General features: G+C 59.2%; 372 protein-coding genes and 26 pseudogenes (2 of these 398 running past the window's edge). 210 read left to right on the forward strand and 188 right to left on the reverse strand.

Features of this window, described 5'->3' with window-relative positions; all coding sequences use genetic code 11:
- Positions 1-137, reverse strand: the 5' portion of a protein-coding gene (locus tag ACA067_RS13620) for an ABA4-like family protein (protein WP_497462239.1). 190 nt of this gene lie to the left of the window's left edge; 137 of the gene's 327 nt are visible here — the first part of the coding sequence; it begins with the start codon at positions 135-137; the stop codon falls past the left edge of the window.
- 273 nt (positions 138-410) lie between these two features.
- Here ACA067_RS13620 and ACA067_RS13625 point away from each other — a divergent pair, with 273 nt between their 5' ends.
- Together ACA067_RS13625 and ACA067_RS13630 are read left to right on the forward strand one after the other, a co-directional pair.
- Positions 411-554: a hypothetical protein gene (locus ACA067_RS13625; RefSeq protein ID WP_497462240.1), complete on the forward strand. Its 144-nt coding sequence runs from the start codon at positions 411-413 to the stop codon at positions 552-554.
- 133 nt (positions 555-687) lie between these two features.
- Positions 688-957 carry a DUF1652 domain-containing protein gene (locus tag ACA067_RS13630; RefSeq protein ID WP_497462241.1) on the forward strand — a complete coding sequence of 90 codons (270 nt, stop codon included), beginning with the start codon at positions 688-690 and terminating at the stop codon, positions 955-957.
- 131 nt (positions 958-1,088) lie between these two features.
- Here ACA067_RS13630 and ACA067_RS13635 read toward each other — a convergent pair whose 3' ends face one another.
- The 10 genes from ACA067_RS13635 to ACA067_RS13680 all read right to left on the reverse strand — a co-directional run bounded on the left by ACA067_RS13635 (position 1,089) and on the right by ACA067_RS13680 (position 12,601).
- Positions 1,089-1,355: a DUF2790 domain-containing protein gene (locus tag ACA067_RS13635; protein ID WP_497462242.1), complete on the reverse strand. Its 267-nt coding sequence runs from the start codon at positions 1,353-1,355 to the stop codon at positions 1,089-1,091.
- A gap of 265 nt (positions 1,356-1,620) precedes the next feature.
- Positions 1,621-3,117 carry a xylulokinase gene (xylB, locus tag ACA067_RS13640; protein WP_497462243.1) on the reverse strand — a complete coding sequence of 499 codons (1,497 nt, stop codon included), beginning with the start codon at positions 3,115-3,117 and terminating at the stop codon, positions 1,621-1,623.
- Between the two features lie 183 nt (positions 3,118-3,300).
- Entirely contained in the window at positions 3,301-4,773 is a 1,473-nt protein-coding gene (locus tag ACA067_RS13645) for a mannitol dehydrogenase family protein (RefSeq protein WP_497462244.1), read from the reverse strand.
- Between the two features lie 16 nt (positions 4,774-4,789).
- Positions 4,790-5,893, reverse strand: a complete 1,104-nt coding sequence (locus ACA067_RS13650; protein ID WP_497462245.1) for an ABC transporter ATP-binding protein — start codon at positions 5,891-5,893, stop codon at positions 4,790-4,792.
- Between the two features lie 163 nt (positions 5,894-6,056).
- Complete coding sequence (locus ACA067_RS13655; protein ID WP_128873487.1) at positions 6,057-6,887, reverse strand: carbohydrate ABC transporter permease; 831 nt, start codon at positions 6,885-6,887, stop codon at positions 6,057-6,059.
- A gap of 10 nt (positions 6,888-6,897) precedes the next feature.
- Positions 6,898-7,824 carry a carbohydrate ABC transporter permease gene (locus tag ACA067_RS13660; protein WP_497462246.1) on the reverse strand — a complete coding sequence of 309 codons (927 nt, stop codon included), beginning with the start codon at positions 7,822-7,824 and terminating at the stop codon, positions 6,898-6,900.
- 224 nt (positions 7,825-8,048) lie between these two features.
- Positions 8,049-9,359, reverse strand: a complete 1,311-nt coding sequence (locus tag ACA067_RS13665) for an ABC transporter substrate-binding protein (RefSeq protein WP_497462247.1) — start codon at positions 9,357-9,359, stop codon at positions 8,049-8,051.
- A gap of 287 nt (positions 9,360-9,646) precedes the next feature.
- On the reverse strand, positions 9,647-10,552 hold the full coding sequence (locus ACA067_RS13670; RefSeq protein ID WP_497462248.1) for a helix-turn-helix domain-containing protein: 906 nt from the start codon (positions 10,550-10,552) through the stop codon (positions 9,647-9,649).
- A gap of 296 nt (positions 10,553-10,848) precedes the next feature.
- Positions 10,849-12,144 carry a glycosyltransferase gene (locus ACA067_RS13675; protein WP_497462249.1) on the reverse strand — a complete coding sequence of 432 codons (1,296 nt, stop codon included), beginning with the start codon at positions 12,142-12,144 and terminating at the stop codon, positions 10,849-10,851.
- 91 nt (positions 12,145-12,235) lie between these two features.
- Positions 12,236-12,601 carry a response regulator gene (locus ACA067_RS13680; RefSeq protein WP_497462250.1) on the reverse strand — a complete coding sequence of 122 codons (366 nt, stop codon included), beginning with the start codon at positions 12,599-12,601 and terminating at the stop codon, positions 12,236-12,238.
- A 259-nt stretch (positions 12,602-12,860) separates the two neighbouring features.
- On the opposite strand from ACA067_RS13680, the gene ACA067_RS13685 reads away from it, so the two are divergent.
- The 5 genes from ACA067_RS13685 to ACA067_RS13705 all read left to right on the forward strand — a co-directional run bounded on the left by ACA067_RS13685 (position 12,861) and on the right by ACA067_RS13705 (position 19,405).
- On the forward strand, positions 12,861-16,352 hold the full coding sequence (locus tag ACA067_RS13685) for a response regulator (protein WP_497462251.1): 3,492 nt from the start codon (positions 12,861-12,863) through the stop codon (positions 16,350-16,352).
- Positions 16,352-17,185, forward strand: a complete 834-nt coding sequence (locus ACA067_RS13690; RefSeq protein WP_497462252.1) for a CheR family methyltransferase — start codon at positions 16,352-16,354, stop codon at positions 17,183-17,185. Before ACA067_RS13685 ends, ACA067_RS13690 begins: the two co-directional genes overlap by 1 nt.
- Positions 17,182-17,775, forward strand: coding sequence for a chemotaxis protein CheB (locus ACA067_RS13695; RefSeq protein WP_497462253.1), 594 nt, complete (start codon positions 17,182-17,184; stop codon positions 17,773-17,775). The genes ACA067_RS13690 and ACA067_RS13695 overlap by 4 nt, the downstream gene beginning before the upstream one ends.
- Complete coding sequence (locus ACA067_RS13700; RefSeq protein ID WP_497462254.1) at positions 17,769-18,950, forward strand: hybrid sensor histidine kinase/response regulator; 1,182 nt, start codon at positions 17,769-17,771, stop codon at positions 18,948-18,950. The genes ACA067_RS13695 and ACA067_RS13700 overlap by 7 nt, the downstream gene beginning before the upstream one ends.
- 77 nt (positions 18,951-19,027) lie before the next feature.
- A complete protein-coding gene (locus ACA067_RS13705) occupies positions 19,028-19,405 on the forward strand; it encodes a response regulator (RefSeq protein ID WP_497462255.1) in 378 nt (125 codons plus the stop codon).
- Positions 19,406-19,603: 198 nt separating this feature from the next.
- Here ACA067_RS13705 and ACA067_RS13710 read toward each other — a convergent pair whose 3' ends face one another.
- From ACA067_RS13710 to ACA067_RS13720, 3 genes are all read right to left on the reverse strand, one after another.
- On the reverse strand, positions 19,604-21,274 hold the full coding sequence (locus ACA067_RS13710) for a response regulator (protein WP_497462256.1): 1,671 nt from the start codon (positions 21,272-21,274) through the stop codon (positions 19,604-19,606).
- The gene (locus tag ACA067_RS13715) at positions 21,271-22,773 is read right to left on the reverse strand and encodes an ATPase domain-containing protein (RefSeq protein ID WP_497462257.1); all 1,503 of its coding nucleotides are present in this window, start codon (positions 22,771-22,773) and stop codon (positions 21,271-21,273) included. Before ACA067_RS13715 ends, ACA067_RS13710 begins: the two co-directional genes overlap by 4 nt.
- A gap of 194 nt (positions 22,774-22,967) precedes the next feature.
- The gene (locus ACA067_RS13720; RefSeq protein WP_497462258.1) at positions 22,968-24,023 is read right to left on the reverse strand and encodes a tetratricopeptide repeat protein; all 1,056 of its coding nucleotides are present in this window, start codon (positions 24,021-24,023) and stop codon (positions 22,968-22,970) included.
- Positions 24,024-24,183: 160 nt separating this feature from the next.
- On the opposite strand from ACA067_RS13720, the gene ACA067_RS13725 reads away from it, so the two are divergent.
- The 3 genes from ACA067_RS13725 to ACA067_RS13735 are packed head-to-tail and all read left to right on the forward strand — an operon-like array spanning position 24,184 to position 27,488.
- Positions 24,184-26,319: an FUSC family protein gene (locus tag ACA067_RS13725; RefSeq protein WP_497462777.1), complete on the forward strand. Its 2,136-nt coding sequence runs from the start codon at positions 24,184-24,186 to the stop codon at positions 26,317-26,319.
- The gene (locus tag ACA067_RS13730; RefSeq protein WP_128873473.1) at positions 26,309-26,509 is read left to right on the forward strand and encodes a DUF1656 domain-containing protein; all 201 of its coding nucleotides are present in this window, start codon (positions 26,309-26,311) and stop codon (positions 26,507-26,509) included. The genes ACA067_RS13725 and ACA067_RS13730 overlap by 11 nt, the downstream gene beginning before the upstream one ends.
- 4 nt (positions 26,510-26,513) lie before the next feature.
- Entirely contained in the window at positions 26,514-27,488 is a 975-nt protein-coding gene (locus ACA067_RS13735) for an HlyD family secretion protein (protein ID WP_497462259.1), read from the forward strand.
- A gap of 277 nt (positions 27,489-27,765) precedes the next feature.
- Here ACA067_RS13735 and ACA067_RS13740 read toward each other — a convergent pair whose 3' ends face one another.
- From ACA067_RS13740 to ACA067_RS13775, 8 genes are all read right to left on the reverse strand, one after another.
- A complete protein-coding gene (locus ACA067_RS13740; protein ID WP_497462260.1) occupies positions 27,766-29,187 on the reverse strand; it encodes an efflux transporter outer membrane subunit in 1,422 nt (473 codons plus the stop codon).
- Positions 29,184-32,366, reverse strand: a complete 3,183-nt coding sequence (locus tag ACA067_RS13745; RefSeq protein WP_497462261.1) for an efflux RND transporter permease subunit — start codon at positions 32,364-32,366, stop codon at positions 29,184-29,186. The genes ACA067_RS13740 and ACA067_RS13745 overlap by 4 nt, the downstream gene beginning before the upstream one ends.
- Positions 32,367-32,378: 12 nt before the next feature.
- Entirely contained in the window at positions 32,379-33,632 is a 1,254-nt protein-coding gene (mexE, locus tag ACA067_RS13750) for a multidrug efflux RND transporter periplasmic adaptor subunit MexE (RefSeq protein WP_497462262.1), read from the reverse strand.
- Positions 33,633-34,013: 381 nt separating this feature from the next.
- Positions 34,014-34,952 carry a carbohydrate kinase family protein gene (locus ACA067_RS13755; RefSeq protein ID WP_497462778.1) on the reverse strand — a complete coding sequence of 313 codons (939 nt, stop codon included), beginning with the start codon at positions 34,950-34,952 and terminating at the stop codon, positions 34,014-34,016.
- A 104-nt stretch (positions 34,953-35,056) separates the two neighbouring features.
- A complete protein-coding gene (locus ACA067_RS13760; protein WP_497462263.1) occupies positions 35,057-35,716 on the reverse strand; it encodes a nucleoside/nucleotide kinase family protein in 660 nt (219 codons plus the stop codon).
- Between the two features lie 111 nt (positions 35,717-35,827).
- Positions 35,828-36,754: an ABC transporter substrate-binding protein gene (locus tag ACA067_RS13765; protein ID WP_497462264.1), complete on the reverse strand. Its 927-nt coding sequence runs from the start codon at positions 36,752-36,754 to the stop codon at positions 35,828-35,830.
- Positions 36,755-36,801: 47 nt separating this feature from the next.
- Entirely contained in the window at positions 36,802-37,824 is a 1,023-nt protein-coding gene (locus tag ACA067_RS13770) for an ABC transporter permease subunit (protein WP_497462265.1), read from the reverse strand.
- Positions 37,821-39,380, reverse strand: a complete 1,560-nt coding sequence (locus ACA067_RS13775; protein ID WP_497462266.1) for a sugar ABC transporter ATP-binding protein — start codon at positions 39,378-39,380, stop codon at positions 37,821-37,823. Before ACA067_RS13775 ends, ACA067_RS13770 begins: the two co-directional genes overlap by 4 nt.
- 459 nt (positions 39,381-39,839) lie before the next feature.
- Between ACA067_RS13775 and ACA067_RS13780 the strand changes: the two genes are divergently transcribed.
- From ACA067_RS13780 to ACA067_RS13795, 4 genes and pseudogenes are all read left to right on the forward strand, one after another.
- Complete coding sequence (locus ACA067_RS13780) at positions 39,840-40,844, forward strand: LacI family DNA-binding transcriptional regulator (protein WP_497462267.1); 1,005 nt, start codon at positions 39,840-39,842, stop codon at positions 40,842-40,844.
- Between the two features lie 380 nt (positions 40,845-41,224).
- Positions 41,225-42,889: a glucose-6-phosphate isomerase gene (gene pgi, locus ACA067_RS13785; protein WP_497462268.1), complete on the forward strand. Its 1,665-nt coding sequence runs from the start codon at positions 41,225-41,227 to the stop codon at positions 42,887-42,889.
- Positions 42,890-43,116: 227 nt separating this feature from the next.
- Positions 43,117-44,343, forward strand: a complete 1,227-nt coding sequence (locus tag ACA067_RS13790) for a maltoporin (RefSeq protein WP_497462269.1) — start codon at positions 43,117-43,119, stop codon at positions 44,341-44,343.
- Positions 44,344-44,535: 192 nt separating this feature from the next.
- Positions 44,536-44,634: pseudogene (locus tag ACA067_RS13795) on the forward strand (LysR family transcriptional regulator); the annotation flags it as partial.
- 303 nt (positions 44,635-44,937) lie between these two features.
- Here the strand turns inward: ACA067_RS13795 and ACA067_RS13800 are convergent.
- The 3 genes from ACA067_RS13800 to ACA067_RS13810 form a co-directional block, all read right to left on the reverse strand.
- Positions 44,938-45,135 carry a hypothetical protein gene (locus ACA067_RS13800; RefSeq protein ID WP_497462270.1) on the reverse strand — a complete coding sequence of 66 codons (198 nt, stop codon included), beginning with the start codon at positions 45,133-45,135 and terminating at the stop codon, positions 44,938-44,940.
- Positions 45,132-45,452 (reverse strand): hypothetical protein, encoded by a 321-nt coding sequence (locus ACA067_RS13805; protein ID WP_497462271.1) that lies wholly within the window; start codon positions 45,450-45,452, stop codon positions 45,132-45,134. Before ACA067_RS13805 ends, ACA067_RS13800 begins: the two co-directional genes overlap by 4 nt.
- A gap of 386 nt (positions 45,453-45,838) precedes the next feature.
- Positions 45,839-46,051 (reverse strand): DUF1059 domain-containing protein, encoded by a 213-nt coding sequence (locus ACA067_RS13810; RefSeq protein ID WP_020795174.1) that lies wholly within the window; start codon positions 46,049-46,051, stop codon positions 45,839-45,841.
- 181 nt (positions 46,052-46,232) lie between these two features.
- Between ACA067_RS13810 and ACA067_RS13815 the strand changes: the two are divergent.
- Positions 46,233-46,472, forward strand: a pseudogene (locus ACA067_RS13815) (adenine nucleotide alpha hydrolase family protein); the annotation flags it as partial.
- Positions 46,444-46,563: pseudogene (locus ACA067_RS13820) on the forward strand (DUF3616 domain-containing protein); the annotation flags it as partial. The pseudogenes ACA067_RS13815 and ACA067_RS13820, both read left to right, overlap by 29 nt.
- A 179-nt stretch (positions 46,564-46,742) precedes the next feature.
- On the opposite strand, the gene ACA067_RS13825 reads toward ACA067_RS13820, so the two are convergent.
- Complete coding sequence (locus ACA067_RS13825) at positions 46,743-47,672, reverse strand: LysR family transcriptional regulator (RefSeq protein WP_497457079.1); 930 nt, start codon at positions 47,670-47,672, stop codon at positions 46,743-46,745.
- 255 nt (positions 47,673-47,927) lie between these two features.
- On the opposite strand from ACA067_RS13825, the gene ACA067_RS13830 reads away from it, so the two are divergent.
- The 5 genes from ACA067_RS13830 to pgm all read left to right on the forward strand — a co-directional run bounded on the left by ACA067_RS13830 (position 47,928) and on the right by pgm (position 54,138).
- The gene (locus tag ACA067_RS13830; protein WP_497462272.1) at positions 47,928-48,950 is read left to right on the forward strand and encodes a zinc-dependent alcohol dehydrogenase family protein; all 1,023 of its coding nucleotides are present in this window, start codon (positions 47,928-47,930) and stop codon (positions 48,948-48,950) included.
- A gap of 189 nt (positions 48,951-49,139) precedes the next feature.
- A complete protein-coding gene (locus tag ACA067_RS13835) occupies positions 49,140-49,388 on the forward strand; it encodes a hypothetical protein (RefSeq protein WP_497462273.1) in 249 nt (82 codons plus the stop codon).
- Positions 49,389-49,516: 128 nt separating this feature from the next.
- Positions 49,517-50,971 (forward strand): hypothetical protein, encoded by a 1,455-nt coding sequence (locus ACA067_RS13840; protein WP_497462274.1) that lies wholly within the window; start codon positions 49,517-49,519, stop codon positions 50,969-50,971.
- On the forward strand, positions 50,968-52,368 hold the full coding sequence (locus ACA067_RS13845; RefSeq protein WP_497462275.1) for an aminotransferase-like domain-containing protein: 1,401 nt from the start codon (positions 50,968-50,970) through the stop codon (positions 52,366-52,368). The genes ACA067_RS13840 and ACA067_RS13845 overlap by 4 nt, the downstream gene beginning before the upstream one ends.
- 123 nt (positions 52,369-52,491) lie before the next feature.
- Positions 52,492-54,138: a phosphoglucomutase (alpha-D-glucose-1,6-bisphosphate-dependent) gene (gene pgm, locus ACA067_RS13850; RefSeq protein ID WP_497462276.1), complete on the forward strand. Its 1,647-nt coding sequence runs from the start codon at positions 52,492-52,494 to the stop codon at positions 54,136-54,138.
- A 166-nt stretch (positions 54,139-54,304) separates the two neighbouring features.
- Here the strand turns inward: pgm and ACA067_RS13855 are convergent, their stop codons facing one another.
- Complete coding sequence (locus ACA067_RS13855) at positions 54,305-55,000, reverse strand: pirin family protein (RefSeq protein ID WP_497462277.1); 696 nt, start codon at positions 54,998-55,000, stop codon at positions 54,305-54,307.
- Positions 55,001-55,237: 237 nt separating this feature from the next.
- Here ACA067_RS13855 and ACA067_RS13860 point away from each other — a divergent pair, with 237 nt between their 5' ends.
- Entirely contained in the window at positions 55,238-57,712 is a 2,475-nt protein-coding gene (locus ACA067_RS13860; RefSeq protein ID WP_497462278.1) for a UvrD-helicase domain-containing protein, read from the forward strand.
- A 151-nt stretch (positions 57,713-57,863) separates the two neighbouring features.
- Here ACA067_RS13860 and ACA067_RS13865 read toward each other — a convergent pair whose 3' ends face one another.
- Positions 57,864-58,139, reverse strand: coding sequence for a DUF1652 domain-containing protein (locus ACA067_RS13865; RefSeq protein WP_128873417.1), 276 nt, complete (start codon positions 58,137-58,139; stop codon positions 57,864-57,866).
- Between the two features lie 263 nt (positions 58,140-58,402).
- Between ACA067_RS13865 and ACA067_RS13870 the strand changes: the two genes are divergently transcribed.
- From ACA067_RS13870 to ACA067_RS13885, 4 genes and pseudogenes are all read left to right on the forward strand, one after another.
- Positions 58,403-59,218, forward strand: coding sequence for a helix-turn-helix domain-containing protein (locus ACA067_RS13870; RefSeq protein ID WP_497462279.1), 816 nt, complete (start codon positions 58,403-58,405; stop codon positions 59,216-59,218).
- A 50-nt stretch (positions 59,219-59,268) separates the two neighbouring features.
- Positions 59,269-60,675 (forward strand): NAD(P)/FAD-dependent oxidoreductase, encoded by a 1,407-nt coding sequence (locus ACA067_RS13875; RefSeq protein WP_497462280.1) that lies wholly within the window; start codon positions 59,269-59,271, stop codon positions 60,673-60,675.
- Positions 60,676-60,718: 43 nt separating this feature from the next.
- Positions 60,719-61,060 (forward strand): cupin domain-containing protein, encoded by a 342-nt coding sequence (locus tag ACA067_RS13880; RefSeq protein WP_497462281.1) that lies wholly within the window; start codon positions 60,719-60,721, stop codon positions 61,058-61,060.
- A gap of 172 nt (positions 61,061-61,232) precedes the next feature.
- A pseudogene (locus ACA067_RS13885) lies at positions 61,233-61,766 on the forward strand (extracellular solute-binding protein); the annotation flags it as partial.
- 197 nt (positions 61,767-61,963) lie between these two features.
- Here the strand turns inward: ACA067_RS13885 and ACA067_RS13890 are convergent.
- Positions 61,964-63,355: an aldehyde dehydrogenase family protein gene (locus ACA067_RS13890; RefSeq protein ID WP_497462282.1), complete on the reverse strand. Its 1,392-nt coding sequence runs from the start codon at positions 63,353-63,355 to the stop codon at positions 61,964-61,966.
- A 100-nt stretch (positions 63,356-63,455) separates the two neighbouring features.
- Here ACA067_RS13890 and ptrR point away from each other — a divergent pair, with 100 nt between their 5' ends.
- Positions 63,456-64,334 (forward strand): putrescine utilization regulator PtrR, encoded by an 879-nt coding sequence (gene ptrR / locus ACA067_RS13895; RefSeq protein ID WP_497462283.1) that lies wholly within the window; start codon positions 63,456-63,458, stop codon positions 64,332-64,334.
- A 55-nt stretch (positions 64,335-64,389) separates the two neighbouring features.
- Here the strand turns inward: ptrR and ACA067_RS13900 are convergent, their stop codons facing one another.
- From ACA067_RS13900 to ACA067_RS13930, 7 genes are all read right to left on the reverse strand, one after another.
- Entirely contained in the window at positions 64,390-65,205 is an 816-nt protein-coding gene (locus tag ACA067_RS13900) for an HpcH/HpaI aldolase/citrate lyase family protein (protein WP_497462284.1), read from the reverse strand.
- Complete coding sequence (locus ACA067_RS13905) at positions 65,202-66,044, reverse strand: HTD2 family dehydratase (protein ID WP_497462285.1); 843 nt, start codon at positions 66,042-66,044, stop codon at positions 65,202-65,204. Before ACA067_RS13905 ends, ACA067_RS13900 begins: the two co-directional genes overlap by 4 nt.
- A gap of 37 nt (positions 66,045-66,081) precedes the next feature.
- Positions 66,082-67,284, reverse strand: coding sequence for a CaiB/BaiF CoA transferase family protein (locus ACA067_RS13910; protein WP_497462286.1), 1,203 nt, complete (start codon positions 67,282-67,284; stop codon positions 66,082-66,084).
- Positions 67,285-67,304: 20 nt separating this feature from the next.
- Positions 67,305-68,468 (reverse strand): acyl-CoA dehydrogenase family protein, encoded by a 1,164-nt coding sequence (locus ACA067_RS13915; protein WP_497462287.1) that lies wholly within the window; start codon positions 68,466-68,468, stop codon positions 67,305-67,307.
- 66 nt (positions 68,469-68,534) lie between these two features.
- On the reverse strand, positions 68,535-69,131 hold the full coding sequence (locus ACA067_RS13920) for a thiamine pyrophosphate-dependent enzyme (RefSeq protein WP_497462288.1): 597 nt from the start codon (positions 69,129-69,131) through the stop codon (positions 68,535-68,537).
- Complete coding sequence (locus ACA067_RS13925) at positions 69,119-69,658, reverse strand: thiamine pyrophosphate-binding protein (protein ID WP_154851850.1); 540 nt, start codon at positions 69,656-69,658, stop codon at positions 69,119-69,121. Before ACA067_RS13925 ends, ACA067_RS13920 begins: the two co-directional genes overlap by 13 nt.
- Positions 69,659-70,171: 513 nt before the next feature.
- A complete protein-coding gene (locus ACA067_RS13930; RefSeq protein ID WP_497462289.1) occupies positions 70,172-71,548 on the reverse strand; it encodes an MFS family transporter in 1,377 nt (458 codons plus the stop codon).
- Between the two features lie 500 nt (positions 71,549-72,048).
- Here ACA067_RS13930 and ACA067_RS13935 point away from each other — a divergent pair, with 500 nt between their 5' ends.
- The 7 genes from ACA067_RS13935 (at position 72,049) to ACA067_RS13965 (ending at position 81,770) form a co-directional block, all read left to right on the forward strand.
- Positions 72,049-72,972, forward strand: coding sequence for a LysR family transcriptional regulator (locus tag ACA067_RS13935; RefSeq protein ID WP_497462290.1), 924 nt, complete (start codon positions 72,049-72,051; stop codon positions 72,970-72,972).
- A 349-nt stretch (positions 72,973-73,321) separates the two neighbouring features.
- Positions 73,322-74,779: a serralysin family metalloprotease gene (locus ACA067_RS13940; RefSeq protein WP_497462291.1), complete on the forward strand. Its 1,458-nt coding sequence runs from the start codon at positions 73,322-73,324 to the stop codon at positions 74,777-74,779.
- A 64-nt stretch (positions 74,780-74,843) separates the two neighbouring features.
- On the forward strand, positions 74,844-75,266 hold the full coding sequence (locus tag ACA067_RS13945) for an AprI/Inh family metalloprotease inhibitor (RefSeq protein ID WP_497462292.1): 423 nt from the start codon (positions 74,844-74,846) through the stop codon (positions 75,264-75,266).
- A gap of 132 nt (positions 75,267-75,398) precedes the next feature.
- A complete protein-coding gene (locus ACA067_RS13950) occupies positions 75,399-77,174 on the forward strand; it encodes a type I secretion system permease/ATPase (protein ID WP_497462293.1) in 1,776 nt (591 codons plus the stop codon).
- Positions 77,171-78,505: an HlyD family type I secretion periplasmic adaptor subunit gene (locus tag ACA067_RS13955; RefSeq protein ID WP_497462294.1), complete on the forward strand. Its 1,335-nt coding sequence runs from the start codon at positions 77,171-77,173 to the stop codon at positions 78,503-78,505. Before ACA067_RS13950 ends, ACA067_RS13955 begins: the two co-directional genes overlap by 4 nt.
- 2 nt (positions 78,506-78,507) lie before the next feature.
- Complete coding sequence (locus ACA067_RS13960) at positions 78,508-79,869, forward strand: TolC family outer membrane protein (protein WP_497462295.1); 1,362 nt, start codon at positions 78,508-78,510, stop codon at positions 79,867-79,869.
- A 47-nt stretch (positions 79,870-79,916) separates the two neighbouring features.
- Complete coding sequence (locus tag ACA067_RS13965; RefSeq protein WP_497462296.1) at positions 79,917-81,770, forward strand: polyurethane esterase; 1,854 nt, start codon at positions 79,917-79,919, stop codon at positions 81,768-81,770.
- Between the two features lie 137 nt (positions 81,771-81,907).
- Here ACA067_RS13965 and ACA067_RS13970 read toward each other — a convergent pair whose 3' ends face one another.
- Positions 81,908-82,132 carry a YgdI/YgdR family lipoprotein gene (locus tag ACA067_RS13970; RefSeq protein ID WP_497462297.1) on the reverse strand — a complete coding sequence of 75 codons (225 nt, stop codon included), beginning with the start codon at positions 82,130-82,132 and terminating at the stop codon, positions 81,908-81,910.
- 206 nt (positions 82,133-82,338) lie between these two features.
- On the opposite strand from ACA067_RS13970, the gene ACA067_RS13975 reads away from it, so the two are divergent.
- From ACA067_RS13975 to ACA067_RS13990, 4 genes are all read left to right on the forward strand, one after another.
- A complete protein-coding gene (locus ACA067_RS13975; protein ID WP_497462298.1) occupies positions 82,339-84,006 on the forward strand; it encodes a VRR-NUC domain-containing protein in 1,668 nt (555 codons plus the stop codon).
- A complete protein-coding gene (locus ACA067_RS13980; protein WP_497462299.1) occupies positions 84,003-86,282 on the forward strand; it encodes an ATP-dependent DNA helicase in 2,280 nt (759 codons plus the stop codon). Before ACA067_RS13975 ends, ACA067_RS13980 begins: the two co-directional genes overlap by 4 nt.
- Before the next feature lie 126 nt (positions 86,283-86,408).
- A complete protein-coding gene (locus tag ACA067_RS13985; protein ID WP_497462300.1) occupies positions 86,409-87,317 on the forward strand; it encodes a zeta toxin family protein in 909 nt (302 codons plus the stop codon).
- Between the two features lie 87 nt (positions 87,318-87,404).
- Positions 87,405-89,327 (forward strand): hybrid sensor histidine kinase/response regulator, encoded by a 1,923-nt coding sequence (locus ACA067_RS13990; RefSeq protein ID WP_497462301.1) that lies wholly within the window; start codon positions 87,405-87,407, stop codon positions 89,325-89,327.
- Positions 89,328-89,500: 173 nt separating this feature from the next.
- On the opposite strand, the gene ACA067_RS13995 is transcribed toward ACA067_RS13990, so the two are convergent.
- A complete protein-coding gene (locus ACA067_RS13995) occupies positions 89,501-89,740 on the reverse strand; it encodes a hypothetical protein (protein WP_497462302.1) in 240 nt (79 codons plus the stop codon).
- Positions 89,741-89,824: 84 nt separating this feature from the next.
- Between ACA067_RS13995 and ACA067_RS14000 the strand changes: the two genes are divergently transcribed.
- A complete protein-coding gene (locus tag ACA067_RS14000) occupies positions 89,825-90,361 on the forward strand; it encodes a hypothetical protein (protein ID WP_497462303.1) in 537 nt (178 codons plus the stop codon).
- 412 nt (positions 90,362-90,773) lie between these two features.
- Here the strand turns inward: ACA067_RS14000 and ACA067_RS14005 are convergent, their stop codons facing one another.
- Positions 90,774-91,250, reverse strand: a complete 477-nt coding sequence (locus tag ACA067_RS14005) for a PA2171 family ribosome-binding persister protein (protein ID WP_064677672.1) — start codon at positions 91,248-91,250, stop codon at positions 90,774-90,776.
- A gap of 342 nt (positions 91,251-91,592) precedes the next feature.
- Here ACA067_RS14005 and ACA067_RS14010 point away from each other — a divergent pair, with 342 nt between their 5' ends.
- The gene (locus ACA067_RS14010) at positions 91,593-92,816 is read left to right on the forward strand and encodes a zinc-dependent alcohol dehydrogenase (RefSeq protein ID WP_497462304.1); all 1,224 of its coding nucleotides are present in this window, start codon (positions 91,593-91,595) and stop codon (positions 92,814-92,816) included.
- 89 nt (positions 92,817-92,905) lie between these two features.
- On the opposite strand, the gene ACA067_RS14015 is transcribed toward ACA067_RS14010, so the two are convergent.
- The 3 genes from ACA067_RS14015 to ACA067_RS14025 all read right to left on the reverse strand — a co-directional run bounded on the left by ACA067_RS14015 (position 92,906) and on the right by ACA067_RS14025 (position 95,176).
- On the reverse strand, positions 92,906-93,202 hold the full coding sequence (locus ACA067_RS14015) for a hypothetical protein (protein WP_497462305.1): 297 nt from the start codon (positions 93,200-93,202) through the stop codon (positions 92,906-92,908).
- A 185-nt stretch (positions 93,203-93,387) separates the two neighbouring features.
- Positions 93,388-94,731, reverse strand: a complete 1,344-nt coding sequence (locus ACA067_RS14020) for a cation:proton antiporter (RefSeq protein ID WP_497462306.1) — start codon at positions 94,729-94,731, stop codon at positions 93,388-93,390.
- Positions 94,732-94,777: 46 nt separating this feature from the next.
- Positions 94,778-95,176 (reverse strand): YIP1 family protein, encoded by a 399-nt coding sequence (locus ACA067_RS14025; RefSeq protein WP_497462307.1) that lies wholly within the window; start codon positions 95,174-95,176, stop codon positions 94,778-94,780.
- Positions 95,177-95,346: 170 nt separating this feature from the next.
- On the opposite strand from ACA067_RS14025, the gene ACA067_RS14030 reads away from it, so the two are divergent.
- Genes ACA067_RS14030 through ACA067_RS14040 form a run of 3 tightly spaced genes read left to right on the forward strand, consistent with a single transcriptional unit; the run spans position 95,347 to position 96,834 of the window.
- Positions 95,347-95,859 (forward strand): CinA family protein, encoded by a 513-nt coding sequence (locus tag ACA067_RS14030; protein WP_497462308.1) that lies wholly within the window; start codon positions 95,347-95,349, stop codon positions 95,857-95,859.
- Positions 95,859-96,377 carry a hypothetical protein gene (locus ACA067_RS14035; protein ID WP_497462309.1) on the forward strand — a complete coding sequence of 173 codons (519 nt, stop codon included), beginning with the start codon at positions 95,859-95,861 and terminating at the stop codon, positions 96,375-96,377. The genes ACA067_RS14030 and ACA067_RS14035 overlap by 1 nt, the downstream gene beginning before the upstream one ends.
- A gap of 7 nt (positions 96,378-96,384) precedes the next feature.
- Positions 96,385-96,834, forward strand: a complete 450-nt coding sequence (locus ACA067_RS14040; RefSeq protein WP_497462310.1) for a DUF421 domain-containing protein — start codon at positions 96,385-96,387, stop codon at positions 96,832-96,834.
- A gap of 216 nt (positions 96,835-97,050) precedes the next feature.
- Here ACA067_RS14040 and ACA067_RS14045 read toward each other — a convergent pair whose 3' ends face one another.
- The 5 genes from ACA067_RS14045 to phbB form a co-directional block, all read right to left on the reverse strand.
- On the reverse strand, positions 97,051-97,908 hold the full coding sequence (locus tag ACA067_RS14045) for a glucose 1-dehydrogenase (RefSeq protein WP_497462311.1): 858 nt from the start codon (positions 97,906-97,908) through the stop codon (positions 97,051-97,053).
- Between the two features lie 233 nt (positions 97,909-98,141).
- Positions 98,142-99,296: a MalY/PatB family protein gene (locus ACA067_RS14050; RefSeq protein WP_497462312.1), complete on the reverse strand. Its 1,155-nt coding sequence runs from the start codon at positions 99,294-99,296 to the stop codon at positions 98,142-98,144.
- Positions 99,297-99,536: 240 nt separating this feature from the next.
- Complete coding sequence (phaC, locus tag ACA067_RS14055) at positions 99,537-101,240, reverse strand: class I poly(R)-hydroxyalkanoic acid synthase (RefSeq protein ID WP_497462313.1); 1,704 nt, start codon at positions 101,238-101,240, stop codon at positions 99,537-99,539.
- A 96-nt stretch (positions 101,241-101,336) separates the two neighbouring features.
- Positions 101,337-102,515 carry an acetyl-CoA C-acetyltransferase gene (locus tag ACA067_RS14060; RefSeq protein WP_497462314.1) on the reverse strand — a complete coding sequence of 393 codons (1,179 nt, stop codon included), beginning with the start codon at positions 102,513-102,515 and terminating at the stop codon, positions 101,337-101,339.
- 57 nt (positions 102,516-102,572) lie between these two features.
- On the reverse strand, positions 102,573-103,319 hold the full coding sequence (phbB, locus tag ACA067_RS14065) for an acetoacetyl-CoA reductase (RefSeq protein ID WP_497462315.1): 747 nt from the start codon (positions 103,317-103,319) through the stop codon (positions 102,573-102,575).
- Between the two features lie 260 nt (positions 103,320-103,579).
- On the opposite strand from phbB, the gene ACA067_RS14070 reads away from it, so the two are divergent.
- Positions 103,580-104,617, forward strand: coding sequence for an AraC family transcriptional regulator (locus ACA067_RS14070; protein ID WP_497462316.1), 1,038 nt, complete (start codon positions 103,580-103,582; stop codon positions 104,615-104,617).
- A gap of 18 nt (positions 104,618-104,635) precedes the next feature.
- On the opposite strand, the gene ACA067_RS14075 is transcribed toward ACA067_RS14070, so the two are convergent.
- Positions 104,636-107,449: a DUF3141 domain-containing protein gene (locus ACA067_RS14075; RefSeq protein ID WP_497462317.1), complete on the reverse strand. Its 2,814-nt coding sequence runs from the start codon at positions 107,447-107,449 to the stop codon at positions 104,636-104,638.
- A gap of 253 nt (positions 107,450-107,702) precedes the next feature.
- On the opposite strand from ACA067_RS14075, the gene phaP reads away from it, so the two are divergent.
- On the forward strand, positions 107,703-108,266 hold the full coding sequence (phaP, locus tag ACA067_RS14080; protein ID WP_497462318.1) for a TIGR01841 family phasin: 564 nt from the start codon (positions 107,703-107,705) through the stop codon (positions 108,264-108,266).
- An 86-nt stretch (positions 108,267-108,352) separates the two neighbouring features.
- Here the strand turns inward: phaP and ACA067_RS14085 are convergent, their stop codons facing one another.
- The 10 genes from ACA067_RS14085 to ACA067_RS14130 all read right to left on the reverse strand — a co-directional run bounded on the left by ACA067_RS14085 (position 108,353) and on the right by ACA067_RS14130 (position 121,588).
- Positions 108,353-110,374, reverse strand: coding sequence for a nitric oxide reductase activation protein NorD (locus ACA067_RS14085; RefSeq protein WP_497462319.1), 2,022 nt, complete (start codon positions 110,372-110,374; stop codon positions 108,353-108,355).
- The gene (locus ACA067_RS14090) at positions 110,375-111,205 is read right to left on the reverse strand and encodes a CbbQ/NirQ/NorQ/GpvN family protein (RefSeq protein WP_497462320.1); all 831 of its coding nucleotides are present in this window, start codon (positions 111,203-111,205) and stop codon (positions 110,375-110,377) included.
- Positions 111,205-112,575 carry a cbb3-type cytochrome c oxidase subunit I gene (locus ACA067_RS14095; RefSeq protein WP_497462321.1) on the reverse strand — a complete coding sequence of 457 codons (1,371 nt, stop codon included), beginning with the start codon at positions 112,573-112,575 and terminating at the stop codon, positions 111,205-111,207. The genes ACA067_RS14090 and ACA067_RS14095 overlap by 1 nt, the downstream gene beginning before the upstream one ends.
- A 15-nt stretch (positions 112,576-112,590) precedes the next feature.
- On the reverse strand, positions 112,591-113,451 hold the full coding sequence (locus tag ACA067_RS14100; protein WP_497462322.1) for a c-type cytochrome: 861 nt from the start codon (positions 113,449-113,451) through the stop codon (positions 112,591-112,593).
- Between the two features lie 376 nt (positions 113,452-113,827).
- On the reverse strand, positions 113,828-114,319 hold the full coding sequence (gene phaR / locus ACA067_RS14105) for a polyhydroxyalkanoate synthesis repressor PhaR (RefSeq protein ID WP_497462323.1): 492 nt from the start codon (positions 114,317-114,319) through the stop codon (positions 113,828-113,830).
- Between the two features lie 287 nt (positions 114,320-114,606).
- Complete coding sequence (locus ACA067_RS14110; protein ID WP_497462324.1) at positions 114,607-115,875, reverse strand: OprD family porin; 1,269 nt, start codon at positions 115,873-115,875, stop codon at positions 114,607-114,609.
- A 127-nt stretch (positions 115,876-116,002) separates the two neighbouring features.
- The gene (locus tag ACA067_RS14115) at positions 116,003-117,775 is read right to left on the reverse strand and encodes an acyl-CoA dehydrogenase C-terminal domain-containing protein (protein WP_497462325.1); all 1,773 of its coding nucleotides are present in this window, start codon (positions 117,773-117,775) and stop codon (positions 116,003-116,005) included.
- A gap of 61 nt (positions 117,776-117,836) precedes the next feature.
- On the reverse strand, positions 117,837-119,507 hold the full coding sequence (locus ACA067_RS14120) for a cation acetate symporter (RefSeq protein WP_497462326.1): 1,671 nt from the start codon (positions 119,505-119,507) through the stop codon (positions 117,837-117,839).
- Complete coding sequence (locus ACA067_RS14125) at positions 119,507-119,833, reverse strand: DUF485 domain-containing protein (RefSeq protein WP_497462327.1); 327 nt, start codon at positions 119,831-119,833, stop codon at positions 119,507-119,509. The genes ACA067_RS14120 and ACA067_RS14125 overlap by 1 nt, the downstream gene beginning before the upstream one ends.
- Before the next feature lie 132 nt (positions 119,834-119,965).
- Positions 119,966-121,588, reverse strand: coding sequence for an acyl-CoA synthetase (locus ACA067_RS14130; protein ID WP_497462328.1), 1,623 nt, complete (start codon positions 121,586-121,588; stop codon positions 119,966-119,968).
- Between the two features lie 227 nt (positions 121,589-121,815).
- Here ACA067_RS14130 and ACA067_RS14135 point away from each other — a divergent pair, with 227 nt between their 5' ends.
- From ACA067_RS14135 to ACA067_RS14165, 7 genes are all read left to right on the forward strand, one after another.
- The gene (locus tag ACA067_RS14135; protein WP_497462329.1) at positions 121,816-124,092 is read left to right on the forward strand and encodes a PAS domain-containing sensor histidine kinase; all 2,277 of its coding nucleotides are present in this window, start codon (positions 121,816-121,818) and stop codon (positions 124,090-124,092) included.
- Between the two features lie 4 nt (positions 124,093-124,096).
- On the forward strand, positions 124,097-124,732 hold the full coding sequence (locus ACA067_RS14140; protein WP_497462330.1) for a response regulator transcription factor: 636 nt from the start codon (positions 124,097-124,099) through the stop codon (positions 124,730-124,732).
- A 78-nt stretch (positions 124,733-124,810) separates the two neighbouring features.
- Positions 124,811-125,905 carry an AI-2E family transporter gene (locus ACA067_RS14145; RefSeq protein ID WP_497462331.1) on the forward strand — a complete coding sequence of 365 codons (1,095 nt, stop codon included), beginning with the start codon at positions 124,811-124,813 and terminating at the stop codon, positions 125,903-125,905.
- Positions 125,902-126,633, forward strand: a complete 732-nt coding sequence (locus ACA067_RS14150; RefSeq protein WP_497462332.1) for a hypothetical protein — start codon at positions 125,902-125,904, stop codon at positions 126,631-126,633. Before ACA067_RS14145 ends, ACA067_RS14150 begins: the two co-directional genes overlap by 4 nt.
- A gap of 21 nt (positions 126,634-126,654) precedes the next feature.
- Positions 126,655-127,119: a MaoC family dehydratase gene (locus tag ACA067_RS14155; protein WP_497462333.1), complete on the forward strand. Its 465-nt coding sequence runs from the start codon at positions 126,655-126,657 to the stop codon at positions 127,117-127,119.
- 132 nt (positions 127,120-127,251) lie between these two features.
- On the forward strand, positions 127,252-127,728 hold the full coding sequence (locus ACA067_RS14160; protein ID WP_497462334.1) for an Xre family toxin-antitoxin system antitoxin: 477 nt from the start codon (positions 127,252-127,254) through the stop codon (positions 127,726-127,728).
- Entirely contained in the window at positions 127,728-128,186 is a 459-nt protein-coding gene (locus ACA067_RS14165; RefSeq protein WP_497462335.1) for an RES family NAD+ phosphorylase, read from the forward strand. Before ACA067_RS14160 ends, ACA067_RS14165 begins: the two co-directional genes overlap by 1 nt.
- A 93-nt stretch (positions 128,187-128,279) precedes the next feature.
- On the opposite strand, the gene ACA067_RS14170 is transcribed toward ACA067_RS14165, so the two are convergent.
- Positions 128,280-129,671, reverse strand: a complete 1,392-nt coding sequence (locus ACA067_RS14170; RefSeq protein WP_497462336.1) for a GntP family permease — start codon at positions 129,669-129,671, stop codon at positions 128,280-128,282.
- Positions 129,672-129,791: 120 nt separating this feature from the next.
- On the reverse strand, positions 129,792-131,099 hold the full coding sequence (hisD, locus tag ACA067_RS14175; RefSeq protein ID WP_497462337.1) for a histidinol dehydrogenase: 1,308 nt from the start codon (positions 131,097-131,099) through the stop codon (positions 129,792-129,794).
- Between the two features lie 217 nt (positions 131,100-131,316).
- Here hisD and ACA067_RS14180 point away from each other — a divergent pair, with 217 nt between their 5' ends.
- From ACA067_RS14180 to otnC, 4 genes and pseudogenes are all read left to right on the forward strand, one after another.
- Complete coding sequence (locus ACA067_RS14180; RefSeq protein ID WP_497462338.1) at positions 131,317-132,390, forward strand: LacI family DNA-binding transcriptional regulator; 1,074 nt, start codon at positions 131,317-131,319, stop codon at positions 132,388-132,390.
- A 197-nt stretch (positions 132,391-132,587) separates the two neighbouring features.
- A pseudogene (locus tag ACA067_RS14185) lies at positions 132,588-133,181 on the forward strand (NAD(P)-dependent oxidoreductase); the annotation flags it as partial.
- Between the two features lie 55 nt (positions 133,182-133,236).
- Positions 133,237-134,529 (forward strand): 3-oxo-tetronate kinase, encoded by a 1,293-nt coding sequence (gene otnK / locus ACA067_RS14190; protein ID WP_497462339.1) that lies wholly within the window; start codon positions 133,237-133,239, stop codon positions 134,527-134,529.
- Positions 134,526-135,164 carry a 3-oxo-tetronate 4-phosphate decarboxylase gene (otnC, locus tag ACA067_RS14195; RefSeq protein ID WP_497462340.1) on the forward strand — a complete coding sequence of 213 codons (639 nt, stop codon included), beginning with the start codon at positions 134,526-134,528 and terminating at the stop codon, positions 135,162-135,164. Before otnK ends, otnC begins: the two co-directional genes overlap by 4 nt.
- A 21-nt stretch (positions 135,165-135,185) precedes the next feature.
- Here otnC and ACA067_RS14200 read toward each other — a convergent pair whose 3' ends face one another.
- From ACA067_RS14200 to ACA067_RS14215, 4 genes are all read right to left on the reverse strand, one after another.
- Positions 135,186-135,995, reverse strand: coding sequence for a DeoR/GlpR family DNA-binding transcription regulator (locus ACA067_RS14200; RefSeq protein ID WP_497462341.1), 810 nt, complete (start codon positions 135,993-135,995; stop codon positions 135,186-135,188).
- A gap of 433 nt (positions 135,996-136,428) precedes the next feature.
- Positions 136,429-138,009, reverse strand: coding sequence for an aldehyde dehydrogenase (NADP(+)) (locus tag ACA067_RS14205; RefSeq protein ID WP_497462342.1), 1,581 nt, complete (start codon positions 138,007-138,009; stop codon positions 136,429-136,431).
- 66 nt (positions 138,010-138,075) lie between these two features.
- The gene (locus ACA067_RS14210) at positions 138,076-139,623 is read right to left on the reverse strand and encodes a UxaA family hydrolase (protein ID WP_497462343.1); all 1,548 of its coding nucleotides are present in this window, start codon (positions 139,621-139,623) and stop codon (positions 138,076-138,078) included.
- A 165-nt stretch (positions 139,624-139,788) separates the two neighbouring features.
- Positions 139,789-140,748 carry a LysR family transcriptional regulator gene (locus tag ACA067_RS14215; RefSeq protein ID WP_497462344.1) on the reverse strand — a complete coding sequence of 320 codons (960 nt, stop codon included), beginning with the start codon at positions 140,746-140,748 and terminating at the stop codon, positions 139,789-139,791.
- 120 nt (positions 140,749-140,868) lie between these two features.
- On the opposite strand from ACA067_RS14215, the gene ACA067_RS14220 reads away from it, so the two are divergent.
- Together ACA067_RS14220 and ACA067_RS14225 are read left to right on the forward strand one after the other, a co-directional pair.
- A complete protein-coding gene (locus tag ACA067_RS14220) occupies positions 140,869-142,065 on the forward strand; it encodes a fumarylacetoacetate hydrolase family protein (RefSeq protein ID WP_497462345.1) in 1,197 nt (398 codons plus the stop codon).
- Between the two features lie 74 nt (positions 142,066-142,139).
- Entirely contained in the window at positions 142,140-143,504 is a 1,365-nt protein-coding gene (locus ACA067_RS14225; RefSeq protein WP_497462346.1) for an MFS transporter, read from the forward strand.
- 85 nt (positions 143,505-143,589) lie between these two features.
- Here ACA067_RS14225 and ACA067_RS14230 read toward each other — a convergent pair whose 3' ends face one another.
- Both ACA067_RS14230 and ACA067_RS14235 read right to left on the reverse strand, forming a co-directional pair.
- Complete coding sequence (locus tag ACA067_RS14230; RefSeq protein ID WP_497462347.1) at positions 143,590-144,054, reverse strand: hypothetical protein; 465 nt, start codon at positions 144,052-144,054, stop codon at positions 143,590-143,592.
- A 102-nt stretch (positions 144,055-144,156) separates the two neighbouring features.
- The gene (locus tag ACA067_RS14235; RefSeq protein WP_497462348.1) at positions 144,157-144,681 is read right to left on the reverse strand and encodes a transporter suffix domain-containing protein; all 525 of its coding nucleotides are present in this window, start codon (positions 144,679-144,681) and stop codon (positions 144,157-144,159) included.
- A gap of 118 nt (positions 144,682-144,799) precedes the next feature.
- Between ACA067_RS14235 and ACA067_RS14240 the strand changes: the two genes are divergently transcribed.
- From ACA067_RS14240 to ACA067_RS14250, 3 genes are read left to right on the forward strand one after another with little or no spacing between them, the layout of a single operon-like run.
- Positions 144,800-146,353, forward strand: a complete 1,554-nt coding sequence (locus ACA067_RS14240) for an efflux transporter outer membrane subunit (protein WP_497462349.1) — start codon at positions 144,800-144,802, stop codon at positions 146,351-146,353.
- The gene (locus ACA067_RS14245) at positions 146,350-147,489 is read left to right on the forward strand and encodes an HlyD family secretion protein (RefSeq protein WP_497462350.1); all 1,140 of its coding nucleotides are present in this window, start codon (positions 146,350-146,352) and stop codon (positions 147,487-147,489) included. Before ACA067_RS14240 ends, ACA067_RS14245 begins: the two co-directional genes overlap by 4 nt.
- A complete protein-coding gene (locus tag ACA067_RS14250) occupies positions 147,479-148,516 on the forward strand; it encodes a DUF2955 domain-containing protein (protein WP_497462351.1) in 1,038 nt (345 codons plus the stop codon). Before ACA067_RS14245 ends, ACA067_RS14250 begins: the two co-directional genes overlap by 11 nt.
- Positions 148,517-148,535: 19 nt before the next feature.
- On the opposite strand, the gene ACA067_RS14255 is transcribed toward ACA067_RS14250, so the two are convergent.
- Together ACA067_RS14255 and ACA067_RS14260 are read right to left on the reverse strand one after the other, a co-directional pair.
- Positions 148,536-151,202 (reverse strand): helix-turn-helix transcriptional regulator, encoded by a 2,667-nt coding sequence (locus tag ACA067_RS14255; RefSeq protein WP_497462352.1) that lies wholly within the window; start codon positions 151,200-151,202, stop codon positions 148,536-148,538.
- A 15-nt stretch (positions 151,203-151,217) separates the two neighbouring features.
- Positions 151,218-151,463: pseudogene (locus tag ACA067_RS14260) on the reverse strand (NAD(P)H-dependent oxidoreductase); the annotation flags it as partial.
- Positions 151,464-151,666: 203 nt separating this feature from the next.
- Between ACA067_RS14260 and ACA067_RS14265 the strand changes: the two are divergent.
- From ACA067_RS14265 to ACA067_RS14295, 7 genes are all read left to right on the forward strand, one after another.
- Positions 151,667-152,830, forward strand: coding sequence for a thiolase C-terminal domain-containing protein (locus ACA067_RS14265; RefSeq protein ID WP_497462353.1), 1,164 nt, complete (start codon positions 151,667-151,669; stop codon positions 152,828-152,830).
- A gap of 54 nt (positions 152,831-152,884) precedes the next feature.
- A complete protein-coding gene (locus ACA067_RS14270; RefSeq protein ID WP_497462354.1) occupies positions 152,885-154,714 on the forward strand; it encodes a DUF1302 domain-containing protein in 1,830 nt (609 codons plus the stop codon).
- A gap of 32 nt (positions 154,715-154,746) precedes the next feature.
- Complete coding sequence (locus ACA067_RS14275; RefSeq protein ID WP_497462355.1) at positions 154,747-156,108, forward strand: DUF1329 domain-containing protein; 1,362 nt, start codon at positions 154,747-154,749, stop codon at positions 156,106-156,108.
- 74 nt (positions 156,109-156,182) lie between these two features.
- Positions 156,183-157,259: a WD40/YVTN/BNR-like repeat-containing protein gene (locus ACA067_RS14280; RefSeq protein ID WP_497462356.1), complete on the forward strand. Its 1,077-nt coding sequence runs from the start codon at positions 156,183-156,185 to the stop codon at positions 157,257-157,259.
- A 35-nt stretch (positions 157,260-157,294) separates the two neighbouring features.
- Positions 157,295-159,862 (forward strand): efflux RND transporter permease subunit, encoded by a 2,568-nt coding sequence (locus ACA067_RS14285; RefSeq protein WP_497462357.1) that lies wholly within the window; start codon positions 157,295-157,297, stop codon positions 159,860-159,862.
- Positions 159,859-161,637 carry an acyl-CoA dehydrogenase C-terminal domain-containing protein gene (locus tag ACA067_RS14290; RefSeq protein WP_497462358.1) on the forward strand — a complete coding sequence of 593 codons (1,779 nt, stop codon included), beginning with the start codon at positions 159,859-159,861 and terminating at the stop codon, positions 161,635-161,637. Before ACA067_RS14285 ends, ACA067_RS14290 begins: the two co-directional genes overlap by 4 nt.
- Before the next feature lie 52 nt (positions 161,638-161,689).
- Entirely contained in the window at positions 161,690-162,916 is a 1,227-nt protein-coding gene (locus ACA067_RS14295) for an acyl-CoA dehydrogenase family protein (protein WP_497462359.1), read from the forward strand.
- A gap of 164 nt (positions 162,917-163,080) precedes the next feature.
- Here ACA067_RS14295 and ACA067_RS14300 read toward each other — a convergent pair whose 3' ends face one another.
- Positions 163,081-163,257: a hypothetical protein gene (locus ACA067_RS14300; protein ID WP_497462360.1), complete on the reverse strand. Its 177-nt coding sequence runs from the start codon at positions 163,255-163,257 to the stop codon at positions 163,081-163,083.
- A gap of 259 nt (positions 163,258-163,516) precedes the next feature.
- Between ACA067_RS14300 and ACA067_RS14305 the strand changes: the two genes are divergently transcribed.
- The 9 genes from ACA067_RS14305 (at position 163,517) to ACA067_RS14345 (ending at position 175,362) form a co-directional block, all read left to right on the forward strand.
- Positions 163,517-164,527 (forward strand): AraC family transcriptional regulator, encoded by a 1,011-nt coding sequence (locus tag ACA067_RS14305; RefSeq protein WP_497462361.1) that lies wholly within the window; start codon positions 163,517-163,519, stop codon positions 164,525-164,527.
- Positions 164,528-164,721: 194 nt separating this feature from the next.
- Positions 164,722-166,179 carry a flavin monoamine oxidase family protein gene (locus ACA067_RS14310; RefSeq protein WP_497462362.1) on the forward strand — a complete coding sequence of 486 codons (1,458 nt, stop codon included), beginning with the start codon at positions 164,722-164,724 and terminating at the stop codon, positions 166,177-166,179.
- Positions 166,176-166,568 (forward strand): c-type cytochrome, encoded by a 393-nt coding sequence (locus ACA067_RS14315; RefSeq protein ID WP_497462363.1) that lies wholly within the window; start codon positions 166,176-166,178, stop codon positions 166,566-166,568. Before ACA067_RS14310 ends, ACA067_RS14315 begins: the two co-directional genes overlap by 4 nt.
- On the forward strand, positions 166,565-166,948 hold the full coding sequence (locus tag ACA067_RS14320; RefSeq protein ID WP_497462364.1) for a hypothetical protein: 384 nt from the start codon (positions 166,565-166,567) through the stop codon (positions 166,946-166,948). Before ACA067_RS14315 ends, ACA067_RS14320 begins: the two co-directional genes overlap by 4 nt.
- A gap of 66 nt (positions 166,949-167,014) precedes the next feature.
- Positions 167,015-168,379, forward strand: coding sequence for a DUF1329 domain-containing protein (locus ACA067_RS14325; RefSeq protein ID WP_497462365.1), 1,365 nt, complete (start codon positions 167,015-167,017; stop codon positions 168,377-168,379).
- 30 nt (positions 168,380-168,409) lie between these two features.
- Positions 168,410-170,263 carry a DUF1302 domain-containing protein gene (locus ACA067_RS14330; protein ID WP_497462366.1) on the forward strand — a complete coding sequence of 618 codons (1,854 nt, stop codon included), beginning with the start codon at positions 168,410-168,412 and terminating at the stop codon, positions 170,261-170,263.
- Between the two features lie 64 nt (positions 170,264-170,327).
- Positions 170,328-172,688, forward strand: a complete 2,361-nt coding sequence (locus ACA067_RS14335; protein ID WP_497462367.1) for an efflux RND transporter permease subunit — start codon at positions 170,328-170,330, stop codon at positions 172,686-172,688.
- A 14-nt stretch (positions 172,689-172,702) separates the two neighbouring features.
- Positions 172,703-173,668, forward strand: coding sequence for a WD40/YVTN/BNR-like repeat-containing protein (locus ACA067_RS14340; protein ID WP_497462368.1), 966 nt, complete (start codon positions 172,703-172,705; stop codon positions 173,666-173,668).
- Positions 173,669-173,709: 41 nt separating this feature from the next.
- Positions 173,710-175,362: a 3-(methylthio)propionyl-CoA ligase gene (locus ACA067_RS14345; protein ID WP_497462369.1), complete on the forward strand. Its 1,653-nt coding sequence runs from the start codon at positions 173,710-173,712 to the stop codon at positions 175,360-175,362.
- Between the two features lie 80 nt (positions 175,363-175,442).
- Here ACA067_RS14345 and ACA067_RS14350 read toward each other — a convergent pair whose 3' ends face one another.
- The 7 genes from ACA067_RS14350 to ACA067_RS14380 all read right to left on the reverse strand — a co-directional run bounded on the left by ACA067_RS14350 (position 175,443) and on the right by ACA067_RS14380 (position 185,138).
- Positions 175,443-176,891 (reverse strand): arylsulfatase, encoded by a 1,449-nt coding sequence (locus tag ACA067_RS14350; RefSeq protein WP_497462370.1) that lies wholly within the window; start codon positions 176,889-176,891, stop codon positions 175,443-175,445.
- Between the two features lie 40 nt (positions 176,892-176,931).
- On the reverse strand, positions 176,932-177,783 hold the full coding sequence (locus tag ACA067_RS14355) for an SDR family NAD(P)-dependent oxidoreductase (RefSeq protein WP_497462371.1): 852 nt from the start codon (positions 177,781-177,783) through the stop codon (positions 176,932-176,934).
- Between the two features lie 57 nt (positions 177,784-177,840).
- Entirely contained in the window at positions 177,841-179,409 is a 1,569-nt protein-coding gene (locus ACA067_RS14360) for an AMP-binding protein (RefSeq protein ID WP_497462372.1), read from the reverse strand.
- Positions 179,410-179,526: 117 nt separating this feature from the next.
- Positions 179,527-180,801, reverse strand: coding sequence for an acyl-CoA dehydrogenase family protein (locus ACA067_RS14365; protein WP_497462373.1), 1,275 nt, complete (start codon positions 180,799-180,801; stop codon positions 179,527-179,529).
- 142 nt (positions 180,802-180,943) lie between these two features.
- Positions 180,944-182,437: a DUF1254 domain-containing protein gene (locus ACA067_RS14370; protein WP_497462374.1), complete on the reverse strand. Its 1,494-nt coding sequence runs from the start codon at positions 182,435-182,437 to the stop codon at positions 180,944-180,946.
- Positions 182,438-182,471: 34 nt separating this feature from the next.
- Positions 182,472-184,007 (reverse strand): DUF1254 domain-containing protein, encoded by a 1,536-nt coding sequence (locus ACA067_RS14375; RefSeq protein ID WP_497462375.1) that lies wholly within the window; start codon positions 184,005-184,007, stop codon positions 182,472-182,474.
- A gap of 114 nt (positions 184,008-184,121) precedes the next feature.
- Positions 184,122-185,138: an AraC family transcriptional regulator gene (locus ACA067_RS14380; RefSeq protein WP_497462376.1), complete on the reverse strand. Its 1,017-nt coding sequence runs from the start codon at positions 185,136-185,138 to the stop codon at positions 184,122-184,124.
- 158 nt (positions 185,139-185,296) lie between these two features.
- On the opposite strand from ACA067_RS14380, the gene ACA067_RS14385 reads away from it, so the two are divergent.
- Complete coding sequence (locus ACA067_RS14385; protein WP_497462377.1) at positions 185,297-186,388, forward strand: AraC family transcriptional regulator; 1,092 nt, start codon at positions 185,297-185,299, stop codon at positions 186,386-186,388.
- 122 nt (positions 186,389-186,510) lie between these two features.
- On the opposite strand, the gene ACA067_RS14390 is transcribed toward ACA067_RS14385, so the two are convergent.
- A complete protein-coding gene (locus ACA067_RS14390; RefSeq protein WP_497462378.1) occupies positions 186,511-187,698 on the reverse strand; it encodes a thiolase C-terminal domain-containing protein in 1,188 nt (395 codons plus the stop codon).
- Between the two features lie 229 nt (positions 187,699-187,927).
- Here ACA067_RS14390 and ACA067_RS14395 point away from each other — a divergent pair, with 229 nt between their 5' ends.
- Both ACA067_RS14395 and ACA067_RS14400 read left to right on the forward strand, forming a co-directional pair.
- The gene (locus ACA067_RS14395) at positions 187,928-188,686 is read left to right on the forward strand and encodes an SDR family NAD(P)-dependent oxidoreductase (RefSeq protein ID WP_497462379.1); all 759 of its coding nucleotides are present in this window, start codon (positions 187,928-187,930) and stop codon (positions 188,684-188,686) included.
- 177 nt (positions 188,687-188,863) lie between these two features.
- Positions 188,864-191,533: a helix-turn-helix transcriptional regulator gene (locus ACA067_RS14400; RefSeq protein WP_497462380.1), complete on the forward strand. Its 2,670-nt coding sequence runs from the start codon at positions 188,864-188,866 to the stop codon at positions 191,531-191,533.
- A gap of 111 nt (positions 191,534-191,644) precedes the next feature.
- Here ACA067_RS14400 and ACA067_RS14405 read toward each other — a convergent pair whose 3' ends face one another.
- Entirely contained in the window at positions 191,645-192,778 is a 1,134-nt protein-coding gene (locus ACA067_RS14405) for a saccharopine dehydrogenase family protein (protein WP_497462381.1), read from the reverse strand.
- A 447-nt stretch (positions 192,779-193,225) separates the two neighbouring features.
- On the opposite strand from ACA067_RS14405, the gene ppk2 reads away from it, so the two are divergent.
- Together ppk2 and ACA067_RS14415 are read left to right on the forward strand one after the other, a co-directional pair.
- Complete coding sequence (ppk2, locus tag ACA067_RS14410; RefSeq protein ID WP_497462382.1) at positions 193,226-194,047, forward strand: polyphosphate kinase 2; 822 nt, start codon at positions 193,226-193,228, stop codon at positions 194,045-194,047.
- Between the two features lie 48 nt (positions 194,048-194,095).
- On the forward strand, positions 194,096-195,889 hold the full coding sequence (locus ACA067_RS14415; RefSeq protein WP_497462383.1) for a SulP family inorganic anion transporter: 1,794 nt from the start codon (positions 194,096-194,098) through the stop codon (positions 195,887-195,889).
- A gap of 55 nt (positions 195,890-195,944) precedes the next feature.
- On the opposite strand, the gene ACA067_RS14420 is transcribed toward ACA067_RS14415, so the two are convergent.
- The 5 genes and pseudogenes from ACA067_RS14420 to ACA067_RS14440 all read right to left on the reverse strand — a co-directional run.
- Positions 195,945-196,307 (reverse strand): DUF5064 family protein, encoded by a 363-nt coding sequence (locus ACA067_RS14420; RefSeq protein ID WP_497462384.1) that lies wholly within the window; start codon positions 196,305-196,307, stop codon positions 195,945-195,947.
- A gap of 12 nt (positions 196,308-196,319) precedes the next feature.
- Positions 196,320-197,249 carry a carbamate kinase gene (gene arcC, locus ACA067_RS14425; protein ID WP_497462385.1) on the reverse strand — a complete coding sequence of 310 codons (930 nt, stop codon included), beginning with the start codon at positions 197,247-197,249 and terminating at the stop codon, positions 196,320-196,322.
- Positions 197,250-197,404: 155 nt separating this feature from the next.
- The gene (locus ACA067_RS14430) at positions 197,405-198,415 is read right to left on the reverse strand and encodes an ornithine carbamoyltransferase (RefSeq protein WP_497462386.1); all 1,011 of its coding nucleotides are present in this window, start codon (positions 198,413-198,415) and stop codon (positions 197,405-197,407) included.
- A 12-nt stretch (positions 198,416-198,427) separates the two neighbouring features.
- Positions 198,428-199,684: an arginine deiminase gene (arcA, locus tag ACA067_RS14435; protein ID WP_497462387.1), complete on the reverse strand. Its 1,257-nt coding sequence runs from the start codon at positions 199,682-199,684 to the stop codon at positions 198,428-198,430.
- Positions 199,685-199,708: 24 nt separating this feature from the next.
- Positions 199,709-199,960 (reverse strand): annotated as a pseudogene (locus tag ACA067_RS14440) (arginine-ornithine antiporter); the annotation flags it as partial.
- On the opposite strand from ACA067_RS14440, the pseudogene ACA067_RS14445 reads away from it, so the two are divergent.
- A pseudogene (locus tag ACA067_RS14445) lies at positions 199,955-200,101 on the forward strand (arginine-ornithine antiporter); the annotation flags it as partial. The pseudogenes ACA067_RS14440 and ACA067_RS14445 sit on opposite strands and share 6 nt — an antisense overlap.
- Here the strand turns inward: ACA067_RS14445 and ACA067_RS14450 are convergent.
- From ACA067_RS14450 to ACA067_RS14465, 4 genes are all read right to left on the reverse strand, one after another.
- The gene (locus ACA067_RS14450; RefSeq protein ID WP_497462388.1) at positions 200,096-201,391 is read right to left on the reverse strand and encodes a peptidase MATCAP family protein; all 1,296 of its coding nucleotides are present in this window, start codon (positions 201,389-201,391) and stop codon (positions 200,096-200,098) included. The pseudogene ACA067_RS14445 and the gene ACA067_RS14450 sit on opposite strands and share 6 nt — an antisense overlap.
- 107 nt (positions 201,392-201,498) lie before the next feature.
- Positions 201,499-202,158: an MliC family protein gene (locus tag ACA067_RS14455; protein ID WP_497462389.1), complete on the reverse strand. Its 660-nt coding sequence runs from the start codon at positions 202,156-202,158 to the stop codon at positions 201,499-201,501.
- 166 nt (positions 202,159-202,324) lie between these two features.
- Positions 202,325-202,951, reverse strand: a complete 627-nt coding sequence (locus ACA067_RS14460; RefSeq protein WP_497462390.1) for a hypothetical protein — start codon at positions 202,949-202,951, stop codon at positions 202,325-202,327.
- A gap of 268 nt (positions 202,952-203,219) precedes the next feature.
- Positions 203,220-204,122, reverse strand: a complete 903-nt coding sequence (locus tag ACA067_RS14465; RefSeq protein WP_497462391.1) for a LysR substrate-binding domain-containing protein — start codon at positions 204,120-204,122, stop codon at positions 203,220-203,222.
- A 148-nt stretch (positions 204,123-204,270) separates the two neighbouring features.
- Here ACA067_RS14465 and ydiJ point away from each other — a divergent pair, with 148 nt between their 5' ends.
- A complete protein-coding gene (gene ydiJ, locus ACA067_RS14470) occupies positions 204,271-207,351 on the forward strand; it encodes a D-2-hydroxyglutarate dehydrogenase YdiJ (protein ID WP_497462392.1) in 3,081 nt (1,026 codons plus the stop codon).
- On the opposite strand, the gene ACA067_RS14475 is transcribed toward ydiJ, so the two are convergent.
- The gene (locus ACA067_RS14475; RefSeq protein WP_497462393.1) at positions 207,343-207,675 is read right to left on the reverse strand and encodes a hypothetical protein; all 333 of its coding nucleotides are present in this window, start codon (positions 207,673-207,675) and stop codon (positions 207,343-207,345) included. The two genes, ydiJ and ACA067_RS14475, sit on opposite strands and share 9 nt — an antisense overlap.
- A gap of 330 nt (positions 207,676-208,005) precedes the next feature.
- On the opposite strand from ACA067_RS14475, the gene ACA067_RS14480 reads away from it, so the two are divergent.
- Positions 208,006-209,907 (forward strand): potassium transporter Kup, encoded by a 1,902-nt coding sequence (locus tag ACA067_RS14480; RefSeq protein ID WP_497462394.1) that lies wholly within the window; start codon positions 208,006-208,008, stop codon positions 209,905-209,907.
- Positions 209,908-209,994: 87 nt separating this feature from the next.
- On the opposite strand, the gene ACA067_RS14485 is transcribed toward ACA067_RS14480, so the two are convergent.
- Positions 209,995-210,945: a magnesium transporter CorA family protein gene (locus tag ACA067_RS14485; RefSeq protein ID WP_497462395.1), complete on the reverse strand. Its 951-nt coding sequence runs from the start codon at positions 210,943-210,945 to the stop codon at positions 209,995-209,997.
- Between the two features lie 66 nt (positions 210,946-211,011).
- Entirely contained in the window at positions 211,012-212,598 is a 1,587-nt protein-coding gene (locus ACA067_RS14490; protein WP_497462396.1) for a RimK family ATP-grasp domain-containing protein, read from the reverse strand.
- A 92-nt stretch (positions 212,599-212,690) separates the two neighbouring features.
- Here ACA067_RS14490 and rimI point away from each other — a divergent pair.
- Positions 212,691-213,782, forward strand: a pseudogene (gene rimI / locus ACA067_RS14495) (ribosomal protein S18-alanine N-acetyltransferase); the annotation flags it as partial.
- Between the two features lie 36 nt (positions 213,783-213,818).
- On the opposite strand, the gene ACA067_RS14500 reads toward rimI, so the two are convergent.
- The 12 genes from ACA067_RS14500 to ACA067_RS14555 all read right to left on the reverse strand — a co-directional run bounded on the left by ACA067_RS14500 (position 213,819) and on the right by ACA067_RS14555 (position 228,178).
- Positions 213,819-215,141, reverse strand: a complete 1,323-nt coding sequence (locus ACA067_RS14500) for an ABC transporter ATP-binding protein (protein ID WP_497462397.1) — start codon at positions 215,139-215,141, stop codon at positions 213,819-213,821.
- 14 nt (positions 215,142-215,155) lie between these two features.
- On the reverse strand, positions 215,156-216,898 hold the full coding sequence (locus ACA067_RS14505; protein ID WP_497462398.1) for an ABC transporter permease: 1,743 nt from the start codon (positions 216,896-216,898) through the stop codon (positions 215,156-215,158).
- A 110-nt stretch (positions 216,899-217,008) separates the two neighbouring features.
- Positions 217,009-217,698: a response regulator gene (locus ACA067_RS14510; protein ID WP_497462399.1), complete on the reverse strand. Its 690-nt coding sequence runs from the start codon at positions 217,696-217,698 to the stop codon at positions 217,009-217,011.
- Positions 217,695-220,394, reverse strand: a complete 2,700-nt coding sequence (gene kdpD / locus ACA067_RS14515; protein WP_497462400.1) for a two-component system sensor histidine kinase KdpD — start codon at positions 220,392-220,394, stop codon at positions 217,695-217,697. The genes ACA067_RS14510 and kdpD overlap by 4 nt, the downstream gene beginning before the upstream one ends.
- Positions 220,395-220,420: 26 nt before the next feature.
- The gene (kdpC, locus tag ACA067_RS14520) at positions 220,421-220,993 is read right to left on the reverse strand and encodes a potassium-transporting ATPase subunit KdpC (protein WP_497462401.1); all 573 of its coding nucleotides are present in this window, start codon (positions 220,991-220,993) and stop codon (positions 220,421-220,423) included.
- Between the two features lie 12 nt (positions 220,994-221,005).
- Positions 221,006-223,084 carry a potassium-transporting ATPase subunit KdpB gene (gene kdpB / locus ACA067_RS14525; protein ID WP_497462402.1) on the reverse strand — a complete coding sequence of 693 codons (2,079 nt, stop codon included), beginning with the start codon at positions 223,082-223,084 and terminating at the stop codon, positions 221,006-221,008.
- A 10-nt stretch (positions 223,085-223,094) separates the two neighbouring features.
- Positions 223,095-224,867 carry a potassium-transporting ATPase subunit KdpA gene (gene kdpA / locus ACA067_RS14530; RefSeq protein WP_497462403.1) on the reverse strand — a complete coding sequence of 591 codons (1,773 nt, stop codon included), beginning with the start codon at positions 224,865-224,867 and terminating at the stop codon, positions 223,095-223,097.
- The gene (gene kdpF / locus ACA067_RS14535; protein WP_349294113.1) at positions 224,864-224,956 is read right to left on the reverse strand and encodes a K(+)-transporting ATPase subunit F; all 93 of its coding nucleotides are present in this window, start codon (positions 224,954-224,956) and stop codon (positions 224,864-224,866) included. Before kdpF ends, kdpA begins: the two co-directional genes overlap by 4 nt.
- A gap of 449 nt (positions 224,957-225,405) precedes the next feature.
- A complete protein-coding gene (locus tag ACA067_RS14540) occupies positions 225,406-226,653 on the reverse strand; it encodes an MFS transporter (RefSeq protein ID WP_497462404.1) in 1,248 nt (415 codons plus the stop codon).
- Positions 226,654-226,680: 27 nt separating this feature from the next.
- Positions 226,681-227,136 (reverse strand): Rap1a/Tai family immunity protein, encoded by a 456-nt coding sequence (locus ACA067_RS14545; RefSeq protein WP_497462405.1) that lies wholly within the window; start codon positions 227,134-227,136, stop codon positions 226,681-226,683.
- A gap of 246 nt (positions 227,137-227,382) precedes the next feature.
- Positions 227,383-227,658: a hypothetical protein gene (locus tag ACA067_RS14550; RefSeq protein ID WP_497462406.1), complete on the reverse strand. Its 276-nt coding sequence runs from the start codon at positions 227,656-227,658 to the stop codon at positions 227,383-227,385.
- A 103-nt stretch (positions 227,659-227,761) separates the two neighbouring features.
- The gene (locus tag ACA067_RS14555) at positions 227,762-228,178 is read right to left on the reverse strand and encodes a hypothetical protein (RefSeq protein ID WP_497462407.1); all 417 of its coding nucleotides are present in this window, start codon (positions 228,176-228,178) and stop codon (positions 227,762-227,764) included.
- A gap of 60 nt (positions 228,179-228,238) precedes the next feature.
- On the opposite strand from ACA067_RS14555, the gene ACA067_RS14560 reads away from it, so the two are divergent.
- Positions 228,239-228,685 (forward strand): winged helix-turn-helix transcriptional regulator, encoded by a 447-nt coding sequence (locus ACA067_RS14560; protein ID WP_497462408.1) that lies wholly within the window; start codon positions 228,239-228,241, stop codon positions 228,683-228,685.
- A 78-nt stretch (positions 228,686-228,763) separates the two neighbouring features.
- On the opposite strand, the gene ACA067_RS14565 is transcribed toward ACA067_RS14560, so the two are convergent.
- Complete coding sequence (locus ACA067_RS14565; RefSeq protein ID WP_497462409.1) at positions 228,764-229,486, reverse strand: DUF4198 domain-containing protein; 723 nt, start codon at positions 229,484-229,486, stop codon at positions 228,764-228,766.
- A 15-nt stretch (positions 229,487-229,501) separates the two neighbouring features.
- Positions 229,502-231,592: a TonB-dependent siderophore receptor gene (locus ACA067_RS14570; protein WP_497462410.1), complete on the reverse strand. Its 2,091-nt coding sequence runs from the start codon at positions 231,590-231,592 to the stop codon at positions 229,502-229,504.
- 311 nt (positions 231,593-231,903) lie between these two features.
- On the opposite strand from ACA067_RS14570, the gene ACA067_RS14575 reads away from it, so the two are divergent.
- The 3 genes and pseudogenes from ACA067_RS14575 to ACA067_RS14585 all read left to right on the forward strand — a co-directional run bounded on the left by ACA067_RS14575 (position 231,904) and on the right by ACA067_RS14585 (position 233,221).
- Positions 231,904-232,425, forward strand: a complete 522-nt coding sequence (locus ACA067_RS14575; protein ID WP_497462411.1) for an isochorismatase family protein — start codon at positions 231,904-231,906, stop codon at positions 232,423-232,425.
- Between the two features lie 161 nt (positions 232,426-232,586).
- A pseudogene (locus tag ACA067_RS14580) lies at positions 232,587-232,826 on the forward strand (universal stress protein); the annotation flags it as partial.
- Positions 232,827-232,963: 137 nt separating this feature from the next.
- Positions 232,964-233,221, forward strand: coding sequence for a DUF2790 domain-containing protein (locus ACA067_RS14585; RefSeq protein ID WP_497462412.1), 258 nt, complete (start codon positions 232,964-232,966; stop codon positions 233,219-233,221).
- A 45-nt stretch (positions 233,222-233,266) separates the two neighbouring features.
- Here ACA067_RS14585 and ACA067_RS14590 read toward each other — a convergent pair whose 3' ends face one another.
- From ACA067_RS14590 to ACA067_RS14610, 5 genes are all read right to left on the reverse strand, one after another.
- Positions 233,267-234,202, reverse strand: coding sequence for a LysR family transcriptional regulator (locus ACA067_RS14590; protein WP_497462413.1), 936 nt, complete (start codon positions 234,200-234,202; stop codon positions 233,267-233,269).
- 71 nt (positions 234,203-234,273) lie between these two features.
- Positions 234,274-235,224, reverse strand: coding sequence for an aldo/keto reductase (locus ACA067_RS14595; protein WP_497462414.1), 951 nt, complete (start codon positions 235,222-235,224; stop codon positions 234,274-234,276).
- A 22-nt stretch (positions 235,225-235,246) separates the two neighbouring features.
- On the reverse strand, positions 235,247-236,713 hold the full coding sequence (locus ACA067_RS14600; RefSeq protein ID WP_497462415.1) for an efflux transporter outer membrane subunit: 1,467 nt from the start codon (positions 236,711-236,713) through the stop codon (positions 235,247-235,249).
- A gap of 19 nt (positions 236,714-236,732) precedes the next feature.
- Positions 236,733-238,211 (reverse strand): DHA2 family efflux MFS transporter permease subunit, encoded by a 1,479-nt coding sequence (locus ACA067_RS14605; RefSeq protein WP_497462416.1) that lies wholly within the window; start codon positions 238,209-238,211, stop codon positions 236,733-236,735.
- Positions 238,211-239,347 carry an HlyD family secretion protein gene (locus tag ACA067_RS14610; RefSeq protein ID WP_497462417.1) on the reverse strand — a complete coding sequence of 379 codons (1,137 nt, stop codon included), beginning with the start codon at positions 239,345-239,347 and terminating at the stop codon, positions 238,211-238,213. Before ACA067_RS14610 ends, ACA067_RS14605 begins: the two co-directional genes overlap by 1 nt.
- Positions 239,348-239,592: 245 nt before the next feature.
- On the opposite strand from ACA067_RS14610, the gene ACA067_RS14615 reads away from it, so the two are divergent.
- The 4 genes from ACA067_RS14615 to cydB all read left to right on the forward strand — a co-directional run bounded on the left by ACA067_RS14615 (position 239,593) and on the right by cydB (position 243,335).
- Positions 239,593-240,216 (forward strand): TetR/AcrR family transcriptional regulator, encoded by a 624-nt coding sequence (locus ACA067_RS14615; protein ID WP_497462418.1) that lies wholly within the window; start codon positions 239,593-239,595, stop codon positions 240,214-240,216.
- Positions 240,217-240,224: 8 nt separating this feature from the next.
- Positions 240,225-240,761, forward strand: coding sequence for a G/U mismatch-specific DNA glycosylase (gene mug, locus ACA067_RS14620; protein ID WP_497462419.1), 537 nt, complete (start codon positions 240,225-240,227; stop codon positions 240,759-240,761).
- A gap of 184 nt (positions 240,762-240,945) precedes the next feature.
- Positions 240,946-242,322 carry a cytochrome ubiquinol oxidase subunit I gene (locus tag ACA067_RS14625; protein WP_497462420.1) on the forward strand — a complete coding sequence of 459 codons (1,377 nt, stop codon included), beginning with the start codon at positions 240,946-240,948 and terminating at the stop codon, positions 242,320-242,322.
- 11 nt (positions 242,323-242,333) lie between these two features.
- Complete coding sequence (gene cydB, locus ACA067_RS14630) at positions 242,334-243,335, forward strand: cytochrome d ubiquinol oxidase subunit II (RefSeq protein WP_497462421.1); 1,002 nt, start codon at positions 242,334-242,336, stop codon at positions 243,333-243,335.
- Between the two features lie 134 nt (positions 243,336-243,469).
- Here cydB and dsdA read toward each other — a convergent pair.
- The 4 genes and pseudogenes from dsdA to acuR form a co-directional block, all read right to left on the reverse strand.
- A pseudogene (dsdA, locus tag ACA067_RS14635) lies at positions 243,470-244,135 on the reverse strand (D-serine ammonia-lyase); the annotation flags it as partial.
- Between the two features lie 44 nt (positions 244,136-244,179).
- Positions 244,180-245,205, reverse strand: a pseudogene (locus ACA067_RS14640) (GntT/GntP/DsdX family permease); the annotation flags it as partial.
- A 63-nt stretch (positions 245,206-245,268) separates the two neighbouring features.
- On the reverse strand, positions 245,269-246,255 hold the full coding sequence (gene acuI, locus ACA067_RS14645; protein ID WP_497462422.1) for an acrylyl-CoA reductase (NADPH): 987 nt from the start codon (positions 246,253-246,255) through the stop codon (positions 245,269-245,271).
- Between the two features lie 46 nt (positions 246,256-246,301).
- Complete coding sequence (acuR, locus tag ACA067_RS14650; protein WP_497462423.1) at positions 246,302-246,928, reverse strand: acrylate utilization transcriptional regulator AcuR; 627 nt, start codon at positions 246,926-246,928, stop codon at positions 246,302-246,304.
- A gap of 132 nt (positions 246,929-247,060) precedes the next feature.
- On the opposite strand from acuR, the gene ACA067_RS14655 reads away from it, so the two are divergent.
- Entirely contained in the window at positions 247,061-247,201 is a 141-nt protein-coding gene (locus tag ACA067_RS14655; protein ID WP_497462779.1) for an OprD family outer membrane porin, read from the forward strand.
- 57 nt (positions 247,202-247,258) lie between these two features.
- On the opposite strand, the gene ACA067_RS14660 is transcribed toward ACA067_RS14655, so the two are convergent.
- Positions 247,259-247,597 (reverse strand): hypothetical protein, encoded by a 339-nt coding sequence (locus ACA067_RS14660; protein ID WP_497462424.1) that lies wholly within the window; start codon positions 247,595-247,597, stop codon positions 247,259-247,261.
- Between the two features lie 441 nt (positions 247,598-248,038).
- Between ACA067_RS14660 and ACA067_RS14665 the strand changes: the two genes are divergently transcribed.
- The 5 genes from ACA067_RS14665 to ACA067_RS14685 are packed head-to-tail and all read left to right on the forward strand — an operon-like array spanning position 248,039 to position 253,071.
- Complete coding sequence (locus ACA067_RS14665; RefSeq protein WP_497462425.1) at positions 248,039-249,505, forward strand: cytochrome c oxidase subunit II; 1,467 nt, start codon at positions 248,039-248,041, stop codon at positions 249,503-249,505.
- 50 nt (positions 249,506-249,555) lie between these two features.
- Positions 249,556-251,331: a cytochrome c oxidase subunit I gene (gene ctaD, locus ACA067_RS14670; RefSeq protein WP_497462780.1), complete on the forward strand. Its 1,776-nt coding sequence runs from the start codon at positions 249,556-249,558 to the stop codon at positions 251,329-251,331.
- Entirely contained in the window at positions 251,328-252,020 is a 693-nt protein-coding gene (locus ACA067_RS14675; protein WP_497462426.1) for a cytochrome c oxidase subunit 3, read from the forward strand. The genes ctaD and ACA067_RS14675 overlap by 4 nt, the downstream gene beginning before the upstream one ends.
- A 6-nt stretch (positions 252,021-252,026) precedes the next feature.
- Complete coding sequence (locus ACA067_RS14680) at positions 252,027-252,740, forward strand: heme-copper oxidase subunit III family protein (protein WP_497462427.1); 714 nt, start codon at positions 252,027-252,029, stop codon at positions 252,738-252,740.
- 13 nt (positions 252,741-252,753) lie between these two features.
- Positions 252,754-253,071: a cytochrome C oxidase subunit IV family protein gene (locus ACA067_RS14685; RefSeq protein WP_497462428.1), complete on the forward strand. Its 318-nt coding sequence runs from the start codon at positions 252,754-252,756 to the stop codon at positions 253,069-253,071.
- A gap of 31 nt (positions 253,072-253,102) precedes the next feature.
- Here ACA067_RS14685 and ACA067_RS14690 read toward each other — a convergent pair whose 3' ends face one another.
- The 4 genes from ACA067_RS14690 to ACA067_RS14705 all read right to left on the reverse strand — a co-directional run bounded on the left by ACA067_RS14690 (position 253,103) and on the right by ACA067_RS14705 (position 257,304).
- Positions 253,103-253,663, reverse strand: a complete 561-nt coding sequence (locus tag ACA067_RS14690) for a magnesium transporter (protein WP_497462429.1) — start codon at positions 253,661-253,663, stop codon at positions 253,103-253,105.
- A 224-nt stretch (positions 253,664-253,887) separates the two neighbouring features.
- A complete protein-coding gene (locus tag ACA067_RS14695) occupies positions 253,888-255,162 on the reverse strand; it encodes an MFS transporter (protein ID WP_497462430.1) in 1,275 nt (424 codons plus the stop codon).
- Positions 255,163-255,224: 62 nt separating this feature from the next.
- Positions 255,225-256,379 (reverse strand): acyl-CoA dehydrogenase family protein, encoded by a 1,155-nt coding sequence (locus tag ACA067_RS14700; RefSeq protein ID WP_497462431.1) that lies wholly within the window; start codon positions 256,377-256,379, stop codon positions 255,225-255,227.
- Positions 256,380-256,437: 58 nt separating this feature from the next.
- A complete protein-coding gene (locus ACA067_RS14705) occupies positions 256,438-257,304 on the reverse strand; it encodes an IclR family transcriptional regulator (RefSeq protein WP_497462432.1) in 867 nt (288 codons plus the stop codon).
- Between the two features lie 236 nt (positions 257,305-257,540).
- Between ACA067_RS14705 and ACA067_RS14710 the strand changes: the two genes are divergently transcribed.
- From ACA067_RS14710 to ACA067_RS14720, 3 genes are read left to right on the forward strand one after another with little or no spacing between them, the layout of a single operon-like run.
- Positions 257,541-258,326 carry an enoyl-CoA hydratase gene (locus ACA067_RS14710; protein ID WP_497462433.1) on the forward strand — a complete coding sequence of 262 codons (786 nt, stop codon included), beginning with the start codon at positions 257,541-257,543 and terminating at the stop codon, positions 258,324-258,326.
- 3 nt (positions 258,327-258,329) lie between these two features.
- Positions 258,330-259,868 carry a 3-hydroxyacyl-CoA dehydrogenase gene (locus tag ACA067_RS14715; protein WP_497462434.1) on the forward strand — a complete coding sequence of 513 codons (1,539 nt, stop codon included), beginning with the start codon at positions 258,330-258,332 and terminating at the stop codon, positions 259,866-259,868.
- Position 259,869: 1 nt separating this feature from the next.
- The gene (locus tag ACA067_RS14720; protein ID WP_497462435.1) at positions 259,870-261,099 is read left to right on the forward strand and encodes a CaiB/BaiF CoA transferase family protein; all 1,230 of its coding nucleotides are present in this window, start codon (positions 259,870-259,872) and stop codon (positions 261,097-261,099) included.
- Here ACA067_RS14720 and ACA067_RS14725 read toward each other — a convergent pair.
- The 3 genes and pseudogenes from ACA067_RS14725 to dmpG all read right to left on the reverse strand — a co-directional run.
- Positions 261,096-262,471: pseudogene (locus ACA067_RS14725) on the reverse strand (hypothetical protein). The gene ACA067_RS14720 and the pseudogene ACA067_RS14725 overlap by 4 nt on opposite strands.
- On the reverse strand, positions 262,468-262,896 hold the full coding sequence (locus ACA067_RS14730) for a DUF6701 domain-containing protein (protein ID WP_497462781.1): 429 nt from the start codon (positions 262,894-262,896) through the stop codon (positions 262,468-262,470). The pseudogene ACA067_RS14725 and the gene ACA067_RS14730 overlap by 4 nt, the downstream one beginning before the upstream one ends.
- A pseudogene (dmpG, locus tag ACA067_RS14735) lies at positions 262,882-263,622 on the reverse strand (4-hydroxy-2-oxovalerate aldolase); the annotation flags it as partial. The pseudogene dmpG and the gene ACA067_RS14730, both read right to left, overlap by 15 nt.
- On the opposite strand from dmpG, the pseudogene ACA067_RS14740 reads away from it, so the two are divergent.
- Positions 263,620-263,787 (forward strand): annotated as a pseudogene (locus tag ACA067_RS14740) (transporter); the annotation flags it as partial. The pseudogenes dmpG and ACA067_RS14740 sit on opposite strands and share 3 nt — an antisense overlap.
- A gap of 126 nt (positions 263,788-263,913) precedes the next feature.
- On the opposite strand, the gene ACA067_RS14745 reads toward ACA067_RS14740, so the two are convergent.
- From ACA067_RS14745 to ACA067_RS14760, 4 genes are all read right to left on the reverse strand, one after another.
- Positions 263,914-264,840: a helix-turn-helix domain-containing protein gene (locus ACA067_RS14745; protein ID WP_497462436.1), complete on the reverse strand. Its 927-nt coding sequence runs from the start codon at positions 264,838-264,840 to the stop codon at positions 263,914-263,916.
- Positions 264,841-265,018: 178 nt separating this feature from the next.
- Positions 265,019-265,561, reverse strand: a complete 543-nt coding sequence (locus ACA067_RS14750; protein WP_497462437.1) for a VOC family protein — start codon at positions 265,559-265,561, stop codon at positions 265,019-265,021.
- Positions 265,558-267,495, reverse strand: a complete 1,938-nt coding sequence (locus ACA067_RS14755) for an oxidoreductase (protein WP_497462438.1) — start codon at positions 267,493-267,495, stop codon at positions 265,558-265,560. Before ACA067_RS14755 ends, ACA067_RS14750 begins: the two co-directional genes overlap by 4 nt.
- Before the next feature lie 89 nt (positions 267,496-267,584).
- Positions 267,585-268,487: a LysR family transcriptional regulator gene (locus ACA067_RS14760; protein WP_497462439.1), complete on the reverse strand. Its 903-nt coding sequence runs from the start codon at positions 268,485-268,487 to the stop codon at positions 267,585-267,587.
- Between the two features lie 337 nt (positions 268,488-268,824).
- On the opposite strand from ACA067_RS14760, the gene ACA067_RS14765 reads away from it, so the two are divergent.
- From ACA067_RS14765 to ACA067_RS14780, 4 genes and pseudogenes are all read left to right on the forward strand, one after another.
- Complete coding sequence (locus ACA067_RS14765) at positions 268,825-270,165, forward strand: MFS transporter (RefSeq protein ID WP_497462440.1); 1,341 nt, start codon at positions 268,825-268,827, stop codon at positions 270,163-270,165.
- Between the two features lie 176 nt (positions 270,166-270,341).
- Positions 270,342-271,625, forward strand: a complete 1,284-nt coding sequence (gene salA / locus ACA067_RS14770) for a salicylate 1-monooxygenase (RefSeq protein ID WP_497462441.1) — start codon at positions 270,342-270,344, stop codon at positions 271,623-271,625.
- A gap of 21 nt (positions 271,626-271,646) precedes the next feature.
- A pseudogene (locus ACA067_RS14775) lies at positions 271,647-272,043 on the forward strand (zinc-binding dehydrogenase); the annotation flags it as partial.
- Positions 272,044-272,070: 27 nt separating this feature from the next.
- On the forward strand, positions 272,071-273,522 hold the full coding sequence (locus ACA067_RS14780; RefSeq protein WP_497462442.1) for an aldehyde dehydrogenase: 1,452 nt from the start codon (positions 272,071-272,073) through the stop codon (positions 273,520-273,522).
- A gap of 68 nt (positions 273,523-273,590) precedes the next feature.
- Here the strand turns inward: ACA067_RS14780 and ACA067_RS14785 are convergent, their stop codons facing one another.
- Positions 273,591-275,459 (reverse strand): sigma-54-dependent Fis family transcriptional regulator, encoded by a 1,869-nt coding sequence (locus ACA067_RS14785; RefSeq protein ID WP_497462443.1) that lies wholly within the window; start codon positions 275,457-275,459, stop codon positions 273,591-273,593.
- A 313-nt stretch (positions 275,460-275,772) separates the two neighbouring features.
- Between ACA067_RS14785 and ACA067_RS14790 the strand changes: the two genes are divergently transcribed.
- The 5 genes from ACA067_RS14790 (at position 275,773) to ACA067_RS14810 (ending at position 282,233) form a co-directional block, all read left to right on the forward strand.
- Positions 275,773-276,573, forward strand: coding sequence for an SDR family NAD(P)-dependent oxidoreductase (locus ACA067_RS14790; RefSeq protein WP_497462444.1), 801 nt, complete (start codon positions 275,773-275,775; stop codon positions 276,571-276,573).
- A 156-nt stretch (positions 276,574-276,729) separates the two neighbouring features.
- Positions 276,730-278,400 carry a flavin-containing monooxygenase gene (locus ACA067_RS14795; protein ID WP_497462445.1) on the forward strand — a complete coding sequence of 557 codons (1,671 nt, stop codon included), beginning with the start codon at positions 276,730-276,732 and terminating at the stop codon, positions 278,398-278,400.
- A gap of 104 nt (positions 278,401-278,504) precedes the next feature.
- On the forward strand, positions 278,505-279,953 hold the full coding sequence (gabD, locus tag ACA067_RS14800; RefSeq protein WP_497462446.1) for an NADP-dependent succinate-semialdehyde dehydrogenase: 1,449 nt from the start codon (positions 278,505-278,507) through the stop codon (positions 279,951-279,953).
- 121 nt (positions 279,954-280,074) lie between these two features.
- Entirely contained in the window at positions 280,075-281,406 is a 1,332-nt protein-coding gene (locus ACA067_RS14805; protein ID WP_497462447.1) for a carbohydrate porin, read from the forward strand.
- A gap of 44 nt (positions 281,407-281,450) precedes the next feature.
- Positions 281,451-282,233 carry a (S)-acetoin forming diacetyl reductase gene (locus ACA067_RS14810; RefSeq protein WP_497462448.1) on the forward strand — a complete coding sequence of 261 codons (783 nt, stop codon included), beginning with the start codon at positions 281,451-281,453 and terminating at the stop codon, positions 282,231-282,233.
- A 155-nt stretch (positions 282,234-282,388) separates the two neighbouring features.
- On the opposite strand, the gene ACA067_RS14815 is transcribed toward ACA067_RS14810, so the two are convergent.
- From ACA067_RS14815 to ACA067_RS14830, 4 genes are read right to left on the reverse strand one after another with little or no spacing between them, the layout of a single operon-like run.
- A complete protein-coding gene (locus ACA067_RS14815; protein ID WP_497462449.1) occupies positions 282,389-283,372 on the reverse strand; it encodes an LLM class flavin-dependent oxidoreductase in 984 nt (327 codons plus the stop codon).
- 44 nt (positions 283,373-283,416) lie between these two features.
- The gene (locus tag ACA067_RS14820; RefSeq protein ID WP_497462450.1) at positions 283,417-284,223 is read right to left on the reverse strand and encodes a sugar phosphate isomerase/epimerase family protein; all 807 of its coding nucleotides are present in this window, start codon (positions 284,221-284,223) and stop codon (positions 283,417-283,419) included.
- A gap of 15 nt (positions 284,224-284,238) precedes the next feature.
- Positions 284,239-285,039 (reverse strand): sugar phosphate isomerase/epimerase family protein, encoded by an 801-nt coding sequence (locus ACA067_RS14825; RefSeq protein ID WP_497462451.1) that lies wholly within the window; start codon positions 285,037-285,039, stop codon positions 284,239-284,241.
- The gene (locus tag ACA067_RS14830; protein ID WP_497462452.1) at positions 285,036-286,052 is read right to left on the reverse strand and encodes an LLM class oxidoreductase; all 1,017 of its coding nucleotides are present in this window, start codon (positions 286,050-286,052) and stop codon (positions 285,036-285,038) included. Before ACA067_RS14830 ends, ACA067_RS14825 begins: the two co-directional genes overlap by 4 nt.
- A gap of 158 nt (positions 286,053-286,210) precedes the next feature.
- On the opposite strand from ACA067_RS14830, the gene ACA067_RS14835 reads away from it, so the two are divergent.
- Positions 286,211-287,092 (forward strand): LysR family transcriptional regulator, encoded by an 882-nt coding sequence (locus ACA067_RS14835; RefSeq protein WP_497462453.1) that lies wholly within the window; start codon positions 286,211-286,213, stop codon positions 287,090-287,092.
- 80 nt (positions 287,093-287,172) lie between these two features.
- On the opposite strand, the gene ACA067_RS14840 is transcribed toward ACA067_RS14835, so the two are convergent.
- The 3 genes from ACA067_RS14840 to ACA067_RS14850 are packed head-to-tail and all read right to left on the reverse strand — an operon-like array spanning position 287,173 to position 289,097.
- The gene (locus ACA067_RS14840) at positions 287,173-287,574 is read right to left on the reverse strand and encodes a DoxX family protein (RefSeq protein WP_497462454.1); all 402 of its coding nucleotides are present in this window, start codon (positions 287,572-287,574) and stop codon (positions 287,173-287,175) included.
- A 16-nt stretch (positions 287,575-287,590) separates the two neighbouring features.
- The gene (locus ACA067_RS14845; RefSeq protein WP_497462455.1) at positions 287,591-288,262 is read right to left on the reverse strand and encodes an alpha/beta hydrolase; all 672 of its coding nucleotides are present in this window, start codon (positions 288,260-288,262) and stop codon (positions 287,591-287,593) included.
- A 13-nt stretch (positions 288,263-288,275) separates the two neighbouring features.
- Complete coding sequence (locus tag ACA067_RS14850) at positions 288,276-289,097, reverse strand: DODA-type extradiol aromatic ring-opening family dioxygenase (RefSeq protein WP_497462456.1); 822 nt, start codon at positions 289,095-289,097, stop codon at positions 288,276-288,278.
- On the opposite strand from ACA067_RS14850, the pseudogene ACA067_RS14855 reads away from it, so the two are divergent.
- Positions 289,042-289,653, forward strand: a pseudogene (locus ACA067_RS14855) (substrate binding domain-containing protein); the annotation flags it as partial. The gene ACA067_RS14850 and the pseudogene ACA067_RS14855 overlap by 56 nt on opposite strands.
- 96 nt (positions 289,654-289,749) lie before the next feature.
- On the opposite strand, the gene ACA067_RS14860 reads toward ACA067_RS14855, so the two are convergent.
- The 3 genes from ACA067_RS14860 to ACA067_RS14870 all read right to left on the reverse strand — a co-directional run bounded on the left by ACA067_RS14860 (position 289,750) and on the right by ACA067_RS14870 (position 291,073).
- Complete coding sequence (locus tag ACA067_RS14860) at positions 289,750-290,364, reverse strand: nitroreductase family protein (RefSeq protein WP_497462457.1); 615 nt, start codon at positions 290,362-290,364, stop codon at positions 289,750-289,752.
- A 72-nt stretch (positions 290,365-290,436) separates the two neighbouring features.
- Complete coding sequence (locus ACA067_RS14865; RefSeq protein ID WP_497462458.1) at positions 290,437-290,790, reverse strand: putative quinol monooxygenase; 354 nt, start codon at positions 290,788-290,790, stop codon at positions 290,437-290,439.
- An 85-nt stretch (positions 290,791-290,875) separates the two neighbouring features.
- Positions 290,876-291,073, reverse strand: a complete 198-nt coding sequence (locus tag ACA067_RS14870) for a tautomerase family protein (protein ID WP_020723503.1) — start codon at positions 291,071-291,073, stop codon at positions 290,876-290,878.
- Positions 291,074-291,231: 158 nt separating this feature from the next.
- Between ACA067_RS14870 and ACA067_RS14875 the strand changes: the two genes are divergently transcribed.
- From ACA067_RS14875 to ACA067_RS14905, 7 genes and pseudogenes are all read left to right on the forward strand, one after another.
- Positions 291,232-292,134, forward strand: a complete 903-nt coding sequence (locus ACA067_RS14875) for a LysR family transcriptional regulator (RefSeq protein ID WP_497462459.1) — start codon at positions 291,232-291,234, stop codon at positions 292,132-292,134.
- A gap of 242 nt (positions 292,135-292,376) precedes the next feature.
- The gene (locus tag ACA067_RS14880; protein ID WP_497462460.1) at positions 292,377-292,583 is read left to right on the forward strand and encodes a hypothetical protein; all 207 of its coding nucleotides are present in this window, start codon (positions 292,377-292,379) and stop codon (positions 292,581-292,583) included.
- A gap of 204 nt (positions 292,584-292,787) precedes the next feature.
- Positions 292,788-292,880 (forward strand): annotated as a pseudogene (locus ACA067_RS14885) (DUF6124 family protein); the annotation flags it as partial.
- A 47-nt stretch (positions 292,881-292,927) separates the two neighbouring features.
- The gene (locus tag ACA067_RS14890) at positions 292,928-293,533 is read left to right on the forward strand and encodes a hypothetical protein (RefSeq protein ID WP_497462461.1); all 606 of its coding nucleotides are present in this window, start codon (positions 292,928-292,930) and stop codon (positions 293,531-293,533) included.
- A 448-nt stretch (positions 293,534-293,981) separates the two neighbouring features.
- The gene (locus ACA067_RS14895) at positions 293,982-295,703 is read left to right on the forward strand and encodes a type I secretion system permease/ATPase (protein ID WP_497462462.1); all 1,722 of its coding nucleotides are present in this window, start codon (positions 293,982-293,984) and stop codon (positions 295,701-295,703) included.
- On the forward strand, positions 295,696-297,066 hold the full coding sequence (locus ACA067_RS14900; RefSeq protein WP_497462463.1) for an HlyD family type I secretion periplasmic adaptor subunit: 1,371 nt from the start codon (positions 295,696-295,698) through the stop codon (positions 297,064-297,066). The genes ACA067_RS14895 and ACA067_RS14900 overlap by 8 nt, the downstream gene beginning before the upstream one ends.
- A gap of 2 nt (positions 297,067-297,068) precedes the next feature.
- Complete coding sequence (locus ACA067_RS14905; RefSeq protein WP_497462464.1) at positions 297,069-298,418, forward strand: TolC family outer membrane protein; 1,350 nt, start codon at positions 297,069-297,071, stop codon at positions 298,416-298,418.
- A 167-nt stretch (positions 298,419-298,585) separates the two neighbouring features.
- Here ACA067_RS14905 and ACA067_RS14910 read toward each other — a convergent pair whose 3' ends face one another.
- Positions 298,586-304,201 carry a putative Ig domain-containing protein gene (locus tag ACA067_RS14910; protein WP_497462465.1) on the reverse strand — a complete coding sequence of 1,872 codons (5,616 nt, stop codon included), beginning with the start codon at positions 304,199-304,201 and terminating at the stop codon, positions 298,586-298,588.
- A gap of 448 nt (positions 304,202-304,649) precedes the next feature.
- On the opposite strand from ACA067_RS14910, the gene ACA067_RS14915 reads away from it, so the two are divergent.
- Positions 304,650-305,417, forward strand: coding sequence for a tetratricopeptide repeat protein (locus ACA067_RS14915; RefSeq protein ID WP_497462466.1), 768 nt, complete (start codon positions 304,650-304,652; stop codon positions 305,415-305,417).
- 35 nt (positions 305,418-305,452) lie between these two features.
- On the opposite strand, the gene ACA067_RS14920 is transcribed toward ACA067_RS14915, so the two are convergent.
- Genes ACA067_RS14920 through ACA067_RS14930 form a run of 3 tightly spaced genes read right to left on the reverse strand, consistent with a single transcriptional unit; the run spans position 305,453 to position 322,332 of the window.
- Entirely contained in the window at positions 305,453-305,830 is a 378-nt protein-coding gene (locus ACA067_RS14920; protein ID WP_497462467.1) for a nucleotidyltransferase domain-containing protein, read from the reverse strand.
- Positions 305,830-314,400: a Tc toxin subunit A-related protein gene (locus tag ACA067_RS14925; protein ID WP_497462468.1), complete on the reverse strand. Its 8,571-nt coding sequence runs from the start codon at positions 314,398-314,400 to the stop codon at positions 305,830-305,832. The genes ACA067_RS14920 and ACA067_RS14925 overlap by 1 nt, the downstream gene beginning before the upstream one ends.
- Positions 314,401-314,427: 27 nt before the next feature.
- The gene (locus ACA067_RS14930) at positions 314,428-322,332 is read right to left on the reverse strand and encodes a SpvB/TcaC N-terminal domain-containing protein (RefSeq protein ID WP_497462469.1); all 7,905 of its coding nucleotides are present in this window, start codon (positions 322,330-322,332) and stop codon (positions 314,428-314,430) included.
- 385 nt (positions 322,333-322,717) lie between these two features.
- On the opposite strand from ACA067_RS14930, the gene ACA067_RS14935 reads away from it, so the two are divergent.
- Both ACA067_RS14935 and ACA067_RS14940 read left to right on the forward strand, forming a co-directional pair.
- On the forward strand, positions 322,718-322,912 hold the full coding sequence (locus ACA067_RS14935) for a hypothetical protein (protein WP_497462470.1): 195 nt from the start codon (positions 322,718-322,720) through the stop codon (positions 322,910-322,912).
- A gap of 125 nt (positions 322,913-323,037) precedes the next feature.
- A complete protein-coding gene (locus ACA067_RS14940; RefSeq protein ID WP_497462471.1) occupies positions 323,038-323,223 on the forward strand; it encodes a hypothetical protein in 186 nt (61 codons plus the stop codon).
- Positions 323,224-323,342: 119 nt separating this feature from the next.
- On the opposite strand, the gene ACA067_RS14945 is transcribed toward ACA067_RS14940, so the two are convergent.
- From ACA067_RS14945 to ACA067_RS14960, 4 genes are read right to left on the reverse strand one after another with little or no spacing between them, the layout of a single operon-like run.
- Positions 323,343-324,557 (reverse strand): pyridoxal phosphate-dependent aminotransferase, encoded by a 1,215-nt coding sequence (locus tag ACA067_RS14945; RefSeq protein ID WP_497462472.1) that lies wholly within the window; start codon positions 324,555-324,557, stop codon positions 323,343-323,345.
- Positions 324,554-325,192, reverse strand: coding sequence for an RraA family protein (locus ACA067_RS14950; RefSeq protein WP_497462473.1), 639 nt, complete (start codon positions 325,190-325,192; stop codon positions 324,554-324,556). Before ACA067_RS14950 ends, ACA067_RS14945 begins: the two co-directional genes overlap by 4 nt.
- Entirely contained in the window at positions 325,192-325,854 is a 663-nt protein-coding gene (locus ACA067_RS14955) for an RraA family protein (RefSeq protein ID WP_497462474.1), read from the reverse strand. Before ACA067_RS14955 ends, ACA067_RS14950 begins: the two co-directional genes overlap by 1 nt.
- Complete coding sequence (locus ACA067_RS14960; protein ID WP_497462475.1) at positions 325,854-326,519, reverse strand: RraA family protein; 666 nt, start codon at positions 326,517-326,519, stop codon at positions 325,854-325,856. The genes ACA067_RS14955 and ACA067_RS14960 overlap by 1 nt, the downstream gene beginning before the upstream one ends.
- 104 nt (positions 326,520-326,623) lie before the next feature.
- Between ACA067_RS14960 and ACA067_RS14965 the strand changes: the two genes are divergently transcribed.
- The gene (locus tag ACA067_RS14965) at positions 326,624-327,544 is read left to right on the forward strand and encodes a LysR family transcriptional regulator (protein ID WP_497462476.1); all 921 of its coding nucleotides are present in this window, start codon (positions 326,624-326,626) and stop codon (positions 327,542-327,544) included.
- Between the two features lie 68 nt (positions 327,545-327,612).
- Here the strand turns inward: ACA067_RS14965 and ACA067_RS14970 are convergent, their stop codons facing one another.
- Positions 327,613-328,533, reverse strand: coding sequence for a LysR family transcriptional regulator (locus ACA067_RS14970; RefSeq protein ID WP_497462477.1), 921 nt, complete (start codon positions 328,531-328,533; stop codon positions 327,613-327,615).
- Positions 328,534-328,647: 114 nt separating this feature from the next.
- On the opposite strand from ACA067_RS14970, the gene ACA067_RS14975 reads away from it, so the two are divergent.
- From ACA067_RS14975 to ACA067_RS14990, 4 genes are all read left to right on the forward strand, one after another.
- Positions 328,648-329,838, forward strand: coding sequence for a CaiB/BaiF CoA transferase family protein (locus ACA067_RS14975; protein WP_497462478.1), 1,191 nt, complete (start codon positions 328,648-328,650; stop codon positions 329,836-329,838).
- 17 nt (positions 329,839-329,855) lie between these two features.
- Positions 329,856-330,821, forward strand: coding sequence for a hydroxymethylglutaryl-CoA lyase (locus ACA067_RS14980; RefSeq protein WP_497462479.1), 966 nt, complete (start codon positions 329,856-329,858; stop codon positions 330,819-330,821).
- 84 nt (positions 330,822-330,905) lie between these two features.
- Positions 330,906-331,847: a D-2-hydroxyacid dehydrogenase gene (locus ACA067_RS14985; protein WP_497462480.1), complete on the forward strand. Its 942-nt coding sequence runs from the start codon at positions 330,906-330,908 to the stop codon at positions 331,845-331,847.
- Positions 331,848-331,893: 46 nt separating this feature from the next.
- The gene (locus ACA067_RS14990) at positions 331,894-333,204 is read left to right on the forward strand and encodes a dicarboxylate/amino acid:cation symporter (RefSeq protein WP_497462481.1); all 1,311 of its coding nucleotides are present in this window, start codon (positions 331,894-331,896) and stop codon (positions 333,202-333,204) included.
- A gap of 136 nt (positions 333,205-333,340) precedes the next feature.
- Here the strand turns inward: ACA067_RS14990 and ACA067_RS14995 are convergent.
- The 3 genes and pseudogenes from ACA067_RS14995 to mhpT all read right to left on the reverse strand — a co-directional run.
- Positions 333,341-334,264, reverse strand: a pseudogene (locus ACA067_RS14995) (amino acid permease); the annotation flags it as partial.
- A 105-nt stretch (positions 334,265-334,369) separates the two neighbouring features.
- Entirely contained in the window at positions 334,370-334,654 is a 285-nt protein-coding gene (locus ACA067_RS15000; RefSeq protein WP_497462482.1) for a hypothetical protein, read from the reverse strand.
- A gap of 270 nt (positions 334,655-334,924) precedes the next feature.
- Positions 334,925-336,160, reverse strand: coding sequence for a 3-(3-hydroxy-phenyl)propionate transporter MhpT (gene mhpT / locus ACA067_RS15005; protein ID WP_497462483.1), 1,236 nt, complete (start codon positions 336,158-336,160; stop codon positions 334,925-334,927).
- A gap of 332 nt (positions 336,161-336,492) precedes the next feature.
- Here mhpT and ACA067_RS15010 point away from each other — a divergent pair, with 332 nt between their 5' ends.
- Complete coding sequence (locus ACA067_RS15010; protein WP_497462484.1) at positions 336,493-337,803, forward strand: OprD family porin; 1,311 nt, start codon at positions 336,493-336,495, stop codon at positions 337,801-337,803.
- A 57-nt stretch (positions 337,804-337,860) separates the two neighbouring features.
- Here ACA067_RS15010 and ACA067_RS15015 read toward each other — a convergent pair whose 3' ends face one another.
- On the reverse strand, positions 337,861-338,349 hold the full coding sequence (locus ACA067_RS15015) for a MarR family winged helix-turn-helix transcriptional regulator (protein WP_497462485.1): 489 nt from the start codon (positions 338,347-338,349) through the stop codon (positions 337,861-337,863).
- A gap of 212 nt (positions 338,350-338,561) precedes the next feature.
- Here ACA067_RS15015 and ACA067_RS15020 point away from each other — a divergent pair, with 212 nt between their 5' ends.
- The 8 genes from ACA067_RS15020 (at position 338,562) to ACA067_RS15055 (ending at position 350,006) form a co-directional block, all read left to right on the forward strand.
- Entirely contained in the window at positions 338,562-339,392 is an 831-nt protein-coding gene (locus ACA067_RS15020) for a p-hydroxycinnamoyl CoA hydratase/lyase (protein WP_497462486.1), read from the forward strand.
- Between the two features lie 111 nt (positions 339,393-339,503).
- Entirely contained in the window at positions 339,504-340,952 is a 1,449-nt protein-coding gene (locus ACA067_RS15025) for an aldehyde dehydrogenase (RefSeq protein WP_497462487.1), read from the forward strand.
- Positions 340,953-341,101: 149 nt separating this feature from the next.
- On the forward strand, positions 341,102-342,985 hold the full coding sequence (locus ACA067_RS15030) for a feruloyl-CoA synthase (RefSeq protein ID WP_497462488.1): 1,884 nt from the start codon (positions 341,102-341,104) through the stop codon (positions 342,983-342,985).
- Complete coding sequence (locus tag ACA067_RS15035; protein ID WP_497462489.1) at positions 342,982-344,223, forward strand: thiolase family protein; 1,242 nt, start codon at positions 342,982-342,984, stop codon at positions 344,221-344,223. Before ACA067_RS15030 ends, ACA067_RS15035 begins: the two co-directional genes overlap by 4 nt.
- A gap of 58 nt (positions 344,224-344,281) precedes the next feature.
- Positions 344,282-346,036 carry an acyl-CoA dehydrogenase family protein gene (locus tag ACA067_RS15040; protein ID WP_497462490.1) on the forward strand — a complete coding sequence of 585 codons (1,755 nt, stop codon included), beginning with the start codon at positions 344,282-344,284 and terminating at the stop codon, positions 346,034-346,036.
- A gap of 416 nt (positions 346,037-346,452) precedes the next feature.
- Positions 346,453-347,784, forward strand: coding sequence for an MFS transporter (locus ACA067_RS15045; protein WP_497462491.1), 1,332 nt, complete (start codon positions 346,453-346,455; stop codon positions 347,782-347,784).
- A 158-nt stretch (positions 347,785-347,942) separates the two neighbouring features.
- A complete protein-coding gene (locus ACA067_RS15050) occupies positions 347,943-349,196 on the forward strand; it encodes an OprD family porin (RefSeq protein ID WP_497462492.1) in 1,254 nt (417 codons plus the stop codon).
- Between the two features lie 96 nt (positions 349,197-349,292).
- Positions 349,293-350,006 (forward strand): GntR family transcriptional regulator, encoded by a 714-nt coding sequence (locus ACA067_RS15055; RefSeq protein WP_497462493.1) that lies wholly within the window; start codon positions 349,293-349,295, stop codon positions 350,004-350,006.
- Between the two features lie 6 nt (positions 350,007-350,012).
- On the opposite strand, the gene ACA067_RS15060 is transcribed toward ACA067_RS15055, so the two are convergent.
- Together ACA067_RS15060 and ACA067_RS15065 are read right to left on the reverse strand one after the other, a co-directional pair.
- Positions 350,013-350,963 carry a PDR/VanB family oxidoreductase gene (locus ACA067_RS15060; protein WP_497462494.1) on the reverse strand — a complete coding sequence of 317 codons (951 nt, stop codon included), beginning with the start codon at positions 350,961-350,963 and terminating at the stop codon, positions 350,013-350,015.
- A gap of 104 nt (positions 350,964-351,067) precedes the next feature.
- Positions 351,068-352,135 carry a Rieske 2Fe-2S domain-containing protein gene (locus tag ACA067_RS15065; RefSeq protein WP_497462495.1) on the reverse strand — a complete coding sequence of 356 codons (1,068 nt, stop codon included), beginning with the start codon at positions 352,133-352,135 and terminating at the stop codon, positions 351,068-351,070.
- Between the two features lie 695 nt (positions 352,136-352,830).
- Between ACA067_RS15065 and ACA067_RS15070 the strand changes: the two genes are divergently transcribed.
- A complete protein-coding gene (locus tag ACA067_RS15070) occupies positions 352,831-353,421 on the forward strand; it encodes a cyclodeaminase/cyclohydrolase family protein (RefSeq protein WP_497462496.1) in 591 nt (196 codons plus the stop codon).
- Positions 353,422-353,626: 205 nt separating this feature from the next.
- Here the strand turns inward: ACA067_RS15070 and ACA067_RS15075 are convergent, their stop codons facing one another.
- Together ACA067_RS15075 and ACA067_RS15080 are read right to left on the reverse strand one after the other, a co-directional pair.
- A complete protein-coding gene (locus ACA067_RS15075; protein ID WP_497462497.1) occupies positions 353,627-354,955 on the reverse strand; it encodes an SDR family oxidoreductase in 1,329 nt (442 codons plus the stop codon).
- Between the two features lie 140 nt (positions 354,956-355,095).
- Complete coding sequence (locus ACA067_RS15080) at positions 355,096-355,653, reverse strand: ATP-dependent Clp protease proteolytic subunit (RefSeq protein ID WP_339552187.1); 558 nt, start codon at positions 355,651-355,653, stop codon at positions 355,096-355,098.
- A 262-nt stretch (positions 355,654-355,915) separates the two neighbouring features.
- Between ACA067_RS15080 and ACA067_RS15085 the strand changes: the two are divergent.
- Positions 355,916-356,077 (forward strand): annotated as a pseudogene (locus ACA067_RS15085) (con-10 family general stress protein); the annotation flags it as partial.
- A gap of 442 nt (positions 356,078-356,519) precedes the next feature.
- Positions 356,520-356,831, forward strand: coding sequence for a hypothetical protein (locus ACA067_RS15090; RefSeq protein ID WP_497462498.1), 312 nt, complete (start codon positions 356,520-356,522; stop codon positions 356,829-356,831).
- A gap of 368 nt (positions 356,832-357,199) precedes the next feature.
- On the opposite strand, the gene gfa is transcribed toward ACA067_RS15090, so the two are convergent.
- Entirely contained in the window at positions 357,200-357,778 is a 579-nt protein-coding gene (gene gfa, locus ACA067_RS15095; protein ID WP_497462499.1) for an S-(hydroxymethyl)glutathione synthase, read from the reverse strand.
- A gap of 79 nt (positions 357,779-357,857) precedes the next feature.
- Here gfa and ACA067_RS15100 point away from each other — a divergent pair, with 79 nt between their 5' ends.
- The 3 genes and pseudogenes from ACA067_RS15100 (at position 357,858) to ACA067_RS15110 (ending at position 359,020) form a co-directional block, all read left to right on the forward strand.
- A complete protein-coding gene (locus ACA067_RS15100; protein ID WP_497462500.1) occupies positions 357,858-357,983 on the forward strand; it encodes a hypothetical protein in 126 nt (41 codons plus the stop codon).
- A 35-nt stretch (positions 357,984-358,018) separates the two neighbouring features.
- A pseudogene (locus tag ACA067_RS15105) lies at positions 358,019-358,120 on the forward strand (AraC family transcriptional regulator); the annotation flags it as partial.
- A 216-nt stretch (positions 358,121-358,336) separates the two neighbouring features.
- Positions 358,337-359,020: a dTMP kinase gene (locus ACA067_RS15110; RefSeq protein WP_497462501.1), complete on the forward strand. Its 684-nt coding sequence runs from the start codon at positions 358,337-358,339 to the stop codon at positions 359,018-359,020.
- Positions 359,021-359,051: 31 nt separating this feature from the next.
- On the opposite strand, the gene ACA067_RS15115 is transcribed toward ACA067_RS15110, so the two are convergent.
- Positions 359,052-359,930 carry a LysR family transcriptional regulator gene (locus ACA067_RS15115; protein ID WP_497462502.1) on the reverse strand — a complete coding sequence of 293 codons (879 nt, stop codon included), beginning with the start codon at positions 359,928-359,930 and terminating at the stop codon, positions 359,052-359,054.
- Between the two features lie 204 nt (positions 359,931-360,134).
- On the opposite strand from ACA067_RS15115, the gene ACA067_RS15120 reads away from it, so the two are divergent.
- The 8 genes from ACA067_RS15120 (at position 360,135) to ACA067_RS15155 (ending at position 366,190) form a co-directional block, all read left to right on the forward strand.
- Entirely contained in the window at positions 360,135-360,560 is a 426-nt protein-coding gene (locus ACA067_RS15120) for a VOC family protein (protein WP_497462503.1), read from the forward strand.
- Positions 360,561-360,673: 113 nt separating this feature from the next.
- Positions 360,674-361,933 (forward strand): cation:dicarboxylate symporter family transporter, encoded by a 1,260-nt coding sequence (locus tag ACA067_RS15125; protein WP_497462504.1) that lies wholly within the window; start codon positions 360,674-360,676, stop codon positions 361,931-361,933.
- Between the two features lie 110 nt (positions 361,934-362,043).
- Positions 362,044-362,625, forward strand: coding sequence for a TetR/AcrR family transcriptional regulator (locus tag ACA067_RS15130; RefSeq protein WP_497462505.1), 582 nt, complete (start codon positions 362,044-362,046; stop codon positions 362,623-362,625).
- Between the two features lie 57 nt (positions 362,626-362,682).
- The gene (locus ACA067_RS15135; protein ID WP_497462506.1) at positions 362,683-363,786 is read left to right on the forward strand and encodes an alkene reductase; all 1,104 of its coding nucleotides are present in this window, start codon (positions 362,683-362,685) and stop codon (positions 363,784-363,786) included.
- Between the two features lie 71 nt (positions 363,787-363,857).
- A complete protein-coding gene (locus ACA067_RS15140) occupies positions 363,858-364,601 on the forward strand; it encodes an SDR family oxidoreductase (protein ID WP_497462507.1) in 744 nt (247 codons plus the stop codon).
- A gap of 72 nt (positions 364,602-364,673) precedes the next feature.
- The gene (locus tag ACA067_RS15145; protein ID WP_497462508.1) at positions 364,674-365,054 is read left to right on the forward strand and encodes a nuclear transport factor 2 family protein; all 381 of its coding nucleotides are present in this window, start codon (positions 364,674-364,676) and stop codon (positions 365,052-365,054) included.
- 59 nt (positions 365,055-365,113) lie between these two features.
- Positions 365,114-365,500: a nuclear transport factor 2 family protein gene (locus ACA067_RS15150; protein WP_497462509.1), complete on the forward strand. Its 387-nt coding sequence runs from the start codon at positions 365,114-365,116 to the stop codon at positions 365,498-365,500.
- A gap of 231 nt (positions 365,501-365,731) precedes the next feature.
- The gene (locus ACA067_RS15155) at positions 365,732-366,190 is read left to right on the forward strand and encodes an SRPBCC family protein (protein WP_497462510.1); all 459 of its coding nucleotides are present in this window, start codon (positions 365,732-365,734) and stop codon (positions 366,188-366,190) included.
- A 332-nt stretch (positions 366,191-366,522) separates the two neighbouring features.
- On the opposite strand, the gene ACA067_RS15160 is transcribed toward ACA067_RS15155, so the two are convergent.
- The 4 genes from ACA067_RS15160 to ACA067_RS15175 all read right to left on the reverse strand — a co-directional run bounded on the left by ACA067_RS15160 (position 366,523) and on the right by ACA067_RS15175 (position 369,093).
- On the reverse strand, positions 366,523-367,182 hold the full coding sequence (locus ACA067_RS15160; protein WP_497462511.1) for a Rossmann-fold NAD(P)-binding domain-containing protein: 660 nt from the start codon (positions 367,180-367,182) through the stop codon (positions 366,523-366,525).
- A complete protein-coding gene (locus tag ACA067_RS15165; protein ID WP_497462512.1) occupies positions 367,179-367,838 on the reverse strand; it encodes an SDR family oxidoreductase in 660 nt (219 codons plus the stop codon). The genes ACA067_RS15160 and ACA067_RS15165 overlap by 4 nt, the downstream gene beginning before the upstream one ends.
- Positions 367,839-367,964: 126 nt before the next feature.
- On the reverse strand, positions 367,965-368,351 hold the full coding sequence (locus tag ACA067_RS15170; RefSeq protein ID WP_497462513.1) for a nuclear transport factor 2 family protein: 387 nt from the start codon (positions 368,349-368,351) through the stop codon (positions 367,965-367,967).
- 106 nt (positions 368,352-368,457) lie between these two features.
- Positions 368,458-369,093, reverse strand: coding sequence for a TVP38/TMEM64 family protein (locus ACA067_RS15175; RefSeq protein WP_497462514.1), 636 nt, complete (start codon positions 369,091-369,093; stop codon positions 368,458-368,460).
- Positions 369,094-369,303: 210 nt separating this feature from the next.
- Here ACA067_RS15175 and ACA067_RS15180 point away from each other — a divergent pair, with 210 nt between their 5' ends.
- The 9 genes from ACA067_RS15180 to ACA067_RS15220 all read left to right on the forward strand — a co-directional run bounded on the left by ACA067_RS15180 (position 369,304) and on the right by ACA067_RS15220 (position 379,521).
- A complete protein-coding gene (locus ACA067_RS15180; RefSeq protein ID WP_497462515.1) occupies positions 369,304-369,951 on the forward strand; it encodes a TetR/AcrR family transcriptional regulator in 648 nt (215 codons plus the stop codon).
- Positions 369,952-370,199: 248 nt separating this feature from the next.
- Positions 370,200-371,405: a CaiB/BaiF CoA transferase family protein gene (locus ACA067_RS15185; RefSeq protein WP_497462516.1), complete on the forward strand. Its 1,206-nt coding sequence runs from the start codon at positions 370,200-370,202 to the stop codon at positions 371,403-371,405.
- Between the two features lie 19 nt (positions 371,406-371,424).
- On the forward strand, positions 371,425-372,909 hold the full coding sequence (locus tag ACA067_RS15190; protein WP_497462782.1) for an aldehyde dehydrogenase: 1,485 nt from the start codon (positions 371,425-371,427) through the stop codon (positions 372,907-372,909).
- Positions 372,910-372,945: 36 nt separating this feature from the next.
- On the forward strand, positions 372,946-373,449 hold the full coding sequence (locus tag ACA067_RS15195; RefSeq protein ID WP_497462517.1) for a MaoC family dehydratase: 504 nt from the start codon (positions 372,946-372,948) through the stop codon (positions 373,447-373,449).
- Positions 373,446-374,666, forward strand: coding sequence for a CoA transferase (locus ACA067_RS15200; protein ID WP_497462518.1), 1,221 nt, complete (start codon positions 373,446-373,448; stop codon positions 374,664-374,666). Before ACA067_RS15195 ends, ACA067_RS15200 begins: the two co-directional genes overlap by 4 nt.
- A gap of 53 nt (positions 374,667-374,719) precedes the next feature.
- Complete coding sequence (locus ACA067_RS15205) at positions 374,720-376,120, forward strand: GntP family permease (RefSeq protein WP_497462519.1); 1,401 nt, start codon at positions 374,720-374,722, stop codon at positions 376,118-376,120.
- A gap of 40 nt (positions 376,121-376,160) precedes the next feature.
- The gene (locus tag ACA067_RS15210; protein ID WP_497462520.1) at positions 376,161-377,822 is read left to right on the forward strand and encodes a GMC family oxidoreductase; all 1,662 of its coding nucleotides are present in this window, start codon (positions 376,161-376,163) and stop codon (positions 377,820-377,822) included.
- A gap of 9 nt (positions 377,823-377,831) precedes the next feature.
- Positions 377,832-378,650, forward strand: a complete 819-nt coding sequence (locus tag ACA067_RS15215; protein WP_497462521.1) for an HTD2 family dehydratase — start codon at positions 377,832-377,834, stop codon at positions 378,648-378,650.
- A gap of 28 nt (positions 378,651-378,678) precedes the next feature.
- Complete coding sequence (locus tag ACA067_RS15220) at positions 378,679-379,521, forward strand: HpcH/HpaI aldolase/citrate lyase family protein (RefSeq protein ID WP_497462522.1); 843 nt, start codon at positions 378,679-378,681, stop codon at positions 379,519-379,521.
- A 10-nt stretch (positions 379,522-379,531) separates the two neighbouring features.
- Here ACA067_RS15220 and ACA067_RS15225 read toward each other — a convergent pair whose 3' ends face one another.
- Entirely contained in the window at positions 379,532-380,482 is a 951-nt protein-coding gene (locus tag ACA067_RS15225) for a LysR family transcriptional regulator (protein WP_497462523.1), read from the reverse strand.
- 129 nt (positions 380,483-380,611) lie between these two features.
- Here ACA067_RS15225 and ACA067_RS15230 point away from each other — a divergent pair, with 129 nt between their 5' ends.
- From ACA067_RS15230 to ACA067_RS15280, 11 genes are all read left to right on the forward strand, one after another.
- On the forward strand, positions 380,612-381,394 hold the full coding sequence (locus tag ACA067_RS15230; protein WP_497462524.1) for an SDR family NAD(P)-dependent oxidoreductase: 783 nt from the start codon (positions 380,612-380,614) through the stop codon (positions 381,392-381,394).
- Between the two features lie 33 nt (positions 381,395-381,427).
- The gene (locus tag ACA067_RS15235; RefSeq protein ID WP_497462525.1) at positions 381,428-382,417 is read left to right on the forward strand and encodes a quinone oxidoreductase family protein; all 990 of its coding nucleotides are present in this window, start codon (positions 381,428-381,430) and stop codon (positions 382,415-382,417) included.
- 43 nt (positions 382,418-382,460) lie between these two features.
- Positions 382,461-383,210 carry an SDR family NAD(P)-dependent oxidoreductase gene (locus ACA067_RS15240; RefSeq protein WP_497462526.1) on the forward strand — a complete coding sequence of 250 codons (750 nt, stop codon included), beginning with the start codon at positions 382,461-382,463 and terminating at the stop codon, positions 383,208-383,210.
- Positions 383,211-383,253: 43 nt separating this feature from the next.
- Positions 383,254-384,003, forward strand: a complete 750-nt coding sequence (locus ACA067_RS15245; RefSeq protein ID WP_497462527.1) for an SDR family NAD(P)-dependent oxidoreductase — start codon at positions 383,254-383,256, stop codon at positions 384,001-384,003.
- 48 nt (positions 384,004-384,051) lie between these two features.
- The gene (locus tag ACA067_RS15250; RefSeq protein WP_447764792.1) at positions 384,052-385,221 is read left to right on the forward strand and encodes an ABC transporter substrate-binding protein; all 1,170 of its coding nucleotides are present in this window, start codon (positions 384,052-384,054) and stop codon (positions 385,219-385,221) included.
- Positions 385,222-385,298: 77 nt separating this feature from the next.
- Entirely contained in the window at positions 385,299-386,174 is an 876-nt protein-coding gene (locus ACA067_RS15255; protein WP_447764790.1) for a branched-chain amino acid ABC transporter permease, read from the forward strand.
- A 2-nt stretch (positions 386,175-386,176) separates the two neighbouring features.
- Complete coding sequence (locus ACA067_RS15260; protein WP_497462528.1) at positions 386,177-388,171, forward strand: branched-chain amino acid ABC transporter ATP-binding protein/permease; 1,995 nt, start codon at positions 386,177-386,179, stop codon at positions 388,169-388,171.
- 2 nt (positions 388,172-388,173) lie between these two features.
- The gene (locus ACA067_RS15265) at positions 388,174-388,896 is read left to right on the forward strand and encodes an ABC transporter ATP-binding protein (protein WP_497462529.1); all 723 of its coding nucleotides are present in this window, start codon (positions 388,174-388,176) and stop codon (positions 388,894-388,896) included.
- A gap of 27 nt (positions 388,897-388,923) precedes the next feature.
- Positions 388,924-389,226, forward strand: coding sequence for a DUF1330 domain-containing protein (locus ACA067_RS15270; RefSeq protein ID WP_447764783.1), 303 nt, complete (start codon positions 388,924-388,926; stop codon positions 389,224-389,226).
- A 691-nt stretch (positions 389,227-389,917) separates the two neighbouring features.
- Entirely contained in the window at positions 389,918-391,225 is a 1,308-nt protein-coding gene (locus ACA067_RS15275; protein WP_497462530.1) for an OprD family porin, read from the forward strand.
- Between the two features lie 245 nt (positions 391,226-391,470).
- The gene (locus tag ACA067_RS15280; RefSeq protein ID WP_497462531.1) at positions 391,471-392,139 is read left to right on the forward strand and encodes a nitroreductase; all 669 of its coding nucleotides are present in this window, start codon (positions 391,471-391,473) and stop codon (positions 392,137-392,139) included.
- A gap of 233 nt (positions 392,140-392,372) precedes the next feature.
- On the opposite strand, the gene ACA067_RS15285 is transcribed toward ACA067_RS15280, so the two are convergent.
- Positions 392,373-392,762 carry a winged helix-turn-helix transcriptional regulator gene (locus ACA067_RS15285; RefSeq protein WP_497462532.1) on the reverse strand — a complete coding sequence of 130 codons (390 nt, stop codon included), beginning with the start codon at positions 392,760-392,762 and terminating at the stop codon, positions 392,373-392,375.
- A gap of 112 nt (positions 392,763-392,874) precedes the next feature.
- Between ACA067_RS15285 and namA the strand changes: the two genes are divergently transcribed.
- The 4 genes from namA to ACA067_RS15305 all read left to right on the forward strand — a co-directional run bounded on the left by namA (position 392,875) and on the right by ACA067_RS15305 (position 396,260).
- The gene (namA, locus tag ACA067_RS15290; protein WP_497462533.1) at positions 392,875-393,915 is read left to right on the forward strand and encodes an NADPH dehydrogenase NamA; all 1,041 of its coding nucleotides are present in this window, start codon (positions 392,875-392,877) and stop codon (positions 393,913-393,915) included.
- Between the two features lie 60 nt (positions 393,916-393,975).
- Entirely contained in the window at positions 393,976-394,359 is a 384-nt protein-coding gene (locus ACA067_RS15295) for a nuclear transport factor 2 family protein (RefSeq protein WP_497462534.1), read from the forward strand.
- A 205-nt stretch (positions 394,360-394,564) separates the two neighbouring features.
- Positions 394,565-395,584 carry an alpha/beta hydrolase gene (locus tag ACA067_RS15300; protein WP_497462535.1) on the forward strand — a complete coding sequence of 340 codons (1,020 nt, stop codon included), beginning with the start codon at positions 394,565-394,567 and terminating at the stop codon, positions 395,582-395,584.
- Between the two features lie 292 nt (positions 395,585-395,876).
- The gene (locus ACA067_RS15305) at positions 395,877-396,260 is read left to right on the forward strand and encodes a nuclear transport factor 2 family protein (RefSeq protein WP_497462783.1); all 384 of its coding nucleotides are present in this window, start codon (positions 395,877-395,879) and stop codon (positions 396,258-396,260) included.
- Positions 396,261-396,392: 132 nt separating this feature from the next.
- Here ACA067_RS15305 and ACA067_RS15310 read toward each other — a convergent pair.
- Positions 396,393-396,620, reverse strand: a pseudogene (locus ACA067_RS15310) (zinc-binding dehydrogenase); the annotation flags it as partial.
- 172 nt (positions 396,621-396,792) lie between these two features.
- Here ACA067_RS15310 and ACA067_RS15315 point away from each other — a divergent pair.
- Positions 396,793-396,939: pseudogene (locus ACA067_RS15315) on the forward strand (histone-like nucleoid-structuring protein, MvaT/MvaU family); the annotation flags it as partial.
- 190 nt (positions 396,940-397,129) lie between these two features.
- Here ACA067_RS15315 and ACA067_RS15320 read toward each other — a convergent pair.
- Positions 397,130-397,675 carry a cysteine hydrolase family protein gene (locus ACA067_RS15320; protein WP_497462536.1) on the reverse strand — a complete coding sequence of 182 codons (546 nt, stop codon included), beginning with the start codon at positions 397,673-397,675 and terminating at the stop codon, positions 397,130-397,132.
- Between the two features lie 93 nt (positions 397,676-397,768).
- Complete coding sequence (locus ACA067_RS15325; protein ID WP_497462537.1) at positions 397,769-398,659, reverse strand: MBL fold metallo-hydrolase; 891 nt, start codon at positions 398,657-398,659, stop codon at positions 397,769-397,771.
- A 235-nt stretch (positions 398,660-398,894) separates the two neighbouring features.
- On the opposite strand from ACA067_RS15325, the gene ACA067_RS15330 reads away from it, so the two are divergent.
- Entirely contained in the window at positions 398,895-399,923 is a 1,029-nt protein-coding gene (locus tag ACA067_RS15330) for a GlxA family transcriptional regulator (protein ID WP_497462538.1), read from the forward strand.
- 14 nt (positions 399,924-399,937) lie between these two features.
- On the opposite strand, the gene ACA067_RS15335 is transcribed toward ACA067_RS15330, so the two are convergent.
- The 4 genes and pseudogenes from ACA067_RS15335 to ACA067_RS15350 form a co-directional block, all read right to left on the reverse strand.
- Entirely contained in the window at positions 399,938-400,480 is a 543-nt protein-coding gene (locus ACA067_RS15335; RefSeq protein WP_497462539.1) for an MFS transporter, read from the reverse strand.
- A pseudogene (locus ACA067_RS15340) lies at positions 400,440-400,708 on the reverse strand (DUF4062 domain-containing protein). Before ACA067_RS15340 ends, ACA067_RS15335 begins: the two are co-directional and overlap by 41 nt.
- Before the next feature lie 68 nt (positions 400,709-400,776).
- Positions 400,777-401,469 carry a DUF421 domain-containing protein gene (locus ACA067_RS15345; protein ID WP_497266493.1) on the reverse strand — a complete coding sequence of 231 codons (693 nt, stop codon included), beginning with the start codon at positions 401,467-401,469 and terminating at the stop codon, positions 400,777-400,779.
- A 285-nt stretch (positions 401,470-401,754) separates the two neighbouring features.
- A pseudogene (locus ACA067_RS15350) lies at positions 401,755-402,887 on the reverse strand (IS3 family transposase).
- 912 nt (positions 402,888-403,799) lie between these two features.
- Between ACA067_RS15350 and ACA067_RS15355 the strand changes: the two are divergent.
- On the forward strand, positions 403,800-404,111 hold the full coding sequence (locus ACA067_RS15355; RefSeq protein ID WP_497462540.1) for a hypothetical protein: 312 nt from the start codon (positions 403,800-403,802) through the stop codon (positions 404,109-404,111).
- A 237-nt stretch (positions 404,112-404,348) separates the two neighbouring features.
- Here ACA067_RS15355 and ACA067_RS15360 read toward each other — a convergent pair whose 3' ends face one another.
- The 8 genes from ACA067_RS15360 to ACA067_RS15395 form a co-directional block, all read right to left on the reverse strand.
- The gene (locus tag ACA067_RS15360) at positions 404,349-405,404 is read right to left on the reverse strand and encodes an AraC family transcriptional regulator (protein WP_497462541.1); all 1,056 of its coding nucleotides are present in this window, start codon (positions 405,402-405,404) and stop codon (positions 404,349-404,351) included.
- Positions 405,405-406,073: 669 nt separating this feature from the next.
- Positions 406,074-406,343, reverse strand: a complete 270-nt coding sequence (locus tag ACA067_RS15365) for a hypothetical protein (protein ID WP_497462542.1) — start codon at positions 406,341-406,343, stop codon at positions 406,074-406,076.
- A gap of 1,036 nt (positions 406,344-407,379) precedes the next feature.
- On the reverse strand, positions 407,380-407,901 hold the full coding sequence (locus ACA067_RS15370; RefSeq protein WP_497462543.1) for a cupin domain-containing protein: 522 nt from the start codon (positions 407,899-407,901) through the stop codon (positions 407,380-407,382).
- A 210-nt stretch (positions 407,902-408,111) separates the two neighbouring features.
- Entirely contained in the window at positions 408,112-409,323 is a 1,212-nt protein-coding gene (locus ACA067_RS15375; RefSeq protein ID WP_497462544.1) for a type II toxin-antitoxin system HipA family toxin, read from the reverse strand.
- Positions 409,323-409,667 (reverse strand): helix-turn-helix domain-containing protein, encoded by a 345-nt coding sequence (locus tag ACA067_RS15380; protein ID WP_497462545.1) that lies wholly within the window; start codon positions 409,665-409,667, stop codon positions 409,323-409,325. The genes ACA067_RS15375 and ACA067_RS15380 overlap by 1 nt, the downstream gene beginning before the upstream one ends.
- 228 nt (positions 409,668-409,895) lie before the next feature.
- The gene (locus ACA067_RS15385; RefSeq protein ID WP_497462546.1) at positions 409,896-410,939 is read right to left on the reverse strand and encodes an alpha-xenorhabdolysin family binary toxin subunit B; all 1,044 of its coding nucleotides are present in this window, start codon (positions 410,937-410,939) and stop codon (positions 409,896-409,898) included.
- A gap of 27 nt (positions 410,940-410,966) precedes the next feature.
- Positions 410,967-411,431: an alpha-xenorhabdolysin family binary toxin subunit A gene (locus ACA067_RS15390; RefSeq protein WP_497462547.1), complete on the reverse strand. Its 465-nt coding sequence runs from the start codon at positions 411,429-411,431 to the stop codon at positions 410,967-410,969.
- Positions 411,432-411,597: 166 nt separating this feature from the next.
- Positions 411,598-412,506, reverse strand: coding sequence for a helix-turn-helix domain-containing protein (locus tag ACA067_RS15395; protein ID WP_497462548.1), 909 nt, complete (start codon positions 412,504-412,506; stop codon positions 411,598-411,600).
- Positions 412,507-412,667: 161 nt separating this feature from the next.
- On the opposite strand from ACA067_RS15395, the gene ACA067_RS15400 reads away from it, so the two are divergent.
- The 10 genes from ACA067_RS15400 to ACA067_RS15445 all read left to right on the forward strand — a co-directional run bounded on the left by ACA067_RS15400 (position 412,668) and on the right by ACA067_RS15445 (position 424,178).
- Positions 412,668-414,026, forward strand: coding sequence for a glutamine synthetase family protein (locus ACA067_RS15400; protein WP_497462549.1), 1,359 nt, complete (start codon positions 412,668-412,670; stop codon positions 414,024-414,026).
- 217 nt (positions 414,027-414,243) lie between these two features.
- On the forward strand, positions 414,244-415,335 hold the full coding sequence (locus tag ACA067_RS15405) for a polyamine ABC transporter substrate-binding protein (protein ID WP_497462550.1): 1,092 nt from the start codon (positions 414,244-414,246) through the stop codon (positions 415,333-415,335).
- A complete protein-coding gene (locus ACA067_RS15410; RefSeq protein WP_497462551.1) occupies positions 415,328-416,620 on the forward strand; it encodes an NAD(P)/FAD-dependent oxidoreductase in 1,293 nt (430 codons plus the stop codon). The genes ACA067_RS15405 and ACA067_RS15410 overlap by 8 nt, the downstream gene beginning before the upstream one ends.
- A 264-nt stretch (positions 416,621-416,884) precedes the next feature.
- Complete coding sequence (locus ACA067_RS15415; RefSeq protein ID WP_497462552.1) at positions 416,885-417,481, forward strand: paraquat-inducible protein A; 597 nt, start codon at positions 416,885-416,887, stop codon at positions 417,479-417,481.
- Entirely contained in the window at positions 417,478-418,143 is a 666-nt protein-coding gene (locus ACA067_RS15420) for a paraquat-inducible protein A (RefSeq protein WP_497462553.1), read from the forward strand. Before ACA067_RS15415 ends, ACA067_RS15420 begins: the two co-directional genes overlap by 4 nt.
- Positions 418,124-419,779 (forward strand): PqiB family protein, encoded by a 1,656-nt coding sequence (locus tag ACA067_RS15425; RefSeq protein ID WP_497462554.1) that lies wholly within the window; start codon positions 418,124-418,126, stop codon positions 419,777-419,779. The genes ACA067_RS15420 and ACA067_RS15425 overlap by 20 nt, the downstream gene beginning before the upstream one ends.
- 17 nt (positions 419,780-419,796) lie before the next feature.
- On the forward strand, positions 419,797-420,357 hold the full coding sequence (locus ACA067_RS15430) for a PqiC family protein (protein ID WP_497462555.1): 561 nt from the start codon (positions 419,797-419,799) through the stop codon (positions 420,355-420,357).
- A 138-nt stretch (positions 420,358-420,495) separates the two neighbouring features.
- Positions 420,496-421,509: an iron ABC transporter substrate-binding protein gene (locus tag ACA067_RS15435; protein WP_497462556.1), complete on the forward strand. Its 1,014-nt coding sequence runs from the start codon at positions 420,496-420,498 to the stop codon at positions 421,507-421,509.
- A 3-nt stretch (positions 421,510-421,512) separates the two neighbouring features.
- Complete coding sequence (locus ACA067_RS15440) at positions 421,513-423,111, forward strand: ABC transporter permease (protein WP_497462557.1); 1,599 nt, start codon at positions 421,513-421,515, stop codon at positions 423,109-423,111.
- Complete coding sequence (locus ACA067_RS15445) at positions 423,108-424,178, forward strand: ABC transporter ATP-binding protein (protein ID WP_497462558.1); 1,071 nt, start codon at positions 423,108-423,110, stop codon at positions 424,176-424,178. Before ACA067_RS15440 ends, ACA067_RS15445 begins: the two co-directional genes overlap by 4 nt.
- A 10-nt stretch (positions 424,179-424,188) precedes the next feature.
- On the opposite strand, the gene ACA067_RS15450 is transcribed toward ACA067_RS15445, so the two are convergent.
- The gene (locus ACA067_RS15450) at positions 424,189-425,097 is read right to left on the reverse strand and encodes a site-specific integrase (RefSeq protein WP_497462559.1); all 909 of its coding nucleotides are present in this window, start codon (positions 425,095-425,097) and stop codon (positions 424,189-424,191) included.
- Positions 425,098-425,119: 22 nt separating this feature from the next.
- On the reverse strand, positions 425,120-425,269 hold the full coding sequence (locus ACA067_RS15455; protein WP_497462560.1) for a hypothetical protein: 150 nt from the start codon (positions 425,267-425,269) through the stop codon (positions 425,120-425,122).
- Positions 425,270-425,316: 47 nt separating this feature from the next.
- Here ACA067_RS15455 and ACA067_RS15460 point away from each other — a divergent pair, with 47 nt between their 5' ends.
- Positions 425,317-426,699, forward strand: a complete 1,383-nt coding sequence (locus ACA067_RS15460; protein ID WP_497462561.1) for a UDP-glucose dehydrogenase family protein — start codon at positions 425,317-425,319, stop codon at positions 426,697-426,699.
- Positions 426,700-426,856: 157 nt separating this feature from the next.
- Here the strand turns inward: ACA067_RS15460 and ACA067_RS15465 are convergent, their stop codons facing one another.
- A complete protein-coding gene (locus ACA067_RS15465; RefSeq protein WP_497462562.1) occupies positions 426,857-427,822 on the reverse strand; it encodes a LysR family transcriptional regulator in 966 nt (321 codons plus the stop codon).
- Between the two features lie 340 nt (positions 427,823-428,162).
- Here ACA067_RS15465 and argH point away from each other — a divergent pair, with 340 nt between their 5' ends.
- The 11 genes from argH (at position 428,163) to ACA067_RS15520 (ending at position 440,330) form a co-directional block, all read left to right on the forward strand.
- Positions 428,163-429,590 carry an argininosuccinate lyase gene (argH, locus tag ACA067_RS15470; RefSeq protein ID WP_497462563.1) on the forward strand — a complete coding sequence of 476 codons (1,428 nt, stop codon included), beginning with the start codon at positions 428,163-428,165 and terminating at the stop codon, positions 429,588-429,590.
- A gap of 175 nt (positions 429,591-429,765) precedes the next feature.
- Positions 429,766-430,644 carry an amino acid ABC transporter permease gene (locus ACA067_RS15475; protein ID WP_046047004.1) on the forward strand — a complete coding sequence of 293 codons (879 nt, stop codon included), beginning with the start codon at positions 429,766-429,768 and terminating at the stop codon, positions 430,642-430,644.
- A 10-nt stretch (positions 430,645-430,654) separates the two neighbouring features.
- Positions 430,655-431,419: an amino acid ABC transporter ATP-binding protein gene (locus tag ACA067_RS15480; RefSeq protein ID WP_497462564.1), complete on the forward strand. Its 765-nt coding sequence runs from the start codon at positions 430,655-430,657 to the stop codon at positions 431,417-431,419.
- 52 nt (positions 431,420-431,471) lie between these two features.
- The gene (locus ACA067_RS15485; RefSeq protein ID WP_497462565.1) at positions 431,472-432,296 is read left to right on the forward strand and encodes an ABC transporter substrate-binding protein; all 825 of its coding nucleotides are present in this window, start codon (positions 431,472-431,474) and stop codon (positions 432,294-432,296) included.
- A 291-nt stretch (positions 432,297-432,587) separates the two neighbouring features.
- Positions 432,588-433,436, forward strand: a complete 849-nt coding sequence (locus ACA067_RS15490) for a polysaccharide deacetylase family protein (protein WP_497462566.1) — start codon at positions 432,588-432,590, stop codon at positions 433,434-433,436.
- Positions 433,429-434,316, forward strand: a complete 888-nt coding sequence (locus tag ACA067_RS15495) for a polysaccharide deacetylase family protein (RefSeq protein ID WP_497462567.1) — start codon at positions 433,429-433,431, stop codon at positions 434,314-434,316. The genes ACA067_RS15490 and ACA067_RS15495 overlap by 8 nt, the downstream gene beginning before the upstream one ends.
- Positions 434,313-435,770 carry an MmgE/PrpD family protein gene (locus ACA067_RS15500; RefSeq protein ID WP_497462568.1) on the forward strand — a complete coding sequence of 486 codons (1,458 nt, stop codon included), beginning with the start codon at positions 434,313-434,315 and terminating at the stop codon, positions 435,768-435,770. Before ACA067_RS15495 ends, ACA067_RS15500 begins: the two co-directional genes overlap by 4 nt.
- A 16-nt stretch (positions 435,771-435,786) precedes the next feature.
- Positions 435,787-436,965: an MFS transporter gene (locus tag ACA067_RS15505; protein WP_497462569.1), complete on the forward strand. Its 1,179-nt coding sequence runs from the start codon at positions 435,787-435,789 to the stop codon at positions 436,963-436,965.
- A 159-nt stretch (positions 436,966-437,124) separates the two neighbouring features.
- A complete protein-coding gene (locus tag ACA067_RS15510; RefSeq protein WP_497462570.1) occupies positions 437,125-437,832 on the forward strand; it encodes an HPP family protein in 708 nt (235 codons plus the stop codon).
- Positions 437,833-438,068: 236 nt separating this feature from the next.
- The gene (locus ACA067_RS15515; protein WP_497462571.1) at positions 438,069-439,175 is read left to right on the forward strand and encodes an enoyl-CoA hydratase/isomerase family protein; all 1,107 of its coding nucleotides are present in this window, start codon (positions 438,069-438,071) and stop codon (positions 439,173-439,175) included.
- Positions 439,176-439,178: 3 nt separating this feature from the next.
- The gene (locus ACA067_RS15520; RefSeq protein ID WP_497462572.1) at positions 439,179-440,330 is read left to right on the forward strand and encodes an acyl-CoA dehydrogenase family protein; all 1,152 of its coding nucleotides are present in this window, start codon (positions 439,179-439,181) and stop codon (positions 440,328-440,330) included.
- Positions 440,331-440,480: 150 nt separating this feature from the next.
- Here ACA067_RS15520 and ACA067_RS15525 read toward each other — a convergent pair whose 3' ends face one another.
- The 7 genes from ACA067_RS15525 to pssA all read right to left on the reverse strand — a co-directional run bounded on the left by ACA067_RS15525 (position 440,481) and on the right by pssA (position 449,113).
- Positions 440,481-441,254 (reverse strand): enoyl-CoA hydratase, encoded by a 774-nt coding sequence (locus ACA067_RS15525; protein ID WP_497462573.1) that lies wholly within the window; start codon positions 441,252-441,254, stop codon positions 440,481-440,483.
- Positions 441,255-441,405: 151 nt separating this feature from the next.
- Positions 441,406-442,533 carry an acyl-CoA dehydrogenase gene (locus ACA067_RS15530; RefSeq protein ID WP_497462574.1) on the reverse strand — a complete coding sequence of 376 codons (1,128 nt, stop codon included), beginning with the start codon at positions 442,531-442,533 and terminating at the stop codon, positions 441,406-441,408.
- A gap of 172 nt (positions 442,534-442,705) precedes the next feature.
- The gene (locus ACA067_RS15535) at positions 442,706-443,899 is read right to left on the reverse strand and encodes an acetyl-CoA C-acyltransferase (RefSeq protein ID WP_497462575.1); all 1,194 of its coding nucleotides are present in this window, start codon (positions 443,897-443,899) and stop codon (positions 442,706-442,708) included.
- A 12-nt stretch (positions 443,900-443,911) separates the two neighbouring features.
- The gene (locus ACA067_RS15540) at positions 443,912-444,673 is read right to left on the reverse strand and encodes an SDR family NAD(P)-dependent oxidoreductase (protein ID WP_150766352.1); all 762 of its coding nucleotides are present in this window, start codon (positions 444,671-444,673) and stop codon (positions 443,912-443,914) included.
- 16 nt (positions 444,674-444,689) lie between these two features.
- Complete coding sequence (locus tag ACA067_RS15545; protein WP_497462576.1) at positions 444,690-446,354, reverse strand: AMP-binding protein; 1,665 nt, start codon at positions 446,352-446,354, stop codon at positions 444,690-444,692.
- Between the two features lie 273 nt (positions 446,355-446,627).
- The gene (locus ACA067_RS15550) at positions 446,628-447,644 is read right to left on the reverse strand and encodes an AraC family transcriptional regulator (protein WP_497462784.1); all 1,017 of its coding nucleotides are present in this window, start codon (positions 447,642-447,644) and stop codon (positions 446,628-446,630) included.
- A gap of 125 nt (positions 447,645-447,769) precedes the next feature.
- A complete protein-coding gene (gene pssA / locus ACA067_RS15555) occupies positions 447,770-449,113 on the reverse strand; it encodes a CDP-diacylglycerol--serine O-phosphatidyltransferase (RefSeq protein ID WP_497462577.1) in 1,344 nt (447 codons plus the stop codon).
- Positions 449,114-449,380: 267 nt separating this feature from the next.
- On the opposite strand from pssA, the gene ACA067_RS15560 reads away from it, so the two are divergent.
- The 3 genes from ACA067_RS15560 to ACA067_RS15570 all read left to right on the forward strand — a co-directional run bounded on the left by ACA067_RS15560 (position 449,381) and on the right by ACA067_RS15570 (position 451,519).
- The gene (locus ACA067_RS15560; RefSeq protein ID WP_497462578.1) at positions 449,381-449,944 is read left to right on the forward strand and encodes a TetR/AcrR family transcriptional regulator; all 564 of its coding nucleotides are present in this window, start codon (positions 449,381-449,383) and stop codon (positions 449,942-449,944) included.
- A 56-nt stretch (positions 449,945-450,000) separates the two neighbouring features.
- A complete protein-coding gene (locus ACA067_RS15565; protein WP_497462579.1) occupies positions 450,001-450,477 on the forward strand; it encodes a nuclear transport factor 2 family protein in 477 nt (158 codons plus the stop codon).
- 262 nt (positions 450,478-450,739) lie between these two features.
- Positions 450,740-451,519 (forward strand): TSUP family transporter, encoded by a 780-nt coding sequence (locus ACA067_RS15570; protein WP_497462580.1) that lies wholly within the window; start codon positions 450,740-450,742, stop codon positions 451,517-451,519.
- Here the strand turns inward: ACA067_RS15570 and nudC are convergent.
- Both nudC and ACA067_RS15580 read right to left on the reverse strand, forming a co-directional pair.
- Positions 451,487-452,317, reverse strand: a complete 831-nt coding sequence (gene nudC / locus ACA067_RS15575) for an NAD(+) diphosphatase (protein ID WP_497462581.1) — start codon at positions 452,315-452,317, stop codon at positions 451,487-451,489. The two genes, ACA067_RS15570 and nudC, sit on opposite strands and share 33 nt — an antisense overlap.
- A gap of 5 nt (positions 452,318-452,322) precedes the next feature.
- A pseudogene (locus ACA067_RS15580) lies at positions 452,323-452,415 on the reverse strand (enoyl-CoA hydratase); the annotation flags it as partial.
- 598 nt (positions 452,416-453,013) lie between these two features.
- Here ACA067_RS15580 and glgA point away from each other — a divergent pair.
- The 5 genes in view from glgA to ACA067_RS15605 are tightly spaced (at most 21 nt apart) and all read left to right on the forward strand, a layout consistent with a single transcriptional unit that may run on beyond the window.
- Positions 453,014-454,600, forward strand: a complete 1,587-nt coding sequence (gene glgA, locus ACA067_RS15585) for a glycogen synthase GlgA (protein ID WP_497462582.1) — start codon at positions 453,014-453,016, stop codon at positions 454,598-454,600.
- Between the two features lie 14 nt (positions 454,601-454,614).
- On the forward strand, positions 454,615-456,411 hold the full coding sequence (gene treZ / locus ACA067_RS15590) for a malto-oligosyltrehalose trehalohydrolase (RefSeq protein ID WP_497462583.1): 1,797 nt from the start codon (positions 454,615-454,617) through the stop codon (positions 456,409-456,411).
- Entirely contained in the window at positions 456,408-458,486 is a 2,079-nt protein-coding gene (gene malQ / locus ACA067_RS15595; RefSeq protein WP_497462584.1) for a 4-alpha-glucanotransferase, read from the forward strand. The genes treZ and malQ overlap by 4 nt, the downstream gene beginning before the upstream one ends.
- Positions 458,483-461,275: a malto-oligosyltrehalose synthase gene (locus ACA067_RS15600; RefSeq protein WP_497462585.1), complete on the forward strand. Its 2,793-nt coding sequence runs from the start codon at positions 458,483-458,485 to the stop codon at positions 461,273-461,275. The genes malQ and ACA067_RS15600 overlap by 4 nt, the downstream gene beginning before the upstream one ends.
- Before the next feature lie 21 nt (positions 461,276-461,296).
- Positions 461,297-461,373, forward strand: the start of a protein-coding gene (locus ACA067_RS15605) for a DUF2934 domain-containing protein (RefSeq protein ID WP_497462586.1). The gene runs 277 nt beyond the window's last position; only the first 77 of its 354 coding nucleotides appear in the window; the start codon lies at positions 461,297-461,299; its stop codon lies off the right edge, out of view.

The following is a 461,373-nucleotide window of genomic DNA, read 5'->3' on the forward strand; positions in this document are numbered from 1 at the left end:
ACCACCTGGGCAGTATCGGGCCGCGACATCAGGCTTATGCCAAAATCGATCAACGATTGCTCGGTCTGCAGCATCACTGAAAGGGTGTAGCCGGCAAAGGCGATCAGGGCAATGACGGGCAAGGCGACAGACTTCATGATTTCCTTCCTTGGGATGATGAGTGCAATTGTCAGCCTACAGAGGCCGAAGGAATTCGGCCATGATTTACTCTGTTGCCGTGTGCACTCTTGTCAAAGACGGTCTGGCAAGCAACGTGCTCATCGGGCCAATGACTGTTCAGTCGATAACATTCAGCCCGACGGTAGTGATCCAGGACAAAGAATCCGTGATGCGGCCTTGCGTGTGGGTGCGGTCGGTGGATACTGAATCAGCGTCGTTACAATTTTACCGCCATGGATCTTGCAAATTGCATGGCCGTAATCGGCCTTTGTTGCATTTTGCATGAAAAGGCCAGTAGTCAGTGCACAAATATCATTGAATTTACCGATGAGCTGCACGGCGAAATTCGCGGCATGTTTTATGCTGTAGCTGGCCTTGAGCTGACCGGCTTTTAATTAGAGTCAGCGGCTACACCGGAAAACGGTCAGATGAAGACTTGATAAAGCCTGCAGGGAACATGAGCGGGGGATTGGGTACTGATCGACGTGGATGTTTGATTGGCATTCTTACAATAAGGAGAGGGTCGTAATGTTTCTTTCTGCCTTGGAACTTCGAAACATCATTGAAACCAGTTTTCTTCCGAAACGTTGTCAATGTACGCTGTCGCCGGACCTGTCGATGACTGTAAAAGTGTATTCCGATCGTAAAACCGATCACCTCGATCTGATGGTGACCGGAATAAATGCCAAACATCTCAATGGCTGCAGGGAAATCAACGACCTGATTGCCGAATTGCGTGTGGACATGCAAAACAGGGCCGATGTCCAGACTCTGCATCCAGACAGGAAAGCGCTTTAACCCACGGTTCCATGACTCGCGCCGGGTCTGGAGAAACGCCAGACCTGGCGCCAGCTCAACCATCAGCAGCAATATGCCCGGGGACCGGCATGGCGATCGAGCCATTCGCCCATGCAGTCCGGACTGCCTGGTCAGCTTTGCAGGCTGCAAGCGTCGGACAGTTTTCGATAAGTGATTCGAGCAGGCTGGCCTGACGTGTCGATGTACTTCATTTCAGCTGTGATGACTTCGCAATACAGGGTCGAGGGCTCGGTCAGCGAGATGACCTTGGCCACGTGCAATGGAAACCCATAGTAATACGCAGGGACTTGGGTGGAGGACGTATCGTCGGCCAGAGCAAGACCGGCAAAGGCGGTGCAGGCGAGGGCGGCTGTCGACAACAATGTGCACGTGTTCATGAACGATCTCCAGTGCAGGCGAAAAGTCAGCTCGACCTAGGGTCGAACCTGCCGCACTGGGCGTCAGAGAGATCTGAGGGCGTGCGGTCCAGTAAAGCTTTGGACCGCAGCGTTAAGAGATGGTTAAGCCGGCTGAATGCCACCCGTCGGCAGTTTCGTTACTTGACCGGCAGGCGCTGAGAAATGGGCCACCTTGGCGAGCAGGCTCCACAGTTGAGGTGTTCAACCGAGATCCATGTGGGAGCGGTGGTGGCGATCCGACACGTTAAAGGCTTGCGACATGCTGTCGATAGCGTTCGTAGGCCTGCTGACAGGCCGCCACATTGTCTGCAATCGGCAAGGTTTCGCTGGCCGGATCGAGCTTCACGCAACGCTCGCACAAGTCCGCCAGGCTGTGTTCATGGCCGTTTGCCCAAGACGTGCACCATGCCGCCTGAATCGCTGCGCCGAGCGCCGCGGCTTCGCTTTGCCCGGTGCAGATCACCGGCGTGTTCATGATGTCCGCGACCAGCTGCCGCCACACCGCGCTTTTCGAGCCGCCGCCGATCAGGCAGATACTGCGGCTTTGCAGGCCATTGCGGCGCAACAGGTCCAGCCCATAACGCAAACCGAAGGTCGTGCCCTCTACCACGGCGCGACACAGGTTGGCCTGCGTCAGGTTGGTCATGGTCAGCCCCAGCAGGCTGCCCGTGGCATGAGGCAGGGTAGGCACCCGTTCACCGTTGAGAAACGGCAGCATGCACACGCCTTCGGCACCGATCGGCGCTTTCGCGACGAGTTCGTTGAAGCGCTCGATATCCAGCTCGAACAACTCGCGAATCACCCCGGTGGCATTGGTCAGGTTCATGGTGCAGATCAGCGGCAGCCAGCCACCGCTGGATGAACAGAAGGTCGCGACCGAGGCGTCCGGACTGACATTCGGCTGGTCGGCATAGGCGTAGACCGTTCCCGAGGAACCGAGGCTCATGGTGATTGCGCCGGGCTTGATGTTGCCGGTGCCGATGGCCCCCATCATGTTGTCGCCACCGCCGCAGGACACCAATGCCCGCGGGTTGATGCCCAGGTACTCGGCGATGCCCGGCAGGAGGGTGCCAACGGCCTGGTGGGCGTCGATCAGCTCCGGCAACGCGGCTTGCAGGCGGCCGGTGGGGTCGATGTCGCGCAGCAGCTGCAAGTCCCACTGACGGGTGCGCACGTTGAAATAGCCGGTGCCCGAGGCATCGCCATACTCGCTGCAACTGCGGCCGGTGAGCCAGAAGTTGAGGTAGTCGTGGGGCAGCAGGATGCGGGCGATGCGGGAAAACGTTTCCGGGTGCTGTTCTTTGGTCCAGAGCAGCTTGGACACGGTATAGCCCGGCGCGATGACGACGCCGAGGCGTTCCAGCGAGCCGCTTTCGCCGCCCAGATGGGCCAGCAGGCGGTCGTTCTGCGGGCTGGATTCGGTGTCGCACCAGAGTTTGGCCGGGCGCAGTACCTGGCCCTGATCGTCGAGCAGGACCAGGCCGTGTTGTTGGCCGGAGACGCCGATGCCGAGGATGTTCTGGCCGTCGATGTTGGCCGCAATCAGCGCTTGGCGAGTGGCCGAAGTGAAGGCTTCAAGCCATTGCGAGGTGTCCTGCTCGCGACGGCCATTGGCGCCGCTGATCAGGCTGTGCGCAGCGGCGCCCTGGCCGAGGACCTCGCCACTGATTGCGTCGAGGACGAGGGCCTTGGTGCCTTGGGTACCGCAGTCGATGCCGAGGAAGAGTTGTTGGTTTGCCATGGAGGATCCTTGGTGTGTCAGGTCGATCTCTGTGCACATTCAACATTGATGTTGTTTGTCAGTCAGCCATCGCGGGCAAGCCCGCTCCCACAGGGATGTATGTTGTTCACAAATCTGTCTTTCACTCCGAACACTGTGGGAGCGGGCTTGCCCGCGATGGCGACAGAAATTTCACCGCAGGGCTTAAGCGAGTACTCGCTCGAGGGTCTTGGTTACCCCAACATCCCGCAAGCTGTTGCAGCACCATTCGAACGCCGCCACAAATTCGGGCGAATTGGGAATCTGCGTACCAAAGATCTCCTCGACCTCCAACAACCGCTGGGTAATCAACACATCATCGGCCACCAATGCCTGACAAAACGCCGCGCGCGGATCCGGAATCGAGTACGTATCGCCATGCTCATTCACCCCCTTCAAGTACAACGCCCAGGCTGCCACCACCAACGCCGCACGCTTCGTCTCGCGGCCATCGGCAATCAAGCGATTGATAGTCGGCACGGTGAACTTGGGAAACTTCGACGAACCGTCCGAGCACACGCGCTCCAGCTGATCGGCAATCGCCTGATTGGAGAAGCGTGCGACCAGGGTGCTCTTGTATTCGGTCAGGTCGATCCCCGGCACGGGTGACAGTTGAGGCGTCACGTCCAGATCCATATAAGCGCGCAGGTACCGGACAAACAGCGGGTCGTTCATGGTCTCGTGAACGAAGCGGTACCCCTTCAGGAATCCCAGATACGTCAGGGCCAGGTGGCTGCCGTTGAGCAGTTTGATCTTCATGTCTTCGTAAGGCGTGACGTCGTCGGTAAACTGCACGCCGACCTGTTCCCAGGCCGGACGCCCGTTGACGAACTTGTCTTCCAGCACCCATTGCGCAAACGGCTCACAGACCACCGGCCAGGCATCATCGACGGCATGCTTGTCGGCCAGTTGCAGGCGATGTTCAGTGCTGGTCATTGGCGTGATGCGGTCGACCATGGCGTTGGGAAAACTGACGTTGCTGTCGATCCAGTCGCGCAGTTCGGCATCGCGCAGGGCAGCAAAAGCCAGCAGCGCCTTGCGGGTGACCGCACCGTTGTGCGGCAGGTTATCGCAGGACATCAAAGTGAATGCAGGCGTGCCGGCGGCACGGCGTTTGACCAAGGCGGCGCAGAGAAAGCCGAACACGGTTTTCGGTGCGTCCGGATGGGCCAGGTCATGTTGGATCTGCGGCAAATGGGCCATGAATTCGCCGTTGCTGTCATCGATGCAGTAGCCGCCTTCGGTGATGGTCAGCGAGACAATGCGAATCTCGGGGCTCGCCAGTTTGTCGATCAGCGCCTGGGCGCCGTCTTCGGCCAGCAGCATGTCGCGGATAGCGCCGATCACCCGGACTTCGTTGTCGTCGGTGTCGCCCAGCTCAAGCAGGGTGAACAGGTAATCCTGCTCCTTCAGATCATCCCGGGCGCGACGGTCTTCGGCGCGCAGGCCGACGCCGCAAATGGCCCAGTCCAGGTCCTTGCCGGTGTTCATCAAGGCGTCGGTGTAATACGCCTGATGCGCGCGGTGGAAACCGCCGACGCCGATGTGCGCGATGCCCTGGCGAGTGTCGCTCAGGGTGTAGGCGGGCAGGACCACTTCGGGGGCGAGGTGATGCAGATTTTGTTTATTCAGTTTCATCACAGGTTCTCTGAATTCAGGCGGCAACGCGCAACGGGCGGGTCAGCGCCACGCCGTCGGCATCGAATAAATGGCAGTGTTCGGCATCCAGGTGCAGGCTCAGGGTTTCGCCATAGCGGCTGGCCAGGTCACCGCGTACACGCAGGGTCAGGGGCTCGCCGGACGTGGTCACGACGTGGCAGAAGGTGTCGCTGCCCAGGCGCTCGCTGACGTCGGCGGTGACCTGCAAGCTGCAGTCGCCGGGTTGCGCCAGCTCCAGGTGTTCCGGGCGGATGCCCAGGGTCACCGCACCGCCGACGCTCAGGGTGGCGCCGCTCAACGGCAAGGTGATGCGGGTGCCGGCGTCCAGCAGCACTTCGCAGCTCTGGCGCTCGACGCGGGTGACCTTGCCCTTGAGGAAACCCATCTTCGGCGTGCCGAGGAAGCCGGCGACAAACAGGTTGGCCGGTTGGTGATACAGCTCCAGCGGCGAGCCGACCTGTTCGACCTTGCCGCCATTGAGCACCACCACCTTGTCGGCCAGGGTCATGGCTTCGACCTGGTCGTGGGTCACGTAGATCATGGTCGCTTGCAGTTCCTTGTGCAGCCGCGACAGTTCCAGGCGCATCTGCACCCGCAGGGCGGCGTCGAGGTTGGACAGCGGTTCGTCGAACAGGAAGATTTTCGGGTTGCGCACGATCGCCCGGCCGATGGCCACGCGCTGGCGCTGGCCGCCGGAAAGTTGTTTGGGCTTGCGCTCGAGCATCGGCCCGAGCTCGAGGATGCGCGCGGCGTCGTTGACCTTTTTCTCGACGTCGGCTTTGGGGACGCCGGCCAGGTCGAGGGCAAACGACATGTTCTTGCGCACGCTCATGTGCGGGTACAGGGCGTAGGTCTGGAACACCATCGCCAGGTCGCGCTTGGCGGGGCTGACTTCGGTGATGTCGCGGCCATCGAGTTCGATGGTGCCGCCGCTGACTTCTTCCAGGCCGGCGATCAGTCGCAGCAGGGTGGACTTGCCGCAGCCCGAGGGGCCGACGAAGACCACGAATTCCTTGTCGCGCACTTCCAGGTCGATGCCCTTGATGATGGAAAAGCCTTCGAAGCCTTTTTGCAGGTTCTTGATTTTCAGGTTGGCCATGGTGATGGGCCTCCGTTTGTTTTTATTCAGGTTGAGCCGGGGCGGGCTTTTTTGTAGGAGCGAGCTTGCTCGCGAAAAATGTGCAGGCGGCGCGTTTATCCAGGCAGCACGCGTCATCGTTCACGCCCATCGCGAGCAAGCTCGCTCCCACAGGGGGTGATCTTCATTTCACGGCGCCAAACGACAGGCCGCGGACCAGTTGTTTCTGGCTGATCCAGCCGAAGATCAGGATCGGCGCGCAGGCCAGGGTCGAGACCGCCGACAACTTGGCCCAGAACAGGCCTTCGGGGCTGGAGTACGAGGCGATCAGCGCGGTCAGCGGTGCAGCCTGGGACGAGGTCAGGTTCAGCGACCAGAAGGCTTCGTTCCAGCACAGGATCAGCGACAGCAGCACAGTGGACGCCAGGCCGCCCTTGGCGATCGGCAGCAGCACCCGCACCATCTCCTGCCACAGCGTCGCGCCGTCCAGGCGCGCGGCTTCGAGGATGTCCTTGGGGATGTCCTTGAAGTAGGTGTAAATCATCCAGACCACGATCGGCAGGTTGATCAGGGTGTAGATCACGATCAGCGCGATGCGCGTATCCAGCAGGCCGAAACTCTTGGCCAGCAGGTAGATCGGCATCAGCACGCCCACCGGCGGCAGCATCTTGGTCGAGAGCATCCACAGCAGCGTGCCCTTGGTGCGCTGGGTTTCATAGAACGCCATCGAGTAGGCGGCCGGCACCGCGATCAGCAGGCACAGCGCCGTGGCACTGAACGAGATCACCACCGAGTTCCAGGCGAAGCTGAAGTAATCGCTGCGCTCGTTGATATGCAGGTAGTTCTCCAGGGTCGGGGTGAAGATGAACTGCGGCGGCGTGGCGAAGGCGTCGATTTCGCTCTTGAAACTGGTCAGCACCATCCAGAAGATCGGGAAGAAGATCAGGATCGCGATGGCCCAGGCCAGGGTGCCCAGCAGCAGGCTTTGCAGACGACGGGATTGTTGAAGGGTCATGGCAATGGCCTCAGGCTTTGTCGGTCAGGTTTTTGCCGATCATCCGCACCAGGACGATGGCCGCGATGTTGGCGATCAGCACCGCGATCAAGCCGCCGGCGGAGGCCATGCCGACGTCGAACTGCACCAGCGCCTGGTTGTAGATCAGGTAGGCGAGGTTGGTCGAGGCGTAACCGGGGCCGCCGTTGGTGGTGGTGAAGATTTCGGCGAACACCGAGAGCAGGAAGATGGTTTCGATCATCACCACCACCGCGATCGGGCGGGCCAGGTGCGGCAGGGTCAGGTGCCAGAAGATCGCGATGGGACCTGCGCCATCGAGGCGCGCGGCTTCCTTCTGCTCCTGGTCGAGGGACTGCATGGCGGTCATCAGGATCAGGATCGCAAAGGGCAGCCATTGCCAGGACACGATGATGATGATCGACAGCAGCGGGTAATGCGCCAGCCAGTCCACCGGCTGCGCGCCGAACAGTTTCCAGACGTAGGCGAGAATCCCCGACACCGGGTGGAAGATCAGGTTCTTCCAGATCAGCGCACCGACGGTGGGCATGATGAAAAACGGCGAGATCAGCAGCACCCGCACGATACCGCGCCCGAGAAACTCACTGGCCTCCAGCAAGGCACTGATCAACACGCCGAACACCACGCTGATCAGCAGCACGCTGCCCACCAGCAACAGAGTGTTGGTGGCGCCGGGCATGAACCCTGAATCGCTGAGGAAGTAGCTGAAGTTCTCCAGGCCGACGAACTGGTTTTCCCCGGGGTAGAGCAGGTTGTAGCGGATCAGCGAAAAGTAGACGGTCATGCCCAGCGGCACGATCATCCACAGCAGCAACAGCGCCACCGAGGGGCTGACCAGGAACCAGCCGGGGTTGGCCAACCGGCTTTTACGCAGTGGCTGGGGTAGGTCGATGTGAGCTTTGGCAGTTGAAATAGTCATGGCAATAGCACCGATAAAGAACAGACAAATGAAGATCAACTGTGGGAGCGAGCTTGCTCGCGAAAGCGGTATTTCAGTCGCTGAAAATGCATCGGATGTACCGGCTTCTTCGCGAGCAAGCCCGCTCCCACATTGAATTCGTTAAACCTGTGGGAGCGTGGCTTGCCCGCGATGGAGACAACCCGGCGTCCAGACAAACAGGACAGTTGCACCCACCGCCGTTACTATTTGGGATAACCGGCGCGCTTCATTTCACGTTCGGTGGTTGACTGGGCGGCAGTCAGGGCCTGGTCGACCGTGGTCTGGCCGATCAGCGCCGCCGAGAACAATTTGCCGACCTGGGTGCCCACGGCCTGGAATTCAGGAATGGTCACCAACTGAATGCCGATGTACGGCACCGGTTTGGCGCTCGGCTTGCTCGGGTCCGCCGCTTTCAGCGATTCCAGCGTCACCTTGGCGAACGGTGCGGCGCTCATATAAGCCTCGCTGTAGGTCGAGGCCCGGGTGCCTGGCGGCACGTTGGCGATGCCGTCTTTTTCCGCGACCAACGCCCCGTACTCCTTGGACGTGGCCCAGGCGCTGAAAGTTTTGGCGGCGTCCTTGGCCTTGGAGCTGGTCGGGATCGCCAGCGCCCAGGAATACATCCAGGCCGAACCTTTGTCGGTGGTTTCGTGCGGGGCGAAGGTAAAGCCGACATGTTCGCTGACCTTGCTCTGGGTCTTGTCGGTGACAAAGGAGCCGGCAACGCTGGCATCGACCCAGATCGCACACTTGCCGCTGTTGAACAGCGCCAGGTTTTCGTTGAAGCCGTTACTCGAAGCACCCGGCGGGCCGGATTTTTTCATGGTGTCGACGTAGAAATTCAGCGCATTCTTCCATTCCGGACCGGTGAATTCCGGCTTCCACTGCTCATCGAACCAGCGTGCACCATAAGCATTGGCGACCGTGCTGATGAGCGCCATGTTCTCGCCCCAGCCGGCCTTGCCGCGCAGGCAGATGCCGTACTGTTCCTTATCCTTGTTGGTGAGCTTGCTGGCGAATTCACCGATCTGGGACCAGGTCGGGCGTTCGGGCATGGTCAACCCGGCGTCCTTGAACAGGTCGGTGCGGTAATAGGTGATGGAACTTTCGGCGTAGAACGGCAGGGCATAAAGCGAGCCCTTGACCGAAAGGCCTTCGCGCACCGAAGGGAATATATCGTCGAGGGCGTAGCTGGCCGGCAAGTCCTTCATCGGCTCCAGCCAACCCTTGGCACCCCAGAGGGCAGCTTCGTACATGCCGATGGTCAGCACGTCGAACTGGCCACCCTGGGTAGCGATGTCGGTGGTCAGGCGCTGGCGCAGGACATTTTCTTCCAGCACCACCCAGTTGAGCTTGATGTCCGGATGCTCGGCCTCAAAGGTTTTCGAGAGCTTTTGCATGCGGATCATGTCGCTGTTGTTGACGGTGGCGATGGTCAGGGTCTGGGCGCCGAGGCTGACGTTGCTGAGGGTCATGCAGGTGAGGGCTAGCAGAGCTTTTGCAGAGGGTTGCATCGTGCACTCCTTTTCTGCACCCGGCGGGTTGCAGAAGGACAGTTATTGTTTTTGTGTCTTCCTGCGGAGGGAAGAATGTGCACTGATTACAGCCTTCAATCGATGGCGTGACAAATCATCCGTCGCACTTGAATTGATACTATTTTGCACTGGGGTTTGGAGGGAGAGCTGCGGGGAACGGCGTTGTTGCCGTCAGTCGCTATTGTTTGCGTACAGGTTTTCGGGCCACAGGATCAAAAGATCGTCCGAACGCGGCCCGAGCCTTCGGACGATCTTTTGATCTTTCTTTACCCCAGATTCTGTTCGGTCAAACGCTGCACCGCCAACTTGCGATAGTGCGACGGCGTCATTCCTTTTAGCTGCTGAAATCGCCGATTGAAATTGGAAATATTGTTGAAACCCGACTCGAAACACACATCCGTCACCGGTTTGTCACCGTCGGCCAATAGTTCGCAGGATTTGCTGATGCGCAGGCGATTGACGAATTCGATGAAGCAACGCCCGGTGGCTTGCTTGAACACCCGGCTGAAGTAGGTCGGCTTCATGCCCAGGTGCTCGGCCACTTCCTCCAGCGGCAGATCCCGGGCGTAGTGGGCGAAGATGTAATCCACTGCCAGGTTGGTGCGATCGATGTTGTGTTCGTCGGCCAACTGCGGCGTCGTCGCGCCGGAGAGCGTTCGGTAATCGTCGCAGGAGGCCAGCAGTTCCAGCAGAATGAAAAAGTGCCCGAGCCGGGTCACGCCCTTCGAATCGGCGATACGCTGCATCAGGCCCATCGCCTGGCGGATGGTACGTTTGCAGCGGAATTCGATGCCGTACTGCGCACGCTCCAGCAGCGGTGCCAGGGTCTTGAGCTCGGCAAACACCAGATGGCCGCTGTCGAACAACTCGTCGGTAAAATTGACCAGCATGTCGCGCTTGGGCACTACTTCGTCTTCGGCGACCTGACTGATCCAGTTGTGGGGCAGGTTGGGGCCGGTGAGGAACAGGGATTCGGGATAGAAGTTGCCGATGTAGTCGCCGATGAACACCTTGCCTGAGCTGGCGACGATCAGGTGCAGTTCGTATTCCTTGTGGAAATGCCATCGTACCAGCGGGCAGGGGAAGCCGTGCTGGCGATAGATGATGGACAACCCGTTGTGGTCGTCCATCAGTTCGTAGGAAGGGTCGGTAACTCTGGCAGTCCGGGTCATGTCAGTGCGCTTTGGTTGTTATCGCAATCCGATCATGCCTCGTTCCAGCCCGTGAATGCTACCCGGTGGTTCGTCGAGGCCTGCTACGTGCGATGCAAGGTCTTGCCGTAAACCGTTTTCAACAAATGACGCAGCCAGCACCAGCCTTCGTTGTGCGCTCGCCCGTTTCAGCTCCCCCACCGTTAACGTGGCGTCCGAAGGCGGTAGGATCCGCTGTCGGAGCTTGTCAATCAGTAAGGACACCCGATCATAGAGGGCCGCCCCGGCAATACCAAACGCGGAAACATGTACACAAATTAAGTGAACTGACGGTTTTTCGCTTCAATCCATTGCGACATGTATTGAGTGCTCTTGTGTTGATGATGGCGCAGCATGCTGCCGGTGAAGTTATCCCTTCTGATCGACGCCAACTGTTGTCGGCACTCGTTGATTCGGGCGATCAATGCAGGGCCGTGAATGTTCTGCTGGTAACGATTGGCCAATAGTTGCAAACCTTGCGCCTGTGCATTCAGCCATCGGGTCTTGTCTTTATAAAGTTGCACGGCGTTATCGGCGAACGCCTGGGCCGTCCGGGTCACCGCCCCTGGCCAGGGTTCCTCGCCGTGCATGGCTTCTGCGCCGATCGGCGTGGTGACATTCGGCGTACCGCAGAGCATTGCGTCAACGAGCTTGCCTTTGATGCCCGCCCCGAATCGCAACGGTGCCAGGCACACTCGCGCCGCCGACATGACGTGCAAGGCATCTTCTGCCCAGTTCATCACATGAAAGCCCTGAGCCGCATTGTGCAGCGCAGTGGCCTTGGGCGGGGTGTAGGCGCCGTAGATGTGCAGCTGAGCACCAGGCAGCTGTTCGCGGATCAGCGGCCACAGGGTGGTTTTCATCCAGAGCACCGCGTCCCAGTTCGGTGCATGGCGAAAGTTGCCGATGCTGAGAAAGTGCGCCCGATCCTCAAAAGCCGCTGGCGGCGCACTGGGCAGGTCGACCATCAACGGGCACCCGTGCAGCAATTTGCGCGGCACCTTGAATTGTTCGACCAACAACTCGATTTCCACTTCGGAAATCATCAGGTTCAAGTCACAACGATAAATCGCGGCGATCTCCCGTTTGGCCAGATCGGTCTCGGCCATGAACTCGAATTCCGCACGCAGTGCCGGGGCGAACAACTCGCTGAAATCATCGGCGTCGTCACTCGCCTTCAAGCGTTCCTTGAGGCGTTGATGACGGGCATCGCGCAGGCTTTGCAGGTCGGACGTCTCAAGCACGCGCAAGGCATCCGGGCAGTGTTTTTCGACACGCCAGCCGAATTGTTCTTCCATCATGAACCGATCGAACAGCACCATATCCGGGGCCAGTTGGCTGATGAAGGTGTCGAAACTGCTGTTGTTCAATTCGATCGGCACTTCGCGAATGCCCAGGGCCGTCAGGTCTGCCCGGTGTTCGCCAGTGCCGGCCGGACTGCTGAAGGTGATGTCCCAGCCTTGCTCCAGGAACGTCTCGAGAATTTGCATCATATGCCCGCCAGCCGCCGAAGAGCGGGGCTCGGGCCAGACGTAACCAATGACCAGAACGCTGGTTGCGCGGGGCTGACTCATGAATGGATATCCTTGAAACGGGGCAGGGGAGAATCGGGGGGGACGATTAAACCACAGGCGATGGCAAACCTGAGTCCTGCCTCAGCGCTGACTAGGCGTCGGCAAGCATCGCTTTGACCTTGTCTCGCAACTGATCGATCGAGAAGGGCTTGCCGATCACCTGCATCCCTTCAGGCACATCGATGCTTTCGGCATAACCACTGGCGAACAGGATCGGCAGCTCAGGGCGCAGCATCCGCGCCTGCGTGGCCAGTTCACGGCCATCCATCACGGGCAGACCGACGTCGGTCATCATCAGATCGATGTACTGATCTTCATCGTTGAGGAATTCCAATGCCTGTTCGCTGCCATCGGCGTCGAGCACCTTGAACTCAAGTTCCTCCAGCACATCGACGATCAGCATGCGAACGATGGCATCGTCTTCGACGACAAGGATGATGGACGCAGTGGAGGGCATAGTGGGGTTCTCGAAGATTGAAAGGGCGGTTGCCGGTCGATCGAAACTGCCGGGCTCTGACATGAGTAAGTGACGGATCCCGACAAGTTCCCGGCGCTGATAAAAAAGGATAGCTACACCAAGCCGGCAAGGATAACCGCTCCTTTGGGCTGGAGCAGCTGATTGTAGGATTTTGCTGGAAAACCTGTCAGAAAATTGGATCATCGTGGCGGTTTTGGGGCAAACTCCGTGGTTTTCAACAGATCGACAAGGCTTCCCCATGACCTCCGCGTCTTCGGTTGACGAGCAACGATTTCGTAAACTCCTGAGCCGCAACGTCAGCCTGCCGTTGGGTGTCGGCGTACTCAGTGCCGTGTTCTTCGTTTCGCTGATCGCTTATCTGCTGTCGGTGATCCAGTGGGTCGAGCACACCGACCGGGTGATCAATAACGCCAATGAGTCGATAAAACTGACCGTCGATCTGGAAACCGGGATGCGCGGCTTCCTGCTCACGGGCGACGAGCAATTCCTCGAACCCTACGAAACGGCGAAGCCACGAATCACGGTCGCCTTAAGGACCTTGCTCGAACTGACTGCGGATAACCCCGTGCAGACCGACCGCCTGCACCGGCTGCAGGCTTTGCAGGATGAATGGGCCGCTTACGCCACTACAATAATCGATTTGCAGCGCGCCCGCGGGGACTATCGCGGCGCGATCCAGGCCGGGCAGGGCAAACGCCTGACCGACGAGATCCGCAAACAATTCGAAGACGTGATCGACATGGAGCAGCAGTTGCGCACCGCGCGCAACGAGGAAGTACGGCGCACCACCGTCTGGAGCATCGGCCTTTATATGGTGTTCATCGCCGGTATCAGCGCATTGCTGGCCTACATCGGCCGCCGGGATCTGCTCAACCTTGCGCAAAGCTACAGTGCCAACCTCGCCGCGCAACAGGCCAGCGCCCGTCGCCTGGAACAGCAGGCCTGGCTGCGCAATGGCCAGACCGAACTGGCCGAACAAGTGCTGGGGCAGCTGTCACTCAGTGTGCTCGGGCGTAACATTCTGCAGTTCTGCGCGCAGTACCTCGGTACGGCCGTGGCCGCTATATATGTCCGTGAAGAACACGGCGGTCTCAAGCGCGTTGCGTCTTATGGTTTCTCCCGAGAACAGGAAGCGCTTGAGCAACAGATTCACAGTGGCGAAGGCATTGTCGGCCAGGTCGCGCAACAGGCTCGCTTGATCCGCCTCGACGACGTACCGAGGGACTACTTCAAGGTCAGCTCCGGCCTTGGCGAAGGCTTGCCCCATAGCGTGCTGGTGGTGCCGACCAGTGACGATGATCGGGTCAATGGTGTGATCGAGCTGGGTTTCCTGCGTCCGCTCAACGACCACGATGTCGAACTGCTGGAACTGATTGCCGGCAACATCGGCACGTCGATCGAAGCCGCTCGCTATCGTCAACGTCTGCAGGAAGTGCTGGCCGAAACCCAGCAGCTCAACGAAGAGCTGCAGGTTCAGCAGGAAGAACTCAAGACCGCCAACGAAGAGCTTGAAGAACAATCGCGGATTCTCAAGGAGTCCCAGGCACACCTGGAAACCCAGCAGGTCGAGCTTGAACAGACCAATGAACAACTCGCCGAGCAGGCGCAGATCCTGGCCGATCAGCGCGACGCCATGGACCGGAAAAACACTGAACTCAATCAGGCGCAGATCCAGCTCGAAGAACGCGCCGAAGAGCTGCAGCGCTCAAGTAAGTACAAGTCCGAATTCCTCGCCAACATGTCCCATGAGTTGCGCACGCCGCTCAACAGTTCGTTGATCCTGGCCAAGTTGCTGGCGGAAAACCCGCAGGAAAACCTCAGCGCCGAACAGGTCAAATTCGCCGAGTCGATCTACTCCGCCGGCAATGACTTGCTCAACCTGATCAACGACATTCTCGACATCTCCAAGGTCGAGGCCGGCAAGCTCGAGATGCGCCCGGAGAACACCAGCGTCGCGCGTCTGGTGGAGGGCTTGCGCGGGATGTTCCAGCCGCTGGCTGCAGACAAGAAACTGGACCTGCAGGTCGAATTGCAGCCGGGCGCGCCGATGATGATCTATACCGACCGCCAGCGCCTGGAGCAGGTCATCAAGAACCTGCTGTCCAACGCGGTGAAATTCACCGAAAAAGGCTCGGTCAGCCTGACAGTGGCCCACCAGCCTGGCGACGGTATCGCCTTTATCGTTCGCGACTCCGGGATCGGCATTGCCGCGGACCAGCAGGACAGTATTTTCGAAGCCTTCCGCCAGGCCGATGGCACTACCAACCGCCGCTACGGCGGCACCGGCCTGGGCTTGTCGATTTCCCGTGATCTGGCGGCGCTGCTTGGCGGTTCCATCAGCGTCATCAGCGAGCCAGGGCAGGGCAGTGTGTTCACCCTGGTCTTGCCCCGGCAATACGTCGAACCAGGCGAAGCGCCGGTGGAGCCGATGAAGGCCTCGCCGGTTGCCATGACCCCCAGAGTCACACCCGCACCGCCGGTGCCGCTGATTGCCGCCGTCGATATCCCGCGTTTCGATGACGATCGCTCAAAGGCGCCATTCGCCACACGTTGTATCCTGGTGGTGGAGGATGAACCGAACTTTGCGCACATCCTCTACGACCTGGCCCATGAACTGGGTTATCAGTGCCTGGTGGCCCATGGGGCCGACGAAGGCTACGACCTGGCCAGGGAGTTCATCCCGGACGCCATCCTGTTGGACATGCGCCTGCCGGATCATTCCGGATTGACCGTATTGCAACGCCTGAAGGAACACGCCGAAACCCGGCACATTCCGGTGCATGTCATTTCTGTGGAAGACCGCGTCGAAGCCGCCATGCACATGGGCGCCATCGGCTATGCGGTCAAGCCGACCACCCGCGAAGAACTCAAGGACGTGTTTGCCCGCCTCGAAGCCAAGCTGACCCAGAAGGTCAAGCGTGTCCTGCTGGTTGAAGACGACGATGTGCAACGCGACAGCATTGCCCGGCTGATCGGCGACGATGACATCGAGATCACGGCCGTCGGCCTGGCGCAGGAGGCGCTGGACCTGCTGCGCACGACGATGTTCGACTGCATGATCATCGACCTGAAGCTGCCGGACATGCTCGGCAACGACCTGCTCAAGCGCATGTCCACCGAGGATATCTGCTCCTTCCCGCCGGTGATCGTCTACACCGGGCGCAACCTGACCCGGGACGAGGAAGCCGAACTGCGCAAGTATTCGCGTTCGATCATCATCAAGGGCGCGCGCTCGCCCGAGCGTCTGCTGGATGAGGTCACACTCTTTTTGCACAAAGTAGAATCCGGGTTGTCCCATGAACGGCAGAGGATGCTCAAGACCGCGCGCAGCCGCGACAAGGTCTTCGAGGGCCGCAAGGTACTGCTGGTGGACGACGATGTACGCAACATCTTCGCCCTGACCAGTGCGCTGGAGCACAAGGGGGCGGTCGTGGTCATTGGCCGCAACGGCCGTGAGGCGATTGAACGCTTGAATGAAATCGAGGACATCGATCTGGTGTTAATGGATGTGATGATGCCGGAGATGGATGGCTTCGAAGCCACCAGCCTGATCCGCAAGGACCCGCGCTGGCGCAAGCTGCCGATCATTGCGGTGACGGCCAAGGCCATGAAGGACGATCAGGAGCGCTGCCTGCAGGCCGGCTCCAATGATTACCTGGCCAAGCCCATTGACCTGGATCGTCTGTTCTCGCTGATTCGCGTGTGGTTACCGAAGATGGAACGCATTTAGTGGAACGCATTTATCCAGGGGAGCGAAATAGCGAAATCGAATTGCGCTTGCTGATCGAGGCGATTTACCTCAAATACAGCTACGACTTTCGCGATTACTCCGGCGCGTCAATCAAGCGTCGCGTCCATCACGCGTTGAGCCAGTTCGAGTGCGCCACCATTTCGGCGTTGCAAGAGAAGGTGCTCCACGATCCGACGGCGTTCATGCAATTGCTGCAATTGCTGACGATTCCGGTCAGTGAAATGTTCCGTGACCCCTCGCATTTCCTGGCCATCCGCCAGGAAGTGGTGCCTTTGCTCAGAACCTATCCCTCGATCAAGATCTGGATCGCCGGTTGCAGCACCGGCGAAGAAGTCTATTCGATGGCGATTCTGCTGCGCGAAGAGGGCTTGCTCGATCGCACCATCATCTACGCCACCGACATCAACCCGCGTTCGCTGGACAAAGCCAGGCAAGGGATTTTCTCCATGGAGAATGTCCGCGCCTACACTCATAACTACCAGCAGGCAGGTGGCCAGCGTTCCTTCGCCGACTACTACACGGCGGCCTATGGCTACGCCATTTTCGACAAGACGCTGTGTGACAACGTGACCTTCGCCGACCACAGCCTGGCGACCGACAGTGTATTTTCAGAAACTCAATTAATTTCATGTCGTAATGTTTTGATTTATTTCAATAAAAAACTTCAGGATCGCGCTTTCGGTTTGTTCCACGACTCCCTTTGCCATCGAGGATTTCTGGTGCTGGGCAGCAAGGAAACCCCGGATTTCTCGGCTTATGGCAACCAGTTCGAACCCTTGATCAGACAAGAACGGATCTACCGCAAATCATGAACAGTGCAAAGGAATTGCCGTGTATAGAAGCTATTGTGATCGGCGCCTCGGCGGGCGGCGTGGAGGCGTTGCTCACGCTCCTCGGCCCGCTGCGCAAAGGCTTCGTCCTGCCGATCATTGTGGTGCTGCACCTGCCTGAAGCAGGTCGCAGCCAGCTCGCCGAAGTCTTCGCGCGAAGAGTGTCGCTGCCGGTGCTGGAAGCCCGCGACAAGACGCGGGTCGAAGCCGGGACCCTGTATTTCGCCGGGCCTGGGTATCACTTGTCGGTAGAGCAGGACCGCAGCTTTTCCTTGAGCCTGGAAGACCGCGTGCATTATTCGCGTCCCGCCATTGATTACCTGTTCGAGTCGGCAGCCGATGCCTATGGCCCGGCGCTGGCCGCGGTGTTGCTGACCGGCGCCAACCGCGACGGCGCGCGCGGGCTGGCGCAGGTCAAGCAGCGTGGTGGCCTGACCATCGTGCAGGATCCTCAGGAAGCCCAGGTCGCGACCATGCCCTTGGCTGCGCTGGATATCCTCACGCCAGACCACATCCTCCCCCTACGCGGCATCGGCCGTCTGCTTGACGAGCTGGAACGAATAGCATGCTAAGTAACATCCAAGCCAAACTGCTGATCGTCGACGATTTGCCAGAAAACCTGCTGGCGCTCGAAGCGTTGATCAAGCGTGAAGACCGTATCGTCTACAAAGCCTTGTCCGCTGACGAAGCCTTGTCCCTGCTGCTGCAACACGAATTCGCCATGGCCATTCTCGACGTGCAGATGCCCGGCATGAACGGTTTCGAACTGGCCGAACTGATGCGTGGCACGGAAAAGACCCGAAACATTCCGATCGTGTTTGTCAGCGCTGCCGGCCGTGAACTGAATTACGCATTCAAGGGCTATGAAAGCGGTGCGGTGGACTTCCTCTACAAGCCGCTGGATATCCACGCGGTCAAGAGCAAGGTCAACGTGTTCGTCGATCTGTTCCGCCAGAGCAAGGCGATGAAACAACAGGTCGAAGCGCTGGAGCAAAGCCGGCGCGAACAGGAAGCCCTGCTCAAACAGTTGCAGAGCACCCAGCTCGAACTGGAACAGGCGGTGCGCATGCGCGATGATTTCATGTCGATCGTCGCTCACGAAGTCCGCACGCCGCTCAATGGCCTGATTCTCGAAACCCAGCTGCGCAAGCTGCACCTGGCCCGGGATAACGCCGCGGCGTTCACCCTGGAAAAGATGCACGCGATGGTCGATCGCGACGAACGGCAGATCAATAGCCTGATCCGACTGATCGAAGACATGCTCGATGTGTCACGAATTCGCACCGGCAAGCTGTCGATCCGGCCGACGCGCTTCGACTTGTCGGCGCTAGTCAGTGATTTGTTACAGAACTTTGCCCCGCAGATCGAAGCCGCCGAGTCATCGGTCATTCTGCAGGCCGGGCAACCGGTGGTGGGCCACTGGGACGAGTTTCGCATTGAACAGGTCATTTCCAATTTGTTGACCAACGCTTTACGTTACGGCGCCAAGAGTCCGATCACCGTGAAGGTGTACAGTGAGAGCGGCCAGGCGCTGGTGGAGGTGCAGGATCGGGGAATCGGTATTGGTGAAGAAAACCAGAAGCGCATTTTCCAGCAGTTCGAGCGGGTTTGTGCTAAACACGCTGTCGCCGGGTTGGGCCTGGGGTTGTTTATTTCAGAACAGATTGTGACCGCCCATGGCGGTTCCATTACCGTCGAGAGCCGGATTGGCGAAGGCGCCTTGTTTCGCGTTTGTCTGCCGCTGTAGGAAAACAGCCAGGTAAACGCAACCTCTGATCGACCCCACGGTCGTATCAGCAGCTATTGATCGAACAAAGGCTTCCCATGAGTGAAGATGCACAAGACGTCGTACTGATCGTCGAAGATGACCCCTCGATATTGATGGTGCTATCGGCCTATCTGTCGGGTGAGGGCTACCGGGTATTGCGGGCCGAAAACGGCGAGCAGGCCTTCGAAATCCTGGCGAGCAAGCCGCATCTGGACATGATGATCACGGACTTCCGCCTGCCTGGCGGGATCTCGGGCGTACAGATCGCCGAACCCGCCGTGAAACTGCGACCGGAGCTGAAGGTGATTTTCATCAGCGGCTATCCGCAGGAAATCCGCGAAACCGACAGCCCGATCACGCGTAAGGCGCCGATCCTGGCCAAGCCGTTCGACCTGGATTTGTTGCAGGAGCTGATGCAGCAGATGCTTTCCTGAGACCCCGCGGTCCAACGGTCGCATGGATAGCACGGATCGCATGGATCCCATGTAGGAGCTGCCGCAGGCTGCGATCTTTTGATCTTAAAAAAGCAAGATCAAAAGATCGCAGCCTGCGGCAGCTCCTACAAAAGCCCATCGGCCCATCGGTCATCGGCACGGCCCATCGGCGTATGGCACATCGGCATTATCGGCTATTCAAATCCGGATCATCTCCCGCACCTTCGCCGTCAACAAGTCAAAGGTGAACGGCTTGGTGATCATCTGCATGCCCGGGTCCAGGAAGCCGCCGCGCACCGCGGCGTGTTCGGCGTAGCCGGTGATGAACAGCACCTTGAGTTCAGGCCGGTATTGCCGGCCGATTTCTGCCAGCTGCCGGCCATTCATACCGGGCAAGCCGACATCGCTGATCATCAGATCGATACGTTGCGCCGAATCCAGTATCGGTACCGCACTGTCGGCATCACTGGCCTCGACAAAGGCATAACCCAGGTCGCTCAACACGGTACTGACCAACACTCGCACCGCGGGGTCATCTTCGACGATCAACACCGTTTCGCCGTGTTGCGCGAACGGGGCGTGCTGGACGACCAGTGGATTTTCCCGGGGCAGATCACCACCGAACCGCGGCAGGAACAAACTCACTGTGGTACCAATGCCCACTTCGCTCTGAATGGCGACGTGGCCGCGCGATTGTTTGCTGAAACCATAAATCATCGACAACCCGAGGCCTGTGCCCTGGCCGATCGGCTTGGTGGTAAAGAACGGGTCGAAGGCCCGGTTGATGGTGCTTTGCGGCATGCCACACCCGGTGTCCGTGACGCTCAGCATCACATAGTCGCCCGGGTCGAGGTTGCTGTGGGCCTGGGTGAAGCCGGGGGCCAGATGCCGATTGCTGGTTTTCACGACCAGTTGGCCACCACTGGGCATGGCATCCCGTGCATTGATCACCAGGTTGAGCAGGGCGCTTTCCAGTTGATTGGGGTCGGCCTCGGCCACCCACAGCTGCTCGTTCAGCTGCATGTCCAGATGAATGCTTTCGTTGATACTGCGCTGCAGCAACTCACCCATGGAAACCACCAGGGTGTTCATCTGCACGGGTTTTGAATCCAGCGACTGGCGCCGGGAGAAGGCCAGCAAGCGGTGGGTCAGGCCGGCCGCGCGGTTGGCTGAGGTCACCCCCAGATCGATCAGACTGTCCAGGTCTTCGGTACGGCCACGGGCCAGGCGCCGGCGCAACAACTCCAGACTGCCGATGATGCCGGTCAGCATGTTGTTGAAGTCATGGGCGATGCCGCCGGTGAGTTGGCCGACCGCTTCCATTTTCTGTGACTGGCGCAAGGCTTCTTCGTTGTGTCGCAGCTGTGCGGTGCGTTCCTCGACCTGCTGCTCGAGGGTTTCCAGGGTGTTCTGCAACCGCAGCTCGCTTTGACTCAGATCGACCAGTCGATCCCTGGCTTCGTACTGTCGTCGTCGCCCGCGCAACGCGGTGGTCACCAGGCTGATCAGGGTCACGGGATGGAAAGGGCGCTCAAGAAAGGTGACATTGCCCAGTTGCGGGCCGAATCGCGATGCGGGGTTCTGTTCCGGGCCGCCATGATGGGTCAGCAGGACAATCGGCAAATCCGACCAGGCCGGCTGTTGCTCGATCAGGCCGAACAGCGGTTCAAGATCACTGCCCAGCAACGCCTCGGAAGAGATCAGCAACAAGCCTGCACCTCGCGCCAACTCGCTGCAAAGGCCCACCAGATCGCGAGTGATGACGCCGTCATAACCCGCCTCATTGAGCATCATCAGTGCAATCTGGCTGTCACGTCCCAGCGGCGCGAGAATGATCGCGCGCTCGGACATTGCTTCCAGGACCGTCACGGACTCTCTTCCCCGAGCAACGGATTGCTCGCGCCCATATAAGTGGGTACACCGCGCAATACGCCCTGGAACGCGTCCAGCGGTTCGCCGATCGTCATGCCCTGGCCGCTGATGCGGTATTCACGAATGGTCGATTCATGGCTGCCGGTGCGTTTCTTGATGATCGAAATCGCTCGGCGAACCTTGCCCAGTGCTTCGAAGTAACGCAACAGGATCACCGTATCGGCCAGATAGGTAATGTCCACGGGGGCCTGCATGTCACCGACCAGTCCGTGCTGGGCGACGGTCATGAAGGTCGCGGCGCCCCGGCGATTGAGGTACAGCAGCAACTCGTGCATGTGCAGCACCAGGGCGTTTTCTTCAGGCATCGCAGCCTGATAGCCATTGATGCTGTCGATCACCACGGTCTTGATATCACGCTGGTCGACGCAACGACGGACCCGGTGGGAAAATTCGCCGGGGGACAATTCGGCTGCATCCACTTGTTCGATCAGCAGGTTGCCGGTGTCTTGCAGGGCTTTCAAATCGATGCCCATGTTTTTCATGCGTTCGAACAGCAGCCCCAGTTCTTCGTCAAAAATGAACAACGCGGCTTTCTCGCCCCGGGCCACGGCCGCCGCGGCGAAGATCATCGATATCAGCGATTTGCCTGTACCGGCCGGGCCGAGGATCAAGGTGCTGGACCCGGTCTCGATGCCGCCGCCGAGCAGGGCATCCATTTCCTTGATACCGCTGGTCAACTGCTGACGGGTGTACACGCCGCGATGTTCGGCGGCCACCAGCCGCGGGAACACGTGGACGCCATCGCCCATGATGGTGAAGTCGTGGAAGCCGCCACGGTACTTCTGACCGCGATACTTCACCACGCGGATCCGCCGGCGCTCGGCGCCATAGTTGGGGGTCAGTTCTTCAAGGCGAATCACGCCGTGGGCGACACTGTGCACGGTCTTGTCGAGGGATTCGGTGGTCAGGTCGTCCAGCAACACCACCGTGGCGTCATAACGCACGAAGTAGTGTTTGATCGCGAGGATCTGGCGCCGATAGCGCAGGGAGCTTTGGGCCAGCAGACGGATCTCGGAAAGGCTGTCGAGTACCACGCGAGTCGGCTTGACCCGCTGGACCACTTCGAAGATTTGCTTGGTGGCTTCACCCAGTTCGAGGTCCGAGGAGTACAGCAGGCTCTGCTGATGCTCGGCATTGAGCAGGCTTTCCGGTGGTGTCAGCTCGAAGATGTGGATGTTTTCATCCAGCTCCCAGCCATGGGAAAATGCACCCTGGCGCAGTTCGCGCTCGGTTTCCGACAAGGTGATGTACAACGAGCGCTCGCCGGCTCGCGCGCCGGCCAACAGAAAATGCAAGGCGACGGTAGTTTTACCTGTGCCGGGTTCACCTTCCAGCAAAAACACATGACCACGGGACAATCCACCGGCCAGGATGTCATCCAGACCTTCGATGCCGGTGGCGGCTTTTGCACTGAACAACTCGTTAGACGTAGACAAAAAATGCCCTCTCAAGATCAGGGGAAACGAGGCAGCAGGCCTGAAGTGCCTGAATGGACTGCCTGATCACTTGACCTTTGGCCGCGATGAGCGTTCAACACTTTTTGCTGGGCGTGGACACGGGACGCGTGTACGACCCCGATGCCCTGTAGGAGCTGTCGAGCGAAGCGAGGCTGCGATCTTTTGATCTTTTTTTAAAGCCCCTGCTGCAACGCAGGGTCATCTGGATTGAGCTGTTCCAGCTGCGCCAACAGAATCTGCACGTTCTGCAGTTGTCCGCTTTCCTTCCAGTAATTGATCAACAACACCCGGGCCCTGCGATCGGCCGGGTGGCGCTGGACGATTTCCTGCAGCTGCTTCTGCGCCGCCTCCAGCTCCAGTTCGCCGTGCAGCGTTGTCGCCAGGTCGTAGCGGTAATCCTTGTTGTCCGGCTCCAGTTCCACCGCCTTGGACAGGCCGAGCAGGGCGAATTCACTTTGACCGTGATGCAGCAGCCAGAGCCCCAGGGCATGTTGCAGGTAGGCCGAATCGGGTTGAGCTTTCAACTGTTTGGCCAATAACAGTCGGGCGGCTTCGCTCTGGCCTTGTTTGTCCAGCACTTCAATTTGCATCACCAGCGCGGGCAGGTTGCCAGGGGCAAGACGCAAGGTGTTCTCCAGCGCCTGTTGCGCTTGTTTCAATTGGGCATTGTGCAGATGCAGCCGCGCCAGTTGGTATTGGTTGTCGGCGCTTTCCGGCTGACTGTTCAGGTCCTGTTCCCAGGCGTCGATCGCTTGCTCCAGCGGCCCGAAATACAAACCGAGGTCATCTGGCGAAAGCCCCAGCAAGGCGTTCACGGTGGCATAGCGCACGCTCGGTTCGCTGTCATCGAGCAGCGGGCCCAGCAGCAGACTGCGCTGGCCGCTCGGCACCAGGCCGCTGATGCTTTTGATCGCCGCAACGCGCACGTCTGGCGATTCATGCTGCAAGTCCGCAGTCGCCAGTTTCAGCGCTACGGAGCTGGGGTAGTTGGGCAGTTCGGCATGCAGCCAGATGCGTCGTTTCGGTGAAATGTCCGGGCGTGCCAATTGCTGGTAAAGCACCCGCGCCGCACCCGGTTGCCCCGCGCGCGCCTGGTTGAGTGCTTCGCTGTAGCCGCGCTTGATCGCTGTCGGCACCTCGGGAGTGGTGCTGCGCACGAAAAACCAGGCAAGGGCGATGGCAAACAGGGCGCAGAGGCTGATGATCAGGTAGCGGCGGGACTGGGGCATGCAGGAATCCGGGAGCTGGCAAGCTGTTGCAGAGCCGCCAGCTTCGGTCAGGCGGGGCCGTGAGTCAAACCCTGACGCCATTCACTGCATGGTGTCTGAAACCTGTCGAGGCGACAAAGCAATGACTACGCTTGCTGGAGATGACCCAACGGGCATTCCCATGCAAGCGCTGCTTTTATACTTCAAGGCGATGCTCAACCCCGGGCCCGGGGTGCTGTTGTTCGCCTTGCGGACGATCGTCGCCGGGCTGTTGACCCTGTATCTGGCCTTCCTGTTCGACCTCGACCAGCCCAAGTGGTCGATCATGGCGGTGGTCATCGTCAGCCAGCCGTTGGGTGGCATGGCCCTGGCCCGCAGTTTCGGCCAGGTCATCGGCACGATACTCGGGGCGGTCGTGGCGGTGTTGATCATGGGGATCTTTCCCCAGGCGCCGTTGCCTTTCATCCTCACCCTGGCCCTGTGGTTGGCGCTGTGTACCGCCGGCGGCACCTTGTATCGCTACACCAGTTCCCAGGCGTTTGTGTTGAGTGGCTACACGGCGGTGATCGTGGCGCTGCTGGCCGTGCCTGATCAGGACGGCACTTTCATGCTGGCCGTGACCCGCGTGACCGAAACACTGTTGGCGGTTGCTTGCGTGTGCGTGGTCAGCTTGCTCACGGCGCGACCGGAAGCCGTGGCCCGGGATTATTTCGCCCGGATCGATCAAGTGATCAAGCTGCTCGCGACCCATGCGGCCGCCGTCATTCGCACCGAGGAAAGCGAGGCCGACTTCCGCCAGCGGCAGATGAAGCTGTTAGGCGAGATCAGTGCCCTTGAGGGTGTACGGCGGCATTTGTATTTCGATGCGCCACGTCTGCGCAGCGCCAATGGTCTGGTGCAGTTGCTCGGCAATCAATTGGTGCTGCTGACTTCACGGCTGATGGCATTGCGTCACCAGCGGGAGCTGTTGATCGAACGCTGGAAAGGGGCACTGCCCGTCGACTCGCAGCGCTTACTGGCCGAAGAACTGGTGTTCCTTGATGAAGTGGCCCGGCAGGGGCGCTCGTTATCGACCGAGGCCCGCCACCCTTTCGCAGCGCTGCAAAAACGCTTCGATGAACTGGCCTACAGGTCTGAACAACTGGCCGAGACGATGCCGGCCACGTTGCGCTCCCTGGCGTGGTCGCTGCGTTGGGAACAGGCACGGATGTTAGAGCAGCTGAATCAGATTCTGGACCTGAGCGACGCGATTCAGGAGGGGCGGGAAGCCAGTTGCGTGTTCCGCGGCCAGGACAATCCGTTGCATCTGGATTTCACCCTGGCGGCGATGAACGCGACCCGGGCATTTACCGCGCTGGTGGTGGCCGGTCTGATCTGGATCGAGACCGCGTGGGGCGGGGCGAGGGGCGGGATGATTGTGGTTGGGGTCCTGTGTTCCTTGATGGCGACTTTTGCGCGACCGCTGCTGGCTGCCCAGAGTTTTGCCAGGGGGCTGGCCCTGGCGCTGGTGGTATCGGCGCTCTATCAGTTCATGTTGGTGCCCATGATCAGTGACTTCGAGCTGCTGGCCTTGCTGTTGGCTCCGTTGTTGTATGCCGTCGCGGTGGGGTTGTCCAGTCCGGCAACCACCGGCACGGGCATTGGTCTTGGATTGTTGACGTTTCTGTTGCTGGGGCCACAAAACGTAGGGACAGGCCAGAACACCGCGATCCTGTGGTTCGAATTTGCGGGTGCCTATGTCTACGCCGTCACGCTGGCGTTGAGTGTCTACGTCCTGATCTTTCCATTCAGGCCCGATTTGCGGATGCGCCGGCTGTTCACTGAGAACCGCGAGCAGGTCTACGCTTTGCTGAAGACGCCGGCCACCGATGAGCAGCAATTTGCCTTTGAAAGTCGCATGGTCGATCGCCTGACCATGATGTTGGGACTGTTGCCGGCTACCCAGGACAGGCAGTCCGGCGAGCTGTTCGAGGTCAGCCTGGGGTGCATGGCACTGGGTGTTGCCTTGAACCAGCTCAGGCAACAGGGGCGAAGCAACACGTTGCTGAGTACCGACCAACAAAACCGTTTGCTGGCAGCCGTCCGTGAAACAGGAAGATGGATCGCCGCACGCCCCGGAATTGACCTTGAACAGTTGCTGGAAAACTTGCGTGTCCTGGGCGATGAAATGGACGACCTGCATACAGACGTGCATGAGCACTTGTGGTCGGTATTCAGGATACGCGTGGCGCTGCTGATCGTGGTGTCGTTTCTGCAGCGATACCACGACAGTTTTCAACCCGCAGACGTGGAAGGAGTACCCGCCCTTGCCCATTGATCTGGAAGTGGGTGGCGTCTACTTGCCACCGATCGCCCAGGCCTTGCTGTTGGCCTTGCCGATTTTCCTGCTGCTGGACTGGACCTTGCGCCGCCTGGGCGTGCTGCGTTTCGTGTGGCATGAAGCCTTGTTCGAAGGCGCGTTGTACGCCTGCGTTTGTGCGACGCTGATTCTGCTGATGGGAGCCTGATGCATTGAAGAAGATTGTGGCCCGACTGGTGACGGCGGCGGTGGTATTGCTGGCCTTTGTGCTCGGCTGGTTCGCCTGGGAGCACTACACCCGCGCGCCCTGGACCCGGGATGCGCGAGTGCGCGCCGACGTGGTGACCTTGTCTGCCGATGTCTCGGGACGCATCGTCAGCCTTGGCGTGCGGGACAACCAGCATGTAGACAAGGGCCAGTTGCTCCTGGAAATCGACCCTGCGCGCTACACCCTGGCGGTGGAACATGCCAGGCGTTCGGTAGAAGTGGCGAAAGCCTCCCTCGGGCAGTCCGAAGCGACGATTGTCGCCAGCGCAGCACTGCTCAGGCAGCGTCAGAGCGAAGAGCGCCGGCGTCGCACCCTGAAGGATCGCGCCGCAATCTCTGGCGAGGAGTGGGAGAAATCCGGCACGGACGTGGCGGTGGCGCAGGCCGAGTTGCTGCGCAACCAGGCCAATCTGGGACTGGCCCAGGCCAACGTGCAACTGGCCATCGCGGCCTTGACCCAGGCTGAACTGGATTTGCAGCGCACCCGGGTCGAATCGCCTGTCACCGGGTACGTCACCAACCTGCTGACCCGTCAGGGCGACTATGCCTCGGCCGGCGGGGCATTGTTGGCGCTGGTGGACAGCGACTCGTTTTATGTCAGCGGCTACTTTGAAGAAACCAAGTTGCCGCGAATCGAGGAGGGCGACCGGGTCCGGATCGAATTGATGAGCGGCGAGCGCTTCGGTGGCACGGTGCAAAGCATCGCCTTCGCCATTGCCGACCGGGAAAACGTGCCGGGCGGTCGCCTGCTGGCCAACATCAACCCCAGCTATACATGGGTCAAACTGGCGCAGCGGGTGCCGGTGCGGATACAGATCGATGCCGATTACGCCGGTAAGAATCGATTGCGGGCCGGGACCACGGCCACCGTCACCGTCCAGGAAAACCACAATAACGCGGCCACCCACAACCCCCTGTAGGAGCTGGCTTGCCAGCGAAGGCGTCCTCAAGGTCGATACAAGACTCAAGTTCGATGCAAGACTCAAGGGCCCCTTCGCTGGCAAGCCAGCTCCTACAGGGTATGTGCTGTGCGCATATTCTGTGACTGGCGCAAAACCTGTAGGAGCCCGGCTTGCCGGCGAAGGGGCCCGAACAGGCACCAAAAAACTTACAGGCAAAAAAAAGCCCCGCGACCGAATGAGGCGCGGGGCAAAAAATCTGGTTGGTTGCGGCCAACCAAAGGAGCTCGTTGGAAGGTTACTTGATGGCGACCGTCTCTGGTTGCCAGCCACCGCCCAGTGCCTTGTAGATCGCGACAATGCCGCGATACAGATCGACTTCGGCCTGGGCCTGGGTATCTTCCGCAGCCAGGCGCTCACGCTGGGCGTCGAGCAGGACGAGGAAGTCCGCCGTGCCTTCGCGGTAGCGAATTTGGGCGAGGTCGGCCGCGGCGCGGCTGGATTCGCTCTGACGGATCAGCGAGATCAAGCGTTGTTGACGTTTGCCGTAATCGCTAAAGGCGTTTTCCGATTCCTCCAACGCCAACAGTACTTGCTGCTCGTAGGTCGCCAGGGCGCCTTCGGCATCAGCATCGGCACCCCGTAGACGGGCGCGCACGCTGCCAAGGTCGAACGCCGCCCAGGTAATGCTTGGGCCCAGTGCCCAGGCGTTGGCCGCCGAGGAACCGATTTGCGAACCACGCCCGGCGGTGAAGCCCAGAAAACCGCTGAGACTGACCCGTGGGAACAAATCAGCCTTGGCCACGCCGATACGGGCAGTGGCGGAGGCCAGTTTGCGCTCGGCGCTGAGAATGTCCGGACGACGTTGCAGCAGTTCACCCGGATCACCGATCGGCAATGCCTTGGCGATCGCCGGCAAGTCCTTAGGACTCAGGTCGACGGTCAGCTTGTCCGGACGTTCACCCAACAGGGTAGCGATACGGTTTTTCTGCCGAACCTGTTCAGCCTGCAATTGCGGCACGCTGGCTTCGACGGACGCCAGACGTGCATCGGCGCGGACCACATCGAGCTGATCGCCGACGCCAGCATCACGCAGGCTGACGGTGATCTTGCTCGATTCCTGCTGGTTGTTCAGGTTGGCCAGGGCGATCTTTTCCCGCAGCTGCGCACCGCGCAGTTGACCGTAGGCATCCACCAGTTCGGCAATCATCGAGACTTGCAGTTGGTACAGATCGGCTTCGAGCGCTTGCTGTTCGGCGTCGGCGGATTCCAGATTGCGCTGGATACGGCCAAACAGGTCGATCTCCCACGCCATGTCCAGGCCCAGGTCGTAGCGTTCGCTATTGACCCGCTTGGTGGTCTGGCCCGGAATCTGACCCTTGCCCAGGTCACTGCTGGCCCGGCTGGTGATGGTCGGCATGGCGTCATTGCTGACGTCATCGCGAATTGCCCGGGCCGCTTTCCAGCGCGCGAAGGCTACGCGCAGATCACGGTTGCCTTGCAGCGATTGAGTCACCAACTGGTTGAGGGTCGGGTCTTCGAACTGCTGCCACCAGATGCCTTCGAAACGCGAGCGGTCGTAGTTCTTCTGACCGGCGCTGCCATCGGTGGCGGTGGTGATGTTGGCCGGCTCAGTGGCTGGGGTCTTGTAGTCCGGGCCGACGGCACAGGCACTCAGGGCCAGTACCAGAAGGCTCGGCAGGAAGGCTTTCAGGCTCATTGTTGCGCCTCCAATTTCAGGGCCCTGGCCGCTTTGCGCTGTTCACCGCGCTCCACAAAGTTACGAATCAATACGTAGAACACTGGCGTCAGCAACAGCCCGAAGAAGGTCACCCCGAGCATCCCGGAGAACACCGCCACACCCATGGCGTGACGCATCTCGGCACCGGCACCGCTGGAGAACACCAGTGGCACCACGCCCATGATGAACGCGAAGGAGGTCATCAGGATCGGACGCAGACGCAGACGGCACGCTTCGAGCACCGCCGCCAGCGGGCTCATGCCTTCGTCCTGCTGTTTATCCTTGGCGAACTCGACGATCAGGATCGCGTTCTTGCAGGCGAGCCCCACCAGTACGATCAAGCCGATCTGGGTGAAGATGTTGTTGTCGCCTCCCGAAGCAATCACCCCGGTAATGGCCGACAGCAGAGTCATAGGGACAATCAAGATCACCGCCAGTGGCAGGCTCCAGCTTTCGTATTGCGCTGCGAGTACCAGGAACGCCAGCAATACGCAGAGCGGGAACACGAACAGCGCGGTGTTGCCGGACAGAATCTGCTGGTAGGTCAGGTCGGTCCATTCGTAGGTCATGCCGTTCGGCAGTTCTTCCTTGAGCAGTTTCTCGATGGCTTTTTCGGCCTGGCCGGAGCTGTAGCCGGGGGCAGCGGCACCGTTGATTTCAGCGGTGATGAAGCCGTTGTAGTGCATCACGCGGTCTGGACCCGAGGTGTCACTGACCTTGATGAAGGTCGCCAGCGGGATCATTTCGCCCTTGTTGTTACGCACTTTCAGCTGACCGATCTGGTCCGGCTCGAGACGGAACTGCTGCTCGGCCTGAACGTTGACCTGGTAGGTGCGACCGAAGCGGTTGAAGTCGTTGGCATACAGCGAACCCAGGTAGATCTGCAGGGTGTCGAAGATGTCGCTGACGGCCACGCCGTGGGTCTTGGCCTTTTCACGGTCGATGGCGGCATCGACCTGGGGCACATTCACCGTGTAGCTGGTGAACAGCGCGGCGAGTTCCGGCACGTTGTGGCTTTTGTTGATGATGTTCATGGTCTCTTTGTACAGCTCGTCGTAGCCCAGGTTGCCCCGGTCTTCGATCTGCAAACGGAAACCACCGATGGTGCCCAGGCCCTGTACCGGCGGCGGCGGGAAAATCGCCATGTAGGCTTCCTGAATCCCGGCGAACTGTCCGTTCAACGCACCGGCGATCGCACCGGCGGACATGCTCGGGTCTTTGCGCTCGTCGAACGGTTTCAGGGTCACGAACACGATGCCGGCGTTAGGGCTATTGGTGAAACCGTTGATGGACAGGCCAGGGAAGGCCACCGCACTTTCCACGCCAGGCTGTTTCAGGGCCAGGTCGGACATGCGCTTGATCACGTCTTCGGTGCGGTCCAGGCTCGAGGCATCCGGCAGTTGCGCGAAGGCCACCAGGTATTGCTTGTCCTGGCCGGGGACGAAACCGGTCGGGGTGTTGGAGAAACCGAAGAAGGTCAGCACCATCAGGCCTGCGTACAACAGCAGGGCGATGCCGCTGCTGCGGATGACCCGGCCTACCGCGCCGACATAACTGTGGCTGGCTTTGTCAAAGAAGCGGTTGAACGGACGGAACAACCAGCCACCGAAGATCTTGTCGAGGACCCTGGAGAAACGATCTTTCGGCGCGTCGTGGCTCTTGAGCAGCACGGCAGCCAGTGCCGGCGACAGGGTCAGCGAGTTGAAGGCCGAGATCACGGTCGAGATCGCAATGGTCAGGGCGAACTGCTTGTAGAACTGCCCGGTCAACCCGGAGATGAACGCCGCCGGGATAAACACCGCACATAGCACCAGCGCCGTGGCGATGATCGGGCCGGTCACTTCACGCATGGCCCGTTTGGTGGCTTCGACCGGCGTTAGTCCCAATCCAATGTTTCGTTCGACGTTCTCCACCACCACGATGGCGTCGTCCACCACGATACCGATGGCCAATACCAGCCCGAACAGTGACAGGGCGTTCAGCGAGAAGCCGAACAGATGCATCACGGCAAAGGTACCGATCAGCGAAACCGGTACCGCCACCAGCGGAATGATCGAAGCGCGCCAGGTTTGCAGGAACAGGATCACCACCAACACCACGAGGATCAATGCTTCGAAGAGGGTGTGAACCACTGCTTCGATGGAGCCGCGCACGAAGATCGTCGGGTCATAGACGATGCTGAAGTCCATGCCTTCCGGGAAGCTCTTCTTCAGCTCCGCCATCTTGTCGCGCACTTCGTTGGAGATTTCGATCGCGTTGGAACCAGGGCGCTGGAAGATCGGGATCGCCACCGCCGGTTGGTTGTTCAGCAAGGAGCGCAGGGCGTATTGGCTGGAGCCCAGTTCAACGCGAGCGATGTCCTTCAGACGAGTGATTTCACCGTTGTCGCCAGAGCGAATGATGATGTTCTCGAACTCTTCTTCAGACACCAGGCGGCCCTGGGTGTTGACCGACAACTGGAACGCCGTGGCATTCGGCGCAGGCGGCGCCCCCAGTGCACCGGCCGCCACTTGACGGTTCTGCTCGCGAATCGCGGTCACCACATCGGTGGCGGTCAGATTGCGCGAAGCGGTCTTGTTCGGATCCAGCCACACCCGCAGCGAGTAGTCGCCCATGCCGAACAGCTGCACATCACCGACACCGCCCAGCCGCGCCAGCTCGTCCTTGATGTTGAGCAAGGCGTAGTTGGACAGGTAGAGCATGTCGTAGCGTTTGTCCGGCGAGGTCAAGTGCACAACCATGGTCAGGTCGGGCGATGCCTTGTCGACGGTGATACCGATGCGCGTCACTTCCTCGGGAAGTTTCGGCTCGGTCCGGGTCACGCGGTTCTGCACCTGCACCTGCGCATTGTCCAGGTCGGTGCCCAGGGCGAAGGTGATGGTCAGGGTGATCTTGCCGTCGGCGGTGGACTGCGAGGACATGTACAGCATGTTCTCGACGCCGGTGATGGCTTGCTCCAGGGGAGCGGCCACGGTTTCACCGATGACTTTAGGGTTGGCACCCGGGAAGTTGGCACGGACCACCACGGTCGGTGGCACCACTTCCGGGTATTCGCTGATCGGCAACTGGAACAGCGAGATGGCACCGGCGATCAGGATCAGCAGCGACAGCACCGCTGCGAAGATCGGCCGTGAAATGAAGAATTGGGAAAAATTCATCGTAGAGATCCCTTAACCGCGTGGTGTCGCAGCAGCCACTTTCACAACCGCACCCGACGCAACCTTGGCAGGTGCGACTTGAGGCAGGTTGCTGGCTTCCAGCGCTTGTCGTTGTTGAGCCAGAGCGGCGAGGGTTTCCTGGCTGGCCATCGGGATCACTTCAGGCGTGACCGGCGAACCAGGACGTACACGTTGCAGGCCCTTGACGATGACGGTGTCATCCTTGTTCAGGCCGTTGCGCACGATGCGCAGGCCTTCGATCTTCGGACCCAGCTCGACTGAGCGATACACCGTCTTGTTGTCGGCATCCATCACCAGCACGTACTTCTTGCCCAGGTCGGTGCCGACCGCTTCGTCGTTGATCAGCACCGCGGAGTAGGTGCCGCTGCCGACCAGTTTCAAACGTGCGTAGAGGCCCGGGGTGTAGGTGCCATCAGTGTTATCGAACACTGCACGGCCGCGGATGGTGCCGGTCTTCGGGTTGACCTGGTTGTCGACGAAGTTCATCACGCCCTGGTGCGGGTTGCCGTCTTCGTTGGACAGGCCGAGGTAAACCGGGGTGGTGGCGCCACGTTTACCCTGGCGGGCGAGGGCGGTGTACTTGAGGAACACGCGCTCGTCGGCGTCGAAGTAGGCGTAGACCTTGTCGGTGGACACGACGCTGGTCAGCGCGGTGGTATCGGCGGTCACCAGGTTGCCGGCGGTGATTTCCGCTCGGCTGACGCGACCGCTGATCGGGGCAGTGACGCGGGTGAAGCTCAGGTTCAATTTCGCCAGATCAAGCTGCGCCTGGAGGGCGCCGACCGCAGCACGGGCTTCCTGGGCTGCACTGGTGCGCGAATCGGCCAGCTCGGCGGAAATCGCGTTGCTGGTACGCAGGCGTTCACCGCGCTGCGCTTCGTTTTCGCTGCGGGTGGCGTTGGCGCGGGATTGAGCAACCAGGGCTTCGAGGCGGCGGACCTCAGCCTGGAACGGACGCGGGTCGATCTGGAATAACAGATCGCCTTTCTTGACCAGTGCGCCTTCAGTGAAAGCCACTTCATCGATCTGGCCGGATACCCGAGGACGGATCTCCACGGTTTCCGGGGCTTCGAGGCGCCCGGTGAATTCGTCCCACTCGTTGACCGGTTGTTCCAGCACCTTGGCCACACTGACCTTGGCGGCGGGCAGCGTGGCGGCCGTGTCCGGAGCCTTGCCGCAGGCGCTCATCACCAACATGGCCAACAGGGCCAAGGGGAAGCGCAAATGTTTGAGTGATTGTTCCATGGATGCATCCGCCAATGTATTGAGAATGGACGGATGATGCTCGGCGAGGTTGTATCTCACGAATCGAATGAAGCAAAGGTAACTATCATTCGGAATGATATAAACGTCGAGTGAGCCCTCTAGTCTGCACCTTTCGTTAGGGTGCTATCAATTTGATTGATGACAGTTCAGTGTTGCGCAAAATGCAAAGGACGGGCTTGAGACCGCGTTGCGGCCTTCGCGGGCAAGCCTCGCTCCTACAGGGATTTGTGATGTGGATTAAATCCCTGTAGGAGCGAGGCTTGCCCGCGAAGAGGCCATCAGCCTCAACACAAACTCAGGATCAGGCCAGGCTGCCGCTGCCGGCCACCCCTGACGACAGCCCCCCGACAAAGACAGATATCAATCCAACTGATGCCGATAAGGCAAGTCCGGGCCGGTCTTGCCGCAGGTCAGGGCGGCGGCGCTGACGGCGAAGGCGAGCATTGCGTCGATCTGTTCGCGGCTCAAGCGCTGCAAGCCTTCCACCGAATCCAGCTGCTGCTCGGTCAGCCAAGCGATCAATCCCGCCTGGAAGGTGTCGCCGGCGCCCACGGTATCGACCATCACCACGGCACGGGCCGGGACCGACCAGGTACCATGACGGCGGCTGAACACTGTCGCGCCCTGACCGCCACGGGTGAGGAATACCAGTTGGCAGCGGTGCTCCAGCCAGCTCTCGATCACGTTCTGCGGATCGCGCTCGGGGTAGAGCAGCTTCAGGTCTTCGTCACTGACCTTGATCAGGTCGGCATGCTCGACCAGAGCGCTGATACGTTCGCGCCAACATTCGATATTCGGCTCTGGGTTGAGTCGCACGTTGGGGTCGAGGCTGATCAGGCGTTTGCCGCTTTCCCGGCGGACCAGAGCCAGCAGCGTATCGGCAATCGGCTGCACCACCAACGAGAACGAACCGATATGCAACCCGCGCACCTCAGCGCCCAACTCAGGCAAATGCCCCGGCAATAGCTGGCGATCGGCGCAGCCTTCGCCGCGGAAGCTGTAATGCGGCGAGCCGTCGGCACCGACGGCGACCATGGCGAGGGTGGTCGGTGCATCGAAGTCCTGCAGGTAGTCCGGGCGCACGCCTTCCTCCTGCAGTACTTGCTGCAGGCGCCGGCCCAGGTAGTCGGAGGACAACCCGGCGAACAGTGCGGCATCGATACCCAGGCGCCGCAGCCCTACGGCGACGTTGAACGGTGAACCGCCAGCAACGGCCTTGTAGTTCACTTTTGAAGCTTGAGCGCCGGCGTCGTTTTCACTGAAGAAATCGAACAGCGCTTCGCCACATACCAGATACATAGTCATTTGCTCTTTAAAGGTTCGCTACAGGTTGTCATTGGATCAATTGCACCAAGGCGCACACCTGATCAAGCGAAGCTGTTGGTTAACGGCATGATTCGTTCTCAAAGAGAGGAAGAGGGGGCTCTCTCTGTGAGTGTGAAGTCGGCGACACTGCTGGCCGACATCACACATTCGGCATTCGGAAGGTCGTTGCGACGAACTTTTTCATAGGCAGCAGCCTCATCGAAACCGAATGATCGCCATCGATCAAGCAGTCGCGCCTCCAGGGTTTTACGATCAACCTGCAGCATGATGGTCGCGTCAAAACAGTCTCTCAAGGACGACCATGGGGCGCGGTTCAATAGGAGGTAGTTTCCTTCCACGATGAGATATTTCACGTCAGAGGACACCAATCGTCCCGCCGCACGGGATATCTCCAGGATTCGATCGAATACTGGAACGGCAACCGTTGGTTCGTTGTTCGCACGAAGCCGCAGCAGCAGATTCCTGAAGCCACCCACATCGAATGTATCGGGCGAGCCCTTGCGATGTAAAAGGTTCAAGGATCCAAGAACCGCGTCATCGTAATGAAAGCCATCCCCGGGAATGACCGCTGCGCTTCCCGGCATAATACGGTTAAGGGCCTCTGCCAAGGCCTCGGAGACGGTGGACTTACCGGCACCAGGCGGCCCGGCTAGCGCAACGACAATTCGATGGCCAGGCAGGGTTTTGACGTAGTCGAGCAGCTCTACGCTTACTAGTGTATTTGCGTGGGTATACATGCCAATTTTCTCGTCACCAGCTCAGGCTTTCGTCAGGCTGCTGCTTCGTACCGCGCAGCAGCCATTCCCTGCATTACAGGCTAAAAATCCCTATGCCACTGGATCAACCGGTCAGTGGTCAGCCTGCCAGCCTTTGTATTCCAGGACATTGGCTCGGGTTACAAGTGAGGGTTGGAGCAGTACCGTTGTGCTTTCCAGGGATTTGCCATTCAGCAGATCATTACCCATCGTTACCGCCTGTTGTGCCTGGCCCCAAGGGGACTGAGAGGCAGAGGCCTGAATCTGGGTATCGCTCTTGAGTGCTGTCTCTATGTCGGGAGCCCCATCCACCGATGCGATAATGATGCCTTTACGCTTGAGTTGCTTTGCGGCCAGGTCTGCACCTATCGCTTGAGGATCATTGATGGCGAACACCGCGTCGACTTTGGCAAAGCGAGTCAGGTCGCCTTGCATCACGCTGTAGCCACCTTCGCGCGAACCTTTGGCATCCTGATTATCGGACAGTACCTTGATATCGGGTACCTGCGCGAAAACACTCTTGCAACCATTGACTCGGTCCAAAACTGCTGAAGTTTGCGTTCCGTTCTGGATAATAACGTTACCCTTGCCACCCAACTTCTCGGAAATGTACTGGCATACAATCCTGCCGGCTTCGACGTTATCTGTCTGTACCGTGGCGTTGGCACCTTGCACCATGACATCCACGCCCACAACCACTATGCCAGCCTTTCTCGCTTTCGCAATCGCAGGCGCGATTGCAACTGGGTCGACGGCATTGACAAGAATCAAATCCACGCCCGATGAAATGAAGTTATCGATCTGGGTGAACTGCTTGTTTAAATCGTAATCGGCCGAGACTGAGGTAAATTTTGCGGCTGGATTGATATGCAGTGACTGCGCTTTGGCGCCATTTACCATCGCTACGAAATAAGGATTTCCCAGCGAACCCACTGTTATTCCGACGGATTTCAATTCTCGTGCTTGAGCAGTGTTAAATGCCAGTAGTGCACAAGCAGCGGTCAATATTATTTTTTTCATGAGCACAGTCTCTTATTGTTGGAGTATCGCGGGGGGGGTTATATGATTCAGGTTCGTGCGCCTGTCTGCCGAAAGCGATCGAGTGCGACCGCCCCGATGATGACGACACCTTTGATGATGTATTGCCAGATATCCGAAACTCCCAGCAATATCAGGCCGTTGGAAAGTGTTGCGATGATCAGGGCGCCAATCAGCGTACCGACGATGGTGCCGACGCCTCCGGTGAAACGTGTGCCTCCCAGGATAACGGCAGCGATAGCGTCGAGCTCATAGGACTGCCCCATTTGCAGTCCGTTGGCCGCCATCAGTCGAGCGGAAGTCATGATGGCCCCTACACCCGCCAACAAACCGGATATGGCATAAACGAAGAGCAGGACTTTCCAGACCTTGATTCCCGATAACCGAGCGGCCTCAGGATTGCCACCCACTGCGTAAATCTGTACGCCTAACACTGTCCGTCGAAGAATAAACCACGAAAGCGCAACCACTACCAACGCGATAACAACCAGCCATGGCACCCCGAACAACGTATCGTTGCCAATGAAGGCAAACGATAGATCGGGATTGAACACGGTTTTGTCTTCGCCGATGAGGCGCGCGATTCCACGCATCGCCGTCAATCCGCCCAGTGTGACTATAAATGCAGGCAACTTACCAAAAGCGACAAGTACGCCATTGACGAGCCCTAGCAGCAGTCCGATGCCAAGCCCCGCGGGGATGGCCAGGGAAGCCAACCCCGGGACTTGCGATACCAATAGCGCCACTACTGCGGAAACAGCCAGGATCGAACCCACCGACAGGTCGATTCCCCCCGTCAAAATCACGAACGTCAGACCTGATGCCAATACCACATTGATAGAGGCTTGTTGACTGATGATCGAGAAGTTTTGCGCCGAGAAGAAGCTATCGCTCAGCAGGCTGAAGCCTACACAAAGGAGCAACAATACGGGCAGCATGCCTGCCACCCTCATCAGTTGGCGCATTTTGTCCTGTGCGGTAGGTCCGGCGATGCTGCGTACATCGGGTGAGATGAAGTCGCTTACTACTTTGCGTTGCAGTGGGGAAGTCATTGGACTAAGTCTCCGTTGGCTAGAGTCAAGCTGTCGCTGCCTGTGGCAAACGCGATAATGGTTTCAGGTGTGATATCAAGACCGCTGCGGTCACCGAGTTCGGCGACAAGTTTTCCTTCACACATGACCAACACACGGTCAGCAATTCCAACAATCTCTGGTAGTTCACTTGAAATCATCACGACGCAAACGCCAGAGGCGGCCAATGCATTGATTATTTTATATATTTCTATTTTGGCTCCAATGTCGACACCCGAGGTAGGCTCGTCAAGGAACAACACTCTGGGCTTCATCTCGAGCAAACGAGCCAGCAAAACTTTTTGTTGGTTGCCACCAGACAGCGCGCCGACATTGATAGCCGAGGACGCTTTGATATTGAGTGCTTGAATGGCTTGTTCGGCGCGTCCCGTTCCGGCCGTTCGGTCAACAAAACCCGCCAACAACGCATCACTTCCCACCACACATACATTGATATTGTCGTGGACACTCATATCGAGAAAGAGGCCCAAGGCTTTGCGATCTTCTGTCAGATAGGCGATACCCGCACGACTGGCATCGCGAGGAGAGCGTATGGCTACAACTTCGCCGCCCATTTCAATGGAGCCACCCGAGTACTTATCGACACCTGCGATTAATCGGGCAAGTTCTGTTCTCCCTGAACCCACCAGTCCTGCAATCCCAAGAATTTCTCCGGCATACAGATCGAAACTGCAATCTTTAATTTTGAAACCATCTGTAAGGTTGCGAACACGTAGTATCGGTTGTTCATAAGAACACGCAGAACGCTCATGGGCATAGAAACCGGAAACATCGCGGCCCACCATCATTCGGACCAGGGTTTCAGCTGATAGCGTGACTCGATCCAGCGAACCCACGTAATGACCATCTCGAAGCACCGAAACAAAATCGGACAGCGCGTATATCTCAGCCATTCGATGGCTGATATAGATGATCGCGACGCCCTCATCACGTAACTGGCGAATCAATGCAAATAGGCTTTCAGTCTCTTTTGAAGAGAGCGGCGTTGTAGGCTCGTCCATCACCAGGATTCGCGTATCGGCATGAATTGCACGGGCGATTTCAACCAGTTGTTGGTCCGCAATCGACAATGTACCGACCAGCGCGCGCGGATCGAATGTGACGCCAAGTCGCTTGAGTACAACCTGCGCGCCATCGATCATTGCGGTGTGGTTTACAACCCCGTATCGGCGAATTTCTCTACCCAGGTAGATGTTTTCCGCCACGCTCATATTCGCGCACAAACTGAGCTCTTGATAGATAACAGAGATGCCATGACGCTTCGCATCGTTCAGGCCGTAGTTTCGAATATCACATCCATCGATTCGGATAGTGCCACTGTCGGCGATATAGGCCCCCGACAGTATTTTCATCAGAGTGGATTTTCCGGCGCCGTTTTCGCCCATCAGCGCGTGGACTTGTCCGGGGAAAATACTGAGATCGATATCATGCAGGACGCGTACGCCATTGAATGACTTTGAGATGGAACGCATTTCCAGTAGGGCAGGAGGTGGACTTTCAGATCCAGTGCTCAGCATAGCGGTTGACTCCTTATCTGCCGATTCGAGAAGCAGTGAAACCTCTCGTCGGTGTTCTTGTTCGATAAACATAGTGCAAAGGAAAGCGCTTGCGCAAGCGCTTTCCTTTGCTCGTGAGGGGAAAATGGAGATGCTAGGAAAGCGCTTGCGCAAGCGCTTTCGTCTCGGCTATGCTTTTTTCAACAGCGTTCCTGCGCCCCGTTAATGGTTCGCTATGGGGTCGCTAAAATAATAAGAAGGAGTGCCCGGCCATGCTGCATAGCGGATTTCACCATCGCGCCTCAGCCACTTCAGGTGCACAGCGCACCTCGCGGGGTCTCTCTCGACATTGCGGGATCGTCCCGGCATCAATTCCTGGAGCTTGCGACCCATTTTCTCGCTGTGAGCTTTACAATGGCTTGTCGCTGGGCATGAGCCTGACGCTATCCATGAAATCACGTGAGAAAGGAGTGGTGCACAGTGGGCGCAAAGATGAGTGACGTCGCGCGAGCCGCAAACGTATCAATGTCTACCGTATCCCATGTACTCAACGGTACTCGCAAAGTACATCCTGACACCGTCCGCAACGTGAATCAGGCTGTAGAGTCCGTAGGCTACATTCGAAACTCGCTCGCACGGTCCCTGGCCCGTTCCTCTTCAGGCGCCATAGGGGTGGCGATTGCGACGCTGTCAAACTATTACTTCAGTGAAACAGTACGTGCCATCGAAGCGGCCTGCGCGAAAAGCGGATTGATGATGATACTGGTCAATACGCAAAAAGATCCTGAGCAAGAGCTCAAATCGATCAAGGCACTGCATGAAAGACGTGTGGACGGAATCATACTAGCCTCGGAGTACGATCCAGAAAATAGAGTATTTAATTACTTAAAGGCCAATAACATACCCACGGTTCTCATCGATCGGCTTCTGTCGACGTCTTTCGATCAAGTGGGGGTAGAGAACAGGCAATCATCTCAAGAGTTGATTGCACACTTGATTAAACTTGGACATCGGCGTATCGGGATGGTCTCCGGACGATTGACTCAGTCTTCTTCACATGAGCGAATTGACGGCTACCGTGCGGCGTTGGCTGACGCAGGAATTCCATACGAAGATCAATTGGTTTGCTGTGGTGAATCGGCGATTGCGCCGGCCATGGAAGCGACTCGTCGTTTACTGGCGCTGGAGCATCCGCCTACCGCAATAATGACTGCTAACAATCTGATGACCATCGGTGCAATGCAGGCCCTTCGTGGAGCCGGGCTTGAGGTGCCAAAGGACATCGCGCTGGTGGGTTTTGACGACTTCGACTGGGCGGATGCTTTTAACCCTCGACTGACCGTAATAGCGCAACCTCTCGAGGAACTCGGCGCCCAGGCGGTGAAACTTTTATTGAAGCGTATCAAGCAACCTGATGGGCGACGTCAGACGGTTCGATTGAAACCCTCTTTAATCCAGCGAGATTCTTGCAGCTTTCCCAAATGACTGTACCCAGGGATTTATCCTGATGATCAGGCGGCTGCGGACATGAGTGATCTGAATCATTTCCACGCTTAGCCGCCTGGATAACTTTGAAACTTAACGGCCAGCATTTGTCGTGCGCGCCTATGTTTGTTTTTTTTCTCAAGTGACCGGCTCTCGGTTTTGTTTTCTTCAGGGTTTGATGATTTCGTTAAAGATTGGATTCATTTAGATCGCGTGGATAAACGCTGGTCTCGTGGAGCGAACTCCGATAATGGTTAGTAACTGATAACGGTAGCGCGTCGTGCTGCGGGGGCACTTGTGCGTTTGCAGAATTACAAAATATCCACATTGAAATCGTTGGTTCAGACGGCGCAAGCCGTATTGGCAAAGAGGGGCTGAGCATGAATAACTACAACAAAACGAATGACGTGACTGCATTGCCGGCATGGCGCAAGTTGCTCGATCACCGGCAGAGCATGAAAAATTTCAGTATGCGCGATGCCTTTCGAGATGACAGTAAACGCTTTCAAGACTTTTCCCTGGGGGGCTGCGGGCTGTTTCTGGATTACTCCAAAAACCTGATCACCCACGAGACGCGTTCATTGCTAGTCAACCTTGCTCGCGAGGCTGGCGTGGAACAGGCAGCACATGCCATGTTCAGTGGAGAAAAAATCAACTGTTCCGAAGGGCGTCCGGTGCTGCATACCGCGCTGCGGCGACCAGTGGGAGAGCCATTGATGGTCGATGGCCGCAACTTGATGCGCGATGTGCATGGTGCTCTGGCGCAGATGACAGACGTTGTGAGTCGTATCCATAGCCATCTTTGGCGTGGTTACAACGACAAGGTCATCACTGATGTCGTCAACATTGGTATTGGTGGCTCATTTCTGGGCCCCGAGCTGGTCTCTGAAGCCCTCGCACCTTTCGCTCGGCATGGGGTGCGGTGCCATTACCTGGCTAACATCGACGGCAATGAATTCCGAGAGGTGACAGCCGACCTGAACGTGGAAACCACACTGTTCATCATCTCCAGCAAAACCTTCGGTACGCTTGAAACCTTGAAGAATGCGCAAGCGTGTCGAAGCTGGTACCTGGCCAAGGGCGGGACGGAAGAAAAGCTGTATCGCCATTTCATTGCGGTGACCAGTAATCGTCAAGCCGCGCTGGATTTCGGTATCCGTGAAGCGAACATTTTCCCTATGTGGGACTGGGTCGGTGGTCGTTACTCACTATGGTCAGCCATCGGCCTGCCGATTGCGCTGGCCATTGGCATCGCTAACTTCAAGGAGTTGCTATCCGGCGCGTACGCTATGGATCAACATTTCCTGAATGAACCGTTGGAACAGAACCTTCCCGTTCTGTTAGCGGTACTTGGCGTCTGGTATCACAACTTTTGGGGGGCGCAAAGTTATGCGTTCCTGCCCTATGACCATAACTTGCGCAACTTCGTGAAGCATCTGCAGCAGATGGACATGGAGTCCAATGGTAAAAGTGTTCGGCGTGACGGCACGTCAGTTTCCTACACCACTGGCCCAGTTATCTGGGGCGGCGTGGGATGTAACGGACAGCATGCTTACCACCAGTTGCTGCACCAGGGAACGCCTCTGATTCCAGCTGACTTCATTGTGCCTGTGGTCAGCCACAACCCAGTGGCCGATCATCAGGAATGGCTGTACGCCAATTGCTTGTCTCAAAGCCAGGCGCTGATGCGAGGCAAAACCCGTAGTGAAGCTGAGGCAGAGCTAAAAGCCAAAGGCCTTTCACCCAGTGAGATTGAACGACTGGCACCGCATAAGGTGATCCCCGGTAACCGGCCAAGCAATACGGTGGCGCTTGAAATCATCAATCCACATAGCCTGGGTGCGCTGATCGCGCTTTATGAACACAAGGTCTTTGTCCAGGGTGTCATATGGGGTGTCAATTCGTTTGATCAATGGGGCGTGGAGTTGGGCAAGGAGCTGGGCAACAGCGTCTACAACCTTCTGACTCGCTATGACGCGGAACCGGCAGATGATTCCTCGACGCAAGGTCTTATAGATTTCTTCCGGGGACGTCATCGGGGTTAGCAGCTACTTAAGTTGTGTCGTCATTACTTTGCACTCGCACCGCCTGGTTTTTCTACTGTTTTTAGTCAAAGTAAGGCGGTGTGTTTTCTGTTTGATTTAACTTGGTATTCCGTTCGGGCGTCTGTGTGCGGTGTTAGCTGCGCGGAGTCAGCTGCGCACGCGGATGAAAAGTGCTAACTCGCATTATCGGCCTTATCCAACAACTATAAAAACGAAAGGTGTCATAAATGAACGTCAAGACTCTCAGTGCGGTTCTGGGTGCGTCCTTTGCTGTCGGTTTTTTGCCTGTCGATGCGTATTCAGCCGATTTCAGTGGTTATTTCAGAACCGGGGTAGGGGATTCGACTCAAGGCGGGAAACAGTCATGTTTTCAGCTGCCCGGCGCGCAATCCAAATATCGCCTTGGCAACGAATGTGAGCAATATCTGGAGCTGGATTTGCGCCAGGATCTGCTTTCACTGGACGACGGCTCGGTGGTTAGCGTGGAAGGCATGGCGCAGTTTTACAACGAGTATGGCCATGAACCGAAATTTGACGGAGAGCACGGCTATACGCGAATGAGTCAGCTCTACGCAGAGTGGAGCAAGATGCCGGCCTTGAATGGCGGTTCTTTCTGGGCAGGCCGTCGTTACTACAACCGAAACGACATCAATATTTCCGACTACTTCTACTGGAATCAAAGCTCAACGGGCTTTGGGTTCGATCAGGTGGCATTGGGAGATCTGAAATACAGCTACGTGTTCTCACGCAAAGACAACATTTTCCAAAAGGAATATGTGACCCGGCATGATGTGACCGTCAGCGGATTCAACACAAATCCCGGTGGCGAGGTTCAGTTGGGCGTCAGTTATCTGGACAAGCCGAGCCGTGAGAATGCTCATGGGGGTTGGTCGGTGGTTGCCCAGCACAAGCAGGTCGCGTTTCTGGGCGGAATCAACAAGTTCGCTGTTCAATACGGCCAAGGGCCGGGCACCGCGTTGGGCTACACCGGTGATTCGACGTTGGATGAGAGCAACAAGAGCTGGCGGCTCGTGGAGTTCTTCGATTGGCAAATGACCCGTGCCTTCAGCGGTCAAGTTGAATTGGTCTATCAAAAAGACACACGCCCTGATGGAGATGATCAGAACTGGTTGTCCATTGGTGTTCGGCCAATTTATGCGTTCACGGATCAGTTCAAGTTGATCACCGAAGTTGGGCGCGACCAGGTTGAGGCCGCGGACGGCACCCGAAAACTCACCAAATACACCGTCGCGCCAACTTGGTCACCGAAGGGACCGGGATTCTGGGACAGGCCGGAAATTCGTCTGTATTACACCTACGCTACTTGGAACAAGGCTGCGCAACGCGCCGCCGGCCTGCAATCTCCAGGGTCGGCCCTGTCTGATACCGGTGCGTTTGGTACAGACCTGCACGGCTCTAACGTAGGGCTTCAAGTCGAATATTGGTGGAAATAAACGCCTGAAGTGACAGTGCGGCGGCGTTGGGGTCGACGATCAACGATCGAACATCCATCAATGCCGCTCGGTGACTATTTGCTGCCTCGGTGGCTAGAAAAGTATTTTCAGATCGGTACTCTCCGCCACCACCTTGTTGTTCGCATCACCGGGATGCAGGTGGTCTTACGAATCAATAAGCGGTTGCAAGCGAGCGTCAGGACTCGGGGGCGCTATCGTGCCATTAGCTCATTGGCGATTCGCGTCGGTCTTCTGCAGGGCGCGGGGCTCTGTATCACCCCCACCTGGCTAGGGGATTACAGAGCGAGAGGCGTACGGGCTTTTACGTAAAGGAAAGCGCCAGCTCGGCGAGTCCAAGGTAGCGTCGATATCGGTAGAGAGGGATGATCAAATCACAGGCGAAGAAAAGCCCTGAATATTCAGGGCTTTGTCGTATAAAGATAGCGGAGGCGATGTTGACCCCTCTCTCGGCCAGAGTGAGGCGGGTGGGTAGTCCGCCAAGGCCAATACTGAGAGCAACCGTATCGACTTTGCGTAAACGCGTGTTGATGCGCCCATTTCAGGTCGCTGCGGCGCCTGCGACCGACTGCCGATTCAGCGCAGGTGCACGTAGGTACCCGGCGCAGCCTCAGCAGCGGCATAAGCCCTGTTGCCCAGTTTACGGGGAGCCTTTTTATGATCGCCCGAGCGTGCCTGCAGCCAGGCCAGCCAATGGGGCCACCAGGAGCCTGCCTGTTTACTGGCAGTTTCCATCCACTCCTGAGCCTCGACTGGCAGCTCGCTGCCGGTCATGAAGCGCGAATCTCCTGACACCAGGCCAGGTAAGTCTTCATGTAGCGACGGTATAGCGGGTTGCGCTGCCAGGTCTGCTCGTCGAAACGTTTGTCTGCCGCTGCTGGCTTGAGCTGCGAGCGGTCGAGCAGGACATTTTTCAGCTCAACGCCGAATGCCGCCATATGCCGAGCGCTATGCACGGGTTGCTTCAACACTTGTCGCAGGACCATGCGGGCGGTGCCGAGCAGATCGCGCCGGCGAGGACCGAACGCCGGATTCAGGCTCAGCGTGTGCATCGCAGTTTGCTGGGAGAGGTCTTTATTTTTCTTGTTCATTTATGACACCCGGTAAGGCACCCAAGACGGGCGCCCGGAAGTTGTATGGCTCCGGGCAAGCGGCCGAGCCGTGTGCCGGCCGGGCGAGCCGCACAAAGGCAGGGCTTGCCACGCAGATCTCGAGAAGTTTATAGACGGGGGGGCGGCCAGCATTTCATTGGGCGACAACGCTTTTTCAATTCATGACAATCCATGACCTTTGATCCTGGATTGTGCACGGCTAAGTGCAGCTTTTGGCCGTTCTCTGCCGGTCGTCACTACGACGTGTGCGGGTCAGCACGGATGCAATTCGGGGGCTGAAGTGGCCGTCAGGCCCGCGGAGCTCATCGAAATAGGCCCCGCAGGTGCTTATGGATGACAATCCCATCCCCCGATGCCCCTGAATACTAAGCGGGACGCGGTGCTTCAACAGGCGGGGTGCCGTCGTGAAACATCGTCTTCAGTTGAGCGCGCAGTTCCGGTGAGTCGGTGTGCTTGTGAACACTGACTGCATGCTGTGCGGCGGCCTCGAGCAGTTCGCTTTCAGAGTCTGCGGACAGTGCGACTGAGCATTGGGAATCGCTCGGAAACTCGCGGCAGTCGATGTATTTACGCGCCATGATATGTTCCTCCCTACGACGAAGGCAGGCCGTGGCCTGCGTGAACGATCGCTCGAAGCGTCACCCCATGCATCAAACACAATTGCGTATCACATCGAGTGTGCCGACCCTTGAAGTATAGGCCCACTCAAGGATGAGGCCGATCTGATCCGCGGGCGCGGGCGCGGGGTTATGGTGAGTGGCGAACGGATTGGCAATGCAATGCAGCGCGGAACTGCATCTGCTGCATGCCTACGATCTATTGCTGACACATATATCCGACGCAGGCGCTGGTGCAGTGACGATGCCAGGTTTCAGCAGCGATGTGCGCAAGTCACTGCAAAAGTCCGTTATCGCATTGGCCGACCACTACGGTGTGCCCACTGAGCGACAACACTTCGTTGAAGGGCCGCCTGGCAAAGCGCTGGCCGACTTTGCAGCTGGCGTTTGCGTTGTTGCGCGATGGTCTTTCGGTCGCTCAGCAGATTGGCGACGCACTGTGGGTGGCCAACGACGAAACTACAAGCCTGGAATGCTTCAGTGGTGGCACCCGTAATATCCGGCGATCGCCGCCAGGGCGAACCCGAGCTGCGCCCCACGGTTAGCCCACTTCTTCCAGTCGATGCCCGCGAGGGCTTTTCTGAAATTCATCGCGCTTCCTCCAAGGTGTCTGGAGGGCCTAAGCCCTGAGTTTTTACAGGGTTTTTATGTCTTAAGGCCCCGGCTGCTCAAGGCTATCCGGATCCCCGAAAAACATCTGAATCCGCGACCTCAACCACCGCTCCCCCGGATCATTGTCCTGGGATCCACGCCAGGCCATGTGCAATTCAAAACTGCGCACCGGCAACGGCGGGTCTTCAGCCCGCACACCGCCAGCCGCCGTCAGCGCTTCAGCCGTGTAATCAGGCACGGTCGCGACAATATCGGTACCGCTGAGCAGTGTGCTCAGCCCGTTGAACTGCGGTACCGCGAGCACCACATGGCGTTTACGCCCGAGCTTTTCCAGTTCTTCATCGATAAAGCCGCTCAGGTCGCCGGCGAACGACACCAGCGCATGCGGCCGCGCGCAGAAATCATCCAGGCTCAATGGCCCCGGCACAGTGTCGGCGCGCAGCAGCTTGGGCATGCTGCGGCGCAGCACTTTGCGCTTGGCGTTTGCCGGTAGGTCCGCGGTGTAGCTGACGCCGATTGAAATCTCGCCCGAGGCCAGCAGGCTCGGCATCAGGATGTAATTGGCCCGGCGCACCACCAGCACGATCCCCGGCGATTCGGCGCGCAGGCGTTTGAGCAGCATCGGCAGCAAGGCGAATTCAACGTCGTCCGACAGGCCGATGCGGAACACCGCGGTGCTGGTCGCCGGGTCGAATTCCGCCGCACGACTGACTGCAGTGGAAATCGAATCCAGGGCTGGAGAGAGCAGGGCGAAAATTTCAACGGCGCGAGCGGACGGCTCCATGCTGCGCCCGGTGCGCACGAACAACGGATCATCGAACAGCCCGCGCAGGCGCGAGAGCGCCGCACTGATGGCCGGCTGGCCGAGGAACAGTTTCTCCGCAGCGCGGGTCACACTGCGTTCGTGCATCAATGTTTCGAATACGATCAACAGGTTCAGGTCGACACGACGCAGGTCATTACGATTCATCTGGAGTCCTGGCAGAGTCTAGGCTTGACGAGAGCGGCCATTTAAGAACAATGGCCGGCATGAATCTTACGGGGAAAGGCTGCTACTCTGCACCGAATAATTCAGTTTCGCTGGAACGGCGACGACAACCGTTGATCCTGTCGATGCTGCGGAATCAATGACAGGCATGTCGACTATTAATAGCCACTGATGGTCTTGGGTACAAAGCCCGGATAGAGTTCAGGGCATTAGAGGTTTCTTTTGACGAGGTTTGCGATGTCACGCACGATCCGTTTTCACAAGTTTGGTCCGGCCGAGGTGCTCAAATGCGAAGAGCATGCGGCCGCTTTGCCTGCGCCGGGCGAAGTGCAGGTGCGCGTCGAGGCGATTGGCATCAGCTGGTACGACATACTCTGGCGCCAGAACCTGGCGTCGTCCCATGCTCGCCTGCCTTCAGGGCTTGGCCATGAAATGTCCGGCGTGGTCACGGCGCTCGGCGAGGGCGTCGATGACCTGGAAATCGGTGACAAGGTCGCCAGCTTCCCGGCCGAGAGCCCCAACGACTATCCAGTCTACGGCGAACAGATCGTTCTGCCGCGCTCGGCGCTGACCCGTTACCCGGACGTACTGAGTCCGATCGAAGCCAGTGTGCATTACACGCCGCTGTTGATCGCCTATTTCGCCTACGCCGATCTGGCACGGGTCAAGCCCGGACAATTTGCCCTGGTCACCGACGCCAGTCACTGCGCCGGACCTTCGTTCGTCCAGTTGGGCAAAGCCTTGGGCGTGCGGGTAATTGCCGCGACCAAGACGGCGGATGAACGGGAATACCTGCTGTCCCTCGGCGCCGAGAAAGTCATCGTCACCGAAGAACAGGATCTGCTGATGCAAATCAACAAGATCACCGATAACCGTGGCGTGGACGTGGTGTTCGACGGACTCGGCGGCCCACAGATGTCGTTGCTTGGCGATGTGCTCGCACCTCGCGGCAGCCTGGTGCTCTACGGCCTGCAAGGGGGTAACCAGACGCCATTCCCGGCCTGTGCAGCGTTCCAGAAGAACATTCAGTTCTTTGTGCACTGTATCGGCAACTTCACCGGCAAGCCGGAGTTGGGCATCATTCAGGACCAGGTTGCGCTGCAACGGGCCTTGCGCGATATCAACCAGCTGACCGCAGACCGTGTGCTGCTGCCGCTCAAGACTCGAGTCTTCCCGTTTACCGAGTTTGTCGAAGCACACCGCTACATGGACGAATGCCCGTGTCGCGAACGGGTCGCCCTCCAGATCGAACCTGCGTAACCCCCCTGCAAGAGTCCGTGTCCGCACGGACTCTTCGTTTCTGCTACCCGCCCCACCAATGAGACCTCCCATTGCCTTGTCGGTGGGTCAGTTCAGCAACTGAGCTGGTTTTTGCTCTCAATCTGTATCTTCTAATCAGCTTATAAGCCCTGATAATTGAATGATTACTTTCATCTCAAGGAATGAGTCATGGCCGGTTTTCAGGCTGATACTTTTCAATACGCCTCATTGATGTATGTTCGAGCAATAGCGGCTCGTAAAGCAGTTGCCAAAAAAGCATGGGTAACTTCCTTCTTTATTTCTTGTACTAAATGTCTGTGGGACGCTGTCGGACATTTCCTAGGACGTCCAGCGTTGCCGCATGGCACCGCATCTACCGGGCTTCGCGGCAACCTGTCCTTGGTCAACGCTCAGGCAGTCATCACTCATTCCAAATAATTGCCAAAAATTTAAGTGTTAGCATTTTGCAATAAAGCCCGGCACTTCAGGCACGGGCTGGCGATCCATTGCACGGTGCCTATGTTTGTTTGTGCACTGTCGAACTTACGCGTACCAGGTAAATGAAGATGACCAATATCCATGATCAAGCGATGACCTATGTCTATCAACAAGTACTGCAACGATTGCTGAGTTTCTTCTCTCGCGCCGAACGCACCGCATTGCAGCTGATGATTCAGCGCCTGGTGGTGGCTGCGGGGGGGATGGAGCGTATTGGCGATTACAAGGTGCTGGCGATCCAGTCAGGATCACGTGACAGTTGCTACACCCTGGCGCTGCTGCGTGCTGCACAACTGAGTATCGCCGGCCGCGCGCCCGCGACGTTCCAGCTGCGTGTCGCCACCCTGCGCTTGAACGGCGCCAGCGCCACGGCCCTGGAAAACATCCACCGCAGCCACAGTGCATTATTCTTTTATGACGATCCACGGGTCGAAGTCCTGATGGTCGATAATCGAGAGGTCCTGCCGTTCAATCACCTGGCGCCGATCTCCGAAGCCGGCCGGGAATTCAATCGGCTTAACCTGCTGATGGTCGGGCATCGTCGAAGCTGGAACGGGCCGCTTGATCTGTGGGACGACGGGTACCTGGCCACCGGCGAGTTCTACGGGCAAATCGCCCGCTGGGACAGCGGTGTCGATGCATTGGTCAGCAGCGACAGCCTCCGCCAGCAAAAGCGCTTTATCGAAGGGTTGAGGCGTGCGGCGGCGAAGGCCGGGCTCAGCACCTCGAATCACCACGAACCCGGCTACGAAGGGCTGTTCACGCTGCTCGATGAACTGGGCAGCGACAGCTATCGCCGGTTGTACCCAGAGGACGACCGGGCAGCATGGCGTCCCGCCGAGCATTTTGAAGCCTGCCGCCGCACGACCTATATCGACATTCACGACCTCTTGGTCAGCAATCTGGAAGAGCGCTGGCCGCTGTTGACCGAGTTTCTCGGTTTTCAACCGGACGAGCTGTCGGCTCAGCTGCGCGACAACGATTACGTCAGCCTGTCTATTTGCGCCCACCTCAAGGGGTTGCAAGCGTGTTTCGTGCACGGTCACAGCTACGAGTCGGGCGTCGCCGATTACCTGCAATGGGCCTTGGTGATGATGCGCCGCAAGCAACTTCCCCAGCGATTGGGCGAGCAGGCGGTGGCGGCATTTGGCAACCCGGCGACCTCGGCCGAGCAGCGCGCACGGGCAGCGGCCGAGGTCCAGAAAAATCTTGGTTTGAGCGAGGCGCAACTGGTGTGCCTGCTGTTCGCACCTTTTGGCGACAACGGCGCCGCCCTTGAGCGCTTTCTGCGTCAATGCCACCCCGGCATGCTCGTGGCGTTGCCTGACTTGCACCGGGCCATGCAGGGCAATCCGGTGCCGGAGCAAATCGTGCAATGGATGGTCGACGTCAGCGGACTGCCTGTCAGTCTGATCGGCACGCTTTATCGCATGGGCCCGGTACCTGGCCCGGCGTTGCCCATGCAGGCCACCCTGTATGACGATAACTGCGCCGTGGGGGGCGAATGGTCGGCGGGACAGTGAAAGGACCAAGAGAAACCGACTTCGCTTATCAGGCGGTGTACCGCTACCTGACCAACCTGATCGAGGAGCCGGCCAGCGACGCACGAGTGCGTCTGCCATCGTTGCGCCAGTTGGCGGACCGTCTGAGTGTGTCGATCTCGACTATTCAGTACGCGTACTCGCTGCTGGAGAAGGAAGGGCGGGTGTATTCGGTTGCCAAGTCCGGTTATTACGCGTTACCCGTGTCCTCCATCACTGTGCCCGGTAGTGGCCATGACCTGCTCGAAACCGTCTACGTCAATGCCAGGCGTCCCGGCATGCTGGTCTTGAGCGCCGATGAGCCGGCGTTGTTGCAACCCCTGGACCGGCCGTTGCTGCTGCTGGAGAGGGAATTGCTGCGCCAGTACCCACGTCAGCCGTATTCGTCCTTGCAGCCGTGCGGCGAGCTGGAATTGCGTACGGCGTTGGCGGCGCGCTATACCTCGTCGCCAATGCGCTGCTGGCACGCCGATGACGTGTACATCGGCGCAGACCTGCGGGGCGTACTGGAAATATTGATCGCCGTGCTGTGCCTCAAGGACGCCACGGTGATCGTCGAGTCGCCATGCGACTGGGTGATTCTGCGCCTGCTGCAGGCCGCGGATGTGGATGTGGTCGAGCTGCCGCTGCAAGCCTGCGGCGGTCTCGACGTCGAGCGGCTCAAGGAGTTGCTGGAAACCAGCCCGGTACGTCTGGTGATGCTTTCATCCGCAGTGAATATGCCGCGCGGCAGCCTGGCGCCCGACGACAACCGACACGTCGTCGCGCAGTTGCTGGCGCAGCATGGGAGTTGGGTCCTGGAAAACGACTGCTACGGTGAGCTCGGATTCGAACCGGACGGCCTGCGGTTTCGCGATCTGCTGGACCCTGACCGGCTGATCGTGTTTTCCACGTTCGAAAAGATCATCGGGCCCGAGGCACCCTATGGCTATCTGCTTTCGCGGCATCTGCGGGTTGAACTGCAACGACAGTTTTTGCTGCGCTCGTTTCGCCTGTCGCCGATTCGTCAGAAAGCCATCGCCCGCTTGTACGGCAATGGCCGTATCGACCACCATCTCCAGGTATTGCGGCGGTTGCTCAAGGATCGCAAAGTGCAGATGACCCAGCTGCTGCAGGAGCGTCTGGGCGATGCCTTGCAGTTCGTCGATCCCCAGGGCGGTGCGACGATCTGGGCCCGTTCGCTGCGCCAGGTCGATGTGCATCGAGTGTTTCAGCGTCTGCTCAAGCACCAGGTGGTGATCGCGCCGGGAGAACTGTTCAGTCTTCAGGGGTTGCACTCGCAACATCTGCGCCTGAGTCATACGTTCGGCGGTGACCATGATCTCGCCGCCGTACTGGGTCAGCTGGGGGATGCGTTGCGCCTGGAGTCGATCGACTGATCCGTTTCGCGAAGCTGTCGCGTTTTATCGCGTCGCCCCCGGGATCGATAATATCGCGCTGCGGTCAAACTGCCAGTAAACTGCGTCCCTATTCCTGACCCACTCTATTCCCGAGGTTTTGCAATGACACTCAGTCCTTTTGCGGGCAAACCGGCACCGGCAGAACTGTTGGTCGACATCCCGCGACTGGTAACGGCCTATTATACTGGCCAGCCTGATGCCGCCATCTCCACCCAGCGCGTAGCCTTCGGCACGTCCGGGCACCGAGGCAGCTCGTTCGACTTGAGTTTCAACGAATGGCACGTGCTGGCGATCAGCCAGGCGATCTGCCTGTACCGCGAAGCCCAGGGCATTGATGGTCCGCTGTTCGTCGGTATCGACACCCACGCGTTGTCCACGCCGGCCGGTGCCAGCGCCCTCGAAGTGCTGGCCGCCAACGGCGTGACGGTGATGATTGCCGAAGGTGACGAGTACACCCCTACGCCGGCCATTTCCCATGCCATCCTCTGCTACAACCGCGGGCGTACGTCGGGCCTGGCGGATGGCATCGTGATCACGCCGTCCCATAACCCGCCGCAAAGCGGTGGTTATAAATACAACCCCACCAACGGTGGCCCGGCCGATACCCACATCACCAAGTGGATCGAAGCCAAGGCCAACGAACTGCTCGGCAACAAGCTTGCCGGCGTCAAGCGCATCAGCTACGAGCAGGCACTGAAGGCGGGCACCACCCATCGTCACGATTACCTCAACACCTATGTTGCCGACCTGATCAACGTGATCGACTTCGATGCCATTCGCGATGCCGGGTTGCATCTGGGCGTCGATCCGCTGGGCGGAGCAGGGGTGCGCTACTGGTCGGCGATTGCCGAGCATTACCGTCTGGATCTGGAAGTGGTCAATAAAGAGGTGGATTCCACGTTCCGCTTCATGACCGTCGACTGGGACGGGCAGATCCGCATGGACCCATCGTCCCCCTATGCGATGCAAGGTCTGATCGGCCTGAAAGAACGCTTCGACGTGGCATTTGCCTGTGATCCGGATCACGATCGCCATGGCATCGTGACCCCGTCCGGTGGCCTGCTGGCGCCGAACAATTACCTGGCGGTGACCATTGATTACCTGTTCCAGAACCGACCGCTATGGCGCGCCGATGCCGCCGTGGGTAAAACCGTGGTCAGCAGCGGCTTGATCGATCGCGTCGCCAAGCGTCTGGGTCGGCGGCTGTACGAAGTACCGGTCGGCTTCAAGTGGTTCGCCGAGGGGCTGTTTGACGGCTCTCTGGGCTTTGGTGGCGAAGAAAGCGCCGGCGCTTCGTTCCTGCGCAAGGACGGCAGCGTCTGGTGCACCGACAAGGACGGCTTGATCCCGGCCTTGCTGGCAGCGGAAATGACCGCCCGCACCGGTCGCGACCCAAGCCAGGCCTATCGCGCCTTGACCGATGAACTGGGCGAACCGTTCTCGGTGCGGGTCGACGCCAAGGCCAATCCAGAGCAGAAAGCCTTGTTGAGCAAGCTGTCGCCGGAGCAGGTCACCTCCACTCAATTGGCGGGCGAAGCCATTCAGAGCATTCTTAGCCATGCGCCAGGTAACGACCAGGCCATCGGCGGCTTGAAAGTCATGACCGAGAATGGCTGGTTCGCGGCACGGCCGTCGGGGACGGAAGACATTTACAAGATCTACGCCGAGAGCTTTGTCAGTGACGAGCACCTCAAACAGTTGGTTGCCGAGGCTCAAACCCTCGTGGATGGCGCTATCTCCGCGAAGTGATTGAGGGCCCTATCGCGGGCAAGCCCGCTCCCACAAGGATTGCGTAAAACCCTGTAGGAGCTGGCTTGCCAGCGAAGGCGTCGGCCCAGTCACCACCATAAATTCGGCTAGATAAAAAAGGGGCGACCATTGACGGTCGCCCTTTTTTTGCCCTGCATTCACACGATCAAGCCAGATCCACCAGAACGATTTCGCTGTCCTCGATAGCCGTCACCCGCAACACCTGCTCCTCGGAAATCGCCACCCCGTCTCGAGCTTGTGCACGCAAGCCATTGACTTCAATGACACCGGTCGCCGGTACCAGGTAGGCGCGACGGCCATTGTGGAGGTGATATTCAGCGGACTCGCCGGCCTTCAGGTTTGCTGCCACCAATCGCGCATCGGCACGAATCCGCAGGCTCTGATCGTCGCCAGACTTGCCGCTGGCCAGGGTCACGAAACCTTCGCGCTGGCCCTTGGGGAAAGGCTTGGCGCCCCAGGACGGTGCCAAACCAGACTCGTTCGGAATGATCCAGATCTGGAAGATCCTGGTCTCGGTCGCTTCCAGGTTGTACTCGCTGTGGGCAATTCCGGTACCGGCGCTCATGACCTGAACGTCACCTGCTTCGGTCCGACCCTTGTTGCCCAGATTGTCTTCATGAGTAATCGCGCCTTCACGGACATAGGTGATGATTTCCATGTCCCGGTGCGGGTGTTTCGGAAAACCGGTTCCCGAGGCGATTACATCGTCGTTCCATACTCGCAGGTTGCCCCAGTTCATGCGTTTCGGATCGTGATACTCGGCGAACGAAAAGTGGTGGTGGGCATCCAACCAGCCGTGGTGGGCGCCGCCCAGGGAGTTGAAGGGTCTGAGTTCGAGCATGATCGTCTCCGCAAAAGGTGGTTGATGGCGAGCATCATCTGCCAGGTACCGATCGATAAAAAGCGTAAAAAATGCCTCAATACAATCGAATAAACTGATTATTCATCGCCTCGAATTTGTCACATCCGACCTTCACTTCATCGCATAAGCCAATGACCTGTAAGCATTTGACTAGAACTCCAGAGCAAATGCGGACACCATAGCCCCCAACAGCCTCACACCCTGGAGTCAGTCCGCGTGCCGCAACACACCCCCGATCTTCCTCCCGAACTTCGACCGCTGGCCGAGATGCCATTGCTCAAGCGTCTGGCCGCCCGGCTCTTTGGCCATGGCCTTACGCGTTTACGGGCGCAACATCGCGCGTCCTGGCTGCACGGCCAGGCCGACGGCTTTCGCAGCGGGCATAGCGCCGGCGTCGATTACGGCTATAAGGAAGGCAAGCTTGAAGGGCTTGAGGAGGGTCGGCAGGTATTGCTGATCCGCGATTCACGCTCCACCGAGCATCGGCCGCCCGGTGTCGACGCCAATCTGTTCGACGACTGGCGCCTGCCACTGAGTGCAGAGTTGAAGAAGCGCATGAAGGCTGACGTTGCCCGGTTGCTGGCGCCGCACGCCCAGCCCAGCGCCGCTCAGTGGAAGATGATCTTCAGCGACACCCCCTCGACCTCGGTGATTGCCGGGGCGGGTGCGGGCAAGTCGACCACGCTGGTGCTGCGAATTTTGCTGCTGAGCCACTATCTGGGCTTCGAGTTGAGCTCGATGACGGTGGTGACCTTTACCCGTGAGTCGCGCAAGGACTTCATCAGCAAGCTGGTTGAACTGTTTGCGCTCTGGGGGCGGGCGCTCAGTCTCAAGGAGGCGCGGGATCTGGTGCGCACTTTTCACTCGCGCATCCTGCCAATGGTTCGCAGCCTGCCGGGCTTCGAGCGGCTGCAAGCCTTTGAAAACCTCAGCCACCGGGTACAAACCGGCGACGAGGAAGTCGACAGCAATCCGTTCGACCTGCGCATCAACGATGCCCAACGCCAGCAACTCAACGCCTGCTATCACAGCCTGCACACCCGGGATGAGCGTTTTCGTGAACTGATCAAGCCATTGTCGCGTCACGCCTTGCAACTCAAGGAACTGGAGCGCGATCACCCGGACGTGCAAAAACGCATGGCCGTGACCGAACTGGCGGCCAAACGTGATGAAGAGCTGTGCGATGTCATTGAAGATCTGTGGTTTCGCGCCGGTGCCTGGCCGATCAAAGGCATCGAGCCCAATCGCCAGACGTTCGATATCAACGGCGCCACCTTCCATTGCCACGGCTATATTCCAAGCCTGGACGCCTGGGTGGTGCTGGGTTTCGATCCACGGGAAAACCCGCAGGTCAGCCGTCCGAACGCCAAACTTTCCGTGCGCGCGGAATGGGCGGTAAAGCGCACCCTGTTTCAAGCTTTCTGCCGTAAGCCGTTGATATGGCTGGATAGTTATGAGTCGTCAAGGCGTGTGTTGACGTCTCTTGCAGGCGATGCCAGCGCCGGTCCCGGCTTCGATTACAAGGTCAAGGGCGAGCTTGCTTCGGCACCGCTGCTGGACTGTTTCGTGGCGGCGGCGGGGTTTATCGAGAATCTCGGCCTGGATGTTCCGAGCTCCGTAGGGCAGATGAGTTTTGCCAAGGACGACCCGGACCGGTTTTTCTTCGAGGCCTTGAGCCTGTACTGGCGTGCGCTGGAAGACCATCTGCTTGACCAGAAACCGCCGGTGATGACTTACAACCGGATGTTCGCCTTGTTCAGCGAGCATTCCCCGGAAAATCTGAAACTGCTGAGCGATGAGCTGCTGCGGCCGATGTCGCACCTGATGATCGATGAATTCCAGGACGTTTCGCCGCAGATCGTCTCCTGGATTCGCGCCAGCCTGGCCGAGATTCGCGGTCGCGGGCCGGCCATGCATGTGGGGCGGGGTGCGCAACGGTCGTCGTTGCTCTGTGTCGGCGATGACTGGCAGTCTATCTATGGCTGGCGCGGCAGTTCGCCGACCTATTTCATGGAGTTCAGCAAGGAATTCCCGTCACCGGGCACGACCAGGGTCATGCTCAGCGACAACTACCGCAGTCACCAGCACATCATCGATGCCGCCGAACATATCGTGCGCGCCGCACCGGCGATCGCGGGCAAGAAGGCCAAGGCCAGTGGCGAACCGAAGGCGTTGCTGCCGGTCAATGTGCTCGATCGGGATGATCAGGGCATGGCCACACGCTTGATGGAACACTACAGAAAGGGCGATTCAATCTTGATGCTTTATCGAAAAAGTAGCGATAAAGCATTGATAGAGCAGCATATTCTTCCAGTAGTTAATGTTGATTCTAGCTTGCCCCATGACGCGCGGCGGTTGAAGCAATTGACCTACCACAGTGCCAAGGGGCTTCAGGCGGACGCGGTGTTTCTGCTGGGGGATTGTCAGCACCTGACCAGTTCACCCTACAAGAATCAGGTCTATCGCATGGCGGGTCTGGGCAAGGCGGGCGACAGCGAAGCGTATGACAATGCGCAAAAAGACGAGATCCTGCGCCTGGCTTATGTCGGCATCACGCGGGCGGTGAGTCATTGCTACTGGTATGTCGACGGTCAGGACACCCAGGCGGCCAACATGCCCAAGGCCTCCGACCGGATCGGCAAGGGCAAGGTATTCTTCGTCGATCACCGCCAAGGCAAGACATCGGCGTGAACCTCAAAAGATCGCAGCTTGCGGCAGCTCCTACATTGAAATGCGATCACTGTAGGAGCTGTCGAGTGCAACGAGGCTGCGATCTTTTGATCTTGATCTTGCCTCACAAAAAAGCCCACATGATGTGGGCTTGTTGTGGGTTATTCAGCCTTCAGGCATAACTCCTGAGGGCCATCGGCGGAATGAAAGCCTCAAGCTCATCCTCCACCGCTTCGATTATTCGCTCTACATCCGCCGCATTCATTACCGTCGCGCAGGGAATACCGGCGATGGCGATCATGGTCTCGCCACTGGCACGGTCAAACAGACGGGCAATCATACTGCCCGGCGCATCCATGCTCGCCTCGAAACCCATGGGATGAAAATGCCAGCGCATCAGCTGGCAGGCATTTGGAAAGGTGACTTTGTTATTGAACCCTTTATTCATGTGTAGCCCGCCTTCTTCATCGAGCGCTTCCGTTAGCTCATGTTAGGAGGGAAGAGCCTTCATTGGCTCAACCGGTGACTGCCATTAAAAGTAGCATCTGCATGTGAAAATAATGTGGATTTTTCAGGCCGTTTAGCGATTGGTTCAGTTTTTTTTGACGCAAGTCATCCTTAGCTGATTTTTTCGGTCAAGGGGCAGCAGAGATTGGTCATTGAAGCCGGGACGGAATTTGGGCAAGCTCGGCTTTTTTCGTCGAGTCCCTTATGCACGCCGATGATGATGGTCCGTTGCAAACCCAGGCTACGGGCGAGACGGTGATGCGTTACCACCTGCGCTGGAAACACCGGGATCTGGACGGTGTCATGGCGCTGTTTCACCCCGATGTTCAATACAACGACTTTTTCCAGAACCGGGTGATGGGCCTGGACGAATTGCATGAGTACGTACGCAGCAGCATGCCACGGGATCCGGATGAAGCCCTGGAGCACTCCGACCGTATTCGCCTGGACGGCAACACCGCATTCATTCAATACCGCATCACCCTGCGCGGCGGCGAAGGCCTGGTGTCGTTCCGGGCCAGCGAGGCGATTACCGTACGTGACGGGCTGATCTGGCGGGTCAACGAATACGCCTCCCTGGTGCATGAGCAGTCCGCCAGCCAAACCGCCGGCAGCCAGCGCCCGGCTGTCAGTCGGCTCGGGCTGTCGCCACGGCAGCTGAGTTTCATGGCGCAAGACCTGCAACAGTATTTCCAGACGCGCCAGCCCTATCTGGATCCCGAACTCGACCTGCAGCGAGTGGCCGCGGAATGCGGATACAGCCGCAACCAGATTTCCTATCTACTGAATCAGGTGCTCGGCCAGAGCTTCTACCGCTACGTCAACCAGGCGCGGCTGCAACATCTGCTCGCGGCGCTGGATAGCGCCACGCCGCCCCTGCGCATCGACGAACTGGCCTTTGCCGCCGGCTTCAATTCACTGTCGGCGTTCTATAAATGCTTCCGTCAGCACACCGGCCTTTCGCCGAACGCCTATGCCAAACAAATTTCTCTGCGTGCACGCGCGCAAGACAGCCTATAGGTCCACGCACTAGGATCGACGCCATCGAAGTTTGAGTGGCGGAGTCTTACATGCCGGCGTGGCGCACTATCAGTTTGTGGATGGATCAACTCGACGAACCCTTGTTGGCGCGTCCGGCGCTGGAACGGGATCTGGACGTCGACGTAGCGATCATTGGCGCGGGGTACACCGGTCTCTGGACCGCGTATTACCTCAAGCGCCAGGCTCCCGAGTTGAACATCGCCATCGTTGAAGCGCAGACCGCCGGTTTTGGCGCCTCGGGACGCAATGGCGGCTGGTTGATGGGCAACCTGTTGGGCGAGGATCGCTTGCTCGCCGAGCTGTCACCCGAGCAGCGCCGGGCGTCTTTCGACCTGTTGCATGCCATTCCCGATGAGGTGGGCATCGTCATCGAACGCGAAGGTATCGACTGCGATTATCGCAAGGGCGGGGCCCTGTATTGTGCTGCCCGTTACCCCGAGCAGGAGACCAGCCTGCGGCATTATCTGGACAAACTCTACCGCCAGGGCCTGACCGAAAGCGATTACCGCTGGCTCAGTCCCGTGCAGCTGGCGCAACACATTCGTGTTGCCAAACCCTATGGCGGGATCTACGCACCGCATGTCGCGACCATTCACCCGGCCAAGCTGGTGCGGGGTCTGGCGCGGACGGTGGAACGCATGGGCGTGGCGATTTACGAGAACAGTCCGGTCACTCACTGGCAGGCGGGTGGCCTGCGCACGGCGAAAGCCGGGGTTCGCTGCCATTGGCTCGTGCCGGCGGTGGAAGGCTACGCGGTCACTCTGCCGCCGTTGGGGCGCTACCAGTTGCCGGTGCAAAGCTTGATCGTGGCCACCGAACCGCTGTCCGCCGCGACCTGGGACGACATCGGCCTGAGTCGCGGCCAGGCCTTCAGCGAAAGCAGCCGCCAGGTCACCTACGGTCAGCGCACGGCGGACAACCGCCTGGTGTTCGGCGCCCGGGGTGGTTATCAGTTCGCCGGCAAACTACGGCATGACTTTGACCTGACCAGCAACGAGGTGGAGTTACGCCGCTATCTGTTCGGCGAGCTCTTCCCGCAACTGAAGAACGTGCAAATCACCCATGCCTGGGGCGGCAATCTGGGCATGTCCCGGCGTTTCAAGCCGCACATGCTGTGTGACCGAGCCAGCGGCATTGCCTTGTCCGGCGGTTATGGCGGGGAGGGGGTGGGTGCCAGCAACCTCGGTGGGCGGACCCTGGCCGACCTGATTCTGCAGCGCGACAGCGAGCTGGTGCGTCAGCCGTGGGTCATCCCCCAGGGCGGTCTCGAGGCGCTCAGGGCCTGGGAACCGGAACCCTGCCGCTGGCTCGGCTACAACGCGATCATCCGCAGCTTCGTCCACGAAGACCAGACCCTGGCCAACCCGGACACCGCGCCGTGGCGTCGTAAACTGGCCAGCGGCGTGGCGGGGTTCATGGAAGGTTTCATGCAGTAAACGGCGCGCTCTTCATCCATCGGCTTCATCGACAGGTACTCCCATGGGCATTACGCAATTCAAGAACACCGCAACCCTGAAGCTGGACGAGTCGAACCCGGTCGCCGTGCCATTGGGCACACCGGTGGCGGTGGCCTCGACCACCAGTGTCGAACGCGACGACGGCGTCGAAACCGGCGTCTGGGAATGTACACCGGGTCGCTGGCGCCGCCAGATCGTTGCCCAGGAGTTCTGTCACTTCATCCAGGGACGCTGCACCTTCACCCCGGATGAGGGTGAAACCCTTTACATAGAAGCCGGCGATGCACTGATGTTGCCTGCCAACAGCCTCGGTATCTGGGACATCCAGGAAACCGTGCGCAAGACCTACGTCTTGATTTTTTGATCCTCTGATTGCCTGCAAACACTCCAATAAAAAGAACACAACCCATACAGGAATCGACTCATGATTCGAAAGTCCCTGACTCTGGCCCCCTTGGCACTCGTCGCGACCCTCAGCCAAGCGGCTGAAACCGTCAAGATCTACAACTGGTCGAGCTACATCGCCCCCGACACCCTACCTGGGCCTGCCGCATCACAGCAAGAACCCGGACGATTATAAAAAGGCCGAAGCGCTGTTAATCAAAGTCCGGCCGTACGTCAGCTATTTCCACTCGTCCAAGTACACCGGCGACTTGGCCAATGGTGACATCTGCGTGGCCGTCGGTTTCTCCGGGGACATTCTGCAAGCGGAAAGTCGTGCCAAGGAAGCTAACAACGGCATCGAGATTGGCTACTCGATTCCCAAGGAAGGCTCCGCCATCTGGTTCGACATGGTCGCCATGCCTGTTGATGCTCCGGATGAAAAGGCTGGTTATGCCTTCATGAACTACCTGTTGCGGCCGGACGTCATGGCCAGCATCAGTAACCATGTGCGCTATGCCAACGGTAACCAACAGGCTGACAGCCTGATCGACCCGGTGATCAAGAATGACACCAAGGTGTACCCGAGTCCGGAGATGATGGGGAAATTGTTTGCGCTGGAGGCGATGCCATTGAATGTCGACCGGGTTCGCACGCGGGTCTGGAACAAGATCCGCTCCGGGAGCTGAAAATACGTCGCCTGATACACAGCCTTCGCCGGCAAGCCGGCTCCTACAGGGTTTGGCGTTGACCACAAGTCATCGGTACGCAGCTGATCATGTAGGAGCTGGCTTGTCGGATCGCCGCACCGCAGCGAAGACGTTCTCGAGTATTGCAGCGCCAGTGAGGACGCCTTCGCCGGCAAGCCGGCTCCTACAGGGACCAATCAGCGCCGATCCAGCCATACCGTCTGGGCATTGCAGAACTCGCGTACGCCGAAATGCGACAGCTCCCGGCCAAAGCCGCTTTTCTTCACGCCGCCAAAGGTCACGCGCGGGTCGCTGGCACAGTAGCCATTGATGAACACACCGCCGGTTTCCAGTTCGCCGGCCATCTGCTCGGCCAGCTCGACATTGCGCGTGTAAATGGTCGCGGCCAGTCCGAACTCACTGTCGTTGGCCAGCGCCAGGGCATGGGCGGCATCTCGGGCGGTAATGATCGAGGCCACCGGGCCGAACAGTTCCTGTTTGAACGAGGTCATCTGGTCGGTGACATCAGCGAATACCGTTGGCTCGTAATAGTTGCCAGGACCTTCAGCCTTCTTGCCGCCCAACAGCAAGGTCGCGCCTTCCTCCAGGGTGTCGCGGACTTGTTGATCCAGTTCATCACGCAGATCAAAGCGGGCCATGGGACCGATATAGGTCTCGGTCGCCAGTGGATCACCGACGACCAGTTGGCGGGTGGCTTCGACGAACTTGCGCGTGAATTCCTCGACGATGTCCTGCTCGACAATCAGGCGCTTGGCCGCCGCGCAGACTTGCCCGGTGTTCTGGTAACGGCCAATGACGGCGGCTTTGACTGCTTCATCCAGATCGGCGTCGTTGAGTACGATGAACGGGTCTGAGCCACCCAGCTCCAGCACGCACTTCTTCATGGCCGCACCGGCCTGGGCACCAATGGCCATGCCGGCGCGCACGCTGCCGGTGAGGGTTACCGCGGCGATGCGTGGATCGGCGATCGCCGTGGAGACGCCTTCCGGCGTGACATTGATCACCTCGAACACGCCTTGCGGGAAGTTGGCGCGCTGCAAGGCATCGCGCAGCAAGTAGGCCGATCCCATTACGTTTGGCGCATGCTTGAGGACGTAGGTATTGCCAGCGATCAAGGCTGGCACCGCACCGCGCAGCACCTGCCAGATCGGGAAGTTCCACGGCATCACCGCGAGAATCGGCCCCAGCGGGCGATATTCGATGCGCGCCTTGCCACCTTCGACCAGCGTCGGCTCGGCGGTCAGTATGGCGGGGCCGTGTTCGGCATACCATTCACACAGTTGCGCACACTTTTCGATTTCGCCGCGTGCCTGGGTGATGGGCTTGCCCATCTCCACGGTAATCATGTTCGCCATCGTGGCGGCATTGTCGCGCAGTATCCGGGCGAGCACGACCAGGGCCTGGGCACGTTGTTCGACAGGTGTACGGCGCCAGATCGAGAATCCTGCAGCGGCGCGGGCAAGGGCGGCGTCCAGCTCCGATGCGGATTCAAAAGGGTAGTGGCCGATCTGCTCACCGTTGGCGGGGTTGATCGAAATGGCATGGGTGAGGCTGGAAATCTGGGTCATGGCACCGTCCTGCTGGGTGGGTATAGGCTCAGATTAAGCTGGCGGGCGGTTGCTGGAAACTGAATAATACTGAGCATATCGTTCACGTTTGGAGAAAGACTTGGATCTGGTACAGCTCGAGATTTTCAAAGCCGTGGCCGAGCACGGCAGTATCAGCGTGGCCGCCCAGCACATACACCGGGTGCCTTCGAACCTGACGACGCGGATCAAGCAGCTGGAGCTGGATCTGGGCGTGGACCTGTTTATCCGCGAGAAGAGCCGTCTGCGCCTGTCTCCGGCCGGGTGGAGTTTTCTCGACTACGCCCGGCGCATCCTCGATCTGGTCCAGGAAGCCCGTGCCACGGTGGCGGGCGAGGAGCCGCAAGGCTCGTTCCCCCTGGGCTCGCTGGAGAGCACCGCGGCGGTACGGATCCCCGAGCTGTTGGCCGCCTATAACCAGCGCTACGCCAAGGTCGAGCTGGATCTGTCCACCGGACCTTCCGGGACCATGATCGACGGCGTGCTGTCGGGCCGGCTGGCCGCCGCCTTTGTCGACGGTCCGGTGTTGCACCCGGCCCTGGAAGGGGTGCCTGCCTTCGAGGAAGAGATGGTGCTCATCGCGCCGCTGAACCATGGCCCCATTCTTCGCGCACAGGATGTCAATGGCGAGAGCATTTATGCCTTCCGCTCCAATTGTTCCTATCGGCATCACTTCGAAAGCTGGTTCGCCAAGGACGCAGCGGTGCCCGGGCGGATTTTCGAGATGGAGTCCTATCACGGCATGCTGGCCTGCGTCAGCGCCGGAGCCGGCCTGGCGCTGATGCCCCGCAGCATGCTCGAGAGCATGCCCGGGTGCGCCACGGTGAGTGTCTGGCCGTTGTCGGAGTCGTTCCGGTTCCTGCGCACCTGGCTGGTGTGGCGCCGGGGCACGGTGTCGCAAAGCCTGACCATGTTTGTGCGCCTGCTGGAGGAGCGAGGGGTAGTGCCGGAAGAGACGTAGCAGACGCAAGCAGGTTGCTGCTCCCGTTGAAGGCGCAGCTTTGAAAAACCTTGTGCTAGGTCGCGCGTGCGAGGATGGCTTGAGCGCGACCGATGACCGGCGCATCGACCATTTGCCCATCCAGCACGAAAACCCCTTCGCCCGAGGTCGCGGCCTCCATGATGCGCTGCGCCCAGTGCAGTTCTTCAGGGCTGGGTGTCAGCGCTTGATGGATGATCGCCACCTGGCTTGGGTGAATACACAGCGCGCCGCCAAACCCCATGTCGCGGGCAAACTGAACGGCATCATGCAAACCTGCGGTGTCCTGGATCGAGGGGAAGACACCGTCCAGCGCCGGGGCCAGGCCCGCAACCCGGGTGCCGAGCAATACCGCGTAGCGGGCGTGGCTGAGGAACGCTTCGGCGGCGCGGCTACCGGTGGTCAGGTTCAGGTCCAGGCCGAGATCAAGACTGCCGAACGATAAACGCTCGACACCCGGGGCGCCGGCAATGTCGTTGAGTGCAGCCAGGCCTTTGGCGCTCTCGATGATCGGCCAGACCGGTTTGCCAGTGCTGGCCGCTTCATGCACTTGTGCAGCGCTTTCTGCCTTGGGCAGCAAGACCCCGATCACACCGACATGCTGGCGGCAAAGCTGCAGATCCGCAGCATGCGCCCGGTGATCCGGGGCGTTCACCCGCACCAGAATCCGCGCCTGGCGGTTTTCACTCAAGAAGTGCTGCAGATTGTCCCTGGCCTGTTCCTTGAGGTTTTCCTGCACGGCATCCTCCAGGTCGACAATGACCCGGTCCGCGCCAGTGGCGATGGCTTTGGGGATGCGTTCGGGGCGCGTGGCCGGCACAAACAGGGCGGAGCGAACGATTGATGGATTCATGGTGCTTCTCCCTCGCTGAACTCGACTTCTCCGATCTGCGCGGTGCCATCCTGGTTGCCAGCCCAGACCTGCGCCTTGCCGCTGCCGAGCAACCGCCCGCCGACCTCGAAGGGCTGGGGTGAAATCAGCGGTCGAAGCCCACGGAAGGTGAAACGCTCCAATCGCGCGTTCGGGTGCGCGCGGGTGAATGCACGCAAGTTTAGCGTGGCGATCAATGGCCCATGCACCACCAGTCCCGGATAGCCTTCGGCCACTGTGACATACGGCCAGTCATAGTGAATCCGGTGGCCATTGAAGGTGACCGCGGAATAGCGGAACAGCAGGGTCGGGGAGGGTTCGACCTGCTCCTGCCATTCGCCTTCGGGGAGCACTTCGGTGCCGCTCAGTTTGGGCGGAACGGGTTCCCGATAGACGATGTCCTGCTCATCCTGCAGGGCGCGTTGGCCGTCCTGGAAATACTCGTGGCGTACCGTGACGAACAGCAACGATCCCGTGCGGCCGTGCTTCTCTTCAACGTTGAGAATGGTCGAGACACAGGTCACTTGCGCCTCCACCTTCAGCGGCTGGTAGAACTCGATGCGGCTGCCGGCCCACATGCGATTGCGGTTGTGGGCCGGCGGCAGGAAGCCGCCGAGCGCTGGATGACCGTCCGGGCCCAACTCGTTGGCGCCAACCGGTTCCTGAAAGAACGCCCAGTGCCACAGGGGCGGAAGCGGTTCGCCGGACTGCGGCGTCATTTCGCTCAATGTCGCGGCAATGCGTTTGACCAGATTCAGACTGATCCGGTCCTGGCTTTCCTGGCGACGTCCAATCCAGGCTGAAAAATCTAAACTGCTCATCGTCATTTCTCCTGTCGGTCAGTGATCGTGGTTGTGGCTAGATCGCCCCGGCTGCACGCATTTGTGCTATGCGGTCCGTCCCCAGCCCCAATTCCCTGAGTACCTGTTCGGTGTGTTGACCCAGGCCCGGGACGGCATCCATACGCGGTTCGAACGCGTTGTTGGTGCCAGGTGGCAACAAGCTCGGAACGCCACCGACAGAGGTCTCGACTTCTCGCCAGCGCTCACGGGCCTGGAGCTGTGGATGCTCCCAGACCCCTTGCATGTCATTGACCCGGGCGTTGGCAATCTGCGCATGGTCCAGTCGATCAATGACGGCATCGAAGTTGAGGGTGGAGAACGACTCGACGATCAAGTCCCGCAGTGCGTGACGATTTTCGACCCGTTTGAAGTTGGCGCAAAAGCGCTCGTCCCTGGCCAGTTCCGGCGCCAGCAGCACCTTGTCGCAGAACAGCTGCCATTCACGTTCGTTTTGCAAACCCAGCATGACGGTGGTGCCGTCACCGATGGGGAAGGGACCGTAGGGGTAAATGGTGGCGTGGGCGGCACCGGCTCGAGGGGGCGGAGGTGCACCGTCGTAGGCGTAGTACATCGGATAGTTCATCCACTCCACCAGGCTTTCCAGCATCGACACGTCGATATGGCTGCCTTCACCGGTTCGCCCCCGTAGCAGCAGTGCGGACAGGATCCCGGTGTAGGCGTACATGCCGGCCGCGATGTCGGCGATCGAACACCCGGCCTTGGCCATTTCTTCTTCGCCCGAGCCACCGGTCACCGACAGAAAGCCACCTTCGCTCTGGATCAACAGGTCGTAGGCCTTTTTCTTCTCATAGGGACCACCCGCGCCATAGCCTGAAATGTCACACACGATGAGCTGCGGAAAACGCTGATGCAGCACCTCGAAAGACAGCCCCATTCGCGCAGCGGCGCCGGGTGCAAGGTTCTGCACGAACACATCGGCGGTGGCCACCAGACTGTCCAGTACCTCGATGGCGGTGTCTTGCTTGAGGTCGAGGGTCAGGCTTTCTTTCGAACGATTGGTCCAGACGAAGTGCGAGGCCAGGCCGTTGACGCGCTGGTCGTAGCCCCTGGCAAAATCGCCAACGTCTGGTCGTTCGACCTTGATCACCCGGGCGCCCAGGTCGGCCAGTTGTCGGGTGCAGAAGGGCGCTGCGATGGCATGCTCAAGGCTGACGACGGTCAGGCCATCGAGCGGGCGGATAGCGTTGGGCTGGCTCATGAGGGTTATCTCTCTTGTTATTAGAAAGAGCGCGGCAGCTCGAGCAGGTGTTCGGCAACGTACGACAGGATCAGGTTGGTGGAGATGGGGGCTACCTGATACAGACGGGTCTCACGGAACTTGCGCTCGACGTCGTATTCGCAGGCGAAGCCAAAGCCGCCGTGGGTCTGCAAGCAGGCGTTGGCGGCTTCCCAGGAGGCTTTCGCCGCCAGGTACTTGGCCATGTTCGCACTGGCCCCGGCGTTGAGGCCGTTGTCGTATTCTTCGCAGGCGCGCCAGCGCATCAGGTCGGCGGCCTCGATCTCGATATGCGCTTCGGCAATCGGAAATTGCACGCCCTGGTTCTGCCCGATCGGGCGCCCGAACACCACACGGTCGCGGGCATAGGCACTGGCCTTCTCGATAAACCAGCGACCGTCGCCGATGCACTCGGCGGCGATCAGGGTGCGTTCGGCATTCAGGCCGTCGAGGATGTACCTGAAGCCTTTGCCTTCCTCGCCAATCAGGCTGTCGACAGGGATTTCCAGGTTGTCGAAGAACAGCTCGTTGGTCTCGTGGTTGACCATGTTCGCGATCGGTTGCACGGTCAGGCCATTGCCGATGGCTTCACGCAGGTCGACGAGAAAGATCGACATGCCTTCGGACTTTTTCTTCACCTCGGCCAAGGGCGTGGTGCGCGCCAGCAGGATCATCAGGTCGGAATGCTGGACCCGCGAGATCCATACCTTCTGGCCGTTGATCACGTATTTGTCGCCGCGCTTGATTGCCGTGGTCTTGATCTTGGTGGTGTCGGTGCCGGTGGTAGGCTCGGTCACGGCCATCGATTGCAGGCGCAATTCACCGCTGGCCAGTTTCGGCAGGTAATAGCTTTTCTGCGCCTCGCTGCCGTGCCGCAGCAGGGTGAACATGTTGTACATCTGTCCGTGCACGGTGCCGGAGTTGCCGCCGCAGCGGTTCACTTCCTCGAGGATCACCGAGGCTTCGGCCAGACCGAGGCCGGAGCCGCCGTATTCGACAGGGATCATCGCCGCGAGCCAGCCAGCGTCGGTCAGGGCCTTGACGAAGGTTTGCGGAAAGCCTTTTTCTTCGTCGACCTTGCGCCAGTAAGCCGCATCGAATTCAGCGCACAGGGCACGTACGCCCTCGCGGATGGCATTGAGTTCTTCACAGTTACGGTCAGTCATTATTATTCTCCTCAACGCGTCACGCACGGCATCTGCCCTGCGTGACCGGGTCCGGGCAAAGAGCAATCAGATCGGGTTGAAACCCAGGGCAGCACGAAAGCGATTCTTGACGTAATGGCCATCACGCGGTGGCAGCACCCGTGGCGGATTTTCGGCCTTGATCTTGATCGTCGCGAGCTTGACCCCATCGCGGGTTGCGAAGCGCTCGCGCAGGTCGTGCACGCCTGCCATGTCGCGGATTTCATCGGTCCAGCTGAAGCCGCAGGTTGTCGCGACCTGGTCCAGGGAAATACCGAAACCGGCGTGGCTGACTTGCATGCCGGTCTCGCCGAAGTGACCGTTATCCAACACCGCGATGGTCAGGTTGGCAGGCTTTTGCAACGCGACGGTTGCCAGAGCGCCGAAGCCCATGAGCAGCTCGCCGTCACCGGTGACCACCACCACCGACTTGTTCGGCTGCGCATTGGCCAGGCCCAGGCCCACCGTGATTGCGCTGCCCATGGCGGCCCACAGGTAATAATTCAGATCGTTGTCGCCGGCGGCCATGACGTCATAGGACGCCGAGCCCAGGCCAGTCACCACCAGCACGACTTTGCGGTCGGCCAGCAGGGTCTTGACCACTTCGCGGCGGCACAGGGTGTGGTTTGCGCTTACTTGACCCATTTCTTTTCTCCAATCAGGCGCTGGCCGAGCAGCAGGGCAGTGGCGGAATCACCGTTGAAGGCCATGGTCGCGGCACCGTGCAGCAGCGGAGCGACATCTTCCGGGACGTCAGCGCGCCAGGTCATGACTTTCATCAGGTTCAGGGAGGCTTCGGTGGCTTGGCCCATCGGGTTCTGCCAGGCGTTGAACTCGGCCCAGTCGCCGCGCATGGTGACCACCATCAGCAACGGGAAGCCGGCGCAGACTTGAAGCGCCAGGGTGTTGATGCAGTTACCGACGCCGCTGGATTGCATCAACAGCGCGCCGCGCTCGCCGCCCAGCCAGGCGCCGGCGAGGTAGCCAATGCCTTCTTCTTCAGTGGTGAGGACGACCGCCTTGATGTCCGGGTCTGCGTACGACATCCGGATCGCCGCCGAGTGGCCTGCATCCGGGACGAAGACCACGTGCTTGACGTCGTGGGCCTTGAGCACGCGGAACACGTCCTCCTGCCAGTCTTGTCCTACGGTGTGTTCAGCTTCTGTTGACATGCCCATCTCCCAAGCAGTGCTGCTTTTGTGTTTTCACACATTCTGGGAGTGCCGGAAGTGAACTGCGACTACCGTTTTTGTCTTTGAGATATGCCCGTTTGGTATAGCTTGGCTAACCCTCTGATCAACTCCGAATCAGAGCCAACATGTCCTTCCCTGTGGGAGCGAGCTTCCTCCGGGCGGCGTTCCGACGATGTACGTTAACGATAACGCGGGTTTCCTGGATAAACGCGGCGCCCTCAGGTTCATCGCGAGCAAGCTCGCTCCTACACAAACGTGGCGCGTTCAGGTTTACGCGAGCAATCGAGCGTTGACCGGCTGCTCCTGCAATGGATCGTTCCCGCGCACGAGCGTGGGAACGATCCAATAGCCACCCAACACGGGAAAGGGGGGGATGTATCCCAAAGAATTTAGCGAGTAGGAATCTTCAGTACGCCAAGGCGCTGCTACTCGGTGACGCAAGAAAGGGCCCATGGATGACAGGGGCCCTTTCAAGTTACACATCGGTCATCGTCAGACCCTGGCAGCGTCCGGCCTTGCACATCCCTTCAACCCGGTCCGCTCTTCGATCTCCCCGGAACCGCTGATGTACCCGTAGCGCGACAGGTTCGGCATCAGCATCGAGGCGATGAAGGTAATGGTCACAATGGCCGCGACATAGAAGAAGAAATACTCCTCGATCCCCTGGGATCTAAGCGACAAGGCCACATATTCCGCTGTGCCGCCGAATGTCGCATTGCCGACGGCATACGGAAAGCCCACACCCAGCGCACGCACCGCAGGCGGGAACAGTTCGGCTTTGACGATCCCGGCGATCGGGGTGTAGAGCGAAGCAATGGCCAGGCCGCCGAACACCAGCAGGAACGCCATGTACGGGCTGCTGACCGACTGCAATGAATACAGCAGGGGAATCACCAGCACCATGGCGAACCCGGAAAACATCAGCATGTGGGCCTTGATGCCAATACGGTCGGCGAGCAGGCCGAAGAGCGGCTGGCAGAACATGAAGCCGACCAGGGCGGCGGTCATGATGAAGCTCACCGTCTCCGGGCTGAAGCCGGCGGAGATCACCAGAAACTTCTGCATGTAGGTGGTGAAGGTATAGAAGTACAGCGATCCACCGATGGTGAACGCCACCACCAGGGCAACAGCGCGTTTGTGTTTGAACATGCCGCGCAATGAGCCGGCATCTTTGCGGTTCATGTCTTTCTTGGTCGCAGTCTCATGCATGGCGCGCCGCAGATAGACGACGACGATCGAGCTCAGGGCGCCGATGAAGAACGGAATCCTCCAGCCCCATTCGCGCAACTCTTCGCCCGTGAGGGTCTGTTGGAGAATGACCACGGTCATCAACGCCAGCAGCTGCCCGGCGATGATGGTGAAGTACTGGAAGGAGCCGTAAAAGCAGCGCCGACCCGGTGTGGCGATTTCGCTGATGTAGGTAGCGCCGGTGCCATATTCCGCACCGACAGACAGCCCTTGAATCAGCCTGGCGACCACCAGCATCACCGGCGCTGCGACCCCGATCGTTTCATAGGTCGGCATGACAGCGATCAGCAGCGAGCCGGCGCACATCATGAACACCGAGATAATCATCGAGACCTTGCGGCCGCGAGTATCGGCAATCCAGCCGAAAATCCAGCCGCCGAGAGGGCGCATGAAAAAGCCGACGGCGAAGACGCCGGCGGTGGCAAGCAACTGGGTGGTTGTATCCCCCTTGGGGAAAAACGAAGCCGCAAAATAGATGGCGGTATAGGCGTAAATGAAGAAGTCATACCACTCCACCAGATTGCCTGAGCAGGCACCCATGATGGCCCTGACACGATTCTTGCTGGTCAACGCACCGGTCGTGGAAGCGTGATCGGTTGAGTTTGTAGTTGATGCGGACATGATGTTCACCCTTTTCTTCAAGGCGAGACGATACGAGGAGCACCCTGGGGCGTCTGCGACATTGCTAGCTCGACGGGTAGGTACGCTTAGCGCAGCGGCTTTGACCCATTGACGATCAAGGCTGAAGAGGGGGGATGCAAGCGAGAAATCAGCTGTTCGCTGACGGGATGAGCCGGATAGCTCAGGCAAAGAGTAACGGTGTGGATCATGGCGCAAGCCCTCGAATCTTATTCTTGTAGTCAGTCGAGCGCTGGGGCGTCGACGTTGATTGCACGCTACCGCAGAGTGAGGAGGTTAATAAGCCGTCAGCCAGGCCTAACTGATATACCGAAATTTTATAGCTGGTCTCGCAACCCCTGTGGGCGTGGGATACGGCCGGCTCGAAAGTCGCAAGACCCCGTGCGATGCGGGCCCTTGGCATACCAGATAACACCATTGCGTTTACACTGACACCACGTTCGACGCATTTCGCGTCGACCCCGACTTTGACTGGCCTGATAATGGATGTCGTTCAACTCAAGACCCTGATTCATGTGGCCGAGCTCGGCAGTCTCAGCAAGGCCTCCGACCGGCTTCACATCGCACAGCCGGCACTCAGCCGCCAGATTCGTTTGCTGGAAAAAGAACTCGGCACCTACCTGTTTGATCGGCATGGGCGGGGCATGGAAATTACCGATGCCGGCCGCGAAGTGCTGGCCCATGCCACCCGAATCATGGAAGAAATGGAATCCATTCGAAGTTCGGTGGTGGGTGGGAAGACTTCTTTTCGGGGAACCGTGGTCATCGGTACTACGCCGACGGTCGCTGAAATCGTCACCGTGCCCCTGGTGCGCAAGATCAAGGAGGCACATCCGAATCTCGCCATCAGGTTTTCCTCGGCCTTCAGCGGCTACCTGCTGGATTGGGTGCAGCGTGGCGAATTGGAGCTGGCGATATCCTATGACCCACAACCCCTGCATACGCTGCGGATCGTCCCGGTGATGATGGAAAACCTGCTGCTGGTCGGTCCCGCCAGCGCCAGTCTGCGCCTGGATACGCCGGTGACGTTCGAGTCTTTGGCCGAGCAGTCATTGGTGTTGCCGAGCGCCAAGCACAGCCTGCGGGTGATTCTGGATAATTGTGCGCGTGAAGTCGGGATCAAGCTCAGGACCAGCGTTGAAGCCGACTCCTTCGGCGCCATGATCGACCTGGTGCGCAATGGCTTCGGTTTCACTGCTTTGCCTCTCGCATCGATTTACCGGCAGATCGAAGCGGGCGTGCTCAGTGCCGCGCCCCTGGTCGACCCTGTTCCGATGCGCAAACTGGTCCAGGTCTTTCCCGCTGACAGGCGCGTCAGTCCGGCGGCGAAATTTGTCGGCGATGCGTTCATCGAGATTGCCGCCGATCTGGTGAATCGCAAAATCTGGGCCGGATACCTGCTTTGAACACGCTGCCGATCACACTGATAGCAACGTGCCGGCACTTATATTAACCACCGCCGGAAACAGAGACTTGTTCAACAGAAACCAACTTACAGCTATTTAATATTTAAATTGTTGATTGTCGGACAATTACTTTGATTGGGCTAATCCGGAAATTATATTTCGACAGCGCACGCGTTGTTTCCGGGTGTTTGCAGACGCAACTCGATTTGATGTCAAAAAAACACTAGACGGTCGATTTCAAAATGTGTCAGTTTTCTTTCGCCTTCATTGGGCGAGTGATAGGACGATCTCGCCAGAGATTGTCGTTATCCAAAAAAACTGCTCCATAGCCAAACAAGGAAGTGTGTTTATGTCGAAAGTAAAAAACACCGCTATTGATTCCGCCGAACAGGCATTCCAGCCATTGCAAGCACTGGCTGCTCCCAGTTCAGCGTTCAACCAGATCAATAGTTTCAGCCATCAGTATGATCGTGGCGGCAACCTCACGGTCAATGGCAAACCCTCTTTCTCCGTCGACCAGGCAGCCACCCAGTTGCTGCGCGACGGCGCTGCCTACCAGGACAAGGACGGCAGTGGCAAGATCGAACTCACCTATACCTTCTTGACCTCGGCATCGTCGAGCACCCTGAACAAGCACGGGATCACCGGGTTCAGCCAGTTCAGCGCGCAGCAAAAAGGCCAGGCGGTGCTGGCCATGCAATCCTGGGCCGACGTGGCCAATGTCACCTTCACCGACAAGAGCAGCGGTGGCGACGCTCACATGACCTTCGGCAACTACAGCGGCGGCCAGGACGGCGCGGCGGCCTTTGCTTACCTGCCGGGTACGGGCGCGGGGTATGACGGTACTTCCTGGTACTTGACCAACAGTAGCTACCCAGTCAACAAGACGCCGGAGCTGAACAACTACGGCCGTCAGACCCTGACACACGAAATCGGCCACTCCCTGGGCCTGGCTCACCCGGGCGACTACAACGCCGGCGAAGGCGCTCCGACTTACAACGACGCCTCCTACGGCCAGGACACCCGCGGCTACAGCGTCATGAGCTACTGGAGCGAAAGCAACACCAGCCAGAACTTCAGCAAGGGCGGCGTCGAAGCCTATGCGTCCGGCCCGTTGATGGATGATATTGCCGCCATTCAGAAGCTCTACGGCGCCAACACCAGCACCCGAACCGGGGACACCACCTACGGCTTCAATTCCAATGCCGGCCGCGATTTCCTCGGCGCGACTTCGTCCTCGGACAAAGTCGTGTTCTCGGTGTGGGATGCGGGCGGCAAGGACACCCTGGACTTCTCCGGTTTTACCCAGAACCAGAAGATCAACCTCAATGAAGCCTCGTTCTCCGACGTTGGCGGCCTGGTGGGTAACGTGTCCATCGCCAAGGGTGTCGCGGTCGAGAACGCCATAGGCGGTTCTGGCAACGACTTGCTGATCGGTAACAGCCTGTCCAACGAACTGAAGGGCGGTGCTGGCAACGACATCCTTTTCGGCGCCGGCGGTGCGGACAAGCTGTGGGGTGGCGCCGGTTCGGACACCTTCGTGTTCGCGGCCAGCAGCGATTCGAAACCAGGCGCCGTCGACCAGATCTTCGATTTTGTCAGCGGCCTGGACAAAATCGACCTGACCGGCATCACTAATGGCGCGGGCCTGCATTTCGTGAACTCGTTCACCGGTGCGGCAGGCGATGCGGTGTTGACTTCTTCGGGCGGTACCAGCCTGTTGTCGGTGGACTTCTCCGGGCAGGGCGTGGCTGATTTCCTGGTCAGCACCGTGGGCCAGGCGGCTTACTCGGACATCGCTGCGTGATGTGAAGCCAGGGGGGCGGCGCACATGCGCTGCTCTCTGCCCCTTGACTGGAGTAAAGCGCCTTATGATCCATGATCGCTTCACCCACAGGAGAACCCCGTGGCTATTGGCGACGTTCATGATGTTTTTTGGAGATTCAGCCATGGCGAGCAGCCTGAAATTAGCGGACCCCGCGGAACTGGCCGGAAAATGGCAGGCGACCCTGACTGCCAAAGATGACTCGGCAGAGTCCCAGGCGTTGCAGGACAAACCGTCAAACGTATGCACCCTCGAACTTAAAGCGAACCAAACCCTGGGCGAGGGCGCCGGGTGCCTGAGCGCCTGGCTGGGCGAGCAAACAATCGGTTGGTTTACGGAGCCTGACGGCATCGCAATCACTGGGGCAGAAGGCTCAAAAGTATTGTTTTTCAGTCGGCAGCGTGATGGGCTTTATCAAGGCACATTGAAATCCAGGCTGATCATTACGCTCACGCGAGAAGTGCATTAAGTTTAGCGCCCGCCAATGGCGTTAGAAGCCACAGAACAATAAATTGTTATTGAAGTGTAAGCGGTAACCACAAAAACAAGATTCGGCAGACCTCGCCAGGTATGGCGAGGGATAACACCTCAGGAAGAACCCATGAAGATGGCAAAGAGCCCGGCCACCGCGCCGTTAATTAGTGCGCTGGGCGACTATAAGAGCATCCTGATCAGCGTCGGTTGTTTTACCGCACTGATTAACGTACTGATGCTGGTTCCGTCGATTTATATGCTGCAGGTTTATGACCGCGTATTGTCGTCGCAAAACGAAACGACGCTGGCCATGTTGTCACTCATGGTCGTCGGGTTCTTTGCGTTCATCGGGCTACTGGAGATTGTGCGCAGCTTCATCGTCATCCGTATCGGCAGCCAACTGGAACGCCGCTTCAACCTGCGGGTCTATCAGGCCGCGTTCGAGCGCAACCTGTTCAAGGGCGAAGGCAACGCCGGACAATCCCTGGGCGACCTCACCCATATTCGCCAGTTCGTCACCGGCCCGGCATTGTTTGCCTTCTTCGATGCGCCGTGGTTTCCGGTCTATCTGTTCGTGATTTATCTGTTCGATGTATGGCTCGGAGTGTTTGCCACGGCGGGTGCCGCGCTGCTGATCGGGCTGGCTTGTCTGAATGAGGCCATGACCAAAAAGCCCTTGGGCGAAGCGGCCGTCTTGTCCCAGAAATCCAGCCAACTGGCGAGCAGTCACCTGCATAACGCCGAAACCATCCAGGCCATGGGCATGCTCGGGGCTTTGCGCAATCGTTGGTTCCAGGTGCATTCACGCTTTCTCGGCTTGCAAAACCAGGCCAGCGACACTGGCGCAGTCATCAGTTCCCTGAGCAAGACCCTGCGGTTGTGCCTGCAGTCCCTGGTGCTGGGCCTCGGTGCGTTGCTGGTGATCAAGGGCGACATGACCGCCGGGATGATGATTGCCGGCTCCATCCTGATGGGCCGGGTGTTGAGCCCTATCGATCAGTTGATCGCCGTGTGGAAACAGTGGAGTGGCGCCAAGCTTGCCTACCGCCGTCTCGATGACTTGTTGCAAGCCTTCCCGCCGGGTGACGAGGCCATGGCGCTGCCGGCCCCGAAAGGCCAGGTCATGTTCGAACAGGTCAGCGCCGGTCCACCGGGGCAACGGGCTGCGACCTTGCACCTGGTCAATTTCAACCTCGGCGCCGGTGAAGTGCTGGGCGTGCTCGGAGCGTCCGGCTCCGGAAAATCGACCCTGGCCCGGGTGCTGGTCGGCGTCTGGCCAACGCTTGGCGGGACGGTGCGGCTCGACGGCGCGGACATTCATCGCTGGAACCGCGACGACCTGGGCCCCTACATCGGTTATCTGCCGCAAGACATCGAACTGTTCAGCGGCAGCATCGCTGAAAACATTGCGCGATTCCGTGAGGCAGATCCGCAAAAAGTGGTCGAAGCCGCGCAACAGGCCGGTGTCCATGAACTGATCCTGCGCATGCCCCAAGGTTACGACACCGTACTCGGCGAAGAGGGCAGCGGTCTGTCCGGCGGTCAGAAACAACGTGTCGCCCTGGCCCGAGCCCTGTACGGCAAGCCACGCCTGGTGGTGCTGGATGAACCGAATTCCAACCTCGACACCGTCGGCGAGGCCGCATTGGCGGGTGCTCTCGCGCAAATGAAAGCCCAGGGCACCAGCGTGATTCTGGTGACCCATCGCTCCTCGGCACTGGCCCAGGCCGACAAGCTGTTGGTGCTCAACGAAGGACGCCTGCAAGCCTTCGGTCCGAGCCAGGAAGTGCTTAAAGCACTGTCCGGCGCTCAGGAGCAGCAGCGGGAGAAAACCGCGCAGGCACCGGGCGGGCTCAGCATGAGCCGGCAGTACCAGCCCTCGACCAGGAATTCGGGTGTATGAGCCACGACAGCGAAAACGCCATGGAACACGACTACATTGCCGAACGCCCCGAGCGCGACGCGCACTTTTTTGCTCGCCTGGGCTGGATTCTGGCGATCGTCGGCGCGGGCAGCTTCTTCACCTGGGCCAGCCTGGCGCCGCTCGATCAGGGCATCCCGGTGCAAGGCACCGTCGTAGTCTCGGGCAAGCGCAAAGCCGTGCAAGCGATGAGCAGTGGTGTCATCAGCCAGATCCTGGTACGCGAGGGGCAAGTGGTGAAGCAGGGCCAGCCACTGTTCCGGCTCGACCCGACCCAAGTCGCGGCCGACGTGCAATCGCTGCAAGCGCAATACCGTATGGCCTGGGCCAGTCTGGCCCGCTGGCAGAGCGAACGGGATAACCTCGGGCAGGTGAGCTTTCCTGCCCGACTGAGTATTGATCCGGACCCACGCCTGGCCTTGGTGCTGGAAGGTCAGCGGCAATTGTTCAGCAGCCGCCGGGAAGCGTTTTTCCGCGAGCAGGCCGCCTTGCGCGCCAGCATCGAAGGCGCCGGTGCGCAACTGGCCGGCATGCGCCGCGCCCGCACTGACCTGAGTGCCCAGGCCAGCTCCCTGCAACAACAATTGAGCAATCTTCAACCGCTGGCGGACAACGGTTACATCCCGCGCAATCGGCTGCTGGAATACCAGCGCCAGTTGTCGCAAGTCCGGCAACAGCTGGCAGAGAACAGCGGCGAAAGCGGCCGGGTGGAGCAGGGCATCCTCGAATCGCGGCTCAAGCTGCAACAACAGACCGAGGAGTATCAGAAAGAAGTCCGCACTCAACTGGCCGACGCCCAGCTCAAAAGCGTGACCCTGGAGGAGCAACTGACCTCCGCCGGGTTTGACCTGCAACACAGCGAGATCATCGCCACCGCCGATGGCATTGCGGTCAACCTCGGGGTTCACACCGAAGGCGCGGTGATACGCCAGGGCGACACCCTGCTGGAAATCGTGCCCCAAGGCACCCGCCTGGAAGTGGAAGGACGCCTGCCAACCAACCTGGTCGACAAGGTCGGCATGCACCTGCCGGTGGACATCCTGTTCACGGCGTTCAACCAGAGCCGCACCCCGCGGTTGCCCGGCGAAGTCAGCCTGATCTCCGCCGACCAGATGCTCGACGAGAAAACCGGTGCGCCGTATTACGTGCTGCGCAGCAGCGTCAGCGACCAGGCCATGGAACAGCTCAACGGCCTGGTGATCAAGCCCGGGATGCCGGCAGAAATGTTCGTGCGCACTGGTGAACGTTCACTCCTCAACTATTTGTTCAAACCGCTGCTCGACCGGGCAGGTTCCGCGTTGACCGAGGAATAAGGATGTTCGGCTGTATGAATAAGCTTTCGATGTGCGCCGCGTCCCTGGCGTTGCTGACGTGCAACAGTGCGCTGGCCATGGGACCGTTCGACATTTATGAACAAGCGTTGCGCAACGATCCGCAGTTCCTCGGCGCGATCAAGGAGCGCGACGCTGGCCTGGAGAATCGCGCCATCGGCCGCGCCGGACTATTGCCGAAGCTGGGTTACAACTACAACAAGGGCCGCAACTCCTCGAAGGTCACCTACCTCAACGATCGCGGTCACAGCCAGAGTGATGATCGCAACTACAGCAGTTACGGCTCGTCATTGACCCTGCAACAACCCTTGCTCGACTACGAGGCCTACGCGACGTATCGCAAAGGGGTGGCGCAAGCGCTGTTCGCCGACGAAAACTTTCGCGGCAAGAGCCAGCAATTGCTGGTGCGCGTGCTGGAGAGCTACACCCAGGCGCTGTTCGCCCAGGACCAGATCGACATTGCGCTGGCCAAGAAGAACGCCTTCGAACAGCAATTCCAGCAGAACGAGCACATGTTCCGCCAGGGCGAGGGCACCCGCACCGATATTCTTGAAGCCGAGTCACGCTACGAACTGGCCACCGCCGAGGAAATCGAAGCACGCAACGAGCAGGACGCGTCCCTGCGTGAACTGGGCGCGCTGATCGGCGTGCCGGCCATCGACATCAGCGACCTGGCGCCACTGGATCAGAACTTCCAGACTTTCACCCTGCAACCGGCCAACTTCGCTACCTGGCACGAAAGGGCGGTGGCCAACAACCCGACCCTGGCGACCCAGCGCCAGGCCGTGGAAGTTGCGCGGCATGAAGTCGAACGCAATCGCGCCGGGCACCTGCCCAAAGTCAGCGCCTACGCCTCGCTGCGCCAGAACGAATCGGAAAGCGGCAATACCTATAACCAGCGTTACGACACCAACACCATCGGTATCGAAGTGAGCATGCCGCTCTATGCCGGCGGCGGCGTATCGGCGTCGACCCGACAGGCCAGCCGCACAATGGAACAGGCCGAGTACGAACTGGACGGCAAGACCCGGGAAACCCTGATCGAACTGCGCCGGCAGTTCAGCGCCTGCCTGTCGGGTGTGAGCAAATTGCGCGCCTATCAGAAAGCCCTTGGCTCCGCCGAAGCGCTGGTGGTATCGACCCGGCAAAGCATTCTGGGCGGTGAGCGGGTCAACCTCGATGCGCTGAACGCCGAACAACAGCTCTACACCACACGCCGCGACCTGGCGCAGACCCGGTACGACTATCTGATGGCCTGGATCAAATTGCACTACTACGCCGGGACCTTGAATGAGCAGGATCTGGCCCGGGTCGACGAGGCGTTTGGCCAGGGGCCGACTCGGTAGCGCCTGAAAAATCTCTGACAATTCCAACAACAAGAGAGGCAAGACCCATGGGTGTGTATGACTATAAAAACCACGGCACGGCAGACTCCAAAGCGTTGTTCAGCGACGCGATGGCGATCACGCTGTATTCCTATCACAACCTCGACAATGGCTTTGCCACCGGTTACCAGCACAACGGCTTCGGCCTGGGTTTGCCGGCGACCCTGGTCACGGCGCTGATTGGCGGCGCTGATTCCCAGGGCGTCATCCCCGGGATCCCCTGGAATCCGGATTCGGAAAAAGCCGCACTGGATGCCGTGCAAAAGGCCGGCTGGACGCCGATCAGCGCTTCGCAACTGGGCTATGACGGCAAGGTCGATGCGCGCGGAACCTTCTTCGGCGAAAAGGCCGGTTACACCAGCGCCCAGGTGGAGATCCTCGGCAAGTACGACGCCCAGGGGCAACTCAGTGAAATCGGCATTGCCTTTCGCGGCACCAGTGGGCCTCGGGAAACCCTGATCAGCGATTCGATCGCCGACGTGATCAACGACCTGCTGGCAGCCCTGGGGCCGAAGGACTACGCGAAAAACTACGTGGGTGAAGCCTTCGGCGAGTTACTTGGCGACGTCGCCGCGTTTGCCCGTGCCAATGGCCTGTCGGGCAAGGACGTGCTGGTCAGCGGTCACAGTCTCGGCGGGTTGGCGGTCAATAGCCTGGCAGACCTGAGCAACGAGCAGTGGTCGGGGTTCTATAAGGACTCCAATTACATTGCCTACGCTTCGCCCACCCAAAGCAGCACCGACAAAGTGCTCAACGTCGGTTATGAAAACGACCCGGTGTTTCGTGCCCTCGACGGTTCGTCGTTCAACCTGTCGTCGGTGGGCGTACACGATGCCGCCAAAGCCTCGGCGACTGACAACATCGTCAGTTTCAACGATCACTACGCCTCGACGGCGTGGAACGTCCTGCCGTTTTCCATCCTCAACATCCCGACCTGGATCTCGCACCTGCCCACCGCTTATGGCGACGGCATGAACCGGGTGCTGGCGTCGACGTTCTACGACCTCACCGGCAAAGACTCGACGATCATCGTCGCCAACCTGTCGGACCCGGCCCGGGCCAACACATGGGTTCAGGATTTGAATCGCAACGCCGAAACCCACAAAGGCAGCACCTTCATCATTGGCAGCGACGGCAACGATCTGATCCAGGGCGGCCAGGGCAATGACTATCTGGAAGGCCGTGCCGGCAACGACACCTTCCGCGATGGCGGCGGCTACAACATCCTGTCGGGCGGCCAGGGCAACAACGTACTCGATCTGCAGCAATCGGTGAAAAACCTGGATTTTGCCAATGATGGTGCCGGCAACCTGTATATCCGCGACGCCCATGGCGGCATCAGCATTACCCGGGACATCGGCAACATTGTCAGCAAGGAACCGGGATTGCTTTGGGGGCTGTTCAAGGATGACGTGACCCACAGCGTGACCGCCGATGGCCTGGCGGTCGGCAATGACCTGACTCGGTACGCTGCATCGGTAAAAGGCGGGGCAGGTGCCGATACGCTCACGGCGCACGCTGGCGGCGATTGGTTGTTTGGCCTTGAAGGCAACGATCACTTGATCGGCGGCAAGGGTAACGATGTGTTTGTCGGCGGGGCGGGGAACGACCTGATGGAGTCGGGGGGCGGGAGCGATACGTTCCTGTTCAGTGGCGGGTTTGGTCAGGACCGGGTGGTAGGTTACCAAGCGGATGACCAGCTGGTGTTTATGGGGGTTCAGGGGGTGATGCCGAACGATGATGTTCGGGCGCATGCCACGGCGGTGGGGCAGGATACGGTGCTGACCTTTGGCGGGGATTCGGTGACGCTGGTCGGGGTTGGGCTGGAGAGTTTGTCTGGTGGGGGGATTGTTATCGCCTGAAAGTGATGCGGCGCCTGTGAGGGCCTCTTCGCGAGCAAGCCCGCTCCCATCCCTCGTTTAGTGTGTCCACAGATCTTGTGTCCACAGTAGATCAAATGTGGGAGCGGGCTTGCTCGCGAAGAACGATGACTCGGTCTTCAGTCTTCCTTGCGTACGGTAGCCACCTCAGCAGCCCTGACCTTCACCTTCGCCCCGGAAATATCTTCAAACTCGTAAAAACCATCCTTGGTCTCGGTGTCCGGCATGTCCTTGGTCAAATACTGGGTGCCGTTCTGCAGGGTCACCACCGTTGCCGTCGAACAACCGGCCAGGGCCAGAAAGGCTGCCACTGCCAAGGGCAAACCCAGAGTCTTGATATTCATACCCACCTCTCATCCTTTAAAAAAGCAGCGCACTGTCTCGATCGAGCATTACCGTCACGGTACCTCTAAGGCGGTTGGTGCGATGGATTGGCAGAAAGTTCGACAGACGGCAAAAAAATAAGCCGATTGCCCGCCGCTGATCCTTTTCCGTTTGCACCGCACCGGGCGTAGCTGGTATCTGTACGCATAACCAGTATTCGCTTGCCATGGCCCTTTTTCCTGTGACTGCAAATCCCCTCGACGACCCGTTCTACTACTTGAACAACTTCATGCAAGTGCTTGATTGGCTTGAGCATCGCTATGCCGATGTGTTGAGTGTCGAGGAGCAGCGATTCATCGGCGATTTCTACCTGCTGCCCCGGCCCTCCAGGGCGCTGCTGGTGCGGATGGTGATGCGCAGGGGCATACACTTCCGGGCGAGCAAGCTGCAGTACGTCGAGATCGGCGACACCGCGAGCGCTGCCGGCCCGTTGTTGGCGCTGGGCTGGATCGACGAGCAGGCGCCATTGTCTATCGAAGAACTGTTCGAGGTGCTGCTCAAGGCAGAAATCCTCCAGTGTCTTGGCGCGGCCATCGATCAGCCCAAGGGAAAGAAGACCGATTGGCTGCCGGCATTGAGCGAGCAGTTTCCCGAAGCCCGGTGCTTCAGCCACTGGTGCGAGGCAGTGGATGATCGGCTGTTCAGCCTGACCATCATGGGTCTGTGTGATCGCCTGCGTCTGATGTTCTTTGGCAATCTTTACCAGGACTGGTCGGAGTTCGTGCTGGCCGACCTGGGCATTTTTACTTATGAAAAAGTCGAGTTCTGCGCCGACTCCCGGGGCTTGCGCAGCCGCGAGGACGTGGATGCCTGCGTTTTCCTGCATGACTGTCAGCAGCGTTTCGAAGCGGGCGAAGCGCTGGCCGGCATTGTCGAGCAGGTCAACGGGCTGGCGCTGGGCAACCCCTGGCTGCAACGACGTCGCGACAAACTGTTATTCCAGATGGGTCAATATTGCGAACGCACCGCCGATTTCGCCATGGCCTTGAGCATTTACCGCGAGTGCGCCTGGCCCGGCGCGCGGTTGCGCCTGATTCGCGTGCTGGAGCGCTGCGGCGAGTATCAGCTGGCGCTGGACCTGGCCAGCCATGCCGAGCAAACAGCGCAAAGCGCCGCCGAACAGCAGCACTTGCTGCGGGTATTGCCCCGCCTGCGGCGCAAGCTCGGCGGGCCGCCCATCAAGCGTTCGTCCCCGCGGGAAATGCTGCGCCTGGACCTGCAACTGCCCAGGACCGATCCGGCGCTGTCGGTGGAATATCATGTCCAGGCCCACCTGGCACAGGAGTCGGCACCGGTGCATTACGTGGAGAACAGCCTGATCAACTCGCTGTTCGGGCTGCTGTGCTGGCCGGCGATCTTCGCGCCCTTGCCGGGAGCGTTTTTTCACCCGTTCCAGCGCGGGCCGGTGGACCTGCTCAATGAAGATTTCCATGTGCGCCGGGCTGACCTGTTCCAGGCCTGCCTGGCCGAACTCGATGACGGACGTTACCGCCAGACCATCCGTGACCGTTATGCCGCCAAGTGGGGCGTGCAATCACCCTTCGTGTTCTGGGGTGTATTGAGCGAGGCATTGCTCGACCAGGCCCTCGATTGTCTGCCGGCCGACCACCTCAAGCACTGGTTCCATCGCCTGCTGCTGGACATCAAGGCCAATCGCGCCGGCATGCCGGACCTGATCCAGTTCTGGCCGCAAGACAAGGCCTACCGCATGATCGAAGTCAAAGGCCCCGGCGATCGCCTGCAGGACAACCAGTTGCGCTGGCTGGAGTTCTGCCATGAGCACCAGATGCCGATTGCCGTGTGCTACGTGCAATGGGCGGAGCAGAGCGCGTGAGCTACAACATCGCGGTGCGCGCGTTGTGCGAGTTCACCGCCAAGGTCGGCGACCTTGACCTGCGTTTCACCCCGTCGCCGACTGCACTGGAAGGCATCGTCGGGCATCGCACCGTGGCGTCCCGCCGCAGTGAGGGTTACCAGCGTGAAGTAGCGCTCGAAGGCCGGTATCAAACGTTGAAGATCAAGGGCAGGGCGGACGGCTACGACCCGGTGCAAAATTGCCTGGAAGAAGTCAAAACCTATCGCGGCGACTTGAATAAACAACCCGCCAACCACCGTCAGCTGCACTGGGCACAAGCGAAGATCTACGGCTGGCTGATGTGCCAGAAGCTGGAACTGACCCGGATCAATCTGGCGCTGGTGTACTTCGACATCGTCAGCGAAAGGGAAACCTGCCTGGTCGAGGCCTTCAGCGCACCAGAGCTGGAGCTGTTTTTCGAACACCATTGCCGTCTGTTCCTGCAGTGGGCCGAGCAGGAAATGGCCCACCGCGAAGGACGCAATCGTGCGGCGCAGCAACTGGCGTTTCCCCATGCCAGCTTCCGTCCCGGGCAGCGTCATCTGGCTGAATCGGTCTTCAAGGCGGTCAGTACCGGCCGCTGCCTGATGGCCCAGGCACCCACGGGGATCGGCAAGACCGTCGGCACCTTGTTTCCAATGCTCAAGGCCCTGGCGCCGCAGCAACTGGACAAGGTGTTCTTCCTTACCGCGAAAACCCCGGGCCGAAAACTGGCGCTGGATGCCGCGCAAGTCATCCTCGACAGTGCCGAAGCGCCACCCCTGCGGGTTCTGGAAATGATCGCCCGGGACAAGGCCTGCGAGCATCCGGACAAAGCCTGTCACGGCGAATCCTGCCCGTTGGCCCAGGGTTTCTATGACCGCTTGCCCGCGGCGCGCCAGGCCGCCAGCGAGCTGACCCTGCTGAACCAGAGCGCCTTGCGCGAGGTAGCACTTGAACATGACATTTGCCCGTATTACCTGAGCCAGGAAATGGCCCGCTGGGCAGACGTGGTGGTTGCCGACTACAACTATTATTTCGATTTCAGCGCGCTGCTGTTCGGGCTGGCCCAGGCCAACAACTGGAAAGTCGCGGTGCTGGTGGACGAAGCGCATAACCTGGTGGAGCGGGGGCGGCAAATGTACAGTGCAAGCCTCGACCAATCGACCCTCAATGCTGTGCGCAAAACCGCCCCGCCAGCGCTGAAGACAGCCTTGCAGCGGGTCAACCGGCAATGGAATGCCCTGCATGACCTGCAGCTCGGCGCCTATCAGGCGTACGACAAGGCGCCGGAAAAATTGCTCCAGGCCCTGTCGTCCTGCAGTGCGAGTATCGGCGATTACCTGAACGATCATCCTCAAGGCCTGGACAGCGCCTTGCAGGGTTTTTACTTCGACATGCTGCAGTTTTGCCGGGTCGCCGAACTGTTCGATGAACAGTTCCTGTTCGACATCAGCAAGCGCGACCTCGAGCGCAAGAAAAACCTTTCGCAGCTGTGCCTGCGCAACGTGGTGCCCGCCGGCTTCATCCGCCCGCGCCTGACGGCTGCGCGCAGCACCGTGTTGTTTTCCGCGACCCTGAGCCCGCGCCATTACTACGCCGATCTGTTAGGGACGCCAGCGAACACGGTGTGGATCGATGTCGAATCACCCTTTCACGCCGATCAGCTGCAAGTGCACATCGTCAACCAGATCTCCACCCGGTTCGTTCATCGCCAGTCGTCCCTGGCGCCGATCGTCGAGCTGATCGCCAGGCAGTTCAGCCAGCGTCCCGGCAACTACCTGGCGTTTTTCAGCAGCTTCGATTATTTGCAGCAAGTGGCGCAGTTGCTGGCGCAAAGACATCCCCATATCAACCTGTGGGCGCAGTCTCGAGGCATGGCGGAAGGGCAGCGCCAGGGTTTTCTCGATCAGTTCACCGCGGACAGTCAGGGTATTGGTTTCGCAGTGCTGGGCGGGGCGTTTGGCGAAGGCATCGACTTGCCCGGGGCGCGCCTGATCGGTGCGTTCATTGCCACCCTCGGGCTGGCGCAACTCAACCCGGTCAACGAGCAGGTGAAACATCGCATGGCGGCGATTTTCGGTGCCGGGTATGACTACACCTACCTGTTCCCCGGGGTGCAGAAAGTGGTCCAGGCGGCGGGACGGGTGATTCGCACCCAGCAGGATCAAGGGGTCATCATGCTGATCGATGACCGCTTTGGCGACAGCAAGGTCAAGCAACTGCTGCCGCGCTGGTGGACGATTGCGCCAACGAATCTTCTCGCTGTCGAGTAGGAATTTTCATATTACAAACAGTGACATACATTGAAAGACACAACCATTTGAACAAGCGAGCAAAGTGCGCTTTAGTCATGGATCGCGTCATCACTTCAATCGAATCTTTGATAAGGAAATCAAGGTATGTCAGTAGCACCGAACTACTCGTACACCCCTGAACAGGTCACGGCAGCGTTTGATGAAATAAAAGCGACGCTGTTCAACGGCATCAAGGCCGAGGCAATCCCCAAAATACTGGTTGTTGCCGGGATAGAGGGCGCAGGCAAAACCTATCTGCTGGAAAAAAGCCTTTTGCCCTCAAAACGGTACGACAACTATGTTCGTCTGTACTTGCCCGAATACCGAAAAAAACACCCTCAATACGAAGAAATGATCAAACTCGGCGTTTTGCATGCGTATGAGCATACAGAGGCATTTGTCCGTGAAGTCTCCACGAAGATTCATACCCATGCGTTTACAGGCAAATACAACATCATCATGGAATGCGTGTTCGAAAGTTTCGAGTTCGCGACCTTTCCACCGACAGCAACCGCCGTCGGTTATCAGTTCGAGACTCACATCGTTGGCTGCACACAAGAGTTTGCTTACCTGTCGAGCATCAAACGAGCGTTAAAAAGCCTGCAAGATCGAGAGATGGAAAGGTTTCTGACGGTCTCCAGGCTGAAGGCCAGCATGTGTTATGCGCAAGCGGTCATCCTGGCCTTCGAGACGGCTGCAAAGGCGGTCAGCGGGTCGCAAATCAACCTGTACGAGCGTGGCTTCGGCGCGTTGAAAGAGCGGGCGTTGATCGCTCAGAGCACCTACTCAAAGGCTGCCGATGGTTCCGTTACCTCTACGACAACCAAGATAAATTTTACGTACAGCGTGTACTCCAGCATTATCGATAATCATGTCTTCGCGACTCAAGACCGGGACGAGGTTCTAAAGGAGTGCCACCTGGCGCTGCTCAAGACCCAGGCCCATGCTCAATATGTCCCTGATTTTGTCTACAACGCCCTGTACGCCTTCATCACCAAATACGTAAACCGATGACACTTGGCGACGAGTGTCGGTATTGCGACTTTCCAAACTGGCGCTTTGTCGCATACTTTACAAACACATCCATGACGTGAGGGATCAATGAGCGAAGATCGAAGCAAAGCCACCATCATCGATGACAGTCGTTTTCGCCTGCTGATCGATGCTGTGATTGACTATGCGATCTACATGATTGATCCCGATGGCATCATCACCAGCTGGAACACCGGCGCCAGGCGTTTCAAGGGGTATGAGGAGGCCGAGATTCTCGGCCAGCACTTCTCGCGTTTCTACACCGAAGAGGATCGACGCGCGGGTATGCCCCAGCGCGCGTTGAACACGGCAATCAACGAAGGGCGTTTCGAAGGCGAGGGCTGGCGGGTGCGCAAGGACGGTACGCACTTCTGGTCGCACGTGGTCATCGACCCGATTATCGACCCGTCGGGCAAGTTGCTGGGGTTTGCCAAGATCACCCGAGACCTGACCGACCGCAAGATGGCCGAAGAGACCCTCAAGCAAAGCGAGCAGCAATTCCGCCTGCTGGTGCAAAGCGTCACGGACTACGCGATCTATATGCTTGCCCCGGACGGCCGCCTGACCAACTGGAATCTCGGGGCCCAGCGCATCAAGGGCTATTTGCCCGAAGAAGTGATCGGGCAACATTTTTCGATGTTTTATACCCCGGAGGACCGCGAAGCCGGCGAACCGCAAAGGACCCTGTCCATTGCCATCCGTGATGGGCGATTCGAAAACAAAGGCTGGCGCGTGCGCAAGGACGGGACGCGGTTTTTGGCCCACGTCGTGGTCGACCCGATCCGGGGCGACACAGGCACGTTACTCGGTTTCGCCAAGATCACCCGTGATATCACCGAAGTCACCCAGGCTCAGCAGGTCCTCGAACAAACCCGCGAGGCACTGTTCCAGGCCCAGAAGATGCAAGCCATCGGCCAGCTCACCGGGGGCATTGCCCACGACTTCAACAACTTGCTGACGGTGATCCTCGGCAATCTGGAAATAGTCCGCAAGCGCGTGGATGACGATCCGCGCATTACCCGGCTGGTGGATAACGCCACCCAGGGCGCCTTGCGTGGCGTATCGCTGACCCAGCGCATGCTGGCGTTTGCCAGGCGCCAGGAACTCAAGGCCGAACCCGTCGAGATTCCGACACTGATACAAGGCATCTCCGGCTTGTTGCGCAGCTCCCTCGGGCCTTCCGTGGTCCTTGAAATCCACTTTTCCCCCGAGCTTGAACCGGTCCTGGCCGACGTCAATCAGCTTGAACTGGCGGTGCTGAACCTGGCGACCAATGCCAGGGATGCCATGCCCCATGGCGGGAAAATGGTGATCAGCGCCAGAACGGAAGAGGTTGGCGACCAAGTCCAGTTCACCCCGATGAAGGGCCGCTATGTCTGCCTGAGTATCAGTGACACGGGGGAAGGCATGGATGAGACCACGCTGGCCTCGGCGATGGACCCGTTCTTCACCACCAAGGGGGTGGGTAAAGGCACGGGCCTGGGGTTGTCGATGGTGCATGGTTTTATCGAACAACTGGGCGGGCGATTCATACTCAAGAGCCAGAAAGACGCGGGCACGACTGCCGAACTGTGGATACCCATCGCCACGACCGGTTCGGTGGCCATGCCCGCTACCGACGAAGAAACCGCACCGCCTGTGCCTCGCCTGTGTGTGCTGGTGGTGGACGACGACAGCCTGGTGTTGACCAGTACCTGCCTGTTGCTCGAAGACCTCGGACATCGGGTGATCAGCGCGGTCTCCGGGGCTCTGGCGCTGAAAGCGCTCGATGCCGAGCCAGCCATCGACCTGGTCATTACCGACATGGCCATGCCACAGATGAATGGTGCGCAACTGGCGCAGGCCATCCGCGTCATCAAACCCAGCCTGCCGATCATTCTCGCTACCGGCTACGCCGAACGACTGGAAGGCTTTGCGACGCAACTCCCGCGCCTGTCCAAACCCTATACCCAACTCAATCTGGTGGAGATCATCGCCTCGACCATGAAATGATCACCGCACCACCTGCATACCGCTGGATTGTGGAAAACGCCAAATCCCTGTTGTAGGAGCCGGCTTGCTGGCGAAGGCGTCGTCATGAGCACTGCAAGGCTGGAGGCCGCCTTCGCTGCGGTGCGGCGATCCGACAAGCCAGCTCCTACAGGGATCACCTGTGTACCGCAACATCAGCTCGCGGAGTGCGCATTCTTCCTGAAGCCGCGCAAGTTCATGGCGCACAGGCAAAACTGCAACACGATCAGGGCATAGGCCTGGGTGTGGTAACCCCATATCACCCACAACACATTGCTCACGATAAAACAGGTGAAGCCCGAGACCCGGCGTTCGGGGTTTTGCGAACCGATCAGCCATGCTGCCAGCACCGTGACCAGCATGGCAGGCCATTGCACCCAATCGAGATAGTCCATTGCTGACCCCTTGTGTTGTCAATCCAGCTGAACTTGTCGGCAGCGGTTTTTTCTAAAGGTCTTTGCAGCCCTCGCGTGATTCCTGTGCCAAGAATACTGACCGAGGCCCCGGCCGAAGAAACCCTCACCGAACACAATGCCAAAATGTTTGGTTCGCCCAAGGAGCGCCTGGATTTCTATCGCAGGGAAATCCAGTACGAAACCAGCATTCTGGCCAATCGCACCGACGCCTACCTGGCCGCGCAATCGTTTTTGCTGATTGCGTTCGCTTCCTGCATGTCCAACCTCAATCCGGAATGGGGCAAGCTCTTTACCCTGGTGGTGCCGCCATTCCTGGCGCTGTTGGGGCTGCTCAGTTCGCTCAACGCGTGGCCGGGTATTCGAGCGGCTTACGACATTATTGATCATTGGCATTTCAAGCAGAGTGAATTGTTGCGCAGTGAGCCCTTGATGGGCCTCGCCTACGATGAGTCGCCGTTGTTCAGTGAGATGGAATCGTCCCACAAGGGCTATCGCAAGTCCTTGTTATTTTCGGTGCGTACGCCTTGGATTTTCGCCACGTTCTGGGTATTGCTGGGCAGCTATGCAGTTTATATCCAGGTGACGAATCCCGGTGCGTGAGCCGAATCGTAAATTTGTTGGTCGTGAATATCCGTTACTGCGGTAACGGCCGCCGACGGTTCCGCTTTTACAGCGGGTCACTTGGAAAAGCGCCAAGTAACCAAGCGCTTTTGCCCCTTTCGTTCGGTGCCTCGCCTAGGCTCGGCATGCCCTCGCTCCGGTCCTGCTCCGTGGGCCCGCCGCGATCGGCCATCCATGGCCGTGCGCGGCTAACCCGGCATCCATGCCGGGTTGCCCACTGCGCAGAACCTCCACTCGGCCTCTCGATGGGGCGTACACCGCAACAGCCAAAGCGAGGCGGCCTGCCAGCCGACCTGGCTTCACGTGAACGCATTACCCTGTAGGAGCTGTCGAGCGAAGCGAGGCTGCGATCTTTTGATCTTCCGTTACCGTTGCTTTTGCCTTGGCTGCATCAAGCAGCCATATTGCCTGCGCTCATTTCTTTCTTGTACTGGGCCTTCAAAGTTTCCATCTGCGCTCCCAGTTCTTCGAGGGTGGCTTTGCCCAACAGTTTTTTCGCCTGAGGAAACATTTCCGTCTCTTCCTCTTCGATATGGTGCTCCAGCAGTTCCTTGACCACTTTCACACGACCGGCGAATTCCGGAGTGGAGGGGTCGGTGACTTTCAAATCGGGCAGCACCAGCGAATCGACGGTGCGATGTTCTTCCTTGGCCTCGTAATACATCACGTCCTGTTCCTTGCCCCCGGCTTTCTTGTACGCCGGGTATAAGACTTCTTCTTCAAGACGGGTATGAATGGTGATCTCCATTTCCAGCTTGGCCAACAGTTCGCCGCGTTTTTTGATACCACGCTCGGTGGATTCGCTTAATTGGGTCAGGATACCTTTTACGCGTTCATGGTCGGCTTTCAACAGGTCTATGGCGTTCATGGTCGAGTCTCTCAACTAGGTCAGGGGAAGAGCGCGAACGGTCTCAAGGCCGAAGGTCGCTTCTGTCTCAGGAGCATTTGTCGTGCCGGTTCTTTATTTCGGTAAAAATACATATAAATCAATAGGTTAAAATCAATGATGGCAAACTGAAGTCGTGCAGGCTGCATGAGCCGGGAAATTGACTCATGCAGTTCGCGGCGTTGCCTTTTTACCCCAGTGACAGCGTGATTTTCAGCGTTGACCGCTGATCAGATTCGCCAATCATGCAACTGAACTCGCGGTTCTGCCTTGCTCCCTTAATACAGACAACCGATGTCTTTATTGACCAGTGAGGATCTAGCCATGCGTGCAATGACTTACCACGGAGCCCATGACGTCAAAATCGAAACGGTGCCCGATCCCACTATCGAAGCACCCGACGACATCATTTTGCGGGTGACGGCCACCGCCATTTGCGGATCGGATTTGCATTTGTATCGAGGCAAGATTCCGACCGTGGAGCACGGCGACATTTTTGGTCATGAGTTCATGGGCATTGTCGAAGAAACCGGCTCGGCGGTGACGGCCGTGCAGCGCGGTGATCGGGTGGTGATTCCATTTGTGATTGCGTGTGGCGAGTGCTTTTTTTGCCAGCGTGATCTGTTCGCCAGTTGTGAAACCACCAATACCGGTCGTGGTGCCATCATCAATAAAAAGGCGATTCCACCGCCCGCCGCCTTGTTCGGCTTCAGTCGTCTGTATGGCGGCATACCGGGGGGGCAGGCCGAACTGGTCAGAGTGCCCAAGGCCAACACCGGGCCCTTCAAGATTCCCGGGCTGCTGGCGGACGAGAAAGTGTTGTTCCTGTCGGACATCCTGCCCACGGCGTGGCAAGCGGTCCTCAACACCGGGATCGGGCCGGGTTCAAGCATTGCGATCTATGGCGCCGGGCCGGTGGGGCTATTGAGTGCGGCGTGCGCGAAGATGTTCGGTGCCGAGCAAATCTTCATGGTCGACCATCACGACTATCGGCTGGCCTATGCCCAGCGCACCTATGGTGTAATCCCGATCAACTTTGATGACGATGATGATCCGGCAGACACCATCATTCGCCAGACGGCGGGCAGCCGTGGGGTGGACGCGGTGATCGATGCCGTAGGCTTCGAAGCCAAGGGCAGTACCACGGAAACGCTGCTCGCCACGCTGAAACTCGAAGGCAGCAGCGGCAAGGCGCTACGCCAGTGCATCGCCGCCGTGCGCCGTGGTGGGGTGGTGAGTGTGCCGGGCGTCTATTCCGGGTTTATTCACGGTTTCCTGTTCGGCGATGCGTTCGACAAGGGCCTGACGTTCAAAATGGGCCAGACCCATGTGCAGCGCTATTTGCCGGAGCTGCTGGGGCACATCGAAACCGGACGCCTGCAACCGGAGGCGATCATCACTCACCGCATGTCCCTGGAGCAGGTGGCCGAGGGGTACAGGATTTTCGACAAGAAACAGGAGGACTGCCGCAAGGTGATTCTCACGCCGGGTTCCAGTGATGTGCCCCTGACCGAAGCTGTGGAGACTACGCCTATCCCGGCGTTATAGACCCCATTCTCTCCAGATGCGGATCACCTGTAGGAGCTGGCTTGTCGGGTCGCCGCATCGCAGCGATGGCGTCCTCTGGATCTGTACCGTTACACCCTGGATTCGGCTTGCTTGTGCAAACGTTGCGCATTTTGCGTAGACATCGAAACCGGGGGGAAATCTGCGTTGAGCACGCGCAAGTGTTCGATCGCTTCCTTGAACTTCAGGTTGGCCTTCCTGCGTATCTCCAGATAGCGATCAAACAGCTCCCCATCCATATCGCTGCCATCGAGCAGCTCAAAGGCGCTGCGGCTGAGCGCTTGGGCCTCGGCAAACATTTGACGATTGCGTTCCAGGGCGAACGCCCGGCAGGCTTTGATTTCTTCGCAGGTTGAATAGTGAATCATGACCAGCACCTTATTTTTCGAGGTCCCTTTTAATAGGCTTGGAGCCCCAGGGGAACCGAACCTGAACCATCCCGCCGCACAAAATCCGGGCGGGATTAAGCGTGTGACCTGCCGGACCGCCCAGGATTTCAAATTTATGAAGGCGAAAATTCGATGATTCCGGCAGTAAAAGCCCAAGGGTAAAATCAAATATCCTGTTTTTTACGCCGTTCATATCGAGCCAGGATCGGTTGGGTGCTGATCCCGTGGAACAGGATGCTCAACGCGACCACGGACAGGGTCAGATCGATGCAGAGCGTTGCAACAGACGGCGCCAGCCCGTGGTTCAGTGCATAAAACAGATAAAACAGACTGCCGATGCCGCGTATGCCGAACCAGCCGATCAACAGGCGCTGGCGAGCGTCCAGCAAACCACCCCAAGGCATGGCGACCACACTCAGTGGTCGAATCAGACAGAACAACACACCGGCGATCACCAGCGCGCGCCAGTCCCAGTGCGCGATCAACACCACGCCGAGCAGCGTCACCAGGAAGACTTCCATGGCGCGCTCCACCAGCCCGCCGAAGGCGAGCATGTCGCCCATCATGATGCCCGCGGCGACCTGAGTGTCTTCAAGCCTGGCGGTATTACCATGCACGGCGTGCAGCGGCTCGACGTTCTGATGCCCGACAACGGGTTGAACCAGGTGCTCGGCGGGAAGCTCGTCGTTGCCCGTGGACTTGACCTCTTCCTGACGCAGACCCAGGCCCGCCGCGAACACTGACAGAAAGCCGTAGCCGTGAATCGACTCGGCCACTACATACGACAGGGCGATCAAGGCGAGGGCCAGGTAATCGTTCGGCGATAGGGTGCTGTCGTCATTTCGGATCCGCAGCGACAAGGTCAAACGGCCAATACCGCGTCCCATCCAATAGCCGGTAAGCAGGCCGGCAGGCACTGCCCACAGCACACTGCGCAACACCCAATCGCCCAGCCAGCCGGGGTTGCCGTCGTGCTGCACCAGCAGCAGGCCGAGGATCACGAAGGGGAAGGCGATGCCGTCATTGAGCCCGGCCTCACCCGACAGGCCGAAGCGCACACTGTCGTCATCCCGGGCGTCGTTGACTTGTACCAGGGAGGCAAGTACCGGGTCGGTCGGTGCCAGAATCGAGCCGATCAGCACCGAAGCGCCCCAAGGCAGCTCAAAGGCGTAGTGCAACAACAGACAGACGCCAGCGATCGTCAACAGCATCACCGGACCGGCCAGCCCGAATGCAATCCGCCAGTTTTTATCCCTGAGCGGCGAGCGCAATTTCAGGCCGCAGACGAACAGCGAGAACAGCACCGCGACTTCCGTCAGGTGCTCCATCCAGATGGATGCGTCACTCGTGTCCAGTTTCAACAGCCCGAGTCCCGCCGGCCCGATGGCCACACCCAGCACCAGGCACACGGCGGAGGTGGTCACCGGCATCCAGCGCAGGTACGACGACGTCAGTGCCAGCGTCAGCAGCACGGCACCCAACACCGCCACCCAGACAATGAAACTCATGATCGGAGTTCACTGTGGGCGGCGCGGGCCTCAAGGGCCGCGGTCATCAACCGACAGTCGCGCGCAGGTATTCAGGCGTCAACACGTTGAACCAGATCAGGATCATTTCCACCAGGATGGTGACCAGCACCAACAACCCGACGCCCCAGACGCAGGCCGCATACAACAGGCCCTGTTCCTTGCGCTCGTGCATGAAGGTTGGCAGGCCGACAAACAGCAGGAAGGTCGAATAGAGGGAGGCACTGCCGGCGCTGAGCTTGACGATTTCATTTTCAGCCAGGCTCCAGCCGACATAGGTGGTGCCGATAAACAGGCACACGGCGGGGATCAAGGCCAGCAGCAACAAATGGGCGAGGTAATGACGCGGATGCGCTTCCTCTTCCTTGCGGATATCCGTCCACGCGAAGTTCGGTTGGGTAAACAGCTTGACGATAGGTGCGGACATGACGACCTCCTGAGCTGGAGCGGCCCGTGACAGGGGACCCTGAACGTATTGAGGGGCAAGTTTTGCCAGGGGTTCATTTTTTCTTCGCAGGCCTGGGCGAGGCTCCGATAGAGGGAATGTTTACAGGTGGCCAAGGTCAACCGAGCAGTTCCCTCCCTGGATGATTTGCCATGAACGTCAGCCAATCGGTGGTCGAGTATCTGCGCCAAAACGACTTGCTGCTGAGCACCGCAGAGTCCTGTACGGCCGGCAAGATCATCACGCTGCTGGCTGAAGTGCCGCACAGCGGGGAACTGATCGAAAGCGGGTACGTGGTCTATTCCCCCGAAGCCAAGCAACGTTTGCTCAACGTCAGCCCCGAGACCATCGAAACCTTCAACCTGACCAGTTGTGAAGTTGCCCGGGAAATGGCCTCGGGTGCACTGCGCGACAGCACGGCCAATGTCGCGGTGGCGACCACCGGGATTCTCGGGCCGGAAGATGTCGATGGCATTCCGGCCGGCACCATTTGTTTCGCCTGGGCTTTCCAGACCGCGCAGGGACGCAGTGTTTTCAGCCAACAACAGCGATTTTCCGGGACGCGTGCCGAGGTCCAGTTATTGGCCGCCGAGCATGCGTTGAAACGGCTGCCGCATTTCCATCAACGGGCATTGGCCGGTGAGCAAGGTCAGGGGCGCACTTGATGAACGATGAATCCGGCCATACCGATTACCGCAGCCGCGACTATCCCGTGCGTGAAGACATGGCGCATCAGGTCAAGGTCTGGCGATTCGAGCGTTGGGGCTGGTACGTCCTGGTGCTGTTGGTGGTGCTGGCCCTGCTCGGGCTGTTTTCACGCGGGCCGCTGAGTACCCGGGACGTGCAAGGCAGCGATGGCAAGGTCAGGGTGCAATACGAGATGTTTCACCGCAACGGATCGACCAACCCGATGCAGTTGAGCGTGATCAGTACGCCCGATGCCATGGTCGAGCTGGAACTGTCCGGAGCGCTGCTGGAAGGCTTCAGTATCGAAAGCCTGCAGCCGGAGCCCATCCGTGCCGTCAGTGCCGGGCAAGGTATGAAGCTGTGGGTGCAGACCGACGCGCAAGGCCGGGCCAACCTGCATCTGACTTTGCGCGGGGATGGGCTGGGGCTGTTTCACAGCCGTATTACTTCGCCCGGCGCTACCGCGGTGAACGTCGATCAATTCATTTTCCCTTAGGTGACCTATGGACTCGGTATTGCGCGCGGCCGCGATGTATCTGGCGCTGATGGTGCTGTTCAAGATTGCCGGCCGGCGCTCCCTGGCCGAGTTGACGACATTCGATTTCGTGCTGTTGATGATCATCGGTGAGGCGACGCAGCAGGCGTTGCTGGGTGATGACTTTTCCCTGACCAATTCGATGCTGGTCATCGTCACGCTGATTGCCATAGACGTCGGCCTGTCGCTGCTCAAACAGCGCTCGCAATGGATATCGCAGCTGATCGATGGCGGGCCGACGATCATCGTCGAGAACGGCAAGCTGCTGCACAAGCGCCTGCGCCAGGCGCGGTTGATCGAGGCCGACGTCATGGAGGCCGCACGCTCGAGCCAGGGCATCGAAACCCTGGATCAGATCAAGTTCGCGATACTGGAGCGCAACGGCAAGATCTCGGTGATTGCTCAGGAGCAGTCCTGACCTGCATTTCAGAAAAATATTGAGGCAAGCGCACACCTGTGGCTCAGGGCAAACGCCACGGTCCCTGTAGGAGCTGCTGAAGGCTGCGATCTTTTGATCTTGATCTTTTCAACGCCGCCGTAAAGCAAGATCAAAAGATCGCAGCCTTCGGCAGCTCCTACCGGGCCACAGGCAAGTCTTCCAGCGACGGGTCTTTCATTGACCCGGGTATGGCGGTCAGAGCATCGGTTTACCGCCGGTAATGCCGTAACGCTGCCCGGTGATGTAACTGGCCTCATCCGACGCCAACAGCACATAGATCGGCGCCACCTCCACCGGTTGGCCCGGGCGCCCGAGCGGCGTCTGCCCCCCAAAGTTCTGCACTTCTTCATCGGGCATGGTCGAGACGATCAACGGCGTCCAGATCGGCCCCGGTGCCACGCAGTTCACCCGGATGTTCTGCTCGCCCAGCAACTGCGCGAGGCCGGCGGTGAAGTTGGCGATTGCGCCCTTGGTCGTGGCGTAAGGCAGGAGGGTCGGTTTGGGCATGTCCGAATTGACCGAACTGGTGTTGATGATCGAACTGCCCGGTTGCATATGCTTCAGTGCGGCCTGGCAGAGGCGGAAAATGGCGGTGATGTTGACATCGAAGGTCATCACCCATTCGTCGTCGGGGATGTCCTCGAAGTGTTCGTGGGTCATCTGGAACGCGGCGTTATTGACCAGCACATCGATCCGGCCGAAGCGTTCGACCGTCTTGTCCACCAGGGCCTGGCATTGCGCTTTTTGCGCCAGGTCGCCGGGCAGCAACAGGCATTGACGGCCGGCCTGCTCGACCCAGCGAGCGGTTTCCTGTGCATCTTCATGTTCGTTGAGGTAGGCCACGACGACATCCGCGCCTTCACGGGCGAAGGCAATGGCGACGGCGCGACCGATGCCGCTGTCGGCGCCGGTGATCAGGGCGATCTTGCCCGCAAGCCGGCCGGAGCCTTTGTAGCTTTGTTCGCCACAGTCCGGGTAGGGCTCCATTTTCTTCTGGGAACCGGGGACTGGCTGAGCCTGTTTCGGGAAGGGTGGTTTTGGATAGGTTTTCATTGCGAAATCTCCGTTCTCAAGGCAGAAGAGTCAATGGGTTGACCCTGGTGTTTTGCCTTGAGTTCGGTTGGATTTCATCGCTGTACGGTAAACCCGGGCCCCACACAAACCCCCTGTAGGAGCTGGCTTGCCAGCGAAGAGGCCCTTCCAGTCGACATCATTGTTGGCGGAAAGGACGCCTTCGCTGCGGTGCGGCGATCCGACAAGCCAGCTCCTACAGGGGTGCGTTGTTTTTAGCGTGTGCGGTTGATCAGGCTGCGCTCCATCCGCGCAATACCTTCTTCCAGCAACGCTCGCGGGCAGCCAAAGTTCAGGCGCACGAACTGCTGGCTGTCATCGCCGAAATCCAGGCCGGCGCTGAGCCCGACCTTGGCCTGTTCGAGGAAGAATTGCTGCGGGTTGTCCAGCCCCAGCGCCGAACAATCGAGCCACGCCAGATACGTGCTCTGCGGCACGTTCAGGCTGACGCCCGGCAACCGGGTGCGAACGGCGTCGACCAGGTAATCGCGGTTGCCTTGCAGATAAGTCATGAGCCCGGCCAGCCAGGGTCCGGCTTCGCTGTAGGCGATGCGGGTGGCTTCCAGGCCCAGCGGGTTGACGCTGTCGACCAGGCCGCAGCGCGCGTGGTTGACCCGCTCGCGCACGGCTTTGTCCTGAATGATCATGAACGAGGTTTTCAGCCCGGCAATGTTATAGGCCTTGCTCGCCGACATCAGCGTGATGGTGCGCCTGGCGATGTCCGGGCTCAAGGTGGCGATCGGCACATGCACACGTCCGTCGAAGCACAGTTCGGCGTGGATCTCGTCGGAGATGATCCAGGCGTCCTGTTCCAGGCAGATGTGCGCCACCGCTTGCAGTTCTCCCCGCGGGAACACCTTGCCCAGCGGGTTGTGCGGGTTGCTCAACAGCAGGGCACCGCCGCCTTCCAGGGACTGGCGCAAGGCGTGCAGTGGCGTGGCATAGGTTCCGTCAGGCAGGGCGTCGAAACCCAGTTCGACCTTGTTCAGCCCCCAATGCCCCGGCGCATGGCGCAACGGCGGATAGTTGGGGGTCTGGACCACGACATTCTGTTGCGGCCGGAGCAGTGCGTGCAGGGCCATGTTGAAGCCCGACTCCACGCCCGGCAGGAAGATCAGCTCCTGGGGCTCGACGCGCCAGGCGTACTTCTTCCACAGGTCGGCAACGATGGCATTGCGCAAGTCATCCTGAGCCACGCTGTAGCCGAGCAATGGGTGTTCCAGACGTTTTTGCAGGGCCTGGATGATTACCGGCGGCGCGGCGAAGTCCATGTCGGCGACCCACATCGGCAATACGTCGGCCGGGTAACGGCTCCATTTGGTACTGCCGGTGTTGTGGCGGTCGAACACCTGATCAAAATCGAAAGTCATGCTCATCTCATAAAGGCCGGGATTAATTCGGCAGACATGATAAGCGCCAAGCCCCGGTAGGAGCGAGCCTGCTCGCGAAGGTGGTGGATCAGGCGACAACAATATCAACTGGCAGGCCGCCAACCCCCTGTAGGAGCTGGCCTCTGTGGGAGCGGGCTTGCCCGCGAAGGCGGCGGCCCATTCAATATCGCAGTGATAGACCGACCGCTTTCGCGAGCAGGCTCGCTCCCACAGAGGAGGTCATTGCTTCACATAACTACCAGGTGCCGGTTCCAGCGCCGGGTACTGCTCGTTACCGGTGTGCAGCACCGAAGGCTGGCGTTCCCCGGCCTGCTCGGCCAGCCAGGCGAACCAATCGTTCCACCAACTGCCTGGATTCTGCTGGGCATTGCCGAACCAGGTTTCAGGGTCCTGGGTAACCTGGTCGTTGGTCCAGTAGTGGCGTTTTTCCTTGGCCGGTGGATTGATCACGCCCGCGATATGCCCCGAGGCGCCCAGCACGAAACGCTTGGTTCCGGAGAGCAATTCGGTGCTGGCGTAAGCGCTCCGCCATGGCACGATGTGGTCGTCATGGGTGGCGAGGATGTAGGCCGGGGCGTCGATGGCGCGCAGGTCCAGCTTGACCCCGCAGCACTCCAGCTCACCGGATTTCAGGTCGTTCTGCAGATAGGTATGGCGCAGGTACCAGCAGTACATCGGCCCCGGCAGGTTGGTGCTGTCGTTGTTCCAGAACAGCAGATCCAGCGGGATCGGTTTCTGCCCCTTGAGGTATTTGTCGACGTTGTAGTTCCACCACAGATCGTTGGGGCGCAGCAGCGAGAAGGTGTTGCCCATGTCCTCGCCCTTGAACAGGCCGATGGGGCCGTTCAGGCCGCCAATGGTGCGCTCGCGTTGGGCTACCAGTTGTTCGTCGACGAAGATATCGATCGCACCGGTATCGCGGTAATCGAGGAAAGTGGTCAGCAGGCTGACGCTGGCGATTTCCTTGTCACCGCGGGCCGCCAATACGGCCAGCGCCGAACCCAGCAGCGTGCCGCCGATGCAGAAACCCATGCAATTGGGCCGTTGCTCGCCGCTGATCTCGCGGGTCACCTGCAGGCCTTTGATAATGCCGGTTTCGACCAAGTCATCCCAAGTGGTGCCGGCGTGCGCCTGGTCGAAGTTGCGCCAGGACATCAGGAATACCGGGTGGCCTTGCTGCAACAGATGGCGAACCATCGAGTTGTCGGGGCGCAGGTCGAGGATGTAGTACTTGTTGATCGCCGGCGGAACGATAAATACCGGGCGCCGGTATTGGGTTTCGCTTTGCGGATAGTACTGGATAAGCTGGAACAGCTCGTTCTCGAACACCACTTCGCCAGGGGTGTTGGCCAGGTCGACCCCCACCTTGAACGCGCCGGCGTCGCACTGGCGCATCTTGCCTTCCTGCAGGTCGGCGGCCAGGTGCATCAGGCCGGTGACCAGGCTGCTGCCCTGGGTATCGACCACCCGTTGCAGCGCGTCGGGGTTACTGGCCAGGAAATTGCTCGGGGAAGCAGCGGCGATGGCTTGCTCCACCAGATACAACAGACGCTGGCGTGGTTTCTTGTCGTTGATCGGCAGCAGATCGAGCAGCTTGAGTAGAAAACCGGCATTGAGCAGGTAAAACGCGGCGAGGGAACCGAACAATGGCTGGCCCCAGTTACCGCTGGCAAACCGTCGGTCGTCGAAGGTAAAGGCCTGGCCGGTCAGCAGACGCTGGCCGAGTTCAGCCCATTGTTGCTGATAATCCGACTGAAGGCTGTCCAGGGTGCTGCGTGGAACGTCGAACCAGGCGTTGTGGTCCTGCCCGGTGAACCACGGATTGGTGGCGACCCACAGACGTAACTGTTGCACTGCGAAAGAGGCAACGAACGGAACCTGGCCGGACCAGAAGGTGTTGAAAGTGTGTGCGTTATTGTCCATGGAACTCCTTGCCTACATGAAAAAAACCAGACAGAAAAAAACCGCGGCGCCGGACTTCGGCGCCGCGGCTGCAGCCAAGAAAGCAGTTCGGTGTGTCTAGCGCTCGATGGCCAGGCTGACGCCCTGGCCGCCACCGATGCACAAGGTGGCCAGACCTTTTTTGCCATCGCGACGAATCAGTTCATGCACCAGCGACACCAGGATTCGCGCGCCCGATGCGCCGATCGGATGCCCGAGGGCAATCGCGCCACCGTTGACGTTGACCTTGTTCATGTCCCAGCCCAGTTCCTTGCTGACGGCCAGTGATTGCGCGGCGAACGCTTCGTTGGCTTCGATCAGGTCCAGGTCGTCCAGGCTCCAGCCAGCTTTGGTCAGGGCCAGGCGGGTGGCAGGCACCGGGCCGATGCCCATGATCGACGGGTCGACACCGGCACTGGCATAAGCCTTGATGCGCGCCAGTACCGGCAAGCCGAGGGCCTCGGCCTTGGCGGCGCTGGCCAGCATCAGCACGGCGGCGCCATCGTTGAGAGTCGACGCGTTGCCGGCGGTGACGGTGCCGGTTTTCTGGAACGCCGGCTTGAGGTTGCCCAAGGCCTGGAGCGTGCTGCCCGGGCGCGGTTGTTCATCGGTGTCGAAGACCAGCGGATCGCCCTTGCGCTGGGGAATCAGGATCGGGGTGATTTCAGCCTTGAAATAACCGCCTTCGATGGCTGCAGAGGCTTTCTGCTGCGAGGCCGCGGCAAAGGCGTCCTGGTCTTCGCGACTGAGCTCATACTTGCTCGCCAGGTTTTCGGCGGTGATGCCCATGTGGTAGTCGTTGAACGCATCCCACAAGCCATCCTGGATCACGCTGTCCTGCAGTTGCGCATGCCCCATGCGCAGGCCGGTGCGCGCCTTGGGCAGCACATAGGGGGCCAGGCTCATGTTTTCCTGGCCGCCGGCAATCACCAGTTCGGCGTCGCCGCAACGGATTGCCTGGACCGCGAGCTGGACCGCCTTGAGGCCGGAGCCGCAGACTTTGTTCAGGGTCAGGGCAGGGACGGTATGGGGCAGGCCGGCCTTGATCGCCGACTGGCGTGCCGGGTTCTGCCCGGAGCCTGCGGTCAGCACCTGGCCGAGGATCACTTCATCGATCTGTGCAGCATCGACACCGGTCTGTTCGAGCAGGCGACGAATCACTGCTGCGCCCAGTTCGGTGGCGGGAATGGCGGACAGGGAACCTTGAAAACTGCCAATGGCGGTACGCGTAGCGGCAACGATTACGACTTCGTTCATGCAAAACCTCATCAGGATTGGGTCAAGCGAGAGCAGGGCGTCCTTGCCCTGACAGACTTATTGCATGTTCATGCCGCCATTGACCGAGAAGTCGGCGCCGGTGCTGTAGCCCGATTCATCCGATGCCAGCCAGGCGACGATCGAGGCGATTTCTTCGGGTTGGCCGAGGCGGCCGACCGGGGTAGCGGCGATCATGGTGTCGAGAATGTCCTGGCGGATGGCCGCGGTCATGCTGGTCTGGATATAGCCGGGGGAGACGGTGTTAACGGTCACGCCCTTTCCTGAAACTTCACGTGCCAGGGCCATGGTGAAGCCATGGATGCCGGCTTTGGCCGCGCTGTAGTTGGTCTGGCCGAACTGGCCACGTTGACCGTTGATCGAGGAGATGTTGATGATCCGGCCCCAGCCCTTGGACAACATGCCTTCAATCACCTGTTTGGTGGTGTTGAACATGCCGTTGAGGTTGGTGTTGATTACGGCGTTCCAGTCTTCCGGAGTGATTTTGCGGAAGGAGGCGTCACGGGTGATGCCGGCGTTGTTGACCAGTACATCCACCGGACCGAATTGTTCACGGGCCATCTCGAAAGCCTTGCGGGTGGACTCCCAATCGGTGATGTCGCCGTAGATGAATTCGAACTGATAACCCGCCGCCAGCTGGCTCGCTGCCCATTCATTCTTGCGGGCCGAATCCGAGCTGCAGCCCACGATGACTTTGAAACCTTCCTTGTGCAGGCGCTGACAAATTGCCGTGCCGATCCCACCCATACCGCCAGTAACCAACGCAATACGACTAAGCGATTTCATACAGTCTTTCCTTTCTATATTTTGCGTTGCAGGATGGGGGGTGATTGTTCGGTATTGGCGAGGTATGCGGAAGTGTTGGAAGGTGACTGTCTGGTGTCCAACGGCGCCATGCAGGTTTTTTATATCCACTGGCAAAAAATGAGCATTACCTATACTGAGATCAATTCTTCAAATTGAGCCGTCGGTTAGTATTTTGTTTTTACCTAGATCAGTTATGGCTCCGGACAGGACGTTCGGTTCCAAAGGTCAATGAGGACGCCATGTATAGAATGAGTTCCGGTTACGCCAATGTGCTGGTCAATACGCTGTTAGCGGAAGGACTGGATGTCGCCCACCTTTGTCAGGAGGCTGGACTGGACTTGAACATCGCGCACACGCCAGGAGCGTTGTGCGAGCGAAGGGTGATCTATCGGCTTTGGCAACTGGCGGTGCAGGCCAGCGGCAATCCCGATATTGGTTTGAAAGCCTACGGCCATTTTCATCCCGGCAGTTTTCAGATTGTCGGGTACACCATGATGTCGAGCCTTAACCTGAAAAGGGCGCTTGAACGCCTGGTAAGGTTCAGTCCGTTGATCGGCGGCGGGTTCAGCCTGTTTTTTGTCCCGGAGCGGGAGCATTACCGAATGGCCTCGCTCGATCATCAGCAGTCCGGCTCGATCAAGCCTCGGCAATATGCCGATGCCGGGCTCGCTTCTCTGCTGGGCTTCTGCCGCTGGCTGGGCGACGGAACGCTGCCGCAGCCCCTGAGTGTGGAATTCAGCTACCCCGAACCGCGAGACACGTCCGAGCATCGGCGGCTGTTTGGCTGCGACCTGCAATTTGGTTCGGCCTACGACAGCATTCTGTTTGACGGCCAGGAACTGCTGCGTCCGTTGAGCATGGCCAACGAGGCGCTGGCGGTACTGCATGACAGTTTCGCCGAGGCGCAACTGGATTCGCTCTGCGGCTTCTCCATTGTCGGCAAAATCCGCGCGCTGCTCACCGAGCGTTTGAGTCACGGCCAGGGGCAATGCGACATGGAGTCGATCGCCGCTGCGTTGAACCTCAGCAAGCGCACCCTGCAACGCGCCCTGGAAAGGGACGGGACCCAGTTCAAGGACGTGCAGAACGCCGTGCGCCGGCAGCTGGCTGATTTCTACCTGCGCCATTCTCACTTCAACATGAAGCATGTGGCGTATCTCCTTGGTTTTCATGACCACAGCAGCTTCAACAAAGCCTGCAGCCGCTGGTTCGGCATGACCCCCGGTCAGTACCGGGCCGATGAATCGTTCGCGCTCGAGGGGGCCGCGTCGGTGTGACGCGGCTCTCGTCGGTGATCAAGGCTTTTTGGTCGGAGGTTTCTTTGCGCCTTTTTTGCCCTTGGGAGCCGTACGCACCGGACTGACCGCCTTGGCGACGGGCTTAGGGAGCACTGCCGGGACTTTTTGCTCGGTCGGGCTGGTGGGTATCGGCTTGGCCGCTACGACCGGGACTTCCTGTTTGATCGGCTCAGGTGTCGCTACTGAGTCTTTTTGCTTGACTGGCTCAGGTGTGACCACCGGCGCTTTTTGCTCGGCTGGTTGCGGTGTTACCCCAGCAGCTTTTTGCTTGACTGGCTCAGGCGTGACCACGGGCGCTTTTTGCTCGGCTGGTTGCGGTGTTACCCCAGCAGCTTTTTGCTTGACTGGCTCAGGTGTGACCACCGGCGCTTTTTGCTCGGCTGGCTGAGGTGTTACCCCGGCAGCTTTTTCCTTGACCGGCTCAGGCGTTACCACGGGATCTTTTGGCTTGACTGGCTGTGGTGTGACCACGGGAACCTTGATCGGCTCAGCTTTCACCACCGGTGTTTCCTGCTTGATGACTTCGGCTTTGGCTTCACTCGGCGCCTGGGTCGCGTTGTAACCTGGTAAAGCAACATCGAGCAGTGTGTGCAGCTCACGCCAGAACGGATGTTCAGCCCCGTTGATGGTCAGCAGTTCCGGCAGCAGACTGGCCACGGCTGCCAGCACTTGCTGGCGTTCTTCGGCCTCGGGCAGCATCAAGAGCAGGCTTTGCAGGCTTTCCTGCGGATAGGTGGCGACCAGCAGTTTCTGCAGGCTCAAGGTTTCGCGCAGGTCAACTGGCGCCGCACTTTGATCCGGCAGCGGCGCCTGCAATTTGCGGATCAGTTTCTCGACGCTTTGCTGGCCGGGCTCGTTGCTGTCGCGGCCCAGCAGAAACAGGATGCGGATCAAGGCTTCCATCAAGCCGCCCAGGGGCAGGGCATCCTGCAGGCGTTCGATCACAAGCTTGTCGTGTTGCTCGGCATGTGCCTGCAGATTTCGTCCGGGTGCATTACCGGTGAGGCTGTTCAATACCCCATAGATTCCGTAGAAACACAGCTCCTGGGTGGCATCGCGCAGATCGCGGTAACTGTCCAGGGCATCCTGAATCTGGTTGGAGAACAACGCCTGCCAGGCCAGGAGAGGGTTGTCAGGGGTGGCGGGGTGGCGATCCTTGCTTACTTGGGAGGCACTGGCGGACAGCCACCACAAGGCCGGGTTCATGCTACTCCACATCACTTGTTGCTGATGGAAGGGGTGCGAGCGCCGGATCAGTTCGGCGGCCGGTTCGTTGATCCACTGCCGCAACCATGGGCGTATGAAGCCGTCGTAGAGGTTGTTGTTGAAAGCGGATGCGCGTTCGACCAGGGCAAATTCGCGATCGTCGTCACGGCTCGGCTGCTCGTCGCCATGAATGTCGGCGATCCGCCGCGGTTCGAAACGCACGGCATAGGGTGTTGCCGAGTTTTCCGGCAAGTCTTCGATCAACATTTCATACAGTCCGGCCGGCAAGGCATTGATGGTATCGACCGCACCGAGCAGCTCCCGGTGCTCGCGCCGGGCCACTTTACCGGACACGAAAATGCCCAGGTGCCCGATGCTGGCATGGCGCAGGTAAACGATGGTGCGCCCGGCACGTTGCAGGGCGAGATCGCTGGGGTAGACGTCGGTGATCCAGTCCAGCGCCTGTTGCGGCGGAGTGATGTTGTCGCCATAGGAGCAGAACACCACCACCGGCACTTCGATGCGCTTGAGGTCCAGCCCGCTGCTCTTGCGCCCCAGGCCGCCGGACAACCGGTTGCCGATGAACAGGTCGTCGACAATCATCTCGATTTCTTCGCCGTTGAGCAGCGTCGGGCTGCCCCACCAGCGCTCGAAGTCCAGAAAACGCTGGGCCTCGCTGTCGACTTCGCTGAACAGGTGGTAGTACTTGCCCCACCAGCTGTGCGCCGGGTCGAGGCTTTCGAAATTGCTCACCAGCCAGGTGCCGTCGAAACGGTCATTGCCCAGGTCGCTGCCCAGGCGCGCCATCCAGCCGCCCCCCAGCAAGCCGCCGGTGTAGCGCATCGGATTGCGCCCATTGACACCGGCCCAGTAGGACAACGGCGCGCCATTGACGATGATCAGCCCAGGCAACTCCGGACGCGAGGCCGCCAACCCCATCAAGGCCCAACCCGCCTGGCAGTTGCCGATCACCACCGGTTTGCTGCTGGCGGGATGCCGGGCGCTGACGACTTCGATGAACCGGGCCTGGGCGGCGGTAATGTCCGCAAGGGTTTGCCCGGGTCTTGGCGAGTGGCTGAAGGTGATGAAGTAGGTAGGATGGCCGGCCCGCAGGCTTTCGCCGATGACCGAATCCTGTTTGAAACCGCCGATGCCCGAGCCATGACCACCCCGTGGATCGATGATGATCACCGGCGGTTTATTACCGTCGATCGCTTTTCCGGAGCCGCCGAAGACCTGCAACAGCGAGTAATTGACCGGGCGCGGCAGATCTGCACCGGCGACCAGGGTTTCATGATCGAATTTGAGCAGCAGTGGATACCCGGCCCGTTCGTGCGCCAGGGTGTTGTCGCCGCGCTGACGCAAGGTGTCCCAGAACAGCACGCTGCGTTGGGCCAGATCAGTGAAATATTCCTGCCATTCCTTCGCGGTAGGCTGTCTCAGTTGCCCGAGACTTGAGGGTGCGAAGGTTTTTGCCTGGCGCTTTTGCACGGCGTCGAGCACGTTGCGGGTATTGAGGCGTTGCAGGTGATTCAGGTGTTCGAGCAACCCGGAGGTTGATGCAAGCCCTTCATCTTGCGACGCAATATATTCATCCTGGCCCATCGTGATCTCCTGATGCCTTATAGCGGAAGCGGCGCATTCAACCCTTTATTGAACAAGACTGGGCCAGGCCGTCTGATGGTCAGGAGTTTAGACCTATTAAGGACCCCGCTGACAAGGTTTATTTTGCGCTGCACAAAATAGGGGTTGCCAAAACTTTTTGTGCACTGCAATATCAAGGCTAACGCGATGTCTGGCAGGATCGCTATCGCGTCCTCTGGCCCATTTGGGCCTTCCAGTACCAGGAGATTCAAGCATGTCTTTTTTCAACTCGGAAAAACTGCAAGCCACTCAGAAAGCCAACCTCGACCTGATCCAGCAAATCAGCGGCAAGGTCTTCGCCAGCGTTGAACAGCTCAGCCAGTTGCAGTTCAAGGCCCTGCGCGAGTCCTCCGAAGAGCAGTTCGAAGGTGTTCGCAAGCTGCTGGCAGTACGCGGTCCACAAGATTTCGCCGAGCTGCAGGCCTCTTTCACCCAGCCGAACAAGCAAACCGAACGCCTGACCGAGTTCAATCGCCAGGTTCAGGCGCTGATCGCGGAAACTCAGTCGGACATCGCCAAGCTGGCCTCCAGCCAGGTCGAAGCCGGCACCCAGCAAGTACAAGAGTTCGTTGAAGCGATCAGCAAGAACGCACCTGCCGGCTCCGAGCCAGTAGTGAACGCGTTCAAGTCGGGCCTGGCGAATGCCGGCAGTGCGTTTGAAAACGCACAGAAAGCCGCAAAACAGGCTTCCGATGTGGCTCAGAGCAGTTTCGCCGAGGCGACTGCCGCAGCCACCAAAGCAGCTCCGGAAGCAAGCACCAAGACCGGTAACAAGTAAGTCTTGTCAGGCCGGCTGCACCGATGGCGATGGGTTTATTCCCCATCGCCATTTTTTTCGGCTGGAAAAAACTGATTTACAAAGGTTCAGGCCAACAGCAGCCGCTTGATCCACTCGAGCAGTACGCCGGGCAACAGTTCAGGTTGGGGTAGCAAGGCATATTGCCGCGATCCGAATACCGCCGGCAGGTAACTCGCGGCCTGACGGTCGATGGTCAGACAGAACGGATAGATGCCTTGCAGCCTGGCTTCGGTCACGGCCTGGCGCATGTCTTCCACGCCATAGCGACCTTCATACAGGTCGACATCGTTGGGCTTGCCATCGGAAAGCAGCAAGAGCAGCCGGTGTGTAGCCGCTTCGCGCATCAGCAAGGTACTGGCGTGGCGGATGGCGGCACCTGCCCGGGTATAGCGCTCCGGCTCCAGTGCGGCAATGCGCCGACCCACTTCACCGCTGTAGCGCTCATCGAATGCTTTAAGGCTGCGTATCGTCACCCGCTGCGGCCCTTCGCCAGAAAACGCCAGCACGCTATAGGGTTCGCCCAGGCTCTCCAGCGCCAGACAGACCAGCAGCAACGCCTCGCGCTCGACATCGATGATCCGCCGATGGCGCGACAGCCAGCTGTCGGTGGAACCGCTGACGTCAATCAGCAGCATGATCGCCATGTCGCGCCGACTGCGACGCTGGGACTGATACAGCGCTTGCGGCATGCTCAGGCCGGCGCGGGCTTCGGCACAACCGTCGAGGTAGGCTTCCAGGTCGATATCGTCGCCGTCCAGTTGTTTGCGCAGCCTCACGCGTTGGGCGCGCAGCCTTTCGAATTGCTGGCGGATGGCCTCGAGCATCGACCGGTGACTTTCAAGCGTTCGTTCGACCCACTGCTGCGGGCCTTGCTGGGCGGGGCACAGATGCAAGGTTGTACCCGGATCACGGTAGACCTGAGTACGATAGTCCCATTCGGGGTAGCTGATGGCGTTTTCGGCAAGCGCTGGTGCTACGTGTCGAACGCGGGTTTGAGGTGGATCGTCGCTCAGCAGCACTTCTTTGGGACGGCCTGCTGCGACCACCCGTCGGGCTTCGTCGAGTTCGGACAATGCGTCGGCAAAATCATCTGCCGGGATGTCTGTATCCCGGTCGACCGGGCGTTGCATACCCATGGGATCTTCGGCCTTTTCCAGAGGCTCGGCGGATTGCACCATCCACGGGCCTTGTTCCTGATCGTCGTCTTCGTCGGCCCGGGCCTCGCGCACCTTTGGCTGGCGTTCGAGGCGGGCGCTGCGTGGCAGGGTGTCATCGCTGTCGATAGCGCCGGGCAACGTCGGCACCTCCTGTTGCGCCGGCGGCTCGCGCAGGTCGCCGGTCCAGGCATCGAGCAACAGCAGGTGCGCGTAAGGCCTGTGAGCCACTCCACTGGACAGCAAGTGTGCCGCAAGGGTTTCTGACTGTCGCAGCGAATCGGTGGTGTTGACAGGTATTTCCAGTCCCGGCACAGACTCGCCGCACTTATTGCTCAGCAGCAGACGAAGCAGGTTTTCCAGGGGCCGTCGATGGTCGGCAAAGGCGTGCAGGGGCGGGCGGGTGGCCAACGCATTCTGGCGTAACCCCTGGATCGGTGCCGCCAGCCCCGGTAGCAACCGCACCAGATCCCGATCGGCAGCCCAGGCTTCGAGCAGCAGATAAACGCTGCGTTGCATCGGGTTGGCAAGGTCCGGCAGATTGGCGGCACTGCCTCTTTGCGCGCGCATCGCCTGTTGCAAGGCCTGGGTCCTGAAACACTGCGTCGTGAGCAGTCCATCGTCGCTGCCCGTAGACTCGGGCAGCCAGATAGACACGCCGTCGGTCGCCGGCACGGCACGTTGCCGACACGGGGTCTCACCACGCAGAAAAAGCTTTTTCAGCAGAGTGGGAGGTGAGGGCGGTTGTGCGACGCGCAGCGAATAGTGGGTGCCAAACAGAGCCTGAATCAGCAAATCGAGGTGTTGCGCGACATCCGCCAGGGTGACGACCTTTGCACGGGTGGAGGGGGCCTGGTGACGGCGCCACAGCGCCTGGGCGTACACCGTTGCATGGCGTGAGACATCGGTGATGAGGTCCTCGGCTTCGGCCATTTAGATAAACGTCAGGTCAACCAGGTCGCGCATGGCCGCGACCAGCACCGCATCATCGGACAATGGCGAGATCAACGCGGCGCGGCAGGCGGCCGGGGCCGCAATACCGCTGCTGATCAATCGGGCAGTGGCGATCAGCAGGCGCGTGCTGGGGACTTCCGCCAGGCCCCGGTCCTGCAAGGCGCGCAGCCGATGGGCAAGGGTGACCAGCGCGTGGGCGGTGGCGTAGTCGGTTGCGCCCTCATGGATGACGATGGCGATCTCGCGTTCGGCCGGCGGGAAATCGAAATCCAGCGACACGAAGCGCTGGCGGGTACTGGGCTTCAAATCCTTGAGTATGCGTTGGTAGCCGGGGTTGTAGGACACCACCAGTTGAAAATGGGGCGAGGCTTCGAGGATCTCGCCGATCTTGTCCAGTGGCAGGATGCGCCGGTGGTCGGTCAGCGGGTGCAGCACGACCACCGTGTCCTGCCGTGCTTCGACCACTTCGTCGAGGTAGCAGATCGCGCCTTCGCGCACCGCTCTAGTCAGCGGGCCTTCCGCCCAATGGGTGCCTTGATGACCGATCAGGAAGCGCCCGACCAGGTCGCTGGCACTCAGATCGTCATGGCAGGAAATGGTGATCAACGGGCGTTTCAGTCGCCAGGCCATGTGCTCGACAAAGCGGGTCTTGCCACACCCGGTGGGTCCTTTGAGCATGATCGCCAGTTGCTGGGCATGGCATTGCTTGAAGATCGCCACCTCGTCGCCGCAGGGTTGGTAATAGGGTTCGGTTTGCGGCAATGCAGATTCTGCTGCGGGCAGGTTCTGCTGCACCAGCGAACGATCCATCACAACGCCGCGCCTGATGCTCGAGGCACATCCAGCACCGGATCGGCTTCATCGACATTGAATTGCGGCGCATGACGGAAAAAATCGAAGATAAACAGCCCTGCACCCAGGCTGAACATCGACGCCGTCGCCACCAGCATCAGGAAATGCACCTGGATTTTCAGCTGCACATCCAGGTAGCCCATGCCGAGAATACGTTCCAGGTACACCTGGGCGATGCCCGCGGTGGCAAATGACAGGGTCATGCCGAACATGCCTCCCAGCTGCAGCCAGAACGCCCAATAACCGATGCTGCTTTCCTCCACGGGACGACGGGTCATGCCCGGAAGCGCATACGTGATCATTGCCAGAACGATCATGACGTAGGCCCCATAAAAGGCGGCATGGCCATGCATGGCGGTGATCAGGGTGCCATGGGTCCATTTGTTCACATCGGGGAAGGTGTGGGCCAGACCCAAGAGGCCGGCACCGAACATCGTGAACACTGCACTGCCCATGGTCCAGTGCAGGGCCAGTTTGTTGGGGTGGGATAGACCGGAGCGGCGCATCGCGTTGTAGGCATAGATCGCCATGCCGACCAGCGCCATGGGTTCGAGCGCACTGAAAAAGCCGCCCAGTGGCAGCCAGTAATGGGGCACTCCGATCCAGTAATAATGGTGTGCAGTGCCGAGGATGCCGGCAATGAACACCAGGCCGACAATCACATACAGCCACTTCTCCATGACCTCACGATCAGCGCCGGACAGTCTGATCAGCAGATAGGCGAGAAAGCCGCCCTGGATCATCTCCCAGACGCCTTCGACCCACAGGTGGATCGTCCACCAGCGGTAGTAGATCGACACCACGTAGTTTTCATAATGCAGCAACGCTGGCAGATAGAGCACGGCGGCGCTGGCCAGGCCCAGCAGCAGCACGCCTTCGGTGGCGGTGAAGCGTCCGGCTTTCCTGATGGTCATGCCGATGTTGTAGAGAAACATCAGCATGCAGATCACGATCACGATCTTGTGCGGCAGCGGCTGTTCGAGCAGTTTGTTCCCGGTGCCATAACCGAACAGGTAGCCCAGGACGGCGGTGACGCCCATGGCCGTCCACAACCCGAGCTGGATGTAGGCCAGTTTGGTGCTGTGCAACTCGCCACGGGATTCGTCCGGCACCATCCAGTAGGTCGCCCCCATGAACCCGGTCAGCACCCAGACGATCAACAGATTGGTGTGAATGGCCTTGGTGACATCGAATGGCAACAGGTCCAGCAAGGGATCGGGCCCGAGGTATTTGGCCGCCGAGAGCAGGCCGAATACCAGTTGCAGGCCAAACAGCACCATGGCCACGGCGAAGTACCAGTAGGCGACGGATTGAGATCTGTAGCGCATGGTCATCCCCTTGGGTTACTGGAACGACGCCAGGTAGGCGACCAGTTGATCGACCTGTCCGGGCGTTAGCGATTTGGTGAAGGTGTCCGGCATGAAGGACATGCCGTTGGCGGAATACATGTCGCCCGGATGCAGGTAGGCGCTCGGCGCGACGATGGATTCGCGGATGAAGCCTTCGACGTCCTTGGCCTTGCCCTTGTAGTCAGGCGAGGCGATGACCTCTTTGGCCCGACCGGCCAACCCGGCCAGTGTCGGCCCGGCGAGATTGACCCCCGGTGCTATCGAATGGCAAGCGCTGCATACCGGTGTCGCGGTGGTGCGAAACAGCGCCTCGCCAAGCGCAATCGGGTCTTCCTTGCCGGACACCGGGCGCGCGCCGGGTGGCTGGGTGCCGCCGCCGGTGACGTTCTGCTGCGCAACAGTGAGGTCCATGCCGGGAATCGACGTGCCGGTCACCAGAATCGGCCGCGGTGGCCAGCCCTGATTGTCGACCTTGCTCACCCAGTCCATAAAGGCGATCAGGGCGGCGATTTCTTCGTCAGAGAGCTTCAGGTTCGGCATCAATCGGCGGTGGCGTTGCTCGTCATAAAACTTTGAGGGGTCTTTGAGGAACGCCGTGAGATAAGGGGCGCCGCGCAGCTGGGTGATTTTTGTCAGGTCCGGGGCGTAATACGCGCCTTCTCCAAACAAGGTGTGACAATTGATGCAGTTGTATTCATGCCAGACATCCTTGCCGCGGGTGACCTGGGGCGTGATCTGCTGGGCGTTGGTCAGTGTCGGGAATTGTCGATGGCTATCGACCGTCATTCCCAGGAATACCACCGTGGCGATGGCAGTCGATATCAGCGCGAACGAGCGTGTTTGACGTTTGTTCATTGCGATCTCTCTATACGCCGATGCCGGTCCAATAGGTGATGCCGATGATTGCGGCATAGATGACCGCGCTGGCCATCAGCACGAGCACTGCATAGCTGACGAGCTTCAAGACTTTTTGCACGACTGCCTCCCAAGGTGAAAGTGCAGTGGAAAGTGGCGGTTCAGTCGCTTTGCGTACTTGAGATCAACGCACGCGAAAGAGCGTCAGCCCTCTGTGCTGGGGATGCCGGATGTCTGCATTCGAACAGCGACGGACAGGCTGAATAAATTGATGACCTCACCAAGCCTTGCGTTCAAGTGCCGTGGTTCGGTTGGGGAGGCAGGATGACTGTGAGCCTAGTCGACGTCGCGCTACTGTCAATGACCAGGCCTTGCTTCACTCACTGTCATTCTTTGGGGGCTTGGCGCCAAACAGGCCGAACATGTTCTGGGTGTTGAGATACAGCGCCTTGGACTGATCGACATACTGCCGCATCAGGTCCTGCATCACCGGTGCCTGCTGGTGCATGAACGCGCTCCAGGCCTCTGACGATTGCGCCCCGGTCTGGGACTGGATGTCGATCACGGTCTGAATGCTCTTGTCCAGGTAGCTGCCAAGCACGCCCTGATAAGGGCCGTAGAACTGGATGATCCCCATCAGCATTTCGCTGGAGAAGATCGGCTCGCCGCCGCTTTCAGCCTCCAGAATCACTTGCAGCAGAATGCTGCGAGTCAAATCCTCGCCGCTCTTGGCATCGACCACCTGGAACGGAACCTTGTCGACCACCAGCTGGCGGATGTCGGCCAGTGTCAGGTGACTGCTGGTATGGGTGTCATACAGTCGGCGATTGGGGTATTTCTTGATCAGGCGGGGGGTGGTATCGGTCATGCGGGCGTCTCGCGGCGGGCCTGGTTAGCAGGCATCTTACTCTACTATGGGCACTGCCGCGGGTTGGTGTCGGGGGAGGGAATCCAGGCCCGACATCTTTGTTGCCTTTGAGGCCGCCTTCGCGAGCAAGCCCGCTCCCACAGTTGCCGTCTCTATCTGAACAACTCGGTCAACTGTGGGAGCGAGCTTGCTCGCGATGAGGCCCGCCATAACGCCGCAAATCCAGCAGAAAAAAAAGGGACTGCGCCATCAAGCGAGTCCCTCCTTTTATTACAGCCCGGATCGACTTACCAGATCGGCAAGCTGTAGCTGACAATCAACCGATTCTCATCCAGATCGCTGCCAAAGTTGCTCGAGCGCACCGTGGCATTACGCCATTTCACCCCGACATTCTTCAGCGGCCCGCTCTGCACGACATAACCGATATCGGTATCTCGCTCCCATTCCTTGCCTTCCGGGCGGTTGTTGCCCAGGTCGATATCGGAACCGGTGAGGTAGCGGGTCATGAAGGTCAGGCCCGGAATGCCAAGGGCCGCGAAGTTGTAGTCGTAACGGGCCTGCCAGGATTGTTCGTCCTTGCTGGCGAAGTCGCCGATCTGCACGAAGTTGACCAGGAACGCATCGGTACCGTTGATGTAGGCGTAGCCGGTGTCGCCGCTCATGCCTTGATAGCCGAGGCCGAATGCATGCCCGCCGAGGCTGTAGGTGAACATTGCGCCAATCGCGTTGTTGTCGACATTGCTGCCGCCATCGTCCGTGGAGCGGGCGAAACGCAAATCAGTCTTCAGCGACTGACCGGTGGTGACCGGCAACACGTAGGTCAAATTCACCAGGTGCTGACTGTAGAGGTTGTCGAGATGGCCGTAGCTGTAGCCGGTGGCCAGGTTGCCGGTCCATTTGTAGTTGAGACTGGCGAAATCGAAGCTGTCGCTGGCCGCATGCCGGGTAATGATGCCCTTGGCGCCGGTGCGGGTGATGCCCATGTCCTCGTAGTCCGAGGAGTCACGCTGGTTGACCTGGGTCAGGCGCCCGGCGTCCACGGTCAGGCCTTCGACTTCCAGCGAGGTCAACTGACCGCCTTCGAAGGTTTGTGGCAACAGCCGCGAATCGTTGGCCAGCACCGTGGGCAGCTTGGGCAGCAGGGTGCCAAGTTTCAGCGTGCTTTTGGACGCGCGTAGTTTGGCCGTCAGGCCCAGTTCGCCGTACTCGTCCTGGGCACCTTCACTGGTGTCGCTATGGCGCTTGAGCAGGCCGGAACCGGCGCGATCGGGGCTGGAGTCGAGTTTGACGCCGACCAGGCCGATCGCATCGAAGCCGACGCCGATCAAGCCTTGGGTGAAGCCCGATTCATAGCGCAGCAGGAAACCCTGGGCCCACTCCTCTTGTTTGGATTGCGCAGCGTTGTCCTGGCGATAATCACGATTGAAGTAGAAGTTGCGCAGCTCGAGGCTGGCCTTGCTGTCCTTGATAAAGTCAGCAGCGGCGGGGGCCGAGAGGCTGATGACGCCACCGGCCAGCAGCAGTCGGGTCGTGAGATTGCGGGTGTTACGGTCCATGGTGAAGCCCCTTTGTTTTTATTATGCAAAGACAGGTCCCGCAGCCCTCGTCGGACGGGCGAGGGCGTATCGATAAAAAACGCAGGCGCCGAAAAGAGAGGAGCGTGGCACCGCGTGGGTTCAATCGTTAAAACTGTTCGGCAGCCAGGCCATACAGCGAGGCACTGCCGGCGCGAATGGATTGCTCCAGGCTGAGGATGCGCGGCAGCAGGCGATGGATGTAGAAATCGGCGGTAGCGATCTTCGCGCCGTAAAACGCCTCGTCTTCGCCGCGTTTCTGCCCCGCGACTTGAGCCATGCGCGCCCACAGCCAGGCGTAGGCGACGTAGCCGAACAGGTGCAGATACTCCACCGAGGCGGCACCGATTTCGTTGCGGTTGGTCGCGGCCTGGTCCTGCAGCCAGGCGCTCAGGTCTTCCAGGCGCTGCACGGCATCGACCAGTTGCGCGGAGTAGGGCGCGTCGGGCTGCTGGGCGAAGTGACGGATCTGGCCGGTGAACTGGCGCAGCGCGAAGCCGTTATCGGCCAGCACTTTGCGACCGAGCAGGTCCAGCGCCTGAATGCCGTTGGTGCCTTCGTAGATCTGCGCGATGCGCACGTCGCGGACCAATTGTTCCTGGCCCCATTCGCGGATATAGCCATGGCCGCCGAATACCTGTTGGCCATTGATGCAGCTTTCCAGGCCGGTGTCGGTGAAAAACGCCTTGGCCACCGGCGTCAACAGCGCGACCAGGGTTTGCGCAGTGTCGCGCTCACGGGCGTCATCGGAAAATTTCGCCAGGTCCAATTGCTGTCCGACATAGCTGGCAAACGCACGGCCGCCTTCGGTCATGGCTTTCATGCTTAGCAGCATGCGGCGGACATCGGGGTGGACGATGATCGGGTCGGCCACTTTGTCCGGGGCGATGGCACCGGTCGGTGCACGGCTCTGCACCCGTTCACGGGCGTAAGCCACGGCGCTCTGGTAGGACGCTTCGGCGCAACCGATGCCCTGGATGCCGATGGACAGGCGTTCGTAGTTCATCATGGTGAACATCGCCGCCAGGCCTTTGTTGGCCTCGCCGACCAACCAGCCGCTGGCGCCGTCGAAGTTCATCACACAGGTGGCCGAGGCCTTGATGCCCATCTTGTGTTCGATCGAGCCGCAGCTCACGGCGTTGGCCTGGCCGAGGGAACCGTCGGCATTGACCAGCACTTTGGGCACCACGAACAGCGAGATGCCTTTCGGGCCAGGCGGCGCGTCCGGCAGTCTGGCCAGCACCAGATGCACGATGTTTTCGGTCAGGTCCTGATCGCCACCGGTGATGAAGATCTTGCTGCCGGTGATGCTGAAGCTGCCATCGGCCCGGGGTTCGGCCCGGGTGCGAATCAGCCCCAGGTCGGTGCCGGCATGGGCTTCGGTCAGGCACATGGACCCGGCCCAGCGGCCTTCATACATCGGCGGCAGGTACAGGCTTTTGAGGGTCTCGCTGGCATGGGCATCCAGCGCCAGGCAGGCGCCGGAGCTCAAGGCCGAATACAGGGCGAAGCTGGAATTGGCGCCGTAGAGCATTTCCTCGAACTGCACGGCGAGCATCTTGGGCATGCCCATGCCGCCAAAATCGGCGTTGCCGGACAGGCCGACCCAGCCGCCTTCGATGTAGGTGGCGTACGCCTGTTTGAAACCGATCGGCGTTCTGACCTGGCCTTCGTGCCACTGGGCGCCTTCCTCATCGCCGCTGCGATTCAAGGGGGCAATCAGGTGCGAGGTGACTTTGGCGGCCTCCTCGAGAATCGCGTCAGCGGTGGCGGCGTCGACGCTGTCGGCCAGGGCCGGCAGGCGCGCCCAGAGGGCCGGGGCGTCGAACACTTCATGCAGCACAAAGCGCATGTCGCGCAGCGGGGCGTTGAATTCGGGCATAACGTGAACCTCAATGGGACGGTTGGGCACGGCGCCGCTGTGGCGGGCCGTGCCTTGTCTGTCAGTGGCTGGAAGCGCTGGCGGCACCGAGGCCGGTCTGGGCGCGAACGAACTGGTCGGCGTAGGCGTCACGCTCCTTGTCGGCGCGCACGCTGCGGTCAAGCCGGGAGACGACCACGATCACCAGGAACGCCAGCGGCATCGAGAACAGCGCCGGGTGGTCGTAAGGGAAGATCGCGTGGGCATTACCGAGCACGGTGACCCAGACGGCGGGTGACAGAATCACCAGCACCAGCGCGCAGATCAGGCCGGCGAAACCACCGATGATCGCGCCCTTGGTGGTCAGGCCTTTCCAGTACATGGCCATGATCAGCACCGGGAAGTTGGTCGAAGCGGCGATGCCAAAGGTCAGGCCCACCAGGAATGCGACGTTCATCTTCTCGAACAGGATGCCCAACAGAATCGCGATGATGCCCAGGCCGACAGTGGCCATGCGGGTCACGTGCATTTCCTGCTTCTCAGTGGCCTTGCCTTTCTTGAACACGGTGGCGTAGAGGTCGTGGGAAATCGCCGAAGCACCGGCCAGGGCCAGCCCGGAGACCACCGCCAGGATGGTGGCGAAAGCCACCGCCGCGAGGAAACCGAAGAACAGGTTGCCGCCCACCGCTTTGGCCAGGTGCATGGCGACCATGTTGCCGCCGCCCACCAGGGCGCCGCCGACTTCACCGTTGACGTAGTACTGCGGGTCGGTGCCGATGATCACCATCGCGGCAAAACCAAGGGTGCACACCACCAGAAAGAAGAAGCCGATGAAGCCGGTGGCGTAGAACACCGACTTGCGCGCTTCCTTGGCGTTGGGCACGGTAAAGAAACGCATCAGGATATGCGGCAGGCCGGCGATGCCGAACACCAGGCCCAGGGACATCGACGCGGTGTTGATCGGGTCGGCGAGCATTGAGCCCGGCCCCATGATGTTCCAGCCACTGGCGTGAGCCTCGACGGCTTTGGTGGCCAGGGCTTCGTAGCTGAAACCGAACTGCGACATGGCCATGACCGCCAGGGTCGTACCGCCGGCGAGCAGCAATACCGCCTTGATGATCTGCACCCAGGTAGTGGCGATCATGCCGCCGAAGATCACATAGACCAGCATCAACGCGCCAACGATAACGACGGCGACCGGGTAGTCGAGACCGAACAGCAACTTGATCAACTGGCCGGCACCGACCATCTGCACGATCAGGTAGCAACACACCACCGTCAGCGAACCGAAAGCAGCAAAGATCCGCACCTTGTTCTGGTCCAGTCGATAGGAAACGATGTCGGCGAAGGTGTAGCGCCCCAGGTTGCGCAGGCGCTCGGCCATCAGGAAGGTGATGATCGGCCAGCCGACGAAAAAGCCGATGGTATAGATGAAGCCGTCGTAGCCCTTGGCGAACACCAGGCTGGACAGCCCCAGCAGCGTGGCCGCGGACATGTAGTCACCGGCAATCGCCAAACCGTTCTGGAACCCGGTGATACCGCCGCCAGCGGTGTAGAAGTCCGAGGTGGATTTGGTCTGGCGCGCCGCCCACCAGGTAATGGCCAGCGTGCCGAGGACGAACACAAAGAACATGCCGATCGCATGCAGGTTCAGCGGTTGTTTTTCCACCGTGCCCAGTGCGGGCGCAGCCAGCACCACGGAGGCCGGCAGCAGGCAGGCTGCGGCGAGGATCAGTTTACGCAGCGAAGTCATCACTTGCTCTCCTCGAGAATGGCGGCGCCAAGGGCGTCGAACCGGGTGTTGGCGCTGTAGACGTACCAGCCCGTCAGTAGCCAGGAAAAGATGATGATCGCCGCGCCAACCGGCATGCCCAGGGTCAACATCCGATGCTCGGCGATCGGTGCGTGCAGCCATTGCGGGGCGAACGCGACCACCAGCATGAAGGCGTAGTAAGTCACGAGTACCGCGGCACTGAGCGACCAGGCCAGGCGCGAACGGCTGCTCACCAATTGAAGGAATTTCGGATTGGACCGAATACGTTCACAGCGTTGGGTATCGGTTGAATGGATGTCGATCATGGGTGGCTCCACCTTGTTTTTTGTTATCGGTGCTTTTGGTATCAGGGGCGGGGCAGGGCGGAATTCGGCCTGCACGAGCCCGAGGCGGCAGGTAAAGACACCTGCCGCCTGACGGGTACAACGTCGATTCGGTTAGAGCGCCTTGGCCCTGTCGCGCAGGACGTACTTCTGGACCTTGCCGGTCGATGTCTTCGGCAGCAGGGTGAAGATCACCGTGCGCGGGACTTTGAAACCGGCCAGGTGTTCGCGGCAGAAACTGATGATGTCGGCCTCGCGCACGTCCTGGTGATCGGCCTTCAAGGTGATGAAGGCGCAGGGGGTTTCCCCCCATTTTTCATCGGGACGGGCCACGACTGCCGCTTCCATCACGCCCGGATGGCGATAGAGCACGCCTTCGAGTTCAATGGTGGAAATGTTCTCGCCGCCGGAAATGATGATGTCCTTGAGCCGGTCCTTGATCTCGACATAACCGTCGGGATGACAGACCGCCAGGTCGCCGGTGTGGAACCAGCCGCCTTCAAACGCTTCGGCGGTGGCGGTCGGGTTTTTCAGGTAGCCCTTCATCACGGTGTTACCGCGCATGAAAATCTCACCGATGGTCTGACCGTCCCGCGGGGTCGGTTCCAGGGTCTTCGAGTCCGCGACCATCACGCCTTCGAGTGTCGGATAGCGCACGCCCTGGCGGGATTTGACCTGCGCCCGCTCCTCCAGCGGCAGTTCGTCCCACTCGGCATGCCAGGCACAGAGCGTCACCGGGCCATAGGTTTCGGTCAGGCCATAGACGTGGGTGACCTTGATGCCCATTTCTTCCACCGCACCGATCACCTTGGCCGGTGGTGCGGCGCCGGCGACCATGGCGTTGACCGGGTGATCGATGGCCGCCTTCGCCGACTCCGGCATGTTGACCAGGGCATTGAGCACAATCGGCGCTGCACAGAGGTGAGTGATCTGATGCTCACGGATCAGCGTGAGGATTTTCTGCGGATCGACCCGGCGCAGGAACACATGCACACCGGCCAGCGCGGTGATGGTCCACGGGTAGCACCAGCCGTTGCAGTGGAACATCGGCAGGGTCCAGAGGTACACCGGATGGTTGCCCATGGCCCAGGTCATCTGGTTGCCCAGGGCGTTCAGGTAAGCACCGCGATGATGATAGACCACGCCCTTGGGGTTACCGGTGGTGCCGGAGGTGTAGTTCAGCGAGATGGCTTGCCATTCGTTCACCGGCCAGTGCCAGTCGAAGGCCGGGTCGCCCTCGGCCAGCAGCGCTTCATAGTCCAGGTCGCTGACGGCCTCGCCCTCACCGTACTCGGGATCATTGACGTCGATGACCAGCGGCGGGTGATCCAGCATGCCGATCGCCGCGTGAATCACGCTATGAAACTCGCGGTCGGTGATCAGCACCTTGGCCTCGCCATGCTGCAGCATGAAGGCAATGGCTTCGGCATCCAGGCGCACATTAAGCGGGTTGAGCACGGCGCCGATCATCGGCACGCCGAAGTGCACTTCAAGCATCTCTGGAATGTTCGGCAGCATCACCGCCACCGTGTCGTTCTTGCCGATGCCGCGCCCGGCCAGCGCCGAGGCCAGGCGCCGGCAGCGGGTGTAGGTCTGCGCCCAGGTGCGACGAATCGAACCGTGGATCACGGCGGGGTAGTTGGGGTAAACGCTGGCGGTGCGCTCGATGAAGCTGAGCGGAGACAGGGCAATGTGATTGACAGCCGCAGGGCCTAGCCCTTGTTCATAGATCGACATGTGCGGGTACTCGGTGGCTGATTGTTAGCTCTATGGTGGCCTTGCAGCGTCGCCGCTGAGGTCACCTTTTATGTCCGGTGTGCTTTATATAACATTCAGCCATAGATATGGAAGTACAACCTATAGCGTATAGTAAATATACTATAGATGATTCTTGAGGTTCTAAATGAATGCGGTCTTACCCCCAAGGCCGGTATATCCTTGGTTTCCCTGACGAAGGACCCGTGATGACCCTGACCCCCGTTCGATTGCACAGTTGGTTGCGCCTGCAGCGCGAGGGCGTGTCCCTGGCCACCCGGGCCGATGCCTTGTGCCGTGCGTTGCAGGATTGCCCCGAGGTGCGTCGGGCGGTTTATCTGAGCTGGCAAGCCAAATCGCGGATCTACAGTCACGAAGGTGCCGCCCAGCATTTTCCACCGGGCCTGGGTGACCCTTCGCAAGCCAGCGATCAACGGCTGTTCGAGCGCCTGGTCGAAGCGGGGCGGCTGGATCTGGCGCAAGTGCGGCAACTCGATTGCTGGCTGGCCGGCCGACTGCGCCGGGCCGCCATCAGTCATGGTCAGGTCTTCGACCTGGCCTTGCAGCCGGGCCAGCCGGGGTTGTTGCTGGTAGAAGTGTGCGAGGGCGTGAGCCTTGACTGGCTGGGCTGGGTCCAGGATTTGCTGACCACCCTGCTCGCCAGCGTCAACGGCATGCTGCGAGGCTCGCCGCTATTGGGCCACGATCCGCAGCCGAGTCTGTTGCTCGATGCCCAGGGCCGGCCGCTGGAGTTCAATGCGGCGCTGATGGCATTGCTCGCGGAAAAACCGCTGACCGAGGTGCCGGGCTTTCTGCCGGTGAATCACCGGGTGCTGGTGCGCGCCTGTCTCGACCAGCAACGTGCCATCGAAGGGGTCGAGGCCCAGTTCGAAGCGCAGATCCTGATCTGGACCTTTATCCCCGATCCCCAGGACAACCGCGTCCTCGCCCGTTGTCGCGACGCCACCGCACAAGTGCTGGCCGAGCGCGAAGCGACCAAGGCGCGCAGGCTGTACCGGCTGATCATCGAGAACACCACCGACCTGATTTCCCGACACACCCCGGACGGGCGCTTTCTCGATGCATCGCCGGCGTCCTGGACCTTGCTCGGCTACTGGCCGGAAGAGTTGCGCGGGCAAATGGCCCAGGGCCTGTTCCATGGCCAGGACCTGGCCAGCCTGGTACAGCGCGCACGCGATGCCCTGGAGCAGGACGGTTACCACACCATGACCTATCGCATTCGCCATCGGGACGGGCACTACCTGTGGTTCGAAACCGCCAGCCGGGCGATTCGGGAAACCTACACCGGTGCGGTGGTCGAAGTGGTCAGCGTCTCCCGGGACATCACCGCCCGGGTGCAGGCCGAGGAGAACAAGCGGCGCCTGGCCGAAGTGGTCGAGGTCAACACCGATCCGGTGCTGTTCATCGACCCCGAGGGGCAAGTCACCTATCTCAACCCGGCGGCGCGGCGCATCCTCGGGGTCGACGAGCAACAGCCGATGCCGACCCTGGCGCAGTTGTTCGCCAGCAGCGACCTGGCCCGCCTGCAACGCGACGGCTGGAGCGGCGCCGAGCGCAACGGGGTGTGGAGCACCGATGCCCGCTTGCAACCCCCGGGCGGCGGCACGTCGGTGCCGGTATCGCTGGTGCTGCTGGCGCACCGTTCCGCCGGCGGCGAGCGCTATTACTCATTGGTGGCGCGGGACATGACCGAGCACGAACTGCGCGAAGTGCAACAGCGCCGCCATCAGGACGAACTGGCGCACACCGCGCGGCTGGTGACCCTGGGGGAACTGGCCTCGGGCATCGCCCATGAAATCAATCAGCCGCTGGCGGCCGTGGTCAATTATGCCAACGCCAGCCAGCGTTATTTGCAGACGCTGGACTCCAACCCCGAGGCCGCCGCCAGAGTCGCGCAAGGACTGGAACGCATCACCCACCACGCGACCCATGCCTCGGAGGTCATCCGGCGTTTGCGGGCCTTCCTGCGCAAGGGGCAGCGGCGCATGCAGGCCCTGAATTTCACCGACGTCGCCCGCGAGGCCGTGCGCTTGTGCGCCTGGGAAGCGAACAATTGCCAAGTGGCAATCGAGGATCGACTGCCGGATAATCTGCCGCCGGTTTATGCCGACCGGGTGCTGCTGGAGCAGGTCTTGCTCAATCTGCTGCGCAATGCCATCGACGCCAACCGCGAACAGCATCCGGGACAGCCTTCACTGATTGTGATGGCGGCCGGGCAGGGCAGTGGCGCGACGGTGGAAATCAGCGTGCAGGACCAGGGCCCGGGCGTCAGCGAGCCGGAGCTTGAGCAGATATTTACCCCGTTCTACACCAGCAAAGCCGAGGGTCTGGGGCTCGGGCTGTCCATGAGCCGCAGCATCATCGAAGGGTTCGGTGGCGAGCTGCAGGCCCATCGCCAGCCGGTCGGGCTGCTGATGTGTTGCCGCTTGCCGCTGGCCGGTCCGACAAAACAACAACAGGAATAATGCAATGGCAGGTGCGACTGAGCACGTGGTGTATGTGGTCGACGACGATCAAGGCATGCTCGATTCAACGGTCTGGCTTCTGGAATCGGTGGGGCTCAAGGCCTTGCCGTTTACCAGTGGCGTGGCGTTTCTCAATGCCTGTGATGCGACTCTCGATGCTTGCGTGCTGCTCGATGTACGCATGCCCGGCATGGGCGGCTTGAACGTCCAGGAAGAAATGCGCGCACGGGAGTTGAATCTGCCGATCATCTTCGTCAGCGGTCACGCCGATGTGCCGATCGTGGTTCGAGCGTTCAAGGCCGGCGCCCATGACTTCATCGAGAAACCCTACAACGAGCAATTGCTGCTGGACAGCGTACAACAGGCCCTGAGCAACTGCGCGGCCAACCGCTCGGGCAATCAGGGCCACGACGCCCTGCAGGCGCGCCTGCTCACCCTGACGCCTCGCGAGCGCGACGTCTTGTTGCCGCTGGTGCAGGGTTACACCACCCGTGAAATCGCCGAGCAACTGGGGGTGAGCGCCAAAACCGTCGATCTGTATCGCTCGCGGGTGATGAAGCGCATGCAGGCCAGCACCTTGCCGGACCTGGTGGGCATGGCGATCGCCGCGCAACTGGTCGATCCATTGAAGCTGCGTTGAGACCTCGCGTTCTCCAGCGAGGGTCTATGCTGGGCTAACCGATCCCCTTACCTTGCAGTGATCTGCAAAGAGGCATCCATGGAGCCCACGTCCCTCTCCGAGAAAGCACTCACGCGCACGCTGCTGGATGTCTTGATTCGTGCCGGGCTGATCGCCGTACTGGTGCTGTTCTGCTTCGAGATATTCGCCCCGTTCCGCGACTTGATGCTGTGGTCGCTGATTCTGGCGATCACCCTTTACCCGCTGCAAACGCGGCTCAAGGGGTCGCTGGGTCGCAAGGATGGCGTGGTTGCAACGCTGATCGTGCTGGTTGCGATCGTTATCCTCATGGTGCCGATCTACCTGTTGGGCATCTCGATTGCCGATTCGGTCGAGCACTCGATGGAAATCGTCAAGGGCGGTGAGTTTCATATTCCGCCGCCCACTGAGTCAGTTGCCCATTGGCCGTTGATCGGCGAGCCTCTCTCGACACTCTGGCTGCAGGCTTCAACCGATCTTCCCGACCTGGCAGCGAAATACCTGCCGCAGATAAAACACGCCAGCCTGAGCCTGTTGAGCAAGCTTGCCGGCGTCGGCATGGGTTTGCTGATGTTCATTTTTGCCTTGATCATTGCCGGGATCATCATGGCCTATGGCGAAGAGGGCAGCCGCAGTGCGATACAGATTGCATCGCGCCTCAGCGGCTCGGAGAAGGGCCGGAAAATTGCCGGACTGTGCACCGCCACGATCCGTGCGGTGGCACTGGGGGTGGTCGGCATCGCCTTCATCCAGATGCTGCTGGTGGGCCTGGGTTTCGTGTTCAAGGGCGTTCCCGGCGCAGGTTTGCTGGCGCTGGCCGTGCTGTTGCTGGGCATCATGCAACTGCCGGCGACCCTGATTACGCTTCCCGTGATCGCCTATGTGTTCGCCACCGAAGGGGCCAGCACGGCGACGATCGTCTTCGCCGTCTATGTCTTCGTCGCCGGCCTGGTGGATAACGTGCTCAAGCCATTGCTGCTGGGCCGCGGTGTCGATGTACCCATGCCGGTAATATTGATCGGCGCCCTGGGCGGCATGGTCACCAGCGGCATCATCGGGCTGTTCATCGGCCCGGTGGTGCTGGCGGTCGGGTATCAATTATTCTGGCAGTGGGTGCAGGACCGGCCGCACGAAGGAGGAGGGCAGTCACTGTGAGTGCGCAGAAAAATGAGCTGCTGGAGCAGGTATTGATCGCCCATGGCGGGCTGGAACGCTGGAACAGCTTCGACAAGGTACGCGCCACGATCGTGACCGGCGGTTCGCTCTGGGCCATGAAAGGCCTTACCCAGGACAGCGCACCACGGCAGATGACCGTTTGGCTGCATGAACAGCGCGCCTCGGTGACGCCTTTCGGCGGACCTGATCAATTGACGGCCTTCACAGCGGATCGAATCGCCATCGAAAAGACCGACGGCAAGGTGATCGCCGAACGCTCGGCACCCAGGGAATCCTTCCGCGACCATGGCGAAAACAGCTCATGGGATCCGCTGCACCGTGCGTACTTCAACGGTTACGCGCTCTGGTCTTACCTGACCATGCCTTTCCAGTTCACCTGGCCGGGCGTCGCCACCGAAGAAATCGAACCCTGGCAAGAGGGCACTCAGCACTGGCGACGCCTGCGGGTGACCTTTCCCGAGCACATCGCCACCCACTGCGCGGTGCAGGATTTCTACTTCGGCGAGGACTTTCTGCTGCGTCGCCACGACTACAAGGTGGACATCAGCGGCGGCCTGCCTGCCGCCCAGTATGTGAGCGACTACGTCGAGGCAGACGGGCTGCGCATGCCGGGCAAGCGGCGCGCCTATCGACGCGGGCCTGATGGCCAGGCCGACTCGGGGGCTTTGCTGGTGGCGATCGACCTCAGTGACATCGGCTACTCGTAATGCAACACGGAGGAATGAATCATGACCGTGCATGCCTGGGAAAAGCTCTACCTCGATGACCTGCACCTGGGTCAGAAATTCGAGAGTGACACCGTTCGCGTCGACCTGCAGGCAATGCTGGCGTTTGCCCAGGCGTTCGACCCGCAACCCTTCCACCTCGATCCGGAAGCAGCCAGCCTGAGCCTGTTCGGCGGTCTGGCGGCCAGTGGCTGGAACACCGCGGCGCTGACCATGAAAATGCTGGTGGCCAGCGTGCCATTGGCGGACGGGATCATTGGTCTGAACATTGAACTGAGCTGGCCGACGCCGACCTATCCAGACGACGTATTGCGCCTCAAATGCACCGTGCAAGCCATTGAGCCGTCCGCTTCCAAGCCGGATCGGGGCGTGGTGACGATGCTCATGGAAACCCTCAATCAGAACGACAAGGTGGTGCAACGGGCGACGGGCAAGCTGCTGGTGTTCAATACGCCGGCGCCTGATTGAACAGACGCTTCACAGAGGCCGCTTGAGGTAGTGGGCAAATTCCCTTGCCAATTGCGACGGCAGTATCGCTGAGCATTGAGTCAGCCTATACTTCATTTGACTGAAAAATTAGTTCATTTGAATGGAGTGGGCATGAACACATCGACAGCCGCTCGGCGTCCGGCCGCAAAGAAGGATGAACCTCGTGAAATCGGGATCGCCGCGTTTTGGCGTTTCAGTTTCAATCGAGAACTGCTCAAGGACTCGGAGCGCTTGCAGCAGATCAAGTCGGGATTTCCAGCCTCTCTTGTCCAGGCCCTGCGCCAGACCTTCGACCTGCAGGAGCGCAGTGTGGAAACGCTGCTCAATGCGTCGATCTCTACGCTCGAAAGGCGTCGGCGTGAGCAAAAAAACCTGGACCCTGTCGCTTCCGAACGTCTTGATCGCATAGCCACGGTCTCTCATCTGGCTGAAGAGGTGTTCGAGAACAAGGTGAACGCCGCGCACTGGATGTCGACGCCGAACAAAGCGCTCGGCGGCATTGCCCCGATCATGCTCTGCGAAACCGAGATCGGGGCCAGGCAGGTGCGCCGTGTGCTCCATGCACTGGAGTGGGGCGGCGCGGCCTGATGCGGGCCTGGCGCATCGCAAAGGCGAAACGTGCGACCGACCTTTCAGGCATGGGCGCCGCTATCGAGGGTGGGCGTTGGAATGATCAGGATGTACCCGCCGTCTACATGGGGCTGACTCCGGCAATCTGCTGTCTGGAAACCTTCGTCCACGCAGGGGGCGAACCGACGTTCCCGATGAAAATCACCTGCTTCGAACTGCCCGACGATCCCACGCTGTTTTTGCAGCCTGATCCGAAGACGTTGCCGGACGGTTGGGCGAGCCTTCCCGCTGACCGCCCAAGTATGGATTTCGGTACCGCCTGGCTGAGGGCGAACACGCACCTGGGGTTGATCGTGCCTTCGGCCGTGCTGGCCCTGGAACGCAATGTGGTGATCAATCCAGGTCACCCGGCGGTCTCTGAGATCAAAGTGGTCGACGTGTTCGATTTCATGTACGACCCTCGCATGTTCGCGTAGGAGCCACGAGCGAAGGCGTCCGGTCAGTCGACATCAATGCCGGATGCCAGTCCGCCTTCGCGAGCAAGCCCGCTCCCACACACCCGAACCGGATCAGACAATCCCGGTCAGGTAATACACCCCAATCACGAAAAACGCCGCCAGTACCTTGAAGATGGTCATCCCGAAAATATCCTTGTACGCCTGACGGTGGGTCAGACCGGTGACCGCCAGCAAGGTGATGACCGCGCCGTTGTGGGGCAGGGTATCCATGCCGCCAGCGGCCATTGCCGCCACGCGATGCATGACTTCCAGGGGGATGTGCGCGGCGTTGGCCGAGGCGATGAAGGTATCGGACATGGCGGCAAGCGCAATGCTCATGCCGCCCGAGGACGACCCGGTGATACCGGCCAGCAAGTTGATAGTGATGGCCTGGTTGACCAGGGGATTGGGAATGACCTTCAGCGCCTCGACGACCGCAACGAAACCCGGCAACGCCGCGATGACTGCACCGAAGCCATATTCGGACGCGGTATTGAGGGTGGCAAGCATCGCACCGCTGACGGCGCTACGGCTGCCTTCGGCCAGTTTGCGAGCGATGGTGCGGTAGCTGAAGATGAAGACGGTGACGATCCCGACCAGCAACGCCGCCTGCACCGACCAGATGGCAATCATCTTCGACACCTGGGTCTGGATGGGCGCCTTCAGCCCTGGCAGATCGATTTCATACACACTGCCATACCATTGCGGTATCCAATGGGTGAAGGCCAGGTTCATCACACCCACCAGCAGCAACGGCAACAACGCTATCAGCGGGTGGGGCAGGGCGATGTCCTGCGGGGTTTCCGGTTCGTTGCGCAGATCGCTGCCGTAGCCTTCACCCGCACGCAGGGCCTTGCGCCGTTGGCGCTCGAGATAGAGCATGCCGCCGATCAGTATGAACAATGAACCCAGCACGCCCAGCCAGGGCGCGGCCCAGGATGTGGTGCCGAAAAACGTGGTGGGGATAATGTTCTGGATCTGCGGTGAGCCGGGCATCGCATCCATGGTAAAGGTGAACGCACCCAGGGCGATGGTCGCGGGCATGAGTCGCTTGGGAATATCGCTTTGACGGAACATCTCCGCCGCAAAGGGGTAGACCGCAAACACCACCACAAATAGCGAAACGCCGCCATAAGTGAGCAGCGCGCAGACCAGCACGATGACCAGCATGGCCTGGCTGCTGCCCAGCAGGTGAATGACTGATTTGACGATAGAGCGGGAAAAACCGGACAGCTCGATCAATTTGCCAAACACCGCTCCCAGCAGGAACACCGGAAAGTAGAGCTTGATAAAGCCGACCATCTTGTCCATGAAAATATCACTGAACGCCGGGGCTACCGCGCTGGGGTCAGTGAGCAGAACGGCAGCGAGTGCAGCGAGCGGCGCGAAGATAATGACGCTGTATCCCCGATAAGCAGCGAGCATTAAGGCGAACAACGCCAACAAGGCGATGATGACACTCATGGGATGTCCTTCGAGGCTGGGCCTGCAGCGCAGAGGAGGCGAATGAGAGGCTGCGCAGTGGCTGTGATTTTTTGTTGTCGGGCCGCGCAGGTGTCGCGGCCCTTTTTAGCCAGGCTGTACTTACTCTGCGATACCGGCGTACGGCACATCCTTGTGACCGTAGCGACGGACCCGGATGTTGGCCTGTTCGCCATGTCCGGCGAAGCCTTCCAGCGCACACAGGCGTGAGCAGTACTCACCGATGAGGGCCGAGGCTTCGTCGGTCATGACCTTCTGATAGGTGCAGGTCTTGATGAACTTGCCGACCCACAGGCCGCCGGTGTAGCGCGCGGCTTTCTTGGTGGGCAGGGTGTGGTTGGTGCCGATGGTCTTGTCGCCGTAGGAAACGTTGGTGCGCGGGCCGAGGAACAGGGCGCCGTAGTTGCGCATGTTGTTGAGGAAGAAGTCCGGATCACGGGTCATGACTTGCACATGCTCGAACGCCAGGTCATTAGCGATGGCCAGCATTTCCTGTTCGTCTTCGGCCACGATCACTTCGCCGAAACTCTCCCAGGCCTGGCGGGCGATCCCGGCAGTCGGCAGGATCAGCAGCAGGCGTTCGATTTCAGCCATGGTCTCGCGCGCCAGTTTTTCCGAAGTCGTCAGCAATATCGCAGGCGAGTCCGGGCCGTGTTCGGCTTGACCGAGGAGGTCAGTGGCGCAAATTTCCCCGTCGACCGTTTCGTCGGCGATCACCAGTGTTTCGGTGGGGCCGGCGAACAGGTCGATACCGACCCGGCCGAACAATTGGCGTTTGGCCTCGGCGACAAAAGCGTTGCCCGGGCCGACCAGCATATCGACTGGAGCAATGGATTTTGTACCCAGGGCCATGGCCCCGATCGCCTGGATCCCGCCCAGGCAATAAATCTCGTCGGCGCCCGCCATGTGCTGAGCGGCAACAATGGCCGGGGCCGGTTTGCCATGGAAAGGTGGGGCGCAGGTGATGATGCGCGGTACGCCGGCCACCTTGGCGGTAATCACCGACATGTGCGCGGAAGCCAGCAGCGGGTACTTGCCGCCCGGCACATAGCATCCGGCCGCATTGACCGGGATGTTTTTGTGGCCGAGGACCACCCCTGGCAGCGTTTCGACTTCCAGATCACGCAGGCTGTTACGTTGGTGCTGAGCGAAATTGCGCACCTGGGTCTGGGCGAACTCGATGTCGGAGATGTCGCGCTTGGTCAACTGCGCCATGCAGGCATCGATCTCGGCGCTGGTGAGTCGGTAGTCCTCGCGATCAAGGTTGTCGAAGCGAATGGAGAGCTCGCGAACCGCGGCATCGCCACGTTCTTCGATGTCGGCCAGGGTCTTTTCGACCGTGTCACGCACTTCACGGGCTGCCGATTTGATGACGGACGCTTCCGCGCCTTTTTTGAGCCAAGTTGCCATGGGATAGATTCCTGAGCGTTGTTGTTTTTGAATTTGCATACGTATGCAATGAGAGCAATCCTATGTCATTCTCAAGGCCGATGAAAAGGGGGTGGAGAAAAAAGAGCCGGGCGGTTCGCAGCAGAGGGCATGAGTTGCGTCGCAAAACGGGCAGGCTGCACACGTCGCTGGCAATGGCAGGTATGATCGACATTTCAATACTCGGCGCGCACGCAAAATGGCAGATTCCAACGACCCACCCCGGCATCCGATCACGGCCCATGATGTGGCCAGGTTGGCGGGTGTCTCCCAGTCGGCGGTCTCGCGAACCTTCACCAAGGGCGCCAGTGTTTCACCCAAGACTCGGCAGAAGGTCGAAGAAGCGGCAGCAGCCCTGGGTTATCGACCCAATCAGTGGGCCCGCTCGCTGATCAAGCGCCGCTCCAATCTGATCGGCGTCGTCGCGCCCAGCATGGAGAACCCCTTTTATTCGGCGGTGCTGGAGGCCTTGTCGGCAGCGTTCGAAGAGTTGGGTTATCGCGTGCTGCTGTTCTCCACCGCCAACCACGAAGACTCCGATCCGGTGCTCGAAGAAGTCCTTGGCTATCGCGTTGAAGCACTGGTCCTGGTCTCGGCGAGCCTGTCTTCGCGATTCGCCCAGGAGTGCAGGCAAACCGGTTTGCCCGTGGTGCTGCTCAATCGTCGAAATGACAGCAGCAGCATCTCCAGTGTGACCAGCGACAATGCCCAGGGCAGCCTGGAAATTGCGCAGTTCCTGGTTGCCGGTGGCCATCAAAAGCTGGCTTTTATCGCCGGTAAGGAAAGCTCTTCGACCAGTCGCGATCGGGAAAGAAGTTTTGTCGACGCGCTGCAACGTCTCGGGCATCCAGCGCCGCAGCGCGAAGTGGGGCATTACACCTTTGACGGAGCAATGGATGCCACTCGCCGTCTGCTGTCGAGCGCCACTCCACCCGACGCGATTTTTTGCGCGAACGACATCATGGCGCTGGGCGCCATCAACGTTGCTCGCGAGGAGTTCGGGCTCCAACCTGGCCATGACATTTCAATCGTCGGTTTCGATGATATTGCCCTGGCGTCCTGGCCGGTCTTTGCGCTGACCACTTACGTTCAACCGGTTGGCGCCATGGTCAGTCGTGCGGTCGGCATCATCTGCGCGCAATTGGAGAACCCGGATACCCCGGCGATTCAAGAGGTCGTTCGAGGGCAGTTGATCGTGCGCAACAGCTCGAAAATTCCCGAGTCCGGGGTAAAGCAGGGCGCTGATTGCCTTGTCTGGCAAGCGCAGGACTAGTCATCAGCCGAGCCTGTTTTCGACGGCAGAACCCCTCAGGCGAACTCGAACGCACTGCGCTTATACAGGCGCGTCGGAACGGGCTGCGAATGGGGTGTTAAAAAATGTTATGAAGAAAAAATACTTCACATGATTAGATCATTGGTGGATGATCTCCCCAACCGGTAGGACACCCCTGCTTTCCTCTGGAGTACCCCATGAATAACAAGAAGGTCGGTGTTGTCGGGCTGGGCGCGATGGGTCTGGGCATTGCCCGCTCGTTGTTGCGCAGCGGTTTCGATGTGCATGCCTGTGATGTGCGGGCCGGCGTCACCGAACAGTTCAGCGGGGAGGGCGGCGTGGCGTGCTTGTCACCGTCGCACATGGCCGCTGAGTGTGAGGTCATCATTATCGTGGTGGTCAATGCCGAGCAGACCGAGACCGTATTATTCGGTGAAGGTGGTGCTGTGGCCGCACTGCGCCCCGGTAGCCTGGTGATCGGCTGCGCCACGGTCGCCCCGACTTACGCCGTGGATCTGGGCCGGCGTCTGGCCGCTCTGGGCCTGTTGTACCTGGATGCACCGATTTCCGGGGGCGCCGCCAAGGCTGCCGCTGGCGAGATGACCATGATGACCTCGGGCCCGGCCGACGCCTATGCCCAGGCCGAGTCGATACTGGCGGGCATGGCTGGCAAGGTCTATCGCCTGGGTGACGTCCATGGCCTGGGTTCGAAGGTCAAAATCATCAACCAACTGCTCGCCGGGGTGCATATTGCCGCCTCTGCCGAGGCCATGGCGCTGGGTCTGCGTGATTTCCCTGGCATCGAATTGCCGACTGCCAAGCCTGATTCTGTTTGAGGAGCACCCCATGACTACCTCCACCGCACGCCCGCTGCTGGGCTGCATCGCTGACGATTTCACCGGCGCCACGGACCTGGCCAACATGCTGGTACGCGGCGGTATGCGCACCGTGCAAAGCATCGGTATCCCGAGCGCGGAAGTTGCCGCCGGGCTTGACGCCGATGCGATCGTCATTGCCCTGAAGTCGCGTACCACGCCGGTCGCCGAAGCGGTCGAACACTCTCTCGCCGCACTGGCCTGGCTGCGCGAACAAGGCTGCGAGCAGATCTTTTTCAAGTATTGCTCGACGTTCGACTCCACCGCGGCCGGCAATATCGGCCAGGTCAGCGAAGCGTTGCTGGCTGCACTGGGCAGCGACTTTACCCTGGCCTGCCCGGCGTTCCCGGAGAATGGCCGGACGATTTTTCGTGGCCACCTGTTTGTGCAGGATCAGTTGCTCAGCGAGTCCGGCATGCAACATCACCCACTGACTCCGATGACCGATGCCAACCTGGTTCGGGTGCTGCAATCGCAGACCCGGCTGAATGTCGGCCTGTTGCGCTATGACACCATTGCCCGCGGCCCTGAGCAGGTGCGTGCGCGAATCGCAGAGCTGCGAGCTCAAGGGGTCGGCATGGCCATCGCCGATGCCTTGTCGGACAGCGATCTGTACACCCTCGGTACCGCCTGCGCCGATCTTCCATTGTTGACGGGTGGATCGGGGCTGGCCCTGGGCTTACCGGACAACTTCCGTCGCGCCGGCAAGTTGCGCCACCTCGATGCCTCGAAACTTCCGGCGGTGTCCGGCGGGGAAGTGGTATTGGCCGGCAGTGCTTCGATCGCTACCAATGGACAAGTGGCGGCCTGGCTCGAAGCAGGCCGACCGGCCCTGCGCATTGATCCGTTGGCCTTGGCCGCGGGTAAACCGGTGGTGGCGCAGGCCTTGCACTTCGCCCGTGATAACCGGCAAACGGTATTGATCTACGCCACCAGTTCACCCGAAGAGGTCAAGCTGGTGCAACAGCAACTCGGCGTGGAGCAAGCCGGCAGCCTGGTGGAAAACGCCTTTGGTGAAATTGCACAAGGTCTGCGCCAGAGTGGGGTGCGCCGTTTTGTGATCGCCGGCGGGGAAACCTCGGGCGCTGTGGTTCAGGCGTTGGGCGTACAGCTGCTGCAGATCGGCGCGCAGATCGATCCGGGGGTGCCGGCAACCGTCAGCAGTACTGACGAGCCTTTGGCGCTGGCACTCAAATCGGGCAACTTCGGTGGCCGCGACTTCTTCAGCAAAGCGTTGAATCAACTGGCCAGAGGTGTGCAATGAGCACTGAAAATGCGTTGCGCGAAGAGATTTGCGAGGTGGGTCGCAGCCTTTACCAACGCGGATACACCGTCGGCAGCGCCGGCAACATCAGCGCGCGCCTGGACGACGGATGGCTGATCACGCCGACGGATGTCTGCCTCGGGCGCCTTGATCCGGCGAGCATCGCCAAGGTCAACCTGGCCGGCGAATGGGTGTCCGGTGACAAGCCTTCCAAGACCCTGGCGCTGCATCGCCAGGTCTACGACCGCAACCCGAGTGTCGGCGGTGTGGTGCATACCCACTCGACCCATCTGGTGGCGTTGACGCTGGCAGGCGTCTGGCAGCCGGACGACATCCTGCCGCCGCTGACGCCGTATCAGGTGATGAAAGTCGGGCATATCCCGTTGATTGGCTATCAACGCCCCGGCTCATCAAAGGTAGCCGAGCAGGTCGCCCAGTGGGCCAATCGTGTTCGTGGCGTGATGCTCGAACGGTTGGGGCCCGTGGTCTGGGAGAGCTCGGTGTCCAGGGCCAGTTATGCGCTGGAAGAGCTTGAGGAAACCGCGAGACTCTGGCTGATGAGTCAGCCCAAACCCGAACCTCTTGACCAGGCGGCTCTGGATGAACTGCGAGAGACCTTCGGTGCGCTCTGGTAGTCCGTTGTTTCAGGCCGGGGTCTAGTCAGACGGCAGCAACAGTTCGACACCCTGCTTGCGGATGCCATCGGCCGCGGCAGGGGTCAACGCGTCGTCGCTGAGGATGATATCGAACTGCTCGAGCCCGGCAATCCTGTACAGGCTGAAGGTACCGTATTTCGAACTGCTGGCCACCAGCACCACTTGCGAGGCCGATTGCATCGCGGCTTGTTTGACCTCTACCTTCAGTGCCGAAGGCGTGGTGAGGCCGCGACGTAAATCCCATGAGCTGGACGATATGAACGCGATGTCGGTGACGATTTGACGCAAGGTGGCCACCGCCAGGCTGCCCACGCACGATTGATTGGAGTGATCCAGCTGCCCGCCGGTATGAATCACCGTGACGTGGGGGGCTTCGATCAGTGCCTGGACGATGCCGAAGTCGTTGGTCACCACGGTCATGCCGGACAGTGCCTTGATGTAGGGGACGATTTCCAGGGTGCTGGTCCCCGCATCCAGGTAGATCGTCATATCGGCATGCAGTAGCCGGGCGGCGAGCTTGGCCATGGCTTGCTTCTGCGGCAACTCGACCACGGCCTTGAGCTGATGACTGGGTTCACTGTGGAGCTGGCTGGCGATTCGTACCCCACCCGTTACCGAGTAAGCACGGCCCTCCTGCTCCAGCAACGCGATATCGCGACGTATGGTCATGTGCGAGCAGTCGAACATTTCCATCAATTGATGAACGCTCAGCACCTGATGCTTGCGCAGCTGTCGCAGCATTGATTCACGGCGCTGTTCAGGAATCATCGGTGCGCCGCTTTCGGCGGCGAGGTCCTTCTGACTAGGCATTCGGGCTCCTGGGCAAGGAAAGCGGACAGTAAGGGTAACGTTCAAGCATGGTAGCGAATCCGTAGCTGGATCAGTAGAGACAATAATGGGGGGCGTGGCGCTTCCCCAACAACGGGAACAGGCCGCGCACGTCCGGCAGCGAAGAGCTGATTCGGCAATGCACGGCAGCGATTCCTGTGTAGGAGCTGGCTTGTCGGATCGCCGCGCCGCAGCGAAGGCGGTGTGTCAGTCAATGAAGATGTTGAATGAACGGACGCCTTCGCTGGCAAGCCAGCTCCTACAGGGTTTTGTGCTGGGCACAATATTCGTGCAACGGCAGCGATTCCTGTGGGAGCGAGCTTGCTCGCGAAGACGGCGGCACATTCAACATCCATGTGACTGATACACCGCTTTCGCGAGCAAGCTCGCTCCCACAGGGGATGGTGCTTGGCCGTTAGAGGGCGTCGCGGGATGGTTGGCCATCGACCAGGCGCTGGATCTGCAGCGGATTGCCATTCTTCAAGGCTTCGGGCAGCAAGCTGTCCGGGTAGTTCTGGAAGCACACCGGCCGCAGGAAGCGATCGATCGCCAAGGTACCCACCGATGTCCCGCGCGCATCGGACGTCGCCGGATACGGCCCGCCATGGACCATCGAATCGCAGACTTCCACACCGGTCGGATAACCGTTGAGCAGGATCCGCCCGACCTTCTGTTCCAGCAACGCTGTCAGCTCGCCGAACTGCTCGAAATCTGCCGGTTCGCCAATGATGGTCGCCGTCAGCTGTCCGTGCAGACCGTTCAACGCGGCACTCAGTTGTGCCTGGTCCGCGACTTCGACGAACACCGTAGTCGGCCCGAACACTTCCTCTTGCAGTACTTCATCGCCATCGATCAGCAGACTGACATCCGCCTTGAACAGCTGCGGCTGGGCCTGATTGCCTTGTTGCGGGCGGCCGGCCAGGTGTTCGATGTGCGGATGCGCGAGGAGGTTTTGCAGACCCTTGCCATAACTGCTCAACGTCCCGGCATTGAGCATGGTTTGCGCCGGCTGATCACCCATCAACCCGGCCACCTGCTGCACGAACGCACTGAACTGCGGTGAACGAATCCCGATCACCAGGCCCGGGTTGGTGCAGAACTGACCGCAACCCTGTACCACCGAAGCGGTCAGGTCACGGGCCACGCTTTCTGCGCGCGCTGCCAGTGCCTGGGGCAGCACGAGCACCGGGTTGATGCTCGACATTTCGGCGAACACCGGGATCGGCTGAGGACGGGCGGCGGCCATGTCGCACAACGCCCGGCCGCCCTTGAGCGAACCGGTGAAGCCCACCGCCTGGATCGCCGGATGCTTGACCAGCGCTTCGCCGACCCCGGCGCCGTAGATCATGTTGAACACGCCCGCCGGCATCGCGGTTTTTTCCGCGGCGCGGATGATCGCATCGGCGACCCGCTCGGCCGTGGCCATGTGCCCGCTATGGGCCTTGAACACCACCGGGCAGCCGGCGGCCAATGCCGAAGCGGTGTCACCGCCGGCAGTGGAAAAGGCCAAGGGAAAATTGCTCGCGCCGAACACCGCCACCGGTCCGAGGCCGATGCGGTACTGGCGCAGGTCGGGACGCGGCAACGGCTTGCGCTCCGGCAATGCCTGATCGATGCGGGCACCGTAGAAATCACCGCGCCGCAGCACCTTGGCGAACAGGCGCATCTGACCGCTGGTGCGACCGCGTTCGCCTTGAATGCGTGCGACTGGCAGCGCGGTTTCGCGGCAGACCAGGGCGACGAACTCATCGCCCAAAGCATCGAGTTCATCGGCCACCGCATCAAGAAACTGCGCCCGACGCTCGGCGCTCAGGTTGCGATACGCCGGGTAAGCCGCGGCGGCAGCCTTGGCGGCGGCGTCGACTTCTTCCAGGGTGGCCTGGTGGAAATCGTGGGGCAAGGCTTCGCCGGTGCTGGCGTCGACGCTTTTGACGATGACAGTGCCGGCAGCGCTGCGCTGACCGCCGATGTAGTTGTGGCCGATAATCGTGGACATTTCTGGCTCCAGTAAAGGATGTCCCCTTGCGGGGATGTCAGGACAACAGGGGAGGAGAGCAGGGATTCAGGTGACTGCGCCAATCTGCCAGGGCACAAACTCGTTCTGCCCGTAACCGTGCTGCTCGCTCATGCTGCGATCGCCCGAAGCAATGCGCAGCATGAGTTTGAAGATGGCTTCACCGCATTCTTCGATGGTCAGGGTGTCTTCGGCGATCTCGCCGCAGTTGATGTCCATGTCTTCGCGCTGGCGGTTCCACAAGGCGGTATTGGTCGCCAGTTTGATCGACGGGGAGGGCGCACACCCGTAGGCAGAGCCACGTCCGGTGGTGAAGGCGATCAGGTTGGCGCCACCGGCCACTTGGCCAGTCGCCGAGACCGGGTCGTAGCCTGGGGTATCCATGAACACCAGGCCTTTGGCGCTGACCACCTGGGCGTACTCATAGACATCGACCAGGTTGCTGGAGCCTGCCTTGGCCACGGCCCCCAGGGATTTTTCGAGGATGGTGGTCAAGCCGCCGACCTTGTTTCCGGCCGAAGGGTTGTTGTTCAGTTCTGCGCCCATGCGTGCGCAATACGCTTCCCACCAATGGATCCGGGCAATGAGTTTTTCGCCCACCGCGCGGTTGACCGCCCGGCGGGTCAGCAGGTGTTCGGCACCATATATTTCCGGGGTTTCGGACAGGATGGCCGTACCACCACAGGCCACCAGGCGATCCACGGCATTACCCAGCGCAGGGTTGGCGGTAATTCCGGAATAACCGTCCGAGCCGCCACATTGCAATCCAATCACCAGATGCCTGGCACTCACGGGTTCGCGCTTGACCTGGTTGGCCTCCTCAAGCAACGCCTTGACCTGGGCGATGCCGCTGGCGACTGCTTTGGCGGTACCGCCGCTGTCCTGGATGCTGAAGGTGCGCAGGGTATTGCTGCGGCTCAGGCCCTGAGTGCTGAGCAACCCTTCGATCTGGTTGGTCTCGCAGCCCAGCCCGATCACCAGCACGGCGGCAAAATTGGCGTGGGTGGCGTAGCCGGCCAATGTCCGGCGCAACAGGGCCAGGCCTTCGCCGGCGGGGTCCACGGCGCAGCCGGCGGAGTGGGTCAGGGCCACTACACCATCGACGTTGGGGTACGCCAGTAGCGCGGCAGGGTTAATGTCGCGTCGGAAGTGGTCGGCGATGGCACGGGCGACGGTGGCCGAGCAATTGACCGAGGTCAGGATACCGATGTAGTTGCGTGTCGCCACACGACCGTCCGCACGCACGATCCCCATAAACACAGGCTCGCTGTGCAGAGGCTCGTCGGGTTTCACATCGACGCTGAATGCATAGTCACGGGCAAAATCGCCCATGGTCAGGTTGTGCACATGCACATGATCACCGGCTTCGATGACCCCGGTTGAAAAACCGATGATCTGCCCGTAACGACGCAAGGGCTGGCCGGCTTCGACTTGACGTGCGGCGATCTTGTGGCCAGCGGGTACGGGTTGGCGCACGGTCACGCCTTCCTGCTCGAGTACTTCACCCGCGATCAACGGCCGACGGGCGATCAACACATCGTCCAGAGGGTTGAGGCGCAGGACGGCGGCTGCACCGGTTTTCATGATCAATTGCATCGCAAACTCACTGGCTATGAAGCGGTGGGGGTCGCAGGCAAACGGGCTGCGCCTTACCTTTGTTGCCGCACTATAAGAGTCCCGGGACGGCGTTGCCTAATGAGACCTTTGGATTGATCGATAACCTTTTCTCATTGGTTGTGGGATTTTTGAGTGAAAAATCGCTCAACGGTCGCCGGCTTCCCGTCGCAGCCGGGCGAATTCCAGCAAGGTATCGGCGAATTCCCGGGCGGCTTCGGACAGCGGCTCGTCCTTGCGCGTGATGATGCCGTAGTCCTGAGGTTCGACCTTGAACGGCGTGTTGAGCACTTTGAGCAAACCGCTCTGGACCTGGGACTGGACCATGGACTCGGGCAACATCGCGAGCATCGGTCCCGATTGCAGAAGTTGCAGGAAGGTGGGCATCGAGATGGTTTCGACCGTGTTGGTGGGCGTGCGCATGTTGAACTCGGTGAAGGCACTTTCCATCCGACGGCGTATGGGGGCATTGAACGGATACATGACCCAGGGCCAATCGCTGAGTTGCTCGGTCGCTACCTCGTCGAACTGCGCGAGGGGATGGCGACTGTTAACCACCAGGCAAAAGGGCTCGGGCCCTAGCGCACGAAATTCGAACCGTTGCAGATAACGTTCATCGGTGAAGCGGGCAATGATCAGATCGAGTTTTTTATGTTCGAGCATTTCCAGCAGTTGATTGCTGGTTTGCTCGATCACTTCGATGGACAGCATGGGGCGGTCCAGCTTGATGCGGGTGATGGCCTCGGGCAGCACGACCGAGGTCGCGGCGAATATCGCGCCGACTTTCAAATGGCCATGTCCACCTTTGCGCAGCTTATTGAGCTGATCGACGAATGATTGCGTGTCGTCCAGCGTCATCCGCGCATAGCGGACCACAAACTCGCCCAATTCAGTCAAGACCATGCTGCGGGTTTGCCGTTCGAACAACGCAAAACCCAACAACACCTCAATGTCGCGCAGCATCTTGCTGATGGCTGGCTGGGTCAGATTCATCAGTTCGGCCGTGGTGTGCATGTTGCGCGTCCTGGCCAGCGTATCGACCAGCATCAGATGCTTGATCTTGAGCCATTTGCTGACACTGGCGTACGAAATTTCGTCGTTTTCCATAAGGCGCTCAATCGGGTTGATAACGAAACGATATCAAATGCTGAAAATATGTCATTGGGATTTATCGACCAAGTCCACTAGTTTTTGTCCCGTCGCCACCGAATTGACTTGGATCTCCTTATGCCCCATTTGAAATTGACTTGTGAAAACACCCTCCCGATCGATGGACTACAAGGTACTCTGATTGGTCGTGCCTGGGTGCCGGGGAAGACAGCAGGCCCATCGCCGGTGGTGCTGCGCGCCGATGGCGTGTTTGATTTGTCCCAGGCGTTCGCGACGTTGAGCGATCTGCTGGAAAGCGCCTCACCGCTTGAGGCCGTTCGCAATACTCGCGGGCGATACATCGGCAGTGTTGAAGAGCTGTTGGCCAATACGGGGTTGGAGTCCGATCCGGCCAAAGCTTTTCTGCTGCCACCGGCTGACCTGCAGGTGATCAAGGCCGCCGGTGTGACATTTGCCTCCAGCATGATCGAACGCGTCATTGAAGAGCAGGCGGGTGGTGATGCGGCCAAGGCCGAGAGCGTACGCAGCCTTGTCACGGCGGCTATCGGCGACAACCTGCGCTCGATCAAACCCGGTTCGACCGAAGCGGCCCGGCTAAAGGGTGTGTTGATAGAGCAGGGCCTTTGGTCGCAATATCTTGAAGTGGGCATCGGCCCTGACGCCGAGATATTCACCAAGGCACCGGTCCTCGCTTCCGTCGGCAGTGGCAGTGAGATTGGTATCCATCCTAAATCCAAATGGAACAACCCTGAGCCGGAAATCGTCCTGGCGGTGAACAGCCGTGGCCAGGTACACGGCGCTACCTTGGGCAACGACGTCAATCTGCGCGACTTCGAAGGCCGTAGCGCCTTACTGCTGAGCAAGGCCAAGGACAACAATGCGTCTTGCGCGATCGGTCCGTTTATTCGCCTGTTCGACGAAGGCTTCTCCCTGGATGATGTGCGCCGCTGCGTGGTCGACCTGGACGTCGTAGGTGATGACGGTTTCACTCTGCACGGCACCAGTTCGATGGAGCAGATCAGTCGCGACCCGCTGGAGTTGGTAGCGCAGACTGTGGGCAGCGATCACCAGTACCCGGACGGCTTCATGCTGTTCCTCGGCACCCTGTTCGCCCCGACGCAAGATCGTGAAGAACCGGGCAGTGGCTTCACCCACAAACAGGGCGACAGCGTCAGCATCGGCAGTCCGCTGCTGGGCGTTCTGCACAACCGCGTCACCAACAGCAATGAAGCCACACCATGGACGTTCGGCCTGCGTGCATTGATGGGCAACCTGGCCGCTCGCGGTCTGGTGGCAGGTAAATCGCTCCACTGATTTGCCCCTGCCAGAGGTTCCTGGTAGCTAAAAAACAGTGGTCGCTGGACATCTAATAACAAGGCACACAAACGATGACCAAACATACAACAAGATCAAACCACACCGCAGCTATCGAGAGCGCTCTTGCCAAGTGTCGCTGGAAGCTGTTGCCGTTCCTCGCCTTGATGTTCGCCCTGGCAATGATCGATCGCTCCAACGTCGGCTTCGCCAAGGCGGCGCTGCAAACCGATATCGGTTTGAGCAATGCCGCCTTCGCTCTGGGGGCAGGCATTTTCTTCATTGGTTATGCGATCTTCGAAGTCCCGAGCAACCTCATGTTGCACCGGGTCGGCGCAAGGGTCTGGCTCAGCCGGATCATGATCACCTGGGGGCTGGTGTCCGCCGCCATGATGTTCACCCGGGATGAAACTACGTTTTACGTGCTGCGCTTTCTGCTCGGCGTGGCCGAAGCGGGCTTTTCCCCAGGTGTGATCCTGTACCTGACCTACTGGTTTCCCGCCCAGCGTCGCGGCCAGGCCATCGGCATCTACTATTTCGGCTTGCCGATGGCCCTGATGCTGGGCAGTCCGCTGTCGGGCTGGTTGCTGGAAATGCATGACATGTTCAACCTGACCAACTGGCAGTGGATGTTCCTGGTGGAAGGCCTGGCGGCGGTCGTTGTGGGGATCGTTGCGCTGTTCTACCTCAAGAGCAAGCCACAGGACGCTCCTTGGCTGACCCGCGAAGAGAAGGCGGCCCTGAGCCAGGAGCTGGAAGCTGAAGACAAGCTCAAACTGGCCCATGGACCGACCAGCCTGCTGGGCCTGGTCCGCAACAAGCGAGTGCTGAAGTTCATCCTGATCTACTTCAGCGTCCAGGTCAGTGTGTACGGGGTCATCTTCTATCTGCCGACGCGAATCGCGGAGCTGCTGGGGACCACCGTCGGCTTCAAGGTGGGCATGTTCATTTCGTTGCCGTGGCTGTGCGCCGCCATCGCCATGTACTTCGTGACGCGTTATGCCGACCGGCACGGGGCACACCTGAAGATGGCGATGTGCATGCTGGGCATGGCAGCCTTGGGTATTGCAGCCTCGGCATTGCTCAACAGTTTTGCCCCAGTACTGCTGGCTTTCTGCTTCGCAGCGGCCGGTTTCGTGACGGTTCAGCCGCTGTTCTGGACCCTGCCTACCGGTTATCTGGGAGGGGTCGCCGCTGCAGGCGGTATTGCGCTGATTGGCTCCATGGGCAATATCGGCGGCTTCGTCGCACCCATGCTCAAGGCCAATATGGAAGTCTGGTTCACGGATCCCCGTGCAGGCATGTTGTCACTGTCGGCTGCGGGGCTGGTTGGGGTTTATCTGCTCTGGACGTTGCGTGCGCCGAAGGGGCAACCGCTGGTAGAGCAAGGCCCTTTGAACGGGGGGACGAGTAATGGCCAGGCAGCTTCGAACGCTTGAAAGAACAGTTCGCCAATAGGTTCGCCAATAGACAGATAAAAATCGCCGAAGCCTTCAGGGCTTCGGCTTTTTTTATTCTTTATGTCTAGGGCGTTACTTGATAACCGCGCTGCTGCATGCAACTGGTGTAGGCCGAAGAGGTAGCGGCCGTGTTCTGCTGCGCATCCCGGCGATCCTGACGACGATCCTGACGTTGCCGGGCTCCGCCGACAACCGCGCCGGCCACCGCGGCATCCTTGGCTTTGTTCTGCCGATATTCCTGTTTGACATCGTCATCGACCCGATCATAAAACTCGTCATGCTGACGACCGCGCGCCCCGGCAACCGCCGCGCCCGCGACTGCACCCGTGGCGGCACCACGGACCCGTCCACCTGATTGAGGACTGGTGCTGGTGCTGGTGGTATTGCCGGCCTGAGCCTGGCATGCGCCTATGTCCTGCTGGATGATGTCGGGGGACTGCCCTTTGAGCGGCGTCACGGTCTCGGCAGTCGCGCACAGGCAGACCATGGAGAGAATCGTGGCGATGCAGGGTGAGAAGGACTTGTTCATAAAGACTCCACGGCTAACAAAGTGCTTTGGAGTTGCGGCCCCTGGAAGAGCGCGCCGCAGCCTGGTTCGTACCCCTCATCAGATGTCCAACGCCCATTGGGCTTAGACCGCTTCTGCGTTGGCGACCCGCGCTTTTCGAATGAACAACGCGCGCACCTTCTCCCAGAAATTGCCTCCCAGCACGAAGAAGCTTGCGATCAGCATCAAGTCGCCCAGTGCCTGCATCTGCCAGAGGTTGGGCCTGAGGCCCGGCCAGATCGTGTCGACGTAGGGTTCAAGAAAGGCCGAGACCAGCGGCACAAAAAACATGACGATGCCGATTCGATGCCGCCATGGACCCACTTCGACATCCATGCTGGGCGCCATCGAGGACACATAACCGAACAGGGTGCGCTTCAACTGTTGGAACCCGGCTTTGCCCATCACCGCAATGACGATGATCAGCAGAACCTTGTTACTGATGAACAGCACACCGGTCAGCGCGGCGACCCTTGAACCCGCCACACCGGCAATCGCAGCAAGGGGCACCAACAGCCAGGAGCCCAGCATCACACAGAGAATGATGATCCCCAACTTGAAGCGCCAGCCGGCTGAATGCGGTTCAACAGTAGCCTGGGTCGTATTCATGAGTGTCGTACCTTTTTACCGGTCGCTGAAGATTTGAGGGGGTTAAAAAAGCTTAGCAGCCGTTTGCCCGTTTGGGCGTCTATGCTCCAGTGAACTCCGTCGGCCGGGAACAGCGTAAATGCAGTCACGTAGAGCCTTGCTGTTCCGGCCAGGCCGGCTCCTGCTGCTTGGCGCACTGGGTCTCGGCGGCTGCGTACGGCTCGGACCGGACTTCCAGGCGCCGGGCGAGGCATGGGTCAACTACTGGAGCAGCCCGGCCCTCGAGCAATCCATTCAACGCAGCCTGAACCCGGATCTGCGGCAGTGGTGGCAAGTGTTCGCCGATCCGGTCCTGGATCAGCTGATTGCCGAGTCGGATGCGCACAATGCGGACCTGAAAATCGCCGGTCTGCGGGTGATGGAAGCCCGCGCCCAGCTGGGTATCGCCCAAAGCGGACGCTACCCGCAACTGCAGCAGGCCAGCGTTGACAGCCTGTACTTCAACCGTCGGCAATCCGGTGGCACCAATCCGCAGGACAGTCATTTCTGGCAACACAGCGCCGCATTCGACATTGGCTGGGAGCTGGATTTCTGGGGCCGCTTCAGTCGTGCCATCGAGTCGTCGGATGCCAGCTACTTCGCCGCCCAGGCCAACTATGAAGACGTGCTCGTATTGCTGCGCGCGCAAGTGGCCGACACCTATTTCTCGCTGCGCACCACCGAAGCCCGTTTTCGCGTCGCCCGGGAAAACGCCGAACAGCAGAAGCGTAACTTCGAGATCACCGAAAAGTTGTTCAACAGTGGCCAGCAAGCCGAACTCGACCTGCAACAGGCCAAGACCCAATACCTGGGCACCTTGAGTACCATCCCCAATTTCGAAGATCAGCTGCAGCGCACCCGTAATGCGTTGGCCGTGCTGATCGGGCAACCGCCGGGCGCACTGCCGCAGCTGATCGAGCATCAAGGACTGATTCCGCTGGTCGATCGCGCCGTGCTGCAGGACGTACCGGCCAACCTGTTGCTGCGCCGGCCCGATGTGCGCGCCGCCGAGCTGAATGTCGCTGCCCAGTCAGCGCTGATCGGCGTGGCGGTCACCGACTTCTACCCATCACTGACGTTGCTCGGCAGCATCGTCTGGTCGGCCGATACCCTCAGTGGCACGTCGCGCAACCTGGATTTGATCGGCGGCCCCAGCCTGCGCTGGAACCTGTTCGATCATGGCCAGATCAGCAACAACGTACGGGTGCAGGATGCGCGGTTGCAGCAGTTGATCGAGGCCTACCGCGACAAGGTCCGCCAGGCCGCACGGGAGGCGGACGATGCCGCCTATGGCCTGATCAAATCCCTGGAACGCGAACGCATCCTCGGCGAAGCTGAAACGGCCGCCAAGCGTTCGCTGGTGCTGGCCAGCGCACAGTACCGCGAAGGCTACTCGGACTTTCAGCGGGTGCTGGATGCGCAGCGTGCCTTGCTGGAGCAACAGGACAATTACCTGGTGGCCCGCAGCAACGCGGTGAGCAATGCGATTGCCCTGTATAAAGCCTTGGGCGGCGGTTGGTACAGCGCCCGACCCAAAGTTGATCCAGCCACTCGCCAACAGATGGAACAACGCACCGACTGGGGCGATTTGCTGCAGGAGCCTGCCACTGCGGCCCCGGCCTTTCCGATGTCTTACCAGGGACAAGACCAATGAGTGAAGCCGCCCAGCCCTCGTCCGGGACACCTGCCGGCAAAGCGCCGGAGCCGGCCGCCGATCCGACGAAAAAAGGCATCAAATGGGTGCTGCTGGTGATCCTCCTGAGCCTGGCCTGGTACCTGTTGGCCGATCGCTTCACACCCTATACGCAACAGGCACGGGTGGGCGCCTTTGTGATCCCGGTAGCCTCGGAGGTGGCGGGGCGAGTGACCCGGGTCAACGTGCGCAACAACCAGGACGTCAAGGCCGGCGAACTGCTGTTCGAGGTCGACCCGCAGCCGTACCAGATTGCCGTCGACCGTGCGCGCGCCGACCTGGAATCGACACGCCGGCAGATCGGCGCCAGCACCGCCGGTATTGCGGCGGCGCAAGCCAACTTGCGCGCCGCCCAGGCCAATGAACTCAAGGCGCGGCAGGACAATCAGCGCCTGGAAGGCTTGTACCGCGAAGACCCCGGGACCATTTCCGTACGCCTGCTGGAAGTGTCGCGTTCCACCCGTGAACAGGCGGTCAGCCAGGTCGCCGCCGCCCGTGCCGAAGTGCAGCGTGCGCGTGAGCAGGAGGGCGGCAGCGACGAAGACAACGCCACGTTGCGCAGCGCCGCCACGGCGCTGTCAAAAGCCGAACTGGACCTGGCCAACACGCAGATCCGCGCCCGTTCGTCCGGCCTGGTCACTGACCTGCGCACCGATGTCGGACAGTTTGCCGGGGCCGGCAGCCCGGTGATGACCCTGATCGCCATCCATGATGTGTGGATCAGTGCGGACATGACCGAGAACAACCTCGGCCTGGTCAAGGTCGATACCCCGGTGGCGATCGTGTTGGATGCAATGCCGGGCGAGCTGTTCGAGGGCCGCGTGCGCAGTGTCGGTTATGGCGTCAGCGTCGGCCCGACAGCCGCGCCCGGCACGCTGCCCAGTGTGCAGAACAGCCGTGACTGGCTGCGCCCGGCGCAACGTTTTCCGGTGATCATCGAGTTGTCCGAGGACTCAAGGGCCAGGCTGCGCGACAGCGGTGCCATCCGTGCAGGCGGGCAGGCGGAAGTCATGGCATTCCCCACCCAGGGCAATCCGCTCAATCCCCTGGGTCGTTTGTTTGTCGGCCTGATGAGTTGGCTGAGCTATGCCTATTAAGGGCGTATCTACTGCGCGCTCACCCCGGGCGCAGCGTGCACTGCGTCTGGCCTCGGGCACGGCACTGAGCCTTGCCGCCAGCTTCGGCCTGGGGTTGCCGATTCCCTTTTTTGCCCCGGTGCTTGCCGTTTTGCTGCTGGCCACACTCAATCGCCCGCTGCCGCTCAAGGCAGGCCTGGTGCTGGCCCTGGCGGCCCTGCTGACCACCGCTATCGGCCTGCTGTTGATCCCGGTCCTGCGTTACTTTCCCGTCAGCGGCGTGCTGTTGATCAGCGTTTGTCTATTCCTGGCCTTCCGCTTTGGCCTGCGTGGCGGCAACAACCTGATCGTGACCTTTCTGGTGATTGGCCTGACCCTGATCTCGTCGGCCGGCGTCGCCGAATTTGACCTGGCGGCGATGGTCATCGGGGCACTGGTCAAGGGGTTGCTGCTCGCGGTGGTGGTGTTGGCCTTGAGTCACTGGCTGTTTCCCGAACCGGCCAACGCCCCGTCACCCCCGGCCGCGCCGATCTTGCCCGCCGACGAGGCGGGCAGGGTAGCGCTGCGGGCCACCCTGATCGTGATGCCCACCTTTCTACTGGCATTGATCGACCCGGCCAGCTATCTGCCGATCGTTCTCAAAGCCTTCAGCCTGGGTCAGCAGAGTTCGACGACCAGCGCCCGCAACGCGGGCCGCGAATTGGTCGGCTCGACCTTGTTCGGCGGTCTGCTGGCCATTCTGTTCTGGTGCGCGCTCAGCCTGTTCGTGCATCTGTGGATGTTCTTTCTGTGGATGCTGCTGTTCACCCTGGTGCTGGCGCGCAAGTTGTACGCCCTGAGCCCGACCCGGTTGAGTCCGGGGTTCTGGCTCAACAGCCTGATCACGATGATTATCCTGTTGGGCCAGTCGGTGCAGGACAGCGCGGCGGGCAAGGACGTCTACACGGCGTTTGCCGTGCGCATGGGACTGTTCCTCGTCGTGACGCTGTATGCCTGTTTGATGGTCAATCTGCTGAGCCAGCAAAGTGCGCGCAAGGAGGCCTATTGATCGCACAGTCGCAGTACCCTTACACCCCCGATTCCAGGATGCCCAGCATGTAGGCGCGGTCCACGACGTGTTTGCGGGTGCCGGCCTGGAATTTACCAAACAGGTTTTTCAGGTGCCACTTTACGGTTTGGTCGCCGACATTCATGGTCAGGGCAATCTGCTTGTTTGACAGGTTGCGTGCCAGCAATTGCAGGACCTCGCGCTCCTTGGGCGTCAGCAGCCGGCTGGCGGAAGCGCTCGTTTGCATTTCCGGTCGTGGTGCCGGAGCGGGTTGCAGCGTGGCCACCGCCGGCGGCTGGGCGGGTTCCCGCGGGACATTCTGCGCCCACTTGACGAGATCGGGATGAGTGTCCTGAATGATGCGCTGCAAACCGTATTCCTCGGCGAGGCTGATCGCCTCGAGCAGGCAGGGCAGCCCATCGCCTCCCGAAATCTTCAGCACCAGGGCCTTGAGCAGCTTGACCTGGACGATCTCCCGACCGCGCCGCAGGCGCTCGGCAGTCTCGTTGACAACAGCCAGTACATCCAGCGCCGTCTGCCAGTCACGCTGTACCAGGGCGACATAGGCATTCGCCAGCCCGGAGACCAGGCTCAACTCAGGCCCCAGTAAACCGTGCTGCTGGCGGGCGACGTCGGGCAACAGCGCATCCAGTCGGCGCCAGAGCGCCTGGCAGGTATCACCTCGGCCATGCAGTGCGTTCAGGCGGATCTGTTCACCCAGTGCCACCAGGCAGAAACGCGCAATGCCGCGCTCCTCGCCAAGGGCGAACAGCGCCTCCAGCAGGTCGTGACCACGGTGGGCCTGACCTTGCAAAACAGCCAGGCGGGAAGCGGTTAGAAAACCCAACACAATGGCATCCGGCGAGGATAGACGCTCGACCACATCCAGGCGGTTGGCGAGCACCGTCGCGGCTTCCTGGATTTCGTCTCGTTCCAACAGTACCGTGGCCAGTCCACAGGCCAGCCTCACCGCCACTGAACTGCGCCGGCCGATGTCCTGTTCGGCCTGCAGCAGGCTGTGGCGCAGCGAGGCCTCGGCCGGCAGCATGCGCCCCTCGCACAGGTAGGTCATCCCTAGTCCCCATTCACAGCCCCCGCGGATCGCATCGAGTCCTGACATCCAGACATAGTGCGGCGCGCGCTGCAAAATCCGCCGAGCCTTTTCCGGTTGACCCTGGAACAGGGTCAACCTGGCGATATGGATGGCCAGGATGGCTTGTAACTTGATTGATTGGAGGGGCGCGCCGTCCGTCCAGGGAGTGATAATAGCCAGCGAATCGTCCGGGCGGTCGGCAAAATAGGCCGCTGCAGCGGCGATCAACGCCGCTTCGCAGCGCGCTTCTTCGTTTGCGGTGGGATCCTGCCGGATGCGGGCGATCAGCCTGTCCGCTTCCCTGTGACGTTCACTCATCGCCAGCGACCAGGCCGCTGCCAGACACATGCGTGGACGAGACTCCACTTCCGCGGATGGCAATTCTGCGATCCACTCCAGCACCCGGCTGAACTGCCCTCGAAGCATGACTTCGTACAGACATTGTTCAATCATCTCGTAGGCCTGCATGGCACGTCCGGCCAGCAGGTATTGCCGCGCGGCTTCCTCGAAGAAGCTGTGCTCTTCGAGCCAGGTCGCCGCTCGTTCATGGAAAGCTTGTCGTTGCGTCAATGGCAGGTCGTTGAAAAGTCCCTGGAGGAACTCCCGGGCGAGGGGATGGAGACGAACCCAGTCGCTGTCGACCCCTTCGACGAAGATCGGCGTCGAGGTACATAGCCCCTGCAGCATTTCTCCTGCCTGGTCGTTGCCAGTGAGTGCGACACAGAGCGACGGATGAACCATGTCCAGCAAAGCGATTTGGGTAAGGAAATCGACCTGTTCGGCAGACAGGCGGGTCACCAGGCTATCGACGAAGTAACGCTGGATATCGCCCTCACAAGCCGACAAACCATCGATGGCAGCACTCAGGTTGGGGCTTTTCTCGATGGCAGCAATCGCCAATTGCAGCCCCAGTGGCCAACCCTCAGTGATTTCATTCAGGCGCGCGCAGAGGTCAGTATCAATGCGTGCACCAAATCGGCTGCTGAGTATCGCTACGGTTTCTTCGATGCGAAAACGCAACGCCTCCGTTGCGACCCTGACGTACAGCCCGCGTGCCAGCAGATCCGCCACCTGCAGGTTCAAGCGCCGGCGCGAGGCCATGACGATACGCAGGTTGGCCGGAGCGTTGTGCAGCAAATAGGTCAATGAGTGTCGAACGGTCGCCTCGGGCAAGGCATCGGCGTCATCGAGAATCAACACGGTTTCGCTGCCCAGATCGGCCACTTCTGCGAGCCAGTAGGTCAGCCCTTCAAGTTCGTCGCGGCCATCACCCGGCACTCGCTCAAGCATGTCTGCAAAAGGCTGCCGACCACTGCCAATGGCCATGGCCGCTGCCAGCCCCTGGGTAAAACGGACTTCGTCATCATGACCATCCAGCATCAACCAGGCCACCACCGCGCCACGCGAAAGAAACTCCCGGCGCCATTGGGCCAGCAGCGTCGTTTTGCCGAAGCCGGCCGGGCCATGAACAGCGATCGCTACCTTGTCCGCCAGTTCCGGGGAGTCAATGCTGAGTCGCTCGCGCAATCGGGCGGTTTTTTGGCTTCGGGGCGGGGTGGTCTTCAGGACCAGTTCAGGATCTATGCGACACATGTTGACGATGTCCCTCTACAGTCCGAGTAGTTTCCCCGTTAAGTGCTTGCTCTGGCTATTGGATATTCGGGGCCTGCACGTGCCAGAGACCAGCACACGGTCGATCCATGCCTTGAGCATAGCCGGCGCCGAAAGCCAGTAATCGGTGAAGTTGAGGATCAGCAGATCGGCCCACAGCAGTTTGTCCAGTTCTTGTTGGATATCGGCCGCAATGGACAGGTTCGTGTCGCCCAGACGCTGCTCAAGTGTGTTGACGAGGTGCGTACGCTGCCGAACACGCGATAGCCCCCCACAAAGATCACCCCCCCCAACGAGAGGGGGGTTGCCTGGCGCAGACCCGATAGGGTGAGTTCCACGTTGTGTCTGCAGTGCAGATCGAATGCACCGACCGTACGTGGCACCGCTACAAGACACCTGATCGATAAGCGACGTGCTGTCGCGTGTCGGCTATCGAGGGAAATTCCATGAGTCAAAGAGTGCTGATTGCGGGGGTGGGTATGACCCCGTTTGTCCCGCTGGGCGCTGGCGAAAGTACCGCTGCGCTGGCGAGCCGGGCGATTCGCCAGGCGCTTGACGATGCGCGCATTGACTACGATCTGGTCGACCAGGTGTTCGCCGCTTGTGTCAGCGGTGCGGTCGGTTGCAGCGAAGAGGCCCTGGCCGAAACGGGCCTTACCGGCATTCCTGTGTTCACGGTCCGGGACGGCTGCGCAGCGGCCACCAGCGCTTTTCAATTGGCGCGGCACAGTGTGCTGTGCGGCGAGGCCGAATGCGCGTTGGTGCTGGGCTTCGAAAGCATGCCGGCGAACGTTTCCAACCAGGCGTTCTTCGGCCTGGACGATTTGGCGCCGCACGCGTGGGACAGCCTCGAGCAGAGTAACGCCTCCCTGGCCTTTCTTGCTCGGCGCCAGCATCCGGCCGCGCTGTTCGCCGCCCAGACCAGCTGGTTGTTGACCCGCATGGGCGTGGCTCAGTCCAGCTTCGAACAGGTGCTCCGCCAGGCCCGGGCACAGGCCAGTGTCAATCCCCTGGCCGTATTGAATCATGGCGCGGCGCTCGATGGCTGGCTGGCGCCCTATCTCTGCCCACCGGCATGCGGTGCCGCGGCGGTGCTGCTGTGTAGTCCGGCATTTCTCGCGCGTTATGGCGCCCGGGGAGGTGTGGCGGTGCTGGCCAGCGTGCGCGGCAGTGACACCGCCTCCGAGCAAGAGTCCGGTTGCGTGCTCGATGTATTGGGACGTGCCGCGACTCGCCGCGTCGCCCAGCAAGCCTACGAACTTGCCGGACTTGGTGCCGACGAGATCGAAGTCGTCGAACTGCACGACCAGAGTGTCGGCGACTTCATGGTCTACAGCGCCGCCCTGGGTTTATGCGAGGAAGACCAGATCGACACGTTCGTGCGTGAGCGCCGCAATGCACGAGGCGCACAGGTTGCCGTCTGTGCCTCGGGAGGTCTGTTGGGGCGTGGGCACGCGCCCGGTGCAACGGGGCTCGCACAGATTGCCGAGTTGGTCTGGCAACTGCGCGGCGCTGCAACAAACAGACAACGCAAAGGTGCCCGGACGGCCCTTCAGCACAGCGCGGCCTTGGGACGCGCCGTGGCGGTAACCATCCTGCAACGCACATAAGGACAGCGTCGCAGGCCGATTCAATGCATTTTCATGAACAACAGAGAAGGTGAGATGAACAATAACAATAAGATCTGCCAAACAAATTTGCGTCGAGGACTTCTGGCTTCAGCGATCCTGAGCGGATTGGGTATCGGGCCCGTGCAGGCCCTGGAAATCGCTACCGGCAACGAAGACCTGGCAGTGCGTTTCGACAACACCTTCAAGTTCAACTATGCCCAGCGGGTCGAAAGCCCCAACAGTAAACTGGCCAATGCGTGGAACAACAACGACGGCAACCGTAACTTCTCTTCGGGCAGTGCCGTGTCCCAGCGCCTGGACGTGCTCTCGGAACTGGATGTGGTCTACAAGCAAAAAGCCGGCTTTCGCGTCAGCGCCAACAGCTGGTACGACCACGCCTACGACAACGTAGGCAGCGACAACGCGGCAACCAATCAGCTCAACCACGGGGTGCCGGACTCACGGCATATCAGCGGTTACGCCGATCGCTACTACAACGGTCCATCCGCCGAAATCCTCGATGCCTTCGTCTTCGGCAGCATGGAAGTCGGCGAAGAATCGATGCTCAGTGCCAAGCTCGGTAGCCACACCCAATACTGGGGTGAAAGCATCCTGGCCTTTGCCCATGGCAACAGCTACGGCCAGTCCGGGCTGGATATTTCCAAGGCACTGGCGGTACCGGGTACCGAAGCCAAGGAACTGTTCATTCCGCGTAACCAGCTGTCCACCAGCTTCACGGTCAACCCGGAGCTGACCCTCGGTGCCCAGTATTTCCTCGACTGGGACGCCGCGCGCCTCCCGGAGTCCGGCACGTACCTGGGCTTCAACGACGGCATCCAGAGCGGCGGACATAACCTGTCGCTGATCGGCGGTGTCAACCCATTCTTCGGTGCGCCTGGCCCGATCGGTGCCAATCAGTTCCTGCGCCTGAGCAACGGCCACACCTTCACCCCGGACAACCGCGGCGACTTCGGTCTGATGGCCAAGTGGAGCCCGGAATGGCTCGATGGCACGCTCGGCTTCTACTACCGCAACACCTCGGACATTCTGCCCAACCTGGCTTTGCAGCCGACCGCCGTCGGCCCGGCGCAGCTGATCTCTGGCAACATCGGCAGCTACAACCAGTTCTACGTCGATGACATCGACATCTACGGCATCAGCCTGTCGAAAAGCATCGCTGGCGTCAGCGTCGGTTTCGACCTGAACTACCGCGAGAACATGCCACTGGCCAGCGTGGCCGGCACTGTCAGCCCTGCAGCGGCAGCGGCCGGCTTGCCCGGTTTCATCGGCAGTTTCGATGGCGAAAACGGCGTGGCCCGCGGCAACACCGTGCATGCGGTGCTCAACGGTTTGACCACCTTTGGCGACACGCCACTGTGGGACAGCTCCTCGTTGCTGGTCGAACTCGGCTACAGCCGCTGGTTGGACGTGACCGACAACAAGCAGTTGTTCAAGGGCGAGGACTGGTACCACGGCACCGACAAGGTGACCAAGGACAACTACATCGTCGGCGTCAATTTCAACCCGACCTGGTACCAGGTGTTCCCCGGCATCGATATGTACATGCCGATGACCTACAACGTCGGGCTGAACGGCAACTCCGCCGTGCAACTGGGCGGTAACGAGGACGCCGGCAGCTACTCGGTCGGCATTGGCATGGATGTGCGCAGCCAGTACCGCTTCGACCTGAAGTACGTGGACAACTTCGGTCCGTTCGATACCTGCGATTCCGCCGGCAGTGCCGCGGCGCAAGGCGAGGGTGCCGCTCCCGGCGCCAACGGCCAGTACAACTGCGCCCTCGGTCAAACCACCGCCTTCGGCGGAACCCCATCGCAGCTCAAGGATCGCGGCATGGTCACTTTCACCTTCAAAACGACTATCTGATCGAACCGTTGCCCAGCAACAGGAGATATTCCATGAAATTCGTCAAATCAGTTCTGGCCACCACCTTGGCGCTGGCCGTCGCCGGCGGCGCACATGCAGCCGTTTCCCCGGACCAGGCGGCCAAGCTCGGTACCACCCTGACCGGCGTTGGTGCCGAAAAATCCGGCAATGCCGATGGCAGCATCCCGGCCTACACCGGTGGACTGAAGACTGCGCCAGCCAGCTATCAGAAGGGCAGCTCCTTCCGTCCCGACCCATTCGAGGCGGAAAAGCCAAGGCTGGTGATCAACAGCAAGAATGCCAGCGAATACAACGGCAAGCTGACCGCATCGACCCAGGAATTGCTCAAGCGTCACCCGTCCTTTCGCGTTGATGTGTTCCCGACCCACCGTACCGTGGGCCTGCCGCAACGAGTGCTGGACAATACTGCCAAAAACGCCGTGGGGACCAAGTCACTCGAAGGTGGCGTAGCCCTGGAAAACGCGTTACCGGGCATACCCTTCCCGATCCCCGGTGATGGCAATGAAGCCATGTGGAACCATCTGCTGCGCTTTCAGGGGCATGCCCTCAATATCAAGTACGACAACTGGAACGTCGATTCTTCCGGTCGCGCGACCCTGGCCACCACCAGTAATGGCTACCTTGAATACCCCCTGTATGAACCGTCCCGCACGGAACCGGCAAAAGAGGGCGATCTGTTCTTCAAGACCAAACTCTATTACCAGGGCCCGGCCCGTCGCGCCGGCGAGGCGATTTTGCTCAACGACGCGGTCAACCCGCTGAAGCAGCCGCGCCGTGGCTGGCAGTACTTGCCCGGGCAACGCCGCGTCAAGTTGGCACCGGATCTGGCCTACGACACGCCGAACCCGGGTACGGCCGGCAGCTCCACCTATGACGATGCCTGGGTGTTCAACGGTGCGCTGGACCGGTACGACTTCAAGCTGATCGGCAAGAAGGAGATGGTCGTTCCGTACAACACCTACAAGCTCAACTACCACGACAAAGCGGCGGACATCACCACACCGAACCATGTCAACCCCGACCTGGTGCGCTGGGAACTGCACCGTGTCTGGGTCGTCGAGGCGACGCTGAAGCCGGGCAAGCGCCACATCTACAGCAAACGTACCTTCTACCTCGACGAGGACAGCTGGATCGCCCTGGCGTCCGACGAATATGACGCCAATGGCAAGCTGTACCGCGGCTCCTTCGCGCACATGGCCTACAGCTACGACGTGCAGGCGCCGAATTCGGACAACTTCATGACCTACGACTTCGTCGCGGGCAGTTACAGCATCTCCGGTGTTTACGGCCCTTACGGCGGCATCAAGTACATCGAAGCGCTATCCAAAGCCCAATGGGCACCGGAGTCGCTGGCCGGCGCGGGTATCCGTTAACCGAACTCCATAGCGTCATTTTCCACCGGGAAGCAGTAGAGCTTGCCGGTGGCTTTTTTATCCGGGAAACAGCTATGAATAACTTCAAGTGGATGGCGTTTGCCGCACTGGCTGCGGCGCTGGCGCTGCCGTTCACCCGACCCGTGGTGGCGGCAGAGTTCGCCGATACCCTGGACAGTCCGGCCATCCAGAGTGAAAGGGCGGTCCAGGGCATGTTCACGGGGCTGACCAGTGCTGGAGAACGTCTGGTCGCGGTGGGCCAGCGCGGGCACATTTTTTATTCGGACGATAACGGTCAGCAGTGGCACCAGGCTCAGGTACCGGTCAGTTCTGATCTGGTAGCCGTGCATTTTCCCAGCTCGCTTCAAGGCTGGGCGGTGGGCCACGATGGGGTGGTATTGCACAGCAGCGATGGTGGTGAAACCTGGAGTCGTCAATTTGACGGCCGCAAGGTCGGCCCGACATTGCTCGCTCATTACCAACAACTGGCCGCGATGCGTCCGGATGACGAGTCGATTGCAAACTTGCTGATCGAGTCCCAGCGCATGGTTGAGGAGGGCGCCGATAAACCTTTCCTCGATGTGTGGTTCGAGAGCGACCGCGTCGGCTACATCGTCGGCGCCTTCAACCTGATATTCCGTACCGATGACGGTGGTCAAAGCTGGACCCCCTGGCTTGATCGCACCGACAACCCGAGTGCGCTGAACCTGTACGCGCTGCGCCCGGTCGGCAATGAGCTGTTCATCGTCGGCGAACAAGGCCTGGTGCTCAAGCTTGATCCCGTGGCCGAGCGTTTCATTGCTACCCCAACGCCCTACAACGGCACCTTCTTTGGCATCACTGGCAAGCCCGGTGCGGTGCTGGTCTTCGGTCTGCGCGGCAATGCGTATCGCAGCGTCGATGGCGGTGCCAGCTGGAGCCAGGTCGAGCTTGGCCTGCCTTCGAGCATCACCGCCAGTACGGTCACCCACGATGGGCGAATCGTGCTGCTGAGCCAGGCCGGCCATGTACTGGTCAGCGTTGACGACGGTGCCAGCTTCAAACTGCAGCCACAAAACGGCCTGGCGCCGGTGGCCGCGGCCCAGGTATCGAGTTCCGGCGCGCTGGTGCTCGCCGGTGTTCGTGGCCTGCGTCAGCTACCCCTCGAATAAGCCCACTGTCGTATAACAAAAGAGACAAGAACGTTATGGGTAATTACGAACTCGATACGATGCCGGTGATCCGCGAGCTCAAGGGCTTTGATGCCCGTTCCGGCAACCTGCTCGAACGCCTGATTTTCAACAACCGCCTGCTGGTGGTGCTGATCTGCCTGGTCCTGACCGTCATGCTCGGTTACTTCGCGGCCACCCGGCTGACGCTGACGGCCAGCTTCGAGAAGATGCTGCCGCAGAGCCAGCCCTTCATCAAAAACTACCTGGACAATCGCCAGTCCTTGCGCGGGCTGGGTAATGCCGTGCGGGTGGTGGTGGAGAACAGTGAAGGCGACATCTATGACCCGCAGTACCTTGAGGTGCTCAAGCAGGTCAACGACACCTTGTTCATTACCCCGGGCGTAGACCGGGCCTGGATGAAGTCGTTGTGGACACCGGCCGTGCGCTGGACCGAAGTGACCGAACAGGGCTTCCAGGGTGGGCCGGTGATGCCGGACGCCTATGACGGCTCGGCCAAGGGTGCCGAGCAGCTGCGTCAGAATATCGCCCGCTCGGGCATCGTCGGCAGCCTGGTGGGTAACAACTTCAAGTCGAGCATGATCTTCGTGCCGTTGCTGGAGAAGGACCCGGTCACCGGCGAAGCCATCGACTACCACGCCTTTTCGCGCATGCTCGAAGAACAGCTGCGCAACCAATACGAGTTCGCCGGTAATGCCGAGGCTCATGGCCAGGGCGAGGAGGGCAAGGGGCCCATCAAGATCCGTGTGATCGGCTTTGCCAAGCTGGTCGGCGACCTGCTTGATGGCCTGATGCTGGTGATGATGTTCTTCGGCGCCGCCGCACTGATCGCCACCGCCATCATTTTCTGCTTTACCCGCTGTGTGCGCAGCACCGCGCTGGTGATCCTCTGTTCGGTGATTGCGGTGGCCTGGCAACTCGGACTGGTCACTCTGTTCGGCTATGCGCTCGATCCCTTTTCGATCCTGGTGCCGTTCCTGGTGTTTGCCATTGGCGTGTCCCACGGCGCGCAGAAGATGAATGGCATCATGCAGGACGTTGGGCGTGGTACCCACCAACTGGTGGCTGCACGCTACACCTTCCGCCGCCTGTTTCTGGCCGGCCTGACCGCGCTGCTGGCCGACGCCGTCGGCTTTGCCGTGCTGATGCTGATCGATATTCCGGTGATCCAGGACCTGGCGGTCACCGCCAGTATTGGCGTTGCGGTGCTGATCTTCACCAACCTGGTGTTGTTGCCGGTGCTGCTGTCCTATTGCGGTGTGAGCCGCAAGGCGGCTGCGCGCACCCTGCGCCAGGAAGACAAGGAACTGCACGGCCAGGGCCTGGGCAATCTCTGGAGTTTCCTTGACCGTTTCACCGAGCGTCGCTGGGCCACCGGGGCCGTGGTGGTGGCGGGCCTGTTGGCAGTGGGCGGCTTTATGGTCAGCACCCAGTTGAAGATCGGTGATCTCGATCCGGGAGCACCGGAGCTACGCGCCGACTCGCGCTACAACCGCGACAACGCCTACATCACCGCCAATTACTCGCTGTCCAGCGACCAGTTCGCCGTGATGATCAAAACCCCCAGCGAAGGCTGCCTGAAATACGAAACCCTGGTCGAGGCCGACCGTCTCGGTTGGTTGCTGCAGCAGCAACCGGGCGTGCAAACCACAGTGTCGCTGGTCAATGCGGTGCGGCAGATCACGGCGGGTTCCTATGAAGGCAACCCGAAAATGCTGACCATCGCACGTAACCAGGATGTGTTGAACTACGGCGCACAGCAGGCTTCGGTCAATAACCCCGATCTGTTCAACAACGATTGTTCGATGATGCCGGTGGTGGCCTATCTTGCCGACCACAAGGCCGAGACCCTCGACAATGTGGTCAAGGTCGCCGATGCCTTCGCCCGCGAACACAGCAACGATGAGCGTCAATTCATGCTCGCCGCCGGCAGCGCGGGCATCGAGGCAGCGACCAATATCGTCGTGCGTGAAGCCAACCGCACCATGCTGTTCTACGTCTATGGCGCGGTGATCGTGCTCTGTTTCATCACCTTCCGCAGCTGGCGCGCGGTGGTGGTGGCCGTGGTGCCGTTGATGCTGACCTCGATTCTCTGCGAAGCCTTGATGGTCTGGCTGGGCATGGGGGTGAAAGTGGCCACGTTGCCGGTGATCGCCCTCGGCGTGGGCATCGGCGTCGACTACGCGTTGTACCTGCTGAGCGTGCAATTGGCACAGCAACGTGCCGGGTTGTCCTTGACCGAGGCCTACAAGAACTCGGTGGCCTTCACCGGCAAGGTCGTGGCGCTGGTCGGCATCACCCTGGCGGCGGGCGTCATCACCTGGGCCTGGTCGCCGATCAAGTTCCAGGCCGACATGGGCATCCTGCTGACCTTCATGTTCATCTGGAACATGGTCGGGGCGTTGGTGCTGATCCCGGCGCTGTCACATTTCCTGCTTTGCAGCCCGCGGCATGTCATGTCCAGGGCCCAAGCCACAGCAATGGAATCCGTCCAAAAGAAGTCCATGACGCAATCCGCCGAGGTCGCGGCACCTGTCAATCAGGGCGATCAATGCGCCAACAATTCGAGAGCCATTCCATCATGAGTGATTACAAAGCCCCCCTGCGCGATATGCGCTTCGTCCTCAATGAAGTGTTCGAGGTCACGAAACTCTGGGCCGAACTGCCGGCGTTGGCCGAGACCGTCGATGCCGAAACCGTCGAAGCCATTCTCGAAGAAGCCGGCAAGGTCACCAGCAAAAGCATCGCGCCGCTGAGCCGTGCGGCTGACGAAGAAGGCTGCCACTGGGCGGACGGTGCCGTGACCACGCCGGCCGGTTTCCCACAGGCCTATCAGACTTACGCGCAAGGCGGTTGGGTCGGCGTCGGTGGCGATCCCACCTACGGTGGCATGGGCATGCCCAAGGCGGTGTCGGCCCAGGTCGAAGAAATGGTCAACTCCGCCAGCCTGTCGTTCGGCCTGTACCCGATGCTGACCGCCGGTGCCTGTCTGTCGATCAACGCCCACGCCAGCGAAGAACTGAAAGCCGCGTACCTGCCGAACATGTACGCCGGGGTCTGGGCCGGTTCCATGTGCCTGACCGAGCCGCATGCCGGTACCGACCTGGGGATCATCCGGACCAAGGCCGAACCCCAGGCCGACGGCTCCTACAAGGTCAGCGGCACCAAGATCTTCATCACCGGCGGCGAACACGACCTGACCGAGAACATCATCCACCTGGTGCTGGCCAAACTGCCGGACGCGCCGGCGGGGCCCAAAGGCATTTCGCTGTTTTTGGTGCCGAAGTTCATGGTCAATGCCGATGGCAGCCTCGGCGCACGCAACCCGGCCAACTGCGGTTCGATTGAACACAAGATGGGCATCCAGGCGTCCGCGACCTGCGTGATGAACTTCGACGAGGCGGTGGGTTACCTGGTCGGCGAGCCGAACAAGGGCCTGGCGGCGATGTTCACCATGATGAACTACGAGCGCCTGGGGGTTGGTATCCAGGGCCTGGCCACGGGCGAGCGCTCCTACCAGAACGCCGTGGAATACGCCCGCGATCGCCTGCAAAGTCGTTCGCCGACCGGTGCACAGCACCAGGACAAGGCCGCTGACCCGATCATCGTCCACCCGGACGTGCGCCGCATGCTGCTGACCATGAAAGCCTCGAACGAAGGCGGCCGTGCCTTCTCCACCTACGTGGCGATGCAACTGGACACCGCCAAGTTCAGCGAAGACGCCACCACCCGCAAGCGCGCCGAAGACCTGGTGGCCTTGCTGACCCCGGTGGCCAAGGCGTTCCTCACCGACCTCGGCCTGGAAACCACGGTGCACGGCCAGCAGGTGTTCGGCGGCCACGGCTACATCCGCGAATGGGGCCAGGAGCAACTGGTGCGTGACGTGCGCATCACCCAGATCTACGAAGGCACCAACGGCATCCAGGCGCTGGACCTGGTAGGCCGCAAGATCGTCGGCACGGGCGGAGCGTACTACAACCTGTTTGTGGACGAGATTCGTCATTTCAGCGCCAGGTCCTGCGCTGACCTGGCGGAGTTCACCAAGCCGCTGAAGGATGCCGTGACCACCCTCGACGAGTTGACCGCATGGCTGCTGGACCGGGCGAAAACCAACCCGAACGAAATCGGCGCCGCCTCGGTCGAGTATCTGCAAGTCTTCGGTTATGTGGCGTACGCCTACATGTGGGCGCGGATGGCCAAGGCTGCTTACGGTAAAGAAGCGCAGGACGATTTTTATGCGAGCAAGTTGGGCACTGCGCGGTTCTATTTCGCCCGCCTGCTGCCGCGTATTCATTCGTTGAGCGCTTCGGTGAAGGCCGGCAGCGAGTCACTCTACCTGCTTGAGGCTGCGCAGTTCTGAACTGCCACATGCCTTGGGCTGCCTTTGTAACGATCACTAGTAAGGATTAAACATGAGTTCAACCACGCCTCGCATTTCTGATCAAATCTACGATGACCTTTGGTTGCCTGACGAAACGCTTGCAGTCCGCAAGCAGGTTCGGGATTTTGCAGAAACCGTGCTCCGCCCCGTTGCTCACGAACTGAATAACACGCCCGAAAGTGTCGCGGCGTTCCCGTGGCAATTGCTCAGGCAAATGGGTGAAGCGGGTCTTTTGCGGATCCCTTTCGAGAAACAATATGGGGGGGCCGGACTGGAATATCCGACACTGGCAACCATGGTGATGCTGGAAGAAATTGCTTACGTTTCCTCCGGTGTCGCGGCCGCACTGATTGATGTCCAATTGATCCTGTTCGGCCACACGCTCAAACACGCACAGCCCTCGATCAAGGAAAAACTGTTTCCCGCCTTGTGCAGGGGTGAAATCGTGGGTGCCTTCGCCACGAGCGAGCCAGATGCCAGCACCGATTTGAGTGTCAAGGCGTTGAAAACCGAAGCCAGGAAAGTCGAAGGGGGATACCGGATCAGCGGGCGCAAGCGCTGGATCACCAACTCACCGGTTGCACACTACATGTTTGTGCTATGCAAAATGGAAGGTGGCATGACCATGCTCCTGGTGGACATGAGTAGCGATGGCGTTCGGGTCGGTGAGCCCGACAAGAAAATGGGAAATCACTGCCAACTGACCGCCGATGTTTACTTCGATGACGTATTTGTGCCGGCCGAGAATCTGGTCGGCGAGTGTGGCGCGGGACTGAAAGCCGCATTGACCTCGCTGACGCTTGGCCGTGTGGGTATCGGTGCCTGCGGTGTCGGGATGGCACAGGCAGCGTTCGATTTCGCAAGCGCCTATATGAAAAAGCGTGAAATTTTCGGCAAGACGATTGCGCAGTTTCAGTATTGGCAATTCAAGTTTGCCGAGTACGCGACGCAATTGGAGAACGCCCGCAATCTTTACGTCAAGGCCGCTCTGATCGTCGATAAAAAACGGCCGAATATCCAGTCGATGTGTGCCATGGCAAAGTTGATCGGCAGTTCGCTGGCGGGGGATGTTGCGCGTGATGCCATTCAAGTCTGCGGCGGCTATGGATTCGTCAAGGAGCTGGCAGCGACTGGCGAGCAATTTCCACTGGAGGCGATTTACAGGGACAGCAAGATCGGCGAAATTTACGAGGGGGCCAATGAAGTTCAGCGTTTGGTCATTGCACGAGCGATCTTTGGCAAGGACTGCGTTGGCTGATTTTTTGGTACCGCACTGTCCAGCGTCGTAATAACAGGCTTCTTGCTCCAGGAGCCTGTAGCAACCCACAATGCGAGACGGGTTCCCAGCCAAAAGGATGGGTGATTCACGGACTGCCTCATTCATCGGGTGCAATAACCTGGAATTCGACGCTCGGAGCACGATCAATGCAGCGAGGCAAAATTCACCGATGGCCTGAGGCAAGTGTAAGGATTCACCGCCTGGCATTCATTTCGGGCCTGGCGCAGCGACGCCAGCGAAACGTCGTCAAAGCGTGTGGTGACGACAGCCACCATTGCTGTAAATGAGGCGATGACACACAGCATTATTATTATTTTCATCGGTTCACCTGCTCGAAAGCGCTGAGTGATGGAATGTACTGTTGTGTCTTGACTTTATCGGGGCTGAAAACTACTTCACCCCCCTTGGTGGGGGGGACGATTGACTAAGATCCCCTGATAGATGCCGGGCCGAAGAGTCTTTGCAAAATGTTTCATGGCCTTTAGGATGACTTCGGGTTCGGCCATGTCATCGGGACAGGGCCGTGAGCCCTATAAGAACTACCTGCCCGGGAAAGGGCGTCATTCGGCGTTATCCAGCATGTCCAGACCCAGTGCCCATACCATCTTCGCCGAGAGCTTCTTTCGCGTGAATGCACAACTGTTCGCCCCGTTCCTGACCGAGGCGGGCCTGGACGAACGGATTCTGCACGCCCCAGATGTGGAGATTCCCGCGGCGAATTATGTCGAACTCTGGGAGATCCTCGGGCGCAGAGTGGATGCGTCGATCGGCCTGCGCATCGGCCTCCAGACTGTTAGCGCCGCCCTTGGTGCCTATGGTCAAGCGATACGCAGTGCGCCAACCATGCTCCTGGCACTGCGTTGCTTGAGCCATTTCGCCGTGGTGCTGGCTCACGCGATTCGGGTGGATTTCGAAATCGTCGGGGGGCAGGTCATCCTGTCTTACCAGTGCACCGATCCGACCATCGTGCGGCGCCGTCAGGACTCCGAATTCAGCATTGGCTTTTTCCTCAGCTTGTTGCGAGAGATCACCCAGAATCCGCGATTGACACCTGAACGGGCCGACTTCGAGCATGAGATGCCGGCCGATCTGTCGTTACACAGTCAGGTGCTTGCGTGTCCGCTGCACTTCAAACAGCCGGACAATCGCCTGTATTTCTCGCTTGAACTGTTGGACATGCCAATACGCACATCCGACCCGCGCCTGTTCCAGGCACTGGAACCCTTCCTCGAGCAGCAGCGCCGGATCAGGGCATCGGCCAGCGATTTTCTCGCCCAGCTTGGCAGTCATATTGCCAGCAGCCTGAGCAGCGGCGGGGCCAGCCTGGAAATGGTGGCGCAGAGCATGGGCCTGGGCCCCCGCACACTGCAACGGCGTCTGGCCGAGCACCAGGTGGAATTCCGGCTGCTGGTCGAGGATGTGCGCCGTTCATTGGCCGAAGTCTATGTAGCGCAGGACCAATACAGCCTGACTGAAGTCGCCTTGCTGCTCGGGTACGCCGAATGCAGTTCCTTCAGCCGCGCTTTTCGTCGCTGGACTCAAATCTCTCCGCAGCAATATCGCCTGCAAGCCAAGACCAACCACTCCTGATATTTTTTTTTGCGGCTGGCGTCAGATGTCAACGGTTCTGACGCCCGCTGGCAAGCCCCTGCGCATGGCCACTGTTAGCTTCTGTCCCTGAGGTGGGCATGACCTTTCCCGGCCGGCGTTGTCTGGCGCGACCGGAATCTTTTTAGCTGCGCTGCATGCCCGCCACCGATAACAAAAAAAAGAGGTGTGGGTTAATGGCAAAGCATGAGAACGGCGCCAAGGGCGTCAGTCGTCGTAAGTTTTTGCAGGGTGCCGGAGTGGGCGCGGTGGCTGTCGCCGGGGCAGGGGTTGTGACCCATGCCACGGCGGCGTCCGGCGATAACTGCAAGACAGCGGGTTGCGACTATGACGTGGTGGTGATCGGTGGTGGCTTCGCGGGTGTCACGGCGGCGCGGGACAGCCGCAAGAACGGCTACAAGACCCTGCTGCTGGAGGCGCGCAATCGTCTGGGTGGGCGCACCTTCACCTCCGAGTTCGACGGCCACAAAGTCGAGATGGGTGGCACTTGGATTCACTGGTCGCAGGACTCTGTCTGGGCCGAGAAAGAACGCTATGGCCTGGAAGTGCTGGAGACTCCGGCCAGTAGCGTGGCGTTCGAGAGCGAAGAGTATGTGGTCAGGGTTGGCGACACTACCCACAAGCTGACCGGCGAGCAGTTGCTGCCGCTGTACGAAGCCTTCGAGGCCTTCTACACCGAGGCGCGCCAGGTCTGGGATCGCCCCTTCGATTCCGGGTACACCTGGAACGAAATCATCCGCCGTGACAAGCGCACTGCTCTGCAACGTCTGGATGAGCTCAAGCTCAACCCGGTGCAGCGGGTGGCGGTCGATAGTTTCGTCAGCGCGACGTCGCATGCCCCGCTGGATCAGACTTCCTACGTTGACATGCTGCGTTATTGGGCGCTTTCAGGCTGGAACCTGCAGGGTTTCAACGACGCTCTCGTGCGTTACAAGCTCAAGGACGGCACCATCGCCCTGATCAACAAAATGATCGAGGACGGCAAGCCGGAAGTTCGCTTATCGACGCCGGTGAAGAAGATCGAGGACAAGGGCGATCACACGGTGGTCACCACCCAAAATGGCGACAGGATAGTGGCCGCCAGCGTGATCATCGCGTTGCCGATGAACGTGCTGCCCAACGTCGAGTTCTCGCCGGCGCTGGACCCGGTCCTGATCGAGGCCGGCAAACAGAAGCACTGTGGCGTAGGGATCAAGCTCTACATCAAGGCCAAGGGTGGCTACACCAAGCTGGCGAAAGTCACCGCCATGGCCGACTCCAGCTACCCGCTGAGCCTGGTAATGCCGCATTACGTGAGTGACGACAACACCGTCTTTGTCGCCTTCGGCAACGATCCCGGCAAGATCGATATCTACGACAACAAGGCCGTCGAGGCGATTCTGGATCCGCTCTTCCCTGGCATCCAGGTCGAAAGTACCTACGGCTACGAATGGACACTGGACCCTTATAGCCTCGGCACCTACGCCAGCTACAGACCGGAGTGGTTCGAGAAATACTACGCGCACTTCCAGAAAGATCGCGGCCGTATCCTCTTTGGCCAGGGCGACCACGGCGAGGGCTGGCGCGGCAGCATTTCCGGCGCCATCGCCGCTGGCAGTAAAGCGGCCATGCGGGCCAAGGAACTGCTGGGATGACTGGCCGCTACGCCCCTCAGCTGTTCGCCGCACTCGGGCTGCTGGGGCTGATCAATCTGCCCGCGCAAGCTGCGCAAGCGTGCGACCCGACTGCCGGTTTGCGGCTCTTTGAAACCCGTTGCACAACCTGCCATTCACTCGCCGAACACAAGGTCGGGCCAAAGCTCGGTGACGTATTCGGCCGCAAGGCAGGTTCAGCCCCAGGCTTCACCTATACGCCAACGCTGGAGCAAGCGGGCTTCACCTGGAATACGGAAAAGCTCGACGCGTTCCTCAGTGGCCCGATGACGTTCCTGCCCGGCACCGCCATGGCCTTCGGTGGTCTGCGCCAGGCAGAGGATCGTCAGGCCCTTACCTGTTTCCTCAGTCAACAAGGACCCCACTCATGAGCATCACGATCTACACCAAACCCAAGTGCCTGCTGACCGTATCTGTTGCTGCGCTGCTGTTGATCGACCCAAGCCTGATCTTCCGCTGGGTGGGCATGCCACTGGGGGCCGACGGCATGCTCCTCGGCCGTCTCCTTGGCGCTACGTACCTCGCTGTCGGTCTGGGCTTCTGGTTCATCCGCAGTCTCGAAGACCTTCCACGCCGTGACGCGCTGTTGCTGATCGGCTCCGATCTTGTGTGCGCCGGCATCATCATTCAGGCAGTCATGACGGGGGCGATGAACCCGCTCGGTTGGGGGCTGGCAGCGGTCTACCTGGGTTCAGCCCTGGGCTTCGGCTGGTGCGCCAGCCGGGTTGCCGCCAGGCCAGTCTGCGCCTGATCCACGTTTCGCCCCGGCGTCATGCGCCGGGCGCTCCTGCACAATAATTACAATGGGAGAGTGATCATGAGTATTCATTTCAAGAAGTCCCTGCTGTGCAGCGCTATGTTGGCACTGTTCAGTGCTGGCGGCGCCCAGGCGGCAACCTCGGGCGATCTGGCCAGGCTGGGTAACGAGCTGACGCCGTTCGGTGCAGAAAAAGCCGGCAATGCCAGCGGCATCATTCCCGCCTGGAATGGCGGACTCACCCAGGCTCCGGCGGGTTGGAAACCGGGCCACGGCGACCCCTACGGCGCCGACAAGCCGCTGTTCTCCATCGATGGCAAGAACCTCGCGCAGTATCAAGCTCAGTTACCTGCCGGACAGGTCGAGCTGATCAAGGCCTATCCGGGCTACCGCCTGGACGTCTATCCGACGCACCGCAGTTGCACCTTCCCGACAGAGATTGCCCAACGCACCAAAGCGTTCGCTGCGCAGAGCAAGATCGGCAGCGACGGCTGGAACCTGGAGCAAGCGGCTGGCGCTGCGATTCCGTTCCCGGTGCCGCAAAGCGGTATCGAGGTGATGTGGAACTACAAGCTGCGCTACATGGCCAAGGGGCGTCGCGCGCAAGTGTCGATGCTGCTTCGCGAGAAGAGCGGTGAGCTGTCGGAGCTCAAGCAGTGGGCCAGCGAGTATTACCCCTACAACGATGCGGCGGTCAAAAGTCCGGTCGATGCCGGCGACTTCGAGGCCAAGATGCTCTATGACGTGCTGACACCGCCATCGCGAGCTGGCGAGATGTATCTGGTGCACGGCTATCTCGACAAACCGCAGGACTCCTGGATCTATTTCCCAGGCCAGCGCCGCGTGCGCCGCGCACCATCCTTCGCTTACGACAATCCGATTGCCGGCACCGACAGCCTGTACTTCGTCGACCAGATCAACATGTTTACCGGAGCGATGGACCGTTATGACTTCAAGCTGATCGGCAAGAAGGAAATGATGGTGCCTTACAACTCCTACAAGTTGGTCGACAAGAGCAACACGTACGAAAAGCTGATGGGGCAGGACTACCTCAATCGCGACGCACAACGGTATGAGCAGCACCGTGTCTGGGTGGTGGAAGCCACGGTGAAGGCAGACAAGCGCCACTCCTTCGCCAAGCGCGTGTTTTTCGTCGACGAAGACAGCTGGGCGCTGTTGCACGTGGACATGTACGACGCCAAGGGCAATCTCTGGCGCGTGCAGGAAGGCAGCCTCTGGGCCAACCCTCAGACGCAGTCGTGCACCGGCTTCGAGTACGTGAGCTACGACCTCGTCGCACGACGCTACATCGCTGACGGTTTTACCCAGGAGGGCGAGGTGCTCGACCTGACCGCGGGGCTCGAAGGCCGGGTCAGCGACAAACTGTTCAACTCCAACGAACTGCGCCGCAGCGGCGAACGTTAAGCAGCAATAACTCCGCGTAAAGGTAGAGCTATGAACAACAATAAAAAAGGCGCGGCCCAAGCCGCGCCAGGCTTCGCGCGCGCTAAAAACAGTCTGACTCTGGCAGTAATGGCCGCCTCCAGCCTGATGTGGATGGATACCAGCCAGGCCATGCGCTTCGGCTCCGAAGACGGCATCTCCGGCAGTTTCGACTCCACGCTGTCATACGGCTTCGCCACGCGCATGCAATCGAGTGACTGCCATTTGCTCGGCGGTGACAGCGGCGGCTGTAACGACGGTACCAATACCGGGTTGGGGGAGTTTTACAACCTGAGCAGAGGCAACGGCTACGCCAATGCCGATATCAATTACACCAACTCCGATGATGGCGACCAGAACTACAACAAGCACGATGTCTTCTCCGAGGTCGTGAAGGGCACCCACGAGCTGAGTCTGAAGTTCGGTGATGGGTGGAGCGCCCTGAGTCGGGTCAGTTGGTCGAAAGATTTCAAGATGGACAACACCCGGCGCACCGAACTCGATGACAATGCCGATCGCGAAGCCACCGAACGCGTCGACCTGCTCGATCTGTGGGTGGCCAAGAGTTTCGATCTGGGCGAGATGCCGGCCAAGGTCAAGGTCGGCAACCAGGTGATCAGCTGGGGCGAAGAGATTTTCGTCACCGGCGGCATCAACCAGATCAATGCCCTCAACCTGACGAAATACCATACGCCCGGCACCCAGTTGAAGGAGGTCTTCGTCCCGGCTCCCATGGCGTCGTTCAACCTGGGATTGACTGACAACCTGAACCTGGAGACCTACTACCAGTTCAAGTGGAACGCGTACGGCATCGACCCGGTGGGCACCTACTATTCCAACTCCGATGTGGTGGGTGAGGGCAACCGGCCGATCTACTACTCGACCAGTACGCTCGACGGACTTCTCGGTGCCGGTACCTGCGCCTCATTGACACCCACCGGTCGTTGCGGCGAGCCGTTGATCAGCGGCCTGGACGACGCCACCTTGGTCGCCAATGGCCTGGCGGTTCCGTTTGCCGGCGAGCGCTCGGCCAAGAACAGTGGCCAATACGGTATCGCCCTGCGCTGGACGGTGGAGGAGATCGCGACCGAGTTCGGTTTCTTCTACCAGCGCTACCACGACAAGTTGCCCTTCGTGGGCTACACCGCTACGTCCAATCCGGATGGGCTGGTGGTCGACAACTACTTCTGGAATTACGGCGAAGACAAGAACCTGTACGGGCTGTCGCTCAATACCATGTTCGGCCCGGTGGCCGTGGGGGCGGAGTTGTCCTATCGGCCCAACGACAGCGTCGGCATTGACCCCACGGTGCCCTTTGGCCAGGCGTTCACCGGGGAGTTCAACAAGTTCAGTGTGTACGACACCGGCACCAACAAAGGTTTTGTCGAAGAGAAGAAATGGCAGGCTCACGTGAATGCCATCTACACCTTCTCGGCCAACGACCCGCTCGGGTTTATCCCGACCAGCCTGGGCGCTTCCGACGGTTTCCTGCTGACCGAAGCGGTGGTCACCCATTACCCGGACCTGGATACCTCGGGTGAGACGCCTTACTTCCTGCCGGATTATTCGCTGCCGGATAAAACCTCATGGGGCTACGTGACCGAGCTGGGCATCAACTACCCAAACCTGTTCGGCACCGGGATCACCCTGACACCGCAACTCGACTTCGCCCACGACGTGCATGGCACCACGCCAAACGCGCTGCCTTTCGTCGAAGGTCGCAAGTCGCTGACCAGTTCGTTGCTGTTCAACTACCGCGACCGCTGGAAGGGCGGTTTGCAATGGGTGCAGTACTGGGGAGGCGGGGACAACAACCTGATGGCTGACCGCGATTTCTTGAGCGGCAACATTTCCTACTCGTTCTGATGTCGTGTCTTCCCTCGGCCACGGGCTGAGGGAAGCTCATTCCCGCTTTTCAGGAAGGCTCACTATGCTGGCTTCTCTGGTGCTCGGTCTCGAGCGGTTCTTTTTTCGGCGTCGACTGTCGACCCTGGCGGTGCTGGCGCTCGTCACACTGGTGATGGCCGGTTTCGCCTCGCAACTGCGCATGTCGGCCGGTTTTGACAAGCAACTGCCCCAGCAGCACGAATTCATTCAAACCTTTAACAAGTACCGGGATGTGCTGTTCGGTGCCAACCGCGTCATCGTGGTGCTGCACGCCAAAAGCGGCGACATCTGGAACACGCAGGCCATGACCCGGTTGTACGACCTGACCCAGACGCTGTTTTTCATGCCGGGCATCGACCGGCGCACGGTCACCTCGCTGTGGACCCCCAATACCCGCGCGGTGCAGATCACCGAGGAGGGCATGAAGGCCGAGGATGTAATCGGCGGTGACGTCACGGTCGGTACTCTTGATGAGCAGGCGATTGTCGGCATCCGTGATCGCACCATCGTGGGCGGCTTTGTCGGCAGCCTGGTGGCCAACGACTACTCCGGTGCCATGGTGGTGGCCGAGCTCGCCGACCCGGATCCGCAGACCGGCAAACGCCTGGACTATCTGGCATTCAGCAAACGCCTGGAAGACGATGTCCGCGCCAAGTATGCCGACAGCGACTACGACGTACAGATCATTGGTTTCGCCAAGCAAATGGGTGACATCGGCGCCGGCGCGACCAGCGTGATGGGCTTTTTTGCGCTGGCCTTCCTGCTGACCCTGGCCGCCGTGTATTGGTACACCCGCTCCTGGGTGCTGACCTTTCTGCCGCTGTGCTGTTCGCTGGTGTCGGTGGTCTGGCAGTTCGGCACCATCACCTTGCTCGGCTTCGGTCTCGACCCGCTGGCGATTCTGGTGCCGTTTCTGGTGTTCGCCATCGGTGTGTCCCATGGCGTGCAGCAGGTCAACTTCATCTCCAAGGAAGTCTGCAACGGCGCCGATGCGATGACCGCCGCTCGCCGCAGCTTCGGCGGTTTATTGATTCCGGGCACATTGGCCTTGATTACTGCCTTCGTCGGCTTTGCCACGCTGGTGCTGGTGCCGATTCCGATGATTCGCGAACTGGCGATTACTGCCTCGGTCGGCGTCGCCTACAAGATCGTCACCAACCTGATCATGCTGCCGGTGCTGGCCAGCTTCTTCCATTTCGATCAGGCCTATGTCAACCGGGTCAAACGCCTGCAAGCCTGGCGCGATGGCGTGATGAGTAAACTCGGGCGCCTGGCCGAAACCCGCCATGCGGCGATCGGCTCGGTGTTATGCCTGGTATTGCTCGGCGTTGCCGTCTGGCAGAGCCAGGGCCGGCATGTCGGCCACGTGTTGCCAGGCGCCCCCGAGTTGCACAGCGACTCGCGCTACAACCAGGACGTGGAAAGCGTGGTCGGTCATTTCGGCCTGGGGTTGGACCTGTTCACCGTGGTGGTGGAAACGCCGAAAAACGGCTGTTACCAGCATGAAGTCATGGCTTACACCGACCGCCTGACCTGGTTCCTGGCCAACGTGCCGGGGGTGTTGTCGGCGCAATCATTGCCGGCACTGACCAAACTCTCGGCTTCGGGCGTCAATGAGGGCAACCCGAAATGGGCAGCGCTTCCGGTCGATGAGCTGAGCATCGGTGAAGCCGTGCGCCAGGTGCCTGAAGTGCTGCGCCTGTACAACGCCGATTGCACGGTGCTGCCAATCAACCTGTACCTGGCCGATCACAAGGCCAGCACTCTGAAAACCGTGGTCGCAGCGGTGCAGCATTATCGGGCGGAACACCCCATGAACGGCATCACCGTGCGCCTGGCCAGTGGCAATGCCGGGGTGCAGGCGGCCACCAACGAAATCGTCGAAACCTCCGAATTGCCGATGATGCTCTATGTTTACCTGACGATCGTGTTGTTGGTGCTTCTGGTCTATCGCGACTGGCGGGCGATGGTCGCCTGCTGTGTACCGCTGACCCTGGCGACCTTCCTCGGCTATTGGTTCATGAAGTCGCTGGACATCGGCCTGACCGTCGCCACCTTGCCGGTGATGGTGCTGGCCGTGGGCATCGGCGTGGATTACGCGTTCTACATCTACAACCGCCTGCAACTGCACCTGGCGGAAGGGAAGGACATCGTTACAGCGTTCAAACTTGCCCTGCGCGAGGTGGGGGTGGCGACCATTTTCACCGCGATTACATTGTCGATCGGCGTGGCGACCTGGTCGCTCTCAGCGTTGAAATTCCAGGCCGACATGGGGTTGCTGCTGACCTTCATGTTCATGGTCAACATGCTGATGGCGATCACCTTGCTGCCGGCCATTGCGGTGATGCTGGACGTGCTGATTCCGCGGCGGGGGCCTGTCCGTGCGCCTCTGATTGCGCATTGATCGAGGGATGTCAAATGTCGAACAAAACGATTTCGCTGCCACGCCTGTTAGCCATTGCCGCGTTGTTCGGCCTGGCAGGGCAGGTGCTCCATGGCCACGGCGCCGAGCTATCGGCCATGCGCCTGACCCAGGCGCAACAGGCGCCACTGGTGGCGGTGACCCAGGTGGGCGCGGGCCTTGTCGCCTTGGGCGATCACGGTGTGGTGGTGCTCTCTGCTAATGGCAAGCAGTGGCACCAGGCCAAAACCGTGCCGGTGGATGGGCTGCTGACGGCGTTGAGTTTCGCCGATGGGCAAATCGGCTGGGCCGTGGGGCATGGCGGGGTGTTGCTGCGCACCGGGGACGGCGGTGAAACCTGGGCGCTGCAACCGCCTCTGGAAGACAAGCCAGTGCTGCTGTCGGTGTGGTTCGAAAACACCCGGCACGGCATTGTCGTCGGCGCCTACGGCTACGCCAGCGAAACCCGCGATGGTGGTCGCAGCTGGCAGCGCCTGAGCGTGAGCAGCGACGACGATTATCACCTCAACCAGATTTTTGCCGGGCGCGATGGCCACCTGTTCATCGCCGGCGAGGGCGGCAGCGCCTACCGGTCTCCCGACAATGGGGCGACCTGGGAAACCCTGGATACCGGTGTCGGCGGCTCGTTGTGGGCTGGCACGAGCCTGCGCGATGGCCGCGTGCTGTTGGTGGGTATGAGCGGACGGGTGCTGGTCAGCGAGGACCAGGGTGATACCTGGCAAACCAGGGACAGCGGCAGCCAGGAAGCCATCACGGCGGTCAGCCAACTCAACGACGGTCGCGTAGCGCTGGTGGGCAATGGCGGGTTGGTGGCCGTCGCCGATCAGGACTTGCAGCGCTTTCAGGCGCAGATCCGCACCGACCGACAGAACCTCGCCGCGCTCGCGCCGCTGGGCGATAACCAACTGGCACTGTTCGGCCCCCAAGGTGTGCTGAATCAGGATCTGACGGATACCCATTAATCCGCGCCGGCACCGACCGGCGCACTCAAACCAGAATCTGAATGGAGCACGAAACCATGCTGGGATTGATGCAAGATCAACCGCTACTGATTTCATCGGTTCTCGAACACGCCCTCACGGCGCATCCGAGGAGCGAAATTGCCTCGCGCACGGTCGAAGGGCCGATGTACCACTGCACCTATGCCGACATCGGCCGGCGTGCCAAACAACTGGCCAATGCCCTGACCACACTGGAGGTGCAACCCGGCGAACGGATCGGTACGCTGGCGTGGAACGGCTATCGGCACATGGAGTTGTATTTCGGCGTGTCAGGCATGGGCGCGGTCTTGCACACTATCAACCCGCGCTTGTTTCCCGAGCAGATCGAATTCATTGCCAACCATGCCGAAGACCAATACCTGTTCTTCGATTTGTCCTTCGCCGCGCTGGTAGAGCAGCTCGCGCCGCGGATGGAGAGCGTCAAAGCCTTCATCGCCCTGACGGATCGAAGCCGGATGCCGGACATCGAAGTGTCCAATCTGCTGTGTTACGAGGACCTGATCGACGGCCACAGCAGTGAATTCGTCTGGCCGATACTCGATGAAAGGGCAGCCTCCTCGATGTGCTACACCTCGGGCACCACCGGTAATCCGAAAGGCGTGCTGTTTTCGCACCGTTCCTCGATTTTACATTCCCTGGGACTGTGCACATCGGAGGGCTTTGGCCTGTCGTCGGCGGATTCGGCGCTGCTCGTGGTGCCAATGTTCCACGTCAATGCCTGGGGCATGCCCTACGCGGCGGCCATGTGCGGCGCCAAGCTGGTGCTACCCGGGCCGGCGCTGGATGGCGAGAGCCTCTACGAGCTGATGCGTACCGAACAGGTGACGCTGGCCCTGGGCGTGCCGACGGTGTGGATGATGTTGCAGCAACACGTCGAGGCCCGTGGCCTGGACCCGGTGGCGGACCTGTGCCTGAACCGGGTGGTAATTGGCGGGGCCGCGGCATCGAGACACCTGGTCGAGACGTTCGAAACCCGTTTCGGTGCCCGGGTGCTGCATGCCTGGGGAATGACCGAGATGTCTCCACTGGGCACCGTCTGCAACCCGCTGCCCAAACACCGCGATGCGTCGCTGGCTGAACGACTTGACCTGCAGGCGAAACAGGGACGGGCGCTGTTCGGGGTGTCGATGAAGATCGTCGACGAGGAGGGCACCGAGTTGCCCCGTGACGGCAAGGCCTCCGGCCATCTGCTGGTCAAGGGGCCGTGGATAGCCAATCAGTATTTCCGGGGTGAGGGCGGGAGCATTCTCGATGATGCCGGCTGGTTCGACACCGGTGATATCGCCACCATCGATTGCGATGGCTACATGCAGATTACCGACCGCGCCAAGGATGTCATCAAGTCCGGTGGCGAATGGATTTCCTCGATCGACTTGGAGAACGCCGCGGTTGGGCATCCAGCGGTGGCCGAGGCGGCGGTTATTGGTATTCCCCATGCCAAATGGCAGGAGCGCCCGCTGCTGATCGTGGTGATCAAGCCCGGCAAGGCTGCCAGCAAGGAAGAACTGCTGGAATACCTGGAAACCCGGGTAGCGAAGTGGTGGTTGCCGGACGATGTCGCTTACGTCGAGGCGCTGCCGCATACGGCAACGGGCAAACTGCAAAAAATGAAGTTGCGCGAGCAGTTTCGTGACTATCGCTTGGCGCAGGAATGATCGAGCCGATTCACATCAAAAGTTGCTGGCTCCCGAGAAAGGTCGGGAGCAGCACACCTGTGGCGGTTTCTACACAAACATCACCCACCAAATTTCGTCAGATTGACGGCCTTGGGATTGGGATAGTGCTCGAGTGACTTCATGTATTCGCCGATCAACTTCATATATGGAGCCAGGGTCCAGGCGTTCACCGCGACGGTATTGACCTCCTCACGGGGGTCCTGCTCGATATTGAAGATCGATGGATAACCGGTCAGTTCGGCGCGGTAGCCGCCAACGCCGGCCATGGCAGGATTGCCGGCCGAACTGATGAACTGCTTCGGATAGATGCGGAACTGCCGCCAACGCACGGCAACGATTTCGTCACCGATGAAGGTGATCAGGCTTTCACGCTTTGAAGCGGTCTGCTTGCCGAGAACGACATCGCTTTGGTCAACGCCGTCGATCGGCCGATCGGCAGGAACCGCTGCGCCAATGAGCTTCGCCAGCGTCGGAAAGACATCGTGGATGGACACCATCGCGTTGCTTGCCCCTGGCGCGATCCTGCCCGGCCACTTGATCATGGCCGGCACACGCAATGACCCTTCCAGCCCATCGCCGAGCTCGCCACGGAACGGCCCGTTCGAGCCACCGCGAAACTCGGCCGGTCCCTCAGTCGGTGCAGCGCCATTGTCGGACAGCCAGATCACGATGGTGTTGTCTTCGACGCCGGCGGACTTGATGGCGTCCAATACCTGGCCAGTGCGGTGATCGAGTTCCATGATCGCGTCACCATAGGGACCAATCCGCGACTTGCCGTCAAACTCGGGGGCGACCAGGGACGGGTAATGGGTATTCGTCCAGCCGACGAAGAGGAAGAACGGTTCAGACGCTTTGGCCTGGCGCTGGATGTATTCCGCCGCCGAATTGGCAATATCTCCCTCAACCTGTCGGCGGTAACCCAACGTATAAGGGCGGACTTGCTTCAGCACTCCGTTTGCCCCGGACTCCCAGATGGCAGGCTCGGACGCAGAGATAAGCGCCTCGGGAATCCCGCTGCGCTGCATACCATCGCGATACAGTGTGCTGTCGCTGGTTTCGAGAACGCCAACACGGTACTGGTCAAAGCCCTGGCGGGTCGGCCAGCTTTGCTCGCTTGCTCCAAGATGCCACTTGCCCATGTAACCCGTCGCGTAGCCCTGGCTTTTGAACAGCTCTCCCAGTGTCACTTCATTGGCCTGGAGTGTATTCGGCGTGCCCGCGACGATGATGCTGCCAAGGCCTGAACGTGGTGAATAACGTCCGGTTTGCAGTGCGGCGCGGGAGGGCGTGCAACCTGGTTCTACCAGGAACTGGGTAAAGCGCACGCCTTCGCTGGCCAACTGGTCGATGCGCGGGGTCGGCATACCCCGAGCCTCGCCCGCACCATAGGCGCCAAGGTCACCATAACCGACGTTGTCGGCCAGCATGACGACGACGTTGGGTTTGTCCTGGGCCTGCGCGCAGCCCATGAATGCGATGAGGAACGACAGCAGCCGGATACGTTGCATTGTTTGCTCTCCACGGGTGCGCACTGACTTAACAGTTTTTTCAGATCAATCGGTCGGCTTCTTTCTGCTCGGCGTAAAGCCACTTCTGGTTGCGATACAGATAGGCGATCAAACGGAAATAGGTTTCCGGCATCCAGCGTTTGAGCCGCCAGGCCCATTTGGCGTCAGGCTGGGTCATGACGTAGAGGCGGCCCTTTTCCAGTGCGCGAAACACATCGTCGACAATGTGCTCGGAGGTGAATCGGGACTTTTTCAGTTGGGCCAGCAGGCGCTTCTCCATGGCGCGCTCGCTGGTGAGCGAGTCCCCCAGCGATGTCGCGAACACGGTCGGGCACACCACGGTGACGCCGATATCAAAGCCGCTGAGCTCGGACTTGAGGGTCTCCGACAGGGACACCACGCCCGCCTTGGCCACGTTGTAGGGCGACATTTCAGGCCCGGACAACGTACCGGCGCTCGATGCGGTATTGATGATGCAGCCGCCGCCCTGATTCTTGAGCAAAGGCACGAAGGCCCTGCAGCCATAAATCACGCTCCACAGGTCAACGTTGATGACTTTTTCCCACTCTTCCAGGGCAAGGTCATCGATCATGCCTGCAGACGCAATGCCCGCATTATTGAAAACCAGGTCGACACCGCCCCACAGTTGTTTGACGGTGTTGGCGGCCTCCTGCAAGGCCTCTTGTCGAGTGACATCCAACACCATGCTGAAGGTCTCGGCGCCGCGTTGGCGCAGCTGCGCTTCAGCCTGCTCCAGTCTTTTCGCGTTGATGTCGGCGATCAGCAGTTTCCAGCCCCTGCTGGCGAGGTGCATGCAGATGGCCAGGCCAAAACCGCTGGCGGCGCCCGTCACGAAGGCACGCTTTGCCGGGTATTTCTGTTCGAGTTTCATGATTGCTCGCAATGCCATGGTCGTTGCTGAAAGGGGTCAGTGGTAGACAGGATGTACTCAGTGCACAGCCCTGTTCTTGCCCTGCCAATACGCTTTACGCAGTTCGGTTTTGAGTACTTTTCCCGCCGGGCTGCGCGGCAACTGCTCGGTGAAGTCGACGCTCTTCGGGGTCTTGACGCTTCCCAACCGCTCCTTGACCAGCGCAATCAAGTCGTCTCCGGTGCAGCGCTTGCCAGGCTTGAGCTGGACAATCGCCTTCACCGCTTCGCCCCATTTGTCGTCAGGAATACCGATGACAGAGCAGTCCTGAACCGCGTCGTGGGTCGTGAGCACCTGTTCGATCTCGTTCGGATAAACGTTGAATCCGCCCGTGATGATCATGTCCTTCATGCGGTCGACAATCGTGATATAGCCGTCCTCGGCCATGACCCCGACGTCACCCGTGTGGTGCCAGCCCTGCTGACGGACTTCGGCAGTCGCCTGGGGATTCTTGTAATAGCCCGGCGTCACCAGATCGCCGCGGATGCAGATCTCACCCGCGTCACCGCGAGCGACTTCCTCTCCTTCGTCATTCAGGATGGCGACGGTGTTGAGTACACAAGGCCGGCCAATGGATTGCAGGCGTGCCTCGTTGATAGTGCCGTCCGCGTTGATGTAGTCCCACGGCGCCTTGGCGGTAATCGCGGCCGGTGCTTCGGACTGGCCAAACGCCTCGGACATGACCGGGCCGAACACCTGCACGGCTTCCTTCAGCTTCTCCAGTGACGTCGGCGCAGCGCCGACCAGGAAATGCTTCAGCGAGCTATAGTCGCGCTGGCGGATGTCCGGCAACGCCAGCAGCATGTACAGCACGGTCGGCGGCAAAAACAGATGGGTGACCTTGTATTGTTCAATCGCGTCGGCAACCGCTTCAGGGACGGCGCCGGCCATGATCGCGTTGGTCCCGCCGCGCGCGAAATGCAGGCACCCGGTCAGGCCGGCGGTGTGCGTCATTGGCGCCACCACCAGATGACACGTGGTGTCGTGATAATCAAAGTGCGCGTAGAAGTTGCTGAAGAAGGTGTGGATGTTGCGATGGGTAATCATCACCCCCTTCGACTTTCCGGTCGTGCCACCCGTGGGGTACAGGGCAAAGGTATCGTCCATGCTGCCCGTTCCCTCGGCCGGGGTGTAGCTCGCCGGTGCACCTTGCGACCACGCCGCGAGGGATGTCCCCACGCCGCAATCGCCGTCGATGCAAACAAGCTCCCGAAGGCCGGGGCAACGCTCTTTCAGTTGCGCCGCCTCATTGGCGTAGGCGCTATGGAACAGCAGCAGTTCGCCTTCGAAGTCATTGAACAGGTCCGCATTGGCCGCCACTGTATTGCGCGGATTGACCGGCAACCAGACGCAACGCGCACGGAACACGCCCAGCAGCGCGAGGAAGGCGACGGTGCTATTGGGCGCGAGAATGCCGACATGGCCGCCGCCACTGAACCCGTTGTGGGCGATTGCGCCGGCAATGGCCTGCGTCACGGGCGCCGCCTGGGCGTAGGTCACTGCGCTGGCATCGTTGCCAACGTCGACGAAGGCCAGGTTGTGGGGGTAAAAACGTACGGCGTTATCGAAGTGATCGATGATCCGCATGGCAAATGCACTCCTTTAAACAGGTTCCACAACGACTGGTTTTTTCGACACAGCGTTGTCCTCGGGCTGCACATCTGGCAGCCCGGGAATGTGGTGGGTTGAGGCGTCGAGGTGGAATCAGTTGGCGCGTTGGTAGGCGCGGCTCAGCCAGCGCATGGCCTTGAGCTTGAGAACGTTGGTTTCGCCATCCTCGATCATCGATGCCCGTGCGTCGCGCATGAGCTTCTCGATCGGGTACTCCTTGGTCAGGCCATTGCCACCAAACAATTGCAGCGCTTCGCTGGCCACCTGGAAGGCGGTCTCGGTGACGTAGGTCTTGCTGGTGATCGAGGCCAGCAGGTGAGGGCCTTTTTCGCTGTAGTTGTAGGCGAATACGCGATGGGCAATCGCGCGTGAGAGCTCGACTTTCTGCCACAAATCAAAGGTGCGCAGTTGCACGCTCTGATGGTTGATGATCGGTGTGCCGCCTTGTTTGCGCTCGTGCACATACGCCAGCGCATGTTCGAAGGCCGCGCGGGCCACGCCGGTGAAGGTTGCCGCCATTTCCATGTTGCCGAACGTCAGGGCGCCGAAGAAGCTGGTGATGGCCGCTTCACCTTCGGCGAGGGCGTATTTCCTGGGCACACGGACTTCATTGAAATAGAGCTCACCCTGGGGCAGGGCGCGCTGGCCCAGTTTTTCCAGCGGCTTACCCTTCGAGACACCCGGCAGATCGAGCGGAATCAGGATGGCGATGTGATTCAGCCCAGCGCCGTCTTCATGTTCCAGGCCATTGCCGTAGTCGCAAGGGATGTAGGCCAGCGCAGTCTGGGCCAATGGTGCATAGGAAACCCATGCCGAGGATTGGCCTTGAATGACCACTTCATCGCCGACGACCCGTGCGTACAGATTGCCGCGCGATTGCTTGGTGCCTCGCAGGACCAGGTCCGCATCCATGTCGACGATATCGCTGCCACGGTCGGGCTGGGTCGCGAGCCAGCAGCCAGGGAGTGAGCCAAATCGTTCGATGAGTTCCGGGTTCCCGGAGTTGTGCGCCGCATACGCCGGAAAGGCGGACGCCAGCGTGGCGATGGCCAGCCCCGAATCGCCCCAGCCAAGCTCTTCAAAGATGATCGGCATGATGCGCGATTTCTGCTGACTATCCATCGCTGCCAGCGCGCCCAGATCGAGCAGCCCCGATTCGTGCACCTGGCGCATGTAGTCGAACAGGGGAGAACCCGGCGCGATCGCTTCTTCGGCAGTCATTTTGTCCAGCTTCGTGCCGATCGGGCGCATGACGTCTTTGGCGAAATTGTGCGCCACTTCCTGAATAGCTCGTTCTTCTTCCGTCAAGTCACTTTCCAGACCGCAAAGGCCCAGTACAGGCTCGACAATTCTCTCCAAATCAAACATCGACGATTCCTCTTGTTATTGTTTCAACCGATTGATTGAGAGTAATCCGTAACGAAAACTCCGACTTATCGAATCCGGCACAGCGCTTGTCCCTGCGACCCTTATTTGAGGGGCTCGATAGGCCGGAGTCGGCACGATGGGGTTACTGCTTCACTTCCTCGATTTCACCTGGGCGCCAGGTCTTGTTGAACCACGGCTCAAGTGGCCCGTAGAGACGAAGCACGGTGTTCCAGCCTTTGCCTGGCGTGGTTTGAACCCAGTTGCTTTCCTTGCCGGGCGGCGCCTTGGGGCCGAAGTACAGGTCCACCGAGGTATCGGGGTTGATGACGATGCCTTTTCGCTGGCTGCCGATACTCGGGAACTGCTGGTCGGTCTGCAGCATCGAGCGCGTCTGGTTGTCATAGAGCACGACCGACCAGAAGTTCTTCGCCGGAATATTGGGCGGCAGGTGCAGCCGGTAGGTCTTGGCTCCATCGAGGGGCTGCTGGTTGGCGTCCACGAATGCGGTTGCGTACTGCGACCCGACGCCCACCATTTTGGCGATCATCGCCGGGGTGTTGCCGGTGGCGTAGAAGTAGAAGTACGTGCGTGCGTCGAGCAAGCGAACGCCGTCACGCTCGTAGCGATGGCTACCACCGACGAAGGGCGTACCCCAGGCGCTGTTCGGATAGAAATACGAATCCTTGATGCGCGACCGGAAGGTGAGCGTACGCGCCGTGGCGCTGCCGACGGCTGCAGCCTCGGTGAGGATCTTCTTCATCCGCTCGTCAGGTGCGAAGGGTTTGCCTTTTTCAATGCCGATAGCAGCCAACAGGCCGAGTGTTTCCGGGTCCATCGCCGCATTCGATTCCTCCTGCACCACTTCGTTGACCTCGTCGAAGAAGTTGATGTCCATGGCGTGGATGGTATTGAACGCCTTGCCGGAGACATTGACGAAGTTCGTCGTCGGCGGCTTGGCGGCCTGCGCCAGCGGATAGATACGCAGGTGCTGCTTGATGTTCTCGACGCCAGGTTTCGGGTCGCCATTGACTTGAAACGCGCGGGTGATGAATAGGTTTCCGAGAGTCGGTGACCTGAATACGAAGTAGCCTTCAGGCACGGGACCGTCGTATCCCGGCGGCAGCAGCAAGTACTTGCCGCCCTTGCCTTTGTCGGGGCCGGCGTTGCCGAGGTCGCCGACGTAACGGAACCAGAAGTCGTCGATGATGCTGAGCGTGTTGGGTGGACTTTCGATGACGATCGGTCCGTCCTTGAGGTCAATCCAGGCCCAGCCGTAGATGTTTTCGCTGTTGCCCGTAAGAAACAGCGACTTGGCATCCATCAGGTTTTCGAACAGTGCAACGGTCTGGTTAGCCGGGCCGAGTTGGGTGATGCCCTTGCGTAGCGCCGACATCGAAGCCGCAGGCATGGCGGTGAGGAAAGCCTGCACGCCGCGCTGGAAGTCGAGGTTGTCGTAGACCTTCTGCACCGTCGCCTCGTCCGGGAAACCGTCGGTGAACCTCAGGGGGCCGAGCCGCGTCTCGAGACTATTGGGTGTCACGATCGAAGGCGGGATGTCCGTTTTGTAAGTCTGGGCGAATGCCGACGACACCGTGGAGGCACCGAGCAGCATCAGGGTCGCAAGTCTGGTGTTCATTCATTTATTCCTTACTTTGTCCGCGCCAAAGGGGTCACTTGATCTCTTCGATTTCACCCGGTTGCCAGGTCTTGTCGAACCAGGCATCGAGCGGGCCATAGAGGCGGAAGAGGGTGTTCCAGCCTTTGCCGGGAAGGGTTTGCACCCAGTTGCTTTCCTTGCCCGGTGGCGCTTTGGGGCCGAAGTACAGGTCCACCGAGGTATCAGGGTTGATCACGATGCCTTTCCTCTGGCTGCCGATACTCGGGAACTGCTGGTCGGTCTGCAGCATCGAGCGCGTCTGATTGTCATAGAGCACGATTGACCAGAAATTCTTCGCCGGAATATTCGGCGGCAGGTGCAGCCGGTAGTTCTTGGCCCCATCGAGTGGCTGGCCTTTGGCGTCGACAAATGCCGCCGCGTATTGCGAGCCGACGCCGACCATCTTCCTTACCAGCGCGGGCGTATTGACCGTTGCATAGAAGAAGTAGAACAAGCGCGCGTCGAGCTGGCGGACGTTGTCTTGCAGGAATCGATAGTCACCACCGGCGAAAAGCTTGCGCCATGCACTGTTCGGATAGTGATACGCATCCTGCGAACGGGACTTGAAAGCCAGCGTTCGCGCTGTAGCGCTACCGACCGACGCCGCTTCTGTGAGAATTTTCTTCATCCGCGCGTCGGGCGCGAAGGGCTTGCCTTTTTCGATGCCGATGGCGGCGAGCAGGCCGAGCGTCTCGGGATCGAGCGCCGCGTTCGGCTCCTCTTGCACCACCTCGTTGACCTCCTCGAAGAAGGAGAAGTCCATCGAATGGATGGTGTTGATCGTTTTGCCGGAGATGTTGACGAAGGTCGTCGCCGGTGGATTGGCGGCCTGCGCCAGCGGATAGATGCGCAACTGCTTCTTGAAGCTCTCGACCGTAGGTTTCGGGTCACCGTTCACCACAAAACCACGGCTGGCAAACCAGTTGTTGAAGGTGCGGGATTTGAAAACGTGGTAACCCTGCGGCACTTCTCCGTTGTAGTCCGGAGGAAGCAACAGGTACTTGCCGCCCTGACCCTTGTCCGGCCCGGCGTTACCGAGGTCCGTGACGTAGCGGTACCAGAAGTCATCGACGAAGCCGAGTGTATTGGGTGGGCTTTCGATCACGACCGGGCCGTTCTTCAGGTCGATCCATCCCGACACGTAGACACTCTCGCTGTTGCCCGTCAGGAACAGCGATCTGGAGTCCATCAGTGTCTCGGTGATGAACAGCGTTCCGTTGTCTGGACCGAGCGACCTGAGGCCTCTGCGCATTGCCACCTGCGACGCGGCGGGAATCGTCGAGATGAACGCCTGCACGCCGCGCTGGAAGTCGAGGTTGTCGTAGACCTTCTGCACGGTCGCCTCGTCCGGGAAACCGTCGGTGAAGCGCAGGGTGCCGAGCCGTGTCTCGAGGGTGTCGGGAGTCACGATCGCCGGCGGAATGTCGGTCTTGTAGGTCTGGGCAACTGCCGTCGAAGCCACGAGTAAACCGAGTACGATGAAGAGAGAGGATTCAAGTCTGCGTGTGACGCCTGCTCTTCCTGCACGGCTCGTTTGGGGCAATGTCATTCTTCTTGTTCTCCATTGATGCGGACGAAGTCATCCAGATGTTGGCTGCCCTATTCTGGGAACTGCACCGCATCAACGGTTTGTTAATACACGACAAACATTTGTGATTGGATGTCATCGCGCCTGAAGCGAGGCCGGATGGACGCGGCGCCAGGCACTTGGCGACATCCCATACCAACGCTTGAACGCGTGCGATAACGAGCTTTGCTCGGCATAACCGAGCAACAGCGCCACCTGAGAAACTCGCAGCATCGGATCACCCAGATACAAGGCAGCACGTTCGCGGCGGATATCGTCTACCTGTTTCTCGAATGCCAGCCCTTGATCATCCAGTCGACGCTGCAGAGTACGAACACTGACGAAGTAATGACTGGCGATGGTGTCGAGCGTGCAACGGCCGGTCGGCAGAAGTTTACAAATCAGCGCGTCCAACTGGTGTTCGAGGTCGAGCCCTGACGCGTCTGCAATCCGCTCCAGATAGTCGGTGACGAGCGCCTTCATCTCTGGATCGTTGCCGTCCATCGGGCGCGCAGTATCACTTGCAGAAAAATCGAGCCCAAAAGTTGCTTGCGAAAACTTCACCGGGCAACCGAATGTGCGGGAATAGAAAACCTTCGACAGCAAGGGTGGATGGGTGAAGAACGTCGCCCGGGGCCGTGCTTGGATGCCCGCCAGGATCTGCAGAATCATCACACCAGCCGCAAGACACCATTGCTCGAATTGGCGCGCGATACCCGCTCTGGGCACTTTGAGCTGATAGTTCAGACGCAGCCCGCCGGCGATGCTCTGGCATTGGAGTTCCACGGCCGGGTTCAGCATGTTGATGAACCGCGCAGCTGCTCCGATTGCCTCGCCCACCGTCGCGCACTGGGTCAATGCCAACATGACCGGGCCGAGTGGTGCGCGGCCTTGCAACGAAGCGAGGCGAATGCCAAAGTCCGGGCATTTCAGGTCCTCGGCGCAGGCCTCCATCAAGCGGATCAGCGGTGAGCCGGGAATCTTCATGTCGCTTTGATCAGGACCACGCAGGGGCAGATGAAAGCGTTTCTCGTAATCCGCCACATCGCCACCCAGCTCTTCTATCAGGTTCGCAAAGCCCTGCAGCACCCAACCGCGCATGTACGGCGTCATACCACTTCTCCTTGATGACGTGGCTGCCATAAACGGCATTCAATCACAAATGTTTGGCGTGCATTAACAAAATTGCCGCCTGCGCCGGTGCCTAAAATGGTCCCGTCAGTCGAGGCGATGGTGCTCGTTGCCGAGTGGGACAATCAGAGGTGTTTACCGTGACGACAAGCAATGAGTACAACGATGTCATTGAAGCGCATCGGACGCTGAAAGACGGCGTTGCGCCGGACACGCCAAGCCGTGGTTCATCGATCATTGGTGCCTATGCCATTGCGATTGCTGAAGCGCTGGAAAATCAAGGTGCTTGCGCCGATCTGGTCTTTCTCTCTTGCGGGGTCACGTTGCCAGCGACCACCGATCCGATGCTGCGCATCGATAATCAAACGATCGCAAGGCTGTATGCCGCCGCTGTGCAGGCCACGGGAGATCCGTGTTTCGGCCTGCGAGCCGGAGAAACCCTGCGTCCGGCCAATCTCCATGCAATGGGTTTTGCACTACTGGCCAGCATTTCGATACGGGACTTCGCGCAACGGCTGAGTTCGCTCTACCGGATCATTTCGCAGAATGCCAACATCCGCGTGGAAGAGCGAAACAACACGTTCCGGCTCATCACTTCAAGCGAACCGGGGGCGCACGTGTGCCATGAAACACACGACGCCTACATCGCCATGATCTTTACGCTTCTGCGGACCATTTCCGGTAATCGATTCCGTTTGAGGAAACTCGAATTGATCCGACCTGCCTCTGAAGGCATGGCACAGGTTTTTACCCAGTACTTCCAATGCGATGTCGAATTCGGCGGGCCCGAGATCGTGATGACAATGGATCTGGACCTGGTAGACAAGCGCCTCCCCGGTGCCAACGAAGAGCTTGCCTTGAGCCATGACCGTACGGTGATGGAGTACCTCCAGCGCATTGAGCGGGGCGATATCGTCAATCGCGTCCGGGCCATTGTCAGCAGCGAATTGTCCTCCCGTGCGCTGAACAAGGATCGAGTGGCTGAGCGGCTGCACATCAGTACCCGCGGCTTGCAATTGAAGCTCGCTGCCAGGGATACCAGTTTTCAGGAAATCCTCGACCATACACGACGCACCAATGCGCTCGCCTTTATGTCGCGCAGTTCGGTGTCGGTGACGGAGGCTGCCTTTTCCCTGGGTTTTTCCGAAGTCAGCAACTTTACCCGCGCCTTCAAGCGGTGGACCGGCATGGCACCGAGTCAATACCGCCAGAGCCTTGGATTGGAGCGCTGACAGGGCAGGGCAGAACGCAACATTGACGCTGTCAAATGAGTGTTTCTTGATGGTCATGGCCCGACCGGTCGGCAGAGACCACGTGACGCTGACTGCGTGGTATCTGCAACTCGACCGGGGTTTCAATACTTCTTGAGAATATGCACGAATCCGGCGCTGCCCAGTCCGCCGTTGTGCTGCAAGGCGACCCTTGCGCCCGGGACCTGTCGTGTTCCAGCCTGGCCACGTAGCTGCCAGGTCAGCTCTGTCAATTGGGCCAACCCTGTCGCACCCAACGGATGCCCCTTCGCCAGCAGACCGCCCGACGGGTTGATGACCCATTGGCCGCCATAGGTGCCACGCCCCGAAGCGACAAAATCATTCAACTCTTCCTGCTTGCACAGGCCCAGCGCGACATACGTGGCCAATTCATTGCTGGCAAAACAGTCGTGCAACTCGATGACGTCGACATCCGCCGGACCGATGCCGGCATCTTCATAAGCCTTGTTGGCCGCATCACGGCTCAGTGCCTGAAACATGACATCCATAATGCTGCCTTCGAAAAAACTGCTCTGGTCACTGCACCAGCCCTGGCCGGCGAGGCGCACGTCAGCGCGGATGCCATGGGCGCGGGCAAATTCCGGTGTACAGACGATGACTGCGGCGGCGCCACAGCTTGGGGGGCAGGCGAAGTTTTTGCGCAGCCCGCGAAAGATCGGTTTCGTCGCCAGGATTTCTTCAACCGTCAACGGCGTACGGAAGATGGCGTTTTCATTGTTGGCGGCGTGCTTGCGCGAGTTGACGCACACCTGGGCCAAGGTCTCTTCGGTCACGCCCATCTCCAGCATGGCGTCGACCTGGGCACCGAACATGCAGACCGCTGGCGGCGTATCGCGCTCCTCGTCGCTCAGGTTCATCATCCTGGCAATCACCTCAGAGTGCCGCGCCAGTGGGCTGACCTTTTCAGGAAAGACCATGTCGATGGCGCCGGCGGGCATCTGTTCGAATCCAAGCGCCAGGGCGCATTCGACTTGCTGCCCCCGAACGGCCTGGACCGCCAGGGCAAAAGCCGAAGACCCACTGGCGCAATTGTTGTTGACGTTAAAAATCGGGATGCCGGTGATGCCTACACGATAGAGCGCGGTCTGTCCTGCGCAGCTATCCCCGTAGACATAGCCACAAAAAGCTTGCTCGACCAGCGCATAGTCGATGCCGGCATCCTTGAGCGCCGCCCGTGCGGCTTGCTCGCCCATCACATCGTAGCTTTGCGATTGCCCTGGTTTGCGGAAGGGCACCATGCCTACTCCGGCGATAACAATATCGGTACTCATAGCGATTCCTCCATCAACGTGATGGCCAGTATCCACACTGCTCGACGTTTGTAATCGCCATGGGAGCAACCTGATAACAAGTCAGGCACGCAGGGACAAATCGGCCTTGTGCGGCTGTCTGTCTTGCCTGGGATAAGACTTCTGCCTGCAAGGACAAGCCCATGGGCAAGCGGAGGGATAGTTTGACGGTGAACAAGAAAGCCATTTGGCATGAGTGAGGAGATTTACCGTGGAATTTACCGGAAAGGTTGTCATCGTTACCGGCGCGGCCAACGGCATTGGACGTGCTTCAGCCATTCAGTTTGCCCGCCTGGGTGCAAAGCTGGTGCTGGCGGACGTCGATGAACAAGGGTTGCGCGAGACCCTTGAAGTGATTGGCGATAACGCGATCGTTGTTCCCACCAATGTCGCCGATGAAGCTGCCTGTCAGGCCATGGTGGACAGTGCGATCGATAAGTTCGGGCGGGTTGACGTGTTGTTCAGCAATGCCGGCATCTGCGGCGTTCGCGGACGGACGGCGGAGGTGTCCGTGGCCGAGTGGCGCCGTGTCATCGACATCAATCTGAACGGTGTCTTCTTCTGCGCCAGGGCCGCGATTCCGGCCATGCTGGCCAACGGCGGCGGGGTCATCATCAACACGGCTTCGGTGGATGGGCTGGTGGGCATGGCGACACTGCCGCACTACACGGCCGCCAAGCATGGCGTCATCGGGCTGACCAAGGCCTGCGCGCTGGAGCATGGGCGGCAGAACATTCGCAGCGTCGCCATCGCCCCCGGTTACATTCGCACCGCCATGACCGAGGGCAACCTCAGCAAGAACGAGCAGGTCATGCTGGAGGCTATGATTCCCCAAGGCGGCCGCGCGGGCACGCCGGAGGATGTTGCCAACCTGGTGACATGGCTGGCCTCGGACAAGGCCGCCTATATCAATGGTTCGTGCCACACCGTAGACGGCGGGCTGACCGCAGGCTTTGCCCTGCCGGATTGAGTTTGGCGGTGCAATCGCGCTCGATAAAATGAAGCCGCGCAAGCCGTTCCGGGGCTATCTTCTATACGCAAGACCATTACCCTTGGAACAAGTAGCTGAGTAGGGCGTTGATGGCATAAACCATCGATGCCCGGTCTCTTTCACACCGTACACGGATTGTAGAGAGGCATCGCCAACGTGGATCGCATAGAGCCTGAACTGGTGCTCAAGACAACCCCTCCGCGCAGCCAGAGAGGCGCGCAGTTGCGCGATCGACTGAGCATTGATGCCCCCGAACTCGCGGACAAAGTGGCGATCAGCGTGCAGGGGCCGGCCGGCTTCGGCAAGACGATGCTGCTGGCGCAATGGCGACGAGAGTTTTTGTCGCGCGGGGCCGTGGTTGCCTGGCTGACCCTGGATGCACGTGACGATGGCAGCCGTCTTGCCCTTGGGCTATCGGCAGCCATGGCCCTGGGCAGCGGCCGACAGTCCTTTACAAGTACCAGCGATGAATCCTCCGGCCATGGTCGCGACGAGCTGGAAGGGCTGACCCATTGGCTGGCGGAAGTGGCCGACCTCGGCGGCGAGACCGTGATGATCCTCGATGAGGCGGACGCATTGCCCGAGTCCACCTCCCGCCATTGTCTGACTTACCTGCTACACAATGCCCCGGCCAACCTGCGCATCATCATGTCTTCGCGTCGTCGCTTGAACCTTAACACCGCTGACCTTGTGGCCCGAGGGCTCTATGTCCGGATCGCGGTGGATGCCTTGCGCTTCCGTGTCGAAGAAACCGTTTCGTTGCTCAGCAACCGTTTCGGAGCACGCATCGACGCTGATCTGTGTCTGCGTCTGCATGAAATCACTGAAGGTTGGCCACTTGGGTTGCAACTGGCGATTTCGGCGATCGAGAAGAGTGCCCATCTGGAAACCGCCGTCGAGGATCTCTCGGCCTGTTCCGGTGATATCCAGGGTTATTTCGTCGATAGACTGGTCACCCGCCTGTCGGCAGAACAAATCGATTTCATTACCTGTCTCTCCCTGCTGGAAGTCATTCACCCTTCACTCTGTACGGCGCTGACCGGCAGTGAACGGGCAGGGGAACTGCTGCATGAGTTATGCGCCTCGACGCCGATTTTCGCCGAAGGGGTCGACAGCGAGTGGGTTCGCTTCCATCCCCTGGCCAGGGAGTTTTTGCAGAGCCGTTTTCGCAGCTTCCCGCAGGCGCAACGAAAAGCCCTCCATGAGCGGGCCGCGAGCTGGCTGGAGGCGAATGCCTTTTACGAGGAGGCGGCGCGCCAATACTTGCTGGCCGGACAAGCCGCCCATGGCTATCTGATGATCGAACAATGCCTCTACGAGGTCATGTTGCGCGGCCAGTTCAGCCGGGTGCTGGAGTGGATCGAAGAGCTGCCTGTCGAGGAAGTGCAGTCCCGCCCGCGTCTGTGCCTGGCGGCGGCCTGGGCCCTGGCGATGGGCGAGCGGCATGTGGAGGCGGCCAGGTTAATCGCCTGCATTGAACAGGATCCAGCTGCCGATGACGAAACGCGCTGTGAAGCGGCGGCGATAGCGGCCGCCGCAGCCTACTTTGCCGACCAGCCAGACGAATCAATGGCACTGCTCGCCCCCTGGATGGACACATTGTCATCCGGTTCGATCAAGCTGCAAGCGATCGTCGCCAACCTGGTCGCCCGCATAACGCTGTTTCAGGGCCAACCGGAAAAAGCCCGGCGTATCTTTCAACGTGCGCCGCACTATACGTGGACCCCGGGGTTCGATGGCATCCGCGGCTATGGTGAGTGGGTCGTGGGCATGACCTACTTGTACGAAGGGCGTATGCCGTCGGCCGAAGCCGCTTTTCGCAAGAGCTTGCTGCGCGCCGAACAGGATATCGGCCGGCGCAGTTCGGTGGCGGTAATGCTCGCCTGTGGACTGGCCTCCGTGCTTCTGGAACGCGGTGAGATCCAGGAGGCCACGACGGTCCTCGCCAATCGGCTGGATGTCGTCGAGCGGTTGGCGTCACCGGATGCGATTGCGCTGGGATTTCTCACGGCGGCACGCCTGGCGGCATTGCAGGGGCAGCCGCATCGCGGCCACGACTTGCTGACAGCCTTGTTCGCGCTCGGCGAGGAGCGGGGCATCGCACGCTTCTGCATGGTGGCCCTGGGTGAGCAAATCCGCCTGCATGCGCTGCATGGCCGAGGCGATTCTTGCCTGGCGCTGGGGAGACGGCTGGATGAGTTGGTGCCAGACGTCGCGCGCACGCAGCGCGGTCTGCTGGGACAGGAACTGGCGCTGTTGGCCGGGCTGAGCCACGCTTATGTTTATCTCGTCCAGCGCGACTGGCAGGCCATGCTGGGCGTGCTCGCCGTGGCAAACGAGCTTGCCGAGCGCCTGCAGCGTGGCCGGGAACTCGTTCAGGTCAAGTTGCTCAAGGCATTGGCACTCAGGGATTCAGGAGGGGATGGGCTGCCTTGTCTGCTTGAAGCGATCAGCCTGGCCGACACCTACGGCCAGCAGCGAATCCTGCAGGATACCCATCCGGATCTCGCCACGTGGGCGCAGAAAGTCCGCCACAAGGATGCCCGGACGCCTGCGCAGGAAACCAGCCCGTCCGTTCCGGTTCGACGGCAAGATCCGGTTGCCACGGGCGTTTCCCCCAGCCGACTGCTGACGCCCAAAGAGCGGGAAGTGCTGCAGTTGCTGGCACGCAACCTGACAAACAAACAGATTGCCCTGGCACTGAATGTCGGGGATGAAACCGTGAAGTGGCATCTGAAAAACCTGTACGGAAAATTTCATGCAGGCACCCGCAGGCATGTGGTGGACCGCGCCTACATGCTGGGTATTCTCGAGGCGTCTGGTTGAGCGAACCCGGTGCGGGTTGCCTGATCCAGTGCTGAAAACCTTTGCGTTGCAAACCCTCCGCTCGCGCGAATCGCGCCAGCGGACTGGCGCGATATAACCGTGCGTTGCTGATCAGAGCTTGGTGACAACGGCGCGAGCCAACCCGCGTTCTTCGCAGAAGCCCAGCAGGTAGCGGTGACCGAATGCCTTGGAGCCGGACGCGAAGCCCACTTTGGCGGTGTCGCCGTCCAGCAGCTTGATCACGCCCGCGGCTTGCAAGGCACCGGTGGCAATGTAGGCGGTGGTGCCGAGCACTTCGGCGCGCACGGCCGAAAGCTGCCCGCGACCGATCGCGGTGTCGACCGTACGCATCAAGGTCGTGCGCTCGCGTGGCGGCATCGCCGGGGTTGTCGCCTGGACGATATCCTTGAGTATCTCATCCTGAGCATCAGCCGGAAGATGCTTGTATTCGGCTTCCCACTTCTTATGCAGCGAATGCACCATCTTCATCGCGTCGTTGTCGTAGAAACCGACGCAGGAGACGCAGGAACGTACGCGCGGATCATTCTCGAAATAGATCGGCAACGAGGTGCCGCCCCAAGGCAAGGCGAACACCGGTTGCATGAAGTGCGGCGAAGGGATCAAAAACGAAGCATCGACCGGGTGTGCCACCAGTTTCTTGTCCCACAGGTAGCAATGCTCGGCACGGTACATTTCGAAGATCGAAGCCGTGGAGCCGACCGTTACCCCGGCGCCGACACCGCGCTGGCCACGGCACAACGCCGAGGTTTCCAGGGAGTCGATGCCGGGATGTTCGAGCGCCAGTTCGGCAGCGATCTCCGAAAAGGTATTCATGTACGCCAACGAGGGCGAGACCAGCAGGCCGGCCTGGGCGAAGCGCTCGCCAAACTGGTCGCGGACATTACGCACATACGACTGTTCGCCGGTGGTGTCCAGGTAGTGGCAGCCGGCATTGAGCGCGGCTTCGACCGTAGTGAGCCCGAATTTGGCGAAGGGTCCTACGGTATTACATACGACCTTGGCACCCCGGAAAGCCTGGGTAAGCGATTCGACCGTGTGGTCGACTTCGATGATTTCGTAGGTGGCAGACTCCAGTCGCACCACACGCTGCGCCATCATTTCACGCGTGCGCCCGGCATTGCGCGCCACGGCGGTAAACGCAATGTTCTGATCGATCAGCCAGTCCATGATCAGCATGCCGGTGTAACCACTGGCGCCATAGACAACGACGGGATACTTAGCCATTTTTTATTCTCTTGAAGTTGTTGGGGGGCACGAGGCAGACGAAACAATGCAAAGCGATAAATGACTCCGCTTGCTGCACCGCTCAAAAATAGTCAGTTCGAGACCCTTGACGCCCCCCCATGGCGGGGGGCATTTAGAGTGTTTGATATTCGGGACACACCTGCAGGATGGGACGTTACCGAGGACCATCCTGAAATTGTCGAGCAGTTATTACCCCTCCGGACGCGAGATGGCGAGTGCCGCGGCGCATTGATCGCCCGGTAGCACCAGCGTCAACCCCGATGAGGGTTGAATCATCGACTAGACTCACCCGGTTGGTCATGGAGAGCAGAAGGGCCACCCACGACGCCAGTTTTGCTCGAAGCAATACGCGATCTGCAAGCCGATGGCTGCATCTGCAGGTCAGTCTGTCGGTTGTCATCTACTGGCACGTGTGAGGTCATTTCAATGGCAAAGGACAAGAAGAAAACCCCCAGGATCAATTCCGCTGAAAGCCCGAAACTGAAGAACAAAGACTACCTCGAGCAGTTGCGCAACCTGCACGTCGAACTGGTCAAGTTGCAGGAGTGGGTAAAAGCCAAGGGCATCAAGATATGCATCGTCTTCGAAGGACGGGACGGTGCCGGCAAGGGCGGGACGATCAAGGCGCTCACCGAACGGGTGAGCCCGCGGGTCTTCCGTGTGGTGGCGCTACCGGCACCGACCGATCGAGAGAAAAGCCAGATGTATGTCCAGCGTTACCTGCCGTATCTGCCTGCGGCGGGCGAAGTGGTGATCTTCGATCGTAGCTGGTACAACCGCGCGGGCGTCGAGCGGGTGATGGGATTCTGCACCAAGGAGCAGGTTGCCGGTTTTCTGAAAACAGCACCCAACGTGGAGCGTGCAATCGTCGAATCGGGCACCATCCTGCTCAAGTATTGGCTGGAAGTCAGCCCGCAAGAGCAGACCCGCCGGCTTCAGGCGCGCATCAAGGACGGCCGCAAAATCTGGAAGCTGACCCCGATGGATCTCAAGTCATACAGCCGCTGGTATGACTACTCGCGGGCGCGCGACGACATGTTCATGACCACCGACACTGAACATGCGCCCTGGCTGGTGGCCAACTCGAACGACAAGCGACGGGCCCGCCTCAACATCATCAGCGATTTGCTCAGCCGCATTCCGTACGAGGAAGTCGCGCGCGAGAAGGTGATATTGCCCAAGCGGCAGAAGCCCGGTGGCTATCGCGAACCGGATTATCCGCTACGACGGATCCCTGAAAAATTCTGACGGATTGTTGAAGCCTGTCTGTGTCGCAAACCAAAGGGCCGCAGCCCCATGAGCCAATCGGATATTTTGCCGCCCGTCCCGGAACCGGGGCGGATTGCGCGCCGCGAGTCGAGCGACGATCAGGCCGGCTGGACCCGCTGGCTGCCGGGAGTGCGTACCCTGCGCGGATACAAAATCAGCTGGTTGCGGCACGACCTCGTGGCCGGACTGGTGCTGACCACGATGCTGGTGCCTGTCGGTATCGCCTACGCGGTGGCATCGGGCGTACCCGGCATCTATGGTCTCTACGCGACCATCATTCCGCTGCTGGCTTACGCATTGTTCGGGCCCAGCCGGATTCTGGTGCTGGGGCCGGACTCTTCGCTGGCGGCCGTGATCCTCGCCGTCGTCCTGCCACTGTCCGGCGGTGATCCGCAACGGGCCATTGCCCTGGCAGGCATGATGGCGATCGTGTCGGGAGCGGTGTGCATCCTGGCGGGCATCGTGCGCCTGGGTTTCGTCACCGAACTGCTGTCCAAACCGATCCGTTACGGGTACATGAACGGTATCGCGCTGACGGTATTGATCAGTCAACTGCCCAAGTTTTTCGGGTTTTCGATCGAGTCCGACGGCCCGTTGAGGAACATATGGGCGATCACCACGGCGGTGATGGATGGCAAGACCAACTGGACTGCGTTCATGGTGGGCGCAGCCACCCTTTTAGTGATCCTGCTGCTCAAGGATCACAAACGCGTACCGGGTATTCTGATCGCAGTGGCAGGCGCGACTGTCGCCGTGGGTGTGCTGGATCTTGCAACGCGGGGCGGGGTGTCGGTCCTGGGCTCGCTGCCCCAGGGGCTGCCGGCCTTCGCCATACCCTGGATCACCACCGCCGATATCGTCCCCGTCCTGATCGGCGGTTGCGCCGTAGCCCTGGTTTCATTCGCCGACACCAGTGTGCTGTCGCGTGTCTACGCGGCGCGCACCCGAACTTACGTGGACCCTAACCAGGAAATGGTCGGACTGGGCGTCGCCAACCTGGCCGCCGGTTTTTTCCAGGGTTTTGCGATCAGCAGCAGTTCGTCTCGCACCCCCGTGGCCGAGGCCGCAGGCGCGAAAACCCAGCTGACCGGCGTCGTCGGCGCGCTTGCCGTTGCCTTGCTGCTGGTGGTGGCACCGGACCTGTTGCAGGATTTACCCAATAGCGCGTTGGCTGCAGTGGTGATTGCATCCGCCATCGGCCTGATCGAGGTCAACGACCTGCGACGAATCTATCGCATCCAGCGCTGGGAATTCTGGCTGTCGATCGTCTGTACCGTTGGCGTGGCGGTGCTGGGCGCGATTGAAGGCATCGGCCTGGCCATCGTAATAGCGGTCATAGAGTTTCTGTGGGATGGCTGGCGCCCTTATTCCGCGGTGCTGGGCAGCACGGATAACGTCAAGGGTTACCACGACATCAAGCGCTATCCCGACGCGCGTCTCATCCCCGGCCTGGTCCTGTTTCGATGGGATGCGCCCTTGTTCTTCGCCAATGCCGAGCTATTCCATGACCGGGTCCTGGACGCCGTGGCGACCTCGCCCACGCCGGTGCGCTGGCTGGTCGTGGCGGCGGAGCCGGTCACCAGCGTGGACGTTACCTCGGCCGATATGCTGGCGGAACTGGACGAAACCTTGCACGGGGCGGGCATCAAGTTGTGCATTGCCGAGATGAAGGATCCGGTCAAGGACAAGCTCAAGCGTTTCGGGCTGTTCGCGCGGCTGGGTGAAGCGGCGTTTTTTCCAACGATAGATGATGCAGTCGGCAGCTATCTGGTGATTCATCCGCAGGATCCGCCAGCGCCCCTGGACTTCCATCAACGTTGATCTCCCGTGAAAGCGAGCCCGCTCCCGGAGGCTGCACTTTCACGGGAAAACGGGATTACTCCAGATGTTCCGGCTTGACCGGGTCCCCCGATTTCATATCCAGCTGTTCCCGCATGTCTTCGAACATCAAGTCGTAGAATTTGTGATTCGAACCGATGCTGCTATGCACCTTGGGGATGCCGTACTTTTCAAGAATTTTCGTGACGTTGCGCGCAAAGTTGTAGGCTTGGTCTTTGGGCAGGAAGAACGTTTCGCTCATGTCCTTGCCCTGGACCGAACCATGCAATGTGAACTGCATGCCTTTGCCTTCCTTGGGATCCTGGGCGACTTCGTAGTCGAGGTGCAGGTTGTAACTGACATCGTCATCGTTCAGCGCGTGGCGCTCGATGTGCAGATGTCCGGGGTCGAACGTTGCCATTGCTGTCTCTCCTCACAAATAAGTGATGCCAGGCTTCTCGGTGCTGATACGGGTACCGGCCTTGCCCTGAACGATGGCCTCGATGTCCGAGAGTGAACCGATCACCGCGACTTTTCCAGTGTGGCGGGCGAATTCACAGGCTGCCTGGACCTTCGGTCCCATCGACCCTGCGGCGAAGCCGAGTTTTTCGATGTCGTCGGGGTGGGCCTGGGCGATGGCTTTCTGGGTGGGTTTGCCGAAATCGATGTAAGCGGCATTGACGTCGGTGGCAATCACCAGCAGATCGCTTTCCAGCTGTTCGGCCAGCAGCGCCGAGCACAGGTCCTTGTCGATCACGGCTTCCAAGCCCTGTAGTTTGCCACTGGCACCGTACATCGTCGGGATGCCGCCACCACCGGCGCAAATCACGATGCTGTCTTTTTCCAGCAGCCACTTGATCGGGCGGATTTCGAAGATGCGTTTGGGGCGGGGGCTGGCGACTACACGGCGAAACTTGTCGCCGTCCGCAGCAATCGCCCAGCCTTTCTCGGCGGCGAGTTTTTCCGCTTCGGCCTTGGTGTAGACCGGGCCGATGGGCTTGGTGGGGTTCTGGAACGCCGGGTCATTGGCATCGACTTCGACCTGGGTGAGCAGGGTGGCGAAGGGCACTTCGAAGTCCAGCAAGTTGCCCAGTTCCTGTTCAATGATGTAGCCGATCATGCCTTCGGTTTCGGCACCGAGCACGTCCAGCGGATAAGGCGAAACCGAGGTGTACGCGGCCGCCTGCAACGACAACAGGCCAACCTGAGGCCCGTTGCCGTGGGCGATCACCAGTTGATTGCCGGGGTGAATCCTGGCGATCTGTTCGGTGGCGATCCGGATGTTGGCGCGTTGATTGTCCGAGGTCATGGGTTCACCACGGCGGAGCAGGGCGTTACCGCCCAGAGCAACGACGATACGCATGATGCAGTCCTTCTGAACAGAGAAGTAACGGGCGACACAGTTCCCTGTGGGAGCGTGGCTTGCCCGCGATGCAGACACCTCGGTGTATCAGGTACACCGCGGCGATCCTATCGCGGGCAAGCCACGCTCCCACAAAGAGCCGACCGCATCGGTCCTTAGATATCCGCCAACGCCGCCACCAGGATCGCTTTGATCGTGTGCATGCGGTTCTCCGCTTGCTCGAAGGCGATGTTGGCCGGCGATTCGAAGACCTCTTCGGTTACTTCGACGCCATTGGCCAGGTGTGGATAGCGCGCGGCGATGTCCTTGCCAACCTTGGTTTCGCTGTTGTGGAAGGCTGGCAGACAGTGCATGAATTTCACTCGCGGGTTGCCCGAGGCTTTCATCATCTGTGCGTTGACCTGGTACGGCAGCAGTTGCTCGATGCGCTCGTCCCATGCCTCCACGGGCTCACCCATCGACACCCAGATGTCGGTGTGAATGAAGTCGACGCCCTTGACCGCTGCTTTCGGATCTTCAGTGATGGTGATGCGCGCGCCGCTGTCTTCGGCAAACGCCTTGCATTGATCGATGAAATCCTTATGCGGCCACAGCGCCTTGGGAGCGGCGATGCGTACGTCCATGCCCAGTTTGGCGCCGATCATCAGCAGCGAGTTGCCCATGTTGTAGCGGGCGTCGCCGAGGTAGGCGTAGCTGATCTCATGCAGCGGCTTGTCGCTGTGTTCGCGCATGGTCAGGGTGTCGGCGATCATTTGCGTCGGGTGGAATTCGGCGGTCAGGCCGTTGAACACCGGGACACCGGCGAACTCGGCCAGCTCTTCGACGATCTCCTGTTCGAAGCCGCGGTATTCGATGGCATCGAACATCCGCCCCAGCACGCGGGCGGTGTCTTTCATGCTTTCCTTGTGACCGATCTGCGACGACACCGGGTCGATATAGGTGACGTGGGCGCCCTGGTCATGGGCCGCGACTTCGAAGGCGCAACGGGTGCGGGTCGAGGTTTTTTCGAAGATCAACGCGATGTTCTTGCCTTGCAGGTGCGGACGCTCGGTGCCGGTGTACTTGGCGCGCTTGAGGTCACGGGACAGGTCCAGCAAATAGTGCAGCTCGCGCGTGGTGTGGTGCATCAGCGACAACAGGCTGCGGTTGCGCATGTTGAAAGCCATGATGGGATCTCCTTAATAGTCGATAGGGTCGCGAATGATCGGGCAGGTCATGCAGTGGCCGCCGCCACGGCCGCGCCCGAGTTCCCCGGCACTGATGGTGATGACTTCCACACCGGCCTTGCGCAGCAGGGTGTTGGTGTAGGTGTTGCGGTCATAGCCGATCACCACGCCCGGTTCCACGGCCACCACGTTGTTGCCGTCGTCCCATTGCTCGCGTTCGGCGGCGAAGCTGTTGCCACCGGTTTCGACGACGCGCAGCGCTTTCAGATTAAGGGCCTGGGCCACGGTATCGAGGAAGCTGGTTTCTTCGCGGCGAATGTCGATGCCACCTGGTTTGCTTTCGTCAGGGCGCAGGGTGAAGGCGACAATTTGCTTCACCACTTCCGGGAAGATGGTCACCACATCCCGGTCGCAGAAACTGAACACCGTGTCCAGGTGCATCGCCGCGCGGGATTTCGGCAGGCCGGCGACAATCACTTTGTCGACCGCCTTGTGCTTGAACAAACTGACCGCCAGTTGGCCGATGGCCTGGCGCGACGAGCGTTCGCCCATGCCGATCAAGACCACACCGTTACCGATCGGCATCACGTCACCGCCTTCCAGGGTGGAGCTGCCGTGCTCCTGATCCGGATCGCCGTACCAGATCTCGAAGTCCGCGTTGGTGAATTGCGGGTGGAACTTGTAGATGGCGGTGGTCAGCAGGGTTTCCTGGCGCCGTGCCGGCCAGTACATGGGGTTGAGCGTCACCCCGCCGTAGATCCAGCAGGTGGTGTCGCGGGTGAACTGGGTGTTGGGCAGCGGCGGCAGGATAAAGCTGGAATGGCCGAGGAAATCGCGAAACATCTCGATGATCTTGCCGCCGAAGCTGTCCGGCAGGTCATCGGCGGACACACCGCCGATCAGGAACTCGGCGATCTTGCGCGGCTCCAAACTGCGCAGCCAGGAACCGGTTTCGTTGATCAGCCCCAACCCGACCGAGTTGGCGGTGATCTTGCGTTCCAGAATCCAGTCCAGTGCTTCGGGGATGGCGACGATGTCGGTCAGCAGGTTATGCATTTCCAGCACATCGACATTGCGTTCGCGCATTTTGGTGACGAAGTCGAAGTGGTCGCGCTTGGCCTGGGCCACCCACAGCACATCATCGAAAAGCAGTTCGTCGCAATTATTCGGGGTCAGTCGCTGGTGGGCCAGGCCTGGGGAACAAACCATGACTTTACGCAGTTTTCCGGCTTCGGAATGGACGCCGTACTTAACTTTTTCGGTGGTCATTACAGTAATCCTCCAGATGAGGTGTTACAGGGCCAGGAAGCCGGCATATAGCCCGTAGGCCGCGATCAGAGCGCCGACGACGACTGCCGCGAAAATCAGCTTCTCGATATTGGTGAAAATCGGCTTGTTGACTTCAAGTTTAGCCTTGGCAAACAGGATGACGCCGGGGGCATAGAGCAGGGCGGAGAGCAGCAGGTATTTGACACCGCCGGCATAGATCAGCCAGATCGCGTAAACCACGGCCAGGGCACCGATGAACAGGTCTTTCCTGCGCTCGGGGTGATTTTGTTTGCCAAGGCCAAGCATGAGCAGGGCGAGCCATTGTTCACCCACATCGAGAAGGGGATTTTTGCCTGCGTAGTGGCCGGGGCGGGGCTCGCGGCTTATGGCTTGTACAGTGGGTTGCTCTCGTTATGAAAACGCGTCAGGGATGGAGGCACTCGCGTCGGCTTCATGCTCATCTGCAAACGCCATGAGCACTTCCAGATCGAGCACATCCAGCTTGATCCGAGCGATAAAGGCGGAGAACGCCAGGTTGGCGGCGAGCCGACTCAGATCGGCGGCCCAATCCGGGACGTGGACCGGCCCCTTGAGCCAGCCGGACTCGAAGAGCGGGGCCAGGCGCACGGTGTCACCCAGGCTGAGGCGCCCGGCGAACAGATGACCCACCAGTTCCGGCCGGTTGTCGCGGATCGCAATGCGCAGCAGGGTATGGACGCCGAGCAAACCGGTCAGGTAGGCGGCATCCTTGGTGAATGCCGAGCCGCCGTGCAGGTCGGCGCCGCGGAAAACCCGTTGGGTCGAACGAAAGGACTCCTCCTGGGACTGACCGGCAGCGAGAAAACCTTCGAACACCTGAATGAAGTCGGCACCCTCCAGCGCCTGCTGGACCGCGAGCACGCGCAGGGCGAGGCGGCGCAGACGGTTGATGTCCATGCTGCCGGTGAACAACTCGGCCAGGGTGGCGATACCCTCCTGGGTCTGGGTCGTGCGTGGTGCCCCCAGGCCCAGGCTTTTCAGGTTGGGTTGCAGCGCGCCATTCTGTGCCGTGGCGACATGCGCAAAGGCCTCATGCTGCAAGAGCTGGTTCTTGTCCAGTTCCGAAAACAGGGCGCTGGCACGCAGGCGGATGCGGCTCGCCCCGGCAATGGCCTTGGCGGCCAGGGTCGGATCGAGCACGACCGTGATCCGGCCCGGGCCGAAGAAACGATCCAGTTCCGGCTGCATCCAGGCAGCGAACGCCTCGGCCGGGATGTCGGCCTGGCTCGTTGGAATCCGTGCACCGCCCAGCAAGGCATCCGTGGTACTGAGGAAGAACCGGGCCGCGTCCAGCATGCTCAAGTTCAGGCGTGGGTAATAGAAGTCCGGGCGCCGGTACAGCGCTGACGAATACTGAGTAAAGGCGGGTGTGCCAATGGCCCCCAGCATGCGGCCGGCCGTGGCATAGCTGCGGGCCGTCATCGCGAGGAAACGCCCGGCCGGATGCCCCTCGTCGCAGCGGCCGGTAAAGGCTTCCAGGGCAACGATGTCGGCACTGTGGTCGCGTGGGCGTAGCTCGACCCTGGGCAGTTCTGCATGCCCGGCGCGCCAACGTTCCAGGAATACTTCCTCGACCCCGTCCGGCCAGGCCAGGGCATCCAGAACGCGGATCTTGCGGACCAGACCGGGCAGGGCGGCATCGAGTTCGGACAGGGGAGCGGTGCTCACGGGAATCTCCTTGGGAGACAAGGTTCAATCGCCACAGCGTAGTCGTTGTCGATGCATCGAATTGCGCCAGGTCGAGCACGCCAATTGCCCGGTGTCTGCTCGAACAATCAGCCGGCCGGCTCGGCCGAACAACTCATTTCCCCAGAGCCTGGCTTCTGGAACAGGACCGCATTGCCGTCTTGCCAGAAGCTGTAGTGCCCTTGGGCATCCTTGCCAGTGTATCGGGTTCCCGAATCACTCTGCACCTGGTTCAGGGTGACCGAGGAGTTCGCCCATTTCAGGTACACGACACCCGGCTGCGTGGTGAAGAAGGTGGCAGCAATCAGCGCATTCAACCCTGGACAACGAAACGCCAGGGGGCCTTCGGTGAGTCTGTCCGGATCCCTGGTTCTGACAATGGCCGAGCCTTGACGCAGTTGGTGCGCGCGCTCGGCATAACTGCGGATCGTGCACGCCTTGAGCTCTGGCCCGGACGCACACTGATTGCGCGTCTCGATCCAGAACTGCTGGTCGATCACGACGTTGTCCGGAGGCGGTATTGAGCGTTCATCCGTGAGGGCCAGGCGATACAGGCGCATCAGTTCGACATCCATCTGCGCCAGCTGCGGATCGCGACAGATGAGTTTTTCGGCGGGTGCCCTGGCCTGGGCGCAGTCGAAGCTGGTGTTGAGCGTGGGCGAAGGGGGCGCAGCCCTTGCACAGCTGCTCGCCGCCGCGCATACGCTGGCAGCGAGCAGACAGGTGAAACGGGCCGTGACCGTTTTCATTTGGGATTTACCCAGATCATGACGTGATGCCCGGATTGCCGTGGACCAATCGATCCCTCAGGTGTTTTGCAGTGTAAGTCGAGTTTTTTATAAGCGCACTCTTTCTTGATACTGCATTTCTTGATACTGCATTTCTTGATACTGCATTTGCTGATAATGCCGCTGATTAAAATCGAGGTGGGCGAACCGAGCCGACGCCACGAGGCTCTGAGTCACGCAGCATTGCCCGCGCCGGATCGGGTTGATCCGAGCTGGCGCTGGAATGGTTGGAAGCCTCCAGTCTGGAAACCCTTTTGCTGACCTCGTCGATATCGACAGGGCTCAACGTGATGTAGGCGTTGTTGACGCGGAAGGTGGCGGGTACGCCCTCCTTGTAAAACTCGAGGCGTTTTGCGCTGCCTACTGCGAACCATCCATCAGCGCGCAAGGCCTTTTCCAGTGCCTCGCGCTCTTTCGGTTGAAATTCCAGGCGAATGGATCGGTAGGTCAGTTTCTCCAGTGGGACCGTCGCGATCTTGTCGCCTCCCATAGGATCCGCCACGCTGGAAAAGTTGTCTGTGACATCCAGTGTTATTTCTGCGCTACTGGCGGTTGCACCAAAAACTTCCATTGGCTTGTTGTGCGTGCACGATAGGTAGTTATAGAAATCAACGCACTCTGTGAATCCCTGCGCTTTTCCCAGCGCTTGGGTTCCGGGAACAGAGAGTCCCGAGACCTGAACGGTGGTCAGGCGTTCAGCAGAATGGGCAGTACCTGCCACGAGTAGAAGAAAGATCGCTCCCAGCTTGTTCATATCACAGCTCCTACAGATCTATCGGATTTGAAATGAATCGCGGATCGCCTAGCGATCCCTGAAGCGCAACGCGCGTTACCGGAACCGTGCTGGCATTTTGTGTACGAGGAGGATGTTAGTCGTTAAATTAGCTTGCGATGGTTGCGTTACACATTAGTTCAGAATTTGTGCTGTGCTTGCCCTGCAAGTGATGCTCAAGCAAGCAGGGCAGCCAGTGACCCATAGGCACGGATCGCAGCACGAGCGGAAACGAAGTACTTCTCACTTCTTATTTATCTGGAAAGGGCAGCGATAGCAGCCAGGCACTGAAGGCCTTCAATGACGGCAGGTTCTGGTATCGATTCGCATAGACAAGGTAGTAACTGCGGCCGCTTTCCATCGGTTCGAACAATGCGACGAGGTCGCCATTCTTCAGTTCATCCTGGACAAGAATTTCTGGAACCAGGCCAAGCCCGATCCCCGCTGTCACCGCTTGAATCAGGTGCGCCGTGAGCTCGAAGCTCGGGCCGGCACGCAGGTTTCGGTGGTCGACGTTATGCTTGTCAAACCAGTCCGACCAGGCGCTCGGCCTTGAAACGACGTTTAACAATGCATGTTCGGCAACGTTCGCCGGTGACATGCCAGGGTACTCGGGCAATGCTGTCGGACTGGCAACCACCACCAGTCTTTCGGTGAGCAACTTATGTGAAATGTAGCCTGGCCATGTTCCAGAGCCTGCGCAAATGATTGCATTCATGTCGTGAGTGGACGATTGAACGTCCTCCCGGATGATTCTCGAATGTATGTGAACCAATATTTGCGGGTGTTGTGCATAAAACTCATGCATCCGTGGCAGAAGCCATTTCGAGCCCAGGGTTGGCAGTACCGCCAGGTTCAATGGACCACCGTCATTCTTGTACGAAATGGTCTGCAATGTTGCACTTCGAATGCGCCCCAAAGCCGCCGCCAATTCGTGTTGATACACCGCGCCGGCAGCCGTCAATTCAATCTTTCGGCCCTCACGCCTGAAGAGCTCGATGTCAAGTTGCGCCTCCAGGTTCTGTACCTGGCGGCTGACGGCGCTCTGGGTCAATGCCAGTTCTTCTGCGGCCTTGGTGAAGCTGCAATGGCGGGCGGCCGCCTCAAAGGCCACCAGCAGCGACATCGAAGGGGTCAGTCTTCTAGGGTTCATTCATAAAGCTCATGCAAAACCAGCAGGAATTACGTTTGTTCCAGGCCTGGACAGGCGCAACAATCATCAAAACCCTGTGCAGCTGCTCGTATTGAGCATACGTAATGTGAATGCATAGATTAGCTTTTTAGCCTGTAGGAATTCCATCATGATTGCCCGGCTGTTGCCTCCTGATACCCAGACGTCCACCTATGACGCTTTTCTCGACGCGCTCCAGGTGGCGGGGTTTCAAGGAGAAATTGCCCGCAACTATGGCGACCGGACGGTATTGGCCACCGACAATTCCATTTACCAGCGTCTGCCCCAGGCAGCGGTGTTTCCTCGTGATGAACAGGATGTAGTGATCTTGTCACGACTGGTCGCAGAACCCGCGCACAGTGCGGTAGTGCTCACGCCTCGAGGTGGAGGTACGGGCACCAATGGGCAATCGCTCACCGATGGCCTGGTCGTCGACCTGTCCCGACATCTGAACAGCATCCTGGAAATCAACGTTGAGGAGCGCTGGGTCAGCGTGCAGAGCGGTGTGGTCAAGGACCAGCTGAACGCCGCACTCAAACCCTATGGTCTGTTCTTTGCACCCGAACTCTCAACGTCGAATCGCGCAACCATTGGTGGCATGATCAATACCGATGCCAGTGGTCAGGGCAGCTGTACCTATGGCAAGACTCGCGATCACGTGCTCGAGCTTTCGACGGTGTTGCTTGGCGGTCATCGTCTCACCAGCTCAGCGGTCGATGCGCAGCATTTGCGTGCGCTTACAGGACGCAAGGATCGGGTGGGTGAGGTCTACCGGTGCGCAATGGATATAGCTGACACCCACGCCGACTTGATCAAGGACACTTTCCCCAAGCTCAATCGCTGCCTGACCGGCTATGACCTGGCCCATCTGCGTGAAACTGATGGACGCTTCAACCTCAACAGCGTGCTGTGCGGTTCTGAAGGCTCTCTTGGATTCATCGTCGAAGCAAAATTGAACGTCCTGCCCATCCCCGGATATTCCATCCTGGTTAACGTGCGTTACGCCGGATTCATGGATGCCTTGCGTGATGCAAAGGCGTTGATGGAAATGAAACCGCTGTCAATCGAGACAGTGGACTCCAAAGTGCTGATGCTGGCGATGCAGGATATTGTCTGGCACGGCGTCGCCGACTATTTCCCTGAAGACCCCGAGAGACCGACACTCGGAATCAACCTCATTGAATTCAGCGCAGACGACGAAGAGGTTGTCCGGCAGCAGGTTCATGAGTTCGTCCTGCATTTGCAGCGCGATACGTCTGTTGTGCGGTTGGGCCACACGCTGGCGATCGGCGCGGATGCGCTCAAGCGTGTCTATGCCATGCGCAAGCGCGCCGTGGGGTTGTTGGGCAACGTCAAAGGAGAGGCCCGGCCGCAGCCATTTGTCGAAGACACCGCTGTTCCACCTGAAAACCTTGCTGACTTCATCCAGGAGTTTCGAGCGCTTTTGGATAGCCATGACCTGCAGTACGGAATGTTTGGCCACGTCGACGCCGGTGTCCTGCATGTACGCCCGATCCTCGACATGAAAGATCCGGTCCAGGCAGCCTTGATCCGGCCGATTTCCGATGCCGTCGCGGCCTTGACGCAAAAACACGGGGGGTTGTTGTGGGGCGAGCATGGCAAGGGCTTGAGATCGCAGTATGTGCCGGATTACTTCGGTGATTTGTACCCTGCGTTGCAAGCGCTCAAAGCGGCCTTCGACCCGTACAACCAACTCAATCCAGGCAAGATCGCCACGCCGAAAACGGTCCCTGGCGCGCGACTGACACGCGTCGATGAAGTGCCGTTGCGCGGCGACTCGGACCGGACCATTGATGAGCGTGTCTGGCAAAGCTATGACACTGCCGTTCATTGCAATGGCAATGGCGCCTGCTACAACTTCGATCCCGATGACGCCATGTGCCCCTCCTGGAAGGCTACGCGCAATCGTGTCCATTCTCCGAAAGGTCGCGCGTCGCTGATACGAGAATGGCTGAGATTGCAGGGGGAGCAGGGGGTTGATGTGCTGGAGGCAAGCGATCGTGTTCGACTGTCTGCCGGGTCGCAGAACATTGCGCGCAGGGCCGTTAACAGCCTCGCACAAAAGATGGGGCAAGCAGATTTTTCCCATGAAGTCTACGAAGCGATGACAGGTTGTCTGGCCTGCAAATCCTGCGCAGGCCAATGTCCTGTCAAAGTCAATGTGCCGGAGTTCCGGTCGCGTTTTCTCGAGCTTTATCACAGCCGGTATTTGCGCCCCTTGAAGGACTACCTGATCGGCTCGTTGGAATACACGGTTCCGTACATTGCCAGGATGCCGCGCCTGTACAATTTCGTGATGAGCGCTCGACCGGTTCGCTGGCTTCTCGAGCGAGCAGCCGGGATGGTCGACAGCCCTTTACTGAGCCTGGTGGATTTTGCGGCTGTTTGCCGGCGCTGGAACGTCGAGGTCGCAACACCGGAACGCCTTGCTGCTCTATCCGATGCGCAGCGTGGGAAAAGCGTGATTCTGGTTCAGGATGCCTTTACGCGCTTTTTTGAAACCCCGTTGCTCGTTGACTGGGTGGAGCTGATCTCAAGGCTCGGTTACAAGGTCTACCTGGCACCGTACGCGCCGAATGGCAAACCGCTTCAGGTGCAGGGATTTCTCAAGGCATTCGAGAAAGCTGCCAGCTTCAATGGCCGGTCTTTGCTCAGTCTCCAGCAATATCAAATTCCATTGGTGGGGCTCGACCCTGCGATGACCCTGGTCTATCGACAGGAGTACGCCAAGACCCTGGAAGCCGGCAAAGCGCCCCTGGTGATGCTTGCGCAGGAGTGGCTGATCAATGCGCTGCCGGAAGGTGAAGCAGTGAAGGAGGGCGAGCCTTACCACTTCCTGCCGCACTGCACGGAAAAAACCAATGAGCCTGGCAGCATCGGCCAATGGCAGAAGATTTTTCAGCGTATGGGCCTGACGCTTCAGGTGCAAGCCAGCGGCTGCTGCGGGATGTCGGGCACCTACGGGCATGAGACGCGAAACGCGAAAACGTCGGACACGATCTACGGGCAATCCTGGAAGCGCCTCATTCAGAAATTTAACCAATCGGGGCGAGTCGTTGCCGATGGCTATTCTTGCCGCAGCCAGGTCAAGCGTCAGGAAGGTGCGACGGTGCTCCATCCGCTGCAGGTGCTGTTGGCGCGTGTGAAAGAGGCGACAGTAGAGCCGCCGCGGTGGCAACGATCACGCTGACGAAAAAACCCGGCGCCAGTGCAAGCGCGAGTGTGAATGTTGACGAGAGCGATCGAGCTCATGTACCAGGGTCAACGCGAGCTTGAGGTCGAACGCATCCGACAGCATGCCGGCGATGACGGGCCCGGGCGCCTGGCCGATGAGGTTGTTGCCCAAGACCATCATTGCCGTGACCGTCGAGCGCACGCCTGGGTGACGACGAGGACCACTGGCATTGCCATTTGCAGCCTGCTGGCGATGAAGGTGAGGTTGCCCGAGCGGGTGGCAAACATTGACGATGTCCTCGATGGCCTTCAGACGGCCCTCGGCGGCCCAGGCTTGCATCCGGGCCACCGCCTCGGGGTGTTTGGCCGAAAACGCGCCGACCCTTGATCTGATGCCTTACCTGGCAGCCTCCTCATAGGTAAGGCCGCAAAAAAATTTACGTTTTTTTTACGATGGATTTTGTTACTCGCAACGATACTGGCCGGCAAAATTGACAGTGCTTTTATGCCTCGCGACCCTCGACTCTCTCGGGTAACCCACGAGTTTTTCCTGGGTTGGTCAACGCTGCTTGCAGGGGAGTGGAAGGTGCTGCGCAGTTTCACCGAAGTCCACCACGGCCTTGAAATCTCACGGATGCGTTTTCGGCCCTCAATATTCGAGACGTAGAAAGTGAGCGAGACAGCGACCCATGCAATTGAAGAACCCCATCGCAAAACCTCAGCGGCGGGACTGCTCGTCGCTGCGGTCGGGGTAGTGTACGGAGATATTGGCACCAGCCCCCTGTACACGCTCAAGGAAGTGTTTGCCGGTCACTACGGTGTCCAGGCCAACCACGATGGCGTGCTGGGCATTCTGTCGTTGATCTTCTGGTCGTTGATCTGGGTGGTCTCGATCAAGTATGTGCTGTTCATTCTTCGCGCCAACAACCAGGGCGAAGGCGGGATCATGGCGCTGACGGCATTGGCCCGGCGGGCGGCCGCCCCTTATCCGTACATGAGTAAAGTCCTGGTACTGCTTGGTCTGTTCGGTGCGGCACTGTTTTACGGGGACAGCATGATCACCCCGGCTATTTCGGTGCTCTCTGCGGTTGAAGGACTACAGCTGGCGTTTGACGGCATAGAGCACTGGGTCGTGCCCTTGTCCGTGATCGTGCTGGTGGCGCTGTTCTTGATACAGAAACACGGCACAGCTCGCATTGGTATCCTGTTCGGTCCAGTGATGGTGCTGTGGTTTGTCGTATTAGGTGCCCTGGGGATCCATGGCATTTTGCAGCGACCGGAAGTACTGCAAGCGCTCAACCCATACTGGGGAGCGCATTTTTTTATCGCTCATCCGGGGATCGGCGTGGCCATCCTTGGTGCAGTGGTGCTTGCGCTGACGGGGGCCGAAGCGCTTTACGCCGACATGGGCCACTTTGGGCGCAAGCCCATTGCCCGCGCGTGGTTCATTTTGGTGCTGCCAGGGCTGGTGCTCAATTATTTTGGCCAGGGTGCCTTGATCCTGGAGAACCCGGAGGCGGTGCGCAACCCCTTCTATTTGCTGGCACCGGCCTGGGCCCTGTTGCCGATGGTCGCACTCTCGACACTGGCCACCATCATTGCTTCTCAAGCGGTGATTTCCGGTGCTTTCTCCCTGACTCGCCAGGCCATCCAACTGGGTTATGTTCCTCGCATGTTCATCCAGCACACCTCCAGCCAGGAGCAGGGACAGATCTACATCGGTACGGTTAACTGGGCGTTGATGGTCGGTGTCGTGCTGCTGGTTATCGGCTTCGAATCCTCCAGTGCCTTGGCCGCCGCCTATGGAGTCGCGGTGACGGGAACCATGTTGATCACCACCATCCTGTCCTCGGCTGTCGTCCTGCTGCTATGGAAAACGCCGCGCTGGCTGGCCATTCCGATGTTGTTCGGATTTTTGCTGGTAGACGGCCTGTATTTCGCGGCCAACGCGCCGAAGATCTTTCAGGGCGGTGCGTTCCCGGTGATTGCCGGTATTGGCCTGTTCGTTTTGATGACGACCTGGAAGCGGGGCAGGAAGATTATTGTGGAGCGATTGGATGAAACCGCGCTGCCACTCCCGCTATTTATCGGTAGCATCCGTACGCAGCCTCCCCATCGGGTGCAAGGTACGGCGGTGTTTCTGACGGCCAGGGCCGATGCGGTTCCGCATGCACTGCTGCACAACCTGCTGCATAACCAGGTTTTGCATGAACAAGTCGTGTTGCTCACCGTGGTGTCTGAAGACAGCCCTCGCGTGGGTGCAGACAGACGGTTTGAGGTTGAAGCCTATGGTGAAGGCTTCTTCCGGGTCAGTCTGCATTTTGGCTTTATCGAAGAGCCTGATGTCCCCCTGGCGTTGAGTCTCTGTCACTTGTCTGAGCTGGATTTCAGTCCGATGCGCACGACCTATTTCCTCAGCCGAGAGACGGTGATTCCGACCAAGCGCATTGGTATGGCCCGTTGGCGAGAGAGCCTGTTCGCGTTTTTGCTGAAGAACGCCAACAGCAACCTGAAATACTTCAAGTTGCCGTTGAATCGGGTGATAGAGCTGGGCACACAGGTTGAGATGTAAAGAGTCATCGAGTATCCAAGGGTGTTCATGGGGCGGCGGCGCGAGGAGGTCGAAGCTGGCGCACTGCCTGTGCAGCACCTCAAGCGTTCAATGCGGGCCATTCATGCTGGATGAACCACGCGTCAGACGCTTGAGCGCGATGACCATCAGCCCTCCGGTCACCAGCATTCCGGTGAGAAACAGCGGATAGGCAACCCACCAGGGGACGGCTGAGGTCATCATGCTGAACTCGGACATGCCCCCAATGCTGGCGATCAGGTTGAGAGGCAAGAAGACCACATTGATCAGCGTCAGTTTGCGCAGCAGGTTGTTCATGGTGTTGTTCATCAAATTGCCGCGTGCATCGATCAAGCCGGCAAACACCCGGGAGTAGATTTCCGCCTGTTTGTTGCACTGGGTATTCTCGATGATCAGATCGTCGATCAGCGCGATCGCCTCCGCGCTGAAGTGCTGTTTTTCTGCATGGTTGCGCAGCCGGGTCAGGACAGCACCATTGCTGTGAATCGCGTTGATGTAATAGATCAGGCTTTCGCTGAGATTGAACATCTGGACCAGATGCCGATTCTCCATCGAGGCGTTGAACTTCTGCTGCAGTTCGCGAGCCACCATCTTGATCACCTTGAGGTGACCCAGGTAGTGGTGGAGGTTGTTGAACAGCATGTCCAGCAGCACATCCAGCGGTGTGTGCAAGGGGTGCCGCGCCCCTAGTCCGCTCAACTGGGAATCGTCGGTCGCAATCACCAGCAAGCGTGTTTGAGAGAACAACAAGCCGAACGACGACACCTCAAACGCCAGGCTTTCTCCACCCGAGTAACTTTCCGGACGCTTCCAGATCAGGAACAGGTTATCCGGGTGGAACTCGATGCGTGAGACTTCGTCCGGATCCAGTGCCGAAGCCAGCGCGTGATCGTCCAGTTTGAAATCGTTGCGCAGCAGATCCCGTTCTGCAATATCGGGATTGCTGAACAACATCACATCGGCATCGAGGTGTTCAACCGGTACCAGCGCCCCATTGGCGAGTTGAAAGCTCTTGATCACATCTGACCTCTGGCGTTATCGACTGAGAAAGTCAGTGTCTTGCAGGATGCGTGTCGGATCAAGCGTTCACCAGGCCTGGCCGCGACGTTTGAGATCCAGGCGCCGGACGAATTCTTCCAGCACCAGTGAATACAAATCGTCCTGCAAGTAAGCGTCCTCGATGCCGGCGTCCATGTTCGGGTTGTCGTTGACCTCAATCACCACCACCTTATCGCCCGACTGCTTGAGGTCGACGCCATAGAGGCCGTCGCCGATGAGGTTCGCAGTTTTCACCGCCAGTTCGACTACCGCTCGCGGTGCCTCGTGGACCGCCAAGGTGCGGCATTCCCCATTAATGTCCTGGCCCTTGGCTTTGTGGTTGTAGATCTGCCAGTGACCTTTGGACATGAAGTACTGGCAGGCGAAAATCGGTTTGCGGTTGAGCACGCCGATACGCCAGTCGTATTCGGTGTAAAAGAATTCCTGAGCCAGCAACAATACTGAGTGTTCGAACAGCTCAGAGGTGGCATCCAGCAGTGCTTGTTGGCTTTCGACTTTGATCACACCACGGGAAAAACAACCATCGGGAATCTTCAGCACCAATGGAAAGCCCAGGCGCTCACCAACGCGCTCGAAGTCTTCCGGTCGCTCCTTGTAGAGAATCTCGGTAGCCGGCATACCCAGTTGATGGCTTTTGAGTAGATCAGTCAGGTACACCTTGTTGGTACAGCGCAGGATTGAAGTGGGATCGTCCATTACCACCAGACCTTCGCTCTCAGCTTTTTTGGCGAAGCGGTAGGTATGGTTATCCACGCTGGTGGTTTCACGAATCAGCAGGGCGTCATACTCGGCGATTCGCGAATAGTCTTTCTTTTCGATCAGATCGACATCAATACCCAAGCCTTTGCCGACCCGGATAAAATTCTCGAGTGCCTTGGCATTGGAAGGTGGCAGCGCTTCTTGCGGGTCATGCAAAATGGCCAGGTCGTAGCGGGCCACGCGTGGTGACCGCGGCATTCGCCATATCTTGCGGCTGAAACTGTCCAACGAGTTAGCAAATTGATCCTCCTGGTCTTCGCGTAATTTTTGCAAGACGCCAGACTTTATTCCTTCGATGCGCCAACTAGTGCTTTTGCGGAACTCTACCAAGAGAATCGGACAAGGGAATATTTCGAAAATTTGCCGCGCCAGTTCTTGCAAGGGTTCAAGGTTGGTTTTACCAAAGTATAGCGTGAGCGTGAATCCTTCGGTATTACTATAAAGGTGGTTGTTCAGTGCTTTGTCGAGCGCCTTGTCCAGATCATCCAGTGCCAGGCCATACAGTGACTTTCGGGTCAGCTCGCTGATGGTTCGCACAGACGGAATAACTTTATGGCCGCGTGCTTCCGCCAGTAATGAACAGTAATAGCCGTGTCCCAGGTACTTGTAGCTGCGACACAGGTTAATAACCTGAACACGCTTGCCGGCTTCGCTTTCAAGGGGCTGCTCGAGATACTCCTGGGCACTCATCACATCCTCTGAGGGAAAATAAGAGGCCCAGTCTTCTTTGCGCTCAACAATAATAACTACTTGGCTAGACCTTTTAGGTGTACCCGATAAATAAGTAAGGTTTGATATTGCCGCTAGCCGATTTTGCTCTGATACTTCACGCAAATCACCCTGTACTGCTGACATATGAGAAGGTCCGTTGGAGAACAAGTCCTTATCTATTAAGCACGATCTTTTAAAAAAGTCTCGTTTCGTTACGCAACTTTTACGGCGGCTATATGAACCTGGTATTTCGCAAGGCTACACACGATGATCTGAAGTCTCTGCTGGAACTGGAAAACCAGTGCTTTACCTATGATCGGCTGACGCCGCGCAGTTTTCAGTGGATGATCAGCCGAGCCCATGCCAGCCTGATCGTCGCGCAGGCCGGGAGTCAATTGATGGGCTACTGCCTGGTCCTGTTCCACCGCGGCACCTCTCTGGCGCGTCTGTACTCCATTGCCATCGCCCCCCACAGTCGTGGCCTGGGCTTGGGGAAACAGCTGCTTGATCAAGCAGAAGAGTGTGCGCGCGCGCACGACTGTGCTTACCTGCGACTGGAAGTTCGACCGGACAATCCTGTCGCCATCAGTCTGTATGAGCGCAATGGGTACCGGCGTTTCGCCGTCGTCAACGACTACTACGAAGATCATGTGCATGCGCTGCGTCTGGAAAAGCGCATTGTGCAGCGTCGGGAAAGCCGTGAGTTCCAGGTGCCTTACTACCAACAGACCACTGAGTTTACCTGCGGGCCGGCTTGTCTCTTGATGGCCATGAGTGCATTGCAGCCCGATCGCTTGATCGAGCGCAGGCACGAACTGCAAATCTGGCGTGAAGCCACGACGGTGTTCATGACCTCGGGGCACGGCGGCTGCAGTCCCCAAGGGCTGGCTCTGGCGGCCTGGCGCAGAGGATTTCGAGTACGCCTGCAAGTGAGCATCGCAGGTCCACTGTTTCTCGACGGGGTGCGCGACCCACATAAAAAGGACGTAATGCGCCTGGTACACGAAGAGTTCTGCACCGAGCTTCAGCACAGTGATGTGGAGCAGGTCAGCAGCAACCAACTGGACCTGGCTCTCACGCTGAAGGCCGGCGGTCAACCCTTGGTGCTGATCAGCAGCTACCGTCTGACTCGCTCGAAAGCCCCGCACTGGGTCATTGTCACTGACTACGATGAAGACTTCGTCTACCTGCATGATCCGGACATCGATCACAGCCAGCACCGTCAAGCACTCGACTGCCAGCATCTGCCCGTCAGCCACAAGGCGTTCGATAAAATGTGCGCTTTTGGTGGCAACAAGCTGCGCGCCTCAGTGACGCTTTACGCTCGCGAGAATCTTGCTACGGAGTGCCAATTGCGAGAAGGACTACAGGCTGCCTTCGACATCTTCCAGACTGAACGTCTCGGTGTGGTCGTCATAGGAGAAAATTTCAGCGTATCGCCCCCAAGTGATCACGCTCTCCAATGTTTTCTCCACAAACGCCTCAGTGAGTGAATCTTCCAGTTCTTGCTCAAAGCGCACCCGTGGCGCGCGGTGCCCGTTTCGTTCCTGCAATACCTGCCGAATGCGTGCGGCCAGTGGCACGTGCTTGACCAGGTGCTCGGCAAAGAGGGTTTTGCGCTCCTGGGTGCCGTACTCGGCGAATAACTTGCCGGCCTCAGTCAGGGTGATGTCGGCGTCCTTGAGTTCAGCGAATCCCAGGTATTCCAGCATCTCTGCTATCGGGAACAGGTCGTCCACTTCCAGTAAGCGCCGTTCAGCAACGTCTGGCAGACCGGCATGCCCGTTATAGGGTTCGGCAGCGAGGGTTTCGATCAGGCCGGCCATGAGGTTGGTGGAGACTTCTGGCAGCGGACTGCCCATCTTCAGCTCGGCTTTGCCGGTACTGGTGTCAGCGCTGCGCCGGTCGGTCATCAACGCATAGATGTCATCGACCATTTGGCGAAAGGTCGGATCCAGTCGGTTGCGTGGGTGGGCGAAGGGCACTTTGATTTCGGCGACGACGCGCCCGGGGTTTGACGACAAAACCAGAATACGGTCGCACATCAAAACGGCTTCTTCGATATTGTGGGTCACGATCAGGATGGATTTGATCGGCAGCTGCTCGCCGCTCCACAAATCCAGCAGGTCGGTGCGCAGGGTTTCGGCGGTCAGTACGTCGAGGGCGGAGAAGGGCTCGTCCATCAACAGCAGCGTCGGGTTGACCACCAGCGCGCGGGCGAATCCGACTCGTTGCCGCATACCGCCGGACAATTCACGTGGATAAGCGTTTTCGAATCCATCGAGGCCGATCAGGTCGATCGCTGACAGTGCGCGTTTGCGCGCGGCCTTGCGTTCGACCTGTAGCGCTTGCAGGCCGGCTTCGACGTTTTCGAGGACGGTCAGCCAAGGGAACAGCGCAAAGGTCTGAAAGACCATCGCCACGCCTTTGGCCGGCCCGGTGAGTAAGGCGCCGTTGTACCGGATCTCGCCCGACGACGGCGGTATCAGGCCGGCAATGATGCGCAGCAAGGTGGATTTGCCCGATCCGGAGCGGCCCAGCATGCCGGCGATTTCGCCTTCGCGCAGCGTCAGGTCAACATCGCTGAGCACTTGCAACTCGTCCTTGCCCTTGCCAAACGCCCGGCTCACGTTGTTCAGCGAGTAAATTTCGGGGGATGCCTTTGTGTGTTCGGTGTAGGTATTCATGGCATCGAATCCCGTTAATTGAGACGGAGTTTGTTTTCAGCAATGGCGTACATCGGCCGCCATACCGCGCGATTGAAGGCCACGACAAAGAGCGACATCACCACCACGCCCAGAGTGATTTTCGGAAAGTCACCGGATGCCGTGTTCTGGGCGATGTAAGCGCCCAGGCCGTGGGCAACGACCTTGTTTTGTCCCCATGAAACGAATTCGGAAACGATACTGGCGTTCCACGCACCGCCAGAAGCAGTGATCGCCCCGGTCACGTAATACGGGAAGATGCCCGGCAGCATGACCTTACGCCACCACAGCCAGCCGCGAATGCGGAAGTTGGCCGCGGCCTCGCGGAAGTCGTTCGGGAATGCACTGGCGCCGGCGATGACGTTGAACAAGATGTACCACTGCGTACCCAGCACAATCAGCGGGCTCAGCCAGATATCCGGGTTCAACTGGTAACGCAGAATCACGATGACAAACACCGGGAACAGCAAGTTGGCGGGGAAAGCCGCGAGGAACTGCGCCAACGGCTGGATTTTTTCCGCCAGGTGCGCACGCAAACCGATCATCACGCCCAGCGGCACCCAAATCAGCGAGGCCACGGCAATCAACAGCACCACCCGTACCAGGGTAATCAGCCCCATGCCGAGCACATGCCCGACCTCATCGAGTGTCACTTCGCTGCTCATGTAGAGGGCTATATGGTACAGCGCGTAGAGGGTCAACACGGCAATCAGCGTGCCCCACACCCAATCGATCAGCCGTGAAGTGGCCGGGTTCGGTGGCATGGCGCTGGGGCTTGAGCGCGGCAGGCTGAAGCGTCGGTTGCCGATTCGGCCGATGGCTCGGGTGATGGGGCGCAAGATGCGCTGGACCATGCGGGTGCGCTGGATCAGCTTCAGCAGCCATGATTGCGGTGCGCCCGCCTGGGAGGCGGTGTTCTCCATGCGGAATTTGTCGGCCCAGGCCACCAATGGCCGGAACAGAAACTGGTCGTAAATCAGGATGACCGCGATCATCGCCAGAATGACGTAGCCCACGGCGTGCAGGTTTTGCTGCTGGATGGCGATCGCCAGGTACGAACCCACTCCAGGCAGCATGACGGTCTTGTCGCCGACGGTAATGGCTTCGGAGGCCACCACGAAGAACCAGCCACCGGACATGCTCATCATCATGTTCCAGACCAGTCCCGGAATGGCGAACGGCACGTCGAGCTTCCAGAACTTTTGCCAGCCGGAAAACTGAAGGTTACTGGACACTTCTTCCAGGTCGCGCGGCAGCATGCGCAGTGACTGGTAGAAACTGAACGTCATGTTCCAGGCCTGGCTGGTGAAAATGGCAAAAATGGCGGCGAATTCAGCGCCAAGTACTCGCCCTGGAAACAGCAACAGAAAAAACGTCACGGTGAACGAAATGTAGCCCAGAACGGGCACCGATTGCAGGATGTCCAGTACCGGCACCAGCAGTTTCTCGGCCCGTCGGCTTTTGGCCGCCAGGGTTCCGTAAAGCAGGGTGAAGACCAGAGACACGGCCATCGCCGCAAGCATGCGCAGGGTGGTTCGCATTGCATATTCGGGCAGGCTGGCCGGGTCGAGTGAGATGACCTCACCCTGCAAGGTGGACATCGGCGCCCAGGTTTCCCGTGCGGCTATCGAAAAAAACAATAAAAAGCCGATCACCAGTGGCAGGGCAACCAGATCCCAGCGGTTGGGCAGTAATCGGAGCGTCGTGGCCGGGATGTAGTGACGCAGTACCTTGTTCATATTCAGTGATTCCAACATCGTTCTGAATGGAGGGGCAGGACCACAAGTCCGCACTTTCTTGAGCTCGCGTGGCTGAACCAAAAATCAACGTAACTCTTGCCGTCCTGTGTTCAAGGAATAAAACGGTAACCAACACCCGTTTCGGTAATGAGGTGGCGTGGCTGGGAAGGGTCTGCTTCGACTTTTTTACGCAGGCCGCCCATGAATACTCGCAGGTAAGGCGTATCGGTGGTGTGCGATGGGCCCCACACAGCCTTGAGCAGTTGCTGATGTGTCAGGACGCGGTTCGGGTGTGAGCAAAGATGGACCAGCAGGCGGTATTCCAGTGGTGTCAAATGCAGAGGGGCGCCGGCGCGTTCCACGACACGCCGTTCCATATCAATCCGGACTTCGCCAAAGACCAGGACCGCATGGTTCTCGGTATCCTTCACGTGTCTGCGTAGCAGTGCGCGGACGCGAGCCAGCAGTTCTCCGGTGCCAAACGGCTTCACCAGATAGTCATCGGCGCCCGTGTCCAGTGCCAGGATTTTGTCCGACTCCGCGCCACGGGCAGACAACACAATGATCGGCACCTCTGACCAACTCCGTACGTCCCGAATAAGGTCAACACCGTCGCCGTCGGGCAGTCCGAGGTCGAGCACGATCAGGTCCGGATGGCGTGTCCCTGCATCGATGAGGCCTCGGTGAAAGGTATCGGCTTCATGCACCTCCAGGCCTTCGGCTTGCAGGGCCATTCGCACGAAACGTCGTATTTCCTTCTCATCTTCAATGATCAGGACGTGCAGCACCGATTCGGTCATGGTTGCTCCTCGCCTGTTTGCTCAGCAAAGGGTTCGATGACTGGAGGCTCCTCACGGGGTAGACGCAGCGTGAAGCGCGCACCGCCCTCTGGGCGTGTAACACCCAAAATGGTTCCTCCATGAGCCTGTGCGATGGCTCGACAGATGGCCAGGCCCAGCCCAACGCCGGGTATCGAGCTTTCCTTCTTGCCGCGCATGAATTTGCTGAAGATGGCCTCTTCGTGACCGTGCGGTAACCCGGGTCCTTCGTCGGCGACCCACAATTCGAAGTTGTCAGGTGCGGCCCTGGCGCCCAGGCCGATGGTGGTGCCTGCCGGCGTGTACTTGACGGCGTTCTCGATCAGGTTGATGAGGACGCGTTCGATCAGTACCGCATCGATGTGTACGGGAGGTAAATCATCGTCCAAAGCGACCTGCACCGAACGCCCGCCCAGAATCGGCTGGATGGCTCGCAGGGCGCTGCCCACCACGTCTTCGATGGGTTGCCACTGTCGATTCAACACCACTTTGCCGGATTCGAGGCGCGCCATGTCCAGCAGGTTGTTGACCAGCGTATTCATGCGCAGGGCGGACTCACCCACCGCCGTGGCGATCTCGGCGGCTTCGCCGGTCAGGGGTGGCCTGGTCAGTTTAAGCGCTTCGCCAAGCCCTACCAAAACGGACAATGGCGTTCGCAAGTCGTGGGAAATGGCCGAGAGCAGCGAGTTACGCAAGCGCTCGGACTCCATCTGCACTGTCGTGTCTTGGGCAATGTGGATGTAGTGAATCCGTTCGAGCGAGATGGCCAGCAATGACGCACAAGTGTCGAGCAGGCGTCGCTGTTCCGGCACCACCAACCGGCTCGTGTCTCGCGGTTGCACGGCCAGTACACCGCGCACCCGCATGGGGGCTGACAACGGCAGATAAAGCGTTGAACTTGAGGGCAGGGTATCGGTGCCATAGCCGGCCGGCTCGGTTTTATCGAAGGACCACTGGGCAATGGCAAAGTCCACTTGCGGTGCATCCCCTGTGATCAACGGGACTTGCAGCTTATTGTTGTCATCAGCGACCAGCAGCGCCGACCTTGCACCAAATTCGGAGGCGAGAAAGCGTGCGCTGATGTCGGCGACTTGCTCGGTCATCAGTGCGGCGGACAACAGGCGCGACATGTCGTACAGCGCCCGCATGCGGTCTTCGCGCCGTTGCGCCACACGTGCCTGGTAGGTCAGGCCGGCGGTCATTTGTCCGATCACCAGAGCGACCACGAGCATGACGCTGAAGGTCACCAGGTACTGGGCATCGGTGAAGGCAAACGAAAAGCGCGGCGACACAAAAAAGAAGTCGAACGCACCTACTGCCAAAAAGGCCGCGAGAATCGCCGGGCCGCGTCCAAAACGAACGGCGACGGCGACGACGGCAAGCAGGAATATCATGACGATATTGGCCTGTTCCAGCACGTGAGCCAGGGGCATGACCAGCAAGGTCGTCACCGTACAGAGGGCTACGCTCCAGATATAGGACCGCCACATCACCGGAGTCTCGGTCGTCGTGGCACTGGGTTCGGTTTGTGTACGCTGGTCGGTTGGAAGAGAGACTTGAATCACGTCCAGGTCAGCGCCCTGAGCACCAATTCGATCCGCGAGTACCCGCCGCCAGAAACGACGACGAGGGTGTTCGTCGCGTCCCAGCACGACTTTGGAGAGATTGTGCTGCCTTGCGTACTTGACCAGCGTTTCGGCGATGTCCTGGCCGGCCAGGGTCGAGATCTGCGCCCCCATGTCCTGGGCCAGCTTCAGGGTCGCCAGAACGCGACGGCGCTTCGTTTCGGGCAGACGCTGCAAGGCGGGGGTCTCGACATACACGGCATGCCAGGGCACGTTGAGCTGAGCGGCCAGACGAGCTGTCGAGCGTACGGTTTTTTCCCCTTTTTCATGCGGGCCGATGCAGGCGAGCAGCGAGTCGCGGGTGCCCCAGACGGGTTTGACTGCACTGCTGATGCGGTATTGCAGCATCTCGCTGTCGACACGGTCGGCGGTACGACGCAGTGCCAGTTCGCGCAAGGCGATCAGGTTGCCTTTGCGGAAGAAGTTCTGCACCGCGCGTTCGGCCTGATGGGCCAGATAGACTTTGCCTTCCTTGAGGCGTTGCAGCAGATCGTCAGGCGGCAAGTCGACAATGACCACTTCATCCGCCGTGTCGAACACATGATCGGGTACGGTCTCCCAAACCCGGATGCCGGTGATGCCACCGACGATGTCATTCAGGCTCTCAAGATGTTGAACGTTCATGGTTGACCAGACGTCGATCCCGGCGCTGAGCAGCTCTTCTACGTCCTGCCAGCGTTTTGGATGGCGGGAACCGATGATGTTGGAGTGGGCCAGCTCGTCGATCAGGATCAGCTCGGGTTTGCGCAACAGCGCGGCGTCCAGATCGAATTCGGTCAGCGTACGGTTCTTGTCGATGACCTGTTTGAGCGGCAATTGTTCGAGCCCCGAGGTCAGCGCCTGGGTCTCGGCGCGACCATGGGTTTCGATCACGCCGATCAGTACATGGGTGTTCTGTTGTTTCGCCGTTTGCGCGGCGACCAGCATCGCGTAAGTCTTGCCGACACCGGCACTGGCTCCGAAAAAAATCTTGAGCCGACCGCGTGTGGCTTGCGCTTCTGCTTCGCGAATCTGTGCCAGTAGCTGGTCTGGGTCAGGACGTTGTTCGGCCATCAAGCCCACCGTGTGTGAGTTGGCGCTCAATGCGTGGCGTCGAGTGCCAGGTTCAGTTCCAGGACGTTGACCCGAGGCTCGCCAAGGAACCCAAACAGCATGCCTTCAGAGTGTTCGGCGATCAGTTGATGAATGCGTTCGATGGGCAGGCTGCGCACCCGCGAAATTCGACCCGCCTGATACAGGGCTGCGGCGATGCTGATATGCGGATCAAGACCGCTAGCCGAACTGTAGACCAGGTCGGCGGGCACCGTGGCGGTGTTCCCGGGATCGGCTGCACGCAAGGCATCGATGCGGCCCTTGATCGCGTCCGCCAGTACCGGGTTCAGAGGCCCCAGGTTTGACCCCGATGAGGCTGCCGCGTTGTAGGGCATGGGGCTGGTTGCAGACGGGCGACTCCAGAAATGCCCGGGATCGCTGAAACCCTGGCCGATCAATAACGAACCCACGATTTTGCCATCCCGTTCGATCAGACTGCCTGCGGCCTGAGAGGGGAAGGCCAGCCTGGCGATCCCGGTCGTGACCAGTGGATAGGCCAGGCCCGTGATCAGCGAAAGTGCAATCAACAGGGTCAACGCCGGACGCAGCAGGGAAGCCATGACAGTGCTCCTTCAAGTCAGACCGACGGCAAACAGCGCCATGTCGATCACTTTGATGCCAATGAATGGAACGATCACGCCACCCAACCCGTAGATCAACAGGTTGCGGCGCAACAGCAAGGCCGCACCGACCGGGCGATACCTGACGCCTTTGAGCGCCAGGGGGATCAGGAAGATGATGATCAACGCGTTGAAGATTACCGCTGACAACACCGCCGAGTTCGGGCTGGTAAGGCCCATGATGTTGAGTGCCGCGAGCTGCGGGTACGTGGTGACGAAGGCTGCCGGTACGATGGCGAAATATTTGGCGATGTCGTTGGCAATCGAGAAGGTGGTCAGCGAACCTCGGGTCATCAGCATCTGTTTGCCGGTTTCCACTACCTCGATCAACTTCGTCGGGTTGCTGTCCAGGTCCACCATGTTGCCGGCTTCCTTGGCGGCCTGAGTCCCCGAGTTCATGGCCACGGCGACATCCGCTTGGGCCAGTGCGGGGGCGTCGTTGGTGCCGTCGCCGGTCATGGCTACCAGCCGACCTTCGGCCTGATAGCTGCGGATCAGTTCGAGCTTTTGTTCGGGCGTCGCCTCCGCCAGAAAGTCATCGACCCCGGCTTCGGCGGCGATAGCGGCGGCGGTGACCCGGTTATCGCCGGTCACCATCACCGTCTTGATCCCCATGCGGCGCAGTTCGATGAAGCGCTCCTTGATACCGCCCTTGACGATGTCCTTGAGTTCGATCACGCCCAGCACCTTCACCCCATCGGCAACCACCAGCGGGGTACTGCCCCGGCGCGCCACTTCCTCAATGCTGGTTTGCACCGCCTCGGGAAAGCTGCCGCCCAGACCCTGGACATGCTTGAGGATCGCCTCGCCAGCGCCCTTGCGTATTTGCCGGTCGCCCAGGTTCACGCCGCTCATGCGCGTTTGCGCCGAAAAGTGCACGAAGTGGGCGTCGAGTGCGCCAATGTCGCGCTCCCGCAGATTGAAACGCTGCTTGGCCAATACGACGATACTGCGTCCCTCGGGGGTTTCGTCGGCGAGGGAGGCCAGTTGCGCCACATCCGCCAGTTCGGCCTCCTTGTGCCCCGGCGCCGGTATAAATGCCGAGGCGTGACGGTTGCCCAGCGTGATAGTCCCGGTTTTGTCGAGCAACAGCACATCGACATCTCCGGCAGCTTCAACGGCGCGACCGGAGGTGGCTATCACGTTGGCCTCCATCATGCGGCTCATACCGGCCACACCGACTGCCGATAACAGGCCGGCAATGGTGGTGGGAATCAGACACACCAGCAGAGCGATCAGGACGGTGATCGAGACCGGCATGCCAGCCTTCGCCACGGCAACACCAAACAGCGAGAAGGGCAGCAGGGTCACCGTCACACCGAGGAACACAATCGTCAGCGCGACCAGCAAAATCGACAGGGCGATTTCATTCGGGGTCTTTTGCCGCTTGGCGTTCTCGACCATGGCGATCATTCGGTCGACGAAGGTCTCGCCGGGATTGGTGGTCACGCGCACGACAATCCAGTCCGACAGAACCCGAGTCCCGCCCGTTACCGCCGAGAAATCGCCGCCACATTCGCGGATCACCGGGGCCGACTCTCCGGTGATGGCGGACTCATCCACCGAGGCTGCGCCTTCGATCACTTCGCCGTCGGCGGGGATCACCGAGTCCGCCAGGTCACCGGCTTCAACCACCACCACGTCGCCCTTGCACAGGTCGCTCGACTGAGCCAATTGCCACTCGGCACCGTAATGAGGCTCGCGCAGTTTCTTGGCCCAGGTTTCCTTTTTCAGGTCGCGCAGAGACGCGGCCTGAGCTTTGCTGCGGCCTTCGGCCAGGGCCTCGGCGAAGTTGGCGAACAACACGGTGAACCAGAGCCACAGGGCAATCGCAAGAATGAACCCTGTGCTGGCCTCACCCTTGCCGCCAAGGGCTTGTGCCCACAGCGCGGTGGTGATGATTGCGCCGATATAGACGACGAACATCACCGGGTTACGCCACTGGGTCCTGGGACTGAGTTTGCGCATCGATTCAACCATGGCAGGTCGTATGAGTTTGGGGTCGAACAAGGAGAACGCTTTGCGGGTCATGTTCGTGATCTCACTTGATCATGATGAAGTGTTCAACGATGGGACCCAGCGCGAGCGCCGGTACGTAGTTCAACAAGCCGACCAGCAACACGGTGCCGATCAGCAGCACCACGAACAGCATGCCGTGGGTGGGCATCGTGCCTGCGGTAACTGCCAGACGTTTCTTGGCGGCCAGGCTGCCGGCGACTGCAAGCACTGGCACGATGACGCCGAAGCGGCCAAACCAGGTCATGAGGGCCAGCATCGTGTTGTAGAACGGTGTGTTGGCCGACAGGCCGGCGAATGCGCTGCCGTTGTTGTTGGCCGCCGAGGTGAAGGCGTAGAGAATTTCCGAAAAGCCATGGACTCCGGGATTGGCGATCCCCAGCCTGCCGGCCTCGGCCATGACGGCGATGGCCGTACCAAACAGCACCAGCAATGGCGTCACCAGAATCGCGATAGCGACCATCTTCATCTCGTAGGCTTCGATTTTCTTGCCCAGATACTCAGGAGTACGGCCGATCATCAGACCGGAGATGAACACCGCGAGGATGGCGAACACCAACATGCCGTAAAGGCCTGAGCCGGTGCCGCCGAACACCACCTCGCCCAGTTGCATCAGCACCAACGGCACCGCGCCGCCCAGTGGAGTGAACGAGTCATGCATCCCATTGACTGCACCGCAGGAAGCCGCCGTGGTCACGGCTGCGAACAGGCTGGATGCACTGATGCCGAAGCGCACCTCCTTGCCTTCCATGTTGCCCGCCGCCGTATCGATGCCCAGCGCTGAAAATTGCGGGTTACCGATGTGTTCGTAATGGGTGACAGCCACCACCGCGATCAAGAAGATGATCGTCATCGTCGCCAGCAGCGCCCAGCCTTGGCGTATGTCGCCGACCACATGGCCAAACACGAAACACAGCGCCGTTGGAATCAGGAAAATCGCGATCAACTGCAAGAAGTTGGTAATGGCGGTGGGGTTCTCATAGGGGTGGGCCGAGTTGGCGTTGAAGAAACCGCCACCGTTAGTGCCCAGCATCTTGATGGCCTCTTGTGACGCCACCGGCCCCATGGCAAGGGTCTGCTTGTCACTGCTGATGCTTTTCAATACGGGATTGCCTTGCGCATCAAGGGTCGGCTGACCGGCGTCATTGAGCGCCGGAACCTGGTACTGCATGACCTCCATCGTCGTGACTTCCTTATAGGGGTCAAGATTCTGGATCACGCCTTGGCTCACGAAGAACAACGCGAAAATCAGCGACAGCGGTAACAGCACCCACAAGGTGATGCGCGTGAGGTCGGTCCAGGCATTGCCGATGCTGTCCGCACTGTGGCGCGCGAACCCGCGAATCAGGGCAATTGCCACCACGATACCGGTGGCGGCGGACAGGAAGTTCTGCACGGTCAGCGCGAGCATCTGGGTCAGATAGCTCATCGTTGCTTCGCCGCTGTAGGCTTGCCAGTTGGTATTGGTGACGAAACTGGCAGCAGTATTGAATGACGAATCCGGACTCACGGCGCCCATGCCTTGCGGGTTAAATGGCAGAACGCCTTGCAACCGTTGTAGTGCATAAACGACCAACAAACCCAGCGCATTGAATACGATCAAGGCGAGTGCGTATTGAAGCCAACTCATCCGGGTTCCTGGTTTGACCCCGGCAAGGCGATACAGCGGCGACTCAATTCGCGAACCGAAGGTAAACCGGCCTTCCATCACGGTGGTCAGCCAAAGGCCAAGAGGCCAGGCCAGAATGCCGAGCGTCAGAAGAAAAGCCCCAAGCAGGACCCAGGCTTGAATAGTCACAGGAAGTCCTCCGGAAACAGCAGCGCGCAGACGAGATAAACCAGCAACCCGGCCGCTATCAGGCTGCCGAATAGATAGAAGCCCGTCATGACCGCCTCCTGTTAAGCGCCGCACAGCCACGCGCCAGGCCCACCAAGCTGATAAAAAACAGCGCTGCGAGTACTAAAAAGATGAAGTCCATGGCATTCCCTCCAGCAATGAAGGAAGCCTAGTTTGATGGCTAGTAAATTGTTAAAAGGATTGGGGGCGAAAAAATAAAGATCTTATAAAGACCCAGGATAGTGCGGCTGGATCAGGGGCAGTTAGTCAGAGCTGCTCATAGTGTTCTCCCGTGGAAATTGTTCCGGAGGATAAAATATCTTTCGCGGAGCTCAAGGCGCTCTACGATTTCTTTACGATTCTTTTGGTTAATTATACGAAGCTATACGTGAGCGAAGAAAATTAGCTCAACGTGTTGGTCCTTCTTTCCACAACCAATGATCGCCCGGCATTCTCTATGTCAAAAATCTACAGCTATGCCCGCGTGAATGGCTCCTTGCTATCGAACCTGAACGCTCGCCTGGATCACCCACAATCCCAATAACGCCAGAACAGCAAAGCCTGCGCCCATCAAGAAGGTGCCTTGGTAGCCTACCGTATCCCACAGCGCCCCGGCGATCACACTGGCCAGCAGCAAGGTCAGCCCGGTCAACAGATTGAACATGCCGAAGGCCGTCCCGCGCAGTTCAGCCGGCGCGCTGTCGGCGACCAGGGCGGCGAATATCCCTTGGGTAAAGCCCATGTGCAGCCCCCATAGCACGACGCCGACGACCAGGCCACCGATACCCGATGCGAAGGCCAGGGTCAGATCGGCAGCGACCAGCAATAACAGGCCTGCGCCGAGCACCGCCACGCGGCCGACACGATCAGACAGGGCGCCTGCGGGATAGGCTGACAGAGAGTACGCCACCCCCATCAGCACAAGCACCGCTGGCGCCCACATTGGCGCCAGCCCGACGGCATGACCGCGCAAGATCAGAAAAGCTTCGCTGAAACGCGCCAGGGTGAACACCGCGGCGACACCCACCACCCACCAGTAGCCGGCGCCCAGTCGGGCCAGTTCCCGCCGGCTCAAAGGCGCACGCACCCGGCGCGTCCCTTGCGTTTGTCTGGGCTCATGAACGAACACCAGCAGCACCGCGACGGCAAGGAAGGCCGGAATAACAGCTACCCAGAACACGGTCTGGAAGTGGTTCGCGGTCAGCCACATCAAGCCGATCGCCAGCAACGGCCCCAGGAATGCCCCCACGGTATCCAGCGTCTGACGCAAGCCGAAAGCCGCCCCCCGAATGGCCGGTGGCGTGATATCGGCGACCAGCGCATCGCGTGGGGCGCCGCGAATTCCCTTGCCGATACGGTCGATAAAGCGCGCACCGATCAGCCAGTCCAGCGAGCCCGCCAAGGGAAAGATCGGCTTGGACAGCGCCCCCAGCCCATAGCCCAGCGCCACGAGCAGTTTGCGCTTGCCCAATCGATCACTGAGTGCCCCGGAGAATACCTTGGTGATCGAGGCCGTAGCCTCGGCTATGCCCTCGATCAGGCCCACCGCCAGAACGGAAGTACCCAGTACTGTCACCATGTAGAGCGGCAACAAGGCATGGATCATCTCTGAGGAGATGTCCATCAACATCGAGACGAAACCCAGCGCCCAGATGCCGCCAGGCATGGTGCGCCAGCCGTTGCGGGTTGACGTCTGCTCGACCGGCGCGGTAACCGACGTGTCACCCGACGGGTCAGTGGTTTTCATCATGAGCCTCGAACACGTGGCAATGAGTCATTTACAGGGGAATGCCTCTCGGTGTGCCTGAATCGCCAGTGCCACTTCCGGCAGGTTCAACTGGTTGGGATGGGCCTCCAGATACTTGACGACGATTCCCACGCTTTCTTTGTTGTTGACTGCCCGTGGAACGCAGATGCGTTGTTCTTTTGGCAAGAGGTCGGCGTATGCGCTCAGCGTCTGGCGAACGCCTTGGACCAGCCCGATGCACAACCCGCTTTCAAAAGCACTGTAGTCGTCAGTTGGAATCTTCTGACCGATCATTTTGCACGCCACCAGCAAGTTGTTCCCATCTGCCAGGGCCAGACCACAACCCAGCAACGATACCAATGCGACCAGTCCCGTTCGTTTTATCAAAGTGCATTCTCCCATGACCCGGGAGAAGCTAGCCGGTGCGATTGCAATATTGAAGGACAGATAAACATAAGCGATTACCGCATAAGTATTTCGCAAGGCTCCGTGCCAAAGGCCAGTGTCTGTATCAGTTCAGGCCGCGGTTTTGGCTCGATCATATCCGCCGCGCGCCCTATTGGACCGTAGAGTCCTGGCTGACCAGGTAAGTTTAGTTTCAGTACAAAAAAGGGCCATGAGGCCGTCTCTTCGGATTTTCGAGTGTTCACCGGGTTTCAAAGCGACGCTGGAAAAAGAAAAACGATACCGGTTTGGGGGGCAGGAATACCCAACGTTGGGGGCTGGCGCCTATAGGGCGGTCATGATCATCATCAGGTTCACGTGCTGCATCAACTCCGTGATCGCCACCAGGCTACCTGTCTGCATAAGTGCCAGCAGCATCACATGGAGTGATGCGGATGCCAGGTAATCAAGAAGATCCGTGTCCTGAGTAAGGCTCTGCGCGATGCCCATCGCCGTAATCGTTGCCGATGTGGCAACTGCGCCTGCTGCTAACGCTGTCATCACCATCGCAGGCGCTGCCAATACAGCCATCGAAAGTGTCACTGCCGGGTCCAGCGCCATGGATCACCTCGTTTCTCGATTCCGCCCATCTACCCGCAAATGCAAAGCCTGAGCCACTGGCCGGAATCTGCGTAGCCGACCGGGTACATCTGCAGAAATCAGGTCATGGAACTGGTGCAACGGACTGAAGTCCACAACGCTGCCTGGTCAGAGCAGATGCTGTTCGATCCATTGCGCGACGGTGGTTGTTTCGATCTGTCGCTCGACGTTGTAGCTGCGCGACTTGTCCCTGCGGGCTGCCCCGGCCAATGACGTCATAGTCCACGCCGAACTGCCATGGCACGTAACGCTTCACGTCGGACTGCAACGCGGCGCGGGTCAGTTTCAGTTGCGTCCCGGCACCGGCGACGAAGCCGAGACAACTGACCACGGTGTCGAAGGTGCTGAACATCGCGGCGAGCTGACTCACCGAGTCGTTCACTGTATCGCCCGCAAGCACCTCGATGCCCAGTGCGTTCAGTTCCTCCAGGGTTATGCGTTTATCCTCGGACGCGGCGTCGAGGCCCGAAGCTCGCAACATCACACTGACACCATTGATCAACGATCAGAAGAAGGCACAGACGTGATACCGCATGACGAAATGAGTGAAGAAGAGGTGATACGCCGGTCGCAAGCCGTGTGCGATGCGCTCAGCGCCGAGGACGACGGCCTCAAGCGCGAAGTGCTGACTCACGCGGGCAATCGCTGGTCGCTGGGAATCGTCCACACCTTGGGAGTGGCAGGGAAATTGCGTCACGCCGAAATCGGTCGGCGCCTGCCGGGCGTCACGCAACGCATGCTGACCCGCAGCCTGCGGCAACTGGAGCGTGACGGGTTGATTGTGCGTTTCGACCACGGCGAGGTGCCGCCACGGGTCGATTATGAGCTGACGCCGCTGGGGCGCAGTTTTCTGGCGCGCATGGTGCCGCTGTGGACGTGGCTACTGGAAAACGCCGAAGGTTTTCGCTCCGCAAGGGTCCGCTTCGATGCTGAAATTCAATCCGGGAACCCTGATGCAATCAGATCAAAGACTTCGCCAGGTTCTTGATTGATCAGCGTTACCGGCCGCCGCGACAGTCACGTGGCCTGCAATACAACCTGCGGCCGCCTGTCTGCGACGCAGAGCTTATTCGTGGTGCGGCTCGCCGAGGAAAGTCAGCGAACTGAACAAGCTCTGCTTGTCTACCGGCGCACCTTTGGCCATCGGCAGTGTGACTTGGGCGGCGATGATATTCAGGCCTTCGTTGCGCACCTTGATGCGGGCGCGGCCATCCTTGTCGGTCTTGCCGCTGATTTCATGGGGTGCGCTGCGGTAGTCGCCATAGAGTTCGATATCCGCAGCGGGCCTGCCGTCAACCAGCACCTGCACTTGCAGTTCCTTGCCAGCGCCGATCTTCAGCGGGTCGCTTTGAGGGATGATCGCCAGGCGCAACATGTCCAGCTTGGGCAGGCGCGCGCCTTCCTGATAGATCGCCAGGCTGTACTTGAAGCTGTGGGTCGACGCGATGGCGTTCTGCACCTGGGTACGGTCTTGATTGACCCATCGCTTTTCCGGGGTCTGCGACCAGGGGCCGTTGTCCAGTAACACCGCCATGACCGCCGGTGGACGCAGCGGTTGCAGGCGGGCGTGATCTGCCAGGCGCTGGACGGTCACGGGGATCATTTTGCCGGCCATATCGAAGGCCCAACCGCTCTTGATCTTCTCGGCTTTGAAGGGGCCGTCTTCGGCGCCATGGCCGTACACCACCTCGATGTTGCCACGGCGTTCCTCGGTCCACAGGCCGTGGGCGCCGGCCTGTGTGGTCATGACCAGAGCCAGTGCGGCGGCGATTTTCAGTGACGATTGCATAGTGATTCCTTTCGATCAGAGGTTGAGGGTCAGGCTGACGCTGAGGTTGCGCGGATCGCCTGGCGTGACCCAGGCGCTGTTGTAGGAGCGTTCGTAGTACTTGCGGTTGAACAGGTTGTTGAGGTTCAGCCCGACCGTGAATTCCTCGCTGGCTTTGTAATGGGCGAGCAGGTCGAGGGTGCTGTAGGAGGGGAGGGTGAAATTGCTGCCGGCCTGGCCCGAGCGCTCGCCCACGTAACTCACGGCTGCGCCGATATCCGAGCCCCGCAGGACGCCGTTCTGGAACTCGTGCACCGCCATCAGGCTACCGCTGTTGCGGGCGATGCCGAGCAGGTCGCTGCCTTTGGGGATGGCCGCGTCGCCCTTGGTCACTTCGGCGTCGATGTAGGCGTAGGCGCCGATGACACGCAGGGCATCGGTGACCTGGCCGCTGAACTGCAGGTCCAGACCCTGGCTGCGGGCTTTGCCTGCGGCAACGCTGTCACCCAGGGCGTCGGTGGTGATGACATTTTCTTTATCGATGTGGAACAGGGCGATGGTCGCACCGATGCGGCTGTCGAAGAGATCGAGTTTCAGGCCGCTCTCATAGCCCAGGCCCTTTTCAGGCTTGTAGACCTGGCCCTGGGTGCCTACGGTGTTGGGCTTGAACGAAGTGGAGCCGTTGGCGAACACGCCGACCTGCGGCGTCAGTTGATAGAGCAGGCCGATGCGCGGGGTGGCGACGTCCTTTTCCTGGCTGTTGCTCACGCGCGTGGTCCGGTTCAGCGAGGTCTGCTCGATGCGCTCCAGGCGCACCCCGATCAGCCCACGCAGGCGTTCGGTGAAAGCGATCTGGTCCTGGAGGTTGAGGGCGTAGCTCTCGGTGTGCTCGAAGAAGTCGTTGGCACGGGTCAGCGCCGGCTTGGGCTGACCGTACACCGGCTTATAGATGTCCAGGCCATAGCTCAGCAGCGTGGCACTCTGGGGATACTTCTGGCTGTTGCGGTAGTTCTCGTATTCCAACCCCGTCAGCGTCTGATGCTGCCAACCGCCGAGCTCGAAGTGTCCGTGTAGCTCGGCCTGGGTGATGGAGTCGTTCCACTCGAAATCACGCTCGCGGTAGAAACGGCTGATGGTCGTGCCGACCAGGGCTTGGGGTTCCGAACTCGCGCCCTTGAGCGTGCCTTGGGTGTAGTGGTTGGCCAGGCGCAGTTTCCAGTCTTCGCTCAGGTAGTGCTCCAGCGCCAGGTCGATGGTCTGGTTGTCGTTGCGGATCTCGCCGTCGTTGGGCTCGCCGACGAAGGTCGAGCGCTTGACCGAGCCCAGTTCACCATTGACCGCAGGAATACCTCGGTCGAACACCGATTCGGTGCGGGAAAACTCGGTGTCCAGCATCAGCCGGGTGTCCGGCGAAATCTGCCAGCTCAGCGACGGGCTGACGATGCGTCGTTCGTTGCCGACGTGGTCGCGGAAGCTGCCGTTGTCCTCGACCGCCAGGTTGAACCGCGCCAACAGGTTGCCCTCGCTGTCGAGCGGGGTGTTGACGTCCAGGTTGCTCCGATAGCGATCCCAGGTGCCAGCGCTGAAACTCAGGGTGCTGAAGGCTTCGGGCTGGGGGCGTTTGGTGACGATGTTGACCAGGCCACCGGGGTCGCCACGACCGTAGAGGCTGGCAGCCGGCCCCTTGAGTACTTCAATGCGCTCGATGTTGGAGGTATCCGGCGAGCTGTAGCTGCCGCGGTTGATGGCGAAGCCGTTCTTGTACAGCTCGCCCGTGGTGAAGCCACGTACGCTGTAGTTGAGAAAGGTCAGGCCGCCGAAGTTGTTCTGTCGCGCTACGCCACCGGCGAAATCCAGGGCACGGTCGATGCGGGAGGTATTAAGGTCCTGGATCACCTGGGCGGAAACGACGCCGATGCTTTGCGGGGTGTCACGGATGTCCGTGTCGGTGCGGGTGGCCGTGGCCGAGCGAGTGGCGCGATAGCCACGCACCGGCCCGTCCGCGCGCTCCTCGACAAATGAATCGGTGATCGAGAGCTCGTCCAGCACCAGGGTTTCGGCCGCTGATAGCGGTGGTTCGAATAGCCCGAGTGTGAGTCCTGCCAGCAGCGGCGCGTAGTGTTTCAAAATGGGTTCTCCATTGAATATGTAATAACATAACATTTATCAAGCGGGAGACACTACTGCTGTTGTAGCTCGAATGGCTGAGCGCGAGTTGACCTCTCTCTACGATCCGAACTTGTCATCTTTGCGCTAAAACGTTAGGGTCGATTCATGACTACCTATCGTCTCATCTCGACTACCACCACCACGACCGCCGACGGCGGAGCGTGCGAAGTGTCGTGATCCAATAGCAGACAAACTTCAAAGGCCCGCCAGCGATGGATAGGGCCTTTTTTGTGCCCGTGCGTCGCTGGTTCACGCAAGGAGATGCACATATGTACGCCCTGTTGATACTCGATATCCAAGTCGGGCTGGTTCATGGCCCAGACAAGCCATGGCGCTGCGAAGCGCTGTTGCAAACCTTGAATAACCTCATGGACAAGGCGCGCGCCGCCGGTGCTCCGATATTTCTGGCTTGCCACATCGGGCCGGCGGGATCTCCCATCGAACAGGGCAGTCCGTTAACGATGGTTGCTCAGGAACTGAAGTTGCTGGGCGGTGAAGTGGTGTTCGAAAAACAACGGCCCAATGCGTTCGCCGGGACCGACCTGGCGAGCAGTTTGCGGTCTTGGGGCGCTACCGGCGTTGTGGTCACCGGGATGAAAACTCAATACTGCGTTGACAGCACCTGCCGCGCTGTACGTGACCTTGGTTTCGACGCCGTACTGGTCGCCGATGGCCATTCCTGTGCAGACACTCCCGACATGAAGGCTGAGGCCATCGTCGCTCATCACAATGCGACACTTAATGGGCCGTTCTGCCAATTGGTTCAGTCTGAGGATTGGTACTTTCAGTAGATTTGCACTATCGGAAAACTCGGCGTTTGTACCGCTGGTCAAAACGCGATGGATTGAGGACTTTCGATGCGCTAGCCGGCCGCTTACGGCGGTGCACCGTACGTCAGGGCACCGTAGGCATCGAAGATGTCGAAGTACTTCTCGTCGGTGATGTTGTCGGCAGACAACACTTCATTGAAGGGCCACCTGGCAAAGCGCTGGCCGACTTTGCAGCGCATCACCGGGTCGATGTGATCGTCATGGGAAATGCGCATCGCCAGGGACTGGGCAAATGGGTGGGCAGTACGACGGAGCATGTTCTGTATCAAGTGCCCTGCAACATTTTCGCCGTTACGGGGGTCTGCGGATCAGTGAGTGGATTCGCTATTAATTCAGGAACCGCGACAGCTCGCCGCGCATGAGCACTACATTCATACAAATTTCGGCAACACTGTTTGTCCCACCGATCGATTTTTACCGGAGGCATCAACTCTTAATATCGTCTCGAAGCCGCCAGCAATCGGGCTGATGCGGTCAACTCAACGAGACGGTGAACAACATGAACATGAAGAAAATGGCGCTGGTCTTGATGCTTGGCAGCTTGGGCGCAAACGCTTATGCGGACACGGCGCAGACGAAGAACATGCCGGTCGAAACCTACGGGTACTCGACGAAGCTCGACATCGAACACGTGATCTCGATCACCGAACCCGCGAATGAATGCGCACCGGTGCCGGTTCAGATGACGTATGAAGATTCTCATGGCGAGCGGCATGTGCTGCAGTATCAGACGATGGGTACTGGCTGTTCCAATTGAGCCCGGTGCAGACGAAGGAGGGTCGACACTCCATATCTGTTGCACTCAGGTGTTTTTTGCTCCGACGATGTCTTCATCCGATGCCAGCAAGTCCGGGATCGAGTGTTTGAGAAATTCCACCCAGGTTTTAGTCTTCGCATCGACGAACTTGCGCGACGGATAGATCGCGAACAGGTTCAACTCCTCCAGCCGGTACTCCGGCAATACCCGCACCAACGATCCCGCCCTCAGGCCGTTCACGGCCGATGCTATTGGCTGAATGCCGATTCCCATGCCTTTTTCGATCGCGATGGTCATGCCGTCGGCGGTGTTGATGTGAAAGGGCGACAGCGCAATCGTGATGGTTTCCATACCTTGCGGGCCTTCGAAGGTCCAGTTCTCGACCGGCATGACCGTGTTGACGATCCGCAGGCACTCATGCTCGCAGAGCGCGCCGGGTGTGTGCGGGACTCCGCGTTTTTCCAGGTAGGCCGGCGCTGCGCAGAGGATGCTGTAGGTGATGCCGAGGCGCTGGGCGACGAAGCCCGAATCCGGGAGGTCGCGGGCCAGCACGATGGACATGTCGTAGCCTTCTTCCAGCAGATCCGGGAGGCGGTTGGTCAGGGTCAGGTCGAACATGACTGTCGGATGGATTTCCCGGTAGCGGGCGATGGCGTCGATGACGTAATGGTTACCGATGGCCGACATGGCGTGGATCTTCAAGCGGCCGACGGGCACGGTCTGGGCGGTTCCGGCTTCCTCGTCGGCTTCGCGTACGTCGTCGAGGATTTTTTCGCAGCGTTGCAAGTAGCGTATGCCGGCTTCGGTGAGGGCGAGGCGGCGAGTGGTGCGGTTGATCAGGCGCGTGTGCAAGCGGGCCTCGAGGGCGGAGACGGCTTTGGAGACATTGGTCGTGGAAGTATCAAGCAGCTGCGCGGCGGTGGTGAAGCTGCCGGTTTGGGCGACGACGATGAAAAAGCGCATGCTCTGGAAGACGTCCATCATTTCGTCCCAGGAGTCAGGTGGGAAAAGTATAGGGGGCCGCCTCGGAGAGACCGGCCCTTTTTTCGTTGTCACCTTTTACCCGGAATAAAGCCGGGTACGCCGGTCTCGACCACCGAATTGAATCGAATCCGGGTGCTGATTTCTTCCTTGATCTCACGCATCGCCCGGTGCGGCAGTGTCGCAATATCGAAGTTCTCCTGGATATGGCTTGGCGTCGCCGAAGTCGTCAGGAAAGCGGTGCCGCGTTGTACCGCCCACGCCAGCGCCACTTGCGCCGGGGTGTGTTGCACATGCCGGGCGATGCCGGTGATCACCGGGTCTTCCAGCACATTCGGCTCCATCCCATGCCCCAGCGGTGCAAAGGCCAGAACAATGATCCCGTGCTGTTTGCAAAATTCCAGCATCTCCCATTCCGGCAAATACGGGTGCGATTCGATTTGCACCACCGAGGGTTTGATCCGTGCCGCGGCGACAATCTCCTTCAACGCATCCAGGGTGATGTCCGAGAGACCAATGGACTTGCAGCGGCCTTCATCCACCAGGCTTTCAAGGGCGCGCCAAGTGTCGAGCAGGGTGATTTCGCCATCGTAGATGACATGTCCGAAAACGTCCCGTGGATCCTGATCGTCGCCGGGCTGGAAGGCGAACGGCGTATGGATCAGGTAGCAATCGATGTAGTCGAGCTGCAGCCGTTGGCAGCTCGCTTCGAATGCCGGTCTGACCCGCTCGGGGCGGTGGTTGGTGTTCCACAGTTTGGTGGTGATGAACACGTCCTCGCGGCGGATGCTGCCGGCGGCAAAAACTTGCTGGAACGCCACGCCGATCTTGTCTTCGTTGCGATAACGCTCGGCGCAGTCGAAGTGGCGAAAGCCCACTTCGAGCGCGCATTTGACGGCTTCGGTGGTGGTGCCCAGGTCGCGGAACAGCGTGCCGAATCCCACGGCGGGCATCGAACCCGCACCGTTGTTCAGCGGCAAGCGTGTGTCGCGAAGTTCATGGTGAAAGGCTTCGTAGGTCATGTCAGTTCTCCAATGACGGTCGTTACAGCGGTTGTTGATCAGTGCGATCGCGCACGGCGAGGTTTTGCTCGAAGACGCCCACGGCATTGCCGCCCAGCGCCACGAACAGCTGCACTGTGTCGAGATAACGCGCCGTCTTCGCGCGGATCTGCCCGAGCAGCGCCTGCTCGTAGGCGCGTTCGGCTTCGAGCACTTGCACAATGCTGTTTGCGCCTTGGGCGTAAGCCTGTTGGTTCAAGCGAAAGCTGGTGTCGGCGGCGCGCAAGGCATCGTCCTGCGCCAGGCTTTGCTCAGCGCCATGGTTGATCGCCTGCAGGGTGTCCGCGACCTGGCCGAACGACTGAATCACCGTTTGCCGGTAGCGGGCGAGGGAGGCGTGGTAACCGTCGACCGCCGCCTGACGTTCCGCCTTGAGCGTGCCGCCATTGAAGATCGGCGCGGCCAACCCGGCGGCGAAGCCCCAGAGCGCGGCGCCGCCATTGCCCGACGCGGCTTGCGCCAGCGAGGCGGATAATACGACGCGGGGATAGAGGTTCGCCGTCGCCACGCCCACTGCCGCGCTGGCGATGTGCAGTTCGGATTCGGCTTGCAGGATGTCTGGCCGGGTGCGGGCCATCTCGGAGGGCAGGCTGACCGGGATGCTCGACGGCAAGGCGAATTCGTCGAGTGTGAAGTCCGGCGCGATCCAGTCCGCCGGGCCTTTGCCGGCCAGGATCGACAACGCATGCCGCGCCGCATCACGTTGCTGGGCGAGTGGCGGCAGCAGCGTGCGGTCCTGCGCGAGGCGGGTTTCGGCCAGCGATACATCGATCCGGGTCGTGGTGCCGCTCTGATGCGCCCTCTGCACCAGATCGAGGTTTTTCGCGTCGTTGGCCAGCAGCTCCTGCACGGCCTGGATTTGCGCGTTGGCCGACGCGAGCAGCAACGCCTGGCGGGTGACATCGCCGGTCAGGGTCAGGTACGCCGCTTCGTAGCGATGCTTTTGCAGATCGCTCAGCGCCTGTTGTCCTTCGACCACGCGTTTGTTGCCGCCGAACGCGTCCAGATCGAACGCGACCCGTGGGCCGATGGCGTAGAAGTTCGAGACGCTCGGTTCAGGCCCGGTGTGGGTGCGTTGGCGACCGCCTGTAGCGCCGAAGTCCAGCTGCGGATACAGCGCACCTTCCGCCGCCGCGACGGCAGAAGCGGCCTGGCGGAGGGTCGCATCGGCGGCCACCAGTTCGAGGTTGCCCTCGATGGCACGGTGCATGACCTGATCGAGTTTTGGCGAGCGGAACGCCGACCACCAGTCGCCGTTGATCCGTTTGCCAATGTCAAAGCGCTGACTGCCAGGTTGGCGCTCGGCCTGTTGATCGTAGTGCTGCGATGAACTGGCGGCGGGCCGTTCAAAGTCGGGGCCGACGGTGCAGGCGGACAGCATCACAACCATCGCCAGCGCAATGAAGGTGCCCGGGAACGCAGAGCGGGTGAAGCGCGTAGACGTTTTCATGTTCCAGACTCCACGAATATCAGTTGGCCGCAACCGGCTTGCGAAGGAACAACACCAGCGGACTCACCACGAGCATCGCCATCATCAGAATCTTGAACTGCCCCATGACTGCGATGAACGCCGCCTGGTGCGTGACCAGATGGTTGAGCCCCTCAAGCGCCGGCAGCGAGGTCGGCAGCGTCACGCGGTACGGCGTCAGGTGGCTGACCAGCGCCGAGTGCATCGCCTGGGTGTTGTTGAAGAAATAGATCTGCACCACGGCCACGCCGAGGGTGCTGCCGTAGACACGCATCAGGTTGAAGAAACCGCTGGCTTCCGGGCGCAACTTCGGGTCAATCGTGCTGAACGCGACCTTGCTCAACGCCGGCATCAAAATGCCGAGGCCGACACCCTGGATGAACCCGGTCACTGCCACGGGCGTCCAGTCCATCAGCGGCGAGTAACCGAGCATCAGCCAGTTGGCGTACACCACCAGGGCAATGCCGGCGGTGATGAACACGCGGGTGTCGATCCAGGCAGGCGCACGGCCCATCAGCAGGAATGCGCCCACCAGCCCGATGCCGCGGGGAATCGTCAGGAAACCGGTGGTGTCCGGCGGATAACCGAGGATTTCGTCGAGCATCGGCGAGGTCAGCGCCATGGTCGACAGCAGCACGAAACCGAGGGCGAAGAACATCACCGTCGACAGCATGAAGTTGCGATCGCCCATCAACCCCTTGCTGAGAAAATGCACCTTGGCGGTCAGCACATGGACGACGAACAGGTACAGCCCGAGTGCACAGGCCAGCGCTTCGATCCAGATTTCCGGCGAGTCGAACCAGTCCAGGCGCTCGCCACGGTCGAGGAGCATTTGCAGGGCGATCATGCCGAGGGTGAAGGTGCCGAAGCCGAAGAAGTCGAACGACGGGCGCTGGTCGGCCTTCTTCTCGGCGAGCAGCAGCGTCACCACCATGAAGATGTACGCCGTCAGCGGCAGGCTGAGGTAGAACATCGGGCGCCAGTCGGCATACTCGCAGATCCAGCCGCCGATGCTCGGCCCGCTGACGATGCCGAACAGCACCAGCGCCGTCCATTTCGGGCCGAACGCCGGGCGGCGTTCGGCAGGCAACGTCTCCAGCGCAATGGCCATCGACAGCGGTGCCAGCACGCCACTGGCCAAACCTTGAAGGATGCGCGCACCGATGAATTCCAGCGGCGTGCCGGCCAGCGTTGCGAGCCACAGACCGAGGGCGAACAACACAAGCGCGCTTTGATAAACACGCTTCAAACCGAAGCGCCCGGCCAGCCATTGCGCGACGGGCAGGGTGATGGCGCTGGCGGCCAGGTAGGCGGTGAAGATCCAGCCGGCCTGGTCGTCGGTCATCGAAATACTGCCCTGAATCAGGCGCAGCGCTGCGTTCGGCAACGGCAGGTTCACCGATTGCATGTAGGTCGCGAGCAGGGCAACGAACCTTAGCGAGCGCGCGTCGGTTGTCATGGTGTGAGCGGTGGCGTTCATCACGGATTACCTGCGGTCAACAACGACTTGAGCGGATGCCACCACGGCAAGCGGTGCCCGGTATCGACCTTGACCGTGGCGCTGGTGCCGGAGAACAGCGGCAGGGCAGGATCGGCCTCGTCCAGTTCAAGGCGAACCGGAACCCGCTGCACCACCTTCACCCAGTTGCCGGTCGCGTTCTCCGGCGGCAGCAGGGCAAAGTCAGCGCCGGCACCGGGGCTCATGCTGATCACGTGCGCCTTGAACTGCCGGTCCGGGTAGGTATCGAGGGTGATGGTCGCTGGCTGACCGGGGCGCATGTGCGTGACTTGCGTCTCGCGGAAGTTGGCCTCGACCCAGATCTCCCGATCGGAGATCAGCGCGAACGCGGCGGCGCCGTTGTTGACGTAGTTGCCGACCTGCAGATCGTCGACCTTGGCGACGATGCCGTTGTCCGGCGCGGTCACTGTCGTGTAGGAGAGGTAGAGCAGCGCTTCGTCGAGCTGGGCCTGGGCCTCGCGCACGGCGGGGTGGCTGTCGATGGCGATGTCCGGGTTGCCGTTGAGGGCGGCGACGGCGCTGGCGATCTGTTGGTCAATTGAGGCGATGCGTTGCCGCGAGACTTTCAGGTCGGTTTCGGCGCGCTCGTAGAGGGCCCGGGATACGAACTCGGTAGCCATCAACGCTTTTTTGCGGGCGAATTCTTTCTGTTCGTAATCGGCCGACGCCTTGGCCGATTGCAGTTCGGCCTGTTGCTGGCGGTAGTTGGCCTTGAGTCCGTCGATGCTCAGGCGGGCGGTGCCCAACCGGGCTTGCGCACGGTCAACGGCGATCTGGAACGGCTTGGGGTCGATGCGGAACAGGATCTGGCCCTTGCGCACCGGTTGATTGTCATCGACAGCGATCTCGATCACTTGCCCGGAAATCCGCGCATTGATTGAGGCCTTGGCCACGCGGGCATAGGCGTTGTCAGTGGACACGAACGGCACGTTCGCCACGTATTGGCCGTAGCCGATGACGGCGAAGAGGGCGGGAACGCCTGCCATGAGCAGTGGCCGCAGCTTCTGCTTCAGGGGTTTTTTCGGCGGTGCGTCAGCCAGGTCAGGACCCGGGTGTGCGCTGGCTGGTGCTGCTGAGAGATCGAATTGCCTGGTCATGCTCGAATCCACCCTTAACCGGGAAATCGGGCGCTGTGCACGATCGCCTGCGACCCCGACGTCATTAATTGCTGTGAGTAATCAAATCCGTGCGCGGTGGGGGAGGATCGCTCCGTACCGCTGTTTCGTCGTGGTCAGACCCGATTTGAGCTGCGCTGGCGATCAAGGAATTTCTGGTTCCTTAATTTTGTGCGATGGTGTAAGAATATGGGCGAGCCTCTCTTCATGCAAGGATTTTGTACGACATGGCACAAAATAAAACGACAGAAGGAAAAGGCCGCGGCCGTCCTCGCGCGTATGACCCGCAGACAGCGCTGCAACAGGCGCTCGGGGTGTTCTGGAACACCGGCTATTCCGGCGCTTCGCTGGACAGCATCGCCAGTGCGGCGGGAATGAATCGCCCGAGCCTGTACGCTGCGTTCGGCGATAAACACGCCCTCTATATCAAGGCGCTCGACCAGTATTGGCAAACGGCTCACACCGCCATGCAGGCTGCGTTAACCGACAGCAGCCTGACAGTGGAGCAAGCGCTGACCGGTTTTTATGAAGGGCAGTTGGCGATTTATTTCTCGGGCGATGGGCAGCCGCGTGGCTGTTTTGCGATTGGCACGGCGACCACTGAGGCCGTCGAGGATCCGGAGATCCGCACGGTACTGTCTGCGCGGCTCAGCCAGCTCGATGCCGATCTCGAAGCGCGCCTGCAAACCGCGATTGAATCCGGTGAACTGAAACCCGGTACCGATCCGGCAGCACTGGCAGTGCTCGCCTCCTCGCTGCTGCACAGCATTTCGATTCGCGCGCGGGCGGGTAAATCCCGCGAAGAGTTGACCGGCCTTGCGCGCAATGCTGTCAACGTCATCTGCAGCTGAGATGGATTATGGAAGCGCTTGAAGACATTCTGGCTGAAGGTCTGTCAGTGGTTTTTTGCGGGATCAATCCCGGCCTGCTGGCTGCGGCCCGGGGGCATCATTTCGCGGGGCGGGGAAATCGCTTCTGGCGCACGCTGCATCTGGCCGGGTTCACTCCCGAAGAAGTGCGGCCGGAAAACGACCGGTCGATCCTTGAGTTCCACTGTGGATTGACCGCCGTGGTCGCACGGCCGACAGCGCGGGCTGATCAATTGTCCACCCGGGAATTCACCGCAGCCGCTGCGGGCTTTGAGCAGAAGATTGCCCGCCATGCACCGCTCCATGTGGCGTTCCTCGGCAAAGTGGCCTATGCCGGATTGTCCGGGCAGAAGGTTATTCAGTGGGGACTTCAGGCCAGGACGTTCGGCGGTGCAGCCGTCTGGGTGCTGCCAAACCCCAGTGGGCGCAATCTTGCGTTCACACTGGAGCAATTGGTGGCTGCGTATCGACAGCTACATCGGGCTACCGGTCTGCTGGCGTATCCACGCCCTGAACCAAGGTTGTAGGCATCGGACTTTACTCGACATTATCTTTCGGAATCATTGGCGCTGAGCAGAGTCCACCGACAACTACTGCACCGGACAGGTGTCATGCCTATTCTCGCCAGCACCTCCAGCTATCCCGGCAACCATCGAGTGCTTCTTTCAGCCCTTCATTCCTGCAGGCGTTGGCCAACGGCCAGTGGACCGCATGGACTCGGTTGACTCGGCGCTGATGGCGGCGCGTGCCCAATTCGCGATCACCATCAGCTTTCATATCGTGCTGGCCGCCCTCACCATCGGGCTGGCCAACTTTTTGATGGCGCTCGAAGCGCTTTGGCTGTGGCGTGGGCGACAGATCTACCTGGACGTTTATCGTTACTGGCTGAAAGTATTTGCCCTCACCGTGGCGGTGGGCACTGCGTCGGGCCTGATTCTGGAGTATCAGTTCGGACTCAATTGGTCGCGGCTTTCGGCCAAGGCGGGAGACATCCTCGGGCCCTTGATGTTCTACGAAGTGCTCGCCGCGTTTTTTCTGGAGGCTGGTTTTCTTGGCATCATGCTCTTCGGGTTAAAGAAAGTCGGCCCCCGGATTCATTTCTTCGCCACCTGCGCGGTGGCCCTTGGCTCACTGATGAGTGCGTTCTGGATCCTGTCAGCCAATTCCTGGATGCAGACGCCTGCCGGTTATACCATTGGCATTGATGGACGCTTTCTGGCCGAAGATTGGTGGGCGATTATCTTTAATCCGTCGTTCCCTTACCGGCTGGTGCACATGACGTTGGCCGCGTTCCTTGGCACCGCCACGCTGGTGGCCGGTGTCAGCGCCTGGCAATTGTTACAGGCGCCCCGCAACCCACGAGCACGCCTGCAATACTCCATGGCGCTGTGGGCGCTTGTCGTGCTTTCACCCCTGCAAATAGTGGCGGGCCACCTGCATGGTCGGCACAGCCTCGAGGTTCAGCCACAGAAGATCGCCGCCGTCGAGGCTTCCTGGACTCGTCCGGCTGAGGGGGAGGGGGAACCCCTGCGCTTGTTCGCCATCCCGGACATGGCAGAGCGGCGCAACCATTGGGAGGTGGCGATTCCACGCCTGGGTTCGCTGTACCTGCGGCATGACCTGAGTGGCAGCATCGCCGCTCTGGATGAATTCCCGCCACAGGACATCCCACCGGTGCCCGTGGTGTTTTTTGCATTTCGCGTCATGGTCGGCCTGGGCCTGTTGATGCTGGGGCAGGGCATTGCCAGTCTGGTGGTGCGACGGCGACAACGGTTATACACCGCGCGCTGGATGCTCCGATGGGGTGTGCTGATGGCACCGGCCGGATTTCTCGCGATGCTCAGCGGCTGGGTGGTGACCGAGGTGGGCCGCCAACCTTTCACCGTCTACGGATTGCTGCGCACGGCTGACAGCCTGTCCTCGGTGTCCCGACAGCAGGTGGTCGGGTCGACATGGGTGATCCTGGGGTTTTACCTGCTGATATTCGGCGTTGGCCTCTGGGTGCTCCTGCGAATACTGCGTGATCCTCCGCACAAGGACGAACCCGGGCCGCAGCCTGCGTTGGCTGACGAGACGGGTGATTCCTGAGGGCATGCGCCATGTTCGATAATGACATGTTGACCCTGCTTTGCGCGGCAGCCCTCGGGTTCTCGGTATTGAATTACGTCTTGTTGGACGGCACTGATCTTGGCGTTGGCGTACTGATGGGCCTGACCCGCTGTAGCCGGCAGCGACGTACCATGGTGGTGACCATTTTGCCGATCTGGGATGCCAATGAAACCTGGCTCGTATTAGGTGGCGGCGGCCTGTTGGCACTGTTTCCGCTGGCCTACGCCATCCTGCTGCCGGCGCTTTACCTGCCCTTTATCCTGATGTTTCTAGCGTTGATTCTTCGAGCGGTTGCGCTGGAATTTCGTGACTACGCGAGCAGCGACAGGCTCAAGCGTGGTGTCGATGGCTTGCTGTCAGTGGGTTCACTGCTCGCCGGTGGATCGCAGGGAATGGTGCTGGGTACGCTGGTACAGGGCGTACCCAATCAAGGCGGTCAGTACAGTGGCGACGGCTGGGAGTGGCTGGCCATGTTCCCGCTCTACTGTGGTGCGGTGCTCGTGGTGGGCTACACCTGGCTGGGCGCCTGCTGGCTTTATTGGCGTACCGAAGCAGAACTGCAGCAACGATCAGCCAGGCAGGCGAAGGTACTGGCCGGCGTAACCGTGGGCCTGTTGACCGTGCTGGTTGCCTGGACAGCGACATTGGACGCTCGATACCTGCATCGGCTGTCAGACCCTCTTGTCTGGCTGCCGGCCGCCGCCTTTCTCATGGCACTGCTGATCAGCTTCTTCCTGGGCTTTCGCAGTCGTCGACACTATCTGCCACTGTTCGCTGCATTGGGAATCTTCGTGCTGGCGTTCGCCTTGATGATCGCTGCGCTGTATCCGCTAATCGTTCCGCCGAACCTGACGTTGCAGGCTGCCGCCTCCAGCCCGACCAGCCAGCTGTTCATGCTGATCGGTTTCGTCGTGCTGATACCGGTGACGCTCATCTACAACACTTACGGCTTCAGGGTCTTCAGCGGGAAGGTGCGTGCCGCGCGTGATTGACCGCAACCGAGCGACGTCGTTTGTCATGAAATGTGATGGCGTTGTCGTTTAATGAAAAGCGCCGGGGCAGTGTGCAGCTTACATTCCAATCAACGTAAATCGCCGTAGTGCACCTAGAACGCTGATTGGAAATGCGCAACGGCCACGCTGTAATCGGAGGCGTACTCGACAACCGTGACGCCGTGTGAGCGCAACTTGTCTTTCTTCCATTGTCGCGCATCCGCCGACATGTGCACGGTCACCTGGAAACCCAGCGCGGCCCCCATGATGCCGATGGACATACCGAGGTTACCGGTCGAGCCGACGGCTATTTTATACTGGCCGAAAAACGCCCGCGCTTTATCGCTGTCCAGCACGGCGTAGTCGTCGTCAAGCGTCAGCAGATTGCCGGCCAGCGCCAGGTCCTCGGCATGCTTGAGCACTTCATAGATACCGCCGCGCGCCTTGATGGAACCCGAAATGGGTAGATGGCTGTCCCGCTTGAGCCACAGCGCCCCAGCCAATGCCTGGCCGTAGCGCTCGCTCAGCGCTTGCTGCAGGTGTGGCACCGGCACAACGTCCGACTCGATAATGCCGCCACTGGCTTGCGTTTCCGGGAACGCACGGCTGAGGTAAGCAGCAAAACGCGTCAGTCGAGCGCTGGCATCGGCGACGTCGGCGGCCGTCAATCCTACATCGCTGATCGAGTCCGCGACCGGAGCCACGGCAGGATTGAACCAGGTGGTTTCTTGCAGCGCGACCAGATCGCGAATCAAAGGATGACTGGCGTACCAGCTTTCAAGTGTTTTTCCCAAAATCATGACGTGGTCCCTTTAAACAGATAAGGCTGAAAATACGGGTTGATTCAAACAAATTGCGACAGCAGCAGGGTCAGGCCCAGCGCGACCAAGGACGCCAGTACGGTGGCCAAGGTGAACTTCTTCAAGGCTTCGGCCAGCGAGACACCCAAGTACTCCTTGACCACCCAGAAGGCGGTGTCCGTTACATGGGTCCAGCCAATGGCGCCGGCGCCGATGGCAATGCAGATGATTTCCTTGCTCACGGCGGGATGAGCGCCCAGCATCGGCAGCACCATGCCCGCCGCACTGATCATTGCCACTGTTGCCGAACCGACGGCGAAGTGCATCAACCCTGCCACCAACCACGCAAGGACGATGGGATTCATGTTCAATTGCGTCAACGAACCGGCCAGCGCGTTACCCACGCCGCTGTCGACCAGGATGCCGTTGAATGCCCCACCGGCACCGATGATCAGCAGAATACTGGCCAGTGGAGGAAAGCTCTTCTGAGTGTGCGCGAGCAAGTCAGGCATTGATAAGCCGCGGCGCAGGCCCAGCGCCCAGTAGGCGAATACCACCGCAATGGACAGGGCTATCAGTGGCGTGCCCAGGAACGAAATGACACTGAATGCGCTCGAGTCATGGGGCAGGGCGGTCGCGAGGCTTTTCCCTACCATCAGCAGCAGTGGCAACAGGATGGTCAGCAGCGTCAAGCCCAGGCCTGGCAAGTCCCGGGTCGTGCTGTCATCGCAATGTTCGTCCAGAAACGCTGCTTGAGTGTCAGGCGCTTCACTCTTGCAGACCAGCTTGATCCACAGCGGCCCGGCAATGATGGCCGTCGGCAGCGCGACAATGAGGCCGTACACGATGACCTTGCCGACATCGGCGCCCAGCATCCCGCTAATCGCCATGGCGGCAGGGTGCGGCGGCAACATGCAATGAACGGCCATCAGCGACACGGCCAAGGGCACGCCCAGGTACAGCAGGTTGATCCTGGTCTCTTTCGCGACCACATAGATCAGCGGGATGAGCAGGACGAATCCAACCTCGAAGAACACGGGGATGCCCGCAATAAACCCGACGAGCATCAGCGGCTCACCATGGTTTGCAATTCGCCACCCAGGCGGGCCACAGCATAGCGAGTTGATAGGCGTTTACTGGCTATCCATTGCGACCACCAGGCGCCCTCGTACCTGGCCCGCCAATAGCTGCTGGGCCATCGGGATAATGTCTTTGAGCGCGACAGTCTGGGTGATCTGCTCGAGCAGTGTGCGGTCCAGATCGCGATCCAGCCGATTCCAGGCGTCAATCCGGTCCTGCCGAGGGCGCATCACGCTATCGATACCGGCCAGGGTGATCCCGCGCAGAATGAACGGTGCCACGCTGGCAGGGAAGTCTATCCCCTGGGCCAGTCCGCACGCGGCCACCACACCACCGTAGCGGGTGGCGGCACAGGCATTGGCCAGGGTGTGGCTGCCCACGGAGTCGATCACTCCCGCCCAACGTTCCTTGACCATGGGTTTGCCCGGCTCGCTCAAGCTGGCGCGGTCGATGATGTCGCTGGCGCCCAGCGCCTTGAGGTAGTCCGACTCCTGCGGTCGACCGGTGGACGCGACGACCTGATAGCCCAGGCCGCTCAACAGCGCGATGGCGAAACTGCCGACACCGCCATTGGCACCGGTCACCAGGATCTCGCCACTGCCGGGGGTGACACCGTGGCGTTCCAGGGCCATGACGCAGAGCATGGCGGTATAGCCGGCGGTACCGATGGCCATGGCCTGTGCCACGGTGAATCCGGCGGGGAGGGGGATCAACCAGTCGCCGTTGAGTCGTGCCTTTTGGGCGAGGCCACCCCAATGGTTTTCACCCACGCCCCAACCATTGAGCAGTACCTGGTCGCCGGCTTTGTAGGCCGCATTGTTGCTGTGCTCGACGGTCCCGGCCAGGTCGATGCCGGGGACCATCGGAAACTTGCGCACCACCGGGCCTTTGCCGGTGATGGCCAGGGCATCCTTGTAGTTCAGCGTGCTGTAGTGGACCCGTACGGTGACATCACCCTCGGGCAACTGAGTCTCTTGCAGGCTTTGCAGGGTGGCGCGATAGCCCGCGTCGTCTTTCTCAATCAGAATGGCGTCAAACATCGCTCTACTCCTTTTAGACTGGTCGTCTATAAATAGTGCAAAAAAGTCAGGTCTTGAGCCCTGACAGAAAACCGCGCAGGAAAATATCCAACGGATGCGTGTTGCCAGTCAGGCGCGCACGCAGTACCGCACCCTCCCAACCGATCCAGAAAAACGCCGCCTGGTCCTCGCAATCCACCGCCGGGTTCAGTTCGCCGCAGGCCTTGGCCGTTTGCAGGCAACTGCTCAAGCGCGCTTGCCAGGAGTTGATCACGGCGTCCAGGCGTTGTTTAAAGCTGGCCGGCAGCAGGGTGACTTCCTGGCCCAGGTTGCCCACCAGGCAACCACGCTTGAATTCATACTTGGTCATGCCGCGTTTGGCGTCTTCGACGAAGGCGGCTATGCGTTGCAGCGGCGTCAGGTCTTCGTTGAGGAAATGCCGATCCAGGCGCCGTGCGAAATAGTCGGCGTAGTTGTCCAGCACGGCATGCCCGAAGGCCTCCTTGCTTTCGAAATAGTAGTAGAACGAGCCTTTGGGCACGCCGACCTGTGTCAGCAGCAAATCGATGCCGGTACTCATGAAGCCCTGCTCGGTCAGCAGGGCGGTACCGCTACGAATCAACGCATTGCGGGTGTCGGGATTGGTGCGGGGGCTTTTCGGCGGACGCCCGCGGCGTTTAGGCAAGTCGGTCATGCCATGAATATAGACCGATCGTATATTAATGCAAGTTGAAAAAATGCAGGCCTGCGTGGTTCAGTGAGCTATTTCAAGGGCGATAACATCAAGAGCGCCACCAACGTCGAGCAGCAGGAATGAGAGCGCGACCTGGCGCTGGACTACGTCATCCAGAGCGGCCTGTTCAACGGAGTGGCCCTGGGTTGGCGACATAGCACACTGCGCTCGCAGGTTGCTCCCGCTCAAGACCTGAATCGTCTGGTCGTCAGCTATGCCCTGGCACTGTTCTGACTTCCCGGCCACAACTACCCCCACTGGGAAAAACCGATGCCGAGAATTCCGTCGTAGCTAATCAAGCAGCTGATCAATCAAAATCGCGTTGCTATAGATCAAGCCTCCATCACTCGCTCGATGCCCGACCAAATGGAACTGACCGCGCTCGTGGTGTATGTAGACGCGCATTTGGCAGTCGGACAGAGGTCCGTATCCCTCTGGCAAGATCAATTCCAGTGTGTTCATGTCGACATCGACCATGACTTCACGCTCATGGGTCTTCTGCAGGCGTTCTTCAGCTTGCTCCAGACCCAGATGGAGGGGGCCATCGACGTAAAAATGGATTTCACCCGTCGGGGTCGGCTTTAGTTCTCCGTTGACTTTGCACCAGCCTTCGATCGTCAAGGCACTCATGGCGAAACCTCCGTTGTCGACGGCTGAAATTTATCGCTATTGGCCGTCACTTGTCTGACCGCTATGCATAGGCGAGGATCTGTGCGGGCGCTTTTAACCGATCTTTGCCTTGCGTAATCCGACTTTAATTATAGCTGGCAACCGCACCTCGCTTGCTCGACGTGTCGTCCAGGCGCGATGTGTTGCTGAATAGTTACAGTTATATATAGCGAATAGATTTCAAGCCATCAAGTTGACGCTGAAGTTGGAATATCCAGGCAACAAGGCTTTTCAGGAAAAGCGCTTGTTCCGGCCATGAACTATACTTCCTGCGGACTTTGCCACGAAGATAGGTGGTAGTTGTCCAGCCTGTTTGGCGTCAGATCAGTATCGATTTGACGATGTTGTTCTGTGGCGATGCTTAGGCATACCGATGAGTAACAGGAATAGGATGAAAGCAAAATGGCAATGGCAATTATTCTTGTACTAATCGTTATTGCATCAGTGTTGTTCCATATACTAGCGCCTTGGCATGCGACACCGGCAGCTTCCAACTGGGGGTCAATCGACACCACCCTGTTCATCACCCTGATCATTAGCGGAATATTTTTCATCGCCATCACGGTATTTATGGCGGTAGCCGTGATGCGTTATCGTCACAAGGAGGGCGCCAGGGCGCACTATCAGCCAGAAAATAAAAAACTGGAAACATGGTTGATTATCGTGACCTCGGTAGGTATTGCCGCGATGTTGGCGCCAGGCCTGGTGGTTTACAGTGATTTCGTCCGGGTGCCGAAAAATGCTTATGAACTTGAAGTGGTCGCTCAGCAGTGGCAGTGGGCCTTTCGCTTTCCCGGCCAGGACGGAAAGCTGGGTAAATCGGATATTAAGTTTGTTGATTTCACCAATCCCCTCGGTCTTGATCCCAAGGATCCTGTTGGGCAGGACGATGTGCTTATAAGAAACAATGAAATTCGCCTTCCGCTCGATCAGCCAGTGAAAGTTTTGCTGCGCTCTAAAGATGTGCTGCACAATTTCTATATCCCGCAAATTCGCAGCAAGATGGACATGGTGCCGGGGATGGTGTCGTACTTTTGGTTTACGCCGACTAAAACCGGGAAGTATGAAATCCTTTGCGCTGAATATTGTGGCGTAGGGCATTACAACATGCGCGGCCAAATGATCGTGGAAGAGCAGGGCGCCTTCGATCAATGGCTGAACAGCCAACCGACTTTTGCGCAGACATTAACGTCAGCTGCCAAACCCAGTCAGGACAGCGTGCTGGAAAAAGGTCGCCATTTGGTCGAACAATACGGCTGCGGTGCCTGCCATAGCCAGGATGGCAGTACCCGACTCGGCCCGGGATGGAAGGGGCTGTACGGCCGCACTGAACAGCTTGCCGATGGCACCAGTGCGCTGGTCGATGAGGCCTACCTGAAAGAGTCGATCCTCGATCCGAAGGCCCGACTGGTACAGGGTTACCCGCCAGTCATGGTGGCCTATACTCTCACTGAAGATGAACTGGGTGCTGTCGTCGCCCTGATCAAATCACTGGGTGCCGCGCAGCAAGAATCTTCTGCCAGCGAAAAACTGGACAGAGGTGATGACTTGGCGACACAGGGGCAGCGGCTGGCCGAGTCGCTCGGCTGTCTGGCCTGCCACAGCGTCGACGGCAGCAAGGGTGTCGGTCCCAGCTGGCAGGGCCTGTATGGCGAGACCGTAACCTTTGCCGACGGTACGAGTATCAAGGTCGACGAGGGCTATATAAAGGATTCGATTCTTAATCCCGGCACCAAAATCGTCAAAGGCTATGCAGCCGTCATGCCGGCCTTTACGCCGAGTGATCAGGAGTTGAACGCACTGATCGCTTTTATCAAATCCAAAGCGATTGCCGACGCTGATGCGAGCAAGGCGGAGCCAGGGAAGTAGCCGTAAAGCAGCCAGGAATGCACCGAAACTTCGAACAGGAGGATGACGTGATGGCCTATGCGGAGCAAGCCGAAACAGAAGCACTGCACGAACCCAAAAGCTTCCTGACCAAATATATCTGGAGTCAGGACCACAAGGTCATAGCCATTCAATATTCCTTGACGGCTATATTCGTGGGTCTTATCGCCGTGGTGTTGTCTGGCTTGATGCGCATGCAGATAGGCTTCCCCGGCAGTTTGGAGTTCATGGACCCCAGTGCTTACTATCAGGCGATGACCATGCACGGCATGATCATGGTCATTTATTTGCTGACGGCCTTGTTTCTGGGGGGCTTCGGCAACTATCTGATCCCACTGATGGTGGGCGCCCGCGACATGGTCTTCCCCTACGTCAACATGCTGAGTTACTGGTTCTACCTGCTGGCGGTACTGGTGTTGCTCGCCAGCTTTTTTGTCCCTGGCGGCCCCACCGGTTCGGGCTGGACGCTCTATCCGCCTCAGTCCATTTCTCAGGGGACACCGGGGGCCGAGTGGGGCATCGTCCTGATGCTCGTCTCACTGGCGATTTTTATTGTCGCGGCCACCATGGGCGGGTTGAACTACGTCACCACGGTGTTGCAGGCGCGCACGCACGGCATGACATTGTTTCGCATGCCGCTCTCCGTATGGGGAATCTTCATGGCCTCGATCATGGCCTTGCTGGCATTCCCGGCGTTATTTGTCAGTGCGGTCATGATGCTGTTTGACAAGCTGTTAGGCACCAGCTTCTTTATGCCGGCGATGATCTCGCTGGGGCAGCAGATCGATCATCAGGGTGGCAGCCCAATATTATTCCAGCACCTGTTCTGGTTCTTCGGCCATCCGGAGGTCTACATCGTTGCGCTCCCTGCGTTCGGTCTGGTCTCCGACTTGATCAGCACGCATGCGCGTAAAAATATCTTCGGCTACCGAATGATGGTGTGGGCCATTATTGCGATCGGCGTACTCAGCTTTGTGGTCTGGGCGCACCATATGTATGTCAGCGGAATGAACCCGTACTTTGGCTTTTTCTTCGCCGTCACCACCTTGATCATCGCGGTGCCGACCGCACTGAAAGTCTACAACTGGGTGCTGACCCTGTGGCAGGGCGACATCCACCTGACCGTGCCGATGCTGTTTGCCCTGGCCTTTATCGTCACCTTCCTGGTCGGCGGTCTGACCGGGTTGTTTCTCGGCAATGTGATCGTGGATATTCCGCTCTCGGACACCTATTTCGTCGTCGCCCATTTTCATATGGTCATGGGGGTCGCACCGGTCCTGGTGGTGTTCGGCGGCATTTATCATTGGTTCCCGAAAGTCACCGGGCGCATGTTGAACGACACCCTGGGCAAGCTGCATTTCTGGATTACCTTCCTGGGCACCTACGCCATCTTCTTCCCCATGCACTACCTGGGTTTCCAGGGCATGCCCCGTCGCTACTACGCCTATGAAAACTACGCGTTCATCCCGCAGTCGGCGCAAGATTTGAATGCTTTCATTACGGTGGTCGCATTGATCGTCGGCGTTTCCCAACTGCTGTTCGTGTTCAACCTGGCCTGGAGTGTATTCAAGGGCAAGCCCGCAGGCAGTAATCCCTGGGGCGCGGCCAGTCTGGAATGGCAAACGCCGAACACCCCGCCGATACACGGTAACTGGGGAGCGAAGCTGCCGGTCGTGCATCGCTGGGCCTATGACTACAGCGTGCCGGGGATAGAGCAGGATTTCGTTGCGCAAACGGTCTCCGCCGAGGAGCTGGAGCAGATGCGGCAACTGAGTGCTGGAGCCAAGATAGTGGACGTTAAAACATGAACAGATTGCTATTGAGAAACGCCGACGGCTCTGACCCCGGCGGCAGTTGGAGTCGCGATCCTGGGGGTATTCAGGCCACCGAGGGTGGCGATAGAAGCCAAATCGCAAGAGTAGGCCTGCGCTTGTTTCTGGTTGTGGTGAGCTCGTTATTCTTTCTCTTCCTGATCGCCTTTATTGCCCGCTCACAAATGGTCGACTGGCAACCCCTGACAGAGCCCATGGCGCCGTTAGCCAATCTCTGGCTGCTATGGCTGAATTCGGCTTTTCTGGTATTGAGTTGCGTCGCACTGCAGTGGTCGCGTATGGCGGCCCGACAGGCTCGACTGGACGCAACGGTTATTGGTTTTGTATTGGGGGGCGTATTTGCCATTGCCTTTCTGGCGGGACAACTCTGGGTCTGGCAGCAGTTTGTTGCCTGGGGCTATTTCGTCGCCAGCAATCCGGCCAACAGTTTCTTCTACTTGTTGACTGGTATGCATGGGCTCCACCTGCTGGGTGGGTTGATAGCCTGGAGCATAATCGTCGCTAAATTCCTGCGTCGCGTGCCGTTGCCGCAACTCAGCGTCAGCGTAGAGCTCTGTGCCATCTATTGGCATTACTTACTGGGTCTTTGGTTCGTGCTATTCGCTTTGCTGGCCAGCACGCCGGCAACCTATGAAGCCATCGCCAGATTCTGCGGCCTGAGGTGAAAAGCCATGGCATTGCACCCACTTGCCCCAGGCGAATCCAGTTCATCCAATGCACCAGACTCACCGCCTGCACCGGGATGGCAGGGCATCGCCAGCGACTGGGCCTCGGATAAGGAGGCTTTCAAGCAGGTCCCCTGGGGCAAGGCGATGATGTGGATATTCCTGCTCAGCGATACTTTTGTATTTACCTGCTTTTTGACCGGCTACATGTCGGTACGCATGACCATCACCACCGCCTGGCCGAACCCCAGTGAAGTGTTCGCGTTGACGATCGGCGGTCAGGCGATCCCACTTATTTTGATCGCCATCATGACCTTTGTGCTGATCAGTAGCAGCGGCACCATGGCCATGGCAGTCAATTTCGCCTATCGCCGTGATCGTGCGAAAACCACTGCCCTGATGCTGGCGACCGCTGCCTTGGGTGTGACCTTCGTCGGCATGCAGGCATTCGAATGGAGCAAGCTCATCTCAGAAGGGGTGCGTCCTTGGGGGAACCCTATGGGGGCGGCGCAGTTTGGTGCCAGCTTTTTCATGATTACCGGTTTCCACGGACTGCATGTGTCAATCGGCGTCATCTACCTCACCATCGTGGCGCTGAAAGTATTGCGGGGCGATTATGAGCGCTCCGCAAACTATCAGGTCGTCGAGATAGCCGGGCTCTACTGGCACTTCGTGGATTTGGTGTGGGTGTTTATTTTTGCTTTCTTCTATTTATGGTAGAGGAGCGCTGGTGATGGCACATGCTCAAGGTCAGCAACATCCAATCAGCTTGTACCTTAAAATCTGGGGGCTGTTATTCGTCCTCAGCACGCTGTCGTACCTTGTCGACTATTTCCACTTCCATGGTTACCTTCGGTGGTCCCTGATTATCACTTTCATGTTGTTGAAGGCAGGTTTAATTGTCTCCATCTTCATGCATATGGCCTGGGAACGGTTGGCCATGGTCTACGCCATATTGATGCCACCGTTGTGTTTGCTGGTGCTCGTCGGACTGATGGCCACCGAGGCGGACTATGTTTTCCTCAGCCGGGTCATTTCCTTCGGCCAATAAGCAGCTTCCGGTGGCCTTGAGCTTCCAGGGGCTAACCCGATATCACTCGCTTGAACTGATGCCATTTGTGTTGCCAGGCTACTGTCCAGTGGGGGGCTGCCGCTCCCGTGCCGGCGATCTTCAGCGTTGGATGATGTTCGATTACCCGATCCAGTATCGACTCCTGATCCGGCTGGACATCCACGAAGAAGATATGTTTGCCCTCGTCTACCACCTGTTTAAAACTGCGGAAATGAGCGTTCGGCACCTGGAACCCAAAAAAACCGCCTTCCCAGATGCAGAAGCCGAATATAACAACGGCAAGGAAGATAAAAGGCACCCAGCCTGCGGCGGATTCGGTCCAGCCCATCCAATAGGCGCCACCAAGGACCAGCGCCGCGAGTGGCACACCGACCACCGCACCAATCTCCCCAGAGTGAACAGCATCTTGCTTCATCAACGAGTTAACCTCGTGAAGATGATGTTGTTCAACATCAGCAACTTCTTCACTGAGCACATGAATTTGTTCGGAATTGATGCCGCTGGCTTCCAATTCATTTTCAACGGTTTCAAGATCGTCGAGATTGTCACTGATGTAATAGTGTCGATTCATGCCACACCTCCCATCTCGCGTTTGCTGTAGACCTCCTCTGTCCTGCAGCCCTTGCCTGAGATTTGCAGTCGGTATCTGTACCCATGGGGAACGTTGCACACTTCATGCAATTCGAAAGTAGTATAGCACCGGCTAGCATGCGCAGGAGGGGGCGTCAAGATCTAAAGGGGCTGGGGCGCTCCGACGAATTCTGAGACTTTATCTGCGCAGTGAGCAATGACTTCTCAACCATTTTGCGGATCGAATTGCTTGTCCTTGATAAACAGCGCCGGAATCACGCCGCAGATGAAGTAGGCCGCACCCATGACTAGAAAGCCCACGCCGATCGAGCCATGAGAGGCGAGGAAGCCGATAGCGGCCGGAGCAATCGCTGCGCCCAGACGCCCGATATTGTAGGCACCCCCTACGGCGGACCCGCGAAATTTGGCTTCGAAACTTTCGGTCATGTACGTGGCGTTCACACCGTAAGGAATACCGTACAAAAAGCCGAACACCACCAGCATCCACAGGATGTTTTCCTGGCTTTGGAACAGCACGATCACCGGCAGGAATACCGCGGTCCCCAGGGCGCCAAAGGCGAACACGGTACGACGCCCGATACGGTCAGCCGCCAGGCCAGCGAGAATTTTGCCGAGGATCATGGCAGTGTAGGTGCCGACCATGTAGCCGGTCATGGATTTGAGGTTCATGCCCAGTTCGCTTTCCAGGTACGTCGGCATCCAGTTGTTCACACCGTAGTAACCGAACTGCAGAAAGCCGGCAGTCAGGGCCCAGAAGATAAACATCCGGCTAGCGTGCGGATCACTGACGATCAGCTTGTACATGCTCTCGCGCTTTGCGGGGAATGGATTTTGGGCGCCCGTGATTTTTTTCCTGGCGCGCTCGGCCTGAGCGTTGATCCAGGCTTGTGGCTCCGGCACGAAACGTTGCATCACCACGGCCAGGATCACCGGGATAATCGCGATGTAGAACAGCCAGCGCCAGCCATGGCTCGGCAGTATCCAGCCAGCCAGCAGCGTCGCAACGATATACCCCACTGACCAGCCTGCCTGCAGGGTGCCGAGTACTGTTGTGCGGTAGCGGGTGGGCACGTATTCGGACATCAGCGTGTTGCAGGCCACATAGAGTGCGCCGATCCCCAGCGAGGCCACGAAACGGGTGATCGCGAACTGCCAATAGCTATGCGTCAGGCCCAGGACAGCGGTGCCGACGGAAAACAGGACGATACTCCAGACTACGGTTTTTACCCGGCCGAAACGATCGCAGGCCCAGCCACCGTAGATGCCTCCGATGGCCATCCCGGCCAGGGTGAAGCTACCCAGGCTGCCGGCCTCGACGTTGCTCAGGCCAAACTCGGCCTTCAGGCTGCTGAGGCTGTAGGACAGCAGCATCAGATCGGCACCGTCGATCAACAATCCAAGAAAGCAGAAGATGAAGACCAGTACCCAGGTACTGGATTTGGCGTGCGTCGTCGCACTCGCCTGAGCAGCAGCGTCCATAGCGTTACCTTATTGTATTTATGGGGGAGGGGACTTGGGACGTGAATTGACAGTCCGTGGCCTCAGCTTTGCGCGTCGCGGATCATGTTCCGGGCAATGACCAGCTGCTGGATCTGGGTGGTGCCTTCATAAATGCGGAACAGGCGAACATCCCGATAGAAGCGCTCGATGGCATATTCGCTCACATAGCCGGCGCCACCATGAATCTGCACGCAGCGATCGGCGACCCGTCCACACATTTCAGTGGCGAACATCTTGGCGCAGGAAGCTTCAGTGCTGACGTTACGTCCGTCGTCACGCTGGCGTGCGGCATCCAGGACCATGCAGCGTGCTGCATAGATTTCCGCCTTGCTGTCGGCAAGCATCGCCTGGATCAGTTGAAATTCGGCAATCGGCTTGCCGAATTGCTTGCGCTCAATTGCGTATTGCAGCGAATCGGCCAGCATGCGCTCGGCTGCGCCGACGCTCAGGGCGGCAATATGCAGGCGACCTTTATCCAGTACTTTCATGGCGGTTTTAAAACCCACGCCTTCAACGCCACCGATCAGTTGGCTGGCGGGAACGCGGGCATTTTCGAAGATCACGTCGCAGGTGTGAGCGCCTCTGTGTCCCATCTTGTGATCGGGTTTACCCAACGAGATACCGGCCGTGTCACGCTCTACGATGAACGCACTGATGCCACCGGAACCCTTGATGTCCGGATTGGTGCGCGCCATCACGGTGAAGATGTTGGCGTGGGGGGCATTGGTGATGAAGCGCTTGGTGCCGTTGAGGATATAGCTGTCGCCGTCACGCACGGCCGTGGTTTTGAGCGAGGCAGCATCAGACCCCGAGTCGGGTTCGGTCAGGCAGAAGGCACTGAGTAGCTCGCCACTGGCCAGCTTTGGCAGGTACTTGGCTTTCTGCTCCTGGCTGCCATCGAGCAGTATGCCGATAGAGCCGATGCCGTTGTTGGTGCCGATGTAAGAACGAAAGGCAGGGGAGGTACGCCCCAGTTCGAAGGCGATGTTGACCTCTTCTTCCATGGTCACGCCCATGCCGCCGAACTCTTCCGGAAGGGTCAGGCCGAACAGCCCCATCTCTTGCAATTGCACAACGATGTCGTCCGGGATGTTGTCGGTCTCGGCAACCTCGTTCTCTCGCGGAATCAGCACTTCGCTGACGAACTGACGAAGGGAATCCAGCAGTATTTGCAGGGTTTCGGTATCACGGATCATGTGCGCTCCCAAGGCTCGCAAGCGAGCCGTTTTTTTTAGGGCGCCGTACTCCGTTGCGTCAGCGAGCAGCGGCGCCAATGTTGTTGACCATGTTGATCAGGCGAGGCCCGATATCGTCCATGAGCTGTTCACGGGGTAGCTGAAAGCTCGGTCCACCGCAGTTGAAGGTCAGCAACCCGTACTGCGGGTGCAGCAACGGCACTGCAACGGAGTTGACGTCGCGGTGCCACTCACCGACCGACAGGCAGAAGCCGTAGTCGGCGAAATCCCTGAACGCTCTGTCCAGGCCCTTGCGGATGGCTGGCCATTGCTCCGATTCGCGCTGGCGAATGTGGTCGAGCAGAAATTCCCGCTCGGTTTCCGGCATCGCCGCCAGGCACGCCCGGCCCACTGAACTCTGTGCCAGCGGCAAGTAGCTGCCGATCTGCCGGCGCATGGTCATGTTGCCCTGACCCTGAACCACATCCAGGTACACCATTTGCAGACGATCACGGGCGGCCATGGCGACGGCCGCCTGAGCGTGATTGGCCAATTCCTCCATCAAGGGGTGAGCCACCGTGCGAATCGCCAGATTCGACAACATGGCGTAACCGAAACCCAACACACCTACGTCCAGCTGATACTTGCCTGAATGCACTTCACGCTTGAGGCAGCCCAGCCGCATCAGCGTATTGGTCAAACGCGTCACCGTCGGTTTGGGCAGCCCGGTCATTCGCGCCAGGTCCTGATTGCCGAGCACGTTGTCGCGCGGCGTGAAACACCTCATCAGCTCAAGTCCGCGTGCCAGCGCAGTCACGAACTGGCCAGTGCTTTCGTCTTCGCTCAGCGCGCTGGCGGGATCGAGCATGCCCATCTTCAGTAAGCCGATTTCATCCGCTCCTTTGGACTTGTCCACGGCCTGGTGATCTGCCTTGTTGCGACCCATGGTAGAACCTCGCTTTCGAGAAATGCAAGAAAATAAAATACAGTTTCGTCAGGCGAAATTGTATTCGGTACGTTTAAAAAAACCAATCTGTTTATTAGTCATATCTAAATCACTGTAATTAAAGAAAAAAAACAGATTTATTGTTTTCCTGTTTACAGAAATTTAGAAGCGTACCTATGATTTAGCGTAATTACGGTATTCAGTTTCGTATAGCGAAACAAAAATAAGAGGTGAGTATGGACTCCCAGCTTGAAGCTGTAGTGGATCTGCAAATCCGCGATGATGCCGTCGCTGTCGTACGGATCCAGCGGCCCGAGGTCAAGAACGCGCTCAACAGCGCAGTGCGCGAACAGTTGGCAGAGATCTTTCGCGCCCTGGCCGGCAATGAAAGGGTGCGTGCGATCGTTCTCACCGGTGGTGAACAGTGCTTTGTCGCCGGTGCCGACATCCGCGAGTTCGCCGAGGCCAGCCCTATCGAGATGTATCGCCGCCACACGGAGTACTTGTGGGAGGCCATCGCTCGTTGCCCTAAACCTGTGATCGCCGCGGTGAATGGTTTTGCCTTGGGGGGCGGCTGCGAATTGGCGATGCACTGCGACATCATCGTTGCAGGGCAATCGGCACGCTTCGGCCAGCCGGAGGTCAAGCTTGGCCTGATGCCGGGAGCCGGCGGCACCCAACGCCTGATTCGCGCCGTCGGGAAGTTCCAGGCGATGCGTATCGCACTGACGGGCTGTCTGGTCGCGGCCCCCGAAGCGCTGGCCATGGGCATGGTCAGCGAGGTGGTGAGTGACGAGCGCACAGTGCCGCGAGCCCTTGAGCTGGCCGCTGAAATAGCCGCCTTGCCGCCGCTGGCTGTCGCGCAGATCAAGGAGGTGATGCTGCTCGGGGCCGACTTGCCCCTGGACAGCGCCCTGGCGTTGGAGCGCAAGGCGTTTCAGTTGCTGTTCGATTCCAGGGACCAGAAAGAGGGCGCCAGTGCCTTCCTGGAAAAACGCAAAGCCACCTTCTCGGGAGAGTGATTCATGACACGCGAGATCAACCACATGGCTGTTGTGGGTGCCGGCATCATGGGCACCGGCATTGCCCAGATTGCTGCCCAGGCCGGTATTCAGGTCCTGCTGTTCGACAACCGCGAAGGCGCCGCCCAAGCCGCTCGCGATAACCTTGAACAGACGCTGGACAAGCTGGTGAGCAAGGGCAAGGTCCTGGGCGCAGATGCACAGGCCACACTCGATCGCCTGCAGGTAGCGACCGCGCTGACTGAGCTCAAGGACGTCGACCTGGTCGTCGAAGCCATCATTGAGCGCCTGGATGCCAAGCAGGCTTTGCTCACACAGCTTGAAGCGGTCGTCGGTGACGATTGCATTCTGGCAACCAATACCTCGTCGCTGTCCGTGACCAGCATCGCCCGGGAATGTCGGCGTCCTGAGCGTGTCGCGGGGTTCCATTTCTTTAACCCGGTGCCGCTGATGAAAGTCGTGGAAGTCATCGACGGCCTGGCCAGTGATCCACAGGTGGGTGATCGCTTGCAGGCGTTGGCGGCGCGCATGGGCCACCGTGGTATTCGGGCCAAGGACACGCCAGGTTTCATCATCAACCATGCGGGGCGAGCCTACAGCACCGAAGCCCTGCAAATGCTCAAGGAAGGCGTGGCCGAGCCCGCCGAAATCGACCGCATCCTGCGCGAAGGCCTGGGTTTTCGCATGGGGCCGCTGGAGCTGTTCGACCTGACAGCCCTGGATGTCTCGCACCCGGTGATCGAGTCGATCTACAACCAGTTTTACCAGGAGCCTCGCTATCGCCCGGCCGCATTGACTCGGCAGATGCTTGAGGCCGGATACGTCGGTCGCAAGGTCGGGCGTGGCTTTTACCGATACGCCAACGGCCAAATGATTGATGCTCCCCAGGCACAGGCAGTGCCGGTAGTGGAGACGCTGCCGCCGGTGTGGCTGGGGACCGAGAACGACGCCGATCGTGTCAGCCTGAGGGCTTTGCTGGAGCAACTGGGCGCGCAGGTGGAGCAGGGCGCCACGCCATCCAGCGCAGCACTGTGCTTGCTGGCGCCCTATGGCCTGGATGCCACCAGCGCTACGCAACGCTTTGCCACCGACCCGACACGCACGGTCTGCATCGACCCGCTGCTCGACTGCGCTCGCTACCGCACGCTGATGCTGAACCCGGCAACCCGAGTCGATATGCGCAATGCCGCGCATGCATTGCTGGCTCGCGACGGCGTCGGTGTCAGCGTGATCAACGACAGCGTCGGCTTCGTCGCCCAACGCGTGCTGGCAATGATCGTCAACCTGGCCGGCGATATCGTGCAACAGCGCATCGCCAGCGTCGAAGACCTGGAGGAGGGCGTGCGCCGGGGGCTGGGTTATCCGCAGGGGCCGTTGGCCTGGGGCGACAGTGTCGGCAGCAAACGCTTGCTGACCATCCTGGAGCGCATGACCGAACTGACGGGGGATCCGCGTTATCGGCCGGGCCCTTGGCTGCGCCGCCGCGCGACCCTCGGCCTGTCGCTGTGCCACACCGAATGCGCGCAAACAAAGGTGATATGAAATGGGTGCTTTGACTGGATACCGCGTGCTCGACTTGAGCCGTGTGCTGGCCGGTCCCTGGTGTGGCCAGACCCTGGCCGACCTGGGAGCCGAAGTCATCAAGGTTGAACGACCGGGTGCGGGTGACGACACCCGTGGTTGGGGACCGCCGTGGATGAAGGGCCAGAACGATGAGGCTACCCACGAAGCCTCTTATTACCAATCGACCAACCGCGGCAAGCTGTCGGTGGCGCTGAACCTGGCGAGCGCCGAAGGCCAGGAACTGGTGCGTGCGCTGGCCACCGACTGCGATGTGCTGATCGAAAACTACAAGGCCGGATCATTGGCCAAATACGGGCTGGATTATGCCTCCTTGTCCCAGCTCAATCCGCGGCTGGTGTATTGCTCGGTGACCGGCTTCGGGCAGACCGGGCCGCGGGCTGCGGAGCCAGGCTATGACTTCATCATCCAGGGAATCGGCGGGCTGATGAGCATCACGGGGGAGCGTGATGACCTGCCGGGTGGCGGGCCGCAGAAAGTGGGCGTGGCGTTTTCTGATTTGATGACCGGGCTCTACTCGACGGTCGCTATTCAAGCTGCATTGCTCAGTCGCGAGAAAACCGGCGTGGGTCAGCACATCGACATGGCGCTACTTGATGTTCAAGTCGCCACGCTGTGCAACCAGAGCCAGAACTACCTGGCGTCCGGCAAACCCCCAGGCCGCTACGGTAACGCCCACGCCAACATCGTGCCGTATCAGGTATTCCGCGCCAGTGACCAGGATTTCATTATCGCCTGCGGCAATGACTCCCAGTTTATCGCACTGTGCGAGGCTATCGGTCTGACGGACCTTCCTGCAGACCCACGTTTCGCGCGCAATGCGGACAGAGTGACTAATCGGGAGGCGGTCATCGAGATTCTTGCGCAGCATTTCCTCGGCGCTACCGCCGATGAATGGGTGCGACGGATTCACCCCCAGGGCGTGCCGGTAGGGGCGATCAACAGCATCGCCCAGGCACTGGACGAGCCACAAGTGAAGGCGCGCAATATGCTGGTGAACATCCCCCACCCGCTGAAGGCCGATTTCGTTACCGTGGGCAGTCCCATCAAGTTGTCAGGCACGCCCGTCGAGTATCTGCGCCCGGCCCCGATGCTGGGTGAACATACGGATGAAGTCCTCAAGCGTCAGTTGGGGCTGGACGATGAACGCCTGGCCGAGTTGAAGGCGCGCGGTGTCATCGAGCAGCTTTAGCGATAAACCTCCCGGCGAAATATCATCGACGGCGAACCTCGATAGATACCGAATCTGGCCAGACCCGTTGCCGCCTCGCGGCCCTGGCCATTCCAGTCATAGAAAAGCCAGGACGGCATTGCCGGCAACTGACCGAGAACTGATCCATTGACGCCGGGAGGCTGCAGGCGCAACAGGCCCAGGCCAGCACTCGGTGCGAATAATGTGATCTGGTCATTTGCGTAGTTTTCCTGGCTGAGCTGCCCGTGTATGAGGTTAGCCCTGGCGCCTGCAAAACGGTTGCCGTGGTGCAGGTATCCAGGCCTTCAACCCGAAAGCTGCCACCTGCAACGTTTTGCCAGGTTTCGATGCTCAAGGGCAGGTCCAGACTCTGAAATTCCGAGCCATGGGCGTTGCCCAGACGCAAGCGGCCGAGACGGACTTCGCTGCCAGAGTTGTTGGCGAAGTCATAGTGATACGCCGAACAACCATTGCCATCACCAAAACACGCACCATCGCTATCGGTCAATGTCGCAGCGCTGAAGCTCCCGGCAATGGCCGCAATAAATGGCCGGTCATCGGCCAATGGCAGGATTGCCGGGGTGTACTGCAGGGTTTCGTTGCTCCAACGGTAGCTCTGGCTGCCGTCGCCATCGTCGACACCACCTCGCGTCAGACGTGCTCCGCCACTGTTGGTCAGGCGTCCGCTGGCATCCAGGCTGAGCTTGCCGGTAGTAGAGGTGTATGCATCCGGCACCGGCGTCGCCAACCGCCAGAATGCGCCGCGATCATAGTTATGCTTGATGCTGGCGGCGCGATTGAAACCGGTGACCTTCAGGTTAGGCTCTTGTCCGGCGGCAAAAGCCATGGGCTGACCCTGATAACTGAAGGACGAATCACAGCTGGGCGTGAGGCTGGCACTTGCCTGGACGCCCAGATAAGCGGGAATCAAACGTCCGACCAGGCCGCTCTCACCGCCACTGACGGTTTCACCGAAATAGGCATTGGCCAATGGCGTTGCGCGCAGTCGAAATACGCCGACTTCGGAAATGGAAGTGAGGGTCGTCGTCTGGCTACCTGAAGCATGACTGTAGTGAGCCGGCGAGACTGTTCCGTTGTCGCCGGGCAGGGGAACGACCACTTCACTGACCAGGGGAATGTCACTCATTCGGAAATTGCGCGTGACGTTGTGGTCGCGGCACAACGCAGCCGCCGTCCGGGGCTCGTCGTCCGCCAGCCAGCCGACCGCCTGGATGCGCAGGGGAAACGAATCGCCCGCGCGCACATTGGGGAACACCTTGCAATCGCTACTGATACCCGCAACGCTGCACGTTGAATCGGTCTGCCGGCACAAGCCGTAGGGTTTGGCGACGAACACATCGCTCCCGCTCATGCTGAGTCCGGCATCGTTGTTGGCCGCGATGCCCTGATAGCTGGCAGAGAGAGCAGCATCTGCCCGGCGTCGTCGTAACGGACGGTAAGGGGCGTGCTGCCGGTGCTGTCGAAGGCCAGGTCGATCTCGCGCGGGCTGCCTGTTACCGCGGAGCCATTGACCATCACCGGTTGACTGCCCGTACCGGGATCAAGCCAGGCCGAGCTAAAACCCAGTGTGCGGGTGACATTGGAAAACCCCGGCACACAGGCCTGCGAGGTGTCGCTTTTTTTCACGGCGCGCAAGGCAATATGGCTCTGTGGTCGGGCAGCGATCAGGGTCGGCACATCGAACATAAAACCGCTCTCGGCGTAGCCGATCGTACAGCCACTGGTCGAGCAGACGACCGGCCCGGTGCTTGCGGGGACCGATGCGCCGACAGCCAGGCTTACATTCCCCACGGTGCTGCTGCGCAACGTTGCCTGGGCACTGCCGCCGCTGAAGGTAATGGTGTTACCGCTCATGACCGCAGGCGGTGTGGCTGTCCAACCGCTGGAGGGGCTCAGGGTCATACTGACTGGATCGGCGTAAAGGCTGCAGTCGGCACTGCTGCAGGCACTGATGGTGATCGGCTGCGGATTGCAGGTCAGCGCTGCGAGGGACAGGTTGTGGTGGGCGTGCATGCCAGTCTCGGTTTCCGGCTTGAGCACCTCCTTGAACGCGCGGAAACGCTCGCGGATGTCCTGCATGTTCATCGCCCCGCCGGAGTCGGCCATGTACACGCAGGTGGCGCCGTAGCTTTCCATCAGCTTGGCTTGCGCCGCCAACTGCTCGGCCGGGATCATGTGGCTCATCATCAGGAAGCCGACGGTGTCCATGCCCAGTTCGCGGGCGTATTCGATGTGCTGTTTCGACACGTCCGCTTCGGTGCAATGGGTGGCGATGCGCACCACCCGCGCCCCGGCGTTGTAGGCCGCCTTGAGGTCATGCACCGTACTGATGCCGGGCAACAACAGAGTGGTGATTTTGGCGTGAGTGATGACATCGGCGGCCGCTTCGATCCACTCCAGATCCGTGTGCGCGGCAAAGCCGTAGTTGAAACTCGACCCTTGCAGCCCGTCACCGTGGGCGACTTCGATCGAATCAACCTTGGCCTTGTCCAGGGCGCGGGCGAACGGATTGAGAACAACAAAGGACATGCGTTTGCTATTGGTCCATCTATCAAATATACCAGCAATAAAGGTTGGTTTTTGACTGCGAAATGGCAACAGGAGTCAGCAGTGCGAAACAGGGCCGAAGGCAACGCGTATTGGTTGAAATTGACGATACCTTTCTAGCTGAGTCTGGTCTGATTTGTAACGCGTGCGCTCTATGCGCTGCTGGAGCGCCCCCCAACCGTCATCTGTAAATGGTTCGACCGCGTTCACGGGTGAGTTGATTGTCGTCCTTAGGCCTTGGGCTCGTTACTGTAAGGCCAATGAACCAAAAAGCCTGGATACGTTTTTCTCGCGATACTGCTTGGGCGTCATGGACAGTTTTTCCTGGAACAGTCGGGTCATGTGGCTCTGGTCCGAGAACCCGCAATCCATGGCGACCGCTTTCAACGGTACATCACGCACCGTAGACAAGATCCGCTCAGCTTTTTTCAAGCGGCGCGACTGAACGTACTGATGGGGCGAGACCCCGTACACAGCCCCGAACACCCGTACAAAGTACGACGGGCTCAGGTCGACTATGGCGGCCATATCTTTTACCGAAATCGGGCAGGCCAGGTGTGAATCGATGTATTGCTGAAGCTGGTCGCGTTTCATGTTCGTCAGGCGAGACGCTTGATCGCTGTCTCTCAGGTCACAGCGCACATACTGGCGCAGCAGATGAATGCACATCTGTATTTCCAGGGTCTGGGCGAAGATGCTGCTGCCCGGTTCGCCACTCAAGCATTCCATTTCATAACTTGCCATGAGCCTGGAGAGCTTCGCGTCGTTGACGATGGGGCAGTGGTCGACAAAAACACCGTCAACATCCTGTTGAAAAACTTCATTGGCGACCTTCGCCATCATCGCTTGCGAGATGTAGATATGACTGACTTCGATATCGTTCATCCAGTACCACCTGGATGATTCGCCTCGAGTCAAAATGGTCACGTCGTTATCGCCAACGGACCATTTTTGCCATTGCTTGCCATCATGGAAACCCAGATTGGATGTTCCCGATTTCCATCTCACCAGCTCGTAATCGCGCATGCAGGGGATGCTGACTTCGGTTTTGTCAAAGCGATAGCCGCGGATCGACATGCCGTTATCGGGTGCAGTCTCAACGGTACCTTTGATCGTGACTTCACCAGGGATAACGTCCAGCATTTTTTCTGGCGTTAAGAGGATGGCACTCATCACAACTCCCTTTTTATTGGTATTTGCAGTGGAGTTTTTTATCAGCACTTGCCAGTTTTTGAGGGTTGATGGCGTAGCGTTCTCACATTCAAAAACTAACACATCCTTCAAGCTTGTAAGCAAAACAAGCTTGCCATCGATCGGGGGGGGTTCCACAGCTCGTCTGGCAAGCCTTCTCTTACTTCACCTGGGTTTCGTGGTCACTCGGCTCGGCATAACCCGGTCGCCATCGGCGCAGGTGAGTGTGGCGCTCGTAGGCCTGCGCCGATGGGTAAGTCACCAGTTCAATCGTGCTGCCCCAAGGCGTGCGGGTGTATACGTAGCGATTACCTTTCCCGGCGTCACCGCCCGGGAGGTCGCCAGGGCGGCTGAGCAGAACACCACCGGCCTTCTCCAGACGATTGGCGGCAGCGTCGATATCGTCAACGTAAATACAGATGTGCTGAATACCCAAGTCGCTTGGAACAACGGGCTGCGACTGCGGCACCCCGGTGTAGGAAAACAGCTCCAGGTTGGGGCCGTTGCCAAGACGAAGCATGCGGATTGCGGTAATCACAGCACCGGGTGCAATGCCGAGTCCCGCCTCCACCTCAGGCCCTCCTAAGGGCGCGTCAAGCATGTCGTATAGCTTCTCGGCACCAAAGGCGTCGACGAAGAATCGGGTTGCCGCTTCCATATCCGGAACGGTAATGCCTACGTGTTCGATCGCGCGAACGTTCATGTCAACTCTCCTATTTTCGCTGCCGCCCAGAAGCCGGACTGGGTCGCCTCATACATCCGCCCGCCACGCGACCTCGTTCCGATGCTATGGACGCGAATGTCATCGACGGACTCCTCCAGTACAGTGGAAGCATTGCGGGCGGTCGCCATCACCACATAGCCGTCATCGGGCGCCGTGCCGGCTGTCCGGATCGATACGTCCAGGCCCTTGAGAAGGCCGGTAAGATGGTCGCGCTGCATATCATTGGTATCGACACCCACCCCATCAGCGGGTGAAACAAGGCTGACCTTTTTGCCTTGCTCGGCCATCCACAGGGCGGCGAACATTGCGGTCTCGGTTTCACCAAATACGGTGACGTCGTCAGCCATGGGCAGATCCGCGTTTGCCAGCATGTCGGCCACATCCGGACCTTGATCCTGCGCAACGGTACCGGTCGCAAGCAGTACGGTGTCCCACGGGGACAAGTCCAAATCAGCTGCATCGGTATTGAATTGCACGTCGACGCCCACGCGTTCAAGTTCGCTCTCGTAGAAGTGGATCATGTTCTTGACCTCCATGCGAAACGGGCTCGCAGCTGCCCAGGCATGAAGTTGACCGCCGATGCGATCCGATCTTTCGACTAACCGCACACGATGTCCGCGCTCAGCGGCGAGGATCGCGGCCTCACAGCCGGAAGGCCCGCCACCGACGATCAGTACTTGTTGCTGATTGGACGCCGGGCGGCGAGCGTCACTCGCCCGGCGTTCCTGGCCGAGGGTAGGGTTTATCACGCACTGGGTGCCCTTGCCGTTGAACATCCACCGTGAGATGCATTCATTGACCGCCAGGCAGCGGCGGACACTCTGCGGTTGCCCGCGCCGTGTCTTGTTAACCGTTTCGGGGTCCGCAAGACCAGATCGACCCAAGGCCACAAAGTCGAGTTCGCCGTTGGACACCGATTGTGCCATCTCGTCAAAGAGCCAGGTGAGACGACCGACGCCGATCACCGGGATCGAGACACGCTTTTTCACGAGCTTGGCGTAATCCACTAATGATCCTGGCGCGATCATGGGCAGCAACGTCATCGCCGTGTCGTAGTTCCCGGCGCTGACATCCAGGGCGTCGACGTAAGGCTCGAGCATTTCGCAAAAAGCCAGGCCATCTTCCAGGGAGAGGCCGCCCTCGTAAGGCTCCATCACGCTCAGGCGATACAGGATCGGAAAGTCTGCACCGACCTGTGCGCGAACCCCACGCACGACTTCGAGGGCGAAACGGGCACGGTTTTCAAGGGATCCACCCCAACGGTCGGTGCGTTTGTTGGTGAAAGGGGAGAGAAACTGGCCGAGCAAATAGCCATGCGCACCGTGCAGCTCAACGGCATCAAAACCAGCAGCCACGGCGCGCCGGGCACCTTGGACATATTTGTCGATCAGCCCGGGAATTTCATGTTCTTCGATTGCTCGCGGTGGAGTGCCGAAGGCGCTGGTGATGCCTGCTGTCGGCGCGAGTGGCGGTTCGTTGCGTTCCGTATTGCCTTGGGAGTTCTGGCGCCCAGTGTGGTGCAGCTGCACCGCAATCTTCGCGCCTTCACCGTGGACGGCGTCGACCAGATTGCTGAGTGCGCCAATGAACCTGTCGTGGTCAATTCGCATCGGGTGGCCTGCCGTGCGCCCGACTTCCCAATCGATAGAGGTGTTTTCGGTGATGATCAGCCCCACCCCTCCACGGGCGCGGGCCCGATGGTATTCGATGAGCTTATCGTCAACCTCACCGAAGGTACTGGCGAACTGAGTGAAGATCGGCGCTTGCACGAAGCGGTTGCGCAATTGCAGGGTGCCGATCCGCCCTGGCTGGTAGAGTGCCGCAGCAGGGCTGTCTGTAACCAGAAGATTACGGATGTCTAGGTGTGCCATTGCCATCTCCTCAATATTTTTTTTGTTTTGAGGTTCGAGCATGGAATGAGAGCCGGCCTGAGTATTGAACGTTTATGCCCAGGCGTTGAAGAATCCTGCTTTGGCGTCGCAGCGGTACGCGCTCAGGTGACTTAATCAGAGAACAACTCAAACATCAGCTGGCGAAGCCAACGATTGGCGGGATCCTTGTTATAGCGTGCATGCCAGAACAGGTTTATTTCGATATTTGGCAGCTCCACTGGCGTCGGTAGAACCGCGAGTCCGAAGGGTTGTTCGCAACTGCTGGCGAATCGTTCAGGCACCGTTGCCATCAAGTCGGTGCGTTGAAGTATGTGACCTACGGCGACGAAATGGGGAACCTCCAGGCGTATGTTTCGCTCGATGCCGGCCCGCGCCAGAAACGTATCGACTTCACCGTGCCCCGTGTTCGCCGCTACGACGCGAACATGTTCATAGCTGCAAAAGCGCTCCAGCGTTAACGGTTCCCTGGTGGCAGGGTGGTCCTTGCGGCATATGCAGACATAGCGATGATGAAACAGGCGCTGCTGGAAAAATCCAGCCTGCAGGTGCGGCAGTAATCCAACGGCGAGGTCGATCGCACCGTTCTGCAATCCTTCGGCCAAGGTATCGGAGGTGTTGCGCAGTGTGCTGATCGAGCAACCCGGAGCGCGTTCAGCCAGAGCGTCCATCAGCCGCGGCATGAAGTAGATTTCACCAATGTCGGTCATTGCCATCGTAAATCTGCGATTGCAGGTGAGCGGGTCGAACTTGTCCTGTCGGCTCAGTGCATCACGTAAGGTCTGAATGGCCAGTGCAACCGGCTCAGCCAACTGCCGGGCATAGGGCGTGGGCTCCATTCCCTGATAAGTGCGAACGAAAAGCTCGTCGTTCAAAGCGACACGCAGTCGCTTTAACGCGTTGCTGACAGCGGGCTGGGTCAGATCGAGATTATCTGCCGCCGTCGATACCCGGCGGTCGATCAGCAGTTGGTTGAATACCAGAAGAAGATTGAGATCAAGTTCACGTAATTCCATAACGCCTCGTGCAGATTGCGCTCTCGTGAGGGCGATAGATCTTTGCCCATTGTTGGCTCTGCACCGCTCTGAAATCGCCGCTGCAAGAGTCCCAAGCCTAACAAGCGCCAGAGCGCCGCGTCCATCGTGAGAGCAATGGGGCTTTTGCTCGTCCACGATCTTTATTCACGTTCGAAATAATGCGTATTCGCCTGGCTGCATTTATCAGGGTTGATGGTTTGCCCATGATCGAATCCATGTCCAGTCCTGAACGCTCTGCGTAATCCATTGGGCACCGCGCAATTCCCGGAGGCGTCAGATCCTCCGGCTCTATAACAATGACAAGAAGAGCGATGCCATGCGTACGATTGATGTATCAGCCCTGATTGACGGGGCACGTTTCAATACCTTCCATGCGCGCGTGCTGTTCTGGTGCGCGCTCATCATCATTTTCGACGGTTATGATCTGGTCGTCTATGGGGTCGTGCTGCCCTCACTGATGTCCGAGTGGGGTCTCAGCTCATTGCAGGCTGGAGCGCTAGGCAGTTGCGCGCTGGTGGGCATGATGCTGGGTGCGTTGTTTTTCGGTTCATTGTCGGATCGTATAGGCCGACGTAAAACCATCATGATGTGTGTCGCCATCTTCAGTGGGGTCACAGCGATCAACGGCTTGGCCCAGAGCCCCGAGGCGTTTGCGTTATGCCGGTTCATCGCCGGCCTTGGAATCGGGGGGGTGATGCCCAACGTTGTCGCATTGATGAACGAGTACGCGCCGAAGAAATCCCGCAGCACTTTAGTCGCGATCATGTTCAGTGGCTACTCGTTAGGGGGAATGCTTTCGGCGAGCCTGGGCATGGTGCTGATCCCGCAGTGGGGATGGCAGGCCGTGTTCTACGTCGCGCTGATTCCGCTGTTGGCCTTGCCATTGCTGATACGACAATTGCCAGAGTCGATGGATTTCCTGCTGCGCACCGGGCAGACCGTCAAGGCCCAAAATCTGTTGGCACAAGCCGCGCCGTCTTATGAACCCACTGCCAATGACCAGTTGAACCAGATGGTCGCCAAAGGCACGACTGTGTCGATCGCGCAGCTGTTCCAGGACGGGCGCAAGTTGAGCACCTTCATGCTGTGGCTAGCGTTTTTCTGTTGTTTGCTGATGGTGTATGCATTGAGCTCCTGGCTGCCAAAACTCATGAGCGCTGCAGGCTATGGATTGAACTCCAGCCTGGCGTTTCTGATTGCGCTAAATGTCGGCGCGATTATTGGCGCGGTGGCCGGTGGATGGCTGGGGGACCGAATTGGTATCGCCAAGGTCTTGTTCGGGTTTTTCAGTTGTGGAGCATTAGCCCTGAGTCTGTTAGCGCTCAAGGCGCCGTTACCGGTACTTTATTTGCTCATCGCCATAGCAGGGGCGTGCACCATTGGCACGCAGATCCTGGCCAACGCCTGCACGGTGCAGTATTACCCTGCGCACATACGGTCTACAGGGCTTGGTTGGGCGATGGGCGTCGGTCGCACCGGAGCCATCATCGGTCCTTTGCTGGGCGGCGCACTGCACGCTTCTTCATTGCCGCTGCAAGCGAGCTTTCTCATCTTCGCAGTACCAGGTCTGATAGGAGCCATCGCTATTCTGGTGTTTCTCATTCAGAACGCTTCAAGCCGTCAGGCCGCTTCATCCAGGCAAGCCGTGTCGCAGTAACGATGGCCGAAACAGGCGAGCTCAAGGAAGGGCTCGCCTGGCCAATGACTGCTCGTCCCGCGAAGTAATATTCACACCCATGATGGGATGTATGGGAGTTGCGGTATTTATCAATAGCGCTCAGATGGCGATGATTTGGTTACTCCAATAACAATCAGCCTCATGGGTAACTTGCTATGCGTACTTCTCAATCCAAATTGCAAATCGGTATTGTTGGCGGCGGTATTGCCGGCGTGGCTCTGGCCCTGGACCTGTGCCGTCATTCCCATCTGAGCGTGCAGTTGTTCGAAGCGGCTGCAGCCTTTGGCGAGGTCGGAGCAGGTGTCTCCTTCGGCGCCAATGCCGTTCGTGCTATCGCGGGTCTGGGTATTGCCGAACCCTACCGCAAGATTGCCGACCAAACACAGGACCCCTGGCAGGACATCTGGTTCGAATGGCGTCGTGGTGAAGATGCCGGTTATCTAGGCGCAAGCCTGGCCGAAGGGGTAGGGCAGTCTTCGGTACACCGTGCTGACTTCCTCGATGCTCTGGCCAGCCAGCTGCCCGAAGGGATCGCCCAATTCGGTAAGCGCGCCGTCAGCGTGGAGCAGGATGCCGAGCAGGCTCGCGTCCTTTTCACCGATGGCACTGAGCATCGCTGCGACCTGTTGATCGCCGCGGACGGTATCAAGTCTTCAATTCGTGATCATGTTCTCAACGGTCTTGGCCAACCCCTTGTGGCACCGCGTTTCAGTGGTACTTGCGCCTACCGTGGGATGATCGACAGCCAACAGCTGCGCGCAGCCTACCGGGCTCGGGGTGTCGATGAGCACTTGGTCGACGTCCCGCAGATGTACTTGGGTCTTGATGCACATATCCTGACATTCCCCGTTAAACAAGGCCGGCTTATCAACGTTGTGGCCTTCATTTCCGATCGCAGTCGCCCTGATCCAACCTGGCCAAGCGATTCTCCATGGGTGCGCAATGCCAGCCAGGAAGAAATGCTCTCTGCCTTCAATCATTGGGGAGATGCTGCACGGGTGCTGCTCGAATGCATTCCGGCACCCACCCTTTGGGCGCTGCATGAACTCGATGAGTTGCCAGGCTACGTGCACGGCCGCGTGGCGCTGATCGGCGATGCTGCGCATGCAATGTTGCCGCACCAGGGCGCTGGCGCAGGTCAGGGGTTGGAAGACGCCTGGCTTCTGGCGCGATTGCTGGCCGATCCGCAGGTCCTTGCCAGCCAGCCACAAGCGGTGCTCGCGGCTTACGACGCAATCCGTCGTCCACGTGCCTGTCGTGTGCAGCGCACATCCTGGGAAGCAGGGGAGCTTTATGAACTGCGTGATCCAGCTGTAGCCGATGACGAACAACTGCTGGGCAAAACCCTCGCAGAGCGTTTCGACTGGCTGTGGAATCACGATATGCAGTCCGACCTGCAAGAGGCTCGTGCCCAGTTGGGTTGGCGAGCACTTGCCTAACGACTTGAACCGACATGCACGCAGGGAGGCGCAGGATCGGTTCTCAATGCTCTCAAGGTTGAGGCCGAATCGAGCTTCGCCGCCTTTGGTGCCGGCGCGGTCGGCCTGGCTGCAGTAATGGCCGCGAAGGTCGCCGGCGCTACGACCATCATTGCTGTGGACGTCACCCCGAGTCGGCTGGAACTGGCGCGCGAACTGGGGGCAACCCATGTCATCAATAGCCGCGAAGAGGATCCGGTTCAACGTATTCAATGCCTTTATTCCGAAGCTGGTTGATCTCTATCTGCAGGGCCGATTCCCCTTCGACAAGCTTTGCAAGTTTTACGAGTTCGATGAGGTGAACCAGGCGATGGCCGATAGCGAACGCGGTGTCACCATCAAACCGATTCTTCGCATGCCAGTCCCTGCGTCGATCTGACTTTTTCGATTTCCAAAGGAACCCGCAATGACCGTTCAACTCGTGATAGACAATCAAAAACTCGATGCCTCCAATGGCAAGACTTTCCAACGCGTCGATCCGCTCAGTGCCGCGACCGTGAGCGTAGGCGCTGCCTGCAGTGTCGAGGATGCCATGCGTGCCGCCGAATCTTCCCAGCGCGCTTTTCGGACGTGGTCCAGAACCGGCCCAACCGAGCGCCGGCGCATTCTGCTGGCGGCTGCCGATGCCCTGGAATCGAAAATGGCGCAGTTCTGCTCGGTCATGGCCGAAGAGATCGGCGCTTCGCAACTGTGGGCACAATTCAACGTGGGCGCATCGGCCAACCTGCTACGTGAAGCCGCCGCCCTGACCACACAAATCAAAGGCGAAACCATTCCTACCGACAAGCCAGGCGCACTGTCGATGACGTTGCGCCAACCGGTGGGCGCGGTGCTGAGTATCGTGCCCTGGAATGGCCCGGTCATTCTTGGCGCACGCGCGATTGCCTACCCACTGGCATGTGGCAATACGGTGATTTTCAAGGGTTCTGAAAGCAGCCCACGTACGCATGCGTTGCTGGCCGAAGCGTTTTACGATGCCGGTCTGCCGGCGGGGGTGTTGAACTTTCTGATCAGCGCGCCAGAGGACGCCGCAGCTGTGACTGAAGCGTTGGTAGCGCATGACGTTGTGCGTCGAGTGAATTTCACCGGCTCGACCAAGGTCGGCCGCATGATTGCCCAGACCTGTGCCAGTCATCTAAAACGCTGCCTCTTGGAATTAGGTGGCAAAGCTCCTTTCATCGTTCTGGATGACGCGGATATCGACGGGGCAGTCAACGCTGCCGTTTTCGGAGCATTCCTTTACCAAGGACAAATCTGCATGTCGACCGAGCGTTTCGTGGTCGATGAAGCGGTTGCCGACGAATTCGTTTCCCGTTTCGCAGAACGCGTACGGTCACTGGAAACTGGCGTTCCATCCACGACACCAAGCTGCGTGATCGGCCCAATGATCGGCCAGGGCTCAGTACAACGGATCAATCATTTACTCGATGACGCTATTGGAAAGGGCGCTGACATAGTGGCTGGCGGCCTGGCGGAAAACGCCTTGATGGGCCCGACACTGGTCGATCGGGTTACCCGTGAGATGGCGATCTACGATGAAGAGACCTTTGGCCCGGTGACAACCATCGTCCGGGTGAAGGGGGCCGAGCAAGCGCTGGAGGTGGCCAACGACACCGCCTACGGTCTTTCGTCATCCATATTCAGTCGTGATGTGACACGGGCATTGGATCTGGCTGGCCGACTTGATGCTGGCTGCGTACACATCAATGGAGCCACCGTCCAAAACGAACCCCAGGCCCCTTACGGAGGAATGAAGAAGAGTGGCTACGGACGCTTCGATGGGAGTGCCGTCATTGAGGAGTTTACCGAGGTCAAGTGGGTAACGGTCGAGCCCTCTGATCAGCCTTATCCGTTCTAAATTTGAAACCGGCGCGCAAGGCGCCAAGCGACGAGGCCAGGCGCTATGTTCATAGCGCCTGGTGTTGTTCAATTGTAGGAGCCTTTGCCTGGCATTTTGATCCCGTGCAGATTCACTTTGCGATACAGAGTCGCCCGGGAAATGCCAAGCTCCTGTGCCGCCAGCACAGGTTTCCAGCGATTGCGCACCAGCGTATCGATCAATGCCTGCCGTTCCGGGCTACCGGATACCGTTTCCAACCCCCTCACTGGCGCACTCACGCTGAGAGTGGCCGGTAGGTCCTCAACGCCAATCACCTGACTTTTACAGACGGCGCACGCGTATCGCAGCACGTAGTGCAATTGCCGCATATTGCCTGGCCAGCTGTAGTTCAAGAGCATTTCCAGAGCGGCTTCGCTCAGTTCGAGGCGTTCCCCCGAGCGCTGGCACTCTTCGTCCAGCAGTTTATTGATCAGCGCCAGCTTATCTTTGCGCTCACGTAGCGGCGGGATATCGAAGCGCGCGCCGCTCAACCGAAAAAACAGATCCTCACGAAAGCTGCCGTTATCTACCAGGGTGGAGATATCACGGTGGCTGGCGCAAATGACCTGGATATCGACGGACTGCGGTCGCGCACCGCCCAATGGCGCCACCTCTCCCTCGCTCAAAACCCTGAGCAGACGGGTTTGCAACATTAGCGGCATGTCGCCGATTTCATCCAGGAACAGCGTACCGCCGTCAGCTTGCTGCAGCAGACCACGCATGCCTTTGCTGGAGGCACCGGTGAACGCACCGGCTGCATAGCCAAACAGCTCACTCTCAATAAGACTCTCGGGTATCGCCGCACAGTTGACCGCTACGAAGGGCTTGTCACGTCGCTTGCTGGCGGCATGCAGTTGCAGCGCAAAGTGCTCTTTGCCTGCCCCGGTCTCGCCATGGATCAGTACCGGCAGCCCGCGGTCCTTGACGCGCACCGCCAACTCCAGGGCTTGAGCGACCTTGGGATCGAGTGCTGAAGCCACATTGCCGGCCATCGGCACACGGGTGGGTCTTCTTGGCACCTTAAGGCGCACATGCAGGCCTAACGACGGCAGGTAGTGGATGCTGTCATCACCGGAGGCGGGCAGTCGTGCCGATGCGAAGGCCTCTTCAATATGTGTGGGGATTCTTCCACAGCGCTGCAACAGGAGTCGGCGGGCGGCAGGGTTGAGTGCCTCGATCCTGCCATCGCGATCCCAGGCGAACAGGTACTGTGGTTGACTGTCGATGTAACCGGGCAGGGGGTGCGCGCGCATCACCCAAAGATCCTGGGTGCTGTACATGAAGTACGCATTCTCGATGTCAGTGGCACTCTGAATGACCATTTGCCGAATCAGGTGCTGGCTGCGCCGGTCATCCGGTGATCGGATCGAGGAAACATCCAGGACCGCGAGGATCTCGCCGCTCGGCGAAAACACCGGTGCCGCGGAGCAGGTGATGCCGATGAACGCTGCGCGGAAATGATCGTGCTTATGCACCGTGACTGGCAGCTTGTCGATCAGTACTGCGCAGACGCCGGTCGTGCCTTCTTCGCTTTCCGACCAACAGGTTCCCACATCCATGCCCGCGCGGCGGTATTCGCCGCGTATCGTCGGATCGATGCGGTAGTCCACCGTACAACCCAGCGTATCGGTGAGCATCACACAATAATCGGCGTCACGAACGCGGCCGTGCAATCGCGACATTTCATCGCCCGCCAGGTGCAAGAAGTCGTCGACGCGCTCGCGGTGTTCATGGAGTTGGTGAGCCTCAAGGATCCTGGGGCCTTGCAATGAACCGGGGTCGAGTTTGTGATGCTGTACCGAGCGGCGCCAGGAATCGAGGATGACATTGGGCACCGGCAGGGTCGGGGCATTTTCGGCAGTGCGTAACACCCGATTCACATGCTCGACGTGAATCTTTGAAAAGCCAGAGGACATGGTACCTCCGAAGGTTGGATCTTATTTTTCTGTGAGGCTCATTAAAGGCGGGTTGGACAGCCCCTTCAAGCTGAATCGGTCAATCGGTTGCGGTGAGACATAACATCTCAGTATTCGCAGCAGGGCGTGAGGAGAGAGAGCCGTTATGTCTTGGTCCTGCCTGTTGTGTCGCCGTATATTTTCAAGGTTAAACCTCTCTGTTCCGGGCCTTTCAGCCCATTATTCCAGTCTTGGCATTCGACTTGCTCTGACTGTCTCAGCGGGCCGCATGAGACCGCCGTATCTCAACAACAATAATGAACAGAGGCATCACATGAGCGAATTCAAAGCTGTCGATTTCTCCCTGACAGGCAAAGTTGCCCTGGTGACCGGTGCCGGACGCGGTATCGGTCAGGGCATTGCGCTAAGCCTGGCCCAGGCTGGCGCTGACCTGGTGCTCGCCGATTATGATATTGGCATCGCCGAAGAGGCCGCCGCCCATGTTCGCGCCCTGGGTCGTCGAGCTGTCGCCCTGCAAGTTGATGTCAGCAAGGCCGAGAGCGTCGCCAGCATGATTGAACAGGTCAGACAGGCATTTGGCCGTCTCGATGTGGCCGTCAACAACGCCGGTGTGGTCAGTCTCGGCAGGGTCGATGAATTACCGGTCAGCGAATGGGACCGGATCATGAACATCAACGCTCGCGGTGTATTCCTGTGCTGTCAGGCTGAACTCAAGCTGATGCGCGAGCATAAATTCGGGCGAATCATCAACCTGGCCTCGATTGCCGGCAAAGTCGGTTTCCCGGACCTGTCCCATTACAGCGCTTCCAAATTTGCTGTGATCGGTTTTACCAACGCCTTTGCCAAGGAAGTTGCCCGTGAAGGCATCACGGTCAACGCCCTGTGCCCCGGTGTGGTCGGCACTGGCATGTGGCGTGGTGATGAAGGGCTGTCCGCACGCTGGGCCCAACCAGGTGAAACGGAAGTGCAGTCCTGGGAGCGGCACCAGTCCAGCCTCCTGCCTCAAGGTGAAGCGCAAACGGTTGAAGACATGGGCCAACTGGCGGTTTACCTGGCCTGTGCACCCCATGTCACCGGACAGGCGATCGCCGTCGATGGCGGCTTCTCACTCTAGTTGAGCGAGCGGGAATGACCCGCTCAACCCCAATTTTGATGACCACTTTCCCTTGACGCTTAGTCAAGGGAAACGGATGCGGCCTGCTTGCAGCCTTCAAAAACGCGCTGCCGTTAGTGAAGTCTGCAGGCGCAATGACCGAAACAGGAGAACATAATGACAACTACAGTTCTGGCCAAACGTTCCGTTGGCACCGACATCATTAACTACGACGCCATTGTGATTGGCGCGGGCTTTGGCGGCATTTACATGCTCAAGAAGTTGCGCGATGAACTCGGTTTGAACGTTCGCGCCTTTGATAAAGCGGGCGGTATCGGCGGCACCTGGTTTTGGAACCGATACCCGGGTGCGTTATCCGACAGTGAATCTTTTGTCTATTGCTTCTCCTGGGACCGAGAGTTGTGCCAGGAGTGGGATATCAGCACGCGCTACCTGACCCAGCCGCAGATTCTGTCCTACCTCAACCACGCGGTTGATCGACATGGCCTGCGTCGGGATATCCAGTTGGAAACCGGGATCACCTCTGCTGTGTTCGACGAGCAAAGCAGTCGCTGGCTCGTCACTGCTGACGACGGTCACCAATACAGTGCCAGGTATCTGGTCACGGCACTCGGTCTGCTATCAGCGACTAACGTGCCGAAGATAAAAGGCCTAAACCAATTCAAGGGTCATATGTACCACACGGCCAACTGGCCTGCCGATGCCGTGCTGGAGGGCAAGCGGGTGGGCGTCATCGGTACCGGCTCGACCGGTTGCCAGGTCATCACGGCGATCGCGCCAACGGTCAGCCACCTGACCGTGTTCCAACGCTCCGCGCAATACACAGTGCCAGTGGGTAATGGCCCGCTCAGCCGCGACTATGTAGATGACATCAAGCGCAACTACGACGCCATCTGGAAAGAAGTGCGCAGCTCGCGGTTGGCGTTCGGTTTCCAGGAAAGCGACATCCCAACCATGAGTGTCGACGCTGCCGAGCGAAAAGCCATCTTTCAGCGTGCCTGGGACGGTGGTGGCGGCTTTCGCTACATGTTCCAGACCTTTAATGACATCGCAACCAGCGAAGAAGCGAACCTCGCTGCCCAGGACTTTGTGCGGGAAAAAATTGCCGAAATCGTCAATGATCCAGAAACCGCCCGCAAGTTGATGCCCCGCGACCTTTACGCCAAACGGCCGCTGTGTGACAGCGGCTACTACGCCACATTCAACCGGGACAACGTGTCTCTGGTCGACGTCAAGGCCAACCCTATCGAGGAAATCACCGCCAAGGGCATTCGCACCGCGGACGGGGTGGAACACGAGTTGGATGTACTGGTCTTTGCCACCGGCTTCGATGCCGTGGATGGCAACTACAAACGCATTGATATACGCGGGCGCGAAAATGTCTCGATAAACGATCACTGGTCCGACGGACCCTCCAGCTACCTGTCTGTCGCCACCGCCAACTTTCCCAATATGTTCATGATCCTCGGACCCAACGGTCCTTTCACCAACCTGCCACCCACTATTGAAACCGAAGTTGAGTGGGTGTCCGAGCTGATTACCTTCATGGAAGAAAACGAGTTGGCATGCGTGGAACCCGACCCGCAAAGCGAACATGAATGGGGCGCGACCTGCCAGGCAATCGCCGATCAGACCCTGTTCGCCAAGACCGATTCGTGGATCTTCGGTGCCAACATCCCCGGCAAGAGCAACAAGGTTTACTTCTACATGGGCGGCTTGGGGGCATTCAGCGAACATCTGACGGCGGTAAAAAACAATGACTACCGGGGCTTCAAGTTCAAGGCCGTGAGTGTCGCGGACAAGCACGCGCAAAAAGCACTGCACTGATCGACCACCACGCGACTGGCACAAACAGTTGCACTCGCCTGCTGCGCCAGCGGCCAGGCGAGTGTTGAACGGGCGTAATTGCGCCGCACAACGGAGAACCTGCAGTGATATTGAACAACCCTCAGCTCTTGCGCCAACAAGCCTATATAGACGGTGAATGGCTGGCCGCCGACAACGACAGCACCATCACCGTGGTCAACCCGTCGACCCAGGTCACCGTCGGCCAGGTCCCTCGCATGGGTAAGGCCGAGACCCGTCGTGCCATCGAGGCTGCCGAGCGTGCGCTGCCCGCCTGGCGCGAGCTATCGGCGAAGGAGCGCGCCAACACATTGCGCCGCTGGTACAACCTGATCATCGAGAACCAGCACGACCTGGCACACATAATGACCCTGGAGCAGGGCAAGCCATTGCCCGAGGCGCTGGGGGAAATCACGTTCGGCGCTTCCTACATCGAGTGGTATGCGGAGGAGGCCAAGCGTGTTTACGGCGATCTGATCCCGGGTGCCGTGGACAAGCGTCTACTGGTCATCAAGCAACCCGTGGGTGTGTGCGCAGCCATCACCCCTTGGAACTTCCCTAGCGCGATGATCACCCGCAAAGCCGGGCCCGCGTTGGCGGCCGGTTGCACCATGGTCATCAAGCCGGCCTCTCAAACGCCATTTTCGGCATTGGCGTTGGTCTACCTGGCCGAGCAGGCGGGCATTCCAAAAGGTGTACTGTCGGTGGTGACCGGCGCGGCAGCGGAGATTGCAGAAGAGCTCACCAGCAACCCGGCCGTGCGCAAGATTTCTTTTACCGGCTCCACCGAAATCGGTCGCCAGATCATGGAAAAGTGCGCCCACGACATCAAGAAAGTCTCTCTGGAGTTGGGGGGTAATGCGCCTTTCATTGTCTTTGAAGATGCCGATCTCGATGCAGCGGTGGAGGGCGCGCTGGCCTCCAAGTTCCGTAACGCCGGGCAAACGTGCGTCTGCGCCAACCGCTTGTACGTCCACGACAAGGTGTACGACACCTTCGTCGACAAACTCGCCTGCGCGGTGGGTGCGCTGAAGATTGGCGATGGCTTTGCCGACGGGGTCACCCTGGGTCCGCTGATCGATGGCAAGGCCGTTGCCAAGGTACGCGAGCATATCGAAGACGCGCTGGCCAAGGGCGCGAAGGTCATCAAGGGGGGCGCGGTCCATACCCTTGGCGGCAACTTCTTCTCACCCACCATCCTGATCGATGTGCCCGACCATGCTCGGGTCGCCAAGGAAGAAACCTTCGGCCCGCTGGCACCGGTCTTCCGTTTCTTTGATGACACCGAGGTCATCGCCAAAGCCAACGACACCGAGTTCGGCCTCGCGGCGTACTTCTACACCGCGAACCTGGGCAGGGTGTTCCGCGTCGGTGAGGCTCTGGAGTACGGCATTGTCGGGGTTAACACCGGAATCATCAGCTCCGAGGCCGCGCCCTTTGGCGGTATCAAGGCGTCCGGTGTCGGCCGGGAAGGTTCCAGGTACGGTCTCGAGGACTATCTCGAAATCAAGTACCTGTGCCTGGCAGGCATCTAACCCGCGCTAGATCCGCCACTGTCCGTTTTTCAATTGATCGCTTCCTTAGTGACCGCAAGGGCATCGCCCTGCGGTCCAGTTAATGCTGTGTCGTAAAACATAAAAACAAGGATAAATCGACATGTACATCTCTTGGAAACTGCCGTTGGGGCTCGGGCTCCTTTCGTGCATCGCTCTACCCGTATCCGCCGCTGACCCTTCATCGCAGTGGGGATCGGGAGATTGGGGAGGGGTACGCAGCGAGCTTCTGGAACAGGGCGTGGACGTCATCGTCGGGTACGTCGGCGAGGCGGCCACCAATGTCCACGGCGGCTACAACCATGACCGCACTGCACGCTACACGGCGCAGTGGGCCCTTGGAACGCACCTGGATTTACAGAAACTGCTGGGCTGGAATGACGCAGAGTTCCAGTTGCTGGTGACCGAGCGCAATGGCAACAACCTATCCAACGAGCGAATATCCGACCCGCGTGCGCCGCAACTCAGTTCCGTGCAGGAAGTGTGGGGTCGGGGGCAAACCTGGCGCCTGACACAGATGTGGTATCGACAAAAGTTTTTTGACGGTGCACTGGATCTCAAGCTGGGGCGCCTGGGGGTCAACGAAGATTTCAACAGTTTCCCTTGTGACTTCCAGAGCCTGTCGTTCTGCAGTGCACCCATCGGCAACGTCGCCGGTGATGTCTGGTACAGCGGTCCTGTCAGCCAGTGGGGAGGGCGGGTTCGTTACAACATCGATGAACAATGGGCGGTGCAGGTCGGGGTGTACGAACAAAACCCTTCGAACCTGGAGACCGGCAACGGCTTCAAACTCAGCGGTAGCGGTACCCAAGGTGCGCTGGTGCCAGTAGAGGTGATCTGGAAACCGACGCTGGGTAGCGAAGCACTGCCGGGTGAATACCGCTTGGGCTACTACCACAGCAGCGCCAGCGCCAATGATGTGTATGACGATGTTAACGGCGAGCCGCAAGGGTCGACCGGCCAGGCGCCCAAATCCCGCAGCAGCAAACATGGCGCGTGGATCATGGGCCAGCAGCAACTCACCTCCCATCACGGCGATGCGTCACGTGGCTTGAGCGTTTTTGCCAGCTTGACCGTCCTCGACAAGGCCACCAGCGGTATCGAGAGTTTCCAGAACATCGGCGCGGTCTACAAAGGCCCGTTCGATGCCCGGCCAAAGGATGACATCGGCCTGGGTGTCGCTCGGCTACTGGTCAACGATGCCGCGGCCAAACGCCAGCGCCAGATCAATCAAAGCACGGGCATTGACGACTACGACAACCCGCAATACGTCCCCATTCAGCACAGCGAATACGACATTGAGCTCAACTATGGCGTGCATGTTACCGACTGGCTGACCGTGCGCCCGAACGTGCAGTACGTCCGTCACCCCGGCGGTGTTTACGAAGTCGATAACGCCCTGGTCGCAGGCGTGAAACTACAGGCGAGCTTCTAAACCGCTATCTGATTTCCCCATAACGACTGAGAAGGAAAGCTGAAATGAGTAAATCCAAGGGAAAAGTTGCTTTTGTTACAGGTGCAGGTCAAGGGATTGGTGAGGCCATCGCTTTGCGCTTGGCGTCAGATGGTTTTGCGGTGGCCTGTGCTGATATGAATATTGAAACCGCCAGTCACGTTGCTGAAAGAATCAACAAAGAGGGTGGCAGAGCCTTGGCGATAACAGTTGATGTGGCTGATCGCGATAATGTCTTCAAAGCCGTGCAGGAAGCGGTGGACGCTCTGGGCGATCTGCATGTTGTCATCAATAATGCGGGTATTGCGCCTATTGCTCCGATTGAATCTATTACGCCAGAGATTTACAGGAGAACCTTTGATATCAACGTGGGGGGTGTTTTATGGGGCATACAGGCCGCTGTAAATGCGTTCAAAACATTGGGGCACGGTGGCAAGATCATCAGTGCTTCCTCCCAGGCAGGTCATGTCGGAAATCCAGACCTGGCTGTTTATGGCGGGACTAAATTTGCAGTGCGTGGCATCACCCAAACGGCGGCTAGGGAATTGGCCCACCTCGGCATTACGGTGAATGCATATTGCCCAGGTATTGTGAATACACCCATGATGCGCAAGGTTGCCCAGGATGTAGCGGACAATGCTAATCAAAGCGTTGAATGGGGAATGGAGCAATTTGCCCAGCATATTGCGTTAAAGAGACTTTCTCGGCCAGAGGATGTTGCTGCCTGTGTTTCATTCCTGTCCGGCCCTGATTCTGACTACATGACAGGTCAGGCTGTAATCATTGATGGTGGAATGGTTTTTAATTAGGTCTTAACTGGCGGCCATGCGCCGCTGAAGAAAAGATCGGCCCGAACAGGCGTCGTCAATCACTCAAGCTGATTGACGACGCCTGTTCTTGGTTATGACATTTTCAGGGCATTCTCCAGTACCGTTTTCTTGCGTTAACTCGGCACATGGACGCCTTAGTCAAGCAGGTCGGCAATGGATTCGGCGGCCAGTTGATAGGAGCGGCAGCGTGCGTCGGGATCGTAAATTCTTGCATCGATTATAACCTCGTCCGCCTCGGTGGTTCCGATGAACTGGCGCAGCCAACTTCCAACATCATCCTTGTCGCCTACTGCAGTGCAAGACATGGCTTGAGCCAGGTTGTGGCGATCTATATCGGCGAGTCTTTCCATCAAGCCTTCTTCCGGGCGCGGCAGAGCGCCTGCTCTTCCCGCGTACAAATTGCTTACCCAATGACGGTGTGAACTCGCCAGGTAATCGGCTTCGGCGCGTGATGGGGCAGCGAAGACATTTGCGCCAACGATGACATAAGGGCGGTCCAGCAATGCTGACGGCCGGAACGAGGCGCGATAGTGCGTGATGGCTTGCATCAAGAATCGCGGCGCGAAATGTGAAGCGAATGCGTAAGGAAGCCCCATTCTCGCAGCTAGATCCGCACTATTGAGGCTCGAACCCAGCAGCCATATCGGAACGTCATGGATTTCTGGGATTGCACGAATCGGCTGATTTCCGTTGTCCGCCAGATAGTCAGTCAATTGCTGGATGTCTTGCTCGAAGTCGCGCTCGGAGGCGTCACCGCGCATGGCGCGAATAGCCCGCCCTGCTGATCCAGGTGCTCTGCCAATGCCTAGATCGATACGGCCTGGAAACAAGGTATCCAATGTCCCGAACTGCTCCGCCACCATCAAAGGGGAGTGGTTGGGTAGCATGATTCCGCCAGAGCCGACTCGCAGGGTGCTGGTTGCCGCAGCGAGATGCTGGACGAGCAAGGTGGTAGCCGAAGAGGCAATTCCCGGCAGGTCGTGGTGCTCGGCGATCCAGTAGCGTTTGTAGCCGTGGGCTTCCACGTGTCGCGCCAGGGAGGTGGCGTCATCAATCGTGTGGGCAAAGGTTTTGCCTTCGCCGATCATCATGAGGTCAAGCACAGAAAGGGCTGTCATTGCATGTTCCGTTTTTGAGGTGAAGTCTGTGACATGGCAGTCCACTACTTAAGCGGGAAATCCGACCAGGACGGGTGACGTTCCAGGCGTTGATCGATTTCGCGCAGCGCTGCCAGGCATCGCTGGAGCTTGAGGTAAATGTCACCCCCGTAATCCCAGCCGAGCACGCCAATGCTGCCGGTATAGCCGGCGCGGTTCAGCGCGGCAATCAAGGCGAAGTTGTCCATCTCTCCGCGGTCGACCGGCTCCATGGTCGCCACGCCGCCCCAGCCCAATTGCGAAAGTGCGCTGCCAGAGGTCACCACTTGCATGAGCCAGGGTTTCATCGCGCCAAGACGCTTTTCCAGTTCGCCTTCCTGGCTGGCGTACCAGTGATAACCATTGAACGAGGCCCCCAGGCGTGGGTGAGCAAAGAGCTCGCAAATCTGCACGACTTGCGTGGTGGTCTGGGTGACATGATGAAGGTGCGGATACAGGGCGATCCGTAGTCCGCGCCGTTCGGCAATGGGCAGCAGCGACTCGATGAACCGCAGAATGGCCTGGGCGCCATTGACTGAGGTCTGTATCGCCAGCTCGATCAGCTCAACACCCTCGACGGTTTCGACGATGCGCCTTATCAGGGCGTCGTTGCGCCCCTCGTGTAGCACCAGATAAAGGCCCTCGATGTGCAGGCCATGGTTTTCCCGGACGCTGGGCAGCAGGCTGAGGTCAGTCAGTGGTGTGCCACCCCAGGCAGCCACAGTAATGCCGTCGTAGCCGATCTCGGCCAACATTTCGCACTGCGTCTGGAAGGCATATACGCCCATCGACGAGTAGAAGAAGGAATCGAGTGCATGAATGCGATGAGCCATGATTTTTCTCCTGGCTCAGTGCGGCGAATCGGTCAGGACTGCCCACTCAGGGTGGGCGGCCAACCGTTGTTCCATGGACCGGAAGGCGGTGACCGAGCGGCGCAGGTTGCCGTAGACATCGCCGCCCATGCTTTCCCAGCCGAGCACGCCAAACCGTCCGTCAAAGCCGCGCCGTTCGAGCGCGCCCAACAACACGAAGTTGTCCATTTCGCCCTCATCGAGCGGCTCGATGGTTGCCAGGCCGCCCCATCCGAGCGGGGAGCGCCGAGTGCCGGCCATGTTCACCTGTTTCAGCCAAGGCAACATCGCGTCCAGGCGCTGCTCCAGGGACTGCTCTTCGGTCGCGTACCAGTGATAACCGTTGAACACGATGTTGAGGCGCGGATGGTTGAACTCCCTGCAAAGGGCCACCGCCTCGGTGGTCGTCTGCATGCCGTAGCGTGCGTGCGGGTACAGGCTGATCTCCAGGCCTCGGCGGTCGCAGATCGGCAGTAGGCGTTCGAGCATTTGGCGGTCAAATTGGGTGACTTCGTCGCCGGAATGCAGGGCCAGCTCGATTGTGGTACAGCCCTCGATGGTCTCGAAGATGTTGGTCACAAAGGCTTCCAGGCCCATGCGATAGATCAGGTAGACCGCGCCCACGTCCAGGCCCCAGGTGGGTTTAACCCGGGCGATCGACTTCAGGTCTTTACTCCAGGCAGACATCGTCAGACCCTGGTAGCCGAGTTCGGCGAGCATCTCGCACTGCGCTGCCAAGGGATAGGTCCCCAAGGTCGTCTGAAAAATGAAATCCATATGATGCAGTGGACGATTCATGAGTGGGCCTGCGCTAACACTGGTTCGATGGGTAAGGACGCACTTGGAAAGTGCGGCAGGAGGTATTCGCCCAGTTCGTCGATGACTTCCGAGGCGTGGCGTCGCTGAGGTTTGAAGTGCAGGGCAACGTGGCCGACGCCCTGATCCTGTTGGCGTTTCCAGTGTTCAATCAGGGCATTTCGCCCGGCACGCAACACGCGGCCCGCCTGGACGGGATGGTTTGGATCTCGGTCCAAGTCAAACAGGGTGCCGTAGCCATAGGGCTTGTAGACATGGCCGCCGCAGGCGGCACGCCAACGTTCGATGATTTGCGCAATCAGAACCGGATTGGAGATGTAGGAAAGAATGCCGTCCGTATTTTCTCCAATCCACTCCAGCGACTGGCCGGCCTGGCCAACGATAATGGTCGGTATGCGTGAGCCTACCGGTTTGGGAACGAGGTCGATCTCTCCATTCAACTGACCATAAAACCGCGACTGGTGAACCGCCCAGTATGATTCGGTGGTGGCGCGGATGACTGCCAGCGCGTCACGGAAGCGCTCGGCACGGTTGCCGAATTCGAGCCCGAAGGCGGGGTATTCCACTGCACGATCGCCCGTAGCCAGACCCAGAATAAATCGTCCACCCAGTAACTGATCGATACTCGCAGCCTGCTTGGCAACGATCAACGGATCGCGCAAGGGCAGGACAATGCCGGCGGTGCCGATGGCTATCTGCTTGGTCACGCCAGCGAGGAAGCCGGCATAGACCAGCGGATCAAGGATTTGCCCCACGTCACCAAAGTTCGGATCGTAAAACGGCACGTCCCGTAGCCAAATCGCGGAAAAGCCCGCTTCGTCAACCCGCTGAGCCAGCTGCGCGTGATCTTGCAGAGTCGGCGCTGGGCTATTGGGATAGCTTTCCAACGGCGCGATAAAGCCGAAGGTCAAACGGCCGGGTTGGAAAACGCGCGCATAGCCCGGGTGCTGCTTGAGCTCAGGCGCAAGTTCATAGTGGGACGGCATCGAAGTCATTCGAGGGCTCTCGTGTAGTCAGATGGCCGTGACTTCGCAGTGCGATATAGCGGGGTGAAGTCACAATTGCGGTGACTATAGGATGTATGATGAAAAAGAAAAACAGGATGAAGTTCCGAACATTCAGGAATAAAACGCTCAAATAGACTGAGGTGACGATGGATCATTTTGGAGCGCTCAGTGCGTTCGTTCACGCCGCGCAAACGCGCAGTTTTACCGAAGCCGGGCGCAGAACCGGCGTATCTTCATCGGCCGTTGGCAAGGCGGTTGCGCGACTGGAGGAAGAGCTTGGGGTAAGACTGTTTCACCGATCCACGCGCGCCATCACCCTGACGTCTGAGGGCAGCCTGTTTCTGGAACGCTGCCATCGAATTTTTGCGGAGTACGAGGTTGCCAAACGGGAGCTCACCCAAGCTGCGGGCAGGCCTCAGGGGAAGTTGCGTCTCGGTTTGCCACAACTGGGCATGAGGTTGATGCCTCACTTGATTGCGTTTCAACAGGCGTATCCCGAAGTGGAGTTGGAACTGGAGTTCAGCGATCGGTTGGTCAACGTGATCGAGGAGGGTTTTGATGCCGTGATGCGTATCGGTGAGGTTGAAGACTCGCGCCTGATGATGCGCAAGCTCAACGGCTACAGCCATCGCCTGGTCGCGTCGCCACACTACCTTTCAAGCCGGGGTGTACCTTCACGGCCATCGGAACTGTCCAGCCATTCATGCCTGCGTTACCGATACCCCACCAGCGGTAAACTCGACCCTTGGCCTCTGGTGGCAAAAAAGGGACAGGACAGTGTTGAACTGGGGCAGTCGGCTACTGCCAACGCGATTGAACCGTTGCTCGCTATGGCTGAGGCGGGGCAAGGAATAGCCTGCCTTCCCGATTTTTTTGTCGAGGACGCCATCGCTGACGGACGATTGGTGCCTGTGTTGGATCGCTATATTCGCGACCACCGCACCTTCAGCATTCTCTGGCCATCCAGTCGCCATCCGTTGCCAAAGATAAAGGCCTTTGTGAGTTTTATGTCATCGCGCCTGACGTGAATCGTCATGGTTGGCCCAAACGCAAACTGCCGACGCGCCGGGGTTTCCAGAGCGTGGGCAGGCTTTGAGTCTGCAGTGGCTTACGCTTTGTTGGATGCTTTTGCCGCCATAGGTCCGTCGCCCAGCAACGCTACGACCAGTGCCGTCGCGGACAGGTAGACAGGATATTCCCAGCCACCATTGGCATTGGTGAAGCTCCAGCCGTTGCCAAAATGGACAGTCGCGGCAACGAACAGCTGAACCACTGCCAGAGCGGCTACCCAGCGCGCATAGACTCCCAGTACCAGCATCAAACCGCCGATCACTTCAAAGGCCATGACCGGGTAGGCCACGAAGCCGGGAAAACCGATGGATTCAAAAAATCCAGCGGTGCCTGCCGGAGTGAACACAAGCACTTTGGTCAGTCCGTGGGTAATGAACATGATGCCGAGGGTCAGGCGCATAACGAGTGCGGCATACGGAGCGGTGCGCGAGTCGATCATGGTGCAGTTCCTTTGTTTACTTGGAGAGTGACAGCGTGTGGGTCAGCCATTGCGAAAAATCCGCCAGTTCTTGAGCGACGATCTCGTGGGCCATGTCGTAGAAGTGCGTTTCGTGGGCGACGCCGATTCGATCCAGCCAAGTGTCCGCTTCTTGCGCCCAAGCCACGGGCAGGACGTTGTCCTGATGACCATGGGCGATGAACGCGCTGACAGACTTGAGTCGCTCGGCGGAAGCGATCCGAGGATCAAGTTCGCGCAGCATTCGGCCGCTCAAAATTGCGAAACCCTCAACCAGCTCGGGCTCGGTGACCCCAAGGCTCGCGCTCATGATGCCGCCCTGGCTGAAACCGGCGATCACGGTCGGCAGCTTGGGCAATGCTGCGATGAAACGCTGCAGCAGTTGTCGGCTGGACTCTGCTTGCTCTTGATTGAACGATGGGCCGTTACTGGTGAAGTTCACCTGATACCAGGCGAAGCCTTGCGGACCGACCTGCAGGGGGCCGCGCAGCAGAATCACTTCCAGTTCCTCGGGCAGCGATGGAACCAATGATGCGAGATTCGCTTCGTTTGAACCGACACCATGCAGTAAAAGCAGGCGGCCCTTGGACACTGAAGTTCTGCACCCTTTGCGGAAAAACAGGCCCGTTTGCGGTTCGCGGGCAGCGTCAGAAAAAATCGTGTCACGCATGGTCTGTAACGCCTTAACTGAATTGAATGGATTCAGATCCATCATTGTCGTTCGAGGAAAACAGGTAGCTGTCCATCGCCAGCACCCCGTAGCTCACGCCGCATTCCAGGACACGGGTCTTATAGTGTTCGCCAGCCGCGCCAAGGGCGATGAGCAGCGGTAAAAAATGCTCATCCGTGGGATGGGCACGTTTGGCTGAAGGTGCGTGCTGCTTATAGTCCAGCAGGAAATCGGTGTTGCCCGCCTGCAGGGTTTGGGCTGTCCAGGTAGCAAACTCTTTCACGTAATCAGCCCCATGGCTGGCGGCACCCCGAAACTCGTACAAGTTATGGGTCAGGCTTCCGGAAGCCACGATCAACACCTTCATATCGCGCAGTGGCGTGAGGGCTTTGCCCAATTTCCAAGCCTGGTGGGTGTCGAGGCCGGCAGGCATCGATACCTGAACGACGGGTATGTCTGCCTCAGGGGCCAGATACAACAGAGGCACCCAGGCGCCGTGGTCCAGGCCTCGACGGGCGTCAAGCCGGGACTTCCATCCCGCCTTCTGCAGCAGGCCCACGATATGAGCGGCGAGGGCCGGAGCGCCCGGTGCGGGGTAGCGCAACGTGTACAAGGCGTCGGGAAATCCACCGAAATCGTGAATGGTTTCGGGGGCGGTGCTCGCCGTAACGTTGATTTCGCCGCGGGTCATCCAGTGCGGGGAGAGGATGACGATGGCATCAGGCCGCGGTAGTTCGCGACCGAGTTCGGCCAGACGTTGACCCGCCAGACCAGGCTCGAATGCACCGGTCAGTTTCGGTGTGCTGCACTTGGCACCTATATGGGGCGACTTCATGAAGGCCTACCCCAACGTCGAGTTGGACATCAGTTTGAACGACCGACTGGTGGATCTTGTGGAGGAGGGCTTCGATGCCGCTGTTCGTATTGCTCGCATGGAAAGCTCTTCCTTGATAGGGCGTCGTCTGGCGGGCACGCGGATGTGCCTGTGCGCTTCACCCGACTATCTGGCGAGCCATCCACAAGTGCGCACGTTGGCAGACCTGGCAGAGCGCGGAGTGATTGCGTATACCAACTTCGCCAGCGGCAATGAATGGCAGTTCATGGGCCCTGACGGCAGCGAAAGTGTGCGCACCCGCTCGATCGTTCGCTGCAACAATGGCGATACCTGTCGCGGTATTGCCTTGGCGGGGGGCGGCATTGCCTTGCAGCCCAGCTTCATGGTTGCCGAGGATTTGCGGGCGGGTGACCTGGTTGAGATCCTGCCTGAGTACCAGTCGGTCGAACTGGGCATCTATGTGGTCTATCCCACCCGCAAGCACTTGGCGACCAAGGTCCGCGTGCTGATCAACTTTCTGGTCGAGCGATTTGCCCACCCTCAATGGGAACGGTAGAGAGGATTTCGTCGAATAAAGTCTGACTCAGCTTTGTTTCACATTAGCAACGGCCAACGAAACCAGGTCGTGCCTGGCAATCGCTGGCAGCAATGCTTACACGAACTGCAGAACGTCGTTCACAGCTTTACGAGGCTTTTGCGGCCAGTTGGCCGAGCCGGGATAGCCCACGGTGATCAACATCACTGGAATCTCCGTCGCGGAAAGACCGAACGCTTGTGCCACTGCCGACGGGTCGAACCCGATCATGGGTGTCGACACAAGGCCTTGTCCTTTGGCCGCGAGCATCAGGGTCATGGCGGCCAGCGAGCCTGAGCGGATCGCTTCGTCGCGTTGTAACTGCGGGTTTTCCTGGTACATGCCTTGAGCGGCGCCCAGCCACATATCGTAGATTGCCTGGTCAATGATGCCGGCATCCAGCGTCGGTTTCAGGGCCACGGGCAGGGTTTCATGGGGATTGAGGGTGCCACAGACAATAAAGGTCACGGCCGCATCCATGACTTTCTGTTGACCGTAGGCCAACGGCAGCAGGCGCGCCTTTGCTTCGGTGCTGCGCACTGCCAGGAACTTCCAGTTTTGCAGGTTGAAGGCGGAAGGGGCGTGCGTAGCCAGATCGATCAGATCGGTGACCTGTTGATCCGTCAATTGACGTTCAGTGTCGTAGCTGTTGGCGGAAATTCGGGACTTAATTACTTCAGCAATAACGGACATGGTGATCTCTGTGCGAGAAAGTAGATGCGCGCAGTCCCGGTTGTTGCCATCGAGACTGCGCGGTCATTGAACTTAGCGGCTGAAACCGTCGTAAGGGGTCATGTACACCGCCCCGAATGGATCAAGGCGTTTGCGGATTTCTGCATCCGGTGTGCCGTAGACCACCAGGCTGGTAACGGTGCACAGCTCGAGGAAACGCTTGCCGAATGGTGCGAAAGTGGTGTCTACGTGACTGACTACGGCATCGGCGTTATAGCGTTCAAGGATGTGAACGGTGCTGTTGTCGTCGTTGACGCTGTATTCGTAAACCAGTGTGCCAGGCTCGGTGCGGGTAGCTGCCACGATCGTCGCGATCAGCGCCTTGAACTCTGGAAACGCTTCGGGTTTTACCGCGAGGGAGAACAGGCAGGAGATAGGTGGGTGCATGAATCGCTCTTGCGTCAGAGGCTTGATCAGAAGCCAGTTGAGTACGCATCGCTGGCCAAGCCGATGCATTCGGTGCCGATGGCGGTCAGGGTTTCTCGGGCGCGTCGCCGAACAGTTTGCCGGCACCCGCCCAATCCGAAGCCGCTACGTCTTCAAAAATGACGTAGATGTAGTTGGCATCGGTACCGGTGTGTTTAACGATGCTTTCGGTGATGTCTGCAGCAACAGCGGCTTTTTGTGCGTGTTCTTTACCTTCGAACCAGCTCACACGTACGACGGGCATGATGGTGTCCTTCTGGGCATTAGTCGGGAGAGAGGTGCTTGACGTGCTATAGCGCACCCTTACATTGCTGAAGCTCATCGTACTGTTGAACTTGCTGGCGATAAACGGCCTAAAACTATAATCTGGGTAGACTAGAACTCTACAATCGGCAAACCGGCATGGTCCCTATCGATTCTTTTCAAGGCATCATCACGTTCGTCGTGGCGGCGCGCTCGACCAGTTTTACCCAGGCAGCCGAGCGCCTCGGCCTGTCGAAATCTGCCGTGGGCAAAGCCATTGCGCGCCTGGAAGAACGTTTGGGCACACAGCTATTTCATCGTACTACTCGCCGGATTTCCCTGACTGCCGATGGTGAGGCCTATCTTGTGGCGTGCTCTACGGCCCTTGAGGAAATCGGTGCTGCAGAGAGCGGACTGGGGCCAGGCGGTGGAGAGCCTTCCGGACGTTTGCGAGTAGACATTCCTGTGGCATTCGGGCGTCGGGTCGTGGCCCCATTGCTGTTTGAGATCGCCAACAAATACCCGGCTCTGCAACTGAACCTGACGTTTTCCGACCACCTGGTTGATCCCTTCGAAGAGGGCATCGATTTGCTGGTCCGCTTCGGAGAACTGCAAGACACCAGCGGTCTGGTGGCGCGGCGGCTGACACGACAACGCTGGGCCATTTGTGCCGCCCCCGACTACCTGAAGCGCTTTGGTGTTCCACAGAACCTGGAAGACCTGAGCCATCACCGCTGCATTGTCGGGCATCGACGCGGCCAGCCGTTGTCGTGGCGGGTCATGCAGGCGGGGCAGACCGTACGATACGCGCCACCCACGACTCATCAAATTGGCGACGGGGAAGCCATGATTCTCGCCGCAGTCGCCGGCACAGGCTTGTGCCAGATGCCACGCAGCCTGTTCCAGGACGATATTGAAGCGGGCAGGTTAGTGGAGGTTCTGCAAGCTTATGAACCGGAAGCTGTCGATGTGCATGCCGTCTGGCCAAAGGTGTCCCATCTGCGGCCGAAGGTCAGATATGTGGTCGATGAGCTGGTCAAACTGTGCGAGCATTGGCAGTGATGCGAGCTGACACCGGGTGAGTTTCATCGCTGGATGACTACCGTCGCTCCGACAACCTTCATGGCTCAATGGCAGTCCAGATCAAACAGGAACAATATCCCTGCCAGACGCCGCCACAGGGTTCGAAAATTTGACCTGGACTATATGCCACGCTGCGTACTGACAATGCCGTGCTCCAGCATTGTTAGCGACGCGGTAGCGCGGTCCTTAGGGTGCCCGCTAAAACCTGCCAAGGATGGCTTATGCTACAAAACGACCGCGACAATCTGGAGCTCGATAAACTACAAATTGAAATTCGGAAATTCACGGCCGAAACCCGCAAGTTCATGGAAGAAATGAGCAGGCCGGCACCGACTGCGGCCCGCGCTTTTCTGTTGCCTTTCAGCATCGGCGCTGCGTTCGCCCTTACAACCTTTGTCGTCGTCGCTCTGGTGGCCAGACTGGTCTAATCTCTCGCCCCTCACTCATTGAGTGGGGTCTTTCCGTTTGCATGAATTGAATCGAACATTGTATGCCGCACTTGGCTAGCGTACTGGCGCGGCTGAAGCAGCCTGGATCTCATGTCGTTCAGGGAGTGTCATAAATTTTGTGTTCGGGCATAACATGTTGCAGAGGTGCATGTATGCCGACCAAAAAGAAACCGGCCCGTGAGGTCGCGCAATGCGCTGCTGGGAATTTCGAACAGCGTGCTGTTGGCGGAGATCGCTGCAAACCGAGTGCTGGACCAAATCGATCCGCCTGAGTAGTTATTCCAACTTACAAGGATGGCGTAATTAACGGAGTAGTCATAACGATGATTTTGGTTGTTGAAGGTATCAGCGCCAGCGGGAAAACCACTTGGTGCGCCAAGCATGGAGAGCAACATGTCATTCCTGAAAACGGCCGTTTTGAAAACGAGCCGGATCGGATAAAGGATCCAGTCGGAGCAGCAACTTTTTGGGCAGAGCGAAACGTGGATCGCTGGCAAACGGCGCTGGCCATGGAGGACAGTTCTTCGTGGGCGTTATGTGACAGTGACCCTCTCAAGCTCCACTACATCTGGAGCCTTTGGCAGATCGGCGAGGCGAGCGAACACGACTGGCGAATAGAGTTGGACGCCACAAGAGAAACGATCGCACAAGGACGTATTGGCTTTGCTGACTGTTACATTGTTGGCCGCATAGATCCTCGGCTCGCGCGCGAACGGGCCAAAGCAGACACCACCCGCCGACGGAGTAGATTCGAGCTGCACGTGCGTCTCCAACAAGCCCTGCTGACCTGGTACTCGGCTATGGATGAAGTGCTTCCCGGCAGAGTGCGATTCGGGTTCCCTTCAAAAATGCCCACCGTGGAAAACCTTGATGGAAGGTATTCGGTAACGGCCTTTGATCAAATGATCGCATCGCTCCCCAGAAAATAATCAGCCCTCCTGCCGACAGGGTTTTGAGACGTTGATGCAGCGAACGTGAATTGACGTGAATGTAATGTATAGGCGTATTAGCTAGCCGCTTACGTTCTGGCCGTGGATGGAGGGCATCTCGTCAGTCTTGTGGTCTTCAAAGCGGGCTGTCGAGTGGGTGCAGGTTCACATCCAACAGGCCCGCATCGTCTTGGCCATGACTTGCGAGCTCGAGCGACAAGCGAGCGTGGCGCTGCCACATTCCCGCCCGTCACCTGCATGAAAACCCGGCCCTTGGAGCCGGCACTAACCCATGGTGTCGTTGTCAGTAATGGGCGCCTGTAGCGACGAGGACCGTCTCTGATAGCGGCACTTCAACCTACATTCAGTGTTTTCTCCAATTCCTTGGGCAAAACGCTCGCGATGGATTGCGTCCTGGACCGACTTTTCCTTTTGCGAGCGACATTCTATGGGTTTGCTTCTCGATCCGCGTCATGACATTGATGCCGCGTTATTAAGCTATCGCCGGGTGTTCTGGTCTCTGGCGCTGTTCAGTGGCGTGATCAACCTGCTGGTGCTGGTGCCGTCGCTCTACATGATGCAGGTGTACGACCGAGTCCTCACCAGTCGCAACGAAACCACCTTGTTCATGCTCACCTTGATCGCCTTGGGACTGTTCATGTTCAGCGCCCTGATCGAGTGGGTACGCGGCGAGGTGATGATTCGCATGAGCGCGGGGCTGGACGATGCCTTGGGCGAGCGGATTTTCGACGCCGCCTTCGCCCGCAGCTTGCGCGAGCACGACGCCAACCCGGCGCAGGTGCTCACCGATCTGGCGACGCTGCGACAGTTGATTACCGGCCAGGGCTTGATCGCCTTGCTCGATGCGCCGTGGTTGCCCATCTTCCTGCTGGTGGCGTTCATCTTCCATCCCTGGTTCGGTGTGCTGACGCTGGTTCTGGCCCTGGTGCTGATCGGCCTGGCGTTGTGGGGCGAGTTGGCGACTCGCACGCGCCTGGGCGAAGCCAATCGCCTGGGCGTGCAGTCTTCAATCTACGTAAACAGCACGTTACACAATGCCGAAGTCATCCAGGCCTTGGGCATGCTCGGGCCGTTGCGCCAGCGTTGGAGCCTGCTGCAGCAACGCATCATTGCCGCCCAGGCCCATGCCAGCGACCGCGGCGCGCGTATCACTTCGATGACCCGTTTCGTGCGCATCTCCGGACAGTCTTTGGCCCTGGGCCTGGGGGCGTTGCTGGTGCTTGAAGGTCAATTGTCGGCGGGCATGATGATTGCGATGTCGCTGCTGCTGGGGCGTGCCCTGGCGCCCGTGGAAATCGCCATTGGCTCATGGAAGCAATTCAGCACCGGCCGCCAGAGCTACCAGCGCCTGAGTCAACTGCTTGCCCAGCATCCGCGCGAGCGCCTGCGCATGCCTTTGCCACCGCCCACCGGCGCCGTGCGCCTGGAACAGTTGTATGTCGGCCCGCCCGGTGCCGCGCAACCGATCGTGCGGGGCATCAATTTCAGCCTGGCCAAAGGTGAGGTGCTTGCCGTCGTCGGCCCCAGCGCCAGTGGTAAATCGACACTGGCCAGGGCGCTGGTCGGGGTATGGCCGGCCATGAGCGGGTCGGTGCGCCTGGACGACGCCGAGATCAGCCATTGGTCCCACGATGCCCTGGGCCCGCACCTCGGATACCTGCCGCAGGATATCGAGCTGTTCGACGGCAGTGTGGCCGACAACATTGCCCGCTTCGGTGAGCAGGACGCCGACAAGATCATCGCCGCCGGGCGTCTCGCTGGTATCCACGAGATGATCCTCAGGTTCCCCAAGGGTTACGACACGCCCTTGGGTCCCGGCGGGCTTGGGTTGTCCGGCGGCCAAAAGCAACGCCTCGGCCTGGCCCGCGCGCTTTACGGTCGCCCGCCGCTGATCGTGCTCGATGAGCCCAACTCCAACCTCGATGAAGCCGGAGAGCTGGCGCTGGTGCAGGCCATCAGTGCGCTCAAGGCCGCGGGCAGCACCGTGGTGCTGATTACCCACCGGCCCAACGTGCTGGCGGTAGTCGATCACATCCTGGTGCTCAAGGACGGCACTCAACAAGCATTCGGTCCACGGGATCGGGTGCTCAAGGCATTGATGCCGGCGCCAAGACCGGCCGCGGTCAAAGAGGCTGGCGAAGATGCGTGATCTGACCCCCAAGGCAAAAACGTATAGCGAGCAGGGGCTGAGCGTAAGCGGCGACACCACGCTGCCCGGCGCCAGTACCGACGCCGGGGCGGCGGCACGCTATGGTGTGGGTTTCCTGGTCCTGACCCTGGGCGGCTTCCTGCTCTGGGCCTGCCTGGCGCCGCTCGACCAAGGAGTCGTGGGCAGCGGCACCGTGGTGGTGGCGGGCGAACGCAAGGCGGTGCAGTCGTTGGTCGGTGGGGTCGTGGAAAAGCTGCTGGTCAGCGATGGCGACCGCGTCACCCAGGGACAGTTGCTGGTGCAGTTCAACACGGTGCAGGCGCAGTCGCAACGGGACGTGACCCTGGGCAAGTTGCTCAACGATCGCAGCGTCGAGGCGCGGTTGATTGCCGAGCGTCTGGGTTCTGCCGAGATCCAATGGCCCGCTGAACTGCTGGATCATGCCAACGAGCCGCGGGTCAAGGCCGCCATGGCTTTGCAGAGCCAGTTGTTTCTGACTCGCCGCGCAGAGCTGGGCAGCCGCTTGCAGATCATCGAACACGAAGCCGCGGCATTGCAGCAGCAATTGCTCGGCTACGAAGGCGTCAAGCGCAACTACGACGCGCAGATGCGTTTCCAGCAGCAGGAACTCGAAGGTCTGCGTGATTTGGCCAGTGAAGGCTACGTTCCGCGCAACAAACTCTTCGAGGCCGAGCGCAACGCCGCCCAATTGGCCGGGCAGATTGCCTCCGGGGTTGGCGATGTCGGCAGGACCCGCCAGGCGATCAACGAAAGCCGGCTCAAGGCCTTGCAGGCGCAGCAGGAGTTTCGCCGCGATGCCGAAACCCAGCTCAGCGAGGTCTCTGCCGAGGCGGCAGGTTATGCCGATCAGATTCGTGCCTTGCAGTTTGAAGTCGACAACGGTGCGATCCGGGCGCCGGTGTCCGGGCAGGTCATGGACGTGAGCATCCACACGGTCGGGGGCGTTGCCCAGGCCGGCCAGACCCTGATGCAGGTGGTGCCGCTGGATGCGCCGATGGCGATCACCGCGCGTTTCGAGCCGCTGATGGCCAATAAGTTGCGCCCGGGCCTGCCGGTGCATGTGCATTTCACCGCGCTGCAACGGGTGGATACGCCGACCGTCACCGGCACGGTGACGACGGTGTCGGCGGACCAGTTGATCGATGAACAGACGCACCAGCCGTACTTTTCCGCCAAGGTCGAAATTCCCGCCGACACCGTCGCGTCGCTGCAGGCCGCCGGCCTGCTGGTGCGCCCCGGCATGCTCGCCGATGTCACGGTGGTGACGGGGGAACGCACCTTGATGAATTACCTGATGAAACCTTTGCGTGAGCGCTTGCTTGCGGCCTTCAAAGAGGAATGAGCATGACCGACCGTTGCCGCTATCGCTGCGGTTTGCTACTGGGTTTGTGTACCAGCTGGGCCGCGATCAATCCCGTATGGGCCGCCGAGGAAGGCTTGAACCTGACTGCTGCATACGATGCCTCGCGGCTCAATGACCCGACCGTGCAATCGGCAGCCCATGCCTTTGATGCTTCCAGCCATGAAGAGGCGATTGGCCGCGGCGGCCTCTACCCGCAAGTGTCGCTGACGTCGCGCTACGGTTACGGCGGACGTATCGATGGCGGGGACGACAGCAGCTACGTCAACAGTAATGACTACCAGGCCAACAGCGTCACCCTGGCGGCGCAACAACCGCTCTATGACAAGGAGCGCTGGGCGGCGTATGAGGAGGGCAAGGCGCGGGGGGAGTTGGGTACCCAGCTATTCGATGTTGCCGGCCAGACCCTGTTCGACCGCGTTGCCAAAGGCTATTTCGACGTCGCCCGTGCCGAGAACGAGATCAAGTTGATCGCCCAGCAAAAGATGGCCATCAATGGGTTGGTGACGCAGAGCAAAAAGCTTTATCAGGGCGGCCAGGGCGCGATCACCGATATTGATGAGGCCCAGGCCCGGCTCGATCTCGTCGATGCCCAGGAGGCTGAAGCCCAGGCCCGCCGCGTGGCTGCGTTGCGGGCGTTGTCCGGGCGCGCCAGCGTGCCGATCGATGACATCCAGCCGATGCGCGAAGAACTGCCCGCCGGAAGCCCGATACCGCCGGAGCGGGATTTGCCGTACTGGACGGCAATTGCCCGTGAAGCCAGCCCCGATCTGGCATCCCGGCTGGCGGCAGTGAAAGTCGCCGAGGCGCAGGCTGACAGTCAGCGCGCCGGGCATTACCCGACCTTGTCGCTGACCACCCAGCTAACGCGCCGGGAAAGCCCTCAGTACCAGGAGCTCGACCCGCGCCAGGACTCTTATTACGTGGGGGTTCAGCTGGATATTCCGTTGTATCGCGGCGGGGCGGTACGCGCCTCGGTGGCGAAGGCCGAAGCGCAACTGGCCGGTGCCCAGTCCGATTACGATGTGCAGCGTCAACAGTTGGCCGAGGACATCGAGGCCGATTATCTGGGCGTCGTGGCCGGGTTTGCCAAGAGCAAGGCGATACAGCGGGCGGTGGACTCCAATCAGCGGGCGCTGATCTCGACGGAAAAAGGCTTCCAGGGTGGAGTGCGTTCCACGGTGGACATTCTTGATGCCCAACAGCGGGTGTTCCAGGCCCGCCGTGACCTGCTCAACACCAAGCTCGACATGCTGCAAAGCTATGTGAGCCTGCACACCCACACCGGCCAGATGAACCGCGCGGTCCTGGAACAGGTGCAAAGACTGTTTTGAGAAGTCGGGTTGCAACCAAGCTCAAACTCAAGACTGGCGCCTATCCCTGTGGGAGCGAGCTTGCTCGCGATAGCGGTGGGTCAGTCAGCATCCATGTTGAATGTGCCGCCGCTATCGCGGGCAAGTCGGATCGCCGCACCGCCGCTCCCACAGGATGTGGGCTTAACTCAGGCTGTGAAATCGCTGGCGTGCAGCTCCTTGACGCCCACCAGTTCGAATTCGAACTCGGGGGTGGCGTCGGCATTGACACTGCCGTAGACAATGCCATCGGCAAAGCGCAGTTGGCCGGTGGCATTGGCAGGGTCAAAGGCATTGCTGCCGATGAAGGCGAAGGCGTCGACAGCGGCGGTCAGCGGGTTGGCGTCCAGGCCGGTGAAATCCAGATGATCGCCTTCGGCGCTCTTGAAGCCGTTGATCACATCGCGCAAAGCCCCGACGCCCATGTCCGACAGCGCACCGAACGCGTAGGTATCCGCGCCCGTGCCGCCGCTGAGGTTGTCGGTGCCTGCACCGCCGATCAGCCGGTCATCGCCCGAACCGCCCACCAGGGTATCGTTGCCCGCGCCACCGTTCAGAACGTTCGCGGCGCTGTTGCCCGACAGACTGTCGGCGTAGGCGCTTCCCGTCAGGTTTTCGAAGAATTTCAAGGTGTCGAGCCCGGAACCCAAGGTGTTTTGTTGCGCTGACGTCGAGAGGTTTGCGTTAACGCCGGACAGGGCGCGCTCAAAAGACACGGTGTCATTACCCTCGCGCCCGTCCAGCACATTGTTGCCGGCGCCGGCGAACAGCGTGTTGTCCAGCCCGTTGCCCGTGCCATTGGCGACGCCGGCGCTATCGATATACAGATGCTCGACGTTGTTGGCGAGGGCATAGCCCGCCAGGCTGCTGTGCACGCTGTCGATCCCTCCAGGCGCGGCATTGTTGTTGGTCTCGATCACAGTGTCGTCGGCGTTGTCGACATAGTAGGTGTCGTTGCCATCGCCGCCGCTCATGCTGTCGGCCCCTGCGGCACCATCGATCACGTTATTGGCGGCATTGCCGGTGATGAAGTTGCGCCGTTCATTGCCGGTGCCGTCGATGTCCGACACGCCGGTGAGCACCAGGTTCTCGAGATTGGCACCCAGGGTCCAGCTGACCGAGGCCTGTACGGTATCGATCTGCGAGGTCGAGGTGTTGGTTTCCTCCACGCTGTCGAAAGCGTTATCGACCACATAGATGTCGTTGCCATCGCCACCGGTCATGGTGTCGGCGCCCAGGTCGCCATCCAGCGTGTCGTTGCCCGAACTGCCCACCAGGGTATCCGCCTGGTCGGTACCGGAAATCATCCCGCCCTGGTTCTGAGCGTTGTCGAAAATGTCCTGCACGCTGTTGTTGTCGCTGGGGTTGCCCTGGAAGCCAAGGTCATCGGCAATGGCGTCGGCCAGGCGCTGGCCGACGATCTCCGCCGATTCCTCGTGCAGGTGCCAGACGTCATCGGGATACACCAGTGGATCGACCTCGTAGCGCAAGGGCAGGTCGGTGTAGTCCACCGCCAGCTTGACATCGGCGCGCTCAGCGGCGATGGCTTCCTGGACGGCGCGGACATGACCGACCCCTTCGACGATGGAGGCTATCTTCTCTTCCGAGTAACCACGGGCACGCGCTGCGTCCTGCTCGTAGTGACCGGTTTCCATCATGTAAACGCTAAAGCTTCCGAACTGGGTATGCAGGTAATCAAAGACCTTCAGGGTTGCGGCCTTGTAGGCCGCTGCTGCCGCTGGTTTGTCCGTGGCGCGGCCGATTTCCTGGGCGGCTTCCTCGCCCTGGCCCCAAATAATGCCCATGGTGACGTTGTCGATGGATTGCAGTTCGGTGAGCTGGTTGCGCAGCAGCGCCTCGGCGCGCAGCAGTGCAGGCCCGGGTTGGTCGGTGTCGGTCAGCCACCAGCACAACTTGAGTTCCTCGGCGCCCAGGGTCGACAGGCCGTTGACGGTGCTTCCACCCACTGCGATGTCAATGCCGTTCCCATCGGCGTCGGTGAACTGGCTGCGCACGTCATAGGGGGTGTAGCGGTCCAGGTCATTGACGAGCATCGAGGTGCCGGACTGATCGTCGTCCTCCGTCATGCGCAGCAGGCGCGCGTTGGATTGGCCGAGGGTCGGCAGGTAGAGGATGTCTTGCTGGGCGCGCTCGCCGAACACGAAATCACTGGCGGTCAGGGTGTCGAGGTAGTTGCCGTTGAGGGCGATTTCAAAACGATTGCCATCGGCATCCGCTTCGGCGGACTTGATGTAGGTCTTGTCGCCGGCCGTGTTAAGGGTCATGTACAAGGTGCCATTACTGCCATCGCCGAGGCCGAGAAAGCCCAGGCCCGAGACGTCGATCTTGTCCACGCCCGCGGTGAAGTCATACAGGGTGTCGGTGGCCGTGACACCTCCGGTGTCATAGTCGCGGTAGCTGTCGAGCACGTTGGTGTAGCGGAAGGTATCGGCATCGGCGCCGCCGTACAGTGAATCGCGTCCGCTGCCGCCGTCGACAATGTCCGCGCCGGTGCCGGCCTTGATTGTGTCATTGCCACCGAGGCCGAGGATCAGGTCTGCACCCGCTGTGCCATTGAGAGTCTCGGCATTGTTGGTGCCGGCGATGGTATTGGCAGGCGCATCGGCCACCGCCAGGGCGAAGCTGTCGCTGACCGACGCCCCCGAAGGATCGCTGGCCTTGACCAGGACGTTGTAATTGCCGGACGCAGTGCTGATCGGCGTACCGGTGAACGTCAGGCTGGTGGCGTTGAAACTCAGCCATGCGGGCAGGGCGCTGCCGTCGGCAAGCGTCGCGGAGTAGGTCAGCACATCCTGGTTGGCGTCGGTGAAGCTGTCATTGGTCACGGTGTAGCTGAACGGTGCGCTTTCGGTGGCGTTCTGGTCGAGGAGGGGGATGGCCACCACCGGCGCTACATTGCCAGGGGGGTTCTGGTTGGTGAAGACAAAATGACTCGCCGTCAGGCTGTTTACCAGGTTGCCCGCCATCGACACTTCGAAGCGGTTGCCATTGGCATCGACGGTGAGGTCCTTGAGGTAGGTGCGGTTGCTCGAAGCGCTGTAGGTCACTTGCAGCGTACCGTTCAGGCCATTGCCCAGGCCGGTATAACCGAGCGCCGAGACATCGATCTTGTCGGCGGCTACATCGAAATCGAGGATCTGGTCACTGACGCTGGTGGAGCTGGTGCGGTAACTGTCGAGTGTTGCGGTGTAGCGGAACACATCGGCACCCGTGCCGCCGGTGAGTTTGTCTGCGCCGGTGCCGCCGACGAGGATGTCGTTGCCCGCGCCGCCATTCAGCGTGTCATTCCCGGCGCCACCGAACAGTTGCTCGTTGGCGGCGGTGCCGGTCAGGGTGTCGTTGTTCGGCGTGCCATTGATCACGCCGGGGGTGGCGGGTACGTCTTGAACGGCCAAGGTGAAGCTGTCGCTGGCGGTTGCATTGCTGCCGTCGGTCGCGATGACCTGTATGGAGTAAGTGCCCGACGCGGTGTCGCTGGGTGTGCCGCTGAACGTACGAGTGGCTGCATCGAATGTCAGCCAGCTGGGCAGGGCGCTGCCATTGGCCAGTTTGGCGGTGTAACTGAGGCTGTCGTTATCCGGATCGGTAAAACTGGTGGCCGGCACCACGTAGCTGAACGAGGTGTTTTCGGTCGCGTTCTGATCCAGCAGTGGCGTGGCCAGCACCGGCGCCTGATTGGTCGGCGAGGAGGAGGCGAACACGAAATTGGCGCCGGTCAGCGTGTCGAGGTAGTTGCCGTCCAGTGCCACTTCGAAGCGGTTGCCATTGGCGTCGGCGCTCAGGGACTTGATGTAAGTCTTGGTGCCGGCACTGTTGAGCGCCAGGTATACGGTGTTGTTCTTGCCATCGCCCAGGCCGGTGAAACCCATGGCCGAGAGGTCGATCTTGTCGGCGCCGATATCGAAATCGGTGATCAGGTCGCCCAGGTTGACACCGCCGGTGTTGTAATTGCGGTAACTGTCCTGGCGATTGGAGAACACGAAGGTGTCCGCCCCGGTGCCACCGGTGAGGGTGTCCATGCCGGCACCGCCGTCGAGCTTGTCGTCACCCGCGCCGCCACTGAGGCTGTCATTGCCCGCCAGGCCAAGCAAGGTGTCGGCCGAATCACTACCCAGTAGCGAGTCGCTGGCGCTGGTGCCGTTGACCACCCGGTTGAAGATGAAATGGCTGGCGGTCAGGGTGCTGGTCAGGTTGCCCGAGAGGATCAACTCGAAGCGATTGCCACTGGCGTCGGCATCGTAGTCCTTGATATAGGTGCGGTCGTTGCTGGCGCTGTAGCTGACCTGCAAGGTGCCGCCACGGCCATTGCCCAGGCCGGTGAAACCGAGACCGGCGAGGTCGATCTTGTCCTGGGTGACGTCGAAGTCGACAATGGTGTCATCGAAGCTTGCGGTTGCGGTGCGGTAACTGTCGGACTGCGCGGTGAAACGGAACGTATCGGCGCCGGTACCTCCAGTGAGTTTATCGATGCCTGCACCACCCACTAGAGTGTCGCTACCGGCCCCACCATTGATCGTGTCGTTGCCGGCCCCGCCGTAGAAAATCTCGCTGGCGGCGCTGCCCGACAGGGTGTCGTTGCCAGCCGTACCTTGCACGGTGGTCATCGGCACCGTGGCGCTGGCGTAGCTGCCGTCACCATAGACCAACGTGGCACCCTTGCTGGTATGACTGATGGTGTTGCCAATAATGGCGTTGCGATCGGTGCCGTCTTCATTGCGCTCTGCAACGCCGTAGGTCGACAGGTCGCTGCCGCTGATGATGTTGCCCTGGATGGTGTTGTCGCTGCCGTTGAAGTACTTGCCGGACACGCCCAGGGTATCGTCATAGGACTGGATGATGATCTCCGGTACGGGGTTGCCCAGGGAATTGTTGTTGAGCGTGTTGTCGATGAGCTCGACGTGGTTGCTGCCGTAGACACGGACCCCGGCGCTGGCATTGTCGTGAATGTCTACGCCGCTGAGGGTCACCGCGCTGGACATTTTGATCAGCACCCCTTCAGCGCCGTTGCCGTACACCTGGCCACCGGTGATGGTGATGTTGCTGGGGGAGGGGATGTCTTCGCTGCCGCGCTGCACCACAATGCCATTACCGCCGTTGTTGTAGGCAACGTTGTTGGTGAGGGTGAAGTCGTGGGTACTGGTAACGACGTTGAACCCGTGGCGGTCATTGTCGTAGGCGACGTTGTTTTCAAAGATGCTGTCGCTGAGGAAGTCAGCCACGAAGCCGTCCAGGCCGTTGCCGTGGGAGACGCTGTTCTTGATGACCATGTTGACAGTCTGCTCGTGGGGGTCGAAACCATACCCGGAGCAATCCTTGATCTCGACGCTGTCGAGGGTGACGTTGGAGTCGTAGCCTTCTTCGCCGGGAATGTAGCCATTGAACCAACCGTCGACCTTGCCCGTGGTGCTGTCGCGATTGCCGTCGATGGTGAGGTTGCTGACGCCGAAGTCGTGGGTTTCCTCGCCATAGGCGGAGCGGATGACCCCCGTGATCTTGGTGTCGGAGCCATCAGCTACCTTGACGTTGGTTGCGCCCATGCCATCGCCGTACAGGTAGACATTGCTCTTGAGCATCAGACAGCCGTCGGAGGGTTCCTCACCTCCGGAAACGATATAGGTTCCGGTCGGCATGTAGACTTGCCCACCGCCTGCGGCGGCGGCCGCATCAATTGCACTTTGTATCGCCGCCGTGTCGTCTGTGATGCCATCACCTTTAGCGCCAAAACTTTGTACGTTGAAAATCATAAACTTATCTCCGTGTCAGGCTAAAACCGCTTTGATGCCAATATTCCATCGACGAGCACGTTGTTAGGACCTGAGGGAGCGTGAAAGTTGTGACCGCATATCGGAGAATCGTCAAAAAACTGATCAGACTGATAAGCGGGTGTGGGGAGTCTCGACAATGCAACGTTATTTTGACGTTCGTTCGGGCCATGAGCGATGCCCTGGGGACATGCGCTTGCCCCCAGTGGGATTGAGGGAAGGTGATGCCGTTTGTAGCTTTCGGTCGATAACCGCAAGGGTCGATGGTGCTGATTGCGGTGGATCAGGCCGGTCCCATGGGAACTTCAAGGGGGAGGTCAGGTCGATAGAGGCGCCCTCAACCGTGATCCCAGGGCAAATGAACCCATTCCAGCCGTTAGCGCTGGAGGCCTGTGTTGACAGTGCCGCACGACCAACCGAGCCGTCCCTGATGCCGACCAAGCGTGTTTTGCCGCGTCTCCTCCTGGCGATCTATGCCGCCGCGTCGCATTGCGCCTTCGCAGGCGAGCGAAACGCCTCCGCGCAAAGTAACAACGCATCCACCACCCTGATCGAATCCGCCTCGCAGCAGTATGCTGATGGCCAGTTGGAGCAGGCCGCCGCCACGCTGGAGCGTGCGCTGCATATCCAGCCGAACAATCCCGCGACGCTGCATTACCTTGGTGTGTTGCGCCTGCAGCAGAAACAGTATCAGCAGGCGCAAGCACTGGCAGCGCGCTCCAACATGCGGGTTGGTCAGAACGCCGCGTTGCGCAGTCGCAACCTCCAATTGATCCAGGCGGCGCAGAAGGCCCAGGCGTCCGATTACCCACCCAACGCCGACGAGCGTCTTATTGCCGTTCAGGAGGGGTTGGAAGAGGAAGTTAAAAGGCGCCGTGAAGCAGAGGAAGCTGCTGTTGCTGAGCAATCCACTCCAGACCCTGTGCGCCAGAGCAGCACCTTCACACTCGATGAGGCGCAGCGGGTAGCGGACTCGCCGAAGAGTGACAGGCCAGGTCACAAAGAGAAATTGCAAGTGGCCTCCGTCAAGCCGGAACTCGCATACGACGAGGTCGATATTCCTCGCGGCCATTGGCCGCCTCCAGGTAAATGTCGAATCTGGTTTCCCGATCGCCCGCCGGGGCATCAGCCCGCCCCCGGAAGCTGCAAGAAGCTGCGACATCGGGTTCCGTTCGGAGCCTACCTGGTACAAGGTTGAGTTTCTAAGGGTCGGCTTCTCGCAAAGCCATGCCTTCAGTCATGGCTTCTCATTTTTTTTTCGGCCACGTGCAGTGCCGGAACCTGCTTCGCCGCCTCCGCGCTCCAATAGTACAAGCGGGCCTGTTTCGCGATGATCCAGGCGAATGACAACGCCTCTCGTGCATCGGCCTCGAACTCCTCCGGCGTGAACACATGGACGTCGAGCGGGTGCATGACACCGAACAGATGCCGACAGATCGATCGGCGTCGCGCTGACTTTGCCAGTGTGGTGCGCTGGATGACGAACACGTCCAGGTCGCTGTCCTCGCGGGCGAGCCCGACCGCGTACGAACCAAAGATGCCGGCCGCGATGGGCTGGCACCCTTGGACGATGCGTGAAACGATGCGCTGAATGTCGGCGTCGCTCAGCATCAGACGATCCCGTAGCTGACGATCAGCAGGATGTCGTTGAACTGCGAGGCGTCCAGGCGTGCATGCCCATTGACCGTGATGGCGATCGCCGGCGCAATGCCGGACTCGGGCACGCTCATCGTGAAGGCCCCCGGCGGTCCTGACTGGCCCGTGACGACGCCAAGCGCCGCGACGGGGTCGCCGCCAGACGGTGGCGGCACCTGGCTGATCGACATGGAAACAGCGGTGCCGCCGGTTGGCCCGAACGTGGCGTTGGTGATCTGGGTGCCGTCTGGCGGCACCTCGGTCAGCATCATGTTGATTGAAATATCGGTGATGGAGGCCGCGCCCAGGTTGGAGAACGGGAAGACATTGGCCAGCAGCGGCAACGTGAGTACCTGCTGCGTGGCCTCGGGATCGGCGGGATTGAAAAAGGCGTAGTAGGCGTCGCTGAAACTGCTGCGCACGCTCAGGAGAAACTGCCGCGGGCCCAACGGCTTCAGCGCCTGGCGTACCGCCTGAGGGTTACCACCCGCCGAGCGCGCCGAATAACGTAAGTGCAGGACGACGTCGGTGATGGTGGAGATATCGAAACCGTTGTCGCGAGGATCGAGCTCCAGGGTCCATGTACTGACTGCACCTTGCCCTTCAAAGGGCAACCAGCGCTCGTCGTGCAGGTTCACCTCGAACAGGCCCGCATCGTCCTGGCCATGACTGGTGCTGATGCTGGCGGTGGCAGCTGGCAGGCTGGCCGCGAACGCCGGGGCCGCGGCTACATCCCGCGCCAGTGCAGGTGTGTACGGCGCAGTGGGCGGCTGCACGCGAACCTTGGCCTGGGCGAGTGTCAAGTTGGCGTTCACGCCACTGTAGGGACCGGTGACGCACGGCACTGTGAGTGCAACCGAACGCAGCCGACGGAAATACTGCCCGGGGTGATCGCGATCGAACAGCGATTCGTCCAGTGCGACGTCGCAAATGCCCGTCTGCAGCAATTGCACCAGGGCCAGGGGCTGCGTCAGCGCCAGCGAGACATGCTTGACCAGCTCGATCTCGCGGGTATTGGCTTCCAGGTACCGGGCCTGCATCCGGCGCAAATCAAAGAGAAGGCTTTCCCCGGCCGTGAGCCCTTTGAGTTGGGTATCCCAGTAACCGAACTGGACGAAGGCGTCCTGGCTGCCGAGTTCGTACTGATAGGCGGCCTGGGCCTGCCGGGAGAGGGCGAAGGCAAGCTGGTAGGCCTGTGTGTGCACAGTCGTGAGTTGCGTCAGCATCCAGCCGTACAACTGCTCGTTGGTATATTTTTCATTGAGAAAATCGCCTACGGCGCGGGCGTTGGCGATCTGTCGCGTCTGCAGGTCGACTTCGCTGTTGGCCATCGCCAGCCGATCGTTGGCCATGGCGATCTGGGTCTCGAGCTGAATCAGCTCCGCGGCGGCGAGATCCTTTTGCAAGGTCCATTCGTCCATGCGTCGCTGGTAGCCGCCCAGGGTCGCTGTCATGCCAGCGACCTCGCTGATGACACCGGCAGTGCCGCGCTGGGCGCTTGCCGAGGACGCGAGCGATGCCGCCAGCTGGTCGCCGCTGACTTTGACCAGCGAGGTCGGACTGCCTGCCCAACCCGTCGCGCCGAAGGTCATTTCCGGAATCAGGTGGGCGCCGCTCGCGGTGAGGTCCAGGGGCACCGCCATGCCATTGATAATCGCTGCCTGGATCTGCAGTGCACTCGCCGCCACTTCCCATGCGTTCATGAATTCGATGCCGGCATAAAAGTCGTGGCGAATCTGGACCGTGGCTTTCTGATTCTGCAGGGCCGTGACCTGGCCCTCGGCCTCCGCAACGGCGCGGGTCTTGATGTCGAGCAGCCGCGTCTGGATGTCGAAGTCCTGATTGGCGCGCACCACGCCGAGCGCCTCGGCATCCTTTTTTTCCAGTGCCGCCAGCACGCTGGCGCCGTAGGCGCGCACATCGTTGGTCAACTCCAGGGCGCGTTCGAGATAGACGGGGAATCGGTACACCGGCGTGAATGCCGTTGCGGCACCGATCGCTCCGGTGCCGTAGCCGGCCTGTCCTCCCATCAGTTGCAAAGGATTGATCGGCGGGGCGTACAGCGGCAACGGCTGGGCAACGCCCTGCAGGTTCAGGCAATGGCGGATCTTGTACAGGCGGTCGGCGACCGTGTCCCAATAGGCCAGCAGCTGATCGTTGGGGGGGATGCAGAAAAACAGCGTGGATAGCTGCGGCAGGTCCGGCGCCTCGCTCACGGCGTCGAGGGTGTCCAGCGCCGGGGTCGGCGCCGCGATCACATTCTCGATGGCGACCAGCACATCGGAGAATTCGTCCAGTGCGCCCTGGATGGCGGCGTAGGTCGTGGCGTCCGGCCGGGTGGCAAAATCGGCATCGCGCAGGCGCACCTGCTCGGGCCGGGGGCCCAGGATCAGGTTGGCGAGCACATAGAGCTGCTCGGCCTGTGCGACCTTTTCCATGGTGTACTGGGCGTACAGCGAGTCACCCCACGCAATCAGGTTGTCGAGGAACTTCATGACAGTCGCCTTGGCGTACGCGCCGATGCGCAACCGGGCGATGCGGTGCGGATCGAAAGGATGCGCCAGCCAGTCCTGGAGCGCGGCGGCGGTGTCGGGGTCCGAGGTGCCTTGCTGTGCATTGGCCGCCAGTGTCGCCAGGATGTGCTGGATTTGCTGTGCCAACCAATTGTCGGCATTCATTTCGTAGAACGGCCGGGTGCGCCAGAAGTGTCCCGGTACCGGCGCGGGGTTCGGGTCGGTCGGATCGAAGACGTATTTGAGCCATTGCATCGCAGGCTCGTGTTGCTGGTTGCGCATCAGCTGCGTGGCCACGAACATCGGCGCATGGTAGAAAAGCTCCCAGTTGTAGAGGGAGTAGGCACCCGATACGCTGAAATCGACGTCCTCCCGGGGATAGGGCGTCATGACCGGGGGTTGCGGTTGGTACGCTGTCGCGAAGTCGAAGTTGCCCTGGCCGCGTACCGTTTGCGGATCGGTCTGCAGCTGGCGCGACATCAACCGGTCAGTGCCGCCAATCTCCAGTTCGCGCAGGAATGTTCGCGCGTAAGGGTGATAGAACGGGGTGAACGCATAGCTCGTCGTCCACTGCGGGATGTAGGCGAGATCGTCGAGTTCCTGCGGCGAACTCGATACGGTGTAGTAATGCGGGGATACGAAGAAGGTTCGCGACGAATCGGCGGCGAAGAACGGATCCGCGGAATCGAACACCCGGTCCTGCATCGGCACCACCACACGCTGGCTGTCAATGGTGTTCAGCAGGGTCAATGCCGCCGGCGCGCTGTGACTGCCGGCCAGGGCCAGCACCGTCAGCGGGTTGACCGGGCCCGGATGGGGACCGTAGCTGCATAGATCCTGGCCCCGGAACCTGTAGTTGGCGGCCATCACCAAGGTGTTCGGAAACTGGTACTTTTGCGTAATGAGCGCGTAACTGGGTTCCTGCGACAGATCGACGGCAGAGGCGGCGGGCAGGGAGTTCTGCGAATAAACGGCCAGCGCTGAATCCGGCATCGACAATTGGCCGGTGGATACCAGGACACTGGACCAGGTGCCGTAGTTGACCCAATGCACACTCAGGTAGATCTCCAGTTGCAGCGTCGACTGCGCGTCCGCGAAGGCGCGGAAGGTGAAGCCGAGCGCCGGGTTATCGGTCTGGACATAACTTTTTTCGGCGTAGGTTCGCTTGGCCTGCCATTGCCCTGCACTCAACTCGCTCATCGCGAATTCGATGGACCAGAATTTCCTGGCGGCCGGTGCGGAATTGGGCGTTGGCGCGCCGTTATTGGAGGTCGGTATGCTTTGGGTGCCGGCCTTCTCGGAAATCTGCTTGAAGATCGGCCAGACCAGATGCAGTCGCTGGTCCCACACCAGCGGCACGACCTGATCCGAGGCGATATCCAGGTTCAGCGCCTGCCATGGGCTCCAGACTCCGCTGCTCAGCGAGCCCTCGGCCCGGCTGCGGTAGTACCACTTCGGCGGCGCGCCACGGGTGCGCGCGAACACATGCAAGACCCGGGATCCGTCGGCGCGAGTCTCGCGGTAATGCGCGGCGATGGTCAGGTGCCTGACTTCCACCAGTTTGCGCACATAGTTCTTTAACGCCGCAGTGGTCGCGTCGGTGTCGCAGTTGCTTTGCTTGAGTTCGTTCTCGAGGTCGGAAAAAAACGGCGACCGGTCGGTGCGCAACTCGGGAAGCAGATAGTTCTCGGGGTACAGGAAGACCTGGCGGTTGGCCTGCCAGAGCCTGAACTGGCTCATCCACGCCCATTGGTTCCAACCCGGATCGACGGTCGAATCCACCGAGACGCCAGGGGTCAGGCCGAGGAAACATTGCTGCACGAATTGCTGCACGGCCAGCGAAGCCTCCAGCAGTCGCGTGGTGATGCCGCACGCGCACATGCCAGGGTCGATGAGAAAGCCATTGAAAATATCGTCGCTGCTGAGCAGCGGCGGCGTCAGCGCCACGGACGGGCCCGGACCGAGGAGATAAGCCACCAAGGCATCGCGGCGCATTTCGCGCAGTGTGTCTTCCACCGGCTGCACGGCGCCAAGCCATGCCGAAGGGGCGTAGCGGGACTGGAAGATGCCCATGGCGGCAGAGGCGGACTCGACCGTCGGCGGTGCGGCTGCGAGTTGCAGCAGCGCAGCAGCCCCGATGTGATAACGCGCCATGACGTCGAGCGCCGTGCCGATCGCCGTGAGCATGCCCATGTCGGCGAGCGTGCCGGCCTGGGTGCCTCCATCCAGCGTGGGCGTCTTCGCCGCCAGTGCGTTGGCCAGGACGGTCAGATCAGTGGTGCTGGTATTCAGGGCGACGGCCAGGGCGCCTGCCTCATTGCCAATGGCGCCGGCCACGTCAGCGGGCAACGCGAGCACCCAACGGCCCAACACATCGAACAACCTGGGTGCGCTCGCCGTCTGGCGACGGTTGAGTTGCAGCGCCTGCAGCAGGCGTTCGAAGGGAAGATAGACAGTGCCGGCAGGCGGGGATAGCGGCAGCGCGGCCGGGTTCAACCAGTTGAACGACGCCGCGTTCTGTATCAGGAATGTAAAGGTCGACGCGGTCGGTCTTAGTGCATTGAACAGTGCGGCTGCCTTCGCGACGCGCGTGAGCCCGTCCACCAGCGGCTGGAATTGTGTCGGGTCCACGCCATTCGCCTGCGCGAGCAACTGCGTGATCGTGGTGGCAGGCAGCGGCAGTATGCCCGTGCTGGTGAGCGCGGGCGCCAGGACATTCGCGCTGGTACCAGTCGCAGCGGCCAAGGCGCTGACAAACAAGGTTTGCACAGCCGCGGGGTCCGCCGGCGCCAGCTTGGCGAGCGCATCGCGAATCGCCTGCAACACGGCCGTCGCCTCTGCCGTTGTAAACGTCATCTCGCTCCGGGTGGCCGATCCGTTGCGCAGCAGATAGTCCAGGTCGGCCAGCTTGACGCCGGTCGCTTGCAGGAGCGCCAGTCTGCGCAGGAACTCGGCCGTGTTGGCCGGCGTGCCGCCGAAAGCGGGAGCGGACCCGGAAGGCAACGCATCGCAGAGTGTCATCCACAGCAACAGGTCGGGGACGGTGAGGGATAAAGTGGCAGCGAGCCGGGCGTGCCGGAGCAACAGGTTGAGCCCGTCGAGCGACACATCGAGGGTGACGCCCGTTGCGGCGCCAATCGCGGCGAGATCGTCGGCGCTCAAACCCAGCGCCGCCTTGATGGCGTGGGAATCGATCGGTCCTCCCGGCAAGGCACCGGCGTCGACAAAGACCCCGGACCAGGAAGCCAGCAACGTCGGACTGCGGAACACGCGGTCGTAAGTCGAGGGAACGATGGTATCCACATCGCCGAGGTGGCTGGTCACGTCATGGGTGGGCATCGGCCCCCAAAAACTCAGCAGCTCCTGCAGCGGCAGCCTCAATCGCTCGCGCAAGGCCAGCGCATCGGCAATGAAAATGAGGAACGCGTCGTCCATGTTGCCGTTCGCCGATTCAAGCGCCCAATCCAGCTCCCACATCTGCAGCCCGGTGACCGTCCACAGCCGCAGGAAGCGATTGGCCCGGTCAAGCACGGCTGCATCGAGCCCCTCAAAGGTCATGAGCGCCGTGTCGCAGCTCGCGATGTTGAGGGTGTCCTGGACGGTGAAACCCAGCTTGAGGGTCACGTTGCCGCCCGTCACCCAGGCCACCTCCAGCAACTGGCACAACTGGGCGAAGTCGAGATTTGCCCGCCCCAGCAGCACGGGCACCTTGGATAAGGCGGCGATCCAGTCGGTGGGTGCCGGGCTCAGCGGCTGCCTCGTCCTGGGGTCATACACGTTCGTCGGGTTGGCCTGGGCATCGAATCCCCAACGCTCCCAGGGCGGGTGTGCGTCGGTCCCGTTGATCACCGCCTGTAAGGCGGGATTGAGGCCCAGTTGGGCGGCAGCACGCGCCGCCGCACTGCCGCTGTCGCACAGGCGCATCACCTGGTCGAGTCGAGTGCCCATCGCCTTCAAAAACGCCGAAGTCCGGGCAAAGGAAAGATCGAAGGGGAGCGTCAGCGGGAAGACCGCCACCGCGGTTTTATCGTACGCCGCCTGCGACACGTGCTGGGGCAACGCACGCCGCTCCGCGGAGGCGCCCGCGGTCGCGAAGAGCGTGACCGGTGCAGCAGGCGGTGCTATCGCCGATTCCAGCAATTCATTGACGAGGTCGATGTAGGGCAACGTGACGTCCGTGTTGTCGCAACCCAGGGCGATGAATTGCAGATCGGGCCGACGCGAGAGCAGTGCATCGAGGACTGCGCGTTGTTTGAGAAATTGCAGCAAGTCCACGAAGTAGGCCGCAGGACTGAGCACCGAGCGGCATTCGCTGCATTCACAGTAATCGAGCGAGCCAAACAGGGCCTGCAGGTCCGGCAGGTTGGCCAGTGAATCCGCAGGAGGCACGGGGGAGGCCATCAACGCCACCGTGGTGCCATTGAGCGCGAGGTTGTAGCGGCCGAAAGCGGACAACGCGCTGGCGTAGCGCGCTTGCGCGCGCAACCATGCCGCATCGGCTCGCGGTTCACTGCCGAGCAGTGGCGCCATCTGCGCGACAAAGGGTGCGCGCCCGCTGAAATAGACGGCTTGCGCCGAGTGGTAACCCGCGCCTTTAAGCGCTTCTACCGTAGCGTAGCGCGCCGACAAAAAGGACAGCCGTTGCAGGGCCTTCAGTGAACCCAGGGCCTCGGCCGACAGCTCGACGTTGTTCCTGGCGACGTACCGGTCGATGTTTGTACGCCGCAGATTGAGTCTCGGATTCGCGGTCAGTACCGACACCAATTCCTCCCTGGCGGGGAAGGAGGGGCCCGTGGCTTTGCTCAGGCCGCCAAGAAAGGTCGTTGTCAGGTAGCGCGACTGGAACCGTTCGGCCAAGGCCTTGGCGAAACGGGCGATGCGCTGTGCCGGCGTGTCATCGGGCAACACCTGGGGAATCGTCGAGGCCTGCGGATCGAGTTGCTCGATCCTTGCGACCCAGTCGGCTTCATCGAGCAGGGCGAGATTCTGCACGCTGGTCAGCGTCCCTCGGGCCAGGCGCTGCAGGGTGTCTTTGACGAGTACCAGGTTACCGCCGAGCAGTTCGCTGGCGTTCAGTGCGGTGTTGAGCGTCGCCAGTTGTTCCTTGGTCAGCGCAGGGTCGGCACGCAGCAGCTTCCATGTGGTCCGCAGGCGCTTTCCCGATGCGGCGTACGCCTGGATGAAGGCAGTGCTCACCACAGCATCGACGCCGGCGGCACTCAACACGTCGTTGAGCGGGGTCTTTCCCCGGATGTAAGGCGTTGCGCCGACACGCTGCGTGCGCAACGCGCGCAGCTGCGCCAATTGATCCGGCTGTTTCGCCGCATAAGTGGCGGGCAGCACATTGGCCGCGAGTGCGGCGCCGAGCGCCTGCGCGAGCGACACGTCCGAATGGGCCAGCACCCCTGTCAGAACCTGCGCCACGAACGCGTCGTCGATGCCGGCATCAGGCAACTGCCCCAGCGCCGTGTCGAGGGGCGCCGGAATGCCCTGGCTGAAAAGGCCATACAGCGTGTGTTCGTCCAGCGTGTTCGCAGCTGCCAGTCGTCGCGCGATGTACAAGCGGGCCACGTCGGCAAAAGGCACGCCGCTGGCTTTCGCGACAAAATCCAGTTCCCGGTTGTCCTTGTTCTGTTTCAGCTTCACCAAGGGCGTCTTCAGCAATTGACTTGCGACCCTGTTGTTCAGCAACGTGTGGGCCGACGGCGCAGGCACACGGCCGATGGTTGCCGTCGTCAGGTCGATGTCGACATGCGCATCGGCCGCGAAAAGCACCCCGGACTCCGCAATGACCTTGTCGTGGGCGTCGAGGGCTTGCACGATCAGGTTGACGGCTTTGTTGCGCCGATAGGTCAACAGGAACTTGCCCGACTCATCCGTGATGGCCGAGGCGAGTTCCGATCGATCGCGTACACGCTGCGCCAACAAAGAGATGCGCGCACCGGCGATGGGCGCGCCGTCCGCGTCGACGAATTTTCCCTGGACGCTGCCCTGGCCGTCGCCGGTAGCGCCTGGTGTGAGTTCGATGGGCATGGAGCATTCCTCCGTGGATCAAACTGACTATTGCGAGAGTCGATCAAAAGCTCGACTGAGTTGGGCACAAACACCGCTGTGGCACCACGCCGCGTAAACGTCATCGCCAGAGGTCAAGACTGTCTTGAGCTGCATGTCCGACAAGAGCTCGGCATTCAGCACACGCACGCCCGGCGCATGCCCGTTGCGGCCAATGACATGGATGTCCGCGTTCAGGAAATGCCGCTGCCCACCCACGGCGGGATCAATCTCAGCGGCGGTCTGCGTTAACATTCGCCCTGTCTCATCGCCATGGGGTCCCGACAGAATCGTCAGCCTTCGCCCCGTCCGGCCGAAACGGCGTATCGCACTCAACAGGCCGCCTTGGGTCACAGGGCCTCTGCTCAAGATGAGTTGAGTACCCCCGCGTATCCACCTCGAGTACCAGCGATCGTTCGTCAGGTGCGCCAGGACGCCTTCGGAGTCCGCCAGATAAAGTGGGCCGTTTTTGACCGGGAGGTAATTGTGCGGCCCCCTGACATCATCCGCGCCGGCCGTCACGGGGGCCTTGGGTTTGGCGGGCATGGCCGACATCGTGAGGAAGCCCATGGCAATACCCTGGAAAATCTGCACGTCGGTGCTCATGCTTTCGGTCATGATCGCACCGGTCATCATGTTCAAGGCGTTGGGTTTGACCGCCCATTCCGGATGGTCGAGTTTCATTCCCCAGTAACGTTTATTAGCGTCCGAAAGGGCATTCCATTGTTTTTCTCCCCACTTCATCTCGAAAAGCATGTCGCCGATCATGTGGACGATGATGGATGCGTCGGTGGTGTTGCCGGCGTCGTTCAGCTTGGGTATGAGTGTGTGCAGCATGTCGATCCGACCCTGGATCTTGCCCCTCTGCGTCGGCGTTATCGGCGGGCCCTGGGCGTTGTAGCGAGGCAGGTCCGGGGTCAGCATGTCTCGGATTTCCTTTGCACGAGCCTCGATCTTTGCGATGTCCTCGTCACTGGGGCGGCCATCAGTCCCGGCCGGATCAGTCAGCCCGGTGGGGCAAGACAGTACGTACTCGTACAAGTTGAGGCCGCCTTGCAATCCGGTGGGGTCGCAGCTCGTCCATCGGCCCAGCCAGGTCGCGTAGTACCTGGCCCCGTGATAGCTCAGCCCGCTTTCCTCATCGCGCTCCATCCGGGTGAAGCGATAGCGCTTGCGGCTGACTTCCACCGCGCTGCGTCCCGCCTGGTACGAAGTGTTCCCATAGGGACAAAATTCTTCGTAGGAAATCACCTGCGCCGCATCGTCCAGTTCCAGCACCGCCGAACCCAGGTGATTGCTGAACTGATAACGCACTAACCGCGCGGGAGAGCCATCGTTGCCCTGGGTCCGCGTCTCTACCTGCGCGATGCGTAGCCGGTCGTCGGCCACGTGCAGCGTTTCGCGTTGCAGCGTGAGGGCGCCCGCGTTGTCGTACTCGAGATACACTTCGAACCCGTCCAGATAGAAACGCTCCTTGCGTTTGATGCCAGCCGGTGATTCGGTAATCTTGCGGGCCCGTTGACCGGTACCGTCGTACACGTAATACGTGCGCTCGCCCTGATGCAGCCCGCCATCGGCATCGTCTGCATTCACCGCTTGGCGCTGCGACGTATAGAGCTCGTCATGGAAATTCCACTGCATCGCCTGCAATTGCGGCATCGACGTCATGTTGCCGTGAAGGTCGTACCCGTACGCCTCGGTCAGGCCCTGGGTACCGGTGACAACCGTGGAGGACAGGCGATTGCCGATCTTTCCCGGCTCCAGCGCACTGGCTTCGTTGTAGTTATAAGTACGCGTCCATCCCGCATGGATGGGCTGGCTGCCCTTATGGATCAACTTGAGAAAGTTGCCTGCGGGGTCATAGTCGTAGTGTTCGGTGTACGTCCCCATGGCTTTGCCGTTATGGGGGCTCGGCAAACGAACGCGAGACGCGTCACTGTATGAACTCGCTGCCGGTGCCAGCGGCATGTCATTGGCGCCCAGTCCAAGGAGCTCGCGGCCGCTGGCTTGCGTCAAGCGATAGAGGGCATCGTAGGCATAGTCATTGCTCGGTTCCACGCGCTGATTGCGGAAAAAAATGGTCTGCTGCGCGTTGTCGCGAACAGCGGTGACGTTGCCCACCGGATCGTACGTGTAGACGAGGTCCTGGATCTGGCATCCGGGCCAGTCCGTGTCCTGTGGCGACGGACAATCGTCGGGAAAGCCGGCCGGGTTGCGTCGGGTGAGCACCCGCGTCAAACGGGAGGTGAATGGATCGTAGTCGTACTTCGTCCTGGCGCCGTTGCCATAGTCGATCAGCGTGCGGCGGCCTTGGGCGTCGTAATCGATGCTCGTGATAAAGGGCGTTTGCGCCGCCGCGCCCGCCAGATTGATGCTGACGGTCTCGAGCATGTTGGCAGCGTTGTAGGTAGTACGCGTGGTGCTTCCATCAGGGGAGGTGGCTGCGGTCGGACGGTTGAGCGCATCGTATTGGGTATGACCGATGAAGGTGCCGCCAAGCACTGGCGCTGCCGACCAGTCGGACAATATCCGATGGTCCGCAACAAATTGCCGCTTGACCCCCAGCGCATTGCCCTTGAAGTCGTAGGCTTGCGGCAGCCCGGTAACCGGGTTGAGCGCCAGGTGGGTGACGACACCGGCCGTGTCGCTGGTCGAGTAGGCACGGGTCCGAAGATTGAGCAGCACATCGTCTGGCATTCCTTCACCGTAAATGACCTGGTGGTACAGCACCTCGACCAGGGTCCGGGGATCGGAATTCGCGGCATCGGTGCCCAGCACGAACAAGCCGGTCAGCCTGCGCAGTGCATCGTATTCGTTGCGGTGATTGTGCCCTCTGGAATCCCAGGCGCGGATGGTTTTCCCTGTGACATCGTCCAGGCTCCAGCGCTGCCCGGCTTCCATGCCGGACTTATGAATACTGCCGCCCAGCATGTGGTAGTCGTACACCATGACCTTGCGGTCGAGCGCATCGGTGACGAAGCGCTGCATGCCCTGGATGTCGATCTCGGCGCGCGTCGCGTATTGGCCGGCGGCGGCGTTGTCGGCGATAGTCAGGAAAGGGCGTCCCAGCGCATCCAGGTGGGTTATGCCGGGTGTGTTGGCGTGGGCGGCCGCTTTCGCAGCGGCATCGTGCTCCTGCGTGCCGAGATCTCCGGTAATGCGTTGCGCATACCAGGTCGGTGACAGATCACCGGAGGGCAGCAAACCGAGGTAGCCGCCCACGTCCGTATCGGCTGCAGGCTCGTTCACCAGCACCGTGTCGTTTGCGTCCCACGATTGCTGATGCCACGCATCGAAGACGATCTTTTCGTAGCTCTGATTGGGATGGTGCGTGGCGACTACACGGCCTAACGGGTCATAGATAAGAATCGCGCTGACGCCCGCCTGTACGCCGAATTCGAACTGGTGCCCCTGCACTGGCAACTGGCTGAAGAACGGCTCGTATTGGCGCACAGGCTTGCCCTTGTTGTTGAAAATGGTCCAGCCGCTGCCGACCCAACGCGGATCGATCACAGGGCCATCAGCCATGGCCGGCCCCGGTTCAGCCTGGACTTTCTTCTGCACGGTTCTGCCGAAGCCGTCGGAATATCCAAAAGCAATGTGCGTTTTGCTCGTGTGCCCCTGTGCAAGGTCGCTGACATGCGTCTCGCGCACGAGGGTGGCGGCAAAGGCCGGCTGCCACTGCGATGGATCGTCGGGGGAGGCCAGACGGGAATTGAAGAAGCGCAGCGGGTCGTAGACGATGCGCATCGTGGCCGTGCCCAGTAGTGCACCGGCCAGGGTGTGGGGATCATCGGCCGCATAAAAACCGTCTATGTCGGCAGGTGTCAGGGCGGCGGAAAAGCCGGTGAGTGAATCACCCAGGTGTTCGGTGGCCTTGCCCATGATGGCGGTCCCCGCCACAAGGCCGAGCGCATCGAATGTAGCAGCGCTTCGATTGCCGTTGGGATCGGTGACGAGGACCGGCAAGAGTACGCGGTAGTCGTGGAGGGCCGTCGTCGAGTTGCCGACCGCATCGGTGGTTTGCACCGGGAGGAGATCGTGCACGTCGAAGGTGGCCGTCGCGCCATTGCCGTAGGGATCCACCGCGCGGCACGGCAGATAGAAATGCTGGAGCGCCGCGGATTTTTCGGCGGCAGGTGTGGTGGCGCTGAGCGAATAAAAAACCCGGCTGGAGGGCTGCCACCAATGGCCGTCGCCATTCAAGTCGACATAGCCACCCCCGTCCGCGGCGATGCTGGCAAGCACGTCGGCAGGCACGGGCAGCAGCGCAGAACCCGCCCGCCGATAGACCTGTGAAACCAGTCCCGGGGTGAAGACGAGCTGATACTGGACGCCTGGCAGTGCCAGCGCCTCCAGCGTGCCAGGCGGGAGGAGTGCGTTCGCGTCGGAGGCCGCAGCGCCCATATCGTCGGGCCTATAGAAGGTGCACGCCCGCGCAATCAATCGCCGATACGTTTGCCCCTGCTGGAGACCCGAAGGATTCAAGTCTTCGAAGGCGATGTCGTGTGCGCCGTCTGCAGCGGTTTGAATGGCACTGGCCAATTGCGTGAACCCCAGCAGCGGTGTAATGCCGGGCGGCGCGCTGGATGGCGGGAGCTGGATAAGTTCGTAGCTACTCGATTGCGCAGGCAACGGCGCACGGTACGCGTCTTCGGCGAGGACGGCGTTGGTGTAGAACGCCTGTGCATAGGTACTGAGCGGCGCGGTTTGTTTGCGTTGATCCTGCGGCGTCAGCGAGGGATCCAGATAACGGCGTCCGTAGGCGACCGCCGCGGATTGCAGCACGTTGCCGAAGGGATCGATCTGGAGCGTCAGCGCGTGAGACACCCTCGGGTCGGCGGCATCCTTCGCGCCGGGCGGCGGTGCAGCCTGATCCACCAGCTGGTTGCCGAGGACTTTGTACAGCTTGCGTTCGTAATGGAAGTCTATGGCCTCGCACGTGAACGCGAAGAACACCGCGTAGGGGTTTTCTCCCCGTGGTTGCAGGACTTCGATCCTGTAGTTGCGCTCGGAGACGCTGTAAGGGCGGTCAGCGGCGTCAGAGCCGTCGAGCGCGTAGATTTCCTGGCGCAGAATCGAGCCGCGTAACGCGCGGCAGGTCTCGCGCCTCTCATCGGGTGAGAAGGTCCATGGCAGGCGACTGCCATCGGCAAGCATCACGGCGTCGGGCAACAGTGTGTCGTCGAGCAGCAGGCTTTGCTGTTCTGCGTCGCTTAACCCGGCGATGAAGCTGCTGTCGTCGCCTTCGTCGTAATACTCCTGTGCGAACTGCCTGGAGACGATCGATTCGCCGAAATAGGCGCCCGTGTGGAACCACGTCCGGGTGTGCACCGGCGGCACCGAATACGCAGGGTCCTGGTTGTTCGCCCCTGGAAAGACGCCGCCCTGGGAGACGGTACTGATCTCCTCGGTGTCCCACTGATCGACGCGGCCGAAACCGCGAAACTCGCGCTCCACACCGTCGAAATAGCCGTGGTGGTAAGCGTAGCGGGTGACGAAGCGATTGCGGCTGATGTAGTCATACGTTTCCACGCGTTCGATCACGTGCACAGGAAACGGCAGCCGGGTCAACCAGGGTGTGCCCGCCAGTTTGTCGGCCACGTAGAACCGGGTCGAGGGCGCGTACCTGACGACAGTTTCTGCGCCCAGGTTGTTGCGCGAGCGCACCAGCAGGTGGGGTTTCTGGCCGCCCATCAAGTCGATGTAGCGCATCGGGCGCGATGCGCTTGTGGGCAACGGTGAAGACCAGAGCAGGCAGGCCGTGCCGTTGCCGAGCAGGTCCAGCACCGTGGCCGACGATACCGATTCGACGGCCGGGAAATGTGCAAGGCTGCGTCGAGTCCCCCAGGCGTTGCCGGATTGATTGAAATAAAGATCGATCGCGTTACTCGCGAAATAGAGGATGTCCGTCGTGCCGGATCCATCGATGTCGGCGAGGCGCAGGCGGTTGCCGTCGAAGAGGTCGGCGTGACCGAAGTGGGGCGACTGCGCCATGGTGACCTTGGCACCAAAGCGGCCATAGCCAAGGTTGGGCCAGTAGCAGACCTCGCCGTTGCGAATGCGAACGAGGTCGGTCAGGCCATCCCCGGACATATCGGCCAGAAAGATCGACTCGCTGCCATCAGCAAAAACCAGTTGCGGTCCTGCTTCCTGATCCAGTGACTGGGGCCGGTGCTGCGCTGTCGCGAAGCCGTCGACCGACAAGGAGGCATGCCAGCAGAACGCGTGGTCCTCGCTGATGAGCAGATCGGGGAATCCGTCGCCGGTCAAATCGATGAACCTGAGGTTCGGGTTGCTCCAGTCGAGGACAGGGATCGACCGGAACCTCCTGAAGCGGTCCCAGTCCTGCTCATCGGTGCGCTCGAAATAGCCGGGGGAGGGGCCGTCGAATGCCACGACAGCGAGATCGCCGGCACCCGACAGATTCATCAGATGCACGCGGTCGCTGTTCAAGGAAGCCGGGGAGGGTTGCCGTGCTACGCGCTGCGTCGGCCCGAACCGCGGCAGGGAGACTTCAGTGCCGGCGATGACCTGCCGGTTGGCCGGGCTCAGGTTCGACGTGTAATACCAGCTGCCGCCCTGTTCGGTCAGGATGCCGGGGACGCCTTCACTCTCCAGATCCACCCAGCGATAGCTGGCGTCGCTGAGCCCACTCGGCAGGTTGCGCACACTCACAGCGTCGAGGTCGCGCACGGACTCGTCGATTTCAGCCTGGGTATAGTCGAACTCGAGCGGTGGCAGCGAACTCGCGCGGTATCCGGCGCCATCGCGAACGTAGCCTGTCTGGGTGACGGAGCGCAAAAAAGCGTAAAAAGGCTGCGTGGTGTCGGCGGGTGGGTTGGATGCGTGTTCCAGGTGGGTGGCGCGCACCAGGCAATCGAGGCCGACGTTCGATTCCCCGGCGAAATGATGAAACATCAGCACTCGCCGGCACAGGCGATAGGTGCGGATCTCGAAGCATGCACGATAGTTCGAGAATGGATCGAGCCGGCAGGTCCATGTCTGTGAAGTGTCCTGGGGGACCGGGGCCAGCAGGTCGTGCTCGCCATAGTCGAATACCACCTCGAAGCACCAATCGACGGGTGGCGGGGGCGGTTCTGTGGCGGTCAGGTCCGGCAAGTAAGGCACGCGATTGCCATAGCGGATGCGCTTGACGTAACGCTGGGCCGATCGCGCCAGGTCACTGCGATTACGCTCCTGGACTTGGGACAGGTCGACGCCTGCCGAGTCTTCCGGCTTGTAGTCGTAGAACACGGCGTTGCCCTTGTCGTCGTGGCTTTCGCAAATCAACCAGCTGAAAATGCGGCCGGGGTCGAGGGGGTCCGCAATTCGACTCTGCGCAGTCCGGCCGTACCAGGTCGTGATGTTGTCTTTGGAGATCGAGCGCCAGAACGTGTCCGCCTCGTTGGCAGTGTTCACCCAGCGTTCGATGCGCGCGAACAATCCTTCGACGCGAGGCCGATACCGGTGGATGCTGTACTGATGTCCATACACGGTGCGCGGCGGCAGGACTTCGCGGACCCAGTCGTTATCGACACGGAGCAGGACCGGCATCAGGTCTTCGGCGCCCGAGAGCATGAAGATGTCGGGCTCTTCGGCATCCCGGTAAAGCGGCAAGCCCTTTTCCGTTTTGCGCGAGACGACGGGAAGCGACAGGTTCCACCCGAAGCCGAAAGGCCCGTTTGCTGCACCGGAGTTGTAGTTGATTGACAGCTGAGGGCCAAATCCGCAGCGCCCGGGAGAAGTGGCAATGGGCACCGACATCGACCCCGTTCCTGTGACGGGGTCAGCGGCAAACTTTTCACCCATCCCGCTGAGGGCACCGCCGCCTTTGGGCGGGACGATCTCGGGGGTCAAGCCGCGATTGGGGGGGCGGCCCGTGCTACCGGACTTGTGTTCAGCAGGCTCCATCGGTCCCTCCAGTCAAGCGGATAGGACCTTGAACCGTATCAAGGGTCGCGGAAACGGCTCAGGCCGAGATTGCAAAGGCTAGTTACTTATCCAGGGCTTGTAGAAACGAATATTTCTAACTCAAATAGCCAATCGATTTAAGGGCAGTGTTGCAGCATCAGGCAGGTCGCGACCGAGGGTCTGAGGAAGGGAGACCCAGTTGAATCTATCGAAATATAGGAGTGGGTGCCGGTACTGCTCGCAAAGCATCCGTGATGCTCAATGCACCTTCGCGCGCAGCTCTCGGACTTTTCCTACAACGCAACGGGAGTTACCTGCTATCCGGGTGTTTGTGAAAAGGAGACAGTGATAGGAGCGTGCCTGCTAAAGCCTGCAAGGATGGCTTATGCTACAAAACGACCGCGACAATCTGGAACTCGATAAACTACAAACTGAAATTCGGAAATTCACGGCCGAAACCCGCAAGTTCATGGCCGAAGAAGGTAAGCTGAAGCAAGAAGCCTTCTGGTACCCGTTCGCAGTGGGGGCTGGTGTGGTGACTGCGGTTGTCGCGGCTGTAGGTCTTTTGTCCACGTTCTGAACGCGGGGTCGCAACAGCGGGGCCGCGCATCGACGGCACTTGAGTTTTGCCCTTGCGCAGCCCACATTGCCTGACAAAGGTTCACGCACCAGGATTGACCCGTGACCGGTAAAGGAAGAACAAGCATGCCCACACAGTCTACGAATCAAGCCAGCATTGAACGGTTACGCCGTGATGTAGCCGCTCTGGCCGAAGAAATGAGCAGACCGGCACCGACGGCGGCCCGCGCTTTTCTGTTGCCTTTCAGCATCGGCGCTGCGTTCGCCCTTACGACCTTTGTCGTTGTCGCTCTGCTGGCCAGACTGATCTGATCCCTCGCTTCTCACTTATTGAGTGGGGACGGGCGTGATTGAGCCCCCTTGAAGTCTGACTCCTTCAGTGAAAAAAACGAGACCTGGCTGCCGCCGGGTTTCGTTCATTCATCAACGGGTTAGCGTAGGGAAGTGCAGAACGCCCGGATGGCCTCGCAAGCCTGGCGCAATGAAGCGTCATCCAGGGCGTAGGCAATGCGAAAGTAGGGGCCGAGGCCGAAGGCGCTGCCATGCACCACGGCCACATTCACTTCGTCGAGCAACGCGTGAGCGACATCTTCGTCAGTGTGCAGCATTCGACCGCCCGCGGACGTACGACCGATCAATCCCGCACAGGAGGCAAACGCGTAGAACGCCCCCGCTGGACTGATGCATTCAAGGCCTGGCGTATCGTTCAATAGCGCCACCATCAAATCGCGACGTTTCTGGAAAACAGCACGGCTTTTACGGATGAAAGCCTTGGGGCCTTCCAACGCGGCGAGTGCGGCCTGCTGCGAGATCGAGCTGGCGCCAGAGGTTTGCTGGCCTTGCAGTTTTTCCATCGCCTCCAACAGCCAGCGCGGCCCTGTGGCAAATCCGATGCGCCAGCCGGTCATGGCATAGGCCTTGGAAACACCGTTCATGGTCAGGGTTCGCGGTGCCAGTCGTGGTTCGACTTGAGCCAGGGTCAGGAACACTTGATCGTCGAAGATCAGGTGTTCATAGATGTCATCGGCCAGAATCAGCACCTGGGGGTAGGCCAACAACACATCGGCCAGGGCTTGCAACTCATCCCGGCTATACACTGCGCCCGTCGGGTTGGACGGCGAATTGAGGATCAGCCAGCGGGTCTGCGGGGTGATCGTCTTGGCCAGCGCGGCGGGCGTCAATTTGAAGCCGGTTTCGGCATCGCACGTCACGATCCGCGCTTCACCGCCACACAATTGAACCATTTCCGGGTAACTGACCCAGTACGGTGCTGGCACGATGACCTGGTCACCTTCGTTGAGGGTCGCGGCCAAGGCGTTATAGATCACCTGCTTGCCACCGTTACAGACGAGGGTGTCTTGCCAGGTAACGTCCAGGCCGTTCTCGCGCCGGAATTTGGCGGCCACCGCTTCTCGCAGGGAGCGCACACCGGCGACCTGGGTGTAGCGGGTATGGCCGTTTTCAATAGCTTGAATGGCCGCTTCACGCACATGTTTGGGTGTATCAAAGTCAGGCTCGCCAGCGCACAGTGAGATGATCTTTGCTCCTTGCGCCCGGCGCTCTGCCACCCGATCGATGATTCGGTACGTTGCGGAAGGTTGTGCATCCGCCAGACGCTGGTTGAGCCGTTGGATATCGGCGGTCATGCGCGGGTTCTCCACTCTGTAAGGTTCATCAGTTCAAGAGTCGATCGGCCTTCGGTCAATGACTGCATCATCTGCGCTTCCTTGCTCGCTCGAGCTTCGCCTTCAGCGAAGGTACGGGCCACATCCGCAATCGGGATGATGATCACGCCATCATCGTCGGCCACCACCAGATCACCCGGAGCCACTAAGGCACCGGTGAAATTGAAAGCTTGTCCCACAGAGGGCGCGCTGGCCTTGACAGTGCCTTTGACTGAAATACCACGGGCGAATACGGGAAACTGGCGCTTTTTCAAGGCCGCGATATCACGAACGCCACCATCAATGATCAAACCGACCACGCCAGCCGCTTCAGCCGCCACGGTGAGCACTTCGCCCCAGTAGCCGGCGATAAAATTGCCGGTACCGACGACCAGCACGCTGCCACGAGGCACACGCTCCATGGCCAGGTGCAAAGACAGATTGTCACCTGGCGAACACTCCAGCGGGTAAGCCGGCGCGGCGATAAAAGCACCGTCCCAGACAGGGCGAATTGCACTGTCCACTGCACAGGGGAGATGCGAAGCTTCATACAGTGTTGAGCTACCCAACACTTTTGCCCGTTCGTGGACATTCAGGGGGAGGGGGAGCGTGGTCATCAGATTTTCCTCTGCAGGCCGTGGTAGCCCAGCGCGTCGCGGGCTTCCTTGAGGGTTTTTCCTTGAGCAATCAGCGTGCGAATGTCGGCTTCGACCGTTTCGATTTGACGGGCGCACGCGGCCACTTCAGCGGCCTGGGCGCGTGGCACGATCACTACACCATTGGCGTCGGCGACCACGATGTCCCGGGCGCATACCCGCGCCGTGCCAATCGACACCGGCTGGTTGACCGACTGAACCTGTACGCGGTCTTTGCCGGTGCGCATGTAACGGCCCTTGCTGAAAATCGGATAGCCGTCGCCCAGCGCTTTGCTTACGTCACGGCATACACCGTCGATAACCGTGGCGGCTATTTTTCGGCTACCGGCGTACTGGGTCATGATGTCGCCCCAGACCGTGCAGTCGGTGCGGCCACCGTTGTCGATCACCACCACGTCGCCGACGGCGACGTCTTCTATGAAATCGCCCACGGTGCCTGGAGGCACGCTAGCCGCGACGTACTGCACGGTGAACGCCGGGCCGACGGTGACCTTGCTGTAGTTGTCGAGCGGTGCTATGCCGAGGCATTGACCGGGCAGGCCAAGCTTGTCCATGGCATCGGAGACCCCAGGCGTGTCGAGCCCCTCGAACAGGGCAATCAGTGCTTGATCATCGATGTTCATCAGGAGCGCTCCACGTAAATAGCTTCGAACTGGGTGTCATGCATCACTTCGGCCACCGAGCGTCCGCTGCGAACAGCTTCCACCATGCCGTCCTGGCGGCGGGCAATACGCTCGCCAAGATCCACGACCTTCTCGATGTAAGCCTGGGGCACGAACACTGTGCCGCAGTGATCAGCGATGACGTAGTCGTCTTCACTGACGTCGATGCCAGCCACGTTGATCGTCACGGCGGCGTCGACCTGAACCACTCGGTTGCGCGCGCTGATCATGGTGACCCCACGGCCAAAAACCGGGTAGCCAATCGATTCGCTGCCGTCGATGTCACGACTGAAACCGTCGATGACCGTGCCGCGTACGCGCTTGCTTGCCGCCGCATTGGCAAGGATGTCGCCCCAGCAGGAGATGCCTTCGATACCCCCCGCGATCACCAGCACACGTTCGTTAGTGTCGATCTGTTCAACCACGGGGGTGATCAGATGCACCGTGGGAACGTTGTCGGATCTTGGGGCCAGCAGCACCGTACTGGCGCGGCCAACGATCTTCGGACAGTTCCACAGAGGGCGTAGCCCAACGGTGGCACCCGGCAGGCCGAGGAAATCAAGCGCATCGGAAACCGTGTTGGTATCGAGCGCCGCCAAGCGATCCAGCAAACTCTTATGGGTCATGGGAAGCCCCTTTAGTGACGGAGGCGTCCAGTGTCAGTTAGACAATTTGATAGGTATATTACTAATTACAGAAGTATTAGATACGTTAATCCTATGGAATGATCATGATCAATTTCCGCCTGATTCGTCACCTCTGGTTGTTCCTGGCCGTCGCCGAAGAACAGAATTTCGGCCGCGCCGCCAAGCGTTTGGGCATGTCTCAGCCACCACTGAGCGAGCAGATCCAAGTGCTGGAGCAGGCACTTAAGGTCAAGCTGTTTGATCGCTCGCGACGTGGCGCGAAACTGACTCCTATCGGTGCCGCAATTCTGCCGGCGGTGCGCAAGTTCGCCGACCAACTGGAGCGGCTGGAACTCGCCGTGGAGGAGGCGTTGGCGGGGCAATCGGGAATGTTGACCATTGGTGCGATTTCCACGGCCATGTTTGACGTTTTGCCCAGGCTGATTGAGCGACTGAAAGAGGACTACCCGCACCTGACGGTGTCCGTGCGGGAAATCGATAGCGTGGAGGCCGTTCCGGCGCTGGAGGCCGGTGACATCGACCTGGCCTTCGCCCGGCTGGACGGGGATCTGGGGCCTTCGATCAAATCACTGCCACTGCTGGAAGATCGCTTGGTGTTAGCTCTGCCCATTGATCATCCCTTGGCGGCGCGCACGCGTATCAGCCTGTCCAGCTTGGCCAACGAACCTTTGGTGATGTTTTCGCGAAAGGTCAGTCCGGTTTATTTCGATAACTTGATCGCGACTTGCCGGGCTAGCGGCTTTTCCCCTCGTGTGCTTCACGAAGTGCGTTCTGTCGCCTCGCAAATCGCCTTTGTCAGCTATGGCCAGGGCATCGCATTGGTGCCGGCGTCGTTGAAAAAACTGGCGCCCGACAACGTGGTGTTTCGAGCGCTGAGCCAGAAGCTCAATGTAGTGACGACGGCGGTGGCCTGGAATGCTGATCGACCGAATCCACTCATCGAAGAAGTCATTGCCCAGTTTCGTGGCAAAGCATTGAAAGGGCGAAACGCGGATAAGGAATGATAGGTTTGGCGTATGGAAGCTTTGCCCCTGCACCCCGATGGACAACTACGAACGACTGATCGTTAATTTCACCCATGACAAGAGGGATCAGTGCCAACCCGACTGAGGTACTCGAAGAGATTCGCAGCCTCTGGGGGGAGCTTGATCTCTTTGTTAATGCCCACGAAAAGGGTTCTTGTGGCCCAATCATCAGTTAATGGAATTGCTCGAAGTCTCGCTCCGAGCAGTTCTGATCTGACAGACGCGAATGGAAGAATGCCAATACCCAGACCTGCTTCGATCATCCGACAAATACCATCAAAGCTACTCACTTGAATTCGAACTTTAAGTACTTTTCCAGCACTCATAGCTGCATCAGAAATGCGCCTGAGCAATGAGCTGCCTTGATTAAGCGCGACATAGTCGTACTCAAGGGTATCGACCAACGTCAGTGCTTCCTGTGCCGCCAAGGGATGGTTTGTGGGTGCAAGCACCACCAGCTGATCTGTGCGATAGGGAAGTTTGTGCAGTGCATCAGCTGGCGCGTTGTCCGCAAAAATACCAATGTCCGCTCGACCTTCTGCGACCGCCTGGATTATTGCGTCGCTAAGCCCTTCTTCGAGTCCGATCCGTACGTTTGGATTCGAAGCAAGAAAGCTTGCCAGATCGCCAGGTAAGAACTGGATCACTGCAGAAGTGTTGGCAAACAATCGAACGTGACCTCTGACGCCCACCGCATAGTCACTGGCGTCGCAGGCCATACGGTGTACGCCTTCCAGAATTGAGCGGGCGTGTTCGGCCATTCCCTGGCCTGCGGCAGTCAGTTCCAGGCCACGCGGAAGGCGTACGAAAAGAGCGCATTGCATGGTGCGTTCGAGTTCAGTCAATCGCTTACTGGCGGAGGAGAGCGTGATGTTGGCTTTCTGAGCTGCCTTAGTCAGGTTCCCAGTGTCAGCGGCGAACATCAGCAGCCGTAGCGAGAGCAGGTCGATGTGCAGGAGATTGATCATGTTCAACCTTAAGGGTTTCCGAATTGGAAAGGGTAGTGGTGAAAACTGAAATTTTCATCCCGCATTTTTGCGCGGATTATTCAGCCACAGCCTCCAACAAGAACGGAAAACGTCATGAGCCTTCCCTTAGATGGCATCAGAGTGGTCGAAATGGGTCAACTCATCGCCGGCCCTTTTGCCGCAAAAATTCTGGCCGAATTCGGCGCGGAAGTTATCAAAATCGAACCGCCCATTACAGGCGACCCATTGCGAAAGTGGCGTCTGATCCATAACGGCACCTCCGTGTGGTGGGCGGCACAGTCGCGTAATAAGCAATCCGTGACGCTGGATCTGCGTCAGGCAGAAGCGCAGGAGATGGTGAGACGCCTGGTGAAAGACGCTGATGTCCTGATCGAGAACTTCCGCCCAGGCACGCTTGAAAAGTGGGGATTGGGTTGGGAGGTGCTACACGAGCTTAATCCTAAGCTGATCATGCTAAGGGTTTCCGGTTACGGACAGACAGGCCCTTATCGCGACCGTCCTGGATTCGGCGTGATTGGTGAGGCCATGGGCGGCTTGCGTCACCTTTCCGGTGAGCCAGGCAGAACCCCCGTCAGGGTTGGAGTTTCCATCGGCGATTCGTTGTCGGCGCTGCATGGCGTCATCGGCGTGTTGCTGGCGCTACGTCATCGCGAACAGAACCACGGCAGTGGTCAACAGGTGGATGTCGCGTTGTATGAGTCGGTGTTCAACATGATGGAGAGCCTGATGCCGGAATATTCCGTTTTTCAGAGCATCCGCCAACCCGCAGGCAGCAGCTTGCCGGGCATTGCTCCAACCAATGCCTATCGCTGCAACGATGGAAAATATGCGCTCATCGCCGGTAACGGTGACAGCATCTACCGCCGCCTGATGGAGAAAATAGAACGCCCGGATCTGGCTGCCGATCCGGAGCTCGAGCAGAACGATGGGCGCGTCAGACACGTCGCGAGGATCGACGCGGCTATATCGGCATGGACGGCTGAACGATCCCTGCACGAGGTTCTGCTGGCACTCAATGAAGCTCGTATTCCTGCCGGGAAAATTTATGACGCAGCGGACATTGCCAATGATCCCCATTACCTCGCCCGCGACATGTTGCTGCAGAGCACCCTGGATGACGGCACCCCGGTGACGTTGCCTGGCATCGTGCCCAAGCTGCAAACCACTCCTGGCCAGGTACGTTCGACGGCTCCGACGCTTGGCCAACACACCGACTCGGTGCTTGAGGCTCACGGTATCAATGCTCAAACCCGAGCCGAGTGGCGCAGTCGCGGCATCATCTGAACTTAAGGTCTAACACCATGAAACGACTTTTCATGCAAGAAGTCGCGACCCGCGACGGCTTTCAAAACGAATCGGTTTTCATCGAAACCGAACACAAGATTGCGTTGATCAACCACTTGAGCAAATGCGGTTACGCGAAGATCGAAGTGACGTCATTCACTTCGCCCAAGGCGATCCCTTCGTTGTGTGACGCAGAAGCCGTGATGCACGGGATTACCCGCAAACCCGGTGTCGAGTACACGGTGCTTGTTCCCAATGTGCGGGGTGCCGAGCGAGCACTGGGCTGCGGGATTGACGAAGCGAACCTGGTGATGTCGGTCAGCGAGCCGCACAACCGTTCCAATTTGCGCATGACCCGTGAGCAATCCTTTACTCAGTTGCAGGAAGTCATCTCGGTCATCGGGCTGGGCCCGGTTGCGACCAACGTTTCGCTTTCCACAGTGTTCGGTTGCCCCATGCAAGGCGAGGTCGACGCAGGCGAGGTGCTGAGCTGGGTGGATCGCTTCGCCAATCTTGGGGTACGCGGCATCACCTTGTGTGACACCACAGGCATGGCCTATCCATCGCAAGTTCGTGAGCTTTCGAAAGCCGTTATCGACCGGTTCCCAGAGCTGCAATTGACCTTGCACTTTCACAACACCCGGGGCATGGCGCTGGCCAACGCACTGGGTGCGCTGGAAGCAGGTGTTGATCGTTTCGACGCTTCCTTGGGTGGGCTTGGTGGTTGCCCGTATGCCCCCGGCGCAAGCGGCAACGTATGCACAGAAGACCTGGTGCACATGCTTCAGCTGATGGGATATGACACCGGGCTTGATCTGGATGGGGTGCTGGAAGCCTCGGCACAACTGCCGGGTTTGATAGGTCACGAAACCCCAAGCCAGATTTTGAAAGCGGGCCGCCGTCTGGATTTGCACCCGATCCCTGAGCATGTCCAGACACTCAGCAAGCAACTCCCATCGAACCCGGTCGAGCGTGCACTGTGATCAGCCATCTGGATCACCTTGTATTGACGACCCATGACATCGACGCCGAGCAGCTTTGAAGATCAAGCTTATGAGAGTGTATCCATGAATATTGTTTTCCTCGATAGTTCCAGTCTTCCGTCTCCACTTGATCGCCCAGCCGCTGCCTTGAGTTGGATTGAACGATCCGCCACGTCTGCGCACGAATTGGTAGCTGCACTGGCAGGCGCTCAAGTCGCCATCACCAACAAGGTAAAAATCACGCGGGCAGCTCTCGAGCAACTGTCGGAACTGCAATTCATCTGCGTCGCAGCGACAGGCTACGACTGTGTCGATCTGGCAGCCTGCCGTGACATGGGCATCACCGTAAGCAATGTCCCGGCATATTCCGCTGTAAGCGTGGCGGAGTCTGTGATTGGTTCCATATTCGTCTTGCGAAGACATCTGCTGAGTTACCGGCAAGCGGCTTCTGAGCAATGGCCTTGCTCTTCGCATTTCTGCGTACATGACAAGCCTGTTCTCGACGTCGAAGGTGCCACACTCGGGATCTTTGGACGAGGCGATATCGGTAGTCGCGTCGCACGCCTGGCCAGTGCTCTGGGCATGAAAGTGTTGTTCGCCGAGCATCGCGGCGCTACCACTGTCCGTGCTGGTTATCACGCGTTCGACAGCGTACTCACTCAAGCTGACATATTGACGCTTCACTGCCCGCTGACGCTCCAGACCAGACATCTGATCGGAGAGCAGGAGATCGCTCGAATCAAGCCTGGAGCGATCCTGATCAACACCGCTCGTGGCCCGTTAGTGGACGAGTCTGCAGTTTTGCATGGCCTCCAAAATGGAAGGCTAGGCGGAGCGGCGCTTGACGTTCTCGACATTGAACCGCCACCTGCCAACCACCCGCTATTGCATGCCAACCATCCCAACCTTCTGGTCACGCCGCATGTGGCATGGGCCAGTGAAAGCAGCGTGCAACGACTCAAGTCCGTCATTCTGAAAAACATAGAGGCTTATGTGGAGGGCAAGCCAATACACGTGGTGTCTTGATCATTTCGCATGCATCGACCTAAAAATGTTTCAACGAGGCAGAGCCATGACAAAAATAATTAGCTCTTCAGATACAGATTCAGATCTCGGCATCGATTCCCCTACAAGCAAACGCAAGCCGTTTTACCAGCACCTGTATGTTCAGGTATTGGCGGCTATTGCTTTAGGGATCGTTCTGGGACACTTCGCCCCTTCAGTCGGCGAGCAGATGAAACCGCTGGGCGACACCTTCATCAAACTCATCAAGATGCTGATTGCTCCGATCATCTTCTGCACAGTGGTGAGCGGTATCGCCAGTATGCAGAACTTGAAGCGCATTGGACGCGTGGGTCTGAAAGCGCTCATCTACTTTGAAGTATTGACCACGCTCGCCTTGATCATTGGTTTGATCGGCGTGAACCTGCTCAAGCCCGGCGTCGGCATGCACATTGACCCTGCATCGTTGGATGCAACTGCCATCGCGGGCTATGCCAAGGCCGCGCACGATCAAAGCGTGGTTGGTTTCCTTACCCACATTATCCCGTCCACGGTATTCGGCGCTTTTACCGAGGGTGACATCCTGCAGGTGTTATTTATTTCAGTCTTGTTCGCATTCGCTTTGCAGTTGATGGGCGACCTGGGTAAGCCGCTGTTGAACATCATCGATCTGATCGCCAACGCCTTTTTCCGAATGCTCAAGATTGTCATGTATGTCGCTCCCTTGGGCGCTTTCGGCGGGATGGCGTTTACCGTAGGCAAGTATGGCGTCGGATCGCTGGTTTCCTACGGAAATTTGCTGATCTGCTATTACGTGACAGCCATCGCGTTTGTGTTTGTGGTGCTGAATCTGGTCGCGAAGTTAGCCGGCTTTAGCTTATGGAAGTTTCTAAAATACATTCGCGAAGAGCTGGTACTGGTACTGGGTACCTCATCTTCGGAATCTGCACTTCCAAGGCTGATGGGCAAGCTTGAAAAATTGGGCTGTGAAAAATCGACGGTTGGGCTGGTGGTGCCTTCCGGTTACTGTTTCAACCTGGATGGGAGCTGCATCAACATGACGGTGCTGGCGATTTTTATCGCTCAGGCGCTCGATATCGATGTGTCCCTCTACCATCAGGTCACTTTGCTGCTGATTCTGCTCCTGACTTCGAAGGGCGCCGCCAGTGTCACGGGAGGGGCGTTTATCACGCTTGCCGCAACATTGGGGTCGATGGACGTTATTCCTGCGGCAGGGCTGGTGTTGGTGCTTGGGGTCTATCGTTTCATCTCTGAAGGCGGTGCGCTGATCAACGTCATCGGCAATGGTGTAGCAACCATCTTCATCGCTCGTTGGGATGGGGCTTTGGATCGCGAGCAGCTCCAACGGGAGTTGGGGTAAAAGCGTTGTGTTCTACAGCCGCTGCTTCATGGGCGCCACGCACGCTTTTGTTGCAGCAGCTGTAGAGCGCTACCTCACCGCTAGGCGTCGACTCCGTTACCGTCCAGTCCTGGCTGACAAAGGCTCTAGGTGAACATCAGCTGTACTGACTTGTCGATCCAGAAGCGGGTTTGGGCTTCCAGGTGTGGGTCAACTGATAGGCAATGGCCAACCATATGAACCACCCCGGCATGACCATCAAGGCAATACGGGTGTCAGGTCTTAATGCCAGCAAACAGAGAACAAAGCCCAGGAACGCCAAAGAGAACCAGGCCATCGGCACGCCGCCAGGCATCTTGTAGGCCGATTGCGCATGCAGGTCGGGCCGGCTTCTGCGATACGCAATGTACGACGCGAGGATGGTCGACCACGTGAAAATCACCAGGATCGCCGACACGGTAGAGACAATGGTGAACGCTGTCATGACTTCCGGAACAATGAACAGCAACAGTACGCCCACCAGCATCAACAGTGTCGTGAACGCCAGGCTCAGCAAGGGCACGCTATTGCTCGACAAGCCCCGAAAAATCCCCGGAGCATTGTCGTGACTGGCCAATCCAAACAGCATACGACTGGATGAAAACACGCCACTGTTAGCCGATGAGGCGGCAGACGTCAGCACCACAAAGTTAACGATACCTGCTGCTGCGGGAAACCCTGCCACCAGAAACAGTTCGACGAAGGGGCTCTTGTTGGGCGAAACCTGTTGCCAGGAAGTCACCGCAATAATGCAGGCCAGTGCCAGCACATAAAACAGGATAATTCTCAGCGGAATCGAGTTGATGGCTTTAGGCAGGGTCTTCTCGGGGGAGCGGGTTTCCGCGGCTGCGATGCCGATCAGTTCGGTGCCGGCAAATGAGAAAATGGCCATCTGGAAACCGGCGAAGAAACCGAACAAACCGTTGGGGAAGGTTGCCTGTTTGTCCAGCAGGTGGCTCAGGGATGCCGTGACACCATTGGGAGAGACAAAGGAGCTGGCAATCAGCACCATGCTGACACCAATCAGAGTGACTACGGCAATCTGGAATTGTTGCTGTCTCAGCGCCAGACGCAGATCGAGGACCTGCAGCAACAGCGTGAAGGCTTGCTGCACGAGCGCCGTGAAGCTCTGCAGCAAACCCAGGTGCTACAGCAGGATCTGCAGGCCCTGCGGCTCAAGGCCGAGCAGGATCGCGTCGCGCAGGAGAGTTACGTGCGCGGAGTCGAAGATCGCGCGCACCGGGAAGTGGACCGCGCGCGGGAGGAGAGCAAGGCTACAGTCGCCCAGTCCAAGGAACCCGGGCGGAACGTTGAGCAGTTGCAACGGCGACTGGAGTCGATTCATAACGAGCTTAGCCAAACGCAACAACGTGCCGCAGCGCAGCACGCCCGGGCTGAAACGTTGGAGCAGCAAATGACTCAGGTACGCCAAGCTTCTGTAACCAAGCGCAAGCCAAGGCCCCGAAAAACCGCGACTCCAAAGACCGAACCTTAAGGATCATTGCGGCACTCGCGGTTAATGCGCCGGCTCTAGGGACGTGGGTGCGATCGGTTCCGCGGGTGCGCCATCGATAAAGGGACCTCGAGCCGATCAGCAGGTAAACAAGAAAAGAGACCTCGGTCTCTTTTCTTGTATCTGTGGCGGACGGCGCGCTCATGACGTTTCCTCGCAACGCCGAACAGCCTGGCTTAAATCAGTTTTTCAGGGTTTGTCCGCGAGCGGGTTCGCCGCCCTCAGCTCGGGCAAAGCCTGCGGGGCCGATCGGACTATCACGCTGATGATGGTCAGTGCTGCAATCACCAGCCCCGGTGAAGTCGCCAACAACACCCCAGTGGTCCCGGCCCCGGCCGCCAGAATCTGCCCCGCGGCCAAGGGGCCGGCGACCGACCCCAGGCGACCGACAGCCACCGCGGCACCGACGCCGGTGGCACGTACCGAGGTCGGGTACGATGGGGGTGCCAGGGCGTAAAGCACCAGCTGCGCGGCCATCACAAACAACCCCGCGCAAAACCCGGCGACGGCCATGGGGACGATGCCCACCGACAGGCCGACCCCGGCCAGCGCCGCCAGCAATCCGGCATATACGTAAAGCACCACCTTGACGCCGTTGCAGCGATCCAGCAGCACCCCGCCAAGTAGCGAGCCGAGGGCGCCGCCGATGTTGAACAGCATCTGCACGAGGCCAGCCTCGGCTTTGCTGAAACCCTGTTCCAGCAGCAGTGATGGCAGCCAGTTGAGCAACATGTACATCACGGTCAGGGTGAAGAAATAGCTGAGCCACAACGCCAGGGTTACGCGAGCCCGGTCTTCGCCGAACAACGCCTGGCCGGTTGATTCGCGGGTTACGCTGACAGTGCCTTGTTGCTGGCGAAAGGCGCTGGACTCGGGCAGCAGCAGGATCATCAGCGGCACCACCAGCAAGGGCGCGAGCCCGCCGATGATGAAGGTCGTCTGCCAATGATCGGTGAAGAGCATGGCGACCACCGCCGCCAGTGCGCCACCCAGCGGCACGCCGGCATACATGATGCTGATCGCGGTGCCGCGACGTTGCTCACCCACGGCTTCTGCACACAGAGCGATCAGGTTGGGCAGGGCGGCGCCCAGGCCCAGGCCGGTCATGAAGCGCGCCAGGAGCAGGGTTGAGAAACTGCTGACGTAAGCGGTGCTGAGGGAGAACACCCCGAACAGCAGCACTGCTGCAATGAGGATTTTCTTGCGACCGATTCGATCGGCAATCCAGCCACCGAAAAAGGCGCCCGGCAGCAAACCGATGATTCCGGCACTGAACACCCAGCCCATGGATTTCGGGTCCAGGCCAAAGGTCTGGCGCAGGCCCGCGGCGGCGGTACCGGCAGCTTGCAGGTCGAAACCTTCGATCAATGCAACGATAAAACACAGGGCAATGGTCAGCGTCGTACGACGTGATGGGGTGTCCATGGCGAACCTCATTATTGTTTTTGTGGGAGTGCTGACGGATGAACGCGAGCCTGTTCCCTTGGGGAGGCGACAGGCCTGAAATAAGATTAACAAAGATAACTAAAAAATGAATACCGAATATTTTTTTCTGAAAATCACAATTAAACTCTATTGAATCAGATAGATAGCATTGCGATGCAGGGAAATCGATAAAATAGATAATAATATTAATGTTCGTTTATCGGTCACTCACGATTGACTCCACGCCCGGCTGTTTCCATTCTCTGGCCGGAGATCTGCGGGATAACCAACGATCCCGTTCAAAAAACAACAACAATAAGTGGACATCAAACATGCCAAACCTTCATTGGGACGCCCTTGCGGCGGCTTCAACCTTACCTGCTCGCGCACGTGACCTGGCCTTGCTGGGCCTGAGTTTGATTGCACCATCGGCGCTGGCTGACGGCTTCATCGATGACAGTCACGGCACCTTGACCTTGCGCAATTACTACCTGGATCGGGATTACAAGGACGACGGAGCGAAAACCGCGGCACGGGAATGGGCTCAGGGTTTCATCATGAATGTGGAGTCGGGCTTTACCCCGGGGAGTGTCGGCTTCGGCCTGGACGCCCGTGGGTTGATGGGGGTCAAGCTGGATTCGGCGCCGGACCGCAGCGGCACTGAGTTGCTGCCGGTGTCCAGCAGCGACAAGCGCGCGGCGGACGAGTATTCACGCCTGGCCATGACCGCCAAGATGCGTGTTGCCCAGACCACGGTGAAGACCGGCGACGTGTCGATCTTCCTGCCATTTGCTTTCGCCAGCCCGTCGCGGCTGCTGCCGCAGACTTTTCGCGGCACCACGCTCAGCTCAAAGGACATCGACGGACTGACCGTCAACACCGGCTACATCGATCGCATCAACAAGCGTGATTCCACCGACTATCAGCCGATGAGCATCGCTTCGCCAAACGGGCGTTTCAACGGCGCGGCCACCTCATCGCACATGGCCTATGTCGGCGGCGATTACCAGGTGAACAAGGACCTCAGCCTGCGCGTGTATCACGCCGAAGTGGCGGACCTGTATCAGCAGAACACCTTGGCGTTGCTGCACACGGTACAGGTGGGTGAGGGCACGCTGACCAGCGACCTGCGCAGTTTTTTCAGCGATGAAGAGGGCAGCGCCAAGGCCGGCAAAGTGGACAACCGCAACCTTTCGGCGCTGTTCGGTTATCGCTTTGGCGGCCATCGCCTGAGCCTGGGCTATATGCACGCCAGTGGCGACACGGCGACGCCTTATGTGTCGGGCACCGAGTTGATGGGCATGAGCGAGCTGACCATGAGTTCGGACTTTCTCAATGCCAGGGAGCGAACCTGGCAGGCGATCTACGACTATGACTTCGCCGCCGCCGGGGTGCCCGGCCTGAAGAGCCGCCTGCGTTATGTGCGCGGTGACCATATCGAACTGGCGGCGTTTAATGCCGACGACCGCAAGGAGCGGGAGTTCCAGATGGAACTGGGGTATGTGTTCCAGAGTGGTCCGCTGAAGAATGTCGGGCTGATGGCCCGCAAGTCGATCTATCGCAATGACTTCCCTGATGGTGCGGCGTTTCGCGATGAAAACCAGACCCGCTTTCTGGTGCTCTACACCGTGCCGATCTGGTAAGCCCTTTACCTGCCATAAGGCCAGCCGTTCCCCCAGGAATGCGCTGGCATTGGCGTTTCAAGCTTGATAGACCTTTTTCAGCAACCTAAGTAGTTCTTCGCGTTCCTGGCTGTCGAGAGCGGACGTGGCATCCATGTCGCTCTCGGCAGCGATCAGTTTCAATTCCTTGAGCAGCGTCTCGCCGGTCTTGCTGAGAAATATCCCATAGGAGCGTTTGTCCGGTTTGCAGCGTACCCGTACCGCGAGCGCACGCTCTTCGAGTTTGTTAAGCAGCGGTACCACTTGGGGCGGCTCAATGGCCAATGCTTTCGCCAGGTCAGACTGCATCAGCCCAGGGTGCCGCTCGATGATCGCCAGTGCCGAGAACTGCGCGGGCCGCAAATCGTGGGTCGACAGTCGGCTGATCAAATTCTGGAACAGTTTCAGCTGGGCCCGGCGCATGGCGTAACCGATCAGCTCGTCCAATGCGGAGTCCATCGGCGCCTGAATTTCAACGTCGTGGGCCAGGGCTTCGGGGGCAGCGACATTCTTGGACGACTTGGCCATTGCGGGGAAATCCCTCGGGTTTCAGGTTAATAAAGATATCTAGTTTGACGAGGTTAGGCAGGAATAGCTACGGCAGGAGGCTAACGCGCGAACCTTTGTAGGGATTCGATGAGGAAAAATATTTGGTTAATTCGATTAATAGTTAATTGACATAACTAATTTGCCGGTTTAGTTTTTACCCATCGTCAAGCCAAGAACAAGAGAGCATCGCCATGAGCAATTACGAAGGTCGCTGGACAACGGTCAAAGTGGAAATCGAGGAAGGCATCGCGTGGGTCATCCTCAACCGTCCGGAAAAGCGCAACGCCATGAGCCCGACCCTGAACCGCGAGATGATCGACGTTCTGGAAACCCTGGAGCAGGATCCGGACGCGGGCGTGTTGGTGCTGACCGGTGCGGGCGAAGCCTGGACCGCAGGCATGGACCTCAAGGAATACTTCCGTGAAGTGGACGCCGGCCCGGAAATCCTCCAGGAAAAAATCCGCCGCGAAGCCTCTCAGTGGCAATGGAAACTGCTGCGCATGTACGCCAAGCCGACCATCGCCATGGTCAACGGCTGGTGCTTCGGTGGCGGTTTCAGCCCGCTGGTGGCCTGTGACCTGGCAATCTGCGCCGACGAAGCGACCTTCGGCCTCTCGGAAATCAACTGGGGCATTCCGCCGGGCAATTTGGTGAGCAAGGCCATGGCCGACACCGTGGGCCATCGCCAGTCGCTGTACTACATCATGACCGGCAAGACCTTCGGCGGGCAGAAAGCTGCCGAGATGGGCCTGGTCAACGAGAGCGTACCCCTGGCGCAATTGCGTGAAGTGACGGTTGAACTGGCGCTTAATCTGTTGGAGAAGAACCCGGTGGTGCTGCGCGCAGCCAAGCATGGCTTCAAGCGTTGCCGCGAGCTGACCTGGGAGCAGAATGAGGATTACCTCTACGCCAAGCTCGATCAGTCGCGCTTGCTCGACACCGAAGGCGGTCGCGAGCAGGGAATGAAGCAGTTCCTCGACGACAAGAGCATCAAGCCCGGTCTGCAGGCGTATAAACGCTGAAGCCCGCCGGGACGAACAGCGGGGTCCATCCTGCTGTTCGTTGCCCCACGGCGGCACTACTGTTACACCCCTCGAATGCATTCCCGATAAAGACAAGAAAGAGGAATCACCATGCTGGACGTGCCCCTGTTGATCGGCGGCCAGTCGTGCTCCGCCGGCGACGGTCGAACCTTCGAACGCCGCAACCCGGTGACCGGTGAAGTGGTGTCGCGGGTTGCCGCCGCGACCCTGGAAGATGCCGACGCCGCAGTAGCCGCGGCCCAGGCGGCGTTCCCCGCCTGGGCGGCCCTGGCCCCCAATGAACGACGTACGCGCTTGCTCAAGGCGGCTGAGCAATTGCAGGCGCGCAGCGCCGAGTTTATTGCCGCCGCCGGCGAGACCGGGGCCATGGCCAACTGGTACGGCTTCAACGTGCGCCTGGCGGCCAATATGCTGCGTGAAGCGGCGTCGATGACCACCCAGATCAACGGCGAAGTGATCCCCTCGGATGTGCCTGGCAGTTTTGCCATGGCCCTGCGCCAACCCTGCGGCGTGGTGCTCGGCATCGCCCCGTGGAACGCTCCGGTGATTCTCGCCACCCGCGCCATCGCCATGCCCCTGGCCTGCGGCAATACCGTGGTGCTCAAGGCCTCGGAACTGAGCCCGGCGGTGCACCGCCTGATCGGCCAGGTATTGCAGGACGCCGGCCTGGGCGATGGCGTGGTCAATGTCATCAGCAATGCCCCGGCCGATGCCGCCGCCATTGTCGAACGCTTGATCGCGAACCCGGCGGTGCGGCGGGTCAACTTCACCGGCTCGACCCATGTTGGGCGGATTGTCGGCGAGCTCTCGGCGCGCCACCTCAAACCAGCGTTGCTGGAACTGGGGGGCAAGGCGCCGTTGCTGGTGCTGGATGACGCCGACCTGGATGCGGCAGTCGATGCGGCAGCTTTTGGCGCCTACTTCAATCAGGGGCAGATCTGCATGTCCACCGAGCGCCTGATCATCGACACCAAGGTCGCCGACGCCTTTGTCGTCAAGCTGGCGGCCAAGGTCGCGACCCTGCGTGCGGGTGATCCGGCGGCTGAAGACTCGGTGCTCGGCTCCCTGGTCGATGCCAGTGCCGGTACGCGGATCAAGGCGCTGATCGACGATGCCCTGGGCAAGGGCGCACGGCTGGTGGTCGGCGGGCAACTGGACGGCAGCATTTTGCAGCCGACCCTGCTGGACGGCGTCACCGGCCAAATGCGTCTGTACCGCGAGGAATCATTCGGTCCGGTGGCTGTGTTGCTGCGCGGTGAGGGCGATGAAGAGTTGCTGCGTCTGGCCAACGATTCCGAGTTCGGCCTATCGGCGGCGATTTTCAGCCGCGACACCAGCCGCGCCCTGGCCCTGGCGCAACGGGTCGAGTCGGGCATCTGCCACATCAACGGCCCGACCGTGCACGATGAAGCGCAAATGCCGTTTGGCGGGGTCAAGTCCAGCGGCTACGGCAGTTTTGGCGGCAAAGCCTCGATCGAACACTTCACCCAATTGCGTTGGGTCACCTTGCAGAACGGTCCACGGCACTACCCGATCTGATCCGTCGCCACGGGCGCAGGCTCCTTGGAGTCCGTCGCCCGTGTGCAGGCCAGGCATAACAATAACAAGGCCGCAGCCACTGGCTGCCATGCTTGCTGCCCGTCGCCCTGCGTGCGCGGCGCAGGCGTGCCTTGATGGAGGACACGTACGTGAGTTCCGAATTCAGAGCACCATCCCAACCCGTGGCCAACCCGCCGCGTTACCGCCAAGTGTCCATCGGCCGGCCATCGGTCGAGGTCAGTGAAGTGCAGGGCGTGTTGCATATGCGCTCCCTGGAGCCACTCGTCGAGCTGCCTTCGCGGCTGCTCGATCGTCTGGTGCATTGGGCCCAGGTGCGCCCCGAGCAGACCTTTATTGCCGCGCGCCAGGCCGGCGGCGAATGGCGCCGAGTCAGCTATGCCGAAATGCTCGACAGCGTGCGGGCCATCGCCCAGGGCCTGCTGAGTTACGGGCTGTCGGCCGACAAGCCCCTGGCGCTGCTCTCGGGCAATGACATCGAACACCTGCAACTGGCCCTGGGCGCGATGTACGCCGGGATTCCCTATTGCCCAGTGTCGCCGGCCTATTCGCTGCTGTCCCAGGACTTTGCCAAGCTGCGCCATGTCTGCGACCTGTTGCAGCCGGGCCTGGTGTTTGTCAGCGATGCCGGCGTTTACCAGCGCGCCATCGACGCCGTGCTGCCGCCTGACACGCCGCTGATCACCGTGCGGGGCCAGGTGCCGGGACGCAGCCAGGCGAGCTTTGCCAGCCTGCTCGAACAGCCCGGCGGCGCCGAGGCCGACGCTGCCTTCGCCGCCACCGGCCCGGACAGCATCGCCAAGTTTTTGTTTACCTCGGGCTCGACCAAATTGCCAAAGGCGGTGATCACCACCCAGCGCATGCTCTGCGCCAACCAGCAGATGCTGTTGCAGACCTTCCCAGTGTTCGGCGAAGAACCACCGGTGCTGGTGGACTGGCTACCGTGGAATCACACCTTCGGCGGCAGCCACAACGTCGGCATCGTGTTGTACAACGGCGGCAGTTTTTACCTGGACGACGGCAAGCCCACGGCCCAGGGCTTCGCGCAAACATTGCGCAACCTCAAGGAAGTCTCGCCCACCGCCTACCTGACCGTGCCCAAGGGTTGGGAAGAACTGGTCAATGCCCTGGAGCAGGACGCCGAACTGCGGGAGTGTTTTTTCAAGCGCATGAGCCTGTTTTTCTTCGCTGCCGCCGGGCTCTCGCAAAGTCTCTGGGACCGCCTCGACCGGGTCGCCGAGCAGCACTGCGGCGAACGCATCCGGATGATGGCCGGGCTCGGCATGACCGAGGCTTCGCCGTCCTGCACCTTTACCACCGGGCCTTTGTCCATGGCCGGCTACATTGGCCTGCCGGCGCCGGGTTGCGAAGTACGCCTGGTGCCGGTGGACGGTAAACTCGAAGGACGCTTTCGCGGTCCGCACATCATGCCCGGCTACTGGCGCGCACCGCAGCAGACCGCCGAGGTATTCGACGCCCAGGGCTTCTACTGCTCGGGCGACGCGCTCAAGCTCGCCGACCCGCGTGACCCGCAACTGGGGCTGATGTTCGACGGGCGCATCGCCGAGGATTTCAAACTGTCGTCCGGGGTCTTTGTCAGTGTCGGGCCGCTGCGCAATCGCGCGGTGCTCGAGGGCTCGCCCTATGTCCAGGACCTGGTGATTGCCGCGCCGGACCGCGAATGCCTGGGAGCCCTGGTGTTTCCACGGCTGTACGAATGCCGGCGGCTGGCGGGCCTGGGCGCCCAAGCGAGCGACGCCCAAGTGTTGGACAGCGAGCCGGTACGCCAATGGTTCGGCGACTGGTTGCAGCGGCTCAATCGCGAGGCCACAGGTAATGCCAGTCGCCTGGAATGGATTGCCTTGCTCGACGAGCCGGCCTCCATCGACCGTGGGGAAATCACCGACAAAGGCTCGATCAATCAGCGCGCGGTGTTGCAATGGCGCGCGGCCAGGGTCGAGGCGCTGTATCGCGGCGAAGACTCGACCATCCTGCGCGCCGGGCCCAAGCCGTGAGTAGCGCCGGGCAATACTCGGCCTTTGCCGATGCGGCGATTTTCGACGCCGTGCGCACCCCTTGGGTCGACCTCGGCGGGGCCCTGGCCCAGGTTTCGCCGATCGACCTGGGGATCAAGGTCGGCCGTGAAGTGCTGGGCCGGGCCGGCATCGACCCACTGGCGGTGGACAGCGTGCTGGCCGGCTCCATGGCCCAGGCCAGCTTCGATGCCTACCTGCTGCCACGGCATATCGGGTTGTACAGCGGCGTGGCGCAATCGGTCCCGGCGCTGGGGGTGCAGCGCATCTGCGGCACCGGCTTCGAGCTGTTGCGCCAGGCCGCTGAACAGCTGCGCGACGAGGTGCAACTGGCCTTGTGCGTAGCCAGTGAATCGATGTCGCGCAATCCGATTGCCGCCTACACCCACCGGGACGGATTTCGTCTCGGTGGTGGGGTCGAGTTCAAGGATTTTCTCTGGGAAGCCCTGTACGACCCGGCCCCCGGGCTGGACATGATCGCCACCGCCGACAACCTGGCGCGGCGCTATGAGCTGAGCCGCGAGGCGGTGGACCGCTATGCCTGCGACAGTCATCAGCGGGCCTTGCTGGCGCAGCGCGCAGGGGCCTGGGTCGGGGAAATCGTCGCCGTGGATAACCAGCTGTTTGAACTGGAGGGCTATCAGGCGCGCGGCATCAACCTGCCGCGCCGGGCCAGTGCCGTCACCGAGGACAGCCATCCACGGCCCACCGACTTTCCGGCCCTGGCCCGCCTGCGAGCGATGCACGCCGGCGGCGTACAAACCGCCGGTAACAGTTGCGCGGTGGTCGATGGCGCGGCGGCGGCGTTGGTGGGGCGGGCCTCGGCTTGCGCGCGCCCGGCCCTGGCTCGGTTGCTGGCCAGTGCGGTGGTTGGCGTGGCGCCAGAATTCATGGGCATCGGCCCGGCGCCGGCGATTCGCCTGCTGCTGCAACGCAGTGGGCTTAACCTGGACGACATCGACCGTTTCGAGATCAACGAAGCCCAGGCCGCCCAGGTGCTGGCGGTGGCCCGGGAACTGGAGCTGGACAGTGCCCGGCTCAACGTCCAGGGCGGTTCCCTGGCGCTGGGGCATCCCCTGGCCGCTACCGGCCTGCGCCTGGTCATGAGCCTGGCCCGGCAATTACGCCAGCACAACCTGCGTTACGGGATTGCCGCTGCGTGTGTGGGCGGCGGGCAGGGCATGGCGTTGCTGATCGAGAACCCGGCGTACCGCGCCTGAGGCTTTATCGGCCCGTCCAGCGGGGCGGGCGACTCTTTTCTATCCGATGAGGTTTCCCATGTGGAGCTATCAGGCGCCCCTGCGCGATATGCAATTTGTGCTCGAACACTGGCTGCAGGCGCCCATGGCGTGGCACCGCAGTCCGGCGTTCGAAGGTCTGGATCTACCCCTGGCGGTACAGGTGCTGGAACAGGCGGGACGTTTCAGCCAAGGCGTGCTGGCACCGTTGAACAGCAGCGGCGATCGCCAGGGCTGCCGCTGGACGGCAGGGCAGGTCAGTACCCCGGACGGCTTTGCCGACGCCTACCGAGCGTATGTCGACGGTGGCTGGCCTGCGCTGGCCTGCGCCGAAGCGCTGGGCGGGCAAGGCCTGCCGCAACTGCTCGACGCGGCGCTGCAAGAGATGCTCTACGCCAGCAACCACGCCTGGGCCATGTACACCGGCATCTCGCACGGCGCCTACCTGTGCCTCAAGCACCACGGCGCGCCCTGGTTGCAGGAGCGCTACCTGCCCGACATCGTCAGTGGCCAGGCCTTGCCCACCATGTGCCTGACCGAGCCCCAGGCCGGCAGCGATGTCGGGCTGCTGCGCTGTCGCGCCGACCCCCAGGACGATGGCAGCTATCACCTGCATGGCAACAAGCTGTTTATCTCCGGCGGCGAGCACGATCTCACGGGCAATATCCTGCACCTGGTGCTGGCGCGCTTGCCGGGTGCGCCGTCGGGCAGTCGCGGTGTTTCCCTGTTCCTGGTACCCAAGCAACTGGACACTGGCCAGGCCAACCGCGTGCGCTGTGACGGCATCGAACACAAGATGGGCATCAAGGGCAGCGCCACCTGTTCCCTGGTGTTTGAAGGCGCCCGGGGCTGGCTGATCGGCGAGGCCAACCGGGGCCTGGCGGCCATGTTCGTGATGATGAACTCGGCGCGCCTGCATGTCGGCCTGCAAGGCCTGGGGCATGTCGAGGCAGCCTGGCAGAACGCCCGTGAGTATGGCGCCGAACGCCTGCAGATGCGCGCGCCGCTGCGACCGGAAGGCGTGGCGGCCCAAGCCGCCGACCCGATCAGTTATCACCCGGCCATGCGCCGGGTGTTACTGGAGCTGCGCACCACCAGCGAAGGCTTGCGGGCCATCGGCTACTGGGCCGCCCATTTGCTGGATCAGGCCGAGCATGACCCGGACCCGCAGGCGCGGCAGCAGGCCGGGCGACTGGCGCAGTTGTTGACGCCGATCATCAAGGCCTTTTTCACCGAGCAGGGGTTTCGCCAGGCGAGCAACGCCTTGCAAGTCTTCGGTGGTTACGGCTACGTCGCCGAGTTCGCCATCGAGCAGACTCTGCGTGACAGCCGCATCGCCATGATCTACGAGGGCAGCAACGAGATTCAGGCCAACGACCTGCTGCTGCGCCAGGTCCTGGGGGACCAGGGCTGCGCGTTCAGCCTGTTGTTGGCACAACTGCGCGAAGAGGCCAGGCAGGGCGGTAAATGGGCCGAATGCGCAGGTTTCGCCGTCGCCCTGGGCAGCCTGTGCGACGCGCTGGCGGCGGTGGTCGACGACATACGCGAACGGTCACGGGAAGACAGCGAATATCCCTATCGGGCCGCCGGGGATTTTCTTCAGTTGTGCGGCATGACCTTGCTGGCCCTCGCCTGGGCGCGAGCGGCGCGGGTCTCCAGGGCGCTGCCGGAAGAGGATCCGTTGCGCGCCGGCAAGCTGCAAAGCGCCGGGTTCTTTTTCAACTACTTGCCGTCCCGGGTGGCGCAGCACCTGGCAGCGATAGAGGGGGCACGGGCAGCCTTGGCATTTGTCTGACGGAGAATTAATGGATCCATTGGTAGACTCAGATCAATGTTACATACTAGAGGGACACCAAGACGCTTGTGGGTGTTCGATAATCGAACGGAAATATTCGTGCTGACTTAACGCTGCAATGCTTTGATATATAAGAAATAAATAAATTTATTCTGAGAGTTTTTCTTCGGACTGGAGCTGTTTTCAGGCGGATCCACACTAAAAGCCTCTTGCCTATGGATCCATTAGCGGGTTAATTAGCGCCCTGGCGATGGCAGGAGCCCTCCTGACCATTCCGATAAAAACTACAAGAAGGGTTTCGTCATGAATGGCTTATCAAGGGCGCGGAACTGCCTGGGTTCCGTCCGCCGCCTGTGTGTGTGCACGTTGCTGTCTGCTCTCCCATCACTGTGGGTTCATCGCGCGAAGGTCCTGTCATGAGCCTCGATCTGAAGAGCCGCGTGGACAGCGGCCCCATGACCTCCTTTCAATACCTGGCGATCGCCGTCTGCATTGTGCTGAACATGATTGACGGTTTCGACGTACTGGTAATGGCGTTTACCGCCGCCTCGGTATCGGCCGAATGGAGCCTGAGCGGGGCACAGATCGGCTTGCTGCTCAGCGCCGGACTGTTCGGCATGGCCGCCGGGTCATTGTTTATCGCACCCTGGGCCGACCGCTTCGGCCGGCGCCCGTTGATCCTCTTCTGCCTCGGGCTTTCCGGCCTCGGCATGCTGCTCTCGGCCCTGAGCCAGACTCCCGTGCAACTGGCCTTGCTGCGTGGCTTCACCGGCCTGGGCATCGGCGGCATCCTGGCCAGCAGCAACGTGATTGCCAGCGAGTACGCCAGCAAGCGCTGGCGCGGCCTGGCGGTCAGCCTGCAATCCACCGGCTATGCCCTGGGCGCGACCCTCGGCGGCTTGCTGGCGGTGTGGCTGCTGACCCACTGGGGCTGGCGCTCGGTGTTCCTGTTTGGCGGCGTGGTGACCTTGCTGGTAATTCCACTGGTGCTGCTATGGCTGCCGGAATCCCTGGATTTTCTGCTCGCCCGCCGCCCGGCCAACGCCCTGGCCCGGATCAATCGCCTGGCCCTGCGCCTGGAACAACCGGCGCTGGTGCAAATGCCGGCGCCGGTGCTCAAGCAGCCCGGTTCTGCCAGTGGTTTCGGCCAGCTCCTGGCGCCGGCCATGCGCCACACCACCTTGCTGATCTGGCTGTTGTTTTTCCTGGTGATGTTCGGTTTCTACTTCGTCATGAGCTGGACCCCGAAACTGCTGGTTGCCGCCGGCTTGTCGGCGCAGCAGGGAATTACTGGCGGGGTGCTGCTGAGCGTCGGCGGGATCTTCGGCGCGGCCCTGATCGGCGGCCTGGCCTCACGCTGGCCGCTGACCCGGGTGTTGTCGCTGTTCATGCTGATTACTGCCGGCTTGCTGGTGCTGTTCGTTGGCTCAGGCTCGTCGATTGCCGCGGCCCTGGGGCTCGGCTTGCTGATCGGCCTGTTCTCCAACGGCTGCGTCGCCGGGCTCTATGCGCTGTCGCCCGTGGTCTATGACGCCTCGGTGCGCGCCACCGGGGTCGGCTGGGGCATCGGTATCGGGCGCATCGGCGCGATTCTCTCGCCGATCGTGGCCGGCTTCCTGCTCGATGGCGGCTGGCAACCACTGCATCTGTATGGAGTGTTTGCCAGCGTCTTCGTGATGGCCGCCGGCTGCCTGTTGCTGCTCAAGCCGCCCAAGGTCGAGGCTCGGCCGGCGCTGGCCAGCGCCTGACCCTGGCGTGCAGCACTCACGCGCCAATACCCCTTCCGATGCCTTGACCGACTGATTGACGCCCGGCCGCGCCGGGCATTTTTGCAGCCAATGCTGGACGGGCCCTGAACGGCCTGTCTGGGAGCGGCTGCGCCTGTGAAAAGCGGAGAACAATAATAATGAACACCCCTTACTGCATCCTTGCGCGCTCGATGGCTGCGGCCTCGCTGACCCTGGGCGTCGGCCTGCCGGCCTGGGCTGAAGACGCCGGCTTTTTCGAGGATGCGAAGACCGATCTGCTGTTGCGCAACTATTACTTCAATCGGGATTTTCGCGATCCGGGAGCGGCCAAGAGCCAGGTCGAAGAGTGGGCCCAGGGCTTTATTCTCAAGTTCAACTCCGGCTACACCCCGGGTACCGTCGGCTTGGGCCTGGACGGTATCGCCATGTTCGGCGTCAAGCTCGACAGCAGCCGGGTGGCCAGTGGTTCGGAATTACTGCCGGTTCAGGACGACGGGCAGGCAGCGGATAACTTCGGGCGCGTCGGCGTGGCGCTGAAGATGCGCATTTCTGCCACCGAATTGAAGGTCGGAGAATTACTGCCGGATATCCCTGTGCTGCGTTACGACGATGGCCGGCTGCTGCCCCAGACCTTCCGCGGGGCCATGCTCGACTCACGGGAAATCGAAGGGCTGGGGTTAAAGGCCGGGCAATACCGCTCGGTGAGCCTGCGCAACTCTTCGGACATGGAGGATCTCTCGGCCTGGGCGGCTCCGGGAGTAACCTCCGATGGGTTCAATTACGCGGGTGCCGAATACCGCTTCAACCAGCAGCGAACCCTGGTCGGGGCCTGGCATTCGCAGTTGGAAGACATTTATCGGCAGAGCTACTTCAACCTGTTGCACAAGCAGCCGGTGGGCGGCTGGGTGCTGGGGGCGAACCTCGGTTACTTCATCGACAAGGATGATGGCCGCGCGCGTATCGGCGAGATACAGAGCCGCACCGCCTATGCCTTGCTCTCGGCGGCGACGGGCGGCCATACCTTGTACCTGGGGGTGCAAAAGGTCAGTGGCGACAGCCCGTGGATGTCCGTTTACGGCAGCAGTGGCCGGACCTTGGGCAACGATATGTTCAACGGTAACTTCAGCAACGCCGACGAGCGCTCCTGGCAGGCGCGCTATGACTACAACTTCGTCGCGATGGGTATTCCCGGGCTGTTGGCGATGGTGCGTTACGGCCATGGTGATAACGCCACTACCAGGGCTGGCAGTAACGGCAAGGAGTGGGAGCGTGATACTGAGGTGAGCTATACCTTCCAGAGTGGCAGCTTTAGGAACCTCAGTGTGCGGCTGAACAACGCCACCAACCGCCGCAGCTTCAACAGCGATTTCGACCAGACCCGGTTGATCGTCAGCTACCCGCTGTCACTGTAGGGGCTGTCTTTGAGATCGCTATCGCCGGCAAGCCGGCTCCTACAGGGTTAAGGCTTGCGGTACTATGGCGGCCCACGTTTTCTGGAAGCCGCCTGGATGAGTAAGCCCGGTCAATTAGTGCTGGTTGCGCTGCGCAAGATGATCGCCTCCGGCGAATTGGCGGCGGGTGAACGCTTGATGGAAATTCCCACGGCGCAGCTGTTCGGTGTGTCACGGATGCCGGTGCGCATGGCGTTCCGCACACTGGAGCAGGAAGGCTTGCTGGTGCGTTTTGGCGGGCGCGGATTTCAGGTGCGCTCGGTCAGTCCCAATGACATTGCCGGTGCGGTTGAGGTGCGGGGTGTGCTCGAAGGCCTTGCGGCGCGCCAGACCGCAGAGCGAGGGTTGTCGGACGAAGCCCGAGCGACCCTTGAGCTGTGCCTGTTGCAGGGTGATCAGCTGTTCGACAAGGGGTACGTAACCGTAGAGGACCTGGAGGTCTATCACGACCTCAACATGCGATTTCATGAGGTGATCGTCGAAGGCAGCCATAACCCGGCAATTGCCGACGCACTGGCGCGCAACGATCATTTGCCCTTCGCTTCGGTGACAGCCCTGGCAGTGGACCGCGACGACATGGCCCGCGAATACCGACGCTTCAACTACGCCCACATGCAACACCATTCGGTGTTCGACGCCCTGGTCAATCGCCAGGGCGCGCGGGCCGAAGCGATCATGCGTGAGCACGCCAATGCGACCTTGCGCTATGCCGAGATCTTCAGCTCCGCGGCGGCGGATGAGCGCATGAAGGTGATCCTGCGCACGGAGTGAATCGCGTCAGATATCCAGCACCAGCAGCGGCGTTTTCGAGCGTGAGCAGCAGGGCGTGAACTGGTCGTTGAGGGCCTGTTCATCCTCGGTGAGGAACAGGTCGCGGTGCTCAGGCACGCCTTCCAGCACGCGGGTCAGGCAGGTGCCGCAGATCCCTTGCTCGCAGGACATCGCGATCTCGATGCCGTGGCTTTCCAGGACCTGGACCACTGTCTTGTCGGCCGGCACCTCGAAGACCTGGCCACTACTGCCGACCTTGACCGAAAAGCTGCCGTCGTTGCTGCTGTCCAGCGGCGCGGCGGCGAAGTATTCGCGGTGCAGGCAGTCTTCCTGCCAGCCTTGGGCCCGGGCGCTATCCAGCACGTGCTGCATGAAGCCTCCCGGCCCGCAGACATACAGATGCACGTTGTCTTCCGGCGTCGCCAGGACCTTGGCGGCATCCAGGGCGGTGTGCGGTTGCTCATCGAAATGCAGGAATACCCGGTCGGCGAAGGGCGCGTCACGCAGGCGCTGGACAAAGGCCGCGCGCTCGCTGGAGCGGGCGCAATAATGCAGCTTGAAGTCGGCGCCGGCATGGGCCAGGCGCTCGGCCATGCACAGGATCGGGGTAATTCCAATACCGCCGGCGAACAACAGGCTGCGACGTGCCTGGTGGGCCAGGGGGAACAGGTTGCGCGGTTCGCTGATGCGCAGGCGTGCGCCACTGTGGATCTGTTCGTGCAGGCTCCGGGAGCCGCCCCGGGACGCCGGGTCCTTGAGGACGCCGATCAGGTAGCGATGCCGTTCCTCGGGGTGATTGCACAGGGAATATTGGCGGATCAGCCCGTCGGGCAGGTGCACGTCGATATGCGCGCCGGCGCTGAAGGCCGGCAGCGGGTGGCCATCGACGTTGGCCAGTTCAAAGCTGCAGATGTCCTGGGCTTCGTTGTTACGGGATACCACCATCACATCGATCATGTTCAGTCCTCGGAGCGTTGCCGCCGTCGGCGGTCACTTCTGGTTATTCGGCAAAGGGCACAGGCAAGGGAGGGGCGCGGCACCTTTAAGGTGCCGTGTCCGGGTCAGGCGGTGGCGGTGGCGGTGGCAATCAACTGCGGTTCGACCCTCTGTTCCTTGGCGATCACGCGCTCCAGGACCTTGCGCGATTGCACGCCGCCAGCATCGATATTCAGCTTGAGCAGGTTGCGTGCCGGGTGGGCGAGCAAGTTCTGTTGCTGACGCTCGAGCATCTCCAGGTCCTCACTGAAAATCTTGCCCTGACCTTCACGAATGCTCGCGGTCAAGGCTTCATCCTGCGGATTGAAGTTGCGCGCCATGCCCCAGAAGTACCAGATCGAGGTCTCTGTTTCCGGGGTGATGAAGTCGACGACGACGCTCGACGCCTTGAACTGCGGGTCGGCGTGGTAACCGCCTTTGCCGGCATGGGCCACGCCGACTTCAATCAGCACATGGCTGGGCGGGGTGAAGCGACAGATTTGCCAGCGGTCCACCGGTACATCGTCGGCCAGATTGTTGCCGCGCAGGGCCATGCGCCAGAAGGGTGGCGCCATGATGTTTTCCATGTGGCGGGCGGTGACCACTTCGTCACCTTCGACCGTGGTCAGCGACGGCGCTTCGTCGATTTCCTTTTGGCCGATGCTGGACGCGTGGACGTAGGTTTCGTGAGTCAGGTCCATCAGGTTGTCGATCATCAGGCGGTAGTCGCACTGAATGTGGAAAAGGTCACCGCCATAGGCCCACTCGTCGCTGACCGCCCATTCCAGGTGATGGATCAGCGTCGGATCGGCCAACGCCTGATCGCCGGGCCAGACCCAGATAAAGCCATAGCGCTCGACCACGGCGAATGTCTTGTTGCACGGGAAACCGCGAACCCGTTGCCCGGGCATTTCCACGGTCTTGCCATCGCACCCCATGACCAGGCCATGATAGCCGCAGACCAGATTGCCGTTGTGCACATAACCAAGGGACAGCGGTGCGCCGCGATGGGGGCAAAAATCCTCGACAGCGGCCACATTGCCTTCGTGCCCGCGGTAAAAAACCATCTTCTCACCACATATCTGACGGCCCAGTGGCTTGTCGGCGATTTCATCGGGCGTGCAGGCAACATACCAGGTGTTTTTGGGGTACATGGACATTCTCCAAGGCTATTTGTTTTTATTTAGTGGATCCATTAACGTAGATTTTCGCCCAGAATGTCAAATATATTCCTTGAATGGCGCGATCAATGGATCCATTGATCGCTCACCCAATAGATTGGCGAATGAGCGTCTCGAAAATGTACAGCCGTGTACGCCACGGACCCCGGTGTGTAAAGTGGAGAAGAATTTTCAAATTAAAGGTGCAACCCGAATGTCACAGACAGGAAGGGCGAAAACCAAAGCGCAGGACGCAGGCTGGGGCGCACCGTTCTTCAAGCCTGAAACGGGGGACATCAATCGGGTCATTCAGTTGTGGGATCCGGGGACCGCGGTCCGACGAAGAAACCGCGGCTGGTGCCTGGGGCCATGCCCCAGGCGACGGTGCAGATCGATTGCAATTCAAATGAACTTATTCAGCACGATAGGCTGAATTAGGACTGCCTTGCCTAGCAACAAATCATGCGCCGGGCGCGTACCGTGTTCACAGGCCGATCAACCTGAGGACGACGGTACGCACTGATCAACAACAGTTGGATGAGCATGACGTCGGTGAGAGGCTGGCGGACGACGAGCGCGTCAGCAGGGAAGATGAATCGGCGTGTGACGGAGCCAGGGTGACGCCGGCCCCAAGCGCTGAAGAGCGACTCCCCAACCAGTAACTCACTGCCTTGAAGGAGATGCTGCGGATGAGCATTTGGTCATCAAGTCTCGAGTCTTTTCGAGACAAAATTGCTGCTGATACTTCGGTACCAAGCTGTGGTGCCACGTCATGCGTCTGTGCCAGCTTCGGCCTTGCGCTTCTCCTCATGGCGCTACGTAAATCCGATACTCGCAACCTGGAAGACGAGCGGAAGTCGACCGTCTATGAGGTGGAGCAACTGATGGCCGTCATGAAGGCCCACGCCGACAATGATGTTCGGGCGTTCAGTGCTTTTATCGAAGAGCCACTGGCTGACTCTCAAGGTCACAGTCAGCAGCGAACACTGGAAATTACCTTAGGTGCACTCGCAGCTGCGAGATGCTGCCTTCAGGGCATCGAACTTGCGCAGAGGGGCTTACCCTGTGTGAAGCCATTCTTGCAGTGTGATGTGGTCGCCGCCGTATTAATCATGCACGCAAGCCTCTCGGCGCTATTGCTGAATGTCGATTCGGACGTTGATCAGCTCGTACCGTCAGCCAGGAGAACTGATCTGGTACATAGCCGCTCCGATCTTCAGCGAAAAGCCGATGAAGCGCTAGCTCGCGTCTGGCGTCAGGACAAACCGCTCTTGGTGTGAGCACACGGGCTAAACGCATGATCAAATCGATACAGAGCCTCGACAGCTGGCAAGATCATCAAGAGCAAGGGTGGAGTCAATGAACTGTTAGGGGGGCTTAGAAGCCTTGGTAGGGCCCATTTAAGAACAAAGGGCCCTCAGGGCCCTTTTTTATGTTCAGCGGTGCAACGGAAAACTTCACTAATAGTGGAGTAACCTGAAGTTGCTAACGGTAACGTTCTCGCCGTCCATGACGATTGAGCGCGTATAGGCATCCGCCAAGCAACAATGCCGCGCCGGCAGCAACCATGAAGGAAGGCCTGTGCTTGGCTGCACGCCAGCCACCTTCAATGCGGCGATCACCGCTTGGCGGTGTAAACAGATTGCCTGAGGACGATTCAGACTGTGGGCTGCGTTCAACACCCAGGCGAGTCAACCATCCTGACAGGAGGGGGAAGCCCGGTACCAGGAAATGCGCCAGACGGGCCATCGTGGCGGCACCTCCCACAGTGGTGCTGGGTCTTGGACGTAACGCACAGGCAACCATCGCCTGGGCTACGAGATGCGGATCATAGATGGGTGGCGGTGGCTTGAGCGCATGACCGGTAAAATTACCGGCATCACGAAATCCCGGTGTGTCCATGACAGCCGGATAGATGTCGCACACATGGATATCGGGATATCCGTTCAGCTCCCCGCGTAACGCTTCACTCAAGCCGCGCAAACCGTACTTACTGGCCGAATAAGCTGCTGCGTAAGGCTGCGCGACCCAGCTCCCCAGTGACAAGGTGTTGATCAACGTGCCGCGTTTTTGCGCCTTGAAGTAAGGCCATGCCACATAGGCACCGCGCAGGTAACCGAGCAGATCCGTTTGCAGCACCTGCTCATGTGCTTCAAGTGGAGTTTCCTCGAAGCTGCCTACCGCTCCGACACCCGCATTGTTAATCCAGATGTCGATGCATCCGTCGCCAAACGCGGCAGCTTGGTCTGCCAAAGCTCGCATCTGTTCGCTGTGTGTAACATCAGTTTGGACTGCCAAGGCTGTGGCACCGCGTGCAGCACATTCTTCGACGACTTCAGCAAGCGCGGCTTCGTCACGTGCCCCCAGTACCAGGCGAGCGCCCTCACTGGCGAATGCATGAGCTGCTGCGCGGCCTATGCCGCTTGATGCCCCGGTGATGACCACCAGTTTGTTGTAGAGGGCGCTTGTCGTGGCTTTGCAGTACACCTCAGAACGGTCTCCAACCTCCGATGAGGGTAAATCTACTGCGGCGTTGTATCGCACTTTGTGCAGTTTCAAACGTGCACCATCGATCAAGGTCAATGTCAGACCTTCAATGGTGCCGGCGACTCGATCTGGAAACACCGGTTCGCCTACAGAATCAAGTTCGTCGTATAAAAATTGCTGACCTTCCAGCCACCCGACGGCGGTCATTAATTCGGGGCCCAGGTAATATTTTCCGTCGAGAAAGAAGCCGGGAAAATTTCGTGTGCGTTCCAGGCTTTCGACGGCGTAACGTTCGCCAGGCTTCATACCGGTCAATGAGTCAATCATGGTGACATCCTCAGGTTCGCTGGTGTTGCGATAGAGGATGGGCTGCCATCAACGTTCCATCGAAATGACTGAAAGGCTTAGACGTTTCCACGTTCGGGTTCGACACGCCCTCTGAGTCAGGAATGAGGAATGGGCTCGGTTCATCCACCGCTGACTTTCCAATGTTTGACATCATCTGCAAACATCATTTGCTTCATCTCATGAGCAATGCCATAAGCCAGAGACTCATGTGCAGCGATGACTTTTTCCTCCGCTGAAAGGCAATGAAAAATATCGAGCTTGGTCTCTGCGTCAGCAGTTTCGATTGTGAAAATCTGCACGTAACGCGCGAGGTCGTTGTCGAGGCTCGACAGGTATTCACGCAGGCGCTGATGGTCCACTGATTTTTGGCTGAAGTACCAATTCATCGGGTGAATCAGGAAGCGTGAGTGGGGCGAGGTGATACGGCGGCCTGCCGCCAAAAACATAATGATGCCCATGGATTCGATGTTGCCCGCATTGATCGCGCATAGCGGTACCGGCAATGACTTCAGGAACGTGTAGAGGGTGAAGCCAAAGTTAGTGCTCCCCCCGCTTGTAGAAAGATTGAGGAGCAAGGAGGTGGCGCCTTGATCGATGGCTTCCAGGCAACAGTCCCGGAAGCGCTCAGTCGTTCCCTGATCGATCTGGCAATGAAAATGCACGATGTGTTCAGTCATCGATTGACCACCTGAGTGTGATGCATGGAGGACTTCTACGCGTTATCAAGTCTAGTAAACATCGAGCATTTGATCTGGAATCCGACGTAAGTCGCCCCTCCATGAGGCACAAGCCGTCCATCGAATGCGCGCATTTTAAGTGGAACCAAATAGACGGATCCACTCGTCGCGAGCCCAATATTTCCGATCAAACTTTCTGTTTTGCGCATCCTCCGAATTAGACGAGCCCATGCTCGTGCTAACGATGTAGAGGTGAACAAAAATGGCCAATACAGGAAACAAAAATCCAGGCAATTTTTCCAATGACCGGGACAAGGCTTCTGAAGCCGGTAAGAAAGGCGGAGAAGCCTCTGGCGGAAATTTTGCCAACGATCCACAACGCGCGTCTGAAGCAGGCCAAAAAGGTGGTCAAGCTTCCGGCGGACAACAATCCCGCGATAGCGATCGCATGTCCGGAGGCGGGCAGGGTACGAATCGCGGAGGCGAATTTGCCGACGATAAAGAAAACATGTCAAAACCAGGCCAAAAAGGTGGCCAGGCTTCAGGCGGACAACGATCCAGCAAGGCTGATCAATCGTCCAGCGGCGGGAAAGGAAGCGGAAGCGGCAGCAATCTCGCCGATGACCGCGATAAGTCCTCTGAAATGGGCCGTAAGGATGGTGGGATGAGCGAAGGTGGAGGACGCAAACCCTGATGCCGTCTGACCCCATCAAGCCCCGGATCTTTCGGGGCTTGATTTCGATATTGCCGGCCAATACTGAAATCCCAGCCTTGGCTCACAAACTCAGCAACCAATATGTTTGGGTGTGAGCACCGGCCTGCGCCTTGTTCACGAAACGACCTCTTAAAATTTCGAGGTTATTCAAATGCACCTGATTGAGATTTTTTTGCCGCTCAACACTAACGATGGCATACCTCAGCCCATCGAGCTTTTTCGTCGTGAACGGGAGCAGTTGGCCGATCAGTTTGGAGGAGTGACGGCGTTCACCCGCAATCCGGCGAAAGGTATTTCGCTGCTGAATGACAACGAAAGATCAGAAGACGAAATCATCGTTTATGAGGTCATGGTTGAAGCTGTTGATCGGCTTTGGTGGCAAAGCTACAAGCGTGATCTTGAAGAGCGTTTTCAACAGGAAGAAATTCTGATCCGTGTCACCGCCGTGAGTCTCATCCGCTAGCCAGAATCCCACCAGGTCACAACGACTCCAATGAATTCGAAACCTTGAATCTGCCCCGGAACAACGTGGTTTGCGATCATAGTGTATGCGGGCAAGCTTCCTCTGGAGAGTGTCGCGCATGTACTGGCGAGGGCGGCAGGCCACTGGGGATCAGCTGCGCACTACCTTTTCCGTACCCTGGAGCGGCAGCAAATCGTTTGCAGCGCTCATGCAGTCTGCCGCACGGATAGCGGAGGCTGGCTACGTGAGGGAAGGGGCGGGTCAGCTTGGTTGTTTAAGACCGAGCATCCCGAGCCGTTGTATTCGGCTCATTCAGTGGTGGGATGCCGGGGCCGCGGTCCGACGAAGAAACCGCGGCGGCCGATCAATCAGGCGGCGGGGAGCAGACCTTTCTGTTTGGCGACATGAGTCGCCAGTGCGTCCATCAAGTCCGGCGACAGGCAGTCATAGGTCTCCAGGCCGATCGAGCGCAGGCGCTCACGGATCGCCTTCATCTGCGCTGGCGGTGTGCCGGTTTCGATGATGGAGGATACGAACGCTGCGAAGCCCGGCGCAGCCCATCCACTCTGGGGAGAGAGCTCGGTGTGGACGAAGTCCAGGCCATAAAACGCATGGTCCTTGTTCTCGATGCGCCCGAAGAGATGGGCGTGGCACTGCTTGCAGGCGTGCCGCTGGATGGTGGCGGTTTCGTCGACGATTTCCAGCTTTTCAGCGTGGGCCGTGACGCTGACCTTATCCCGAGGGACTACGGCAACGACGGAGAATATCGCGTTTTGCGGTTTCCAGCATTTGCTGCAGCCGCACGCGTGGTTATGCAGGGTTTGTGCGTCGATCCTGACCTCGACCTTGTCGGTCGCACACAGGCATTGCAGGGTGCCACCGGTGAAATTCGCGGCGGCAGGTTGGATACCGTTGTCCAGTGCAGGGTGAAGTTTCAAGGTGTTCACGTTGGCTTCTCCGTTTCATGGGGTCAGACGAAAGTGCCTGGGGCCATGCACCAGGCGATGGTGCAGATCGATTGCCTTCATGCGTCAGGTCGAACGCTTCGTTGATTCGCTCCAGCGGCAGGGTGTGGGTGATGACAGGCGCCAATTCAAGCTCGCCGTCATCGCATCCTGGACCATCTTCGGCAACACTATGGCTCAGCAATAAGTATTGCTGATCCATAATTTTTAGCGCAGGGCATCCGCTTCTTTGGCCGAACGCCCCAGGCCGAGATCGAATGGATGAAGGCTACCTATGCGTTGCCTGCGCCGTCCACGCCATCAATCTATGTCTCGTCGCATTAGTGACGAGCCGGGCTGCGACGGCCTCAGTACCAGCGAGTCGCAGTGTCTCAGGTGGCGAGGACGCCTGGATTTTGAGATCCGTTAGCCAGAAACTGAGTTAGAGTGTTCATCAATGTCTGTTCATAAGGGCCCTCCACTCGATTCGCGTAGTCGCGCCAAGCGGTTCCAGCGAACGAACCGGGCAAAAAAAACCGTATATCAATCGTTATGTGAAGAATGAATCGTCCGCTGTTTGTTTCTCTAGATGGGCCCAAGGGAGCCGGCAAAACCACACTGTTGGAGGCCGTTACGAAAGTACTGAGGGCAGACAACAAGAAGGTGATCCGCCTTTGCGAGAAAAAAAGCGATCCCTATAGGGGTGAAACAATGGCTCTCGTTAACAAACTCGTCAGAAATCCCACCCGGGATTTGGAGTTGAGGGTTTGTGAGCGCTTTGCTGATAGCCGTACCTGGATTTCCCAGCACGTGCTGGCAAAACAGCCACCGGGCAGCATCATCCTGATCGATCGCTGGTACCCGTCTGATGCCGCCTTTCGCCGGATAGTCCCGTTTGCAGAGATTCTACGGTTGAACATTGATCGAAACGTGCGAGTGCCAGACCTGCATGTCGGGGTTGTCACCGCCCCTGAAATTTCATGGGCGAGGGCAGCGGCACGATCTCGTGGGTTGGGCAGTACGGTGATCCATAACCTGGAAGAGCATGTCGCTTGTACCAAGGCGTTCGAGCAAGCGATTGCAGATCACGGCTGGGTTTTATGCCGTAATGAAGGAACGATCGAAGACGCAACGATGCAGGTGATTTTTGAGATCTATAGAGTGCTTAAATGCCCCGTAGGCGAAGTTCGCTGCGCCGGCCTTGATGCGGTTGAGATAGCCGTAGATACCTCGAGGCCGGGATGACCCTTCGAGGGCCCTTTTTATTGTTCGGGTTTCATTCGGAACCAGGCGAAACCTGCTCACTGATAAGTTGAGCCAGTATGCGTACCGGTTCGGTAAAGCTTCGCCGAGCCCTGTGCACGAGCCCGATATCTCGATGGAAAGTGTGTTGGCCGAGGTCGAGCGCTCGTACACCGGCGGGCCATTCCTGATGGGTTGCCGTCTGTGGCACCAGCGCAATGCCTACACCATTTTCAACCAGCTTGATGATCGCCTCCAGTTCATCCAGCTCGCAAACCTCCCGCAACGTGAAATGCATCTGCCGCAGGAAGCGATCCACCTGCCTGCCCCCGAAGGATGACCGGTCGTACCGAATGAACGGCTGGCTGGAAAGCAGTTGCGACCAATCTTCTCCCGGCACATCCCGCGGCACGATCAGACGGTAGGGCTCAAGCACCAGGGTCGTCCAGCGCAGATCGCTTTGAAGCGAGAAGGGCGGGCGAATGATCACCGCCATGTCGATTTCGCCGGCATCCACCAGGTTGACCAACTCCATCGACAGCCCGGGGATTACTCGTGTGCGGCACTGCGGGCATTGTTGGTGAAACTTGGCCAGGGCGTCCGGTAAAAAGGAGCGCTGGACGGAAGCGATTGCACCGATGTTCACCAGAATGCTCGCGGGAAGTCCGACCGTGGTAGAGCCCAGATTGTCGTAGAGGCGAAGCAGCTCTTGCGCCTGTAGAAGTATCTGATGGCCCATCCTGTTGAGGTGGGCCGAGCGTCCTTTCCTGTCGAATATCTCGAAGCCAAGCTCGGCCTCCAGGCGCTGAATCTGTGCGCTCACGGCAGCCTGGGTGAGACCGATCTTGTTCCCGGCAGCAGCGAAAGTGCCTTCACGAGCTACAGCAATGAGTGTCTTGAGTTCTTTGATCATTCACAAATATTAATTGTATTTCTAAGAAATTTATATTGATTTTATTGTTTGGTTTGCCGCTCTACGATGTGGCTATCCCCCGACAACAGCCCGAACCTTTGAGCCGATGTCGGTGGGGCGGCGGATCTTGAAGCGTCGTGAAAAACCAACGGCCAGCATTCATACGCTCCGTCCTTCACCAACAAAAACTGTATTGGAGTTCTGATGAGCCTCTCGCCTTTCCACCTGGCAATCCCCGTTTACAACCTTGCTGGCGCACGCACCTTTTACGGCGAAGTGTTCGGCCTGGAAGAAGGTCGTTCCAGCAACCAATGGGTCGACTTTAATTTTTATGGCCACCAGCTGGTTATTCACGAACACCCAAAAACCGCTTCCCAGGAAAGCGTCCATAGCAACCCGGTAGACGGCCACAACGTACCTGTTCCGCACTTCGGCATCATTTTGGGCTGGGAACAATGGGAAGCGCTGGCCGAGCGCCTCAAGTCCTTTGGCACTGAGTTTGTGATCGAACCCTACATTCGTTTCAAAGGGCAGGTGGGCGAGCAAGCCACCATGTTTTTGTTTGACCCTTGTGGAAATGCCCTTGAATTCAAGGCGTTCAAGGATATGAGCCAGCTCTTCGCAAAATAAGAAAAGTGTTGGCACAACAGCGTTGTGCCATTTGAATTCAAGTGAGCTGGAAGCTCATGAATCTAGCAACTGCCAATTAACGCAGTCCTTTCATTCCAACAAGAAGGCTAGACATGAAACGTATTCCCTTGGTGTGGCAAATCATTGCCGGGCTGTTGCTTGGCGTGCTCGTCGGTTGGTACTTCAATACGCATCCGCAGTATCAATCGTGGGTCAGTGCGGAAATCCTGAAACCACTTGGCGATATCTTCATCAAGATGATGAAGATGGTGGTCGTGCCGATCGTGTTCTGTTGCATGATCCTGGGCATCGCAGGAGGCGGAGATAACAAGTCATTTGGCCGTATGGGCATGAAGTCGCTGGGATATTTCTTTGCGATCACCGGCCTGGCGATTGTGATGGGTCTGTGTTTCGCAAACATCTTCGAGCCTGGCACGGGAACCGATATTTCGGGCATCACGCATAGCTCTGCGTCCATCACGATGGAACCTTCGAAGGGCGCCCTCGTGATTGTGCAGAACATTGTCCCGGACAACGTCTTTGTGGCGATGTCGGAAGCGAAGCTGCTGTCGGTGCTGTTCTTCGCGGTGTTGTTCGGCATGGCCTTGAACTCGCTACCCAGAGAGAAAAGCGCGCCAGTGGTCGCGGTGGTTCAGGGTATTTCCGATGCGATGTTCAAAGTCGTCTCAATCGTCATGGCGTACGCACCCATCGGTGTATTTGGCATGATAGGCGCTACCGTTGCGACCTTTGGCTTTGCCTCGCTATTGCCCTTGCTCAAGCTGATCGGTGTGGTTTACCTGGCACTGATTGTCTTTGCGTTGGTGGTACTCGGCGGTATTTGCTATTTGATCGGCGAGAACATCTTCAAGCTGATCAAGTACTTCCGAAATGAGCTGATTCTTGCGTTCTCGAGTGCCGCGTCGGCAGCGGTAATGCCGCAGCTGATGAGCAAACTGGAGAGCTATGGCGTTCCGCGCCGTATCGTCAGTTTTGTGGTGCCGGTGGGGTATGCGTTCAATCTGGATGGTGCGTCGATTTTCCTTGGCGTGGCTACGATTTTTGTCGCACAGCTCTATGGTATCGACCTGTCGCTTTCCCAGCAGATTCTGCTGGTGGTCACGATGGTGCTGACCTCCAAAGGTGCTGCCGGGGTGCCTGGGTTTGCCATCATTATTCTGTCTGCGACATTGGCTTCTGCCGGTCTTCCATTGGAAGGGGTGGCGCTGATCGCGGGGATCTTCAGGATTATCGATAGCGGAACCACCACGCTGAACGTACTGGGTAATGCCATCGCACCCTTGGTAATCGCCAAGTGGGAGAGGGCGGCCCTTGAGCCTTCACGAGTCAATCCGGCGGCGCAAAAAGCATAGCAATCCGCGAGAAGGCGTCCGACAGGAAACGCTAACTGCTCGGTCAATTCATGAGACACGGGCAGGAGCCTCTAGACGACCGGTCTAGTTTGGTGTAGGCTGCCTTTCCTATGAAGAAACCTATCCAAGACATGCGCCAGCACATCATCGACGTGGCCAAGTCGCTGATGACCAACAAGGGCTACACCGCCGTGGGGTTGTCAGAAGTACTGACAACCGCGGGCGTACCCAAAGGGTCGTTCTATCACTACTTTCGTTCGAAAGAGGAATTCGGCCAGGCGCTGCTTGAAGAATATTTTCAGGAGTACATCGGGCGCGTCGATATCGTGATGGCTGCTGAAGGAACCGGAGCCGAGCGGCTGTTGGGCTATCTGCACTACTGGGCAAAGACACAAGCGTTTGATCATCCCGAGGAGAAATGCCTGGTGGTGAAACTGGGCGCTGAAGTCTGCGACTTATCGGAAGACATGCGCACGGTACTGGAAGAAGGCACCGCGCTGATCATCCAGCGGATCACGCGTTGTGTTGAGCAGGGCATGGCCGATGGTTCCATCTCGCAGACCCAGGATGCACTGACATTAGCCGAATCGCTGTACCAGCTATGGCTTGGCGCCTCGCTGTTGGTCAAGGTCAAGAAGACCACGGCTCCCTTTGAAACCGCACTGATCACAAGTAAGCGCCTGCTGGCCTAGGGGCGTTTTTTTTAACTGGTTTTCTAGACGACCGGTCTAGTAGTCGAGGTATTCAGCATGATTGATTACAGTCATAACACCGACCTTTTCTCGTCCGCGCAGATGGGCGCCTTGCAACTGGCTAATCGTATCGTCATGGCTCCGGTGACACGCAGCCGGATGGCAGAAGACGGGGTGCCGAATGAACTGCACGCCACTTATTACGCCCAGCGTGCAGGCGCAGGCTTGATCATCGCCGAGGCCACGAACATTTCTGCTCAGGGCCGTGGCTATGCCATGACGCCGGGGATCTGGTCGGAAGAACAGGTCGCAGGCTGGAAAAAAGTCACCGACGCGGTGCACGCGGCAGGCGGCAAAATCGTCAGCCAGCTATGGCACGTGGGCCGCTTTTCCAGCGTCGAGTTACAGCCAAACGGCGAGGCGCCGGTGGCACCCTCGGCAATCAAGGCCGAAGGTACCACCTACACCAACAAGGGCATGGTCGAAGTGTCCATGCCTCGCGCCCTTGAGACTTCAGAGATCCCGGGGATCATCGAGCAGTACAGGCATGCGGCAGAAAATGCCAAGCGAGCCGGTTTTGATGGTGTGGAAGTCCATTCTGCCAACAGCTATCTGCTCGACCAGTTCTTGCGTGATTCCACCAACCAGCGCACTGACCAATACGGCGGCTCCATCGAGAACCGGACGCGGCTGACGCTTGAGGTCACCGAAGCAGTGGTAGCGATCTGGGGCAGTGACCGGGTCGGTATCCGCCTGTCACCGGTGACGCCTGACGCAGGCAATACGCCCCCTGACAGTAACGTCATGGCGACCTACGGCTACCTGATTCAGCAGCTGAACAGATTTAACCTGGCCTATCTGCACTTCGTCGAAGGCGCAACCGCCACTTCTCGCACCGTTCCAGAAGGAGTGGATCTGGACGCGCTGAGTGCGCAGTTCGAAGGGCCGTTCATTGGCAACAACAATTATGACCTGGATATGGCGCTGGAGCGCCGGGCGCAAGGGCGGATTGATGCCGTGGCGTTTGGCCGCTTATTCATTGCCAACCCAGACCTCGTAGAGCGCTTGCGTCGTGGTGCCGAGCTGACCATCGCTCCGCGCGAGAGTTACTACGGCGGAGGTGCCAAGGGCTACACCGATTGGCCAACGGCAAGTTACTGAGTCGTGCCCTTGCGCCAGCCAGGCGCGGGGAAGTCCGTCACAACAGCATTCAACGCAAAGGGGTACTGAGCATGAATTATCTGCAAAACAAAGTAGCAATCGTCACTGGCGCGTCTTCCGGCATTGGTGCTGCCACCACCCGCGCATTGGCCGCACAGGGCGTTCGCGTCGTGGCAGCAGCACTCGATAAGGAAGAGCTTGAAGCGTTTGTTGCCGAGCTGCGTGTGGCAGGGAGCGACGTGGTCGCGTTCACTACCGATGTCACCCATCTGGATCAAACCAAAGCTCTCGCGAAGTTTGCACAAGACACCTACGGCGCCGTGGACATTCTGGTCAACAACGCTGGCCTGATGCTCTTTTCCAACTGGGTCGATCTGGCCGTGCAGGATTGGGAAAAGATGATCGATGTGAACATCAAGGGCTACCTCAACGCTACTGCTGCGGTACTGCCATTCATGCTGGAACAGAAGTCCGGGCAGATTCTCAACATGGACTCTGTCGCAGGTCACCAGGTTGGGCCGGCGGCGGGTGTTTACAGCGCTACCAAGTTTTTCGTCCAGGCCATGACCGAGTCCATGCGAAAGGAGTTGGGCGTGCAGCATGGCATCCGCGTCAACACCGTCAGTCCCGGCGTCATCAATACCGGCTGGGCGGACAAGGTTAGTGATCCCGAAGGGCGTAAGGCGGCTCAGGAACTGAACCGGATTGCCATTGCGCCCGACGATATCGCCCGTGCCGTGATTTATGCGCTCAATCAGCCGGAAAACGTCACCGTCAACGATCTGATTATCTCGCCGACTCGCCAGGATTGGTGATCGTTGGTTGGCCATGCTGCGCCCATCCAGACCTGATGGGTAATCGGAAAATCTTTCAATCAGGAGTCCATCATGAGCAATCCAACTTACGTCCAGGAATACAACGCGATCGTCGACGTACTTAGCCAGTACAACGAAGGTGGTGCAAAGGCTGACAGCACTTTGATGAAGCCCGCGTTCAACGAGCAGGCCACCATGTTTGGGGTCGACGGCGACAAGCTCGTCGGCGGCGCGATCCAGAATTTGTACGACGTCATCGACAACTCTTTCCGTCCATCTCCCGAAGCCAAAGCCGTGATCGTTCGCATCGACATCGTGGGCACTGCCGCCAGTGCTCGCGTCGATACCGACAACGTTTCGGGATTTCGCTTCACCGACTTCTTCAACCTGCTGAAGGTAGAAGGCAAGTGGACGATCGTCAGCAAGATTTACCACACCCACCCGAGCGCTTGATCGCTCGAGCGCTTCTCGCGAGGTGTGCTGCACCTCGTCCCCAATGAAAGGTGAGAACCATGTCAAAGAACATCAAGGCAGTACCAACCTCCGAGTACAACGCTGTCATCGCTACCGCCAATCTGTACGTTGAAGGTCTGCGTGTGGGCAGCGCAGAAGGCGTTGCGCAAGCTTTCCATAAAGACGCCGTGATGTACGGTTTCACTAATGGTGAGCTGCTTGGCGGCCCGATCAAGAATCTGTTTGATTTCGTTCAGAAGAACGGTGATGCCCCCGAAATCACTACCCGAGTCGACGTGCTGGCGATCACACCCACGACTGCCGTGGTACGTGTCGACATGGAGAAGGATGCGATCGGCGCTGATTACAACGACTACCTGACTTTGATCAAAATTGACGGCACCTGGAAGGTGATCGCCAAGGTTTATCACCAGTTCGAGGGGTGAGCATCGCGCGACGAACTGCGGTTGGGTGGGCGAGCACTGGTCGTTTTTCTGGGCCTGGCCGGAAGATTGTTACCCGTTCGCTGGCAACTTAATCCCGCGTCGCGGATCGCCCTGGTGCTGCTTGAGTCAGCCCTTGAGCAGAAACCGGGTGTTCACATCATCACCTCCGTGCGCTGTATTTGAGCCGAGGTTAGCTGTTTCCAAAGTAGATAATTTGAAAGGAGATACACGATGTCGATTGTTGAGTTTTCTGCTGTCTTAGACGGCGATGCAGCACATGTTTGGAGCGTGTTGAAGAAATTTGGCGAGATTCATAAATGGCATCCATCGATTGTCGAAAGCAGTATTGAGGACAACCAACCTGACGGATTGGTTGGTTGTATTCGTAAACTCACACTGGCCGATGGCGCAGTTGTCAGGGAGCGTTTGTTATCGGTCGATGATCGCAATTTAACGTTGTGCTACCGCTTCGAGGAAGCCCCTTTACCGCTTGATAACTATGTCGCCACTGTGAAATTGGCCTCACTTACAGGGCAGTCCAAGACGTTCATCAATTGGTCTGCAAGCTTCGATCTACAAGACCTAGGTACCGCTGAACGCTATCAAGAGTTAATACGAGGTCTGATCGTCGATGGTCATAATAGTCTTCAGTTGTTTCTCACTAAGGCATTGAACATTTCAGACGACTGATAACGACGATGTTTTGCTGATCGAGCTATCTTGAATGCAAAAGGGCCCGTGGAATCTAGTGCCAGTCAGTTTAACTGACTGGCACTAGCTGAGACTTGTTTATCCGGCGATTCGTTGAACTGGATTTCAGTCACCCGAAGCTCCCACATTTGCGCATTAAGCTTGGTAATTTCGCCTCCAGCCCTCGGCTTTTGGCTTCGAAGACGTGGTCTCTTGCCAGTGTCTATCGCTGAACACCCGGGTGTCGATCACGGCATTTTAGTGAACCGAAGGCATTGCTGGACACCTGACACGCCGTAGCCGGCGTGACTTCAGTGCAAAGGGTTAAAAACTCAGACCATCCACTCGGCGGGCACGATATGCACGCCGGGCTGGGGCACTAGGGCCGCGTCAAGGAGTGCCCGGGCTATGTTGGCCGCTGGGTTGAGCCGCCAACGTTTGGGCAGCAGCGGCCCCGCTAGCCTCAACATAGCTACCAACAGCCGCTCGCCGAGACGGAATTCGTTGCGATGGCCTCCGATCACGCCAGGGCGTACCAAGGCCAGGCTGTCGAAGCCTAGATCGCGCAAGTCCTGCTCCAGCTCGCCCTTGACCCGGTTGTAGAAAAAGCGTGAGCCGGCGTCGGCGCCGATCGCCGAGTTAAGCACATAGGTCGGCGTGCCCTGGGCGCAGGCAAGCCGCGCCACGGCCAGCGGATAGTCATGGTCGACTTGGCGGAACGCCCCCTGCGAGCCAGCAGTACGAATAGTGGTACCCAAAGTGCAAATCACCGCGTCGGCGCGCCACCAAGGCGCATCTTCATCGAGATGCTGGTAATCGATGCGCGGTGTCGATAGTTTGGCATGGGGCTGCAAGCTGCGCCGCGTCGGCGCCACCACCGCAGCGATCCGCGGGTCGGTCAGCGCCAGTTGGAGCACGTGACGCCCGACCAGGCCAGTGGCCCCCACCAGGAGCAGCGTCGTCCCCTCCAGACGTGGATTAGCCTCGCTCATGGACGCGCGAGCCGTTGCACGGACTCGCCCACCGGGGTGTCGCCCTGGGTCAGTTCGATAATCAGCCGGTTCACGGCTGGGCGCTCAATGATCTCCAGTAGCGTGGCCGCTACATCCTCGCGCGGCACTTCGTCGTAGGGGATCGCCAAGCCGGTGCGCACCCTGCCGGTGCCGGGGCTTTCGAGCAGCGTGCCTGGCCGCAGAATCACCCAGTCCAAATCGCTCTCGGCCAAGTGCACGTCGGCCAGCTTCTTGACCGCCATATAGTTCTCGAAGGTCTCCGAAACTTGCTTGCCGCGGAACGATTCGGGAAAGGCCGAGACCAGCAAGAAACGCCGGATGCCGGCTTTCTGCGCCGCCATTACCGCTAGCTCCAGGCCAAGGCCATCGATGGCGTTGGTCATCTCCGGGCCGCCCTTGCCGCCGGCGCCAGCGGAAAAGACCACCACGTCGCTGCCGGCCATAAGCGCGGCCAAGCCCTCGACGTCGAGTTCTAGCAGGCTGCCGAGCACCGGGGTAGCGCCCAGCGCCTTTAGTTCTTCGGTCTGATCCGGGTTCCGATACAGCGCTAAGGCCCGGTGCCCGCGCTTATTCAAATGCTGGGACAGGAGGCGACCGACCTTACCGGCACCGCCCACAATAAAGATCTGGGTCATCGTCGATTCCTTTGCTTAGGGTGGGCTTTCGGGGTAGTGCCCACCACTCCGGTCTTAGACGTCGTGGATATAGACCAGGAAGCGCCCGGCATCCGACGATGCGGGCGTGGGCTACCCAAAAGCTGGTTACGGAGCCACGTGGGTGTGGTAGATCTTGCTGACGACAGTCCACTGACCTTCGACCTTCAACAGGTTGAAGAAATCGGTGAAGCAAAAGCCCGAGACGTCATTGGTGTCAATGCGAGCGCTAGCTGCGGTACCCACTATATCGATCCTGACGATTGCGCCGCGGGCTTCAGGCGAGGGGCGGAATGGCGGATTATCGATGGCATCGAACAGCTCTTGAATCGGGCCACCAACCAGCTTGGTGTCTGCGTCAACACCGAAGATTGTTGCTTGCTCGCTGAAAGCGGGCTTCATGATGCTGCTCTTGGCCTGCTTGCAGCCTTCGTTGTACTTATTCAGTACCTCAACGATGGCCTGATATTCCTGCACATAGGTGGGCTTGTTCATGGTGTTGCTCCTGGTTGGTTGAGAGTAGCTTTGAAAAAAAGGTGGGGGTCTCCGCGGGTATCGGGGTCAAATCCCGCGATCGCCCTTGGTGTGCAGAGTTAGGGATTCAAACAGCTTGCTCATCGTTCGAACCTTCAACAGTTGATTGATGGATTGCCTGTCGTGCGAAGCGGGCAATGATCCACAGCGCCAACAATGCTGCTACCAGACCGCCCCACGACAGCCAGTGCGAATAAGTACTCACAGGCACCTCGCCGCGAATAAGTTGTGCGACATCGGAGACCAGCGACCCCAGATAGGCATAAAGGAAGGTGCCGGGCAGTAGTCCCAACCAGGACGCCAGCACGAAACTGCGGCCCCTCATACTGCTAGCGCCGAGCGTATAGCTCAGCGGAGCGAACGGCACGATAGAGGCCAGCCGAAGCAGGAGTACGATGCGAAAACCATCTCGGGCTACTGCCTGATCAACCACCGCTAGTCGAGGTTTCCGGTCGAGACAGCGTCGTGCCCAAGGCCCCGCCATGTAACGCGTAATGAAGAAAGCCAACGTGGCCGACACTACGGCTACTGGTAATACCAGCAATGTGCCCCACAGTGGCCCATACAAAAAACCGGCGATAGTTGTCAGTGGCGAGGCAGGCATGAAGGCCAGCGTGGCCAACAGGTATAGGGCTGCGAACAAAATGGCTCCGTACGAACCATACGCGCGCAGCACGTCTATCAGTGATGCGGTCTGATTCATGACCAAGTCGATCACGGCTCCGCCCCTACGGACACCCCGTGGATACAAGCACCTTTCTTTTGTCGCATACGATTCACTCCTGACCGCTCTCCGTTGCGCACTTGGTACCTGAAGCTACATATACGTAGTGGTCGTTACAGATATCACTATTGTATAGTGACCGCTATAGATGAAGTCAAGTTGGTTGTTAAACACGAGGCTCAACAAACCATGTCGGATACCGGATCTAATCCCCCCTCTACGCGTAACAAAGGGCGTCCGCGTGGCTTTGATCGCGACCATGCGCTGACCCAGGCCCTCGACGTTTTCTGGCGGCGCGGCTATGAGCTGGCATCGGTGGCCGAGCTATGCACTGCAATGGGAATAAATCCGCCCAGCCTCTATGCGGCCTTCGGCAACAAAGCCAAGCTGTTTCTAGAGGCAGTGGATTTCTACGAGCACCAGTACTGGCATCCTACTTGGCAAGCCCTGGACGCTGAGCGCGACGTGCATAGTGCAATCGCGAACTTCTTCGATGCGTCCGCTCGCATTCTGCTGTCGCCAAAAGCACCTTGCGGCTGCTTGGTGGCAACGGCCGCAGTCAGCGTGTCAGAGGACTCTATCGAAGTTCGAGTGGCTATCGAAGCGCTGCGCCAAGAAGGAAAAGAGTTGTTCGTCAAACGCCTAAAGCGCGCTATCTCGGATGGCCAGCTGCCCGCGCGTACGGAGGTGAAATCATTGGCCGGTGCGCTAAACACGATGCTTGAAGGAATGTCGATTCAGGCACGCGATGGCTTGACGGTCACGCAAATGCGCCGCCTCGCGGCGCATGCCGTGCGCTTACTGCCACCACTGGCATCTGATGCCGGTGCGATCTAGACGACTGGTCGGGGTTCGAGAACAGCCATAGGCTTCTCTGCTTGTGGCATTTCACACGAAGGGAGCAATTGGCGCCTAAATTCAGCGCCCACATATCTGATATTCACCTTTACAGCCATTGATCTCGTAAATTGAATAATCAAAATGATTATTCAATTAGTTCTTTCATTGGCATTCTTTTACGATTTTCTCAGCTCGCCGGTGCACCTCCCTGCGCCAGTCGATGAACTGCATCTGAGGAATCTCAATTGGGCCAGACAAATAACAATCAGCCTATGGCCGGTGTCCGCGTTCTGGACATCGCTACGTTCGTTGCAGCTCCGTTTTGCGGAACCATCCTTGCGGATTTCGGTGCGGAGGTCATCAAGATCGAGCAACCGGAAGGCGGGGATACCCTCCGCAAATTTGGTACCCCTACTGAATGCGGCGACAGCATGGTCTGGCTCAGTGAAGCCAGGAATAAGAAGTCCGTTACGCTCGATCTACGCTCCGAACAAGGTGCTGACCTGTTTCGACAGCTTGTGGCCAAGTCGGACGTCGTTCTGGAAAATTTCCGTCCAGGAACGCTGGAGAAGTGGGGCCTCAGCTTTGAGTCTCTGCGAGCGATCAATCCCAAGCTGGTCATGCTGCGAGTCAGCGCCTACGGTCAAACTGGCCCAAAGCGAGGTGAACCTGGATTCGCTCGCATCGCGCACGCATTCGGTGGCCTCGCTTTTCTCGCGGGCGAGAAAGACGGCCCGCCAGTCGTACCTGGCTCTACCTCACTTGCTGACTACATCTCAGGCATGTGGGGAGCGATCGGCGTCTTGCTGGCCCTTCGTTCCGTTCAAGCTGGCGGGATTGGTCAGTACGTCGATATTGGACTTTACGAATCGGTGTTCAGGCTTCTGGATGAAATCGCACCGGTATATGCCAAGTATGGATTCGTTCGTGAACGCATGGGTGCCGACACTATTAACGTCGTACCGCATAGCCACTACCAGACGAAGGATGAGAAATGGATCGCGCTGGCCTGCAGCAATGATCGGATGTTTCAACGTCTCGCGCAGACAATGGGCACGCCAGAACTCGCGATCGAATACCCAACCAGCCCTGATCGTGTGAAGGAGAGAGCGAGGATCAATGCGCTCGTCGCACTTTGGGTTTCCGGTTTCACCCAGGAAGAACTTCTTGAAGTGTGTGTGCAAGGTCAGGTTCCGGCCGGCCCTGTGAACTCCATCGCGGATATCTTTGAAGATCCTCAATTCGCAGAGCGCGAGAACTTGATCCGCGTACAAGACCCGCGTATCGGCGAGCTTGTTCTGCCCAATGCGATGCCTCGTCTTTCCGAAACGCCCGCTGCTTTTGTCTCCACCGGCCCCTCGCTTGGGTCGAGTACTGAGGAGGTGTTGAGCCGGCTCCTAGGTGTTTCTCCTGAAGCCCTACAAGCGCTTAAAGCCAGCAAAGTTATCTAACCAATCAGAGATCACGGGAATCAAAATGACTAATTACAAAATGTACGTTGGTGGTGAATGGATTGATGCCGCTGCGGGCGAAACCTTTGAAACCAAGAACCCTTATACAGGCGAGACCTGGGCGACCATGCCCCGTGGTCGTGCAGCCGATGCCGAGCGTGCCGTGGCTGCAGCGAAAGCTGCGTTCAACTCTCCTGAATGGTCGAAGATGAAACCAAGCGCGCGGGGGCAATTGCTGCGCCGACTGGGCGATCTGATCGCAGAAAACGTGGAGCATCTTGCCGCCACTGAAGTGGCAGACAACGGAAAGCTGCTCGCCGAAATGCGTGGACAGGTTCGCTACCTGCCTCAGTATTTTTATTATTTTGGCGGCCTTGCTGACAAGATCGAAGGCGGGGTATTGCCTATCGACAAAGCCGACACCTTCACCTTTACCCGCTATGAGCCTCTTGGCGTTTGTGTAGCCATTACCGCCTGGAATTCTCCATTATTGCTGGCCGTGAATAAGCTTGCCCCTGGATTGGCGGCGGGTAATACGTTTGTGCTCAAGCCGTCCGAATTCACCTCCGCATCGGCACTGGAACTAGCGAAGCTCGTTGAAAAGGCAGGCTTCCCAGCAGGCGTAGTTAACGTCGTCACAGGTTTCGGGCTGGAAGTTGGCGAGCCGCTGGTGACCCATCCTGACGTGGCGAAGATCGCATTTACCGGTAGCGAATATGGTGGACAGAAAATCTACGAGTCTGCAGCCAAGAACTTCAAAAAGGTCACTCTGGAACTCGGCGGCAAGTCACCCAACATTGTGTTCGACGATGCCAATCTAGACAACGCTGTAAAAGGCGTGGTCGGTGGGATCATGGCTGCAACGGGTCAGACATGTGTCGCTGGTTCTCGCCTGCTCGTTCAAGAGTCGATCCACGATGAGTTCGTGGAAAAGCTGCTCGCTTTTGCACGCACCGCGAAGATGGGTGATCCGATGTTGGCCACTACCCAGGTTGGCCCGGTAACCACCCCCGCGCAGTATCAAAAAATTCTGGACTACATCGCCATCGCCAAGGCTGAAGGCGCTGTCTGTCGACTCGGCGGTAACCCGTCCACAAAGCCGGAATGCGGGAATGGGCTTTTCGTCGAACCGACGATCTTCACGGGTGTTAACAACCAGATGCGCATCGCACGTGAGGAAGTCTTCGGCCCTGTGCTTAGCATCATCCCTTTCAAGGATGAGGAGGACGCAATTGCAATAGCCAACGACACGCCGTATGGCCTGGCGGCCGGCGTTTGGACTCAGAACATGCGTCGCTCGCTGCTCATGTCCGAGCGCCTTCAGGCCGGGATGGTTTGGGTGAACATGTACCGCGCAGTGAGCTACATGGCACCGTTTGGCGGATTCAAGCGCTCGGGTGTCGGTCATGAAAATGGCCAGAACGCTATCTACTCCTATCTGCAGACCAAGAGTGTCTGGATCAGTACTGCACTTGAAACTCCGGATCCTTTCGTTCTCGGCTAACGAATCAGAGCTGTTCCAAGAACAAGGACAAATATGATGGAAACTCAATTTCCGATGCCCGGGCGTTTTCTTGAGGACTTCAAGGTCGGTGATTCTTATCGTCACTGGCCGGGTAGGACTGTTACAGACGCTGACAACATCCAGTTCAGTCTCGTGACGATGAATCGTCACCCGATGCATTGCGACAGCAACTTCGCCTCAATGAGCGAATTCGGTCGCCCCCTGATCAACAGCGGGCTCACCGTTGCGATCGTATTGGGTCTGACCGTTGATGACGTCAGCCTCAATGCGATCGCCAATTTAGGTTGGAAGGACATCACGCTCAGTGCCCCGGTTTTCCCTGGCGACACACTCTATGCCCGCTCTGAAGTAACAGAAGTGCGCGAAAGCGCAAAAAGGCCGGGGCAGGGCATTGTGACAACGCGAACCGAAGCGTTTAACCAGGAAGGTACCGTATGCATGAGCTTCGTGCGTGCGTGCCTCGTGCCGACTCGGCAGAACGCGATCGACCTTCATTCTCAGAGGGCTGAACGCTCATGAATTACGATCTGCTCAAGGGCGTACGAGTGATCGAAAGCTCGGCGTTCATCGCTGCACCTCTGTGCGGGATGACTTTGGCGCAACTGGGCGCCGAGGTCATCCGTGTAGATCTGATTGGGGGAGGTATCGACTATCAGCGTCTGCCGATGATGCCAGAGGGCCGCAGCATTTATTGGACAAGTCTTAACAAGGCCAAGAAATCCGTTGCGATGGATATCAAGCGCCCAGAAGGACGGGAGCTGCTTCAGCGTCTTGTAGGGGCACCGGGTGAGGCAGGAGGCATTCTGCTGACCAATATCGGTACGCCTTGGTTGAGCCACCAAACTCTTTCAGAGCTTCGGCCTGATCTGATCTCTTGCACCATCGAAGGTAATTTCGATGGGAGCACGGCGGTGGATTACACCGTTAATTGCGCCACTGGTTATCCGATGTTAACTGGGACGGGCACACCCGATCGACCGGTTAATCACACGCTTCCTGCGTGGGATGTCATCTGTGCCAACCAGGCCGCCACTGCAATCGTAGCTGCTCTAGCTCGTCGCCAAAGCAGCGGAGAGGGCGCTGAGATTCGGCTGGCTCTGTCCGACAGTGCATTCTCGACGCTATCTCATCTTGGTCTGCTGACGGAGTCCGAGCTGATTGCGCAGCCGCGTGAATCTCTTGGCAATTACCTGTACGGCGCCTTTGGACACGACTTTGCCACTTCAGATGGTCGGCGAGTAATGATCGTAGCCATCTCGTCGCGTCAATGGCGCGCCTTGGTGAAAGCCTGCGATTTGCAGAACGCAGTGCAATCCTTGGAAGTGGCTCTGGGAGTGAACTTTGACAGCGAAGCTGATCGGTTCGAAGGTCGCGAATTGCTGGCCGCATTGATCAAACAGTGGTGCATCAAAAGATCGCTGGCTGAAATCGAAGCACACTTTACCCAACATGGAGTCGCTTACGGGCCGTACCGAACCGTTCGACAGTTGCTCCAAGAAGACAAACGCGTCTCCTTGGATAACCCCATCTTCGAGCGAATTCAGACATCTGGCGTTGGTGATCATTTGGCGGCCGGTACGCCGCTCAGGTTCGGCCACATGTCTCGTCAAGCAGTACAACCTGCTCCCGAGCTAGGGGAGCACACCGATGAAATTCTTGCTGATGTCCTGGGACTGAGTGACCAGCAAATCGGCGCATTACGTGACAGTGGAATTGTCGGCGGATCTCCGGGATAACAAAGCCGCCGACAACGGAACGTGCGACTTACAAAAATAAAAGCGAGCGTCTGATGAGTAGTCTATTGATTTGCCTGGCGTCGCTGGGATTTTTGATGTTCGTGGCCTACAGGGGCTTCAGCGTCATCCTGTTTGCTCCGATCGCAGCATTGGGGGCAGTGCTTCTTACTGAGCCATCGATGGTTGCACCTGCATACAGTGGGTTGTTCATGGACAAGATGGTGGGGCTCCTGAAGCTCTATTTTCCCGTGTTCATGCTTGGCGCTGTTTTTGGGAAGCTGATCGAAGTTTCGGGTTTTGCACGATCGATCGTGACAGCCATTTCCAAGGTTTTTGGTAGCAGCTACTCGATCACCTGCATCGTGTGCGTGGGCGGGGTGCTGACCTATGGTGGAGTATCTTTGTTCGTAGTGGTATTTGCGCTTTACCCGTTCGCTGCGGAGCTGTTTCGCCGCAATAACATTCCGAAGCGTTTGATCCCGGCAACGATTGCCTTAGGCGCGTTCACGTTCACCATGGACTCGCTGCCAGGAACCCCCCAGATTCAGAACATTATTCCAACAGCTTTTTTTGGCACTGATGCCTACGCTGCTCCCTGGCTTGGGATTATCGGCGCAATCTTTGTCGCCGGTTGCGGCATCACTTATTTGGAGATGCGTCGTAGAAGCTTGATGGCCAAAGGAGAGGGCTATGGCTCAGGGCATTACAACGAGCCGGAGCCGCCTACAGATGAGGCCACGATCAGTCCATGGATTGCCATCTTGCCCTTGGTCATCGTTGGGGTAGGCAACAAACTGCTGCTCGATTTGATTTTGAATCACTTCGGCGCGAGCAATCAGGTGCTTGTGTCGTTCCGTCCTGACTTTGCCGCAGTGGCGCAGGATGTCACCAAAATGGCCGCCGTGTGGGCTGTAGAAGGTGCACTGGCGCTGGGCATTTTGGCCACCCTGATCCTGGGCTGGGGCAGAATCCGCGGCAAGTTCACGAATTCGACTCAAATCGCCGTTACAGGTTCGTTGCTCGCCGGCGTGAATACGGCGTCGGAATATGGGTTCGGGGCCGTCATTGCGGCGCTGCCGGGCTTCAAGCTGGTCGCTGACACGCTGTCTAACATCGAAAATCCGCTTATCAACCTGGCGGTGAGCGTCAACGTGCTTGCCGGGATCACCGGATCATCTTCGGGGGGGCTCAGCCTGACACTTGGCGCGCTAGGCGATCATTTCGTCGCCCTTGCCCATCAACACGCAATACCTGCCGAAGTCATGCACCGCGTCGCATCCATCGCGGCAGGTGGGATGGATACGCTCCCGCACAACGGGGCGATCATCACGCTACTGGCGGTGACCGGGTTAACCCATCGACAGGCATATGGCGATATTTTCGTCCTCACGATTTTCAAAACCATGGCGGCATTTGTTGTGATCGCCGTGTTTTACCTGACTGGGCTGATTTGATCGGCCAGCTCCGACAAAAACAATTGATAGGGGTGAACAAATGAACGCATCAACCTATGACTACATCATCGTAGGGGCAGGATCGGCGGGCTGCGTATTGGCAAACCGGCTCAGCGCTGACCCTTCCAAACGTGTCCTGCTCCTGGAAGCTGGCCCGTCGGACGACCTGCTCTGGATAAAAATCCCGGCAGGGATGACCCGACTGTTTTCGAACAAGAAGGTGAACTGGCGGTACCAAGGGGCTAAGGAACCTGGTTTTAACAACCGTACGCTTTACTGCCCTCGCGGCAAAACCCTGGGCGGCTCCAGTTCCATCAACGGATTGGTTTACATGCGAGGCAATTCGTATGACTACGATTCCTGGCGCGACGAGGGTAACGAAGGGTGGGGCTGGTCTGATGTGCTTCCCTATTTCAAGAAGAGCGAGCGACAGCTGCGTGGGGGTGATGAATATCATGGCGCAACGGGAGAGCTTGCGATTTCTGACGTGATAAACCCGCACATCGCCTCACTGACGTTCATTGATTCTGCGAAGGCGATCGGCATTCCTTTCAACAAAGATTTCAACGGTGCTCAGCAGTACGGCGTTGGTTATCCGCAGATGACTATGGAAAACGGTGTGCGGCAATCGACATCGACTGCTTTCCTGAAACCGATTCGCAGCCGCACTAACCTCGAAGTGCAGGTGAATGCACACGCCGAGCGGATTTTGTTTGAAGGCAAACGTGCTGTCGGCGTGCGCTTCGCCATTAAAGGTAGTAAGCAAAAGAGGGACGTATACGCGAAGGAGATCATTCTCAGCGGTGGCACCATCGCCTCACCGCAGTTGCTGATGCTTTCAGGCGTAGGCCCGGAGGATCATCTACGTAGCCATGGCATCAACGTTGTTCATGATCTGCCCGGTGTTGGAGAAAACCTCCACGACCATGCGTATGTCCATTTTCTGAATCAGGTAACTCCGAAGTTTTCCATCAATCATGAGATTCAAGGCTGGCGCCTTATCCCTCATGTCTTGCAATACGTTGGTTCCCGCAAGGGGCTACTGACCTCTGCTGCTGCCCAGGTTTGTTGCTTCGTTAAATCCGATCCCTCCATGGTCTCGCCTGATTTGCAGATTCAATTCAGGCCCTTCAGCATCGTGGTGACTGAAGACGGGAAGATCGTGCCTGAGAAGATTCCTGTCGTCACCGCGTCTTGCAGCCAGATTCGACCAAAATCGCGTGGTCGAATTCGCCTGAGCTCAGCAAACCCATATGACGATCCAGACATTCTCATGAACTATTTGACCCACGAAGACGACTGCAAGGCGTTGATCGCGGGTATTCGCTGGATGCGCAAAATCTACGCCGCCGAGCCTCTTTCCAAGCATGTCGTCAAAGAGACAATGCCGGGCAGTCAGGTGCAGACAGACGAGCAACTCCTCGATTATTTGAGAAAGTTTGGACAGTCGATGTATCACCCCGTGGGTTCTTGCCGAATGGGGAATGATCAAACCGCAGTGGTAGACGCAAGACTGAGGGTACGAGGTGTCGAGGGGCTACGTGTGATCGACGCTTCCATCATGCCGAGTATCTGTTCGGGCAACACCAATGCTCCGGCCATCATGATTGCGGAAAAAGGAGCGGACATGGTTATCGAAGACGCTCGTTTGTCCACCAATGCGGCCGGTCGGGATGTGAAAACTGACGCAGCGGTAGCATAAGGAGGGTTTGTGGAATATTCAGAGTGGGTTGGAAAAACACAAGAGCGCACCGAACTTATCGCACAGGAAAATGCGGCCAAGTTAGCTGTGACCCTCAATGAAAAGGCGCCGGTCGATGGCGACCCCTTACCGCTGTTGTGGCATTGGGCGTACTTTCAGGATCTCGCTTTCACTGAATCGTTGCGTTCGGATGGACACGCGATGACGGGTGATTTCCTTCCTGCCGCAGGAGACCGAACACGGATGTGGGCAGGTGGGAGACTGTCGTTCATGAAGCCGATGGTGGTTGGCAAGCTTGTCCACCGTCGCTCTACAATCCAGGACATCAAGGAGAAACAAGGCCGGACTGGGTCACTGCTGTTTGTGACAGTCCGGCATGAGTACATTCAGGATGAAGAGACCTCTCTGATTGAGGAGCAAGACATCGTCTATCGGGCCGTCACCAAAGCCGTTGTGGGCGAGGGTGATCCCTTGCCGGATGCTGAATGGACTAACGAGATCGACGCCAGTCCGACGTTGCTATTTCGCTACTCTGCTGTGACCTTCAATACCCACCGGATCCACTACGACTGGCGATATGTGACCGAGGTTGAGGGTTATCCAGGATTGGTAGTGCACGGGCCTCTTACTGCCACATTGGTCATGCGCGCATTTTCGAAGTTCGAACCTGAAGTGACCGTCCGGACATTTGCTTTCAAAGGCGTTCGACCTCTTATAGCCGGCGATACCTTGGTTGTAGGAGGCCGTGTCGAAGAGAAGGGGAGAGCTTCGGTTTGGGCAGGCAACAAGGGTGGCATTGGCCAACTTGGCGAGATCGCCTTCGCTTAACCTCACTCAACATAACGGTGGAGAAATCATGAGCAACGCTTCAATCAGTGCAGCGGGATATGATCTGGTGCGCTCAGCACTCTTCGTGCCGGGTGATCGACCCGAGCGTTACGAAAAGGCGCTGGCCAGTGGCGCAGACCGTGTCATCGTGGATTTCGAGGACGCTGTGGAGGAGGCTTCAAAAAGCAGTGCCCGGGCGTCGTTAGGTGAGTATCTGCTCAGCAACCCCGAGGCCGCAGTTTTGGTACGCGTCAACTCACCCGGCCATGCCCAGCACGAGGCTGACCTCGCGTTTTGCAAAGGACATAAGGGCGTCATAGGGATCATGCTGCCAAAGGCCGAAACACGCGCTCAGTTGGCGAACGCAGCCGAAACCGCAAAACCGATTCTGCCCATTATTGAGAGCGCTCTCGGGGCAGTGAATCTCCCTGAACTCTGTTCCGTGCCAGGACTGGAAAGGTTGTGCTTTGGCGCCATCGACATGGCTCTGGACTTGGGGCTTAAGGATGGTTCGCCAGGTGCGCTAACTGTCCTCGATCACCTTCGGGTTTCCGTTATTGTTCAGTCACGGATTTACGGCCTGGCTCCCCCTCTAGATGGGGTGTTCCCGTCGATAAACGACTTTTCAGGATTAACCAGTGCTGTGCAAACCGCGTTAGAAATGGGCTTTGGCGGCGTGTTATGCATCCACCCGAAACAAGTGGCCGTTATCCACGAAGCGTTGACGCCGGAACCAAACGAGGTCAGTTGGGCAAACCGCGTTCTAGCTGCTGCTGAAACGCAGGGTGGCGCTTTCAAGCTCGATGGGCAGATGATTGATGCGCCAGTGCTATCTCGCGCTAGACGCATTCTCAATGCATTGAGCAACTAGGCGTTTACCATCAGCTCCTGTTGCGTTGACGGCAAGACGAATGTGGCTCTGTTATCAAGAGGCGAACGAGTTGAGCCAAGCGGGATGCGGCAGGTGACATTGATCGTCCTTTGATTGTGATAATGGCCACCTGCCGCGTGAGCTCTGGCTCAATGATCAGCATTTCATGAGTGTCCGGATGGGGATGATCCGGCAATACCACTGCAGGTAAAACTGCAGCGCCCAATCCAGCATTTGCCATTGATATCAGCGTTTGCGCCTGATTGAACTGATATCGCGTCTTCAATTCCAGCCCGAGCTTTTTGGCAGTGTCATCGACAACTGCCCGCAGAGCTGTCGCGAGATTAAGCAGTAGCAGCGGCATCTGGGCGAGCTCGGTCATTGTGATGGTTGACCCTCCCTCCTTGTGCAATTTTTTCGGGACTAACGCGTACAGATTTTCTGTGAGGATCGTTTCACAGTTGAAATCCGGAAAGTCGCTGACCGGCCCAATACCGAAATCCACTTCACCTTTGCGAATGCTGTCATGCATGTCGCCGGAGGTCAGTTCACGAACGAAAACTTCGATCCCTGGGTAATCGCTTTCGAATGCGGCGAGGATTTTCGCCAACCGGGTAGCTGCAACCGTGGTTGAACAGGCCAGGAAAATTCGACCTCGCTTCAGATCCGTCGTCTCTTGAATGCGCCGCAATCCCAGCTCGACCTCGTGCACGGCCCGCTTTGCACTTTCGAGCAACTCAACACCAGAGGCAGTAAGGCTGACCTGACGAGTCGTTCGGTGAAAAAGCTGAACGCCCAACTGGCTTTCCAGCTGCTTGATCTGGCTGGTCACCGCTGATTGGGACTTGTGCGTCAGGTCGGCTGCCTGGCGAAAACTTCCGTGCTCGGCCACCAGCATAAATGCTTGCAGCAGCTTTAAATTCACGTTCGGTAACGGCTGGGGATCAAGTGGCGTGGGCATGTCGGCCTCATTATTAGATTAGATTGCATAATTCTAATGATAATTGAATTGGTCGACTTTGCCAGTCGGCAGTAACCTCAATTTCACCAAAACGGTAACGGCACCATACAAAAACAAAAGGAGCCCGCTGTGTATTCTGACCTCGTACCTTTCGTATCCCCAAGCTTCCGTCTGGATGGCAAAACCGCCTTGATCACAGGTGCAGGTGGCGGTATTGGCGAGGGCATTGCTCTGACCTTTGCCAACGCCGGTGCCCACGTCATCCTGGTTGGCCGCGATCGAGATCCTCTTGACCCCGTCGCAGGCTACATCCGCGCACAAGGTGGCGAAGCAACTGTAGCGGTTTGCGATGTAACCGACTCCAGCGCCATACGTGCTCTGATCAATGAGCTTCCCTCCCTCGATATCCTGGTTAACAACGCTGGCACAAATTTCCCCGAGCCGATGGTGGAAGTGAGTGATGAACATCTGGATGCCATGCTGAATCTCAACGTCCGAGCATGCTTTGTGACTGCTCAAGCGGCCGCAAAAAAAATGCTGAGCAAGCAGTCCGACACCCCAGGCGTGGTCATCAACATCACCTCTCAAATGGGGCATGTCGGCTCTCCGAATCGAACTGTGTATTGCATGACCAAGCATGCTGTTGAAGGCTTGACTAAGGCGATGGCGATTGAGTTTGCGGATCGGGGGCTGCGGGTCAACAGCATCGCTCCCACATTCGTGAATACACCCCTTGTGCGCAGCATCGTCAACACGCCTGAAAAACAGCAATTTCTTGTCTCCAAAATCCCGCTTGGCCATATGGCCCAAGTCGAGGACATCGTCGGTGCAGCTCTCTACCTTGCTAGCCCAGCAGCACGGATGGTGACCGGAGCAAGCTTGATGGTGGACGGTGGTTGGACAGCGCAATAACAAATCCCACGTACTTTTTAGCGAGGTATCAGAATGAGCAATTCAGTAGGCGCACTCATTGTCGAACGAACCGGTGGCCCGGAAGTGCTTCAGTGGCAACAAATCGAGTTGCCCGAGGTGGGCGATAATGAAGTTCAGATTCGCCAAGAAGCCATTGGCGTCGATTTCATTGACACCCAGTTACGTTCCGGCTTGCTTCCGCTTCCTAAACTGCCGAGCGGACTGGGATTTGCCGCTGCCGGGGTCATCGAAAAAGTAGGCAAATCGGTCACTGGTCTGACTGAGGGCGACAAAGTTGTTTACCACTTTCTTACACCAGGGGCTTACGCCGAGAAAAGGAATGTCCCTGCTGAGCGCGTGTTCAAGCTGCCTGACCAAAACCTGGATTCGATTACCGCTGCCGGCGCGTTGTTCCGAGGCCTGACGGCTTGGTACCTGGCCACACGCCTGAAAGACATCAAGCAGGGTGACTGGGTCTTGGTTCACGCAGCGGCGGGTGGGGTTGGCCTTATTCTCTGCCAGTGGCTGTCCCATCTCGGCGCCAAGGTCATCGGTACCTGCATTGGGCAAGAGAAAGCGCAAATTCTCAAAGAATACGGTTGTGCTCATCCAGTGGATGTCGAGAAAGAAGATTTTCTGGAGGTAACCAAGCGGCTCACTGACGGTAAGGGCGTGAGCGTGGTGTTCGAGTCCATCGGCAAGGAAACTTTCGAAAAATCCTTGGATTGCGCACAGCGTTTCGGCCTGATCGTATCGTTCGGCTGGGCATCTGGGGACGTCGCTCCGATCGATCTCGCCTACCTGCGCAACAAAGGCTCTCTGTTCATCACCCGTCCGACCATTTCGCACTATGTCGCTGAGTCTGCTGATTTCCAACGAGGGGCAAGCGAGCTCTTTGCGTTGATCAAATCAGGCGATTTGCGCATTCGCGTTGACCATCAGTATCCGCTGAAAGAGGCGGGCGCCGCTCACGAAGACCTCGCATCAGGCAAAACGAGTGGGTCGGTAATCCTCATCGTTTGAGTGCATCACTGCTTCTCCGAAAACAAGAACAAAGGAGATCACCATGTTACTTAAAGGGAAAACCGCCATCATCACCGGTGGCGCTTCGTTGAAGGGAATTGGCTGGGCTACCGCCCAGCTGTTCATCGAAAACGGGGCTCGTGTGGCGATACTCGACCTCGATCCGGAGGTGATTGACGCTGCAGTTCATGAGCTCGGAAATGGCAGCGTTGGCTATAGCTGCGATGTTCGATCCCCCGATGCTTGTGAACGTACCGTTGACTCAATTATCCAGGCGTTTGGACAGGTTGACATCCTGATCAACAATGCGGGTGTTAGTCAGCCATTCAAGCTGATGGCAAGCACGATGGAAGATTACGAGCTGGTGATGGACGTCAGCCTGCGTGGCGCGTTCAACATGTCCAGAGCAGTAGTGCCACATCTGCGCGCTCGGCGCAGCGGTGCAATCGTGAACATGGGATCGATAGCCGCTCAAAGGGGTGGTGGTGTGCTAGGTGGCCCCCATTATGCGGCGGCTAAGGGGGCAACTCAGACCCTTGCCAAGGCGATGGCTCGCGAGTTGGCTCCCGATGGTATCCGCGTTAATGCAATCGCTCCCGGGTTGGTCGACACCGAGCTGCTCGTGGGCAAGCTCACTGACGAAGGTCGGCAGGCAGCTATGACCGGGACACCGCTTGGTCGCCTAGCTCTTCCCCTGGATATCGCAAACGCCTGTCTTTTCCTCTCGTCTGACCTATCGAGCTACGTAACGGGCGTCGTTCTCGACGTCAATGGCGGGCTACACATTCACTGAGCCTGGGCGCCGGCGAATGTCGGTCACAGGAGGAGATAACCATATGTTGCTCAAGGACAAAGTGGCGCTGGTGACGGGAGCGGGATCGCTCAACGGCATTGGTTGGGCCATTGCCAGACGATTTGCAGAGGAGGGGGCCAAGATCGTTCTTGTCGACATTGCCGCCGACAAACTTCAGATCGCCGCCGACAGGCTCGGCTTGCCTCATCAAGGTTTTGTTTGCGATGTGAGGGATTCAGAGCGTTGCAAGAAGGTAGTTGAGCAGGCCGTCGAAGCTTTCGGGCAGATCGACATTCTGATCAATAACGCCGGAGTTAGTCAGCCGCGACGTCTGTTGGAAATCGATGATGAAGGCTACGACCTGGTGATGGACGTCAGTCTGCGCGGCGCGCTCAACATGTCGAAGGCAGTGGTACCACATATGCGCCAAGCGGGTAGTGGAAACATCCTCTGCATGGGGTCGGTTTCAGCGCAACGTGGTGGCGGTGTCATGGGCGGCGCTCATTACTCGGCGGCCAAAGGTGGCGTTCAGACCTTGGCGAAAGCACTGGCCAGAGAGCTCGCGCCTGACGGCATTCGAGTTAACGCCGTGGCTCCTGGTTTGATTGAGACCGACCTGATCGCGGGAAGACTCTCGGATGAAAATCGCAAATTAACGCTTGATGCGACCCCGCTAGGACGCATTGGCCAGCCGGTGGAAGTGGCCAATGCATGTCTCTATCTCGTGTCCGATATGGCGAGTTATGTGACTGGAGTTGTGCTGGATGTGAATGGAGGGCTCCACATTCATTAATTAACGTTCCGCCAAAAGATTTGAAAACAATAACAACGGAGACAAATCATGCGAGCTCTACTGCGTACTACTTTGGCTGTTTCAACTCTGCTGCTTGCCATGAACTCCATGGCGGCTGACCCCATAAAAATCGGTGCACCTGGCCCGTATACAGGCGCGTCAGCCCCAATGGGCGTTTCGATGCGAGATGCCATGCGAATGGCTGTCAAAGAAATAAACGATAAGGGAGGGGTACTAGGTCGGCCACTGGAACTGGTCGAGCGCGACGATGAGGCAAAAAACGAACGCGGAAATCAGGTTGCCCAAGACCTAATTTACAACAACAAAATCGTCGCAGCGGTAGGTGTTATCAATACCGGTGTAATGCTGGCCAGCCAACGTTTCTACCAGGAATCCAAGATTCCGGTTGTAACTCCTGGCCCATCGGGCACCGAGGTCACCAAGACCTTCCTGCCTGACAGCTACATCTTCAGAGTTTCGCTTCCCGATCGTATTCAGGCTGAAATGATCGTGAAAGAAGCTGTCGAGACTCGTAAGTTCAAGAAAGTGGCCATCCTTGCGGACTCCACCAACTACGGACAATTAGGTCGTGCCGACCTGGAAGCGGTGCTCAAGGAAAAAGGCATTGAGCCGGTAGCCGTTGAAAAATTCAATATCAAGGACGTCGATATGACGCCGCAATTGCTGCGTTCACGCATGCGCGGCGCCGAAGCGATATTGACCTATGGGATCGGCCCGGAGCTCGCGCAAATTGCGAACGGGATGGCCAAGCTGGGTTGGAAAGTCCCAATGATCGGTAGCTGGACTTTGTCGATGCCTAACTTTTCTGAAAACGCAGGTGCCAACGCTGAAGGAGTGAGGATGCCACAGACCTTCATTCTTGATGGCGCTACCGATAAGCGTAGAGCATTCATTGACAACTACCTCAAGACTTACGCTGTCGACCGGATCCCTGGCCCGGTGTGGGCAGCACAAGGTTACGACTGCGTCTACATCCTGGCAGCAGCCATTGAGCAGGCTGGTTCGACCGATGGCACCAAGATCAAGGAAGCCTTGGAAGACCTGAAAAAGCCGGTTGAGGGGCTAGTGATGACATACGACAAGCCATTCTCCAAAACCGATCACGAAGCTTTCAAGACTCCCGCAGTCGCGGTCATCGGTGAGATTAAGAACGGTCGTGTTGTATATGCCTATGAGGCCGACCGTAACAAACCTTAGTTTGCTGAGCTGGTAAGTGGGTGGCGGAAACCTCCGCTGCCCCCTATATATCGACCCCTGCAGGGGAGGACATATCAATGGACGGGCTACTGTTACAAGTGCTGCTCAGCGGTATCTCTATGGGCATGATCTATGCGGTGATCGCCTTCGGATACCAATTAACGTTTGCGACCTCCACCACATTGAACTTCGGGCAGGGTGAGGCACTTGCGCTTGGGGCGCTTGTTGGACTGACTCTTTACCCTTACGTCGGTTACTGGGCTGCGATTCCGCTGGTGATGCTTTTCGGCGCTTTACAAGGTGTTGTTGTGGAGCGAATCGCTGTGCGTCCGGCCATGAAAATTAAGTCGGAATTTGGCTGGATCATGTCAACGATTGCCTTGGCAATCATCTTCAAGAATGTGGCTGAAAACATCTGGGGCAAGGATGATATGAAGTTTCCTTCTCCACTCCCCGAGACACCACTGCAGATCGGTAGCGCATTCGTGATGCCGATGGAGCTGATGGTAGTGGGCGGCGCCATTCTGTTGATGCTCGCCGTTGAGTTCTTCAACCGCAAAACAATTTTCGGTAAAGCAGTTGTCGCCACTAGCTCTGATCGAGATGCGGCCGGCCTAATGGGTATTAACACCGGTTCCGTCATTACTTTCTCCTACGCGCTCTCATCCATGACCGCCGCATTCGCAGGCATTTTGGTTGCTCCGCTTACCTTGACTGGAGCGAGCATGGGTGTAGCGCTGGGCTTGAAAGCTTTCGCAGTGGCGATCATTGGAGGACTGACGTCCGGTGTCGGCGTCATCGTTGGGGGCATCATTCTTGGCGTCACGGAGACCGCGACAGGCTTCTTCCTGTCAACCGGTTACAAGGACGTCCCAGGTCTGGTGTTGTTGCTCATTGTATTGATGATCAAGCCCGCCGGGATCTTCGGCCGGGCCGCGATTAAGAAGGTGTGAGTATGCGAAACGTCCAGCTCATCTCCGGCTGCCTTCTGCTTGTCCTGGCAGCGGCATTACCTCAAGCATTCCATAATCCCTACTACCTGCACCTCGTTGTAGTCATCGGGATTTATGCAGTGCTTCTCTTTGGCATGGATATCCTGGTCGGGTACACAGGCGAAGTGTCCCTTGGGCACGCTGGATTATTCGCGGTAGGCGCTTATACGGCGGGCTTGATTGCAACAAAGCTTGGCTTGCCTTTCTACGCTGCAGTACCCGCAGCCATGGCGGTCACTGCGTTATGTGGTGGGTTGTTGGCTTTCCCCGCGTTGCGTGTGACCGGGCCGTATCTCGCTATGGTGACCCTCGCGTTTTCGACCATCATCATGATCCTCATAAACGAAATGGATTTTCTTACCAACGGCCCGCAGGGATTGCAGGTGCAGAAGCCGGTCTTCTTTGACCACAGGCTTACCTCTGAGGAGTTCTACTACGTCGTACTCGCAGCGGTTGCCTTGTCGTTTATCGCTGTGACACGGATCCTGCGTTCTCCCCTAGGGCGGGCTTTCGAGGCTCTCAGAGGGAGTCCGGTGGCGGCTGACTGCATGGGCGTGAACGTGTACCGGTATAAGGTGGTGGCCTTCGTGATCAGTGCCACGTTCGCCGGGCTTGCAGGTAGCTTGTTCAGCTATTCGGAGGAGTACATCGCACCAAACGGTTTCGGATTCGAACTCAATGTTCTTTTCCTGCTGGCGTTGATTTTGGGAGGTAAGAAGAGTCGAGTGGGCGCGATACTGGGCGCGTCTGTGGTTGTGTTGCTTCCTAACTGGCTTTCCGATCTTGCCTTGTTCCACTCGTTGGTTGTAGGGCTGGTTGTGATTGTTACCCTGTCGGTCGGGTTAGGCATTGCACGTAAACGCTTTACAACACGTCAAGTTGCTCTGCCGTGCCTGGCGCTTGCCGCGTTCGTTGTGTTTGCCTTCAACATCACTGACATCACCGAACAACGGCTGACGATCTTCGGGTTGATGATGCTGGCCGTGATCTATTACCTACCGAACGGCGTCATGGGCTTTTTGAAAGCACCTTTCGTGAGGCTCAAAGCCGATCATTCTGCTACGACGAATCTGTCCAAACCCCGAGCTGTTGCATTGTGGGAAAAAGATAAATCTGGTCAACGAAGCGGTGAACCTTTGTTCATGGCCAAAGACATCGTCATGCAGTTTGGAGGTTTGAAGGCACTCAATAAAGTGACCATCTCAATTGCGGGTGGCACTATTCATGGACTGATTGGCCCCAACGGCTCTGGCAAGAGCACCATGATGAACGTCATCACCGGCATCTACGTTCCCGTTGCTGGTGAGGCTGTTTTCGACGGTCATTCCATAGTTGGGCGGTCACCCTCGAAGATCGCTTTGGGCGGCATAGCACGAACGTTTCAGAACGTTCAGCTTTTCGGCGAAATGACTGTTCTCGAAAACGTGTTGGTGGCGTTCAACCATACATTCCATAAAGGCTTGCCGGCGATCCTGTTGAACCTTCCGGGCTACCGCGCAGAACAGCAGGCAGCCAAGGATAAAGCACTCAATATACTCGACTTCATGGGGCTCAAATCTCTGCGTGATGAGGAAGCGCGCAATCTCCCTTATGGCAAGCAAAGACTGCTTGAGATCGGTCGCGCGCTCGCACTCAAACCCAGAATGCTTTTGCTCGATGAGCCGGCTGCGGGACTGACTGCACCCGATATCGCAGAGCTCGTACAGATCCTTAAGAAGATCCGAGATCACGGCGTAACAGTCGTGCTGATCGAGCACCATATGGACATGGTCATGAGCATTTGTGACACGGTCACCGTGCTCGATTTCGGGCAGAAGATTGCCGAGGGCAAGCCTGCTCAAGTTCAGTCCGATCCCCGTGTTATCGAAGCCTATCTCGGAGGTTCAGTGGTTGATCCGGAACCGGAGCCGTCAGCCGAGCCTGGTGAACCCCATGTCCTTATTACAAAGGGAGCCTGACCATGCTTACGGTAAAAAATTTGCACGCTGGATACGGGAAAGTCCAGGTTCTGCATGGCATCAGTCTTGAGGTGCCGAAAGGCCAGGTTGTCAGCCTGATAGGAAGTAACGGCGCAGGTAAAACGACAACCATGCGGGCATTGTCAGGAATGATCTGTCCCCAGCAGGGTTCGATCATGCTTGGGGACAAAAACATCGCGGGGCTGCCGTCGCACAAGATAGCGAGATGCGGACTGGCGCACTCACCGGAAGGGCGTCGGGTATTCCCGACTCTTTCGGTCATCGACAACATTACCCTGGGTGCTTTTCCTCGGTTCATGCGAAGCCGACCCAGAGGTGATATCGCCCAGGATCTGGAACGCGCTCTTGAGTTGTTCCCACGACTTCAAGAGCGCCGACATCAGCTTGCGGGCACGTTATCAGGGGGCGAGCAGCAAATGTTGGCCATGGCGCGGGCGGTGATGCTTGCTCCTGAAGTGATTCTTCTCGATGAGCCATCTATGGGCTTGGCGCCCATTCTTGTTGATGAGGTGTTTCGAATCATTGAGAGACTGAAGACGACAGGTGTGACGATGCTCCTGGTTGAGCAGTTCGCCGCTGCGGCGCTCGAAGTAAGCGACTACGCCTACGTTCTTGAAAATGGCCGAATCTCGGTTCATGGCCTTGCCAGCGAATTGCGTAATGATCCCGCTGTAAGAGCTGCTTATCTGGGATCTACCCATTAATTCCATAACAAAAAAAGAGGTGCTGGTATGCAACGCAAAGGTTTTATCTACGCGGAATTGGTTGTGACCGATCCAGAGTATTTCTACAACGAGTACATGACGAGGGTTGGCCCGGTCTTGGAAAAGTGGGGGGCGACATTCGCCATAGCCGGTGGTGAGCCTCAAGTGCTTGAAGGCGACCGCAAAGTGGAAAGGGTTGTGCTGGTCGAATTCGAAAGTCCTGAAAAGGCTCGCGACTTCTACCACTCCCAAGACTACCAGGATGTGATTGGATACCGCACTCAGTCAGCGAAAAGTCACCTCTACCTTCTGGAGGGATCCGGGTCGTAAAGGGGGAGGGCGAGAATCCCACTGGTATGGGCACCACAAGTCTTGAGTGCTCAAGGTCTCTGTGTGGAGAGCGTCGGAGGATCCTCGCGGTTGCCGCAAAGATATGAAAAGGCGTGCAGCAATGGCCCGAGCCTTTGCTGCCGATATGCCACATAACAGGCAGTTTTTGCTGCCTGTTACGTTCTACCTGTCGGGAATGGTTTTGAGCGGTTGGAAGTTCTTCACCAGTTTGCAAGATTCAATGAATGGTTGCAACGCTAGAACATATCAACCAGGGGTTTGATCGACTGGCGAGCGGTAGTTCCTATAAATACCCGGTTGTTTTCGATTGATTGTACTCTGCGAAAACTGGGGGCATCTTCGTAACGCTTGTGTGCATAAGCTTTTCATGCCGGAAAATGAAAAGCAATGATTAGCTAATCTATTCGGAATTTTTCGATCATGGCATTTTTGGTGCGTGGGGTTTCTTGTGCTTAGAGTTGAGTGCGACACGCTGTATTAGTTCGAGTCGTCTTTCACAATTGCGCGGCTCAAGATCCCTGTGCGCGGGTGGATTAATAGATCAAACCGTATAATTGCAATGGGAAGTGAATTGGTAGCTTTATACTGCGCCCTCTAACCTCCGGCATTGCAGTGACTTTACATTCTGTCTTGATTCTGAAACTTAAAACAAAAAATGGGAGCACTTTGGATGAGCAGGAAAGAAATTGCAGTAACTGTGGCATTTGGGTGTATTGCCCTAAGTCACCATGCTAATGCCGACTTCCTGAGTGATAGCAAGGCTACCTTGGGAATGCGAAATTTTTACTTCAGTAACGATAACCGCGATGGCACAGCGGCCCCCTCTAAAACTGAAGAGTGGGCCCAAGGTTTCATGCTCGATTTCAAGTCGGGTTATACCGATGGCACTGTAGGGGTTGGTATCGATGCCCTCGGCCTGATGGGCATCACTTTGGATAGCGGTACAGGACGGCACGTTGGCAGTTCGATGATTCCTTCTGACAGTGACAACAACGCTGTCGACGAGTGGAGCCGGCTCGGCCTCACCGGGAAAGTTAAAATGTCAAAGACCGAGCTTCGCTACGGCACCCTGATTCCGAAGCTTCCAATCCTGGTCGCCAATGATGGGCGCGTGCTGCCACAAACCTTCGAAGGCGGTCAGATTACTTCAGGCGAGTTCAAAGATCTGACTTTGATTGGCGGCCGGATCGAGCATGCGACGGGCCGTGGTTCGACTGATCGAACGGGGCTTTCTGTGGCCGGCGGCACGCGTGAAAGCAACAAGTTCGACTTTGCTGGAGCCGATTGGAAGGTCACCAAGGATCTGACTGCTCAGTACTACTATGCCAATCTCGACGACTACTACACACAGCATTTTTTCGGACTGATTCACACGCTTATGATTTCGGATAATCAGTCACTAAAAACTGACTTGCGATACTTCAAAACCGACTCGTCAGGTGAGAATAGTTCCGGCACATCTGGCTACAGAATAAGTGGATACACCAAGAACGGCGATGGCGAGATCGATAACCGCACTTGGAGTGCTGCGCTGATTTACACCGTGGGTGGGCACGCTGTTACGGCGGGTTATCAAAGCGTTTCAGATGGCAGCAATTTTACTCAACTCAATCAGGGTAGCCTTCTAGATAAGGGGGCCGGTGGTTCGAGCCTCTACCTGTATACCGATCGCTTGATCCAAAGCTTCACTCGCGCAGGCGAAAATACAGCTTTCGGCCAGTACGCTTACGACTTCGCTGCGCTGGGCATTCCTGGTCTAAAAGCGTCGGTCATGTACTTCTCTGGCCACAATATCAAGACAGCGTCCGGTAGTGATCAGAAGGAATGGGAAAGAGACTTTACTCTGGACTACGTCGTTCAATCCGGGGTGCTAAAAAACGTGGGTTTCGGCTGGCGTAACGGTAAATCCAATAGTGAAGCGGCTCGGAACCAAGACCAAAATCGAGTATTCGTGAGCTACAGCATTCCGCTGCTTTAACGACCCGACACGAACGAACTACGCGCATTTCGAGGTTTTCAGCCTGGTGGTTTTTCCTCAACGCTGACGCTTCAGTCAGCGTTTTTTTATTTCTCGACGTGATCAATTGTCACTTTTTCCGTTCCATTGTCGCTGTAACAGCGCTGATTCCAGATGTCCTACGCCTGTCTTGAGGTGATTTGGGACGCGGTGGAGCGTCATTCGATACCAGAGTTGGAGGGCTTATGTGCCAGTCGAGAGTGAGTGTGATCGAGGCCATTGAAACTCGCCGTTCAGTGCGAGCATTTTTGCCCGATCCGATTGAACGTAGGGTGCTGGAAGCAATTTTTTCCCATGCTTCGAGGGCTCCCTCGGGTAGCAATATTCAACCATGGGTAGCTCACGTCCTCACGGGAGATAGCAAAATCTCTTTGTCGCGAAAAATAGACACGGTTTTGGATGATCCTGAACAGAATGATCTGCATTACGAAGAGTTTGCTTACTATCCCAAGACTTGGAAGTCGCCGTTCATTGATCGTCGACGGGCCTTGGGGTGGGGACTGTATTCATTATTGGGTATTCCCCGCGAAGACAAGCTCGCGATGAAGGCACAGCATGCGCGCAACTTTAAGTTTTTTGACGCGCCGGTGGGCATTGTATTTACCACCGATCGATCCATGGAGCAGGGCTCTTGGCTCGACTTTGGCATGTTTCTACAAAATGTGATGCTGATGGCCCGAACGTTCGGTCTAGACACCTGCCCGCAAGCCGCATTCAACAAATACCATCGACTGATCTTCGAGCATCTGAATCTGCCGAGCGATCAAAAGATGGTGTGCGCCATGAGCTTGGGATATGCAGATAACACCAAAGTGGAGAACACGCTCGCAAGCAAGCGGGTGCCGGTGGAAGGCTTCGTCCGGTTTCACTCCTGAAGTTTGTCAAACTCTTGGAGAGGCATATTCGTCCGGCCAAGTCATCTACCCAGCCCTGCAAAGTCAAGACATGGTGGGCACATAAATTTAAGTGGGCACCCGTTCTAGCCGTTTAAGTGGGTGTTTCATGCAGCCACAACGCCGTTCCTGCTCAAAATCCTTCAAGGCCTAGGTCATTCAAGAGTTTGCCTAGCCCGGCGCATCGATTGCCAGCGTCGCGCTGCGGTACAGACTCAGGCTAGAGATTCGAACTTGTCGTCATCGACCGCAAAGCGCCTGAGTTCCAAGATCGTGTGCTCATGCACAGCTCCCCACTCTCGCATGGCACGCACCAAGGGCGCGAGAGAGTTACCTAATTCTGTGAGCGAATACTCCACCTTGGGCGGCACCTCGCGATAGATTTCGCGATGAATAATCCCATCAGTCTCCAGCTCTCTCAGCTGGAGTGTCAGCATCCTCTGAGTGATATCTGGTATTAGGCGTCGCAGCTCGTTGAAGCGCTTCGTTCCGGACATCAGGTGGAACAATATAAGCGATTTCCATTTCCCACCGATGACATCGACGGTGAACGCGACGGGACAAGCGAACGCCTCAATTTCACCCTGAGGAATACATTTTTTCACTGTTATCTCCATGGTATACAAAGTGTGCCTACAGCACAAAATTGTGCGTACTTACCCATATGTGCTGTGTACGTTAGCATGATTCCATATCAACCACTATGGAATCCGCCAGATGAGCTTGTTGCTATCCCCCCATGAAATTAAAGGCCTCAAACTGAAAAACCGGGTCGTCATGTCCCCTATGTGCATGCACATGGCCGCTGATGATGGTTTTGTCACTGACTGGCACCGCGTTCATTATGGAGCTCGCGCTCTGGGTCAGGCGGCGCTAATTTTTCCCGAAACGCTGGCTATCCAGGCTGACGGTCGTATCGGAGCCGGTGACCTTGGTATCTGGAGCGATGAACACGTTGTCGGCTTGAAAGCGCTAACCGAACTGCTTCACGGCTTTGGTGCAAAAGCCGGCGCTCAGATCGGCCATGCGGGGCGCAATGCTGACCTGCCCGATCTCATTCACATCGCGCCATCGGCGATTCCGTTCACGGAAACAAGCCCTGTTCCTCGCGAACTCGCGGCTGATGAAATTCCGGGTCTGGTTAAGCTTTACGGCGATGCCGCACGGCGTGCCAGCGACGCTGGATTCGATGTGCTTGAGATCCATGCCGCGCACGGCTACTTATTGAGTGAGTTTCTCTCGCCGCTGGCTAACACCCGCGACGACGAATATGGCGGAGATGCCAAGCGTCGCTATCGCTTCCTGCGCGAGGTGCTGGAAGAAGTAAAAAATCATTGGGGGGATCGTCCTCTGTTCGTACGGATATCCAGCTCCGATTACGCCGAAGGCGGAAACACGCCTGAGTCGTTCCTCGAATATGGTCGCTGGATGAAAGAGCAGGGTGTTGACCTGATCGACTGCAGCTCCGGCGGGATCAAGATGGTCAAGGTGGAGACCTACCCGGGTTACCAGGTACCGGCCGCTGAATTACTGCGTAAGGAGTTGCATATTGCTACAGGCGCTGTGGGTGTGATTCAGAGTGGGCGTCAGGCCGAAGAAATCTTGCAAAACGGCCGTGCTGATCTGGTGTTCGTGGGTCGGCAAATGCTGCGTGATCCATTCTGGGTTCGCACCGCTGCAGATGACTTGAGGGAAGTCATAGAGATTCCTGCAGCCTACACACGTTATGGATCTGTCTGGCTTGATACCAAAGCCTGAAGCTTTTCTGCATTAATCAAATCAGTAATCAATGCAATCCAACGAAGCAGGAGTAAAACCATGAGCAAACCTACTTACGTACAAGAGTACCAAGCCATCACCGAGGTGCTGAACAAGTACATTGAGGGCTGCAAGCAGGCCAAAAGCAGCATCATGAGGCCAGCTTTCAGTGAGCAAGCAACGATGTTTAGCGTCGATGGCGAAGGTAAGCTGGCAGGCGGCGCGATTCCAATTCTGTTCGAAGGTATTGACAAGGGTTTCCGCCCATCTCCTGACGCTCCGGCCGCTATAGTCCGCATCGAGGTTGTCGGTACGGCGGCTAGCGCTCGCATCGACGCCAACGACATGTCAGGCATCTCTTTCACCGACTTTTTCCATCTCTTGAAAGTGGATGGCAGATGGACGGTGGTCAGTAAGATCTTCCACACACACGTCGCCCCTTGAGGCTTTATCCTCCTTGAGCGCGCGGCGACGAGGCTGCACTGCATGCCTGCTATGTTTTCTTTTGCAGCCGGGCGTCGGCGGAAATGTACGTCCGGCATACAGCCTTGAAGACGTTGCCTTCGACCGCCGGATCAAAGCCGCAACAGATAATAAAGTTGCTCGCTATTTGATGATGCAGACATTCAGGCTATACATAGGAAAGATCATGAAGATCCTCAATTCCGCTTTCGCTCCTTCCGTCGTGACGCTGTCGCTTGGTAATGCACTTGCAGCCGACCAGCCTGGCGTTGAACACCATGTAGCAGAATTTTTGAAATCCCTTGAAGGCGTCAAGACGCTGGATTCCATGACGCCGGTCGAGGCCCGCGCCGCGCTGGTGGCTGCCCAGGCTGCCCCCCAAGTGGCCTTGCCGACAGCAGACGTCAGCGAGAAGACGATCCGCGTCAATGGCCGCGACCTGAAGCTAACCGTCGTGCGCCCGGTCGGCAGCGATCAGAAAACCCTACCCGCGTTCATGTACTTCCACGGCGGCGGCTGGGTGTTGGGCGACTTCCAGACCCACGAGCGGCTGGTGCGTGACCTGGTGGTAGGCTCGGGAGCGGTGGCGGTTTTCGTTAACTACACCCTCTCGCCTGAGGCGGGATACGGCGTCGCCATCGAGCAAGCCTATGTTGCGACAAAATGGGTGGCCGAACATGGCAAGGAGATGAACGTAGACGGCAAACGCCTTGCCGTAGCTGGCAACAGCGCAGGCGGGAACATTGCAGCCGTGGTTGCTTTGATGGCGAACGAAAAGGGCGCACCAGCACTACGTTCGCAAGTGTTGCTGTGTCCGGTGACGGATGCAAATTTTGACACGCCGTCCTACAAGGAGTTTGCCAACGGCTACTTCCTGACGAAGGACTTGATGGTGTGGTTCTGGGACAATTACACACTCGACGCCGAAGCACGCAAGCAGATTTACGCGTCGCCGCTGCAGGCGACAACCGAGCAGTTAAAAGGCTTGCCGCCGACGCTGATCCAAACTGCCGAATTCGATGTCCTGCGCGATGAAGCTGAAGCTTACGGCCGCAAGCTCGACGCTGCGGGTGTACCTGTGAAGTCCGTACGCTATAACGGCATGATTCACGATTTTGGGCTGTCGAACGCATTCAGCCATCTGCCGGAGTTCCGCACTGCGATCGAGCAGGCATCTCAAGAACTCAAGACCAGCCTGAGCAAGTAGTTTCAAAAACAAAGAGTCCGCAGGTCACGGTGAAACTGTGGAATTCTTTATTGAAAACATATCGTTAATTTTATTGCGAAGCTACAGTAGCACCAACGTTTTTCGGAACACCTGCTGTGCTTTTTGCAATTGAGCATAAATCAATAATCGCAATCGTTATTAAATTAAGAGTGAATAAATGAAAATTACTTCTATCAAGAGTTTGTTTTTTGTGGCCCTAATTTCCAGCTTGGGCGCGATTGCTCAAGCAGATAACCTACCGCGCGACCAACAAGTTATCAATAGTAAAACCATGAGCAACCCTACGTACGTACAAGAATACCAAGCTATCACCGAGGTACTGAACAAGTACATTGAGGGCTGCAAGCAGGCAAAGAGCAGCATCATGAAGCCCGCTTTCAACCAAAATGCGACGATGTACAGCGTCGGCGCCGATGGCAAGCTGGCCGGCGGCGCGATTCCAATCCTGTTCGATGGGATCGACAAGGATTTCCGTCCATCTCCTGACGCACAGGCCGCTATAGTCCGCATCGAAATCGTCGGTACCGCGGCTAGCGCTCGCATCGACGCTAACGACATGTCAGGCATCTCTTTCACTGACTTCTTCCATCTGCTGAAAGTCGAAGGTAAGTGGACTGTGGTTAGCAAGATTTTCCAAACGCATGTAGCACCTTAATGACTTGAGCCGTCCGGCGGCTTTGTGCTCGACTATCCAGGGCTTCTGCGCTGGAACCCTTCGATCACAGCCATCGACTTTAGTTAGTGGAATCGGTACTCAACCGCCGGATGACCCAGTCCTTTCTTGACCTTACGAAATTTTGATCACTACTTTACCAAAGGCGCCTCTGGCCAAGTGCTCATACGCTTGGCGTGCTTGATCAAATGGATACACGTGGTCGATTAACGGGCGAATCTTGTGCTCATTCAAGAATTCGTTCATGCGATCAAATGAGGAGCGAGGAGCAACGGCGATGCCACGAATCGTTGTTTGCCGGAAGATCAAAGGCATCAGGTTCAGCGCAGAGGTTTGGCCGGATCCATGCATCGTCGAAATATCGACAATTCGGTCGGGCTTGAAAGAGAGAAGGGTAGGCTGTAGTGGGAGCCAGCTTGCTTCCTTGTTTGAGTATCCATTCCTTGGCCAAGCACTCGAGTGGTTCCCGTCACAGCCCGAAAGCGTAACTGGATGAATAAGCAGATCGTCGCGCGGTAGTCGCAAGCCTCGTCAGTTGAAGGTTTATAAAAATCCTCACACCGGCGAAGTCGTCGAAACCAAAGGCGGCAACCACAAGACCTTGAAAGAATGGAAAGCTGAGCACGGCTCCGCGACCGTCGAGTCCTGGCTGACCAAGTGATTTTGTTTGAGTACAAAGGGCCCTTGACGGGCCTTTTTCATTTGAACAGTTTTGGGCTCCTTCCCGACTACCTAGTTTCCAGCGACAGCCCACTTCCCTGTGCATCCAGCCCGTTTCTTCCTTGAACTGATGGGTTCCGATTAGAAGCAGCAAGGCGCACAGGGCCCCCAAAAGCCTTACAGTCACTCATTTATGCCAACAGGTAATCGTCTACAGATTTAACGCTGGCGTAGCCGAACTCAAATGCTGCCATTATCGCCGCATGCGCTTGAGCGGCAGGCACGTTCAAGCCGCGAAATGTGAGATCCAGAGTGGCGCAGGCGTCATGCAGCACTGTAACCGGATACCCCATGTCCACTGCTGCACGTACCACAGCGTCGATGCACATGTGGCTCATCGCTCCTATGACCACGATTTCTTGGACATCAGCGGCATCCAGCTGCTGCTTGAGGTCAGTTTCCCTGAAGGCGTTGATGTGCTTTTTGACGATCACGGGTTCGCGACCTTCAGGAGCTACAGCTGGTTGAATTTCCGCGCCGGTAGATCCCTTAATGAAAATTGTAGCTCCCTCATTATCGGACTCATGCCGTATGTGAAAAACTGGAATACCTGTATCGCGCGCGTGGCTGATCACCCGGATAGCATTCGCGACAGCCCCTTCGATGCCGGTCAAAGGCAATTTGCCAGTGGGCAGGTATTCGTTTTGCAGATCAACTACTACAAGACCTCGTTTCATTAACGATCTCCAGTCAATTTATCAACGTGACGTTGTCGTGAGGGCCGAGCTGTTTGCGGGACAGTAAGCCAGCGTCACCTACGGCCCGATTAATCAGAACTCCAGTGAAGCGCCGTCTTCGGGAATATCTACGCGACTCTCAATACCTTGCTTCTTGACGTAGGTGCGCAGCTCTTCACGGGTCAGGGACATGTGATTGATTGCGTCCATGTGCACGGCGACGATTTTCGCGTTTTTCGCAGCCTTCGAGGCGTGGAGAACATCTTCCTCGCCCATGATGATCGAACCCTCATACCCGGTCATTTTTGCTTTCCCGGCATTGAGTACGATGACTTCGGGGTGATATTTCTCGATGGCCTGGTCGACCTCTTTACGCCAGATAGTGTCACCGGCGAGGTAGAGGGTCTTGTAGCCTGGCGCTTGAAAAACGACGCCCATGGCTTCGCCCAGAGGTTTAGCCAAAGCTGGTACGGCATACATTTCGTCAGTGCCATGCTGACCACCGGTCTTGGTGATTTTGACGCCCCCGAATTCAGCTTCATCAGTCAGTACGCGCACATTCTTGAAGCCTTGGGAGCGAATCAGCTGCGCGTCTTCTTCATGCTGCGTGAACAATGGGATGTCTTTAGGCAGCGCTTTTTGTGCGGCATCGTCCCAGTGGTCAAGATGCGTATGCGTGACAATGACTGCGTCGACACCAGAGATAACTTCAGCGCGCGACTCGGTCAGATCAACCAGAGGATTGCGCAGGTTACTCCGGTAGGTATTTTCAAACCCTGGGTAGGCTCCCTTTTTGGCCAGCATAGGGTCGATCAGGAAGGTCGTGCCGCCGTAGGTGATTTTCACCGTTGCGTTACGAACTTGCTGCAAGTCCACTTTATGGGATGCGTCCGGCGCGTTGGTGACGTTTGAGCCCGCAAATGCAGGTGTGGCGGCAGCAGCGCAAACAATGCTGAGGGCAAGCGGAAGCGTTCTGAAGTTCATGTGATTAATCCTGTAGATACATCGAGAACACCATTCTTGCCGAATGCTTTGAAGCCTAACAGTGGCCTGAATGACATATTTCGATATAATCGGGCCAAGCGATATGCGGGGTCTGGATTTATGCGATGAGGGGGGCGACGTTCCCTTCCGTCCTTGAAATACATCACTGTGAACGATCGCTCACAATTCCTGTGTGCGTTCGATAGCAATTACACGGCAAATCCGAGGCGGCCTGATGCAATCCATACGTGTTGCTGTTCTAGCTTTCAACGGCGTGAGCCTGTTCCATCTCTCCGTGCCGGGAGTAGTGCTGGGGACGGCTCAATCTGCACCTGATGAACCTCAATACGAGGTCAGTTACTGCGCAGAGACGCCGGGAATGGTGAGTAGCGACCAAGGCATCGGCTTAGAGGTCAGTCATGGTCTGGAACTGATGGAGTCCTCTGACGTAATTGTCATTCCGGCGTGGGGCAATCAGTCAGTCGCTGCATCTGCACAACTCGTGAAAGCCTTACAGCTCGCTAACGCGCAAGAAAAGCTCATTGTCGGGTTATGTTTGGGAGCGTTCGTGCTCGGAGATGCCGGGCTGCTTGATGGCAAAGAAGCAACCACTCACTGGGCAGTCCGAGAGGAATTTGCGCGACGTTTCCCTGAAGTTCGTTTCAGGCCCGAAGTGCTCTACGTCAGTGATGGCAACATCATGACCTCTGCGGGAACCGTGGCGGCAATCGACTGTTGCCTGCATTTGATCCGCCAGCGGCTCGGCGCCGACGTGGCGAATCGCACCGCGAAAATGCTGGTGACGCCGCCGCATAGGCAAGGAGGCCAAGCTCAATACGTAGAACATCCTGTGCCGCAGCTATCCAGCGAGACTCATTTGTCTGATGTACTGGCGTGGGCCCGAATGAACCTAGCCAGTGATCTATCGCTCGACGTCCTGGCAGACATGGCGAAAATGAGTAGGCGCACGTTTACTCGTCGCTTTAGGGAGGCCACTGGCAGTACCGTCTCTAAATGGTTGAATGCTGAGCGAGTCGCCAGAGCACAACAGCTGCTCGAAACGACCGACCTACCTATCGAGTGTGTCGCCGGTGAGGCGGGTTTCGGAACGCCTTTGTCGTTGAGACAACAGTTCGGCGTTCACCTCGGCACATCGCCTTCTGAGTATCGGCGAATGTTTTTCCGTGAAATGAGGCCAGGCCCGAAGGCGGGCGGCAGTGAGCACATTGCCGAGCCATCCACCCCTTCCCAGCTAAAGTTTTAATTATGCCTCTTAGCTCAGGCAGCAAGATTCCTAACGACAGCGAGCAGCGCCTGAAGCGGATGTAACCAGCGCGCGACTTCAGGTTGCCTGAACCATATCAGCCAGGCAGCCAGCCATAAGAATCGAACAGCGACAGTTATGACGAAGGCAACACGCCATTCGTAACTGTTGACGACAATGCTCGGGCCCAACGCAGCAATCCCCGGGCCTATCAGGCTACCGGCATGGAACAGTGAGGTCGCCATTCCGCGCTCGCCGGCAGGCACCCATTCGCGCAGAGCGCGTCCCCCGGCGGGGTACGAAGTCGACCCTCCGACACCCATCAGCAAACGAGTGATCAGCATGGAGAAGAAACCCCCTGATGCTGCAGAGAGGAGGGGGGCGACAGACCAGACGCCGATGCCCCAGGCGTTGACCAGCGGAGTATCGTATCGATCCTCCAGCATTCCCATGGGTATGAGTGCGAAGAGGTAAAGCCATAAAAAGGAGGACAGCAGAAGGCCCAGCACGAAGGGGCTAATGTCGAATTCTTGAGTGTGGTGAGAGGCAATCGCCAAGGCTAACCGACAGACCCGGCTCAGGCTCGTAGCCGTAGTTAGCGCCCAAGATGAGGACAAAGACGTCGCACTGATCAACCTCTGTCAGGCAGGCATGCACGGAAGAATAGGTGCGGGCTCCAAATGCTCGCTCATGATCGGCTTCATATCCAGAGCTTCTACGGCGTCCTTGGCAGCCGCTCTGAATTGCTCAAATCCCCTTACCACCGAGCTTATGAATACCTTCATCTGTTCCCCTCAAAATGCTGGCGCCTGTGGATTTGACTGATGCCTGGTGGGATTGTTTCCAGCAACCATCACCTACAGCGTTGGGTGCTCAGCGCCTTTGACCAGATGTCATGATCGCACCGCGAGCAGCGTGCTTCGTGTTCTTCAAGAATAGATTGTGCAAAGCCACAACTCACGCAGCAATAAAGTCCCGAAGCGGGCACTTTTATAAACTCCGCACGATGTTCTAAAGGTAGGACTGACAAGCCAGGGCGCAGGTCTTCTTGATCGTAAAAATAAAGACTGATGTCGCCATCTGTTTCCATAAGCGCCAATCTTACTTGGCCTAAGTGCTCAACGCCCCGTTGTCGAAGCTCCATCAATATTTCGCTCGATGAAATATTCAGCTTCTCTAAGGATTTAAGTTCATATAAGCCATTGCGAATGACGGTTACAGGTAGACCATCAATCCATGCTTCAAATTTCTTGCTTTTGGTCATGACCCAAACCGTCATGCGATAGAGCAGCAACAGCGTGAGGAAAACGACTGCAACGGGCAACAGTGGTACATCATGGTAGAAGGACACGTCTCCGGCAGCGGAGCCCAACGTCAAAATCACGACCAACTCAAAAAGTGAGAGCTGTCTTATCCCGCGTCGGCCACTTGATTTTAAGAACAAGAAAACGGCAAGAAAGGCAAAAGCTGCCCGAAACCCTACCTCTAGCAAAAATGTTAGTGGAAACTCATCTATCAACATCCGTTGAATATCAAAGGGAGACATTATCACCTCTTTTTTGGTTTTTTAGATAATCATTGAATTGTGTGAGTCCTGCCCATCTAAAGCGTTACATCCTCTGAGTAGCTCCACGGGGGCGATGAAAACGGGCTAGTCGTGGAATTTGAATCTCCAATACATGAACCTTAGCCTCGATTCGCCAAAGAATGGTGAGCCAGTTTGCACCATCCGTTACTCACCGGAAGGCTTACTCGCGCAAGCGCGGAATCTGCCCTGTTGGTGCTTGTCGGTTCCCTGGCACGGATTTTACAATCCGGTAGGTTGTAGTGGTCAACTAATCCCGGACACGACGTTAAGTTTTTCTTCGGCCCGAGCTGGCGCCAGCCCACTGTTGAATTGATGGGGTCGAATCCAGTTGTACCGATGCATCAAGAATTGGCTGATATCGCGCTGGGCTTCTTGAGCCGTTCTGTAACCCGTGGTCGGTATCCATTCCGTTTTCAAGCTGCGGAACACGCGCTCCATTGGCGCGTTGTCCCATAAACACCTCGATCAAAGGTGTTGCGACGACCGGTTGAATCCGCCCTGCGACCCTTGATCCGAGTGAAACAGCAGTCCCTGAGGTCTTCCTCGTTGCTCGTAAGCCATATCCAGCGCCTTGATAACCAGATCGGCGTCCGGCTTTTCCGACAACGCCCAGCCCACCACCCGGCGCGCGCAAAGATCCAGCACGACCGCCAGGTAATGCCATTTCCCCTGGGCCCAAATGTAGGTGATGTCGCCGCACCAGACTTGGTTGGGTATCGGGACATCGAACTCCCGATTCAAGGTGTTCGGGATATCCAACCGTTCAACCGTCGCTCGTTTATAGGCATGAGAACCTGGCTGTTTGCTGACGAGGTCAAGCTCACGCATCAAGCTGCGCACTTTGAACCGACCGAGTTGCTCACCATCGTCACGCATCAACGACAGAAGACTACGGCTGCCGGCAGCACTGCGACTTTGTGAAAACAACTCGCTCACCCGGCTGCGCAACCGAAGCCGTTCGACATCAGGCGTTCGGCGCTTGAGGCGGTGGGCGTAGTAACTTGAGCGGTTGATTTCAAACACTTTACACAGCCAATCAACCGGCTCATGGACGCTCAACTGATTGATCAGCGCGTACGCTCGTGATCTTCCGACATCAAGAGCGCGGTAGCCTTTTTTAATATCGATTTCTCCCGCTCAAGGCGGGCGATCCGGGCTTCCAGCTCCTGGATTTTCTGCTGTTCCAGGGTCAGCGCTTTGCTCTGCGGGGTGACGCCTTGGCGTTCTTGCTGAACCTGTTCGACCCAGCGGCGTAGTGCCGACTCGCCGACACCGAGTGAACGGCTGGCTTCGATGTAGCTGTAGTTTTGCTTGAGTACGAGGTCGGCAGCCTCGCGCTTGAATTCAGCAGAAAAGGAACGGCGTTGTTTGGTCATCTGACACCTCGATCTGGCGAGCATTCTCGCCTAAATAGGTGTCCGGTTTCATTAGACCACTACACGTGAAGCTCTTACTGTTCAGCGGAAGCTATGCTCGACGCGCATGAGGGCTTTTAGACTGATGCTTGCGGAATTGGACGTCACCACCCGCAACGATCAGACAAGGTTGCCTGGTTGGCCGCCCGAATTATGGAACGTACAAAGTCACCCGTATAGCCGTGAGCTTTTCCGAAAGAAAAGTGGCCACGGCGGAGTCATAGGGCAGACGAGGATTAGAAAGAGCGCACATATGCGCTGAAGGTGCTGACAACGGATAAATTAGAAAAGGTGTTCCGCCAAAGCGATAGCGTGCACATGTGCCGTCGAGGGCCATTGGCGCAAGCTCGAGCTATTCATCGGATCCGCAGGAGCGTTTCTTGCTGTAGTTGTCCGTAGCAGCTAATAGTTAGTAGTTAGAGTTGGCTCCACGGTGAACTCGAAGAGGAAGTGAAGATGGCCTGGAGATTCGGTGTTGTTCCTGCATTACCCACGGATACGGAGTCCATGCGCAACGGAACGCGCTCTTACTGTAAAACCGCGACCGTAGGTTTTAACCTCTACGACAATGAGAAAAAGCTGCGGCTGCAGACCACCTATCCGACCCGAGCGGAGGCCGAGTATGAGTGCCAGCGGCACAACATGGAACGGCTTCAAATCGTCCATTCAGAACGGGATGCGCAGCTTTGTCGATTGGCGCCCAATCGTATAAATTCTGCGAGCCGGCGAAATTCTGTTTGAAACTTCGAGCCCGTCGGTGGGAGTTGTCGATCTCTGGCGTGTTCACTGAAGCAAACTACAATTTTGATTTCATCAGCGGGCAAATGAAATAGCTCTTTTTGCCTCTAATTTTCTGTCACTGGAGTAAATAAATTGCTAATTCCCCCAGATAAATACGCACTTCGTGCGATGCTGGAAGCTCAAGTTAAAGAAAAGCTGCAGAGCGATCCTGATGCGGTAACGACGTATGCCGCCAAACCCGAACCTGAACGCAAGCGATACACCAGTAAGCCCACGGTTCAAGACAAAGCGTTCATCAAAGAACTCGAAAAGATGCGCGCTGATGCTGAAGCCGGGGTGGTTCATAGACACCTCCACGAGCTGACGAACGTTGTTGAAGCGGGGATTGGGCTCGATGATTATCCTGGCTTAAAAGAAGCAGGTACACCCTCTAATCAATGGTGAGTTCTGTCGCTTTTAGCTCGAGATGTAGGGACACGGTCTGAGGTTTCTTTTCAGGTATGTGCGCTGACGAAATGGTCATCCCCTTCGTCGAAGCCTTTACCCGACGCCTACGTGCATGTGGACGAAAACCCGACTTGAATACTGCAAAGACTGGCCTGGGATTTTCCGGCCGGATGATTCGCCTGAGGTAAACCAAGATGAGCACCTAGGTGCTCACCCATCGGCATAACACCTCCCTTAATGGGCTAGAAGAATCTTGTTTTCCTTGGCCTCGAGCGATTGTTGACAGGCTCGATACTGACCGGGCGTCATGCCGAACCAGCGCAGGCAAGCCTTGTGAAAACTGCTGTGGTCGTGGAAACCGAGCAGGTAAGTCACGTGCTGCATATTGAAATGGGAATGGCGCAGATAGAAGTCGGCCAGTTGCTGACGCATATGGTTCAGGATATTGGTGAACTGCGTGCCTGCCTTCTCCAGTGCCCGTTGCAATGTTCGCTTGCTGATGCTCAGCGCGGCCGCAATCGATTCCATATTACATTGGCCCTGTCTTTGCGCCTGGCTCAGGCGTTCGGTGATCAGCGCACGAATCCTGCACACCATGGTGGAGTCATTCAGCAGGTCAAGCTGACCGTTGGCATAGCTTTCATGGAGCATGGCCAACGCGTCGTTGGCCATGCTCGACGGACGCAGTAGCTCCTCGCCGTCGAACAGGATGCTGTCATAGGCTGCCCCGAAACACAGCTCGCAGCCAAACAGCTGTTGATGCTCACGGATGTCTTTCGGTTCGGGATAGCTGAACTCCACGCTCAGCGGTCTCAACGATTTTCTACCACTCAGCCAGCGGTAAACACCTAGCAGGGCTGCGAGGCTGGCATCAGTGTACTGGCGGGGTTTGATCGAGCCGCGTTGATGGTGATCGATCGTGGCCAGGCGGTAATGCTGTTGTTCCTGGACAACAAACATGGTGAAACCTGTGCCGATCAACGGGCTGAAATGAGCCAGTCGTTCGAATGCATTTTTGAGGTTCGAACTGGACATCATGGTATAGCCGACGATCTGAAACATGCCTGGATGGTAGTACTCGGCCGATTTCAAACCGATGTTTGGATCGCCGGAAGCCTGAGTAGCCAGATCCAACAGGCGGTAGATAGTGCTTCGTTCGCAGAATGATCCCGGGATAGCGGCGAGATTCCTATCAAGCCCGGATTCCAAGCACAGTCGGTCGACATCCAATCCTTGCGCCGACAGCATTTTCACCAGCACGCAGGCATAACCTGCACTCATTTTATACATGACGATTCATCTCCCTGTTGAATCAGACATCCATGGCCACTCAAGGCGCCAACGAGGAGTTGATGGCTGAGGTTCATAGCTCAGTGCACCGGCAGCTTCGCTCATTTGCAAGAGCACAGGACGGGGTCTCATGCTCTTCCATCATCAATCGTAGCTGAAAATGCGCTGCTGGCAGGCCGTCAAGCACTCATCGAATGTCAAAAACGCACTTGTGGGTGATCGTCCTGACCATGATGACCAATCTATGTGAATTGTTTGTGTAACGACGAAGTGGGCAAGCGATGCTGCTTAGCAAATCACGCCATGATAGGGATATGAATTACGTATGGGGCAGGGGGCCAAACACGCTTGAGCAGTCCATTACCAAGCGCCACTGCGAGACGCCGACGAAATCGACAACGATTTAACCGTCGAGCAACATGCGGAACGGGCTCAAAGAGCAGATGCTTCAGGCGCACCGATCGATGGGGTCGAACTTTATGGATGGGATAGCCAGGCTGATGGAGGGACGGCATGTGAAATACAGTGCCTTAGTCCGAGATTATTTCTTGTGAGCGGTCAACTTGAATCAGGCCGATCCTCACCTGAATGCATGATCTCAGGCCATCGAAGTTTTGGACACGTGTGCCCACCAGGGTGGCCGCCCGGATCATACGAAATTAGATGAGTTTAATGACATCCCGATCTGTTCTGCTGGGCCTCTACCTCTGCGCTTAGCATTTGAGTCCGGTTATGTTCGTGCTTTTGGACAAGGGCGAGATACTCGTCGACGTCTTCCTGTGTCCGATGCTCCTGCCCCAAAAGCGACTCACTCAAAAAGTTGAATCGCATAGATTCTTCGAGCGTCAGGCCAGCAAATACTTCGTTGCCCTGATGGTCTTCACTGAGGGCTCGTATTTTCCTGAGGTATGCGCGCTGCATGTCCGTGAGCACTAGCATTTGGATCTCCTGTCAATTGCCACTGCGGAGCTGTGCCGCAATGCGCAGAGTTGATCACCCAATTTTTTCAGGGCTGCTTGTATGGGGCCAGCGGTGCTTGAAAGTTCCTCGGCGAACGGCTGTATCTGTCTGCCACCGTTGGGCCGTCGCACACGTAGCCAACTATTGAAACCATGCTGAGCGCAGAGACGCACTGCGAGACTCCAGACGCCCCTGATCGGCATACGAATGAGATGGGGGAAGGAGTACAACGCACAGGCAAATCTAGAGTCCCGCGCCCTGACGCTAGTAGCTGCGCCGACCGAGCGCAGACGATACAGAGGAGTGGGCGGAGGTCATATTCAGCACGAAAAGTTTCAAATTGGCGGAGTCGTAAGGGTGTACGACTTCAGGAAGCTCAGTACAATGGCATCTTATTTAACATAATATACATTACACGTAATAAGAGAATGCAACCGTAGGTGGTGGAGTTCTCCTTTTTATGGGAAGCGTATCGCACGCGAAGAAAAACCCCGGAGGTCTGCCTATCGCTGGGGTTTTTCGTTTGGCTAGATGGCATCTGAACTGAATTGCCTAGCATTTATCCCGTTAGAGTTTTCACAAATATCCGGCTCTTCGGCTGTGGTTGTTTCAATAGCTCATCTCGTTGTATCACTTGCTCTGGAGTCAGGCTTTTTATTTGCTCTGGAGTCAGGGATTTCAGTTGCTCTAGAGACAAGGCGAGAAATTGCTCTGGAGTTAGCATTGGCATAGCGTTTTTCTCCTTGGTATCGAGGACATGCACTGCTGTGACACGCCTCAGTCTCTAGCCATTAGCCACGCTTGATAACTGTAAAATATGACAGTTTTTTAGACCGTTTTACTGTCATCCTAATTCGCAAAAAACATATAGAGTCGCCTCGCATAATAGACGCTATGGCTAAATCATCGCCTGCCTCGCGATTTTCCGGGACTTCGGATTCTGCACTTGGTGCAGCGAGCACCAGATCAGCCGGATTCCCCACAGATTTTGAGGAGCTGATTTAAACCCAATCCCTCATCCTTGCGTCAGTTTCTCAAACAACGCTGTGTGTTCGGGAAACTGCTCGCCAAGCTTCTGCCGATTGCCCATCTGCGCATCCGCATAATCGAACCCTGGTGAAACCGCTTCACTGATCAATCCGTATCCCGCCGGCCCATCCAGCAGCTGCGAAGCTTTCCAGGTTCCGCCAGGCACGTGCAGCTGCAAACATTGTCCGGCGATAATGTCGCTGCCCATCACCACGGTTTTAAATGTGCCGTCCGGATAAATCAGGCTGTACTGAATCGCGTCGCCCAGATGGTAGTAATGCACGATGTCGGACCGGTTCAGATGAAAGTATCCGATCGGCGAATCGTCGCTCAGCAGATAATAAATGGAGCTCATCAAATAACGTTGACCGCCAGCAGTCTCGAGTGTCGAATGATCGGTCTGGAAGGTTCTGCGGTAGAATCCACCTTCCATATGGGGCTGCAGGTTGAGTGCGGCGACCACGTCTTGAGCGTTGGGAATTGGGTTGTCGCGTCTGTTTTGCGCCATGGGACAAGCCACCTCTCAGTGATCAGATATATAATCAACAATTATAATTAAACTAAACATCTATTTAGTTGAGTTATAAATCAACCTGTTAATTCCCCTGTTTCAGATTATCAATCTCCCCTACCCACCCGGACACCCGTTTCACATTTTGAGGTAGAGACTTAGAGACTGGTGCACACCCCGGGACTGATCCTGCCCCAGGTACGCTTGCTAGCGCATACGCGCAGTACTGACCGCGCCGCGCGCCATCTGCAATTCTTCGCCCTGCAACCACTGAGCGTAATAGTCTTTCAGCTCTTCCTCCCAACCAACCACTTCATCCAGCAAGTGCTCGGCGTGTTCGCGGGTCAGCGCAAAGTGCGTGTGATGACTGAGCAAATTGGCACGGCTGATTTGATTGCCGTCCCGGCCCACTGCCATGGCCAGGGCCTGAGCAGGACCTTCATCGACAATCGGCAGCACGTCGTACATCGGCGAGAGGCGCCACTGCCCTGCGAGCCAAATGATCGAGTGGTTTCGCGGGTGGTCGTCGCTGTTGCCCGCCAAGGCGTTGTAGCACATGCGTTTGAACAGCTCTTGCAGATCCACGTCCGGGACACCGCGCCGGCGCATTTCATCGGCGACTGCCGCATAGCGCCAATCACGGTGGTATTGCTCGTTCCATTCCGCATCCAGCAAGGTCAGTGCGCTGAGCATCGGGATGCGCCTCGCGCCTTCGGCCAATGGTGTGCGGTCGAAGCGTTCGATCAATAACGTGGAGGGCGTTTCGGCATGTAAGGCGGTATTTGCGACGTTCATACCCTTGGACGCGGCGAAGGTCATGCAGGCATATTCGATTGCAGGGAAATCATACTGGTCAAACCGGTCTCGGGGCTTGGCCAGAATCAGCATTCCGTGGTCCTGCAACGTTCGCTTTGGTCGCGCACCGCCTAGCGAAGAGCGTTGCTGGCGGATGTTCAGCATTGCGATGGATTGTTCATCCAGTTGTCCGTCATAGACCGCTTCGCAGGCTTCTATGAATTTTGCCAGGCCTTTCAAGGTTGGCACCGGACTGTCTCCCAGACCGGGTACGGGAACAGTCGAAGTCCCGGCCATGAGATTGCCGACGCGGTCGTTGTTTGGAGACTTGAGCAAAAATTCGATGGGCGCCAGCACTTGACCAAAGGCACGCTGGAGCAAGCGCTCTCCCCATCCGTCCGGCATGGCGTCGTTGATGAAGCCCGGTATCCCTCGGTTCTTGGTAATGCCGGTATAGGCTTGCGCACGTAACGGATAGTTGATGGGGTCGGGCACCCAGTTGCCACTCTTTACATAGTCGGGCGCATAAATGAATTCGCCAAACTTCCCCTGTAGGGTCAGCCTGCCCAGGGTCAGCATCTCTCCGGTGTCCGGGTGCTCCATGTAGATATAGGCACGGGACATCAGAAGTCCTCCGCTTTGGATTTGCGCAATCGCACACGTTTGGAGGCAATACTCTGGTGTGCGTCCTCATCAGTGACATACCGGGTTATCTGTGATGTGGTTTCGATCCCGTCCAATGAGGCGAAAATCGACTCGTTGATGCCAAGGCGCCACAGGACCAGCATGAAAGAACGGAGGTCGACGGATTCCGACCCATTCTCGATTTTGCGCAGTGTGTGCTCGGAAATGCCGAGTGTCGATTTGATATCCGCTTGACGCAAGCCCGATGCCAGGCGCCTTGCTTTGACCAAGAGCCCGATTTTACTGAGGGTGTCGGCACAGGCGACGGGGAAAAAGTCTTTCATAATACGCACCAGAATGAGCGTTATCCTTCATAAGGTTAACGATAGCACGTATTATGTTGGCGAATGAGATGTTAATAGCGAGCACAGTGAGTATTATTGTGTATAAAGCTCACCTTGGTGAGCTTTATTTTAAGTCTTGCCTGCGCTTCTCACTCGCCTGGCGCGAAATGCACAATGTTGCCTGTCGACACCAAGGTGTGCAGGCAGGCAACATCCAGCGGCGAAGGCCTAGTTGATCATGATGCTGTTATAGTCTGCCGCCAATCGCTGCAGAGACTCGTTGTAGCGTGCCAGAAATCTGCGCAGTCCCGCCTGGCTGTACCCTACGCTCTTGAGCGTTTCGAGGTTCACTGAAAACCCTGTCCAGATATCCGCCACCGCCATGATCTCTTCACCTGCAATCCTGCGTCGCAGGCCAATTTCTACAACGGTAGTGATATCGGACAAGACATCTTCGGCACTCAGCAACTCTATATTGAGTCCTTCGATCAACCGGCTGATCGACTGAATCTCCAGGTCCAGATTGTTTCGCGAGGTCGCCAGTTCCGTGTATTTGATGCCGTCAGACACCAAGCCCAAGACCTTTCTGACCAACTCGATACCCTGTTTCACGGCCTCTTTTTTCGGGTTTTCCAGGTCCATACCGTCCAGTGCCTTGCCCTCCGGTATGTAGTTTTTATACATGTCCGCCAGATTGAACTCGCGAATCACATCCTGCGCTTTTACCAGAACGTCCCGCTGCTCGATGCAGGCCGCTTTATTCAGGTTGTGGTCATTCAGCTGAGCCAGGACCCTGGCTTTGCGGGCACGTGCCACTTTGAGCGGTTCATCCGCTCGCTCACCGATTTCGATCTTGTACAGGCCATTCACTTCGTTGGTCAGAAGCCGGGAACGTGCAACAAATTTTGCGCTAACGCCCTCAAGCATTGCCTCTATATTGCCTTTGACATTCAGCAGTTCGTCGCTCACTAGCGCTCGATCTTCCGGCGTCAGATCCTGTCTGTCCAAAGCGCCGTTCAACTCGTCCAGGACCTCAAACCATTGCTGTCCGGATACGTTGTTCAGTGCTGTCAGCAACACAGGAAAGGATTCACGCATGTGGGTATCGATGTTATTCAAATACGCGGCCACCTGGTGTGCTCTCTCCTGCAGCACGTCCGGGCGCTCATTTCTGAAGTTCGCCAGCCTGGAGACATCACGGATCGTTTGAACGATGTTTTTTACCTCAATAGCGGGAATAACCGGGGTGTCAATCGGCGTCACTATGCTCATGGCAATATCCTTTTGTCCGTTGGGCGATCAGTTGAAGGTTTTTTTGTATTCTTCAAGTGCTTCATTGAAAATGGCCACCAGCTCGCCCGCGGTATTTTTCACGTCGCGCCATGGATCGATCACCTGTGCGAACTCGGCAACGAATGACGTCAGGCGCAATGCGTTGTTGATGCGTTCAAACTGTTCGGCAGACGAATCGACCTTGCTCAGGATGGTTTGCCACATCGTGTTCAAGATATTGAGTGCGGCTTCGGCGCCGGCCATGCGAATGCCGATATCGCCAAAATTCGACATCGAGCTTTCTATGGCGCTCTGCAGGTTTTGTTTGCCGCTGACGGATACCTCCAGCGCATCGACTTCGGCTTTCAGCGCATTGCGCTCTTTGCGGGCGGCCTCGGCTTTCGGCCCGAAGATCGAGCCTGAAATAGGCCAGAAGATTGGCAGGCCTCCGGAAAACGACATGCCGACGTAATAGTCGTAGTCCTTGTCCAACTATATTTGGCCGTATGAATAAGCCATTGATTATCAAAGATATTTAGCACCATGGAAACATAGAGCTACATGTGCAGGACGTTTCCTACAGACAACGCTTACAAGCGTTATTCGAACAAATACATAACCATCAACTTCGCAATAACAACAGCCTTTAATAGTGCAATCAATTCCGACTGGTACGCTTGAGCGTTTCACTTGGCAACTCTTGAAACAACGCCCGATAGCTGCTGGAAAACCTTCCCAGATGCCAGAACGACCACTGCATCGCCACTTCGGCCACCGTGGTCTCCATGGGCGAGCGCTTGAGCAGTTCACGGTGCGCGCTGTTGAGCCGGCGCAAGCGTAGCCAGTGGGTGGGCGTCATGCCGGTGTAGGCCTTGAACGCCTGCTGCAACTGACGCAGGGAAACCCCGGCCACCCGGGAAAGCTCCAGCAGGTTCAGGGTTTCTTCCGGAACGTCGGCCGCCCATTCACCGATACGCTTCATGACTGCTCGTTCTTCGGCGCGGCGCCGCAGACCTCCGCGATCAAGGCAGACGCAGGCGTTATCGAGGATGTACAGGCAGTCCTCCAGCAACTGCTGGGTCAATGCCTCCTTGCTCGGCGGATCGAGTGTCTGCGTCAGCCGGGTCAGGGTCCCGCTCAACCAGCGGCTGAACAGCGCGTTCTGCCCCGAATTCAGCGGCGCCATGAACAGCCCTTCGAGCCGGGCAACATTCAGGCCGTGACGCTGAACGAACGCCGGACCGAACACCACGGCGATTTCCTGGTAGTTCTCCGGGGTGATCCAGATGTTGCGGCTTTCTTCATTCAACACGTACAGCGCGTTGTCGCTGCGATCGAAACAGAACGCCAGCGAACCCTCGGGCGCACTGAAATTCTGCTCGACCCGGGTGTTCATGTGTTCCTCGTAGATCTCCACGCCTTGCAGGTCGAGGTAGCGCACCCGCCCGGCGAAATGCCCCGGCGACATCTGCTGGTAGTGCTGGACCCAACCGGGTGTGGCGCGGATCTGTTCGGCTACGTCGGCGGTGTTGAAGGCTTGGACTTGTAACGGATTACACGCTGTCATGGGTGACCTTACGCACTCGTTTGGTGCGTTTTGGTGCTGCTGAAAGTGGATAGATGGAACCGCAAGGCTCGCCCAAGATAGTCGTCAACGCGCCACAGGGGAAGTGTGTGGTGGATGAAACCACCCTCCCCGGCGTTAATAAAACCAATAACGAGGTCTTTATGAATGCCCCTTTCGATCAGCTGTTCACTTGGCTGAAAGATCACAAGATTACCGAAGTCGAGTGCGTCGTCAGTGACCTGACGGGTATTGCACGCGGCAAAATCGCACCGACCAACAAGTTCCTGCATGAGCGAGGCATGCGCCTGCCGGAAAGTGTGCTGTTGCAAACGGTAACCGGGGACTTTGTCGACGATGACATCTACTACGACCTGCTCGATCCGGCCGACATCGACATGGTGTGCAAGCCCGTTTCCGATGCGGTTTACGTGATTCCGTGGGCCATCGAGCCGACCGCGATCGTGATCCACGACACCTTCGACAAGTTCGGCAACCCCATCGAACTGTCGCCGCGCAACGTGTTGAAGAAAGTCCTGCAGCTGTACACCGACAAAGGCTGGAAGCCGATTGTCGCGCCGGAAATGGAGTTTTACCTGACCCAGCGTTGCGAAGACCCGGATTTGCCGCTCAAGGCGCCGCTGGGCCGTTCCGGGCGTGCGGAAAGTGGCCGGCAGTCGTTTTCCATCGACGCCGCCAACGAATTCGATCCGCTGTTCGAAGACGTCTACGACTGGTGCGAATTGCAGGGCCTGGACCTCGACACCTTGATCCACGAAGACGGCCCGGCGCAGATGGAAATCAACTTCCGTCACGGCGACGCGCTGGACCTGGCCGACCAGATCACCGTATTCAAGCGCACCTTGCGCGAGGCGGCGCTCAAGCACAACGTCACCGCGACCTTCATGGCCAAGCCGATCGGCGATGAGCCGGGCAGCGCCATGCACATTCACCAGAGCGTGGTCGATATCGTCAGCGGCCGGCCGATCTTCGCCGATGCCGAAGGCAACATGAGCGAGCTGTTCCTGCACCATATCGGCGGCCTGCAGAAGTACATCCCCAAAGTGCTGCCGATGTTCGCGCCCAACGTGAATTCGTTCCGCCGTTTCCTGCCGGACACCTCGGCCCCGGTGAATGTCGAATGGGGCGAAGAAAACCGCACCGTCGGCCTGCGCGTACCGACCTCCACGCCGGATTCGATGCGCGTGGAGAACCGCTTGCCGGGTGCCGATGCCAACCCTTATCTGGCGATTGCGGCGAGTTTGTTGTGCGGTTACCTCGGCATGGTCGAGCGCATCGAACCGAGCGCCGCGGTTCAGGGCCGTGCCTACGAGCGGCGTAATCTGCGGCTGCCGATCACCATCGAAGACGCCCTGACGCAGATGGAGGAATGCGAAACCGTCAGCCGCTACCTGGGCAGCAAGTTCGTGCGCGGTTACGTCGCGGTCAAGCGCGCCGAACACGAGAACTTCAAGCGGGTGATCAGTTCCTGGGAGCGTGAGTTCCTGTTGCTCAGCGTCTGAGACCTCACTCCCCCAAAAGTCAGGATAGGTGTCCAACTTTTGGGGTGCAGATCACCCTGCGGGAGCGGGCTTGCCCGCGAAGAGGCCAGTAAATCCAACATAACCGTTGACTGACAGACCGCCATCGCGGGCAAGCCCGCTCCCACAGAGACAGAGAACACCAGAGAAACACCAGAGAAACACCTGAATAAATTCAACAACTATAAGAGGTGTCGCGATGCATCTATTGAAATCCATCCTCCCGGCCGCCCTGGCCGTGCTGTTCAGCACCGCAGCGCAGGCCGGGCAAAGCGTCAGCGTCTACAACTGGACCGATTACATCGGCGAGACCACCCTCGCCGACTTCCAGGCCAACACCGGGATCAAGGTGATCTACGACGTATTCGATTCCAACGAAACCCTGGAGGGCAAACTGCTCGCCGGTCGCACCGGGTATGACGTGGTGGTGCCGTCCAACCACTTCCTCGCCCGCCAGGTGAAGGCCGGTGCTTTCCTCAAGCTGGATCGCTCGCAGTTGCCCAACTTCAAGAATCTCGACCCGAAACTGCTGACGTTGCTGGAGCAGAACGATCCGGGCAACGCGCATTCGGTACCCTACCTGTGGGGCACCAACGGTATCGGCTACAATGTCGACAAGGTCAAGCAGGTGCTGGGCATTGATCGCATCGATTCCTGGGCGGTGTTTTTCGAACCGGAAAACCTGAAGAAGCTCAGCCAGTGCGGCGTGTCGATGATGGACTCGGCGGATGAAGTGTTCCCTGCGGTCCTCAATTACATGGGCATGGACCCGCGCAGCGAGAACCCGCAGGATTACAAAAAAGCTGAAGCCAAGCTGCTGACCATTCGCCCTTACATCACCTATTTCCACTCCTCCAAGTACGTGTCGGACCTGGCCAATGGCGACATTTGCGTGGCCTTCGGTTACTCGGGCGACGTGTTCCAGGCCGCGAACCGGGCCAAGGAAGCCAAGAACGGCGTAAATATCGCTTACGCGATCCCCAAGGAAGGCAGCAATCTGTGGTTCGACTTGCTGGCGATTCCCGCCGATGCCGGCAACCAGAAAGAAGCGCATGCGTTCATCAACAACCTGCTTGACCCGCGAGTGATCGCCAATGTCAGCGCTTCGGTCGGTTACGCCAACCCGAACCCGGCTTCCCAGCAATACATGGAAGCCGAACTGGTGAATAATCCAGAGGTGTATCCGCCTCAGGCCGTCCTCGACAAGCTCTACATCTCGACCACCCCGCCCCAGGCGATCATGCGGCTGATGACCCGTTCCTGGAGCAAAGTGAAGTCAACCAATGAATAACCGACACGCGCATTCCTATTACGCGGCGACAGCGAACAGCATGGCGCCCTACCCCGCGCTGGACGAGGATCGGGTCGCCGATGTGTGCGTGATCGGCGGCGGTTTCACCGGGGTCAACACGGCAATCGAACTGGCGCAGCGCGGACTCTCGGTGATTCTGCTGGAAGCCCGACGGATCGGCTGGGGCGCCAGCGGGCGCAACGGCGGCCAGTTGATCCGCGGGGTCGGCCATGACGTCAGCGGTTTTGCTCGGTATGTCGGTGAAGAAGGCGTGCGTTACCTCGAGCGCGCCGGGATCGAGTCGGTGGAACTGGTGGGTAACCGTATCCGCGAACACGGGATTGACTGCGATTTGCGCTGGGGCTTCTGTGAGCTGGCCAACACCAAGGCGCAGTTCGCCGCGTTCGCGGCAGAGCAACAAAGCCTTGCCGAGTCGGGATACGCCCATCAAACCTGCCTCGTGGGGCCGGAGCAGATCCGCCGGCAAGTGGTCGACTCCGGGGTGTATGCCGGCGGTCTGGTCGACATGGGCTCGGGACACTTGCACCCGCTCAACCTGGTCCTCGGCGAAGCGCGACTGGCACACAGCCTCGGCGTGCAGATCTTCGAGCAAAGCCCGGTGCTGGAGTTGATTCATGGCAGTACCGTGCAGGTGCGCTGCGCCGCGGGCACGGTACGCGCCGGCACGCTGGTGCTGGCGTGCAATGCGCATCTGGAAAAGCTCGAACCGAAACTGAGTGGCAAGGTGCTGCCGGCGGGCAGCTACATCATCGCCACCGAGCCTTTGGCACCCGAGGTTGCAGCGCAGTTGATCCCGCAGAACCTGGCGCTGTGCGACCAGAAGGTCGGCCTTGATTACTACCGGCTTTCGGCGGACCGGCGGTTGCTGTTTGGCGGGGCCTGCCATTATTCCGGGCGCGATCCGGCAGATATCGCGGCGTATATGCGCCCGCAAATGCTCAAGGTTTTCCCGCAACTGGCGCACGTGCGCATCGACTATCAATGGGGCGGCAAGATCGGTATCTCCGCCAACCGCTTCCCGCAGGTCGGGCGCTTGAGCCAGCATCCCAACGTGTTTTACGCCCAGGGTTACTCGGGCCATGGCCTGAACGTGACCCACTGGTGCGCCAAGCTGTTGGCCGAAGCGATCCATGCCGGACACAGTCAGGGGTTCGACGTGTTCAGCGCCGTGCCGCACATGACCTTCCCTGGCGGGCCTATGCTGCGTTCTCCGTTGCTAGCACTTGGTATGTTCTGGTATCGCCTGCGCGAATTGCTTGGCTGACAGCAACCACCGCATACCCCGTAGGAGCTGCCGCAGGCTGCGATCTTTTGATTTTGATCTTGATCTTTTCGGGACTGCCGACAAACAAGATCAAAAGATCGCAGCCTGCGGCAGCTCCTACGGGGGATCATCGCAGGGATTGATTATTTCGTGGCCGCAGCACCCTCCCGGACTCCTCGTTCAACCTTTCGATTTGCTCAATCGCAAGGCACTTCTATATTGAGGGGGTGCTCTGACTTTCCTGTCTCCTGGCGAGTGCGGCCTATGGCTACGACTGACCACCTGATCATCTGCGAGCACTGCGACTGCGTGTATGAAAAAGTCACGCTCGCCAAACATCAGAAAACCCTGTGCGCGCGCTGCGGCGGCGTGCTTGAGCGCTATAACGGTCTTTCGGTGGAACAGCGCCTTGCGTTGACCTTCACGGCGGCTGTCCTGTGGACGTTCGCCAATTTCTACCCGGTCATGAGCATCAGCCTCAAAGGTCTGAAAAACAGCGCCACGCTCTGGGATTCGGTGCTGGCCCTGAGCCAAGGGCCGATCACCTTCATTGCGCTGGTGGCGGCGATTTCGATGATCATCGCGCCGGTGTTCCAACTGTTGTTGTTGATCTGGGTCCTGAGTTACGCCCTCGCGAACCGGCGCTCGCCCGGTTTCAGGTTCTGCATGCGCTGGCTGGAAACCCTCAGGCCCTGGAGCATGCTGGAAGTCTGTCTGCTGGGGGCAATGGTCGCGGTGTTCAAACTCGCCGGATTGCTCGATGTATTGCCCGGTATCGGACTGTTTGCCCTGGCCGTGCTCAGCCTGATGATGATCCGCATTGCCGGGCGCGATATCCGTGACCTGTGGGACATTTTATGAAGACGCCACCGGTCGCCAGCGAACTCAACCTGTGCCTGTGCCACAGCTGCGGCCTGGCCTGTGACATCACCCATGACCCTCATGAATGCGAACGCTGTGGCGCGCCGCTGCACCGGCGCAAGGCCAACTCGCTGACCCGGACCTGGGCTTACCTGCTGGCGTCGCTGATATTTTATGTGCCGGCCAACCTGCTGCCGGTGATGAACACCACCATGCTCGGTTCCGGTTCCGAGAGCACCATCATGGGCGGCGTGCTGGAGTTCTGGCAGCACGGCGCCTGGGACATCGCCCTGATTATCTTCATCGCCAGCATCGCGGTGCCGGGCATCAAGTTCGTCGCCCTGACGATGCTGCTGGTGACTGTCCAGCGCGGGAGTTCATGGGCGCTCAAGGAACGCTCGAAGCTGTACCGATTCGTTGAACTCATCGGCTACTGGTCGATGCTCGACGTGATTGTCGTCGCCCTGGTGGCGGCGCTGGTGAAGTTCCAGGCGCTGGGCGATATCGAACCGCGCCAGGGCATCCTGTTCTTTGGCCTGGTGGTGGTGTTCACCATGCTGTCGGCGATGAGTTTCGACCCGCGCCTGATCTGGGACAAGCAGGATAAAGCACGCAATAACCCACCCAACGAGGAGGTCATGGATGAAGTCGCAAGCCACTGACGGGCCGCAAGCCCCCGGCCCGGCCCCGGTCAAGACCCGCCGTTTCAGCGTATCGCTGGTGTGGATCGTGCCGATCGTCGCAGTACTGGTGGGGATTTCGCTGGTAGTGCACTCGGTCATGCAGGAAGGGCCGACCATCACTGTCACGTTCAAGACCGGCAGCGGCCTGACCGCCAACAAGACCCAGGTCAAATACCGCAATGTGGTGATCGGGGTGGTGTCCGACGTGGAGTTGAGCGACGACCAGAAGAGTGTCAACGCCACCGTCAAACTGGCCAAGCAGGCGGAAAGTTTCACCCGCGAAGACTCGCAGTTCTGGGTGGTGCGGCCGCGTATCGGGGCTGGTGGGGTTTCGGGCATCGATACCCTGCTCTCCGGGGATTACATCGGCGCCGATATCGGCCAGTCGAACGCCCGGGCGAAGCACTTCACCGGGCTGGAAAACCCGCCGCCCATTACCTATGGCGAGCCGGGCAAGCGCTTCACCCTGCATACCCAGGACCTCGGTTCGCTGGACATCGGCTCGCCGGTTTACTACCGCAAGATTCCGGTCGGTCAGGTGGTGGCCTATGCCCTGGACGCTGACGGCAAAGGGGTGAATATTGAAGTGTTCATCCATGCACCCAATGATGCCTACGTCACCGAGAACACCCGGTTCTGGAACGCCAGCGGCATCGACGTCAATGTCGGTGCCAACGGCTTTGCGGTGAAGACCGAATCCTTGTCATCCATCCTGGTGGGCGGCATCGCCTTCCGCGCCCCGGAATACAGCCCCAGCGACAAACCGGCCGGGGAGGAGAAATCCTTCGAATTGTTCGAAGACCAGCAAACCGCCCTCGCCCCGCCGAGTGGCAAGGGGCAATACCTGAGCTTGCGTTTCGACCAGGCGTTACGTGGGCTAAGGGTCGGGGCGCCGGTGGAATTCCTCGGCATCGAATTCGGCAGAGTGGTGTCGGTCAATCTGGACTTCGACGCGAAGAAACGCAGCTTCCCGGTCAATGTCGGCATCCTGATCTACCCGCAACGCCTCGGTCAGGCTCATATCAAAATGCTCGAAGTCTTGAAGCATGACCCCAATGACGAAGCCGCTGGCGTACGCCTGATGGGCTCCTTCATCGAAAACGGGCTGCGGGCCCAGGCCCGTAGCGGCAATCTGTTGACCGGTCAGCTGTACATTGCCCTCGACTTCTACCCCAAGGCGGAGAAAGTCGTGTTCGATCCGACCGCCCGTCCCGTCTCTATCCCCACCATTCCTGGCAGCCTCGAACAGTTGCAGGAAAAACTGGAGGGCATGGTCAACAAGATCAACCAGCTGCCGATCGAGCGCATTGCCGGCAACCTCGACAGCAACCTTGTCGAACTGCGCAAAGGCCTGGCCCAATTCAACGCCAAGACCCTGCCCGGCGTGCAGACCACCCTGGCGGACGTCAGCAAGACCCTGCAATCGGCCAGCTCGACCCTGGCCGAAGACTCACCGCAACGGGAACAGCTGACCCAGACCCTCGACGAACTGGGACGCATGTCGCGCTCCTTGCGCGAGCTCTCGGATTACCTGGGACGGCATCCGGAATCGCTGCTGCGCGGTCGCCCCAACAACGCAGCACCGATAGATCTGCAAGCGCCACCGCGCAACTGACCACAGGAGCAATACCCATGGCTTTTCCGCTGAAGATGACCTTGGTCACTGCGCTGTTGATGCTCACTGCTTGCCGCAGTGATCCGATTCAATTTCACACCCTGGTCCCGACCCAATTGGGCGGTCATTCAAAGTCCGCCGTTGCGGATATCCAGATCGAAGCGATCAGCGTTCCGCCCCAGGTCGATCGTCCGCAGATCGTCATCCGCCAGGGCAACAGTGGCCTGGCGATTCTGGAAACCCAGTGGTGGGCCGCGAGCCTGGTGGACGAGTTGAGCAGCGCGTTGAAGGACCAACTGGTCAACAGCAACTCTCAACGAAAAATGTCGGTGCGGCTCGACGTGCGGCGCTTTGACTCGATTCCCGGCCAGTACGGCCTGATCGACGTCAAATGGCGCCTGCGCAATCTGGGCGAAAGCGATAACACGCTGGTCACATGCCGCAGCACCTTGCAAACGCCTTCGGGACCGAATATCGATGACCTGGTGGCGGCTCATCAAAACAACGTCAAACGCCTGGCCGCGCTCATCACCCAGGCGGCGGGCGGAGCACAAAGAGGTTGCCCTTCAGCCCAGTGACTTGACGATTTTTTCATGCTGCGCATTGCGTTTGCCGCGCCTTAAACCTGCAAATGATTCGTATTGGCCTACAATAATTGACGACCATCCCGGTCAAGTCTGCGTGCATGATCAAAAAAGAACAGGAGCTGCCCCAGCATGATCCTCCCTATCCCGCCGTTTCTTAAGTGCGCAGTGCTGACGGCCGCGCTGTTGAGCGCCGGCCACGGGTATGCCGCTGATACCGACGGCATCGTGGTCTACAACGCCCAGCACGAAAGCCTGACCAAATCCTGGATTGAAGGCTTCACCAGGGACACCGGGATCAAGGTCACCGTACGCAACGGTGACGACACCGAGATGGGCAATCAGATCGTACAGGAAGGCGCAGCCTCCCCGGCGGACGTGTTCCTGACCGAGAACTCCCCGGCCATGGTGCTGGTCGACAATGCAGGGCTGTTTGCGCCGGTGGCACCGGCCACCCTTGAACAGGTCGACGCGGCCTACCGTCCAGCCCATGGCAAATGGGTGGGCATTGCCGCGCGCTCCACGGTATTCGTCTACAACCCGGGCAAACTGCCCGAAGCCGAGCTGCCCAAGTCGCTGATGGACCTCGCCGGTCCGAACTGGAAAGGCCGCTGGGGCGCTTCGCCGGCCGGCGCCGACTTCCAGGCAATCGTCGCCGCCGTGTTGGCACTCAAGGGTGAAGCCGCGACCCTCGAGTGGTTGAAAGGGATGAAAAGCAACTTCACCGCGTACCGGGGCAACAGCGCCGTGCTCAAGGCGGTCAATGCCGGCCAGATCGACAGCGGCGTGATCTACCACTATTACCGCTTCGGCGATCAGGCCAAGACCGGTGAAAACAGCAAGAACACCGCCCTGCACTACTTCAAACACCAGGATCCTGGTGCCTTTGTCAGCATTTCCGGTGGCGGCGTCCTGGCGTCCAGCAAACACAAGGATCAGGCTCAGGCCTTCCTCAAGTGGGTGACCGGCAAAGACGGCCAGGCCGTCCTCAAGACCGGCAACTCGTTCGAATACGCGGTGGGCAAACACGCCGAATCCAACCCGAAACTGGTGCCTTTGCAGCAGCTTGACGCGCCGAAGGTCGACGCTTCAACACTCGACAGTAAAAAAGCCGTGGAGCTGATGACTCAGGCCGGACTGCTCTAATTGATGCCTGAAACACTACCGGCGGGTGTCGCAGAGGCGATCCCGCCCCATTTACGCCGACGTTCCCGTGGCCTTTTTGCGGGCCTCGGCGGTGCGTGGGTGATCGGTTTGTCGGTGCTGGTGTCGCTGCTGGCCCTGCTGCCGATCGCTTTCGTCATCGGCGTGTCCTTCGAGACCGGCTGGGCGAGCCTGGTGCCCCTGATATTCCGGCCACGGGTCGGCGAGTTATTGATCAACACCCTGTTGCTGGTGGTGATCACGATTCCCTTGTGTGTAATGCTCGGCGTGGCCCTGGCCTGGCTCACAGAGCGTACCGATCTGCCGGGGCGGCGTTGGTGGTCGTTGCTGGCCACGGCGCCGCTGGCAGTCCCCGCCTTCGTCCACAGCTATGCCTGGGTCAGCCTGGTGCCACCGATTCATGGACTGTTTGCCGCCGTCCTGGTGTCGGTCATCGCCTACTTCCCGTTCCTGTACCTGCCCATTGCGGCATCCCTGCGACGGATCGACCCGACCATCGAAGATGTCGCAGAGTCTCTGGGACTCAAGCCCTGGGCGGTATTTTTCCGCGTGGTGCTGCCGCAATTGCGCCTGGCCATCTGCGGCGGAGCCTTGCTGGTGGGGCTGCACCTGCTGGCCGAATATGGCCTGTACGCGATGATCCGCTTCGACACCTTTACCACGGCGATCTTCGATCAGTTCAAGTCAACCTTCAACGGCCCCGCCGCCCACATGCTGGCGGGAGTGCTCGCCTTGTGCTGCCTGGCGATGCTGACCGTCGAATCGGCCGCTCGTGGCCATGCGCGCTATGCCCGCGTCGGGTCGGGCAGCCCCCGCGAACAGCGGATCGTGCGCCTGTCTGCCGGGCCAGCCATACTGGCGCTGGCCTTGCAGATCGTGACCTGCGCACTGGCGCTGGGTGTGCCGTTGATCACCTTGGGTAAATGGCTGATCGCTGGCGGCACGCAAGTCTGGCAACTGAGCGAACTGCTGCCGGCGCTGGAACAGACCGTGCTCTTGGGCATCAGCGGGGCGATATTGACCACCTTGGCGGCCATCCCGATTGCCTGGCTGTCGATTCGCTCGCCGGGGCGACTGCAGCGGGTGCTGGAAAGCTGTAACTACATCACCAGCTCGTTGCCGGGGATTGTCGTGGCCCTCGCCCTGGTGACCATCACGATTCATTTCGCCCGACCGATTTACCAGACCTCGATCACGGTGCTACTGGCTTACCTTCTGATGTTCTTGCCCCGTGCGCTGGTGAGCTTGCGTGCGGGAATTGCCCAGGCACCGATCGAGTTGGAAAACATGGCCCGCAGCCTCGGTCGCTCGCCCGCCCTGGCGCTGTGGCTGATCACCTTGCGTCTGGCTGCACCGGGCGTTGCCGCGGGCGCCGCCCTGGTGTTCCTGGCAATTACCAATGAACTGACGGCCACCCTGCTGCTCGCGCCGAACGGTACGCGCACCCTGGCGACCGGGTTCTGGGCGTTGACCAGCGAAATCGATTATGCCGCCGCGGCGCCCTATGCCCTGCTGATGATCGTGCTGTCGCTGCCGCTGACCGCCATTCTTTATCATCAATCCAAACGAACGGCGGGCCGATGAACGCTCTCGAACTGCACTCGATCTGCAAGGCCTACGGTGCCCAGACGGCCTTGGAAGACATCAGCCTGTCGGTGCCCGCGGGCAGCCGCACGGTGATTGTCGGCCCTTCAGGTTCGGGCAAGACCACCTTGCTGCGGATGATCGCCGGCTTCGAATTCCCGGATTCAGGTCGCCTTCTGCTCAATGGTCAGACGCTGGTCGACAACACCCATGAGGTGCCGGCGCATCAACGATTGATTGGCTATGTGCCGCAGGATGGAGCCCTGTTCCCGCACATGACTGTCGCCGCCAACATCGGCTTCGGGCTGTCGACCAAGGGCCTTGAAAAGCAGGAGCGTATCGCCGAACTGATGGACAGCGTGGCGCTGGACGCCAGCATGGCCAAGCGTTGGCCCCATGAGCTTTCCGGCGGCCAGCAGCAACGTGTGGCCCTGGCGCGCGCCCTGGCCCAACAGCCACGCCTGATGCTGCTGGACGAACCGTTTTCGGCACTGGATACCGGCTTGCGCGCCGCCATGCGTAAATTGGTCGCGCGGCTGCTGGCCGATGCGGGCGTCACCACCATTCTGGTCACCCATGACCAGAGTGAAGCGTTGTCGTTTGCCGATCAGCTGGCGGTGATGCGTCAGGGCCGACTGGTGCAGTCAGGCCATCCGCTGGACCTTTACCGCTATCCCGACGATGAACAGACCGCCCTGTTTCTCGGCGATGCGGTGGTCATGCCGGCACGGATCGAAGCGGGCTGGGCCCATTGCGACCTGGGGCGGATTCCGGTCAACAATCACAGGAACAACAAATGCGCGCAGATCATGCTGCGGCCCGAGCAATTGCACCTGGTCAGCATCCAGACGAGTCCGGCAGAGGCCGTCGGCTGCCGCGCAGTGGTGACCGAGCGCGATTTCAGCGGCAATACCTGCACCTTGACGGTGGAGTTGCAGTCGCACAATAGCGCGCAACAGCCAGGCCGATCCTTGATGGTGCGCAGTTCCGGGTTGTATGCGCCACCGATGGGTAGCGCCGTTCACGTCTCGATGATCGGCCACGCCCACGTCCTGAGCGAAGCCTGAACCCCTGCCCTCACAGATCGAAGCGATCAACCGCCCGACGCCGCTCGTTGTCATCGCGCACATCGTAGTTGGCGGTCGTTTGAATGTTGCTGTGATGCGCCAGCTTCTGGGCGATCGACAAGTCATGCTCTTCGATCACTCGGGTAATGAACGAACGCCGAAAGTCATGGGGCATGATCTTGACCCCGACTTGCGCGCCACGCTGGCGGGCAATGTAATAGATCGCGTGCTTGGTAATGCGTTCGCGGGTGATGTGACTGCCGCGGCGGATGCGATTGAACAGGAATGGATCGTCCTCTTCGCCTTCCTTGAGTTGCGACCGGCGCAGCTCCAGCCAGGCATCCAGTTTGGCGAAGGCCCAGGCCGGTGCGTACTTGATCAACTGCTTGTTGCCCTTGGCGGTGACCCGCAGGCTGCGTTCGGCGAAATCGACCTGATTGAGGTCCAGGTTCACCGATTCCGACTTGCGCATCCCCGAGCCGTACAGAATGCCGATGATCGCCGCGTCCCGCAGGCCTTGTGGCCGAGGATCGGCGGCACAGACCGCCATCATCTCCTGGATCAGCGTGCGCCGCAGATTACGCCCCTGGGACAGCCGTGTACCGGCTATTCCCTTGACCGTACGCATCTTCAGCAAGTGTTCCTGACTGATCAGGCTCATGCGCCACGCTTCGTTCATCACCCCGCGCACCGCGTTGACGTACAGCGAAGAGGTGTTTGGCGCGTAGCCATCCGCGCGCAAGGTGGCCACCAGTGCAATGACATCTTCGGGCTGCAACTCATGCCAGGGAATCTCCTCGACGTTCATGTCTTCGAAACCCAGGCGGTCGGCCGCGTCCTGCAAGACGTAGCGCATGGTCAGCTGGCTGGACGGGGCCAGTCGCGCCAGGTACAGGGTCAGCGGATTGATTTTTGGCATATTGGCAACAACAGCGGGTAAGTCAGTCAAACGAAACGGCCTTGAATGAAAAGTCCAAAGGAAAAGCACAACGATAGGCAAAGAACTGGCGGTTACGCTGCCGGGCGTGGCCGGGAATGTGAATTGTCACGCCCGGCAGGTCAAGGTTAACGCGATAGATGAACTGAAACATGGCCCTGCTACTCCTGAATGGGTGTCGATCAGGACAGGAGAGCCCCCATGAAAATCAGTGTATTCGGTAGCGGTTACGTTGGCCTGGTGCAAGCCGCTGTCCTGGCTGAAGTCGGCCACGACGTAGTGTGCATGGACATTGACCCGCAGAAAGTCGAGTTGTTGCAGCAAGGCCATGTGAGCATTTTCGAACCGGGACTGGCCAGTCTGGTGCGTGAAAACCTGGACGCCAGGCGGTTGCAGTTCACCACTGACGAGAAACTCGCTGTGCAACATGGCCAGGTGCTGTTCATTGCCGTCGGTACACCGTCCCGGGTTGATGGCTCGGCAGATTTGCGCTACGTCATGGCAGTGGGCGAAGCCGTGGCGCGTCATCGCGAACAACCGGTGATTCTGGTGGAAAAGTCCACGGTCCCGGTGGGCACCGGCGATGCCCTGCGCGCGCACATCGACAAGCACCTGCTCAAGGTCGGCCGGCTGTTGCAGTTCGACATCGTCTCCAACCCGGAGTTTTTGAAAGAAGGCTCGGCGGTGGCCGACTGCCGGCGCCCGGACCGGATCATCATCGGCTGCGAACGCGATGACATACGCGAGGTGATGCGTGACCTCTATGGGCCGTTCAACCGCAATCACGACCGCATCATGTTCATGGACCTGCGCAGCGCGGAGCTGACCAAGTATGCCGCCAACTGCATGCTGGCGACGAAGATCAGCTTCATCAACCAGATCGCCGAACTGGCCGAACACCTGGGCGCCGACATCGAATCCGTACGCCTGGGCATCGGCGCCGACTCACGCATCGGCTATCACTTCATCTACCCCGGCTGCGGTTATGGCGGCTCGTGTTTTCCCAAGGACATGCGTGCCCTGATCCACAGCGCCGAGGAGGCGCATTGCTCCAGCGACTTGCTGCAAGCGGTGGAGGCGATCAACCAGCGGCAGAAACACAAGTTGTTCGAGCGTATCAACGCGTTCTACCAGGGTAACTTGCGCGGCAGGACATTTGCCCTGTGGGGCCTGGCGTTCAAACCCAACACCGATGACATGCGCGATGCGCCGAGCCGGGTGCTGCTGGAAGCGCTGTGGGCCGCCGGGGCCAACGTGCGTGCGTTCGATCCCGAAGCCATGCAGGAAACCCGGGAGCTGTATCCCGATCAATCGAAGTTGATGCTCATGGGCACCCCGGAAGCGGTATTGTCCGGTGCCGACGCGTTGATCATCTGCACGGAATGGCAGCAGTTCAAGGCGCCGGATTTCAACCTGATCCAGCAGCGGCTCAACGCGCCTGTGATCTTCGATGGCCGCAACTTGTATGACGCCGAACGCCTGGCGCGCGCCGGTTTCATGTATTTCCCGATGGGGCGCGGTGAATCGCGCAAGTTGCCGATTCCGCTTCAACAATGGCCCGTGGCGCACGTCGTCGCGCAATAACCAAACACGCACCTTGTGTAGGAGCTGCCGCAGGCTGCGATCTTTTGATCTTCAGCGACCTTGAGTCCGACGAAGATCAAGATCAAAAGATCGCAGCCTGCGGCAGCTCCTACATAGACCGCAACCGTCCGTTAGTTATCAGGCATAACCTTCAGCATTAAGCTGGTACCTTCAAGTCGACGCCCAACGCCTGGGCAAACGCCTTCACCAGCGGACTGCGCACGGTGTTGTGGCGCAGGATCAGGTTGAACGGCGTATCGATGTGAATCAAGTCCGGACGCACGGCTCGAAATTGCCCCTGGGCCACCAGCGAGGCGGCGTAATGCTGGGGTAGAAAGCCTACGAAACGCCCGGTCTTGATCAACAGCGCCACCGCTTCGACCTGGGTTGCCGAGGCCGAAGAGCTGTCGTAGTGGGCAAAGTTCAGTTTGTCGCGATGTATCGCATAACGGTGGTTGATGCACTCGTAATCCTTGAGCACATTGCTGCCCATTTCCGCCTGCGGCAGGGTGAATAACGGGTGGCCGATGGCGCAGTAGACTTCTGAGCGCTCCTCATAAAGCGCGTAGTAATCGAACTCTTCCCGTCGTTGGTAAACCGGGACAATCCCCGCCAGCAACCGCCCCTCTACCACGCCCCTTTCCACCTCATCCAGCTGCGAGGTCTGAAGTTGGAATCTTACTTTGGGTGACGCTTCGTTAATCCGTTTAAGTGCAGCAACTAACGGTGAATGGGCATCGGAAATCGTATTATCAATAACCCCCACGCCAAGGTCACCCACAAGTTCGTTTTGCGCTGAACTAAGACGATCCCGAAAGTTATCGACCGAGGCAAACAGGTCAATGGATGCCTGATACACCAGACTGCCTTCTTCGGTCAGGTGAAAGCCTTCCCTGCCGCGCGTGCACAGGCGCATGCCGATGCGAATTTCAAGGTCGGAGATCTGTTTGCTGATGGCTGCCAGCCCCACATTCAGCTCATTCTGGGCCGCACTGAACCCTCCGGCCTCAACCACGGCCTTGAACACTTTGAGCAATTTGAAGTCCAGTCCACTGAGGGTCAGCGGTGCCCGATGCGGCGTTTTCGGCGGCGGGTTTCCGGAATTGGAAAGTGGGGTTTCCATAATGCTTATTTACCTCTGGCGCCCTATTCAACACTCTGTGCACAACAACAAAAACATAGCTGGCCAATAATAATGAACACAGAAAACCAGGCTTGGCAACCGCTAATCAATTGCGCCCATCAGTGCCAACTCACTGATTTCGAACTGTTAAAAGCTGACATTTCGATCAACTCCCGCCACTTCGCAACTGCCCTCTTGAACACCGCCTGGACCGAGTCACACCCTGGTTATTTCCAGCGTGCATTGGTCGCTTTACACCGATCCCTGTAGGAGCTGGCTTGCCAGCGAAGCTCTTGGCCACAACCCCCTTCACTCCCGAGCAACGATGAGGAAAACAACAATGTCCCAACCCACCGACCGTCTCTGGGGTGCCCGCTTCAAAAGCGGCCCGTCCGAAGCCCTGGCGGCCCTTTCCCGTTGCCCTGAACGCTATTTCCGGCTCACCCCGTACGACCTCGCCGGATCCAGGGCGCATGCCCGTGAACTGCAACGCGCCGGGTTGTTGAGCGAGCAAGAAACCCAGACCATGCTCGACGCACTGGAACGCATTGGCGCTGACTTCCGCGCTGGCAGCATCGCCCCGACCCTGGACGACGAAGACGTCCATACCTTCATCGAACGCCTGTTGACCGAGCGCCTCGGCGCCCTCGGCGGCAAACTGCGCGCCGGTCGTTCGCGCAATGACCAGACCGCCAACGACCTGCGCCTGTTCCTGCGTGATCACGTGCGCACCCTGGCCGTTGAAGTCCTGGCCTTGCAGCACGCCCTGGTGGATCAGGCCGAGCAACACATCGACAGCATCTGCCCGGGGTTCACTCACCTGCAGCAGGCCCAGCCGATCGTCTTCGCGCACCACTTGCTGGCCCACGCCCAATCCATGCTGCGCGATGTGCAGCGCCTGGTGGACTGGGACGTGCGCACCTCGCTGTCGCCACTCGGCGCGGCGGCCATGGCCGGCTCCGCCATTGCGCGCCTGCCGCAGCAGTCGGCCAGGGAAATGGGTTATAGCGGTGTCTGCGAAAATTCCATCGACGCCGTGGCCAGCCGCGATCACGTCGCCGAATTCCTGTTTATCGCCAGCATGCTCGGGATCAACATTTCCCGCCTCGCGGAAGAATTCTGCCTGTGGTCGTCCCGGCAATTTCGCTGGGTCGCCCTGGACGATGCCTACGCCACCGGCAGTTCGATCATGCCGCAGAAGAAGAACCCGGACATTGCCGAACTGGCCCGGGGCAAGGCTGGCCGCCTGATCGGCAACCTGACCGGCCTGCTGTCAACCCTCAAATCCCTGCCGCTGTCGTACAACCGCGACTTGAGCGAAGACAAGCATGGCGTGCTCGACAGCGTGGACACCTTGCTGCTGGTGCTGCCGGCCATGGCCGGAATGGTCGCGACCATGACGGTCAATGTCGAAGAGCTGCGGCGTCAGGCTCCGCTGGGCTTCACCCTCGCTACCGAAGTCGCCGACTGGCTGGCCATGCGCGGCGTGCCGTTCAAGGAGGCCCACGAAATCACCGGTGCGCTGGTCCAGGCCTGTGAGAAACACGACATCGAATTGTGGGAAGCCTCGACGGCGCTGCTGGCGGAGATCGATCCGCGCCTGACGCCTGAGGTGCGCGACAGCCTGACCCTTGAAGCCGCCATCGCTGCCCGTAGCGGCTGGGGTGGAACCGCGCCGCAACAAGTGCGCGAGCAGATCGGCCGCTTGAAGACCGCCCTCGCCGCGCAGCAGGAATGGACCGAGAACTATCAGGGCTTCCGGCTCTGAATCAACGCCACCATACCTGTGGGAGCGGGCTTGCCCGCGATAGCGGTGGGTCAGTCAACATTGATGTTGAATGTATTTCCGCCATCGCGGGCAAGCCCGCTCCCACAGGGATTGTGTTGGAACTGAAAGACAACATGCGCCGCCTGCATTGAGGGGTGGCGTACGGAGAAGCAACATGAGCCAGACTCAGGCAGAACGACTCCAGGCGGAGCGCAAACTGGCGGAAAACCAGTTCGATATCACCCAGTATCACCATGTGCCACGGCGTTATTACGGGCGGATTTTCTTCGCCACCGTGATCGTCATCGCCATTCTCGGCTTGGTGCGGGCCTTCGCCGAAGGCAAGATCGAATGGTCGTACATCGGCCAGTTCCTCACTTCCCAGGCGATCATGTGGGGCTTGCTCAACACCATCGTCATGGCGGTGCTGGCGATGGCCCTGGGCATCGTCTTCGGCGTAATCACGGCGATCATGCGCATGTCGGCCAATCCGATCCTGCGTTACGTGGCGGTGACTTACACCTGGCTGTTTCGCGGTACGCCGCTGATCCTGCAACTGCTGTTGTGGTTCAACCTGGCGCTGATCTTCCCCACCATCGGCATCCCCGGCCTGTTTGAAATGGACACCGTGAGCCTGATGACGCCATTCGTGGCGGCCCTGCTCGGCTTGAGCATCAACCAGGGCGCTTACACCGCCGAAGTGGTACGTGCCGGCCTGTTGTCGGTGGACACCGGCCAGTACGAAGCCGCCAAGTCGATCGGCATGCCGCGCTTGCAAGCCCTACGCCGGATCATCCTGCCCCAGGCCATGCGGGTCATCATTCCACCGGTCGGCAACGAATTCATCGGCATGGTCAAAATGACGTCCCTGGCGAGCGTCATCCAGTATTCGGAACTGCTCTACAACGCCCAGAACATCTACTACGCCAACGCCCGGGTCATGGAACTGCTGATTGTCGCCGGTATCTGGTACCTGGCCACCGTCACCGTGCTGTCCTTCGGCCAAAGCCGTCTGGAGCGTCGTTTCGCTCGCGGCGCCGGCAAGCGTTCTTGAGGAGTCCGACATGAGAAGCATCGTCAAGGCCGTGAGCCTGAACAAGTACTACGACCATTTCCACGCCCTCAAGGACGTCAATATCGAAGTCGAGCAAGGCGAAGTGCTGTGCATCATCGGCCCTTCCGGCTCCGGCAAAAGCACCTTGCTGCGTTGCATCAACCAGCTGGAAAAGATCGACAAGGGTGGCCTGTGGGTCGACGGCGAACTGGTGGGTTACCGGATCGCCGGCAACAAACTGCACGAACTCAACGAGTCGCAGATCGCCCGGCAACGCCTGTCCACCGGCATGGTGTTCCAGCGCTTCAACCTGTTCCCGCACATGACGGTGTTGCAGAACATCATCGAAGGGCCGTGCCAGGTGCTCAAGCGTTCGCCCAAGGAGGCGCACGAAGAAGCCGTGGAACTGCTCGCCCGCGTCGGCCTGGCCGACAAGCGCAACAGCTACCCGATCGAACTGTCGGGTGGTCAGCAACAACGTGTTGCCATTGCTCGCGCGTTGGCCATGCGCCCCAAACTAATGTTGTTCGATGAACCCACTTCGGCACTCGACCCGGAACTGGTCGGTGAGGTGCTGTCGGTGATGCGCGACCTCGCGCAAACCGGCATGACCATGATCGTCGTCACCCATGAACTGGGCTTCGCCCGCGAAGTTTCCAACCGCATGGTGTTCATGGATGGCGGACAGATCGTGGAGGCTGGAAGCCCCGAAGAAATACTAATAAGTCCGCAAAACCCGCGCACCCAAAGCTTCATTTCTGCCGTTCGAACCTAAGGGCCGTGCTTGGAAAACAAGAGCCGCTCACAACACTCATAAGAGAACGACCATGAAGAACATAGTTATCCCAGCAGTACTCGCAGGCGTCATGGCTTCAGGCTTCACCTTCGCCGCCGAGCTACCGGCCAGCATCAAAGAGAAAGGCGAGGTCGTGGTAGCGATCATGCCGAACTACCCGCCGATGGACTTCAAGGACCCGGCCACCAATACCCTCACCGGTCTCGACGTTGACCTGGGCAACGCCCTGGCCGAGCGCCTGGGCGTGAAGATCAAATGGCAGGAAACCGGCTTCGAGCAAATGATCAACGCCCTGACCACCGACCGCGTGGACATGGTGATGTCGGGCATGACCGACACTGCCGAACGCCAGGCCAGTGTGACCTTCGTCGACTACTTCACCAGTGGGCCGCAGTTCTACACCTTGCAGAAAAACAAGGACACCAACGAGATCATCGACCTGTGCGGCAAGAAGGTCGGCACCAGCCGTCGCACGACCTTTCCGGCGGAGATCGCCGAATGGAGCAAGGCCAATTGCGAAGCCGCCGGCAAGCCTGCGATCAATGTGATCGGCACCGAAGGCTCGGCCGACGCCCGTGCGCAACTGCGCCAGAGCCGCATCGATGCGGCGATGCAGGGCAGCGAGACCTTGTCGTACCTCAAGACTCAGGAAAAGGACATGTACAAGACCGTGGGCCTGCCGATCTCCGCGCAGTTCACCGGATTGGGCGTGAGCAAGAAAAAGCCTGAGCTCAGTGAAGCGGTGAAGGTGGCGTTGCAGAGCATGATTGATGACGGTACCTACCAGGCGATTCTGAAAAAGTGGGACCTGGAATTGGGCGCGATCAAGACGGTGACCATCAACGCCGGCAAATAATACCCGCCCTGTAGGAGCTGGCTTGCCAGCGAAGGGGCCGCATCAGTCGACATCAATGTTGAATGACACACAGCCTTCGCCGGCAAGCCGGTCTCGCTCCCACAATGGTCTGGGTCGACCACAGTTTCGTGGCCGACCGATAAACCTGTAGGAGCTGGCTTGCCAGCGAAGAGGCCGTATCAGGCGACATCATTGTTGAATGACCCACCGCTTTCGCTGGCAAGCCAGCTCCTACAAGGGTTCCCGGTTGATCACAGGTATTGCGATTCCCACAAATAATGGAGCGCTGTGATGTCCTCCTCGCCACAACCCACCTGGCCCGACCAGCACAAAGCCTGCCTCGCCCTGGCCTTCGACCTCGATGGCCCCACCGGCGATGCGATGCTCAATGGCTCGATCTGGCGCAAGCCCGAATACTTCGGTTTCGGTGGTTACGGCCCCTATCGGGCGCTGCCGCGGATCCTCGACCTGCTCGACGAGTTCCGGATCCCGACGACGTTCTTCGTCCCGGCCTGGGTCGTGGAAAACTGGCCAAGACAGTGCCAGGCCATTGTCGAGCGCGGGCATGAGGTGGCCTACCACGGCTACAAACACGAATCCTTTTACGCCCTGACGCTGGAGCAGCAAAAGGACGTGATGAGAAAATCCCGCGAAGTGTTCTGGCAACACCTGAATATCCGCGCCGAAGGTTTCCGCACCCCGTCCGGGGATTGGCGAGCCGAGACACCGGCGATGCTGGTCGAGGCCGGCGTGACCTACTCCAGCAGCATGCGCGGTGATGACCGGCCGTACCTGGTCAAGGTGCCGGGCTTTGACACGCCGCTGGTGGAAATCCCCGGTCGCTGGGAAATGGACGACTACGCCTCCATCGCCTATACGCGAGCTCCAGACTTTCCTTCCGGCCTGGACCGCACCGCCAGCTACGAGCTGACGCTGGACAACTGGTGCCGCGAATACGACGGCGCGATGAACGAAGGCCTGTGCCTGACCACCCTGTTCCACCCCAAGATCACCGGCAAACCAGGACGCATCCTGCTGCTGGAAAAACTCTTCGAACACATGCGCCAGCGCGACGACGTCTGGTTCGCTACCTGCCGCGATGTCGCCCGGTGGTGGCTGAAGGAGCATCACCATGGCTGATTCCACTGTATGGCCCGACGGCTATCGCTGCGCCATGGTACTGACCGTCGATTACAACGATATCCACGGCATTCTCACCCAGGCCCCGGAAGTCGCCGGGCGCGACAAGACGCTATCGGTCTGGCGTTATGGCACCCAGCGTGGTGTCGATCGTTTGCTCGGTTTGTTCGCCGAACTGGGGGTTTCCAGCAGTTGGTTTGTTCCCGGCATCGTCGCCGAGGAAAACCCGGAACACATTCGGGCCATCCAGGCGGGCGGCCACGAGATTGCCTGCGCCGGCTATCGCCATCAACACTACGACACGCTGGACCTGGCAGCGCAGAGCACCGAGATCGCCAAGGGTTGCGAGGCGTTGGCTGCGCTGACCGGCCAGCGGTCGACGGGGTTTCGCATCCCGGCCGGCAATGGCGCGCCGGGTTTCATCGAGGCGTTGAAAGACCATGGCATACGTTGGTCGTCGTCATGGCGTGGCGATGACTTGCCATTCGCACATCCGACCGCGCCCGAAGTCATCGAGCTGCCACTGCACTACGAACTGGAAGACGAACCCTACTTCGCCTTCAACCTCAGCCCCGCCGTGCCACCGGCGCAATCGCGGATCGCGTCTTACAGCCACACCCTGGGCAACCTGCAAATGGACTTCGCCGGGTTTCACCGGTTTGGTTTGTGTTATGTGCTGCGGCTGCACCCGGAGATCATTGCGACGCCCGGGCGGATTGGCGTGCTGCGCGAGTTGCTTGAGGGGATTCAACAGCACGATGACGTGTGGATTGCCACGGGCGCCGAAGTCGCCCGGTGGTGGGCCGATTCGGCGGCACCGGTGACCGAGGATCATCCCGCTTCCGTGTATGAGCGGCATTACCGGGATTACCTGCTATGACAGAGCGCATGCAGCGACTGGCGCAGTTCTGCGTCGATACCCGCTTCGAGGACTTGCCGCCAGCATTGGTGACGCAAGCGAAACGGCACATTCTCGATACCTTCGGCGCGACGCTGGCCGGGGCTGGTAGCGATGTGGCGCAGCAGGCGCGTCAGGTGTTCGCCGATGAAAGGGGCGACACGCCGGTCTGGGGCACTGAGCTGCGGGTCGGTGCCGCCCAGGCGGCGGTGCTCAATGGTGTTGCCGCTCATGCGCTGGAACTCGACGACACCGGCGGTTGCGATCACTCTGGCGCGGTAGTGCTGCCGGCGGTCATGGCCGCTGTGTCGATGCAGAGGGAACCGGTCAACGGTCGCGAGTTGATTACCGCGATTGTGATTGGCTACGAAGTCGGCCGCCGGGTGCTGGAAGCCTGTGGTGGTTACTCGGCGCACAACGGCGCCGGCTGGCATTCCACCGCGACCTGCGGGGTGTTCGGTGCGGCGGCGGCCAGTGCGCGGATTCTCGGATTGAATGCCGGGCAAACCGTGTCGGCACTGGGCATCGCGGGCAGTTTCAGCGGAGGGTTGTGGGCCTTCATCCACGACGGTTCGCAGAGTAAAAAGTTGCACAGCGGTCGCGCTGCCGAAGGTGGATTGCTGGCGGCGCGGTTTGCCCAACAAGGCATCACCGGGCCGAAAAAATTGTTCGAGGATGTCTGGGGCGGGTTTCTCAGAACCCTGGCCGGCGTGACTTCAGACCCTGACGCGCTCGATGCCGAGCTCGGTGTCGTGTGGAAACTCGCCCGCTGCTCGATCAAGCCTTACGCCGCGTGCCGGGGGACTCATTCGGCAATTGATGCGTTGGGCCTGTTACTGGATCAGCTCAACATCGGCGTGGATCAGGTCGAGGACGTCGAGGTTTCGCTGTGCGGGTTTCTTCGCGACATGTGCGGTGGTCAGGATGTCAGCACGCTGGCGGCGGCGCAGATGAGCCTGCCGTATGCTCTCGCGGCGCGGCTGGTGCATGGTCATTGCCGGCTGGAGGCTTATGACGATGCCCAACGGGGCGATCCGCGGATTGCGCAGTGGATGGCCCGCATCCGTCTTGTAGTGGACGCCCGACTGTCAGAGGATGGCGAGCCTGTTGTCAGCGTGCAGACTGTGGATGGTCGGCGGGCAAGCCTTTGTGTCGATCCACCGCTGGGGGCGCCGGGTAATCCGTTGAGTGATGCGGCGCTGGAGGAGAAGTTCTTCAGTCTGGCGATGCGGATGATGCCGCGGCGGCAAGCGGCAGAACTGCTTGAACAATTGTGGCGAATTGAAGAATTGGAATCTATCGAGGCACTGATCATTCCCACGCTCCGCGTGGGAATGCAGCCCGGGACGCTCCGCGTCCCAAGAGCGGACGCAGAGCGTCCGGTGAGGCATTCCCACGCAGAGCGTGGGAACGATCAGTCAGAGTTCATTCAATAAGGATATTTGCACCACCGTGGCCACTTACTCACTCGTTATCCGCCGGTTGATGATCGTTTCGCTGACCATCGTCGTCAGCCGCGCCATCACCAGCCCGTTGCTCACGCTGTTCCTGAGCAACAAACTCGGTCTCAACCAACAGGACGTCGGTCTGTTGCTGGGCATTGCGGTGTTCATCGCCACCCTGCTCGCGCTCTACGGCGGATACATCATCGACCGTCTCGAAAAGCGCCGGCTGCTGATCCTTGCCATGCTCTCCAGCGCCATCGGCTTCGTGCTGCTGACCTTCGCCGACAACCTCTACCTGACCACCGCCACTCTGGTGATCACCGAAACCGCCTCGGCACTGTTCTTGATCGGCTCGAAGGCGATCCTCAGCGAAAACCTGCCCATGGGCCAGCGCGCCAAGGCGTTTTCCCTGCGTTACACCTTGACCAACATCGGCTACGCCACCGGCCCGATGTTGGGCGTGGTGATTGCCGGCGTGTATCCGATTGCACCGTTCCTGATCGCCGGGGGTATCGCGTTCTTCAGTATTTTCCTGATGATCGGAATACCGAAGGACTCGGCCCTGGCCCCCGCAATCGGCCAACCCCAGAGTTTCCTCAAGACCCTGGTCACCCTGAAAAACGACCGCACGCTGATCATGTTCACCTGCGGCTGCCTGCTCAGTACCGTGGTCCACGGCCGCTTCACGTTGTACCTGTCGCAATACCTGCTGGTGACCCAGGATTCCAAGCGTGCCCTGGAAACCATGGCCGCCCTGCTCGCCTGCAACGCCGTCAGCGTGATCCTGCTGCAATACCAGATCGGCCGTTTCCTCAAGCGCGAACAATTGCGCTACTGGATCGCCGGCGGTACCAGCCTGTTCATCGTCGGATTGATCGGTTTCAGCCTGGCTGACAGCCTGGTCAGCTGGTGCGTAGCGATGTTCATCTTCACCCTCGGTGAAATGATCATCTATCCCGCCGAATTCCTCTTCGTCGATACCCTGGCGCCAGAGGAACTGCGCGGCAGTTACTATGGCGCACAGAACCTCGCAGCCCTGGGCGGGGCCCTGAGTCCGGTGATCTGCGGTTACCTGCTGTTGCACTCCCCTGCGCCTACCATGTTCTATGCCTTGAGCGCGCTGACTGCCATGGGTGGTTTCCTGTGTTTCATGAGTGGGCGTCGGGTCGCCATACTTCAGAAATAATGAATTAAAGCTTCATTAATATGAATTTGTCAGCATCAGGATTGAACGGCACACTGTGCCGGTTCTTCCCCCAATAGTTGGAACACCTTCAAGGGCTTTCTGGGTATCCCAGCTAAGCCTTTTTTTTGCCTCGAGTTTTTTCTACGGATCCTGTGCCTCATGCTTGCTCGCTGGTTACCTGCTGCCATCAATACCCGTCCTTCCGAATGGAGCCGCGCCGCCATTGGCATGTCCCTGGGCACGATGTTCAGCGTCTGGCTTTGCAGCCAGGTATTCGGCATGCAAGTGGCGCAGCATCTGATCGGCCCGCTGGGTGCCTCGGCCGTGTTGCTGTTCGCCGTGTCCTCCGGCGCACTGGCCCAACCCTGGTCGATTCTTGGCGGGTATTTGAGCGCCGGGGTGGTCTCGTTGCTGGTCGCGCATGTACTCGGACGGACCCTTGGCAGCGCGTGCCTGGCAGCAGGCGTGGCGCTGATTCTGATGTGCTGGCTGCGCTGCCTGCACCCGCCTGCTGGAGCACTGGCGTTGCTGTTGGTGCTGGCGGACCCGGCGACCATCGCCCTGGACTGGAAAGCCCTCGGTCCGGTGCTGCTTAGCGCATCGACCATGCTGCTCAGCGCCCTGGCCTACAACAACCTGACACGCATCCGTTACCCCAAGCGTGCCAGCGAACCGGTTGCGGTGGTGCCGGCCGATCACCCGCCGATCGACAACCAGGCCATCACCGCCCAGGATCTCAAACTGGCCCTGGCGGAGATGGAGGCCTTCTTTGACGTTACCCCGGAAGATCTGGAACAACTGATCCATATCAGTGAGTTGCACGCCAAACGTCGCAGTATTGGTGAAGTTCTGAGCCAGATTTCCTGACGACACACATCCCTGTGGGAGCGAGCTTGCTCGCGATGAGGCCGTGTCAGTCACCATCGATATTGAATGACACATCGCCTTCGCGAGCAAGCTCGCTCCCACATGTAGGGTCATGCAAATATGCAGGGAGTACCTGCACATTTCCCGGTTGTACATCACAAATTTGCACTGGTACGATCCAGCATCGCTCGCGTGCGAGCTTGTCTATAAAGAACAATAAAAGCAGGGAGTTACTGATGACTGCTCAGGTTTCTTCTCCGGGGACTTCGTCCATGGATGCCACGCAAAACGAAGTGCTGGCCGAGGTTCGCAACCATATCGGTCACCTGACCCTCAATCGCCCCGCCGGCCTCAACGCCCTGACCCTGGACATGGTGCGCACTCTGCAGTGTCAGCTCGACGCCTGGGCGCAGGACCCGCAGGTGCATGCGGTGGTCTTGCGCGGTGCCGGCGAGAAGGCTTTCTGTGCCGGCGGCGATATTCGTTCGCTGTACGACAGCTTCAAAAACGGCGACACCCTGCACGAGGATTTCTTCGTCGAGGAATACGCCCTCGATCTGGCAATTCACCACTACCGCAAACCGGTCCTGGCCTTGATGGACGGGTTCGTCCTGGGGGGTGGCATGGGCCTGGTGCAAGGTGCAGACTTGCGGGTGGTCACCGAGAAAAGCCGCCTGGCGATGCCGGAAGTCGGGATCGGTTATTTCCCGGATGTCGGCGGCAGCCACTTCCTGTCGCGGGTTCCTGGTGAACTGGGCACCTACCTGGGCGTCAGCGGCGTGCAGATTCGCGCGGCCGACGCGCTCTATTGCGGCTTGGCCGACTGGTATCTGGACAGCAGCAAACTCGGCACCCTGGACGAGCAACTCGATCGGCTGCAATGGCACGACACGCCGCTCAAGGACCTGCAAGACCTGCTGGCAACACTCGCGGTGCAACAACTGCCCGACGCGCCACTGAGCGTATTGCGCCCGGCCATCGATCACTTCTTCGCCCTGCCCGATGTGCCGAGTATTGTTGAGCAACTGCGTGAAGTAACGGTCGCCGACAGTCATGAGTGGGCCGTGGCCACCGCCGACCTGCTGCAAAGCCGTTCACCGCTGGCCATGGGTGTGACCCTGGAAATGTTGCGCCGCGGTCGGCACCTGAGCCTGGAAGACTGCTTCGCCCTTGAGCTGCACCTGGACCGGCAGTGGTTCGAGCGCGGCGACCTGATCGAAGGCGTGCGCGCCTTGCTGATCGACAAAGACAAGAGCCCGCGCTGGAACCCGCCGACCTTGCAGGCGCTGGACGCCGGGCACGTCGCGAGTTTTTTCAGCGGGTTTGACCCAAGCTGGAGCTGAGCCATGCACGATATCGAATTGAGCGAAGAACAAGTCATGATCCGCGACATGGCCCGGGACTTTGCCCGCGGCGAAATCGCGCCCCACGCCCAGGCCTGGGAAAAGGCCGGCTGGATCGATGATGGCCTGGTGGCGAAAATGGGCGAACTGGGCCTGCTGGGCATGGTGGTGCCCGAGGAATGGGGCGGCACCTATGTCGACTACGTCGCGTATGCCCTGGCCGTGGAAGAGATTTCCGCTGGCGACGGTGCCACTGGTGCGCTGATGAGTATCCACAACTCCGTGGGTTGCGGGCCTGTCCTCAATTACGGCAGCGAAGAGCAGAAACAGACCTGGTTGCCGGACCTGGCCAGCGGCCAGGCCATCGGCTGCTTCTGCCTGACCGAACCCCAGGCGGGCTCCGAAGCGCACAACCTGCGTACTCGCGCCGAATTGCGCGATGGCCAGTGGGTGATCAACGGTGCCAAGCAATTCGTCAGCAACGGCAAACGGGCGAAACTGGCGATCGTGTTCGCGGTGACCGATCCGGATCTGGGCAAGCGCGGCATCTCGGCGTTCCTGGTACCCACGGACACGGCAGGTTTCATCGTCGATCGCACCGAACACAAGATGGGCATCCGCGCTTCCGATACCTGCGCGGTGACCCTGAGCAACTGCACGATCCCCGAAGCCAACCTGCTCGGCGAACGCGGCAAAGGCCTGGCCATCGCCCTGTCGAACCTCGAAGGCGGTCGCATCGGTATCGCGGCGCAGGCATTGGGGATTGCGCGTGCGGCGTTCGAAGCGGCGCTGGCCTATTCGCGGGATCGGGTCCAGTTCGACAAACCGATCATCGAGCACCAGAGCATCGCGAATATGCTGGCCGATATGCACACGCGCCTGAACGCGGCGCGGTTGCTGATCCTGCATGCCGCGCGCTTGCGAAGTGCCGGCAAGCCTTGCCTGTCGGAGGCTTCACAAGCCAAGCTGTTTGCCTCGGAAATGGCCGAGAAGGTCTGCTCGTCGGCGATGCAGATTCATGGCGGGTATGGGTATCTGGAGGATTACCCGGTGGAGCGTTACTACCGGGATGCGCGGATCACGCAGATTTATGAAGGGTCGAGCGAGATACAGCGGATGGTGATTGCCCGTGAACTGAAGCACTACTTGGTCTAAATGATCGCCGCAGAGTTGATCGTTCCCACGCTCCGCGTGGGAATGCCGCCCGGGGCGCTCCGCGTCCCTTCTCAAGCGTGACGCAGAGCGTCACAGGATGCGTTCCCACGCGGAGCGTGGGAACGATCGGTTACAGACGATCGGTTCGGGCTACTTCCCCTGAAACTCAGCCTCACGCTTGGCAATAAACGCCGCCATCCCTTCCTTCTGGTCCTGCGTCGCAAACGCCGCATGGAACACCCGACGCTCAAAGCGCACACCTTCCGACAGGCTCACTTCAAAGGCCCGGTTGACGCTTTCCTTGACCATCATCGCAATCGGCAACGACTTTTTGGCAATCAACGCCGCAACTTTCAGCGCTTCTTCCAGCAGTTCATCCGCCGGCACGATCCGCGCCACAATCCCGCAACGCTCTGCTTCCACCGCATCGATCAGGCGACCACTGAGGCACATTTCCATGGCCTTGGCCTTGCCCACGGCGCGGGTCAGGCGCTGGGTGCCGCCCATGCCCGGGAGCACGCCGAGGTTGATTTCCGGTTGACCGAACTTCGCGTTGTCACCCGCCAGGATAAAGTCGCACATCAACGCCAGCTCACAACCGCCGCCCAAGGCGAAACCGTTGACCGCGGCGATGATCGGCTTGCGGCGGTTGGCCACGCGGTCGCTGTCGCTGAACAGATCGTCGAGGTAGATCTGCGGATAGGTCAGTTCGGCCATTTCCTTGATGTCGGCACCGGCGGCGAAGGCTTTTTTCGAGCCGGTCAGCACGATGCAGCCGATATTCGAATCGGCCTCCAGGCCGTCGAGGGCGTGGTTCAGTTCGCTGACGATCTGCGCATTCAACGCGTTCAGCGCTTGCGGACGGTTGAGGGTGATCAGGCCCACGCGGCCACGGGTTTCCAGCAAAATCGTTTCGTAACTCATGTATGACTCCTAAGCATTGTAAAAGCCTTGCCCCCCGTAGGAGCTGCCGAAGGCTCGGGCCGCGTTCGGACGATCTTTTGATCTTGCTCTTAAAAAATAACATCAAAAGATCGCAGCCTCGTTTCACTCGACAGCTCCTACGGGGTTCCGTTTAAAGGTTGCGCGAAATGACCATGCGCTGAATATCGCTGGTGCCTTCGTAGATCTGGCAGACACGCACGTCGCGGTAGATCCGCTCCAAAGGGAAATCGTTCAAGTAACCGTAACCGCCAAGGGTTTGCAAGGCCGAGGAGCATACCTTCTCGGCCATTTCCGAGGCGAACAGCTTGGCCATTGACGCTTCGACCAAGGCCGGTTTGCCGCTGTCACGCAGCGCTGCAGCGTAATGCACCATCTGCCGGGCCACGGCGATCTGGGTGGCCATATCGGCCAGACGGAACGCTACGGCCTGGTGTTCAATGATCGGCTTGCCGAAGCTCTCACGCTCACGGGCGTAGTCACGGGCCGCTTCGAACGCGGCACGGGCCATGCCCACCGATTGCGAGGCGATGCCGACACGGCCGCCTTCGAGGTTGGCCAGAGCGATCCGGTACCCTTCGCCCTCCTCGCCCAACCGGTTGGCCAAAGGCACTTTCACGTCTTCGAACAGAATCTGGCACGTGTCGGAAGCGTGCTGACCCAGCTTGTCCTCGACCCGTGCGACTTTGTAGCCCGGCGAGTCGGTCGGCACGATGAACGCGCTGATACCCCGTTTGCCGGCGCCCGGATCAGTCACGGCGAAGACGATCACCACCCCGGCGTTTTGCCCCGAAGTGATGAACTGCTTGCAGCCGTTGAGCACGTAGTGGTCGCCGTTCAGTCGGGCGCGGGTTTTCAGGCCACTGGCATCGGAGCCGGCCTGGGGTTCGGTCAGGGCGAAGGCACCCAGCATCGCGCCGCTGGCCAGCGGTTTGAGGAAGCGCTCTTTCTGGTCGTCGTTGCCGTACTTGAGGATCGGCACACACCCCACCGAGTTGTGCACGCTCATGATGGTCGAGCAGGAACCGTCACCGGCGGCGATTTCCTCCAGGGCCATGGCGTAGGCCAGGTAACCGGTGTCGCAACCGCCCCACTCTTCCGGCACCAGCATGCCAAAGAAGCCCAGTTGCGCCATCTCGCCGATGGCGTCCTTGGGGAAGCGGTGTTCGCGGTCCCATTCGGCGGCGAACGGTTTCAGCCGTTCCTGGGCAAATTGCCGGGCCGCGTCGCTGATCTGAAGTTGTTCGTCATTGGGAATCATGCCAAGTCCTTAAAAACCGTTTGTACAAAATGCATGTTGAAACACTGGACCTGTGGGAGCGGCGGTGCGGCGATCCGACTTGCCCGCGATTGCAACCTGTCAGACGACATCATTGGCGTCTGGTAAACCGCCATCGCGGGCAAGCCCGCTCCCACAGGGATCGGTGGTAGCTTCAGTACAGGCATTCCACGGCCATGGCCGTCGCTTCACCGCCGCCGATGCAGATCGCTGCGACACCACGCTTCAGGCCTTTCTGGCGCAGGGCCGAGAGCAAGGTCACGAGGATCCGCGCACCGGACGCACCGATCGGGTGACCCAGGGCGCAAGCGCCGCCATGGATGTTGATCTTCTCGTGGGGTATTTCCAGTTTGGTCATGGTTACCAGACTGACGACGGCGAAGGCTTCGTTGACTTCCACCAGGTCGACTTCGTCCAGGGACCAGCCGGTTTTCTTCATCAGTTTCTTGATCGCGCCCACCGGAGCCACCGGGAACAGGCCCGGGGTATCGGCAAACGCGGCGTGGCCGTGAATCACCGCCAAGGGTTTCAGGCCGCGTTTCTCGGCTTCGGAACGGCGCATCAGCACCAGTGCCGCAGCGCCATCGGAGATCGAGCTGGAGTTCGCCGCGGTGACAGTGCCGCCGTCGCGGAACGCCGGTTTCAGCGAGGCGATCTTGTCCAGCTTGGCTTTCGGTGGCTGCTCGTCGTGACTGATCAGCACCTGCTCTTTGCCCACGGTCACGGTGAGCGGCACGATCTCGTCCTTGAAGCTGCCGTCCTTGATCGCCTGCTGTGCGCGAGTGGTCGAGGCAATGGCAAACGCGTCCTGAGCTTCACGGGTGAAACCGTTGGTTTCGGCGCAATCCTCGGCAAAGGTGCCCATCAAACGGCCTTTGTCGTAGGCGTCTTCCAGGCCGTCGAGGAACATGTGGTCGAGTACGCGGCCATGGCCCATGCGGTAACCGCTGCGCGCGCGGTCGAGCAAGTACGGCGCGTTGGACATGCTTTCCATGCCGCCGGCGACCACCACCTCGGCGCTGCCGGCAACCAGCATGTCATGCGCGAGAATGGCCGCTTCCATGCCCGAACCGCACATCTTGTTCAGGGTGGTGCAGCGGGTCGATTTATCCAGGCCGGCGCCGAGGGCGGCCTGACGTGCAGGCGCCTGGCCGAGGCCGGCGGGCAGCACGCAGCCAAACAGCACTTCTTCAACCGCATCCGGCGCAATACCGGCGCGTTCAACCGCGGCTTTGATCGCAGCAGCACCGAGTTGCGGTGCGGTCAGGCTTTTCAGATCGCCCTGGAACCCGCCCATCGGGGTGCGGACGGCGCTGACGATAACAATTGGATCGTTGGCAATAGTCATGACAAATCCTCTTTACTTGGCGGCCATGCGCAAGGCGCCGTCGAGACGGATCACCTCGCCATTGAGCATGCTGTTTTCAATGATATGCCTGACGAGGCCAGCATACTCGTCCGGTTTGCCCAGGCGCGGCGGAAACGGCACGCCGGCGGCGAGCGACGCGCGGACTTCCGGGGTCATGCCAGCCATCATCGGCGTTTCGAAAATCCCCGGCGCGATGGTCATCACGCGAATGCCGAAGCGCGCCAGTTCACGGGCGGCGGGCAAGGTCAGGCTGACGATCGCGCCTTTGGAGGCCGCGTAGGCTGCCTGGCCGATCTGGCCGTCGTACGCCGCTGCCGAGGCCGTATTGATGATCACCCCGCGCTCGCCATCGGCATCCGCTTCGGTCTCGGCAATCGCCGCCGCAGCAAGACGCAGCATGTTGAAGCTGCCGATCAGGTTGACGTTGATCACCTGGCTGAAATTGGCCAGCACGTGCGGGCCGGTCTTGCCGAGGATTTTCTCGCCACGCACGATGCCGGCGCAGTTGACCAGGCCATTGAGGCCACCGAACGCCTTAACCGTGGCCTGAACCGCGGCTTCGGCCGCTGCTTCGTTGCTGATATCGGCCACCACGCTTTGCGCGCCCAGACGTTGAGCCTGCGCGGCAACCGCCTCGGCGTTCATGTCCACCAGCATGACCTTGGCACCCGCCGCGACCAGCATTTCAGCAGTGGCAGCACCGAGACCGGACGCACCGCCGGTGACGAGAAAAACCTTGTTTGCGATCTGCATCATTGTTTCCTTGGATTCAAGCTGAAACGTTCTTCGCCGCAGCCTCTTGAGCCTTGGCGATTTCCTGGTTGCGCAAGATAAAGCGCTGCAATTTGCCGCTTGGGGTTTTCGGCAACTCGCTGACAAATTCGATTTCACGGGGGTATGAGTGCGCGGCCAGGCGCTTGCGCACGTGTTGACGCAGTTCTTCGGCCAATTCCGGTTCAGGGCGGTACTGCGCGCTGAGCACAACGAAGGCCTTTACCAGCTCGGTGCGTTCCGGATCAGGCTTGCCGACCACCGCCGCTTCGACCACTGCCGGGTGTTCGATCAGCGCACTTTCGACGTCGAACGGGCCGACCCGGTAGCCAGAGGTGGTGATCACATCGTCACTGCGGCCGACGAAGCTGATGCTGCCGTCCGGGTTCCACTCGACGGTGTCGCCGCTCAGGTAATAGTTGCCGACGAAGGCTTTGGTCGGCGCACCTTCGTAACCGCCGAACCAGCACATCGGCGACTGGGTACGATCGATGGCCAGGATGCCTGGCTGGCCGACGCCGAGTTCCTTGTACTCGTCGTCCAGCACCACGATGCGGTGGCCCGGCGAGGCAAATCCGGCGGCGCCCATGTGGATTGGATGCGCCAGGCCATGGTGATTGCACAGCACCATGCCCAGTTCGGTCTGGCCGTAATGATCGTGGATCACTACGCCGAGGTTGTCGGCAAACCAGCGGATCACTTCCGGGTTCAGCGGCTCGCCGGCACTGCTGACGATGCGCAGCTTGCCCTTGATCGAGCGGGCGAAGTCGTCGCCACCGGCGATCAACAGGCGATACGCGGTCGGTGAGCCGGTCAGGTTGGTGATCCCGTATTTGTTGATCACGCGGCAGGTGCTTTCGAGGGTGAACGGGCCATCGTAAAAGGTGATCGGATGGCCCATCGACATCGGCCCGGTGACGCCGAAATAGATGCCATAGGCCCAGCCCGGATCGGCGACATTCCAGAACGCATCTTCAGGGCGCAGGTCCACGGCGTCACGGGTGTAGCTCTGGAAGGCAACGATGGCCTTGAGCGGCACCGACAGCGCTTTGGACGGGCCGGTGGTGCCCGAGGTGAACATCAGCAGGAATGGGTCTTCGCCGGTCAGCAGCACCGGTTCGCACTCGGCGGAATAATTGGCCAGTTCGGCCCAGAAACTGTAATCGCCCCGGACGATGCCCTGCCCCTTGGGACCGGCGACGGTGACGATGGTCGGGCAGTCGGCCACTTCCATCAGTTTCGAGCGATTGACCGCGTCGGTGACCACCACTTTGGCGCCGGAGCTGCTCAAGCGATGTTCGATGGCTTTGGGGCCGAACGCGGTGAACAGCGGCTGATAGACCGCGCCGATGCGCCAGGTGGCGAACACGGTGATCAGCAACTCGATGTTACGCGGCAAGAGGCCGGCGACCTTGTCGCCTTTCTTCACGCCCTGAGCCAAAAGGAAATTGGCGAATCGCGCGGCCTTGTCCTGCAAGTCGTTGAAGGTGTAAGTCGCGCTGGCGCCGTCGCGGCCTTCCCAGAACAGCGCGATGCGCCCCGGCAAGGCATGCCGGTCGCAACACTCGACACAGGCGTTGAGGGCAGTCAAATCGCCCGCGAGTGCGGCGTCGACGGTGTGCTGATAATCGAACTGTGACGTGGCAGACAAGTAATCGCGCATTGCCAGAATCCCTGTGTCTTCTTATTAGGTTGGGGAACCGTAAGTAACAGGGAAATACTCGCTCTACACGGGGGGCGGGACAATGGTCAAAGCTATCAAGTTGTGTGACTGGTTTGGCCAAGATTCAAGACATGTGGCGCCAGTGCTGGCGCCTTCGCTGGCAAGCCAGCTCCTACAGGGGTTGGCGTTGATCACATATTCGTGTGCGCCGCAGAACCCTGTAGGAGCTGGCTTGCCAGCGAAAGCGCCAGATCAGGCACCACAAAATCCGGATCAATCAGCCTCGTTAAGGATCAAACTCCGGTAATGCCCCGGATTCGACCCCGACCACTTGCGAAACGCCTTGTAGAACGAGCTGGCATCGGCAAACCCCAAGCGCGTGGCAATCTCGGCAAAACTGATGGCAGGTTCTGCCAGCCACACGATCGCCAACTCCTTGCGCACGCTGTCCTTGAGGCCTTGATAGGTCTGCCCTTCTTCGGCCAGCCGCCGGCGCAAGGTCGAGGCCGACATGCACAGCTGCTGCGCCAGCGCCTCGGTCTCCGGCCAGCGTTCGGCGGGCAATTGCCGCAAATCGTGCTTGATCCGGCTGGCCAGGCTTTCCGGGTCGCGGTACTTGACCAGGATATTGGCCGGTGCATGCGCCAGGAAACGCTTGAGCTCTTCAAGGCAGCGCTTGATCGGCACATCCAGGCACTCGGCGGAGAAGATCATTCGCGTGCGCGGCCGATCAAAACGCAGGTTTTCGGAGAACATCACCTGATAGTCATCGCAGAAGTCCGGTTCCGGGCAGCGCAGCTCGATGGCCAGGATCGGAATCCGCCGTCCCGCCAGCCAGCAGGCCACGCCGTGAACGATCATCCAGTAGGTGAAATAGGTAAAGGCCCGACGCGGGTCCTGGTCGTCCTCCAGCAGCACGATCTCCGCCAGGCTTTGCTGGCGAACCAACTGTGCAGGCAAGTGTTCCAGCATCAGCGACAGAAAACCCAGGCCCGAGGTCAGGCCGGCGGCCAGGCTCGGCTGGACCATGGAGCAACGACAGAGAAACTCCAGGCTGCCCGACTTGAGCTTGCGCGGGTCCATGCCAAAAAACTCGTCGTCCCGGCGCCGGGCCAGCAATCGCCACAGGCGCGCATACGCAGTGGCCGGCACACGGGCGTCGGCGGTCTGCAGCAGTGCCGGATCGATGCCGACCTTGTCCAGCACCTCTTCGGTGGCAGCGCCCGGGGCGCAACTTTGCAACAGCGCTTCACGCACCAGTTGAATGGAAATGGTGTCTTTTTCCGCCATTGAGCGAGGCATGCCCTGTTGTTCGAGTGGTGGGCATATTAACGCAGCCCGCCGAAGCAATGGAGATCCTGTGGGAGCGGGCTTGCCCGCGATGACGCTTCATGGACCGCCCACTCGCCCTGGTCTTACAGAATCCGATAGAGCAACCGCTCAATCCGCACCCGACTCACACGCTTGAGAAATTTGGCCACCGCCGGCGGGTATTCCAGCAGTGTGTCCAGCTCCTGGTAACGCTCGATGCGGCGGGCGTGCTGGAAAATCTCGTCCAGCTCTTGTCGCCGCGGCTCAAGCAACTCACCGTTGGGGTCATCGATCAGCAGCGCGTTTTCCAGGTCCAGACGGAACGCCCGGGGGTTGAGATTGTTGCCGGTCAGCAAGGTGTAGCGCTGATCGATCCACATGCCTTTGAGGTGATAGGTGTTGTCGCCGTCCTTCCACAGGTGCAGGTTCAACAGGCCGCTGTCGACACTGCGGTGATGACGCTTGGCGAAGCGACGCAGGCTGATCTCGTACAGGTACGGCAGCGCCGCGATCACCTTGAACGGTTCGCTCGGCGGGATGTAGAAATCGTTGGCCGTCTTGTCCCCGACCACGATGTCGATTTTCACCCCTCGCGCCAGCGCCCGGTTGATTTCCCGGGTGACCGCCAGCGGCAGGTTGAAATACGGCGTGCAGATGGTCAGTTGATGCCGGGCACTGGCGATCAACTCGCAAATCACCCGGCTCAATGGATTGTTCTTGCCCACCCCGAGCAACGGGCTGACGATCAAGCCGTCCTTGGCGGTAGTGCCCGTGGTGGTGTCGTACGCCGCGTGCTTGAGGCGGCTGCGCAGGTCACCGATGTCGTTGCGCAGGCTGCGGGTAGTCGGCAGGTTCGGCAGGTCCAGGCGATGCACCGCTTTGGAGGCGATCAGGCCGTGCTGGATCAGGTGCTGCATCGAATCGGCCAGCGCGCTGTTCTGCAGCAGGTGATAACGGTCGTAGCGGTACTTGTCGAACTTGTGCAGGTAGACGTTGTTCAGACTGGCGCCGCTGTAGATCACGCAGTCGTCAATCACAAAACCCTTCAAGTGCAGGACGCCGAACAGCTCTCGGGTCTGTACCGGAACGCCGTACACCGGGACCGTGCTGTCGCGAGTACGGGTGGTTTCCTGATACCAGGCGGAGTTGCCCGGCTGCTTGCCGGCGCCAATCAAGCCACGCTGGGCCCGCAGCCAGTCGACGACCACCGCCACGTCCAGTTCCGGACGCGCCAGTTTGGCGGCGTGCAAGGCATCGAGGATTTCCTGGCCGGCTTCATCCTGCTGCAGGTAGAGCGCGACGATGTAGATGCGCTGGGTGGCCTGGGCGATTTTTTCCAGCAGGCAACGGCGAAACTCGGCAGCGCCTGAGAGGATAGTGACGGCATCGGCGGTCAGCGGAAAACTGCGCAGTTTGGGCAGCAGAGAGCGTTTGAAAAGCGACGGCATAGGGCTCGCAGTGGGTCGAATCCGAAGAGGTTGAGAGCTTACACCATGGATGGGTTTGGGTCTTGTTTGGGGCTTGTTCGGGTTTTGTTGGTGTCTGTTCTGGCGCCTTCGCTGCGATGCGGCGACCCGACAAGCCAGCTCCTACAGGGGAATACGATCACCTGTAGGAACTGGCTTGTCGGGTCGCCGCATCGCAGCGAAGGCAATTTCATAGGCGACAAAAATAGCCGCTTGACCAAGGAGAACGATCGTTCTACTGTTTACACCATGAACAAAATAACGAGCAACGACACACGCGACATCATTCTGGATGTCACCGAAAAGTTGATCTACAAAAGTGGCATTGCCGCCACCGGCATGGACCTTCTGGTGAAAACCGCCGGCGTCTCCAGGAAAAGTATTTACCGCTACTTCGCCAACAAGGAAGAGCTGACCGTCGCGGCCCTGCAACGACGCGACGTGCGCTGGATGCACTGGTACAGGAGCGCAGTCGACCAGGCCGAAACCCCGGCCGGGCGGCTTCTCAACCTGTTTACCGTGCTCAAGGCCTGGTTTGCCTCGGAAGGCTTTCGTGGCTGTGCCTTCATCAACACCAGCGGTGAAACCGGCGACCCGCAAGACCCGGTTCGCCAGGTCGCCAAAGACCACAAACAGAAGCTGCTCGATTACCTGCGTGAACTTTGTACCGAACATGGCGCTACAGACCCGGAGACGTTGGCCAGACAGCTGCTGATCCTGATCGACGGTGCCATTACCGTGGCGCTTGTCATGGGTGATCACAGTGCCGCCGATAATGCGCAATGCATGGCGCGAAAGTTATTGGACCTGTGACACTTCGAATAAGCCCGACAACTTGCTTGAATTTTAATCTGCCAGGGAGACTGTCAATGTCTAACGCCGAAGTTCGTCCGCCATTACCGCCCTTCACCCGTGAATCGGCCATCGAGAAAGTTCGCCTGGCCGAAGACGGCTGGAACTCCCGCGATCCGGAACGGGTGTCGTTGGCCTACACCCTGGACACCCGGTGGCGCAACCGTGCCGAATTCGCCAACAACCGCGAAGAAGCCAAGGGCTTTCTGACCCGTAAATGGGCCAAGGAACTGGACTATCGTTTGATCAAGGAACTCTGGGCCTTTACGGACAACCGCATCGCCGTGCGTTACGCCTACGAATGGCACGACGACTCAGGTAACTGGTTCCGTTCCTACGGCAACGAGAATTGGGAGTTCAATGAAGACGGTTTGATGGCCAACCGGTACGCCAGCATCAATGACATGCCCATCAAGGAAAGCGAGCGCAAGTTCCACTGGCCGCTGGGTCGTCGACCGGATGATCATCCAGGCCTGTCCGAGCTCGGCCTGTAAACACTGATCCAAATGTGGGAGCGAGCCTGCTCGCGAAGGCGGTGTATCAGTCAACATCGATGTTGAATCTGATGGACCTCTCGCGAGCAGGCTCGCTCCCACAGGGTCGGAGTGAACACAAACTATGTGAGCACCCTCAATCCTTGTGGGAGCGGGCTTGCCCGCGATGAGGCCAGAACAGTCGCCGCAAAGTCTGGATATAGGTAAGATACCGGCCCTCCCCCGCAGCCTCCTCCTGCGTCCTGCCGAATAAGCCGATTCCATGCCTTTCGAACTCAGCGTTGACCTCACCACCCTGGCCATCCTCGCCCTTGTCGCTTTTGTTGCCGGTTTCATCGACGCCATCGCCGGCGGGGGTGGCTTGTTGACCACCCCGGCACTGTTGACCGCCGGCCTGCCACCGCACCTGGTGCTGGGCACCAACAAACTCAGTTCGACCTTCGGCTCGGCCACCGCCAGCTTCACTTTCTACCGCCGCAAGCTGTTCCATCCAAGGCAGTGGACGCATGCTATCGTCGGCACCCTGGTCGGGGCGCTGAGCGGCGCCGTGGTCGCTCATTACCTGCCCGCCGAATGGCTGAACAAGATGCTCCCGGTGATCGTCTTCGCCTGTGGCCTCTACCTGTTGTTCGGCGGCACACCGAAGGCGCCGCTGGACAGCGACGCACCGATCAGGAAAAAGTGGCAATCGACCCAGGGCTTCAGCCTCGGTTTCTATGACGGTGTGGCGGGTCCCGGCACCGGAGCTTTCTGGACCGTCAGCAGCATGCTGATGTACCCCATTGACCTGGTGAAGGCCAGCGGCGTGGCGCGCAGCATGAACTTCGTCAGCAACATTGCGGCGCTGTCGGTATTCGTGTTTTCCGGGCAAGTGGACTGGATCATCGGCCTGAGCATGGGCCTGTCGGTGATGGTCGGCGCGTTCTTTGGCGCTCGCACCGCCATCAGCGGCGGTGCGAAATTCATTCGCCCGGTGTTCATCACCGTGGTACTTGGGCTGACCGTGCGGTTAGCCTGGCAGCACTGGTTCAGCGTGGCCTAGGCGCCGCGCCACATAGACGTCGATCAGGTAACGGGCAATCGAGCGTGACGCCGGCAACGGCGGCAGCACGTTGACGTTGAACCACTGGGCGTCTTCGATCTCGTCTTCCTGGCACACGATCTCGCCTCCTGCGTACTCGGCATGGAAGCCGAGCATCATCGAATGCGGGAACGGCCAGCACTGGCTGCCCATGTACTGGATGTTCCTGACCTCGATCTGCACCTCTTCACGGACCTCGCGAATCAGGCAGTCCTCGGCCGACTCGCCCGGCTCGGCAAACCCCGCCAGCGTGCTATAGACCCCGGTGACAAAACGCGGTGAGCGTGCCAGCAGGATTTCGTCGCCACGGGTGATCAGCACGATCATGCTCGGTGAGATGCGCGGGTAATAGCGTAAATCGCAAGGCTCGCAGTACATCGCCCGTTCGCGCACGACCTGTCGGGTCGCCTGCCCGCAATTGCCGCAGAAGCGATGCTCGCGAGCCCAGGTGCCAATCTGCGCGGCATAACCGAGCACTTTGAACACAGCGTGGTCGCCTTCGAGCATGAAGGCGCGCAAGCCTTTCCAGTTGCAGCCCGGTACTTCGCTGTGACTGCGCAACTCCAGCAAATAGACCGGCTCACCGTCCAGATGGCCGATGCCGTGCTCGGCGAGGATCGCCAGGTCCTGGCGTTTGAGCCATTCCCGTGGAAACAGCGCGCCATTGTCGTCGTACATAAACCCTTCAGGGCCGCGCGCCACGGCCCAGCCGCCGGGTTGATCGGTGTCCAGTACTGCTGTGGTCCAGCGTGAAATCATTTTAATCAATCCAGAAATTCGGGTTTCTGTTTGCTCAGAGGGGCAGCCATGGCCACGCGCAGATCGGTGGATTGCAGCATGGCGGCGTTCCAGGTGGCGTAGCCACTTCACGCAGCATGCCGTCACCGATGATCCGCGGCAAGCGTTGCACGCTGCCGACGTCGGTGGCCAGAACCAGGCCTGAACTATAACAAGGCCGCGTACTACGCCGTAAGGCAACGGTTCGGCCAAAGGCGGCACGCACCATGACAGCGCGCGGCCTCGCCAGGCGTTGCACAATAATGTGACGTTTCGTATTTTTTTTGGCGCCAAATCCTCGAAAACGCCGCCCTTCGTCGGTGCGTTTCGCCTTCCAAACGGGACGCCCGTACCTCTTTGAACCGATTGTCGAACAATTTTGCCAATTGGCCTTCCCCGCTCTAACTTCTGGCCTAGACTCCTTCCCGCGAGGTGAAACCGGTCAGTCATAAAGTGAAAAAAAAGTCGAAACTTTTACCCGACGCGACGGGTCACCTGAAAGGGAGGAGTGTTGCGGCTGGTGCAATCCTTGCAATGTCCATATCAAGCGTTACTGCTTCAGCGCATGGGCAGCATTTGCTGACCGATGCGTAGCGCGTTTGCGCCCGGCCACATGAATTGGCCACGGAACATCGTCTGCCAGACCTAAGAATTAGATCAATAACACGGGAGATTCATATGATCAGTGCGGCATTAGATATTCAGGGAGAACGTGCTCATCAGCAGGTCGGCGAGTCGAGCGTCGTGAATGCGGGCAGTGCCCAATCGATCAGCGTCCCGGGCACCAAGGCGCTGGCACCGGTTGCCAGGCACAATCCCAATAGAAAGAAAGTCTTGTTCGTCACCTCCGAAATTGCCGATCTGGTGAAGACCGGTGGCCTGGGTGACGTTTCCGCAGCGCTGCCCCGGGCCATGGCGCTACTGCACGACGTTCGTGTACTGATTCCAGGTTACCCGCAGGTACTGAACAGCGAAAACCCTATTCATATCATTGGCGAGCTGGGTGGCCACGCAGCCCTGCCCCCCTGCAAGATCGGGCGCATGGACATGCCGGACGGCCTGGTCATTTACGTGTTGATCTGCCCTGAACTCTACGAGCGCGAAGGTTCGCCCTACGGTGCCAACAACGGTCGCGACTGGCCGGACAACCATATCCGTTTCGCCCGACTGGGCCTGGCGGCCGCCGATATTGCCGCCAACCTCGCACAAATCCACTGGTGCCCGGACCTGGTGCACGCCCATGACTGGCCGGCCGGCCTGGCGCCTGCTTATATGCACTGGCGTGGACAGCGCACCCCGACCCTGTTCACCATCCACAACCTGGCTTATCAGGGCGTGACCAGTCTGGGATCATGCCCGGAACTGGGTATCCCCACCCATGCACTGCAGCAGGACGGCATGGAGTTCTACGGCAAGATGTCGTTCCTCAAGGCTGGCATGGCCTATTCGAGCCACATCACCACGGTCAGCGCGACCTACGCCCAGGAAATCACCACCCCGGCCTTCGGCTGCGGCCTCGACGGTTTTCTCGCCGCCAAGACCCAGCAAGGTCTGCTCAGCGGTATCCCCAATGGCATCGATGAAAGCTGGGATGCGGCCACCGACCCGCACCTGTTCTGCCCGTTCAGCATCGGCGATTGGGAGGGCAAGGCCGTCAACGCCGCCCACGTTCGTGAACTGTTCGGCCTGGACGATAGCGAAGGTCCGCTGTTTGCCGTGGTCTCGCGCCTGGTTTATCAAAAAGGCCTGGACCTGACCGAAGCCGTCTCCGAATACATCGTCGAATCCGGCGGCCAGATCGCGATCATCGGGCGTGGCGAGCCGGAAGAAGAACAAGCCATGCGTGAGCTGGCCCTGCGTTTCCCGGGGCAAATCGGCGTGCGCATCGGCTTTAATGAAACCGACGCCCGACGCATGTTCGCCGGCAGCGACTTCCTGCTGATGCCGTCGCGCTACGAGCCCTGCGGCCTGAGCCAGATGTATGCCCAGCGCTTCGGTTCATTGCCGGTGGCCCGCAATACCGGTGGCTTGGCCGACACCATCGAAAATGGCGTGACCGGTTTCCTGTTCGACGAATCCACGGTTGAAAGTTACCAGGAAGCCCTGAGCCGCGCCTTCAAGGTATTCGCCTTTCCCGACCTGCTCAATGCCATGCGCTGCCGCGCCATGGCCGCGCCATTCAACTGGTGCAAGGCGGTCGAACCCTACGCCGAACTTTACGAACAGCTGGTGGCTAAAGCACTGGGTAAATCGCACAGACAGTAAGAGGTTTTCAATAGATGCCGTTACGGACCCTTGAGACCTGGCCCCACGGCGCAATCATGCTGGACGCAGAACACACGCGTTTTGCCTTGTGGGCGCCAGATGCGTTTTTTGTCAGTGTCGAACTGGAAGATGGACAATCCTTGCCACTATTGCCTCAGGCCGATGGCTGGTTCGTGATCCATACCCGCTGCCCCGCCGGCACGCGTTACCGCTACAACATCGACGGTGAGCTGGAGGTGCCTGACCCGGCCTCCCGCGCCCAGGCCGGTGACATCCACCTGCACAGCGTGGTGGTCGATCCCCTCGCGTATCAGTGGCAACACAGCACCTGGCTGGGCCGGCCATGGAGCGAGGCGGTGATTTACGAACTGCACGTCGGCGCCCTCGGTGGTTTCAGTGATGTCGAGAAGCACCTGGCGCGCCTGGTCGAACTGGGGGTTACCGCGATCGAACTGATGCCGCTGGCGCAGTTCCCCGGTGACCGCAATTGGGGGTACGACGGCGTCCTGCCGTACGCGCCCCAATCCTCCTATGGCACCCCCGAACAACTCAAGCACCTGATCGACACCGCCCACGGCCATGGCCTGGCGGTGATTCTCGACGTGGTCTACAACCACTTCGGCCCGGACGGCAATTACCTGCATCGCTACGCCAAGGGCTTTTTCCGCGAAGACAAGCACACACCCTGGGGGGCTGCCATTGATTTCCGGCGGCGCGAGGTGCGGGACTTCTTCATCGAAAATGCGCTGATGTGGCTGCTCGAATACCGCTTCGACGGTCTGCGCCTGGACGCGGTCCACGCCATTGAAAGCCCGGACTTTCTCCAGGAACTGGCGCAACGGGTTCGGCAGCAGACAGATCCGGCGCGGCATGTGTGGCTGACGGTGGAGAACGAGCACAACCAGGCCAGCCTGTTGCAGGAAGGCTTCGACGCGCAGTGGAATGATGACGGCCATAATGCCCTGCATGTGTTGCTCACCGGCGAAACCGACGCTTATTACGCCGACTATGCCGACCACCCCACCGAGCAACTGGCTCGCTGCCTGAGCCAGGGTTTCGTGTTTCAGGGCCACGTCACCCGCCACGGTACAACCCGCGGAGAACCCAGCGGTCACTTGCCGCCCAGTGCTTTTGTGCTGTTTCTGCAAAACCACGACCAGATCGGCAATCGCGCATTTGGCGAGCGGTTGCATCAGCTGACCACTAGCGACGCCTTGCAAGCGGCGACAGCGCTGCTGTTGCTGTCACCGATGATCCCGCTGATGTTCATGGGCGACGAATTCGCCGCCGAAGAACCCTTCCTGTTTTTCACCAGCCACCACGGTGAACTGGCGGAACTGGTCCGTGAAGGACGACGTAATGAATTTGCCGCATTCAGCGCGTTTACCGATCCGCATAAACGTGAACAGATTCCCGATCCAAACGCACGACAGACCTTTGAGGCGTCCCGGCCCAAACTGACCGCCACTCGCCAATCGGCCATGCAAGGCCTGTATCGCCAATTGTTGCGGCTTCGGCATAAGCACATCATTCCCAATCTGCCCGGGACTTATGCCTTGGGCGCCGACGTCCTGGCCGAGGGCGCGGTGACCGCGCGCTGGCAACTGGGTGATGGCAGTCAGCTGCGTATTGATCTGAACCTCAGTGATACGCCAGTGGTCCACTCACCACAGGCCGACGCTTTGCTGCTGTTCGCACACCCACCGCAATCGGCCGGCCTGTTGGATCAGGGCACGCTTGCCCCGTATTGCGCGCTAGTCAGCCTCACGGCCGCACCCCTTATGCTACCCCCGGATGGAGAGCGCCAATGAGTGATGCGCAACTGGAAATACTGGCCAGCCGAGCTGGTTTGGCAGTCGACTGGATCGACGCCAACGGCCGCCCGCAGAAAGTCGCCCCATCGGTTTTACGCAACGTGCTCACCGGACTCGGCCACCCCGCCGGCTCCGCACAGGAAATCGACGCCAGCCTGCTGCAATTGCAGCAAGTGCAACAGACCCGCCACCTGCCGCCGCTCATCACCGCAGACGTCGGCGTCGGTCTCAATCTGGCGCATTACTTCGAGCCGCAAACGCCCTGCGAGGTCCATCTCGAAGATGGCTCGCGGCTCCACCTGAAACTGGATGCCGAGGCGATTCTGCCCGGCCTGATTCCGGTCGGTTATCAGCACGTCAGCATCGACGGACAATCCTTTACCCTGGCCGTCGCACCGGCTCGCTGCTACAGCGTCGGCGATGCCGTCGACAACCCGATCCCCCGCGCCTGGGGCCTGAGCGTCCAACTGTACGCCTTGCGCCGTCCCGGTGACGGTGGATTCGGTGACACCCAGGCCCTGGAACATCTGGTCCGGGTCGCTGGCGAGCGTGGCGCCGAAGCGTTGGCGATCAGCCCGCTGCATGCGATGTTTGCCAACGATACCCATCGCTACAGCCCTTATTCGCCGTCCAGCCGTCTGTTCCTCAACAGCCTCTACGCGGCACCAGGCCTCATTCTCGGTGAGCGCGCCGTGCGCACGGCGATCGATGCCACGGGGCTCGCCGCCGAACTCAAGCACCTTGAACAACTGCCTCTGATCGATTGGCCGATGGCCGCCGAGGCCAAGCATCGTCTGTTGCAAGCGCTCTACGAAGGGTTTGTCCAGGGCGAACACCCGCTGCATGCCGACTTCAGCAGCTTCCGCCACGCCGGCGGCGAAGCCCTGGAAAACCACTGCCGCTTCGAAGCCATTCAGGAAGCCCGCGCCGCCAAGGGTGAAGGCCTCGACTGGCGCGAGTGGCCCGAACAATGGCGCGACCCGCGCAGCGCCGCCCTCGCCGGGTTTGCTGAAGAGAACGCCGGCCGCATCGGCTTCTTTGCCTTCTGCCAATGGCTGATCACCCGCTGCCTGGAGCGCGCACAAACCGCCGCCCGCGCCAGCGGCATGAGCATCGGACTGATTGCCGATCTGGCGGTGGGTGCCGACGGCGGTGGCAGCCAGGCCTGGAGTCGCCAGGACGAATTGCTCGCCTCCCTGACCGTGGGCGCACCACCGGATATTCTCAACCGCACCGGCCAGGGCTGGGGCATTTCGGCGTTCTCCCCCGAAGGCCTGGTACGCAACGGTTTTCGTGCGTTCATTGAAATGCTCCGGGACAACTTCGCCCATGCCGGTGGCCTGCGCATCGATCACGTCATGGGCCTGCAACGGCTGTGGGTGATTCCCAATGACGCTCCACCTGCGGACGGCGCCTACCTGTATTACCCGGTGGACGACCTGCTGCGCTTGCTGGCCCTCGAATCCCATCGTCATCAGGCCATCGTGCTCGGCGAAGACCTGGGGACCGTGCCGGACGGTCTGCGGGAAAAACTCATCGCCCGCTCGATCCTCGGCATGCGCGTGTTGCTGTTCGAACAGGACAACGCACGCTTCAAGCCAATGCTCGACTGGCCGGACAACGCACTGGCCACCACCAGCACCCATGACTTGCCGACCCTCAATGGCTGGTGGCATGGCCACGATATCGACTGGTATGCCCGTCTTGGCCTGGTCGACGCCCCGAGTGAAATCGAATGGCGCCAGCACCGTGAACGCGAGCGCGAAGGCTTGCGCCGAGTGTTAAGCGAGGATCCGCAGAACTTTCGCGAGGAGTCCCATGAAACCGATCAGGTGCTGGATGCCGCGATCCGTTTCCTCGGGCATACCCCCGCGCCGCTGGTGCTGCTGCCGCTGGAAGATGCCCTGGGCATCGAACAGCAGGCCAACCTGCCCGGCACCACCGACGCCCACCCCAACTGGTCCCGACGCCTGCCCGGTGACAGCGAAACCTTGCTCGATGACCCGGACGCCGCCCGGCGCCTGGAACTGCTCGCCTGCGCGCGACTTCAGGCGGCCGAGCGTGACCAATGAATCAAGCGCTCATCCAACCGTTGCGGGCGACCCTGCGACTGCAGTTTCATAAAGGCTTCACGCTGGATCAGGCGGTGCCGCTGGTACCCTATTTCGCCAGCCTGGGCATCAGCCACATCTATGCGTCACCGCTGCTGAGCGCCCGCCCCGGCTCCATGCATGGCTATGATGTGGTGGACCCGACCACGGTCAACCCGGAGCTGGGCGGCGAAGCGGCATTGCGCCGCCTGGTCAGCACCTTGCGTGAGCACCGGATGGGGCTGATCCTCGACATCGTTTCCAACCATATGGCCGTCGGCGGCGGCGACAATCCCTGGTGGCTGGACTTGCTGGAATGGGGGCGACTGAGTCCCTACGGCGAGTTCTTCGATATCCAGTGGCATTCCCCCGATCCGTTGATGGCCGGCCAGCTGCTGCTGCCCTTCCTCGGCAGCGATTACGGCGTCGCCCTGCAGGACGGCACCCTGCCCTTGCGCTTTGATACAGAGCACGGCGCGTTTTATGTCGAGCACTATGAGCATCACTTCCCGATCTGCCCGACGAGCTACGGCGAACTGCTAAAGGCCGATGACGCGCTGAATGCCGATCAGGCAGAGCAACTCAAATCCCTGGCAGACCGCTTCAGCACTTTGAGCTACCAGATGGACGCGCACAGCCTGGCGATCCCGCTCAAGGCCGAGCTGCGCGATCTCGCCGCTGATCCGGCCATTGCGCAAGCGCTCCAGCGCAGCCTGGACGCTTATGATTCGCTGACGCGCGAGGGGTTCGAGCGTCTGCACACCTTGCTGGAGCGCCAAAGCTATCGCCTGGCCAGTTGGCGCACAGCGGCGGACGACATCAATTGGCGGCGCTTTTTCGATATCAACGAACTCGGCGGCCTGCGGGTCGAGCGGCCGGCAGTGTTCGAAGAGACCCACGCGAAGATCTTCGAGCTGGTAGCCGAAGGCCTGGTCGACGGCCTGCGCATCGATCACATCGACGGCCTTGCCGACCCGCGTGGTTATTGCCGCAAATTGCGGCGCAGGGTCGACAGCCTTTCACCGCAGCGGCACCTGCCGATCTTCGTCGAGAAGATCCTCGGCGAAGGCGAAACCCTGCACCGCGACTGGTCCGTCGACGGCACCACCGGTTATGAATTCATGAACCAGTTGTCGCTGCTGCAACACGACCCGGAAGGCGCCCTGACCCTGGGCAAACTCTGGAGCCGATACAGCGAACGGCCCGCCGATTTTCGCCAGGAAGCGCAACTGGCACGCCAGCAAATCCTCAGCGGTTCCCTCGCCGGAGACTTCGAGAGTGTCGCCCAGGCGTTGCTGCAAGTCGCCCGGGACGACCTGATGACCCGCGACCTGACCCTCGGCGCGATCCGGCGGGCGTTGCAGGAACTGATCGTGCACTTCCCGGTGTATCGCACCTATATCAGCCCCCGTGGCCGCAGTGCCGAAGACGATGTGTTTTTCCAGCAGGCCATGGACGGCGCCCGGCAATCGCTCAGCGAGGCCGATTGGCCAGTGCTCGATTGCCTGGCGCGCTGGCTCGGCGGCGAACCGTGGCGCAAACGCCCGGCGGGTCGCCAGCGCAAGATGCTCAAGCACGCCTGCGTACGCTTTCAGCAGTTGACCTCGCCGGCCGCCGCCAAGGCTGTGGAAGACACCGCGTTCTATCGCTCGGCGGTATTGCTGTCGCGCAATGACGTGGGGTTCAGCACCGAGCAGTTCAGTGCGCCGGTCGCCGATTTCCACGGGGTTTGTGTCAGCCGACTCGAAGCGTTTCCCGACAATTTGCTGGCCACCGCCACCCACGACCACAAGCGCGGCGAAGACACCCGGGCGCGCCTGGCGGTGCTGAGCGAACGCAGTGCCTGGTACGCCGAGCAAGTGCCGCTCTGGCAAGCCCTTGCCCGGCCTCTGCGCAATGACGACCAGATGCCATCGACGGGTGACGAGTTGATCCTGTATCAAGCGATCCTCGGCAGCTGGCCGCTCGACCTCAGTGAAAATCCCATAGCGATCGAGGCGTACACTCAGCGACTGTGGCAGTGGCAACAGAAAGCCTTGCGCGAGGCCAAGTTGCAAAGCAGCTGGAGCGCGCCCAACGACGCTTACGAACAAGCGGTGCAGCAATTCCTGCAACGACTGATGCTCAGTCCCGAAGGTGAACTGTTGCGCGCCGCCCTGGGCAAGGCGGTCAACACCCTCGCCGCCCCCGGCGCACTCAATGGCTTGGCGCAAACCTTGCTGCACATGACCGTGCCGGGCATACCGGATCTTTATCAGGGCAACGAGTACTGGGATTTCTCGCTGGTGGATCCAGACAACCGGCGCCCGGTGGATTACGCCAATCGACAACAGGCCTTGCAAGCCTTTTCGGGCTTGCCCGAGCTGCTGACGAACTGGCGCGACGGGCGCATCAAGCAAAGCTTGATTGCCCAGGTGTTGAACCTGCGGGCCGAACACGCCGAGCTGTTTCGGCGAGGGGCGTATCAAGCCCTGGAAGTTGTCGGCAGCCAGGCGCACCGGGTGCTGGCGTTTGCCCGCTCCTGGGAACGAAAACGGGCGATCGTGATCGTGCCGATACGCTGCGCCGAACTGCTGAAAAGCAGTGCCGATCCGCGAGTTGACGCGCTGCTGTGGGGCGATACACGGGTCAAGTTGCCGTTCGCCACCGCTGATGTACATTTGATGGGACTTTTTTCAGCCACCGCAGTCACAACCCAAGGGGAACTGATGATCAGCGCTGCGCTGGGGGAATTCCCGGTCAATCTCTTTATCCAAACTACCGACACTTGAGTGCAGTTCAGGAGCATAGCGATGAGTACCGAAGATAAACGCGTCCGCGAGTTTGCCTATCAGATCTGGGAATCTGAAGGCAAACCCGAAGGCCAGGA

It is taken from the genome of Pseudomonas sp. LBUM1674, assembly GCF_059695635.1.

Excerpts from the sequence above, each read along its gene's own strand:
- ACA067_RS13625 (WP_497462240.1), top strand. The coding sequence starts at position 411 with ATGGCCGTAATCGGCCTTTGTTGCATTTTGCATGAAAAGGCCAGTAGT.
- ACA067_RS13630 (WP_497462241.1), top strand. The coding sequence starts at position 688 with ATGTTTCTTTCTGCCTTGGAACTTCGAAACATCATTGAAACCAGTTTT.
- ACA067_RS13635 (WP_497462242.1), bottom strand. The coding sequence starts at position 1,355 with ATGAACACGTGCACATTGTTGTCGACAGCCGCCCTCGCCTGCACCGCC.
- xylB (WP_497462243.1), bottom strand. The coding sequence starts at position 3,117 with ATGGCAAACCAACAACTCTTCCTCGGCATCGACTGCGGTACCCAAGGC.
- ACA067_RS13645 (WP_497462244.1), bottom strand. The coding sequence starts at position 4,773 with ATGAAACTGAATAAACAAAATCTGCATCACCTCGCCCCCGAAGTGGTC.
- ACA067_RS13650 (WP_497462245.1), bottom strand. The coding sequence starts at position 5,893 with ATGGCCAACCTGAAAATCAAGAACCTGCAAAAAGGCTTCGAAGGCTTT.
- ACA067_RS13655 (WP_128873487.1), bottom strand. The coding sequence starts at position 6,887 with ATGACCCTTCAACAATCCCGTCGTCTGCAAAGCCTGCTGCTGGGCACC.
- ACA067_RS13660 (WP_497462246.1), bottom strand. The coding sequence starts at position 7,824 with ATGACTATTTCAACTGCCAAAGCTCACATCGACCTACCCCAGCCACTG.
- ACA067_RS13665 (WP_497462247.1), bottom strand. The coding sequence starts at position 9,359 with ATGCAACCCTCTGCAAAAGCTCTGCTAGCCCTCACCTGCATGACCCTC.
- ACA067_RS13670 (WP_497462248.1), bottom strand. The coding sequence starts at position 10,552 with ATGACCCGGACTGCCAGAGTTACCGACCCTTCCTACGAACTGATGGAC.
- ACA067_RS13675 (WP_497462249.1), bottom strand. The coding sequence starts at position 12,144 with ATGAGTCAGCCCCGCGCAACCAGCGTTCTGGTCATTGGTTACGTCTGG.
- ACA067_RS13680 (WP_497462250.1), bottom strand. The coding sequence starts at position 12,601 with ATGCCCTCCACTGCGTCCATCATCCTTGTCGTCGAAGACGATGCCATC.
- ACA067_RS13685 (WP_497462251.1), top strand. The coding sequence starts at position 12,861 with ATGACCTCCGCGTCTTCGGTTGACGAGCAACGATTTCGTAAACTCCTG.
- ACA067_RS13695 (WP_497462253.1), top strand. The coding sequence starts at position 17,182 with ATGAACAGTGCAAAGGAATTGCCGTGTATAGAAGCTATTGTGATCGGC.
- ACA067_RS13700 (WP_497462254.1), top strand. The coding sequence starts at position 17,769 with ATGCTAAGTAACATCCAAGCCAAACTGCTGATCGTCGACGATTTGCCA.
- ACA067_RS13705 (WP_497462255.1), top strand. The coding sequence starts at position 19,028 with ATGAGTGAAGATGCACAAGACGTCGTACTGATCGTCGAAGATGACCCC.
- ACA067_RS13720 (WP_497462258.1), bottom strand. The coding sequence starts at position 24,023 with ATGCCCCAGTCCCGCCGCTACCTGATCATCAGCCTCTGCGCCCTGTTT.
- ACA067_RS13725 (WP_497462777.1), top strand. The coding sequence starts at position 24,184 with ATGCAAGCGCTGCTTTTATACTTCAAGGCGATGCTCAACCCCGGGCCC.
- ACA067_RS13740 (WP_497462260.1), bottom strand. The coding sequence starts at position 29,187 with ATGAGCCTGAAAGCCTTCCTGCCGAGCCTTCTGGTACTGGCCCTGAGT.
- ACA067_RS13745 (WP_497462261.1), bottom strand. The coding sequence starts at position 32,366 with ATGAATTTTTCCCAATTCTTCATTTCACGGCCGATCTTCGCAGCGGTG.
- mexE (WP_497462262.1), bottom strand. The coding sequence starts at position 33,632 with ATGGAACAATCACTCAAACATTTGCGCTTCCCCTTGGCCCTGTTGGCC.
- ACA067_RS13755 (WP_497462778.1), bottom strand. The coding sequence starts at position 34,952 with ATGTATCTGGTATGTGGCGAAGCGCTGTTCGATTTCTTCAGTGAAAAC.
- ACA067_RS13760 (WP_497462263.1), bottom strand. The coding sequence starts at position 35,716 with ATGTATACCCACGCAAATACACTAGTAAGCGTAGAGCTGCTCGACTAC.
- ACA067_RS13765 (WP_497462264.1), bottom strand. The coding sequence starts at position 36,754 with ATGAAAAAAATAATATTGACCGCTGCTTGTGCACTACTGGCATTTAAC.
- ACA067_RS13770 (WP_497462265.1), bottom strand. The coding sequence starts at position 37,824 with ATGACTTCCCCACTGCAACGCAAAGTAGTAAGCGACTTCATCTCACCC.
- ACA067_RS13775 (WP_497462266.1), bottom strand. The coding sequence starts at position 39,380 with ATGCTGAGCACTGGATCTGAAAGTCCACCTCCTGCCCTACTGGAAATG.
- pgi (WP_497462268.1), top strand. The coding sequence starts at position 41,225 with ATGAATAACTACAACAAAACGAATGACGTGACTGCATTGCCGGCATGG.
- ACA067_RS13790 (WP_497462269.1), top strand. The coding sequence starts at position 43,117 with ATGAACGTCAAGACTCTCAGTGCGGTTCTGGGTGCGTCCTTTGCTGTC.
- ACA067_RS13800 (WP_497462270.1), bottom strand. The coding sequence starts at position 45,135 with ATGACCGGCAGCGAGCTGCCAGTCGAGGCTCAGGAGTGGATGGAAACT.
- ACA067_RS13805 (WP_497462271.1), bottom strand. The coding sequence starts at position 45,452 with ATGAACAAGAAAAATAAAGACCTCTCCCAGCAAACTGCGATGCACACG.
- ACA067_RS13810 (WP_020795174.1), bottom strand. The coding sequence starts at position 46,051 with ATGGCGCGTAAATACATCGACTGCCGCGAGTTTCCGAGCGATTCCCAA.
- ACA067_RS13825 (WP_497457079.1), bottom strand. The coding sequence starts at position 47,672 with ATGAATCGTAATGACCTGCGTCGTGTCGACCTGAACCTGTTGATCGTA.
- ACA067_RS13830 (WP_497462272.1), top strand. The coding sequence starts at position 47,928 with ATGTCACGCACGATCCGTTTTCACAAGTTTGGTCCGGCCGAGGTGCTC.
- ACA067_RS13835 (WP_497462273.1), top strand. The coding sequence starts at position 49,140 with ATGGCCGGTTTTCAGGCTGATACTTTTCAATACGCCTCATTGATGTAT.
- ACA067_RS13840 (WP_497462274.1), top strand. The coding sequence starts at position 49,517 with ATGACCAATATCCATGATCAAGCGATGACCTATGTCTATCAACAAGTA.
- pgm (WP_497462276.1), top strand. The coding sequence starts at position 52,492 with ATGACACTCAGTCCTTTTGCGGGCAAACCGGCACCGGCAGAACTGTTG.
- ACA067_RS13855 (WP_497462277.1), bottom strand. The coding sequence starts at position 55,000 with ATGCTCGAACTCAGACCCTTCAACTCCCTGGGCGGCGCCCACCACGGC.
- ACA067_RS13865 (WP_128873417.1), bottom strand. The coding sequence starts at position 58,139 with ATGAATAAAGGGTTCAATAACAAAGTCACCTTTCCAAATGCCTGCCAG.
- ACA067_RS13870 (WP_497462279.1), top strand. The coding sequence starts at position 58,403 with ATGCACGCCGATGATGATGGTCCGTTGCAAACCCAGGCTACGGGCGAG.
- ACA067_RS13875 (WP_497462280.1), top strand. The coding sequence starts at position 59,269 with ATGCCGGCGTGGCGCACTATCAGTTTGTGGATGGATCAACTCGACGAA.
- ACA067_RS13880 (WP_497462281.1), top strand. The coding sequence starts at position 60,719 with ATGGGCATTACGCAATTCAAGAACACCGCAACCCTGAAGCTGGACGAG.
- ACA067_RS13890 (WP_497462282.1), bottom strand. The coding sequence starts at position 63,355 with ATGACCCAGATTTCCAGCCTCACCCATGCCATTTCGATCAACCCCGCC.
- ACA067_RS13900 (WP_497462284.1), bottom strand. The coding sequence starts at position 65,205 with ATGAATCCATCAATCGTTCGCTCCGCCCTGTTTGTGCCGGCCACGCGC.
- ACA067_RS13905 (WP_497462285.1), bottom strand. The coding sequence starts at position 66,044 with ATGAGCAGTTTAGATTTTTCAGCCTGGATTGGACGTCGCCAGGAAAGC.
- ACA067_RS13910 (WP_497462286.1), bottom strand. The coding sequence starts at position 67,284 with ATGAGCCAGCCCAACGCTATCCGCCCGCTCGATGGCCTGACCGTCGTC.
- ACA067_RS13915 (WP_497462287.1), bottom strand. The coding sequence starts at position 68,468 with ATGACTGACCGTAACTGTGAAGAACTCAATGCCATCCGCGAGGGCGTA.
- ACA067_RS13920 (WP_497462288.1), bottom strand. The coding sequence starts at position 69,131 with ATGGGTCAAGTAAGCGCAAACCACACCCTGTGCCGCCGCGAAGTGGTC.
- ACA067_RS13925 (WP_154851850.1), bottom strand. The coding sequence starts at position 69,658 with ATGTCAACAGAAGCTGAACACACCGTAGGACAAGACTGGCAGGAGGAC.
- ACA067_RS13930 (WP_497462289.1), bottom strand. The coding sequence starts at position 71,548 with ATGTCCGCATCAACTACAAACTCAACCGATCACGCTTCCACGACCGGT.
- ACA067_RS13935 (WP_497462290.1), top strand. The coding sequence starts at position 72,049 with ATGGATGTCGTTCAACTCAAGACCCTGATTCATGTGGCCGAGCTCGGC.
- ACA067_RS13940 (WP_497462291.1), top strand. The coding sequence starts at position 73,322 with ATGTCGAAAGTAAAAAACACCGCTATTGATTCCGCCGAACAGGCATTC.
- ACA067_RS13945 (WP_497462292.1), top strand. The coding sequence starts at position 74,844 with ATGATCCATGATCGCTTCACCCACAGGAGAACCCCGTGGCTATTGGCG.
- ACA067_RS13950 (WP_497462293.1), top strand. The coding sequence starts at position 75,399 with ATGAAGATGGCAAAGAGCCCGGCCACCGCGCCGTTAATTAGTGCGCTG.
- ACA067_RS13955 (WP_497462294.1), top strand. The coding sequence starts at position 77,171 with ATGAGCCACGACAGCGAAAACGCCATGGAACACGACTACATTGCCGAA.
- ACA067_RS13960 (WP_497462295.1), top strand. The coding sequence starts at position 78,508 with ATGTTCGGCTGTATGAATAAGCTTTCGATGTGCGCCGCGTCCCTGGCG.
- ACA067_RS13965 (WP_497462296.1), top strand. The coding sequence starts at position 79,917 with ATGGGTGTGTATGACTATAAAAACCACGGCACGGCAGACTCCAAAGCG.
- ACA067_RS13970 (WP_497462297.1), bottom strand. The coding sequence starts at position 82,132 with ATGAATATCAAGACTCTGGGTTTGCCCTTGGCAGTGGCAGCCTTTCTG.
- ACA067_RS13975 (WP_497462298.1), top strand. The coding sequence starts at position 82,339 with ATGGCCCTTTTTCCTGTGACTGCAAATCCCCTCGACGACCCGTTCTAC.
- ACA067_RS13985 (WP_497462300.1), top strand. The coding sequence starts at position 86,409 with ATGTCAGTAGCACCGAACTACTCGTACACCCCTGAACAGGTCACGGCA.
- ACA067_RS13990 (WP_497462301.1), top strand. The coding sequence starts at position 87,405 with ATGAGCGAAGATCGAAGCAAAGCCACCATCATCGATGACAGTCGTTTT.
- ACA067_RS13995 (WP_497462302.1), bottom strand. The coding sequence starts at position 89,740 with ATGGACTATCTCGATTGGGTGCAATGGCCTGCCATGCTGGTCACGGTG.
- ACA067_RS14005 (WP_064677672.1), bottom strand. The coding sequence starts at position 91,250 with ATGAACGCCATAGACCTGTTGAAAGCCGACCATGAACGCGTAAAAGGT.
- ACA067_RS14010 (WP_497462304.1), top strand. The coding sequence starts at position 91,593 with ATGCGTGCAATGACTTACCACGGAGCCCATGACGTCAAAATCGAAACG.
- ACA067_RS14015 (WP_497462305.1), bottom strand. The coding sequence starts at position 93,202 with ATGATTCACTATTCAACCTGCGAAGAAATCAAAGCCTGCCGGGCGTTC.
- ACA067_RS14020 (WP_497462306.1), bottom strand. The coding sequence starts at position 94,731 with ATGAGTTTCATTGTCTGGGTGGCGGTGTTGGGTGCCGTGCTGCTGACG.
- ACA067_RS14025 (WP_497462307.1), bottom strand. The coding sequence starts at position 95,176 with ATGTCCGCACCTATCGTCAAGCTGTTTACCCAACCGAACTTCGCGTGG.
- ACA067_RS14030 (WP_497462308.1), top strand. The coding sequence starts at position 95,347 with ATGAACGTCAGCCAATCGGTGGTCGAGTATCTGCGCCAAAACGACTTG.
- ACA067_RS14035 (WP_497462309.1), top strand. The coding sequence starts at position 95,859 with ATGAACGATGAATCCGGCCATACCGATTACCGCAGCCGCGACTATCCC.
- ACA067_RS14040 (WP_497462310.1), top strand. The coding sequence starts at position 96,385 with ATGGACTCGGTATTGCGCGCGGCCGCGATGTATCTGGCGCTGATGGTG.
- ACA067_RS14045 (WP_497462311.1), bottom strand. The coding sequence starts at position 97,908 with ATGAAAACCTATCCAAAACCACCCTTCCCGAAACAGGCTCAGCCAGTC.
- ACA067_RS14050 (WP_497462312.1), bottom strand. The coding sequence starts at position 99,296 with ATGACTTTCGATTTTGATCAGGTGTTCGACCGCCACAACACCGGCAGT.
- phaC (WP_497462313.1), bottom strand. The coding sequence starts at position 101,240 with ATGGACAATAACGCACACACTTTCAACACCTTCTGGTCCGGCCAGGTT.
- ACA067_RS14060 (WP_497462314.1), bottom strand. The coding sequence starts at position 102,515 with ATGAACGAAGTCGTAATCGTTGCCGCTACGCGTACCGCCATTGGCAGT.
- phbB (WP_497462315.1), bottom strand. The coding sequence starts at position 103,319 with ATGAAATCGCTTAGTCGTATTGCGTTGGTTACTGGCGGTATGGGTGGG.
- ACA067_RS14070 (WP_497462316.1), top strand. The coding sequence starts at position 103,580 with ATGTATAGAATGAGTTCCGGTTACGCCAATGTGCTGGTCAATACGCTG.
- ACA067_RS14075 (WP_497462317.1), bottom strand. The coding sequence starts at position 107,449 with ATGGGCCAGGATGAATATATTGCGTCGCAAGATGAAGGGCTTGCATCA.
- phaP (WP_497462318.1), top strand. The coding sequence starts at position 107,703 with ATGTCTTTTTTCAACTCGGAAAAACTGCAAGCCACTCAGAAAGCCAAC.
- ACA067_RS14085 (WP_497462319.1), bottom strand. The coding sequence starts at position 110,374 with ATGGCCGAAGCCGAGGACCTCATCACCGATGTCTCACGCCATGCAACG.
- ACA067_RS14090 (WP_497462320.1), bottom strand. The coding sequence starts at position 111,205 with ATGGATCGTTCGCTGGTGCAGCAGAACCTGCCCGCAGCAGAATCTGCA.
- ACA067_RS14095 (WP_497462321.1), bottom strand. The coding sequence starts at position 112,575 with ATGCGCTACAGATCTCAATCCGTCGCCTACTGGTACTTCGCCGTGGCC.
- ACA067_RS14100 (WP_497462322.1), bottom strand. The coding sequence starts at position 113,451 with ATGAACAAACGTCAAACACGCTCGTTCGCGCTGATATCGACTGCCATC.
- phaR (WP_497462323.1), bottom strand. The coding sequence starts at position 114,319 with ATGACCGATACCACCCCCCGCCTGATCAAGAAATACCCCAATCGCCGA.
- ACA067_RS14110 (WP_497462324.1), bottom strand. The coding sequence starts at position 115,875 with ATGGACCGTAACACCCGCAATCTCACGACCCGACTGCTGCTGGCCGGT.
- ACA067_RS14115 (WP_497462325.1), bottom strand. The coding sequence starts at position 117,775 with ATGCCCGAATTCAACGCCCCGCTGCGCGACATGCGCTTTGTGCTGCAT.
- ACA067_RS14120 (WP_497462326.1), bottom strand. The coding sequence starts at position 119,507 with ATGACTTCGCTGCGTAAACTGATCCTCGCCGCAGCCTGCCTGCTGCCG.
- ACA067_RS14125 (WP_497462327.1), bottom strand. The coding sequence starts at position 119,833 with ATGATCGACATCCATTCAACCGATACCCAACGCTGTGAACGTATTCGG.
- ACA067_RS14130 (WP_497462328.1), bottom strand. The coding sequence starts at position 121,588 with ATGTCGATCTATGAACAAGGGCTAGGCCCTGCGGCTGTCAATCACATT.
- ACA067_RS14135 (WP_497462329.1), top strand. The coding sequence starts at position 121,816 with ATGACCCTGACCCCCGTTCGATTGCACAGTTGGTTGCGCCTGCAGCGC.
- ACA067_RS14140 (WP_497462330.1), top strand. The coding sequence starts at position 124,097 with ATGGCAGGTGCGACTGAGCACGTGGTGTATGTGGTCGACGACGATCAA.
- ACA067_RS14145 (WP_497462331.1), top strand. The coding sequence starts at position 124,811 with ATGGAGCCCACGTCCCTCTCCGAGAAAGCACTCACGCGCACGCTGCTG.
- ACA067_RS14155 (WP_497462333.1), top strand. The coding sequence starts at position 126,655 with ATGACCGTGCATGCCTGGGAAAAGCTCTACCTCGATGACCTGCACCTG.
- ACA067_RS14160 (WP_497462334.1), top strand. The coding sequence starts at position 127,252 with ATGAACACATCGACAGCCGCTCGGCGTCCGGCCGCAAAGAAGGATGAA.
- ACA067_RS14165 (WP_497462335.1), top strand. The coding sequence starts at position 127,728 with ATGCGGGCCTGGCGCATCGCAAAGGCGAAACGTGCGACCGACCTTTCA.
- ACA067_RS14170 (WP_497462336.1), bottom strand. The coding sequence starts at position 129,671 with ATGAGTGTCATCATCGCCTTGTTGGCGTTGTTCGCCTTAATGCTCGCT.
- hisD (WP_497462337.1), bottom strand. The coding sequence starts at position 131,099 with ATGGCAACTTGGCTCAAAAAAGGCGCGGAAGCGTCCGTCATCAAATCG.
- ACA067_RS14180 (WP_497462338.1), top strand. The coding sequence starts at position 131,317 with ATGGCAGATTCCAACGACCCACCCCGGCATCCGATCACGGCCCATGAT.
- otnK (WP_497462339.1), top strand. The coding sequence starts at position 133,237 with ATGACTACCTCCACCGCACGCCCGCTGCTGGGCTGCATCGCTGACGAT.
- otnC (WP_497462340.1), top strand. The coding sequence starts at position 134,526 with ATGAGCACTGAAAATGCGTTGCGCGAAGAGATTTGCGAGGTGGGTCGC.
- ACA067_RS14200 (WP_497462341.1), bottom strand. The coding sequence starts at position 135,995 with ATGCCTAGTCAGAAGGACCTCGCCGCCGAAAGCGGCGCACCGATGATT.
- ACA067_RS14205 (WP_497462342.1), bottom strand. The coding sequence starts at position 138,009 with ATGTCCACGATTATCGGCCACAACTACATCGGCGGTCAGCGCAGCGCT.
- ACA067_RS14210 (WP_497462343.1), bottom strand. The coding sequence starts at position 139,623 with ATGCAATTGATCATGAAAACCGGTGCAGCCGCCGTCCTGCGCCTCAAC.
- ACA067_RS14215 (WP_497462344.1), bottom strand. The coding sequence starts at position 140,748 with ATGGAAAACGACGAAATTTCGTACGCCAGTGTCAGCAAATGGCTCAAG.
- ACA067_RS14220 (WP_497462345.1), top strand. The coding sequence starts at position 140,869 with ATGCCCCATTTGAAATTGACTTGTGAAAACACCCTCCCGATCGATGGA.
- ACA067_RS14225 (WP_497462346.1), top strand. The coding sequence starts at position 142,140 with ATGACCAAACATACAACAAGATCAAACCACACCGCAGCTATCGAGAGC.
- ACA067_RS14230 (WP_497462347.1), bottom strand. The coding sequence starts at position 144,054 with ATGAACAAGTCCTTCTCACCCTGCATCGCCACGATTCTCTCCATGGTC.
- ACA067_RS14235 (WP_497462348.1), bottom strand. The coding sequence starts at position 144,681 with ATGAATACGACCCAGGCTACTGTTGAACCGCATTCAGCCGGCTGGCGC.
- ACA067_RS14240 (WP_497462349.1), top strand. The coding sequence starts at position 144,800 with ATGCAGTCACGTAGAGCCTTGCTGTTCCGGCCAGGCCGGCTCCTGCTG.
- ACA067_RS14245 (WP_497462350.1), top strand. The coding sequence starts at position 146,350 with ATGAGTGAAGCCGCCCAGCCCTCGTCCGGGACACCTGCCGGCAAAGCG.
- ACA067_RS14250 (WP_497462351.1), top strand. The coding sequence starts at position 147,479 with ATGCCTATTAAGGGCGTATCTACTGCGCGCTCACCCCGGGCGCAGCGT.
- ACA067_RS14255 (WP_497462352.1), bottom strand. The coding sequence starts at position 151,202 with ATGTGTCGCATAGATCCTGAACTGGTCCTGAAGACCACCCCGCCCCGA.
- ACA067_RS14265 (WP_497462353.1), top strand. The coding sequence starts at position 151,667 with ATGAGTCAAAGAGTGCTGATTGCGGGGGTGGGTATGACCCCGTTTGTC.
- ACA067_RS14270 (WP_497462354.1), top strand. The coding sequence starts at position 152,885 with ATGAACAATAACAATAAGATCTGCCAAACAAATTTGCGTCGAGGACTT.
- ACA067_RS14275 (WP_497462355.1), top strand. The coding sequence starts at position 154,747 with ATGAAATTCGTCAAATCAGTTCTGGCCACCACCTTGGCGCTGGCCGTC.
- ACA067_RS14280 (WP_497462356.1), top strand. The coding sequence starts at position 156,183 with ATGAATAACTTCAAGTGGATGGCGTTTGCCGCACTGGCTGCGGCGCTG.
- ACA067_RS14285 (WP_497462357.1), top strand. The coding sequence starts at position 157,295 with ATGGGTAATTACGAACTCGATACGATGCCGGTGATCCGCGAGCTCAAG.
- ACA067_RS14290 (WP_497462358.1), top strand. The coding sequence starts at position 159,859 with ATGAGTGATTACAAAGCCCCCCTGCGCGATATGCGCTTCGTCCTCAAT.
- ACA067_RS14295 (WP_497462359.1), top strand. The coding sequence starts at position 161,690 with ATGAGTTCAACCACGCCTCGCATTTCTGATCAAATCTACGATGACCTT.
- ACA067_RS14300 (WP_497462360.1), bottom strand. The coding sequence starts at position 163,257 with ATGAAAATAATAATAATGCTGTGTGTCATCGCCTCATTTACAGCAATG.
- ACA067_RS14305 (WP_497462361.1), top strand. The coding sequence starts at position 163,517 with ATGTCCAGACCCAGTGCCCATACCATCTTCGCCGAGAGCTTCTTTCGC.
- ACA067_RS14310 (WP_497462362.1), top strand. The coding sequence starts at position 164,722 with ATGGCAAAGCATGAGAACGGCGCCAAGGGCGTCAGTCGTCGTAAGTTT.
- ACA067_RS14315 (WP_497462363.1), top strand. The coding sequence starts at position 166,176 with ATGACTGGCCGCTACGCCCCTCAGCTGTTCGCCGCACTCGGGCTGCTG.
- ACA067_RS14320 (WP_497462364.1), top strand. The coding sequence starts at position 166,565 with ATGAGCATCACGATCTACACCAAACCCAAGTGCCTGCTGACCGTATCT.
- ACA067_RS14325 (WP_497462365.1), top strand. The coding sequence starts at position 167,015 with ATGAGTATTCATTTCAAGAAGTCCCTGCTGTGCAGCGCTATGTTGGCA.
- ACA067_RS14330 (WP_497462366.1), top strand. The coding sequence starts at position 168,410 with ATGAACAACAATAAAAAAGGCGCGGCCCAAGCCGCGCCAGGCTTCGCG.
- ACA067_RS14335 (WP_497462367.1), top strand. The coding sequence starts at position 170,328 with ATGCTGGCTTCTCTGGTGCTCGGTCTCGAGCGGTTCTTTTTTCGGCGT.
- ACA067_RS14340 (WP_497462368.1), top strand. The coding sequence starts at position 172,703 with ATGTCGAACAAAACGATTTCGCTGCCACGCCTGTTAGCCATTGCCGCG.
- ACA067_RS14345 (WP_497462369.1), top strand. The coding sequence starts at position 173,710 with ATGGAGCACGAAACCATGCTGGGATTGATGCAAGATCAACCGCTACTG.
- ACA067_RS14350 (WP_497462370.1), bottom strand. The coding sequence starts at position 176,891 with ATGCAACGTATCCGGCTGCTGTCGTTCCTCATCGCATTCATGGGCTGC.
- ACA067_RS14355 (WP_497462371.1), bottom strand. The coding sequence starts at position 177,783 with ATGAAACTCGAACAGAAATACCCGGCAAAGCGTGCCTTCGTGACGGGC.
- ACA067_RS14360 (WP_497462372.1), bottom strand. The coding sequence starts at position 179,409 with ATGCGGATCATCGATCACTTCGATAACGCCGTACGTTTTTACCCCCAC.
- ACA067_RS14365 (WP_497462373.1), bottom strand. The coding sequence starts at position 180,801 with ATGTTTGATTTGGAGAGAATTGTCGAGCCTGTACTGGGCCTTTGCGGT.
- ACA067_RS14370 (WP_497462374.1), bottom strand. The coding sequence starts at position 182,437 with ATGAACACCAGACTTGCGACCCTGATGCTGCTCGGTGCCTCCACGGTG.
- ACA067_RS14375 (WP_497462375.1), bottom strand. The coding sequence starts at position 184,007 with ATGACATTGCCCCAAACGAGCCGTGCAGGAAGAGCAGGCGTCACACGC.
- ACA067_RS14380 (WP_497462376.1), bottom strand. The coding sequence starts at position 185,138 with ATGACGCCGTACATGCGCGGTTGGGTGCTGCAGGGCTTTGCGAACCTG.
- ACA067_RS14390 (WP_497462378.1), bottom strand. The coding sequence starts at position 187,698 with ATGAGTACCGATATTGTTATCGCCGGAGTAGGCATGGTGCCCTTCCGC.
- ACA067_RS14405 (WP_497462381.1), bottom strand. The coding sequence starts at position 192,778 with ATGGCTAAGTATCCCGTCGTTGTCTATGGCGCCAGTGGTTACACCGGC.
- ppk2 (WP_497462382.1), top strand. The coding sequence starts at position 193,226 with ATGGCAAAGGACAAGAAGAAAACCCCCAGGATCAATTCCGCTGAAAGC.
- ACA067_RS14415 (WP_497462383.1), top strand. The coding sequence starts at position 194,096 with ATGAGCCAATCGGATATTTTGCCGCCCGTCCCGGAACCGGGGCGGATT.
- ACA067_RS14420 (WP_497462384.1), bottom strand. The coding sequence starts at position 196,307 with ATGGCAACGTTCGACCCCGGACATCTGCACATCGAGCGCCACGCGCTG.
- arcC (WP_497462385.1), bottom strand. The coding sequence starts at position 197,249 with ATGCGTATCGTCGTTGCTCTGGGCGGTAACGCCCTGCTCCGCCGTGGT.
- ACA067_RS14430 (WP_497462386.1), bottom strand. The coding sequence starts at position 198,415 with ATGGCTTTCAACATGCGCAACCGCAGCCTGTTGTCGCTGATGCACCAC.
- arcA (WP_497462387.1), bottom strand. The coding sequence starts at position 199,684 with ATGACCACCGAAAAAGTTAAGTACGGCGTCCATTCCGAAGCCGGAAAA.
- ACA067_RS14455 (WP_497462389.1), bottom strand. The coding sequence starts at position 202,158 with ATGAAAACGGTCACGGCCCGTTTCACCTGTCTGCTCGCTGCCAGCGTA.
- ACA067_RS14460 (WP_497462390.1), bottom strand. The coding sequence starts at position 202,951 with ATGAACAAGCTGGGAGCGATCTTTCTTCTACTCGTGGCAGGTACTGCC.
- ACA067_RS14465 (WP_497462391.1), bottom strand. The coding sequence starts at position 204,122 with ATGAACCCTAGAAGACTGACCCCTTCGATGTCGCTGCTGGTGGCCTTT.
- ydiJ (WP_497462392.1), top strand. The coding sequence starts at position 204,271 with ATGATTGCCCGGCTGTTGCCTCCTGATACCCAGACGTCCACCTATGAC.
- ACA067_RS14475 (WP_497462393.1), bottom strand. The coding sequence starts at position 207,675 with ATGCAAGCCTGGGCCGCCGAGGGCCGTCTGAAGGCCATCGAGGACATC.
- ACA067_RS14490 (WP_497462396.1), bottom strand. The coding sequence starts at position 212,598 with ATGTCAGCAGTACAGGGTGATTTGCGTGAAGTATCAGAGCAAAATCGG.
- ACA067_RS14500 (WP_497462397.1), bottom strand. The coding sequence starts at position 215,141 with ATGAATACCTACACCGAACACACAAAGGCATCCCCCGAAATTTACTCG.
- ACA067_RS14505 (WP_497462398.1), bottom strand. The coding sequence starts at position 216,898 with ATGAACAAGGTACTGCGTCACTACATCCCGGCCACGACGCTCCGATTA.
- ACA067_RS14510 (WP_497462399.1), bottom strand. The coding sequence starts at position 217,698 with ATGACCGAATCGGTGCTGCACGTCCTGATCATTGAAGATGAGAAGGAA.
- kdpD (WP_497462400.1), bottom strand. The coding sequence starts at position 220,394 with ATGGCCGAACAACGTCCTGACCCAGACCAGCTACTGGCACAGATTCGC.
- kdpC (WP_497462401.1), bottom strand. The coding sequence starts at position 220,993 with ATGGCTTCCCTGCTGCGTCCGGCGTTGACCCTGTTGATTGCACTTTCG.
- kdpB (WP_497462402.1), bottom strand. The coding sequence starts at position 223,084 with ATGACCCGCAAAGCGTTCTCCTTGTTCGACCCCAAACTCATACGACCT.
- kdpF (WP_349294113.1), bottom strand. The coding sequence starts at position 224,956 with ATGACGGGCTTCTATCTATTCGGCAGCCTGATAGCGGCCGGGTTGCTG.
- ACA067_RS14540 (WP_497462404.1), bottom strand. The coding sequence starts at position 226,653 with ATGAAAACCACTGACCCGTCGGGTGACACGTCGGTTACCGCGCCGGTC.
- ACA067_RS14550 (WP_497462406.1), bottom strand. The coding sequence starts at position 227,658 with ATGGCGCTGGACCCGGCAGTGACACTTTCGATGGCTGTATTGGCAGCG.
- ACA067_RS14555 (WP_497462407.1), bottom strand. The coding sequence starts at position 228,178 with ATGTTGCGAGCTTCGGGCCTCGACGCCGCGTCCGAGGATAAACGCATA.
- ACA067_RS14560 (WP_497462408.1), top strand. The coding sequence starts at position 228,239 with ATGAGTGAAGAAGAGGTGATACGCCGGTCGCAAGCCGTGTGCGATGCG.
- ACA067_RS14565 (WP_497462409.1), bottom strand. The coding sequence starts at position 229,486 with ATGCAATCGTCACTGAAAATCGCCGCCGCACTGGCTCTGGTCATGACC.
- ACA067_RS14575 (WP_497462411.1), top strand. The coding sequence starts at position 231,904 with ATGTACGCCCTGTTGATACTCGATATCCAAGTCGGGCTGGTTCATGGC.
- ACA067_RS14585 (WP_497462412.1), top strand. The coding sequence starts at position 232,964 with ATGAACATGAAGAAAATGGCGCTGGTCTTGATGCTTGGCAGCTTGGGC.
- ACA067_RS14590 (WP_497462413.1), bottom strand. The coding sequence starts at position 234,202 with ATGGACGTCTTCCAGAGCATGCGCTTTTTCATCGTCGTCGCCCAAACC.
- ACA067_RS14595 (WP_497462414.1), bottom strand. The coding sequence starts at position 235,224 with ATGACCTACGAAGCCTTTCACCATGAACTTCGCGACACACGCTTGCCG.
- ACA067_RS14600 (WP_497462415.1), bottom strand. The coding sequence starts at position 236,713 with ATGAAAACGTCTACGCGCTTCACCCGCTCTGCGTTCCCGGGCACCTTC.
- ACA067_RS14605 (WP_497462416.1), bottom strand. The coding sequence starts at position 238,211 with ATGAACGCCACCGCTCACACCATGACAACCGACGCGCGCTCGCTAAGG.
- ACA067_RS14610 (WP_497462417.1), bottom strand. The coding sequence starts at position 239,347 with ATGACCAGGCAATTCGATCTCTCAGCAGCACCAGCCAGCGCACACCCG.
- ACA067_RS14615 (WP_497462418.1), top strand. The coding sequence starts at position 239,593 with ATGGCACAAAATAAAACGACAGAAGGAAAAGGCCGCGGCCGTCCTCGC.
- mug (WP_497462419.1), top strand. The coding sequence starts at position 240,225 with ATGGAAGCGCTTGAAGACATTCTGGCTGAAGGTCTGTCAGTGGTTTTT.
- ACA067_RS14625 (WP_497462420.1), top strand. The coding sequence starts at position 240,946 with ATGGACTCGGTTGACTCGGCGCTGATGGCGGCGCGTGCCCAATTCGCG.
- cydB (WP_497462421.1), top strand. The coding sequence starts at position 242,334 with ATGTTCGATAATGACATGTTGACCCTGCTTTGCGCGGCAGCCCTCGGG.
- acuI (WP_497462422.1), bottom strand. The coding sequence starts at position 246,255 with ATGTTTGACGCCATTCTGATTGAGAAAGACGACGCGGGCTATCGCGCC.
- acuR (WP_497462423.1), bottom strand. The coding sequence starts at position 246,928 with ATGACCGACTTGCCTAAACGCCGCGGGCGTCCGCCGAAAAGCCCCCGC.
- ACA067_RS14660 (WP_497462424.1), bottom strand. The coding sequence starts at position 247,597 with ATGAGTGCCTTGACGATCGAAGGCTGGTGCAAAGTCAACGGAGAACTA.
- ACA067_RS14665 (WP_497462425.1), top strand. The coding sequence starts at position 248,039 with ATGGCAATGGCAATTATTCTTGTACTAATCGTTATTGCATCAGTGTTG.
- ctaD (WP_497462780.1), top strand. The coding sequence starts at position 249,556 with ATGGCCTATGCGGAGCAAGCCGAAACAGAAGCACTGCACGAACCCAAA.
- ACA067_RS14675 (WP_497462426.1), top strand. The coding sequence starts at position 251,328 with ATGAACAGATTGCTATTGAGAAACGCCGACGGCTCTGACCCCGGCGGC.
- ACA067_RS14680 (WP_497462427.1), top strand. The coding sequence starts at position 252,027 with ATGGCATTGCACCCACTTGCCCCAGGCGAATCCAGTTCATCCAATGCA.
- ACA067_RS14685 (WP_497462428.1), top strand. The coding sequence starts at position 252,754 with ATGGCACATGCTCAAGGTCAGCAACATCCAATCAGCTTGTACCTTAAA.
- ACA067_RS14690 (WP_497462429.1), bottom strand. The coding sequence starts at position 253,663 with ATGAATCGACACTATTACATCAGTGACAATCTCGACGATCTTGAAACC.
- ACA067_RS14695 (WP_497462430.1), bottom strand. The coding sequence starts at position 255,162 with ATGGACGCTGCTGCTCAGGCGAGTGCGACGACGCACGCCAAATCCAGT.
- ACA067_RS14700 (WP_497462431.1), bottom strand. The coding sequence starts at position 256,379 with ATGATCCGTGATACCGAAACCCTGCAAATACTGCTGGATTCCCTTCGT.
- ACA067_RS14705 (WP_497462432.1), bottom strand. The coding sequence starts at position 257,304 with ATGGGTCGCAACAAGGCAGATCACCAGGCCGTGGACAAGTCCAAAGGA.
- ACA067_RS14710 (WP_497462433.1), top strand. The coding sequence starts at position 257,541 with ATGGACTCCCAGCTTGAAGCTGTAGTGGATCTGCAAATCCGCGATGAT.
- ACA067_RS14715 (WP_497462434.1), top strand. The coding sequence starts at position 258,330 with ATGACACGCGAGATCAACCACATGGCTGTTGTGGGTGCCGGCATCATG.
- ACA067_RS14720 (WP_497462435.1), top strand. The coding sequence starts at position 259,870 with ATGGGTGCTTTGACTGGATACCGCGTGCTCGACTTGAGCCGTGTGCTG.
- ACA067_RS14745 (WP_497462436.1), bottom strand. The coding sequence starts at position 264,840 with ATGAGTGCCATCCTCTTAACGCCAGAAAAAATGCTGGACGTTATCCCT.
- ACA067_RS14750 (WP_497462437.1), bottom strand. The coding sequence starts at position 265,561 with ATGAACGTTCGCGCGATCGAACACGTAGGCATTACCGTTCCGGATATG.
- ACA067_RS14755 (WP_497462438.1), bottom strand. The coding sequence starts at position 267,495 with ATGCTCGAACCTCAAAACAAAAAAAATATTGAGGAGATGGCAATGGCA.
- ACA067_RS14760 (WP_497462439.1), bottom strand. The coding sequence starts at position 268,487 with ATGGAATTACGTGAACTTGATCTCAATCTTCTTCTGGTATTCAACCAA.
- ACA067_RS14765 (WP_497462440.1), top strand. The coding sequence starts at position 268,825 with ATGCGTACGATTGATGTATCAGCCCTGATTGACGGGGCACGTTTCAAT.
- salA (WP_497462441.1), top strand. The coding sequence starts at position 270,342 with ATGCGTACTTCTCAATCCAAATTGCAAATCGGTATTGTTGGCGGCGGT.
- ACA067_RS14780 (WP_497462442.1), top strand. The coding sequence starts at position 272,071 with ATGACCGTTCAACTCGTGATAGACAATCAAAAACTCGATGCCTCCAAT.
- ACA067_RS14785 (WP_497462443.1), bottom strand. The coding sequence starts at position 275,459 with ATGTCCTCTGGCTTTTCAAAGATTCACGTCGAGCATGTGAATCGGGTG.
- ACA067_RS14790 (WP_497462444.1), top strand. The coding sequence starts at position 275,773 with ATGAGCGAATTCAAAGCTGTCGATTTCTCCCTGACAGGCAAAGTTGCC.
- ACA067_RS14795 (WP_497462445.1), top strand. The coding sequence starts at position 276,730 with ATGACAACTACAGTTCTGGCCAAACGTTCCGTTGGCACCGACATCATT.
- ACA067_RS14805 (WP_497462447.1), top strand. The coding sequence starts at position 280,075 with ATGTACATCTCTTGGAAACTGCCGTTGGGGCTCGGGCTCCTTTCGTGC.
- ACA067_RS14810 (WP_497462448.1), top strand. The coding sequence starts at position 281,451 with ATGAGTAAATCCAAGGGAAAAGTTGCTTTTGTTACAGGTGCAGGTCAA.
- ACA067_RS14815 (WP_497462449.1), bottom strand. The coding sequence starts at position 283,372 with ATGACAGCCCTTTCTGTGCTTGACCTCATGATGATCGGCGAAGGCAAA.
- ACA067_RS14820 (WP_497462450.1), bottom strand. The coding sequence starts at position 284,223 with ATGGCTCATCGCATTCATGCACTCGATTCCTTCTTCTACTCGTCGATG.
- ACA067_RS14825 (WP_497462451.1), bottom strand. The coding sequence starts at position 285,039 with ATGAATCGTCCACTGCATCATATGGATTTCATTTTTCAGACGACCTTG.
- ACA067_RS14830 (WP_497462452.1), bottom strand. The coding sequence starts at position 286,052 with ATGACTTCGATGCCGTCCCACTATGAACTTGCGCCTGAGCTCAAGCAG.
- ACA067_RS14835 (WP_497462453.1), top strand. The coding sequence starts at position 286,211 with ATGGATCATTTTGGAGCGCTCAGTGCGTTCGTTCACGCCGCGCAAACG.
- ACA067_RS14840 (WP_497462454.1), bottom strand. The coding sequence starts at position 287,574 with ATGATCGACTCGCGCACCGCTCCGTATGCCGCACTCGTTATGCGCCTG.
- ACA067_RS14845 (WP_497462455.1), bottom strand. The coding sequence starts at position 288,262 with ATGCGTGACACGATTTTTTCTGACGCTGCCCGCGAACCGCAAACGGGC.
- ACA067_RS14850 (WP_497462456.1), bottom strand. The coding sequence starts at position 289,097 with ATGAAGTCGCCCCATATAGGTGCCAAGTGCAGCACACCGAAACTGACC.
- ACA067_RS14860 (WP_497462457.1), bottom strand. The coding sequence starts at position 290,364 with ATGTCCGTTATTGCTGAAGTAATTAAGTCCCGAATTTCCGCCAACAGC.
- ACA067_RS14865 (WP_497462458.1), bottom strand. The coding sequence starts at position 290,790 with ATGCACCCACCTATCTCCTGCCTGTTCTCCCTCGCGGTAAAACCCGAA.
- ACA067_RS14870 (WP_020723503.1), bottom strand. The coding sequence starts at position 291,073 with ATGCCCGTCGTACGTGTGAGCTGGTTCGAAGGTAAAGAACACGCACAA.
- ACA067_RS14875 (WP_497462459.1), top strand. The coding sequence starts at position 291,232 with ATGGTCCCTATCGATTCTTTTCAAGGCATCATCACGTTCGTCGTGGCG.
- ACA067_RS14880 (WP_497462460.1), top strand. The coding sequence starts at position 292,377 with ATGCTACAAAACGACCGCGACAATCTGGAGCTCGATAAACTACAAATT.
- ACA067_RS14890 (WP_497462461.1), top strand. The coding sequence starts at position 292,928 with ATGATTTTGGTTGTTGAAGGTATCAGCGCCAGCGGGAAAACCACTTGG.
- ACA067_RS14895 (WP_497462462.1), top strand. The coding sequence starts at position 293,982 with ATGGGTTTGCTTCTCGATCCGCGTCATGACATTGATGCCGCGTTATTA.
- ACA067_RS14900 (WP_497462463.1), top strand. The coding sequence starts at position 295,696 with ATGCGTGATCTGACCCCCAAGGCAAAAACGTATAGCGAGCAGGGGCTG.
- ACA067_RS14905 (WP_497462464.1), top strand. The coding sequence starts at position 297,069 with ATGACCGACCGTTGCCGCTATCGCTGCGGTTTGCTACTGGGTTTGTGT.
- ACA067_RS14910 (WP_497462465.1), bottom strand. The coding sequence starts at position 304,201 with ATGATTTTCAACGTACAAAGTTTTGGCGCTAAAGGTGATGGCATCACA.
- ACA067_RS14915 (WP_497462466.1), top strand. The coding sequence starts at position 304,650 with ATGCCGACCAAGCGTGTTTTGCCGCGTCTCCTCCTGGCGATCTATGCC.
- ACA067_RS14920 (WP_497462467.1), bottom strand. The coding sequence starts at position 305,830 with ATGCTGAGCGACGCCGACATTCAGCGCATCGTTTCACGCATCGTCCAA.
- ACA067_RS14925 (WP_497462468.1), bottom strand. The coding sequence starts at position 314,400 with ATGCCCATCGAACTCACACCAGGCGCTACCGGCGACGGCCAGGGCAGC.
- ACA067_RS14930 (WP_497462469.1), bottom strand. The coding sequence starts at position 322,332 with ATGGAGCCTGCTGAACACAAGTCCGGTAGCACGGGCCGCCCCCCCAAT.
- ACA067_RS14935 (WP_497462470.1), top strand. The coding sequence starts at position 322,718 with ATGCTACAAAACGACCGCGACAATCTGGAACTCGATAAACTACAAACT.
- ACA067_RS14940 (WP_497462471.1), top strand. The coding sequence starts at position 323,038 with ATGCCCACACAGTCTACGAATCAAGCCAGCATTGAACGGTTACGCCGT.
- ACA067_RS14945 (WP_497462472.1), bottom strand. The coding sequence starts at position 324,557 with ATGACCGCCGATATCCAACGGCTCAACCAGCGTCTGGCGGATGCACAA.
- ACA067_RS14950 (WP_497462473.1), bottom strand. The coding sequence starts at position 325,192 with ATGACCACGCTCCCCCTCCCCCTGAATGTCCACGAACGGGCAAAAGTG.
- ACA067_RS14955 (WP_497462474.1), bottom strand. The coding sequence starts at position 325,854 with ATGAACATCGATGATCAAGCACTGATTGCCCTGTTCGAGGGGCTCGAC.
- ACA067_RS14960 (WP_497462475.1), bottom strand. The coding sequence starts at position 326,519 with ATGACCCATAAGAGTTTGCTGGATCGCTTGGCGGCGCTCGATACCAAC.
- ACA067_RS14965 (WP_497462476.1), top strand. The coding sequence starts at position 326,624 with ATGATCAATTTCCGCCTGATTCGTCACCTCTGGTTGTTCCTGGCCGTC.
- ACA067_RS14970 (WP_497462477.1), bottom strand. The coding sequence starts at position 328,533 with ATGATCAATCTCCTGCACATCGACCTGCTCTCGCTACGGCTGCTGATG.
- ACA067_RS14975 (WP_497462478.1), top strand. The coding sequence starts at position 328,648 with ATGAGCCTTCCCTTAGATGGCATCAGAGTGGTCGAAATGGGTCAACTC.
- ACA067_RS14980 (WP_497462479.1), top strand. The coding sequence starts at position 329,856 with ATGAAACGACTTTTCATGCAAGAAGTCGCGACCCGCGACGGCTTTCAA.
- ACA067_RS14985 (WP_497462480.1), top strand. The coding sequence starts at position 330,906 with ATGAATATTGTTTTCCTCGATAGTTCCAGTCTTCCGTCTCCACTTGAT.
- ACA067_RS14990 (WP_497462481.1), top strand. The coding sequence starts at position 331,894 with ATGACAAAAATAATTAGCTCTTCAGATACAGATTCAGATCTCGGCATC.
- mhpT (WP_497462483.1), bottom strand. The coding sequence starts at position 336,160 with ATGGACACCCCATCACGTCGTACGACGCTGACCATTGCCCTGTGTTTT.
- ACA067_RS15010 (WP_497462484.1), top strand. The coding sequence starts at position 336,493 with ATGCCAAACCTTCATTGGGACGCCCTTGCGGCGGCTTCAACCTTACCT.
- ACA067_RS15015 (WP_497462485.1), bottom strand. The coding sequence starts at position 338,349 with ATGGCCAAGTCGTCCAAGAATGTCGCTGCCCCCGAAGCCCTGGCCCAC.
- ACA067_RS15020 (WP_497462486.1), top strand. The coding sequence starts at position 338,562 with ATGAGCAATTACGAAGGTCGCTGGACAACGGTCAAAGTGGAAATCGAG.
- ACA067_RS15025 (WP_497462487.1), top strand. The coding sequence starts at position 339,504 with ATGCTGGACGTGCCCCTGTTGATCGGCGGCCAGTCGTGCTCCGCCGGC.
- ACA067_RS15040 (WP_497462490.1), top strand. The coding sequence starts at position 344,282 with ATGTGGAGCTATCAGGCGCCCCTGCGCGATATGCAATTTGTGCTCGAA.
- ACA067_RS15045 (WP_497462491.1), top strand. The coding sequence starts at position 346,453 with ATGAGCCTCGATCTGAAGAGCCGCGTGGACAGCGGCCCCATGACCTCC.
- ACA067_RS15050 (WP_497462492.1), top strand. The coding sequence starts at position 347,943 with ATGAACACCCCTTACTGCATCCTTGCGCGCTCGATGGCTGCGGCCTCG.
- ACA067_RS15055 (WP_497462493.1), top strand. The coding sequence starts at position 349,293 with ATGAGTAAGCCCGGTCAATTAGTGCTGGTTGCGCTGCGCAAGATGATC.
- ACA067_RS15060 (WP_497462494.1), bottom strand. The coding sequence starts at position 350,963 with ATGATCGATGTGATGGTGGTATCCCGTAACAACGAAGCCCAGGACATC.
- ACA067_RS15065 (WP_497462495.1), bottom strand. The coding sequence starts at position 352,135 with ATGTACCCCAAAAACACCTGGTATGTTGCCTGCACGCCCGATGAAATC.
- ACA067_RS15070 (WP_497462496.1), top strand. The coding sequence starts at position 352,831 with ATGAGCATTTGGTCATCAAGTCTCGAGTCTTTTCGAGACAAAATTGCT.
- ACA067_RS15075 (WP_497462497.1), bottom strand. The coding sequence starts at position 354,955 with ATGATTGACTCATTGACCGGTATGAAGCCTGGCGAACGTTACGCCGTC.
- ACA067_RS15080 (WP_339552187.1), bottom strand. The coding sequence starts at position 355,653 with ATGACTGAACACATCGTGCATTTTCATTGCCAGATCGATCAGGGAACG.
- ACA067_RS15090 (WP_497462498.1), top strand. The coding sequence starts at position 356,520 with ATGCACCTGATTGAGATTTTTTTGCCGCTCAACACTAACGATGGCATA.
- ACA067_RS15100 (WP_497462500.1), top strand. The coding sequence starts at position 357,858 with ATGCGTCAGGTCGAACGCTTCGTTGATTCGCTCCAGCGGCAGGGTGTG.
- ACA067_RS15110 (WP_497462501.1), top strand. The coding sequence starts at position 358,337 with ATGAATCGTCCGCTGTTTGTTTCTCTAGATGGGCCCAAGGGAGCCGGC.
- ACA067_RS15115 (WP_497462502.1), bottom strand. The coding sequence starts at position 359,930 with ATGATCAAAGAACTCAAGACACTCATTGCTGTAGCTCGTGAAGGCACT.
- ACA067_RS15120 (WP_497462503.1), top strand. The coding sequence starts at position 360,135 with ATGAGCCTCTCGCCTTTCCACCTGGCAATCCCCGTTTACAACCTTGCT.
- ACA067_RS15125 (WP_497462504.1), top strand. The coding sequence starts at position 360,674 with ATGAAACGTATTCCCTTGGTGTGGCAAATCATTGCCGGGCTGTTGCTT.
- ACA067_RS15130 (WP_497462505.1), top strand. The coding sequence starts at position 362,044 with ATGAAGAAACCTATCCAAGACATGCGCCAGCACATCATCGACGTGGCC.
- ACA067_RS15135 (WP_497462506.1), top strand. The coding sequence starts at position 362,683 with ATGATTGATTACAGTCATAACACCGACCTTTTCTCGTCCGCGCAGATG.
- ACA067_RS15140 (WP_497462507.1), top strand. The coding sequence starts at position 363,858 with ATGAATTATCTGCAAAACAAAGTAGCAATCGTCACTGGCGCGTCTTCC.
- ACA067_RS15145 (WP_497462508.1), top strand. The coding sequence starts at position 364,674 with ATGAGCAATCCAACTTACGTCCAGGAATACAACGCGATCGTCGACGTA.
- ACA067_RS15150 (WP_497462509.1), top strand. The coding sequence starts at position 365,114 with ATGTCAAAGAACATCAAGGCAGTACCAACCTCCGAGTACAACGCTGTC.
- ACA067_RS15155 (WP_497462510.1), top strand. The coding sequence starts at position 365,732 with ATGTCGATTGTTGAGTTTTCTGCTGTCTTAGACGGCGATGCAGCACAT.
- ACA067_RS15160 (WP_497462511.1), bottom strand. The coding sequence starts at position 367,182 with ATGAGCGAGGCTAATCCACGTCTGGAGGGGACGACGCTGCTCCTGGTG.
- ACA067_RS15165 (WP_497462512.1), bottom strand. The coding sequence starts at position 367,838 with ATGACCCAGATCTTTATTGTGGGCGGTGCCGGTAAGGTCGGTCGCCTC.
- ACA067_RS15170 (WP_497462513.1), bottom strand. The coding sequence starts at position 368,351 with ATGAACAAGCCCACCTATGTGCAGGAATATCAGGCCATCGTTGAGGTA.
- ACA067_RS15175 (WP_497462514.1), bottom strand. The coding sequence starts at position 369,093 with ATGAATCAGACCGCATCACTGATAGACGTGCTGCGCGCGTATGGTTCG.
- ACA067_RS15180 (WP_497462515.1), top strand. The coding sequence starts at position 369,304 with ATGTCGGATACCGGATCTAATCCCCCCTCTACGCGTAACAAAGGGCGT.
- ACA067_RS15195 (WP_497462517.1), top strand. The coding sequence starts at position 372,946 with ATGGAAACTCAATTTCCGATGCCCGGGCGTTTTCTTGAGGACTTCAAG.
- ACA067_RS15200 (WP_497462518.1), top strand. The coding sequence starts at position 373,446 with ATGAATTACGATCTGCTCAAGGGCGTACGAGTGATCGAAAGCTCGGCG.
- ACA067_RS15205 (WP_497462519.1), top strand. The coding sequence starts at position 374,720 with ATGAGTAGTCTATTGATTTGCCTGGCGTCGCTGGGATTTTTGATGTTC.
- ACA067_RS15210 (WP_497462520.1), top strand. The coding sequence starts at position 376,161 with ATGAACGCATCAACCTATGACTACATCATCGTAGGGGCAGGATCGGCG.
- ACA067_RS15220 (WP_497462522.1), top strand. The coding sequence starts at position 378,679 with ATGAGCAACGCTTCAATCAGTGCAGCGGGATATGATCTGGTGCGCTCA.
- ACA067_RS15225 (WP_497462523.1), bottom strand. The coding sequence starts at position 380,482 with ATGCCCACGCCACTTGATCCCCAGCCGTTACCGAACGTGAATTTAAAG.
- ACA067_RS15235 (WP_497462525.1), top strand. The coding sequence starts at position 381,428 with ATGAGCAATTCAGTAGGCGCACTCATTGTCGAACGAACCGGTGGCCCG.
- ACA067_RS15240 (WP_497462526.1), top strand. The coding sequence starts at position 382,461 with ATGTTACTTAAAGGGAAAACCGCCATCATCACCGGTGGCGCTTCGTTG.
- ACA067_RS15245 (WP_497462527.1), top strand. The coding sequence starts at position 383,254 with ATGTTGCTCAAGGACAAAGTGGCGCTGGTGACGGGAGCGGGATCGCTC.
- ACA067_RS15250 (WP_447764792.1), top strand. The coding sequence starts at position 384,052 with ATGCGAGCTCTACTGCGTACTACTTTGGCTGTTTCAACTCTGCTGCTT.
- ACA067_RS15255 (WP_447764790.1), top strand. The coding sequence starts at position 385,299 with ATGGACGGGCTACTGTTACAAGTGCTGCTCAGCGGTATCTCTATGGGC.
- ACA067_RS15260 (WP_497462528.1), top strand. The coding sequence starts at position 386,177 with ATGCGAAACGTCCAGCTCATCTCCGGCTGCCTTCTGCTTGTCCTGGCA.
- ACA067_RS15265 (WP_497462529.1), top strand. The coding sequence starts at position 388,174 with ATGCTTACGGTAAAAAATTTGCACGCTGGATACGGGAAAGTCCAGGTT.
- ACA067_RS15270 (WP_447764783.1), top strand. The coding sequence starts at position 388,924 with ATGCAACGCAAAGGTTTTATCTACGCGGAATTGGTTGTGACCGATCCA.
- ACA067_RS15275 (WP_497462530.1), top strand. The coding sequence starts at position 389,918 with ATGAGCAGGAAAGAAATTGCAGTAACTGTGGCATTTGGGTGTATTGCC.
- namA (WP_497462533.1), top strand. The coding sequence starts at position 392,875 with ATGAGCTTGTTGCTATCCCCCCATGAAATTAAAGGCCTCAAACTGAAA.
- ACA067_RS15295 (WP_497462534.1), top strand. The coding sequence starts at position 393,976 with ATGAGCAAACCTACTTACGTACAAGAGTACCAAGCCATCACCGAGGTG.
- ACA067_RS15300 (WP_497462535.1), top strand. The coding sequence starts at position 394,565 with ATGAAGATCCTCAATTCCGCTTTCGCTCCTTCCGTCGTGACGCTGTCG.
- ACA067_RS15305 (WP_497462783.1), top strand. The coding sequence starts at position 395,877 with ATGAGCAACCCTACGTACGTACAAGAATACCAAGCTATCACCGAGGTA.
- ACA067_RS15320 (WP_497462536.1), bottom strand. The coding sequence starts at position 397,675 with ATGAAACGAGGTCTTGTAGTAGTTGATCTGCAAAACGAATACCTGCCC.
- ACA067_RS15325 (WP_497462537.1), bottom strand. The coding sequence starts at position 398,659 with ATGAACTTCAGAACGCTTCCGCTTGCCCTCAGCATTGTTTGCGCTGCT.
- ACA067_RS15330 (WP_497462538.1), top strand. The coding sequence starts at position 398,895 with ATGCAATCCATACGTGTTGCTGTTCTAGCTTTCAACGGCGTGAGCCTG.
- ACA067_RS15345 (WP_497266493.1), bottom strand. The coding sequence starts at position 401,469 with ATGTCTCCCTTTGATATTCAACGGATGTTGATAGATGAGTTTCCACTA.
- ACA067_RS15360 (WP_497462541.1), bottom strand. The coding sequence starts at position 405,404 with ATGTATAAAATGAGTGCAGGTTATGCCTGCGTGCTGGTGAAAATGCTG.
- ACA067_RS15365 (WP_497462542.1), bottom strand. The coding sequence starts at position 406,343 with ATGCTAGTGCTCACGGACATGCAGCGCGCATACCTCAGGAAAATACGA.
- ACA067_RS15370 (WP_497462543.1), bottom strand. The coding sequence starts at position 407,901 with ATGGCGCAAAACAGACGCGACAACCCAATTCCCAACGCTCAAGACGTG.
- ACA067_RS15375 (WP_497462544.1), bottom strand. The coding sequence starts at position 409,323 with ATGTCCCGTGCCTATATCTACATGGAGCACCCGGACACCGGAGAGATG.
- ACA067_RS15380 (WP_497462545.1), bottom strand. The coding sequence starts at position 409,667 with ATGAAAGACTTTTTCCCCGTCGCCTGTGCCGACACCCTCAGTAAAATC.
- ACA067_RS15385 (WP_497462546.1), bottom strand. The coding sequence starts at position 410,939 with ATGAGCATAGTGACGCCGATTGACACCCCGGTTATTCCCGCTATTGAG.
- ACA067_RS15395 (WP_497462548.1), bottom strand. The coding sequence starts at position 412,506 with ATGACAGCGTGTAATCCGTTACAAGTCCAAGCCTTCAACACCGCCGAC.
- ACA067_RS15400 (WP_497462549.1), top strand. The coding sequence starts at position 412,668 with ATGAATGCCCCTTTCGATCAGCTGTTCACTTGGCTGAAAGATCACAAG.
- ACA067_RS15405 (WP_497462550.1), top strand. The coding sequence starts at position 414,244 with ATGCATCTATTGAAATCCATCCTCCCGGCCGCCCTGGCCGTGCTGTTC.
- ACA067_RS15410 (WP_497462551.1), top strand. The coding sequence starts at position 415,328 with ATGAATAACCGACACGCGCATTCCTATTACGCGGCGACAGCGAACAGC.
- ACA067_RS15415 (WP_497462552.1), top strand. The coding sequence starts at position 416,885 with ATGGCTACGACTGACCACCTGATCATCTGCGAGCACTGCGACTGCGTG.
- ACA067_RS15420 (WP_497462553.1), top strand. The coding sequence starts at position 417,478 with ATGAAGACGCCACCGGTCGCCAGCGAACTCAACCTGTGCCTGTGCCAC.
- ACA067_RS15425 (WP_497462554.1), top strand. The coding sequence starts at position 418,124 with ATGAAGTCGCAAGCCACTGACGGGCCGCAAGCCCCCGGCCCGGCCCCG.
- ACA067_RS15430 (WP_497462555.1), top strand. The coding sequence starts at position 419,797 with ATGGCTTTTCCGCTGAAGATGACCTTGGTCACTGCGCTGTTGATGCTC.
- ACA067_RS15435 (WP_497462556.1), top strand. The coding sequence starts at position 420,496 with ATGATCCTCCCTATCCCGCCGTTTCTTAAGTGCGCAGTGCTGACGGCC.
- ACA067_RS15440 (WP_497462557.1), top strand. The coding sequence starts at position 421,513 with ATGCCTGAAACACTACCGGCGGGTGTCGCAGAGGCGATCCCGCCCCAT.
- ACA067_RS15445 (WP_497462558.1), top strand. The coding sequence starts at position 423,108 with ATGAACGCTCTCGAACTGCACTCGATCTGCAAGGCCTACGGTGCCCAG.
- ACA067_RS15450 (WP_497462559.1), bottom strand. The coding sequence starts at position 425,097 with ATGCCAAAAATCAATCCGCTGACCCTGTACCTGGCGCGACTGGCCCCG.
- ACA067_RS15455 (WP_497462560.1), bottom strand. The coding sequence starts at position 425,269 with ATGTTTCAGTTCATCTATCGCGTTAACCTTGACCTGCCGGGCGTGACA.
- ACA067_RS15460 (WP_497462561.1), top strand. The coding sequence starts at position 425,317 with ATGAAAATCAGTGTATTCGGTAGCGGTTACGTTGGCCTGGTGCAAGCC.
- ACA067_RS15465 (WP_497462562.1), bottom strand. The coding sequence starts at position 427,822 with ATGGAAACCCCACTTTCCAATTCCGGAAACCCGCCGCCGAAAACGCCG.
- argH (WP_497462563.1), top strand. The coding sequence starts at position 428,163 with ATGTCCCAACCCACCGACCGTCTCTGGGGTGCCCGCTTCAAAAGCGGC.
- ACA067_RS15475 (WP_046047004.1), top strand. The coding sequence starts at position 429,766 with ATGAGCCAGACTCAGGCAGAACGACTCCAGGCGGAGCGCAAACTGGCG.
- ACA067_RS15480 (WP_497462564.1), top strand. The coding sequence starts at position 430,655 with ATGAGAAGCATCGTCAAGGCCGTGAGCCTGAACAAGTACTACGACCAT.
- ACA067_RS15485 (WP_497462565.1), top strand. The coding sequence starts at position 431,472 with ATGAAGAACATAGTTATCCCAGCAGTACTCGCAGGCGTCATGGCTTCA.
- ACA067_RS15490 (WP_497462566.1), top strand. The coding sequence starts at position 432,588 with ATGTCCTCCTCGCCACAACCCACCTGGCCCGACCAGCACAAAGCCTGC.
- ACA067_RS15495 (WP_497462567.1), top strand. The coding sequence starts at position 433,429 with ATGGCTGATTCCACTGTATGGCCCGACGGCTATCGCTGCGCCATGGTA.
- ACA067_RS15500 (WP_497462568.1), top strand. The coding sequence starts at position 434,313 with ATGACAGAGCGCATGCAGCGACTGGCGCAGTTCTGCGTCGATACCCGC.
- ACA067_RS15510 (WP_497462570.1), top strand. The coding sequence starts at position 437,125 with ATGCTTGCTCGCTGGTTACCTGCTGCCATCAATACCCGTCCTTCCGAA.
- ACA067_RS15515 (WP_497462571.1), top strand. The coding sequence starts at position 438,069 with ATGACTGCTCAGGTTTCTTCTCCGGGGACTTCGTCCATGGATGCCACG.
- ACA067_RS15520 (WP_497462572.1), top strand. The coding sequence starts at position 439,179 with ATGCACGATATCGAATTGAGCGAAGAACAAGTCATGATCCGCGACATG.
- ACA067_RS15525 (WP_497462573.1), bottom strand. The coding sequence starts at position 441,254 with ATGAGTTACGAAACGATTTTGCTGGAAACCCGTGGCCGCGTGGGCCTG.
- ACA067_RS15530 (WP_497462574.1), bottom strand. The coding sequence starts at position 442,533 with ATGATTCCCAATGACGAACAACTTCAGATCAGCGACGCGGCCCGGCAA.
- ACA067_RS15535 (WP_497462575.1), bottom strand. The coding sequence starts at position 443,899 with ATGACTATTGCCAACGATCCAATTGTTATCGTCAGCGCCGTCCGCACC.
- ACA067_RS15540 (WP_150766352.1), bottom strand. The coding sequence starts at position 444,673 with ATGCAGATCGCAAACAAGGTTTTTCTCGTCACCGGCGGTGCGTCCGGT.
- ACA067_RS15545 (WP_497462576.1), bottom strand. The coding sequence starts at position 446,354 with ATGCGCGATTACTTGTCTGCCACGTCACAGTTCGATTATCAGCACACC.
- ACA067_RS15550 (WP_497462784.1), bottom strand. The coding sequence starts at position 447,644 with ATGGCGGAAAAAGACACCATTTCCATTCAACTGGTGCGTGAAGCGCTG.
- pssA (WP_497462577.1), bottom strand. The coding sequence starts at position 449,113 with ATGCCGTCGCTTTTCAAACGCTCTCTGCTGCCCAAACTGCGCAGTTTT.
- ACA067_RS15560 (WP_497462578.1), top strand. The coding sequence starts at position 449,381 with ATGAACAAAATAACGAGCAACGACACACGCGACATCATTCTGGATGTC.
- ACA067_RS15565 (WP_497462579.1), top strand. The coding sequence starts at position 450,001 with ATGTCTAACGCCGAAGTTCGTCCGCCATTACCGCCCTTCACCCGTGAA.
- ACA067_RS15570 (WP_497462580.1), top strand. The coding sequence starts at position 450,740 with ATGCCTTTCGAACTCAGCGTTGACCTCACCACCCTGGCCATCCTCGCC.
- nudC (WP_497462581.1), bottom strand. The coding sequence starts at position 452,317 with ATGATTTCACGCTGGACCACAGCAGTACTGGACACCGATCAACCCGGC.
- glgA (WP_497462582.1), top strand. The coding sequence starts at position 453,014 with ATGATCAGTGCGGCATTAGATATTCAGGGAGAACGTGCTCATCAGCAG.
- treZ (WP_497462583.1), top strand. The coding sequence starts at position 454,615 with ATGCCGTTACGGACCCTTGAGACCTGGCCCCACGGCGCAATCATGCTG.
- malQ (WP_497462584.1), top strand. The coding sequence starts at position 456,408 with ATGAGTGATGCGCAACTGGAAATACTGGCCAGCCGAGCTGGTTTGGCA.
- ACA067_RS15600 (WP_497462585.1), top strand. The coding sequence starts at position 458,483 with ATGAATCAAGCGCTCATCCAACCGTTGCGGGCGACCCTGCGACTGCAG.